Below are 461,373 nucleotides of genomic sequence, written 5' to 3' on the forward strand. Positions count from 1 at the left end.
TTCCGTATGATGTTTGAAAACCATCGATATAAGCTCTTCCCATGTCTCTGGTTAAAGCGGGGCTTTCGCCAAAAGTCATCGAAATTCTGTACCATCTTGGCTCAGAACCCAAATCGATTTGCGGAGACAAAGCCGTTGCAATTCCTAACGCACGATATTCTTTTGCTGCAATTTGTCCAAACTGTTCTACAATTTTTGGGTCAAATGTGGATGCCATTGCCAAACCGTCCGGCCACATTGAAATTGTTCCTCCTGCTCCGGCGTTAAATTCAGAAGTTACATTTGCCGTATGACGCGGATCTGTACTGGTATTACTTGGAATTCCTAATCCTATTCCTTCCACAAAAGCCTGCATTTGGTTGTTCCATAAAGCTGCTATTTCTGGCGTTTCGACACTTGTAATCAATACATGTCGAAGATTATCATCTTTCAGAAATAACTTTTGCTCATCTGTAAGCTGCCAAGGTTTAGCACCGCTTTCAGCGAAAACTTTTCCATTATAATGCCCTGCTCTATATCCGTCTGCAGGAGCAGGAAGTGCTTGATGACGACTGTAAAGCATTAATCCTGCGATTTGTTCCACCGACATTTTTGAAGCTAAATCTTTGGCTCTTTCATCTGCCGAAAGGCGCCAATCTTCATATTTATCAAGCTTTCCGTTTTTATTTAAATCTTTAAATTTTTTTCCGCTAACGGTTAGAATTTTGATGCCAGATTCGGGAGAATATCCCAAATCTGCACCTTTGTTATTTTTTACAATCGTAAAGTTTCCTTGCTGCGCCTGCATAGTAACGCTTAGAAAAAAAGCGAAACCGGCAGTTATGATTATTTTTTTCATCGAAATAAAATTTAGAATCTGAAATTAAGAGAAGCTTCTAAAGTGAATGGTCTGATGTAAGATCCAACCAAAAGCTGATCGTAATAAGCTGAAGCGTCTGTAATTAATTCCGCTCCATTGATTGTTCCTTTTGCTCCTGTTTGATTTAAGAAGTTTACCGCAGTTAAACCAATATCAAAATGATTGTTTATTTTATAATTTACTCCTCCAAATGTTTCCCATCTTGGGGCAAAGTATAATGCATTGGTTTGGTTCGCATATTGTTTACTGAAGTAACGGAAACTTGCCCAGAATTTGAAGTCTTTGTACGTATAACTCGGATCGATTTCCATTAATACTTTAGAGATTTCTAGAACATTTTTGTCGTTGTAAGAATAGCTATTTCCAAAAGCATTGAAATCGTAATTTTTATAAACAGGATCTTGAAACGTAATTAAATAATGCAGATTAAATCCTTTGAATGGTGAAGTCACAATGTCTGTTGTCCAGCCTATAGTCTGAATATCATAGAAAACTGTTGCTACTTCTGACTGGCTTGCATTTGATGGATTTACTAAATTCAATCTTGCCTGATAATTATTTCTTGTCAAATAAGTTGCCTGCGATACAACACTGAATTTTTCATGATTGAAATACAATCCAAAAGCTCCTAAAGGGCTTTTAGTTTTTGCCAAGTTAGGCTCCACAGCTCCAGAATAGCTCTCTAACTGTCCATTTTTTTCAGTATATGTGAAGTCTGCAAGAATTCCTGCTCTTTTGGTTACTTTGTAAACTGCGTTTATAGACCCTCCTAAATGAAACCAATTGTTATCAAAATAGGTTTTCTGACTTGGATCAAATACTAAATCTGGCGTTCTTGGTGTTAAATAATAGTCTCCTTTTAATTTGTGGTATCTTAAATTAACACCATAAGCCAAACTAAAACGATCATTAACGGTCCAGTTATCAGAGAAATAACCAGATAATTTATTTTCAAAACCATTGTGGTATTCACCACCTACGTTGTAATTGTAAAATCCGTCGGCGTCTGTGTTTGAAGTGCCACCTGGCGTATTACGAACCAATTTATCTGGGTTTGCACTAACTGTTTGGTTAAAGAATGATCTGCTCGATGTAAAGTCATCAACTTGATAATAGTATTCTGTAATACCAAATCTCCATTTGTGTTTTTCTACGCTTTTTGTAATTTCAAATCGAGACAAAGCTGTTTTTGTAGGCGTTCCGTCTGTGTATAATCCCAACATTGAGTTTACATTACCAACGTATGCATTCCCGTTTGATTTGTAAGTGAAATTATCTGCTGCAGTGGCTTGAAAAATCCCAAGCGGAATTGCAATCAACTGAGATGCTTCTGCATAACGAAAACGAGTTGAGAAATTTAACTTCCAATCATTTGCGAGATCATAATTTCCTAAAATATCGAAGGTATGCGAAGTTGATGCCGCGTCACTTCCTCCCATATCAGCAAATTTAGTTTCGCCCGTTAGTATATCTTTAAACTTCATGATTCCGTCATTAACGATATACGAATCACGTCCGATTTTAAAGTCATTGTATTCTTCTACTTTTCCTCCTTCTTTATATCTAAAAACGGCATAATTGGTTAAAGAAGCTGAGTTGGCATATTTATATAAAAAGCTGATCTGTCCTTTTCCGTTATTGAATTTCTTGGTCAAACCTGCTCTGTAAATTTGTGTTCTGTCTGAATACTTAGCAAATTTTAAATCAAATGAATTTGGATCAAAATTGGCATAGGCGCCCATTGTGTACGACCATCCTTTTGCTAAAGGTCCAGAAACATTTAGGTCGCCTTTCATCCATCCGAAACTTGAACCTGAAAAATTCCCCACGACTTCCAGTTTATCTGTTCCGAGTTTGGTATAAGAATTAACGGCAAAACCTAAATCTCCGGTTGTAATTGCAGCTTCGCCGATTTTTAATAAACCTGTTCGCCCCAAACTTGTACTTTGTCTCCAAGTACGGTTTGGCAATTCTGGCCAGAAATAATATACTACTGGTAAATCATTTTCTTGAATGGTAATTCCTCCAACTGTCGAAGGTAAACCAATATTTACATCACGCGGCCCCGTATTGTTGGCTGCGTTTAGCATTACGTTTCTATTTTTTTCTTCTTTGGTATCTGATTCTACAATTTTGGTCGTTTTTTTAATCGAATCTGTGGCTTGCTGTTTTTTATCTTCTTGTGAAAAAGCTTCAGAAGCTGGATAAAATGCCAAACAAATTGTGGCAATAATTAATTTTTTCATGAGTAGTTTAAGTTAGGTTTTTTGTTATGAAATTTTCATTGCTTCATAATGAAGCAATATTAAATACAATTTCTCAAATCAGCAAATTAATGATGTTATTATTTTCATTATCGCATTAAAACCCGCCTATAAATTCCATAAAAACAACAAATAAAGAGATATGCTTGAATTGTCAAATAAACACTTAAAACAAACTACCTCGTTTGCGTAAAGAGCCGTAGTTATTGAAAAAAATGATCGAAGAGAAGAAAAGACGTGAAAATGATTTTAAAAGAAATTTTAAAAAAATATCACCAATAGTTAATTTTTTGTGACGATGCCAAAACTGTCAGAAAAAATTTAAACAATTTGACTTGTAACTATTAAAAGGTTTAAATTTGAAGCTAATTGTACCCTTATGGATTTTAAAAAGTTTCTCGAAAATGAGTCTAAAGAGGCTTGGAAAAAATATATTCCGACACTTTCTATTGACAGCGTTATTTTTAGTTTTCACCAAAATTCTCTTCATGTTTTGCTTTTAAAAATGAAAGACATGGAATCTTGGGGACTTCCTGGCGGTTATGTTAAAAAAACAGAAAATGTCGATGAGGCAGCAGTTCGTATATTGAAAGACAGAACAGGAACTGAAAATATTTACCTGCACCAATTTCATACTTTTGGAGATCGCAATCGTTCTGAAGACGCTTTTGCCGAATATGCTGATGATATTTGGTACAAACAGCGTTTTATATCAATTGGGTATTATGCTTTGGCAGAACATTCGCAAGTAAAATTGGTAATTGATGAGTTTTCTAGTACCGTTGAATGGTGTTCTATAGAAGATCTTCCTGAATTCATGATGGATCACAGACTGATTTTTGACAAAGCATTAATGACACTTCGCGAGCAATTGAACAATCATCCTATTGGCTATAACCTTCTCCCTGAGAAATTTACAATGCCTGAACTTCAAAAATTATATGAAGGTATTTTAGGTAAAAAATTAAATAGAGGTAATTTTTATAGAAAAATTTTGCGTTATGATATCCTAACAAAATTAGATGAATCGCGAAAAGGCGGAGCACATAAAGCGCCCGATTTGTATAGTTTTGACTTGGAAAAATATAATAGTGCTCTTAAAGAAGGATTACAAGGAAACTGGTAATCACATTCTTTCCTCTTTTATTTCACAAAAAAAAAGTCCTAATCAAATTAGGACTTTTTTTTATGATTTATTTCGATACTGAAATCGGAATAAATTTATTGTTTTGATTTTTTAGGTGGCAAAAATTTAGGCCTTTCTGGATTATTAGATAGTATCCATCCTGTTCGATATATCCACTCTGTCATTTTATGCAGTTTTGCAAAATCTATATTTTCAGATTCATCCATTGGGGTGTGATATTGACTGTGAAGTACACTGGTAAAAAAAACGGCAGGTATTCCTTTTTGCGCATAAGGAACATGATCAGATCTAAAGTAAAAGAATTCAGGATGTTCCGGTCTATCCCAAAGTTTATCGAGTTCAAATTTGGGTCCTTCATCATTCGCTTTTTTAGCAGCATTTACCAAATCAGGAGAATTTTGATGCGGATCAGTAGAACCTAAAAGTGCTGCTTGATTAATATCATTTCTTCCAATCATATCTCCATTTAATACTGCAATAATATCTTTTTCAGGCACTGTCGTATGTGATGCATACCAGTTTGAACCTAATAATCCGCGTTCTTCAGAACCATGAAATACAAATAAAGCAGATCTTTTTCCGGGCTGTTTTTTAAATGCTCTTGCAATCGCGAGCATTGCCACACAGGTACTTGCATTATCATCTGCTCCATTGTAAATAGAATCCTGACCGTATTTTTGTCGTACACCATCGTGGTCTTGGTGGCCGCTAAAAAGAACATACTCATTTTTTAATGCAGGGTCTTTTCCGTCTATTTTTCCAACAACATTTACAGATGGGTATTTGTAAGTTTCAGAAATTACTTCAGCTGACAAATAATCTTTTGTGTTTTTTAGAAAATCAATTTGATCATTATGAACCCAAAAAGCAGGCATTCTAGCTGGTACAGGCATTTTTTCACGATAACCTTCAATTCCGTACACTCCTCTCTTCATCTGTGGTTCGACTTGAGACCAGCATTCTTCACCAAATTGATCTGCAATTATAATTAAAGCCGCCGCTCCCCTTTGAGCTAAATCTTCATAATATTTTTGTTTGACAAAGCCAGGATAACGTCTGTCAAAAAGCGAAATATCTTCTGAAATTCCATCTTTAGAGGCTATTAAAACAACAGCTTTTCCTTTTACCTCTATTTTCCTAATTTCTTCTGTAGAAATTTTTCCCAAATAGAGCAATGGTGCTTCAACTTTATTGGTTGTGGTTTCGGCTACTAAAACGTCAGTCCATAATTTAAATTCTTTTTGACCTATTTTAAATTTGGTGTAATTGGTAACCTGATGTCTATACAAATCGAAAAATTGAAAAAAAGTGCCATCATCTCCTGCGGGAGACATTCCGGCTTGTTTTGCTTTTTCTGCCAGCCAAACAGATACCTTTAATTCGTCTAAAGTACCGGCTTCCCGTCCATTAAAATGGTCTCCTGCCATTTGGTACATATCTGTTTTAAGATCTTTTACCGTAATTGCATCAACTAATGGCTTCTTTACTGTCTGCGAAAAAACCGCATGGCAGCATAAACTAAGTAATATAAATAACTTCTTTTTCATAATTAAAATCAAATTAAAGAATTAAGATAATTTTCTTGCAAAAAAAGAAGGGCTTGAAAAAAGACAAATCTATACTTTTTATAAATATCCTTTAATATAAAATACTTTTTTTATTGTATTTTATTCAATTCTCAATTAAAACAAGACTTAACCTACAATAATTTAAATACGGTTCTGAAACGGGATTGAATCTTATGCAAAATTGAAACGTTTATTTTTACAATAATTTAATATTTTATTCATAAAATAGTAAAACAGTATTTTTAAAGGCATATTATAGATAAATAATCTCTGTTTGAAAAAAAATAAATAATATTGCTGAATTGATTGTTACTTAAACATGGCTCAAAATTCAAATATGGACGAAAAAAAACTTCTTTTTGAGTTATCTCAAGGAAGTGAGCTTGCTTTTACAACGGTATACAACCAGTACAAAAATATTGTTTACTCTACTGCTTTAAGAATTACCAAATCAAAAATTTTATCAGAAGAAGCCGTTCAGGATATTTTCTTGAAGATATGGCAAAATCGTGAAAGTGTAGCCGAAATAGATCATTTTGAGAATTACATTTATATAATCTCACGCAATCATTTGTTTAATTCTATTAAAAAAATTGCAAGAGAAACTAATTTCGCTTCAGAAATTAATCTAAAAGATGCCGGTTTTATTGATACCGATACTTCAATTAAAGATGAGCAGTACAATACTATTTTAAATCAGATTGTTGAGCAGCTTCCTCCACAGCAGCAAAAAGTATATAAAATGGCTAAACTGGATGGTTTAAGTCATCAAAAAATTGGCGAAAGTTTAGGCATTTCCACCGATACTGTTAAAAAACATATGGCTCAAGCTCTAAAATTTATACGTCTTAAAATTTCTCCGTACATGAATATGTTCATGACGCTTCTTCTATTTTTAAAATTTTAGATTAGAGTTTTTTCTCTCAAAAAGGCCACATTGGCTATTATTTTACCTTTTTTTTACCTTTTTTTCACATTTCACTACTCCCTCCCCTTTTTTAAATGGTCTTTATAATAAAGAGACCTATTAAAACACGTTCTTATCCCTAAAATCAGAAGGGCTGAAAAAAAAAAAAAAAAAAAAAAGATACCCCAATCTATCATTTACAAACAAGTACTAATTTAATTTACTAAACCAATGCAGCAAAAAAAATTCGAAGAGTTATTTGAAGGCTATCTGCAGAATAATCTATCTGATGCAGAGCAACAGCAAATGATGGAAATAATTCAGCAGGGTGCTTATGATGATTTCCTTAAAGGAAAAATTCATGATATGCTGAAAGTAGGTAATGTTACAGATGTAATGGACAAAAAACAAAGTGATGATGTTCTAAACTACATTTTATCTCAACCACAAAATGAACCTAAAGTGGTCGATTTAAATCCGAAGAGACGAAGAAAAGTAGTTTTACAATCTCTTTTTGCGGCCGCAAGTATTGCTTTGCTAATTGCTTTGAGTAATTCATTATTTTTTAAAGAAAAAACAGTTATTCCTGCTGTTCCAGAAACACCAAATGTTGTTGCACAAAATACCTTAATTGATTTTAGCGGCAAGCAATTGGTTCATCTTCCAGACGGAAGTACGGTTCTACTAAACGATAACAGTACTTTGAAATACGACCAGAATTCTTTTGACTCTAAAACTCGTGAAGTAACACTAACTGGAGAAGCTTTTTTTGATATTAAACACAACCCAGAAAAACCATTTATCGTACATACTGGAAAAGTGCAGACTAAAGTTTTGGGAACTGCTTTTAATATCAATGCTCGAAATTCTTCCAATGATATTGAAGTTACCGTTGCCCGTGGTAAAGTTCAGGTTGGAGATACAGAAAAGATTTATGGTGTGATTACTCCTAACCAGCAGATTAAAGTCAATAAAACTACTTTAGACTATCAGCAAAATACGATTAGTGCCGCCATTGTAACCGAATGGAAAAACAATTACCTGATTTTGGACGATATCAATATGGCTGAAGCGGTTTCTTTAATTTCTCAGAAATACAAAGTTTCGATTTTATTGGATAATGAAAAGATTAAAAACTGCCGAATAACTGCAAGTTTCTTAAATGAAGAAGATTTAGATCATGTTCTAAAAGTAATCTGCAGTGTTATTGAAACCGAATATAGATATAACAAAGCTGGATCTATCACTATTGATGGAAAAGGCTGCGAATAAAAATAGATAGAAACAAAGCCGACTAACCTCCTACTTAGAAAGCTTCTTAAAATTAAATATTAACCTTTAAAAACAGAACCATTAACCAAAACTAAATTAAAAAAGCCATCCAGCTCCTACACCAGATGGCCGAGATTTTTAACAATTAATCCAGTAACCATTAAAAAACAAGCAAATTTATGAAATTACGCTGTAAAACAACCATGTTTGACAGTGAAAAGAATTCGTCTTTTTTTCACTTGTCAAAAAAAACCATTATGATTATGCGAATCAGTTTATTCCACATTTTCTTGCTGACGTGCGGTACTCATATGATTTTTGCTACCGAGATGAGCGGCCAGAATCTAGAGTCTATATCTGTTGATATTGAACTTCATAATCAGGATATTAAAACTTTATTTAAAACAATAGAGAGTAAAACGGGATTACTATTTGCTTATCAGCCGCAAATCATAAAAGATTTTCCAAAAGTGACTACACCGAGAGGACGCCGAAGTGTTAGTGATATTTTGAATACCGTATTTCAAGGCAGTAATTTAGTCTACAAACAAGTAGACAAAAATGTCGTGATCTACAAAAAAGAAACTCCTAAAGCCATTGCAAAAGAAGATGACAGCGAAGCAAACTACATGCTTAGCGGTAAGGTTCTAGATGAAAACGGACAACCTTTGCCTGGAGTATCTATTGCTTTAGTTGGAGGTAATAAACAAGGTGTTTCAGACTTTGATGGTCAGTTTTACATTGAATTACCTTCAGGAAAACACGTTTTGAAAGTATCTTATTTAGGCTATAAAACGCAAGAAGTGATGGTACAGAATCAAACTTCCATTACTATCAAAATGCAGCCCGATCTAGCTAAACTAGATGAGATAGTCGTGATTGGTTATGGTACAACAACTAGAAGAACTTCTACAGGATCTGTAGTAAAGATCACTTCTGAAGATATTGAAAAACAACCCGTAACCAATATTCTACAAACCCTACAAGGAAGAACTCCCGGAGTATTTGTAACGCAGACTTCTGGTTATGCAGGAAGTGATATGAATATCAGTATCCGTGGTAGAAATTTCATTGCAGGCAATAATCTCCCACTTTATATTGTTGATGGCGTACCATATATTGGAGATGACATTAAAGAACAAGTGCAAGATCAAAATGTTATTAGAGGTGCTCAAAAATCAACAAGTCCATTAAACATCATTAATCCAAATGATATAGAAAGTATCGAAATCTTAAAAGATGCAGATGCAACAGCAATTTACGGTTCTAGAGGTGCCAATGGCGTTGTTCTTATCACTACTAAAAAAGGAAAAGGCGGTAAAACAGAATTTACTATAACTACCAACTCTGGAGTTTCGGAAGTAGCACATATGGCCAAAACTCTAGATACACCTACTTATCTAAATATGCTTCAAACCGCTTTAAACAATAATGGCGATGTTGCTGATGTTGATAGTAATGGTATCGCTATTACAGATTGGGACCCGAATGCTTATACAAATTGGCAGAAAAAATTAATTGGAGGAACAGCTAATTTTAATAATTATTCGGCTTCCTTAAAAGGCGGAAACGAAACAACGAGTTTTCTTTTAAGTGGTGCTTATCATAAAGAAACTACTGTTGTACCTGGGAATTTCAGCTACGATAAATTCTCTACTAACTTTAATGTCAATCACAGTACCTTAGACAGAAAATTAAAAATAGGCGCTTCTGTAATTTTTGCAGTAGACAATAATAAACTTCCATTTTTTGATATCACAACTTATGCTGTGGGTACTGCTCCTAACCGTCCGTTATACAATGCGGATGGAAGTTATTACTGGTCACCAGACTATTTTAGTGATATAAATCCTCTTGCTGCTTTAGAAAAAAGAGTAGATGACAAAGGACTTAACTTAATTACTAGTTTTAGTCTTCAATATGAAATTGCAAAGGGACTTTCTTTTAAAACAGATTTAGGATACGGAAGAGCTCAAATGCAAACCAAGCAATTTATGCCTGCATCTGCAACCAATCATGCTTATGCTGAAGCAAATGACCAGAGTTTAAACTTTCAAAGATCTTATACTGTTTCAACCAATAATACGAATAATTTCACTGTTGAACCTCAGCTTAATTACACAACAGAATTATGGAAAGGAAACTTAACAGCACTTGTTGGAGGTTCATGGCAAAATAGAAAATCAGAGATGCCTTCCTATGTTAGTTCAAATGGTTACAGCGCAGACAATTTAATTGGAAATCTTGGAACTGCAGAAAATATAACGGCTAATAACGGTAGTGTAGAATATAAATATATATCACTTTTCAGCAGACTTAACTACAATATCCAAAATAGATATATTTTAAATGTTAACTTTAGAAGAGATGGTTCTTCCCGTTTTGGAGCTAATAATCGTTTCGGAAATTTTGGTTCTGTAGGTGCTGCCTGGGTATTTACTCAGGAAAAATTCTTAAATAATCTTTCATGGTTAAGTTTTGGAAAACTACGTTCGAGTTATGGAGAAATTGGAAGTGACGAGATTGGAGATTATCAATATGCCGAAACTTTTGACACCCGTAACTACGGTAACGGAAATGCTTCTATGGCTGCAGCTAGAATTGCAAACCCTAACATAAGATGGGGATTAACAAAGAAATTTGAAGCAGCACTTGATTTAAGTTTCCTAAATGACCGCATTTCTTTTACAGCGGCTTATTACAAAAATACTTCGAGCAATCAATTGGTAAACTATACCCTTAGTGCACAAGCAGGATTTACAACTTATACAGCAAATTTACCAGCTGAAGTTGAAAATAAAGGTTGGGAATTTACCCTTGGTACAACCAATATTCATACTAAGAATTTAAATTGGTCAACATCGTTTAACATCTCAACCAATTCTAACAAATTAGTATCATTTCCAGGTATAGAATTCACCAGTTATTACTCTCAATACGTTGTTGGAAGACCTTTAGGATCTAGATATCTATATAATTTTACAGGTGTCAATGCTGCTGGTATTGCGCAGTTTGAAGACGTAAACGGAGACGGAAGAATCTCAACTGGATACGCTGATACTGGTAGAGGTGATAGAAAATATTATGGTCCTAACTATCCACAATATTATGGCGGTATTTCTAACACCATTAGCTATAAAGCCTTTACTCTTGACTTTTTATTTCAATTTGTAAAACAAGATGGCACTACGCTGCTTTCAAGTACAGGAGCACAACCAGGTTACCCTTACAGTACTGCAAATTTTCAAGTGGATGAATACAATAATTATTTAGCACAAGGAAATGTTTTAAGTTCAGGATTTCAAAATAGTTTTTTCAATTATTTAGGATCAACTGCTTCTGTTGTAGATGCATCATACATTAAACTTAAAAATGTAAGCGCCTCTTACCAAATTCCTTTAGATGAGGCAACAAAGAAATACTTGCAGAGTATCCGCCTTTCTATTCAAGGGCAAAACTTAGTCACTTTTACTAAATACAAAGGTCTTGATCCTGAAACGCAGGGATTGGCATTGCCTCCATTACGTACAATCACATTTGGAACTCAGTTTACATTTTAAATCTTAAAATCATGAAAAATATTTCAACTAAATATACCTATATATTTTCGTTTTTTCTTTTATTAGGAATTACGAGCTGTGATGATGCTCTAGATGTAGATCTTCCAAGTAATCAGCTGTCATCAGAAACCGTGTATGCTTCAGATCCCACAGCTGAAGCAGCTGTGAACGGAATTTACCAAAGTATGGTTACCGATTTTTTTTATAACAGAGTTCATTCTCTTCTCGGACAAACGGCAGACGAATTAGTGCCTAGAACTGGTATTGCCAATTTGTACAGTTCGAATGAAATCCCAGAAACTGATGGAACGATAAACACTAACTGGGGTGAATTATATAAAACGATTTATAATGCTAATAATGTTATTGAAGGAGTTTCTAAAAGTACTTCTCTTAGTGCAGTTAAAAGCAAACAATGGATTGCAGAAGCCAAATTCTTAAGAGCGTATTCTTATTTTTACCTGACTAATCTTTGGGGGAATGTTCCTCTAGTACTCACTACAAATGTAGATGTGTCGGCTCTATTGCCCCAATCTTCTCAAGAAACTGTTTATGCCCAGATTTTGCTGGACTTAACAGATGCATCAAAAGATCTTCCAACAGATTATAAAAATTATGATCAGGAAAGAATCAGAGCTACAAAATGGGCGGCAGAAGCTTTATTGGCAAGGGTAAATCTTTATTTAGGAAGATGGAGCGAGGCCGCAGCCCATGCAACTACAGTAATAAACCAGACAGCAACTTATAAAATAATTACTGATTTGGGAGATGACAACAGTCCGTTTATTGCTGATAATGACGAAGCAATCTTGCAAATACCTTATTTTAATGTTTCGTACACTTATGAAGGATCTTCTGTATTTACAACTGGCGGTACTTTTTTATTAAGAAAAGGAAATTCACTTTTTGAAACTGGGGATGCTAGAAAAACAAATTGGACAGTAGACATTAGAGATAGATTAGGCGTATTCTTAGGCATTGCGCCTTATAAATATCAAAACGGATTTGGAGATTCTCCTGTAGAACGCTCTACCGTCCTGAGATTGGCAGAACTTTATTTAATTAGAGCCGAAGCTAGAGTAAGATCTAATGATATTACGGGAGCACAGCAGGATATTAATGTTATTCGAAATAGAGCTTTATTGGACAATACCTCTCTGACAGATACCAATCAGTTATTAGATTTAATTGCTCTAGAAAGACAACGCGAGTTCTTTGCAGAAAACGGACACCGATGGCTAGACCTTAAGAGAACTGGAAAACTAGATGAAACACTCTCCGTTTTATCTGATAAAATCTGGAAAAGTACAGATAATTTATATCCTATTCCAGAACCTGCTATTCGTTCTAATCCCTTTTTAACCCAAAATTCAGGATACTAAAAATTAAAAATAACGCAAGAATGTGTTTTCAGTAAAAATACATTCTTGCGATTTTAAAAACACTATGGAAACAACAATTGTAAGAGTTGAGGATTTGTCGCATCAATACAGTAAGGATTGGGCAATACAAAATATTAGTTTTGAAATTAAAGAAAATAGAATTTTAGGTCTTTTAGGATCTAATGGTGCAGGAAAATCAACTACAATGAATATTCTTTGTGGTGTCTTAAACCAGACCAGCGGCAGCATTTTTATTGATGGAATTAACCTGAAAGAAAACCCAGTTGAAGCCAAAAAATTAATTGGCTTTTTACCACAAACACCACCTTTACATTTAGATTTAACAGTAGATGAATATTTAATTCACTGTGCAGAACTGCGTCATGTAAAGAAAGAAGATTTAAAAAATGCTTTAGAAAAAGCCAAAGAACAGTGCGGCATTTCACATTTCAGCCATCGATTAATTCGAAATTTATCTGGCGGTTACAGACAACGTGTAGGCATTGCTCAAGCTATTATTCACGAACCTAAATTAGTAGTTTTAGATGAACCTACAAACGGACTTGATCCTAACCAGATTTTAGAAGTTAGAAAATTAATCAAAAAAATATCCAAAGATAAAGCGGTTATTTTCTCTTCACATATTCTTTCTGAAGTTCAGGCAACCTGCCAAGATATCCGAATGATTGAAAACGGACATATGGTTTTTGCTGATACGCTTGATGCTTTCAACAACTATATCGAAGCAGATAAATTAACAGCAAGTTTTGAAAATCCTCCAAAATTGGAATCTTTAAGAGCTATTCCGGAAGTAACAAATGCTGTATTTCTTTCTCCTAAAAAAGTGCAGATAACATTTGAAGGAACGCAGGAAGTGGCAGAAAAAATCGTTTCGTTAAGCGTTCATAACAATTGGAAATTACGTGAAATTCAATTCGAAAAAGTTTCATTAGACGAAATCTTCGCCCAATTATCTAAAAAAGCCCCATCTAAAAACGCTATTCCTTCTTAAAAACTAAACAAATGAAAACAATATATAGAATTGCTAAAACAGAACTTAACACCATGTTTTATTCGCCGGTGGCATGGGTAGTTTTAGTAATATTTTCGATCCAGTCCAGCTGGAAATTCTTCGGTACAGTTGAACGCTTTGAAAAAGCACAAAAAATTGGCGAAGGTCTTGGCAACCTTACTCAAACGATATTTTCAGGCTTCAGCGGTTTATATACCGAAATGCAGAATTATCTATACTTATATGTCCCGCTTTTAACAATGGGATTAGTAAGCCGTGAAATTAACAGCGGGTCGATCAAACTGTTACTTTCTTCCCCAATTAAAATTAAAGATATTGTACTGGGTAAATATTTAGCTATTGCAGCCTATTGCCTTTTATTCATTGTAATACTAGGATTGCAGGTTGGTATTGCCTACTTCTCTATTGAAAATTTAGATTTAAAATTTGCTATTTCAGGACTTATTGGGTTGTATTTGTTAGTTTGCACGTATGCTGCAATCGGACTTTTTATGTCTTGTTTAACTTCTTATCAAGTTGTTGCCGCGATCAGTACTTTGGTCGTTTTGGCAGGTTTAAATTTCATTGGAAAGCTTTGGCAGGATGTTGAAATTGTAAAAGACATTACCTATTTCCTCTCCATAGCCGGGCGAGCAAACGAAATGCTTGAAGGACTTATCATTAGTAAAGATGTATTTTACTTCGTTTTAGTAAGCAGTCTTTTTATTGTATTGAGTATCTACAAATTGCAAACAGGGAGAGATGCACAAACGATCTCAAAAAGAGTTTTAAAATATACTTTATTGATCACAGTTGTTTTGGCACTTGGGTATATTACATCTAGAGCTCCTCTTACTCTATATCACGATATGACTCGCACAAAAGACAGAACGTTAACCAAAACCAGTTTAGATATTGTCAAAAAAATAGACGGCCCAATAAAGTTAACGACTTATGTAAACTTATTAGATATCAACTACTATATGGCGATGCCTTATTCTCAAAATTCGGATATAGCAAGTTTTGAAAAATACACTCGTTTTATACCCCAAATGGAAATGGAATATGTGTATTATTATGATACTTCAAGCAACGAAGCTTTGTATGCCCAAAACCCAGGTTTGAACGACAAACAGCTGGCAGAAAAAATGATCGAAACGCAGGACTTAAAGCTAAAAAAATTATATTCTCCTGAAGAGATTAAAAAGGTTATAGATCTAAAATCTGAACAGAACAGAGTGGTAAGAACTGTGGAATACAACGGAAAGAAAACATTCTTAAGGATGTATGACGATATGTTTAAAGTTCCTATGGAAAAAGAAATTTCTGCCTCTTTAAAACGTTTGGTAGTTCCAAGTCCTAAAATTGTTTTTGCGACCGGAAACATGGAAAGAAGTGTAGATAAAGTTGGAGATAAAAATTATAAAACAGGATTTAATGAAATTACTTTTAGATATTCCCTTATCAATCAAGGATTTGATGTTTCTTCTGTAGATATTAATGCACAAAACATTCCAGAACAAACGACAATTTTAATCATTGCCGATCCTAAAACACAATTGAGCCAGGGCGCTATAGACCGCATCAACAAATACATTAACGAAGGAAAGAATCTAATGCTTTTGGCTGAACCGGAAACTAATTCTGCGTTAGCGGCAGTTACAGACAAATTAGGCTTGAGTTTTACCAAACAAGCGTTGGTGCAGGAAAGCGAAATCAATTCTCCTGATTACTTGGTTACCGAAATTTCAAAAAATCTTGATCCGACTGTAATTAAATTCAGTAAAACCAAAAATAATTATCCAATCCCATTTTTAGGAAGCAGCGGGATTAAAACAGTAAAAGATACTGGTTTTAAAGTGACACCGCTTTTAAAAACAAATGCACAGCCCGCTTGGGAAGCGCAGACTGGCATTACTTCAATTCCTGAAGATTTGAAAAAACAACCTGCAGTAACTTCTGTTCCGCTTGCTGTTGCTTTAACAAGAAATGTGAATGGTAAAACACAAAAAATAATTGTAGCCGGAGATGCCGATTTTATGGGCAATGCCGAATTAAGCCGAGGCGGTTCCGGAACATTCCAGTTTGTAACTGACATCTTCAGCTGGTTTACCAATTACGAATTTCCAATCGATACTACTCGTCCAGAAAATACCGATAAGAAAATAACTTTTACTGCTAATCAAGTTTTTATAAGTAAAATTGTCTTCATAGGACTGTTTCCTTTATTGATTATCCTAAGCGCCGCTTTTATCCTAATTAGAAGAAATAGAAGATAAAAAAACAAAAAATGAATACTAAAAAAAATATCATTATTGGGATTCTCGCCTTGTCATTTCAAGGCGCATTTTCACAGTTCAAAACCAACATTCCGCTGGATAAAAACGTAACAACCGGAAAATTAAAAAACGGATTAACGTATTACATTCTGCATAACGAAGAACCAAAAGATAGAGCAAGTTTCTATTTTGTTCAAAATGTAGGTGCTATTTTAGAAGATGACAATCAAAACGGATTGGCGCATTTTCTGGAACACATGGCATTTAACGGAACAGAACATTTTAAAGGAAAAGGAATCATTAAAATGCTGGAAAAAAATGGCGTTACTTTTGGTAAAGACATCAATGCCTACACCGCTCACGATGAAACGGTCTACAATATTAGTTCGGTTCCTGTTGCCAACGAAAAACTTATTGACTCTACTCTTTGGGTTTTACACGATTGGTCTGGTTCTCTTTCTTTAACTAATGAAGAAATTGATGCCGAAAGAGGCGTTATTAGAGAAGAATGGAGAACGAGAAGAACCAGTGATTTTCGTTTAAAAATGCAGACTGATCCTGTTTTATACAAAGGTTCGAAATACAGTAAAAGAGATGTTATTGGTGATTTAAACATCATCAATAACTTCAAATATCCTGAACTGCGCAATTACTACAAAAAATGGTATCGTCCAGATTTGCAAGCTGTAATCATTGTGGGAGATATTGATGTGAAGGTTATGGAGCAAAAAGTGAAAGCAATATTTTCTGGTATTCCTTTAGCTAAAAAAGTGGCTGCAAGAACGTATTCCGAAATTCCGAAACATGACGAATTGTATTTTGGAACGGCGTCTGACAAAGAAGCGTCCTCAACATCAATTACACTTCAATATGTTTTAGATGAGCCTTTGGTAAAAGACAGTATTGTTACGCGCAAAAATGTACTGAACTCTTTTTACACGAGTATTTTAAATAATCGTTTTCGAGAATTAATCTTAAAAAATCAAGGTTCGGCATTAAATTTCAAAACTTATTTTGAACCGATTTCGAGATTAAATACTTCGTTTAATATTTCGGCTTTAGCCAAAAAAGGAAAAACAATTCAGGCGTTTGAAGAGGCCTATACGGAAGCAGAACGCCTAAAACGTTTTGGCGCCGCACAAGCCGAATTAGACCGAACAAAAAAGATTTTTATAAGCTCGTATGATGATTTTCTAAGTAATAAAGATAAAGTCGACAACGATAGCTGGGCAGATAATTTGACCAATTATTTCTTAAAAGCAAAACCATTCCTTTCCCCTGAAGATGATTACAAATTAATTGTTGGTATTATAAAAAGTATCTCTTTGGAGGAATTGAATGCGTATGCTAAAACTATTCAAAAACCAACAAATCAGGTAGTTTTGGTTACTGGAGCCGATCAGGATAAAAATGATTTCCCAAATAAGGAAGCTGTTGTCAATGTAATGAAAAAGGTTGAAAGCATGACTTTAGAACCTTATACTAAAAAAGAAAACAATGCCCCTTTTATAGACAAAGAATTAAAACCTGCTGCGATCAAAAAGACATTTGAAGTTACAGGAATCGCTGATGCAAAAGGATATACTTTGGAAAATGGAGCCAATGTAATAGTTTTGCCAACAACGCATTCACAGGATCAGATTCTATTTTCTGCATTTGCAAAGGGGGGTAAATCATTAATTAAAACAGAAGATCTAACTTCTGCTGAAATCGCTACGACAATCGCAAGATCGTCAGGTTTGGGAAATTTTGATAATATTGGTTTAAAAGAAAAACTTACTGGAAAAGTGGCACAGTCCGCCCCATTTATTGGCGAAAATACACAAGGATTCCAAGGAAGTTCTAATAAAGCCGATTTCGAGACCCTGCTGCAATTGCTTTACCTTTCTTTTGAAGCGCCTCGTTTTGACCCCAATATCTTTAATATTCTAAAAGAACAATATAAAAATCGTTTAGAAACCATTAAAAAAGATAATGGAAGCGCTTTTAAAGATTCAATCGATCTTGCAAATTCAAATCACAGCCCACGTACTTTTATTTTCAACGAAAAATTCCTCGAAACGATTGATCTTAAAAAAGCAGAAAACATTTACCGCGATCGATTCAAAAATGCATCTGATTTTACTTTTGTTTTCGTCGGAAACATTCCAGAAAAAGCTTTAGAGTTAATTCAGAAATATATTGGAAACTTAAAATCAAATCCAGCTTTAAAAGAAACTTTTGTCGATCATAATATTGAACCAAAAAAGGGCAAAACCATAGTCCATTTTAAACGCCCAATGGAAGTGGCAAAAAGTACTGTTTATTTAAATATCACAGATAAAACAGAGTACAGTAAAGAAAATGCCATGACGATGTATATTATTGGAGAACTACTTTCAAAACGTTTCCTTCAAACAATTAGAGAAGAAGAAGGCGGAAGTTACGGCGTTAATGTGGGCGGAAACCTGGAATTAATTCCAAAGCCAACTTTTAGCCTAGCACTAACTTTTGACTGTAATCCTGATAAGCAAGAGAAATTAATGCAGATTGTCTGGAAAGAAATAAACGATTTAAAAACAAATCCAGTAAATGCAAATGATTTAGAAGACATTAAAAAGGCTTTGTTGAAAAACAGAGAAGAATCACTTAAGACCAATTCTTTCTGGACTACAACAATCTACAACAGCACATTAAATCAGATTCCGTTTTCAACGGATGAAGAATACAAGAGTTTAATTTCTAAAATTAACCCAAAAACTATTCAGCAGTTTAGTAAGCACGTTTTGGATAGTTCTAGTAGCGTCGAAGTTATTATGAACCCTGAAAGCCAATCAGGAAAGTAACAACTTTAGAATACATTTTTATTTTTAATTAGTCATTAAAGGTTGTCTTGCCAAGACAGCCTTTTTTGCTGTTTGCAATTGCCTTCAAAAATGCAACTATAAATCTATACAAATTACACACATTTATAAGATTTGAGACAGAATCGTGGCGCAATACAAATTATCATTTAATAATTATAATTCTACTAAAGTCCCTCGTTAAACCTTGTTATGGGAAGTTTTTTTTAAAGTTTTAATGTGAAATGGAAACCTATATTCTACAGTTGAGATTTCTTTAAATATTTCTCTTAAAAGGCTTTTTTGCTATATTAGCTAAATAGTTAGAATCTAATACATGTTTTAATAATTAGCGATATTTCATAAACAAACTAACAGAGAATGAGATTAATAAAGCAATTTAAAGATAAGTTTTTAAATCTTTACGACAATTTTACTAATGCTGATTCCAGTTGGGAGAATAGAGAATATGATTTTTACTTGATTTTTGGACAGGTTGACGAGGAAAAATCTCCTTGGATAAAAACAAATTGGAAATCGAACTTTGAACCCTATTTTGATTTACTGGTAAAACAAAGCGAATTTTTAAAAGAAACAGGAGTTAGGGCAACTAAATGCAAACTTGAAAAACGTGTCTCTAAAAAGGACAACAAAGAATTTGTCTATCATTCTGATTTAAAGCTTGGACGGCTTAAATGGAATGAAAAATCACACGAAAAGTGGACGATGTCTGATAACACGGAGAATTACTTTCTTGATTTCGAACTTTGGTCACCGATTTGGACAATTTGCGAAAAAAGGCAAAGTCCACCAGAAATTTATATTTCAATTTCTAATCAAAGAGATTTTGAAAACAAAAGGCATATTGAATTTGGATATTTCATTGTAGTTGCAATTGCCAAGAGTTTAAATCTTGATTCCAGACCTATTTTGAAAAAGCTATCGGAAAGGATAAATTCCAAAGCAACAATTTTGAAAACAAGAAGATGGGGTAAGCCTGAAAAAGCAGGGAATTGGACTTTCGGAAATTGGATACAAGATACTTTTAGCAGTGATATTTATAAAAATAAAAATTTACATTCGTTCCAATTTGAAGAGTTAGAATTTGAACCAACATGGGAAGTAGTATATCGAGATAAATAAAAAAGAAGAAATTAAGTATAACAGCTGTGACAAAAAATATAAAACCTCAAAAGAAATATTTAGAAAACAAAAAAAGCTTCAGATCTATCCGAAGCTTTTAATTTGTTGTGGGAAAAGGGCTCGAACCAACATCTTATTAAATACTTTTCCTCTAATTTTTAGCTTATTAAATCATCAGCAATCAAATAACCATAAGACCACAAGTACTTTCAAATGGACAACACACTCCGGCTATTTGCACCGTTAAATTTTAAAAGTGGTTATTTTTAGTTATTGTGGCTTCCTTAGTAAGGAGTTACTTTTACGAATAGTATATTCGAAAGATTAATAAGTTTTTGCCTTTTGCAATCAACAATCTCTTTTTCAAAGGAATGCCAAAACTTAGCATGACTAAATTAAGTTTTCATTTTAAACAACCTGAAACCAAAATTTAGTACAACCATTTAAAGATTCAATAATGAAAAAAATAGTTCTCATTTTATTTGCAACCTTAATTTCCGCAATCACTTTTAGTCAGAACATTACCAAAGAATGGGTATCAGATTCTCTTTTCTTAAAACCTGAATCTGCACTTTACGATTTTTCAAAAAAGATTCTCTACATCTCAAATATAAATGGTGAATATCTTGCGAAAGATGGCAATGGATTTATTTCCAAACTTAAAACAAATGGCGAAATAGAAGTTTTAAAATGGGTTGATGGATTGGATAACCCTCAGGGAATGGGATTATATAAGAAAAAATTATATGTTGCAGATATTGACAGAGTCGTCCAGATAAATACTGAAACGGCTAAAATTGAGAAAGTATATCATGTAGATAATGCTAAATTCCTTAACGATATAACAATAGATGCCAACGGAGATATTTACGTTTCTGACTGCTTTGGCAACAAGATCTATAAAATAGCAAACGGAAAAATAAATGTATGGGCTGAATCTGGTTTTCTTTCTAAACCAAATGGATTGTTATGCACTAAAGAGGAGCTCTTAGTGCTGAATATGGAAAGTAAAACTGCCTTCGCTATAAATAAATTGACCAAAAAATCTCATCAGATTTTTAGCGGAATTGATAATCTGGATGGTATTGTCAGTTATGGCAAAAATGGGTATATAGTTTCGGGAGCTTGGCAGGGACAGCTTTTTACTATTGATTTAAATGGAAATAAAAATTTACTAATTGATTTAGGTAAAGAAAACATCATTACTGCCGATATTGAATATATCGAAAACGATCATTTACTCATTATTCCTACTCTAAATAAAACAGTAATAGCCTACCGATTACTCGACTAAAAGGCTATTTTTGACGCTGCTGTCTTCAATCCTAATCTGGAAAATACATTTTTAAACACTTAGAAATGGAGCAAAATCAAAAGATTTTTAACTTGTTTAAATCCTAGAGTTGCACTTTAAAAAAAACAGCTTAATAGTTTTTCTTAAATTTGCAGATTACTCCTATTGTCGCTATCTATTGTCTAAAGATGATGGGACAAAAAGAGAAAAACTTGACATTACAATACATATATTTTAACAAATGGATTTAAAACGGTTTAAGCTTACACAGAACATCCAGAAGCAGGAGGATACAAATCTGTCTTTTCGGGTTTTTGAAATAAGCGATCTCAATATCAGCGAATATCTAAAACCGCATAAAAATGACCATTTTTACATCTTAATAGTTGAAGCTGGAAAAATTGACATCCAAATTGAAGAAAAAGTTTTTAATTTAAAATCTGAGAAAATATCAATTGTTTTCCCAGGCCAGATTAACTTTATATCCAACCCCACCAGTGACCTTAAAGGCAAAATAATATTATTTGAAGAAGTATTGTTTTGCTCTGATATATTGAAAAATGAATTAAGCCCTTATAATGTAAACCTAACGGCAAATCTAAACTGCAGCGCGCTTTCTAAGGAAGAGTTCATACAGGCATTATCACTTATTGAACACATCCGAGTTATTTATAATAATCCAAGTCTTGTGCGAAAAGAGCAGGCTCGTTTTTACATTAAGATATTCCTGCTGGGACTTATTGAATCAGTTCACGGCCAGCATCCCGTATTGCACCAAAAGACCAATCAGCATCTTTATATCGGTTTTAAAAAACTGCTAAATGAACAGTTTAAAAGCCAGCGCACGGTACAGTATTACGCATCAGAACTTGGCATTACTCCAAAAAAACTTAATGATATAACTAAAAAACACTGCGCAGAAACAGCAATTAATGCCATACATAATCGAATCCTAAAAGAAATAAAAAGACAGCTGCTATTTTCTGATTTTTCGCATAAAGAAATTGCATTTGATCTCGGCTTTAGTTCTCCGTCTGCATTAAATAAATTTGTGAAATCAAAACTCAAAGAAACACCGACAGAACTTCAAAACGAATTGTCGCAAATTTACAATGCATAGTATTATTTTTATATCATAGATCCGAGTGCATACAGCTAAACAGTCCTAACCATAACGCCCTTTTTCTTTTACCCTATTCTATAATAATTTATATCTTGCATCTATTCTTCAATAGAAAAATAGTCTATGCTCAAAACTTATAAAAAATTTTTATGAGATTGATCAATTATTTTATTCTGCTCTGGAAAGTTAAATCAGCTTAATCCATCAACCAATTATTGAATCCCATTCACGCAGTTTTCCGAATCTGATTTTATAGCGCTGTTCTGGATAAAACAGGCGCAAATTTATACCGCGTTGTCTCATATGTATAACATCCTCCCTTTCTGCTGATTTATTTTTGCATCAGCAATCAGAATTTAGTATAGTTCCATATAAACTTAAAAAAAACATTCAGAAATAAAGCACTTCAATTCAATTGGATTGGATTGGCATTACAATATTCCATAATAAATTCAAAAATCATCACTAAAATAATCCTGTCCTGTTAATAATTTTACAAAAACAGGCTGGTTCCAATACTTAAAAGCAAACAGATGAATAAAAAAAATTCGACAAGGGAAAACCTAGAGACTATTTTAAACGAAAATCTAAAATTAGCGGACCAGATTAATCAGCAGGAAATAGATTTTCTGATTCACGAAATTAAAGTTGCAAAACGAATCTTTATCATGGCTGCCGGCAGAAGCGGACTGGCATTAAAAATGGCGGCAATGCGATTTATGCACTTAGGCTACCATGTCTATGTTGTAGGAGAAATTGTAACACCTGCAATTCTTGAAGGAGACCTTCTACTGGTAGCTTCTGGATCTGGAACTACATCATCTGTACTTTCAGCCGTCGAAAAAGCAAAAACACAAAAGGCAAAAATTTTAGCAATTACGGCCGATGCAAAAAGCAGACTGGCACAATCATCAGATAGTATACTGCTAGTCAATGCTGCAACAAAAACGGATTTCGGCATATCAGTTTCCAAACAATACGCAGGAAGTCTTTTTGAACAATTTACACTGTTTATACTGGAAAGCATTTTTATGAGCCTATGGCAGGAATCTGGCCTAACCAAGGAAGACCTCTGGCCTAAACATGCTAACCTGGAATAACTTTTTTATAATTAATTTTTTTTAAACATTTTAAAATGACAAAATTACAAGTCGCAATTGATTTACTTACTACAGAGGCAGCATTAGAACTTGCAGGTAAAGTAGCACCTTATGTAGATATTATAGAATTGGGTACGCCCCTTATTAAAGCTGAAGGCCTCAGAGTTGTAACAGCCATGAAAGCTGCCTTTCCTGACAAACTAGTTTTTGCAGATATGAAAACTGCAGATACTGGTGCTTTGGAAGCAGAAATAGCGTTTAAAGCCGGTGCTGATCTAGTTACCGTTATGGGTACTGTAGATGATGCAACCATAAAAGGTGCTGTAGAAGCAGCAAAGAAATATGGAAAACAGGTTGTAGTAGATACTATCGGTGTTAAAAACAGAGTTCAGAGAGCAAAAGAAGTAACTGAATTTGGAGTAGCTTTTGTTGAATTACACGCTGGTCTTGATGAACAGGCATTACCTGGCTATTCTGTACAAACGCTAATTGCTGAAGGAAGAGAAGCAAAAGTTCCCTTTTCTGTAGCAGGCGGTGTTAACATCGATACGATAAAAGATGTTGTAGCTGCTGGTGCAGATGTAGCTGTGGCAGGCGGTGCCATATATGGCGCTGAAGATCCAGCCGCTGCTGCCAAAGCACTAAAAGAGGCAATCAGCAGTGTAACTGCTCAATAATTGACTTTAATAAGGCTGAGCTTAATTCATATTTGCTGCAGCCTTATTATTTTTTGTGCAAAATAATACTTTAGTTACTATATCCATTATGAAGAACACATTCAACATTGGAATCATCGGTCTGGATGTTATGTGTCACAACCTGATCTTGAATATTGCAGATAATAAATTTGAGGCCTAATGAATTCCCTTACCTATTTTGATACCTACAGATCTGAGATTCTTCTAACACGACTTATATAGGTATATCTATAAACACATTGATGCTGAAGAAATGTGTCTTACTAAAAAACTATCCCAAAGCGCATCTCAGCGTTTTATTGTTTAGTATCCCAACACTAAAATTTAAAATATTCTTATAATTCTTTCCAGATTATAATCCAGCCAGATGTAATTTTTTTTGTGGCTTCCATACCTATGTAGCTCATCAACTTTATAGGTTATACCCTTTATTATAATTGCATCGTAAAATCTATTGTAATTAAAACAATTCTTTTTCAAGAATATTATAGCTGAAATTTTCAGTATGTTTTTTTCAGCTGAAAACAAATCTTGAAATAGTGTTCCTAAAGGCTACCACAATTATTACAAAAAAACAATTAGAAATAAGCTTTTTATCAACCACTCTAAAAAACTTTCTTCAAACTAGAATCAACAAAAATAAAAAGAATCAAAACTAAAAGAGACAAAACACAAGGAGATCCCTAAATAAAAACCTAATTTTCATTTTGTTACGTTTTTTTGATTTGGGAAATATTTAATTTAAATTCTATAAAAAATTATCAGCCATTGTGGTATTTTGTTTTCAAATCATTTTTTCACAACAAAAAATATTTGAAACCAGTATTATTTTCATTTTTTAAACTATCCAAAATAAGGCTTCATTGCATTTTAAATCCTAACCATTTTCCTTTTTACTATTTGCATTTTTTTTACAAAAAATCATTGTCAAAACATACCCTTAAAAGTTAAAAAAGTGACACAATAAGACTATAACAAAAAACTTTATTTTACTTATTTTCAAATCATTAACAATTAACTTTCTTTTATTATATAGTCAAAAATATTTATTTAATTTTGGATCCATTTTACAATAAAAGCAAATAATTTCTTACAATGGATTTACAGTTTACAGAAGAAAATCTTAAAGAAAAAATTAAAGAACTAACTTGTCTTTATGAAATTTCTAAGATTATTTCCAAATCTAATTCTATACATATTCAAACACTTTATGAGATTATTTTTAGTACAAAAAAGGCATGGCGTTATAATCTTGATGCCGTCGTAGAAATTCATATTTTAGATTACCATCTTTTAACATCTGAGAAAAAATATCCTAGTATTTTTCAATGCAGTATTGTACAAATTAAGGATATGGATTCTGGATATATTAAAGTTCATTATCCCTCTGCAAAATATACAGAGGATGATTTTAATGAAGATGAGCAGAAAATTCTAGATACCATTGCAATAGAAATCGGAAATTATATTGAAAAATTTCAGACACTGGAAAAAAAAGCCGTGTTAAGAAGAACCATAGAACGTATGGAACGTCTTTCCTTGCTTGGCGAAATGACTGCAGGAATAGCACATGAACTAAATACGCCATTAGGTAATATTTTAGGTTTTGCAGAACTTATAAAAGAGCAAAATTCCGATCCCGAAATTAGTGCTGATATTGATATCATTATTAATTCGGTAATCTATTCCCGAGAGATTGTCAAAAAACTCATGTTCTTTTCTTGCGAAATGCCTCAAAAATTAGAATTACAAGAATTAAAGCCTATTATCGTTTTTGCCTTGTCTTTTCTAAAATCTAATTTTCAGAAAAAAGCAATTAAACACGAATTGATCTTTGAGGATGACACTATAATGGCAAAGGTCGATTCGGTTCAAATTACTCAAGTATTATTTAATCTGCTTATAAATGCTATTTATGCCTCGCCAGAAAAAAGCACTATTAAGATAATAGTAGATCATGACGAAACTAATCTTTATCTAAAAATAGAAGATCAAGGAACGGGAATTCCAGATGCAATAAAAGAAAAAATATTTGAACCTTTTTTTTCAACCAAACCTGTCAATTATGGTTGCGGTCTTGGTTTAAGTGTAGTTCATGGCATCATTAAAAATCACAATGGAGAGATTACGCTTCAAAACAATTTTCCAAATGGATCGATTTTCACCATTCGCATCCCTTTATCTTAAAACAAAATGACTTTTAAAAAAGAGAATATATTAGTTGTCGATGACAATAATGATATGCTGGATTTAATTCAAAGACAATTAAAATCTTTCAATTATCGAACTTACAAAGCTTCTTCTGTAAATGAAGCCATTGAAGTCTTAAAAAGTTCAGATATAGACTTACTGATTAGTGACCTCAATATGCCCAATATAAATGGACTTGAACTATTAAAATATGCCGAGGAGCACTTTCCAGCAATACCAAAGCTTGTAATATCTGGAATTCCATCTGTTTACAATGTTGTAAACGCAATGAAATCGGGCGCATTAGATTACTTAACAAAACCTTTTACAAGCGAAGAACTCCATAAAACCATTTTAGATTCACTTAAGAAAAGAACACTTGTCCCTAAAGCTTCTACTAATTTTCTAAACTTGGATAATGAAAAATCGTATGGAGGTCTTACTGGAAATTCGCATCAGTTTAGGGATTTAGTTGAAACAATCAAACGCGTAAAAGATACAAAGGCAAATGTTCTTATAGAAGGAGAAAGCGGTACCGGAAAAGAAATGATTGCAAGAGCGATCCATTTTACCAGTAAACTTGCAGACCAGCCCTTTATTGTAGTAAACTGCGGAGGAATACCCGAAAGCCTTATAGAATCTGAATTATTCGGACATCTAAAAGGCTCTTTTACAGGAGCTTCAGAAAACAGAATCGGCTTATTTCAATCTGCTTCTGGAGGCACTATTTTTTTAGATGAAATAGGAGACGCGCCTTTGTCTGTACAGATTAAACTATTACGAGTTATTCAAGAAAAAGAAATTCTACGAGTTGGTGCAACAAAACCAGAGAAAATAGAGGTCAGGATTTTATGTGCCACAAACAGCAATCTGGAAGACATGGTTCTAAAAGGCACTTTCAGAGAAGATTTATATTATAGAATAAACGTTATTACTATTAGAACTATTCCTTTACGAGATCGAAAAGAAGATTTATTGACCTTAATTCATCTTTTTATAGAAAAGTATTCTCTTGAATATAATAAATCGAATGTTCAAATAAATGAAAAAGCAATCGAAGTTCTAATGAGATACAACTGGCCAGGAAATATAAGAGAACTTGAAAATGTAATTCATCGATCGGTTATTATGAGCGATGACACCATTACTTTGGATCATATTCCCGAAAATTTAAAATACCATATCCAGTCTTCAGATACACTTTTTAAGCCTTTAAAAGAATATGAAAAAGAGCAGATCCTAAAAGTCTTGGCAGCTGTTAACAATAACAAAACAAAAGCGGCGCAAATCCTGCAAATTGATAGGAAGACTTTAAACCAAAAAGTTCTTTAAAAAACGGGGATATATTCCTCAACCGTTCAAAATCTACCTAGACGATTTACACGTTTTAAAATAGACCAGAATACAATTTACTGATTTACAAATTAATACAAAAAGAGGCATACCGTTTGCCTCTAAAAGCCTAAAATGTATTAAAATAAATCAAATTAATTAAAAACGGTCTAAGGTGAAATCAATATTAAACTTCATTTCAATCACATATTCCCAGTATGTTAAAGAAATTGAGAATAGATTCTCTAGCAAATTCAAGTTTGCCTATTTAGTACTTCCAAAAATTATAAGTACAGTGTTTTTATTAGAAATAAAGAACCAAACAGCATTGTAATAAAAATTCAACTGTAAATTTTACTGCATACTGCTTGATGTTTTCAAGTTATCAACAATTACAACATCACTAATTACCAATAACTTATAAAACAAAAAAGTTATTTAATTTCTTAAAAAATCTTAACTTTATAACACAAATCCACATTTCCATGAAAATAATTAAACATTATTATGATGCAGATCTTACTTGGGTAGAGCATTATGCTGCACAAATTGGAGGAAAAATCGAAGGAAACTTTATAAGACTCCCTGAGGATTCCCAAACAGGAATACGATATTTTTTAGATTGTGGCGATGGTATTCTAGCCTATTACATCAATGTAGAATACAAAAGAAACTACCAATTAATACAACAAAATTTGAATCAAGATTTTGTTGGATTTTATTACAACTTAACAGAAGGGGAAGCTACCGTAAATACAGACCATTTTATGTACAATGTTGGCAGATGGAAGTACAACCTAGCTGTTATTGATGGATCTTTGGACTCAGAATATAATGTCAAGAAAGGCAGTAAAACTTTTGCCTTATGCTTTTTTATCAAAAAAAGTATGTTAAAGGCTTTTACCCAAAAAAACGGTATTGCAATTCAGAATATCGACTCTCTACTTGATCCAAAAGAAAATACGATAATTCGGTTTGACAGAATGACCAGCGAAAGCTATCATATTTTAAATGATTTGAGAAAGCTGCCAGTTGGAGGAGCTATTTTCGATCTGCACTTAAAAGGCACTGTCCATTTATTAATTTCAAATTACCTAAAAAAATTAGCTACAAAAAAAATCATTGCTCAAACAGTTAACAAAACAGACTTAAATCATATTATTGCGATACAAATGTACTTAATTGAGCATATTAGAGATCACTTTCCAAGTATAACGCAGATGGCCAAGATGGCTAATATGTCTGAATCAAAATTTAAAACCTTATTTAAGAAAATAACAGGAGATACGGCCAATGTTTTTTTTATGGAAAACAAATTATTACTTGGTAAAGAACTTCTTGAAAACAAACAGCTGACGATTTCTCAGATTTCAGATGAACTAAATTTTACTAATAACTCTTATTTCGCATCAAAATTTAAAGAACATTTTGGGTTGTCTCCTAAAGCATTTTACAAACAATTGTAAAGGAGTGCCAATAATTAATCGTAATAAATAGTCTATGAGAAAATTTACGCATTCCTATACTTTAACTCCAGAATGGCAATATGATTTAGTTAAACAATTGGGCACAGAGCTATTAGATGATAAACTGATTATTGTACCCAAAGATATTGGCAAAGGCTTTTTTTATTTTTCTCAAGTCATGGAGGGTATATCTGTTGTGTACGCCGATTTAACTGCAACAGTGCCTATCAAACTAACGCGGCAAAAATCTAACAATGAAATTTTCATTTTTCATTTTGATTTAAGCGAGCACATCAATCTTATTAAGATTAATAATATTGATTATGAAATAGGTTCTTTTAATCAATTGGATCTTGCGATACTTGACAATGAAATCGAAAGTTCTTTCAAGCCTTCTGTTAATGAACAAACAATTGCTTTAAGATTGTTAATAGACAAAAAACTCTTGCATGATTTTATTCGGGGGTTTGAAAAAAAAGAAAATTATTTTGTGAAAAGCAAAACAAACAAAAAAACATTCTATCACTATGGCAATATTGACAGCAATAGTATACTTTTAATTCAATCTATAAAACAGAAATCAGTTCGCGACTTAACTTTTGATTCTTTTATAAAAGGTGTTTCCTTAAAAATATTAGGCAATTTTTTTAATAAATTTTACGAAACAAAAAATAAAAGTGTATCTCTAACTGAAATTGAAAACGAAGCAATTGAGAAAACGAAGAATTATTTATTAAATAATTTATACGGACCATTTCCTTCCTTAACTTTCTTGGCAAGTATGGCAGGAATGTCTGCTTCTAAATACAAAAATCTTTTTAAAACGCGTTACAACAATACGCCAAAAAATTTATTTATAGAAGAAAAAATAAATCTTGCCCAAAAGCTCCTTAGAAGCGGAGAATATCCTACTCTAACTGCAGTTATGTATGAGCTTAATTATACCAAACTCACCTATTTTTGCACTAAATATTTTGAACAGCTTAAAAGAAAACCTACTGATGATTTTATAAAAAAACACCAAGATCCAATAAAAAGTGAATCTTAAAAAATAGTATTAAAAAAGCTGCTGGTAATATTTCTATTAACCAGCAGCTTTTTTTTAAAGAAGAAAATTATTTAAAGTTTATGATAAATTCTGAACGTCTATTTAATTCATGTTCTTTTTCAGAACAGTTTACTCCATTTGAACAATGATTTAATAAATTTGTTTCACCAAATCCTTCACCACTAATTCTTTCTTGTGCAATACCTGAATTAACGATATAATCAACTGTAGCTTTCGCTCTATTCTCAGATAATTTCATATTAAATTCATCTCTTCCTCTACTATCCGTATAAGAATTAACTTTAATAGTTATGTTTGGACGATCTTTCATTAAAGCTACAACTTTATTTAATTCTTTTTTAGATGATTGTCTAATGTTGTAACCATTCAAGTCAAAATAAATAGGATTTAATTTTAATTTTTGTGTTAAATCATCACCATCTTTAATTTTCACTTTCTCACCATCAACAACAACTTCCATTTCTTTAGTGATTTCGAAACTAATTTCTTTTTTCTCTAAAGGTTTTAACTGCTCTGTATTTACCGTTTTATCAGCATAAGAAGTTTTTGTATACAATGCTCTGTAATTTTGATATGGATCTACAGCAATTTTGTAATTCCCTGCATTGTCAGTTGTAGTTGTTCCAATACTTTCATCGTTTGAATTAAACATTTGAACATTGAAACCTGCCACTGGCTTACCATTTTCTGTAATTGTTCCAAAAATCAGTGATCTAATATCAAAATCAAAAATTACAGGTTTATTTTCCGTGAAACTATAAATGTTATCATTTCCATCTCTATTTGAAGAGAAATACCCTTTTTTACTATCAGCATTAATAGTATAAGCAAAGTCATCTGAACCTGTATTTACACCATCACCTACATTTACGACATGATATTTTCCTTCAGCATCTTTCATTGCTGCAAATACATCAAGTCCGCCTAATCCTGGATGCCCATCTGAGGCAAAATATAAAATACCTTTTCCATCCATATAAGGATAAGTCTCACGACCTGGAGTATTAATTTCATCACTTAGTTTCGTAACGTCATTTCCAACTAGAGCTCCTTTTTTCAAACTTACTACGTACAAATCTGAGTTACCAAAACTGTTGTTACGATCTGATGCAAAATACAATTGCGTTTCATCTGGGCTCAGTGCTGGATGTCCAGAAGAAAAACCATCACTGTTTATTGGATAAGGCAGTTCTTTAACATTTTTCCACTCTCCTTTTACATTTTCGGCAACATATATTTTAAGATAATTAGTACCATTTCTATCCGCTCCTAATTTCCCGTCAATAAAGTTATTTCTGGTAAAATACATGTATTTACCGTCTTTTGTTACTACAGCACTACTTTGGTGATATTTTGTATTTATATCTCCTTTAACAGGAGCTGCGTCTTCTAAACCACCGTCTGTAGAAATTTTTGCCGAATAAATTTTCATAAATGATTTTTCATTCCAGCTGTGTTTGCGTTTTATAACTACTCCGGTATCTCTTGCTGAAGCAAATAAGACTTTATCTTTACCATCAAATGCAGTTCCAAAATCAGAAACTGGAGTATTAATGTTTACTGGTTTAAAATTGTAACGACCTGATTCTTTTTGAATATCCGCCATTAATTTTTGTTCTTTCCAGTTTTCACTTAAATCTTTTTTACCAGTCATGGCATAATACTTTTTCATTACAACATTGGCTTCGTTGTATTTTTTAGTATTATTTAACGCCTGAGCGTATCGAAAATAAAATTCTGAATCTACGGCTTGTCCTGAATTAAAAACTTTTGAGTAAGAATCTGCTGCTTCTGGATATTGGCCGTTAAAATAATAGCAGTTACCTAGCTTGGTATACACTTCTAGTGAGTTATTCCCCTTCTCTACCAGATTTTTGTATAATTTACCTGCTTCAATAAACGCAAACTTATTGTAGACTTCATTTGCTTTTTCAATCTTTTTATCCTGTGCCTTAACAACTCCAATTTGCATTAAACAAACACAAAGTATTGTTAGTACAGTTCTTATCTTATTAGATATCATTTTTTATCCTAGTTTATAGTTATTAAAAGAATCTTGGAGTAACCAGTCTATACTTGGTTCCAGAAAACAAATCGAAACGAAGGAAGATTTCATGAGATCCTGAATTGTAGTTTCCAATTTTCTGTGTATCATAATCATAAGCGTAACCAATATTCAGTCCTGAAGTAACTTGAAAACCTGCCATTGCACTTACCGCTGCATCCCATCTGTAGGCTGCTCCTAAAGTCAACTTTTCATTGAATAAGAAGTTTGCAGATAAGTCTACTGCTAAAGGCGCACCGCTAACCATTTTTACCATTGCTGCTGGTTTGAATTTTAGGTTCTCGTTAAGATCAAAAACATAACCTCCCATGGCATAAAAATGCATTCTTTGTGAAGCGATAGACGTTTTTACATCATCATAAAATTTAGTCTCTAAAATCATTGGTACAGATAAACCTGCATACCATTTTGACGAATGAAAATAGATTCCGGCTCCAAAATTTGGAGAGTTTTTAGTCATAATACCAGTAAGATATTGATCGTTCTCATCTCTTACATTAAGTTTATTATTATCTACCTGCATAAAATTACCAGATGCACTAATACCTAGAGATAAACGTAAATCTGCCGAAAGCTGAATTGGATAGGAATAGTTTGCCGTTAAGGTTGTTTCCTGCGATGGGCCAATTTTATCACTTACTACAGACAATCCTAATCCCTGGCCATTTTCAGAAATTGGTGCTTCTATAGATAAATTGGCTGTTTTTGGAGCTCCATCCAGCCCTACCCACTGTGTTCTGTATAATCCAAAAATACTTGGTAAACCTCGGGTTCCAGTATATGCCGGATTGATAGTCATCGTATTGTACATATATTGTGTATATTGGGATTGCTGCTGGGCCGAAACCTCAAAAACTCCCAAAACAAATATTGTCATTACATAAAAAATTTTCTTCATTAGTTCTAATTCTTTAACACTTAGATTATTACTGTATTTGTTTTATTGATTATTAACATATAGGTAACCGGCTTTCTGCTTGCCTTTTCCGTCTCTGTTATATTTTAAAATGTAGAAATAGGTTCCTGTTGGAAGTTTATCTCCTCTTTTTATCGTTACGCGGCCATCAGAATATCCTCTAAACATATTATCGCTTTCGTTGTATGATTTTGCATCATATACTTTTACGCCCCAGCGGTTGTATATTTCTACTGTATTATCTGGATATTTATTAATTCCTTCAATGTAGAAGGTATCATTATAGCCATCATCATTTGGAGAAATTGCATTATAAACCGTCAGATCGTCTATTTCACGGTTATCAATTTTCTTAACTATTGCCATGGTAAAAATTCCATAACCTGAAACTTCACCTGTTAATAATTTGGTATACGCTTCTCCAGATATATCGTCACCCAAAACCCCATGCTCATTTACCCATTTTGTTCCGTTCCAGCGCACTATTGCCAGTTCTGTTTCTTCATTTTGAACAAAGAACTCTGATGGTGTTGTATCGTGATCCAGAGACAGGCTTAAAACAATATTTTCGCTTCCCTTGTCTTGCGTAATTACCCAGTATTCTTTATTATTTATAGTAAGAATGTCTTCGTCTTTACTATCGTGAGAATATTTTGGATGAGAATTTTGATAAAAATATTGTGTCGTGTAAACATTGGCTAGAGCACTGTTTGCCGCATGGTAAGATGGTCTGAAAAACAATTCATTTCCTACTGGAAACTGAAATGCTGCCGCTCCTCTTTTTTCTACTTTTCCGTCCACAAAACTCTGATCGCCGGCAGAAGTATGAGCCGCATTTTCAAGGAAAATCATTTTACCGTTGTCATATAGCGCATTGATAATTCCGTTTTTGTAATCTGAATTTTTACCTACAGAGATTTTAGTTGTCAGGTCAAAAGGTACTAAGTCACTTATGTTGTCATAAATTATGTTTTGAAAGTCTGCTTGTCTGGTACCTTCAATAAGCTGGTGCTGCTTTCCTTCAAAATATGTTTTACCATTTAAAGCTGGTGTATAACTTACTTTACCGTCATTGTTCCAGTTTTGAAAAATGTAAGTTTCACCATCGTTAATAAAATCTCCCGTTACTCCGTTACTGTAATCCATATACACGGCCATTACAGTTTTATCAGCAACCTTAACTTCTCCGTTGTTTACCATTTGTGCATTTACCATATTGCAAGTAAACAACCCTGCAAACAATCCTAGTGCGGTACTATTTTTAACAATGCACACAACAGGCATTACTTTTTTATCTATGTTATTTTTTTTCATAGCGTATATATTTACCATATAAATTATACTTTCAATTAGGCTTTAAATTAATTTCTATTCCCCTCATTCCCTACAGGACTGCTGTAATACCATAAGGGCAATTACTTTTTCTTAAACAGCTGTTTATTAAAACACTCATAAACAGAATATGGACTTTTAACGATGCAAAGTTCCCACTATACGACCTATTAAAGTGGCCCTAAAAGTTTTAAGAATTACAGATTAAGACAAATTTGCAATCACGAGCATTTCAGGCAGTATTAAAAAATACCGCTGAAAAGGGATCAATAAAAAAGGTTGAAAAAAACCGATTGCATAATACAACCGGTTTTTGTAGTAGTAAAAAATTGTAGTTATTTTTTATCTATTAATTTTTGAACCACCGCTTTAAGATCGTTTAGTTCTTTTTGTAATGATTCTATTTGTGTTTGTTGTTCTTGTACCGCTTTTACCAACGGCACCACAAATGATGCATAGCTTAGCGCATAAAAATCAGTATCGCTTTGTGGTTTTACAACACCACTGAATTTATAACCAATGCTATTCGCTGCGGCTTCTACTTCCTGAGCAATAAAACCAGATTGTAATTCTGTAGTTCCTGTTTTCATATTGTAAAGAACAGGACGCAACTTATTGATAAAATCTAAACCATAAGTACTACTTACTATATTCTTTTTTAAACGAGAATCTGAATAATTAGACCAAGGTGTATAACCTCCAATACTTGTTATATCAGAATTACCAATTACTACTGTGTTAGATCCCTTTCCTTTTGCTTTATATCCAATAACAATCTCATTTGTATCATTATTAAGCATTGGAAAAGCCTTATTTCCGATTAAAATTGAACTATTCAAAGAAGTAAGATTAAATGGAATTCCTTCTCCATTGCCAAATGAAAAACCTGCTGAATCACCAAAAACGATGTTATCATTTCCACTAGTCAAATTTTGTAAAGAACTATTTCCCATTACAATATTTCTATTACTAACTGCAGAATGTGTAAGAGCTTGTCCAATTGCAATATTGTCATTCCCACTAACATTTAAATTAAGTGCATATACTCCGACACCCACATTATTTCGTCCAATAGTATTTAACACAAGGACTTGCGTACCCAATCCAACATTAAAATCTCCTGTAGTATTATTAGACAGAGTTTGAGTACCAACACCTAGATTAGCACCTCCTGTAGTGTTTTCCGAAAGTACATCATTACCTATCCCAACATTATTAGTTCCTGAATTTTTTTTAAGTACATTATTACCAATCGCTACAACATAGTCCCCAGTATTACCACTTAGAGCACTCATACCAATTCCTACAGTATGTTGACCCTTATTATTCCAAGCAGCACTATACCCAAATGAAGTAGAATTAATACCAATTCTTCCGCTTTCGGATCCTGACCTTTTAAAAACCAAATCTTGAGAATCAGTAGTACCAATAAAATTTGTTCCAGCAGTAGTTCCTGCATTACCATTAATATCCCAACTATTATTTTTTATTTTACGCAATACTCCATTCGCATCCATGGTTACAATTTCATCTGCTTTTGCACCAGCCTGTAATCCTGGTATAGCCAAAGTATTTGCTGCTGTTGTAGTTAAAACAGAAGGTTTTATTAAAGTACCGCCTAATTGTATATTACCACTTGTTATGGTTAAACCGTTATCTGCAGTACCGGGAGCACTAGGGTAAAAAGTTACTTTTTCTCCATACGGTGTAACGACAGTTTTTGTTTGTGCCATCATAATCCCAGACTGGATCAATACTAGCATGCATATTATTTTTTTCATATTCTTGATATTATATTTTTTGTAATTCTATTTTCTAAATCTAAAAATCAGTCATTTAAAACTACACACTCTTAAAAAGTAAGAGTGCGTAATTTCAAAATTTACTATTATTTAAAATAATCAATTATTACATTATCATCTACCTTAAGTGCATAACCACCATTCTTTGCTGGGTCAAAATAAAGGGTAGAACCACTTACAGAAATTGCTTCTTTATCTATACGCACACCATTTATATACATTTTTACTTTAGATGTATTATAACCTGTTAATGCTGGTGTTCCAGATAATGCAAAACTAGTTTGACCTGCAGTTGCTGTAAATTCATCTGTTTGTTCAACATGTAATGCGTTTACAACATAAGGGTCTGCATCTTTACCAGTTCCTGTAATCTTGATGTGATCTCCTTCGGTAGTTTTACCACCTAAGCCATCAGCTCCAGTATCTCCTTTAAGTCCTGTTGCTCCTGTTTCTCCTTGAAGTCCTGTTGCTCCTGTATCTCCTTTAAGTCCAGTTGCTCCTGTTTCCCCTTGAAGTCCAGTTGCTCCAGTATCTCCTTTTAGTCCTGTTGCTCCTGTTTCTCCTTGAAGTCCAGTTGCTCCAGTATCTCCTTTTAGTCCAGTTGCTCCTGTTTCCCCTTGAAGTCCTGTTGCTCCAGTGTCTCCTTTAAGTCCTGTTGCTCCTGTTTCCCCTTGAAGTCCTGTTGCTCCAGTGTCTCCTTTAAGTCCAGTTGCTCCAGTGTCTCCTTTAAGACCTTCTAAGAATTCTGTGATAGTTTTTCCGTCATTGCCGTCTTTTCCTTTCCAGATTTCATATGCTGAGGCTCCAGTTGCTCCCTGTGCTCCGTCTGTACCGGTAGCTCCTTTTAATCCGTCTAAGAATTCTGTAATTGTTTTTCCGTCGTTTCCAGGAAGTCCTTTCCAGATTTCATATGCAGATGCTCCGGTTGCTCCCTGCGCACCATCAGTACCGGTAGCTCCTTTTAATCCGTCTAAGAATTCTGTGATAGTTTTTCCGTCGTTTCCAGGAAGTCCTTTCCAGATTTCATATGCTGAGGCTCCAGTTGCTCCCTGCGCTCCGTCTGTACCGGTAGCTCCTTTTAATCCGTCTAGGAATTCTGTAATTGTTTTTCCGTCGTTTCCAGGAAGTCCTTTCCAGATTTCATATGCTGAGGCTCCAGTTGCTCCCTGCGCACCATCAGTACCAGTAGCTCCCTGTGCACCATCAGTACCGGTAGCTCCTTTTAATCCGTCTAAGAATTCTGTAATTGTTTTTCCGTCGTTTCCAGGAAGTCCTTTCCAGATTTCATATGCTGAGGCTCCAGTTGCTCCCTGCGCTCCGTCTGTACCAGTTGCTCCCTGCGCACCATCAGTACCGGTAGCTCCTTTTAATCCGTCTAAGAATTCTGTAATAGTTTTTCCGTCGTTTCCAGGAAGTCCTTTCCAGATTTCATATGCAGATGCTCCGGTTGCTCCCTGCGCACCGTCTGTACCGGTAGCTCCTTTAAGACCTTCTAAGAATTCTGTGATAGTTTTTCCGTCATTGCCGTCTTTTCCTTTCCAGATTTCATATGCAGATGCTCCTGTTGCTCCCTGCGCACCGTCTGTACCGGTAGCTCCTTTTAATCCGTCTAAGAATTCTTGATATGTTTTTCCGTCATTCCCATCTTTTCCTTTCCACTCTTCATATGCTGTGGCTCCGGTTGCTCCCTGCGCTCCGTCTGTACCGGTAGCTCCTTTAAGACCTTCTAAGAATTCTGTGATAGTTTTTCCGTCATTGCCGTCTTTTCCTTTCCAGATTTCATATGCAGATGCTCCTGTTGCTCCCTGAGCACCATCTGTACCGGTAGCTCCTTTTAATCCGTCTAAGAATTCTTGATATGTTTTTCCGTCATTGCCGTCTTTTCCTTTCCACTCTTCATATGCTGTGGCTCCGGTTGCTCCTTTTGCTCCAGTTGCTCCAGTGTCTCCTTTAAGACCTTCTAAGAATTCAGTAATCGTTTTTCCGTCTTTACCTGGAAGTTCTTTCCAGATCTCAAATGCAGATTTTCCAGCTGCTCCCGTATCACCTTTATCGCCTTTATCGCCTTTTTCACCAGTTAATCGAATCCATTCTTTTGGTTCAGACCCTGGTTGTAGGATATAAACAATTCCTTTATCATTAACAATTATAGTCGCCTCTTGTGGGATTGCAACTCCAGGATCACCTGGATCACCTTTAATACCGATAATTCCATCCTTACCATTATTTCCGTCTTTACCATTTATTGGAATCCATTTATTTTTATCTTTAGGATCTCTTACATAAACAATTCCTGTATTGTTATCAACGTAAATATTAATACTGCTATCAATGGCAGGTGTACCTGGTGCTCCCGGTTCTCCTTTTCCTCCATCAATTCCGTCTTTACCGTTTAATGGCACCCATTTATTTGGATCTTTAGGATCTCTTACATATACAATTCCTGTTGTATAATCAATATACATCTGGATTTTTCCATCTATACCTGCTGTTCCAGGTGTTCCTGGTACACCGTTTCCACCTGAAATTCCATCCTTACCATTATTTCCGTCTTTACCATTTATTGGAATCCATTTTTCTGGATTTTCAGGATCTCTTACATAAACAATTCCTGTATTGTTATCAACGTAAATATTAATACCGCTATCAATGGCAGGAGTACCTGGTGCTCCTGGCTCTCCTTTTCCTCCTGTAATTCCGTCTTTACCATCTTTACAATTTAGAGGAACCCATTTATTTGGATCTTTAGGATCTCTTACATATACAATTCCTGTTGTATAATCAATATACATCTGGATTGTACCGTCTAATCCTTTTGTTCCTGGTAAACCATTTCCTCCATCGATTCCATTTCTACCATCAATTCCGTTTTTACCATTAATTATAGTCCAAGTTCCATCAGGATTTTGTACATAAACATTCCCTGTTGAATTGTCTGTGTAAAAAGTTACGCCTTCACCTGGATAGCCTGGTTCTCCTTTTTTACCAGGAGCGCCATTACCGCCAGCAATACCATTAGCTTCTCCAGAAACGGCAATTCTGCACCATCTGTTTATATACCAATAGTAATATCCTGGCTGTATATCAGATCCGGTGGCCGTATTAAAAACCAATAAACTGTCTATATTACCATTTGACATTGTTGTAGCGTCTGTCGAACTTGTCAAAGCAACTCTCGGAATCAAAATACCTTTGTTTGTAGCAAAAACTTCCAGCTGAGCTGAATAACTGGTTGGTTCTTTCTTACCTACAACTACCTGTGAGTAAGTCGAATAACTACCTAAAACAAATAGTAAAGGAAGTAATCTATTCTTCATATGATTTAATCATTAATGGGTTATTAAATTATTTCAATATTTGGCTAGACAACAGAAGCTGCAATGAATCAAGAGGAAAGAAAAATATTCTTGTCTTTACAATCAGAATATACTTTGCCATAAACATTTGTATTCACTAAAGTCGTTTTGCCTTTTTAGTTCTATTTTGAATGGCAAAGTTTCTTTGATTATAGCTTTTTTCTTACCACTAAAAGTTTTCATTATTACACTTTAAGACATTTTTTAACTAAAAATTATAAAAAGTATACTTTAAATATTCCGCTGTAGTAAAATTGGCAATGGACTCGCTGTAGTAAAAATTTTTCTCTATCCAAACAAAAATCCCGACTGCATAATGCAATCGGGATTTTTTCTGAATTAATTACTTTAATTATTTTTCTAGTAATTTTTCTATTCTAAGCATTCGCTCTTCTAATTCTTTAATTTTAGCATCTTTTGCTTCAATTTGCTTTTGCTGCTCTTTAACAGCTTCTATTAATAATGGTACCATAGCTTGATAATTTACACCTTTATAACCATCGCTAGCAGTTGTTACTAACTCTGGCACTATTTTTTCGACTTCCTGAGCAATTACACCATATTGTTTAGTAGAAACAAAACCACGGTCAGGGAATTGCTGCGTATCAAAATTATAAGTTGTTCCACGCAAGTTCTTAACGATATCTAATGCATTGCCTATATCTTGAACATTCATTTTGAAACGTGCATCAGAAGTTAATATAGTTCCATTTGCAGATACAAATCCAGTTGCTCTAATATTCCCAACTACATGAAGTTTTTCAGTTGGCGCCGTGGTACCTATTCCCATATATCCTGTACCATTTACAATTGCAAGTCTATTAGTAGTTCCTTCATAAACACAGAATCCAGTATTAGCGTTATTATATCCTACTCGCCAATATGTAGGACTACCGATATGTGAAAAGGCAATACTAGGAAGAGATGCATTAGAAAGTATAATTTGCGCACCATTTACACTATTCGCATTGGTTAAATCATCTCCAAGTCTCAAAGAAGGAACATTACTTCCTACTCCAGTCAGTCTCATCTCTTCTGCACCAGAAATATTAAACCTAAAATCAGATATATTATTAGTACCATCTCCTAAATAATATGCCGTTATCGTTGATGAATTCTTAAAACTACCTAGATAACTTCTCCATGTCAGGGTACCAATTACATCTCCATTAACAAGATTTGTAGCGCTACCAGCGCTTGTCCCATGAGCTCTATTCAACCCCATTAAAGGACTTGTTGCAGTTGTAAAAGCATTAATATTAAAATCATCAAATCCATCAGCTTTTCCTTCATTAATAAGAGTAAGACCTGACGTCGGCACGCCACCGATACCTAAGTATCCACCTTTAGTCAACCTCATTTTTTCAATATTGTTGGTAATAAATGGAATATCATAATTAGTTATTGATCCGAATTTTTTCTCCGTTGTAAGACCATCAGCCGCATCATTTCCTCCTAATACCCATGGCATATCTGGTGACCAAGTAATCGTTCCCCCAGAATCTGTAAATAAATACGCAGGTTTGGTAACAGCTGGCACCATATTAATCTGCACATCAGTAAGCGTTGCACCAGTTCCATTGACTACTTTTAATACTGTAGCAGGAGTTATTGTTGTAAGGTTTTTTTTATTAATATCAATAGTTAAATCACTATCAAGTACTTTTCCGCTACCAGTAACAGTTACAGCACTACTTCCTGCTATTAAGCTGCCTTTTGTAATTGTAGCAGGGTCACCTTTTGCTCCAGTTGCTCCAGTGTCTCCTTTAAGTCCAGTTGCTCCTGTATCTCCTTTAAGTCCAGTTGCTCCGGTGTCTCCTTTAAGTCCTGTTGCTCCTGTGTCCCCTTTAAGTCCTGTTGCTCCTGTATCTCCTTTAAGTCCAGTTGCTCCAGTGTCTCCTTTAAGTCCTGTTGCCCCTGTGTCTCCTTTAAGTCCAGTTGCCCCTGTGTCTCCTTTAAGTCCAGTTGCCCCTGTGTCTCCTTTAAGTCCAGTTGCTCCTGTGTCTCCTTTAAGTCCTGTTGCTCCAGTATCTCCTTTAAGTCCAGTTGCTCCAGTATCTCCTTTAAGTCCAGTTGCTCCGGTATCTCCTTTAAGTCCTGTTGCTCCAGTGTCTCCTTTAAGTCCAGTTGCCCCAGTGTCTCCTTTAAGTCCTGTTGCTCCGGTATCTCCTTTAAGTCCTGTTGCTCCAGTGTCTCCTTTAAGTCCTGTTGCTCCTGTGTCTCCTTTAAGTCCTGTTGCTCCTGTTTCCCCTTTAAGTCCTGTTGCTCCAGTGTCTCCTTTAAGTCCAGTTGCTCCTGTGTCTCCTTGAAGTCCTGTTGCCCCAGTTTCCCCTTTAAGTCCTGTTGCTCCGGTATCTCCTTTTAGTCCTGTTGCTCCAGTGTCTCCTTTAAGCCCCTGAAGTCCTGTTGCTCCTGTTGCACCTTTTAATGCTGCAAGCTGTTCTGGCGTAAAATCTTCATATTTAAAATCTTTTCCATTTAACCCATCACTGCCTTTTATCTTTCCTAAATCTGAAGTTGTACCATCAGTATAGGTAATAATTAGATTTCCTGTGGCAGTAACAGTTGTACTCGCAATACCTTTTCCGTCTGCACCATTTTTTCCGTCAATCCCTTTTATCACTCCTAAATTGGAAGTAGTCCCATCTGTATAGGTGACAATAAGGTTGCCATCTGCATCTACAGCTGTGCCAGCGATACCTTTTCCGTCTGCACCATTTTTACCTGATAGACCCTGTGGCCCCTGATCTCCTTTTACTGTACCAGCATTAACAGAAGTTCCATCTGAATACGTAATAATAAGATCTCCTGCAGGATTAATAGTCGTGTTGATAATACCTTTTGCAGAGCCTATTTCACTAGAGAGTGCAATTCTGCACCATCTGTCAATATACCAGTAATAGTAGCCTGGGGTAACATCTGCAACAGTTGCAGTATTAAAAACAAATAAGCTGTTTACATTACCATTTGTAATTGTTGTACGATCTGTACTTCCCGTTAATGGGATTTGAGGAATTAAAAGCCCTTTGTCGTTTGAATAAACTTCTAACTGAGCAGAAGGGTTTACTTCTTTTTTACCTATTACGACTTGCGAATAAGCAGAATAACTACCTAATACAAATAGTAGAGGAAGTAATTTATTTTTCATAGCATTTAAATTATCGATTACTTTTTTTTTTTTTCAAAATAAAGTCTCAAATCATGCATGCATTTTAATTATCATTATTTTAAAAAAAACTGATAATCAAACAAATACAACAGTCATTAATATTTTATTATGAAACACCAAAGTTCTTTTGTAATTAAAACTATAAATGCCAGTAAAAGTTTTTAAACTTGTAGTATAGGGTATTTTTTTAGTCTTCTTTAAGAATGTCAAAAAACTGTAGGGAAAGCATAAAAAAAAACAGCTGTTAAAGTACAGCTGTCTTTTAATTGTTAGTTAAATAATGTTTTTCAATCAGTAATCATCCATAAAATTACTGGTTGCTTACATATAGATATCCCGCTTTTTCTATTCTTCTTCCATTGCTGTCATATTCTAAGGTATAGAAGTAAGTTCCTGTAGGAAGTTTATTTCCTCTTGCAATTGTAGAACGTCCGTCTGAGAATCCCTGAAAAGGATTTGTTACGTTGTCGTAGCCGTTCTTTTCGTAGACAATAACCCCGTATCTGTTGTAGATTTTTACAGTATTGTCAGGATAACAGTCTATTCCTTTAATAAAGAAACTATCATTTAATCCGTCACCGTTTGCTGATACAGCATTATAAACCTCTTCGACACAGGATACGTTTATGGTCTGTACAAATGAATTCTCATTACCGCACTGGTCAGATGCCGTCCAGGTTCTGATAAGGGAATATCTGCTGGCGCAGTCACCATCAATTCTCTGTTCATTGTAAAGAACTGATGCATTGCTGCAGTTATCAGTAGCTGTGAAAATCTGTGCTGGAGGTATAGTGTCGCAATCCGCAGTTATTATAGCGTCAGGAAGTGTTTCTGCAAATACTGGTGCTGTTGTATCCCTAATTAATATAGATTGTATACAAGTTGCCGTATCTAAAACTGTATTTTCGCCAGCATCGCGAACTCCGTTATTATTTGGATCTGCATATTCTGTTATAGTATAGGTTCTTGTTATATTAGAATTACACCCTTGGTCGGCACTGTTTGATGCTGTAATTTCAACCACACCACATCGGTTGTCAGCAATACGTCCGTCGCCGTTTCCTAAAGCTTCGAACTGCGCTTCTGTTAAACTTACTGCCGAAGGAAGTTCATCGTAACATTGCACTGTCATGGGCTGGAAAGTAGGACAAATAACGTTGAAGCTGCAGCAGTTTGGTGAAATTCCATTTACACTTACTGTATTACAGGCACTTGAATCTTGAATGTTTACATTATAATTGGTTCCTGAATTTATTAGTCCAGATGTCCAGCTGTTTCCTGTCCAGATTCCTGGCGCTCCTGTTCCTGTAACTGTAAACGGACCCTGGCCTGTTACTGATAAAGTAATATTATATCCCAGCTGCGTTGAGGAACATGCTGCAGTTTCAGCTCCTGCCAAAGCTATCTGGCTGATAATTACATTCTGATTTGCTGTCACACTATTTCCATTCCCATCATTAAATGTCCATGTAATAATTGTGGTTCCTGCCGCAGTTATTGGAAAAGCTGTTAATGTACTTCCTGTAATTATTCCTGCACAGGCATCTGTGGTTGTCGGAGCAATCGGAGTTACATTGCACTGCCCTGTTATATCAGCCAATACCGGCACAACAGGCGGTGTTACATCATCAATAATTACATTCTGGTCTGCTGTTGAAATGTTTCCGTTGCCGTCATCAAAAGTCCATGTTACTATTGTTGTTCCCTGAGTAGTTATCGGGAAAGCAGTCATTGTAGTTCCTGTGATTGTTCCTGCACAGGCGTCTAAAGCTGTTGGAACGGCTGGTGTTGCAGAACATTCTGCTGTTACATCTGCCAGAATAGGCACGACTGGAGGCGTTACATCATCAATGATTACATTTTGATTTGCTGTTGAAATATTTCCATTTCCGTCATCAAAACTCCATGTTACTATTGTTGTTCCCTGAGTAGTTATCGGAAAAGCAGTAATTGTCGTTCCTGTGATTGTTCCTGCACAGGCATCTAAAGCTGTTGGAACGGCTGGTGTTGCAGAACATTCTCCCGTTGCATCTGCTAATACTGGCACCACAGGCGGTGTTACATCATCAACGATTACATTTTGATTTGCTGTTGAAATATTTCCGTTGCCGTCATCAAAACTCCATGTTACCACTGTTGTGCCCTGCGCTGTGATTGGAAAAACTGTTGTTGAAGTTCCTGTAATTGTTCCTGCGCACGCATCTGTCGTTGTAGGTGCTGTAGGCATTACAGAACATTCTCCCGTTACATCTGCCAGAACTGGCATAACTGGAGGCGTTATATCATCCAGAATTATATTCTGGTCTGCTGTCGAAATATTTCCGTTTCCGTCATCAAAACTCCATGTTACCACTGTTGTCCCCTGAACTGTAATTGGGAAAACTGTTGTTGTCGTTCCTGTAATTATTCCTGCGCACGCATCTGTTGTTGTCGGTGCTGTCGGTGTTGCAGAACATTCTGCTGTTACATCTGCCAATACCGGCACTGCAGGCGGTGTTACATCATCTATAATTATATTTTGGTCTGCTGTTGCAGTATTTCCTGAACTATCTGTAAAACTCCATGTTACCACTGTTGTTCCCTGAACTGTAATTGGAAAAACTGTTGTTGTGGTTCCTGTAATTACGCCACTGTCACAATTATCTGTCGTAGTTGGCGCTGTTGGTGTCACTGAACATTCTCCTGTTAGATCTGCTAATACTGGTGCAGTTGGTGCAGTAGTATCTGTTATAATAACATTTTGATTTGCAAATGAAATATTGCCGTTACCATCATCAAATGTCCACAAAACAACCGTAGTCCCTTTTGCCGTAATTGGAAATACGTTTGTTGTTACTCCTGTAATCGCACCTGTACAGGCATCATTTGCTATTGGCGCAGTCGGTGTTGCATCACACTGTCCTATTACATCTGCTAATATTGGCATCACTGGCGAAAATGTATCTTTAATAATTACATTCTGGTTTACTGTCTGGGTATATCCGTTTCCATAATCAAATGTCCAGGTTACAACAGTAGTTCCTTGAGTTGTGATTGGAAAAACAGTTGGAGTTGTTGCTGTAATAGTTCCAGCACATGGATCTGTAAGGGTTGGCGCTGCAGCTGTTGCATCACACTGACCTGTTATATCTGCCAGAGGAGATGGAAGTGTTGTAGGGGTAATAGTAATAGTTGTTGAGACAGTATCTGAACATGTTCCGTTATTAAAAGCATAAGTTACCGTATAAGTTCCTGGTGTAGAAGAAGCGAGATCTATTTGACCCGTTGCTTCATCAATACTTAATCCAGGATCTGCACTATAAAGGCCATTTGTTGTCCCTGTCTCTACAGAAGATACCGTTCCTCTATTGCAGTAAGTTCCGCTTGGATAACTTACTGAAGCTGTAGGAAGTGCATTAATGGTAATATCTAAAGTAATACTATTAGAACAACTTCCATCATCGAAACTATAAGTAATGGTATGGATTCCTATTGTAGAAGCTGCCAAATTTATTTCTCCCGTGTTAGCATCAATTATTAATCCAGGATCAGAAGTATAGATTCCACCTGATGTTTCTAGTTCTTCAGGAACTGCGGTTCCGCTCTGACAGAAGGAAGTTGTGAGGTAACCAATTACGGCAGTTGGAAGGTCATTAATGGTTACATCAACGGGCAAAATAGTAAAACACCCATTAACGTCCGTTCCTTTTATATAATAGGTATCCTTTACTGTAATCGCTGTAGGATCTGTAACGGGAATTGAAGCCTGCTCATCTGAAAAATAAGTATAAGTTAATCCAGAAGCGCTTCCGGCTGTAATTGCAGGTGATGTAATATCAATAGTACCTGGACTACAGACTGGTGATGGATTTGTGATTACAACTGTCGGACGTGCATTGACATTAATAGTTAAATTAGAAACTGTACTGCTATTACAAGGAGCACCTAGAGTAACTGTACAAGTATAATTATTAGCTCCAACACTAAGATCTGAATAGTTCACCAAAGGATCTTTAAGGTTTTGATTAGAAGCATTTATCCCTGGACCTGTCCATAAGTAAGAGAGTGCTCCAAATATATCAACATCCAGCTGTACTGTTCCTGAAGTCATATCACAGATCACTGCAGGGGTATTAAGACCATTTGCAGTGGCATCTGGTGCAGCGGCTACTCCAATCTGAGCCGATTGTGTAATTACATTTCCGCAGCCATCTTTAATTCTGAAATAATAAGTTGCATCAGTAAGTCCACTAAAAGTGTTGCCGCTTTGGTAAGTACTATAATTTATACCTCCATCTGTACTCAGAGCATATTCTAATACATTACTTGGTGCTGGGGAATTTGATACTGCTGTAATAGTTAAAACTCCATTTGTCGCGCCTGAAGCGCAGACATATCCTCCTGTGTTAGTTTTGTCTACTGTAATGGCATTATTAGCATCATACGTGATGGTTTCACTAAGTAAAATTGTGCCTCCTCCTTTAACTCGAAGTCCAAAAACATAAGTTCCATAACCCAAACCATTAAAAGGAAGTGAAGAAGTTGAATTAGCCATATCTCTTGTCTGTCCTACATTTGAAGGTCCTGAAACTATAACTACTTGATAAGAAGTAGGACTATCAAATGTTCCTATCATAGCGTAATTAAATCCTCCGCAAACTGGTGATGTAGAATTACCATTATTTGATATAACAGGATTAAATCCTGCTATAGCTATATTAATACTTTTTACACCACAAGGAGTAGTAAATTCTAAAGTGTAATTACCTTTAGGCCAATTACCTGCAGGATCTGTAGCATTTACTTTATGAATATTAGCATATCCTCCACTATCAACAGTAGTAGTTTCGCTATACCCAATTGGAACCAGAGGATTATTTGATGCTGTTACGACAAAACTTACTACATCTCCTGTTTGATAAGGGCTTATATTTACTCCAATTGAACCGTAATTTAAATAATTATAACTTGGCGACGAAGCATATTGTGCTAGTGTTATAGTAGGGACTGCAGGAATTGTTATATTTTGTGAAACAGGCAAATTAAAATCACCTGTTGTATTTCCTCCTGCATCTACGTATGTGATATGATATGTTGCCCCAGCAGTAAAACCTGTATAAATATTAACATTAGCAGTTAATGTTTTTTGAATCACATCAGCAGAGTTGGCAATATTTGTAAAAGTTGCATTAATCGGAAGACATGCTAGTGAAGAAGGGCCTATACGTAGTTGACCATTTCCTCCACAGTTACTAGTAGCAATTGCGTTATAAGAAATACTAAACGGAAACTCTTTTGTATTACCGCAATTATCAATCAAAACTGCTCTCATATTAGCAAGATCGGCAATTATACCATCTCTAGTAGCAATAGCAGGCATAGGAATTTTATCTTGCAAAGGATAATATCCTGCTCCTCCCACATCACTTAAACCATCTCCTGTTATATCTTGTCCATATAATTGCCCCTGATATTTAATTTTCCATGTAAAATTGGCTGCATCTGCTGCAGAAAGAACGGTACTGGTAGAAACGTATCGAAAACTTGCTGAATTAAATGCGTATAATCCCGTATTACAATTATAAGCAGTTGAATAACCTGGATAAACAACATAACCTAATTTAATATCATTTAGAGTTAAGGTAGGATTAGTAATAGAAGTTGCTCCTGTTACAGTTTGACCGCAGGAATCTGTAACACTTACAATATAACTATTCGCTGTAAGACCATTAAAAGTAAAAGTATTAGCTGAAATAGGCCCACTGTTTTGTAATATAGTTCCCGGCGCCGCTTGGGTAGCAATAGTATAAGTAAAAGGTGCTTTTCCGTTTGTTATGGTGGATATTAATTGTGCGGTGCCACCAACACAATTAGCAACTTTTGTTGGTGTACTTACAATCATTGAAGTATACCCATCAGTAACAGTAATGTTACTACTGGAAAAAACAGATCCTCCAGATGTAGCTCTTCCGTTTACGACATACGTTCCAGAGCTTAACCCTGTAAATACAGGGTCATTTGTAAACTGAGTTATATCTCCTGGAACTGGAGAAACAACCACACCCGCTCTTAATAGCTGATATTGAGGTGTTGTTCCTAAACCTGTGCTGCTTGCTGTAACAATTCCGCTGTTCTGACAGCCAGTATTGCTTGGCACGCCAGAAACAGTTTGTGCAAAAACCTTATTAGTAATAAAAGGCAAGATCAACAATGTTAGAATTAAAATAATTTTTGTTCTCATAAAATATCTTTTTTATTAAACAAATATTCCCTAAATGTTCGTAAGCCATCATTAGGCTTTAAAAAGTCTGGTCGCATTTGTTTGTTTAATTTTCTAAATTCCTTTGAAGAAAGGGCGTGCAAAATTCAGTTAATATTGAATACAATTAAGCCTCTAAACATTTTAAAACTAACAGAATAAGACAATTTTTTAATTTAGCAAATGTGACAAACTGCATTTTATTTAATGAAAGTTAAAACACTGTTTAGAATTTTAAGAATGTTTGATGCTGACTACATTATCTGTAAATTTTAATGATAGCAGCTTTTTTTGTTTATCTGTTTTTTTAGGTTATAAAGCCGTAATAATAAATTCGCTTCGTCTGTTGGCCTGATGTTCTGCTTCAGTGCATGGCACGCCGTCTGCGCATTTATTTACCAATTCTGTTTCGCCATATCCTTTTCCGGTTAGTCGGTTAGGCGCTATTCCGTTTTTAATCAGCCACTGGATGGTCGATTTGGCTCGACGGTCAGATAACGCTTCGTTGTACTGGTGCGATGCCCTGCTGTCTGTGTGCGAGCGGATATCCAGCTTCATGCTTGGATTGTCGTTTAAGACCACGAGTATTTTTTCCAGATCCAGCGCCGCTTCTGTTCTAATGTTAGACTTGTCCAAATCAAAGTAGATCATTTTGATTCCGAAGCATTTTCCCAAATCATCGCCCACGGTAACCTTACAGGTTGATTTTTCCAGTGCAATCGGAAGGTTGGTCTTGCCGCTTGTTTTGTCTATGGTTATGTTTACTTCTTTTGTAGCGAATTCTGGCTTTTCAGCTCTTACGAAATAGGTTTTTCCGCATTCCACATCAAAGGCGTACATTCCGGAACCGTCTGCAGCGGCAGAGTTTTTAAGATTCATCTGATCATCATACAGAGTGACTTTTGCTCTCGGAAGCGCAAGCCCCGTTTCTGCATCCGATATTATTCCGTACAGCTGCTGGATGCATTTGAGCCTTCTGGTTTCTAGGAACCTGTAGATATCATCAGAGCCCTGTCCGCCATCTCTGTTGGAAGTGAAAAATCCTCTTCTGGTTTCAGGATCAATAATGTACGCGAAATCATCTTTTGGAGAATTGACATCTGCCCCGACATTCTGAATGTTGCCCACTTTTCCGCTATTGTCAATATTGGCCACAAAAACATCCAATCCTCCCAGACCCGGATGCCCGTCAGAAGCAAAATAAATCTCGTTTTCGCTGGTAACGTAGGGATAGGTTTCTTTTCCTTCCGTATTAACCGCATTTCCGAGATTTTGCGGAGGGCCAAACCCGCCATTTGGATTTATAGTTACTTTATACAGATCTGACTCTCCAAAAGATCCCGGCATATCGGAAGCAAAATACAGCGTTTTCTCGTCTGGGCTCAAAGCCGGATGGGCTGTGCTGTAATTGTTGCTGTTGAATGGAAGCTCGGCAATGCTGGTCCATTTGCCGTCTTTTCCCAGTTCGGCTCTGTAAAGCTTGATTAAAGTGACTTTATTTTCGTCCTTTCCTTTCTTGCCGCCAATATAGTTGTTTCTGGTAAAATAGACTGTTTTTCCGTCTTTGGTGAAGACAGGGGAAGCTTCGTGAAATTTGGTGTTTATGGCCGATTTAAATTTATTCGCTTTTGATGCGGTTCCCGTTGCGGGATCCAGATCGGCATTATAGATATTGGTGAAATATTCTCCTGTCCATTTGTGCTTGCGCTGCACAAAATTTCCCGTATCCCGCGCAGATGCAAAGTAGATTTTATTATTGTACACAAATGACCCGTAATCGGAGTATTGGCTGTTGATGCCCGCATCTTCTATCTGGTACCTCCCAGAATTTGCCTTTATCTGGTCGAGATAGTTTATGTCTTCTCTGTAGAGCTTTCCTCTGCTGTCATTTTTTGAGACGGCATTGAATTCTTCCAAAAGCCTGTTGGCTTTGGCGATATCTCCAGCAGATTTTAAAGATTGCGCGTATCTGAAATAGTATTCCGGCTCGGGATTTGGATTCATGGCAAACAGTTCGCCGTACCATTTTGCCGCGTTCTGGAAATCTGAATTGAAGTAATAGGCATTTCCCAGTTTTTTAAACATGTCTTCAGATCTGTAGCCTTTGGCCGCAACTTTTTCATAAGTCTTTATTGCATCGACATAAGCGTAGCTGTCATATTTTTTGTCTGCAGCATTTATTTTTGCCTGCTGGGCATGGCTGCCGAATGAAAAAGCGCCTATGATTGCAGCGAAAAGTAGTGTATAGTTTTTCATGATGCCTTATTTTTAGAAGAAACGAGGGGTTGTCATTTTGCCTTTGTTGGAGAAGAATTCATAGCGCAGGAAGATCTCGTGCGAACCTGAATTGTAGTTGTTCAATTTGGTGGTTTCCCGATCGTAGCCATAGCCCAAATAAAGTCCGTCTGTGATCTGGAACCCGACCATAGCGCTTAAAGAAGCGCTCCATCTGTAGGCCGCGCCAATCATAAATTTATCATAGAACATAAAATTCGCAGAAACATCCACCTGCAATGGCGCTCCCTGAACCATTTTGGCTAGAATGGCGGGCTTGAATTTTATATACTGGTATTTGTCAAGATCGAATACGTAGCCTCCAATTAGGTAGTAGTTGATTCTGTCTTTATAGATGGCAACATCATTATCGTCGTAACGGTTTGTTTCAATAAAGTTTGGAACTGACAGGCCAATGTATGCTTTGTCGGAATGCCAGTAGATTCCAGCTCCGACGTTTGGAGAGAACTTGCTGTTCAAATCCTGAAACTGGGGATCGCCCTGATCTGCAGGATTTAGTTTGTTTACATCCAAATTGAAGATGTTTGCCGTTCCTTTGATTCCAAACGAAAGCTTAAAATCTGCAGAGGTCTGAATGGTGTAAGACAGATCGACTGAGATGTTGTTTTCATTGGTAGGGCCAATCTTGTCATTGACCAATGAAGCTCCGATGCCTAATCTGCTGTTGTTTATCGGCGTATTGATTGAGAAGCTGCTGGTCTCTGGCGCTCCATCAAGACCAACCCATTGGGTGCGGTAAAGGCCAAATACGCTAAATACTCCACGGGAACCTGCATAGGCAGGATTTATGGCTATTGTATTGTACATATACTGGGTGTACTGCGCATCTTGCTGTGCATAACCTGAACATGTAACTAACAGAATGACGAAGAAAAGTAATTTTGTTCTCATATTTTATATTTTATTTAAGGACGCAGGAACCATATTACGAAAACTAATGCTCCGTAAAATTTTTAACAGAATAATAGATTTGTTAAGTTGATAATATAAATCAGCATTTAATACCAATTTGGACAAACGCCTTTAAAAACTAAATTTCAGAGTGTAAAATGCGGTAGAGAATATTAAAGCGCACTGCTTTAATCGTAAGGCTGTTATAGGTTTTGGCTTATAGCAGATTCAAAATAGAAATACTTAAAAAAAAAGCAAGGAAAAAATATTGCAATTATTTTTGTTAAATTGGCGTAGAATAAAGTTTACAAAGGAATATTCTCCAACCTTAATCTATACAATAAGATAATTAAGATTGTGATTCTCATTTATTCTTTTAAATGAAAATCTGCAGCCAGCTAAATTCTATACTATTTAGAAAATTGCAATGCTACTATAGCGATAAAAAGTATCTCGCATAATAACTAGGCCATCCAAAAAACAATTCCTATACTTTTAAAAACACTAAGAGAATTAAATGCCTAACAAAAATATACAAAATATACTGAAAACCAACATCTTAACATTTTTTTTTATTTAATAAGTCTTTTTTATTTCTGACAAAACATACAAGTTCAAAAAATAAATGTTTGCAAAAAATGATAGTTGTATACCGCCAAAAAGTTCCAGTTTTCTATCAGATGATCCATCCGCATAACTCCAATTTTTAAGCCTATTTTTATATACAGCCTGATTGCTGTGGTCTAAAACGAGAATTATTTCTACGCTCATTTTATCTAAAACACTATTTCTCTACTATTCCCTTGCTTTTCCTCAAATAAAAAATTTTAGAAAGTAAAGATGATTAATTAATGGTTGTAAATTTATTTTAATATTACATCCTCCACTAACTGGCCAAAATCAGACTAAAAAAAATTACGACAATTGAAAACAGTCAAAAAGAAACTAACTAGAATTGCTGTCCTTTATGCCATAAAAATTTAAAATGTTTTTAAAGCTATTTCACAAGTTCTAGCTTTTATGGCAGAGTTGTGGCGCATAGCATTTTGAAAAAATAAAAAATGCAACAAAGTCAAAACCTACAAAAACTAGAATTGAGTATGTTTTAAAAAAACTTGGTTGCATGTTATAATATGCAACCAAAAGGGCTGTCCGTTTAATCTATATGATTCTAGAGATTAATTAATTTTAATAGCTAAATTATCTCCTATGAAAGCAAAATCAATTTATCCTCTATTGTTTATTCTCTGTATTTCAGCAATAACGATAGCGCAAAATCCGCCAGCAGATTTTAAAGGTGATATCAAACTAGATATCAGGGATTCAAAACCAGACTGGGATGCTTTTCTCTATTCTAAAGCTCCGAAAGATTCACCAAACGTATTATTTATACTCTATGATGACACAGGTCAGGCTACGTGGTCGCCGTATGGAGGACGGGTAAATATGCCTGTCTTAGACGGGCTGGCAGCGGATGGGCTAACCTATACGCAGTGGCATACTACTTCCGTTTGCTCACCTACACGCTCAACACTTCTTACAGGGCGCAACCATCATCAGAACGGCTATGGAACAATTGCTGAATCTGCAGCAGGATATCCTGGCTACAGTGGCCATATCCCACAATCAAATGCCACGATTGCCACAATTCTTCGTGATGCTGGTTACTCCACATTCTGGATTGGCAAAAATCATAACGTACCAGTTGACGCTTTTGGAATGGGCGCTTCTAAAAAAGATTGGCCTCTGGGACAGGGATTTGATCGCTATTACGGTTTCATTGGCGGGGAAACCAACCAATGGTATCCTGCGCTGACAGAGGATAACCATGCTATTGATCAGCCTTATTTACCAGACCAAGGATATCACTTATCAAAAGATCTTGCAGATAAAGCTATCCAATACATTAGTGACTCCAAACAGGCAAGTCCAGATAAACCTTGGTATATGTGGTACTGCCCAGGAGCCAATCACGCGCCTCACCATGCCCCTAAAGAGTATATTGATAAATACAAAGGCAAATTTGATGATGGATATGAAGCCTACAGGGACTGGGTGCTTAAACGCATGATTGATAAAGGTGTCCTTCCGAAAGATACAAAACTGACTCCTGAAAACCCAATGCCCGAAGGAACTTTCGCAGAGCAGGATATGGTGCGCCCATGGAATACACTTTCAGCCGAAGAAAAAAAGTTATTCTCTCACATGGCCGAAGTATTTGCAGGATATTCTGAATATACCGATGCTCAGATTGGCCGAGTAATTAAATACTTAAAAGAATCAGGGCAATATGAAAATACTCTAATTTTATATGCTGCAGACAACGGTGCCTCCGGTGAGGGAAGTCCAAATGGATCAGTAAATGAAAATTACTTCTTTAACTCCTATCCCGATGATGTAAAAGATAATATCGCTAAAATTAATAAATTGGGAACAGTTGATTCCTATAATCATTACCCTACGGGATGGGCAATGGCTTTTTCGGCGCCTTATAAAATGTATAAACGCTATTCAGGCTACAGCGGAGGAACTTGTGACCCGCTAGTTATCTGCTGGCCTAAAGGAATTAAAGCCCGCGGAGAAATGCGCAGCCAGTATTATCACTCAACAGATATAGTACCTACGATTTTAGAGGCTTGTGGTGTCAAAATGCCTGAATATGTCAACGGAATAAAACAAACACCTTTGGCTGGAGTTTCTATGATCTCAAGTTTTAAAGATGCCAATGCCCCCACTCAAAAGAAAGTCCAGTACTATGAGATGTTAGGAACAAGAGGGATATGGAAAGAGGGCTGGATAGCAACTGCTGTACATGGTCCACTTCCGTCTAATATAGGTAATTTCGATAAAGACAAATGGGAACTATACCACACCGATATCGATCGGTCACAGTCAAACGATTTAGCTTCCCAATATCCTGAAAAGGTAAAAGAAATGAAAAAATTATGGATGGACGAAGCTAAAAAAAACAATGTACTGCCACTCAACGATCTTTCTATTCTTGAATTTGTGAAAATTGAATATTATGTTGCTGTTCCTCCTGACGGTAAATATACTTACTATCCCAATACCAATTCAGTTCCAGAAGCAAATGCAGCATCAACTACTGGACGTTCATTTAAAATTTTTGCAGAAGTAGATTTAAAATCAGAAGCAAAAGGAGTTATTGTATCGCAAGGATCAAGATTTGGGGGCTATTCATTATACTTAAAAGATAAAAAAATAAATTTTGAATATAATTTCCTTGGGTTAGATCCCTTGCAAAAACTAAGCTATGCGATGCCAGCTGGTAAGCATATCATTGGAGTAGAATTTGTAAAAGAAAAGATGAGTCCAAAAGCAGAATGTCTGGGAACAATGAAACTGTATATAGATTATAAAGTCGTAGCGCAAGCGCCATTTCGTACGCAACCGCATAGATACTCATTAAATAGCGGCGAAGGACTTGCTGTCGGATATGATGTTGGTGATCCAGTAAGCAAAAACTATGGATACAAATTCCCCTTCGCGGGCGGTACAATAAAAAAAGTAACTTTTGATGTTTCTAATGACCAATATATTGATGTAGAAAAGGAATTTCAGAGAAAAATGAAAACAGAATAAAGACTGTAAACTTTCAAAGTAAAATCTATAGAAGAGATAAAATAAAGTATTTCAAAAAGACCTCCAGAATCATTTGATTTTGGAGGTCTATAATTTATTGTAGTTTCAAATACTATAAATAATTCTGAGCCTGCATCATTTAACGAGGATGAATCCTTTTGATTTTCCTGTACCGTTTAGAATTTAAAAAAAATGTTACTTTAATACAATCAGAATACTGCTAATTAAAGCTGTAAAAAATAATAAAATAAGTTTATTCATAAAGGATATGATAAATTAGCGGTAACAATAACCCGTATTAAATTATTGTTTTTATAATTAGGTAGGTATTTTAAAAGAAAGTCGTTAACACTTCCCATTCAAGCTGCTGCCCATAGTTTTTCAAATTTCTAATACCTTTTCCAATAAGGCTTTATTATTTTTCCGTTTTTCTGGCATAAAATCAGCAATAAGACGGTTGCAAGCGCACAGAAAAGTATTGCCTGAATTGATCCTTCTGGGCCAAATGCACCTCCAGTTATAAATTCTGGACCTTGTATCTTTGCTTCCAGTAAACTGCTTGTTTTCTCATTTCCAGATGTTACGGCTCCATAAATACCAGACTGCGTAAAATTCCAAGCAAAATGTAAAGCAATCGGCATCCATAAATTACGGCTGTAAATAAAAGCAGCACCCAGCATAAAACCCGCAGTTGTGATACATATTCCAGAAATTAATGTGCCGTGAGGATTTGCTAGGTGAAAAACGCCAAATAACACTGAAGAAATAGTAAGGGAAATGTAACTCCCTAATTTTTCTTCTACAATTCTAAATATAATACCGCGCACTAATATTTCTTCAATAATGGCAACTGTAAACATTATGGCAAAAGGAATCAGGATAAACGATACAGGGTTGATCTTTAAAACGCTGTAATTTCCGTTAAGATACATTACTAAAATAGTAAACGACTGCAAAACAAAACCAGTCAGAACCCCAATGGTTAGATTTTTTACAAGTCCTTTTACCGCAAATTCCGTTATGCTTCTTTTATCGTATTTCTTAAAGAAAAGAGTATAGCTGCAAATGCATGCTGAAGAAACAAAAAGACCTTTTAAAAGGTTTCTGTAGTCTTTATCAAGCGATGTTAAGGATAGTAATTTTACTGCAATCTGCTGACCGATAATAACAACCGCCATGAAAGTAAGTAAAGCAAGAATAATTTTGACTACAGGAAAATTGAATATTTTTTGTTTTCTGGTAAGGGTTTCCATTTGATTTATTTTATAATTAATGATGAGGCAAAAGTATCCCGCATTAAAAACAAAAAATAGAATGAAATTTGCCTCTATTATAATTTTTGAAATTGTTTAGGCAAAAATCCGGTTTGCGCTTTAAAAGTTCTTATAAAATGGCTTTGATCTGCAAATCCGCATTCAAACGCAATTTCGGTTAGATTAATTTCGTTGGATTGTACCAGCGATAGCGAACGATTAATTTTAATTCGACGCATGTATTCGCCTAAAGTACAGCCAAAATATTTAGGAAAATGTTTTGAGATCGTAATTGGGTTTAATTGTAAAACTTGTGCCAGATCCTGTAAGTTTGGGTTTTCATTCCAGCAGTCGTTCAGCAGTTCATTTAAACTTTTTACCCAAAACGGACTTTTTTCAAATCGCTCCAAATGCTCATTAGCATTGGATAATTGGGCAAACAGCATTTTAATCGTATCACTGGAAAACGGATCAGGAGCCTGGGTTTCTTTAAAAATTTTCAGAATCAAAAATTTGGCTAATGCACTGTTCTGAATCGATTTTTCAATCACAGCTTCATTAATCTCAAGATCTTTGAAAAGATTTTCTTCGATTTCTAAATTAATATTTTTTGAAGGAAAAATCGTTTTTTGGTTCAAATGCAGTTCATCGCTGTGGTAAAATAACAAAGAACCAGAACCAACAGTTTCAGTAAAGTGTTTTCTTTTCTCAGTTGTTCCTCCTTTTAAGAATAGCGTTATGTGTGCATTATTATGAGAGTGCCATCCCTCATAAACTTTATTATTATACTCTGTTTCAACAACGGATATGCCTTGATTCGTATTAAATATATTTTTAGTACTACCTAAATATTTTTCCCTATCCAGCTCAAACATATATATTACCTGTTTTTAATAATTTATTGAACAATCAAATATACTGTAAATCTTTACAGAAATGATTGAGTAAGCTAATTTCGCGCAATATTTCTACGCAATAAAAAGATTAACCCTAACGGACTTGACACTATCAAAAAAAAAATAACTGGCATCCTTATGTTATACTTTCTGTATATTAAAATTAAAGCAGACATTCAAAAAATGACTTTTTTTAAAGTAAGATGGTAAATGCTTTATTAAAATTCAGTTACTAAAAGGTAACTACTTTTGGTCTTTGTTTTAAGATTTTCATTTTAAAAATTGTCGAAATTATTTCTTTGATTATTAAAATAAAAAATAAGGTTTCTCTACATCATAAACCACCTTAAATACTGAAAATAAAACAATTAAACCTTAAAAGAAAGATCAATTTAATTAATACCCTTTGTTTTAAGTAGGATAAAAATAAAAAAATAGAGTTACTAAAAAATCGGATTACAAATAGTGAATTTACTATTTAAAAATTTATGCCAAAGAATGTTATTTGTATTTAGTCTAAATAATATTAGATTTGCAACCTAAATATAAATAACCGCCATGAAATTAAATTTCTCATTATTATTACTGCTTGCCTTTATAAATATTGGTTTGGCACAAAATGCTACAATTACTGGAAAAATTGTTTCCGAAAATAACGAAGCTGTCTCTTATGCTTCTATATCTATAAAAAGCCTTAAAAAAAATACTATTTCTGATGACAAGGGAAATTTTGAAATTACCAATCTTGCTTCTGGAAACTATATTGTATCTATCTCTGCAATGGGATTTATAATTGAAGAAAAAAATGTTGAACTACATGAAAATGAAAATATTGATATTTCCATTACTTTAAAAGAAAACATCAATACGTTGCAGACTGTAGAGATTACAGGACGAAAAGAAAAATCTTATCGAAATACAAAATCTTTTATTGGCGCTAAAACAGAAATCGCTTTAAAGGACTTACCTCAGGCCGTTTCTTACGCTACCAAAGAATTAATAGCAGATCAAGGCGCAATTCGTGTTGGCGAAGTGGTAAAAAATTTCAGCGGGGTAAGCCAGTTTACTTTTTACGACGATATCTCCATTCGAGGCTTTAGAATAAACGGAGGAAGCAATACGCAATTGCTAAATGGTATGAGAACCTCTACAGGGTTTTGGAAACAGCCTCTAGCAAATTATCTGGAGCGTGTTGAAGTTTTAAAAGGACCATCATCTGCTTTGTTTGGAAATGCTTCTCCTGGAGGGGTTTTAAATCGTGTGACTAAAAAGCCATTAGATCAGGCAGCAAATAGCGTGAGTTTTTCTACCGGAAGTTTTAATACTTTAAGAGCTTTAGCTGATTTTACAGGGCCTTTAACCGAAGATAAATCGCTTTTATACCGTTTGAATTTAGGTTACGAAAATGCCAACTCATTCAGGGATTTGCAATATGACAAAAATATTGTTGTAGCTCCTTCCCTTTCTTTTCTTCCGAATGATAAAACGAGCGTAAATTTTGATTTGATCTACAGCAGTTCCAATGGAAATCTAGACCGTGGGCAGTCTACTTACGAAGACAACCTCTATTCTACAAAAACTTCAAATTCATTAAACTCAACAAATGATTATTTAAAAGAGGAAACCTATATCGTTACGACCTCTTTAAATCACAAGTTTTCAGATCGATTATCGTTTTCAGGATCTTACATCAGAACGGGCTATAATGAGGATCTCTTAGAGCACCGAGGTGCCAATAAATATGCTTCTGCTGGAGACGGATCGACAATTCCAACCGCAATTGAAATGCAGGTTTTTCAGCGTAAACGCAAACGCTACATTGATAATCTTTCTACTTTCTTTAAATATGAGGCCAAAACAGGTGCTTTAGACCATAATTTAATTGCTGGTTTTGATTATGCTCAGGAGGAAGTTCCCGCAGGTGGATCGCAATTAACGGCAAGCGGTTACAGAAATGCTGCCAATAATGGCTTTATCGCGACTTATAATCCTGCAAATAAAGCGAATTATTTATTGGATTCTAAAGGAAATCCAGTGCCCAACGTAGCTCATTTTGATTTGACTAATCCATTTGCATCGCAGCAATTAAAAGATATGAGCAAATATTTTTATGTAGCGCGCCAAGTTGATCCAACCTATTATTCATTGTATGGCGTTTATATTCAAGACCATATTAAATTTGGTGCTTTTCAGGCTTTAATTGGTATCCGTTATGACGAATATTCAGATAAAGTAAATTACAAAAAAGCCACAGAAACAAAAGTAAAACAGCATTCGTTTTTACCTCGCTTTGGTCTTACTTATACACTTAATCCAAACATCAACTTATACGGAACTTATGTTCAGGGTTACAATCCTCAAACGGCATCTACGCTGGCAAATCCAAATTCGGGAGGTCCATTTAATCCGTTAGAAAGCAATATGGTTGAATTTGGAGGGAAATCATCTTGGTTCAAAGAAAAACTTTTTGTGACTGTTGCGTTATTCAAAATACAGCAAAAAAACACGTTATATCCTGCTAATGATCCGTCAAATCCCGATTTAATGAGATCGATTGGTGAAGAGGAATCTAAAGGTATCGAAATTGATTTGAATGGAAATATTACGCGCAATTGGAGTATTTCTGCCGCTTATAGTTATAATGAAGCTTTTATTACAGAAAGCCCGATTGAAGTTGAAGTTGGAAGACAAAAAGCAAATACTCCAAGGCAGCAGGGTAATATTTGGACTCGTTATAATTTTACAAATGGCGCTTTAAAAGATTTTGGAATTGCAATGGGATCTAATTTTGCGACAACACGAACCATGAGCCAGACTACTACAGAAACTCTTCCTGGATATACCTTGTTTAATGCTGCTTTTTATTACAATATCAATAAGTTCAAAATTCAGCTGAACGCGAATAATATTCTAAACAAAACCTATTGGGTTGGAGGGTATGATTATATCCGTTTGTTCCCTGGAGCACCTTCTAACTGGCTTTTAACTCTTGGCTACTCCTTTTAAAAAAGCTTTAATTATATTTGAAAATATTTTTCGCAGCCTCTTTACATGAATAAAACATTTAAAAAAAATATTGGCTTTTTACATTTATGGCTCGGACTCACGTCCGGGCTTATTGTATTTATTGTAGCCCTTACTGGAAGCATATTAGTTTTTGAAGAAGAAATTGACGCTTTTATCAATCCTGAATTTTATAAAGTTTCGACCATCGGCACAAAAAAAATGCCTGCTGACCTTTACGTTAATTCTATTACGAAACAATATGGCATTACAGAATTAGACCGAATTCAAACGTATGAAGATCCGGCAAGAACAGTAATTATTTCTGGAACAGATACTGATAAAAAAGATCAGATTTTCTCCGTAGATCCGTATACAGGAAAAGTATTGGCAACCATTCCTGAAAAAAGCAGGTTTTTCTCTGTAGTACTAGATCTGCATCGTCATTTGATCCTAGGAGAAGTTGGAAAATTTATTACAGGCTGCAGCTGTCTTATTTTTGTTTTTATGCTGCTTTCGGGGCTAATTTTATGGTGGCCAAAAAAAATAAAAAACTTAAAGCAGAGATTGACTGTAAAATGGAGTGCTTCTTTTAAAAGAGTTAATTGGGATTTTCATTCGAATTTTGGTTTCTACAGCTTTCTATTTCTTCTGATCATATCCTTGACCGGATTAACCTGGTCTTTCAAATGGTTTGAAAGCGGTATCTATTTACTCGCAGATGGAACAGCAAAAAAACCTTCGGCTAAAGTTGAAAATCCGACAAAAGTGGATCCAAAACTGGATAAAACTTTTTTCTATCAAAATATACTTTCAAAAACAGAAAACATCTATAAATACAAAGGAGATACGCAGATTAGAATTCCTTCTGATACCATAAACAGTATTATGGTTATTAAATTGAATCTTGAAAAATCTATTCCGAATATTTCAAGTATGGCTTATTTTGATAAATACACGGGTAAGCTTTTGAGAATAAAACCTTATGAATCCTTTAGCAATGGCGATAAAGTACGACGCCTAATTTATCCAATTCACACGGGCAGCATTTACGGGTATCCAACCAAAATTCTAGCTTTTTTTGTTTGTTTATTTGCAGCAACATTACCCATTACGGGACTTCTTATTTGGTTGGGAAGAAAGAAAAAAAAGTGATGTTCTGGGTATTATTTTTAAACACATAGAAACATAGAATTGAGATGCTTAAAAAAGGCGTTTCACTTATTTAAAACAAACATAGTTAGCAATTTACAAATCTCTAAGTAAAACAAAAAAGTGGATTTGGAGATTTACTTTTTTTGAAAATAGAGATAATTTGTCGTTGTACCTGTATCTCGCAATCGTATCTGAGAATTATTAAATTCAAACAGCTTCCAGTTGAAATTTAATTTAGAAAGCACTCCCGTATTAAAAATTACTTTAACTTCTGTTACTCCGCTTTGAACAGAACTTTCCCACTGTCCCGTTTCTGAAACTCCACTTTTGGTGGCAACTACAGATTGATCGGTTTTAAATACAAATGTGTAGTCGCTGTAATTTGAAGTTTTTACTGTACCATCGTAAAAATAAGGTATTTCCCAAGAACCTTTTGTAATGGTTGCAGCAAAATCTAGTGTCACAAGGTTATTGTCTGGGCAATAATCTATGGCATATTTTATAGCGTTTTCGAAATCCTGATTATTTGAAATCGTTTTTGTCTGATTATTGTAATCCGCAATTGTGATAGGATATTTTAGAGAAATGTACTGGCTTTCATTTAAATTTTTAATGAAATTAAAAAAGGCCTGATCACTTACTATTAATTGAGAACTCGCTGCTTGATTGAGGCTGTTATAGCTATTGATTGTTATGGGATAATTGATATTCAGACCGTTGATTTTGGATAAAAGATCTGGATAGAGATTCCAGTAATCGATTAAAGAATCAAAATCTGCCTGATTTGGAATCAGTTTTTCGATGTAATTATAATAAACCATCGTTACAGGAAAATCTATTTTTACAATATCATCATCATAATTGCTTGCGTTGATATTATCCAAAACTTTTTGATAATCGGCAGTTGCGTTTACTGCAATCTGCTCATTATTTACCGTAACGGTATAAGGGAGCTTTATAGTACAATAACTAGATCCGTCAATCATATTATCCTGTACAGTTCTAACCATAGCAACCCTTTGCAAATAAGTTGTAAGCGGAGAAACAGTAGTAATGGTTCCCTGCGAATTATTGTTTTGCTCGTCTACTTCACTTTGACAGGAAAACAGTAACAATAGGAAAACTGCAAGTGATAAATATTTTTTCAAAAGGAACATATTTATGTTTTTACAAAGGTAATAAATTTTAAAAGAAACTGTTTTTTAATAACCTAACAGCAAGGCTTGATAATTTTCATCTATACTAAATTATCAAAAACCAATAGCATTTTATTCTTCTATAAAACAATCATCTCTACTTTTACCCTACTTAAATTAAAAACAAATACTTTTACGCTGAAAAAATTGAAACTCTAAATGCCAGATCAAAACCAATCTAATACTTGTGATGAAATCATTTTTTCGTCTTTCTTCAAAAGTCATGTAAAAGCACTTCGGAATTTTCTTTTTTACAAATTTGGAAACGCAGAACAAGCAGAAGATATAACTCAGGAAGCATTTGTAAAGCTTTGGCAGAACTGTGCTTCTGTACCTTTAGAAAAAGCAAAATCATACCTTTACACGATCGCAAATAACAGCAGTCTCAACCAGATTGCGCACCAGAAAGTGGTTTTGAGATATGAAAAAAACTTCACTGGTCTGGACAAGACCAATGAGAGTCCGGAATATCTTCTGGAAGAAAAACAATTTCAGGCAAAACTTTTAAAAGCCATCGAAAACTTAAACGAAAAACAGCGCACTGCCTTTTTAATGCACAGAATTGATGGCAAAAAATACAGTGAAATTGCTATAGAACTTAACATTAGCGTAAAGGCAGTAGAAAAACGCATCCATTTGGCCCTGTTAAGCTTACGTAAAGAAATTGATTTATAAAAAGTAGGGTAAATTTAATTCTAATTGTTTTAATTAAATAATACGATAAAATGAAAAAAGATCGCTTATTGGCAAAATGGCTCAACGACGAATTATCTCCGGATGAATTGGCCGCATTTGAGGCAAGCCCCGATTTTGAAAAATACCAAAAGATAAAAAACTATACCGCTCATCTAGAAACAGGCGATTTGGATGAAAATGCTATGTTATCGAATATTTTAAGCCAGAAAAAAACAGCGCTAAAAGTAATTCCTTTATATAAAAAATGGATGTTTAGAGCTGCCGCCATATTCGTTCTCGCCCTCGGAATTACGTTTGCGATGAAAGTTTTTGTACCTCAAACCGAAACTGCCGATTTTGGAAAAAAGACCGCTTTTTCATTACCCGATAATTCTGAAGTGGTTTTAAATTCAGGTTCTGAAATACACTATAAAAAGTGGAATTGGAACAATAACAGAAATTTGGAACTCAAGGGAGAAGCTTATTTTAAAGTTGCAAAAGGCAGAAAATTTGAAGTGCAGACCAATCTTGGAAAAGTAACGGTTTTAGGAACGCAGTTTAACGTTAAAGCCAGAAAGAACAGGTTTGATGTCGTGTGTTACGAAGGCCGCGTCAAAGTCAATTATGGCAACTCTGAAATTCTATTAACTCACGGACAAAGCGTTCGATTTGAAAATGGAAAACAGGCAAAAAGGACTGTAAACTCGTCACAGCCAGAATGGATGGATAACCAGATCTGTTTCTATAAAGAAAACATACAAACTATTTTAGATGAAGTTGAAAGGCAATACAATATTAAAATCGATTTAAATGCCAAAGACACAATCTCCCTGTTTACAGGAAAATTGCCAGCAAAAGATCTAAATACAGCTTTGCAGATTATTAGTACAACTTATCATTTAGAAGCTAGAAAAGTTTCGAACAACAAAATAATTTTTGACGAAAAATAAATGTTCCGCCCCAAACAATTTCATTTTTTGTTTTTTCTCTTTTTTCTTGTCCTGAATATTTTTGCTCAGGACAAAGGAAAGATTGTGCCTTTTAAAAAAATAATAATTGATATTGAAGAACAACATGGCGTAAGTTTTAATTATACCGAAGAAAATATTGAAGGTCTCGAATTAAATCCTCCCAAAAAATCATTTTCATTAGAACAAAAATTGGAATATCTCGAAAAAAGAACCCATTTATCTTTTGAAAATATAGGCAACAAATTCATTAATATCTATAAAAAGGATACTATTTCAAAAATGATTTGCGGTTATGTTTTATCTTCTATAGATAAAAAGCCACTTGAAAATGCTAACATCAGTTTAAATAATAAAAGTCACTTTACTACTGACTCAGAAGGTTATTTTGAGTTTAATAAAGAAAACAAAAACACTTTTGTTATTAGTCACGTTGGTTTTGCTTCAAAAAGAATTACGGCAGGAAATACAAAGGTTAAAGACTGCATTCAAATCCTGTTAGAACCTGAAATTACAGAATTGCACGAAATTAAAACGAATGCCATTTTAGCTTCGGGCATTTCAAAAAACACTGATGGATCTCTAGAAATTAAGCCTAAAAAATTTGGTATCCTTCCCGGCCTTATTGAACCCGATGCGTTGCAGACCATGCAGCAAATTCCGGGTGTAAACAGTTTGGATGAAAGTGTATCCAGCATCAACGTTCGCGGTGGTACGCACGATCAGAATTTATTTTTATGGAATGGAATACGAATGTTTCAAACAGGACATTTTTTTGGTTTGATATCTGTTTTTAATCCAAATCTGGGGCATACCATTTCCATCTATAAAAATGGAAGTTCTGCCTTTTACGGAGAAAGCGTTTCAAGTGTCGTCGCGATTTCTTCTACTCCAGAAAAAGCAGAAAAAAACTCATTTAGCGCGGGAATCAACATGATTAATGCTGATGTGTATGGAAAGTACAATCTTTCTAAAAAAAGTTATATCGAAATTTCGGCGCGCAAATCGATTACCGATTTTGTAGAAACTCCTACTTATAAAGAATATTTCAATAAAGTATTTCAAAATACTACCATTACCGATTTTTCGCAGAACCAAAATCTTAATTATAAAAGTGATAAAAAATTTGGCTTTTATGACGCTACTGTAAAATACGCGCAAAAAATAGGGCTCAAAGATCAAATCATACTTGATTTAATAACGATAAAAGATAATCTGGAAGTTACTAAAAGTGCTGCTTCATACAATATAAACAAATCGCAAACCAATATTTTACGCCAGCAGAACTACGGTGCAAATTTGTCATGGAAAAGAAACTGGAATAACTTCAACACGACCAAAATTAATGTTTACAATTCTTCGTATGAACTTTTGGCTAATCAAAATACAACTTATGAAAACCAAACTGTAGTTCAGGAAAATACGGTAAATAACAATGGAGTTAATTTAGAAAACAATCATATTCTAAACTCTAAATTTAGTTTCAGCGACGGATATCAATTTAATGAAATTGGCATTACTAATTTAGAGCAGGTAACTAATCCTGATTTTTATCGTAAAGTAAAAGACGTATTACGAACTCATGCTTTAATTGTAGAAGGAAAATATAACGATACCATTTCCCGAGTATATTTTAAAGGCGGAATGCGGCTTAATTATATTGAAAAATTCAAAAAATATATTGCAGAGCCAAGAATTCAATTCGGTTATGGACTTAGCAAAAGTGTAAATTTAGAACTTCTCGGCGAACTCAAAAGTCAAAACTCCCAGCAGATTATTGATCTTCAGAAAGATTATTTTGGCATAGAAAAAAGACGCTGGATTGTCTCGAATAATGGCACAATTCCTATTCAAAGGAGCAGACAGCTGTCTTTAAATTTGTTTTATCAAAAGAACAACTGGCTTTTGGATATTGAAAACTTTTATAAAAAAGTAACCGGAATAACAACCTCTAGCCAAGGTTTTCAGAATCAGCTGGAATTTGTCAGAACTACAGGAGATTATGAAATCTGTGGAACAGAAATGTTGGTTCAGAAAAAAATAAACCACTTTCTTACGTGGTTAAGTTATACTTACAATGAAAACAATTATCATTTTACTAATTATGAATATCCTCGTTTTCCAAACAACTTTGAACTGACACATACTTTATCGTGGGCGGCAATTTATGAGAAAAACAATTTCAAGATTGCTTTAGGAACAAAATGGACTTCAGGAAGACCAAAAACATCTCCAGATTTATCTCAAATTGATCTTTCTGATCCTGTATTGGTTTATAACAAACCAAACAACAGTAATCTGCATATGTTTTCGCAGGTTAATCTTTCTTCAACTTACAAATGGGAAACCGAAAGCGGAATTCAATACAAAATAGGAATCTCAATCTTAAATATCCTAAACAGAAGAAATGAAATCAGCGAATATTACAGAATTAATTCTTTAACCAATTCTATAGAAGAAGTGGACACTTTTTCACTGCAAAGAACTCCAAATCTGAGTTTTAGAGTTTCATTTTAACCCGTTGGGTACAATTAATTCAAACACATAGAAACATAAATTTAGGATACCGACAAAGGCGTTTCACTTTATTAAAACAAGCATAGTTGGCTATGTGTTAGAAACTGGTTTCTTTTTAATCCCTTTTTTTAAAACAAAATCTATGTTTCTATGTGTTGAATAAAAAAAATGAATTACACCCAATGAGTTCATTTTAATATCGTTGCTGCAAGAGTTTTTAAAGCTCTCATTCTACATTTTTATTTTTTTTTTTCAAAAAATCACAATTCTTTGGTAGGGTAATCTTTACTAAGGCTGTTTCACTATAGAATCATCATTTGATTTGAGACAGTTTTAAGTATGAATACACCAGAAAATGCAACATCCAATAAACGGCAGATCAGATTTGCATCAAAATGCAAATCTGAAATAGTGCCCATCATGGATGCTCTTTACATCATTAACGGAAAATGGAGAATTCCAATAGTCCTGACGCTTATGGAAGGCAACAAACGGTTTTCTGAAATTAAAAAAGAAGTGCAGAAAATCACATCCAAAGTTTTAGCCGAAGAGTTGAAAGAACTGGAACTAAACGGATTTGTCGAAAAGAAAACGGATGATCAAAGCCGCGGTAAAACCGAATATCAATTAACCAATTACAGTTCATCACTTGAGCCTATTATCAAATCATTACGGGATTTTGGCATTCAGCATCGAAAAAAAATACGGGATGAAGGCCATCAGGCAAAAAAAAACGCTGACTGATTATTATTTATCACCAATACAAACCAAATATGAAAAGAAAAAAAATAGCAATTGTAACCGCAGTATTATTACTAATCGTTTCTGCTGGCATCTACTTTTATTATGGAGTTGTCTTTAAAGAAGCCCGTAACATAGCATCTGAAGCTGCAGATTTTAGCGTAACGGCCAAAAAACTTCTTGAAGATTATAACGCAGATCCTAAAAAAGCAGATTCACTATACCTCAACAAAACTATTGAAATAACAGGTAAGGCAACCAAAGAAACCGATTCTGTAATTATACTTGAAAATACTGTCTTCTGTCTTTTCAAAGAAAAATTGAAAAACAAAATGACCAACAATAAAATGACAATTAAAGGCAAATGCATTGGATATGACGAACTGTTTATGGAAGTCAAAATAGACCAATGCACTGTTAAATAAACCAAACAAATAACAATTAATTTATGAAGAAAATTTTAGTTCCGTTCTGCCTGTTTTTAGTTACAATGGCTTATTCTCAGGATGATTTATTGAAGAGTCTTGATTCTACACAAACAGAAGAAAACTATTCTACAGCTACTTTTAAAGCTTTACAGCTGGTAACCTTACAGACCACAAAAATGCCTGCTAAAAAAGAGTTTTATTTTGTGGTTTCGCATCGTTTTGGTACTGTAAAAGATGGCTTTGACAGTTTTTTTGGTCTTGACAATGCAACCACAAAACTTGGAGGAATCTATGGTGTTACAGATTGGTTATCAGTCAACCTTTCGAGACATACTTTAAATAAAATGTATGAAACCGGATTGAAGTACCGAGTAGCAAGACAAAACGATAATTTTCCGCTGGACATTGTTGGGTATAGTGTTGCAGATATTAATACTTTTTTAGAAAAAGACCAATATCCGGGTTTAGAATTTAAACATCGTATGACGTATGTGCAGCAGGTTTTAATATCTAGAAAAATCAGTGAAAAATTCTCATTAGAATTAGTACCGTCTTTTATACACAAAAACCTTTACAGTCCCGATATCGAAAGAGACAATCAGTTTTCTTTTGGAGGTGGCGGACGGTATAAAATCACGAAAAGATTATCTGTCAATTTAGAATACATGCACAATTTTGACAAACCTGACTTTTATAAAAATCCATTGTCTGTAGGTCTTGATGTGGAAACAGGCGGACACGTTTTTCAATTAATCTTTACCAATTCACAATCTATGAGTGAGAGCGGATACCTTACCAATGCTTCTGGCGACTGGGGTAAAGGGGATTTCTTCTTTGGCTTTAACCTATACAGAGTTTTCTAACAATTAAAAACAATAAATCATGAAAAAAACAATCGTACTTACAATTTTACTGGCTGTACTGGCAAGCTGCAGCGATTCTGATACAATGCAGGATATCGAACCACAACCTACTACACCAACAAATCCAACGAATCCGACGAATCCGACGAACCCAACAAATCCAACAACTTCGGTTACCTACAGTAAAGATGTGAAATCTATTATTGACGCCAACTGCATAAGCTGCCACTCTAGCGGAAGGTCTGCAGCCTTTAGACCGCTGACCACTTTTGCTCAGGTAAAGGCTGCTGTAGAAAGTGCTGGTTTATTAGGGAGAATCCAACTTCAAAGCGGTCAGCAGGGACTTATGCCTCAAGGCGGAAGAATGGCTCAGGCTAATATTGATCTAATTGTAAAATGGAACACCGATGGTCTAAAAGAAAATTAATTATTATGAAAAAATCATTTATTAATTTCTTTGCGCTACTGCTTATTATAATTGCACATACAGAAGGGGCTGCACAAAAACTGATTACAAAAACAGGAAATATAAAGTTTCAGGCTTCTATGCCTTCTTACGAAGAAGTTGCTGCCGAAAGCAAATCAGTGTCAGCTGTTCTGGATCAAACTACAGGAGATTTTGCCAGTTTGGTGCTTATAAAAGGTTTTCGGTTTAAAGTAGCGCTGATGGAAGAGCACTTTAATGAAAATTATATGGAATCTGAAAAATTTCCAAAAGCAACTTTTAAAGGTAAAATTGAAGATTTTGATAGTTCAAAAATTACAAGTTCTCCTAAAAATTTCACATTAAAAGGAGATCTTACTATTCACGGAAAAACAAAACCAGTCTCTGTGATTGTAAAAATTTCCAAAGCTCCAAATGGAGTTAATGCTATTGGCACATTTGAAGCAAAACCTGAAGATTTTGATATTGAAATACCAAGTCTTGTCAGAAAGAAAATTGCTGACAAAATAAAGATTAATTACAATTTTTTATTAGTTAAATAATTCTTTTTAAGAATCGAATCTATTCAGATTTGCAAGCGTATAAACATGACTAACATTCTGGAGGCCGGTAAACTTATTACGCCGGTCTCTTTTTTTTAACCTTAAATCACATTAAAAATGATCTGTAAAAATTATGTTGTTACGGGAGAAGATGTAAATGATTATATGGTCATGGAAGATACCGCATATATTTCATATACTGTACGATTGTTATACCATTTTTTGTTTCATAACGGGTTTTCAAAAGAAAAGCTTAATTATATGCATTTAGGTTTACAGGAAGGAAATCATGAATTAATTATCCATAAAAACCTGATGTTTACAGAACATTTTTTAGTTGAAATGAAGCATTGTTATATAGCGGATAAAATCAATATTAAAAGCTGCTTTTTTAACACAAAAAACGAATGCTCTGCAGAAGTAATAAAAGAAGTAAAATGGTTTGACGCAATCGGTAAAGAAGTTATTAAAACGCCAAATCAAATTCTTAGACATTTTTATCCGAAAATATAAATTCAATTTAACTGGAGTAATAAGAATAATCTAAGAAGAATCAATTTTCGTATATAATATTAAAGCGATTATATATGGAACCATCTTCTGTTTTTTTTCTAAAAATCCTTAGGATGCTAGCTGGGAAATATAGCATGGGCTATACTTTTGAAGAGTTAACAAAGTTTGTAACAGCAGTGCCTAATATTTCGAAATTTACGGATAATATTGCTGCTGAAAGGGAAAATCAGGCAAAACTTTTGGATGCCTTAGTCTTGATGAACTCTGAAGGTTACATTTTTCTTAATTCAGATACTGATCAAAGTTTAATTACAATAAAAGGTCTTATTGCAGTAAACAATAAGATTTTATGGAATTAACTTTTCAAGAAAACTCATTAAAAATTGAACTGATTATATTGATTAAAAGCTTAAAAAAAGAAAGAGAATTCAATTGAATTCTCTTTCTTTTTTAATTGCACTTATTGTTTTTTACTTTCATTTCGGATTTTTTCCCTATGCTGTATCCCCCATTTAGTCATCGCTCCCACAACTTCTTCCAAAGTTTGGCTGTAAGGAAGCAGTTCATATTCGATACTTACAGGATATCCCACAGCCACTTTTTTAAGTATAAAACCGTTTTGCTCTAATTCTTTAAGCTCACTCGAAAGAACCCTTGCAGAAATACCAGTAACCTGTCTTTGAATTTCTGTAAATCGTTTATTTCCTCTCGCCATTGCAATGATAATCATCAATTTCCATTTCCCTTCAATGGCATACAGCGCATCAGAAACTGCCATAAGTACAGTGTTGCATTCTTCCGTAAATTCCTTGTTTTCGACCTTTTTCTCTTTTGATTCTGACATAACTATCATTTTACAAGTCACTAACCTTTTGGTAACGACTAACAAATTGTAAGCAAATGTACTCTAATTTTGCTAAATAATTTTAAAAATAATAAAATCATGACACTAGAAAATCTAAAAGCAAAAGAAGAATTAAGAAGCCTAATCGATGATTACGCTACTTTAGGTGACGAGAAAAAAATCTCAGAGGTAATGGATTTATTTACCCCAGATGTTACTTATAAAGTTTATATGAATGGTGCTTTAGTTTCCTCTGTTTCGCAAAGAGAAAACATGGAAAAAGAATTCAATCAGCATGCCGGACATGTAAAAACTTACTTTACATTGAATGGACAGCATAAAGTAAAAATCGATGGAGATACTGCTTCGGGCATTTCTTTCTCTCAATTAAAGATGATTAGAGAAGTGGAAGGAAAAGATATTCTTTCAGAATACAGCGTTAAATATGAGGACGAATATGTAAACCATAATGGAAAATGGCTGATAAAGAATCGTATCGGGCATTTTATTATGATAGAAGTTAGAGAACTTGCTAATTAATTTCATTAAACACCGATGAAAACTAAAAAATATCTTGCAACCGTGCTGCTCGTGTTAACTACTGTGATGGTAGTTTTAAGCGGTCTTATGAAAGCCGTTCAGCTTCCGTGGTCCGTTAATGGACTCGTAAAATTCAATCTGCCTCATTCAGCGATAGCCCTCGGTTTGATGGAGATGACTTTTGCGGTCTTATTTATCTTTCCCAAAACCATGCGCATCGGTTTTATCCTGCTTTCCTGTTATTTTGCTGGAGCAATAGCAACAGAATTATCACATGATGGTTCAATGCTTAATCCGGCGATACCCTTGTCCCTAATATGGATCACAGCATTTCTTCGTGACAAATATATGTTTGTAGGAGCTCCGAAATCAGTATAAAAATCAAAAAATGAAAAGAATATTAGAAAACAAAGTTGTTGTCATAATTGGTCCATCTAAAGAAATTAGTACTGGTATTTTTTTGCTTCAGACGAAGCAAAAATAATTACAGGACAAACTGTAGAAGTATCAGGCGGATTCAAGTAAAACAAATAGTATAAGTGGCAATTTTAAAAAGAGAGAACTTTTCGGGGTTCTCTCTTTTTATTTGAATGAGATTTTACAAAATGATGTTCAATTTAGATTATTTTTTTTATACGATTTTAATAATATGTAAATTAGTGTTTAAAGATTTTATGAAATTTAGATTTCTACATCAATCGTTTTGACGTTTTTAAAAGAAATCATTTTCAGAATTAAAAGTAACATCAATTAACTATCATTATCATGAGATTTGGCATTTATATATCAGCATTTTTATTTATAATAATAAGTTCCTGTGAATCCTCAAATGCAGCCGATTTTAAGGAGTTGACTAATCAATGGGAACGTAGAGCTTTTGAAATTACTATTGGAAAAGAAGGTCCAGGAGAAAAGAAGCTTAATTGTCTAGTAAAAGAGGATTACAAAGGAGCTTTAATAGCTGTTGATCAGCAAAGTAAAGAGTTTGACGTACTTATTGATGATGTCAAAAAGCTTTCTACTGACGGCATTCCAAAAGGTGAATCCCTTAAAACTGCCTCACTTGAATACTATCAGTCGCTTAAAGAACTTCACCTATTTGATAGAAAAGAAATAGAGCAGCAAGAAATGCTTCGAACATTAAAGAACAATAAATTGAACGCTGGCCTGAATAACCTTATAACGCTGGCACGACAGAAAAAGATGCTTTATACCGCAGTATATGAGAAGGAAACTCTCCTTCATACTGCGACTGAAAATTTTGATGCTGTTAATGGCTTTTAACAAAGAGTTTTCTTTGAATTTCACCCTATTTGTTATTCCCTTTTTTAGATGAAATTGATATGCTTTCCGCAAAAAAGTATATTCTTATTTGGGTTCAAATATTAATGGGCATTCCAATACTCTAGCAGAACAAAATTTCTCTTTAAAAATTAATCATCATTATATCAAATTTAAAAATCTGCTAAGTATATAAAAAATTGGCAGTTTTTCTTCTTAATTGAAATTATGAAATATTAGCCCGCTTTGATATAACATCTCCAATTTGTTTGATTCTAAATTTGTAATCACCAAAAAATATCCGCCATGTATGATTATGTATCGCTGTTAAAAAACATTGTGGACAACACACCTCTTCCTATCGCTGTTTTAATTGGAACTGATCTTAAAATAGAGCTCGCTAATCCTGCAATGATCTCTGTATGGGGAAAAGGAAACGAGGTTATCGGAAAAAAGTATTTTGATGTACTTCCTGAAACACCCAAACATGAGATAATGACTCAGGCTCTTGAGGTATTAAACACAGGAATACCATTTTATGCAAAAGACAAGCTTATAGATTTAATAGTTGATGGAAAAATAACGCAACATTATTTCAATTACAGTTTTACTCCTCTTTATGGCAAAGATGGAAATATTTACGGTCTGTTAAAAAATGGAACTGATATAACAGATTTGCATAATATCAAGCAGAAGATACAGAGTTCAGACGAAAGACTCCGCATAGCGGTTGAATCTTCTGGAATGGGAACTTACGAAATAAATTTACTCACCAAGGAAACTTTTACTTCTGGAAATTTTAATGAATTATGGTCTGTTGATGAAGCATCAGATACTGAAATGCTTCTCAAAAGGATGCATCCAGAGGATTTACAAATAAGAGAAAAAGCACATCAGGAGGCATTAATTACAGGGAAAATAGTTTATGAGGCAAGGATCATAAATGATGATAAATCGGAAAGATGGGTAAAAGTCAACGGAAAAATCATAAAAGATCAAAATGGAAATGCTTCTAGCATCATTGGAATTATACAGGACATTAGCGATCAGAGAAAGTTTGAAAAAGATCTTCAGCAAAAAATCAAAGAAAGCACTAAAGAGATTAGACAATCAAACGAGAATCTAATTCATTTCGCCAATATGGTTACTCATGACTTAAAAGAGCCTGTACGAAAAATCAAAATTTTTAACGGTTTATTAAAAAAAGAAATTGAAGCTGAAAAAATTGAAAATATAAAAAAATATAGTGATAAAGTGGATCAGTCCGCCGAGAGAATGCAGACCTTAATAGAAGGTACATTAGCTTATTCAACTCTCAACAAATCAATTCAGCAGGTCCAGAAAATAAATCTTAATGAAATAATTGAAAACATAAAAATCGATCTAGAACTTATCATAGAAGAAAAAGATGCTATTCTTGTTACAAGTGAACTTCCTGAAATAGAAGGAGCTCCTATTTTAATACACCAGTTATTTTATAATCTAATACACAACGCTTTAAAATTTTCTAAAGAAGATGAACCTCCCAGAGTTATAATAACATTTAACATTGTAGAGCATGAAGGCAAAAAACATGTCCAGATAGTAATTAAAGATAATGGTATCGGATTAGACACCGCATATGCGGAACGAATATTCAATGCCTTTGAAAGATTACATTCCAAAGACGATTACGAAGGAACCGGACTTGGCCTTGCCCTGTGCAGAAAAATAACCGAAAGACATAACGGAACTATCACTGCTGCAGGAAAGGAGAATGATGGTGCCGAATTTACTGTAACTCTTCCCCTAAACCAAGGAAAAAAAACTATTTAAAATATATTTCGTAATACAACCTTTAAGTTGTGTTACTCCGATCAAGCTAAATTCTTTACTTAAAAATTCGGCCGATAATGTTCCCGATATCAGCAAAATCATCAAGGTTGCTTACCGCTCTTTTTTCTGTAACGGTATTGTCAATTTTTGAGAAAGGATAAATTACTATATAATTGTTATTGCTGAGTTTTTTATTTAAAATTTCAGGCACTTCTTTCATCTGAGGAAAATAAGAATACATGCCTCTGTCGGCCATTAAAATAATAAGCGCCTCGTCTTCTTCCAGACTGCCTGCAGTCTGTTCGGCTTCTTGCCATGAAGCTACAGCAATAAAAACAGCTTCTATATTAGATTTTTTAATGATACTTTTTAATACAGTAATAGTTCTCTCATTTGCGTAAAAACTCATTTTAGCACCCGAATTTTTTGCGATATTCCAAATTCTCAATAAAGAATGGAAAAATCCCGGTTCTTTTTCTGCATCCGCAGGAATTAGCACAACATACTTTTTAATGGTTGACACCGGCTGTACTGCATGATAGATAATTAAATTTATATGCTTGTTCTGCAGATAACCGTTATAAAGATTATAAATAAATGAAGATGAAAATCCTTTTTCTTCTTCAAGACCAATAAGCAGATCAGTAATATTCTGTTCTTTCACCACATTATTAATCCCCGAAATTACATCATTATCATGGCGCGTTATTGGATTTAGTTTAACGTCAGCCGCCGCTGCCATATTTACGGCCGCACCCAGCAGCTTTTCTGCATTTTTTTGAGATGATTCACTTTTATCTTCGTTAATCACATTGAGTGCAAAAAGGTTGTCTTTATTGCTTCTGCTTTTTATAAGAAGCCCTAGATTAACCATTTTTTCAACCGTATGCTCATGATTTACAGCCAGCAGAATTTTCTCTTCTTCATCACCCTCACCTGCCGCGGTTTCTTCTCTATCAGCATCGGCAATCCTCTGGGCACTTGCCATTGACACAAATGATGAAATCGTACACGAAACCAATATAAGCAGGATACTGCCATTAAGCACATGTTCATTTAAAAGCCTCACAGGCTCTCCAGCTTCATTTTCTGATAAGATAATATTATATCCTACCATTACAGAAGCAAGTGTTGCCGCTGCAGAAGCTGCGCTCATCCCAAAAATAAGCCTGCCTTCATCATCTGTAAAATTAAATGTCTTTTTAGTTAAAAAAGCAGCTACATATTTCCCTCCTATTGAAGCTATAAGCATAACTGCAGCTACTCCTAGCGTTTCCCAGCTCTGGATAAAAGCATTAAAATCAATCAGCATACCGACGCTAATCAGGAAAAATGGAATGAAAATAGCATTTCCTACAAATTCTACCCTATTCATAAGTGATGAAGTGTGCGGTATAAGTCTGTTTAGGGCAAGACCTGCAAAAAATGCTCCAATAATCGCCTCTATTCCTGCTAGTTCTGCCAGTAAAGCCGCAAGGTAAATCATTACAATAACAAAAATATACTGGGAAATCTTGTCTTCTACATTCTTAAAAAACCACCGCGCTGCTATGGGGAAAAGAAGCAAAACAACTAAAGCAAATACCAGCATAGAAACAGACAGCGTGACCCAGAAAGAAGTTCCGACTTCTCCCTGCGACATACCCACTACAACAGCCAGCACTACCAGCGAAAGCACATCTGTAATCATAGTTCCGCCAACAGTAACATTTACAGCCAGCTTCTTGGCGATTCCTAGTTTGCTTACCATCGGATATACAATAAGAGTATGTGATGAAAAAAGACTGGCAAATAATACCGAGCTTAAAAGCGAAAAGCGGAGTATATAATAACCGCCTATAAGCCCAAGAGCAAATGGCACAATAAAGGTATACAGCGAAAAAGTAATGCTCTTCCATTTATTTTTTTTAAAGTCCCCCATATCTATTTCCAGACCAGCAAGAAACATTATATAAAGCAGTCCTGTAGTTCCTGTTACCACTACACTGCTGTCTCTGGCAAGAACGTTAAATCCATTTGGACCAATAACTGCACCGGCTATAATAAGCCCCAACAGATGTGGCACTTTTATTTTATTCAATAAAAGAGGAATACATAAAATTATGATGAGTTCGATAAGGAATTTTAGTACCGGATCTTCAATAGGAAGACTGACGTGCTGTATACTTAATAACATAAATTATTTTTTTTGAGGAGTTGTAAGTTCCACCGAGAACCTGGCAGAACAGTTATCCTGTCCGGTAATAGTCTGTGTGCCTTTAACGATATTTTCTTTTATATCATCAAGGACAACAGTCATTTTTACTCTGTTTTTTGAAACACTGTCACTGCTAAATTCAAGCATTATTTTATCTTTCAGGTATTTTGCCTTAAATACACGCACAAGTTTTTTGTTATTTATGACATTCGTATATATTCCAGTGGAATCAGATACAAATTCCCAAGTTTCATTACGCTGATCCCCTATAACATACTGGCTGCAGTCTGATTCTCTACAAAGCATCTTACTATTTTTGAAACCTTTAAGTGATTCGGGCCATTCTGTAATTAATAGATTATCATTACTGACCGTATCTTTTAATGCAAAGATGCTGTCACGCATAGACAGTAGCGCTTTATAATCAGCTTCTTTTTTTTCAAATTCTTCTTCCCTTACAATTAGAGCTTTTTCTCTCTTCAGCAATTCCTGCTCTTTTTTGCTTTCGCATGAGATAAAAATACAGCCAAGAATGAATAATAGAGGTAACTGTTTCATAAATCTTTTTTTTGGATATACAATTTAACCAAAATAAACCGCTATACAAAATAAAAGAACTTTAAAAAACAATAAGCCAGCATTAAAGTTGATAAGGAATTACAATAACTAAAGGCATAAAATGCAAGTAAGAGGCACAGTTAAAAAAGATTAAAGTAAATTAGTGAACTGATTTTCAATAAAAACCAACTGCCATGAAAAAAACTGACTATAATTTACTGCTGAAAAATACAGGAAGTCCGAAAGAATATTCAGATGCAATATATTTAGTTTACATTGAACTTTATAAAACGTCTAAGACCTTCAAAAAAATAATTTCAAAGCATTCTAAAATAGTATCAGAAGCAGAATTCGGCTATATCTGTGAAGTAAGCATGCAAGGAATTCCAGAAATCGTCCGTTCTTTAGCATTAAAAAATCATGCCGTTTACCAGATTGTTAGATTGTGTAAGATTACCAGGTAATATATTATTAAAAATAACTCCAAAATTTAGAGATAAAATTAGATTAACGGAGAGCAAAGCAGACTATCACAAAATTACTTCCAATGAAATTATCACAACTATCACTTAATTAATCTGGCAACAAATTCCTAATGATCTGGAGAGAAGCTGCTTCGCAAAAATCTAAGCCAGAATAATCCGGATTAAGTCCGCCTATATAAGGAACCGCCATAATGTAAAGGTTTTTATTATAAGCGCCATACTGATCAATAACCTGAAAATTGTCATTTATAGCTATCCCTGAAACATTCATAAAATACGCTCCAGCCTCATCTTTTTGCACTATATCTTGATTCTGTATAAAAGCAGCATGGCCGGCTTGGTTAGATTTAAACTTTAAACGTGCAGGACTTATGGCTTTTTGTGACAACAGCGTTTTAAAAGGAAAATCATTATACTCCAAGTGAGGTTGGCCTATACAATCAATAAATGTTTGATAATAAACCGAATGCTTTTTATCATTATCATCGCTGAAGTGATACACTATTCCACCATTAAGCTGGGGTTCGACTGTACTGTCAGAACCTACAGAAATAAGATCAAGTACACCTGCATGATGAAGAGCAAGAAGCTCTTCACAGGATTTCTGAGGGACAAAAGCAATTACAATGGAAATAAGTGGCATGAGAACTTTCTGAAGCCGCTGCATGTCTTCTGCCGAAAGGTATTTTGCAGGATGATTCATCGCAAAACTAAGCACTCCGAGCATTTCTTTCCAATAAACTGATTCCTGTCTTTTAATGGATTTCTCCGCCTCGACATATTCGGCTCTTAAAAGCTGGAAGGGATCCAAACGCTCGCGGAGTTTCATCATTTCTTCCACAAAATCTTCAATGGATAAATCTTTGATACGTTCATAAAAATTATAATCCCTGTCACGGAATATCTCTTTAAAATTCTTTTCAAATACAAAATCAAGCGACAGAAATCCATTATTATTTTTTCTGTGCTCTTCTATTTCATCACTGCTCAATAAAGAATCATTGGAAAGCCGAGAATCTTCCAAATGGAATCGTACAGCAGGAAGCATACCGCTTCTCGAGTGCATCATAATTTTAAATTCGCTGCTTTCAGGATATAAATTGAAAAGCAAGTTACCGTCTTTATCTGATTCAAATGAACCATTATGTCTTGCAATTGTTCTAATAGCATCTATAGCTGTTAAAGAAGAACCTTTCACTGCGATGGCATGATTAAACTTCTGCACTAGTTTTTGAGGAGGATAAGGAGCATCATAATAACCTGGTATTTTTCCTTCATGAGTTCTCGGCCAGTTATGTCCCGTACAAATAACGACAGAATCAAACACCTTTATCTGTCCTTCCTCTGTTTCAAGTTCGATTGTATCGCTTTTCACATCGTACTTAATGTCTGCAACAGCACTTTCGAAATGTACTTCTGAATTAATTCCAGCTTTCGATCCTGCCTCAATCAGCATTTTAAATTGTGCGTCAAGATATTCCCCGAAAAACAATCGGGGAAATACTTTATAATCATTAAATTTTTGGGGATCAATTTTAAATCTTTCAAGCAGTTCCACAGGCGCATTGTGAACCCATTCTGACATTGGAATTACAATATCCGGAATCTCATTGCCTGAAACATTGGTAATATGTTCGTTATTTGCACCTTCACTGCTGTAGGGCATTCCCGAACCAAGTTGTGCTTTACGTTCGAAGATTTCTACTTCAAAATTATTCTTTCCAGATTCAACCAGTCTCTTATACATAAAAAGTCCGCTTGGACCTCCTCCTATAATTGCAATACGTTTTTTATTCTCAGCAGTCATTGAATTTAATTATTATGAGGTTTAGATTTTTTTTGATGGTTTTGATAACAAATACAGGAAGATATTATACCATATTCTGTATGTTATTTTACATTTCAAAATTTTGCAATTTCAACCATTAAATTTAAATCAAATACAGGTCTGCGTCTTACAGAATCCTATCTATAAATTACATGATATCACTTAGTTCAAGTTTAATTAAATTTGATATTTAGCAAATACGTTTGAAAGATGACTAAATTTATGAGAACAATTTGAATCTAATTTTAGATTTTTGCCAGCATAGCGAATACCAAAATCACAAACAAAGAAAAAATGAAAGAAATCATAGCACTTTCAGACCAAGAGATAACCATTAACAGAAATGAATTTCTGAAAATAAATGGCAGTATAGATACCAATTTATACTATATAGAAAGTGGCAGCGTGAGAATTTTTATTTTAGACGGAAGCGATGAACAAAACATTCGATTTGGATATAAAGAAAACTTTGTTGTTTCTCTCGATTCTTTTCTAACGGAACAACCTTCTAATTTGTGTATTCAGGCCATAAAAAAAACAGTTTTAAAAGTGGTAACCAAAAAACAGATTGATGATTTTTTAGCCTTAAAAAATAACGCAATTTTATGGGTCAAAATTTTGGAAAATCTTGCAGTCCAACAGCTGGAACGCGAAATTGACCTTCTGAAAAATTCGCCGAAAGAAAGATATGAAAGAGTCTTAAAACGAAGTCCGCAGCTATTTCAGGAAATTCCAAACAGACATATTGCCAATTATTTAAGAATGAGTCCTGAAACTTTATCACGCCTCAAAAAGTCTTGATTTCAATCAAGGTTTATAAAAATCTATTTTTTGACCTTTACATAAAATTAAAATTATGCAGTCAGAAAAATTTATTGAAGCTCTTTTAGAACAGACAAAACAGATTTTAAAGGAAGCCGAAAAACTAAAAACTTACGATTTAAATGTATTAACATGGAAAGAAGATGAGATTTCCTGGAACATTCTGGAATGCTTGGAACACCTCAACAAATACGGAAATTTTTATCTGTCGGAAATAGAAAACAAAATCAAAAATTCTGACTGTAAATCTGAAATTGATTTTAAGAGCGGATTTTTAGGCAGTTATTTTGCAAAAAGTATGCTACCTAAAGAAAAATTAAATAAAATGAAGACTTTTAAGGATAAAAATCCTTTAAATGAAAACCTTGACAAAACGGTTATTGACCAATTTATAAACCAGCAGTACAAATTACTGGATTTGTTGCAACAATCGCGAAATGTAAGCTTGAATAAAGTAAAAACTAAAATATCGATCTCTAGACTAATCACTCTAAAACTTGGCGATACTTTTGAGTTTTTCATTAATCATATTATCAGACATTTAAAGCAGATTGAAAAAATACAATTGGCAGCTAAAAATACCTTAACCTTATAAAAATCATTAAACAAGACTCCAGAATATAAAATCAGTAACAATCAAATGCTAATCCTTTGGAAGATAAATCCAAAAAGTTGTTCCTTGTCCTGGTTTACTGGTGAAATTAATAGTCCCATTGTGGTTTTCTACAATACGCTTGCACAATGCCAGCCCGATACCGTTTCCGCTGTACTGATCTCTTTGATGAAGCCGCTGGAACATATCAAAAATGCGGCCTGAATATTCGCTGTCCATTCCAATTCCATTATCTTCAATTGAAATGACATAAAAATTACCTGAAGGAGCTGCAGGATCAAAAGTGGTGTCGCTTTTAGATGAAATTATACGGGAAGATATATTTACTGTTGGCTGTGCTGAATTAAATTTTAATGCATTATTTATTAGATTATAAAACAGCTGTCGCAACTGGGTATCAATTCCATTAACAACCGGCAACGGACTCAAATTTATCACCGCTTTTTTTTCTTCCTTAATAAGACTCAGATCTTCTAAAGTCTGTGCGGCGACATCATTAAGATCAACTTCTGCGGTAAATTTATCATGATTATTGACACGGGAGTAATTAAGCACATCTGAAATTAAATTAGATAATCTGCCGGCTGCCAAAGTAATTTTATCAAAATAATAAAGCGTTTTTTGCTGCTCGGTTAAATGTTCTGCTGCTCTTGAAATCATAATCATGATTTTTCGCAGTGGTTCCTGCAGATCATGACTTGTTATAAAAGCAAACTGTTCCAGTTCCTTGTTTTTGAATTTCAGCTTTGAATTTGCATTTTCCAGCTCAAGCTGCATCTTTCGCAGCTCCGAATTGTCTTTTAAAGCTTCAACAATCATTTTCTGGGCATGATTATTTACAAAATAAATAAGCCAGCTGCTAATCGAACCGTCTTCAGATTTATTAGGCATAATAGAGACATTATGCCAGATATAATTATCCTCTTTTTTAATTCGAATATCAGCAGAAAAATCTCCTTTGCTTTTTTTTGTATTACTCCATCCTTCAACAATTAGCGGTACATCATCATGATGTATAAATGTTGCTAGACTTTTTTTATCAAAAACCATTAAAGGAACTTTTAGATAGCTTTCAAATGCATTATTTGCTACAAGCACATTGTTTCGGTCGTTGACAATGCAGATTAAAACAGGAATTGTATCGACCAGAGTTCTGTAGCGGTTTTCACTTTCTCCCAGTTTTTCTGAAAGCGCTACAAGTTCAATATTCTTTTTTCTGATTTCATCATAAGCAGAAATGGGCGGTTCATACTTGAAGTAATCTACAAGAGTATTTATTTTGGCATCTGAAAGAAGTCCGGGTGAAGGAACCTGATGGCTTAAAGTTGTTACCGATTTGTTATCGGCATAATTGTATTCTATATTGCCCGATATTTTGGCGGCATATTTATAGGCTTCGGGGTTGCATTTTTTAAGATCGACCTTATCGGTAAGCACAGCCAATATTTCTTTGTGACTCGCTCTGATAATATTGATTCCCAATACCAGCACCGAATTTTTTCCATTGGCAATGGAACATCTTGCCACTTCTGAAACCGCCGTAGAAAAACGAGTCTGTGACGGCACAGGCATACCACACATTTCAGCAATTTTCATGGAACGCTTGTGAGCCAGTATGAGGTCCATTTCATTGTCAAGATTAATTTTTACAATTTCCTTCATAAAGCCTTAAATTATTTTTCCAACCAAAATTGTAGCATCATCAGTTCCCCTCACATTATCTTTATATAAGGCAGAAGCAATAATAGCCGGACTCTGTTTAATTATAGAATTAAGTTCATTTAAATTCCATCTTGTTCTCAGTCCGTCACTATGCATTATAATAATTTGATGTTTTTGGTAAGGAACAATAGTGCTGTTTATAGTACGTGGAATATTATGACCGATTATGCCATTATATGGCGTATAAGTTTTGTTGTCTAGTCCGTTATAAATACGTGTGTTGATATTACCAATACCGCAGATATTCCAGCTTTCTGCTTCATAATCAACGGCAGCAATAGTAGCAACAAGCCCTCTGCTTTTTTTAACATGCTCATGAACATATCGAAGCACTGCCACAGGATCATTTTCTGTACATTGTTTAAAAGCTCTAATTGCTTGTTCAACTGCTTCGTGGGCATTTGCCCCGTGTCCTAATCCATCTCCAACAAAAATCTGAAAACCTTTTTTGGAATATTTAATATGATGTCCGTCTCCGCATACTCGCTCGCCTGGATAGTTTACGCTTAATGCGGACAGATCCAATTTTGTAGTTGAATTTGGGATCGAACAATCTGGTTTATCACAGATTTTAATATATTGGACAGTTCCCCATCCGCGCATAGAATAAATCTGAAAATCATTGCTTAATCTCTTAATAGCACCAATACCTTGACCAAGTGTGCTCGAGGTAGAATAGCCATCTTTCATTATCTTGGAAATATTGTCAATACCAGTTCCTTTATCCAGACAGTATATTTCTATTTCATTAAAGCTTCCATTATGATGTGCTCTGTAAAGCAGATCTCCACCGCCTGCATATTTAATAAGATTAGAAGTAATTTCGGCAATAATAATATCGATTTCAGCAGCTCTGTGTGGTTTAAAACCTAACTGAAGTGCTAAATTATGTATCTCTCGTTTAATAAAAGCGATAAGACTTCTATCGTCAATTTTGTAAACGGAAAAAGTATTATCCATTTTTCCACTTTATTATAGTAACGGTTGTACCGTTTCCTAATTCTGTTTGTATATCAAATTCGTTTACTAGCCTTTTTGTACCCGGCAGGCCGAGACCTAAACTTTTTCCAGTACTGTAACCATCCTGCATGGCTAGAGAAATATCTTTTATGCCCGGTCCTTTATCAATAAAAGTGACGCGTACTCCAAGATCACGGCCGTTGCTTACAGATTCTATAATAACCTTTCCTCCTCCGCCGTATTTCAGAAGATTACGGACAAGTTCGCTCGTAGCAGTAATCAATTTGGTTTGATTTAAAATACTCATTCCAATTTTTACGCCATACTCCTTTACGCGGTTGCGTAATGGAACTACATCCTGCTCTTTTACTATGAGCAGTTCTTCTTTATTCGTTGCTGTCGTCATACGTCTGCTCCTCGTTATCGCCATTGTACATTTTCGCGCGAAGCAAATCCATGCCTTTCTCAACATTTAAGGCACTAATAACACCGTTTAAAGATAATCCAAGTTCAACCAATGTAATAGCGACTGCAGGCTGCATGCCCACTACTACTGTTTGTGCATCCATGATTTTTGACATAACGGCAATATTTCCTAAAATCCTTCCCATAAAGGAATCGATAATAGAAACCGCTGATATATCAATCAAAACGCCCTTTGAATTATTCTTGTTTATAGTATTTATTAAATCAGATTCAAGATTTTCAGCCAATTGGTCATACAAATCAACCTGTATGGTAACAAGCAGAAAATCTCCCATCTTGAGTATTGGAATTCTTTCCATGTCAGTAATCTTAATTCGTTATTTTCTTTTCACAACCGTAAGCTGTAACATTTCAAAGGCTGTTTGAAGAGCGCTTGCAAGCGAAGCTTTTGTAATAATTCCAGTAAGATCTATTCCTAAATGCACCACAGTCTGTGCAATTTCAGGGCGGATACCGCTGATTATGCACTCTGCTCCCATTAATCTCGTTGCACTCACCGTTTTTATAAGATGCTGTGCTACCAATGAATCTACCGCCGGCACACCTGAAATGTCAAGTATGGCAATAGAACTGCCTGTATCTACAATTTGCTGCAAAAGATTTTCCATTACCACCTGTGTTCTGGAACTGTCAAGGGTACCGATAATAGGAAGTGCTACAACACCATCCCAAACACGGATAACCGGTGTCGAAATCTCACTAATCTCGTCAATCTGTCTTGAAATGACATCTTCACGTCCTTTCATATACGATTCAAAAGTTAAGATTGTCATGTTATCCAGGAGCGTAGATAATTGTAAATTAGCGTTGTATAATTCTGTAGGATCAGATGCTGTTTCTGAAAGAATTTTAGAAGCTGCTTCTTTAAAAGCAATCAGATATTGTGCATTTTCGCGGGGAGAAAAACCACGTCTGCCTCTAGAACTTGAAATTCCGATTAACAGGTCATGAACTTTTTCGAATTCGTGCGATTCAGTATTTCCGTTTGAATGCTGTAAAGCATCTAGAAAAAGAGCGGCGAACTCCTTTGATTCTTCTTCTTCTGTTGCTCCGTCAGTAGATCCGTTTGCTTGTAAAAGCTGAGACCATGTGGTCAATAATTTGTTTTGGTGCTCTTTCAAGCTTCCCAGGAGATTGTTCTGCATTTGTTGTGATATTTGGATATTCATGTAAATGTAGAGAATTAATATTAGCAAAACTCTTTAAATTCAGAAAAAACTTGTAAAAAAACATCACTTTATTCTTTCATCAATAGCCGGATTTTTTTTGTAAAATTATTCTCCTGTCTGTATATGGGGAGCATCTACAGGTTTAGACTGTGAAGAACCGATCTGTCTCAGATAAATGGAAAAAATGACTATAGCAAAAACCGACAAAAATTCGCTCTGCCAGTTCTGGAATGACTCAAACCAAAACCGCGAATCTCCTATATATGCCGAGGCAGTTTCCAGAGGCAGGCCTTTTAATGCCAGTTGCTCATTTTCATCTTTTAAACTTCCATAAAAATGTGCTGCCATTGAAATAAAAAACAATAAAAACAAGGCGATACTTAGAGAATGCTTGTACACAGCTAATATCCAGCCTCCTTTTGTAACAGGCCATGGAACATTTTTTCTTTTAGCTGATGGCTCTCTGTCTACTTCTTCTTCTTTATCTAAATCTTTAGATTCTGAAGAACCTTTCTGCTGCAAAAAAATTGTCAGCACCACTAACAAAGCCATCTGCAGAAATTCACTTTCCCAATTTTCAAATGTAGATTCTATAAAATGCCCTGTTGAGAAATAAGAAAATAAACTGATTGGTGAGGTGCCATTTTCTGTTAAATCTTTATTGTGTTCTACAAATCCAAAAAAAATCTGTCCTATAAATGAGGCTATAAATAGTAGAAAGAAACAAATCGAAAGTCCATTATTACGTAAAAATTTTTTCATGATTTTAATTGTAAAAGATTGCAAACTATTGTTTTTCTAATTCATCATCTTCCGCAGGCAGTAATTGAGATTCCATGAATTTCCCCTTTACAATAGTTCCTTCTTCATCCTCCCACTCTGTTATAACATTCTCTATCAAATCGGGTTCAAAACCAACAACCTTCATCACCTGTGTTCCAAATTCCTGCTGCACCTGTTGTCCTTTTTTATACATGATATTTTATATTTAATAATTCAAAATGTGTTTACTTCCTCCTTCAGAATAAACAATTATGCCATTCAATTTCAAGACTAAAGGTATAGAAGCTCGACCGGACTAGTTTTATATCATTACTATGTATTATTTACATTATTCCCCTCAAAAAACTAAAAAACTATATTTCAATAACTCAACAGTATTGACATATTTAATTAGTACAGATGTTAATTATGAAAACACCAAGGTCAATTTTATAAAAAGAACTCCAATCTCTTTCCTAAATTTACGGGTTATGTCCTAACAATAAATATCTAGAATTCTATAAAGAGATTCAGTATAATTTTTAAGCATAATGAGTATTTTTCATTTAAAACTTAAAATGCATGAACACATCGGAAATAGAAACCACAGCATCATCAAATTTATTCCCTATTGTTGGTATTGGCTCGACATCAGCAGAAATTGAAATATTAAAGACGATTATTTCTGAGATACCTGAAGTGTCAGGAATGAGTTATCTGATTATAGAAAATTTATATTTCCCTCAATCCAAAAAACTAGCCGAGCAGCTCGCAACATATTCTAAAATTCCTGTTGCCGAAATTGTCAGTGAAATAGAATTAATTCCAGACCATATTTACATTATTCCTGAAAACAATTTTTTGTTTTTAGAAAATGGCATACTAAAACTTAAACCTCGAACACGTAGTAGCAGAGTAAACAATTGCATGGATTTATTTTTCGAATCCCTTTCCTCTGTTTACAACAGCTATGCCTTTGGAGTAATCCTTTCTTCAAATCCGATTGATGGTGCGGCGGGACTTAAAAAACTAAAAGAATATGGCGGTGCGACTATTGCTGTTTTATCTAATAAAAATCAAAATGACACAGCAGAATTTATAGATTATTTTGCATTACCTGAAAAAATTGTTTCTAAATTACTTGAAGTACAAAGTAGTTATTTGGCCGCTCACGCTTATTTTGAAGAAGAAACATCAGATCGTGATCAAGAGTTGTTTGAAGAAATTATAGCTCTTGTATCTGTAAGGTCAGGCACCAATTTTTATCATTATAAATACCAAACCCTACGAAGACGTATCGCCAAAAGAATGGTAAATACTAGGCAAGATAGCATCGAAAAATATTTGAATCTACTCAAAAGCAGTACTAGCGAACAAGATTTATTGTTTTATGATTTCCTTATACCTGTTACTTATTTCTTTAGAGATCAACTGTATTTTGATAACTTATGTTCTACCGTTTTTCCTTCTATCATTGAAAATTTAAGCAATAAGAGTTTAAGAATTTGGTCTGCAGGATGTTCAACTGGCGAAGAAGTGTATTCTCTGGCTATCTGCATTGATGAATATCTTAATAAAATAAACAATAAGGATATTCAGGTTCAGATTTTCGCTTCCGATTTGTCTGAAAAATGCATCGCAAAAGCCCGCTCTGGAATATATACTTTACAAGATGTAAAAAATATAAGTGAAGAAAGAATCGAACAATACTTTACTAAAAGAGACAGCGGTTATCATGTTAATAAAAACATTCGAGATAAATGCGTTTTTGCCCTGCATGATCTGACTAAAGATGCGCCTTTTGCAAATATAGATTTAATATCATGCCGAAATGTACTGATATACTTTGATTCACAATTACAAAATCAAATATTTGAATCCTTTCATTATGCGCTTAAAGACAAGGGATATTTGTTCTTGGGCAGATCGGAATCGGCAAACAATGTTCAAAATTTGTTTGCTATAATAGAAAAAAAGGATAAGATCTATATTCGAAAACAGGATGATATTAAACGTAAAATCTTCCATTCCGATTTTAATTCTGTTGTTAGCAGAACAAAAAACACTTCCCTCCTAACAAGCAATGAAATAGATTATAGAAAAATTGCCGCAGATATCCTTTTAGAGCAATATTCTCCTGCCGCTGTAATTATTAATGAAGAATTAGAAATAGTTCATTTTCATGGAGATACCAGCCCCTTTTTACAGCCGCCTGTTGGAAAACCGAGCTTTAATATTTTAAGTATGGTTTATGAAGAAATTGGTTTCGAATTAAGAAATGCGATTTTAAAAGCCCGTAATGAGAAAAAAAACTTTTCTGGAGAAAATATTAGCGTAAAAAAACAATCTTTTTTAACCTCTTTTGAAGTTATATTTCTTCCTTCAAATATCGAATTATTATTGATTATTTTTTGTAAAAAAACGGTTTCAACTGCCGAACAAAATCGAACTGGCGAAAATAGAACCGAAGAATTAGAAAGACAGCTACTGCAGCTGAGGGGTGATTTTAAAAGAGTTACCGAAGAACAGCAGATTTATTTTGAGGAACTGCAGACCACAAATGAAGAATTACTGAGCAGCACTGATGAACTGCAACTTATAAATGAGCAACTCGAAACTTCGACAGAAGAGCTTCAGTCTAATAACAAAGAATTATCTTATATCAATTTTGAACTTCAGGACGGTCGTGATGAACTCGCATCAATGCGCAATTTTTATGAATCGATTGTAAAAACCATAAGAGAACCTTTAATTATTATTGATAAAAATTTTATAGTCAAAAATGCCAATCCATCTTTTTACAAATATTTTAAAACCCACGAAGAAAATACAGAAGGCTTTTCAATTTTTGATATAATAAACGGCCAATGGAATAGGCCGCAATTCAAAGAAACTGTTTTAAAAAAACTGGCTCAAAACAATATCGTCGAAAACTTTAAAATAGAATTTCAATCTTCTGCCGGTGAGAAACAGATCATGATTCTAAATGCATCTCCCATTTTAAACTCTGTTCCTGAAGGCATGATTCTTATTGCCCTAGAAGATATTACAGAATTAGAACACAGTGGCGAATCTTTAAAAAGCAAAAACACAGAACTCCTCGACCATAACAAGCAATTAGAATATTTTACAGATGCTGCCAGCGGCAACTTACTAGAGCCCATTAGAAAAATATATATGTTTGGAAAAAAAATTTTAGACAATGAAACCAATCTTACTGAATCTGGCAGACATAATGTAAAAAGATTGCTAAGCTCGGCAGTAAATATGAATCAGCTGATTGAAGACCTTATAGATTATTCAAAAATAAACTTTTCTAAAAAAGAATTTAAAAAGACAGATCTTAATATACTTCTCAAAAAAACTGTAAGTGATTTAAAAAGAGCAATTAATGTGTATAATGCTGTTATAACAAATGATACTCTTCCAACAATTGCAATTATAGCTCCACAAATACAGCTACTGCTTAGGCATTTAATTTCCAATTCAATAAAATATACCAAAAAGGATACTGCGCCCGAAATAAAAATTGGCATCTCTTATCCTGAATCTGAAGAAATTATAGAATTAGGCGCCGACTCTAAAATTAACTTTATAAAGCTTTATGTAAGTGATAACGGAATAGGCTTTAATGATGATTTTGAGAAATTGATATTTGCTCCCTTTTATAAACTTGAAAGCAATGATTTGCAATATGGAAGCGGACTAGGGCTGGCCTTGGTGCAAAAAATAGTTTCCAATCATGGCGGTTTTATTAAAGTCTCAAGCAAACCTTCTGTAGGAACAACAGTTAGTGTCTATCTTCCGTTACTTGAAACCTAAATTTTAAAAAAAATAATCTCATTTATTTTTATTTATCTGAATTACTGGTAATTGTAGAACTATAAATTGTAAAAGTATAAAAACGTCACATTAGTATAATATACTTTTGATAGAAAGAAAAATCACAACTCTAACTAACTATAAATCTGTAAGTAAGGGTTTTGATTCTTCAAAATTTCAAGGTATTTAACTAATATGATATTTTATGAAAAATTTTCAAGACGAAAAACAACGCGATTTATCAATCAACAAATCAGATGGCACAAATAAATTTCTGACTACAGATCAAGGCCTTAGAATTAATGATGATAATAATTCGCTGAAAGCAGGCGAAAGAGGTCCTTCTCTACTCGAGGATTTTATTCTTAGGGAAAAAATAACGCATTTTGACCACGAAAGAATTCCGGAACGAATTGTGCACGCGCGCGGTTCAGGAGCTCACGGATTTTTTGAAGTTACAAATCCAATTCCAGAATTGACTAAAGCTGGTTTCTTAAAAGAAAAAGGTCTTAAGACTCCTGTATTTACACGATTTTCTACCGTTGCAGGATCAAGAGGTTCTACAGATCTTGCCAGAGATGCCAGAGGATTTGCCGTTAAATTTTATACTCAGGAAGGTATTTATGACTTAGTGGCCAACAATATTCCTGTATTTTTTATACAAGACGCTGCTAAATTTCCAGACCTTATCCATGCTGTAAAACCAGAGCCACACAATGAAATGCCGCAGGCTGCATCTGCGCATGATACTTTTTGGGATTTTATTTCATTGATGCCCGAATCCATGCACATGATTATGTGGGTTATGTCTGATCGTGCCATTCCGAGAAGTTACAGAATGATGGAAGGTTTTGGAGTACACACTTTTAGACTAATCAACGAACAGGAAGAATCTGTTTTTGTAAAATTCCACTGGAAACCCAAATTAGGAACTCACGCTGTTGCTTGGGACGAAGCTCAGAAAATTTCAGGAAAGAATCCAGATTTTCACAGACAAGATTTATGGGAAGCTATTGAAACAGGAAATTTTCCAGAATGGGAATTAGGCGTTCAGGTAATTCCTGCTGAAGACGAAAACAAATACGAATTTGATCTTCTAGACCCAACCAAACTGGTTCCAGAAGAATTAGTTCCCGTTACTATTGTCGGCCGAATGGTTCTAAACAAAAACCCTGATAATTTCTTTGCAGAAACAGAACAGATTGCTTTCCATCCAGGACACATCGTCCCGGGAATCGATTTTAGTAATGATCCTCTTTTACAGGGAAGATTATTTTCTTATACCGATACACAACTTTCTAGATTAGGAAGTCCGAATTTTCATGAAATCCCAATTAATAGAAGTGTTGCTCCCGTTCACAACAACCAACGTGACGGACACATGCGCCAGGAAATCAATAAAGGGCGTGTAAGTTATCATCCAAATTCACTTGGCGGAGGCTGTCCTTATCAGGCTAAAATTGAAGAAGGAGGTTTTGCAAGTTTTAACGAACGAGTTGATGCTCATAAAGTAAGAGAAAGAAGTGAAAGTTTTAACGATCATTTCGGACAGGCAAAATTATTCTTCAACAGCCAGACGCCAGAAGAAAAAAGCCATATTGTAAAAGCATTGCGTTTTGAACTTGGAAAAGTAGAAACTACTGCTATTCGCGTTAGAGTGTTAGGTCTGCTTTCGCAAATTGATGCCACTCTTGCTGAAAAAGTGGCTGCTGGACTTGGAGCAACTGTACCTCCAATTTTGGAAACACCGATTAATAAAGGTGTATCTCCAGAAAACGAAGGCGGACCTCAAGAATCGCAAACAGTTGAATCTTCTGTTGCTTCTTCTGAAGCATTGAGTATGATTAAAAATCCAACGAATTCACCAACGATTGCGTCTAGAAAAGTAGCAATTATTTGTTCTGACGGAGTTTCTGAAGCAGCTGTGTTGAATATCAAAAAAGCACTTAAAAAAGAAGATGCCAAAGGATGCATTATCGCACCTCATCTTGGATCTATCGTAACAGATGCTGACGGTGCAATTGCTGCAGAATTTAGTTTCTTAACTGCTTCTTCTGTATTATTTGATGCAGTTTACATTCCACACGGATTAGGATTGAATGCATTGGCTGAAAATGACGATTTACTCGAATTCCTTAATGATGCCTACAAGCATTGCAAAGTAATTGGCGCAGACGGCGAAGCTTCAGAAATTATAAGCAGTGCACCTTTTGCATCAAAAATTACAAATGAAGATGGTGGAATTATTTTGACCAGCGATGTGGCAACCGAAGGATTTGCTCAAGATTTTATCGCTGCAATGACCCTACACCGTTTTTGGGAGCGTGAACCAAACTTATACAATTAAATCAAAAAAACAAATGAAAAATTCAGAAAAACCCACAGAAAACAAAGCCGTTAAAAACAATTTTGTTGAACCAGCCTCAGACGCTGCAACAGAACTGAAAGAACTTTTTATTGACAGTCTTAAAGACATTTACTGGGCAGAAAATGCATTAGTAGGTGCCTTACCAAAAATGGCAGACAACGCCACTTCTCCCGCACTTGCGAGCGCGATTTTAGAGCATCTTGATGTAACTAAAAACCAAGTAAAAAGATTAGAAGAAGTTTTTGATCTTTTAGGCGAAAAAGCGGAAGGAAAAAAATGCGAAGCAATGGCGGGTCTTCTTAAAGAAGGCGACAGTATTCTTTTAGAAACAACTCCAGGAGCGGTTAGAGATGCTGGAATAATTGCCGCATCACAAAAAATTGAACATTATGAAATTGCAACATACGGAACTTTAGTCGCTTTTGCCAAAACACTTGGAGAAAACAATGCTGCAAAACTATTAACACAAACTCTTGCAGAAGAAAAAGAAGCCGATTGCGTACTAAACGACGTAGCACTAAATAAAGTAAATATTGTAGCTGCCGAATAAAATTTATTCGAACTTTTTTAATTAAACCAAAAACATCTGTACACTGTGCAGATGTTTTTTTTTGACCCTGTATCATAAACAACTGACTGTAAATCATGTAACACACATGATCCTGCATATAAAAAACGTCCCTTATTCCCCAATACATTTGCCTCGATTGCTTTATCTCCATCATTTAATGAAATTTTTTAGATAAAAATCATCTGGAATATAGACACAAAAACGACAAGCTTTAAAATGATATAAGCATCTGACGTATTAAATAGAAAAATCAGATTAAATAATCCGATAAACTAATAGTAAGATTTTATGCAAAAGGTAATTACATCAAAAAGAGATAACCTACTGTTAATTATATAATTACTAATAGTCTTAAGTATAAAATCAAACCATATATCAACTCTACATTTACCTCAATAAACAATTTAAATACAAATAGATATGAAAAGTTCAAACACAAAGAAAAGCACTAACAGTGCTAAGTCATCAGATAAAAAAACTGATACAAAAGAAAGTGCTTCTAAAAGCGATTCTAAAAAAGATTCAAAAGAGGAATCGAAAACTTCGGCTGATACAAAAAAAGGCGCCACTAAAAATTAATTATTATGAGTACAGATGAAAAGGAAAAGAACGGTCAGGAAGACCAGTATTTTCAAAATGACAGAAGACAATATGAAGATCCTGATATTGACTCACCTCCAGCAGATCATTCTCTAACAGAAAATCCAGAACCAGACTACGGTACTAATCTTGCTTTGAATGAAGAAGATGATCGATCCGATGATGATGAAAGTCAAGATGAAGATAATGATCTGGATGAAGATGAAGATGAAGATGAAGATGAAGATGAAGATGAAGATATTGAAGAGGAAAGAGACACTTATGATAAAGAATAGTTGATACCCTCTTTAAAAGGAAGCTGCCTAAATACAGGCGGCTTTTTTTTGTATTGCTTATCTAATACAAAATGTAAAGCCCTTTTACCACGGCATCTGCATCCTACGATGTGTCCGTTTTCAATTTTCCCATAACCTAATTTAAAGAATAGTTCTTCTTCAGTAAAAAAAGCAATCAATAAAATAAAAATTTTGCTGGTAAGTAATCAGTTGTTAAAAAAAATGAAGATCTTTCTTTTTTTTTTATCTTAGCAAAAATTTTACTTCTATAACTGCCTCATATACAAAATTTTATAAAGCCATCTTTTTAAATAATCTAATTTTTGTATATACAATTTCAGTGTTTTTTTTTGAGAAATTATAGTTCAAACAAAATGATATTCTAAAATATCATTTGTTTGAATACCGCAAATCAATTTGCATTTTCATTATAATTTTAGGATTAAATAAATGACACGGATATATGATTTTCAATTTAATTATTAATTAAAAGAAACTAATATGCCAACTCCTATCCCTACAGGTATAACACTTGAAACCATTATCTATAATGGTCCAACAAAGGACAAAAAAAATCTTCTTTTTTTAGGCGATGGCTTTAGCGCAGGCGACAGAGCTCTTTTTGACAGAACCATAAACGAGGTTGTGGCCCGATTTTTTAGAAAGGCTCCTTTTAATCTTAGAGGAGTTCGAGAACATTTTAATATTTTTAAAGCATTTACGCCATCACCGAGCTCGGGTATTTCATGTGCCGTGCCTGTCGACGCTAACGGAATAACAGTTCCAGACAATCCTGGTACGGCTGGACCGGCTGTTGGCACTATGATGCAAAAATCAAATGCATTGGGACTAACTTATGGCTATCTGATAAACGGAGCGCCAATGGCTAGACTTATAGGACCTAAAACCGGCGATGAAACCTTAATAATGGATTTTATTGCTACGCTTACCTTACCTTCAGAAGCTGTGGCAGATAATTTAATACCGCAATGTTGGGCTGCTCCTCCAAGTGGTATGTCTTCCTCTACAGGAAAAGACCATGCATTAGTCATTGTATTGGTAAATGATGATAAATATGGTGGAGGTGGACATCGCGATTTTGCAATGGTCTGTTTAGGCGATCAGCCCGGTTTTCAAGGATTATCAACTTCTGTTGCGGGTATAGACCATACTCCAGGCACTCCAAGAAATAATTATAATAATCTTGCTGCCGTGAGCATGCATGAATTAGGGCATTCGCACTTTAGATTAGAAGATGAATATTCTGAAATAAATACACCAGCCATCGCAACTACAGCAGGCTATTTTGATGGTACTGATGTGCGTCCTAATGCTGTAACACGGAGAGATGTGCTTGATACTGTTACGAATGCATTTGACCCTAGTAAGGCCAAATGGTACAAAGACGCTTATCCAGGCAGCTCAGAAAAATTAATCGGCACCGATGCCTTTACTTATATGCAAACCAACCTCAAACCCTTATGGGAACGACCTGCAGGTACTGTATGCGCTAATATTGGTTTTGATGGATCTACGAAGTACCCACCTGTATCGGTAAGAAATGGTATTCGCTATCCACAACGAATTATAGGTTTATATGAAGGGGGCGCCAGAGAAGGCTGCGGTGTATATATTCCTGCAGGATCGTGCAGAATGAAAAGTACAAGTTATGATAATGATTTTTGTTATGTATGTAAATATGCAATCATAGAAAAGATAGACCCAACATTGCTGGAAGCTTTGTATCGAACTTTTTACCCAAGACCTTAAAATAATTAAAAAATGGCGGCTGATAAAAGTACATTTGAGTTATTAATTGAAGAGCTAGGACAGGCCATCAATGGTGTGCTCAATGATATAGGCAATCCTGTAAAGTCCCCTCAAACCACTTTATATTTCCTTCGCAACTTGGGTTGGAATGTTCCTGAAAGTACAGACCTCTCTTCGTCTCCTCTTAAATTTATCAATAGCTTTTCTTCCATTAATCTTAATAATACTTCCGATTACAGCTCGCTTATCGGATCGCTAAAAAATGTAATAACCGATTTCGACTCCATCAAAGATAATCTTGGTCTTGGTGCAACATTATCTGATTTTGGCACAAAGTTTCCTAGACAGCTTCTTGATTATATGATCATGCGGCATATGCAGTATGAACATCCAAAAATTTCTGCTTTCTTCCTCTTCATTGGCATTTTTGACAATAGTTACCAACCGGCTGCATTGCCTGCCCATATTGCCTACAAACAATATCGCATTGAATGGGAAAGATTAATCATTTTTCTACAAGAACCACATCGCATACCAGAAATTGTGTACGGATGGGGTACACCAACTTATGACGGTAAATTATTAATAGAAAATATTGAACATTTACTGAATGCGCTAGAAATCCAAACTGGCGTTTATATGCCTACTGGAGATATTACTTCCCAATATAGTTTAAGTGGTGATGCCTTGTATGTTCCATTTTTTGATCTTGATACGGTTAAAGCTGGACTGGAAGTGTATCCTATTGCAACAGACAGTACTCCAAATAACGCGGGGCTGGCTGTATCGCCATTTTTTATCGGAAGTGCTGAAACAGAAATTGTAATCAATGAAAATTTTTCCTTACTTATTAAGGGCGGACTTAAAATAGATAAAACAACAGGAGTAGAAATAAGACCCAAAACGGCCATAACTTTATTTGATCTTACCGCTGCCTCTGCTATTGATGGTACTCTTGAAATAACTTTTCGTATATCGGGCCCAGAGCATTTGGTACAATTGGGTGCGCCAGAATCTACCAGACTCGAAATAGGAGCTATAGAATTAACTGGCAAAGCTCAGGTAAACCAGCAAGGCAATGATTTTACTATTGAAATTGCCGTTAAAGATTCACGTGTTGTAATAGATTTAGGTGGCGGAGATGGATTTATTTCTTCTGTACTTCCTTTGGATCCTATAGAAGTTCCTCTCGATCTTACTGTAGGATACTCCACCAAAAATGGCATTTACTTTAAAGGAAGTGCAGGAATACAGATTCAATTGCCCATCCATATTTCATTGGGACCTATTGAAATTAGCGGTATAACCATCGAAATAAAAATAGAAGACCGAAAAATACCTATATCTGTAAGTGCTGATTTTAAAGGCGAATTGGGTCCGCTTACAGTGGTTGTAGAAAATATTGGCGTGAGCACCAATTTAAGTTTCCCCGAAAATAACCGTGGAAATATGGGGCCATTTGATCTAGGCTTTGGCTTTAAGCCACCAAATGGACTGGGGCTTTCTGTAAATGCCGGAGCAGTCATTGGCGGCGGTTACTTATTTTTTGATTTTGAAAAAGAAGAATACGCAGGTGTACTAGAACTAACAATTGCAGGATTTATTTCTGCCAAAGCAATAGGATTGATTACGACAAAGATGCCAGATGGCAGTAAAGGTTTTTCAATGCTTATTATTATCACGGCAGAATTCTTTCCTCCATTTCAACTAGGTTATGGTTTCACATTGAATGCTGTTGGCGGATTATTGGGATTGAATAGAACCATGCTGTTGGATCCATTAAGAAATGCCGTGCGCACTGGAGCAGTAAACAGTATCATGTTTCCACAAAATGTAATTGCCAACGCGCCAAGAATCATTAGCGACCTAAAATCGATATTCCCTCCCTATGAAGAAAGATTTCTAATTGGCCCGATGGGAAAAATTGGCTGGGGAACGCCAACTTTGATTACACTTTCACTAGGTATTATTATTGAAATACCTGGAAATATTGCTATTCTGGGAGTACTTAAAGTAGCATTGCCAACAGAGCAAACACCACTGGTTCAAATACAGGTTCTATTTGTGGGAACTATCGATTTTGACAAGAAAATGTTAACCTTCGACGCGAGTCTCTATGAATCATTTATTCTTACTATGACTCTGGAAGGCGATATGGCAGTGCGTTTGAAATGGGGTGATCAACCTGATTTTTTATTGAGTGTTGGAGGTTTTCATCCGTCATACACACCTCCCCCGCTTTCATTGCCTACTATGAAACGCCTTTCTCTCACTATCCTAAATACAGACATTGCCTTGATACGGGTAGAATGTTATCAGGCAGTAACATCCAACACGGTACAGTTTGGTGCTAAGGCAGAGATAAAATTTGATCTTAGAGCATGTGTCATAGAAGGAAATATTGGTTTTGATGCCTTGTTCCAGTTCAGTCCATTCTATTTTATTATTCAGGTATCGGCCAGCTTCAAACTTAGTGCCGCTGGTATTGATATATTAAGTGTAAGGGTAAGAATGTCTCTTGAAGGACCAACTCCATGGAGAGCGAAAGGTACTGGTAGTGTTTCTATCTTGTTCTTCGAAATATCTGCCGACTTTGATGTTACTTGGGGAGAAGAAAAAAACACAGCCATACCAGAAGTGGCTATCTATCAAAAATTCCTCGACGATTTACAGAAAAGAGAATACTGGAGTACTATACTCTCAAATAACAAAAATCTTTTAGTATCACTTCGAAAAATGGAAGAGTCGGCAACAGCGCCTCTTGTGTTACATCCTGCAGGATCACTGGTAGTACAACAAAAAATACTGCCATTACAAGTAAAAATTGATAAAGTAGGAAGTCAAAAAGTGAATGATGTACAAAAAATCACGATTAAAAAAGCAACTAGTGACGGTAACGAACTAAAAATCACAGAAGTGAACGACAATTTCGCCCGAGCACAATATCAAAACCTTACCGATTCAGAAAAACTGTCTAAGCCTTCTTTCGAAAAAATGCCAAACGGCGTTCAAATATCATTGAGTAATACCATTATCAAAAATGGAAAATTTGTACGAAAAAATGTCGCGTATGAAATTACCATTATCGATAAAGAGCCTGTAAAACCATTTAGAAAAGGAAGATTCTTTATGCAAATCGGCATCTTGTTCAATCATTTCCTAAAAGGAAACAGCGTGTCTAAGTCTACTTTATCTAAATCTCATTTGAATAAAATGCAGCCTTTTGCAGAAAAAATTTCTATAAAAGAAGAAGGTTATACCGTAGCCTTAAAATCAAACAATAAGGCACATACTGCGCACGCAACATTTGAAAGTGAGATCATGGCGCAGACCTATATGGAGGAGCAAATTGCCAGACAGCCAGGACTGAAAAAGGAGCTTCAAATTATTCCTAATTATGAATTACAATCATCATGAGCGAAACATTAGCAAACTACTCTTTTTTACCATGGTTACGCCAAGGATTATCTAACAACATCATTAAATTCGACAATGATAGTTCTGTGCTTTTGCGTGCCTCTATAAAAATAGCACTCGAAATCGAAGCAATAAAAGTAGATGGAAAAACGGAAGACAACAGAATATTACCAGATAAAGAAATTCAACTTTATGGCCCTGGTGACATTGTAGGTATAGATAGCAAGGCAATTGTAAAAACAGAGCCCAGAAACTGGATCACAAATTTTGAACCTAATTATTTACCTTATATCGAATTTTACGAAGAAGATTTTCCATGGCGATACACGCCCGCAAGACCTTCCGAAAACAAGCTTCGTCCTTGGCTCACACTCATCGTACTAAAAGAAGATGAATTTGAAGAGGGCCAGAATATGAAAGATAAACCGCTGCCTTTCTTTAAATTGAAAAGCGGAAAAAACACTGCCGATATTTTCCCAAAATCATCAGAACTTTGGGCATGGGCGCACGTACACATCAATACCGATCTTTCTAATGGAGCAAGCGCAAACACCGCAAATCCAGACAATATTACTAATGCTATTAATAATTTAATTAATAAAAATCCTGATAATGCCTACTCTAGAATCATTTGTCCAAGAAAACTGGAACCCAATATTGGATACTATGCTTTTCTTATTCCCACTTTTGAAAGCGGAAGACTTGCTGGATTAGACTACGAAATTCCTTCCACATTAGCGGCAACTAAATGTGCATGGGATGACAGCAATGTTTCCGAATTTCCGTATTATCATCGCTGGCATTTCAAAACAGGTAATATGGGTGACTTCGAATATTTAGTAAACCTATTACAGCCAAAGCTTGCTGATAAAAGTATTGGAGTAAGAGATATAGATGTGATACATCCTGGTTCTAATCTTCCTCCGATAAATGACCCTGAACTCCACAATATTCTAAAACTCGGCGGTGCCTTAAGAGTCCCTTTTGATTCGATGAAGCCTGCCGATAAAGCAATTGCAAAAAAATATGATGAATGGGATGAACATCCCTATCCGCATCAATTTACCAAGGCTATGGCCGCAAGAATAAATCTTTCTGATGATTATAGTATTGCATCAAAAAATATGGCGCAGGTAAATTTTGATGCTGGAATTACTTCAGAAAATGACCCTACAAAAGGTGATCCAGATCCGGTAATCACTTCTCCATTATATGGCACATGGCACGCACTACAGCAGCGTTTGTTGAAAACCAGCGATGGTACAGACCTTCCCAACAATAAAAACTGGATACATGAGCTAAACCTTGATCCGAGATTTAGAACCGCTGCAGGAATAGGAACTAAAGTTATTCAGAAAAATCAGGAAGAATATATGCAAGCGGCTTGGGAGCAAGTAGGTCGTGTTACAGAGATTAACAACAAGTTCAGATTTGCACAACTCGCATTGCAAGTATCATTAAAATATTATAACAAACATCTGACGCCGCTGATTACCGAAAAAGCGTTTATGTTTACGTCACCCGTTCAAAAAAGGATTATCTACAAAAACCTTACTGTCTATCAAACCATATCAGAAAGTACGATACCAGCTGTAATGACTTCGGGCAAATTTCGTAGCATTACAAGAACAAGAGGTGGCTTCATGAAGAAGTTAAACTTTTCTGATACTGTTACGCCTTATAATTTAATAGAGAGAATAAACAACGGCGAAGTTGTTGTTGCACCGCCAAAAACAGATCCCGAAGGCGCAATAAACCTCACCGACCTGGCCGAGGAGATGGCCCCAACAGATATTCCGCAATTGATTGTAGAGCTCTTAAAGAAATACAAGTGGTTCAAATTTTTGCCTCTGTTATTATTGATATTGCTTTTCTTATTCATGCTACTATTCGCCGCATCGTTAAGCGGATCTGTGGTATTGGGACTTATAGGAGCTGCATTGGTATGGTTCTATCTAAAATTAAAAAAATGGAACAACGATGTTATGGCAGCCGCTGCTGTAACACAAGACAGTCAAACGCCTGCTGCAGTAGACCAATATCCTGTTAGTCCTGGCTTTGTTATAACATTACCCGGAAGCACTTATACACCAACAACTGGCAGTACAGACAGTGAAGAAGCAATTAAATTTAAAACTGCTCTAAAAGATGCTTTTACATTGATAAGTATTAAGTATCCAGATCCTATACGCAAACCTGTGGATTTAAAAGACTTAACTACTTCAATGGTAAACTTACTAAACCCCGTTATCACTATTCCTAAGAGAACCCATCACAGTATTACTATCCCTGCTCGTATAGCCACCAATATGGTCGAACAATTTGCACCAGTAATGGTATATCCGGAGATTGATATCCCGATGTATAAGCCATTGAGCGAAATGTCTTCAGAATTGTTTCTGCCAAATATCAACCTTATTGAACAGAATAGCATTACACTTTTAGAAAACAACCAAAAGTTTATTGAATCTTATATGGTCGGCATTAATCATGAAATGTCAAGAGAATTGTTGTGGAGAGAATATCCAACCGATCAAAGAGGTTCCTATTTTAGACAATTCTGGGATGTACAAAGTTTCTTGCCTCCACAGCCTGAATCGGAAGACTCAGCACAAGAATTAAGAGAAAAATTAAGAGATATTCCTAAAATACACGAATGGTCAAAAATTAATAGTGCAAAAGTTTTTCCTTCACAAGCAGACTCTCCATTGAAGAATGAATTGGGTCAGCATAACCAAAGGGCGCTATTAAGCGGAAAAACACAATTGGTGTTGGTGATAAGAGGAGAATTACTGAAAAAATACCCAACAGCAGTAATATATGCACATAAAGCAGATTGGGGACCTGATCAAACTATTATACCAGACCAGCCCGCTCCAAAACCCAGAAGTGTAAGTGAAGAAAGGATTTTTGCAAAACTTTCTGCAGAGGACGAAAAAAATCCACCACAATCTATTATCAAAACGCCCTTGTTTGAAGCAAAAGTAGAACCAGATATTTATTTTTTCGGATTCGATCTTGATGACGAGGAAGCAAGAGGTAAATTAAATCCAACTTCGATAACGGATGATCCCGGCTGGTTTTTTGTCATAAAAGAAAGACCAGGTGAACTGCGCTTTGGACTAGACATTGAAAAAGCGAAGAATGCGGCAGGAGTGGAAAAAATTGTAAACTGGAACAACCTTTCTTGGAAAGATATTCAAACGACTGACGGAAGTTGTATTGAAATGAATAAAACAGTGACCTTAAAAACACCCAATGCTGATGATCAGGAAAATATAGAACACCCAGATGATGTGCAAGCAAGATGGTCCCCTGACACCAATGCCGCAGAACTTGCCTATATCCTTTATCAGGTTCCAGTACTTGTTGGAGTACATGCTAGCCGAATGTTACCCAAATAACTTTAATTATGAGTGATCTAAAAAACATACAGGACGCACAAAACAGTAACCGAAAACAATCGGCTGCGGTGAACATTGAAATTCAAAAGGCGCAAGCTGCATTGGAGAAACTAAATGCTGACGAAAAGGAAGAATTAAAAAGTCTTAATGAACAAGAACGCGAATCAAAGAAGTTATTCAATGAAAAACAAAGAAACCAAATAATAAAAGATATTGGAGAACTAAGAGATTCAAAAAAATCGATTAAGGCCAACTACGAAAAGATAACTAATGCTTTTTTAGCACAACTTGATCCTATAAAAAAGATTACAGAACTAAACGACAACATTCCTATTCTGATGTTTCCATTACGTTTAGAAACAAGATTCAAATCAACTGGCAATCAAAAACAGCTTTGGTTACGAGTTTATCCCGATGATTGTAATATCAATAGTAAAGAAGAACTGTTATCTGAATCTGAATTGAAAAATGCAAAAGCCTTTTGGATAGAAATGTGGAAAGCAGGCGGCATAAAAGCAGATGAAAAAGCGGCTTGGAGAAGTTTAGTAAATAGCCATGGTACGGGACGTTCTGCTTATATCATAAAAGAGTATAAACCTGCCAATACTTATACTGTAAGGCCTAGCGCGGCATATAAAATATTTGTAGTAAACTCTTCCCTTTCCTTAAGCTCGGCAGAAAAAGATGCCGCAACAAAATATTGGTCAGCTATTTGGTTTGCCAAAGGCGACGCTGTAAAAATTGATAAGGCAAAAGAAATTTTAACCGCGACAACAAACTCTGCTACAGCAACATTAATACAAGAAAACTATATTCCGGAAAATATTACTGATGAAATACCTGAAGAACAAGACAGCAGTAAAATCATAATTTCTGAGATTGATCTTCCTGATTATACCGCTAAAAATGGTTCTTGGACACAGTCGGCTAAAACAATGGGACTGCCCAATAAGTTTGTGGTAACCACCTTTGATGGAAATGTAAAAAAAACAATCCTGTTTAATAACCCTGTCAAAGATCATTTGGCTGTAAGTGTGGATCCTTCTTTAACAGGCGATGACCAGCTTAAGAAAGATGATGATAAAAACCTTATTCTCAATGATGAATTGAGCTGGATGGTAGATTTTGAAAAAGCAGAACAGGCTGGAATGGCAACAAAAATAGACCTTACACCTGAGGAAGCGCAAACCGGTTTTAAAAAATTATTTGTTACAGGCATAAGATTCACTTCTGATGAAGCTGATGGCCAAGAACAACTGCAAACATTATTTACGGATCATTTTTACAGCAAAAATGGTCTTGAACTAATAAAACAGGGAGCATCTACAAATAATACTGAAGATGCACCTGCTGCATACACTTGGACTGACAATGGCGATGATAGTTTTGATTCGTTTTTTAGCAATTCTGAAGATTTTGTTTCGGCAGATACACCAGATAAAAAATCAGATGGCGAAAAACTGGCAGATTGCCTTGGAATAGATCCTGCAATATTAAAAAATGTGAAAAATGCCAATGGTAAAGATCAGTTAGAAGCTTATGCTATGAATACGGCACTTTTTCCAGCAACGTTGGGCTATTTTATGGATGAAATGATGGATCCGTTATTCACCGACAGGGATATCGAAGCGACCAAAGCATTCTTCTCTGGCTTCGTTTCAGGACGAGGGCCTATACCGGCCATACGAATCGGAAAACAACCTTACGGAATTCTGCCAATATCGGTCTATTCCAAATTAAATTTCTTAGGAAGAGACAATAACACAGACTTATCCAACAACATTAGAACACCATTTCTGCCAAGACTTCACAGATGGCTGATGAAAATGGATAGCAATTGGGATGAATTATTAATAGATGTCGCACATATAGGTAAAACAACAGATGATGCCCACAAGCTATTATTAAAAATTCTAGCATTGAATGCCAATTCAGTTGAGTTTCATCAGCGCTATGCACAGTCGAAAAATCAAATGCACAATCAGCTAAATCTGCAGCATCATTTTCTTTTAACCCCAAAATTTGAAAAGAAAATGCAGGAAAAAGCAAAGCAAATTTTAAATGAGCTTGGAATTGACACCGTTCCTATACTTGAAAAATTCTTTCTGAGCCGTCCTAATCTATTGAGCGGACCATTTATTGATGACGTACCCGATTCAGAAACCTCTGCTATCCGTCCCTATAGTGCAAACGGATTGAATTATATCGAATGGCTGGTTGCAACAGCAGGCGATACCGTACGCAGAGATGATTTTGGTGGTCAAGAAGCCCCGACAGCACTACTCTATTTACTTTTAAAACACGCGCTTACCCAATCACAATCCAATGCGGCGGCAAATGTGTTGGCAACAAACAATCTCATTGCCAGCAGAAAAGTATTTAAAGATCCTGATTTTTTACATGTAGAAGCCAAAGGTATCGGAAAAAGTAAATACGAACATTTGTTCAGTACCTATCCTACTATCACTGGAGATGCTACAACGAAATTAATAGATTATATCCAGAAACCCAATATTTTACACAATCTGGCAGAGACGGAACAATTGAAGGAAACAATTGATGCTCTGAAAATACTGGAGAAAACACCAACCGCAAGATTAGAACGTTTATTAACCGAACATCTAGACTGCTGCAGCTATCGAATTGATGCATGGAAAACAGGTTTGGTACAATACAAACTTACGGAACAACGTTTAAAAAACAGCAAAAATACTCAGCCTTCAAAAGGCATCTATCTTGGCGCTTATGGCTGGTTGCTGGATGTCGAGCCACAAAATAAATTACTTACCAACGAAACGCTTACACCAGAACTGAATGAAATATTCAATAAGGAGAACATTGCGCCACTTCAATCAGACAGTAAAAATCTTGGTTTCATACATGCACCTTCCTTAGACCAAGCCGCCACCGCTGCTATTTTGCGCAATGCTTATGATAGCAACAAAGATGCCGGCAGTGGCAATCCTTTTGCTATAAACCTCACATCAGACAGAGTGCGTGTAGCCGCTAATTTTTTAGAAGGCATGCGTAATGGTCAGCCTCTTGCGGCATTACTTGGCTACCAATTTGAGAGAGGTTTGCATGACAAATACAATCTTGGCAAAGGTGAAGTAGATAAATTTATTTTGCCTTTGAGAAAAGTCTTTCCGTTGGTGGCAGATAATCTTGTAGATACTAAATCAAAACCAGAAGAAAATGAAGAAATGATAGCTGCAAACAATGTACTCGATGGATTAAAGTTCATTAATTATGTCAGAGAAGCCTCTGTTAAGGTATATCCTTTCGCTTTGGCGTCAACTTTTAATTTACCCACAGCCACTTCAGATCAAGCTAAGGCAATAAAAGAAGAACTCGACTACATTATCGATATCAACGATGCGATATCCGATCTTGTAATGGCAGAACAAGTCTATCAGGTAGTGCAGGGAAATTTTGAAAGAGCATCCGGAAACGCAAATGCATTTAGCAAAGGAGATTATCCCCCAGATATTGACATTATCAACACGCCTAGAAGCGGTGTAACACTTACACATCGAATGGCTATTCAGTTCGATAGTGATGCAACCGCAATTTCTGGTGCAATAGCCCGAGCAAAAGCTGAACCAGCTGTTAACAAATGGCTTATCGAAAATTTACCGGCGCCAGAAAACGTGATTTGTAATATTGTCTACAGTAACCCTCTTCAGTCCGATATTCCAATCACCGTTTCTCAAAAAGAACTAGGACTGGAAGCAATTGATCTTTTATACGTATTAAACACGGATACTGAACAATCAATGACCGAATTGGATGATAGAATATTGAATTTTGTACGTTATACCAAATCAAATCATCCCAAAACAACCATCAAAATAAATTATACCGAAGCTGTAAATACAACGAATAAAGCGAATGTTTCTTTCTTTGAATTGGCTGCCTTAATAAAAAGCTTACGCAAAATATTAATCGGATCTAAAGCGATAACTCCTACTCAGGTGATGTTATCAAAAGAATCTGCAACACCAACTAATCTCGATGATGTGAAATTGAAGACAACGGTAGAAAATTTAATAGATATTGATTTTGATAGTGTCAAAACAAGTTTAGAAAATATTAGCACCAACACACATTCGTTTACCAGCATTTCGGCACAGCTTTATAATGATATTGGAACACTCATAACTGACCCATCCATAAAAGACAACATCATTATACAATTAAAATCTGATCTCAAAAACTATCTTGCTGACCCAAATCCTGCTAACAAAGCTACAATCCTGACTGCATTTGAAAACAGTATTAATTCTATAGGCGTACCTTCAACCATTAACACTTTAAAAACAGCCTATGATAACTACCTAGAGCTGTATGCAAATGATTTTGTCCATTTTGACACCTTGGTAAAAGATATTTCTACTCAGTATTTAAAAACAGCGCTTTTTGATAATGTACAAACAGGAATTGGCTTTATTCATAGCGGCGTAACGGTCATTTATGAAAATGTATTTACCAAACTAGATATTTTAATAGAAAGATGGGGTAAAAAATTAATTGAAGCAGAACTCATAATGTCGGCTTATACTACAACAGCCGATCCTGACGAAAAAATAGAATTACTTCAAAAAGCAGAACAGCAAATTTCATCTGTTTCTACTTTTCCAGTTTTACCATTGGCTTCTTATAAAACCGCATTTGATACTAAGAAAGCCGATTTTATTAGTTTATTGAACAACATTAAAGCACTAAAAACAAATAACAAAACCACAATTATTGATTTTTTATCCGATGTAAATACAACCATTAAAGAGGTAAGCCTATTCGATACCGTCGCATTTGACACCGTAACCGAAAGTAATAATACCAACACAGAGCTATTGCAATTGGCTTTATTGAAAGAAGATATTGTAGTATCGCTAAACAACCTTCAAAAATATATTGAGAAAAAAATAAACAATAGTAAAGCCTTAATAGCCGAGGCTGATGCAACAGTTGTCAATGCCGATAAAATTACTACCCTTATAAAAGCTGCAAAAATAATACTGGGAGATGAAGCTTTACTATTGCCACGCTTTACGCTGAATAGTAATTCTGCCGCTGAATTTAATAACGCTCTTACCGATAAAGACCAATTATTAACTTTTATAAAAGCGACAGAAAACAGCCTATTTCCAATTGAAGACTGGCTAGGAGGAGTTGCCAGAGTGAGAGATAAAGCGCACCATTGGGAAAACATTGTTTTTCTTACCGATGCATTCAAGTCAACAGTCGAAGTGAACCTTACTGCCCTACAATTTCCTTATCAATCCAATGATCGCTGGCTGGCCGTAAAATTTAGAGAGGATACCGCCACAGAAAAAGATGAAAATGGCAAATATATCTTTAACATCAAAAATGATAAGTTGCTCTATACTGCACATTTTGCAAAAGGTTATGATAATACCAAACCACAATGCGGTATTGTAATAGATGAATGGACCGAAGTAATTCCCGCAAATGAAGAAACAACCGGAATCGCTTTTCATTATGATCAACCGAATAGCGAACCTCCACAAACAATGTTTTTGGTAACACCTCCGCAGATAACCGGAAATTGGAAATGGAACGATATCATTGAATCTATGGAGGAAACTCTAGAGATGGCTAAAAAACGTGCTGTAGAACCTGCCCAAATAGAGGGTTCAAGATATGGACAGTTTCTTCCAGCAACCATAATGGCTGTAAGCATGCATTGGATTACCGCTTCTGTCAATCTGGCTCAAAACAATAATATTTATAAAAAAATAAACAATGGTTAATCCTATTAAAAATATCAAAGAAGCACTTGAGCTAAAGCTATTCCCGACCGTAATGATGTGGAATAGACTTGAAGGAAGACCACGCGCCCATAATTTTGACCGTGCACTAAAAGCCGAAGTAAGAGATGCATTATGGATGCTTACCAAACAATGGCAAATGGGAGAATTTAAAGCCGATGATGCAGGTTCTCCTGTATTTGCAAAAATTCATATTACCAGTTCGCATTTACAAAAGTACAAAGCGGCTGCAAATGCCATTCAAAATTTTGAAAACAATGTCCCTCTCGAAGCAAAAACAGAACAGAAGAAGATTGCTTTTAAAAGAGAAGAAAAAAAAATAAGCATTGATATTAGGCTGCAAATGGGCAGATACTGGTTACAATTATTGAAAAAATATGCTCTTAATTACCGAGATATTTATATAGAAAACTATGGTTTTACCATGCCTCCAAATAATCGTGATAATGCCGCTATTTATGCTCATAAAAATGTGTGGCAACAATATGCAGCTATAAGCGGAAGAGCAATGGATGGTTATGCGCTATATGAAAAGATTATTTTGGGCACATCCGCATCTGACGGTATTGTCTTAAGCGATCCTGGACATCAAACAGTACTTGACAATGATCTCACAAATGACTTTAAAGACTGGTATGCTAAAATATATCTTCAGCCGAATGATGAAAAGAATACTGCTTGGCTGCCTAACAAATTAGAATACCAATTTGAGTGTAGCGCAACAGCTGAAAAAACAGAAAAAAAATTGTCTGCTGCTGAATATTATCAAGGACATCCGGATTGGTATGTATTTGATATTGAAGAACAAAAAACGAATGACACAGGAGAGCCACTCAACAAATTCACCGATACTTTTATACCTTCTCACATTGCATTTGAAGGCATGCCGGATCGAAGATGGTGGCAATTTGAAGATTCTAAAACCGACCTCGGAGATATAAAACCCTCAACAACGGAACTTTCAAAACTATTATTAATGGAATTCGGATTGGTTTTTGCTAACGACTGGTTCCTAGTTCCGTACACACTTCCAATTGGTTCTTTGGCCAATATTGAAGGCCTCACGGTGAAAAACAACTTTGGAGAAACCATCTGGATTAAACCAACTGAGGAAATAGGCAAAGAGAATATGAGTTGGAGTATGTATAAATTACATTCAGAAAAACAAAATAACACACTATTTCTCTCCCCAACTGCAATGAAAGTACATGAAAGTGATCCTATCGAAGAAATTGTATTGATAAGGGATGAAATATCAAATATGGTCTGGGGAATAGAAACCGTTATTCCTTCTCCAGCAGGTATTGGCGAAAAAGGAAGCGAAGCGGCATTGCGTGTGCGTCAATTTCATGAAAACATCGTAAACAAAAATACCCCAATTGCAACATTACCTTATTCAGCCAAAATTAGTTATCAGGCTATGAGTAATGTTCCTGAAAACTGGATCCCATTTGTGCCGGTACATAAAAAAAATGATAATAGGGAAATCCAATTACAGCGTGCCTCTTTATTAAGAATTATAGAAAAAGATCAGGAAACGCCAAAAAAAATCAAGCCGCAATCCAGTATTCTGCGCGAAGGTTTGGATGAAATTCCAAAACCATTACCCTATTATATTCATGAGGAGGAAATACCAAGAGCAGGTGTAAAAGTATCACAATCCTTTCAGCGCACGCGTTGGCTGAACGGAGAAGTATTTGTATGGCTTGGCATGAAAAAGAAAATCGGAAGAGGCGAAGGCAGCAGTAATCTGGCTTTTGATCAAATCAAAGATGTCAAGGATTAATTGAGTGATCACCGTTTTGAAGCTGCCTCAGTTTTTTACCATAAAAACGTTATGGCAGATTAGCATACGATTTAGAAAAAGAAAATTTGCCGTACCGCTAAATCTGCCGTAATCCTATTTTTAGATTTAAAAATTGATTAACCTTTTGGAGCTATAATTTGGTAATTCCCACTCAGATGCATTAAACTGAAGAGATACATTAATCCATCATAATAGGGATCAAAATAACCATCTTCGTAAGGCTCTAGCTTGGCATTCCAAACCGCATGAACAAAATCTATACTGGCTTTGTCTTTATTTACTAATGATGCTGTAGCCGCCGTTCCCACTAAACCAATCGAATGTCTTAGTTTTTTAACCGGACCTGCCTGAAGAATAAACTCTGGTGTAGAACCATCGAGATTGAACTGATCTTCATAAGTATCTAATCCTTTAGACCTTAAGAAATTTTGAAAACGCTTCGCATAGCCTTCCTGCCATTCTTTATCTTTTCCGTACCAAGTATAATCCATGGCAATGTTCATAGGAACGCGCCAAGAATCATAACGGAATCCAGGAGGCATCCAAGGTGTCGGATGCGGTTCTCCATTAAATTCTGTATAATCTGAATTTAGCCCCGTCACAGGATGACAGGCTTTATGCAAAAAGTTACGCGAAACATCGGCACATTCTTTATAAAACTGCTCGTGTCCGTCTTTGGCATACAAGGCCCATATTTCATAAAAGGCAGGAACATGATAAGAAGGATCTGTCCACTTATAGCCTCCTCCTTCTGGCGCAAAAGAAATTTGCTTATGTTCTGTATTAATAATATTATGCACATTACCCGTTCCGTCTTTTTTCCACATAGCATCTAGTATTCTCCTTGCTTCTTTGTAGTAGTTTATTCCTGTATCATTGCCCCATTTATTAGAAGCGAAAAGCAGACTCGTTATATAATACAATTCTCCGTCTGAAGCAGAACCTAGAGAATTTTGTTTTTTAGTCTCTGGGTTTACGCTCCAAGCAAAGTAACCTTCTCTTGGTCCATCTTGATGCTGCATGTATTTTACCGACCATCTCCATAGACGATCAAAAACATCTTTTTTATTGAGCTGAACAGCAACCATCATTCCGTATGACATCCCTTCTGTACGAGCATCTTTATTTTTGATATCAGAAACGTATCCTAAAGCATCTCCTTCTTCAAAATAAACTTTATCTGGTCCTTCAAAAACATCATAATAAGCTTTAGCCAATTTCTTGTCGATATCAATCTGGCTATAACCTGCTTCTTTAAAAAGATTACGGTATTGAGGCCTTTTTAATTCCGATTTATCCGCTTTCTTTTTATTTTGACTAATAACTAAAAACGGAACCATCACTGCAAAAATCAATAGTAGAAGTCGGGTTCTAATCAGGTATTTATTTGTAAAATCTTTAGCTATAACCATGTTCATATTTTTATTATTTTACTAGTTAATTCAAAAAAAATGTATGCTTTGAAATCTTTCGTTTCATTAGAAAAATTAAATCGGCTTTTTACTTGATTCTGCTTACACCTTCTGCAGTTTGCATTATTTTCTGAATAGTGCCATCTTTATTATAATGCATATAATCTACACAAATGGAACGTCTGTAGCTGCCGCCTGTTGGCAGACTTCCGTTATGATAAAAGAAGTATGATTTTCCTTTATAATCTATAATGCCAGGATGTGTGGTAAAACTATTCTGAACATTTTCCTGAATAATTCCTTGATAATTCCATGGACCCGTAATATTTTTAGCGGTGCAGTATTCTATCATTTCAGGTTTTGTACCTTCACTGGCATATACTAAATAATAAAGTCATTTCCTTTTATAAACCCAAGGCCCTTCAATGTAATTTTTAGGTTTAAAAGTGGTAATAGCTCCATCTAGCTCTATCATATTCTTTTTAAGTTTAACCCATTTACAGCTTCCGTTGCCCCAGAACATATAGGCTTGCCCGTCGTCATCCACAAACACAGTCGGGTCAATATCATCCCAACCGTGCGTCATATCGGTTGTCATTTCGTTTATTATAAGTGCTTTTCCAATCGCATCTTTAAAAGGGCCTGTAGGACTATCTGATACCGCCACGCCTATTGCAGCACCGCCTTGGCTTACCTCATCTTTTTTATGAAATGTCGAAACAAACCAATAAAACTTTCCATCTCTCTCGATACATTGAGCAGCATAAGCATCGCCCGTTGCCCATGAAAAGGTGCTACGCGAAAGTAGCGCTCCGTGATCTTTCCAGTCTTTCATATTTGTTGTCGAAAATACATGCCAGTCAGCCATTTTATAATTAGTATCCTCTTGAGTTGCTACATCGTGTTCTGTATATAAATACAAGATTCCCTTATGTGCAAGAGGAGCTGGATCTGCTGTAAAGATGTCCTTAATAATAGGGTTTTGTGCTTCTATATTTACTGTAAAAAAACAAGAAATGATCACCAATAAAATTTTACTTATATTTTTCATTTTTTGATTCAATTAATTCAAAATGCCATTTCATTTTTCTTCGATAGTTTTTCTCTAAACAATAAACAGCGCAGTAAATGCGCTGTTTATAAAAACTAACTTAACTTAAACTAACCAAAATTTAAAGCCTTAATAACCAGGATTATTATCACTAGGCTTTATTTTAGGATTAGACGAGGTTTCTCTGTTTGGTATTGGCCATAACTCGCTTTTACCAGCAGTAAAACCTGTTCCTTGTAATACAGTATTTGCTATACCCCATCTTATAATATCATCAAAACGAGATTGCTCTCCGGCAAATTCTACTTGACGTTCGTGAACAATTGCTGCAAAAACAGCCTCTTTTGTTGGAGCAATATTAGTTGTCAGATTGGCTCTGTCGCGTACCTGTTTGATATATTCTATTGCTGCTGTCTGTGAACCGCCATCTCTTTGGTTTTCACATTCTGCTTTCATAAGCAGTACATCTGCATAACGCATTACTTTAAAGTTAATGCTTGATCTTGTTGCTTCATCTTCTCTATTGTAATAGTTTTGATATTTTTTCCAGCCTGCTCTTCTAATACCTGCAGAAGTCGTAAAATTACCCGCTACCATTACCTTAGTTCCTTTTAAATAAGACGATCCTGGCACATAAAAAGTATCTCCAAAACGGTTATCACCTGCTTCATACGAATCTAAAAGATCGTCTGACGGATAAACATTATACCAGCTAAGATTTCCATATTCCTGACCTCTTAGTGTTGACTCCTCAAAGCCTGTTCCTCCACTATCACCAACAGCACCCCATTGATCGCCAGTTCCATTTTTTTCATCAAACTCAATTTCAAAAATCGATTCTTTACCGTGTTCCGTTTCTTCCATAAAGTTGTTGTAAAAATTCCCTTTATCTTCCAGACTGAAACCTGTCACATTATTAAACGCTGCTAAAGCTTCGGTATATTTCTTTTGATATAGCAATACTTTACCCAATTGTGCATAAGCTGCTTCTTTATTGGCTCTTCCTGCTGATTCTGATCCTCTTGGCAAAAGATTTTGAGATGCAAATACAAGATCCTCTTCAATCAAAGCATAAGCCTCTGCTTTAGGGCTTCTTGCATTTCCAACAATAGTATTTGTTTTATAAATTGGCAAATCGCCAAAACGTTTTACTAGTAGAAAGTAATAGTAAGCTCTTAAAAAATGAGCTTCTCCTAAATATTTATTCTTTTTTTCCTGAGATAAAATAGAAGCTGGAAGATCATTAATTTTCTGCTCGTTATCTAGCACAAAATTCGCTCTGGATATTCCCATATAACAAGATTCCCAGTAATACTGAATAATATCATTTCCTCCATTAAAAGAAAAATCCTGAAAAGGTTTCTTGTTACCCTCTAACTGCGGGTTCCCTAAAGCGTCATGCCCCATAAGATCCATCGCAAAGAAAAGATTTCTTCCATAAAGCCCTCTTGTCTGAAGATTTGCATAAGAAGCATTTACAGCAGACTGCACCTGTGCCTCAGTTTTAAAGAAAGTTTCAGGCGATAAAGCATTAGGATTGCTTAATTCTAATTCGCCCGTGTCACATGAAGTTATGGTTAAAACTCCAGACAGTACTATAAGTATATATTTAATTTTTTTCATCGTCTTTAAATATTAAAATGTAACATCAATTCCAAAAATCACCGATTTTGGCTGTGGATACCTTCCTAAATCAATACCTGCTGAGTTTGCATTAGCATCTGCACGTGCAATTTCTGGATCTAAACCTGAGTAATTTGTAATGGTAATAAGGTTCTGTCCGCTTACGTATAATCTTGCTTTTGAGAAATAGCTTTTAAAAGCATCGCCAGACAGTGTATATCCTAAAGCGATGTTTTTTAATCTCGTAAAAGAACCATCTTCTATATAACGCTGATTTGCAGAAGACCAGTTAATATCTGCACCTTGAGCTCTTGGCAATGTTGCAGAAGGATTGGTAACAACGCCATTGACAACATTTGCTCTATCTAAAACATCTGTGCTGGCATTAAACAAACGGTTCATTCCTTTTAGATCAAAAGTGTTTGCATTGTAGATGTCGTTACCTGCCACACCAGTTATAAAGCAATTGAAATCAAAGTTTTTATACGCTGCGCTAAGGTTTAAACCATAGGTAAAATCAGGATACGGATTTCCGATATTTGTTTTATCATCTGAGTTAATCACTTTATTTCCATCACGATCAACAATTTTGATATCACCCGGTTTTACAGATGTCTGCCCTGGCCCAAAAACAGCATCTACTTCTGCTTGATTTTGATAAATTCCATTGGTCTGATATCCATAAAAGTAAAATAACGGCTGACCTACTTCTAATCTTGAAAAATTCTCTAAACCTGCTCTTGGTGCAGGTCCGCCTAAAACGCTCGATACCCCTGGAGCTAAACTCACCACCTCATTTTTACTAGTACCTAAATTTGCCACAGCAGACCATGTAAAGTCTCCTTTTCTGTCGTTGTACCCAATCGAAACTTCAAAACCGCTTACTTTCACGTCAGCAATATTTTGAATCTGTGTTCCACCGCCTGCAGATCCAACAGAAGCTGCAAGAGGAACTGCAAAAAGAATATCGCTACTCTTATTGTTGAAATATTCAAATGAACCCGTTAGCTTTTCGTCAAAAAATCCAAAATCAAGACCAATATTTCTATCTAATTTTGACTCCCATTTTAAGTCTGGATTCGCTGCCACTCCCAAAGAAACTCCAGGTGCATTCGCTCCTCCAATTGGATAATTGTAATTTGCTATTAAAGTAGCGCTGTATTGGTAATTGTCTATTCTGTCATTTCCTGTTGTTCCTGTACTAGCTCTAAGTTTTAATGTGCTGAAAATAGAATTTTGCATGAAATTTTCTTTTGCTATATTCCAACCTGCAGCAATAGAATAAAAATTACCCCAGCGATTGTTTGATCCAAAACGAGAAGATGCATCTCTACGTCCTGAAACTGCCAGCATATATTTGTCATCGTAGTCATAGTTAATACGAACAATATAGCCTAAGTTTTTTTCTTCATAATTTGCAGATCCTAAACTTCCTTCATTATATCTCAACTGATCAATTTCATTTGAAATATAGTAACGGCTGCCAGCTGCTACACTTTGCGATTTTCCATCAATTTTAGTAATAACTCCTAGAACTTCCAGATTATGTTTGTTTGCGATAGTAGTTTTATAAGTCAAACTATTATCAAAAACGATAGTCTGTCCTTGAGAATTTGTTTCGTTTGTTGAAGAAAACGCCTGCTTGTGATAAGAACCATCCTGAAAACTTGGAATGAAAGTATGATCTTTACCTGTATAATAATCTAAAGAAACTTGTGATCTGAATTTTAAACCCTTGTAAATTTCTAATTCAGCATAAATGTTTCCAATTATAGATAAGTTATTTATTTTCTGATATCCTAAATTAGCTACACGAACAGGGTTTTCTGCGTCATTGCCATCAATAGCGCTAGGTCCTTGATAACCGCCTAAATTATCTTGGTTATATATCGGTAAATAAGGTGCCATTTTTATAGCATGTTCTAATAATGTTCTTCCTCCTGCAGTACGTTCTGGATTAATGGTACTGAAAGAGACACCAATATTGCTTCCTATTTTTAATTTACCAATATCTTGCGTGTTATTAGCTCTAAAAGAATAACGTTCGAAGCCTGTATTAACAATAGCTCCCTCCTGCTTCATATATTCAGCAGAATAGCGGCTTGTAGAATTTTCTGTACCATTTGAAAAACTCAAATTGTAATCCTGCATAAGTCCTGTTTGAAAAATCTGATCTTGCCAGTTGGTATTTATGTTTCCAAACTCAGATGCTCTAGCCGTTAAATCACTTCCTAAATCTTTAGCATACTGAAGATATTGCTGTGTATTTAAAACATTATATCTTTTTGTCACTTCCTGACCTCCAACGTAAGTGCCAAAGCTTAACTGACCTGGTCCTTTTTTACCTTTTTTGGTAGTAACCATAATAACACCGTTAAAAGCTTTAGAACCGTATAAAGCTGTAGTAGAAGCGTCTTTCAAAACAGAGATGCTCTCAATGTCATTAGGGCTTAAACCAGAAAGATTTCCAGTTAAAACTCCGTCAATTACATATAAAGGAGCGCTATTCCCCATTGTAGCCAGACCACGAATACTAACTGTAGGATTAGAGCCTGGTGCACCATTTACAACGGTAACCCCTGCCGCGCGTCCTTGCAATGCAGATTCAGCATTTGTAATAGGTACAGCAGCAATATCTTTTGAGCTTACCGTTGAAACTGCACCAGTAACCTTAGTTCTCTTTTGAGTACCATAGGCTACTACAACTTCATTTAAATTTTGTGTAGATTGAACAAGAGTTACATTGATTGAGCTTCTTTCGCCCACAGTAATAGTCTGTGATACTAGGCCCACATAAGAAAAAGTTACCTTATCGGTTGGATTAACTCCTTTTAAAGAGTATTTACCGTCAAAATCGGTTGATGCGCTATTCTGCGTTCCTTCTACATTAATACCGGCACCAGGTAACGGAAATCCTGAGGGGTCGGTAATCACGCCATGAATGGTCTTTGATTGTGCCATTATACTATGACTGCCCACGATCAGCAGTCCGATTAGTGCAATTTTAAGTTTTAAGTTCATTTTAATAGTTTTTTGTTTGGTTTAAATAGTTAATGGTTTGTTTAAGTTACTTGTAATAAAAGTTCATCGGTGGTATTTTTATTTGGTTATTTATTTTGAAATCTTTTCTTTTTTGAAAAAATTGATTTCCGAAAATTGTAATATTTTGGTAACAAATATAAAAAAACAATCAATAAAACAATCGGTTGCATTGTATTTTATTTAAAATAAACACAAAAAAAGACTAAAATAAAAACATTAAAAATATTTTTAAGCTTAAAAAAATAAGAATAATTTATTTTGAAAATAAATTTCAAATAAATTATAATAATTCAGTAGCTAACTGATCAATTTTATACAGAAAATATAATATAAGAAAAATCTAGTATTTTCATTTTAAAATGATTATAAAGTAAATATTATAGTACTAAAATGAGTTAAAAAGTTTTCTTTTACAATTTATCTTATAAAGAAAAAGTCTCAAAAATGACAAGAAAAATAAAAACAACAATCGGTTGTTAAAAACAAAAAACTCTACTTGAAGCCATTTGTAGAGCTGCCTAAAACAAAAAAAAGCCCGATACGATTAGTTCCATAATCTGCATCGAGCTATAAAATTTGACAAGTCCTTTTACGTGTATCGCAAATAACTCTAGAAATCCTTTTCTGCATAAGTTCTATTAGTCTAAAGTCTTGTTTGGTTTCTTCATAAAAATGCCCCAAATAGCATCTAACTTTTTTGGGGCACTGACCTTTGATCAAAACAAATCAGATTAACTCATTTTAATAGTACTATTCAAATTATTTTAATTGATTATTACAATCCCTCCATAGCGAGGTATTTTTATTTCTACTTCTTTGTTTTTATTTATTTTCAAAGTGTTTACTTTCCCATTTAGCTGATCATCATCTGTGTAATAATTTACCGCTGTCCCAGAAGAAAACATATCTAATTTTAGTTTGGTTCTAAGCGTTTTATTTTCAGCATTAATTCCAGCGATATACCACTTTGCCCCTTTCCTTCTGGCCAGCAACACATATCTGCCTGGGTATCCATCCAAAAAGCGAACCTCATCCCAGACTGTAGGCACTTCTTTCATAAATTTTATAGCCCAATCTGGAGCATCATATAAATTATTTGGCGCTAAAGCAAAATGCTGTACCCCGCTTTGAAAAAGCACTGAAGTCGCTAGAGCAAACACATCAGAAGTCATTCTTTTTGAACCTTTATTTGGAATGTTATCACTGTTATAGAATTTATTTAAAGCGCTTCCTCCAAAATCCATGCTACCAACCGTATTCCTAATAAAAGTATGCGTTGCTGCATTTATAGCTTCGTTATCACAGCTTTGCTGCCCAAAATGCAGATTCTCACTTGCCAAAACCGCTTCGCTAGATGCAAAATTAGGGTACATTCGTTCCCAACCTCGCGGTAAGGTACAGCCATGAAAAATGACCATAATTCCAAAATCATTCGCATCTGTTAAAATATCTTCATATAATTTCATGGTTACCTGCTTATCACCTCCAAAAAAGTCAACTTTAACGCCTTTAATCCCAATGCTATTCATCCATGCCATTTCTTTACGTCGAATAGCGGCATTATCCATTAAGCCTTTTGGACCTTGCGGAGCATCATTCCAATACCCATTTGAATTGTACCATAAATAAAGTCCTATGCCTTTCTGAGCGCCGTATGCCGCTAACTCTGCTATTTTATCACGGCCTATCTGCGTATCCCAAAGCGCATCAACTAAAACAGTTTCATATCCCATCGAGGCACTAAAATCAATATATTGCTTTTGCACAGGAAACGTGGTGTTGCCATCCATTTTTATAATCCAGCTCCAACTTCCTTTTGTATATGCATATTCTTTAGACGCTTCATATTTTGGTTTAACTAAATCAAACGGAATAGTGGTTTCAACTATCGGAGCAAGTGTTTCTCCAATTGTAATGGTACGCCACGGTGTTTCTCCCGTAAGCGGTATTCCTGGTGCTGTTGTTCCGTTTCCGTTATTCTCTCCGGGCATTGGAAATCCGATTGTATAGACCCCATTTTCATGACCAATTAACCTGCTTGCACAATAACCGCTATCTACACCTGTTTCAGAAATTAAGACCCATCCGCTGTTATTGACCTTAAATAGACATGGAAATGTATAACCATTTCCTAATCCATTTTTTCCGACCGCATCATCCAGTGTATAGGAAGTCTCGTAACTAGGTGCTGTACGAGCAAATCCTGTCATTGGATTACTTTGCGGACAAAGAAATGTAGTAGTTCCTTTTGGCAATAAAAATCCTGAGACCTCTTCTTGAACCACACAAGAAAGTGTTTCTTTCTGCGGATGTAATTTATATTTAAATGCCACATTATTATTGCTAACCCTAAAGATTATATCTATAGCTGGTCTACCATCTTTTGTGAATGAAAAAAAAGCTTCATTAGCCGTATAATGAACACTGCTTTTTTTAATGTTTCGCAGCTGATAAGATTCGTCAATTTTATTTTGGATGCTATTTGCTTCCAAAGTTAATCCAGAGCTAAAATCTCCTGCATTTGTCTTTAATCCTAAAGGAGATTTTTCAACAAAACTCTTTTCATTGTATGTAATGCTGTACAATGGAATTCCATTACTTACAGAAACCGAAACTATTAGTTTTCCGTCTGGACTTTTTACTGTGGACTGAGCGTTTAGTTTTAAAAAGCTAACCAAACATAGGAGTATTAAACTTTTAAGATTCATAATTATAGATTTATCTTTTGATAAAAGAATTTTTAAAATGTTTTTTAGGTTTGAAGATCATTCATGGTAAAACAAGTAGAATTGTCTTTGACATGCGAAGTATAAAGATACAGTTTACTTCGTTTCTGAAATTTTATCATTCACCGTGAAATAATCAAAATCTGCAGAACCTCCAATTGTTTTTGAAGCATAATTAAACAGTCCAAATCGATAGCCCATAAAATGTGGAATTGTGTACGGCATCTTAATAGGTTTTCCAATATTAATCCATTTTTTGCCATCTAAACTATAATAAAACTTTCCTTGGTCTGCCTGATCTTTAAAATTACATTCGGCTTTAAAATAGATTTTGTCCTGATTTAATAAAACACTTTCTATTTCTTTGGGATTTCCATTTTCAGCATTTATCATGATGATTTTTTTCTTGCCGTTCTCGATTTTTACTCCAACGAGACCAAAATCTTTTTGCAGCAATGAAAGTCCTGCAAAATCTCCTTCTTTCATATTTGAAAGCTCTAGCATTGTAGATCCCGAACATACAGGACCGAAAGTTCTTTGCGTCAAAATATTTTTTACCTGCGTAAAACTGCTGTCTATTCTGGATGTTTTTAATCTTAAGTACCCTTTTCTCTCTTTAACAGACCAATACGTATTATCTGAATTATGATTCCATTGCCAAACCAGCGGCAAATCATTTTCACTTTTTTTACGATTAAATTCATCTGAGTTTACAATTCCGGGAATCAAGCTTTTATTGGCAGGAAGGTCTAGATTTTCTGGCACTTTACCATTTTCTCCCAATACTGGCCAACCGTTTTCCCATTGTACAGGAACCAGATACGGAATACGGCCAACACCTCCTGCATCTCTAAATAAATAAGAAAACCATCTGCCGTCTGGAGTATCAATAAGTCCGCCTTGTGCTACGCCTAAATCCTGCAGTCCAATCTTTCCTTCCCAAGGCCCTGTAATCGAATCTGCTCTATGTATGATTACCGTGCGTATGCCGTTTTTGGGCCAACAGATATTAAATAAATAATATTTCCCTTTAATTTTAAAAAGTTGTGATCCTTCAGCCGGCAGCATTATATCGCTTTTCGCAGGTTCATTGGCATTTTCTATTAAAACTTTTTTAGTCTCTTCCTTTACTTCTGATAAATCCTCTTTTAATTCCACAATCTGAAGTTTTCCGCCTCCCCAGACAAGGTAAACTTTACCATTATCATCAAAGAAAAGCGAATGATCATGGTAGGAATTGTTTAATACCATTCTTCTCCAAGATCCTTTTTCAATATCTTTTGTAGAAAAAATATACGTTTTACCGGTTGTGCCCGAAAAAGTACTCACATAATACACACCGTTATAATAACGCAGACTACTTGCCCAAGAACCCCTGCCGTAGTCATTTTTTCCATAATCTAAATTCAGCCGATCATCGTTATCCTCTAAAGTTTGGTAAGCGTAATTAACAAGATGCCAATTCACTAAATCTTTAGATTTCATAATAGGAACACCAGGCTTCATATGCATTGTGGTACTGCTCATATAGTACGTGTCGTTTACTCTGATTATAGATAAATCTGGCACATCTGCAAAAATAATGGGATTTTGAGCTTTGTCCTTTTGAGCCTGACTTGCCAAAATATTCATTGTAATGGCTAAAATAGCATATATAAAATCTTGTGTTTTTATCATAATTTCTTTTTTCGGCATTTCTAAAAAAATATCTGAAAGAATATTAAACTAATTAAATAATAGCGAATACATCAATAAATCATGGTATATTTTGCAAAACTAGATTCATCAACGGGTTTAAACAATAACTGCGAAAACATGTATAAACTGTTTTTCCATACTTTAAAATCGTGAACTCCAGATTCCAGATAATAAATGTGCGGGACATTATTTTTAAATAAATAATCGTGGGTGCGTTTACTGTTTTCAATCAGCCAATCATTATCTCCGCAAGAAATCCAAAGTAGTTTCAGTTTCTTTTTAGTTTCTTCAGGATTAGGCACTAGCTCTTCTGTTTTCTTAGTATTTGGAGCCGACGAAAATCCACCTATCCATGCAAACTTGTCCAAATTACCTAATCCGAAATTCAGGGACTGTCCCCCTCCCATAGATAATCCTGCAATAGCACGATGTTCTCTGTCTTTGAAAACATTGTATTTTTTTTCAACAAAAGGAATTAAATCATTTAATAGATCTTTTTCAAAATCTGCAAATGCCTGAACCTTATCTGGAGCCATTATATTTCCAGAAGCACTGTCATCTTTCATCGCTCTTCCGTTTGGCATTACCACAATCATGGGCTGTAATTTTCCTTCTGCATAAAGATTGTCTAAAATAATCTGCGGATTTCCACCGTTCAACCATTCTTTTTCGTCTCCTCCAATTCCGTGCAAAAGGTATAAAACTGGATATTTTTTATTTTTAGCAAATCCCGGCGGCGTGTAAATAGTGGCTTTCCTAACTGTTCCAACTGTCTTTGAATTATAACTTACCGTTTCTACTTTTCCAGCTGGAACTGCTGGATTCAACTGATCAAAACCTATGGGCGCATGAACGACAAAAGGCTCTTTAGAATTATCTGATTTATAACCCAATAATGAAAGCATTTTTTCTGCATAACGCTTTCCTAATTCTCTATATCCTACCGCATTAAAATGGAGCAAATCTGTAGCAACTGCACAACCTTTTGATGAAATTACATAAGACGTTGGAATGGTCTGAGGCAGTGTCGCAATAATTTTATTCATGCTCGCACATTTCCCATTTTGGTCTTCATGAACGGTCTCTCCAGAAAGCAAAGGCACTTTTTTAGGATCTAAATTGAGATCCTTCATTAGGTTATCGTATACTATTTTGACCTTTTTTGTCCATAACGTGTCACCTGTGTTTGATTCTCCCTGGTGTAATAATATTCCCTTTATAACGCCTTTTTTCTGTGCTGTTTTTGCCATTTCCACAAGTCTAGCGTATGGACTTCCATTATATTCTTTGATCATTCCGAGCATCCAGTCTGGTGCTGTTTTCATATAGTTTTCGAAATTGTCTTTATCAAAAAGCTCAATTTTACAACCTCCAACTGCAACATTTACCACTCCTACTTTTATGTTTTTAGGAAGATTGGCAACCATTGTTCTTCCAAAATAATCTGTTGGTGTTAATCCAGTTTTACATCTGCATAACGGCGGTATCGCTGTGTACCATTGCCCCATCTCACGATTTAAATCTGGACAATTTACTGCTTCCAGAACCTGAAAACGAGGATCTACATTTGTCTTGTCTTCAGCTTCTATTGGCGCAGCGCCCTCCATATTAGATTGTCCAAAACTTAAATAGACATGAAAATTTGGATCCTGAGAATATCCATTATATCCTGCAAAAAAAAGAACTGTAACTACGAAAAACTTAAGTATTGATTTCATGATATCTTGTTAAATTTGCTTTAATTAAATAAGTTTAAATCTACTGCTTCCCCGATTCTTTGTCAAAATCAATTACTGCATCAAAGTTGTTTTTTCGGATTCATGCATTTGAGCCCGATTCCGTAATCCTGCTGTTGTTTTTTGTATTTTATTTCGGAATTGCATTATTGAATGCAGTAGCATATAAACCTACTAAAGATCCTGTAAATCCTCCCGCTACATTTGTTGAAAGGATATCTCCTGAGACTGCGCTTCCCAGATTTTGAAAATCGGCACCATTTAAAGCGTAACTAAACTGATAATTATCTCCTGTAGCTTTAACTTGAAAACGCATTGCACCCTTAATCTCAATTTTTGTACTGGCTACAATTTCAGATTGACCATTTTCTGTTCTTTGCAGTAGAACATAAGTATCTTTTCCTTTTTTAGTTATTCCAAAAACATAATTGAAATGTTCATTTTGAAGACATACTATTCCTGCCAAATCTTTTTCAGAGTTAGGTTTATACTCTAATGTGGTTTCAAAAGAAAAATTATTGTGCTGCTGTCTGTAGAATAATGTCGAAGTTGGTTTTAGTTCTTTGATATTTACCGGAAACGGATTAATCTGCAATCCTTTTTTAACAATAGAAATAAAATGCTCTCTCGGGCCTCTCAATCCTATCCATCTGTAATCTAGTTTTTCTGAGGTAAAATTCTCTGTAAATGTAAAATTGCCATTAGGAAAAAAACCGTCTTTACCCGTTTTGTTTTCTACCCCATTTGGCATTTTTAATTTTGGTACCATTGGAACTAAACCATTTTCAAAAACAGGAAAAGTCCCCGACCAATCTACGGGCAACATAAACGTTTCTCGTCCTGCATTTACTCTGTCTTTTTCATTTGGACGAATTCCTAAAAATACTCCATAATATTTATTATCAGGACCTAGCACTAAATCGGCATGTCCTGCCCAATCTACTTTATTGGGTCTGTTTTGAGGGAAATATCTTTGAGTAAGAATCGGATTATTGGATGATGGCTTAAAAGGGCCTTTTGGACTATCGCTAATAAAAATAACTTCACTATGATTTCCTCCTGTACCTCCTTCGGCACACATTAAATAATAACGATTGTCTTTTTTATATAAATGAGGAGCTTCTATCCATATTGGTTCCTTAGAAAGATCAACGCCACCATCTACTATAATTTTATCTGTACCAGGAATAACCTGATCTTTCTCTAAATCGTATTCCCAGACTTTAATCACACGATGACCCTCATACAATTCTTTCCCTTTATCTGGAGCATCATTGTGTACCACATAACCTTTACCATTATCATCAAAGAAAATAGAAGGATCAATTCCGTTAAAAGCCAATTTAATTGGACTTCCCCATCCTTTTTTCGGATCTTTAGTTTTTACAATAATATTTCCCATATTGCCCGTAAATGCCGTTACAATCATGTAGAAAGTGTCATTATGAGAATTATAAGTAATTCCCGGCGCATAAACCCCAGCACTGATACCCGTATCATGAGGATTAAACTCTGAAACATTATTCAATACTCCACCTAAATCAGTCCAGTTTACCAAATCTTTAGAATGAAAAATTGGCACTCCTGGAAACATGGCAAATGAAGAGCATACCATATAGTAATCGTCTCCTTTTCTTGTAATGGCTGGATCTGGATAACATCCTTGAAGAATTGGAGAATAGAATTCATCGGGCTTTAAGGGATTTTTTTTATAGATTTCATCATCTCCTTGATAGGTAACACTAGAAAAGACCGGAGATCGCTTGTCTGCTGTTTTCTTTGATTTTTTCTCTTGGGCTGTCAGGGAGAAAAAACATAAAAATCCCATAACAAATAAAAAAGATATTTTTTTTGTGATCATTGGTTAATTATTAAAATTGGTTTTGTTAGCTCAGTTATTTTAACACTTAAAGATCTGAAATGAAACAGCAATTTATAAGTGTATTTATTAAAAATATAAAAAAATATCAATCAAACGCAATCGGTTGTGTTATTTATTTTTATGAACTACAAAAAAAATTACATTAAAAAACATATTTATCATATAATTAAGCGTAAAAAAGTAAAAATATCGCAAGTCCAATTTCAACAGGTTGCCATTCCTCACAACATAATGAGCAGATATTTCCTTTTCAAAATAGCAGTCTATTTAATGAACAAATTTTATCTTTAAAAAATAATGAACGATCAACGATAGTGCAAACTTTAATTTGCTACTTTAGTTTTTTCAATACTATTCCAAAAGAATAACCTTTACCAATTACCTCAAAGAGAACAAATGAATCTGGATTTTTATCAGCCTAAAAATGAAATTTTAAAAAAATATATTGAAGGATATTACTTTATTTCAAAAGATAAAAATTCGGGCTCTGTACAATATCTCACCTTTCCTAATAATTTCTGCATTCTAACCACCAATGAAGATCTAGATGTTGAAATACAAAATAACGAAGTCATTATAAAATCATCGTCAGATAAAAATATCATGACCTGTGTAGTTTCTCGTTATACTAAGCCTATTAAAATTCATTACAAAGAGCTTATAAACGAGGTCACAATTTACTTTAAGCCATTAGGAATAAGTCAGTTTTTATCCGATTCAAAAAGTATTTTTTCAGAAGGCACTATTTTGGACTTTACTTTTATGCCCGACTTTAATGCTAAAATGATTGAAATTTTCAGTTTGGATAAAGACAGACAAAGTCAGGAGCTTGAAGATTATTTGCTTTCGAAATTACAAGTCAAAGATTTTTCTTTAATTGAAAAAATACTTGCCGATATTGAAACAGATGAAAAGATTGAAGAAATCGCTCTTAAACATCAAATGAGCAGGCAATATTTGAATAAGCTTTTTACAAAACATATTGGCAAATCGCCTTCAGAGTACCGAAAAATTCATCGTTTTAGAAACTCAATTCTTAAACAAAAGCAAAGCAAAAATTTTTCTGAGTTGTCTCAATACGATTTTTACGATCAATCTCATTTTATTCGAAACTTTAAAGAGCTCACAAACAGGAATCCACAAATCTTTTTCAAAAATATAAATACAGAAAAAGAAAATATTTGGCTGTTTGTTTAAACAGTTTCCATTTGTACAATTCTGCGATTTTGGGATACTATACTTTTACCTCATACCAAATAATGTAAAACAAAAAAATCCCAAAAAATATGAACTGGCAAAAAATCCATCTTTTTTTACACACCTTTTGCAGATACTTTCTAGCGACAATCATAATCTTATATGCTTATGGTAAAATATTAAAAACCCAATTCGTATCGCAGCCCAGCGTGTACGATATGCCTATTGGCTCTCTAGATGGTTTTCGCCTTACTTGGTATTATTATGGTTACTGCAATTGGTACACGATTGTTATTGCCGTTACTCAAATTATAAGCTCGTTCCTGCTCTTTTTTAGAAAAACAACACGAATAGGGATTATTCTTTTCCTAACTTTTATGGTCAATATTCTTCTAACAGATTTTGCTTATGATATTAATGCAAAAGAGATTGCGATAACATTAACTTTAATGGCATTGTTTGTACTATTTTCTGATTATAAAGTCTTTCTAAAATATTTTTTGGAAGAACCTCCATTGTATCAAAACAGTGACAGACCCAAATGGATGAATAAGATTAGCGCAATAAAATTCGTTTATATTCCTGCTGTATTCATTGGTTTCTTTATCATGTTCAGTATTATGAAAACCAAATACATGTCACAAGACGATTTTTACGGAACTTGGGAAAATCTTCAAACTAAGGAAAGGTTGCATTTTGAAATCATGAATCATTTTCAAATTAACAAAACAGATCGACTAGATAGCATTGTAAATGGAGAATACTCGTTTACAAAAGATTCTTTAACTTTAAAAACTAATAATAACTCGCAGCATAAAACAAAAAACTATCTAAAAGGGAAATACATTTTGCATAAAGCAGATCTAATTATTACAACTAAAACTGACAATCTAAAATTTGTAAGGATTAGATAAATAACTTGATAGACAAAAACCCTCTTAAAATCTCTTAATTAAGCAATTAGCAAGCGTAATTATATAACAGCGTCCGAATAGTTTTACTCTAATTTTATATTTCAATTAGACGGAAAAGCTATTTCGTTGCTAAATTACTTGCTATGCTTTTTTTAAATCAAAAAAATAGAATATTCAGTACGAGAACATCTGAGAAAAAATATATCTTAAAAAATAGTTCTAGCAGAACAAACGAAAAGCGCATTATTATCTTGTCTAAAAAAGCAATTTGAGTAACTCACCGCAGTAAAAATGCGCTTTTACGCAATTAATATTTAGGATATGAAAAATGCAGAAAAATATACCAATGCTCTAAAAGGAAAAACGGTTGTTATAACGGGTGCTAGCAGTGGTGTCGGCCGTGCAGCTGCAGAAGCTTTTGCTCATGAAGGATGCAATTTAGTCCTCGCTGCGAGAGGTTGGAAAGGTATTAATGAAGTTGTAGAATTTTGCCGAGCATTAAATGTTCATGTTGTGGGCGTTTCGGCAGATACGTCTATAGCTGAAGATGTAGAGAAAGTTGCCGCAGAAGCCCTTGCTATGAGCGGTAAAATCGATATCTGGGTCAATAATGCCGGAGTGATGGCAAGCGGAAAATTTGAAGAAATTCCGTTAGAAATTCATCAGCAGGTTATAAAAACCAATTTATTTGGATACATGCATGGAGCTTACAATGCAATCAAAATTTTTAAAGATCAAAATCACGGTATTTTAATTAATAATGTATCAATTGGCGGCTTTATGCCTGCGCCTTACAGCGCCGTGTATTCTGCATCTAAATTCGGTATTAAAGGCATGATGGAATGTTTGCAGGGAGAAATCTCTAACCACAGATATATTCATGTTTGCAATTTGTATCCTCAGTTACAAAATTCTACAGGAAATCTTCATTCTGCCAAGTATTCGGGCTTTGATATAAAAATTCCTTTTATTGCTTCTGATCCACGCGAAACTGCAGCTAAAATGGTTTATTTGGCAAAACATCCTAAAAAAGATTTGTTTCCCGATTTTAAAGCGGCGGCAATTACTAATACTTATAAATTATTTCCAAAATTAATTAGCAATACATCATCGACAGCGCTTCGTCTAAAAATGAAACTTAACCCAAATAAGGAGAACAATCCTGGAAATGTGCTTACCAATTCTAAAGAACCCTTAAGAGTCTACGGGAATCCACCTTCAAAAACAGATTCTAATTTTACCAAAACCGCAATTATGGGATTAGGTATCGCAGCTGCGTTATTTTTAGTTCTTAAAAAATCTTCTTAAAGGATTACATTAAAAAAAAATTGGCTGCATAATTATTTTTATATAATTTTGTATCGATCATTACAAAATAAATAAAATGAGAGGCAGACCCACAATCTATGAAGATTCCAATATTATAAAAAAGGCTCAGGAAGTTTTTTGGCAAAAAGGATATAGTGCAACCTCTTTAAGTGATTTACAAAAAGCAACTGGAGCTGGAGCCGGAAGCTTCTACAATACTTTTAAAGGCGGTAAAAAAGAAGTTTTTAAAAAAGCTATTGAAGAACGCAGACTAGCTTTTGATGCTTTTAAAAATGAATTGGCTAAAAGTGATTCCCCTTTAGAATTAATTAAAGATTTTTTTAGAAGTATTGCAGAAGCTGACACAAATGAACATTTGAAGGGATGTATTATCGCTAATACCGTTGTCGAAATGACTTATATAGATGAAGATCTTGAAGCCAATGCTGTACAGATTTTAAAAGAAGTCGAACAAATGTTTACAGCAACCATAAAAACGGAACAAACAAAAGGAAACATACAATCTAAAACTTCTCCTGAGATTCTAGGAAAATACCTCATCACGTTTTGGTGCGGAATTAATACGCTCCGCAGAATGTATCCTGACAAGAAAATATTAAAAGATCAGATCGAAATGCAATTAGCTGTTATCAGCTAATTTTTTTGACTATTTATGTATCAATCATTACAAAAATAAATAATAAAAAAATGGATTTAAAATTAGAAGGGAAAAAAGCTTTCATCAGCGGATCAACTCAAGGAATTGGTTTTGCAATTGCACAACAATTATTAAATGAAAAAGCAGAAGTAATTATCAACGGAAGAGGTGAAGAAAAAACAAATCTGGCAGTCCAAAAATTGAAAACTGAATTTCCAAACTGCAAAGTGTCTGGAATTCCAGCAGATTTTAGCAAAAAAGAGGAAGTAGATGTACTATTAGGCCAATTAAATAACATCGATATTCTAATTAATAATGTTGGCCAATTTGATCTAAAAAACTTCGAAGAAATTGAAGATGAAGATTGGTATAAAATATTTGAAATTAATGTGATGAGTTCTGTTCGTCTTTCTAAGAAACTTTTACCACAGATGCTGGAGAAGCAATCAGGAAGAATTATTTTTATAAGCAGTGAATCTGGAGTAAATATTCCAGGCAATATGATTCATTATGGAATGACTAAAGCCGCAATGACTGCTGTGAGCAATGGCTTATCTAAACTAACCATTGGAACAGAGGTAACCGTAAATACCATTCTAGGCGGACCAACTTATTCTGACGGAGTTGCAACTGTTATAGAACACATAGCATCCCTGCAGAATATCGAAGTGGAGCAAATGAAAAATAGTATTGTACAGCAAACCAATCCGCATTCTTTATTGCAGCGTTTTATAAATCCATCTGAAATTGCATCGCTTGCCGCTTATCTTGCAAGCCCGCTTTCTTTGGCAACAAATGGAGCTTCTCTACGAGCAGATGGTGGTGTTTTAAAAACCATTTAATAGAAATTTAAAAAGCCAGAACTTATTGTCTGGCTTTTTAAACTTTCAAAATCAATTAAAAGTTATTCTTTTTGGTCAACAAAAACATACAGTTTCTGAACTTTACCATTTTCGATAACAAACAAGTCCATACCGCTTACCACAGATGGTTTTGTTTTTGAACCAAACTGCCAATACAAACGAACTATATTATGATTGGTTTCGACAGATTTTGCTGTAAATCTAAAATCAGGGTTTTTAGTTTGAAGTTCTACGATAAATTTACTGATATCTTCAATTCCTTCAGCAATAAAATGACGATCGACCATTTCAACATTAACCGCATAAACTTGATTTAATAGCGCTTTGCGTTTCAACTCCTCTTTTTCATTCCAGATTTTAAGATGGTTTTCTACTATTGACGCGTTCTTTTTAGCATCGAAATCATTTGCAGAAACTTTTTTCATTGCTTCATTTTTTGGAGACCATAATAGTGTTTTTGGATTCGTTTTTTCATATCCTTTTCCATTAGGATACGAAACCAATTCCATTTTAGATCCCCAAGGCGTTTCAAAATAAACCCAAGTTTCTCCTGCTGTATCACCAGAAGGCATTGTAAAAGGTTCTCCTATTATTTTTATGCCTTTGCTTTTTAAATATTCTACAGATGCATTAATATCTTTTACATAAAATGCAATATGAGATGCTCCAATATCATCTGTATTGGGGTGTGTTTTGCTTCCTTTATTGTCTGCATACTCAAACACTTCTATATTTGCTCCGTTTCCTGCATTGATCATTTTTATGGTAACGGCTCCAGTATTTGGATTAATGTGATTTAGTTTTTTCCAATCAGCGTCAAGCGGAATTGGGCCTAATTGAGTTACGGGCGTAAAACCAAGTACATCATTAAAAAATGTAACGGCTTTATTAAGATCAGGAACATTGATTCCCACATGATCGATTCCGACAATTCCCGCACTAGTTTGTGCAACTGTTTTTTCTGAAGCAGAAAAGAGTATTAATAAATTAAGCATTGCAGCTGCTGAAGTTTGGACTTTTTTATTTGATTTTATATGCGTTGTTTTCATGATTATTTTGAATCTAAGTAAATTATTAAAATGTGCTTTTAAAGGGAAAATTAATTGGTGTAAGCTGCTACCCATTTTGCTTTAATATTGGCACGGGATTCTATAAATTCTTTATCGGTTCCTTGAGCAATGGCGTCTAACGGGAAACGAAGCGGTCTCTCTCCTTTTTTCATATTTACCAATTCTAAAATACCATCCGCAATGGTTTGCGGATTCATATCGAACTGGGCCATTTTACCAAATAATGCAGTTCCTAAAGCATTGAATTTTTCGGTTGCTGCATCTCCATATTCTTCAATAATTGCTGTTTTATCTGCATGAATACCCGCTTTAGATCCGTTATTCATTTCTGTTGGATAAACTCCTGGCTGAATGCTTACGTTTTCAATTCCGTAATCGGCAAGCTCGTCTTGCAATCCTTCTGTAAAACTTTCAACCACCAGTTTTGATGCTATATACGGAACCATAAATGGAAGTGTGTGTGCGCTGGCTCCAGTTGTAATGTTAATTACGAGTCCGTTTCTTTCTTTTCTCATAGAAGGAAGCACTGCTTGATACATGCGGAGTACGCTGTAAACGTTTACATCAAACATTTTACGAACCTGATCAATAGAATATCCTTCCAGCAAACCAAAACCGCTTACCGCTGCGTTATTGATTAAAACATCAATTTTTCCGTATTTAATCAATACTTTTTCGATAGCTTTAGTAACTGATGCATCATCTGTAACATCGATATCTACTACTTCAATGTTTTCTATTGCTTGCAATTCTTTCGCAGCAGCGGCATTTTTATCATTGGTATTTCGCATTCCTGCAATTACAGAATGACCTGCGTTTGCTAGTGTTACAGCTGTTAATTTTCCAAAGCCTGTACTTGTTCCTGTAATGAAAATTGTTTTTGACATGATTTCTACTATTTAAATGTTTATAATGTTTGTTTCTTTTGAACATTACAAAGTTGCGATGAATGCAAAACCTGTACATTGATTAGAAATAAGTAAAAACTTGATATAGATCAAGAGTGGGAAGAGGCCATAAAAAAAGGAGCTTTAAAAGCTCCTTGTACATTTATTTCTTTGCGGTTTGTTTTCGAATACGACTTAACGTTTCTGGTGTCATACCCAAATATGAAGCGATCATGGTTTGAGGAATTCTCGAAGCAAAACCTGGATACTTGCTTATAAAATTCAAATACTTTTCTTCGGCCGTTAAAGTCAGTGAGGCTTGAATTCTATTTTGAGCGGCAATAAAACTTCTTTGAAGAATAGCATTTACCATATTGTTAAATGCTGGAATTTCTTTGCATAGCAATTCAAAATTCTCATGAGTAAAAAGAACAAGCTCGGTATCTTCAATAGCATCAATATTAAAACGTGAAGGCTGCTGCATCATTAAACTTTCCCTATCTCCTGTCCACCAATTTTCGATACTGAAACTATTTACATGCTCACTACCTTTTTCATCAACGGTATAAGTTCGAACACAGCCTTTTGTAATAAAAGCATCGTATTTCCAGACATCTCCTTCTTGAAGCAGATATTGTCTTTTACGCAATTTTTTAATTATAGCAAATGATTGAATACGTTCCGATTCTGCCTGAGTCAGTTCTGTTTTTTCTTCTAGATACTTTTGGAATATTTCATACATAGTATGTAAAATTATGCAAAAGCCATTTGAAGAACAAATCTTGATTGCAAATAAAACTTATACTTTTAAAGAAGAATAACTTAATCCGAAACAAGTTAGATTGATTCGATAAGTTGTGTGTTTTTTTGAAATCAAAACTTGCTTATGCAAAGTAAAATTACATATACCCTCCTCCATCTGTTTTACTTAATTTTGAAAAAGTAAAGCTTGAAAAGATGGTAAAAACAGCCAATGCAATAAAAGTATATTGAAATGCTTTTGAAGCATCTAAATTGAAAATTCCGTCCTGAAATAAAGAAAGCGCAAGACTCGCCACAGAAACTCCAAAACTTACTGAAAGCTGCTGCATAATAACCAACATCGTATTTCCGCCGCTCGCTGTATCTTGATCTAAATCTGAAAGCGTAATGGTATTCATGGCAGACATTTGTATAGAAGTGAAAATTCCGTAGAATATCATCAGTAAAATATAGTATCCAATTGGTGTTTCTTTCGTTACAAATCCGAGAATAATCAAAACAATTCCCAGCAAAATGGTGTTGCTTATCAATACTGTTCTGTAGCCAAAAAACTTTATAATATTTACCATAAAAGGCTTAACAGCAACATTTGACAAGGCAGAAGGCAACAGCAATAATCCTGATACTGATGCCGAGTAACCAAAACTGGTTTGCAACATAAGCGGTAAAAGCAATGGCAATCCGCCAATTCCGAGTCTAGTAATTAAACTTCCCATCAATCCTATTTTTAAGGTTCTAATATTTAGAAGATGCAGGTCGATTATGGGTTTTTCCGTTTTTTTATAATGAATATAATAAAAGAGAGAAAGCAGTCCGAAGAGAAACAATAAACTTAGAATTACAATCATGTGTGGTCGTCCGTTTCCAATAAGTTCTAAAACCAAAGTAATAGAAATTAGTGCCAAACTGAAATAAACCAATCCTCTAAAATCGAATCTTCCTACTGCGTGCTTAAAGTTAGGCATAATGCGATATGCCATCGAAATTCCGATGAAACCAATTGGAATGTTTATTAGAAAAATCCAATGCCAGCTGAAATTATCCGAGAGAAAACCTCCTAAACTTGGACCCGCAACCATTCCCAACAATCCAAATAAGGTTATAAAATTCATTGTTTTAAGCAGTTCGTTTTTGGGGTATTGGTACAAAATAGCCAATCGGGCAATTGGCACCATCATGGAAGCACCAACGGCTTGTAAAACACGTGCCATATTAAGCGTATTCAAATCAACTGAAAGGGCACAAAACAAAGATCCCATGATAAACAGAAATACGGCAATCATAAACATGGTTCTGGTGCCAAACTTATCTGCCAGCCATCCGGAAAGCGGAATAAACATGGCTAATGTGAGTGTGTAGGTTACAATAACCGAATCCATTTCGGTTGCCGAATATCCCATATTTTTGGCTATTGAAGGCAGCGAAGTATTAAGAATTGTACCATCTAATGATTGCATAAACATTGCAATTGCCGTTACCCAAGGAAGCAGATATACCGCATTTTGTTCTTTCTTTTCTTCTTTATTATTCAGCATCTTTTAGTTTTAGACAAAAGCTTGATTTGTAAGTTTTATGTAAATTAATAAAAAAAAGCGCTCCAAAGTGTTAAATCTAATTGTCTAAAATAAAAACCCGTTTGAGAATTCTCAAACGGGTTTTTAAAGTTATTTAGTGTTCTTTATAGAATTTACCTAAAATCGGCTATATTTTTATACTTATAAACAAACTCATTTGCTTGCTTATTTCCTGGCAGATTATACTTTACTACTATTTCATAATTTCCATGTCTCATGAATTGGAAACTACTATTATGAAATCGTTGAGAAAGTGCCATAATACCAGCATCTCCGTTAACGTACGAGTTAACTATTTGGTTGTTTAGGTCAGCCCAGTCTTCTTTATAGAAAAATGGCATATTATAATTAAATGGAAAATTTCCTTTTGTATACGACTGATTGATATTGTTTTCTAAACTAACCGTATAATAAGAACTAAGCGGAATTGCTTTGGCTGGAACTACACCCAACTCGTTAGTGTCTCTATTGGTTATCGTGAAAGTACCATTTAAAGGATAATCTTTGTATAAATACGGATAAATATCTACTAGATAATATTGATCATTCAACTTAGATTCTGCTGTTATTACGGCTCTATTATCACTATAAGCTACACCCATAAGGTCAACTATATCAAAGGCTTCCTGACTCGAAATAGTATTACTCAAATAAATTACATCTGAATCTAAAATTCCGAAGTTATAGTTTTGAGTACTAATCGCATTCATCTTAGACGCAAAAGTTCTGTACTTACTGGTATTGAATGAATAAGTTAGACGTTCGATAGTTCCTTCAGTTTTAGACACGGCATCGGCTTGATTTTCTTTTATTTGTATGTCGTTGCCTTCATCGCTAATGGTATTTGTTTTTGTATTCGCTGCTGTATTCCTTGTTACATTCTGCTTTAAATTACTAACGATAGAGAAATTATATTTCTTTTCCTGATCGATATTTGGCAAGTTATAATAGACTTCATTTGAAGTAGTATCATAGTTAAACGCAACCGCTTTTGCATTAGGAATTCCGTCTTGCTCTACCTTTATACTAGTTTCCCAATTAGAGTCTTCAAACAAATAATCCTGACCACGCTTCAACTGAATATATCCTTTTGGATACTCTTCTTCAAGGAAATATTTTTGCTCTACAATTGGATAAGAGTATTTAATGTTATTAAGCGGAATATGGTTTGGCGCACCTCCTGTTGTAAATATTCTTTCTTCAAATTCTGTGGCCACTTTTCCGTCTACTTTGATAGGTTGGAAAGAACCATTTACCATTTTTTGGAAACTTACCTCAACTTGAACTTTCAGCTCTTTATTTGGAGGAAGAATGTCGCTTGAGACAAAATTAACTCTGTCTTTAGTTGTACTCCATTCAAAAACCCCAGGAATTTCTTTTGTTCCATCAAATACTTTGAATTTCTCTAAAATTATTTTGTAGGTCACATCACCCGAATCTTCAGGGATTACAAAAGCTTCGTTAACTTTCATTGAAAATGCAGCTTGTGGCACAGCAAAAACATCAATATCTGTCGAACTTTGCTTTGGCGTTACATCAGTTATTAATTTAATTCCTCCGAGTGGCGATGGATTTTCAAATTGACATTCTTCACCAATTTCAAATTTAAATCTGAATTTTCCTTTTATCAGTCCACCTAAAATATTCATGTTTCCAGCCATATAACCTCTCATCCAAACTGGATTTGGCAGTTTTGCTTGTAATAAAACTGCGGCTCCTCCAGAAATAATTGGAACCTTTAATTTTAAGAAAGATAATTTAACTCTAATTCCAAGTTCTCCTTGCAAGTAAGCATAAGATTGTCCGTTAGCGTACCAACCATTTATACCTACACGACTTCCTGTGTTGGAACATCTTGCTTCCTGATAATCTTTAAGCATAATATCGAATCCCATTCCTGCTTGAAAACGTGCGTAGAAAAGTAAGAAGCTTAAATCTCCTGTATCAAAATCTAGACTGGCTCCAAAGGCTATACCTCCTCCATTTGCCAATTCATTTTCGTTACGCATATAATCCAGTTCTTTTAAATCGACACCCAAAATTTGAGCTACTTGTGGAGGTGGCGCCGGACTGCCCGGAAGCACCGTTCCTGCCATAAAATAACTTGTAGTTTTTAAATACATACCAGCAACTCCAATTTTAATTCCGCATCGGTCTTTTGGTGTTCCCATGTACATGTACCAATCTTTTGGATCTTTATGGAAAACTCCCCAAACGGCTCTTCCTCCTTCTCCAATTCCCGAAAGGAAATTTCCTGGTGTATTGATATAGACATCGGTAGTGGCGTGCATCGATTTGTTTTCGAAATCAAATTCGACAGCTGCTGCCATTTTTATTCCTACTGCAGCAGATAAATCTCCAGGAATTGCTTCTTTAGCTTCTGGAATATATTTGCTGGCAAAAGATCCTTTAAGGTCATTTTCTGTAATTCCTAAAAAGCTTTTCTTAGCGGTAACATTTGAAGCTACTTTACCCATTAAATCGGTAACATTTTTAAGCCCTGGAATTTTAGCCATAACATTGGCTTTACCAAAAATAGCTAATCTGTTTATTCCTCCTTTTGAGTTAAATGCCATTTCAAATCCAGCTTCACCATCGCAAATTGTTTCTGCTCCTACGTGAAAATAAATTAAAGCCTTAATTCCTAAACTTATTTTCTCATCTGGCGTGTAGCTTAATCCGGAAGGAGAAAATTCGCCAATGGCAATATCTTGATTTCTATGCATTTTGTAATAGGCTCCTCCACCAAAACCTGTAATCATAAAAGGCACACCTGGTGTTGGAGGAAACTTAACCGCTCCATCAAAATACCAATATCTAAAAGTAGTACGTCCGAAAATTGCTTTTGCTTTTACATTCACAACATCCACAACGTCGACTTCAACATCTGCATTAAATCCATCTCCGTAAACAGGGTCTTTTTCCATTAGAATAAGACCTCCTTTAATGGTTAATCCGCTGAACTTACAATCTATATGGATAGCCGAAAGATCCAAACCAGCGTATCGGCTTCTTTGCCTATACCCATCGTCGTACATCTTACCCTTTATTCCAATTCTTGCGGTTGCTCCTGCTCCAATACTTTCCATTAAATTAATTCCTAAATCAAAATCAATTCGGGAATCATCTCCATTAATGGCTACGTTAATGTTTCCGATAGAAACAGGGAAATTACCAAAACCAACAGTCCCTTTGTATCCCATATTTCTAACAGAAATGATAGGCGAAACCGTCTGTAATTGCAGGTTCTCAAACGTAATTCCTTTAAAGTCTACTGTTTTCTTACCTTCTACATCTTTATCGTCTGTTGCTCCTTTATTGGTTCCAAAAGAAACCGAACCGTTTAGATTAGCTTTAGGCAAAAATCGCCCGTTGACTAATTTTAACTCGACAGAACTATTGGGCAGCAATAATGCTTTTGCTTTCCAGATGTCAAAAGCTATGGAATCTTTAGTTATCACAACCAATTGTTGCTCTTCCATAGAAATAAATCCGTTGTATTCTAAACCAGCCCTATTGGTCTGTTTTGGTTTAGCAGCATCGGTTCCTGTTGCAGCAGCCGTTCCTGTATTGGTTGCAGGAGTTGTAGCCGTTTCTTTTTTCTCTGGCGCAGCTTTACTAATTGGTAAAAGAATCTGTCCTTTTAAATTTGCTTTTACAAAAGTATTTGCCGCAATAGTCACATCAATATGGTCTAACGAATAAGCCCATGATTTTTCCTGACTGGTTATTCCTCGATCTAAAGGAAAAACATTATCTGCATAGAAAGTTCCCGAAACTCCAAATTTATCTATAATAAGATTTTGTGCCCCCACATGAAGCCTTTCTTTACTTGATGCCGTATCGGTTGTTTGAAATTCCTTGGGCAGACCTACGTCAAAAGTCTGGACAAAAACTCCTTTCCACGATTCCTGACTTGGAACCAAAAGCGAATTTTTTGCATAGTATTCTGGAAAAACAACTACAGGATCATTTTTTAAATCACTTAAATCCAATACTGCATTGCTTACCAAAAACTGGAAATTACCATCAAAATCTTTTCCGTTTCGTTTGTCTTTTAATACAAAAGGCTGCAGACTTACATTTAATAAAATATCATTCCAGCTGCCCGCTGTAAAGCTAAACTCTCCTCTAACTCTATTAGGTATTGCAACCGTTTTTCCGTTATAATACGTTTTTGGAACTGTAGTTTTTGCTTCGTCAACCGTTTTGGTCAACGGATCGATTGGCAGAATTAGATCTCTCGAAAACTCAACAGCGCCAGAAATCTTCATTTCTTTAAAACCATCACAATCAATCTTTACATACGTTAGATCGTTTACCTTTCCAGTTGCCATTTCGAAACCTCCGTATAAAGAAACCTGCCATTTATCCTCATTAAAAGGAATATCAACATTGCCTAGCAATACCAATTTGGCTTCACCCATAATACCTCCTTGATGCGATAATTTAACATTATCTGCTCCAAAGAAAAGCTGCATGGGCTGTCCAGTTTTTTTATCTTTCTGAGGAATATCAACTCTACAAAAAACAGTCAGCGTAGTATATTCTGACGTAAAAGTAGCCTTTGTAATTCCGATAGAATATTGAATATTATTTACCGTATTACGAATACCAATAGGCAGTTCTACCAAATCTTGATTTGAGAATTTATCTACCCAACGGTCAGCGGCTTCAATCTTTTGTATCGAACTTGAAGCTACACTTAATTCTTTTGGTGGCTGAATTTCCTGCCCATAAGAAAAAACAACCGAAAGCAAGATCAGCAGTGTCGCAAAATGTATTTTGTAATTTTTTTTCATAAGCAAATCATTCTGTTTTTTTGAAAAATAAAGCATACCGACTTCTTTTATATTTTTACTCTTTCGAACAGCAAAAGAGTTTATTTGACTATTAATTATTCTTTAAAAACTTAAAATCGACTTCTCCATCCTTCACATTTTTAACTGCTAAATCATGATAGAATGGAATTAGTTTGATTTTTATTTCTTCGATTATTGCCGCATCTGTTTTCTTCTCTTTCATCATTTTAAAGAAATCTCCTAGCTCTTCTTTATTAAAAGCAGAAAGGTTTTCATTTTGACGAAGCTGATCTACAGGTGTATTTGAAAGTATTCCAATCTCATCAAGCATCCAGCGATGAACCATTAAAGGCTGTAATTTTTTATTTTTTCTGTCTACCAGTTTTAGATACGAATTATAACTCACTTTATCTGTGACGTCTTTTTCATCTACACCATGCATCTTATGTTTGTTTACTCTTCCTAGAGCCATCACGTAATCATTCTCGTATCCTTCGTCTTTACGAACCATTTCTTCTCTTAAACTTTTTACCGTTTCATGAATGTAATTGTCGTATTTATTTAAGATGTCATTATTTAAATCGTATGCTTTTAAATAATTCAAGGCTTTTTCTTTGAAGCTATCATCATCTGGCGTCAAAGTAGTAAGTGTCAGGAGATGTTGCAATTCTTCTGAATCTTCTTTTGGCATCGGACGAAGCGATGACTGCATATCTTGAAGTTGCTGTATAATTTCGTCTCTCGTTCCTTCGTAAGTCTTGTCTTTATGATTTATTTTTAGAATAGGATTTAAAACCTCTTCTTTTTCTTTTTTAGGCTCTTTTTTGGCAGGAAGCTTTATTTTATCCAACGAACAGGTGTAATTTAAAGTAGCCGTCAAATCATTAAATTTCTCTGTATTCGTGCTGCTTCTAAACATCGAAATAACATTTAAACCAAAATTATGCCTTTGATACATTACGTAACTATTATTGAACTTGATTCCAAATACAGAACTTGAATTCATATTTCCTTGCGAATTATTATAAAGAAATCCAAGGTTTGTATTTAGCTTGTCTTTGAATAGTTTTTTTGAAGCTCCAACTGAAGCTCCCATAGATGAATTATTGTTTCGGCTTACTTCATTTTTGGTATAGTTAAGCGAACTGTTTAAAGCGACTTTCGTTGCCAGAAAACTAACCGTATGCGCTAAGTTATAATTTTGAACCGTGCTCGCCTGACCTTTTCTAATCACGCCTCCTTGCTCGTTGGCCTGACCCGCAATACTATAATTAAAGTTTAAATTTTGATTTCTTTTTTTTCCGAAAGCATAAGACATATTCACATTAGCATTTTGAGATAATTGCCTGTAATCTAAAGTGTCTGCCTGCACTACATTTGGATTATTTATAAGTTCAAACTGATCTAATTTTTTATTGGTATAAGTAGAAAAATTAGAATAACTACCCGTAATGTTAATTTGATCTGTTACTCTATAATTCATGTTGATAGATCCTACAACACGTTTTGTATCTTGTTTTTTAACTTTTTCTAAATCGTCTTTTTGAAATCCTAAACTGGTCGAAACTGTAATTTTATCCTGATAAAAAGGTCTCGCAAAACGCAACGCGATGTTTTCTAAATCATTATTAAAATATAATGCACCAAGGGTATTATAATTAGGATCAATACGCTCGTAAGTTAATCCGACAGTGCTTTTCTGAATATTATAATCGAAATTAACATTGAAAGCGTTCATATAACTCGTACTTTCTTTACCAGAAAATATTTTATCTCGAAAACCTCCACCCGAAATACTTTCACTTCTAGTATCATCTGTTAATACAGATAAGGCATACTCGACATTTAAATTTAAATTTCTCACTACCGAAGTGCTAAAAATCAAACTGTTTACAAAGTTTTCTTTTGGCGTAACTCCGTTATCATTTACCATGTTTAATGAACTGGCATCGTCTTTGGCATAAAAACCAATCCAGCCTAACTTGTACTGCGCTTTCTCAAAACCTACTTTTGCTCCATAACCAAAACGCTGATAAATTGGAATTCCCCCTGAAGCATTTTCTGCTGAAACGGCTTTAAGGAGCTGTCCTCCCATTAACGACACTTTAAACGGGCTGTTTGGCGTCAGTTCTAATCCGACTCCTTTAAATGGATAACCACTTAATGTATAAGGTGAAAATGTCATACTCACATTTCCAATATAAGCCTTTACCCATTTGTATTTGGGCATAATACTTAATCTGTTAAAATCAAATGGGGCAGTATATCCTAAATTATCTCCTTGGTTGGTAAAACTATAAAACAACGGAACGCTAAAATTAAAAGCACTAATATTCAAACTCCCTGAAAACAGATAAGTGAAAGGTTCACGTGAATTTTCCATATTAGAGTTGTAGTACATCATATTGGCATTAATATTACCTGTCACCTTAAAATTAGGTTTATAAAAATTCTGCAAATCTATATCCTGTGCATATCCTTTCCCGTAAAAACAACAGGCCAAAACAATACATAACCAAAACAAGATTTTATTCTTCTTTATCTTCATTTACCGGTTATTGTTTTTGAACTTTGATGTCGCATAAAATATAAGAACTTGCACCGTTCTTTACCATTTCTTTTATTTTAATGGCGCCTTTTCTGCCGTCTTGTGTTTTAAATAAAATAATTCTCGGATAAGCAAAACCAAATTCTTGTGCGCCTCCAGCGCTATAATTTATGTTTAATGCTTTTATAGGCGTGTCATTTACCATACTGTCGAATTGTGCTTCGGTAAAATTTAAACCACAATTGCACAAGCTTTGAGAATTTACAAAAATGGTGCTTTGTGCATTTTTTAATGCTAAAAATCCATAGTTATTGGCCTGATCTGGAGAGACGAATCTGTTGTATGTAAAATTGCTGTTTAGACCTTGGAATACAATATCTACTAGACTGCTATTCTCATCGTTAATTTCGTTTGCCATATAAACTTCGCGTGTAACTGTCGAGAACATGGCACCAATATTATTGCCGTTATGTGCTGTGTTAATTCCTAATTTTACATTAGTAAATGTTCGCAGATTTGTATCGGGCAGAACTGTAATAGTCGATTTGAAAATCTGACTTGTTTTATCATTAAAAGCTTCTAAAGTCACTTCATGAGCGCCTGCACTTGTAAAAACCACAATTGGATTCTCTTCTGTAGAAACAGCTGGATTTCCGCCTTCAAATGTCCATTTGTAATGGGTTGTGCTGACAGATTTATTTGTGAAATTAATTGTTACAGGAGCTTCATAATCATCATCTTCAAACTTTGGCTCATAGGTAAACAAACTCACCAAATACGGAGCAACAGTAATGGTTTTAATCTGTTTTTCAGATTCAAAACCGTTTGATACAGTCAAAGTTATCATGTGTTCTCCAGGAGTTGTAAATACAACATTTGGTGGTGTTTTTCCTGAAAAAGAAGCTGGCGAACCATCTTGAAATTCCCAATTAAAAGTCAAGCCTTCTCCAATAGTCGAATTCTTTAAAATTACCTCAACAGGAGAATAGTTGCTTTTTACAATTTCATGTGTAAATTCAATATTAATACCTTCTTTTATTACAACAGTTTGAGTAAATTCTCGACTCTCACCATCTACATTTTTTGCTATTACTTTGATGGTATAAGTTCCTTGTTTGCTGTATAAAATCTCGCCTGGATTTTTAGAATTTGAAACAGAAGGATTTCCGCCCTCAAATGTCCATTCATAAGTATCTGCACCCGTTATTTTATTATCGATTTTAATAATAACGGGTATAGATTCATCCTGATCAACATACGAAGTCGTGAACTCACCTTCTATAACTATAGCAGTTTCCTGATAACAAGAAGTAATAACGAAAAGTAAGAATAAGAGTAAAGTTTTTTTCATTCAGTGTATTTTAAAACACTGCAGCTATTAAAAAACTGCAGTGTTTTTTATTCTCTATTTTGAATTCTATTGATTAAAAATTACAGATAACGCTTGATAATCTTATCTATAGAAATAGCCCAAACAATATTGTTTTTATAACCAATTGCTTTGATCGCTTGCGTATTTGTGTAATCAAGTGTCCATGTTTTAGCTCCATCTACTGTTTTGTAAATTTTGTTTTCTAAAACTGCCCAACCTGTATTAGCATCTTTAAACGCCAATTTTGTGAATTTTTCTCCACTATAAATTTTAGTCCAAGTATCGCCGCCATCTGTAGTTTTGTATATAGTTGAGTTATTAATTAAAAAATAACCATTTGCCTTATCTGCAAAAGATACTTCTGCCGCTATAGTATTTGGTTCACTTGCAAAATAATGTTCCTTCCAACCATCAGTTTCATTATTTTTAAATAAAATAAAAGGATAATATATATTTTCCACTTTTTTCATACCAATAGCCCAAATATGATCATTGTCAATTTCATCAGATTTGGTTATAGATCCTGGCTCGAAACCTTTATCACTTAAATGAGCATCATAGACTTGTGAAAACTCAACTCCATCAGCTGTGCTGTAAACATCTCCGTATGTAGTAATAATAGTTCCCTTTTTCATATCATCATCAACATAAACAGAGTAATAAATACCCTTTGTTGTTGCGCTAATAAATTCCATTGTTGGAGAACCTCCAACTGGTACCTTTTGAATTCCAAATGCTGTATCTGCCCAGCCTTCGTCATTTTTAGTAGCCGAAAAAGCCCCAGAAAAACCAGTTCTTCCCCATTCTACAAAAGTAATACCTCCGTCAATCGTTCTGTAAACTCCACTTGCTCCATAATCAGCCATAGAATAGTACATTATTTTATCGCTAACGACTTGAACACTATAGACTTTATTTTCATTTTTCAGAACATTGTCCATTGTAAACCAATCAGTAGTAGATGATTTAGGTAAAACGCCTATATTTCCTTTATAATCATTCTTAACTTCATTCGTAATGGTTCTATTTTCAATTGTTAAAGACAATTGTGGCACTAGTTTTTCAGTTGACGGCAGTTTGAATACAATCTCAGTAGCTGTCGACGAAACAACTGTTGCAGAAACACCATCAAAAGCAATTTTAATATCGCTTATCTTATCGGAAAAATTTTCACCAAAGATTGTAATAGTTTCTCCAGCTTCTCCAAAGTTTTTAGAGTAGGATGTTACTTTTGCTGCTTTTATTACAACAACTGGCGGTTCTGGAGTTGAAGTGCTATCTGAATCCGAGCTACAGCTACCTAGTACCATAAAAAGTTGCAATACTGCGGCTAATAAGACTGTTTTTTTCATTTTAATTATTTTATACATTTTTTTTTAAATTCTATTTAGACTGACTTCCTAAAGTATATCCATTTCCAACCAAAACTCTCACAATATTCATTGCTGTTATATCTTTGCTCATTTTGTAACCTGTAGGGTTTCCTCTATTGTCGAAAGTCGCTTTGAACACTTTCCCATTGAATGTAATCACCTCCTGATTTAATAGTTTTTCATATCCTGAAAACATACCGCCTCTGGCAAACCAAGTTCCTACTAAATTATTATCTAGATCCATTACTTCATATTTTAAATCTCCATTTTGAGAAGGTGATGTTACTCTGATAAACCCGATTCTTTTATCGTCTATATCTTTATTTTGTGCCTTAACGCTAAAGATTGTACCATAATCATCAATCGCTAACTGATAAGTATCTGCAATTTTACCAGCATTATCTATTTCGCCTTGAACCCCTAAACGTTTTGCGGCTATACCTGCTGATTCACCGTTGATAAAACTTTCAATTGCTTCTTTGTTTAAACCTTCTGCTCCCACCATACCTCTATCCAATAATTCATAGACTATACTACGGTCGTAATTGAAGGCACTGAATTTTCTGCTTTTGTTCTTAAATTCTAATTCGTTCGATTTCCCCGTCGCTTCATCTTTAATTTCAATCCATGGCAATACCATAGAATCTTCGTTTGGAGCTTTCTTTAGTTCTGCCGTAATTGAATAACTTTTATCTAAACTAAAAATGGTAAAAAGAGGTTTTTTACCTTCTACAAAACCTATTGTTTTTTCGTCTAGTTTTAGTTCTCCTTTATCAATTTTTAATTTTTGCGCAAAACCACCAATGCTAATTAGAATTACTATTAGGGTTAAAAGATTTTTTTTCATGTGAAAATTTTTATTTTTTGTTTTTTGTTTTTTGTTTTTAAAAATATTATCGCTTCTTAACAACAACAATTCTTTATGTTTATGTTTTTATTTCTAATTAATATTGAATATAATCTGCTTTTTCTTGTCATCAACTTGCCAGCAGGAGCTAATAAAATATTTTTCTTTTTATAACTGAATCGCTTTATAACTTAAAGCTTTATCTACCACTTCTTCAACTGTTGGGTTATATTCTGCTATATTAAACTTTCTAGCATTATAATTTTCAGGATAATAAAATAAATTTGCTCCATTTGGATGAGGAACATTTTTACTAAACAACTCATACATAGGGTCTATCTCCTCTTCTGTTCCTTCACAGTTTACTATTTTTCTACCTAATTCAATTAGTTCTTCTCTTGTCATTGTCATTGTGTTTGTTCACTAGTAATATTCTCACAATAGTAGGAAAAAACCTTTAACTTATGATTGATGCATTTTTTTTTAAATTCTACTCGATCTCGAAAATATTCAAAGTAATGTTATGGTCTAAAATTAGCATACTGCCACTCGAAAGGATTCGTACGGTAGCTGAGACAATGCGAAAAAAAAAATCAAAAATCCATGCCCAGATCTTCCCTAAAAAATTCTTGAAATGATTTGTTTGTATCAAAAATTTCACCTGAAACATGATCTATTTCAATAACCGTCGGATCAGTTTTTGATAAATCGAAACCAATAAAATCTCCTCCAAAACTATTTCCAAACAAAACAATACTTTCATCAACCGCATAATCATTTTCCAATCCAATTTCATAAAAATCAAATACAAAATTTTTAATTTCATACTGAGAATTCTTAAACTGTCCTCCTCCAATTTCTTTAAGAAAATCAATGAATTCCTCAGGAATATTATTCCTAAATTTCTTTATTTCTAAAACTTCTTTTTCAGAAATAATATATCTATTTTCTTCTAAGAGATTATTTTTTTTCAAATAATATATTTCTTTTGTATATCTCATAAAACTTTATTTATTCAACCATTCATGTAACTCCGCTATGCGAAGTCTCCAGACTTCGTACTCTCTCCAATCTCTTATAAAAATGTATTTATTTTATTTCAATGAACGTTTTTATATTACAATATCACTTTGCGTTCTCAAGTAGGATGCTTGCGCTAGCAGAAGAACTCTTTAAACATTCTTGTTCTTTTAGAAATTTCAAAGAACTTTTAAAAATCCACTACGATTGATACAATATCTTTAAAATTCTATTCGATCTGAAAAACATGCAAAGTATTATCAGAACAATGCACATATAATCGACCATCTACGATCTTAATTTTTTGAATGTTATTATTAATTTCATCTTGAATTTTAATTTCTCCGTTCCAAACTAATTTCTTCAACTTTAAATCTAAGACCCCTAATTTATTTGTAGTATAAGAATGTCCATCCACAAAATACAAATAATCACCATATACCACTGATGTGTTCCAATGAATACTTAGTTTTAAAGGAGTTAAAATATCTTTAAAATCAAGTTCTATAATTTCATTACTATTTAGATCTAATACCTTAATTAACTCATAACTGGCCACATAAATTCTATCATTTAATAACATTAAATTACCAGCCAAGTCTTGGTACACATTTACAACTGCACCACTATTTATATCCATGGAAATTGTTGCGACTTTTTTTGGATTCTTATCGTCTACTAAATACATAAAAATCTTATTTTCATAAATCAGCGTGTTTCCATATTGCCTAACATCTTCTCCTTGTAATAATTCAGAAAATGAATACTGCCATATTTTCTTTAAAGTATCTAAATCGTAAAAAGAATAAAAATCATTACCTCGAGACAAAAAGCTATCCTTAAACATTAAGAATAAACTAGAATCTTCGAAAAAAGGAATTTTCCTAATTACGGCACTTTCTTCTAATGAATAAATTACTAATTCCTGATTTGTAAAAACTAAATAATTATTATAATGAATACCGTTATAATAGTAATTACTTAATTGATCTATAATTGAAGTTTCTTTCTTTTTAGTATCGTAATAAAAATTTTCATCAGAAAATAATTTATCATTCACTATGAAAAGATCATCTGAGTTAAAATTTATTATTGTATCATTAAACTCTTCAATAACCCTTAAATTATTATTAAAAATAGTATATACATCATTTTTAATAATTTGAAATTTCTTTACTTCATTATATTTATTTAAAAATTGCATTGTATAATTCATCTTTTTTAAAGTTTTCAATTAATACATCAACAAAGTTATTTTTGTTAATCTGAGATGCCAAACTTGGAAATAATTGTTCAACCTTTTCAATTCCTTTATTATGCGAAGTCTCCTGACTTCGTAATCTTTCCAATCTCTTATAAAACTGTATTTATTTTATTTCAATGAACGTTTTTATATTACAATATCACTTTGCGTTCTCAAGTAGGATGCTTGCGCTAGCAGAAGAACTCTTTAAACATTCTTGTTCTTTTAGAAACTTCAAAGAACTTTTAAAAATCTACTACGATTGATACAATATCTTTAAAATTCTACTCGGTCTCGAAAATATGCAAAGTACTGTTATGGTCTAAAACATATATCTTATCACCTCCATACTTCATACTCCTAATAGCAGGAAATTTATTCTTGGCATCTTCTATTTCTCCACTCCATATAATTTCCTTTTTTGCTCTGTCGAAAACGGCAAAGCGATTATTATCACTGCCCTCATAAGCAAAAATCCTGTCAGCATCATGCCCTCCAATATAATTTAGATTGAGTTTGTGCTTAATAGAAGATTCTTTAAAACTATAACTGTCAAAATAGTCATTCTTTGAATTTATATCGAAAACGGTATAAAAATGCCTGCTCAAATTAAAAATCAAACCGTCTTTCTCATCTAAAACAGTATCATAACCGAAATAACCCTTAAAATCCTCAAAATCACTTTCGCCTACTATCATTTTCCCATTCTTGATATAGCGGGATTCCTCTCCTGTTTCTGTATTTAATGCTAATAATGCCCCGCTGTTTAATACCAACCAAAGTTCATTTTTATAAACTCCCAAAAATTTAATTACTTTCGCTTCTTTTTCTACTGGTGGTTCATCTATATAATCAGCCATTTGTTTCCAATTGTATTTGGCTCCTAAACTGTATTGCCAAAGCAATTTTAAATTTGAATCATCTAAGCAAAATTTAATATTTAAATCATCTTTTGTATAAATTAAAAAACCGTTACTTACTGTAAAAAAAATTAATCTTTCTTCTACTGTCCAAACTTTAGTAAATACGTCTCCAATTTGAATCTTCGAAGTAGAAAATTTATCACCATAGTAAACATAATTGTTTTTAATATCTTTAATTATTTGTTTATCAAAGATTTCAAAACTACTATTATTACCAACAAACCCTACTGGTTTTTCTAATGTATGATTAAAACAAATCCACTCACCTGAAGATTTCAATCCTGAGATTTCTTTTTGGGCATCGTATAAAACTTTTTGATCTTTATCATACAATACATTTTCTTTTATATATATTAATTCGCCTGAATCTTTCAATGAAAAAGTTTCCAACTTATTAATTTTATTGTTTAAAACAAATTCCATGTTAATTAGTATTAGTTATTCTTCTAGCTATTGCCTCTAATGCATCGTCATCTAAATCAAGAATATCCTCAATTTTTAGCTCTTTAAGAATATTCGGTTTATTTTTTATTACTTTCCATAAATCTTGCTTATTAGTTTTCAAAAACTCTTTCATCCCTGTCCTAACCTCTTCCAAAGATAATTTTGATTTGTTAAAAATATATTGCAATTGATCCAGATTATCAACCATCGAAATATAATTTAAAAACTGTGGTTTGCTTATTTTAGAAGCATTTTTATAACTCTTATATTCTAAATATTTTAATTCATTACCAGTACCATTTAATTCGACATCAAATTTACATTTTAAACACGGTAAATCATCTGCGTCGAACTCCAAGTCAAAGGCTTTTATTTTTTCTCTTGGAATTCCTCTTTTTTCTAAATCTTTCATCATATGCCACAAACCATCTTGCATAGAAGGGAGTGGATTATTTAAAGCATCGCGTAAACTTTTATTAAATCCTTGTACCCCCTCATATCGGTTTGCAATAACTTTAAGCATTCGCATGTGCTCTTGAAGAGAAAATTTGTTCCAACCCCATCCAGAATCTTTATGTGCAGTAATAAATTTCTCGATAATATCATCCATTTCGCTTCCTAATATTTTCCTCATTGAAGCGTCATTTATAATTTCAGATATAGATTCTATAGTTGCTCTACTTCTTAGCAACTTACTGTCTCTTCCCGCTTTTTTCAGTAAATACCATTCTTTACTAAAATCTTTTCCTTCTCTAATTAAATCTTGTAAATCTGCACTTTGAGTTATATCGTTAAGAAAAACTTTTAATTTAGCAAGATCATCTTTAAAAGGAGCCTTTTCAAGTATGTTTGTTAATTTGTTAGTATTGTCAAGCGAATTACCTATTTTATCTAAAACATTATTTATTTCGTCTTCGGTTAAACCTAACTTTTTTAAACGAGCTAAAAGAGTTTCGCTTGCTTCTTCAATAAGTTCACCTACACTTTTTCTTAGTTTTTCTTCACTTTCATTTAATAGTACTTTCGTTTTTTCTCCATTTACAACTATTTCGGCAATTACGTTCCCATCCATATCTGCTGGAGTCACAATTGTTAACTGACCATCTAATTCTGCCTTTTTAAGAAGTTCTCTAGCCTTGTTGACTGCATTATCAACATTCTCAGTTAAATCGATAATAATAGGAAAAACGACACAATAAGGCACTCCTCCTTTTACTATTTTGAATCCCGGTTTAATAAAAGCCTTAGTAACAGTATAACTAAATTTAATAACAGTACCAGTAGTTTTAACCGTTACATTAATAAATTTCCCAGCACCTTTCATTATTAGATTTATTACATCTAAAGACTCCATTACCTGAGATATTTGAGCAATTTTGCCCGCTTTGGTAAACGAAGCCGCAATAGTTATAATGTTTGCCACGTCATAACCAACAGTTTCAGCAATTTGGCACGCTTGTCCCGTATGTGATTTTTTTATTAACGACCAAATACAAACCTCATCCTTTGTGGTTGATGTACAAAAAATGCCAAGTTTTTTTAATCCTTCCCACATTTCTCCTGCGCGCTCACCTCCGTCTATAATATTAGTAACAATAGCCGCCATTTCTGCAAGACCTTTTACTTGATCCACAAAACCATTCCATATACCACATTTAAATGCAAAGTAAATGTGATTCATATTTACTTCTTTTGAATTTGTGATACTGATATTCCATTCTGCTAGGACTTGATCATTAATTAATAGTGACCAAGCAAAAGGATCAACTAAGCTTACATAAAACAAAACAGGATTATAATCTTTTGTTGTAATTTCAGGATTAAAGAAACGTTCTGGTATTTTAGCTTTTGTAACAATACTTGCTACACCATCTAAAATTGCTGTTAGAGGGTTAAAATAGGTGTAAGTACCATCAAATTTTGGAATTACTTCACTTAGAAGAGCCAAAAATTTATTTACATCTTTATTCCCACTGCCACTAACACTGCTTCCTAGAATAGTTTTTACTGTAGCTTTTCCAGATGAATCAAAATCAACCCAAACTGCTATTTGCGAACCTGATAATTTTGCTAAGTAATCTGTTACTTCTTTTTTCTTCGTTGGAAGAGTTTGTGCATCAGTAATAAATATTTTTGCAACTAAACCTGATTTATCACTAATATTCTGTATTTGAGCAAAAACTTTTAATTTTTCGTTCGCAGAAATAACTCCTGAATAATCATACAAATGAGATTCAGAAGCATTAACTTCTACAAGATCTTCTCTATAACCTTTATTTGCAACTTTTCCTAAACCAGCTAAATAATCTTTATAACTTATGTCTGCAATGTTATCATTATTTTCATCCCCAGGTTTAGTAGAGCAACCTGTTGATGATATTGTTTCAACAAGACCATTATTACCTTCATATGATAACTTAGTAATATTCCCAATAAAGGAGTTTGTTGTACTTATCTGTTGAGCACTAAGTTGCATTTCCTGCTTTAAAATATGGTACTCTTTTTTCTGATTATCAATAGAAAGCATATTGATAATGTACACAGCATATTTTCCTGCAGAATTATATTTAAAGTTGGAATCTGAATATGGAATTAAATTTCCAGTCTTCTTATCCTTATCCCAACCCTCGGCAGTTGCTTTAAAATAACCTTTGAAAGACGTTTCAATGACTCCCTTATTTGGATTTAAAGTACTATGCCAATAAACACCATCTGGCGTTTTAAATGAAAATAGTGCTCCATTATTTATACTTTGTGGCTGATCGCAAGTAAAGATAATCTCAGTGCCTTTTGAAAGCTTTATTAATTTGTTTGCGGGAGTTAAGAAGTAACCATCTTCTTTAAGCACAAATTCCTTATCCACTTTCTCCCCACTACTCTGACTCTGAAACGCATATAACTTAAATGCAGGATCATTAATCTGTTTCCAATCTAAATGGTTTAAAAGAGTACTTGTGGTACTGTAATCCATTAAGAAACTAGTACTGCCTTCGGCTGTTTTATACTGTTCAAAAGGATGTTCTAGCTTAAAGATTCCATGCCCTAACTCATGAGCTGCAGTAGCAAGATTTTCTTTGCCATTATTAGCTTTCGCGAATACATATCCAAATTGTCCATTTAAACGCATATATCCATCTTGTTTCGTGCTAGAAATCTTGTTTGTAATAAACAAAACATAACCGTCACGCGAACCTTGATATGATGCATTTATCTTTAGCTGTTCTGCACTGTAAGTAGAAGTAATAGTATTTTTCTCGGTTTGAATTACATTGCCTGAAACTATCTTATCTATATTAAAAATAGCTTCCTTCTTAAAGTTAATTTTAACGCCTATCTTGCTATAAATCCTTTGTGTTTCAGCAATAATTTCATTTAACTTATTTGCAGAGATATCATCAGTAGGAACCAAGGCCACATTAACATCTTTTGGCGAAATATGCACTAGCATAAATGCACCAATAACCTGCCATTTCTTACCTTGTTTTACGGTGGCTAATATTTGTTCTTCGGCATACGTTAGACTTCCTTTTACAGTAAGAACAAATATTTTATCATTCCTTGTAAAGTCAATTTTTGCTCCATTCTGGGTTTTAAAAACTATGCTATCTAATTTTATATTAGAATCTGTAACATTTACTGTAGCAACAACTGTATCTGAATCGCCATTTAAAACTGCTTTATAAGGCAATACGTTATCGCCTGCTTTGGCATACAATTTCTTTAGCGCTGCAGATGCATTTTCTGGCATTACATCAAAAGCATACTTGCTTCCGTTTCCAGAAAAAGCAATCGAAATACCTTTGGCGGTAAATGCTGTGGCTTGACCACTTTTATCTACGCCATCTGTATTTTCTGGCGATGGTTTGCCTCCTTCGGCAACTGCAACACCTTGATTGCTTCCATTTCCTTCACTGTCTACCGTGTAAACTTTTGGAGGAACAACAACTTTTCCGTCTTTATCGACAACACCGCTGTCTGTAATTACAGTATCTTTTCCGCCAGGAATAGTTATCTGCTCGCCGTCAACACCATTTACAAGTATATCTCCATTAGCATTAATGATAATATCTTTAATTACAAAAGGAACTTTTTCTTCAATTTGTCCACCTTTACCCTCACCAGTGAAATCTTCAATGTCGGTAACATTTTTCCAATCTGGGTTATAGCTTGTTTCTACAACACCACTGATCAATTGATAATCAGTATTGATTACAATATCCTTAAACTCTACTGCAATTTTAGTATCGGCTAAATAAGGAACAATGATATATCCGAGTCCAGAATATGGGCTGTTTTCTCCTCTAAGTTCTAAAATAGTTACAGGAAAATCGCCAGCCTTAAATGTCTCGCTTTGAATTAAATTGGTTAGCGGTTTTTGGTTCTGGATATTGATTTGCGGAACGATACCACAATTGTATGCAGGAACACCACTACTTTCTGTTGGTGTAGTAAAAGTGCTTATGTTAGAATAAGTAAACGACTGAATTCCGTCTTCAGCTGGATCACAGCTCGATCCCACTCTAAATTCATAGGTTACTCCTGGCTCTAAATTGGTAATTAAACTTTGTTTGTTTAAACTATTTGACGAGAACCACTGTGCATTACGAACACCTTGTTTTTTATATTGTACCTGATAGCGCGTATGCTCTGGCACTCCTTCCCAAGTTATTTTTACACTTTTTGAACTTTGGGATTCGCTCAATAAAAATGTCGGCGCGGTACATGAAGCCGTATATTTAAAAGAATATATTTCGCTATATCCGTCATTTTTAAAAACAGCATTTTCTGAAAGTCCCGTTGTCGAAATCGCTCGTACTCTCCATGCGTAACGCAAACCTGGAGTAAGTATTGGCATACTTAAATTGTACAAAACAGCGGTTCCAAATAAAGTTTCTTCGTATAAAGTCGGCGACATTTGAAACCCAATTTGAGGATCTAATGTTGGATCTAGAAGTTGTTTTAGCTCAAATTTATACGAAACATTTGTTGCGTTGATCTGACGCGGCGTCCAAGTAAATAAAATATTAGGAAACTCTGTCGAAGCAATTTGTTCGTTTTTTTGCGGTGTATTTAATAACGGCGGATCATTTAATATCAGGTATAAACTAGCACAGCTTTTTTGAGATATTTTCTGATTCGTTACAAAATCGTACATCTCAAAACAAAAATTGTACATTCCTTCTGGCAGCGGATTCGCATATTGCGCTGCAGATATTCCTTGCAGGTTTTCTAACCTAAAAAGCGATGCAATATCGACATTGGTTAAGGTTTGCAGTTCCCCTCCATTTATATATATTGGTCTTTGTTCCTGTGCATAATCAGAGGTTTGGATATTTAATCCGTTGCCTTGTATGTACAGTTTTAAGCGTACTCTTCTTTGCGAGATAGAGATATCGGTTGGATTAATCAACAATTGCATCTTCGTATCCATGCTTGTTGCATAATCGGATATTTTGACGCTATACGGACTATTAAAAACTGGTGTTAATTGAACTGGATATAATTGTGCATATCCAACTGTATTAAAAAACAGAAATAGAACAAAGAAATATAGGTTGCTGAAAAGGTTCTTCATTTTTTAATTGATGATAATTTTTTTAACCAATGTTTGCTGTCCCGTCTCCAATACGACAATATATACTCCAGATTGTAATGAAGTATTAAAATCTACTTCGTACTTTTTCTTTCCTGACTCTTGTTTTTGAATCATCGTATTTTGTCCAGAAGAGGAGAACAGTCTTAAATTTATCGCACTGTTGTTTTCTAAATTTACAATTGCTTTAAAATTACCATTGTTCGGATTTGGGGTTACAATAAAATCTATAATAAATTGAGATGCCGTTTCGGTATTTGGCAATGTACCGCGTTTTTCTACCATAATATTTTTGGTATAAACTGCATAACATTCTCCTTGTGTCTGCTTTAAACCTATTGAATACACTCCAATTGCATCAAACTTTAAGGTGATGTATTTTTCTTTTTGCTCAACAACTTTTACTCCATTTGGAACAACCCAATCTGTACTTTCTCCAAAAGGGCTGCTGGTGTTAACCAAAATTACTTCCTCGTCTAAATAGGCTTGAGAACTCAATAAAAATTCTGCACTAATGGCCATCTGGCTCGTTTTTATCACAATTTCATCTTCGCCAATACACCCTAAAGAAGAAGTCACTTTTACATGATACGTTCCTGCTTTAGACACATTGATTTTTGCTTCATTTGAAGTGAATCCGTTTGTAGAAGTCCAACTATATTTTGCTGGCGGATCTTTAATTGAAGCATCTAAATCTAGACTTTGGTCAATACATAAAGTTCGATCTGGACCAACGTTGACAATAACTGGCTCAGGATCTTTTAAAACAAATCGCTTTTTGTAAACGCAACACTCTGGACAAGTAATCGTAACTTCATAATTTCCAGCCGTAAGATTATTTAAATCTTTGGTAACTGCTCCTGTATTCCATAAATACGTATAAGGCAAATTACCTCCTGTAACATTAAGTTCTATAGATCCGTCGTTTCCTTTATAGCAAATAGGATTTTTAACCGTTTCCGTTGATAGTATTCCGTTTGGATCTCCCACAAAAATACTTCCCTGAACCACGCATCCTTTTGCATCTGTCGCTATTACAAAATAATTGTTTGTGGTAATGTTTTCTATTTTAGAAGTTGTTTCTCCGTTTGTCCATTCGTATGTATAAGGCGGCGTTCCACCTGTTACATGTGCTTCTGCCCAACCGTCATCTCCAGTCGTACAGCCCACATCAAACTTCGTAAAGGTTAATTTCAACTGATCTGGTTGTGGAATATACTTTTCGGCATCAATTTCTTTCACTAAAACATTATTCACATAAGTTCCCAGTTTTATTCCGTTGGCGTCTTCAATGTTTAGTGCATAAGTTCCTTCAGAAAGATATTCAGCTGTATCTCCTGTATTATTCCAGATAGCCCAAGAACCGTTGGCTTGTTTTTTCTTCCAAGTGTAATAATAAGGCAATCCATTATTTTTCTCTTTATTAAGCTGAATACCTCCTGTTACATTCGCTTTTAAAATTCCGTCTTGCGACTCATCTCTTTGATTATCTAGAGGATTAGCATCAATCTCGTTTCCAAATTCGTTGCTCACATTACAAGAAATAGTGCGAATCACTTCAAAAGTGACTTCAATCGGATCCGGATCGTCTAATTCAATAACGGAATTAGCTACGGTACAACTCGTTTTATTTGTCGCCGCATTGTAATTAGCATCACGTACCGTTAAAGTATAAGTTTCTTCAGGAAGTCCTGTTAATGATATTCTATAAATACTATTTTCAAAACTTGTTGTAAAACTAGTTTGCACTACTCCTTTACTATTTTTCCATTCAAACCAATATGTATTGTCTGCTGCAATAGTTCCGCCATTAACCTCAACTACAATTTTTCCATTTGTTGCTTTGTAGAAACTCGGATTTACAACCTCTGTATATTTAATCGCAAGCGGCGCTTTTGGCTGATCAATAAAAACTTCAGCATAAGCCGTACAGCCTTTTTCGTCTTTTGCAATTACCCAATAATTTCCAGTTTTTAAAACGGTATTTTTGTCCGATTTAACTTCATTAGACCATTCGTAAGTGTATTTTCCGCTTCCTCCTTCTGCAGTTGCAGTTGCCCATCCGTCATTACCTCCATTACAAAAAACATCTCCTTTTTCTATTTTCACAGACAATACTGGAGGCTGATCCATAAATTGTGTAACATCTATCGCCTCTGCAAGCTCATTGTTAACATAAGTTCCTAAAACGATTCCATTTCTGTCTTTTACATTAAGCGCATAAGTTCCATAAGAAAGATTTGAAGCTGTTTCTCCTTTTATATTCGTTAAGTTAATCCAAGAACCATCGTCCTTTTGTTTTTTCCAATAAAAATAATAAGGCAATCCATTATTTTCATCTGATGGAAGCGGAATTCCACCTGTAACATGAGCCTTCAAAATTCCATCTTGAGATTCATCTCTTTGATCATCTTTTGGAGTTGTATCGGTATTGTCTCCAAACTCATTTTTGGCATTACAAGAAATAGTCTGAACAATTTTGAAAACCACTTTTATAGGATCTGGTTCTGTCAATTGAACTTCAGATTCTGCAACCGTACAATTAACTGTCTGGCCTTTCGCTTCATTATAATTTTTATCTGTTACAGTCAAATAATAAAAATCTGCTGGCACGTTATTTAAGGTGATCGTATAAACTCCATTTATTACTTCTGCAGTTGGATTTTGTACCTTTCCTGTCGAATTTTTCCACTCATAATTATATAGTCTGCCTTCATTTGATGCAGGATCAAATTCTGTTCCTCCCTTTATTTCTGCTATAATTTTACCATTCGAACCACCTGAAAAAGTAGGAGGTTTTAATGTTTCATAATTAATACTTACAGCAAAATCAGGCTCATCTATATCTATATCTAATGTGCTAAAACATCCATTTTCATCAGTTACCTCAATAGTATATGTTCCTTTAATTAAATTCGATATTTTATTTTCATCGACAGTTCCTTCTCCTGTATTATACCATTTATATGTATAAACACCAGTTCCTCCTATTGCAGTTACAGTTGCCCATCCGTTATTGCCTTTATGACACGAAACATCTCCCCAAGTATAGGATAGCTGTATTTTATCAGGTTCAGAAATTTTTTGAATAGCTGCTTTTGCTTCTAAGAGTTTTTCTGTATCGTAAGTTCCTTGTACTATTCCATTAGCATCTTCAACATTTAAAGAGTAGGAACCTTCAGAAAGATTTTCGGCAAGTAGTTTTTTATACTCAGACAATTCATCCCATTCTTTGGTATCCTCATTATATTTTGACCAGAAAATTTTATAAGGCTGACCACCATTATTTCCTCCTTCAAATGGCACACCTCCGCTTACTGTAGCTTTTAATATTCCATCTGCAGATTTACTTTCGCCACCAATCGGATTTAGACTTTCTGAATTACAGGAAATCTTTTGCTCCACTGTAATATCAACTTTAATCGGATCGGGATCAATTAATGTAACTTCTAAATTTGGATCTATTTGTTGATCTATCAAACAATTTCTTTCATCTGTTACAGATAATTTATAAGTATCGGCGGGAACGTTCTTTAATGAAATGGTAAAAACATTATTCGCAAATTGAGTAGATGACTTACTTGCATCGATCTTATCATTTTTACTATTTGTCCAAATAAAAGCATACGAATTACCTTTTATAGGCGTTCCACCCGAAATTGAAGCTGTTATTGTACCATTTTCCGCTTTATGAAAAGTAGGATTCGATTTTGAAACTTTACCTTCTACAATAAGTGGCCCGTCAGGCTGGGTAATTTCTTCTGATAATTCTTTTTCCTTGTTTTCTGGCGTTAGCGCTATACAGCCAAGTATGTCAGATGCATCTTTTATTTTTCGAACTTTAACATAATGATAGCCTAATGTAAGACCTTCTATAGAAGTTGTCGCTCCATTTTCAAAATCTTTCCAATTTACCCCATGATCGGTAGAATATTGAAAAATGCCATTTTTTGCTCCTCCAGTAGCCGTTACCGTTATTGCACCGTCTAAACCTCCATGACAATTAATATCATTCTTTTTCTTAATCGAAAAATCTACAGGATCTGGTGTGCCTATATTAAATATATAAGGGCTACTGTCTATATATATAGAGCTCGTAGTGGCATCATTAATAAATCCAGCAAATGTTAGGCTATACTTCCCTTTTTCAAAATTACATGGTGCTATAAAATTACTTCCATTAAATGAGTTCTTATCTGCTTGTCCGGAACAAATTACGTCGGTCCAAACATTTAGAATTTCATCAAAACGTTTAATACTAAAAATCAATTTTTCGGTATTAAATAAAGGTCTGTTGAATTTTACATTCACTTTAGCATCATTAGAACCAAAACATCTCATTTCTTGTTCTTGATAAGATTCAATTAAAGGAGCTGATTGGCGCACGATATAAGTAACCGTATTAGAGACAGAAGTACATGCTAATTGTCTAATATAAATCTTTTTACCATGATATTCTCCTGCTGCATCACCTAGAATATCTTTTGCACTAGCTGTAAAACTAGACTTTGTTGCAAATTGTGGCATGTTAACCCAACCATATGGATTTGTATAATCAAATGAATACTGCCAATTATATTCTGAACTGTCAAACCCTGTATTAGAGCTTACCGTAACTTTAGTGTCTGTTGGCAAATCATTTTTACTCGCAGGATCAACAATTACAAGAACGGGACGAATCTTTATGTTAAATGAAGATGTACCAAGTCCATCCCCGTCACTGCCTACATTTCTATATTCTTTAAATTCAAAATCATCATTATAGCAAAGAAATCTATCTCTTCTCGTAACTCTCCCCATATTATAAGGCCTATTTCCGTTACAAGAATGCTTATCATATCTTGAAGCAGAAAAGTACAAAGATTGCAGAACTTTATTCGCTTTGAATGTAGTTCTCACATTAGTATAGTAATCAGTCTTTCTATTATCAGAATAAGTAATATCTAAGGCTTTATAATTATCTGCAGGAGTGCTAAATTCTAAGGTAACAAATGCAGTCCCGCAATTATGGTGTTCATCATTATAAACTGAGCCATTAAAAATAACTTCGTACGAACCCAATTCCGCAGTCTGACCTTGAGCATAACCCAATCCGCAAACCAATAAGATGACAAATAAGTAAAATTTCTTCATAGGCTTAATAAATAACTGTTAAGGTCTCTGGTTTTGCTGGACTGTCATTTTCTAAACTTGGGACCAGATGATATTCGTATTGTTTATTAATTTTCAAATTTTTATCTTCTAAAGTAAAAACAGTTCCGTTTAATTCTTTCCATAAAGTTGGCGGAAGCCCTTTTTCATTTTTATAAATACTTAGGCCTAAAACCTTGCCTTTATTCTTTGCATAGTCCCAAGAAAGAACTATTTTTCTATTTTCTCTGTCTGCTGTTCCTTGCGAAAATGTAATCACTTTTACTGGTGTAAAATTCAACACACTAACCGTGATTACTGAATGATCTAACGAAGACCATAGATTACTTTTATCCTTAGCCAGAATAGCATATTGATAGGTCTTTTTATTTTCTATTCGATCATCTGTAAATTCCTGAATCGTATCATTTATTTGTTTGATTTCCACCCATTTTTCCTGTCCTTTTTCTCTTCTTCTTAAACTATGACTGACAACATCTTCACTATAGCTTCGTATCCACTTTAAGTGTACTTTGCCATCTTTGTTATCATAATCTTTAAAAATAGGTGCAGCCGGCGGAATTTTATCGGGTTTATCCAATACCAGAATATCTGAAGGATCAGAGATATTATAACGCATATCCTCAGCAGCAATTCTATAATAAACTTTACTGTTGGTCATTTTTAAACTCACGCTGTCTTTATATTCTGTACCGCTGTAAGATTGATGATAAATATCTACAAACTCCTCTCCTGCCGTATTGGCTTTTAGTATTCGGTATCCGCGAAGATCTTTTTCTGTATTAGGTTTCCATTTTAGCCTAACCGTTCCAAGACTATCAATTACCCCTTCCAGTCCAATTGGTTTGGCTGGCGGTATAGAATCGACTGGCTGTACCAGCATACTTTGAGAGGTTAATCTCTGATTGTTTTTTCCAACAACCGAAATGGTAAAATAATTGGATGGATACAGTTCTTCTTTAAACTTGAGTTTCCTTTCAGAGGGCGGAATAATCTTAGAAACAACCTTATACGGTCCTTTATCGTTATTTGCTAAATTAATTTCATAACCTTGAATAAATCCTTCTGATTCTTTCGGATAATCCCATTCAAGATTCACTTCATTAGAATTTATAATCGCATAATCTACCAATCTTGCCGGAGTTACTACAGCGGCAACACCCGTAGCTGTTATAGGTTTTGTAAACTCTCCTTTTTCTCCAAAGGAAGTTATACCGTATAATCTATAATGATAAACTTTGTCGTTTACACTAAGTGTATCAACAAAGTACATGTTTTTGGACGGATTTTCGTCTTTATCATTTAAGTTAACAAGTCCGGTATTTGATATTGGTTTATAATTGATTCCGTCTGAAGATTTTTCTACCATAAACGAGGTATAAATTCTTTTGAAGGTTTCATAATCCCAAGAAAGCAGTACTTTTCTATCGTCTGGAACAGCAATAAAATCTGTTGGTGCAGGCAGAACCGAATAATCTTTTAGGCCGATCATATAGGAAGCTTCTTTTACCTGTGGACTTTCAAAAACCTTTACTTGGTAAGCATATACTTCATTCTTCTTTACATCTGTATCTACATAACCCCAGCCAGCTTTTACAGCTCCTTCAAAGCTCATGTCTGCAGCATACAAAGCAAAAGTATATCGCTGATCTAGTTCGTCGGCCATATTAACTATTTTTGCCAAATCACCTTCTTTTGCGCCTGTTACTTCAAAACTTTCGCCATAAATAGATTGGGCAATAATAGCCGCATTATTGTCTTTCTGTACAAAATCAATCCAAGAATCTAGTGGTTCGGGAGTTAATGGTTTAGAAGTAAGAAGTACTTTTTCGGGTTTAGGCAAGACATTACCGTCGCGTAGAATTGTAGTTCTGGTAATTGTAAATCCTTTTTTATTAGCTTTCTGCCATTCTGCTGGAGAATTGATAGCCCAGCGAACTAAAATTTTATCCTTTTGTGCTCTGGCTTTAACCACAACAGCAGGACGTTTAGTCTGTGAATAGGATACCGATATAAACAATAAAAAGAAAAAAATAAACTTATTTGGGGACATAAGATGTAATTATTTCCATATTAAAAAAACAAAAGTAATCTTTTTAATTATGATTTAAATACGGTTTCCCGTACTGCAATGTAACAACACATAAACAGAAAAACATAACAACCTTACAAATAGTAGATTACACTAAAATCTACCGCTTTTTTCCTACGAATTAAAATCAAAAAAAATCATTTATAATATCTTCTTTCTCCTTTTTTACGGACTAAATATATATTCATAGTATAATAAATCTGGATATATTGATATAGCCAGTTTCAAATGACCGCTTTCCTTTGCTTGCGGATACAAAAATATGATCGCTAACACCTTAAATCCAACAAAACATAAACACCTGATATAAAATAAATTAAACTTAAAACTTACCCTATAAATCTTCATTAAAAAAGAATACCTTTACTTGTAATAATTGTTTGCATAATTTCCTTAGACTGATTCAAAAGAAATTTACACTTTAACTAATTTCTATCGTTTTTAATATGAAAAACAATTTTATCAGATTCCTAATTCTATTGCTTCATTTAAATGTATTAGGACAAACTCAAAAAAAAGAAATTAACCAGCAGCTTCAGACTTGGGTTTCTATCAATACGGTTACCAAATTTGCAGAACATTGGGGTGTGATTGGCGATTTTCATATCAGGCGGAATGATTTTGTCGCCGATCCAAGTTTCTATTTTATGAGAGGAGGTATCAGTTATATTCCGAATTCAAATATTTCCTTAAATCTAGGATATGCGCATATGTGGCTCGCTCCATCAAATCCCGACTGGAGTACTTTTGCAGATGAAAACAGAATTTACCAACAGGCACAGTTAAACACAAAATTTGGAAATGTAAGCATTTTGCAGCGCTTGCGAAATGAACAGCGCTGGCAGGAAAAAATGGTCAATGATAGACCTAGTGGCGATTGGCGTTTTACCAATAGAATTCGTTATCTGATGAGTTTCACTTTTAGAATCTCCGATAAGAAATCGTGGCCTCAAATGGTTCTTTCAGATGAGATTTTGCTGCATTTTGGAGAAGAAGTCGTTTACAATACTTTTGATCAAAACCGCTTTTTTATCGGAATTAGAAAAAATATTAATCCAAAATGGAGTTACGATTTTGGTTATATGAATGTATATCAGCAAAAATATTCTGGCTATCAATATGACATGAATCACACCATAAGATTATTTTTTTATTTGAGCACCAGCATCAAGAAAAAAGCGCCTTCTGAGATTGAGAATTCAGGCGATGAGTGAAATTGTTTTTAAAGTAAAGTATTGTTTGATCTGAAAGATTCAAAAAACTCAAAAGCTCTTTTCTCTGCATAAGAATACTCAGAATCGCGAAGCGGAAAAGCACAATGTCCACCGTATTTTGGTGTTTCCAGATAAACAAACGCACTGTCTTTGGCAATAGTTCTTGGGTAACATCTTTCGCCCAGAAAAGGATCATCTAGCGAATTAATAATCAAAACCGGAGTTGTAATATTTTTAAGAGAAAACTCTGGAGAAACACGTTCGTAGTAATCATCACGACTTGCAAATCCATGAAGTGGAGCCGTAAAATATTGGTCTACTTCATCAAAAGTAGAAATATTATCTATTTGATCACGGTTGATAAAATCAGGAAATTGAGCCGCTTTGTATTTCAATTTCTTTTTAATATCAATGGTAAAATTCTTCAAATAAACTCTGTTAAAACCTTGCTTAAGCACCTCTGCACTTGTGGCAATGTGGGTTGGCACCGAAATTGAAACAGCAGCTTTTATACGCTCATCTATTTTTGTCCATCCCAAATAATTTAGAAGCTGAACACCACCCATTGAATATCCGATCAAATAAATATCTTCAAATCCTTTTTTCAACGCAAACTGAACCACTTCATCCAAATCATCAACTGCACCGTGATGATATAGCCTTGGAAGACGATTCATTTCTCCGCCACAAGTACGATTGTTCCACGCAAAAACCGAAAAACCTTTCTGCTTAAAATAGGCCGCACAGCTGTTATTATAAGTTCTGCGGGAATCGCCTTCTAAACCGTGACATAAAATTACGGCCTTTTTTGAGCCATTTAAAATATAATCGATGTTGATAAAATCTCCGTCATTCAATTCATGCTTTTCTCTTGTATATTCAGGCACTTCAAACTTCTTAATCAGTGCAGCATAAATGGTAGAAACATGCCTGTTGCGATGAATAATAGAAGGAGAATTATATTCTGATTGTTCAATTAGTGGCATAACAAAGAATTTTGTGGTAATTAATACAAAGCTAAGAAATCATTCAATATGTAAATTAATTCGTTCTTTCTATTTTATCTTTTTAATAATTCCCTAAAAAAACACATACAAAAAAATCGAAAAAAAGTTATTTTTAAATCTATAACACAAAACTGCAAAAACTATTGTTTATTTTTAAAGTATAAGATTTTACATCGTATGTTTGTTATTTCAAAATACCACAATTAATTTAAAAATAAACTGCTGTTAATTTTTAAAAACAGTTTAATGTTGTAGCACATTAGAAGGAAAACAAATTGTTAAATGTGCTAGAACACTGCGCTTGTCGTGTCATCTCTAGCTTGAATATTTACTTTATTTGTATATTTGTTAAATCGATTTCTAAAACAAAATCCCTCTAATGTTTGAACTCTTACCGGTAGATCCAAAAACAATATTTCTACTTTACTTTTGGGGCAATCTGTTTACCTGCATTCTTATTTTTAGTTTTTCATTTTCATATGCCACTAGCGATAACCGAAAAACTTTAAAATGGTTTGGCTTAGGCAAATTAATACTAACTCTTGCTTGGGTATTGGCACTTTTGCGTAATATTATTCCTGATTTTGCATCTATTAACATTGCTAATTCTATGATTCTTGGCGCTTGCTGCTTTGAGACGATGGCTATGCTGTCACTTATTAAAACACATGTAAAAAAGCATTATCGCTTTCAAATAGCAATTACTGCAGCATCAATAGTATTCTTTAATATTTCGACACTTTTTGACGCATCAATGAATACTCGCGTCATAATTGGCGGTATTGGCATATTTTTTATCTATTTATTGCCAACTATAACTTATTTTACAGAAAAGGAAAAAAGCTTTTTTAAGACTTTCTATGTTTTGTGCTACATGGCATTTGAAATTCTAATTGCAACACGAATTGTTCACAGATATTTGTATCCTCAAGATCTTATTATTTCCAATGACACCTTCGATAGCTTATACAGCATTTGCCTATTTTTATTGACTTTAATTGGCATTGTAGGCTTTCTGCTTTTGGTAAAAGAAAAGCAGGATCATAAAATTAAAAAGCTTTTAAACGATAAGAATCAGTTCTTTTCTATTATTTCTCACGATTTAAGAGGCCCTTTAGGCTCTTCTGTTTCTCTTTCTGAAATTTTATTGGAGAATATCGAACAATACAGCCGAGAAGAAATTAAAGAAATATCAGAGCTTCTGCACGATTCCAACAAGAACATTTACAAACTACTGGAGAACCTTTTAGATTGGTCTAGAGTACAAACTGGAATGATTGCCTTTAATCCTAAAAATGTGCTTTTAAATGCCTTGATTGAAGAGAATATAGAACTAAGCCGAAATGTCGCTCTAAATAAAAACATCAACATTACGTTTGAATCGGCTTATCTTGTCGAAGCAGAAGTTGATAAAAATATGATTAGCACCATCTTGCGAAATTTACTAAGCAATGCAATTAAATTTACAGACAAGAACGGTGAGATTAAAGTCAAACTAATCAGAACAAATCAAAAAGTAGAAATTTCTATTACAGATAATGGAATCGGAGTTCCAGAAAATATAAAAGAAAAGTTATTTAAAATTAACGGAAAGGTTCTCCAAAAAGGAACAGAAAACGAACTCGGCAGCGGACTCGGATTATTGCTTTGCAAAGAGTTTGTAAGCATTCATCAAGGAACAATTTGGGTAGAAAGCGAACAAGGAAAAGGAAGTACATTTCAGTTTACACTTCCTATAAAGGTTGTTTAAATTTCAATACTGAAATTCCAATCCCAACCGAATAAAACAAAAAAATCCAAATCCAAGTTTAAATTGGAATTTGGATTTTTTAATATTGGTATTTTATAAACGTTTAGTCTAATACAAAACTTACGCTAACATTTGCTGTAATTTCAATCTCGCCAACTGCAAGAGTTTCGTTTGAAGCACCCATTGAGTCTGCTTCTTTCATTCTCATAGCTGCAGCATACATTGGCTGTGGACGATAGATTTGAGAATTGTCTGAAATGGTAAAAGCTTTACCCACTTTTTGTCCTAAAACAGACACATATTCTTCCGCTTTTGTTTTAGCATCTTTCATTGCTAATTTTCTAGCTTCAGACTCGTATTGTGCTAATTTAGAGGTTTCAAAAGAAACTTTATCTATTCTATTAATTCCTTGCTGAACCAAACCTTCCATTAACTCATCGTATTTAGTTAAATCTTTCACTACGATTTCTACTGTTTGTGTAGCGTTATAAGAAGTTTTCTTTTTCTCATAATCGTACTGCGGATTAAGAGCTACTTGTTTTGTTTTGAAATCTGCTGTTGGGATATTCATTTTTTTGATGAATTTTAAAACAGCGTCCATCTTTTCGTCATTTTGTTTTTTAACGTCTTTAGCATTATTCCCTTTTGTTTCAACCGAAGCTGAAATACAAACCTGATCAGGTGCTACTTTTACTTTTCCTTCTCCATTAACATTAATTAGTGGTACTTGTTTGATTTCTTGGCCGTAAGACATAGTCATAAACATGATTGTTAAAAATAATACTAGTTTTTTCATTTTTGTTAAATTTTAATATTTAAAAAAGACATTTCAAAAGTTATGCCAGCATTACAATTTTCCCAATTTTGCCATTCCAAAAAGTATCAAAATCGGAATCGCAAGAAGAATAACCATTAGGGTATGATCTGTAAGAAGTGATGGCATTTTGATCAAAGTAATCAAATATCCTCCTATAGCACCTCCAAAGTGTGCTGTGTGCCCAATATTGTCATTTTTTGCTTTCATTCCATAAATCGAGTATAATAAATACACAATTCCAAAAATATAAGCCGGCATCGGAATCACAAAAAATATTCCGAGCATCATGTCGGGCTGCAATAGTATTGCGGAATATAAAACTCCCGTTACAGCGCCAGAAGCACCAACTGCACGATAACTATAATCATTCTTGTGAAATAGCATGGTAAGAAGACTTCCAAAAATTAAACTCCCGAAATAAACTAAGATAAAAGAAAAGTTACCGAGCCAGTTTAAAACTACAGGAGCAAAAAAATACAAAGTCAGCATATTAAAAATCAAATGCATCATGTCTACATGCAAAAAGCCAGAAGACAACATTCTAATTTGTTCTCCTGAACGAATGCTTCCGACATGAAATTCGTATTTTCTAAAAAAATAAAGATCGTTAAAACCTTTGTAACTAATAACAACGTTCGCAATGATAATCGCTATTAAAATAATATTCATAAGTAATAAGTATTGTGAATTTTGATTTGTAAATATAATCATTCTTAAAGATAAGTTAGCAAGAATGCAAAATAGCAGTCGATAATCATTTTTAATTTATCTTTGCCAAAAAAAAATTACATGCAGTTTCTTGTCTATATTTTAGCCTACCCATTACTTTGGCTTATCTCTATACTTCCTTTTCCTATATTTTACCTATTTTCAGATTTTGTCTGTTTTTTGGTTTATAGAGTTATTGGATATCGCAAAAAAGTAGTTCGCGAAAATCTTGCCCTTACTTTACCTCATTTAAGCGATGCAGAGAGAAAAGTTATAGAAAAGAAATTCTACAAACATATGTGCGATATGTTTTTGGAAATGATTAAAACCATGAGCATGTCTCCTGAAGAAATGGAAAGAAGATTTCATGTCACTAATATTGATCTGGTTCGTGATTATGCTAAAAGAGGAAAAAGTGTTATTCTGGTAGCCTCTCACTATGCAAGTTATGAATGGCTTTTGACTATTAATCCGAAACTTGGATTTCAGGGCGTTGCTGTTTACAAAAGACTAGCCAATCCTTATTTTGATAAATTGGTTCGAAAAATCCGTTCGAAATACAACACCGAAATGATCGAAACTAGAAAAGCGATTCCAACAATGGCCAAAAACCAGCGTGAAGGCATTTTAAGTCTTTATGGCTTAGCAAGCGATCAATCGCCAAAAATGGAAAGGATTTTTCATTCGATGAAATTTATGGGAGTTGAAGTTCCTGTTCATACGGGCGCTGAAACATTGGCAAAAAAATATGATTTAGCAGTTCTATTTGTGGAAGTTAAAAAAGCTAGAAGAGGCTATTATGAAGCTACATTTATTCCTCTTGCTGATAATCCTAAAGATTTTGAAAACTTTAAAATCACAGAAATGTATTTAAAAGAAGTAGAAAAACAAATTCTAGAAGCGCCAGAATTTTATTTGTGGACGCACAAAAGATGGAAACACCGTATTGAATAATATTTCAAAAATAATTTACTGAAAAGTCCGAAAATCAAATGTTGTTTTTCGGACTTTTTATTAAAATTCATTACGTTAGGAACATCTCATCGGTAGAACCAGATTGCAAATGTTATTGTAATTCCATACAAATTCATTCCGTTAGGAATGTCTCGTCGGTAGAACCTAGATTGCAAATGTTATTATAATTCCATACAAATTCATTCCGTTAGGAATGTCTCGTTGGTAGAACCAAATTATACACAGAGGGCATCGTTCCGTAGGAACGCCTGATTAATTGGGAAATTGAATTCAATCCCATAAAATCAGGTGTCCCTACAGGACACAAATTCAAACATCACCATTTTTTTTCTACCAACGAGACATTCCTAACGGAATGTTTTTTATAGAAAAAGCCTCTTTCGAAAGTTTCAAAAGAGGCTTTTTTATGTAATAAACCTAAAATCTTAGATTCCAGCAATTACTTTAATTTCATCAATAATTCGAAGTGCTAATTGATCTGCAGCATCTTGAGAAGGCGCTTCAGTATAAATACGAATAATTGGCTCTGTGTTTGATTTTCTTAAATGAACCCATTCTGTCGCAAAATCAATTTTTACACCGTCAATTGTCGAGATATCTTCGTTTTTATATTTTTCTGTCATTTGAGATAGAATCGCATCAACATCAATTTGTGGTGTCAATTCGATTTTATTTTTACTCATGTAGTATTCTGGATAAGAAGCTCTCAAAGCAGAAACTGGCATTTTTTTGTTTGCTAAATGCGTTAAAAACAATGCAACTCCTACCAGACTATCACGTCCGTAGTGCAATTCAGGATAAATAATTCCACCGTTACCTTCACCACCAATTATGGCGTTATTTTTCTTCATTAATTCAACTACATTCACCTCTCCTACTGCACTTGCTTCGTAGCTTCCGCCGTGGGCTTTCGTAACATCTCTTAAAGCACGAGAAGATGACATATTAGAAACGGTATTTCCTGGAGTTTTGCTCAAAACGTAATCTGCACAAGCCACCAACGTATATTCTTCTCCAAACATTTCTCCGTCTTCGCTAATAAAAGCCAAACGATCAACATCTGGATCTACTACGATACCAAAATCAGCTTTTTCTTTTACAACAAGCTCAGAAATATCAGTTAAATGTTCTTTTAAAGGTTCTGGGTTATGAGGGAAATGTCCATTTGGTTCGCAGTATAATTCTACAACTTCAACGCCCATTAATTTTAGCAATTTCGGAATGATAATTCCTCCAGATGAATTTACACCATCAACAACCACTTTAAATTTAGCTTCTTTAACCGCTTCGATATCAACCAATGGCAAGTTTAAAACTTCATCGATATGAATATCCATATATGCATCATTAGAAATAACTTCACCTAAACTATCTACATCAGAAAAGTCGAAAGCTTCAGCTTCAGCAATTTCAAGAATTTTTGCACCATCAGCGCCACTTAAAAATTCTCCTTTTGCATTTAATAATTTTAAAGCATTCCACTGTTTTGGATTGTGAGATGCAGTTAGGATAATTCCGCCATCCGCTTTTTCCAAAGGAACAGCCACTTCAACAGTTGGCGTTGTAGAAAGTCCAAGATCGATAACATCGATTCCTAAACCAATTAAAGTATTCACTACTAAATTATGAATCATTGGTCCAGAAATTCTCGCATCACGGCCAATTACAACAGTCAATTTATCTTTAGCAATATTATTTTTCAAGAAAGTTCCGTACGCCGAGGCAAATTTCACTGCATCAACAGGAGTTAGATTGTCTCCCACTTTTCCTCCGATCGTTCCACGGATTCCAGAAATAGATTTTATTAAAGTCATTTTTGTGAGTTAGGGTTATTTTTTACAAATATAAAAAAGTTACCGAGTTACTAAGGCGCTAAGTCTCTAAGAATTTAAATTTAATCTATAAGAAACTACTTATTTCTCGTTATTTTATAACAAAATGATTTAAAAAAGTTTTTATACATTTACTAAAATAACTCAGAATCTTAGCCTCTAAGGTTCTTGGCAACTTTCAAAAAAATGAATTTCTTAGCCCACATATACCTTTCTGGAGAAAATGATCTGATTAAAATAGGGAATTTTATGGCTGACGGAATTCGCGGAAAACAATTTGAACATTTTCCTGAAGATGTGCAAAAAGGAATTTTACTGCATCGATTCATAGATACCTATACCGATTCTCACGATATTTTTAGAACCAGCACTAAACGTCTTCATGACAGATACCATCATTATGCCGGCGTAATTGTGGATATTGTTTATGATCATTTTTTGGCCAAAAACTGGACAAAATATTCGGATGAAAAATTAGAGCTTTTTGTAAAGCGATTTTATCATTCGCTACATGATAATTATGACATTTTAACCGAAAAAACGCAAAGTTTAATGCCTTACATGATCGAAAGAAACTGGTTGGTAAGTTATCGTACAACCGAAGGAATTCACCATATTTTAACGCAAATGGACAGAAGGTCGAAAAATATTTCTCAAATGCAGTTTGCTGTTGAAGAACTTATTGAATTTTATGATGAATTTGAAGAAGAATTTACTCTTTTCTTTGAAGAAATGAGAGTCAAAGCCAAAGAAAAACTACTTTCTCTTTAGCTCAATTTAATTTTATTGCACATGAAAAAAATTACACTTTTAATCGCCCTTTTATATTTAAATAGCAGCAACGCACAAGAAGCTTTTTCAAAACCAACAGGATTGGTTGTTACAAAAGCAATGGTTGTTTCTGCTCGCGAAGAAGCTTCTAAAATTGGTGCCGACATCATGAAAAAAGGAGGAAATGCTTTTGATGCCATGATCGGAACCGAATTGGCTCTTGCTGTTGCTTTTCCGTTTGCAGGAAATATAGGCGGTGGCGGGTTTATGGTTTACAGAAAAGCAAATGGCGAAGTGGGTTCTTTGGATTATCGCGAAAAAGCGCCACTTGCAGCCACAAAAGATATGTTTTTGGATAGCGAAGGGAATGTTATAAAAGGAAAAAGCACGCAAACGGCACTTGCCATTGGTGTTCCTGGAACTATTGCAGGTGTTTTTGCTGTACATAAAAAATACGGAACAATACCAATCTCTAAAATTCTGGAGCCTGTTATTGCTTTAGCAGAAAGAGGTGTTGTAGTAACCAAAAAGCAAGAGAAAAGTATAAAAGATTATCATGAAAGCATTGTAAAAATTAACGGCGAAAATTCACTTGTATCGGGCAATTTCAAAGAAAATGACACGATCAAGTACTTAGCTTTAGCCAAAACTTTAAAAAGAATTCAGAAAAAAGGAAGAAATGAATTTTACAAAGGCGAAACTGCAAAAATCTTAGTCGATTATCTTCAGAAAAAAGGCGGTATTATCACGATGCAAGATTTAGCTAAATATGAAGCGAAATGGAGAAAGCCGCTTGAGTTTACTTATAAAGATTTAAAAATCATTTCAATGTCTCCTCCAAGCAGTGGCGGAATTTGTCTGGCGCAAATCTTAAAAATGCTTGAGCCTTACGATTTAGCAAAAATGGGACATAATTCTCCAGATGCCATTCAGGTGATTGTTGAAGCCGAAAGAAGAGCTTATGCTGATAGAAGTTACTTTTTAGGCGATCCCGATTTTGTAAAAATTCCGATGAAAGAGTTATTAGACGCGAATTATTTGCGCGAAAGAATGGCAAGTTTTAATCCTGAAAAAGCAACTTTATCTACTGAAATTAAAGAAGGAAAAGTAAATTATGCCGAAAGCACAGAAACTACACATTACTCTATTGTAGACCAATTCGGAAATGCAATTGCTGCTACAACAACTTTAAATGATGGTTATGGTTCTAAATATTACTGTGACGAATTAGGTTTCTTTTTGAATAATGAAATGGATGATTTTAGTGCTAAACCTGGATCTCCAAATATGTTTGGTTTGGTTGGAAATGAAGCCAACAGCATTGCGCCGCAAAAACGTATGTTAAGCTCTATGACACCAACAATTGTAGAAAAAAACGGAAAACTTTTTATGGTCGTTGGAACTCCAGGCGGTTCAACCATTATCACTTCTGTTTTGCAAACGATTTTAAATGTTTACGAATACAAATTAAGCATGCAGGAAGCGGTAAATGCGCCTCGTTTTCATCATCAATGGCTACCCGATTTAATCACTTTCGAACCTAGTACTTTTGAAACAAAAACTATAGATCAGTTAAAAGCTAAGAGTTACATTATCAACGAAAAGCCAACTCCAATTATCGGAAAAGTAGACGCCATTTTAGTTTTACCTGACAATAGATTAGAAGGAGGAGCAGATTTTAGAGGAGACGACACAGCTGTTGGTTTTTAAAGTGATTCTTCATTTTATTTTTTTTAAACAAGATTAAAATCTAATTTTGTAAAATCGATAATTTTTAAAACATAATGATAAAAAAATATTTCAGACGACTTGAAAGCATAATTGCTTTGGCTCAATCTTTAATGACACCAAAACAATTTCTGTTTTTATCTAGTGTTTTAACTGGAATATCGTGTGCGTTTGCGGTAATCGTTCTTAAAACATTCGCACACAGCGTTTTTTCTTTTGCAACTTACATCAACGGAATTTTAAAATTGAGCTTCATCAATAGTATTTTGCCTATTATTGGTATCACATTAACGGTTTTTGTTGTAAATAAAGTTCTTAACGGAAGCATACAAAAAGGAACTTCACAGATACTTTATGCGGTTGCCAAAAAAGCAAGCATTATTCCGAAAAAGCAGATGTATGCGCAGATTGTTACCAGTTCGTTAACGGTTGGTCTAGGAGGTTCTGCTGGTTTAGAGAGTCCAATTGTGATAACAGGAGCTGCTTTTGGTTCTAATTTTGCCCAAAACTATAAGTTACAATATAAAGACAGAACGTTGTTAATTGGCTGTGGCGTTGCGGCCGGAATTGCTGCCGCATTTAATGCACCAATTGCTGGAGTCCTTTTTGCTATTGAAGTCTTATTGGTAGATGTTAGTATTTCTGCCTTTACCCCTATTATGATTTCTGCCGCAACAGGTGCTTTGGTTTCTGCAATTGTTTTGGACGAAAGCATTTTATTAAGCTTCAAAAAACAAGAAACATTCGATTATCATAATATTCCATTTTACGTTCTTTTGGGAGTTCTTACTGGATTGGTTGCTATTTATTACTCTAGAAATTTCCAAAAAGTAGAGCATTATTTTGCCAAACAGCAAATTAATCCATATAAAAAAGCTTTAATTGGTTCATCGTTATTGGCATTATTAATTTTTATTTTTCCAACATTATTTGGTGAAGGTTACGAAAGCATTAAAACATTATCTGATGCAGATCCTGGACTTTTATTGGATAATACTTTGTTTGCCGATTTTAGAAATAATCCATGGGTTCTTCTTTTATTTGTCGGAGCAACAGCAATGGTTAAAGTTTTTGCTTCTGGATTAACCATTGGGAGCGGTGGTAACGGAGGAAACTTTGCCCCATCTCTATTTTTAGGATCTTATTTGGGCTATTTCTTTTCTAAACTGGTTACGATGATTGGCTTATCTAAACTTCCTATCAGTAATTTTACAATGGTTGGAATGGCAGGAATTTTGAGCGGTTTATTTCATGCTCCACTTACGGCTATTTTCTTAATCGCAGAAATTACAGGAGGTTACGGATTAATGATTCCGCTTATGATTGTTTCTTCAATCAGTTTTGCTATTTCTAAGCGTTACGAAAAATATTCGCTTGACGTAAAAGGATTAGCTAAAAAAGGACATGCTTTTACGAGTAATAAAGATTCTAATATTCTATCCACTTTAGAAATTGACACAATCATTCAGTGCGATTACCTAACCGTTCATCCAGATGAAAACCTAAGTAAATTAGTAGACCTAATTTCACACTCTAATCAAGTTGTTTTTGCGGTTGTAAACAATGATAAAGATTTGGTTGGAGTGGTGCATTTTAATGATATTCGCGAAATTATATTTAACTCTTACCGTGTAAAATATACTTTCATTAGAGATGTAATGAAAGCGCCTTCTGCTACAATTTCTACACTTGATAGCATGGAGATTGTAATGCGCAAATTTGAAACCTCAAAATCTGCTTTTCTTCCTGTTTTAAGAGACGGAAAATACCACGGATTCATTTCAAAATCAATAGCGCTTGAAGCATATCGAACAAAACTTCGTTCTATGACCATTGAATAACCTTAATATCGGATACGTTAAAAATTTTTATTATCCGATATTAAGAAGTACCTTTGTAGGATTATGTTTAATATTGACCTAACATACAGAGAAGAATTTCAATCAACTTTCGATCGATTGTACCAAAAAAGGCAGGAACTGCAAAACAGCAGACCATTGCCTACTATTGCTTTGAATAAAATACGAGAAAGTCTTTCTTTAGAATGGACTTACAATTCAAACAGTATCGAAGGGAATACACTTAGTTTGAGAGAAACCCAAATGGTAATTCAAGAAGGAATTACCATAAAAGGCAAATCGCTACGAGAACATTTTGAAACCCATAATCATGACAAAGCTATTGATTACCTCTACTCTATTGTAGATGAAAATTATAAGCTAAGGAGTATAGATATTCTCTCTATCCATGGTTTGGTTATGCGTTCTATCGAAGAAGATTTTGCTGGTAGAATTCGCAACGGAGGAGTTCGTATTTCTGGAGCCAATTTTATGCCTCCAAATGCCAATAAAGTCTCCGATTATTTAGATGAATTAATCGAGTTTATCAATACAAATCCTTTAGGTTTAAACGATATAGAACTCGCCACGATCTATCATCATAAACTTGTCTGGATTCATCCTTTTTTTGATGGAAATGGGCGCACGGTTCGTTTAAGCATGAATTTATTATTGATGCGATGTGGTTTTCCGCCGGCTATTATTCTTAAAAATGATAGAAAAAAATATTACGAAGCACTCAATCAGGCCAATAATGGCAATTATCAGAAACTAACCCTTTTAATGTGCCAAGCCCTAGAAAGAACAATCAATATTTATCTGGGTGCAATGCCTGGAAGTCCTTATGATTATCAATCGATTCAAAACATAGTTAGTGAACCTGATACACCTTATGGCCAAGAATATGTCAGTTTACTCGCCAGAACAGGAAAAATTGACGCTTACAAAGAAGGCCGAAATTGGTACACCACAAAAGAAGCCATAGAAAACTACATGGCAACCCGAAAAAGAAAGCGCTAGTTTATACTAGCGCTTTTTGTTACTAATTGTAACATAAAGTTTTGCTATCGAGCACTAAAAGAACAAATCAAAGTGGTAACTTTGCGTTTTGCTCAAAATTATGTTAGATAAAGACAATACTATTGAAGTTCTTGGTGCAAGAGTTCACAATCTAAAAAATATCGATATATCTATTCCGCGTGAAAAACTGGTTGTAATTACCGGTTTATCAGGTTCGGGAAAATCTTCTTTGGCTTTTGATACGATTTATGCCGAAGGACAGCGTCGTTACGTAGAAACGTTTTCTGCCTACGCTAGGCAATTTCTTGGCGGATTAGAACGTCCAGACGTTGATAAAATTGACGGACTTTCACCTGTAATCGCGATTGAACAAAAAACAACTAGTAAAAGTCCGCGTTCTACAGTTGGGACTATTACTGAAATTTACGATTTCTTAAGGCTTTTATACGCGCGTGGCGCAGATGCCTACAGTTATAACACTGGCGAAAAAATGGTTTCGTATTCTGATGAGCAGATTAAAGATCTGATTATTCAGGATTATAATGGAAAACGCATCAATATTCTTGCTCCAGTTATTAAAGCCAGAAAAGGTCATTATGCGGAACTTTTCCAACAAATTACCAAACAAGGATTCTTGAAAGTTCGTGTAAACGGAGAAGTTCAAGATCTGGTTGCGGGAATGAAATTGGATCGTTACAAAACACACGATATTGAGATTGTTGTAGATAGAATGGTGATTGAAGATAATCCAGATACACAAAAAAGATTATCTGAAAGTATCAATACTGCGATGCATCACGGTGAAGATGTATTGATGATTTTAGATCAAGATTCTAATGAAGTACGTTATTTCAGTAGAAATTTAATGTGTCCTTCAACAGGAATATCGTATCAGAATCCAGAACCAAATTTATTTTCGTTCAACTCCCCAAAAGGAGCTTGTCCGCATTGCAACGGATTGGGAACGGTACACGAAATCAATGTTAAGAAAATTATTCCAAATCCAAAATTATCTATAAAAGCGGGTGGTTTTGCTCCGCTCGGCGAATACAAATCTTCATGGATTTTCAAACAATTGGAAACCATTGGAGAAAAATTCGGATTTAAAATTACCGATGCAATAGAGAAAATTCCTGAAGAAGCGATGCAAATGATTTTGTATGGCGGAAAAGATAAATTTTCTATCAATTCTAAGGATCTTGGCGTAACAAGAGAATATAAAATTGACTTTGAAGGAATTTCTAATTTCATCAAAAATCAATATGACGAAAGCGCCACAACCAGCATAAAACGTTGGGCAAAAGATTTTATGGACGAAATTAACTGTCCTGTTTGCGATGGCTCACGTCTTAAAAAAGAAGCTCTGTTTTTTAGAGTAAATGAAAAAAATATCACCGAATTGTGTGATATGGATATTTCAGATTTAACAGCTTGGTTTCAAGATTTAAATAGCCATTTGACAGATAAACAGCTTTTGATTGCATCTGAAGTTGTAAAAGAAATCAAAGACCGTTTGAACTTTTTAATGAATGTTGGTTTGAATTATTTGGCTTTAAGCCGAAGTTCAAAATCGCTTTCTGGTGGTGAAGCACAACGTATTCGTCTGGCAACACAAATTGGTTCTCAGCTGGTTGGAGTTCTTTATATTTTAGATGAACCGAGTATTGGTTTACACCAAAGAGATAACGAAAAATTGATTCATTCTTTGGAACAATTGCGTGATATCGGAAACTCGGTTATTGTTGTTGAACATGACAAGGACATGATTGAAACGGCGGATTATGTAATTGATATTGGACCAAAAGCGGGTAAATATGGAGGAGAAATCATCAGTATTGGAACTCCAAAAGAAACTTTAGCTTCGGATACTATTACCGCTCAATATTTGAATGGTAAAATGAAATTTGAAATTCCGAAGAAAAGAAGAAAAGGGAATGGCAAATTCTTGAAACTAACTGGAGCAACAGGAAACAATCTTAAAAACGTTTCGATAGAAATTCCGTTAGGGCAATTAACTTGCGTTACAGGAGTTTCAGGAAGCGGTAAATCGACTTTAATTAATGAAACGTTGTATCCAATTTTAAACGCGTATTATTTTAATGGCGTAAAAAAACCACAACCTTACAAAAAGATTGAAGGTCTGGAACATATTGATAAAGTAATTGATATTGACCAAAGTCCGATTGGAAGAACACCACGTTCGAATCCGGCTACCTATACAGAGGTTTTCACTGAAATCAGAAACCTGTTTACGATGACTTCTGAGAGTATGATTCGTGGTTACAAAGCAGGACGTTTTAGTTTTAACGTAAAAGGTGGACGTTGCGAAACCTGCGAAGGTTCTGGTGTAAGAACAATCGAAATGAACTTTTTACCAGACGTTTACGTAGAATGCGAAACGTGTCAGGGAAAACGTTTCAATAGAGAAACTTTAGAAATCAGATATAAAGGAAAATCTATTTCGGATGTTTTGGATATGACGGTTGATGAAGCTGTTCCATTCTTTGAAAATATTCCCAAGATTTACAGAAAAATCAAAACCATTCAGGATGTTGGTTTAGGTTATATTACACTTGGTCAACAAAGTACAACGCTTTCGGGTGGTGAAGCGCAACGTATTAAATTGGCGGGAGAATTGTCTAAAAAAGATACTGGAAATACATTTTATATTCTAGATGAACCAACAACAGGTTTACACTTTGAAGATATTCGTGTTTTGATGGAAGTAATCAATAAATTGGTTGATAAAGGAAATACCATTCTTGTGATCGAACATAATATGGACGTTATCAAACTTGCCGATTATATTATTGATATTGGCCCTGAAGGCGGAAAAGGCGGTGGACAATTGGTTGCCAAAGGAACCCCAGAAGAAGTGGCTCAGAATAAAAAGAGTTATACGGCTAAGTTTTTGAAGAAAGAATTGGAGTAAGATTGATCTTTGTAAATATTTAAAACCAAGTGCATGTGGAATTTTGTTTTTTTTTTAAACAAAACAACCACAATCTTTGTCTTTTCGACGAAGGAGAAATCTCCACAAGTAACTCCGCAACGAAAACCCAATCTTTGTCGAGCTTCTCGCGGAGATTTCTCCTTCGTCGAAATGACAAAAATGCGCAAACCAACTTTCTAATTTACCTTTTATCAAAACTTTATACGCATTTACCTTTAAAAATTGATAAAGATTTAGATCTAAAAAATTTACTGATTTTACATTCACCAAATACCTGATAATGAATCAAAAAACTGAATTTGATTATTATCGCAACATTACTTTTGGATTATAATTCCCGCTTTTTGTAACAATTCTAGAAAAAAGCGTTAATTTAGTGTCCGCTTTTTCTGAAAAACTCAAGCTTTTTAAGGAAAAATATGTTTCGATTAAACCAAATGTTTATTTGAAACCAACTGCCCTAGCCCTGATGGGAGCGGCATCCTTTTGTGCTGGGGTTCAGCACAAAAGATATAGCGGACAGCAGGAAATAGCTCCTAACTCCGAATATGCTTAGGATGACAATTACAGGGAAAAAAACATAGATAAAATAATAAATTAAAATACCTAAAATGAGATTAGAAGATTTTGATAATGATGAAGATAAAGTAATTCAGGATCGTTTGAAACAAAGAACGTGGAATGAAATTAAAACCAATGACAGCTGGGCAATTTTTAAGATTATGTCTGAGTTTGTAAATGGTTACGAGGCAATGGGGCGTATTGGTCCTTGTGTTTCTATTTTTGGATCGGCAAGAACAAAACCAGAGGATAAGTACTATGAATTGGCTGAAAAAATCGCTTATAAAATCAGTAAAGCAGGTTACGGTGTGATTACAGGAGGTGGTCCCGGAATTATGGAAGCTGGAAATAAAGGCGCGCATTTGGGCGGAGGAATTTCGGTTGGTTTAAATATCGAGCTTCCGTTTGAGCAGCATTTTAATCCGTATATTGATCATGACAAAAACCTGAATTTCGACTATTTCTTTGTGAGAAAAGTAATGTTCGTAAAATATTCGCAAGGTTTTGTGGTGATGCCAGGTGGTTTTGGAACTTTAGACGAAATGTTTGAAGCTATCACTTTGATTCAGACTAAGAAAATTGGAAAATTCCCGATTATTTTGGTTGGAGTTGAGTTCTGGTCTGGCTTAATAGAATGGGTTAAAACTGTTTTGGTTGAAAAAATGCATACTGTAAGCCCAGAAGATTTGAATTTATTTAAAATTGTAGACACTGAAGATGAAGTTGTGGAAGCATTGGATAAATTCTACAAAAAGTACGATTTAAGTCCGAATTTCTAAATTTAATTTTCATGTGTGAGATCACATTTCGCTGTGAACATCATACTATTTATCGTTAAATTACGTAAATATCATAAAAATTGAAAGCTGTTTTTTTAAACAGCTTTTTTTATACTATTTTTACAAAAATCCGAAACCGCAATATGTCTGTAATTTAAGTATGTCTGATAATTTTTAAGCCACTATTTGAAAGCACTTTATAAAATTATTTGCCTCGTTTTAGCTTTATCATTTTCGATAAAACTAACTGCACAACATCAATCTAAGATGGAAGTGGCGGTAAATCTCGAACTTAAAACACTAAACATAAAACAGGATCTTACGTATCATAATACTACAAATGATACTTTGGCTTCAATTGTTTTGAATGATTGGAATAACGCTTTTGCTGATAAAAACACGCCTCTAGCAAAACGTTTTTCTGATGAATTTTACAGAGGTTTTCATTTGGCAAAGGCTGCCGACAGAGGAAAAACTACAATTATTAACCTGACAGAAACTAATTTTTCGGCTCTGGAATGGGAAAGAAGCACTCAGGAACCTGACTATATTATGGTCAAACTGAATCGCAAACTGCTTCCTAACGAAAAAATCGTTTTACATCTCAATTATATTGTAAAAATACCAAACGATAAATTCACGCATTTTGGTTTTGATCAAAATGGCGGCATGGCTCTTAAAAACTGGTTTATAAGTCCTGCCCGTTTTGAAAATGGTCTTTTTGTAAAGTATAACAATTTCAATCTAGATGATATTGCAAATGCAGTGAGTGATTATGAAGTTGAAATTAAAATCCCGAACTCACACTCCATTACTACCGATTTAAATTCGATTTCTAAAGACACGAGCAATCAGAGCTACACTATTTATTCTTTTTCTGGCAGAAACAGAACCGATTTCAGCCTTTATATCGAAAAACAAAATAGTTTTAGAACTTATGATAATGGTTCTCTACTGGTTGAAACCAATTTAAAAAATAAAAAAATAGACGAAATTCAGAAAGCGATTATCATTAATCGAGTGGTTTCTTATGCTGAAAAGTTTATTGGAAAATATCCGCATGAAAAAATAACCGTTTCTCAGATTGATTATGACCGAAATCCTTTTTATGGTTTAAATCAGCTGCCTTCTTTTATCAGTCCATTTCAGGATGACTTTATATTTGAAATTCAGTTTTTAAAGACTTTTCTAAACAATTATCTTAAAAATAGTCTTCGCTTAGATCCTCGAAAAGACAATTGGATTTATGACGGAATCCAGATTTATGCCATGATGAAGTACATGGAAGAACATCATAAGGATGAGAAAATGTTGGGAAGACTATCCAACATGAAACTCTTTAAAAGCTACAATATCACGAATCTAACTTTTAACGAACAATATAGCTATTACTATATGCTAATGGCTCGTAAAAACTTGGATCAGCCACTTGGCGACCCAAAAAATACCTTAATAAAATTTAACGAGCAAATTGCCAGTAAATATCGAGCTGGTTTGAGCTTGAGTTATTTAGATGACTATCTGAATGATGATATTGTTCCTAAAAGTGTCAAAGAATTTTACAATCTCAACCAATTCGGACAATCGAATCGTTATGACTTTGAGAAAATCTTAACCCAAAAAAGCGCAAAAAATATCGATTGGTTCTTTAAAACCATTATCGATTCGCGAGATATTATCGATTATAAATTTTCGAACGTTTCGAGAACTGCAGATAGCATTACATTTTCGGTTAAAAATAAAACTGGCATCTACGCTCCTATTCCAATTTACGGAATTAAAAAAAAGGAAGTCGTTTTTAAAGAATGGATTGAGCCTACTAAAAAAGACTCTGTTTATGAGTTCAGTCGTAAAAATGCAGATAAAATTGTAATTAATTACGATAATGAAGTTCCAGAATACAACCAAAGAAACAACTGGAAATCGCTAAAACATGTTGCCCTCAACCGACCGGTTAAATTTAATTTTACTAAAGATTTAGAAGATCCAGACTACAATCAGATTTTATACATTCCGACATTAAATTATAATTACTATGATGGTATAACGCCAGGAATTCGTTTTCATAATAAAACCATTTTAGACAAGCCTTTTAATTTTGACATTAATCCGGCGTATTCTATAAAAGCAGGTACAGTTTCGGGTTCGTCTGCTTTTTCATGGAATCAAAATTATAGAAACAGTACTTTATATAATGTTCGATATTCTATTAGTCAGAATTATTATCATTACGCCCCAGATGCAACTTATTTAAGATTAAATCCGATGGTGCAGTTTCGTATTCGAGAAAAAGATTTTAGAGATAATAGGAAACAGCTGTTTTTAGCACGTCAGGTTATTGTAAATCGTGAAGCAAGCACCTACATTACAGATAATTCAAAACCAAACTATTCGATCTTTAATGCCCGTTATTCTAATACGAAAACAGAATTAATTGACCATTTTAGTTTTATGACTGATCTGCAATTTTCTAGCGGTTTCGGAAAAGCTTCTGGAGAAATTGAATACAGAAGGCTATTTGAAAATAACAAAAAGTTAAATTTAAGACTATATGTTGGAAGTTTCTTGTACAACACAACAAACTCAGATTATTTTAGTTTTGGCTTAGACCGTCCGACAGATTATTTATTTGATTATAATTTATTCGGAAGATCAGAAAGCACAGGCTTTTTTAGCCAGCAGTATGTTATTGCTGAAGGAGGTTTTAAATCGCAATTAGAACCAGCATACGCCAATCAATGGATGACCACTTTGAATGCCAGTTATGCCATATGGAACTGGGTTGAGATTTACGGCGACATTGGTTTCTTAAAAAACAAGCATAAAAGTGAGTTCTTTGCTTACGATTCTGGAGTCCGTTTAAACTTGGTTCCTGACTACTTTGAACTCTATTTTCCTGTTTATTCTAATAACGGATGGGAAATATCACAGCCTAAATACAATGAAAAAATACGATTTATAATCACTTTTTCGCCAAAAACTTTAGTTACTCTTTTTACCCGAAAATGGTTTTAATCAAATAAATTTTAAACAAAAACTTGCGAAATTATCAATAAAAATAAATTTCATATAAAAATAACATAAATAAAATACGTAGTTTTTAGATTTGAATACAAATAATTAAATTATATTTAGTTTAAAGAATTATGATTATTGATTGTTTTTAAGTAATTTCGCGACATAAACAACATGACGCTACAAGATTATGATAAAAGAAAAAAGCAATACTACACTGACATTTGAAGACTTCAAAACTGAGGTATTGAATGACTATAGAATTGCGGTAACAAGCCGTGAATGTAGTCTTTTAGGTCGAAAAGAAGTATTAACAGGAAAAGCTAAATTTGGAATTTTCGGTGACGGAAAAGAAGTTCCGCAGCTGGCAATGGCAAAAGCTTTTAAAAACGGAGATTTCCGTTCTGGATACTATCGCGATCAAACTTTTATGATGGCTATTGGTGAATTGAATGCCAAACAGTTTTTTGCCGGTTTATACGGTCATACTGATTTAGCTTTTGATCCTATGTCTGCCGGAAGACAAATGGGCGGACACTTTGTAACGCACAGTTTAAACGAAGATGGTTCTTGGAAAGACTTAACCAAACAAAAAAATTCAAGTTCAGATATATCTCCAACAGCAGGACAAATGCCAAGATTACTTGGTTTGGCACAAGCTTCAAAAATTTACAGAGAGGTTGATGGAATAACCATTAAAGATAAGTTTTCTGTTAACGGAAACGAAGTAGCTTGGGGAACTATTGGTAACGCAAGTACCTCTGAAGGTTTGTTTTTTGAAACTATAAACGCTGCTGGAGTGCTACAAGTTCCAATGGTAATGAGTGTTTGGGATGATGAATACGGGATTTCTGTTCATGCTAAACATCAGACTACTAAAGAGAATATTTCTGAAATTTTAAAAGGATATCAGCGTGATGAAGATTCTAAAGGTTATGAAATCTTTAGAGTGAAAGGCTGGGATTATGCCGAATTGGTTTCTACTTATGAAAGAGCCGGAGCAATTGCGCGTGAAGAACATATACCAGTTTTAATTCACGTAAACGAATTAACACAGCCGCAAGGTCACTCTACTTCTGGTTCTCACGAACGTTACAAAAATGCAGAAAGACTAGCTTGGGAAAGAGATTTTGACTGTATTCGTCAAATGCGTCTATGGATGATTGCCATTAATATTGCCTCTCCAGAAGAATTGGCAGAAATTGATTTCGAATTGAAGAAAGAAGTCTTAGAAGCTAAAAAAGAAGCTTGGAACAACTTTATTAATCCAATTATCGAGGATCAAAAAAACCTTCTTACTTTATTAGAACAAATTGCTGATGCAAGCATTAACCATAAAGATAGAATCAAGAAATTAATTTCTGAATTAAGTGCGATCAAAGCGCCTTTAAAGAAAGAATTATTGGTTTATGCTAGAAAGATTCTTCGTTTTATCGAAGTTCCAAACAGCAAAGTTCTTTTATCAAATTGGATTACAGATTTCATAGCAGAAACTCAGGAAAAATTTAGCAGTAATTTACATTCTGAATCTTCTAAAAATGTATTTTCAGTACAGGAAGTTCTTCCTAAATATGCAGAAAATGCAAAACCAGATTTAGACGGAAGAATGATTCTTCGTGATAACTTTGATGCTTTATTTGCTAAATATCCTGAAACTTTAATTTTCGGTGAAGATGTTGGAAACATCGGAGACGTAAATCAAGGTCTGGAAGGGATGCAGGAAAAATACGGAGAACTTCGTGTTGCCGATGTCGGAATTCGTGAAGCGACTATTATTGGTCAGGGAATCGGAATGGCATTGAGAGGCTTGCGCCCGATTGCTGAAATTCAGTATTTAGATTATTTGTTGTACGCTATTCAGATCATGAGTGATGATTTAGCTACATTACAATATAGAACTGTTGGAAAACAGAAAGCACCATTAATCATTAGAACTCGCGGACACCGTTTGGAAGGAATCTGGCATTCTGGTTCTCCAATGGGAATGATTATCAACGCTATTCGCGGAATCCATGTTTTGGTTCCGAGAGACATGACACAAGCAGCTGGTTTTTATAACACTTTGTTAGAATGTGATGAACCTGCTTTGGTTATTGAATGTTTGAACGGATATCGTTTAAAAGAAAAAACACCGCTGAATTTTGGTGAATTCAAAACGCCAATCGGGGTTGTAGAAACGCTAAGAGAAGGTTCTGATATTACTTTAGTTTCTTACGGATCAACTTTAAGATTGGTTATGCAAGCGGCTAATGAATTGGCAGAAAAAGGAATTGAGTGTGAAGTTATTGATATTCAATCTTTACTTCCGTTCGATATTAGCAAAGACATTGTAAAAAGTGTTGCCAAAACAAACCGTCTATTAGTAATTGATGAAGACGTTCCTGGAGGAGCTTCAGCATTCATTTTACAGCAGATTTTAGAAGAACAAGATGCTTACAAACATTTGGATAGCAAACCACAAACTTTAGCAGCAAAAGCGCACAGACCAGCATACGGAACTGACGGCGATTATTTCTCTAAACCTTCTGCAGAAGATATTTACGAGAAAATTTACGATATGATGCACGAAGTTAACCCTTCTAAATTCCCTGCTTTATATCAGTAAAATAAGAATTTTAGATAATAAAAACGCTCCAAGAATTTGGAGCGTTTTTTTGTTTTTACCCAAAGTGTCCAAACAGTTTTGTCATTTCGACGAAGGAGACTCGAGCGATAGCGAACAGGCGAAGCAAATCTCCGTAAGTAGCTTGACAAAAATTGATCAGCATTGTGGAGTTTCTCGCGGAGATTTCTCCTCCGTCGAAATGACAAGATTGTGAATAATGCGTAATACCAATTATATTTTAAATATCTCGCAACATCGCTCGAGCTCTTTCCAAATCCTCAGCCGTATCAATCCCAATTCCAACGTGGGTCGTTTCAACCATTTTGATACGTTTTCCGAATTCTAAATATCTTAACTGCTCTAACTTCTCAGAAGCTTCTAAAGATTTCATTGGAAGGCTGTAAAAGTCTAATAAAGCCTGTTTTCTGAATGCATAAATTCCGATGTGCTGAAAGTATCTTACACCAACATTTTTCTCTCTTGGATACGGAATTACAGATCTTGAAAAGTACAATGCAAACTGCGACTGGTCTACCACCACTTTTACATTATTAGGATTATTGATTTCTTCTTCCTGTTTGATTTCGCGCATTAATGAAGCTAAATCAATCTTTTTATCTGAATCATTTTTAAAAACAGATAAAACCTGCTCTAATGGTCCTGCTTCTGTAAAAGGCTCATCACCTTGTACATTCACTACAATATCAACATCTAGATTTGCAACGGCTTCTGCAATTCGATCACTTCCAGACTCATGTTCTTTAATGCTCATAATCGCTTTTCCTCCATTAGAAACAATTTCATCAAAAATCAGATCAGAATCGGTTACTACAAAAACATCATCGAACAATTTTGTCGAAACTGCCGCTTCATAGGTTCTCAGAATTACTGTTTTGCCTCCCAAATCCTGCATTAATTTGGCAGGAAATCGAGTTGAAGCATATCGGGCTGGAATTACCGCTATTATTTTCATTCTTATATTTTACTGAGTTTAAAAAACTCAAAATTTAGTAATTTAATTTTCACCGGTTTTAAGTGTTTGCAAATATGCAAAAATTACTTTTAATTTTCTGTTTACTAGCAAACCATACATCGATTATTATTAACAAACTTCTTGTCTTATGTATTTAGAAAAAAATTAAGCCAAAACCGTAACACGAAGATAAGTTGCAGGAATTAAGGTAGAATTTTTGTCATTACTTTGGTTTTGGCTATTCACTAATCCTTCAAGTTTAGCATACAAATCTGAAGTTTTTCCATTTTGTTCTGCAGCTTCAAAAGCATTCATAGTTGGGCCATAGTAATTTTTTAATCGATTTAGCCACTCCGAAGGTGGAAATGCTGCTTTAAATGTAAAGGTATCTCTCTCAAAAGAAATATTTTCTTTAGGAATACCCGCATTTGTGAATCTTTCGATAACATTATCCTCAATACCCCACAGCATTGGACTTACAAAACCCTCAGGAGGCGGTGGTGTAAATTCAGAACTAATTTTCAAGATTTGTGCAATCAACGTTGGATCACCCGGTATCCAATTACCCATAATAATTTTACCCCCAGGTCGTGTGACACGAACCATTTCTTTAGCAACATCAAAAGGTTTTGGAGCAAACATTGCTCCAAAAATACTCATCGTCACATCGTAAGATTGGTTTTTCAATTCATTTAAATCGGTTGCATCCCCTTCTTTGAATACAATATTATCTAATCCTTCTTTTTTTGCTCGAAGATTGCCAGCTTCAACTAAATTTCTTGCTATATCAACACCTAAAACATTGGCCCCTAATTTTGCCGAAGGTATTGCGGTTGTACCATCGCCACAGCCGAGATCTAAAACGTCACTATTTTCTTTTATTCCAATTTTGGCAACCAATTCCGCACCGCTTTCTCTCATAGATTCTGCAACGCGTGTAAAATCGCCTTTTTCCCATAATGCTTTGTTTGGATTCATCTTAGTTTTATCAGTGATTATAGTGCTGATGCCGCACTTTAACTTAATTTGTAAACATCTTCTATCGTTTTTTAAATTTATCACCAGTTAATCACAAAAGGCATTTAAAAAACTACTCAAAAAGAAAACAAAAATCAAACAATCAACTGACAAACAATTACTTACACAAAAATAAACAAATTTAGATCAAACACTTTATTGTCTCACCAATTTATTTTTTAAACAAATTATGTAGATTATAAACTTGTAGACCAATATCACATAAATGAAAACGATTGGAAAACGATTTAAAAAAATACTATTACAATATTTTCACCGAAGTCATACTCAACGAACCTGCTAAAAGTTTATCATTAAACAATTCCAATTCATCGTTTTTATCTTTTAAACCTAAAGTATATAATAACGGAAGATAATGTTCCGGCGTTGGAACTGCTAATTGGACAGCTTTATTCATTTTTTCGAAATCAATTAAAGGCTGGAAATTTCCATCAAGCAAAAAATTATTCACAGTTTCACGTGCTTCAATTGCCCAATCATAACCGTAATTATCTTTATCAAAATTTCTAAAATCGACCATTCTAAGATTGTGTACGATATTGCCGCTTCCTATAATTAAAACACCTTTATAACGTAATGCTTGCAGTTTTTGAGCCAATTCAAAATGATATTGTCCCGATTTAGTGTAATCGATACTCAACTGAATTACGGGAACATCTGGGTTTGGATATAAATGCTTAATTACACTCCAAGCGCCATGATCTAATCCCCAATGTTCGTCTAATTCGACCATTACGGGATCTAAAATCTTTTGTGTTTCTAAGGCTAATTCTGGACTTCCTTTTGCTGGATATTGCACATCAAAAAGCGCTTGCGGAAAACCTCCAAAATCATGAATAGTTCTCGGCATTTCCATCGCGGTAACTTTTGTTCCTTTGGTAAACCAATGCGCCGAAACACATAAAATAGCATTGGGTTGCGGCAATGTTTTAGCCAGATTACGAAAACCAGCCACAAATTGATTTTCTTCAATAGCATTCATCGGACTGCCATGTCCTAAAAACAGAACCGGCATTTTATCAGTATTCGAAAACGTAGATGAAATCGAATGTAAGTCGTTAAGCGTTGTCATTTTATTTTTTTTCTGCCACAGATTAAAGGATTAAAAAGATTTTTACTCATTTTTAAGTTAAAATGGTGTGATGCTTAATTTTTGTTTCACGCAGATTTTGCAGATTGATCAGATTGTTTAATTGAGTTTTTTAAATTAATAATCCGCTCAATCTGCAAAATCTGCGAGAGAAATTTAAACGCATTCAAAAAATCTTTTTAATCCTTTTAATCTGTGGCTAAAAAATTATTCCTCAAAGCTCTCGTCTTTAAATCCTATCAAATATAGCTTATTTTTAGCACGTGTCATCGCCGTATAAAGCCATCTAATGTAATCAGTATCAATTCCGTTTGGAAGAAATGGCTGTTCGATAAAAACCGTGTTCCACTGTCCACCTTGCGATTTATGACAGGTTATCGCGTAAGAGAATTTAACCTGTAATCCGTTGAAATATTCGTTTTCTTTTACCTTTTGAAATCTTTTATATTTGGTTGGCTCATCTTCATAATCTTTCATCACTTCTTCGTACAAACGATTCGATTCTTCATAGGTTAAAGAAGGCGATTCGCTAGTTAAGGTATCTAGAATTAAAACCGTCTCAAAAGGTTTTTGTTCTGGATAATCAACCATTCTTATTTTTACTTTCGCAAACTTAAATCCGTACAATTCTTTGATTCCGAAAAGTTCTAAAACTTCAATAATATCTCCGTTGGCAATAAATCCAGCTTCGTCTGTTTCTTTCAGCCAGAAATAATTGTTTTTTACCACCATCAAAAAATCTCCAACCGAAAGTTCGCTTTCTTTAAATAAAATTCGGCTTCTGATTTGCTCATTATATTGATTGGCACGTTTATTAGAACGAACAATAAAAGCAGTATCCTCAATGCTATAATTGCTGTAGGCAGTATTAATCGCATCTTGAATATCGTAACCGTCTGTTAGTCGAACAATATCTTTAAACTTCTTTACATTGAATTTAAATTCGGTTATAAAACTTTCTTTAAGCAATTCACGTAATTCTGTTGCATTGAATAAAATCCCTGAACTTTCTTCCTGACGCATTACTTCGTCCAATTCGATATGTTCAATTTCCTTGTCATAATGAATGCCCAAAGTCTGAATGTCCAGCGCCGGACTAATATCTAAATTTACTGGAGGCAACTGGGCAGTATCTCCCAAAAGAATCATTTTGCAATTGCTTCCAGAATAAACGTAATTGATCAAATCGTCTAGAAGCGAGCCACTGTCTAATGTGCTGTCTGAGATCATCGAGGCCTCATCGACGATAAAAATGGTATTTTTATGTTTGTTGACTTGCTTGGTAAAGGCTACTCCACCTCCAGAAGATTTCTTCGGGAAATATATTTTTTTATGAATCGTAAAGGCCGGATTATTCGAATAATTGGCGATTACTTTTGCCGCGCGTCCTGTTGGTGCTAACAAAACATATTTTTTATTGATCTCGCTAAGATTATTAACGATAGTAGAAATAACGGTAGTTTTTCCCGTTCCCGCATATCCTTTCAAAACGAAAATCGTGTCGTTTTGGGGTTCGGTTAGAAAGATTGCAATTTTCTGAAAAAAAATATCCTGCTTGTATGTTGGAGCAAAAGGAAATCGTTTTTGTAAAGTACCGTAAAACTGTGCAGAATTCATAGAGTAATATTGAAATACAAAGGTCGACTTTTTTAATGGCAATGGCAAAAATCAATTTCAATGGCAAAATTCAATTTCAATTTCAATTTCAATAGCAATAGCAATAGCAATGGCAAAATTCAATATCATTAGCAATTTCAATGGCAAAGTCAAATTAAATATGAAAATTAAAATACTATCTAAAACCTAAATTTAATTACAACCTTAAATAATTGACAATAAACAGAATGATAATATTTTGCTAACTTTCTTGTAATATTAAATTTTGAAATTGCATATTAATTAAGTCTTTTTCATTGATATTGAAATTGACATTGTTATTTTTTTTATTTGTAAGTTTGTGGTCGCTTAAATTCTTTCTTGATTTAAAACAGGTAACGAATTGTAAATCAACTATGTCATTACAAAATACTAACATTACTTCAAAAAATTACAGAAAACTTTCTATTCAGGTTTCACTGACTGGATTTTCATATTGCTGTTTCGATACTTTAAATAATATCATCACTTCTTTTAAGGAAATAAAGTTTGATACTACCAGTAAGACATCTCGAATTGAAGATCTGTTCAATGATGCTTTTAAAAGCAATCCTGAATTAAAAAATACTTACGATGAAGTAATGGTTATTCATAACAATAACCTTTCGACTTTTGTTCCGACTGCTTTGTTTGATGAGAATTATTTAGGAAGTTATCTGCAATACACTACAAAAGTGTTTGATACCGACTTTTTTACTTTTGATCAAATTCCTAATTATCAGATGAACTCGGTTTATATTCCCTTTGTGAATATCAACAATTTCTTAATCGATAATGTTGGTTCTTTTGATTATAAACACGCTAACAGCATTTTGGTCGAAAAACTTTTGGATAACTCAAGAAATAACGACGATAAGAAAATGATCGTCAATTTTAATCCTGAGAGTTTTGAAATTATTGTAGTGCAGAATCAAAAGCTTTTGCTGTTTAATTCATTCGAATATAATACTCCAGAAGATTTTATCTACTATATTTTATTTACAGCAGAACAAATGAGCATGAATCCGGAAAGTTTCAAATTAGAATTATTGGGAACTATTTCAGAAAATGATCCATTTTATGCTATAGCTTACAAATATGTACGCCATATTTCTTTTATGGATGTTTCAAAACTGAAGGAAAGAAATAGCTTTACAACCGCTCAAAATCAAAAACATTATATCTTATTTCAATCATGAGAATCATTTCAGGAAAATACAAAGGACGCAGAATTTTTCCGCCAAAAAATCTACCTGTAAGACCAACGACTGATATGAGTAAAGAAGCATTGTTTAATGTTTTGAATAATCATTTTAGTTTTGACAGCTTAAAGGTTTTAGATCTTTTTTCGGGAACTGGCAATATAAGTTATGAATTCGCTTCTCGCGGAAGTGCTCCCATTACTTCTGTTGATGGCGATTTTGGATGCGTAAAATTTATCAAACAAGTTTCATCAGAATATGATTTTGATATTGCTGCAACCAAAAGCGATGTCTTTAAATTCTTAGAAAATTCTAAAACTACTTACGATATCATTTTCGCAGATCCACCCTACGGATTGGATCAGGCAACTTTTGAGAAAATCGTTCTAACCGTTTTTGAACGAGATTTATTGGAAGACGACGGAATGATGATTATCGAACATTCAAAATACACCAAACTGGATCATATGAGTAATTTTTCTTTCCAGAAAAGTTATGGCGGTTCTTTCTTTAGTTTTTTTGAATTGAATTCGACCGATGATGATGAAGAATTACCACATGATGCTTCTAAAAAAGAATCTGAAGAAGATGAAGGTTAATATTTTTTTTATTTTTTAATATATAAAAAAAACCTTGTGAAAATTTTACAAGGTTTTTTTTTACGCTTGATTCAAAAATGTCTTAAAGTATTATTATTAAGTCTTCGTTGTCCTATTTTAAGAATAGAACATCTCTTTTTTTGCAAAAAAAAGAGATGAAAAAAATATGTTTATTAATTGTAATAATTTGTTGCACTTCTTGTAATCAAGATTATTATGATGATTATAATTATTACAATGAAAATTATTATCATAGACAACAATACATTGATCCTCCTATTTGGATAAGGGGAATTTGGAAAGATAACAAAGACAGAATGATTCAATTTACTGGAGACGATTTGTTATACAAATATCCTATGCAAAAATATAGTTCTGCTGCTGATGAAATATTTGATTATGAAAAGTATTACTTGAATGAATATAGCAGTTACCAAACTCCAAATGTTCAGGAAGTAGAATTAATCGATTATTATAGCATAAAATATAATTGCATAAATACGCCCAGCAAAAAATTTAGTTTTATCAAAATATCAGAATCAAAAATTGAATCGACAGGCTTGATGCCAGGAATATATTATAAACAATAAAATATTGAAAAAGAAAAAACTCTTGAAATGCAAGAGTTTTTTCTTTCTATTTGAATGAAAATGGTTTTTTAATTCCAAAGTAGAAAGAAATTCCAAGTCCAAAATTATCAGGCCTGCTATAATCTACATTGTTATATGGCATTTTATTTAACGCTTTTCCCAAATTTAACCGATTGTAAATAGCACTTACAACAATAGAATTGGAATTATTTTCAGACAAGAAAAATTCGTAGCCAATTTCTACACTTCCATAAACCTGCCAAGCTGGGAGACTACGCTTCTGAATAAACGAATTTGAAAGATTAAAATAATCGGAACTGCTAAAATTTTCTGTAGCTTGTATTCGTGCCAGATTTAATTTAGGCATTATAAAATAATTAAATTCCCTTCCTAAATAATCATCCAAAAATAAATTATAAATCTTTAAACCTAAACCCGTGTTTACCGCATAACCTTTTGCTAACTGCTTTTGCAAAACATAATTATCATAATCATAATTTTCTTGTTCAATATTTTTCAAAGTAAAATAACTTAGCGAAAGCTGAACAGCTATTGAAGGAAAATCTCCAATATCAATCCCTGCTTCCATTTCTTTAACAGATTCTGAACTTCCTGTTCCTAAATACATCGAATAATTTCCAAAACCTCTCAATTCCTGAGATCTAACATTATAAAATTGGGTTGTTAGTAAAATGCAAAAAACAATTCTTTTTAAATTCCAAAACTTCATTACTTAAATATTTAATTTTTGAATTAAATATTCAAAAACCATTCCTGAAAAGAAAGAATTAACCTACTTTTTATTTAATTCTGTTTTCATTCTCATTAACACTTTTTACTTTAAATTCGGAATCTTTTATCTTTCCGAAAGAATAACGAATCGCAATAGAAATCTCATTTGCATCTACCCAATATTTAGCCTTTGAGTTTATATTATTAATGCTAAAAGCATCTGTATAACTCGTGGATCTAAAAATATCGTTGTAATTTAAAGTACAGCTCCAGTTTTTACCAAATGTTTTTGCTAGTGACAAATCGACTATAAAATTGGCTTTTCGCTCAAAAATTCCATCGTTTTGTTTGGTTGTTCCCCAGAAAGATAAAACGAAACTAAAATCTTTTGGCAATTTGAACGTATTGTTTGAGTAATAATACAAATAAGGCTTTGAAGGATGCAAAAGTGCCGTATCGTCTTCCACCTTACTTTTTACAAAAATTAGAGAGTTGGTGGTTGTCCAGAATTTATAGGTAAACGGAAGGGTGAAATCTATGGTAAAACCCGTTTCTCTTTTATAATTAATATCCGTGATCATTAATACATTGGTTTCCTCATTGAACACAAAACTCGGATTGGTTACGTCTTTTGTCTGATAATAACTCAATTTTAAAGTTTTATCGTGATACTGAAATGAGCCTGAAAGTTCGTCTACAAATGCTGGCCCTAAATTTATACTGCTCCCATATAAAAAATACGGATTTATATACGTCGCAATTTGACTTAAAGACGAATAATTAGGCCTTACAATACTTTTTGAATAATTTACATTGATGCTTTTTGTGCTGTCAATAGGTATTGTAAGATCGGCTTTAGGAAACAAATTGGTGTAGTTTTTATCTATAGAGGGCGAAACTTGCGTTTTAAACTTGGAGTACACGTTAGTGTTTTCTGTTCTTAATCCGAATGAAAAATCTATTTTTTTCAGCTTTCCCGAAAACTGAACATAAGCGGCGAGGTTCTCTTCTTTAAAATCATAATCTGAAACTTCACTTTTACCCTCTTCAAAATCAAAAATGTCAGCATTTGATTTTGATTTCGCTTTTAAATACAATCCGCCGTATTCCAGAGTCATTTCATTTTTGAACTTTTTCTCCAAATCGATCCTTCCTGAAAAAACATCCACATTAAATTTCTGATCCCGGTTTTGCGACAATTTAAAATCGGTTTCATTAAAATTATTTTGCACCAAACTCAACAAATGCTGATTGTAGTTGGAACCCTGAAAACCAATAAACAACTTAGTATCGATAGCTTTTATTTTCTTCGAATAGTTGATGAATGAATTCAAGAAATTCTTAGCACTTGAATTATCGCTAAAAGTGAAGACATTATTTATCTCATTCTGATTTTGATTAAAAGTGAAAGTGTTGATATTAAAAGTATCATTTCGCATTTTGCCATTTATATTAACCGACAAATAATCATCTTCATTTATTTTATAAAACACACCTCCTCCAAAAACATATTCCTTTACATGCGAATTTGCTGTTACATCATAATTGGAGACTATAGAAGCTTTCGGAATTTCATATTCCAAACTATGATTTTCCCACGGATTTCGAAGATTGTAATTAAAATTGGCTTTCCATTCTAATTTATCTTTTTTAAAGCTCGAATTAAACCCCAAATAATTATTGTAATTTCTTTTAAAAGAAGCCACTTCAGAAATTTCGGTTTTAAAACTATCTTTTTTACTTACTTTTCTTGTAATCAAAATTACAGCACGGCCTTCGGCTTCATATTTAGAAGAGGGATTTTTAATAATTTCTACTGTTTTAATATCGGCAACAGATAAAGCATTTAAATCGCTTATCGTTCCTTTTTGACCGTCTATATAAATTAATGGATTTCCTTTTCCGACAATCGAAATACTTTCGCGATCACTGCCTATTTGAACCGATGGCAGTTTTGAAAGCAAATCAATCGGATTTGGAACTGTACTGTAAACCGAATTGGCAACGTCGATCTTTACATTTCCGTTTGCGTTGGTAAACATTTTTTTCTCCTTACTGATTACTACTTCCTTTAATTCATTTGAAATCGAATCCTTTGGTGTTTTATTCTGAGCGTTTGCCATAAATGAAAGACAAAAAAGCAAAAGAGTAATAAGCAGTTTTAAGGGCAGGCAAAAATTCATTTAAAGTATATTTTTAGTTAATGGAAGTGCAAAAATGCTTTGAAAACCCTGTTCTGAAAGTTAATCGTAGGTTAATGCAAGGTTAATCTCCTATTTGTTGGCTAAAAACTGTATTTTTGAAACGTCATTTCAACCAATATGAAGCAAAGAATCAATTTATTAATCGGATTTTCTGTCGTAGCGCTATTTGTGCTTATGACCGTGCAATGCTATTTAGTAAAGACGGCTTATGAATATAAAGTAGCGCAGTTTCATACGCAGATAAAAAACGAAATTGCTCAAATTACCAATAATTACAGCGATATCGATTCGGCTTTGGTTTCTAGAAAAGAAGTGCTTTACAAAAGCCTTTCAGAAAAATACATGAAAGGAAAAAAAAGTAAACTGGACATTAAAAATGGCGTTTTGAATGCGCAATCTCAAAACATCATAACTCAAAAAATCAAACGAAAATTGGAGAAAGATTTACCCGATTTTAAAATTGATTTTGCCATTGTTCTAAACAAATTTATTCTTTACAAAAACGAACAGGAAGCGGATACTATTTTCTCTGAAAAACCTTTTATCCAGAATAAATTGTACGGAAATCTGGCTTCTTTAAATCATGCCTTTTTAGTAAGAAGTTATGTTGAAACAACAAACGGCACTTTTGAAAATGAGGAATATAAATTATTGACAGAAGATTCGATGTACGTTTCTGTTATTGACTGGGAAATGATTATTTTAAGAAGAATGACGTTTATTCTGATTCTATCTCTTTTATCAATTCTGACTTTAATTACGCTTTTTGTTATAGCTTTAAAAGCTTTAATCAAACAGAAAAAAGTCAGTGATGTAAAAACCGATTTCATCAATAATATTACGCACGAACTGAAAACTCCATTGGCTACTTTAGGGATTTCGACAAAGATTTTAGCGCAGAAAAATATTCGCGACAACGATGAAAATTTCAATTCGATTGTAAACACCATTTCGCGCCAGAATAACCGTCTTCAGAATCTGATTGATCAGGTTATGGCAAATTCTTTGGCGGAAAACGAAATTGAACTGCAAAAAGAAAAAATAGAAGCCGAAGATTTTCTACTTTCTATTGCAAATGATTTTAAAATTACGTTTCCTAAAATCAATCTTAAAACCGATTTTCAGACTGAGAAAACTATTTTGATTTTAGATAAATTTCATTTGACAACTGCTTTCTTAAATGTTCTCGAAAATGCTGTAAAATACGGATCAAACACCATTACAGTAAAAACAAAAATTGTCGAAAAACAATTTTCAATCAGTTTTGAAGATGACGGAATTGGAATTGCCAAAAACAAACAAGCGTTTCTTTTTGATAAGTTTTACCGAGTAGAACAAGGAAATCTTCACAACACAAAAGGTTTAGGTTTAGGATTGTATTATGTTGACCAAATCGTAAAAGCGCATCAAGGTTCTGTAAACGTTATTAGCGATTTAGGAAAAGGAACTCAGTTTACTATTTTATTAAAAGTTTAATCCCTTTATTTTGAAAAGATTACTATTAGCCGAAGACGATTTTGACTTTGCGGCGATTTTAAAACAATATCTAGAATTGCATCAATTTGAAGTAATTTGGGCCGAAAACGGCGAAATAGCTTTGGACTATTTTAAAAACCAGACTTTTGATATTTGTGTTTTTGATGTAATGATGCCCAAAATGGACGGATTTTCATTGGCTGAAAAAATAATTACCATTAATCCGGAAATTCCATTTATTTTTCTAACCGCAAGAAAGCTAAAAGAAGACAAAATCATTGGTCTAAAACTTGGCGCCGATGACTATATCGTAAAGCCGTTTGAAGTTGACGAACTGGTGCTACGTTTGCAGAATATTCTAAAAAGAATCGAACAAAAGAGAAGTCTGGACGGAAATAACATAATCGAAATTGGTTCGTATATTTTTGATAATGAACGTCTGACACTTAATAATAAAAATCATGTGCAGCAGCTTACAGAAATGGAAGCTTCTCTTATCGAATACTTGTATTTAAACCACAATCAGTTATTAAAAAGAGATCAGATTTTAATGTCTGTCTGGAAAAAAGACGATTATTTCTCCGGAAGAAGCATGGATGTCTTTATCAGCAGACTTAGAAAATATTTTAATTCCGATCCTAAAATCAAGATTGAAAGCGTCCGAAATATTGGATTAGAATTTAAAATAGAAAAATAGCATCCTGTAAATCATATAATTTTATATAAGCAATTGTATAACAGCGATTAACTTATTGAAAATTAACTTTGTTAGAGAACTTTTAAATCTAACAATCATGAACCTAAAAAGATTTTTCGGTGGGTTGCTTACAATCCTCGGAATTGTAGGACTTATTTATACGGCAGTTATTTTTGCCGGCACATCTGGAGAAACCAGAGATATAAAATCACTTATTATTTACGGAATATTAGGAATTGTCTTTTTCATGTCAGGCATTAGTCTGGTGCGAACAACGAAGGACGAAGCCTAATTATTTTTTTATTTTGCCACTAAGGCGCTAAGGCACGAAGTTTTTTTATCTCGCAAAGTCGCAGAGTCGCAAAGTTTTAAAATTAATAAAATGCTTTGTGAGCCTGTGACTTTGCGAGCAATTTTTAAGCCCAAAGAAAAATAAAAACTTTGTGAGCAAATACTAATTGTAAAATTTAATTTGGATAGCGTCCAGCTTTAGCTGGATGGTCAAAAATTAACGAAGAAAAAGGCTTTAGCCAAACTAGAAAATGTTTGGCTAAAGCCTTTAAAATTTAATTCATCATATCCTCCAGCTAAAGCTGAAGTCAATTCATAAAAATATTTTCTTTCGAAACTTCGGGATTGCAACTTAATGGACAATTTTAAACTCAAAGAAAATAAAATCTTTGCGACTCTGCGTCTTTGCGAGAGATAAAAAAACTTCGTGCCTTAGCGCCTTCGTGGCAAAATCACTCCGAAACAGTATCAAGATTCAGTTCTGTAAAATCTCTTTCTGTTTTCGAGATTATTATCGTTGCGACTGTGTTTCCTATTAAATTGGTAATCGCTCTGGCTTCGCTCATAAATTTATCTACTCCCAATAAAAAGGCTAAACCTTCAACTGGAATTTTATGCAAAGCGGTTAATGTCGATGCTAAAACAATAAACCCGCTTCCGGTTACGCCTGCTGCACCTTTAGAAGTAATCATTAAAATTCCGATAACGGTCATGATTTCAAAAAAGGTTAAATGCACATCATACAACTGTGCAATAAAAAGTACCGACATCGAAAGGTAAATTGAAGTTCCATCCAAATTAAAAGAATAACCTGTTGGAATGACCAATCCCACAACCGATTTACTGCAACCCATTCGTTCCAGTTTCACCATAATACTTGGCAAAGCGGCTTCAGAAGACGATGTTCCTAAAACCAGTAAAAGTTCTTCTTTGATATATTTTAAAATCGACAAAATATTTATTTTATAATATCTCAAGATACTTCCAAGAACCAAAAAAACAAAAAGTGCCATAGTCAAATACACGCAAAGCATCAGTTTTCCTAACGGAATCAAAGTGGCAAGACCAAACTTACCAATTGTATAGGCCATTCCGCCAAAAGCACCAATTGGAGCGAGATACATTACATATTTTAATCCGAAGAAAACCACTTTTGAGAATCGTTCCAAAACCAAAATAGTCTGCTCTCTTTTCTGATAAAAATTCAATGCAATTCCGCAGATAATAGCAGCCAACAAAACCTGTAAAGTAAAATTGGATAAGAAAAACTGTAACCACGAAAAATGTTCGGAAGCTCCTTTTGTATACTGACTTGCATCTCCAAATGTCAATCCCGATTTATCAATTTTTCCTGGTTTAAATATATAAGCAACCGCGACACCAATTGCTAATGCAACGGTCGAAACCACTTCAAAATAAGTTAAAGCTTTTACGCCAATTCTTCCCACTTTTTTTAGATTTCCCATTCCCGAAATCCCTAAAACTATGGTCAAGAAAATAATCGGACCAATAAAAAGAGAAATTAGCTGAATAAACTTTTTGCCCAAAAATTCCATCTTCACACCATTTGCTGGAGAAAAATGTCCGAGTAAAATACCCGAAATAATAGCAATTAAAACCCAAAAAGTAAGATTGGTTACAATGGTTCTAAAAAGGCCCTTTTTAGATTTTGAAGAAGAATTTGGATTGGCAGTATTCATGAAAACAAGTTAGATAGTTTCACAAATATATAAAAAATGCAGACCTGTAAGCCGGATTCTGTTCTTGTCTCATTTTGCAACGATACAATACCTTATCATTTATCTAGATCCAGCATTACTGCTGGACTCAATCTACCTACCCTTCGGCAACGAACGAGAAGCCCTTAAATGCCGATATACTTGGTATTTCACCGCATAGAGTTTACCTGGTTTCACTACAGCATTACCTGTACATACTTTCTGCTGCACTTGTCCTAATCCCTTTCGGAACCGACGGGCGTTACCCGCTATGCTTCTCTATGGTGTCCGGACTTTCCTCCCTCCGCCGAGGCGGACGACGATAAGGCGGTCTGCGGTGCAAAAGTAGGGATTTAAGCACTAACAATAACGATTTTAAATTTCAGATTTTATGAATTTTATCATAACATTTTAATTTTAAAATAGTTATCTTTAAAAATCTATAATTTAAATTCAGTTTATCATGAAAAGAATGTATCATTACGCAACTGTTTCAAAGGCTTTAGATCAATTGAATGAAAAAGGATTTACGTGCGATTTTAATCGAAATGCAGATGCGATTAAAAAGAATCCTGAGAAATTTGAAATTGTTCATGTGTATCGATACGAGGGTGAGTCAGACCCAGCGGATGAGGCAGTTGTATACGGAATTAAATCGACTTCGGGTAAAAAAGGAGTTTATGTTGCTGGCTTTTCGGCAGATTCAGATCAGGAAACAGCAAAATTTTTATTTGATTTAAGTATTAGGGGAAGGTAGTTTTTAGAAGAAAATGTCTTTCAAATCAAGTAAAAATAAACTGAAAACAAAAAACATTCAATAATCTATGTCATTCTTAGAAGCTAAATTCCTTTTAATTTCTAAGAATGACATAAAAATAAAAATCTTTGTTGCTTTGCAACTTTGAACCTTTGCAGCTAAAAAAATTATGCTATTGGTATTTTCAATTTCCAACCTGGTTTAATCAAATCAGGATTTGAAATAATATCTTTATTCGCTTCAAAAATATCGTTCCATGATATACCGTAAGCTGCAGCAATTTTAGATAACGAATCTCCTCCTTTTACAATATATTCTTTTGTTGCACCTTCTGTAACAGCAATATTCATTACAACATCTGCCGATCTGTATTCAGGATCAATTTTTTCGTACGCATTCCAAAGTTTTTCTTTATCAGTAGCCGATTTCGCTGTACCATCAATATAAAGCACATTATCCTGTTCTCTTACCTGCAAATTAGCAATTCCAATTTCGGATGCTAAATTTATCACTTCTCTGTATTTATCTTTCAAACTCATAACATCCTTATTTAATAGTTAATTTATTGTCTACTTTTTTAGGATGCAATTCCTGAATACTTTGCATTAAAGGCTGCAATCTATCTTTTGCAATTTCTCCCGAAAGCGTAACAACGCCACCAACAACAGTTGCGCTCACACCATCGTACGCATCGACTACTTTACTTACAGCTTTATCCAAATCGGTATCTGAATTAATTATAACAGTCGCCGCTGCAGGTTCTTGATTGGCTCTAGCAAGTTCGCAGGTATTGACAACAGATTTTACACCTTTGGTTGCTCTTACGCTTTTTTCAATATTTTTCTTGAACATTTCATCGTCACAAATACCTGTAATTGTCGCCACACCTTCGTGTACGGCAACTTGGATATCAGGATCATTTATTTTTTCATTAACTGCTTTTTCAATATCAGCATCGTTAGGTTTACAGGATACCAAAGCAACGGTAAGGCACATTCCTAATAAAATGGATCTCATTTTCATAATACTCTCTTTTAGTAATTTACATTTTTTAAAATTAAAGAGATTAATCATCAAATGATTATAAAATGTTGTGATGAGATTTATATGTTTTCAATTAGGATATTAATCTGGGGATATTTAGTAAGATAAAATGAGAACAAATTTTGCGATTAAATCCAACAAAAAAAGCCCATCATTGAGATGGACTTTTGCAACACACCATAAGTAAAATTATGCTGTTGGTATTTTTAACTTCCAGCCCGGCTGTATGATGTCTGGGTTTTTAATAATGTCTTTATTGGCTTCATAAATAGTCTGCCATGAAACACCATGTGCTTTTCCTATTTTTGATAAAGAATCGCCACTTACAACAGTATATTCTATAGAAGCTCCTTCTGAAACTTCAATATTCATTACTACATCTGCCGATCTAAAATCAGGATCTATTTTTCCGTAAGCAGCCCAAAGTTTTTCTTTATCATCTGCAGATTTTGCCGTTCCATCAACATACAGCACATTATCTTGTTCTCTTACTTGCAAATCAGCTACTCCTAAATTAGAAGCTAAATCTGTTAACTCTTTGTATTTATCTTTTAAACTCATAACATCAATTATTTAATAGTTAATTTGTTTTCTACTTTTTTAGGCTTCAATTCCTGAACACTTTTTATCAAATTTTGCAATTGACTTCTTTTGATATCACCAGTAAGTGTAATTACGCCATCTTTAACTGTTGCCGTTACACCGCTGTACGTTTTTACTACCTCATTTACCGAAGTGGTTAAAACTGCATCTGGATTAATTTCTACTGGAGCCGCAACTACAGGTTCTGGAGTTGCAATCTCACAATTGTTCACGACCGATTTAACACCTTTTATTCCTTTTACAATGCTTTCTGCATTTTGTTTGAAAGCGTCATCCTTACAAGTACCCGAAATAGTCGCAACACCTTTCTCTACAGTCACTGAAACTCCAGGTAATTCGCTTAATTTTGCAGTAATTTCCTTTTGAATATCTGCATCTTTAGGTCCACAAGCCACTAATAAAAAAGCAAAACTCATTCCTAATAACATCGATTTAATTTTCATAATGATATCTTTTTTAAATTAATTAATCTTCTAAGTTAACGAATAAATCAATCAAATATTACAAAATAATCTTACAATTTTAAATATTATTGATTTCTTAAAAATAGCTCATAAAAAAAGTTTTGAATCTTACAATTCAAAACTTCTATGAATTCATAAAACACAACTAGTTTTTTATCAAATAATTACAAGCAATTAATATAAATCTCTTAATACATACTTTGCCCACTTTATAACCAAAACTTTAATTAGGCGAATAATTAAGTTTAGTCAAAACCCGATCTTCAATATTCCCCACAACATCACCATATTTTTCAGTGTACATCTTTTTGATATCAATCCATTCCTGATCTTTTCTAAAATCTTCCCAAGCTTTTTTCATTGTGGCTTCATTTGGCCATTCTAGAAAATATACAAACTCCGTTTTTTTCTCTGATTTTGATTCGTAGATCGAAATAATCTTAAAGTTGTATTTCTTCATAATACGCATGGCATGGTCACGAAAACGCTCATGAAATTCTTTTTTATTGCTTTCAAAAATCTCATAGATGCGCAATTGAAAAACGGGACTTGTTTGAGTTGCTTTTTGTGCTTTTACGGCAAATGCTGTAAATAAAAATAATAGTAGAAAGTACTTTCTCATGATCTATACACATTACATTTATTTTCAAAGCCAACCATCTTTTACTTGGTTAATTCTATAAATTCTTGATTTAACCACAAATTCTGAAGTTCTGGATATTGCTTTGCGTCATTTTTTAATCCTGGTTCTAATTCAAAAGTAGTTTTCAGATATTTAAAACATTCTTGGATTTTATCTTGCCTATTCTTCATGATAGCTATTTGATAATAATTCCATGAAAACTCATGAATTTTATTTATTTCTTCAAACTGAGTAATTGCTTCGTCAAAATCACCTAATCCTTTTAAATACAAACCTCTACAATAACCAAGTTGATATCTTGCCTGCTCGTCAAAGTCTTTTCTGAAATTCATAAACTCAGATAAAGCTCTTTCTTTAGAAAGTTTATGAAAAGTATTAAGCAAAAGATCAATTACGACATGCTCTTTGTGATATATTGAAAACAATTTCTTTAAATCAATCAATGCCTTTTCTATTTCATTATTTTTCGAATAAAATTGGATTATAAAAATTAAAGCATTCGGATTAGTTTCATCATTTTTAAGAATAGTTTTTACTGTCTCAATAAATTCAGATTCATTAGATTCGGTCATCATTTCGAATAATAAATCCATTTTATTTTCTAAAATCTGAAGATTATCTGGCTCTATTTCTAATGCTCTGTTATAAAAATATATTGCTTTTTCGTTATCATTTTTTCTTGCATACAAAGTTCCTTTATTAGCATAAACTAACGTAGCCTTTTCATCAAGCTCAAGGGCTTTATCAAAAAGTTCCAAAGCATTATCGAAGTCACCTCTATCCATTTGATAAGCACCAAAACCTATATATTTATCTACTTGATCAGAATCTGTACTTTCTCTCACATGATCAGGATTAGGAATGATTTTAATTTCAGAAATAGCTCCCGAATCAAGAGCTTTCTGAAAATCAGTTTCTTGTGGCTTTAATTCATTTATACTGCCATAAACCCCATTATTGCTCTCTTTTTCTTTTTCTAGAAATATATTAACCTTATCTAAAACATATTTGATTTGTTCATTACTCAAACCTAATTTTTCTAATTCATATATTGCTGCATCAGGATTTAATCCATTCCCTTCAAGTTCAGCTAGTGCCAAAGCACAAACTTCATGTTGAAATTGTGATGAATTAAATTTAGACTCTTCAATTCCAGAATTCTTTTTCCATAAAAAATCAAATATTCCCATATGCTATGCTGTAATATATTATATTAATTAACACGAAAATAGCACTTTTTTAAATACAAAATAATCTAGTTAAAAATCATTACTATTGTATTAAAATTTTTCTTTTATGAAATTGAAATATCGATTACTTTTTACAATTTTATTGATTGCCAATTATGCTTTTTCTTGTGATTGCAAGCCAATTGACCGAGAGAGCATGGTAGAAATTGAATTAAAATATGAAATTGTGTTTTACGGAGAAGTTATAAAAGTAGATTCAATAAAGGAAATTTATACTTTTAGAATCATAGAACTCTTTAAAGGGAAATACAATTCTCAGTTCATTACGCAAAAATACTCTGGCAACTGTTCTAATGTTCCATCTCTAAAACAGCTTTGGATTGTTTATGCCAATTTTAATGACGATAACACTATCGAAGTGAGCAGTTGTTCTCCAAGTACTGGATTTAGACCTTATGGAAGTGACTCCATGCCTCCTCCTCCAGAAATCAAAATCTCTCAAAAGATAGATGATCAAATAAAATCACTGTCTTTTTATGTTTGGGATCTGAAATTTGAAAATCGAAATTTACAAGATTGGATCTATCAATTAGAAAAGTTGCGGGCCTATAAAAATGCTCAAAAAGAAATTTCTGATAAAGAAAAAACAGAAACAAAATTGGAAACTTACGGCCAATATATTATCATTTCTTTGATTGTCAACATCGTATTATTTCTGAGTTTACTCTTTGTTATTTTGAAGAAAAAGAATTTCGCCAAATAACTAAAATCGGTTTTAAACAACGAAACAAAAGTCATATATTTGCTATCGAATAAAAAAGAATATGGAACAATTTGTAGTATCGGCACGTAAATATCGCCCGCAGACCTTTAAGGATGTTGTGGGGCAAAAAGCCATTACCAACACTTTGTTGAATGCTATAGAAACCAATCACTTAGCTTCTGCTCTTTTATTTACAGGACCACGTGGAGTTGGCAAAACTACCTGCGCCCGTATCTTGGCTCGAAAAATAAATCAGCCTGGATATGATGATCCTACCGAAGATTTCGCATTTAATGTTTTTGAGCTAGATGCCGCTTCAAACAACTCGGTTGATGATATTCGTAACCTTATCGATCAGGTTCGAATCCCGCCTCAGACTGGACAATACAAAGTATATATCATTGACGAGGTCCATATGTTGTCTTCGGCCGCTTTTAATGCTTTCCTTAAAACATTAGAAGAACCGCCAAAACATGCTATTTTTATTTTAGCAACAACAGAAAAACACAAAATTCTTCCAACGATTTTATCTCGCTGTCAGATTTTTGATTTTAAAAGAATTACAGTAAAAGATGCTAAAGAACATTTGGCAGATGTTGCTGAAAGTCAAGGAATCGTTTTTGAAGATGATGCACTGCATATTATTGCTCAAAAAGCAGATGGTGCTATGCGTGATGCTTTGTCTATTTTTGACCGCGTAGTTTCTTATTGCGGTACCAATTTAACACGTCAGGCTGTAACCGAAAATCTAAACGTTTTAGATTACGAAACTTACATTTCGATTACCGATTTACTTTTAGAAAATGAAATTCCGAAGATTTTATTAGCTTACAACGACATTCTTGCTAAAGGTTTTGACGGGCATCATTTTATAGCTGGTTTGGCTTCGCATTTTAGAGATTTATTAGTAAGCAAAACGCCTTCGACTATTACTTTATTAGAAGTTGGAGAACAAGCGCAGCAAATGTATGCAACGCAATCGCAGAAGTGTTCTCAAGAATTTTTATTAAAAGGAATTGACATTGCAAATGATTGCGATTTAAAATACAAATTAAGTCAGAATCAACGACTTTTAGTTGAATTATGCTTGATGCAATTGGCCTCTATCAACTTTGATGGAGAAAAAAAAAAGCTGAGCAATTCATAATTCCGCCCATATACTTTAAAAACGGAGGCTATTCTATAGTTGAAGTTCCAAGTGTAAAACCCCAAATTCCAAGTTCGGAAGAAAAAAATAATGTCAATGCTAATTCAAATAGCAATGATACTCCTATTGCTGTAAATATTTCAAATACAGCCCAAGCTCCTATTGAAACTCCAAAAGTTAAAACTCCAGAAGTTCCAAAAGCAGATACAAGTGGCGCTCCTAAAGTTTCTGCTTTTTCTCTTGCCAGTATTCGCAAGAAAAAAGAATTGGAGGCTAGCACAAAATCGTACGTTAAACCTTCTTCTGTTTTACCAACTGAAGAGTTTAACGAAACAGACATGCGTCTTCATTGGAACAAATATGCGGAACGTTTAGGTCAAAAAGGGCTTAAAATCATGGAATCGATTCTATTGATTAGTGATCCTGTTTTGAACGGTACAACAATTTCTTATGAATTGCCAAACGAAGGTTCAAAACTAGAATTTGAAAGTCAAATGAACGGTTTATTAGGGCATTTAAAAGGTCATTTACACAATCACGATATTACTATTGAAGTAATTGTAAATGAAAAGGCTGAAACGAAACGAACGTACAATAATCAAGATCGTTATAATCGTTTCTTAGAGATCAATCCAAACATCGAGCTTTTGCGTTCAACATTTGGATTAGATTTAAAGGATTAATTTTTTTTGTTGGCCACGAATTTCTCGAATTTTCACGAATTTTTTTCTTTATTAATATGTTAATAATTTATTGAATTTGTTTTGCCCATTCGCTATCGCTCGAGTCGTAGAAAATAAAAAACTATTTATTTTTTAGTCCGAAATTGTAGACTTTATCTAGCCATTTTTTTCTTTGTTCTTCCTTAGAACCTTTTATAATTCCGATGTAGCTTACTTTAACTGGTTTTACACCGCAGAATTCTAAAGTTGATTTTTTTAATTGATTAACACTTGGTCTTCCAAAAAAGAAACGATAATACCAGCTTGGCTGATCTAGGGTCGTAATGATGTGAGCTGTTTTGCCCTTTAATAATTTATCCCACCAAACTGAATTTTCGCGGTATTGAAAAGCCATTCCAGGCAAAAACAAACGATCGATAAATCCTTTCGTTATCGCTGGAAGTCCGCCCCACCAAACGGGATGAATCCAAACTAAATGATCTGCTCTTTTTATTTTCTCCCAAGATTCTAATAAATCGGGTTCTAAATCCGTTCGTTTTTGATAACCGAATTTGAGATTTGGGTTGAAGTTTAAATTGGCAATTGTGATGGTTTCTATTTGGGCGCCAGAAGCAATTACACCTTTTTGATACGATTCTGCAATTCCAAAATTGAAGCTTTCGGCATTTGGGTGTCCGTTTATTATTAGTATTTTTTTCATCTGAAAATGTTTTATCAAAAATACTACTAGTATACTTTCTTTTACTAGACAAATGTCCTGAAAAGTCCTTTCCCCACAGATTACACAGATTAAAAGGATTTTTTAAACCATTGCTTTTCTAATTCTGCTTAAGTGCCTTGGCGTTATTCCTAGATAAGAAGCTAAATATTGCAAAGGAATTAACTGAATATACTTTTGATGATTCTGGCGAAGTTCTTCGTAACGCTGTGCTCCAGATAATTTCTGAAAAGAAATCATTCTTTTATGCAGATTTACAAATTCTAATTCGGTTAATTTTCTGCCCGTTTCTTGCCAATTGAATCCTGACTGGTAGAGTCTTTCTAAAGCTTTTCGGTCTAAAATTTGCAATTCTGTATCGGTTAAAGCCTGAATATTTTCCTCTGCTTTTTCTTCGGTAATAAAACTGGCGAAAGAAGCCATAAACTCATTTTCGAAAGCAAAACAATTGGTAATTTCGTCTCCTTTATGATTGACAAAAAAGGAACGGAGAATTCCTTTTTCAATAAAAACTATTTCATTGCAAACCTGATTTTCAGTCAACAAAAGTTCCCCTTTTTTCAATGTGCGAAATGCAATTAAATCGTCTAAAAGACTTAATTCGTCAGCAGAGAAATCCTGAATGGACTGAAAAACAGATTTCATAGATTATTCGTTTGAAGCAAAAATGTTCTCGATTCTTTTGTCTGGAATAAGCCATAACATTGCCACTGTAAAGTAAGCCGCTCCAGAAATCCATTGATTATAAAATGCAGTAACAATTCCGATTACATATAAAACTAAAGAGATTTTTCCTTTATAATCTTTTTTAAGCACTCTTCTTAAAGCAGAATCTTTTCCTTCGATGCACACAATGTTATATTGCAAAATAATATAGGAGATTGCCGAGAGAAGCAGAACAACGCCATACATCGTCATTGCAGCCTTTTCAAAATTATGTTCTCCCATCCAAGCAGTAGAAACTGGGATTAAAGAAAGCCAAAACAAAAAGTGCAAATTACTCCATAAGATTTTTCCGTTTACCCGTAATAATCCATGAAGCAAATAGTGGTGATTATTCCAATATATCCCAACATAAATAAAGCTCAAAATATAACTTAAAAACTTCGGGATAAGCGGTTTTAAATCTGCAAATTGATGTCCTTCTGGCGCTTTAATTTCCAAAATCATAATCGTAATAATGATTGCCAAAACGCCATCACTAAAAGCTTCTAGTCTGCCTTTATTCATTAAAAAATAGTATTAAATTTTACCGTAGTACATTGCTTTTACGATACCATCAGAAAGTCCTATTTTAGGAACATAAATCTGGCGTGCACCACTCCATTTCATCGCATTCAGATAGATACGAGTGGCATGGATAATTACGTCGGCACGGTCGGAGTTTAAACCTAATTCGGCAATTCTCTGTTCGTAAGTCAACGAATTTAAAAATGCATACTGTGAGTTAACATAAATATACGAAAGTGGTTTTTCTTGCTGTTTTCCAGACATTTTAAACAACTTATTAATATTTCCTCCAGAACCTATCAGTGTTACCTCATCGTAATCGGCTGTATTGGTTTTAATCCATTTTTCGATCTCATCCCAAACTGAATCATGAACCATATTATTCAGTAAACGAACAGTTCCCGCTTTGAAAGATCTTGAAGTAATCATTTTTCCGTCAGAGAATAAGGTAAACTCGGTACTTCCACCTCCAACATCCACAAAAAGATAGGTTTCGTCCGATTTAATTAAATGATGCAAATCTGTAGAAGCAATAATTGCGGCTTCTTTTTTACCGTCGATTATCTCGATTTTAATGTCGGCTTTTTTCTTAATTAAAGCCACCACTTCTTTTGCATTATAGGCTTCGCGCATTGCAGAAGTTGCAAATGCCATATAACGCTCTACTTTATGTACTTTCATCAAAAGGTTGAATGCTTTCATGGCATCAACCATTCGATCTATATTTTCTGGTGAAATTTCTCCAACTGTAAAGGCATCTTGTCCTAAACGAATTGGTACACGAACAAGGGAACTTTTGTTAAACTGCGGTTCTTTGCCTTCTTGTTCCACAACGTTAGCGATCAAAAGCCTCATGGCATTCGAACCGATATCTATCGCTGCAAACTTCCTAATATTAATCATGCTCACTTTATGATTTGAAAATTGGTATTTATTATTAATTTACTTTTTGAGGAACCTCTTCTAAAATGGCTACTTTATTCTGATAATATTTATAGGTTTCAAATTGTGCTCTAAATGGGGCATGATGATTTTTCGGCTTATATTTATTATCTAATTTGTATGAATGATATCTTACTTTTACGTTTCCTTTCCACGCAATATTAAAGTTATCAATCAATTCTTTCTTAATTTCTAGGTCATAAATTGGACAAGTTACCTCCACTCTTCCGTCAAGGTTTCTAGTCATAAAATCGGCAGACGAAATGTATACTTCGGTTAAACCTGCGTTTCCAAAAATATAAACTCTCGAATGCTCTAAGTAATTGTCTACAATGCTTATTGCTTCTATGTTTTCGCTCATTCCTGGAATTCCTGGAATTAAAGAGCAAATTCCTCTTACTTGGAGCTGGATTTTTACTCCTGCATTACTTGCTTCGTACAATTTATCGATCATTTTAAAATCAGACAAACTATTCATTTTTAATTTAATATGCGTTTTTCTACCCGCAAGAGCATGTAGAATTTCACGATCGATCAGTTTTATAAATTTAGTTCTTGTATAATGAGGAGAAACAATTAAATGCTTGTATCTATGAACCCTATAATTGATATCGAAAAACTCAAATATTTTTGATGTATCTTTTAATATTCCTTGATGGCAAGTTAAAAGCGTTACGTCGGTATAGATTTTGGCTGTAGATTCGTTAAAGTTTCCAGTTGAAATGAATCCGTAACGGCGGTTTTTACCTTCTTCTAGTCTTTCGATTACACAAATTTTACTGTGAACTTTTAATCCTTTAATACCAAAAATAAGTTCAATGCCTTCTGTCTGCATTTGTTCTGCATAAGAGATATTCGAAGCTTCATCAAAACGTGCCTGAAGTTCGATTTGCACTACAACTCTTTTACCATTTTTAGCCGCATTTATTAAAGAACTAATTACTTGCGAATTTTTAGCTAAACGATATAAGGTTATCTTGATGCTTGTAACTTTTGGGTCTAAAGCAGCTTCACGCAAAAATTTGGTCAAGTAAGAAAACGACTGATAAGGTGCATGAACCAAATAGTCTTTTTTACTGATTTTTTCTAAAATACTACCTTCTAAACTTAAACCTGGAACTGGCATAGGTTCATTTGGTTTGTATAATAAATCGTATCTGCCCAAGTTTGGAAAACTCATGTAATCGCGACGATTATGGTATCTTCCTCCTGGAATTATACTATCTGTTTCTACAATTTTCATTTTATCTAAGAAAAACTGGAGTGTATCTTCTTCAATTAAATTATCGTAAATGAAACGAACAGGCTCTCCAATACGACGGTCTTTTACAGAAGAAGCGATTTTTTCGAGCATACTTTTACTCAAATCACTATCTATATCTAATTGAGCATCGCGGGTAATTTTGATCATGTGGGCAGAAACACTCTTATAATCAAATATATTAAAGATGTTTTTCAGTTTGAAACGAATAACATCATCAATTAAAATAACATATTGTTTTTCGTCATCAGAAGGAAGTACAACAAACCTGTTGATCGTTTTTGGAATTTCTATTAAAGCATAGCGAACCTCATCGTTTGCCAATTCTAAACGAACAGCCAGATAGCCTAAAGTATCTTTAAGAATTGGAAAAACGGCTAGATCATTTAAAATGATAGTTACTAACTCTGGGCTTAATTTTTGGTTATAAAAATCTTTTAAGAAACACTCTTGTTTTGGTGTAATCTGTGTTTCATTTATGATAAAAATATTCTCAGACTCAAGCTCCGCTTCAATATTGCCAAGAATACGCAAACTTTCAGATTGTTGCTGAATTACAATTTCGGTAATATCTTTAATCAATTGATGAGCAGAAATACCACCTAAATATTTTTCGCCAGAAATACCCGAGAGGCTTAATCGCCGAATGGCCGCGTATCGAACTCTAAAAAATTCGTCTAAATTGTTTGAAAAAATTCCAACAAAACGCAGTCTGTCTAAAAGTGGCACTGTATTATCTGCAGCTTCTTGAAGCACTCTTGCATTAAACGCTAACCAGCTTTTTTCTCTATCGATATATTTCTGTTCGTACACTGTTATTATTTTAAATCTTTGGGGAAAATAGTTTTATGTGTTTTGCCCTTATGGATTGTATCCCAACTGTCGGCATCAAATTGCAATGATACAAAGCCCGAAGTTGGAACATTTTCTATAAAAACATCCCCAAATTTATTAACAAAATTTGTAATAGCCTCGTTATGTCCGAAAAGAATAACGCTTTCAAAACTATTATCACACGATTTAATAACTTTTTCGAGTTGTTTTTCATCGAAAGTGTATAAATCATCTCTAAAAACAATACTTTCTAAAGGATAAGATATGTTTTGCGCAAAAATTAAAGCAGTTTCTGAGGCTCTCGCAGCTGTACTGCTCCACATTATATATGTTTTAGGTAGATACTCTGAAATATTTAATGAAACATCATGCGCGTCCAAAATTCCCCTTTTCATTAACGGACGATCAAAATCTTTTAATGGTGCTTCCCAGCTAGATTTCGCATGACGAATTAAAATAAGATTTTTCATAAACAGCAGAATTTAAAAACCTGAATTGCAGGCTATTTTTAATTAAGTTCTAATTTACAAAAGAAATTTTAAACCTTCTCCTTTTTTTATTTCTGTTAACATTATAACGAAATTTTAACAGGAATAAACAATTCGTAAAATGTTAACATTTATAAAATAATAGAAAAATAAAAATTGCATTTTATGTACTTCATCTATAAAATTAGTATTTAGTCGATAATGCGATAGTTCGTAATATTTTAACTAAATATTTGATTATTAGTTATTTATAATATTTCAAATAAACCAATTCTAGCTAATAAAGCAAAAAAATGTACGAAAAAATTTCACTTTTCAGAGTTAAAAAAAAGTGTTTTTGAGGCAATTTTTGACAAAAAAACAACACTTCAACGAGTTTTTAGGTTAGTTATAGATAAAAAAATAATATTAGAAAAACTCTAATATAACTTTGATTCTGTTAAAATTTCATAAATACTTTAAAACTAAATCTTAAGTTATGAAAACAAAATCTACTCTTGAAAAAGCAGTAAAATTTGTAAGCAATTGTAAGTTTATTTTTTTCTCGAAGAAAAATATCTTTAGCAAAAACATTTTTAATCTGCTTTGCTTATTAATTACTTCAGTTGCGTTTTCGCAATCTGGTTCGTGTAATTCTGAGATAACTATTGACGGAGAGAATTATCAAAAGTACAATGGCTTTGAAGTTTCGTTTTTACTGCAGGTTAAAAATACTGGAAGTAATACGGATACGTATCAACTATCTGCTGAGAACTTTTCGAATTTTCCAGAAAATCCTGATGGCAGTACTACAAAAAGCAATGTTTTGATGAACAATAGAATGGAGAGCAAAAATTATACTCCTCTGAATAAAACACTTACACTGTCTCCAGGAGAAACTGCTGAGTTTTATGTAAAACTAAGCTTGGCTGATATTTCTACACTGGATCAATGGAACGGCACTTCGGTCACAGTAACTTCTACCACTTGTCCGGACAGTAAAAGTCAAACTATAGTTCACACATATATTCCCCCAAAAAAGACAAAAGGTGTTGGATTTACTATGCCAGCATTAGACCTAAAAAATAACAAAACTCCCAAAACATTAAGTGCTTTTTACTACTCTATGTAGGTGCAAATCGTTTTCAGTTAGTTAAAATATTATATCAATATTAAACATTTTAATATGAAAAACTTTACTTTCGAAAAAAGAATAAAAATCCTTCTAAGTTTTCTATTAAGCATTTTGTTTCTTAATGTTTATGCTGGAGAAGGAAGCAAACAAACAACTCCTGACATTAATCATAGGGCTTCACTTGCGATAAACAATAGCACTTATGGAAGTTTTGGCAGATATGGTTCGACAGATGCACAGCGATTGTATATTCGAATTCAAAACCCAAATAGCGAAAAAGTATATTTAGGTTTTAGCAGAGCTAGAAGATCAAGTCCAACTGGCACTGAAATTACTTCTAGATTTAGAATCATTAGACCCGATGGAAGTGTAGCATTTGCAAACTATACTTTGGATGGCACCTCATCGAACATAACAGGTACTGAAGCCCAAAGACTTACAAGAGCTCAAAATGGTCCAAATGGTATCGATGGCGTTACTTCTGCTGGATATACTCCTATAGTTTTTAATCCAAATGGCATGCCTGCTGGTGATTACTATATCGAATTTGAGAGCACAACTGATGGTAGCAGTACTGAAATTTACTATAACTATTACGACATTACAGTTGCCAATACTTCAAACAAATCAATTCCTGGACGTATTTACTCAAAACGTTGGGCTTTTGCTATGGATGATGTTGATACTGATTTTAATGGTGCTTTTTATGTTTTTGCTCCAGATAACGGTTCTACGACTGGGGCCGTTACTCAAAACGGTTTTGTAAATAAAATCAATTTTAATGGTGCTGGTTTCAGACCTTGGTATTTTAATGTGGCTTTTAATAATACAGGCCCTGGAAATTCAGGAAATGCGGCTAATGATCAAAAAAGTATTTATAACGCACCGAATGCTACGCAAATGAGTCCAAAATATGAGGTTTTCTTAAATGATCCTGATATTAATATATGGAAAAATGGAACCTATAACGGTAACATACAAATTAACGGAATTACCAATTGTGGTATTGGCGAAAGCAATATAAACATTAGTGTTTTTAAAAGCGGAACTATCGAAATACTTCTTGACTTTAACGGTGGAGATGGAATTTATACTCCAGGCACAAAAGATGTATTAACTACCCAAACTGTTACAGCATCGGGAGCTCCTCCTTATGCTGTCAGTGTTCCTTGGAATGGAAAAGATGGTTTAGGAAACACTATCGCACAAGGCACCTCAATACCAATAGTCGTTACTTTTGGACAAGCTGCTTTCCATTTCCCGATATATGATGTAGAAGAAAATCAATATGGTTTTTCCTGTACAACCGTTAGACCTGCGGCTCCATCTGGATATGTTTTAAAATTCTACTGGGACGACAGCAATATTACTTATACTGGAGGTACTTTTGACGCCAAAGTAAATCTTACTGGCTGTACACCAAATGGTACTCCTCCAAGCAATTGCCATAGATGGAATGGGTTTAATGACAATAATAATAGCTCGCCTCAATATGGAAATTTAAATACCATCAATACTTGGTGGTATGCCAATCGAGACTTTGTAACTTCTAATATCGTTTTGCCTCCATTCTACACTGTTGCACTTGGAACAACAAGCAATGTTACTTGTTTTGGCGGTAATGATGGTAAAATTCAGATTAATGTAACAAACGGAACGGGTCCGTTTAAGTATTACATTAACGGAGAAACAACCGTAAATACTTTACAGAGTTTACCTGCTGGAACTTACAATATCAAAGTTGTTGATGCAAATGGATGTTCTGCAAATATAAATGGCGTTGTAATTACACAACCTGCCGCGGCAGTAACCGTTGCCAAAACGTCTCAAACTGATGTATTGTGTTTTGGAGCTTCAACTGGAGCTATTAATATAACAGCCTCTGGAGGTGTAGCGCCTTATACTTATGACTGGGCAGATCTTACAGGAACAACTGATCCTGAAGACAGAACTGGACTTATTGCCGGAACATATACTGTAACTGTAAAAGATTCTAAAGGATGTACTTCTGCGCCTCTTACCGTTACAATCACACAATCAGGTTCTGCAGTAGCGGTCGCTAAAACTTCCCAAACTGACGTATTGTGCTTTGGCGCTTCAACAGGAGCAATAAATATAACAGCTTCTGGAGGTGTAGCGCCTTATACTTACGATTGGGCTGATCTTGCGGGAACCACTGATCCTGAAGACAGAACAGGACTGCCTGCAGGAACTTATAGTGTAACGGTGAAAGATGCAAACGGATGTTCTGCAGCGCCTCTTGCCATTACAATTACACAGCCTGCTTCTGCAGTAGCCGTGGCTAAAACTTCGCAAACCGATGTATTGTGTTTTGGCGCTTCAACAGGGGCAATCAACATAACAGCATCTGGAGGTGTAGCACCTTATACTTACGACTGGGCCGATCTTGCAGGAACTAATGATCCTGAAGACAGAACAGCATTGCCTGCAGGAACTTATACCGTAACCGTGAAAGATGCAAACGGATGTTCTGCCGCGCCTCTTTCTGTAACCATTACGCAGCCTGCTTCAGCAGTGGCTGTAGCCAAAACGTCTCAAACTGATGTATTATGTTTTGGAGCTTCAACTGGAGCTATTAATATAACAGCCTCTGGAGGTGTCGCACCTTATACTTATGACTGGGCAGATCTTACAGGAACAACTGATCCTGAAGACAGAACTGGACTTATTGCAGGAACTTACACCGTAACCGTAAAAGACGCAAACGGATGTTCTGCAGCTCCTCTTGCCGTTACAATTACACAGCCTGCTTCAGCAGTAGCCTTAGCTAAAACGTCTCAAACTGATGTATTATGTTTTGGTGCTTCAACAGGAACCATCAACATAACAGCTTCTGGAGGTGTAGCGCCTTACACTTACGACTGGGCTGATCTTGCAGGAACCACTGATCCTGAAGACAGAACTGGACTTATTGCAGGAACTTACACTGTAACTGTGAAAGATGCAAACGGATGTTCTGCATCACCTCTTGCCGTTACTATAACACAGCCTGCTTCAGCAGTAGCCGTGGCTAAAACTTCCCAAACTGATGTATTATGTTTTGGTGCTTCAACAGGAGCCATCAACATAACAGCTTCTGGAGGTGTAGGGCCTTATACTTACGACTGGGCTGATCTTGCAGGAACTAATGATACTGAAGATAGAACTGGACTTATTGCAGGAACTTACACCGTAACCGTAAAAGACGCAAACGGATGTTCTGCCGCGCCTCTTGCCGTTACAATTACACAGCCTGCTTCAGCAGTAGCCGTGGCTAAAACTTCCCAAATCGATGTATTGTGCTTTGGCGCTTCAACAGGAGCGATCAACATAACAGCTTCTGGAGGTGTTGCCCCTTATACGTACGACTGGTCCGATCTTGCGGGAACCACTGATCCTGAAGACAGAACCGGACTTATTGCAGGAACTTACACCGTAACCGTAAAAGACGCAAACGGATGTTCTGCCGCGCCTCTTGCCGTTACAATTACACAGCCTGCTTCAGCAGTAGCCGTGGCTAAAACTTCTCAAAATGATGTATTGTGCTTTGGATCATCAACAGGAGCCATCAACATAACAGCTTCTGGAGGTGTAGCGCCTTATACTTACGATTGGGCTGATCTTGCTGGAACTAATGATACTGAAGATAGAACTGGACTTATTGCAGGAACTTATACTGTAACCGTAAAAGACGCAAACGGATGTTCTGCTGCACCGCTTTCTGTAACCATAACACAGCCTGCTTCAGCAGTAGCCGTGGCTAAAACGTCTCAAACTGATGTATTGTGCTTTGGCACTTCAACAGGAGCAATCAACATAACAGCTTCTGGAGGTGTAGCACCATATACTTACGACTGGGCTGATCTTGCGGGAACCACTGATCCTGAAGACAGAACAGCATTGCCTGCAGGAACTTACACCGTAAATGTGAAAGATGCAAACGGATGTTCTGCAGCACCGCTTTCTGTAACCATAACACAGCCAGGTGCTGCTTTATCATGCTCTGTTGTACAAAATAAACCAGTAACTTCTAATGGCTTAAGCAATGGTGAGGCAACTGTAACTCCAATTGGGGGTACTCCTACTTACACTTACTTATGGGATAATGGAGAAAATACACCTAAAGCAGTAGCTTTAAATGCAGGAACTCATAGCGTAAAAGTTACCGATGCAAACGGATGTACTACAGAGTGTAGCGTTGTAATTACTGAACCTAATGTCCTTTCTTGCAGCATAGCACAAGATGCAACTGTAAAATGTTATGGAGGGAATACTGGTAAAGCGACGGTAACAGCTGTCGGTGGTAACGGAGAGTATACTTACCTTTGGGATAATGATGAAACTACTGCACAAGCAGTTGCTTTAACAGCAGGTTTACATTCTGTAAAAGTTACTGACAAATTAGGATATACCACAACATGCGAAATAACAATTAATCAGCCTCAAGCTTCTTTAAGCGCAACAACAACTCAAGTTAATGTAGCTTGTGGTGGCGGAGTAACAGGTTCTGCAACTGTTATACCATCTAGCGGAACAAGTCCTTACACTTACTCTTGGGATACTAATCCTGTTCAGACAGATGCTACAGCTACAGGACTAAAAGCTGGAACTTATAATGTTACGGTTAAAGATGCTAACTTATGTACCATCGTAAAAACTGTAATTATTATCGATGGAGATTCTGTTATACCGGTTATAGATCCACTACCTGCAGTTTCTACTATCAATTGTCCAGCAGAACCTGTTTTTGCACAAGCAACAGCAAGTGACGACAGTGGAACGATCTCTTCATTGACTTATGAAGATAGTAATACAGAAGGAAATTGTGCTGGAACTTATACCAAAACAAGAACATGGACTGCGAAAGATGCTTGCGGAAATGTTTCACTTCCTGTAAGTCAAACCATAATAGTGCAAGACAATTCTGCTCCAACTTGGACAACTCAAGCTGGAACTTTAGACAAAACTATAGAATGCAACGATGAACAGGCTTTAGCAAATGCTCAATCTTTATTCCCAATAGCTAATGACACTTGTGACAATGATGTAACAAATGTTCTAAAAGTAAGCGGACAATTCATAGCTTCTGAAGGATGTGGAAACGCGGGAACTTACACCAACACTTGGACGGTAAAAGACGATTGCGGAAATACTTCTGAAACTTTTACTCAAATAATTACAATTCAGGATACTACAAAACCTACTTTTGTTGGCGAATTGCCTTCAGATATTACCGTTTCTTGTGATGCAGTTCCAGAGCCATTTAATATTGAAGCTTCTGATAATTGCAACGGAGACTTGCCAATTGTTTTCAGCGAAACAAAAACCGATATTAAAAACGAATGCGGTACAGAATATACCTTAACTCGCAACTGGTCTACAAGTGATTGCGGAGGAAATTCAATTTCTTATACTCAAATTATTACAGTAAGAGATACAACACCTCCAACAGGTACTGCACCAGCAGATGTAGCTAATCTGCAAAATGCGGCAGACATTCCAGCAGGAAGCCCAGAAGACATAAAAGATGCGGCTGATAACTGTAGTGGAACTGTAAATATTACTGTAAACGACACTAACAATGGAGGAACAGGATGTAATGGAGAATCTTACATTTTAACTAGAACTTATACGCTAACAGATTGTGCAGGAAATAAAACTGAATTGGTACAAACCTTTACAGTTGAAAATAAAGTTTCTGTGAGCGGTATAGCTACCAATGTAAGCTGTAAAGGAGAAAGCAACGGCTCGATAGCTGTTACTAGCAGTCCTGGAGCTACTGTAGTGATTACAAATCAAAATAACGAGGTAGTTGGAAATACTAATTTACCAGCTGGAACATATACACTTACTGCAACGTCTGTAGTAAATGGTGAGAACCAAACTTGTACAGCAACTGCAACAGTTGTGATTACAGAGCCTGATTATAGAGTTAAAATATCTGGACAAATCATAAATGTAGATACAAATGCTCCAATTGCAAATGTGCCTGTGACATTGATTCCTCAAGGAACAACTACTGGTCCAATACAAATGCGTATTACTGGTGCTGATGGAATGTACAGCTTTACAGGAATGCCTGCCGGAAGCTATTTGGTACAAGTTCAAGATGCTAATTTAAATAGCGCACATCAGCTATATCCAGTTGATTCAAGTTTGTTCTTTACTACTCTTGAAGAATGTGCTTTCCAAGTTCATAACTTTGAATACGGAAAATCGAACCTTCCAGTTCTTGGAGATTATGTTTGGTATGATCTTAACAATAACGGAATTCAAGATGAATGGTACGACGCTAATAATGATGGAGTGGTGACCAAAAACATTCCAGATTCAAATGGATCTATTGATTATAGCCAATGGGAATGGATTGACCTTAACGGAGACGGAAGCTATACTGGCCCACAAAACAATGGCGAATTAAATGCCGCAGGTTTTGGAAATGCGTTAAGTGCCAATGTAATAATCGATGGTCCAAACGGATATCATGAAGAAGTTATAGTGGGTATCGAAGGATTCTGGAGAGATCGTCCAGAGACAGCAAATCCTTATGGAGACTATACGATCAAATTGGTTAGAGATGCCAACTTTGATGCCGTGGTTGCAGCTTTAGGAGCAACTGGTTTAGTAAAAGTTCTTCCATCAATATCTGGAAAAAACATAACTGCTAAAACAAGCAAATTGCAATTGCATACCGTTTGTACAACCACAACAGACACTGGTTATGTAGTAACGGTAACTCCAGAAGATTTGGTTCATTTAGATGCCGACTTTGGTGTAAGCTGTAAAGATTACAAAGATATTGTTGCCAATGATGATAGTGCTGGTCCAATAGCAGGTGTAAACCATACTACAACTAATGTATTAAATGTATTGCCAAATGATACTTTAGAAGGAAATGCCATAACTGCATCTGATGTTATTATTACAACTGTAACACCAAACGAGTTTTTACAATTAAATCCTGATGGTTCTGTTGATGTACTACCAAATGCTCCTGTAGGAACACTAACAATGGTATATCAAATTTGCGAAGCCGATCAGACAGATAACTGCGACACTGCAACGGTTACAGTTACAATTGAAGCTCCAGTAATGACCGTTACCGCAACTTCAATATGTGTTAATGATGTTCCATATATTGATTATGTAGTAACAGCAGTAAACTTCACTCCTGTAAATGGTGTAACCATTGCCTGGGCAGACAGCAACAACAATGTCGTAACAACAATGAACAATTTACCATTAAGCGGTCGTGTATTGTGGCCAGGAGCGGTTGTAGACAAGCAAGGAAAAGGAATGGATTGGCCAGGCTGGATTTTTGAAAACAACAGATGGATTGAAGGAGCAGATGGATTTGAGAAATTACGTCCAACTACCAATGCAACTTTCACTGTTAACCCAAGTGAGACTATTACAGTTAGTTATCCGCCTGCAGATCCTTATTGTACTGCAAGACCAACATTTGCAATAGTGGCTAATGATGATACTCCTGCACCAATAACAGCAAGTGCAACGCAAACTACTGTAGGCAACGTTTTAACTAACGATACATTAAATGGTAGCCCAGTAAATATAAATGATGTGACACTAACCACAACTATTCCGGATCCAAAAGGTTCAATATCTATTAACCCTGATGGAGCTATAAGTGTTGCACCAAACACACCAGGCGGTACTTACACTTTGACTTATCAAATCTGCGAAAAAGCCGATTTTGGAAATTGTGATACCGCAATTGTAACAGTAGTAGTTCTTGATCCGCCAGCACCACCTACTCCAGTAGTAGCGAATGATGACAACTTCAATAATATTGGATGTAATTCTTTTGGATTAGTAGGCAATGTACTGAGCAACGATGTAAAAGGAGTAACTCGCGCATCACTTGAATTAGTAAACTTTACACTTCTTACAGAAGGAAACAATACTAAAACAGATCCAAACATTACTATTGACAATTCTGGAAATGTAAATGTATCTAGTCTAACACCTGCCGGCACTTATACTTATAGCTATAGAATCTGCGATAAATTAAGTTCTGAAAATTGCGACACTGCAACGATTACTATTATAGTAGTTCCAAATGGTGTTACTGAAACCAGATCGACAGCATGTAACGATGATTCAACATTGGTTAACTTAAGCAGCCTGCTTCCTGAAGGAAGCCCTACAACAGGAGTTTGGCAAGATAGAAACAATACCAATGCGTTACAAGGAGGCATTCTTAATCCGTTTGGTTTAGCGTTAGGCAATTACGTTTTTGAATATGTAATAGCAGATCAAAACTGCCCAAGAAGCATAGTTTTAAACATGGAAATCAATGATGATTGTAAAGTCTTAGCTTGTGGTGATGTGTTAGTGCATAACGCTTTCTCTCCTAATGGTGACAACATGAACGATTTCTTCAAAATTGATAATATTGATGAACTAACTTGTTATCCAGGCAATACTGTTGAAATATATAATCGTTGGGGAATTTTAGTTTTTGAAACTACAAATTACAACAATACAACAAATGCTTTTGATGGAACTTCACGAGGAAGAACAACTGTTAAGCAATCTGACGGACTACCAACTGGAACCTATTTTTACATTATTACATATAAATCTCTAGATGGAAACAACAATGTTCAAGATCATAAACTAGACGGGTATTTATATTTATCTAGATAGCAATTAGAATACGCTGCAAATATTTATTTGCAGCGTATTAAAAAACAATGATTTAAATAGTCAATAGTAATTATTAAATTAATAAAATCTACTATGAGAACAAAATTATTTTTCTTCGTCATTCTGTTAGTTACATGTTCAGGTTATGCACAGCAAGATGCGCAGTACACCCAGTATATGTACAATACAATAGCCATAAATCCTGCCTATGCAGGTTCCCGTGGAGTATTTAGCGTATTTGGCCTTTACCGCACCCAATGGGTTGGACTTGATGGAGCGCCAGAGACCAGCAGCTTCTCAATCAATACGCCAATAAATAATAGCAGATTAGGCATTGGAGCTTCATTGGTCAATGACAAGATTGGCCCTACAAATGAAAACAACATCTCCGTGGATCTGTCTTACACCATTCAGACCTCTGCCGATTTTAAGCTTTCGTTTGGCATCAAAGGAACGGCAAATATCTTCAATTTGGATGTAAACAAATTGAATCCTGCAGATCAGGGCGATCCCCAGTTTCAGGATTTAAACAGCAAGTTCTCTCCAAACGTCGGAGCTGGAGTCTACTGGCATTCTGACAAAGCATACATTGGCCTGTCAGTTCCAAACTTTATTGAAACAAACCGTTACGACGACAATGATGTTGCCATCTATAAAGACAGAATCAACTACTACCTAATTGGAGGCTACGTATTCGATCTTGACAGATACCAGTATATAAAATTCAAACCCGCTATTCTAGCCAAAATGGTTCAGGGCGCGCCATTGCAGGTGGATGTCTCTGCGAATTTTATGTTCTACGATAAATTTATGATTGGCGCGGCCTACAGATGGAGCGCTTCATTAAGCGCTATGGTCGGGTTCCAGATCACAGACGGACTTTATTTGGGGTATGGCTACGATCGGGAAACCACCAAATTGAACAATTACAATTCAGGTTCGCACGAGATCTTCCTGCGCTATGAATTCTTCTCCAACAAAGGCAAAATGACAACCCCTCGTTTCTTCTAAAAATAAGGCATCATGAAAAACTATACACTACTTTTCGCTGCAATCATAGGCGCTTTTTCATTCGGCAGCCATGCCCAGCAGGCAAAAATAAATGCTGCAGACAAAAAATATGACAGCTACGCCTATGTCGATGCAATAAAGACTTATGAAAAAGTTGCGGCCAAAGGCTACAGATCTGAAGACATGTTTAAAAAACTGGGAAATGCCTATTATTTCAATTCGGATTTCCAGAACGCGGCAAAATGGTACGGCGAATTATTTGCCATGAATCCAAATCCCGAGCCGGAATACTATTTTAGATACGCGCAATCTTTAAAATCGGCTGGAGATATCGCCAAAGCCAATAGGCTTCTGGAAGAATTCAATGCCGTCTCAAAAAATGACAGCAGAGGAAAGCTCTACAGAGAAGATGTAAACTATCTGGACCAGATAAAAGCAAATTCTGGGAGGTACCAGATAGAAGACGCGGGCATTAACAGCCAATACTCCGATTACGGATCATTTGTGTACAGCAATAAAATTTATTTTGCATCTGCACGGGATACGGGAAATTTTGTGCAGCGCAAACACAAATGGACAGGAGAATATTTCACCAATATCTATAATGCCGATCTCGATCCTTCGACTGGCAGCGCATCAAAAGTAAATAAGTTTAAATCGGCCATAAACACCAAATTTCACGAAGCTTCCCCTGTCTTCACCAGAGACGGAAAAACAGTCTATTTTACCAGAAACAACTATATTGGCGGCAAGAAAGGCAAGGACGAAAATAAAGTCACTTTAATCAAGCTTTACAGAGCCGAGCTGGGAAAAGACGGCAGATGGACCAGCATTGCCGAGCTTCCATTCAACAGCAATAATTACAGCACAGGCCATCCGGCTTTGAGCCCAGACGAGAAAATGCTGTATTTTGCTTCCGATATGCCGGGTTCTTTTGGAGAGTCAGATTTATATAAAGTAACTATAAATTCAAATGGCGGCTTTGGCCCTCCGCAAAATCTTGGAAACGCGATTAATACGGAAGGAAAAGAAACGTATCCTTACCTAACTTCTGAAAACGAGATTTATTTCGCGTCTGACGGACATCCGGGTCTCGGAGGATTGGATGTTTTTGTCGCCAATATTGACAATAGCGGAAAAGTGGGCAATATTCAGAATATCGGGGCAGATGTCAATTCTCCAAAAGATGATTTTGCGTACATCATTGATCCTGAAACCAGAAGAGGATTTTTCACTTCCAACAGAGATGGCGGACGGGGTTCTGATGATATTTATAAATTTCTAGAAACCAGAAGGCTTAAATGCATCCAGCAGCTGTACGGAATAATATCGGATGCCGAAACGGGGCTTGCGCTTCCGGGGGCAAAAGTCACTCTGTATGATGACCAGATGAATCTTAAAAACTCTGCCGCTGCAGACGGTTCCGGAATGTACGCCTTTGATGTGGAATGCGGAAAAACCTATTTTGTAAGAGCGGAAAAGCCAGAATTCGCTACAAAAGAAGTAAATATAACCATAGACAGAACAAGCGGCAAGACCAATCTGCCGATTGCACTTGAAAAATCAACCTGCAAGGTTACCGTGGGCGACGATTTGGGAAAATGCTTCGGAATCAAAATGATTTATTTTGATTTGGACAAATCTAACATTAGAACAGAAGCGGCGTTGGATCTGGAAAAAATACTCGTGGTCTTAAACGACAATCCAACTATGAAATTGGATATCCGCTCGCATACAGACAGCAGGGCATCGCACCAGTACAACGAAGCCTTATCGGATAGAAGAGCCAAATCGACCATCCAGTGGCTCATTAAAAACGGAATAGCGCCCAACCGATTAACCGGAAAAGGCTATGGCGAAACTGAACTTGTAAATAAATGCGCAGACGGTGTTCCATGCACAGAAGCAGAACATCAAGCCAACAGGCGAAGTGAATTTATTATTACTGCTTTATAAACTAAAAAACAGAGAAAAAAAAAGCTGCCATAAAGGCAGCTTTTTTAAATTTAAAAAGTCGTTGCAATTCTAAGAATCACAACGACTTCTAAAAAACCAACCTGTTCAATATATTTTAAAGCTTCACAAATATGTTAGTGTAGTATTTTTTTCCTGTAGCTGGATCTGTGGTTACAGATAACCCAAAATGAGTATAATCACCAACTATATTTTCTTTGTGCCCTGGACTATCAAGCCAAGCTCTTACAGCGGCCTCTGGAGTTTTATAATTGTAGGCAACATTCTCACCTACTCTTTTAGCTCCCAATACATTAGTCATATTAGTAGACCTAGCAACAAAATCGTTATGATCTACAACATTATTCTGAATCATGTATTTATTATGCTCTTCACATTTATAAGAGATATGATTAATTCTTTCCAGAGAATTTAAACCAATACTCAAACGGTATTCGTTTATTAAGCTCATCGTCTCTATTTCGGTATCGTTGTATGTGTAATTTGCAACAAGTGTTTCTGTTGGAGTAGTAGTTTCCAAGCTAGCTTCAGCGGAATCAGCAGAACATGCGTTCATTGCGACAAGAATCGCAATGAACAACATGGTGCGCATAATCTTTTTCATAATCATCAGCATTTTAGCGGTTTAAAGTAAATGTTGGGGCAAATCCTTTAAATTTATCGTTGAATAAATTCGTTCGTATTATTATATACCAAACGTATTCATTTTACCGTTAAAGTGCAAAATTAATCGATGAAATGCATTTATTTTTTAATTTACTATATAAAATTCTTACGTAAAAATACTTTTAAGAAGACAGTCTTTCAATCTTCCAAGAAAAATCTGATTGGCTCGTGTAGCGAATTCTATCATGAAGCCTGTTGGGTCTTCCCTGCCAAAATTCAACTTGCAATGGAGTTACAATATAGCCTCCCCAATTTTCGGGTCTGGGAATTGCTTTTCCTTCAAATTCAGTTTCTAGTTTTTTTAAGTTTTCTTCTAAAAAAGTTCTGGAAGGAATCACTTCACTTTGCTTCGAAACAATCGCTCCAAGCTTACTGCCATCAGGACGAGAATCAAAATAATTATCCGAAATAATCTCAGATGTTTTCTGAGCTATTCCTTTAATAATTACCTGACGTTCTGCTTCCTGCCAAAAAAAAGACAGACAAACATTTGGGTTTGCTTCTATTGCTTTTCCTTTTTCGGAATTGTAATTGGTATAAAAGATAAATCCTTCTTCCGAAAATTTCTTCAATAAAACCACACGAGCTTTTGGAAAACCATCCAATCCAATTGTCGAAACCGTCATGGCATTCACCTCCCCGCTTCCGCCAAAATCTTCAACCTCATGAAACCATCGGTTAAAAAGATTGATTGGATCTTCGGGAATAGTACTTTCTAATAATTCGCTTTTCTCGTAAGATTTTCTATAATTACTTAAATCGTTCATGACTTATGATTTATGATTTTAGATTGTTGATTTTAGATTGTTGATTTTAGATTTTAGATTATTGTTTCAAGTTTCAAGTTTCAGGTTTCAGGTTCATGGAATCTGAATATTTTACTGTCACACTGAGTGAAGTCGAAGTGCTTTTATAAACTAGACGCTTTGCAAACGTGAGCTTCGACTTCGCTCAGCCTGACAAACGTGAAATGTTAAACCTGAAACAACCACATACAAACTTAGTGCCTCAGAACCTCAGCATATCAGAACCTTAGAACCTTAAATTAAAACTCAAAACTACGTCCATCATCTCCCAAAAGTACATTTGGAAAAATTGTTTCGGCTTCTTCTTTAAAAAGCTCAATTCCGTCGTAACGTGTTGAATAATGGCCTAAAATTAATTGTTTTACATTGGCTTTCAATGCAATATTGGCCGCTTCTTTTGCTGTCGAATGCAGTGTTTTTTCTGCCAGTCTTGCTTCAGATTCTAGAAACGTAGACTCGTGATATAAAATATCCGTATTTTGTATAATTGGAATGATCTCTTCGTTGTAAACGGTATCAGAACAGAAAGCATAACTTTTTGTTGGCGGCGGATCAAAAGTCAATTTTTGATTTTCAACTACAGTTCCATCATCAAGTGTGATATCACTTCCATTTTTGATTTTCTGATAATAAGCCACATGAATATCATAACGCTGAACTGCTTCAATATCTAGTTTTCTTTCATCTGGTTTTTCTTGAAACAAAAAACCATTGGTATAAACACGATGCTTTAACGGAATCGTTTTTACAATAACCTTTTTATCTTCAAAAATAACTTCACTTTCTTTTGATTCTAATTCGTGAAAAAACAAAGAATAAGTTGTCCAAGATTCAGTCAATTTTAATTGAAGAAGAATTAATTCTTTAATTCCTTTTGGACCATAAATATGCAAATCTGTTGTTCTTCCCAAAAGAGAAAAAGTAGAAATCGTCCCAATTAATCCATACAAATGATCACCGTGAAGATGGGAAATAAAAATATGATTGATTTTTGAGAATTTAATCTTATTCTTTCGAAGCTGAACTTGAGTTCCCTCTCCACAATCAATTAAAAACAATCGGTTTTTAATTTCTAGAACCTGCGAAGTCGGATTAGTAAGTGTTCTCGGAGTTGCGGCATAACAGCCAAGTATAGTAAGTTTCATTTTTGATTTTAGATTTTAGAATGTAGATTTTAAATTGACAAAACATTTTAGATTTAGCATTCAAAAAATCTAAAATCTAAAATCAGAAATCTAAAATTAAAACCCCAGGTCTCTTTCGATTTCTTCCATTTCGATAATATCATGCGCTTCCAAAAGTGAAGGAACCACCGCTAATTTATCTGAAATAGCATTAAAATCAAGATCGGTTGCAACTATAACAAAAGATTTTTTTGCTTTTTTATGCTGCTTAGAAAGCGGTAAAAAAGCTTTCAAATCTTTTTCTGTAATTGCTACATCAGCTGATAAATCGATTATAATATTTTGTTTTTCAAAGGTTTTAAACTGTTGCGTCACTTTTTCCAAGAAAGCGTTTACATCTCCTTGAGTATCTTTAATCGTAACGGTATGTCCTTTTTGATCTACTTTCATTTTTATAATTTGTGAGGCTTGTATTTTATGATGCTAATTTAGTAAGTTTTTTTATTGTTTCAAGTTTAAGGTTTCAAGTTTAAAGTTTGAGGTTTCACGTTTGTCAGGCTGAGCGAAGTCGAAGCCTACGTTTGCAAAGTACATTTCGTTTTTAAAAAACACTTCATTAAATGCGATACTCATTACAAAACTGAAAACTGCGACCGCGACTGAATACTAAAACTGAACACTTATCACTGAGAACTGACCACTAAAAAAAAACTACTGTATCTTAGAAGCCAGCAAATAAATAACCGCCATTCTAATTGCAACACCATTCTCCACCTGATTCAAGATCACCGAATGATCAGAATCTGCCACTTCAGAAGTGATTTCTACTCCTCTGTTGATTGGTCCTGGATGCATGATTACGATTTCTTTTCCTAGCGAATCCAAAAGCGGTTTATCCACTCCATATTGTTGTGCATATTCACGAGTTGATGGGAAGAAATTCACATCCATACGTTCGTTTTGCACACGAAGCATATTCGCAACGTCACACCATTCTAAGGCTTTTCTTAAATTCGGTTCCACTGTAACACCAAGTGATTCAATATATCTCGGAATCAGCGTTTTTGGTCCGCAAACTTTTACTTCTGCGCCTTGCATCTGCAAAGCATATATGTTGGATAAGGCTACTCTAGAATGCAGAATATCGCCTACAATAACTACTTTTTTTCCAGCAACATCACCCAATTTTTCTCTGATTGAATAACTATCTAACAAAGCTTGAGTTGGATGTTCGTGCGCTCCGTCTCCGGCGTTTACGATACTGGCTTTGACATTTTTAGATAAAAAATAAGCCGCTCCGGGATTGGAGTGGCGCATTACAACCATATCCACTTTCATCGAAAGGATATTATTAACAGTATCAATCAAGGTCTCTCCTTTTTTAACCGATGACTGAGCTGCAGAAAAACTGATTACATCAGCAGATAAACGTTTCTGCGCTAATTCGAAAGAGAGTTTGGTTCTGGTACTGTTTTCGAAGAAAATATTGGCAATGGTAATATCTCGTAATGAAGGAACTTTTTTAATCGGTCTATTAATGACTTCTTTAAAATGATCTGCCGTTTCAAAAATCAGGTTAATATCATTCTCGTTGATATATTTAATTCCTAATAAATGATTTACGCTTAATTCTTTCATCTTTCTGTTTAATTGTTTATTTGTTTAATCGTTTAATCGCTTTCTTTCCGATTAAACAGTTAACCGATTTAACGGTTCAACTTTTTTTAATTCTTTAATTGTTTAATCATTGGCTTTTCCGATTAAACAATTAACCGGTTAACCGATTAAACTAATTTGTCACTAGGTGAACAACATCTTCACCATCATTTTCTTTCCAGCTTACAATTACTTTTTCACCATTAATAGCATCTACCTGACGACCTCTATAATCGGGCTGAATTGGTAAATGACGGCTGAAACGTCTGTCGATTAAAACCAATAATTCAATTTCTGAAGGTCTTCCAAAAGATTGAATGGCAGTTAAGGCAGAACGAATGCTTCTTCCTGTAAACAAAACATCATCTATAAAAATGACTTTCTTGTCTTCAACTATAAAATTGATTTGGGTTTTATTGGCTTCAAGCGGTTTATCAGTACGACGGAAATCATCTCTAAAAAAAGTGATGTCCAGATATCCTAAAGAAATTTCAGGAACCTTATATTCGTTTTCTAATATTTGTTTTAAACGTTCAGCTAAAAAAACGCCTCTTGGCTGAATTCCAACTAAAATAGTTTCAGAAAAATCAAGATGTTTTTCGATTAACTGACAAGCCAAACGATGGAGTATGATAGTAACTTCTTTCGAATTAAGTAATACTTTTTGACTCATAAGTGATTGTAATGTTTGGTTGCGCAAATATACGGAATCTGATTTTATTTGTTGGGGTGTTGGGGTTGGAAATATTTTTTTTACAATTATCAAAAATTAACAACTTTAATTTTCATAATTATTTTCTTTAAAATAAAATCTTATTTTTTGTGTGTTCTTTTACTGATAAAAATATATTTTAGCAAACCAATCTAAAGAAACTAAAACATTTAAAATATTATAAATCTTTATATGAAAGTTATTTTTTGGAATACTAAAAACATTGAAAATTTTGATATTATATTAAGTATTTTAGAAGATGAGAATCCTCATTTTCTTTTTTTGTCTGAATTTGAAAAATTAGATATTAGCTCACATTATAAAGATCTAATAGCATTAAATTATAACCACTTATCAAATCCCGGTTGCGATAAAATCAAAATAATAAAAAAAGTTTCCATAAAAAATATTGAATTAACAATTCAACATAGTGATTATACTGGAATATTTTTTCCAAAAATGGATTTAAATATTATTTCTGTGCATATGCCCTCACAGATGTATTATGAATTTGATGCCTTAAAATACAATATTTCAAAGTTTAAACAAGATTTTGAAAAACATATTGGAAATACAGAAGAAGAAAACATATTAATTATTGGTGATTTTAATGTTAATCCCTATGAATCTCCGATGATTAATCTAGATGGTTTAGGCGCAACAAATACAATTAAATTTAATAGTAAAAAACCTTTTAGAGGTTATGAAAATTTTCTATATTACAATCCTACTTGGAAATTATATTCAAAAACGCATTTTCCTGGTACATTTAGAAAGCCAAGACCTTCCAATACATCCTTCGATGTATTGGAACATCATTTTCTCGATCAAGTTGTTATCAGTAAAAAACTAATGAAATCAATTAAAAATGAAGATATTGATATCATACATTCAACCTCAAAATTTAATATTTTTGACTTCGTTAAAAATAAAATAAATTACTCAGATCATTTACCCATTAAATATAATTTTGAAATATAACTCATGGATTGGAAAAAATTTACAATTGAAAAAATAAAAACTCCGAACGAAATAATCGGTGAGACATTAGAAGGCTTCAATGAAGCAACAAATAATCTTTTAAATTTATCATTATTTGAAAAATCTGAAATTGAATTGCTAAGACAAAAAAATGGATCTAGCTTTCAATATGATCTTGTTCTTCATACTAAGTATATGAGATCATATAAATTTGTAGTATTTGAATTGTTTTTTGATGTAACATTATATCCGTGTGCTTTAAAAATTGAAAAAGGCATCGCAAAAAATCTAGATTTAACTCAAAATTATATCATTTCAGAAAACGAATCTCAATTAAGAACTTCTTTAGAATTAATATTTAACACAGAAAAGTTCAATGAAATTGTTAGTGGATTAATGAAATTATCAAGTTTATCAAAAGAAGAAGATGACAAAATACCTTTTTAAATTATAAATTGAAGAATGTATTTAAAAAGTAATCTCCAAATCCTAAAACATTTCCAAAAAATTCTATAACACATTTTGCCTATTCCTGAAGTAATTTTAAGTATCAATTTAAAATATCAGAATCATGCAAAATAAAATACTAAGATTGTTAATGGTATTCGTTATACTGTTTTCATTTACAAGCTGTGAAGTTATTGGAGACATTTTTAAAGCCGGAATGGGATTCGGGATATTTATCGTAATTTTTATTATTGCGATTATTATCTGGATTTTCGCTAAAATGTTCGGCAGTAAATAAGTGATAAATAACAAAGTAAAAAATCCCAAATTCCAAATTTAAATTGGAGTTTGGGATTTTTTTATGGGTGTAGAACTTTGTCAAAGTTTAAAACTTTGACAAAGTTGTAAAGTCAAAGATTGGAATTTGGAATTTGGAATTTCAATTATTGGAATTTACAATTTATTGGAATTTCAAAAATTAAAGATTGTACATCTTCTTTCTTTGTTCTTGAATTTTTTCATCATCAAGATATTCATCAAATGTCATGTAACGATCGATAACTCCGTTTGGTGTCAATTCTACGATTCTGTTACCAACAGTTTGCGCGAACTCGTGGTCATGTGTTGTGAAAATTACAGAACCTTTAAAGTTTTTCAATGAGTTGTTGAAAGCCGTAATAGACTCCAAATCTAAGTGATTTGTTGGCTCATCTAGCATTAAAACGTTTGCACGTTCCATCATCATTCTAGAAAGCATACAACGCACTTTTTCTCCTCCAGATAAAACTCTAGACGTTTTTAAAGCTTCTTCTCCAGAGAAAATCATTTTTCCTAAGAAACCTCTAATAAATACCTCATCACGTTCTTCTTCTGTTTTAGCGTACTGACGTAACCAGTCAACTAAAGTCAAATCGTTTTCGAAATATTTGTGATTTTCAGCTGGTAAATACGCTTGGTTGGTTGTAATTCCCCAATCGAAAGTTCCAGCATCAGCTTTTTGTTCGTTGTTTAAGATTTCGTAGAAAGCAGTTGTAGCACGTGAATCTTTAGAGAAAAGAACGATTTTATCGCCTTTTGCCATATTCAGGTTTATGTCTTTGAATAAAACTTCTCCATCTACAGAAGCTGCTAAACCTTCTACATTCAAGATCTGATCTCCAGCTTCACGATCCTGATCGAAGATAATCGCAGGATAACGACGGCTAGATGGTTTAATTTCAGAAATATTTAGTTTCGAAATCATTTTTTTACGAGAAGTTGCTTGTTTAGATTTCGCCACGTTTGCACTAAAACGACGAATAAATTCTTCCAACTCTTGTTTCTTCTCTTCTGCTTTTTTGTTTTGCTGTGCACGCTGTTTTGCCGCTAATTGGCTAGACTCGTACCAGAACGTATAGTTCCCTGAGTAGTGATTAATTTTCCCGAAATCAATATCAGAAATATGTGTACAAACCGCATCCAAAAAGTGACGGTCGTGAGATACAACAATTACAGTGTTTTCGTAGTTTGCTAAGAAGTTTTCTAACCAAGCGATTGTCTCGAAATCCAAATCGTTGGTAGGCTCATCCATAATCAATACATCAGGATTTCCAAAAAGCGCCTGCGCCAAAAGCACACGTACTTTCATCTTTCCTTCCATATCTGCCATTAAAGTATAATGATCTGCTTCAGAGATTCCTAAGTTAGACAACATAGACGCAGCATCAGAATCGGCATTCCATCCGTTCATTTCTTCAAACTGAACTTGTAACTCCCCTATTCTATCTGCATTGGCATCATTATAATCTAAATAAAGTTCATCCATTTCTTTTTTAACAGCATACAAAACTTTATTTCCCATTAAAACGGTTTCCAAAACAGTATGCTCATCGAACATGTTGTGGTTCTGGTTTAAAACCGACATACGTTTTCCCGGTTCTAAATGAATATGCCCAGAAGTTGGGTCCATATCACCTGAAATAATTTTTAGAAATGTAGATTTTCCAGCACCATTGGCTCCAATAACGCCGTAAATATTTCCGTGAGTGAATGTGGTATTTACTTCGTCAAACAAAATTCGTTTGCCAAATTGAACTGATAAATTATTGACTGTTAACATGAATGTCTTTTTAATTAATTTGGTGCAAAAGTAGTGAAAAAGGTTCTAAGTTGCAAAGATCCTAAGGTGCTAAGGTTTTTATGCTAGTGATGAGAGGTTCTCGCAGAGGCGCTAAGGCGCAGAGTTTTGTTTAATGCTGTTTAATCGTCACGCAATCTTGTCAGAAATGACAAAAATGAGGTTACTTTGCCATAAAACTTTGCAACTTCGCGACTTTGCGAGATTAATTAAAACTTATAATTTACTTTCTTTAGCCAAAGCCACTTCTAAACTTTCAAAATTTGGAAGCACTTTAGCAATCATTCCTTCTTTGTTGATTATAAAATGTGTTGGAAAAGAGTTCAACTGTAAAGCATTATTCATATATTCCTTCATATCTGGAATTACAGAATAAGACAATGGTTTTCTTGCCAAGAAATTTTTTAATTGCTCTACTGAATCTTCGGCTAAACTCATAAAAACAATATCGTTTCGATCTTTATATTCTGAAACTAATTTATTGACTTGAGGAAATTCTCTAATGCATGGCGTGCAGTGAATGTACCAGCATTTGATCACAATGATTTTTCCTTTCATGGATTCGTTGGTCACCAGATTTCCGTTTAAATCTTTAAATGAAAATTTTGGAAAAGCGGTTCCTTCCATTTTGTAGTTTTTATAAGCATCAAAACCAATTTGATTGATGGTGGCTTTTATGCTTGAATCTGTTTTTGGCTGAATTTTGAATAGTTTATAAACATAAACATCTGCTTCTGATTTCAATCGAACTGGAATAAAATTTCCATTTGCCAGCTGATCTAAAAAAGCTTCTTTTGAGATTTCTTTTGAAGATGAATCAAGTGCAGTGAAATCTCTAGAAAGCATAATTCCTTTATTATAAACCGACCATTGCTCGTACGTTTTCTGAATTTGTAAGGGATCAACTTCTGGATTTCCGAATTTATTTTGAGCTGTACTTATTGAAAAAATAAAGAGTAGTGCAATTAAGCTAATGAATTTCTGCATGGATTCTGAAACAATTGTATTTGATTTCAAAAATAGTGAAAGTTTTTTAACCGCAAAGACGCGAAGGTGTGCGCAAAGTTCGCAAAGGGTTTCTTGCAGATTTAATAGATTTAGCAGATTTTTTATTAATCTATCTAAAAAAACAAGTGAAAAAATCCGTTTTAATCTGCGTCTTTACGAAGTAAATCCGCCTCATCCGTGTACTATATTGAGTTATTAGTCCATTTATCGAAAGTCATAAAAAAACCTGGCAGTAAAACTACCAGGTTCATAATGCGCATCTTTAGGCAAAAACCAAATAACAAATTACCTAAAGTGGCATTTTTTAGAAATAAAATAGATTAAAACATAAATAACCAAACTCAATTTTAACCGTCCCGTTTTTTATTTCTAAATTTTCAATTCTTTTTTAGTTTAAAAAGTTCATTACTTTCAATGACTTTTTGTGTCCAGATTTATCTGTTACGATCACGACAAAAATTTGTCTACTAGCAAAACTTGGACTATGAAGCAATACTTCTTTGTTGTTTTGAATATTTCTAGAACTTGTAACAGTTTGTCCTATGGTATTGAATACATCCACCTGAGCAATGTCTTCTGTTTCATTAGATACCGATAAGGTATTGTTTCTAAAATAGGCAACAGTAGTATTGCTTTCTGCTGAAATATCTTCAAGAACTAATGTTTTTGCTGTGGCTTGAGATGCAAAATAAGCTGCATACGCTTTAGACAATTCAGATGAATTACCACAAGAAGAAGCATCCCAGTTTACAGACCAAGTCATTAAACCTCTTAAAGAAGGATATGGTCCGCCTGGTTGCATAGTGTATGTTCTTCCTGAGAAATTGGTTCCATTTCTTAAATAATCCATAGCATTAATTCCTTCTGTCGGAGTTAAATAACCGCTACCTGCTGCACTCGGACAAGCTGGTAATGCAATAAGAACTTTTGAAGCTGGCAATCCATCAAAACGCATTCCTGTTGAAGCAATGTTATACCCTTTTATGATCATATCAGTCAAGGCTGTAACCATGTTGGCTTTCTTAGCCGTGCCATAATATTGGCCATCTAATCCGTTTTCTCCTCCTGTGTTATACAATTGTACCGCTAACAAATCTAACTCGTTGCGTAAGTTTTGAATAATTGGCAAGAACGAACCAAAAGTATCTGTATAAGTAGTATATCCTCCTTGTACATATTGTGTTTCTGGAGCTGCAGTCAATAAAAATCCAGGGCCATAGTACGCTTTTAATTCTTTAAAAGCATCTACTACGTTTTTCAATCTTGGATAAGCCGAAATACCGGCATAAGAAATATCTCTCAAACCACCAGCGCTAAAATTCATCGATCCGCCTTCAAAATCAATATCAACTCCATCAAATTGATACTCGTCAATAATGGCTTTTAGACCATTAACAAAAATATTTTTCTGAGTTACATTATCTAAAACAACATGACCATTTTGACCTCCAATAGAAACAATAACAGGAACACCGCTATCTCTTAAGGCTTTGATATCATTTTTCAACAATTGCTTATTGAAAACACCATTGGTCAAATATCTCGCATCGTTTGTGGTTAATATTGGTGTATAACCATCTCTATTCACGGTTTCTACGAAAGAATAATCAACTACGTTAAATTTACTTCCGACCATTTGAGAAAAATATAAAAATGGAGCTGCAGTATTTTCCCAAGAATGTGCGTACCCTAAAATAATTTTAGATGGAAGCGGAATAAATCTATTACCACTTATTGTAGCAATTTTAATGGTATTGTTTAATGTCGTTACAGCAGCTTTATTATCGGTTGCTTTAATTACAATTGGATAATCTTGATATGCAGTTGGCGTAAAATTATACGTATAAGTATTATTTGTACCAGCTGTCATGTTAAACGTGCCTCCATTTATGGTAATCGCAACACCAGAAACCGATCCGTCACTATCGACAGCTGTAACTGAAATTGGCACAACTTGGAAAGAGCTTTGGTATACCGTAGTATTTGATGGCGAATTCCAAGTGATTACAGGCAATGAATTTGGACAGTTTGCACCTGAACAATTTAATGTAAAAGTATATGTTTTTGAATCTGTTGTTCCGTTTGAAGCCGTAGCTGTGACAGTTAATGTATGACTTTGCGAAAACTGATTTGCTACTGGTGTCCAAACCGCGGTATAAGTTCCTGAAGAATTTGTAGCGCTTATGCTTTGTCCGTCTAAACTAAATACAACAGATGAAATTGTAGTGGCATCTGTAGCACTTAATCCTACACTTGCAACAAAGTTAATTGCCGAACCTAAATTTATAGCAATCGCCGAAGCTGTTGGTGCTGTAATAGCAACCACTGGCTTAGTCACAACCGTTGTTTGTGTATTGAAATTATAAACTGTTGGCGCTGTTGGAACGGCGAAGTTTGCTAGATTATTTGGATAATAAGCTACTTCACCGTTTTGCCATGAATTTAATTTCAAGCTTAAAATTTGTGTATAACCCGCTACAACTGAATCATCAAAAGCGTAATTTCCTGATGCATCTGTTGTCGCTAGAACGCTTTTCCAGTTGTGCGTGTTATCTGTCCATGGTAAAACAATTTCCACTTTTGCATTTGCTACAGGCGTTGAACCGTTTTTCACCGTTCCACTGATTAAGTTTGTAGCTGCCGCTAATGCTACTCTAGCCGTTGAACTTGTATTAAAGTTGTATGTTGTTGGGCTTGCAGGAACTGCAAAGTTGGCTAGATTATTAGGATAATAATTTACCTCTCCGTTTGACCAAGTATTTAGTTTTAAACTTGTAATGGTTGTATAACCGTCTATAACAGAATTATCAAAACTGTATTTTCCTTGTGCATCTGTTGTTGCCAGAACACTTTTCCACGGATGTGCATTATCTGTCCAAGGTAAAACCAATTCTACTTTGGCTCCTGAAACTGGAGTTGTTCCGTTTTTAACTGTTCCGCTAATTTTGCTTGAAGTCGTTACAACATCTTGAGCAAAATTTAATGTTTTATTGGCATTCAAATTAGAATAAACTGTCGACGCCGGTGTAAATGTCTGTCCTGTTAAAGCTGCAGTTACAGTGTAATTTCCGCCAGAAGCTAAAGTCAATGAATATGACCCAGTTGAATTAGTTGTTGCCGTAACATTTCCTGCTGTAGAAGCTGCCGTAACGGTTACGCCAGAAACTGCAGTACTTCCGTTAAGAACTGTTCCGCTTACGGTGTACGTTACAACTGCCGCACCTTGAGTGAAATTCAACGTCTTGTTGGCATCAATTGCATTGTAAACTGTTGAAGCTGGAGTATAAGAAAATCCAGATTTTGAAGCTGTAACTGTGAAGTTTAAACCTGCTGTTAAACCTGCAACGCTGTAAGCCCCACTTGCATTTGAAACTGCTGTCAAAGTTGTGCTTCCTGAAACTGCTGAAATTGTAACGCCCGAAACTGGAGTTGTTCCGTCTAAAACTGTTCCGCTTACGGTATAAGTTGGCTGAGTTCCGTTAATCACAACTGCCGTTTGATTTACTGTTACATTGTTTAGTGATACTGGAACAAAGGTATAACTCGCTTTTAAAGCTGTAAGCGAATAGTTTTGTCCTGAAGTTAGATTATTGAATGCAAAATTTCCTGTTTGAGAAACTACTGTCTGGATAACAGCATTAGATGCATTACGCAATTCAACAGTAACATTAGTAACCAAAGTCGATCCGTTTTTTACAGAACCAGAAATACTTACTGTTCCTGGAACAACACTGCCGAAAGAAGCGTCAACTTGGTTTAATAATGAATTTGGAATAGCACCTCTGGTATCTTGAGATAATTCCCAAATCATACCTCCTGCTAAGTTTTTCGATTTTATATACTGCACTTTTAAGTCCATTGACTGTTTATCTTCATAAGAAATAAACTCTTTTCTAGTAGCATTATATAAATAAGGAACTTTTGTAGTATTATCAAAATAACGTACCCATCCTGCTGAAGCCGCAGATGGCGTTACCATCATCGTGTTTGGATCTAAATAAGCATGCGAATTGGTAACTGGATTTCCAACTAAATCACAGATTTCGATACTTCCAGATTTTTCACAAGCTCCTGAACCATCCCATGTTCCGGTTGGGTTTTGCGGATTTGTACATCCAGGAACTGCATATCTTGGTGCTGAAACAAATAATCCGTTTGTTGAATTTGCAGCAACGTTATCGAATTTTTTTCCGTAGAAAGGCAATCCCATGATTAATTTATTCGCAGGAAAACCAATTACGTTTAGATATTGATTGGTCAATTCGTCTAATGATTCAGATTGCGTTGCGCCATACAACGGATCATTAGTGTTCCCGCTTGCATATAAAGGAGCATTATAGCAGGTTTTATCATACCAGTTTCCTCCAAAATCATATCCAAAATAGGTAATATAATCGCAGTAAGTCGAAATATCTTCGCTCATACCATACTGCGCTCTGTTGTTTGGCCCTAAATACTGTTTAGCAACGTTTCTAACATTGTTTCCTGCAGCAATGGTAACCAATTTATTTGGCATTGCCTGACGCATTGCTTTCAATAAAAGCACTAAATTTTTATTATCGTCTGGACTGTATTTTTGCGGAGGAACAGGCGCACCATTTACTATTTCTGTACCGTCAGTTCCACCCGAAAGAGGATATTCCCAATCGATGTCAAAACCGTCAATAAAAGGATACGTAGTAATAAAGTTTGCCATATCTGCTGCTAAAGCTGCTCTTGCTACAGGACTTGCAGCAATTGGAGAAAGATCTTGTCCTTTTGTCCAGCCTCCAACAGAAATTAGAATTTTTAAATGCGGATACTTTTCTTTTAATTTCATTAAATCATAAAAGTTTCCTTTTACTGGCGCATCCCACGGAATGCCGCCCTCCATATGCTCATAATCAGCATAAGTGTCTAAACATTTTAATTTGGTATTCTCTGGATGGGCAGGATCATAAGTTGTGCCATAAAAAGAATAATTTAAATGCGTTATTTTACTTCCATCAATTTTAGGAACATTAAAATCCCTAGCATAGATAGACCATTGCGCATAATACCCCACTACTTTTTTTCCGTGAGCTGGTTGAGCCAACGCTAGTAAGGGAAACAACAACAAAAAGAGCAATCTGTAATAATGTTTCATAGTTAATAAATATTAGTTAATAGAAAATAAATAATTGGGCCGCAGAAGCTTTTAAAATCTTCTGGGTTTCGCTCAACTGCAGATTGGAACCCCGCGGTCGATTGGAAATAAACTCAAATTACATTCTATAGATAAATATTACTATTACCGATTCATTCATAATCATTAGTAAATAGCAGTGATCGATATTTATTTATAATTCTAAAAATTAATCTTAAATACAAATGATAAATTTGGGACTAATCATCAATCTATACTCTCGTTTTTTGTCATGTTTTGTGGTATTCTAATTCTTCTATTTGGTTTTAAAGGTTAATACTAATTTTATGGCTTATATTTTTATTATTGAATTAAGTTAAGTGCTGCTTACTTCTGAAATCTTGGCTATAACTATCTCTACCGTGGAACTCCGGCAGAGATAATTAAAAGCCTGATTAATGTAACTCTAAAACACTAACTCAACCAAAATTTATATTAGTTTCTTTAAACTCTCATAAACTGACAATTCTACGTCAGCATGATCTTTTGTATTGCATTGCTCTATTAGACTTTTTAAATCTGCTGGTTTTAAAGTCGATTTATTATCTAATACAAGTAATAATTCTTGCGATGCATCACTTAACTTTTTAGACAAAGGCAAAATTGGCTGCACTAATGGTGCATTGGCACTTAGCGCTGTTAAGTCTTTATTTACAGTAATCCATTTATTAAAAAATGCTGTCACTTTTGCTTTATTATCAGCCGATTTATTTGCTAAATATTGATTTACTGCAGCATCAAACGCAAGTGCATCTTTTGCGTCTGGTCCGCATGCATCTGCAAACAAGGTAAACGGAGAATACATCTGATACTCTGTTCCTCCTTTGTTACGAGTATATCCTTTTAAAGGCTCACTAACTTTAGAAAATTCTTCAAGCGACTGAATGTTTTGATTGTTGGCAATATTTCTTAAAATAACATCTTTGTTACGAATGTGCGTAATGCCTAATTCTTCTAATCTGAAAGAAATCTGTTCTAAACGTTTGCGCATATTTTCTACATCCACTACATCTTCTGCAGACCACAATCTTTCAGCAATAGCAGCTGTTCTTGGCCAAACTCGAGAATCTATCGTGGTTGGTGTAGCCAATTCTGTCCACATTGTTGCTTCTCCACCCAAGATCCTTGCTTTTTCATCGCTGGTTAAATTAGCTCCTTTTGGCATCGGATCATTTAAATAATGGCTTGCTATTGGGTACATTAAATCGATATAATAGCCATTTGAAAGAACGGTTTTGTATCCTTTTTTAACTGCATCTACTAAAGATTGCCCAGCTGCCATTCCTTCATTTGGACCTCTCCAAGAATGTACAATAGCTTCTTTAGATAAATCTTTTGTCAAGATTTCTTCCCACCCCATCAATTGTTTTCCGTGTTTCTTTAACATCGGTGCCAATTGCATGGTAAAATAAGTTTGCAATTCGTGGTTGGTTTTTAAATTATGCTTCTTTTTGAATTCTTGAATCTTCGGATTTGCATCCCAATCTTTTCCTTCGTTTTCATCTCCTCCAATATGGAAATAAGCGCCAGGAAATAATGGACAAACCTCATCAAAAACTTCACTTAATAATTGATATGTTTTAGGATTTGAAGGATCTAATGTTGGCGAAAAAATACCCGCATTTCTTTCAATTCCATAGGTAGCAATTGCTGTACCTTGAATATTTTTTTCAGATGTTCCTCCTGTCAGCGTGATTACTTTACTGCCAATTTCTGGATAAGCCGTTAAAATTGCAGATCCGTGACCCGGAACATCTATTTCTGGAACAATTAAAATACCGCGCTCATCGGCATATTTTACGATATTTTTAATTTCCTCTTGTGTATAATACATTCCATCTGAAGCTAATTGAGTAAACTTTGGATGTTTTTTCATTTCGATTCTCCAACCTTGATCATCAACCAAATGCCAGTGAAAAACATTCATTTTCACAGCTGCCAATGCATCAATATTTCTCTTAATTACGTCAATTGGCTGAAAATGTCTTGAAACATCAATCATTAAACCTCTCCATGTAAATCTTGGGAAATCTGAAATTTTTGAAACTGGAAAATAAAAAGATTTTGAGTTGTTTTGAAGCATCTGCAACAATGTCTCCAAACCATGTAAAGCTCCTAAATCACTTGAAGCGTTTATTGTTATTTTATTTGAAGTAATATCTAAATGATAACTTTCGTCTTCGTACAAACCAATTTTACCGCTTTTAGTGCAATTGATCTGCAATTCTGCATTTGGAACTTCATTTAGTTTTTCAATAAAACCTTGTTCGAAAAATATACCTGTTCTACCATCTAAGCGGCGCAAAAAACGAGTTACTCCTCCAAATATTCTAGCATTTGGATTTCCTGTAATGTTTACTTTAAAATTTTTAGTTAAATTAAAATTACCTTCATTAATAACAACATTCTGAGGCCAAGGCATAAGATTTAGCTGCTCCTTCTGGACTTGAGCACCTGCTGTTAAACCTGCAAATAATAGTACAAATAGATATTTCATTTTTCTTTTTTTTGGTTGGATAGCTTTTTTATAAGTATCCTAAATTTATAAAAAAACAAAACTCAGAATGATTTCAGCTTTTACCTCACTTTGCTATGAGATCAATCTGAATTTTGCTATTTGATTCATTCTACAATGAATCGGAAAAAATTTTTAGTAATCAAAACGTTTAAAAGCTTCGATCGCTTCATATTCAGCCAAACCTAATTCATCATATAAGATGGCTGTGTTTTTATTTCGATCTTCTGCCCTAACCCAAAATTCACGAGAATCGTTACCTTGAAACATCACCCTGTCTTTTTGAGACTGATGGTGTAAAATAGCATGGCGTTTCAACAAAACCTCTGATGGGCTTAATGGAACTGCCATATCAATTTCGTGAATATCCCATTCATGCCAAGCTCCTCTATACAACCATAACCAACAGTCATCCATGTACGGTTCTGGTTTAAGTTCTTTTAAAGCGGCAAAAATGGCATTTAAACAAACCTCATGTGTTCCGTGCGGATCTGCAAGATCTCCAGCAGCAAAAACTTGATGTGGTTTTATTTTTGCAATAATATTTTTTACAATAGCAATATCTTCTGGCCCTAACGGATTCTTTTTAACTTGCCCAGTTTCATAAAAAGGAAGATCTAAAAAGTGTGTATTTTCATCTTTCAGTCCAATATATCTTGTTGCTCCGTAAGATTCTCTTCTTCTAATCAATCCTTTTAATTTTCGGACTTCTAAAGAATCAATCTGATTTTCAGATTTATTATTTAGAAATTCGATTACTGATTTGAAATTGATATCTGATTTTTCATTTCCGATAAAATCGCTCGCAACTTCTGCAAATTTTAATGCTTCATCATCTGAAACCGCAATGTTTCCTGAAGTCTGATATACTACGTGAACATCGTGTCCTTGTTTGATTAATTTCGAAAACGTTCCTCCCATAGAAATCACATCATCATCTGGGTGTGGACTAAAAAGAATAATTCTCTTTTTTGCCGGATTTGCCCTTTCTGGACGAAATGAATCATCTGTGTTTGGTTTTCCTCCTGGCCATCCGGTAATCGTGTGCTGCAAAATATTGAACATATTAATATTCATATCATAAGCAGAACCTTCTTGAGCCAAAAGATCAGACATTCCGTTATTGTTATAATCACGATCTGTCAATTTCAGAATAGATTGTTTTGTTTTTTGACACAACCAAACAATCGCTTTACTTTTTAATTCGGGAGTCCAAAGACATTCTCCAACTAACCAAGGCGTTTTGAAACGGGTTAACTCTGAAGCTGCCGACTGATCTAAAACAAAAGTTGCGTTTGGATGATTCTGTAAAAATGTCGCTGGAATTTCTGAACTGATATCGCCTTGAACTGTTCTCTTTATAATATCTGCTTTATTTTGCCCCCATGCCATCAAAACAATACGTTTTGACCTCATGATGGTTGAAACCCCCATTGTTATGGCACGTTTCGGCACATTATCTATACCATTAAAAGCAGATGAAGCATCGACTCTAGTGATGTGATCTAAGGTAATAATTCTTGTTCCTGAATTGATATGCGAACCCGGCTCGTTAAATCCAACGTGTCCTGTTCTACCAATTCCAAGCAATTGAAAATCAAGCCCACCTGCATTTTTAATATTCATTTCATAATCGATACAATATTGATTGATTTCCTCAATTGCTACTGTACCATCAGGAATATTAATATTTTCAGGTTTGATATCAATGTGATTAAAAAGATGCTCATGCATGAAATAATGATAGCTCTGATTGTTCTCCTTAGTCATTGGATAATATTCATCCAAATTAAAGGTGATAACATTGCTAAAACTAAGTCCTTCTTCTCTGTGCATTCTCACTAGTTCCTCATAAACTTTAATAGGAGAAGAACCTGTTGCAAGACCTAAAACACAAGATTTATTTTTTTCCTGCTTAGACCTAATTAGCTGCGCAATTTCCTGGGCTACAATTACAGAAGCATCAATCGAGCCTTTAAAGATTTCAATATGAATTTTCTCAAATCGAGTTTCTTCAAATTTTCCCGCGCTTTTGTAACTAATATCAGGTTTTATTTCTAAAGCACTTTTCATTTCTTTTCTTTTTTGTAGTAATTACCATTTTGGTTTTAAGAATGGTATAGATCGCTTTCGCCATCTATACCATACTACTAACCAAACTTAATATTCTCTTTTTTTTAGAAATTTGGAGCGTTAACATCCCACCAAGTTCTTGTTCCACCATTGTCAGGACCGTTAAGTTTTGCAATACCTGTTTTAAGACCTTCTGGGTTTCCATCTTTTTCAGTAGAAACAAAGTTGATTCTTCTTACACCATATTCAGTAGTAATTGCACCAGCACTTTGGTTGTTAAGAATTGGTAATAATTTAGGGTAACCTGTTCTACGGTGTTCAGCCCAAGCTTCCATACCGTCAGGGAAATTAGCAATCCATTTTTGAGTAATGATTTTTTGTAATTTTACTTCGTTGCTTGCAGTATCATCCCAAGCAACAGTTACTTTATTCACCGCTAAACCACTATTGAATGGAGCAACTGGATCTACATAATCTTTAGCTGTTTTTACATTATTTGCAATATAATCAGCAGCACCACCTACAGAAAGCTGTTCAAAAGAAGCCGTAATACCTGCTTTGTAGAATGTTGCAGCGTCACCGCCCATATTCCAACCTCTTAAAGCTCCTTCTGCTCTTAAGAAGTAAATCTCAGCTGCATTTAACCAAACAACTTGTTTGTCTTCATCTATTATCTTACCAAAATTCGAAAAATTAATGTGTTTTGACTTATCACCAAGAATACCACCTGTACGGATTCCTTTGTATTCTCCAGGAAACTCTTCTGAAGTTTTAAAATAAACACTTATTCTAGGATCATTGTAACCTCCCATGATAGACTCCATATCTGCAGACATACGGCTATCATTATATTCGTAAGCAGCAACTCTAAGTGGGTGTTGCGAAACATCTTTATTCACAATAAAGCTGTCTGCGTTTACTGTCATTACACCAAATTTTTGGCTAACAGCTTTTTCAGCTTCCGCTTTAGCTAATGTTGGATTTGCTTTTACAATACGCATTGCTAATCTTAAACGTAAAGAGTTTGCATATCTAACCCATTTTGTATAGTCTCCTTTATAAGTCGAACGATCGATTTTTGTAAAAGAACTTGTTTCTCCTGCATCAATTCTTTTTGTTAATTCCGCAACAGCAAAATCTAAATCTTTAAACATTAAGCCATAAGCTTCTTCTTGAGAATCATAACCAATTGCTGCATCTGTAGTACCTAATTTAGAATAAACTATTGGTCCCCATGAATCTGCCGCTTTATGTAAAGTCTGTACTTTTACTATAGTTGCTAAAGCATAAAACTCATCATATTTTCCTTTAGATGCCGCTTCAACTTTTAAGTAATTTGCCATAACCTGTGTATAGATAGCTTCCCATCCCCAAAGGTTCCAGTTGTCAGAAAGTGCATACGAAAGGTTATTGTTACCGTCAAAACCTGGCGCTGTAGTATAACCTCCCCAAGTATTACCAGACAAGTCAATAGCCACCTGATACTTCCACCCTGGCACATTTACCATCACGTTGTCAAACATTGTAGTAAAGGGCCCTTTAATATGATTAAAGTCTTGCGTTAGTTCTTCTTGTGTAAAACCATCAGGATTACTATTAATCTCGTCAAAATTCGATGTACAACCAACTAAGGCCAAAAGACTAAGACCAACTAGTGATTTTTTTATATTATTTGTTTTCATGATGTTTTAATTAGAAAGTTACATTTAAATTAAGACCAATACTTCTTGTTGATGGTAAACCATAAATATCAACACCTTGCAAGCCCTGACCTGTACTTAAAGCAATGTTTGGATCGAATGGTGCATCTTTATAAAAGAAGAATAAGTTTCTTGCGATTAATGATAAAGTTGCTGTATTAACAAATGGAATTGCTTTTTTATTGAAAGTATAGCCAAGCGAAACCTCTCTTAAACTTACATTTGTTGCATCATATACATACTCAGCAGTAGCACCGTTAAGACCACCTACAGCTTCATAGTATTTTTGAGCATCTATTTTAGTCACTTTGGTACCATCAGGCATAACTGCATTTACAGCAACACCACCAGCATTTCTAGCATCTGCAGATCTTTTTGATACCCCATAAAAATCATTCATACCTTCAGTAATACTCATTACATCTCCTCCAAAACGACCATCGATCAAGAAGTTAGCTGTAAAAGAACCAAATTTGAATGTGTTTGACCAACCTAACATAAAATCAGGGTTTGCATTACCAACTTCATGGAAATCAGCTTCAACTGCTAAATTTCCTTTATCATCTAAAACAATTTCTCCATTATCATTTCTAACAATACCTTTTCCTTCAATCACACCAAATGGTCTTCCTTCTGTTAAAGAGTATCTGTAGTTAATATTATTTACAGGAGTTAATGGAATTTTACCTCCTAATTCTTCTGGAATTTCTTTTACTTTATTTTTATTGTGAGAATAATTTACCATAGTTTCCCATGAAAATTTTTGCCCCTCAATAATTTTACCGCTAACAACAATTTCAAGTCCTTTATTTTCTATACTACCAGCATTTATTCCGTAGAAAGTATAACCGTAAGGGTTTGTTGCCGGAGCTGGAACTTGAATGTATTGATTTTTAGTTTCTGAGTTGTAGTAAGAAATTTCAAAACCTAATCTATTGTTGAACATTCTCCATTCAGTACCAAATTCAAATTCTGATTTCAATTCAGGTTTCAATCCTTCACCTGGTCTTGGGCCTACTACAGGAGGAATAATATTACCACCTTGAATAGTCGATTTTGGAGAAGTCACGAAAGCAGAAACGTCATTACCCACTTGAGCATAAGTTCCTCTCACTTTTCCGAAGTTAATCCATTCTGGCATTGTTGCCATTTCACTAATAAGAGCAGTAACCCCTACAGATGGATAAAAATAAGATGAAGTATCAGTATTTACTAAAGTAGAAGACCAATCATTACGTCCTGTAACATCTAAGTATAACATGTTTTTATAACCAAAAGTTGCAGAAGCAAAAATTGATTGAACCTCTCTTGAAGAACCTGTAGCCTGAAGGCTTAAGTTATCTAAACCACTTGCACTTGCAAAATTCCCCAAAGTAAACAAGTTAGCATTTACAAGCCCGCCAACAATACCAGAATCTAACGTAGTCTGTTGATTTGCTAATGTATTATTGATACTTGCTCCTACGATAGCATTAAAGCTAAAATCTTCGTTGAAATTAGTATTAATTTTAGCAATCAAATCTCCATAACGCTGTGTGCTTAGATTAGCAACGTTTATGTATCTACCGTTTATATTAGATAAAGAAGTATTGGTCGTAGCATAAATCTTTTTATCATAATCATTTTCAACTCTATTATAGCTATATCTTGCAGCAATGCTTAACCAATTGTTTGCTTTGTATTCTAAAGCTAAATTTCCGTTGAAGAAATTATCTTTATCAACAGATTTATTTCTGTTAATTAACCAATAAGGATTCTGAACATAAATATCAGCATTTGGTGCGCTGTAAAAGTTTTGACCGTATAGGTTTCTAGAAGGAATAAATGTTTCGAAATTATCTTTATAATAATTAAAGTCATTTCCTCTTTGGAACAAATAAACTCCCGTTAATGGGTTTGAGTAAAGTCCGTTTACAGGTCTGTTATTAATTGTTTGTGATGTATATTTTGCATCAGCAGAAACAGTTAATTTATTGTTGAAAAATTTACCTGTCTGACGGATTCCAAAATTGTTTTTCTTTAAGCCGTTACCTTCAATAACTCCTGAAGCCGTAGTATTAGCGTAAGATATACTTGTTGAAGAAATATCAGATCCCGTTGTAAAAGCAGCAGAAGTAATTTGAGTAACTCCTGTGTTAAAGAAGTCTTTTACAAAATCATTCGACTGTACTTTTCCTCCCCAAGATTTTTGTGCATCCGCTGTTCCATATTCATACTGAAATTCTGGTAATGAATGAACAGATTCAAAAGTAGTAACAGAAGAAACAGCTAAATTCCCTGTATTTTCTTTAACTTTTTTAGAAGACAATAAAATAACCCCATTTGCTCCTTGAGATCCGTATAATACAGAAGCTGCTGCACCTTTAAGTACAGTCATTCCTTCGTAATCGTCTGGATTAATCAAAGAAATAACATCTCCTCCGTCACGGTTACCTCCAGCAGTGCTACCAAATGAATCATTTGACGCATTTGTATTACCTTGCTGATTTGAAGTACCATTATACATAGGAATACCATCAATAACGTAAAGTGGCTGGCTATTCATGATAGAAGAGTTACCACGAATTACAACTTTTGTAGATCCTCCAGTACCTCCAGAACTTTTTGTTACAGCAACACCCGCAATTTTACCTGCAATAGTATTAATAACGTTGGCATCTTTTACACGAGTCAACTCTTCTCCTTTAAGCTCTTGAGCGGCGTATGTTAAAGATTTTCTTGTTTTCTTAACACCTAAAGAAGTTACAACAACCTCATTTAAAGCATTTGAAGCCCCTTGAACCATCTTCACATTAATTGTAGCAACATCTCCTACAACTATCGTCTGAGTCTCTAGTCCTACGTAAGTAAAAACTAAACTTTGACCTTTTTGAACTTCAATAGTGTACAATCCGTCAAAATCGGTAGTAGTTCCTTTTTGACCTCCTTGTACAGCAACAGAAGCTCCAGGTAATGGCATACCATCAGAATCTGTAATCACACCCTTGACATTTTTTACTTGTGCAAGCGAAACTTGCGCCGTAAAAACAATCATAAAGATTAAGAAAATTTTTTTCATGTTTATTTTATTTTGTTAGTTATGATGTAAAATTATTCTTAAGGCATTGTTAAAAAAAATAAATTAAACCAACAGCAATAAAATTTAAACGAACGACATAAAACATTCAATAATACGCTTTACGAAAACGTTCTAATAGAAAAAATAAGCACTAATATCCTTTTTTTGCAAAATTTTATTCAAAAAAATTGGCTCTTTGCAGTTAATTGTTTAAAGTTGCACAATATTTTAATATTGTTAAGAAAAACCAAAAAACGCAAATAACTTAAAACCAATTGAAAGAAATACGAAAAGTTAAATTTGATATTAAACTGCAAAATCATATCTGGTTTTGGGGAGTATATTTTACTTTAAACTTTTTAAGATGGGGAGCTTACTTTAATGATTACCCTTATGCATTCAAATCTAATGTAATTGAATTCTCACTAGTTATTCCGTTAGTATATTTGAATTTATTTGTTTTAGTTCCCAAATATGTTCTAAAACAAAAGTATATACTGTATACTTTTTTGCTTCTAGTAAGTTTGTTTGTCATGTATCTGCTCAAAACAGCCCTAACCTATTATATTATATCAGAAAATATCTGGCCAGAAGCAAATCGTGAATACCATCCTTTTGAGATCAATCACATTGTTGCTGTTTGTATAGGAGAATTGTATGTTCTAGCAATGGCCTCTTCTGTGTATCTTACTTTAACTTGGTTAAGAGAGCGTGAAAGAAATAGATCATTGAGAGAAAATCAATTTAAAATAAAATTAAAATATCTAGAAAATCAGATTCAGCCTCATTTTTTCTTTAATACATTAAATAATCTATATGCTTTATCTTTAGAATCATCAAAGAAAGTTCCAGATGTAATCATCAAACTTTCTAATTTGATGGAGTATGTTTTGTACGATGTAAAAGGAACAAAATTTGTTCCGCTTATAAAAGAAATAGATTATATTCAGAACTATATCGAAATCGAAAAACTTCGTTTTGAAAATGTTGAAGTAACCATAAATCTAGAATCTAACATAGAAGATGTTGTTGTACCGCCTTTAATCTTTATTTCTTTGGTCGAAAATGCTTTTAAACATGGTGGATTGAACAACAAAAATTTAAAAATAAAAATCAATTGCAAAGTTATAGACCACAAAATACTCGATTTTGAAATCTTAAATAATTTCGTAATTTCACAAAATCATAATCAAAAAAAAGGAATTGGTCTGGTTAATACAAAAAAGAGGCTCAAGCTGATTTACAGAAACAATTTTAGCCTAAAACAGCAAACCAAACTAAATTTCTACATAATCCGATTGCAAATACCAACTCAGAATGAAGATTAAATGCGTGTTAATTGATGATGAGCCTTTAGCTATCAAAGTCTTGCAAAATTATTTTACCAATTTTACAGATTTTGAAGTTGTTGCGACATTCAATAACTCTTTAGAGGCGCTCGATTTTATCAACAGTACTCCTGTTGATGCTGTCTTTTTAGATATTAACATGCCTATGATGACGGGTTTTGAACTTATTAGTCTTATCGAAAACAAAACCAAAGTTATTATTACCACTGCATTTAGAGAATTTGCCGCCGAAAGTTATGATTTGGATGTATTAGATTATTTGGTAAAACCAATTCCGTTGCCAAGATTTATAAAATGCATCAACAAAATCACTACCGAATACAATCTTAAAAACAATATCAAGATTGAAACGGCAAAAGGAGATTCTCATATTTTTATCAAAGTAGATAAAAAAATGATGAAAATTAATATTGAAGAAATTCTATTTGTCGAAGGAATGAAGGAATATATAAAAGTTGTCACTCCCGATAAAACCTATATTACACATAAATCTCTTACATCCTTATCTGAAGAATTACCTGCAGATCGCTTCCTAAGAATACATAAATCTTATGTAATTGCGCTAAATAAGGTAAAATCTATAGAAGGAAACCGCGTTCAAATACAATCTTACAACATTCCGATAGGCAGAAACTACAGTAAAGAAGTTAAAAACAAGATATTGGAATAAAATATAATTACGAATTACATTTTCTAAGTAGGTTAAAATTAACACTTTGTTGAAAAAACATAGCCGTTGGTTTAAATTTAACATTATTTATACCTTTTTATTTTTTTTTGATAATCCTAACAAATATATTTACGGTCTTCAAAAAACAATAAAATAAAAAATTAACCTTATTATTATGAGTTCAGAAAATGTGCAAACCAAATGGGGGCAATTTATCTCTTTGATAATCGTCTTCTTCTTTTGGGGTTTTGTTGGTTCAGCCAATGATATCCTGATTCCAGTATTCAAAAAAGTATTTACGTTATCGCAAGTACAATCTCAATTAGTAGCATGGGCTTTCTACGCTGCATATTTTGTTGGATCAATTATATTCTTTATCGTTTCTTTAAAAGTAGACGTTTTACAAAAATACGGCTACAAAAAAACATTATCTGCGGGATTAATTTTATCAGCGGTAGGTTCATTCCTATTCATTCCAGCGGCTACAATTCAAAGTTTCCCTTTCTTCTTAACGGCTTTATTCACAGTAGGTTTAGGATTCTCTATCCAACAGATTGTTGCAAATCCGTTAGCTATTAAAATGGGAAGTCCAGAAACTGGAGCGCACCGTTTAACTCTTGCTGGAGGAATCAACTCTTTCGGAACAACAATCGGAGCTATTTTATTAGGTATCGCTTTATTCGGAATGGGAGATAACAAAAAAACAGCTCTTTCATTAGAAGATATTAAATTGCCTTTCATCATTTTAGGTCTTGCTTTTATTGCTGTTGCGGTATTTATGAATTTCTCAAAAATCGAAGATCCTGTAAAAGAGGAAGAAGCAATAATCAAAGAAAAACACAGTAAATTCAACATTCTTGACTATCCACAATTATACTTGGGTATGTTAGGAATTTTTATTTATGTAGGAACTGAGGTAACTATCATTAGTAATTTACCTGCTTTATTACACACTAACGAATTCGGAAACATCTTAGAAGACGCTGTAGCACCATTTATTGCGCTTTACTGGGGAAGTTTAATGATTGGCCGTTGGAATGGTGGAGCAAACGTATTTAACACTTCAAACTTAGTAAATACAGCACTTAAATTTATCGTTCCTGCTGCGGCATTTGGAGTGATCATTGGAGCAAACATCTTTGCTGCTCACGATGTTTCTTCATTCTATATCTACCCATTCTGGATTTTACTATTTATTGCAGTGAGTTTTATTGGTGGTAAAAATGCTGGAAAAACATTAATGCTTTTCGGAATTTCAGGATTAACTATGATGGCATTAGGATTAGCATGGCCAGATCCAGAAATTGCTAAATTCTTCTTTATTTCTGGCGGATTATTCTTATCGATCATGTGGCCTTCAATCTTCGATTTAGCGATTGCAGGATTAGGAAAAAATACAGGAAAAGCATCTTCTTTCTTAATCATGATGATTCTTGGTGGTGGAGTAATTCCATTGGTACAAGGAAGTATCTGTGATTTAGATGCAACAAATCCAAACGGAATTTTCGGTATCACTTACACGCACTTCTCTTACATTATACCACTTCTTGGTTTTGCATATTTAGGATTTTACGGTTTCTACTGTCCTAAAATCTTAAAAAGACAAGGTATTAGCCATATAGAAAGTGCTGGTGGCGGACACTAAGATTTAAAAAAATCCAATATAAAAAAATCCAAATTCCAATTTTAATAACGGAATTTGGATTTTTTTATTTAAAGAAGAAAAAAAACTTAGAAGCTTAGCATCTCAGAATCTTAGCAACTTTTATTTGGCATTAATAATATTACTCAAGTTCTTCTTAAAAAGAGCCTTATTTTGAACCGTTAAAGGATAAACTACATCTTTGTCCGCATGAACAATTACTTTGTCTATATCAGCTTTTAAAAGCGCTTGCGGATCTTTAATCTTCAAGGTGCAGGCTCCATCAAAAAAGCCGTCATCTTCTATAGTTTTTCTAGCTTCTATTTTTGTTCCGTCACTTAAGATTGCCGAAATCGTCATTTCGCTATTTAATGTTTTCGAATAAAATCCATCCATTACCAACAAAAGACGGTAAGAATTTTTTAATTCCGAACCTTTAAACTCATGCCTCGTAATATTATATCGAAGACCTTTGGCGAGAGTTTGAAATTTAACTGAGCAATCTAGCTCATAAGTAGCAACATCGCCCGCTTCATTTACCGAAGTAATAACTTTAGCGGCTTGAGCGTTTATAGAAAAACTCGCTACAAAAAAAGACAACATAAATAAGATAACTTTCATATTTAACTATTTAAGATTCAATATAAAAGTAAAAAAAATCGTCTCTTCTCGTTAGAAAAAAGACGATTTTAATTTTGTAAGTATCTAAGGATTATTTATTTCCTTTTTCAAAGTCAGCTACAAACTGAGCTAAACCGATATCTGTCAATGGGTGTTTCAACAAACCGTAAATTGCAGAAAGAGGTCCAGTCATAACGTCTGCACCAATTTTAGCACAGTTTACAATATGCATAGTGTGACGTACAGAAGCTGCTAAAATTTGAGTTTCGTAACCGTAGTTATCATAAACCTCTCTAATTTCTTGAATCAAATTCAATCCATCAGTAGAAATATCATCTAAACGCCCAACGAAAGGAGAAACAAAAGTTGCTCCAGCTTTTGCAGCCAAAAGTGCTTGTCCTACAGAAAAAACAAGAGTTACGTTAGTTTTAATTCCTTTATCAGAAAAGTATTTTGCTGCCATAACACCTTCCTTAGTCATAGGAAGTTTTACAACAATCTGCTCATGTAATTCAGCTAACTCCTCACCTTCTTTAACCATACCTTCAAAGTCAAGAGCGTTAACTTCTGCACTTACATCACCATCAACAAGATTGCAAATGTCAACATAATGCTTAAGGATATTGTTTTTTCCAGTGATTCCTTCTTTTGCCATTAATGACGGATTAGTTGTTACACCATCCAAAACACCTAAAGCTTGTGCTTCTTTAATTTGAGCTAAATTAGCTGTGTCTATAAAAAATTTCATAATTTGTTTAATTAAAAATGGTTTGTTTGTATTTATAAATTTCTTTTCAAATAAATTCTTTTTAAAGAAATCTAGCTGCAAAATTACAAAATCAATACCAATAAAGATTTTAAAATTAAAACCATTTTAAAATTATATGTTAAAAATAAGTGTATTTTTTACATTTTTCTACAGCTTATAATGATTCATAAGCATTTTCTCATACATTTTATCAGGAAGCGCACGTTTTAAAACAATCGAAAACTTCTGCATAAAAGCGCCTACTTTGTAATGTACGTTTGGTTTTTTGGTTTGAATGATTTTATAAACTGCTTCTGCCATTTCATTTGGATTGCTTCCTGCATCAACGTGATCATTCATTGTGGCTAGAACATCGCCATAAACCTTTTCGTAAGCAGAATCTTTAATAACTGGCGCGTGATAACGTCCGGCAGCAATATTGGTAGCAAAATCTCCAGGTGCAACGTTCGTGATTTCGACACCAAAAGCTTTCACTTCCATCCTTAAGGCTTCAGTAATCAATTCCAAAGCTCCTTTCGATGCAGAATAAACACTTCTATACGGAAGTCCCATATAACCAGCAATCGAAGTAATATTAATAATAAGTCCAAAATTTTGCTTACGCATTTGTGGCAATGCTGCTTTCATAACTTCAATTGGACCAAAAAAGTTAGTCTCAAAATTATTTCGAATTTCTTCTGTCGGAATTTCTTCCAAAGGTCCCGTAATTCCAACTCCAGCGTTATTAATTACAATATCTAATCTTCCAGAAGTTTCGATAATTTTGCTTACCGCTTCTTTAATAGAATCAGAATTTCGAACATCTAAAGCAACTAACGGAAAAACTGAATTTAAAACTTTCTCAGGATTTCTGCTTGTTCCGTATACAACAAAACCTTTTTGATGTAAAAATTCACCAATAGATTTTCCAATTCCTGATGATCCTCCGGTAATTAAAACGACTTTGCTCATTTTTTAGTTATAAGTTATGGATTATGAGTTATAAGTTTTTGGAATTGGGTTTATTTTGAACCACATAAAGCAGTCAATTTTTAGCTTCTAACCAATAACATCTAACTTCAGATAGGGTCAAAAATAAAAAAATCCTCCTAAAAGGAAGATTACAAAACTATTAAATTCTAAAAAAAAATGGCAAGCGACCTACATCGCACCGCTCAACCACGTACCCTTGCTATGTTCCCATCCTGGGGGAGTCTGCAGGAGCTGGTCGTGTAGGACTTGCCGGTGCAAATATACAACCTTTTTATATTTTTGCAAGACCTTTGTAACAATAAAAATATCGTCGTATATTGGCTTATTGAAATTTTAAACTATGAAAAAATATAACTTCCTAGCTGTCATTTTATTAGGAATCACATTGGTTGGATGTGGAGAAAAAAATAAAGGTGAAAATTCTTTATTTACTATCGATGATTCTGCTTTTCCGGCTCATCTTACGCAAAAAGAAGCGCTTAATATTGGAATTTTAAACCCTAAATCTAAAGAAATTGACAGCGTTGCCTACTTTGTAAACGACCAAAGAGTTGGAGGTACAAAAGGTGCTGCAAATTTTAGATTTGAATTAATAGATCAAAAATTAGGATACCAATACCTAAAAGCTAAAGTTTATTTTGGCGGAGATTCTTCAGACGCAACTGCTAGAATTGAAGTCGTTTCAGACATTGAGCCTAAATTATTAAAATATAAAGTCGTAAATACTTTTCCGCACGACAAAAAAGCTTTTACAGAAGGTTTAGAGTTTTATAAAGATACTTTATATGAAAGCACTGGACAAGAAGGAGCTTCTTTTGTAAAAAAATACGATTACAAAACTGGAAAAGTTTACAAGCAAATAGATCTGGATCAGCAATATTTTGGAGAAGGAATTACATTTATAAATGATAAATTATTCCAACTAACGTACAAAAACAAAAAAGGTTTCATTTACGACGCAAAGACTTTAAAACTTGAAAAAACCTTTGATTATGAAAAAGATATTGAAGGTTGGGGAATGACAAATGACGGAAAGCACATTTATCAAACTGATGGAACTGAAAAAATCTGGAAAGTTGACCCTGCTACTCAAAAAATGATTGACTACATCAACGTTTATTCGGGAGAATCTAAAATTAAAGCCGTTAATGAAATTGAATGGATCAATGGGAAAATCTATGCAAACGTATGGTTCAAAGATGCTATTGCTGTAGTAAATCCAAATTCAGGAGCTGTTGAAGCCATTTTAAATTTATCTGATTTAAGAAAAACAATGACAGATATTACAAAAGATGATGTTTTAAACGGTATTGCATACAATCCTAGAACTAAAACCATTTTTGTAACGGGTAAAAACTGGAGCAAAATGTTCGAAATTACCGTTTCTGAATAAAAAACAATAATATTGAATTTTTAAAATTCCTAATTCCTATCTGACACAAATTTCACGAGTTTTCACAATTCATTAGTGAAAATTCGTGAAATTTGTGTTTTATAACAATATCCACAATGACAACATTAATCATAAACATACAAGAGTTATTACAAGTTCGCGAAACTTCTATCACTAAAGTTTCGGGTGCGGAAATGGCAAAACTTCCAACAATTAAAAATGCTTTTTTGGTATTAAAAGACAATTTAATTGAAGATTTCGGTTCAATGGATAATCTTCCAGAAATCAAAGCCGACAAAACTATTGATGCAACTGGAAAAGTTGTTCTTCCGTCTTGGTGCGACAGCCACACGCATATTGTTTATGCAGGAAATCGCGAGCAGGAATTTGTTGATCGTATAAATGGTCTTTCTTATGAAGAAATAGCCAATCGCGGCGGCGGAATTTTAAATTCGGCTAAAAAACTAAACGAAACTTCTGAAGAAGAAATTTATGAGCAATCTAAAATTCGTTTAGAAGAAATAATGCATTTAGGAACCGGTGCTGTAGAAATTAAATCGGGTTATGGATTAACGGTTGATGGAGAATTAAAAATGCTTCGTGTAATTAAAAAACTGGCAGAAAACTATCCTATCGCCATCAAAGCGACATTTCTAGGCGCACATGCTTTTCCTTTACATTACAAAGAGGATAAAGCTGGCTATCTTGACGAAATGATTAATGAGATGTTGCCAGAAATTTCCAAAAACAAACTAGCAGATTATGTAGATGTTTTCTGCGAAAGCGGTTATTTTTCTGTAGAAGAAACCGAAAAAATAATGGAAGCAGGTTTAGCATTTGGCTTGAAACCAAAAATCCATGTCAATCAATTTAATTCTATTGGCGGAATTCAGGCTGGCGTTAAATTTAATGCACTTTCTGTAGATCATCTTGAAATTATGAATCCAGAAGATATTGAAGCCTTAAAAGACACCGAAACAATGCCTGTTGCTTTACCTTCTTGCTCTTATTTTTTAAGCATTCCTTACACTCCTGCTCGAGAAATGATAAAAGCAGGTTTACCTTTAGCGTTAGCAACAGATTTCAACCCTGGCTCTACTCCATCCGGAAATATGAATTTTGTTGTAGCAACAGCTTGCATCAAAATGAAAATGACGCCAGAAGAAGCGATTAATGCTGCAACAATAAACGGCGCCTACGCAATGGGGCTTTCAGAAACACACGGAAGTATCACAAAAGGTAAAAAAGCCAATCTGATTCTAACAAAACCTATTTCCTCTTATTACCAAATTCCTTACGCTTTTGGAAGCAATCTTATAGAATCTGTTTTCGTAGAAGGAAAAATTCTAGAATAAACAATTATTCTTTTCAAAAATAAATCATTCAACCATAACCCGTGGTTTCAACCACGGGAAACGTCTCGTTTTCCAAACAACAGCAAAACCATTCAAATTTCATCCATAAAAAAAGGTCTGTGAAAAATCACAGACCTTTAATATCTTAAGTGGTATTGTATCCCTAAGGCTCCTTATCTTAAACTAAAACTAGTTTTAGAAACTAACTCATCATTATCAAAAACATTGATAAAATAAGTTCCTTTAGCAAAATCTTTTCCTGGAAGATCTTCACTAACTTGTACAGTTTTATTTTCGTATTTAACTGTAGTTTTAAAGCTGTAAGTTAATGTGTTTTCTCCAAAACTTTCAGTTTTCTTTTCGCCTAAAACATTGTTTTTAGCATCGATAACTTGAACATAATACGTTTTGTCTCCAGATTTTGCAATTTGATTTTCAGCAATTGTAAAACTAACTTTCAAAACATCAGCACGGCTTGCTTTATCCGTTTCGATTTGTTTTCCAGAGCTTTTCAATTTGTAAGCTGAAGTTTTAGTATTTAAAACAGATAATTTAGATCCTTTTTCGACAGTTTTAGCTAACTCTTCATTTTGACCAACTAATACTTCATTATACTTTTTAGACTCTCCTAAAACTACAATAGTACTATCTCTTTGAGTTGTTAAAACACCATTTTGTTTTTTCAACTCATCGTTTTCAGCAACTAAAGTTTTCATTTTACTCTGCATTGCTTGAACTTGAGATCTGTATTTAGAAACATCTCCTTTAGACTTGTTCAAATCATCCATTAAAGCCACAACTTTGTCTCTTTCTTGGATTAATTCGTCAGACATAGAAGTGTTTTCAGCAATTGCAGCATCATAAGTCGCTTTTAACTCCTGTAAATCTTTCATTACAGACTCTTTCTCAGTCAAGGTTGTTGTAAGTTCAGTCTTAACCACCTCTGTATCAGAAGATAATTTAAAAATATACACTAAGCTACCGATCAGTAGGACTGCTAAAACTGCGATTACCGCCTTTAGACTTGAATTGTTGTTCTTTGGGTTTTCCATATTTAAATAATTTTCTTTAATAACAAATTTAAGAATTAATATAAGGTAATAACGTAAGTTTCTACAATTATATTATTTTTGGAAAATAAATTTTTTTCATGGAAAAATTAATCCCATTCACTATAAATGATTTAGCTAAAATCACAAATCACAGAAGTGGTGAAATAAAGTTCGGAGAAAAAATGATTGTCATTCCGCCAGGAATTGATAAGATTAATTTTATTAAAGAAAGTGAAGCTAAATATGTGCTTCTAGGAATTCCCGAAGATATTGGTGTGCGCGCCAATTACGGAAGGCCTGGAGCCGCTTCTGCATGGCAATCTGCTATAAAAAGCATTGCAAATATTCAGCACAATCGTTTTTCTAAAGGGAGTAACATTATTATTTTAGGACACATTAATGTTAGTGACGAAATGCGTCAGGTTGAAAACTTAGATTTTAACGACATAGACGATCGTTCAAAATTAAGCCAGCTGGTTGAAAAAATAGACAAAGAAGTCTCTCATACTATTTTTACGATAATCAAAGCTGGAAAAACTCCAATTATTATTGGTGGAGGCCACAACAACGCTTACGGAAATATTAAAGGTGCCGCTCTTGCGAAAGGAAAACCAATAAATGCAATCAATTTTGATGCGCATTCTGATTTTAGAATCTTAGAAGGCCGCCATAGCGGAAATGGTTTTTCATACGCATATGAAGAAGGTTTTTTAAAGAAATACTTCATTTTTGGTCTTCACGAAAATTATACGTCAAAAAGCGTTTTAGATATTATAAAAAAATTGGAAGACCGCGTTCGATACAATACTTACGACAGTGTCAACATTAGAAAAGAAAAAGATTTTAATCGCGAAATGATTACCGCTTTGGATTTTATTAAAAGTGATGCTTTCGGAATTGAAATTGATCTTGATGCGATTCCAAACATTGCCAGCAGCGCCATGACTATCAGCGGTTTCTCTGTTGAAGAATTAAGACAGTTTGTTTCTTTCTTTGGCGAACATAAACATGCTGCATATCTGCATATCTGCGAAGGAGCGCCAGATTTAGATAATTCTCCAAACAATAATTTAATCGGTAAATTGATTGGTTATTTAGTTACCGATTTTATCAAAGCAAATATCGAACCTGCTTGATTTTAAATATGCTATTGGGTTATGCTATAAGGCCTATTTGCCAAATAAAAGCAAATTCAAACAAACGATTGGACGAATAAACATATCTTTGCACAGCATTTTAGTTATTAAAACTGAAATACTAAATACCAAAGATATGTTATTCGAAGATCTATCACTTTCAAAAAGTATACAAAAAGCCGTATTTGAAGAAGGCTATTTAAATCCGACTCCAATTCAGGAAAAATCAATTCCGATTGTATTAGAAGGGCGTGATTTAATTGGCTGTGCGCAGACAGGAACAGGAAAAACGGCAGCATTTGCTATTCCAATCATACATCAATTACACCGAATTGTCGGTTCATCAAAAAAAGCAAAAGTGATTCGTGCGCTTGTGGTTACGCCTACTCGCGAACTAGCAGTGCAGATTGGACAAAGTTTTGACACTTATGCAAAATATACCAACTTAACGCAGCTTACTATTTTCGGAGGAGTTTCTCAAAATCCGCAAGTAGACGCTTTAAAAAATGGAGTTGATATTTTAGTTGCCACTCCAGGACGCTTACTTGACCTTCATAAACAAGGTTTTCTTGATTTGAATCATTTGCACACTTTAGTGCTAGATGAAGCCGATCAAATGCTGGATATGGGTTTTATAAACGATGTCAAAAAAATCGTAAAACTGACTCCTAAAAACAGACAAACGTTACTTTTCTCTGCAACAATGCCAATTGCAATTCGCGAACTTGCAGAAATGTTTCTTCAAGATCCAGAAAAAGTTGAAGTTTCTCCGGTTTCTTCTACAGCAGAAAATGTCGAGCAACGCATTTATTTTGTTGATAAAACAGAAAAAAGAAACTTGCTATACAATTTAATTAAAGAAGAAAATTTATCAAATGTACTTGTTTTCTCTAGAACCAAACACGGCGCTGACAATGTGGTAAAAGCGCTTCGCAAAAAAGATATTCCTGCAGAAGCCATTCACGGAGATAAATCTCAAAACGCAAGACAAAGAGTTCTAGATGCCTTCAAAAACAAAGAAGTTGGAGTTTTGGTTGCAACCGATATTGCAGCACGAGGAATTGACATCGAACAATTACCTTATGTAATCAATTTTGATTTACCGAATATTCCAGAAACTTACGTTCACCGAATTGGCCGTACAGGTCGTGCAGGAAATGGCGGAATCGCAATTTCTTTCTGCGGAAAAGATGAACTCCCGTATTGGAAAGACATTCAAAAATTAATAAAAGTTGATGTAAAAACGATTGCTGATCATCCGTATCAATGGCATTCTGGAAGTCCAGAAGCTGGAGAAAAACCTAAAAGCTCAAACAGAAGTGGCGGAGCTCACAAATCGAGAAAATCAACAAACGCTAAGAAAAACAAAAAACGCTGGTACTAAACAGCGTTTTTTTCTTTTATAAGGAAATTGATTATTTTAAATAATTTAACCGGTTCAAAAGGTTTAATAATAATATCATTCATCCCAGATGAAATCGCCTCATCTGTAATTTCATCTTTATCAAAAGCCGTTAAAGCGACAATAGGAGTTTCTATACCTTGAAGACGTATTCGTTTGGTGGTTTCAAATCCGTTCATTAAAGGCATATTAATATCCATTAAAATCAGATCGAACGTATCGTTTTCTAAGGCTTTAAGAGCTGCAAAACCATCATCGACTACTTTGCAGGAATAATTATTTTTTTCGATAATCTTTTTGGTAACAAGCTGATTAATCAAATTGTCTTCAACCACTAGAATTTTATAAACTTCACTCGAAGTCAAATCAACTTCAATCTCGTCAATAATACTTTTCGTTTTGGCTAAATCATGCTCAAAAGCAATGGTAAACGAAAATGAAGTTCCTTTTCCTAAATCACTGTCCAAAGTAATGGTACTTCCAAAAAGCCCTAAAAGCCTTTTTACAATACTAAGCCCCAATCCTGTACCTTGATAATCTTCATCTTTACGGCCAACTTGAACAAATTTTTCAAAAATCTTATTCTGATCTACAGCTGCGATTCCTATTCCGTTGTCTTTTATCAAAAAATCTAAATAATGGAGCTTTCCTTCTACTTTATTAAGTTTTACTATAATTTCAACTTGTCCGTCTTTGGTAAATTTCAAGGCATTGCTGACCAAATTCATTAAGATCTGAGCCAAGCGCAATTTATCTCCAATTAAATATTCGGGAATATGAGAATCAATATCAATAGAAATACTATTATTATTCTTCTGTGAAAGAAAAGAAAGCGAATTCTTAATTACCGTAATTTCATCAGAAATATTAAAAGTCAAATTCTCCAATACAATCTTGTTCTCTTCAATTTTGTTGATCTGCAAAATATCATTTACGAGAGACAATAGATATCTCGCAGAAAATTTTAAGGAACTTAAATGCTGGCTTCTTGAAATTTCTTTATGTTCTTCAAGCAGCATATTGGTGATTCCGACAACTCCATAAAGCGGAGTGCGCAATTCGTGGCTTATGGTCGATATAAATTGCGTTTTGAGTAAAGAGGCCTCTTCTGCAATTTCTTTCGCTTTAAGAAGCTCTAAATTATGTTTTTTCTTGTATCTGATATTCTTTATCAGTGTCACGATTAAAATTAAAAGAATCAGCGAAATCAAAATAAAAAGAATGACAATGATTTTTGATTTTCTTAAACTTTGAGATTGCTCAACTTTTTCTCCCTCAACTTTATCAATCTGTCTTCTATATTCATCCAATTCTAGACTTAAACCCGCTTGAGAAGCTTTTTTTAGTTTTTTAACGTCATATAAATTATCAGAAAGATTGTAATGATTAACAAGTGCTTCGTAAGCCTCTTTGTTCTTATCTATTTTATTTAGGAAATGGGCATATTCTAAATAAGCATGTGCCAAATCTGTTTTTTCTTGACATTTTTTTCCAGATTCAATAGCGCTCAAAAAATAGGCATTTGCAGCCTTGTAATCATTTTTATGGCTAGCATAAATACCGTTCAACATATCTACTATAACTTCTGTCGATCCGTCGTTATATTTTAATTTCGTGCTATTAACATATTTCAAAAAAAGATGCCCTTGATTGAAGTTTCCAATATCAAAATACGCCCAAGCAATATTGACATTGGTAAAATACACCTCTTTCAAATCATTAATTTTCAAAGCATAAGCAACTGCTTTTTTGTAATTACGGATTCCTTCATCAAACTGTTTCTTTTCGAAACAATACATATTCCCTAAATTATTATAGAGAAGACATTTTATAGAATCGTTATCGGTTTTATTGGCATAATACAGCCCTTTTTTGTAGAAGAAAATCGCTTTATCAAACTCTGCCAATTCGTTATAGTTGGCCGCGATAATATTATAGGAACGAGCAGTAAGACAGTAATCTTTTAGTACTGTTGCCGCATTTAAGGCTGCTCTAGAATAGATAAGTGATTTTTCGAAATTAGATTCTCTAAAATTTAAAAGTGCTTTCTTAACAGTCTTATCAATTTTAGGATCTAGATTACAATTAGATTGCGCGATTGCCGAATTGGCAAAGCAATTCAGAATCAAGAGTAAAAGTAACAAAATCCGTTTTTGGGGCATCAATCGGCTAGTTTGATCAAATATACACTTTAAAATAAAAAAAAGCTGTATTTCATAAAAAAATACAGCTTTTCAAAAATTATTTTCAACAACTAAGATAAAAAAATTAAAATCTCAGCTTTTTTATTATTCTTTATTGTTTTCCCATTGTCCAACAACAGAAGTCGCTAATGCATTTCCTAATACATTTGTTGCACTTCTAAACATGTCGCAGAAGTGGTCAATTGGAAGAATTAATGCAATTCCTTCAATCGGAATATCAAACATACCACACGTCGCCGCAACGACAACCAAACTGGCACGTGGCACACCTGCAATACCTTTACTGGTAAGCATTAAAACTAAAAGCATTGCCATTTGCGTTCCTAAATCTAAATGCACATTATAGAATTGGGCAATAAAGATACTCGCAAAAGTCATGTACATCATACTTCCGTCAAGATTAAATGAATATCCAAGCGGCAGCATGAAAGAAACGATTTTATCTTTTACTCCAAAACCTTCTAATTCTTCTGTTAATTTAGGAAATACGGCTTCACTACTTGTAGTTCCAAAAGCGATTGCTAGAGGCCCTGTAATACGTCTTAGCAATTCTGTCATTCTTCCTTTTAGGAAAATATATCCTATCACAATTAAAATTGCCCAAAGCGTACCGATACCAATTAAAAACGAACCGAAAAATTTGAAGTACGTAATAACCAATTCTTCTGCATCACGAATAGCAAACACACCTGCAATGGCTCCAAAAACTCCAATTGGAGCAAACTTCATCACATAGTTTACCATTTTCAAAACAATGTGCGATAGTTTATCAAAAGCACTAATAATTGGCTTTACTGTTGCCCCTAAAGAAGCCGCTGCTAACCCGAAGAAAATAGAGAAAACTACAATCTGAAGAATTTCATTTGTAGCCATCGCCTCAACAATACTTTTTGGCACGATATGCTCAACAAAATTATCAAAAGACAAATTTTGTGTTTTACCTGTAACCTCAGAAGCTGCTGCCATATCAACGTGATCTAGTTTTAGACCAACACCTGGCTGCAAAATATTTACGTAAAACAATCCAATTAAAAGAGAAATAAATGAAGCTGTAAAAAACCACCCAATAGCTTTTCCTCCAATTCTTCCAACGGTTTTAATATCTCCTAATTTTGCAATTCCTACTACCAAAGTTGTAAAAACCAATGGAGAAATAATCATTTGCACCAAACGAATAAAGACGGTTGCCAGCATTTTAATTTTACTGCTAAATGCCTGCGCCGCTTCGGGTGAAATGGTGTTGTGCAATATAATTCCTAAAATGGCTCCAAGAACCATCGCAATTATAATTTGCCCTGTTAATCCCGAAAGAAATGATTGTTTTTTAGTTTCTGTAACTTCTTGCATTAATTTATTTTTTAATTATTAAAATAATAAGACCCTCACTGTCTTACCTTTTATTAATATGTTTTGTTGATCAAATAAAAATCAGCCAAAACAATTGCTGCCATCGCTTCTACGATTGGCACTGCGCGAGGCACTACACACGGATCATGACGTCCTTTTCCTGTCATTGGTGTAATGTTACCTTTATTATCTAAAGAATCTTGAGTCTGCATAATAGTTGCAACAGGTTTAAACGCAACTCTGAAATAAATATCCATTCCGTTGCTTATACCTCCTTGAATTCCTCCTGATAAATTTGTTTTTGTAGTTCCGTCAGGATTGTATAAATCGTTATGTTCGCTTCCTTTCATTTCAGATCCAGAAAAACCACTTCCATATTCGAAACCTTTTACCGCATTAATAGAAAGCATTGCTTTTCCTAATTCTGCATGAAGTTTATCAAATACTGGTTCTCCTAAACCAACTGGAACATTTTGAATTACACAACTCACAACACCTCCAACAGTGTCTCCCTGTTTGCGGATCTCTCGAATATATTCTTCCATAGTCGCTGCAGATTTCTCATCTGGACAACGCACTGGATTGCTTTCAATTTTAGAAAAATCTAATTCTTGGTATGGTGTTTCTAAGTGAATTGGACCAACAGAAGAAACATAAGCATTGATTTTAATTTCTGGCAACATTTGCTTTGCAATTGCACCCGCTACTACTCTACTTGCTGTTTCTCTTGCAGAACTTCTTCCACCACCACGATAATCGCGGAAACCATACTTCTGATCGTAAACATAATCAGCATGGCTTGGTCTGTAATTATCTTTTATATGAGAGTAATCGTCTGATTTTTGATTGGTGTTTGGAATAATGAAACCGATTGGAGTTCCAGTCGTTTTTCCTTCAAATATTCCTGATAGAAACTGAACCGCATCTGGCTCTTTTCTTTGTGTTACAATTGCCGATTGACCTGGTTTTCTACGAGCCATATCTAGTTCAATTGCTTCAAAATCTAATTGTATTCCTGGAGGACATCCGTCAATAATTCCGCCTAAAGCTTCACCGTGAGATTCTCCAAATGTAGTTACTTTATATAGTGTGCCGAAGCTATTTCCTGCCATTGTGTTTTGTTTTGAGCAAATGTAAGTTTTATGAATTAAATTAAAAAATTTAAAACTGGTATTATTAACGAAACATTAAACGGGATAAAAATCACAATTTGGTAAAATTACCCTCTTTTTGATAACCTTTTAATAAAATTAAATTTCACAAATTTTCTTTCATTTGTAAAACTTCAAATCAAGAAAAATTGAAAAAAAGAAATGTCGAATTGGTCATTCTTTCTGATGTCCATTTAGGAACTTACGGAAGTCATGCTAAAGAACTAAACAACTATCTTTCAAGCATTAAACCTAAAACTTTAGTTTTAAACGGCGATATAATTGATGCTTGGCAGTTTCGTAAATCGTATTTCCCAAAAGCACATTTACGAGTTATTCAGCGCATTATCGGAATGGCTTCTAAAGGAACAAAAGTTTACTATATCACTGGAAATCACGATGAGATACTTCGAAAATTCAGTGACATGAACATGGGAAATTTTGCTCTTGTTGATAAATTAGTTTTAGAATTAGACGACAAAAAAGCCTGGATTTTTCACGGAGACGTTTTTGACGCCTCGGTTCAGCACTCAAAATGGATTGCAAAACTAGGCGGATTAGGATACGATTATCTAATTTTAATGAATCGATTTGCCAATTGGTGTTTGGCAAAATTAGGACGCGAACCTTATTCTTTTTCTAAAAAAATAAAAGCGAGCGTTAAAAAAGCAGTAAAATTTATTTCTGATTTTGAAACCACAGCGACCGATCTAGCCATAGAAAAGAATTACGATTATGTAATCTGCGGACATATCCATGAACCAAAAATAGTGACTAAAGAAAACAAATATGGCTCTACCTTATATCTCAATTCTGGTGATTGGGTAGAAAACCTAACTGCTTTAGAATACCATAAGAAACGCTGGAAACTGTTCTCTTACAAGGCTAGCAACTTTGTTGAAGAAGAAAATCTATTAGAAATGGAAGATCTTATCACTTCCCAACTCATTTCTTCGATAATCCTTAAATAAAGACCTCAGGAGCAGTTTTTTAAGAATTTTAACGGTCGGAATTCCTAAAAATGAAAATTATATAACAATTTTCAAAAATATTATACGTTGTCTATTTGACTGATATAATACATTTGAAAAAAATTAATTAACCATTTTTATGAAAAAGATACTTTTATCTGCCCTTATGCTTTTTGGATTAGCATTTACGGCTCAATCACAAGAAATTTCGAAACACGCTTTAGGATTACGTCTGGGAGACAACAACGGATTTGGAGGAGAAATATCGTACCAATTAGGATTAAATCAAAAAAACAGACTTGAGTTCGATTTAGGATGGAGAAACAGCAGTGATGTAGACGCCATAAAAGGAGTTGCCCTTTACCAATGGGTTTGGAACATCGACGGAGGTTTTAACTGGTATGCTGGTGTCGGAGGAGGACTAGCTGCTTGGGATCACGATTACTACAACAACAATTACAGATACAGCGATAGCGGAACTTATGTTTTTGCAGCTGGAGATATCGGTATAGAATATAGATTTAAAGAAGTGCCACTTACTTTATCATTGGACGCAAGACCAGAAATTGGTTCAGGTTACTATGATGATGACAATTTTGGATTTGACGTTGGTTTAGGCGTTAAATTTAGATTCTAAATTAAAATTAAAAAATAATTGTAAGAAGAAACCTGTCGTTTAAAAGCGACAGGTTTTTTTTGGTTTCAAAAGAAATTTAAAAAGGGCTTCGACTTCGTTCAGCCTGACAAACTTTGAAATCGCCTCCTAAGAAACAATCAATGTCAGGCTGAGCGTAGTCGAAGCCCAGTCTTATACAATTTACTTAATAATAATTTCTTTTTTAGAATGAATTTTCACCACCGTGTAAGGATATGAAATTACCTGCATCGTCATAGCATCTTTTGCTGGACTATTTTCTTTTACAGTGATAATGATATTTTTATCTGTTTCTTCTACCTTTTCAACATCAATAGAATAACCGCTTGTGTTTTTTTCGCCCATATTTAGAATCACATAATTGTAATCCTGAATATCGGGATCCTTCATCTTATGTGCCAAAAGCGGATCGTTTTCAAGCATTTTAATTTCATTTGGCTCGGTCAAAATTTCAAAAAATTTAATATTTCCACCACCGTCCGATTGGGTTGTTAAAACTTCATACAATGCCGCATTTGAACTCCCAACCTTTTTCACTCCGCACGAAATCAAAACAAAAATCGCTAAAACAGAAATTACTTTTTTCATCTTATTCTTTTAAATTAGTGCTTCTCCAATTTGTAATCGTCAACCGCTTTCTGATATAAAGCTTCATATTTAGGCAATATGTTTTTAATATCAAATTTTCTTGCCACTTCAAGAGCATTTGCCTTAAACTGACTCAAAACCGCATCGTCTTTTAAAATCTTCAATGCATTTTGCGCCATTTCCTCGACATTTCCGACATTGCTTAAGTATCCCGAAAAACCATCAAAATTTACTTCAGGCAATCCGCCAGAATTACTTGAAATTACAGGAACTCCACATGCCATTGCTTCCAAAGCCGCCAGACCAAAACTTTCAGTTTCTGAAGGCAGTAAAAACAAATCGGTCATGCATAAGATTTTATCAATTTCATGGCTATTCCCAAAGAAAATAACTTTATCTAAAATTCCCAATTCCTGACATAAAATCTCTGCTTTTTCTTTTTCAGGGCCATCTCCAACCATCATCAATTTAGCTGGAATTTCTTTCTGAACGTTATAGAAAATCTTAATAATATCCGGAATACGCTTTACTTTTCTAAAGTTACTGATATGAGTAATAATACGCTCATTCTCATTAGCCATTACATAACGGTGACAAGGCGCGTTTGGATCTTTTTTGACTTTGTCCAATTCAATAAAATTGGGAATCACCTTAATTTTATTTTTGATTTTGAACAATTTCAACGTATCATCTTTCAAACTCTGCGAAACCGAAGTCACATAATCTGATTTATTAATACTAAAAGTCACCGCAGGCTTATAAAAAGGATGATTTCCAACAAGCGTAATATCGGTTCCGTGAAGCGTAGTAATCATTGGTAGATTAATCCCTTCGTTCTTAAGCATTTGTTTTGCCATATAACCTGCATAAGCATGCGGAATGGCGTAATGTACATGCAGAAGCTCAATTTTGTACAATTTCACCATATCGACCAATTTACTCGATAACGCTAATTCGTATGGCTGATAATGAAACAAAGGATATTCCGGAACGTTTACTTCGTGATAATGAACATTCGGATTTAAAAGTGCCAATCTCACTGGCTGGCTGTATGTAATAAAATGTATTTCGTGTCCTCTTCTGGCTAATTCGAGACCTAACTCCGTGGCTACTACACCACTACCTCCAAAAGTAGGATAACAAACAATTGCTATTTTCATGGATTAAATTTAATTCTACGAAAATACTCAAAAATAGCGTTTAATTAACCGTTTAAATTGTTAGATTTTTGACAAAATTAGATTAACTCTGGTTGATAAATATTTTTTAGAAGCAGCACAATATTGGTTAAAAGAACCACGGTCCCGCTGTCCGTTATATCTTTTATGCCGAACACCGGCATAAAAGGATATCACTCCCATCGGGGCTAGATTAGACCTTTTGTTTTCAAAACACCGTTTTAAAACTGCGCAGCAACAAACAAAACGATTTGAATTAATAATAACAGCCAAAAAAACAATAATGAAGGTTCAACAGCTTCAGAAATAAATTGATTTAATTTTACCGAAACTACTTCAGATAGTTTTAAATCTTTGTCGCTAAAATCAACATCATCCAGATTTATCTTTTGAAATAAATAATTAATCACTTTCTTTTTGATTTTAGAACTTTCTTTGTCATTTCTGTTTGCTTCTAAAAGTTGCATTTTCAACAACGCTTTATTAGAAACCGCGCTCGACCAATTGTTTGAAGCTGTTAATTTATCAACCAGAAAGACGACTTTAGAATCTATATAACTGGCAAATACTTTATTTTTCCAAGTCAGATAAATCATCTGCTGAATCGCTGCTTTATTTGCAATCAAAAAATACAAAATAGCAAAAACTGGAGCTCCAGCAAGTAAAATAAATCCGTAAATATTATTTAAAAATAATCCTGACAAAAAAGCGTAAGCATTTCCATGTCCTCCGCCAGCAAAATCAGCATTTTGAAAAAGAATGATTAAAAAAAGGATCAACGTAAACAAATTTCCGATTATCATTATAACTAACCATTTCAAACTTGATTTAGCCGAAATGCCTGCAACAACCTTAATTTCTTCTTTCATAAAATTAAATTATACTTTTAGAATTTACACAAACAATAATAATGAATTAACATTTATAATCCTATAAAAAAGAAAGGCGTAAAATATAAATTTTACGCCTTTTCTATTATCAATATTTTCTCTTAGAAAAATCTGCTGTGCCAGCTATCGGCTGCAGGAACTTCCCAAGACTCATTAAATTCTTCGATATTGTTTACCAAATTATTGAAAACAATTGTATTCTCAGAAACTGATTTATCTTTTACCATTTTCTTGAAATCAATTAATGGTTTATGTGCAATATGTTCTCCAAGTTTAAAAGTAACATTCATTTTATCCAATAAATCAACATTGTACTTTTTCTCTAAACTTTGAATAAATTCAACAGAACTATCAATAGAACAACCTGTAGCGGCTTGGACATCTTGATTTACTGCCAATATAATAAATCGGTTGTATTTTAATAAAAACGAAGCTTCTAGACTTGTTCCGTGTGCAGCCCATTGTTCTACAAAAGCTTTTAAATCTGTTTCGATTTCAGAAAACTCTTCCTCAGAAAATTTTCTGTTGGACTGGTAAATCCAAACTCTAGACTCACCTGGTAAATTTTCAAAAGGTATATACATTTTTAACTTTTTTTTGTTTGTTTTTGTTTCAGGTTTCAGGTTTCAAAACTTAGTAGCTTAGCACCTTAGAACCTTAGCATCTCTTTTACAAATCTTGTGCATTTGCAATTAACTCAGCAACGTCCATAACTTTTACCTCACCCTCTTTATGAGCATGTTTAATTCCATCCGTTAACATTGTATTACAGAACGGACAACCCGCAGCAATAATGTCTGGTTTTACTTCTAATGCATCTTCTGTACGAAGAACATTTACTTCTTTGTTTCCAGGTTCAGCATCTTTAAACATCTGCGCTCCACCTGCTCCACAGCATAAACCATTTGCTTTAGAACGTTTCATTTCAACTAACTCAACGTCCAATTTCTGAATTAAATCTCTCGGTGCTTCGTAAACTTTATTGGCTCTACCTAAATAACAAGGATCATGGAACGTAATTTTTTTACCTTTAAATTGCCCACCCTCAACAGTTAATCTCCCATCATCAATTAATGATTTTAAAAATTCTGTATGATGAATAACTTCGTAATTACCTCCTAATTCTGGATATTCATTTTTTAATGTATTAAAACAATGCGGACAAGCCGTAACGATTTTTTTAGCTTCATAAGCATTCAAAACCTCGATATTCATCATAGCTTGCATTTGAAACAAAAATTCATTTCCAGCTCTTTTTGCAGGATCACCAGTACAACTCTCTTCTGTACCTAAAACTGCAAAAGAAACATTGGTACGATTTAAAATTCGCACAAATGCTTTAGTAATTTTTTTTGCTCTATCATCAAAACTTCCTGCGCAACCTACCCAAAACAAAACTTCTGGCTGTTTTCCTTCGGCAAGCATTTCTGCCATTGTTGGTACTACTAAATTTTCTGACATTTCTCTCACTTTTGTTTAATCGGTTAATCGTGAAATTGTTTAATCGCTAAAAGCAAAATGACAATCCTGTAAAAACCGAAATATTATTTTAAAATCGATTAAACGGTTAAGTAACTAACCGATTAAACAATAAATCTTAATTCTCGTTTTTCCAATTTAAACGGTCTTGCTGGCTGTACTGCCACGGCGCACCATTATTTTCAATATTAGTCATCATCGCATTCAATGACATTGGAGCAGCACTTTGTTCCATCACCAAATAACGGCGCATATCCATAATAATAGACAACGGACTAATATTTACAGGACATTCCTCAACACAAGCATTACAAGAAGTACAAGCCCATAATTCTTCTGGAGTAATATAATCGTTTAATAATGTTTTGTTATCTGGAACAAATACACCTTTATTGGCATCAATATTTTTACCAACTTCAGTCAAACGATCTCTTGTATCCATCATAATTTTACGCGGAGACAATTTTTTACCAGTTTGATTTGCAGGACAAGAAGAAGTACAACGTCCGCATTCTGTACATGTATAAGCATTTAACAACTGAACCCAGTTTAAATCCTGAACATCGCTTGCACCAAATTTAGCCGGATGCGCGTTCTCATCAACTGGAGCTGCGGCAAACGGATCAGCATTAGGATCCATCATTAATTTTACCTCTTTTGTAACAGAAGCTAAATTATCAAATTGTCCTTCTGGTTTTAAGTTTGCAAAATACGTATTCGGGAAAGCCAAAAGAATATGCAAGTGTTTTGAAAAGTATAAATAGTTCATAAAAACTAAAATACCAACAATATGTAGCCACCAGAAAACTTCAAACATCAATCCAACTGCTTCATTAGACGTACCATTGAAAATTGGCGCTATAAATTGGCTTATTGGATAACTTCCTGCTTTATGAAAATGAGAATATCCTCCTGGAACATTCTGCAAATGCAAATCTGAAGCATTCATCAATAAAAACAGAATCATTAAAACTGTTTCAAAATATAGAATGTAATTGGCATCACTTTTTGGAAATCCATTCAAATCAGAATTGATAAAACGTTTCAAACGAATTACATTTCTTCTAATCCAGAATGTAACTACAGCAATAATTACAAGTATTGCCAATATTTCAAATGAAGCAATTAAAACATCATAGACTACACCTAAATAAGGCGCAAAAACTCTATGCGTTCCAAAAAGTCCATCAATGATAATCTCTAATAATTCGATATTAATTATTATGAAACCTACATATACAAAAATATGAAGGATTCCTGCAACAGGGCGTCTCACCATTTTTGATTGCCCAAGAGCAATCAATGCCATGTTTTTCCAACGAGCTTTAGGATTATCTTTTCGATCTACATCAACTCCCAAATTAATATTTCGGATGATTTTTTTTACGCTCGCTGCAAAAAAACCGAAACCTACTATAAGAAGTACTGCGAATAAAATATTATCTAAATAACTCATTTATAATTATTTTTTATCTGTTGAGTTTGTTTCTTCTGTTGGTGCTACGTATGGTTTATTTTTCTTTCCAAAAAGAGAAACGTTTACGTAACGAGTTGGATAAAGACGAAGATCTTGCAATAACAATTCAAGCTCTTTTGAAGTTTTAGTCAGGTTATTATACAAAGCCTCATCGTTAAGTATTTTTCCTGCTGTACCTTTTCCAGAATTCAAATTGTTCATTAAAACATCAACTTTAGCTAAAGTTTGGTTCAAATTGCGAACTGTTTTACCTAAATCTGCTTTATTTAATGAATCTGAAATCTTATTGAAGTTGCCAGACATTTTATTGAAATTTGTAACCATCCCATTAATCTGTCCTTTATTAGTATCCAAGATATTGTTAAGACTTCCAGATGCTTTATGAAATTGTTGCATTGTCTGACTTAATTCAGCAATTGTTTTCTTTAGATTTTCTTGAGTATTTTTATCTAAAGTATTGTTTAATCCTGTAACCAAATTATCAATATTCAAAAGCATTTTATCAAGCTTTTGCTGAATTGGTTCAATTTTTCCTCCTAATGATTCTGTCAAACCTAATTCGACAGTAGAAGTTAATTTCTGTCCGTCTTCAGCTAATTCTTTGTCAGCAAAATTCGGAATGATTTTAATTTGTTTTCCTGCAATTAAACTTGGAGAATAAATTGCCGCTGTACTGGTTTTAGTAATTGGGAAATCTGTTTTAAGCTGAAGTTCAACCAGTAATTTACCTGTTACTTCATCAATTGTAATTTTACTTACTTTACCAATTGCAAGTCCATTTAGTGTTACTGGAGCTGATGGTGATAAATCCTCAACATTATCATATTCAGCATATAAGACAGTATAATTAGTAAAAAGATCTCTACCTTTTAAAAAACTATATCCCCAGATAAATAATAAAATAGATACGATGACTAAAATAGCCGTTTTAATTTCTCTTGTTAGTTTCAAAATTCTAAGTGTTTGTACAAAATTAATATAAATATTCGAACTTGCGCTTATTATTTAATCGCGTCCTGAATACTGATTTTTTCTCCATCTTTAGTTGCTACTAAAAATGCTGCGCCATATCCTTTACCTTTAGCTTCTTGCAGATATTTTTGAGCGGTTTCGTAACTTGGAGTTTCTTCGTAGAAATATTTATAAATATTATTTTCGTACACCATTGTTACATTTTTCAATCCTTTAAAATTTTTAGGCTCTAAAGGTGTTTTTTTAATACTTGCAATAAGCTGTACTTTAAAAAATGTTCCTTTTGGAGCATTCTTCGCTACTGCAACTGGAGTAGTTGTTTTTGGTTTTGCAGGCGTAGTATCTCTTACGGGCCGACCCTCAGTAGCTTCCGCTCCTGTCCCAAAATATTCACGTTTATAACTTAAAATAGCTTCTGCAATTGCTCTTGCAATATCGTCTTGGCCTTCTTCAGAATTCAGAATATTTCCTTCTGTTGGATTCGATACAAATCCTGTTTCAACCAAAACTCTTGGCATATAAGCTTTATGAAGTACCATAAAAGGAGCTTGCTTCACTCCTCCGTGACGAAGTTTTTTTCCTAATTTCTCAAAATTCTCCTCGATTTTAGTCGCAAGTGTAATACTATTATCTAAATATTCTTCCTGCATCAAAGTCATACCAATCATCGACTCTGGCGAGTTAGGATCGAAACCTTCATATTTACGCTTGTAGTCTTTCTCTAATGTAATTACAGAGTTCTCTTTTTTCGCCGCTTCAAGGTTTGAGGCTACTTTACTTAAACCCATTACATAAGTTTCTGTTCCGTCGGCAGCCGTATTTTTATTTGCATTACAGTGAATAGAAACAAAAATGTTTGAATTTGCACGGTTAGCGATATTAGCTCTTTCAACTAAATCTATAAAAACGTCTGTTTTACGAGTATAAATTACATTAACATTAGGATTAAGCTCTAAAATCTTACCCACTTTCAAAACAATAGCTAAAGCAATATTCTTTTCAATTCGTCCGCTATAAACTGCTCCGAAGTCATGATCTCCATGTCCAGCGTCAAGCGTTACCTTAAACACATTTGACTGACTATGAGCACAAAAGGACGATATTATTAGAAATAAAGTAAATATTACCTTAAATTTGTTAATTCTATTCATAAATCTAAAAGTTAATTTTAATAAAATGCAGCTGTTATAATTTTTAGAATTGATTATTTTTGCCAAAAAATTATATGTAAGTTTGACATGTCAAAAAACAAGCCATAATTTTACAAAAATAGCATTTAAACCTTTGCACACAAACTTATTTAATATCGTTTTAATATCATTTTTCCTAACTATAGGTTGTGGTAATTTATACTCGCAAGAAATAAAAAATAAAAAAAAGCCTTTACCTGCTGTAAAACAAACAGATAAAGAAAATCCTGCCATTACAGACACCATAAAACTAGATACTGTTAAACCCAAAAAGACCTTTTTGGATGGAAAAGTAAGATACAAAGCAAAAGACTATGCTAAAATTGATCAGAAAAAAAAGCTGATCACCTTATATAACGAAGCAGAATTATACTACAAAGATGTCGAATTAAAATCTGGTATAATTGTTCTTAATTATGAAAAAGATGAAGTTTATGCCGGAAGAATTAAAGATTCTGCAGGAGTATTAACTCAATATCCTAACTTTAAACAGGGATCAAGTGAAGTGCAACCAGATTCTATTCGCTTTAATTTTAAAACAAAAAAGGCTTTAATTTATAATTCAAGAACAAAACAAGGCGAATTAAACATTAAGGCTTCTGTTACTAAAAAAGAAAACGACTCTGTATACTTTTTAAAGGGCGCACGTATTACGACTGCTCAAGATATCGATCATCCTGAATACTATTTTCAAACGAGTAGAATTAAGTTTGTCCCAGGCAAAAAAATTGTAGCAGGTTTAACGCAAATGGTAATTGCCGATGTTCCTACTCCACTTGCATTACCTTATGGCTTTTTCCCTTTAAGTAAGGAAAAAAGTGTATCCGGTATTATCATTCCGAGTTATAACGATTCTAATACACGTGGATTTTCATTGCAAAATGGAGGTTATTACTTTGCTTTAAGTGATAATTACGATTTAACCGTACTTGGTGATTATTATACCAACGGAAGTTACGCCATGCGTTTTGAATCTGCATATGCGACAAGATATAAGTATCGAGGAAACGTGAACATTCGTTTTGAAAATTTAATTAGCAGCGAACGCGGTTATCCTGATTATTCAAAACAAAGCATCTACAATATTCAGTGGTCGCATTCTAAAGATACAAAATCGAACCCTAATTCTACTTTCTCTGCTTCTGTCAACATGGGGAGTAGTAAGTACTTTAAACAGTCTATCAACCAAGCCAATATTGGATCGAACTTAAATAACACATTAAGCTCTTCTATTTCTTATAATAAAACATTTAATACGATCCCAGGTTCTCGTATTGCGCTATCTGCAACTCATAGCCAAAATACACAAACAGAAGACATTATTATGACGCTTCCGTCTTTACAAGGAAGTATTGACCGTATCTATCCTTTTGTTGGAAAGAATGGCGTTAAAAAGGGATTAATCAAAAACATCAACTTACAGTACAATGTAAGCGGTAAAAACTATTTCAAAACCAAAGATTCGCTATTTTTCAAACCACAAATGTTTGATGATGCGCAATTAGGGTTGCAGCAGACTATTCCGTTAAGCACGAACTTTAAAATCTTTAAATATTTTAGTGCTGGAGCTTCTACAACTTATCAAGAAACATGGGTAAATAAAACGATTCAAAAAGTTTACGACCCTACTGAAGGACAAACAGTCAATAAAACCGTAAATGGTTTTGATTCCTTTAGAACATACAATTTCAGCACCAATTTAGGTACGACGATTTACGGAACTTTTAATTTTGGAGACGATAAAAGAATCCAATCTATTCGACACGTAATGCGTCCGAGTGTAACTTATGCCTATACTCCAAGTTTTGAAAAATATTACGACACATATGCTGTTGATGCTTCTGGCAGAATTACTTCTGAGTATACGCGATTTGAAAGCGGAATATATGGATCGCCAGGAAAAGACAATTCAAACATTGTTGGTTTTGCTTTGAGCAATACTTTTGAAGCTAAAGTAAGAGATCGAGACAGCACAAAAACAGAACCTAAAAAAATAATGCTGTTAAACAACTTAAACTTTAGCACAAGCTACAATTTTAATGCTGACGGAAAATCAACATTTGGATGGCAGCCTGTATTAGTTAGTGGTGGAACACAGTTTTTTGACAATAAAATGAATATGAACTTTGGTGCTACATTAGATCCTTATGCGATTGATAATGGTGGTAACAAAATTGACAAATTCAACATTGACAATGGCGGAAGTTTATTCAGAATGACAAGTGCAAACGTAACTGTAAACTATTCATTCTCGAATAAAGGAAGCGGAAAAGAAAAAGAACAAAATACACAGAGTCAGCGAAACGGAGGTCGAAGCGATGACTTATTTGGTACCAATACCGACTTAAATGACAGCCGTAACAGTCAGTTTGCCAATGAACCCGAAAAAGATGATGTAATCACAGAATTCTTCAATTCGAAAGTTCCGTGGGATATGACACTTGCCTATTCGTTAACCTATTCAAACATCAAACGAGAAAGCACTATTTCTGGAAACTCTATCATGGTTTCTATTAATACAGATCTTACCCCTAAATGGAAAGCTGGGGTTTCTACAGGATACGATTTTGTGCAAAAAGGAGTTACCTTTACACAATTCCGTTTTGAAAGAGATTTGTTAAGCTGGAGAATGGCCTTTAACTGGCAGCCCTTGGGTACAAATTCTAACTGGAACTTCTTCATCGGAATTAAATCTGGTATGCTTAGCGATATCAAATGGAACAAACGAAGCGTTTCAAATAGATAATATACTTTCGAATCAAAATAAAATTTTATTATGAAAAAGATCATTTTCACCGAGAAAGCTCCGGCTCCAATCGGGCCTTATAATCAAGCCGTATTATCTGGAAACACACTTTATGCTTCTGGACAAATTGCAATCAATCCTGAGTCAGGAGAGTTGGTTACAGACAACATTAATGACGAGACTAATCAGGTTATGCAAAACATTGCCGCTATTCTTGAAGCAGCAGGTATGACATTTGAAAATGTTGTTAAGTCAACTATCTTCATCATGGACATGAATAACTTTGGAGCAATAAACACGGTTTACGGTTCTTATTTTAACGAAAAAACCGCTCCAGCTCGTGAAACGGTTCAAGTGGCTTGTTTGCCAAAAAATGTTAATGTAGAAATTTCTATAATCGCTGTGCAATAGCATCTAATAATAATTGTGCCGTTGCTTCATTGGTTGCCAGCGGCACATTATGCACATCGCAAACACGAATTAGCATATTAATATCAGCTTCATGCGGATGGCTTGACAAAGGATCTTTAAAAAAGAAAACCATCTGCGTAATTCCTTCCGCTACTCTTCCTGCAATTTGCGCATCGCCTCCAAGAGGTCCAGATAGCATTCTTTGAGTTTTAAACCCCGCAGCTTCTGCTTTTCCTCCCGTAGTACCAGTACCAATAAGCCTTATCTTTTCATTATGCAAAACAGCTTCATTTTTGATTAGGAAATCAATTAAATCCGCTTTTTTTCCATCATGAGCAATAATGGCAATTTCCATAAAACCAGAACTATTGATTAGCGACATGGTAAGCAATTAATCCGTCAATAGGCCTTCTTAAAACATTACCCAATTGAAGTTCATATTTGTTAAATGTCTCTTGTAATTCGTCTTTCAAGTAAAATGCAATAGAACCAACAAAATGTACCGGAACTTCTTTGCAGTTATCAAATTGTTTGATGTAATTCTTAACGAATGACTTCATTCCTTTGAAGATGATTTTTCTACAGAACTCAGTGTCTTTATGCTTAATTAAGAATTTAGCGTAAGTAGCTAAATAAGCATTAGGATTTGGTTCTTTATATAATTTGTTTTTAATAAAATCCGGATCAACGTCGTACTCTTTTTCAAGTTCAACAGCCAATTCTTTAGGCATTTTATTAAAATAGTATTTTCTAATTAGTTCTTTTCCAAAAACATTACCACTACAATCATCCATAACAATGTATCCTAATGATTGTACTTTTTGATGCAATACTTTTCCATCAAAATAACTGCAGTTAGAACCTGTTCCTAAGATTGAAACTATTGCCTCTTCTCCTTTTGGAGTTGTTGCATAAACAGCTGCATAAGTATCTTCTTGAACGTCTACAATTGCGTTAGAAAAATATTCTTGAAAAATTCTTTTCAACCACTCTTTCATTCTATCTGTACCACATCCGGCACCGTAAAAGAATAAATGTGTAGCATTTTTTTTATTTTGTAAGATATCAAAACGGTCATTTAATCTTTCGATAATTTCTGGCTCGTCTAGAATTTCAGGATTTAATCCTAAAGTTTGTGTTGTGAATAATACTTTTCCATTATCATCTATCGCAATCCAATCGGCTTTAGTAGATCCACTGTCAACTATTAATTTCATTTGTTTCGTTTTTGGAATTAGGTTTCTCTATTCTTAATTTAAAAGTGTACTTTTTACATTAATTATAGAAGTAACAAAATAAGAAAATCCCGTTATTGTAAAGTAACGGGATTTTGCAAAAATATATATTATTATTTTAAACCTGCAATATGTACAGATAAATCGATTAATTTGCTTGAGTATCCGTACTCATTGTCATACCAAGAAACTAATTTGAAGAAAGTCGAATTTAAACCGATTCCTGCACCAGCATCAACGATAGAAGTTCTTTTATCTGAAATAAAGTCTTGAGAAACAACTGCATCCTCAGTGTATCCTAAGATACCTTTCATTTCGTTTTCTGAAGCTTTTTTCAATACAGCCAAGATTTCTTCGTAAGTAGTTTCTTTAGCCACTTTTACAGTTAAATCTACAACAGAAACGTCAGCAGTAGGTACACGGAAAGACATTCCAGTTAATTTTCCATTCAAAGATGGGATAACTTTTCCAACCGCTTTAGCAGCACCTGTTGAAGAAGGAATGATGTTGATTGCAGCAGCACGTCCACCTCTCCAGTCTTTTCTAGAAGGTCCGTCAGCTGTCATTTGAGTTGAAGTAGTTGCGTGAACAGTAGTCATTAAACCTTCAACGATTTCGAAATTATCGTGGATAACTTTAGCTAATGGAGCTAAACAGTTTGTAGTACAAGAAGCGTTAGAAACAACTAAATCAGAAGCTTTTGCAGTTTCGTGGTTTACTCCCATTACAAACATTGGAGCATCAGCAGAAGGAGCAGAAATGATAACTTTCTTAGCTCCACCTTTTAAGTGCTCGCTTGCAGTTTCGATAGTTGTGAAGATACCAGTACATTCCGCTACTACATCTACATCAACTTCGTTCCATTTTAAGTCAGCAGGATTTCTTTCTGCAGTGATACGGATATTTCTTCCGTTTACATATAGTTTTCCTTCTTTAACTTCTACAGTTCCGTTGAAACGACCGTGAACTGAATCATATTTTAATAAATAAGCTAAGTGGTCTACGTCTAACAAGTCATTGATTGCAACAACTTCTACATTATCTCTATTGAAAGACTCTCTAAAAACGATTCTTCCGATACGTCCAAATCCGTTTATTCCTAATTTTACTTTTGACATTTTACTAAATTTTTTGCTTTTGTTTTTATTACACTAATTCAAAGTCTAATTTCCTCACAATAAACTTCTCTCTCTTTTTAAACTTTATATTGGTTATGTCGACATGATGTCAGACACTCTTAATAATTCTCTATCAATTTCTGATTTCCCTTTAATAGCTTGCTCAAGCGGCGTTAAAATCACTTTATCTTCACGAAGTCCAACCATATAGTTCGATTTTCCTTCAATTAAAGATTCAACTGCTTTAACTCCTAAACGGCTTGCCAAAACACGGTCAAAACAAGATGGCGAACCACCACGCTGCATGTGCCCTAATACAGAAACACGTACATCATATTCTGGTAAATTAGCTTCAACATAATCTTTTAATTCGAATACGTTTTTACCAATTTTATCTCCTTCTGCAATTACAACAATACTAGATGATTTTCCTGATGCTTTACTTTTTTGAAGTGAATCTAAAAGACGATCTAAACCTAAATCTTCTTCAGGAATAAGAATTTCTTCTGCTCCTGCACCAATACCAGCGTTAAGAGCAATATGACCCGCATCTCTACCCATAACCTCTACAAAGAAAAGACGGTTATGAGAACTTGCTGTGTCTCTAATTTTATCGATACAGTCTACAACAGTATTTAAAGCCGTGTCGTACCCTAAAGTAAAACTTGTACCATAAATATCATTGTCAATTGTACCAGGAATTCCCATTATTGGGAAATCGAATTCTGAATTAAAAATTAATCCTCCAGTAAAACTACCATCACCGCCAATAACAACTAAAGCATCTACACCAGCCTTAACTAGGTTTTCGTGTGCTTTCTTTCTACCTTCAGGGGTTCTAAACTCAACTGAACGAGCCGATTTTAAGATCGTTCCACCTTTGTTTACAATATTATTTACGCTTCGTGGTCCCATTTCTTTGAAGTCACCTTCAATCATTCCCTGGTACCCTCTATAAATTCCGATGCATTCTATATTATGGTATGCGCAAGTTCGAACAACTGATCGTATTGCAGCATTCATTCCAGGTGAATCTCCTCCTGAGGTAAGAACACCTACTTTTTTTATTGTTTTTGGCATTATTTAAGTATTAAAGTGTAAAATTAGCAAACATTCAGCACTTTTCGGGTTACGATTATCATAAATTAATAAAATCTGTTAAATTCAAACGTTTTCGTTAATAAGTTTTTTCTAGGAAAAAATTTCATTAAAAATAATAAAACCGTATTTTTTTAATTAAATCGTCAAAATTAACAATACCCTGATGAAGTGTTATAAAAATCAGAATTTCCCGCTCACTTGGAAAATTCTATTAGAGCGCCTAAATTTAGCACAAAAAAAACCATTATCGAGAATAATGGTTTTATAAATGTCTATTTTTAACAAAGTGTTAATAATCGTTGTCTGGAATCAGCCCCTGATTGTTATTATTTGGAGTTTGTGTTTGCGACTGCTCCTTTTTCTTCTTTTCTTCTTCTTTCTTTCTTTTCTCCTCGTCTTCTTTTGCTTTCTTTTTATTTTTCTCTGAATCTTTTTTACTTGTAAAATTCATATAATCCGGATTTAGATAAGAATCCTGCATTTGATCGGCAGAAGAACCTTTTACTGCTTTTTCAATTTTATGGCTTTTAAACAGCTTATTGACAAGCTCGCTAAAGGTATCAAAATCTACTTCGTACGAAATACCGACTCCTTGCGTATAACCAATTCCTTGTCCTATATAATTAATATCATTTTCTTTATTGAATAAGCGAAGGTTCATCGTGCCATCTTCATTTACACGATACAAAATCTCAATATCTCCCACAATAGCCGATTCGTTTACACCTCCAACAGGAACTCCCAATTTACCATTGATTGTAATTCGTTCATTTACCTGAGATGATATATTGGCCACAAACTGACCGTCAACCTCCTGTCCTGTTCTTCTATCTGCTGCAATATAATTTAAGTCGATGTTTACTTTATCATTATCCGATTTGATAATTCCACCCAGTAGACTTGAAGCCGTCTCTGTTAATGTTCCAGAGAAATCTCCTTGGCTGAATCCATCGGTACTCATAAAGGAACCAGTTGACAATAAATAAAGCGCTTGTGTCTGACGAATATCTTTATCATCCAATTTATACTGTATTTCCGATTTTAAAACATTACTTACTGATGGGAACTGAATATCAAAATTAGGTTCTGGACTAGCCAAATCTCCTCTCAACCCAATAACAACTTCTACAGGAACTTTTTTATTGAACGAAGAAGTATTATCTAAAAGCACCGCTGGATTGGCCTGTGTTTTATAAACGGCTTCCAAATTCAGTTGGGCACGCATTGGGTTTCCTTCCCAAATAATAGAACCTCCTTTTTTAACCGTAAACTTTTTATCGATAAGTCCGCCATATTTAAAGTTATAAGTTCCTTCGTATGCCTGGAAATCCCCCCACATATTAAACTTACCCAAAGTATTAATTTTAAATAAAAGCGATCCGTATCCTTTTCCTTTCATACCATGACCCGAATTTCGATCTAGAATAACTTCTACTTCAGCATCTGGCGTAATATCAAAATCAAATTCTAGCTCAAGTCCATTATAATCTCTGGTTTTTTCTACAATTCCATTGGCGAGATTATACTTTTCTTTTGGTGTCACAAAATGAATCCAGCTGCTTTCTCCAACACTTTGCGTATTATTAATTGGAATCTTAACCTCGGTTCCTTTTTCAGATTTTGCATCTACCTTAATAAACAGAGCATCAACAGGACCTTTTATACTGGCAGATCCGTTTATAAATGCAGTTCCAAAATAGGCTGCATCATCACTATCTTTTGTATCAAGCGCTACTAATCGTTTAGAAGTAATATTCAAATCTAATTTCCAATCTCCAAAATTATTATGCTCAATACTTCCGTTCAACAAACCTTTTGTGTTGTATTTAGTATCCGTCAGCTGATTATTTCTAAACAAGAACTTCTCGTTTGTTAAATCAATTACCGTTCGATCGCTAAGTTCGTAATCTGTATTTAGGTACGGAATGGTCATTCCTGCCTTTTCTACATACAAACGACCGTTGATTTCTGGTTTTTTCAAATTCCCAATAACAGCAGCATTTCCAGAAACAGAACCACGAACATTAGATAAAACATCTCCACCGATAGTTCCTAACGTAGCCAAATTGAAACCTTCAAGTTTCAAGCTCATATCCATAACTGTTTCTTTATTCTCTACAGCAAAAGTTCCGTTTGCCCTAAACGATTCGGTAAAGCCATTTTGAATCGATGAATTAACTGTAAACTTTTTAAAACTTTCATCTCCAGAAATATCAAAATTAAGCGTGCCTAATTCTGTTTTATTCATAACCAGATGGTCGATTTTTATGGATGCCGTGGGCTGATAAACATTTTTATTCTGCTTATAATTGACATTTCCATTCAAATTACCATCAAATACAAACTTGGAATTTACAGGTGTAATTTTATTAATATCAACATCTTCAAAAGTCAGTTCGAGATCTTTATAATCGGATCCTTTTATCACTCCGTTTAAATCAATTTTTTGGTTTTCGTGAGATAAAACGATATTATCAAATGTGAAGTTTTTAAAAAATTGATCAATTATAATCTGATTATCCTTTTCAGCATCTTCATTTAAGTACCAGATATAATCCTTAAACTTCATTTCAGATTTCTTGATCCCGACAATATTGTTTTTACTCTTATCTATAGTATGGTATAAATCCAGATTAAAGTAATCCTCACCCTGATTTCCTCCTTTAAACTCCGAACGCACATAAAGAGTATCGTTTGATGTGACATTAATCAAATTGAAATCACGTATTTTATAATAAGGCGTCTTAATACTATCTAATTCGACATAAGCATTATAAAGCGGGTTTTTATTATCAATATTAATACGGATATTATCAAAGGTATTTTTGTCTGCTGTAATTTTTTTAGATCTAAATCGAAATTTAAATTCTTGCAAATCCGAATCTATCTTTCCGCGCACAACGGTAGAGGAATCAATATTAATTTGGGGATAAAGCATTTCGACCACTTTATCATAAACACGGAAATTAAATCGTAAAAACTGCCCTTTTCTAACTTTATAAGGCTTGTAATTGGTATATAAACTACCGACAGAATTCATAACCAATTTATCCAATTGATCAAATCTAAATTTACCCACAATTTTTCCGTCAACCACATCATTCGAACTAATCGTGATGGTTCTCAAACGATCGGCATCAAAACTGGAGTTCAAATTCACTTGATCAAAAGCATAAGTCGATTTTGGGTTTTCATATTCTGCATCATTAATAAAAATGTCTCCTTGCAGATTTTCGATAGAATTTCCAGTTAATTGAACGACAACATCTCCTTTAAAACGCGAAATTGAATCTTTGACAAACTTAAGTTTTCGCAAATCAGAATTTTCAACATTGATATGAAAATCATAACGATTTTCTTTTTTGCTCAAATCCAGTAAACCATCAAAACTTAAATTCAAGTTTGGATCGTTTATCGCAATTTGCCCTTTATAATAAGGAAGCTTAAAGTTTCCGTTTACTACTATATTATTGTAGGTATATTTATTGTAATCTAGTTTCGCAATATCTCCTTTAATAACGGTATTCAAATATTTCTCAGTAAAACCAACTCCATCCACATCAAGATTCAATGTAGTTCTGCCAATATCTTTTCTACTTAAAACAGTTCCGACATCAAAATTCGTTAAAATTATATTCCCAGAATAAGAAGCGCGATCAATAAAGTCCATATTATTCATATGAAGATCAACCTGTCCGTTCCCTATATCAGTAGCAATTTTAAAAGCTGTTTCTAGTTCTGTGGTCGTTACTTTTGCTTTTCCGACGATATTAAACTTACCGATTTTCTTCATTTCCTTCGGAAGTCTTTTTCCTAAAACTCCTGGAAGCAAAATCACCAAATCATCATAACTAGAAAGCAGTTTATCAAATTTTCCATCCATAGAAAACTTCTGCTCTTTGCTGCCTAAAAGATTTCTAAAATTGATTGTCCCGTTAATTTTTGATCCGTTTGTATCGCTCAATCTTAACTTTGTAAGCGTCATATTATTTAGCGGACCATCTAGCTTTGTTTTCAGTTTAAAATGCTGATTTTTCCCCAAACCATCACAAAAATGACGAATATCGTTTGTTGCAATAGAAGAAGAATCTATCACAACATTAAATCGAACTTTATCTGTAAAGTCAAGAAAATCTGACGGTTTATAATTTAAGATGGCTAAACCATAAATAGAGGATCTTTTGGTTTTAATAGCCAGATTTTCAACTTTAATCTGTTTTTTAGTATAACTAAATTTTCCCGCAAAATTAGAAACATACAAACCGCGGTGATCCATAAAAGAAAACCGGTGAATATTTGTATTTACATCTGGCCCATACAATTTAAACTCACTGATATAGGCATTTAGCTTTGTAAAATCCAGAAATTGAGGTGTAGTTTTATTTTCATCGACAACAGAAAACCTTCCTTTTTCGATATAAGCATTCTTTGCCGTTAGCAAAAAATGTTTCGTCGACTTTTTCTTAGGAGTATTTTCAACTTCAAAAGCCTGTATAAACTTATTGATGTTGTTCTCGTCTTCTCCCTTGTAGGTTTTCAGATTAAAAATCAAACCTGTTAAACGCAAATCTCCAAAAATTAAATCTCCGTCCAACAATCTGCTAAAACTGGCAATATCGGTAGTAATGATATCCGAATAAATCATCGTTTTTTTATGATGATCTAAAATCGTTACATTCTTCAATTTTACTCCGCCAAAAATATTGATTGCCGTTTTTTCAACATTAATATTAACCTTGTAATCTTCGTTCAATGAGTTGGTAACATAATTGGCAATCTGTGTCTGAACGACAGGAAGAGATAGTATGATAGCGAGCGCTAACAAAAGTAAAAGCAACCCCATTAGGATTCGTGATATTATTTTTTTTACTTTTTTGATAGCTTCTTTAATTTTAGTTTTTCTTTTAATTTATTTTGAACAGACAAAGTACGGCTGTTTTTGATAAAAATTCTTTAATTTTGGGGCACTGCTTAAATCAAAGAAATATAATCGTTTGATTTGTCAAATATAATTCAAAATTTGTGCCTTTATATGCAAAATCCAGAGGTTTTTATTCTAGCCATCGAAAGTTCATGCGATGATACTGCTGCCGCGGTTTTACATAACGGCAAAGTATTGTCAAATGTTGTTGCCAATCAATTAATTCATAATCAATACGGAGGTGTTGTTCCTGAATTGGCTTCCCGAGCACATCAGCAGAATATTGTCCCTGTAATAGATGCTGCACTTCGTAAAGCAAATGTACAAAAAGAACAGTTAAGCGCAATCGCGTTTACGCAAGGACCAGGATTAATGGGCTCTTTATTGGTGGGGACTTCCTTCAGTAAATCATTGTCATTGGCTTTAAATGTGCCGCTAATTGCTGTAAATCATATGCATGCTCATATCTTAGCTCATTTTATTGATGAAGAAGGATATGATAAACCAGAATTTCCTTTTTTAGCTTTAACCATTAGCGGAGGACATACTCAGATTGTAAAAGTGAATAGTTTTTTTGATATGGAAATTATTGGAGAAACCACAGACGATGCTGTAGGTGAAGCATTTGACAAAAGCGCTAAAATTCTTGGACTTCCTTATCCTGGCGGACCGTTGATTGATAAATATGCAAAAGAAGGAAATCCGAAAGCTTTTCCTTTTACCAAACCAAAAGTTCCGGGATTAGATTTTAGCTTCTCCGGATTAAAAACAGCTATTTTGTATTTCATTCAAAAAAACAAACAGCAGAATCCGAATTTTATTGAAGAAAATCTGACTGATATTTGTGCTTCTATTCAGCATACGATTATTGAAATTTTAATGGATAAAATTAAATTAGCCGTAAAAGAAACCGGAATTACACAAATTGCAATTGGCGGTGGAGTTTCTGCAAATTCAGGAATTAGAAATACGCTGAAAGAGACCGAAAGCAAATACGGCTGGAAAACTTTTATTCCGAAATTTGAATATACAACAGACAATGCTGCAATGATTGGAATTGTAGGATACCAAAAATACTTATCTAATCGTTTTGAAACTTCTGCTGTGGTTTCTAAAGCAAGAATCGAATTTTAAATCATGCAGTTATTTTTTAATCCGAATATAGACGAAACAACCGAAAGTTTTTCTTTTGATAAAGAAGAAAGCCGTCATATTATAAAAGTCCTTAGAAAAAAAGATGCAGATATTCTGTATGTTACCAATGGTTCTGGGCTATTGTTTGAAACTCAGATTACATTGGCTTCAGACAATAAATGTATTGTTGAAGTCCTTAACATTACGAATGCCGAAAAACCAAAGTTTAATTTGCACTTGGCTGTTGCGCCAACTAAAATGAACGATCGTTTTGAATGGTTTCTGGAAAAAGCTACCGAAATTGGAATTCAGGAAATCACGCCTATTTTCTGTGATCGTTCTGAAAGAAAAGTGATTAATCGAGATCGTTTTGAAAAAATCATTCTTTCGGCAATGAAACAATGCAACGAAACATTTCTTCCGAAATTAAATGAAGCTATTTCGTTGAAAGAATTCATTAAGCAAAAGCAAAATGGCTTGCAGTTAATTGCACATTGCGAAGAAACCGACAAAAAATCGTTGAAAGAAGTTTTAAAACCAAATGAAGATGTTACGATCTTAATTGGGCCAGAAGGCGATTTTTCTGAAAAAGAAATTGAATTGGCATTAGAAAACAATTACAAACCCGTAGCTTTAGGAAATACACGTTTACGAACAGAAACAGCTGCTGTTGTGGCTTGTCATAGTGTTGTTTTTTTTAATGAATAATTAACCGCAAAGTTTGTCATCCTGAGGAACGAAGGATCTCACTCGATTAGACAAAGATTGGCGACAAACGGTGAGGAATTTCTAGTGTGATCCTTCGTTCCTCAGGATGACAAAAGAAGCCTTTTAAACATATAAGAGCATTAAACTTACATGAAAAAAATATTTTACCTATTATTCCTTTTTTCAATCTCTTCTTTTTCACAAGAAATTGCTTTGCTTAAATACAGCGGTGGTGGCGACTGGTATGCAAATCCTACTTCTTTGCCTAATCTGATTAGTTTTTGCAACGCAAATATTAATACTCGCATCAAAAACAAACCTTCGACTGTAGAACCAAGCAATCCAGATTTATTTTCGTATCCGTTTGTGCACATGACCGGACACGGAAATGTAGTTTTTAGCGATGCCGACGTAACAAATTTGAGAAATTATCTTACTGCTGGCGGTTTTCTGCATATTGATGACAATTACGGAATGGATCAATTTATTAGAAAAGAAATCAAAAAGATATTCCCAAATAATAGTTTAGTTGAAATTCCAGCGAATCATCCTATTTTTCAGAAACCTTTCCCTTTTCCAAACGGATTGCCGAAAATTCACGAACACGACGGAACGCGTCCGCAAGCATTTGGAATTTTTATAGATAATAAACTGGTTTTACTTTATACTTACGAATGTGACTTAGGCGATGGCTGGGAAGATCCCGAAGTTCATAATGACCCTGCAAACGTAAGAGACAAAGCCTTAAAAATGGGCGCAAACATTATCAATTATATTTTTACTAATTAAATTTTAGAAGGTGCAACTGACTCACGAAGAAAATCAATTTGAGAGAAAAACATTTCCCATTACATTAGTTTGCGATCATATTTACTTTCAGCAGAATATTGGTTCTTTGTTCCGAATTTCGGAAGCTTTTGGAGTTGAAAATATTATTTTCTACGGAAAAGATATTCCGCTTACACCTCGTAAAATCAATAAAACTTCCCGAAGCACGCATCTTCATGTAGCACATTCTGTTGTTGAAGATTTTACTGCGCTTCAATCTTTTCTACTGGATAATGATTTTGAAATTATCTCTCTAGAAATAGCTTCTAATAGCAAACCTTTAAAAGAAGTTATTATTCCAAAAAATAAAAAAATAGCGCTTTTAATAGGAAGCGAAATCAACGGAATATCTGAAGAACTTCTAAAACTTTCACACCAAATCGTGCATATCAATATGTTTGGCAAAAACAGCAGTATGAATGTGGTTCAGGCTGCGAGTATTGCGCTTTATGAGATTATTTCTTTGTAAAAAATTCTCTTTCTATTCATTTTATTTCATTTTTAAATCAATTTACTCATTTTAAATTATCGATAAACGACAGATAATCACGACGAAATGCATTTTAAAAACACAAAAGAAAGAAAAAACTTATTAATATTTTTTAGTCAAATTTTGTAGGAATCAGTGTTTGTAAGGGTTTGTAAAATTTCTGACAAAATATTCTTTGTAATATTTTTCCACAATATTTTTTTGTTATAAAATTGCTGCAATGTTTAACTAATCAACAATTTTATAACAAAAAACCCAAATTATTATGAAAAAAGTTATTATTACCACATTTGTAGCCTTAATGCTATTTGCTTGTCAAAATGACCAATCAGCAGATTCTGCTAATCCAGATGCGAGTGTTGCTTCTAGAAGAGGATGCGCAACACAAGACGTTTTAGAAGCGCAATTAAAAGCTGATCCATCATTGGCTATTAGAATGAACGAAATTGAAACTTTTACTGCAACACATGCAGGTTCAAATTTTACAGGCCGTTTGGTAAATGGAAAAATCGAAATTCCAGTTGTAGTGAATGTTCTTTACAGAACTGCTGCACAAAACATTTCGGACGCACAAATTCAATCACAAATTGATGTTTTAAACAAAGATTTTAATGCTTTAAACTCAGATTACAATAATGTACCAGCATTATTCTCAGGAGTTAAAGCTAACATTGGAATTACTTTTGTTTTAGACCAAGTTATTAGAAAATCTACAACTAAAACTTCTTGGGGAACAAATGATGCAATGAAAAAAACTGCTCAAGGAGGAATTGCTCCTACTTCTCCAACTACAAAATTAAACATGTGGTCTTGCAACATTGGAGGCGGAATTTTAGGATATGCTCAATTTCCTGGAGGTTCTTCTGCAACTGACGGAGTGGTAATAGATCCTCGTTATTTCGGTTTATCTGGTGCAGCAAACGCACCGTTCAACTTAGGAAGAACTGCCACACACGAAGTAGGCCATTGGATGAATTTACGTCATATTTGGGGAGATGCAACTTGCGGAAGCGATCTTGTTGCTGACACTCCTACTCACAATGAGGAAAACTATGGAGTTCCTGCATATCCACACTACAGCACTTGCTCTGGAACACCTGTAGAAATGACAATGAACTACATGGATTATGTTGACGATGCTGCAATGTACATGTTTTCAACTGGTCAAAAAAACAGAATATCGGCTATTTTTACGACTGGAGGAGCTAGAGCCTCTTTTGCACAACCATAATAAAAAAACTTAATTAAAGGCGAGATGAAATCATCTCGCCTTTTTTTTGCCAATTATTTTAGAACTCCCGAAAATTAGAAATATAAATGCTTTTCCTTATATTTATAATCTAAATTTTAAGCATGATCACGTCAAAAACTATTTCAAACGGAATTTTAAGAGCTTTAGCTACAATCTTAATAATTGGCATCATTTTATACTTTTTATATGAAATACAAACTGTTATTGTTTATTTGTGCATTTCTTTAATACTATGTTTAATTGCGAATCCGTTAGTTTTATTTTTAAAGAATAAATTAAAATTCAGCAATTCGTTGGCGGCTACCACCACCATCATCCTTTTTATATTTCTAATTGTAGGTTTCATCCTTTTGTTTGTTCCTTTAATTATCTCTCAAGCCAATAATTTAGCATTACTAGATACTGCACATCTTCAAACTAATTTTATAGAGGCAGAAAGACATCTTGAGGAGTACTTTAATATTCAGCATATTGATTTAAATAAAGTGATAAAAGATTCTAAACTTACTTCTGTTTTAGATTTCAGTTATTTTACAGGATTCATCAATTCGATAATCAATTTTATGGCCAATATGGGAATGGGATTGGTTTCTGTGTTTTTTATTACTTTCTTTTTTATTAAAGATCAGGATATCTTTAAAGATCAGGCAAGAAGAATACTACCAGACTCCAATGAGGATAAAATTTTAAGTTCTATTACTAAAATAAATCATCTACTGACTCGCTATTTTATTGGTTTATTATTGCAATTAATCGTTGTTTTTATTCTTTACTTAATTGTCTTACTGATCTTTGGAAATAAAAATGCTTTTGTGATTGCTTTCTTATGTGCCATTCTAAATATAATACCCTATCTGGGACCAATTATCGGAACCACTTTGGCTGGGCTATTAACCATGATAAGTATGATTGGGAAAGATTTTCAATCAGAAATTCTTCCTACAACTATTTATGTAATTATTGGTTTTTTAGTGGTTCAGGCCATTGACAATAATGTTAGCCAGCCTATAATTTCATCAAAAAGTGTAAATTCGCACCCATTAGAAATATTCTTGGTTATCTTAATCAGCGGTATTACGTTTGGAATTGTGGGTATGATTATAGCCATTCCTGTTTTTACAATGATTAAAGTAATTTTAAAAGAATTTTTTCCTAATAATAAAATTGTCTCCGTATTAACCGAAAGAATTTAGCATTGAACACTTCTATTTTGCATCAAGAAATACAGGAATTTATAATCCAAAATACTGGTGCAGATGTAACAAAATTGGCGTTGCAAAAAAATCCGTTTCCAGAGGCGGATTGGATTTTAATTTTAAATCAGATTGAAGCCAGAACAAAGGCCAAAGAAAAACTGCCGACTTGGTTTGCTACGGAAAATATAATTTACCCGAGCAAAATATCAGTAGAACAAACTTCTTCAGAAAAAACAGCGGCTTACAAAGCTTCTTTAATTTCTGGCGAATCTTTAATTGATTTAACTGGAGGTTTTGGTGTTGATGATTATTATTTTTCTAAAAAAATTAAATCGATAACCCATTGCGAAATAAACGAAGAATTGTCTGCCATTGTATCGCACAATTTTAACCAGTTAAAAGTTGAAAATTGCACTTTTCATGCCGGAGATTCTCTTCATTTATTAGAAGAAACCAATCAGAAATTTGACTGGATTTATATTGATCCTTCAAGAAGAAATGACAGTAAAGGCAAAGTTTTTATGCTGAAAGATTGTCTTCCTAATGTTCCAGAACTGCTGGATTTTTATTTCGAAAAATCAGATCATATTTTAATTAAAACAGCGCCGTTATTAGATATTTCAGCGGGATTGTCAGAATTAAAAAATGTAAAGAACATTCATATTATAGCGCTCGAAAATGAAGTTAAGGAACTGCTTTTTGAAATACATAAAGGTTATTCAGGCAACGTAACTTTAAAAACTACTAATATTCTAAAAGAAAAAACAGAAGTTTTTGAGTTTGTTTTGGGTGATAAAATCTCGTATCCGTCCTTTGATTTTCCAAAGAAATATCTTTACGAACCCAATGCCGCGATTATGAAATCTGGTGGTTTTGATGAAGTAAGCGTCACTTTTCAAATGGATAAACTTCATAAACATTCTCATTTGTATACTTCTGAGGATTTAATTGATTTTCCTGGAAGAAAATTTGAGATTAAAAAAGTTATTCCATACAACAAAAATGAAATGAAGAGTGAGCTGGCAAATCAGCAGGCGAATATTACGACTCGCAATTTTCCCGAGACGGTAGAAAACATTAGAAAAAAGTGGAAAATAAAAAATGGCGGTAATTTGTATTGTTTTTTTACAACTGATGTAAAAGCTAACAAAATAGTTTTAATTTGCACCAAAATAAACTAATACAATGAAACAACTAATTACACTAACTCTTTTTTTATTGACTATTACCGCATTTGCACAAAAACCATGTGAATACAGTGTAAATGTAAATGACTCAATTGGAAGCTATAAAATAACTAATGAGTATTTAATGAGCGAAAAATATTTTGGAGGAAACTTTGATTACATTTTCTTTTCATTAGCACAAACCGACGGATTGCCAACTTTAAATCTTCAGGCTATTCAAAAAAGTAAAGATTTTATTAAGGCAAACTGCTTTGATAAAAATTCAAAAATCTTCCTACAATTAGAAAACGGAAAAATTGTAACCTTAATGCATATCAACCAAGAAAATTGCGGAACATTAATTCGTGACGATAAAGATTTTAACAACCGCATAAATACAGGAATTTTTATGTTCATGAAAGACAATTACGAGGAATTAAAAAAATCTCCTATCTCGATTATGCGTATAAAATACTTGACAAACATAGAGGATTATGTTGTAAAAAGAGAGTTAACATCTGAGTTAACCGGAAAGGTAACCAATCCCAATACTTATTTCATGGAGAATATTAGATGCGTTGAGTAAATCAATCGCATTTCCACTTTTGATTAGAAATTTTATCTTTTAAACCAGCTTTTAAATTATAGTGCCACCACTCAGAATCAAATGAATTGAAGCCATTTTTAACCATTGTATTTTTTAAATAAGCTCTTTTGGAAAGAATTTCTTCTGAAAGCTGTTTAAAATTATGACTGGCCATAATTCCAAAAAAATCAAAAGAAGTTCCCATATCCACTTCTTTTCCTGCTATGTCAACCAAAGAAATATCTACGGCTCCTCCTCTATTGTGGATGGAGCCTTTTTTTGGATCTGCCACATAAGTTGGATTCGACACAATCTCCCACATTCTTTTTTGAATATCTAAAGGTCTGTAGCAGTCAAATAATTTGATTCGGTACCCTTTCTTCAAAAAATCATTATTGGCCGCAATTAAAGCTTTTACCGTCTTTAAACGAAGCATGCATTCTGCACAGTCGTATACTTTAGTTTTTAGAAAATTATCTTCTGTAGCATATTTCATATCATAGACAAAATCATTGCTATAATCTCTTAGGTTTACAAAAGTCGTGTCTGAGATTTTAGCTTCAGATGAAGATACATAGGCTTCATTTTGCGCTTGTAAAGAGCTAATTCCGAAAAGAAAAAAAACTAAAATTTTCAAAGTGTGATTCATTGCCTAATAATTTAAAAAATTGAAATTAAACAAAAAATATTAAAAAACGATTTTTACAATTCTTCTTTAAAGCTAGAAAATTAGTTTTTTGAGTCCAAAATCCCTCATAAATTACTTTCAAAACAAAAAATATTTTTAATATCTTTATGAAAATTAGACCATTAAGACTTTGTATATTAATTTATTAATTCAAAAAAATCAGTTATATGAATTACAGAGCCACATACATTTCGACAGTTATATTGAGCAGTTTACTCTTTGTTTCGTGCAAAAAAGAAAGCTTTAAAAGCATTCCCAAAACAGATTCTACTTCAATAAAAACAGAAGCTTTAAAAGAAGACAGCATCGTTTTAAATCCAAATGATTCTTTATATGCTTTAGCTGATAAAAGTGTCATCGGAACTCAGTTTTTGACCAAAAGCAAGTTGGCTCCTAGATTAAAAAAACTATTAGGAACCGACTATGATCAAATGGTAGCAAACTGGAATACCGAAACTCCTTTTGAAAAACAAGATAATATACTGCACGCTTGGGGATGTAAACAGCACGACTGCAGCAATTATTCGTACGATTTGTATATTGATGTTAAAAACAATAAAATTAATGTCTACAAATTTGCCGAATCAAAACTAACGGTATTTAAAGAAGATAATTTTGATATTGAAATTAAAGGCAACCTTTTAAAAGACTTGAACATTAAAAAGGAAAATATCATAAATAAAAAATAAGCATAACGTTAAAAAAGTATCGCTCATCTGGAGCAAATTCAAAAAAAAAGTCTGGTTCAATAATGAACCAGACTTTTTTTATAAAATAGCTTTTAATAACTATATCTCTCCTGTCACTAAAATATTTTCTTTTACTCCTTTGTTTTTCAACATTCTAAAATGAGAACGAACGGCATGATAGAATGGGTACGAAGTATAAGGCAAATTATATTCTGCTGCATATCGTTTTATAATTGGCGTAATATAAGGATAATACGTATGACCAACCGCTGGGAAAAGATGGTGTGCCACGTGATGCGTAAATCCGCCATATAAAAAATTAGCCAATTTGCTTTCTGTACTAAAATCTTTAGTTACAATCATTTGATGTACCACCCAAGTGTCAGAAAGGTTTCCGTCTTCATCTGTACCCGGAAAATGAGCATCTTCATCAACGTGGGTCGAAACCAGTGCCACAACCCCAATGGCACTTCCGCATAAATGCATAGACAGCCAAGCAAAAAGAACAGTATACCAAGGCTGGCTTAAAAGCAGCATTGGAACAAAAAGCAGGTAAGTTAAATTAATAATCTTGGCCGCAAACATTCTGTAAACTTCTTGCCTCGGAATCTTGTCGACTACTCTTTTTACATAATTATCCTTCGTGCCAAAAAAGTCTTTAAAATCTCTAATATAAAGCCAGTTTAAGCTATAAAGAGGATAAATAAACCACATGTAAATGTGCTGATACTTGTGGTAATTAAACAACGGACTATTTGGGAATATTCTAATAATATCGCTTTGTTTGATATCTACATCCCAATCGGGCACGTTTGGATAAGCATGATGCAAACTTATATGACGTCGCATCCAAAGCCAATGATTACTCCCAAAGAGTTCTAAAACATACAAAAACCATTCATTATGCTTTGGCTTTTTGAACAAAGCTCCATGTGCAGCATCATGAAAAGCATTTATAAATAAAACAATCATTGTAATACCAGCCAGAATGTAAAAAAGAAATAGTAAAGGGGTCTGGTTGCCAAAAATTAAAATACAGACGTAGAATAAAAAAAATACTGCCAAAAGTCCGAGGGACTTTACAACATTTAATACATATAAAGACGAGTTTTTTAAGACCGTTTCATTCACTTCTAAACGCATCTTTTTAAAAAAATCATCTGTTCCTGGTTTAACATAAACCGGTCGTTTTAATTTTTCCATATTGGTTACTGCTAGAAATTGTTAACCAAATTTAATAAAAAAAAACTTAACCTCTTAGAATACATTCAACTAAAAATCAAGTATTTCACAACAAAAAACCACTCTAAAAAGAGTGGTTAAATTAATACTGTAAAATTTAGAATTGTTAGATATTTTTTGGAAAACCATTTACTATTCCTCAAACTTTTTGTTTGCTAATCGCAGTCTAATATCGTGAATACGACCTTCTATCTCTTGCAAATCACTTAAAATAGTTTGCTTTTCATAAACTGCTCCAGCTTCATTAACCAAATTTTGCCCATCGGGAGCAAAAAGATCATTCAAATCTACATCGGGAAAGTTTTTACTTAAGCTAAGAATAAATTCAGAACCTATATTAGCCGTTCCATGTAAATACCTTCCAATCATTGCAGGGCTAAATCCTAAAATTGCCCCGACTTCCTTCTGCTTTAATCCTTTATCCCTAAAGAATTTACTTAGTTTCTCGTGATACATCATCATTAAAATTCAAACAAAATATAGTTAAAATATATTTTTTAACATTAAAAAGAATACAAAATATAATAATATTCTTACATTTACACAGACTAACAACCATGCCGTTAATAATTAGCAAATATATGTCAAAATTAATCAATAATAGCAATTTTAAAGAAGATAATTCTCACAATAAAAAAGCTTATGAATTTATAGATAAGCATTTACCAGTAACATATGTTGATCTTACCATTTCTTGTATCATCAAAAAAGGACATCCTGCTCCAAGTAAAGCACTAATTAGAAATGTAAGAAACAAAACAATACTTAGAAATGATATTTTATTAGCATTAGTAGAAGTAGCACATGAAAACAAAGAAGCTATTGAAAAAATAAAACTTTTAACGTCTCAATAAATTTAAGATCTGGAAAATCAAATAAATCCTAACAAGAATATTATGTCTTCTACGAAAAATAAAAGCAAAAAGACACTTCAGTCAAAAAAAGACATTGAAAATGGCCAATATAATAGTGCTATTAAATTATACGGAATGACTTTAGAGCAATACCATCAAGGTAAAACGATTCATTCTCAATGTTTTGATCAGCTCAAAAAATTCAAATAAATAATTTAGAGCAATTTAAAAGATGCCCATTCCTTCCGGCTTAATTGTAAAACCTATACGCACCATATTAGTATGTTCCTGATAATCTATTAAACTTTCCGTGTAACCAATAAACCATTGAAGAGTGACGTAATAATTTTCATTTTTATAAGGTCGCCAATTAAGTTGTGTCTGCAGAGATCCGTAATTAATAAGCCCACTGCCTTTCCTAAAAAGAACATCTGCGCTCCAACGTCCCGGTTTTATCTGATAAGTTGCACTGGCTTCTCCATAACCAACATATTGGGTTAATCCTGGATTATCATCTTTATCAACAATAGGAATCCAGCCTCTTATTCCAACAATCCATCTTGGCGAAACTTGAGATTTTAATGAAAAAGCGATCATATTCCATGTTCGAGAATAGATGGAGTCTCTACCATTTGACTCGTGTTCAACTGAAATCGACCCGTATGTTAATCTCCCTCCTTTTAAATAAAAAGGCCGAACAATTGCAACTCCCGGATTAAAGTTAATTTCTGAAAAAGGCTTAGAGCTCGCATATATATCCCAAAAAGCTTTTTGGGTATACATTAAGTAGGGGAAAAATCCACCCCATAAAGGCTTAGAATTTAATCTTAGTTTGAAACTAACTTGATACTTTACGTCTGCAGAGTTTCTGGTTATAGGCTCATCTAAAGGAATTCCTGTCAAAAAGTAATTATCTTTATGAACCGAAAAACTATTTTCTTTCAATAAAGAATCTGCTGCTCGAAAATTCTTTTTTTCTTCAACAATTTGAGAATTGGATTTAAAAGATATTAAAATCAGGAATATTGATAAATATTTAAAATGCATTAAACGTGTAAATTTGAAGTTATTTGATGTCATTTACACTAAGTTAAGCTATTTTAATAATTAAAAAAAATAATAAACCCCATCACTAACAATAATTTTTCTAAGATTTTATTTTTTCCAATTACTTACAAACAAGTCATAAAGAGCTTTTTCATTCATATCAATTTCTGAAGCCGAGTACATTATCTTCAATTTCGAATTTTGTTCATCAAAAGCCAGTTTCCAAAGAAACTTAGAAGCGCGGCCGTCATACTTGGTTACATTCTCAATTGTAACGGCAACCAAAGTATCACCTCCCACTTTATTCAATTGCAAATCGGTAACATCTTGCCACTCTATTCTTCCAAAAGCTTTGGCCACTGGAGTGGTTCTTCCAGAAAAACCATTTGAATCTATTTGAATTAAGGGAGACTTATCTTTTATGCTCGCAAGAATTTTAAATATTAAAACAAGCATTATTAAAAGAATCGCACCAGAAGCAATGGAAAGTTTTACTTTAAATACTCCGTCAAAAGTTCCTATACCATATAAAAGCATAATTGCTATTAAAACACTGATTGCGCTAGCATAGAAAAGTAAGTTTCTGGTTTTCTTAGCGTTTCGGTATAATTTTATTTCTTCATTCATGGGGCGTAGTAAAAATTTTTCGTTTGTTAGACTTAAAAAAGAACTAGCAATTTACTACAAAATAATCTAAGAACATAAGAAACTCCAGTAAACATTGGGTTTATCAAAGTGACAAAAACAATTTCAAAAAACACATTTAAAGCAACTAAGCTTGCAAAACATTATAAATCAATTTTCTAGCCGACTGGGAATTGTATAACTTCTATCCGAAATTAAATACTTTCAAACGCGATCTCCATTTGTACCTTTATTATAAAATTAAATATTCATAATAAAAATAAAGGTTATGGCAGAAATTAAAATTGAGAAAAAGAAGCCAATTTGGCCGTGGATTGTAGCAGTCCTATTAATCTCAGCACTTGTATATTATGTCTTTTTGAGAGATGATCAAGTGCGAAATGAAAACAAAATGGAAATCGAAAACAATTCTAGTGTAGACAGCACAGCTAATTATTAAGAAACTATGGAAAATAAAGATAGAAATTTATACAGATTAGATGAACTTTCTGATTATAAAGTTGCCTCAAACTATTCGGATGTAAGAGGTTGGAAAATTGTAGACGGAGACAACCGCACAATAGGAAAAATTGATAATCTTTGGGTTAATAAAGATATGCAACGAGTTGTTTATCTTGATGTTAATCTTGATAAAGGATTAATAGAAGACAGTCGTAATGAAGTGCATGATGCAATTGCGAATGAAAACGGAAAGGAATTTATATACAAAGATGGAGACAGCCATATTATTATACCAATTGGTTCTGTAAGCATAAATAAAGACACTAAAATTGTCATGGCAAACAATATTGGATATGATACATTTAGAAAAACAAGCAGATATAACTGGCAAAATGATTTTGATAGGGAGTACGAAAGAAGAGTATTGAATTCTTATTATCCAACTGAAGAATCGCGCCTTGCTTCTGAAAGTAATGACGATACTTTTTACAAACGTAAAGAATTTGACAATTATTGATAAACAGTAATTTGCATTAAAAACAAATCTTATAAACGAAAAAAGACCAAGCATTCTTGAATGTTTGGTCTTTATTTATTTTATCTCTTTAACTCTTCTATTTTATTTTGAATTTGATTTAATCTTTCAGATAAATTTCCTTTCACTTTAATTACTTCTATATCAAAATCATCAATTAATTCGCCAAGAAGATCATTTACCTCATATCTCAGTTCAGGCAAATTGGAGTCTGAACAAGAAATTCTATCAGGTTCTTCAATAGGAACCCATACAAAAACGTCAATTTCTTTAATTGCATTTTGAATTTTAGTAAATACTGATGAAAAATTTAGTGTATTATCAACAGCAAGAGCATAAGCTAAAAGATCAATTGGACAGCGGTCAAAAATAGCATTTCTATTACTTCTTACAATTTGCTTTAAAGAATGCTCTAGCTGTATCTTATAATCATCGCCGGTAGGCATTTCAGAAAAAGCAAAACCCATTTCCTGTAGTTCAAAATAAGGCTCTGGATAAAACTCATATTCAGGAAAAGATTCATGTAGTTTTTCTGCCAATGTTGTTTTACCAACCAAATGAGCTCCTAGTATTGCTATTCTCATATCATTGTTTTTTTTTATCATCAACAACTAAAAATAAATAAAATAGGATTAAAAACAAAAAAACCACTCGATTTGAGTGGCTTCTGTGATCCCAGAAGGATTCGAACCTTCGACCTACGCATTAGAAGTGCGTTGCTCTATCCAGCTGAGCTATGGAACCATTATTTTAAAATTTCTAAGAATAGAAATCAAAACTATCTACATAAAACAAAAAAGCTACTCGATTGAGTAGCTTTTTGTGATCGCAGAAGGATTCGAACCTTCGACCGCCTGCTTAGAAGGCAGGTGCTCTATCCAGCTGAGCTATGCGACCATTATTTCAATTGTAGTCGGGGTGGCAGGATTCGAACCTGCGGCCTCCTGCTCCCAAAGCAGGCGCGATAACCGGGCTACGCTACACCCCGAGGCAAAATTTAAGCGGAGAGACAGGGACTCGAACCCTGGCGACGGTTACCCGTCGACAGATTAGCAATCTGCTCCATTACCGCTCTGGCACCTCTCCTTGCTAGTGGAATTGCTTCCGTTTTGCGAGTGCAAATGTATAACAACATTCCTTTTCTCACAAGCTTTTTTTTGAGTTTTTTTAGTTTTTTTTCATCTTTTTTCAAAACCACTTAACAATCAAACAAATAGAATTAACAAAAATTTGACCTTAAATTTAAAATCAACCCTATTCAATACAAAATTTGAATTTATTCAAATAAACATTAAATTTGCTTACTAACTATTATTAAACAGAAAATGAACAAAAGAGTTGTTATCGTTTCTGCCGTTAGAACACCTATCGGAAGTTTCATGGGCGGGTTATCTAGTGTACCTGCACCAAAATTAGGAGCTGCTGCCATAAAAGGAGCGCTTTCAAAAATTAATCTTGACCCAAAATTAGTCGATGAAGTTTTCATGGGGAATGTAATTCAGGCGGGAGTTGGACAAGCACCAGCGCGCCAGGCTACATTGTTTGCCGGATTATCAGAAGAAGTTGCTGCTACAACAGTAAACAAAGTATGTGCCTCTGGAATGAAAGCTGTAATGTTTGCTGCGCAAGCAATTGCATGCGGTGACGCTGAAATTGTAGTTGCGGGCGGAATGGAAAGCATGAGCTTGATTCCTCACTACGTTCAAATGCGTGCCGGAAACAAATTTGGTCCTGCAACTATGTTGGACGGAATGCAGAAAGATGGTTTAACAGATGCTTACGACAACAACGCAATGGGAGTTTGTGCTGATTTATGTGCATCTGAATACAAAATTAGCCGTGAAGAACAAGATGCATTTGCCATTCAATCATACGAAAGAAGTGCAAAAGCTTGGGACGCTGGAAAATTCGACAATGAAGTTGTTCCTGTTGAAGTACCGCAAAGACGTGGCGAACCTGTTATATTTTCAAAAGATGAAGAATATACTAACGTGAAATTAGATAAAATTCCATCTTTAGCACCAGTTTTCACTAAAGACGGAACTGTAACTGCTGCAAACGCTTCAACAATTAATGACGGAGCTGCTGCTTTGGTTTTAATGTCTGAAGAAAAAGCAAACGCATTAGGATTAAAACCTCTAGCTTACATAAAAGGCTATGCAGATGCTGCACAAGAACCAAAATGGTTTACAACAAGTCCAGCAAAAGCATTACCAAAAGCTTTAGACAAAGCAGGAATTTCAATCTCAGATGTTGATTATTTCGAGTTTAACGAAGCTTTCTCTGTTGTTGGATTAGCCAATGCAAAAATATTAAACCTTGATAACGATAAAGTAAACGTAAACGGTGGAGCTGTTTCATTAGGGCATCCTCTTGGAGCTTCTGGAGCACGTATAATCGTAACTTTACTGAATGTTTTAGAACAAAACAATGCAAAAACCGGAGCAGCTGCAATTTGCAACGGCGGCGGTGGCGCATCGGCAATTGTTATCGAAAGAGCTTAAAACAATATCACAAAAAATCAGGAGTAAATACAACTCCTGATTTTTCAACTTATAAATTTCCTTAAATGTTTGGAATTTGCAATTTAGCCATAGTACCCGTTCGAGCTGAAGCCAGCGACAGAAGTGAAATTGTCACACAACTTTTGTTTGGCGAGCATATCGAAATTTTAGAACGCAAAAATCAATGGGCACGAATTAAGATTCAGTTTGATGATTATGAAGGCTGGGTAGATTCTAAGCAATATCAGGAAATTACCAAAGAGCAATTTGATCTTTTGAGCAAAGAGTCGATTATTTTAAATGCAGATTTAATTGATTATATCACTGCACCAAATAATCTATTGCTTCCAATTCCGCTTGGAGCTTCATTATCTTTTTTAAACAACAGCGAAATCAATATTTCAAACTTCGATTTCGAAGGAACCAAAACCAGCGGCATCAAACCTAAAAGCGCTTTAATAAAAACGGCTTTTATGTATTTGAATGCTCCCTATTTATGGGGAGGAAAAACCCCTTTTGGTATTGATTGTTCTGGTTTTACTCAAATGGTTTATAAATTGAACGGCTATAAAATTCATCGTGACGCTTCTCAACAAGCGCTTGAAGGAGATCCTTTAAGCTTTATTGAAGAATGCGAACCAGGCGATTTGGCTTTCTTTGATAATGACGAAGGAAACATTACCCATGTCGGAATCATTATGGACAACAATTACATCATTCACGCAAGTGGAAAAGTTCGTATTGACCGTTTGGACCATACTGGAATCTACAATCCAGAATTAAACAAACACACCCATAAACTACGCGTAATCAAAAAGATTATCTAACCCTCAAAAAAGCAAAATGACAAAACTTGAATTATCCAAAACAGGCTTTCAGATTAATAACCTAAACATCGAATTCCCAATTGATATCTCAGTTTTAAAACAAGCTTTAGGAGATTACAGATACTTAAAAAAACAATACAATCATATCTATACTTGGGATGAGCTTGGTATTATGGCGTTTTCTAAAGAAGGAAACAAAGTCGAAAGTTTGGCCGTTGAGTTTGAGGTTAGAGAATATGATTATTGCGCAAAAAGCATCTTTGCAGGAGAGTTTATTTTTGACGGACAAGAATTATTTCAATACTACGAAGACAACAAAAATCAGCTTGTAAAGCTTTTTAAAGGAGACCGAAGTGGAGCTTTTATCCTTAACGGAATAAGTGTTTGGTTTGATAAAGAAGATGGCAAAATTACGTCTCTGAGCATTTCCGCTTCCGAAGAAAAAGAAAAGAAAATCACTGCAGCTATTGACCCCGAATTCAAATTATTTGAACCCTTATGGCAGGAATGGATTTCGGAAATCAATAAAATTGTTTCAACAAACAACGATTATTACAATCTTACAGAAGGAATTTCTGAAGAAGATATTCAAGAACATGTGGAGCTTGAAGATAATATTACTATACCGCCAGCTCTTGTAAATTTTTATAAAGTTAAAAATGTAGATTATGACCCAGTAACGGCTGTTTTTCAGTTTGGAGTAAACAATTGGAGCTATGATTTAATTCCGTTTGAAGATATTGCCGAAGAATGGAATTCCATTCAAGATTTGCAATTTGACGAAGAAGATTTACCAGAACAAGAAATAGATTTCGAAAAAATACAAACCAATAACTACGCTAACCCAAAATGGATTCCGTTTGCTACAGGAAGAAATGGCGATTATTTGCTTTACGATACAGATCCGGCTTCAAAAGGAAAATTTGGACAGATTATAGAACTCCAAAATGAATCTTGGGACAGAAACATCGTAGCTGATTCTTTAGAAGAACTAGTTCAAAATGAAATCCGCAATCTAAGAGCAGGTAAAACGGAGCATTTTGATTTTATTATTGGAAAAGAAGATTAAAGCATTAAAGCACGCGGATAAAACAGATTCGCTTTGCGAAAACGCGGATTTTACACGGATTTTTTTTCTCGCAGATTAAGCAGATTTATTTTAAAAATCCATTTAAAATCTGTCCGAAACAAAAAAAATCTTTTTAATCACTTTAATCTGTGGCAAAAAAAATTAGTGCAAATTGGTGAATTCGTGGCGAACAAAAATTAAGCACTCAATCGAATCGTTTTTCTAAACTCAGACGGACTATATCCTTTTTGTTTTCTGAAAAACTTATTAAAATGGCTTTCATCCGTAAAACCAAACTCATAAGCAATTTCGTTAATACGCTTATCGCTAAATTGCAAGCGATGTTCAATCAATTTCGTTTTGTAATTACTAATATATTGCTGCATCGTTTCACTGGCATGTTTTTTAAAGTAACGACCTAAATACGTATTCGAAATCCCAAAATAATCGCTGATAGATTCCGCTTTAATCTTTTCTGGATAGTAAATATTGTTCTGAATATATTGCAGAATATCCATTGCTTTAGCTTCCGTGTTTATTGTCACTTGCTCAGGTAAATATTTCGCAATATTTCTCGCTACAATAATAATCAGTGTATTCACCAATTGCTGAATCAATTCTTGATTGTAAACATCTTTATCCTGATGCTCACGGCAAATGGCTTCAATCATAACCTTTACCAGACATTTGTCAGGATCATTTTTAAGAATACAGCCTGGCTGATGATTAGCGTTTTGAAGAATATATTCTAATCGTTGAATATTTTCATTCTGCAGACTAGAATTTTTCAAATAAATATCATTAAACCTCAAAAAGAAAAATTTCGTTTCGGTTTCAATTGTAAAATTATGACAATCCTCGGGCGTCAATAAAAACAAATGTCCTGGATCATACTCAAAAATATTCTTATTAATACACTGTCTTCCTGTTCCTTCCAAAATGTAAACCAGTTCGAAAAAATTATGACGATCTCCTACATCTGGATATTCATTCAGCGTTTCAAAAGAAACCGTAAAAGGTTCATATAAGTTTTCTTTTTTCATAATTCCATTTATTTGAAGATGCAAATATACCTAAAAAAGACAAATATATACCAAATAAGAATCATAAAAACAGTATAATTTTGCCTAATCAATTTTAAACACAAAAAATCACAATCATGGAATATAGAAAATTAGGCAGCTCAGAACTTGAATTATCAGCTATTACTTATGGTGCATTTGCTATTGGCGGAACCATGTGGGGCGGAACAGAAAAGAAAGATTCAATTGATTCTATTCACGCTTCAATCGATAATGGCGTAACCACAATCGACACCGCTCCTTTTTACGGATTTGGTTTAAGCGAAGAAATGATAGGTGAAGCTATAAAACCTTATGATCGTTCTAAAGTTCAGTTGCTTACAAAATTCGGTTTGGTTTGGGACGGAAGCAACAATGGAAAAGGTGATTTCTTTTTTGACGCAGACGATAATGGAAAAAAAGTTCCAATTTACAAATATTCATCAAAAGCAAACGTAATTAAAGAAGTTGAAGAAAGCTTAAAACGCCTTCAAACCGATTATATTGACTTATTGCAAATTCACTGGCCAGATTCAACAACACCAATTTCTGAAACAATGGAAGCCGCAGAAAGCTTAATCCAGCAAGGAAAAATCAGAGCTTTTGGAGTAAGCAATTACAATGTTGCACAAATTCAGGAAGCACAAAAAACGATTCAAGTCGCTTCAAATCAAGTCGCTTACAGCATGCTGAACCGTAAAATTGAAGAAGAATTAATTCCTTTTACAGTTGCAGAAAACATCGGAATCATTGCTTACAGTCCAATGGAAAGAGGTTTATTGACTGGGAAATATTTCACAGACAGCAAATTAAAAGAAAATGACCATAGAAACGGTTATTTCAATCAGTTTGATCTTCAAAAAGTAAAAACTTTAGTTGAAGAATTAACTTCTTTAGCACATGCAAAAGAAGCAAGCTTATCGCAATTAGTTTTACGCTGGACATCTTTACAAAAAGGAATTGCAATTGTTTTAGCAGGAGCAAGAAACGCAGAACAAGCTATTTCAAATGCCAAAACAATGAATTTCGATCTATCAGCTTCAGAATTGGAATTTATCAATCAGGCAATTGCTAAAATAAAATAATTCTCTTTTTAAACACATAGAAACATAGTTTTGCTTTGTCAATAAAGGCGTTTCACTTACATACACACACATAGTCAACGTAATTTGTCATTTCGAGGAACGAGAAATCACACTAGAAACTCCGCAAACTAAGTCGCCAATCTTTGGCGAGTAACGAGTGTGATTTCTCGTTCCTCGAAATGACAAACTTTACTATGTGTTAGAAAATAGATTCTTTCAATAGTCTTGCTCAGAAAGAAAAACCTATGTTTCTATGTGTTTAAAAAAATCTCAAAATTAAATAATTAGAATTTGTGCGTGCCCCTCCGGGTCGGGCTTTCGGCTATATTTTTTGCTCCATTTCATTACGCAAAAAGATACCGCCTCTATCCCTCACGCATCCATTTTCAAAAGAAACAACAGTAAAAATGAAAAAGATATTTATAATTAACGGCGGGCAAAAATTTGCGCATTCAGGGGGGCAATTCAATAAAACCGTTCAGGATTGGACAGTTGAATTTCTTTCTAAAAACAATAATTACGAAATAAAAACAACTCACATTGAAGACGAAGTAGATCTTCAAAAAGAAGTAGAAAAATTCGTTTGGGCAGATTTAATCATTTATCATACACCAGTTTGGTGGTTTCAAATTCCGAATCTTTTCAAAAAATATATCGATGACGTTTTTACACAAGGACACAACAACGGAATCTATAAAAGCGACGGAAGAAGCCGTGTAAACCCAGACATCAATTATGGAACGGGCGGACTTCTACACGGACGTAAATACATGCTTACCACAAGCTGGAACGCGCCTGCAACAGCATTTACAATTCCAGGCGAATTCTTCGAAGAAACTTCTGTTGATGATGGCGTAATGTTTGGCTTCCACAAAATGAACAAATTTACAGGAATGGAACGCGTAAACGGATTTCATTTCCATGACGTAGAAAAAGGTGCTACACCAGAAAATATCGTTATCTTTAAAGAGAATTACACGAAACATTTAGAGCAAACTTTTAAAAACTTATAATTATGATTTCGATTACAGCAATTTTAAAAAGTAAACCAGAGCATTTAAATGAAGTTCAAAACCTGCTGACAAATTTAGTTTCTAAAACTAGAAAAGAAGCAGCCTGTATTCGTTACGATTTACACACTTCCGAAAATGTTTTTATTCTTTGGGAAGAATGGAAAGATCAGCCAGGATTAGACCTGCACAACAATCAATCTTATTTACAAGAATTCATCAAAAAAACCGAAAGTCTGGTTTCAACTCCGATTCAGGTTTACAAAACTGCTCAGATTCTATAAAGGTTTTCTGCCACGAATTCACGAATTTATTTTTTTAATCTATACGCAAAGATTTTTAAACTAATTCGTGAATTCGTGGCGAATAAAATCTTATTTAATTCCTCCAAAAGCTCCGAAACACATATTTTTATGTAAGATTTCGACTTTTGAAAAACCCACTTTTTTCATCAAATCTAATTGGTAATTCATCGATCTTGGCGAATCTTCTTTTTCAATATAATCCAAAACTTTCTGACGATACTCCGCTCCTCCTATTCCTTCTAAATATTCGCCATAACGTTGCCAAGTATATTCATTTAATAATTGTGTGTCTTGCGTGATCAAATCAGAAATCATCAAACAACCGCCCGGTTTTAATAATTTAAATAATTTAACGAAAGTAGTTTCCCAATCCTGATCGTCTCTCAAATGATGCAAAACGGCACCAGCCAAAATAACATCAAAGCTGTTTTCTTCTAAAGCTGTTTCTCGAATATCGCCTTGTTTGACTTTTACTTTTCCATTTGTTACTGCCGAAACTCTTTCAAAAGCACGATTCAACATGGGCAAACTCAAATCAACCAAAGTACAATTTAAATTGGGTAGTTTAGATAACATCATTAACGTGTAATTTCCCGCTCCACAGCCAACATCTAAAATGGATGTAGCATTTGGAACAATTCGCTTTGAAGCTTCTGTTATTAATTCTAAAGAAATAGTAGCATCTATTGTGGCTACTTGTCCTGTTTCTAAGTTTGAAAATCGTTCGACATCATTGTCAAATCTTTCTTTAATTTCTTGAGTAGTTGATTTATTCATAGCTTTTGTTTTTTTCTCTCGCAGATTAAACAAATGGAGCGAATCTTTTTGCTATTATATGATCGGGATATTATTATGATTAAGATGATTTATCTAAAACTAATAATCTGCTACATCTGCCCTATCTACGAGAGTTTAATTTATCTTAAAAGTTACAAGTTTACTGTTATGAATTATTCGTTACAGCTCTCCCACTTTTAACGTTTCACTTCTAACATTTAACTTAAAACCAAAACTACCTCTTTCATAAATACTTTAAAAATACTATTTTTATCAATTAACCATACTTTAAAGGTATCATGGAATTACGTCACTTAAAATATTTCTTAGCTGTCGCTGAAGAACTGAACTTTACCAAAGCCTCAGAAAAACTCTTTATTTCGCAGCCACCATTAAGCCGACAAATAGCGGAATTGGAAGACGAACTTCAAGCTAAACTTTTTATAAGAAACAATAAAAAAGTAGAACTTACCGAAGCTGGAAAGTATTTTAAGGAAGAAGTGACAGTATTTTTTCAGAATCTGGAACGCATTTCAATAAAAACAAAAAAGATTGCAGAGAACGTCTCAGGTGAATTTAGAATTGCTTACATCAGTTCGATTTATTCTTCTGTCATTTCAGATTTGATCAAACATCTGAAAGCGCAGTTTCCGTATGTCAATTTCAAACTTTTCGAAATTTCCACTACAAAACAAATTGATGCATTAGAGCAAGGAAAAATTGAAATGGGAATAATTAGATCGCCAATTCAGTCGCCAAAAATAAAATCACATTTATGGTTTAAGGATGGATTTTCATTGGTTTATAATAAAAGTTCTTTTCAGATAAAATCAGAAAATGAGATTTTAAAACTGAAAGACGAAACATTTGTTTTCTTCAATAAAGATTACGCGCCACATTATCATGAAGTTTTATTGGAGCTTTGTGCTTTTTATGGCTTTACGCCGAAGATTATTCATGAAGCGAATAATATCAACTCCATCGTACAATTGGTCAAAAACGGATTAGGAATTTCAATTGTTCCTTCAAACATTGCAAAAAACAATCAAGATCCTAAAATCGGTTTTATCGAATTGAAAAAAGTGAATTTATATACGAATGTTTCAATTATCACTGCAAAGGAAGATGAATCCGAAATTACAAAATCTGCTGTTGCTTTTTTATTGCCACAAAGGCTCTAAGACACAAAGTTTTTTTTAATCTCGCAAAGTCGCAAAGTCGCAAAGCTTTTATTTATAAGTTACCTCCAGCTAAAGCTGGAGGCAATTCAATAAATCCTTTTAATCCTTTAATCTGTGGCAAAAAACTTTGCGCCTCTGCGACTTTGCGAGATTAAATCATAAGAAACTTTGTGTCTTAGCGCCCTCGTGGCTATAACAAAAAATCGTTACAATTTAGTACAGAAATCCACACCACAAAAAGAGAACTTTTAAATATCTTAGCAAATTCAAATTCTACAATAAAATTTCTATATAAAATGGCCGAGCAATCTTCAATTCAGTGTCCAAACTGCGGAACTCCTATCGATGTCAATGATGTTTTAAAACATCAGTTGGAAGACAGCATCCGCAAAGAATTCCAGCAAAAAGCAAATGTTCAAAACCGTGAATTAGAGCTTAAAAACGAACAATTGGAAAAAGCCAAGTCCGAATTTGAAGCGAAGAAAAAACAAGAAAACGAACTTTTTGCTGAACGTTTGGAACGCGAGAAAAAAACGGCCGAAAAAGAAATTTCAGAAAAACTAAAAGCGAAACTTGAGGAAGAAAACAAAGATCGTTTGTTACTGATGGAAAAAGAACTCTCTGAAAAATCGGAAAAAATCAGGGAATTAAATAAAATGGAAGGTGAAATCGCCAAATTGCAGCGCGAAAAACTGGAAATGAAAGATGCTATTCAGGCCGAAGCCGAAAAACAATTGAATGTACAATTAGGTTTGGAACGCGAAAAAATCAGAAAACAGGAAGACGATAAAAACGAATTAAAATTCAAAGAACTTCAGAAACAGCTTGAAGAACAAAAAAAGCTAACTGAAGAAATGAAACGCAAGCAAGAACAAGGTTCAATGCAATTGCAAGGCGAAGTAATGGAATTGGCGATTGAAGAATGGCTTGCCAACAACTTCCCTCTTGATAGCATCGATGAAATTAAGAAAGGTGCAAACGGCGCCGATTGTCTTCAAGTAGTAAACACAAGAGAACATCAAAATTGCGGTTCTATTTATTACGAAAGCAAAAGAACAAAAGCATTTCAGCCTTCATGGATCGAGAAATTTAAAAACGATATTAGAACTAAAAGAGCCAATATTGGTGTTTTGGTAACCGAAGTAATGCCTTCGGGAATGGACAGAATGGGAATGCGCGACGGGATCTGGATTTGTACCTATGAAGAATTCAAAGGTTTAAGCGCTGTATTGCGTCAATCTTTAATTCAGATCAATCAAGCGGTTCAGGCGCAGGAAAATAAAGGCGATAAAATGTCTATGCTATATGATTTCCTTACAAGCAACGAATTTCGCTTGCAGATTGAAGGAATTGTAGAAGGTTTTACTCAAATGCAAAGCGATCTGGATTCTGAAAAAAGAGCCATGCAGAGAATTTGGAAACAGCGCGAAAAACAAATCGAAAAAGTAGTTCACAATACTTTAGGAATGTACGGTTCAATTCGTGGTATTGCCGGAAATGCGGTTCAAAGCGTAAGAGCTTTAGAATTGGATTTTATTGAAGAAGAACCAGAAAATGAAGACCCAAAGGAATTAGAATAAATCAGCTCAATTTTGTCATTCCGAGGAACGAGGAATCTCCACAAGTAGCTCCGTACAGAAAGGCATAAAATCTTTGTCGAGTTTCTTACGGAGATTCCTCGTTGCTCGGAATGACAAACAAAAAATAAAAAAGGCTTCGAAATCAATCGAAGCCTTTCATTTTTTACTTAACCCTTTTTGAAACACATTGTTAGTCCAAATTGATTTGAAAGGAAAAGTTTATTATCCTTAATAGAATAACCAGATGTGGTTTTTAACAACTGCGTGAATTCACCTTCTTTTTTTGCATCACATTTTTTAGTTTCTGTTGTGAAGTTTAAAAATTGAATTTTCCCATCACCTTTTGAAACTAGATTGCCCTTTACAGCATTACAACCAGTCGATCCAGAAAATGCAGAGGACGTAATTACAATTTTCGGAGAACTTGAAAATTCTTTATCAGTAATAACTTTCCCGTTTAAGTTTTCCAAAATCCAAGTTTGCTGTAATTTCTTTTCCACTAAATCTTGACTAGCAGAAGTTGTTGTTTTCGTTTCTTTAGTCGATTTACAACTGCAAACTAACACCATTGCAATTAATAACATTAAAATCCTTTTCATGTAAAATAAATATTATAAGTTTTATTTTACAAAAATATTTTAGCGCTAATATAAACAGGAGCCGAATAGGCTTTTTTTTAGATACAATACGACATTTTAAAACTCTAATCTACCTTCTTAAAAACAGCCAGTTTAGCAGAAGGATTCGACAAAGTCAATTGATTATTTCCAATAGAATATGTTGTTGTGCTTTGTAAAGCTTTTAAAAATTCACCTTCTTTATTTCCTTGCGGACAAGCCATTAAAGTTGAAATCACTTTAGTAAAACGCAAAACATCTTTTTCAAAAAAGATTTGTCCCGTTATCGAATTACAGCCTCCAAAGCCGGAGAATCTATTTTCGGCAGAATTAATTTCAAGTCTCGGAAATTCTTTTTGAAAATCGGTTGCAAAAACTTTATAGCCATTCAATTCTTCCAAAACCCAAATATCGTGAAGTCTATAATCGGTGAGATATTTTCCGCATCCGCTGAGTTTCTTCGTTTCTAATTCCGAATTATTTCTGATTTCGACTTTTACGCTGTAAGGAGAAATCGCTCCAGACATAGAATCCTGACAATCCAATTGCTGAATCGTAATGGTTGCCGAAGTATTTTCATTATTTACTTGATACATTTTCACATTGGCATCCATAGCCCTAATTGCATCTACTGCTGGAAAAGTGATTTTTTCCTTTCCAGGAATTAATGACGTAAAAACGATTTCTTCATTCCCCATTTTGATTCCCCAAAATGGCTCATTTCCAGTCCCTTTAAAATAATATTTTAGATCTTCTTCTGTAGAACTTACAGAAGATGTTGTGCCAGATTCTTTGTTTGCAGTCGTTTTACAGCCGATTATTAAAGCTGCTAATAACAATATTGAAAGTAATTTTTTCATAAGATCTTAGTTTAAAAAACATTCTTTTTATAAAACATCTGTAAAATTCTTATGAATTTACGATATTTTTTCGAAACGCTTATTTAGAATCCTTTCAAATTTAAAAAAACTAAGTAAGGAACAAATTGTTCAAAACCGGCACCACGTAAAAGATTAAGACAAAATACGTAGTAAACCGAACCTACTTACTACTTAAAAAATATTTTGTTTACGTATTTTTTAAGTATAAATACTTATATTTGCATAGTAATACTTAATTAAAGAAATCATGATTAGAGTAATAGTAGTTGGAAACGGCATGGTTGGTTATAAATTTTGCGAAAAGTTTGTTGCAAAATCAGGACAAGAAAAGTATCAAATCACAGTATTTGGAGAGGAACCAAGACGCGCTTACGATCGCGTTCACTTAAGCGAGTACTTTGGAGGAAAAACGGCTGATGACTTATCACTTTCAACAAGCCAATGGTACGCAGAAAACAATATTATTCTAAATACATCTGAACTAATTACAGATATAAATCGTGATGCAAAAACAATACATACACACTTAGGCAAAACGCATACGTATGACTACTTAGTTTTAGCAACAGGTTCTTCGGCTTTTGTACCACCAATTGAAGGTGTAGAAAAAGAAGGTGTTTTTGTCTACAGAACCATCGAAGATCTGGATGCTATTATGGCTTACGCGAAAAAAATAAAACAAAAAGGCGCAACCGAAGCAGCTGTTTTAGGTGGCGGTTTATTAGGCCTTGAAGCTGCAAAAGCCGTTCGAGATTTAGGATTGAATCCGCATGTTGTGGAATTTGCTCCGCGTTTGATGCCGAGACAATTGGATCAAGGCGCAAGTGATATGCTTCAATCAAAAATAGAAGAATTAAACATCGGAATTCATCTTAACAAAGCAACGCAATATATTGACGGAAAGGAAAGTATAACAGGAATGATGTTTGCAAACGACGAATTGTTAAAAGTAGACATGTTGGTTATATCGGCCGGAATTAAACCTCGCGACGAACTGGCCAGAGTTTCAGGACTTGAAGTTGGCGTAAGAGGCGGAATCGTGGTAGACAATCAAATGCGAACATCAGATCCTTCTATTTTTGCGATTGGCGAAGCAGCATTGTACAATCAAAACATTTACGGACTTGTTGCTCCAGGTTACGAAATGGCAGATGTAGCTGCAGAGCAAATCTTAAGTGGTAATAAAACCATGAGAGAAACCATCGATATGTCAACACAATTGAAATTAATTGGTGTTGAAGTGGCGAGTTTTGGTGATCCTTTTGTTGAAAATAATGACGTTACAGCTATTATTTATGAAAATAAATTAAGCGGCGTTTATAAAAGAATCAACGTTACAAAGGATTCTAAAAAGCTTTTAGGCGGAATTTTAGTCGGAGATTCTAGCGATTACAATTCGCTATTTCAAATTTATATTAATGAAATGGCGTTACCTAAAAATCCAGAAGATCTAATTCTAGGTTCTCGCGATGGTTCTGAAGGTTCTTCTTTAGGAAGCGTAATGGATTTGCCAGATACAGCTGTAATCTGTTCTTGCGAAAACGTAACGAAAGGTTCTATTTGCTGTAAAATTCTAGACGAATCTTGTGCTACACTTTCAGATGTCGTGAAGGCAACAAAAGCAACTTCTGGTTGTGGAGGCTGTAAACCAATGGTTTCAGATTTGGTAAAAGCCACTCAAAAATCTTTAGGAAAAGAAGTAAAAGAAGTTATCTGCGAGCATTTCACTTATACACGTCAGGAATTGTTCGATTTGGTAAAAATCAATAAATATGAGAATTTCTATGACGTTTTAGATCATCATGGAAAAGGTGACGGTTGTGAAATTTGCAAACCTGTTGTTGCTTCAATTTTCTCTAGTATTTATAATGATACTGCGAACAAACACGTTACTACTCAAGATACAAACGATAGATTTCTAGCCAATATTCAAAGAAACGGAACCTATTCTGTTGTTCCAAGAGTTGCCGGAGGTGAAATTACAGCCGAAAAACTAATTGTAATTGGTGAAGTGGCTAAACAATTTGATTTGTACACTAAAATTACGGGAGCGCAAAGAGTCGACTTATTTGGCGCACATTTAAGTGATTTGCCAAAAATCTGGAAAATCTTAATCGAAAATGGTTTTGAAAGCGGTCACGCTTACGGAAAATCGCTTCGTGCTGTAAAAAGCTGTGTCGGAAATGCTTGGTGCCGTTACGGAATGGACGACAGCGCTGGATTTGCCATCGAACTGGAAAACAGATACAAAGGAATCCGTTCTCCGCACAAGCTAAAAGGTGGCGTTTCAGCCTGCATTCGCGAATGTGCCGAAGCCCGCGGAAAAGATTTCGGATTAATCGCTGTTGAAGGCGGATGGAATTTATACATCGCCGGAAATGGTGGTGCAAACCCAAAACACGCTGTTTTATTGGCTGAAAAAATCGACAAAGAAACCGTAATCAAATACATGGACCGTTTCTTAATGTATTACATCCGCACAGCTGGCCCGCTGATTCGAACTTCAACTTGGTTAGAAAAACTGGACGGAGGTTTAGACTATCTAAAACAAGTAATCATCGAAGACAGTTTAGGAATCTGCGAAACCTTAGAAGCCGAAATGCAGACTTTGGTGAACACTTTCGAATGTGAATGGAAACAAGTGTTGGAAAAACCAAGATTATTAAAACGCTTCAATCATTTTGTTAACTCAGACGAGAAAGATGACAATATTGCTTTTGTTCCGTTAAGAGATCAAAAAATGCCAAAAGCGTGGACTTAAATTTTAATTTAAACACATAGAAACATAGAATCACTAAACTCAAAAAAAGGCGTTTCACTTGTATAAATACACATAGCTATGTGTTAGAAACTAGTTTCTTTTAGTTTTCTTTTTCTCAAACCAAAAACAAAAAAATCTATGTTTCTATGTGTTTAAAATAATAGCTCCAAAAAAAGAAAAAAAATCATTTAACGTTTGCTGTCCTTCTTACCCTCTTTTTTACTGCGCCATCAAATCTCTCTTGATTGTAAAAAGAGGGCTAAGAAACAGGAAACAAAAACTCAATCAAAATGGAAGAAATCTTAAATCAATACGAAACGGTTCATGCAAGCGATGCTACAATTTGGTTCAAAGCGGGTAAAGTAGAAGATTTTCCAACCAACCGAGGAGGCTGTATCAAATACAAAAACAAACAAATTGCGATTTTTAATTTTACGCGTCGCAACGAATGGTACGCTTGTCAAAATGCTTGTCCGCACAAAATGGAAATGGTGCTTTCAAGAGGAATGACTGGTTCTGCCGACGATATTCCGAAAATCGCTTGTCCAATGCATAAAAAAACATTTTCACTTGTTGACGGTTCAAACTTAAACGGCGAAGAATACAGCATTGCAACTTATCCTATTAAGATTGTTGAAAATGAAGTTTTCGTTGGATTTGTAGATTAAATGAATATTTTCTTCCGCCACGAATTCACGAATCATTGTGTTCAATCTGTGTCATTAATTTCACTAATATAATTCGTTTTCATTCGTGAATTCGTGGCGAAAAAAAAACTTAATTCCGTATCTTTGAAATTCTATTATCAAACCAAAAAATGACTACACCTTTTCAAAAAGCAAGCCAATGGATTGACGCTGAAAACGCACAGGATCCAAACATCGAATTAGACCAAAACACCGAATATCCAAAAGAATTATTGTATTCAAACAGGATGTACGAAAAACTGATCCAGTTTGAACCAAACGCATCAGAAGAAATTCAGATTGCATCAAAAGCACAGCACATCTGCCGATGGAAAGTGGCCCGAGAATCGTACCCAATGGATCGCGTGGGTTATTTGAAATGGAGAGAAGAATTGAAAAAATTCCACGCAAAAACTACTGCTGAAATTCTCGAAAAAGCTGGCTACAATCAAACTTTTATCGATCGTGTATCGTTCTTAATTGAAAAAAAACTACTTAAAAAAGATGCCGAAACCCAATTGCTAGAAGATGTAATTTGTTTGGTATTTTTAGAATATTATTTAGAACCTTTCGTCCACAAACATGATGAAGAAAAGCTAAAAAATATCATCAAAAAAACCTGGGATAAAATGTCGGATAAAGGCCATCAGGAAGCTTTAAAAATCAATTATTCTGAAGAAAACTTAAACTTGATAAAAGCTTCTTTAGGATTGTAAAAAAGATATGAAATGAGCTAAAGCGAATTCCATTTTCCTATAGAAAGACAAATATTATCTTCGAATGAAAAAAAGCAATCAGGAAGCTGCAGAAAAAATCACATTCAAAAATTTACGTCGTCTGTATTTTTTTGCGCTTCTTACTATTGCCTTAACTATAATTATAAGTCAGTTTTTAGTACAATACAATCTGAATCAGCAGTTAAGCGATTCTAAGATTATCAATTTTTCTGGTAAACAAAGAATGCTGAGCCAAAAAATTGTAAAAGAAGTTCTGATCTTACATTACGTTTCTGATTCGGTTGCAACCAAAAAAACTTCGCATTTAAAAGAAGTTCTAGAGCTTTGGAAGAAAAATCAAAAAGCACTTGAAAACGGCAGTGACAGTTTAGCTTTTCCAAAAGAAAAATCAGAAACACTTTCTAAATTGTATCTGGAAATCAATCCGATTTTCAATAAAATTGCACAAACTACAGATTCTTTTTTATTAAATCTGCAGCAGAAAAAATCGGCTTCTGAAAATCAAAAATTGGTTCAGATTATTTTAGAAAACGAAGGCGTTTTCCTTTCAAAAATGAATCAAATTGTAACCCAATACGATCTTGAAGCGCACGAAAAAGTAACCGAACAGCGCCGAATCGAATATTGGATTTTTGGTTTTACACTTTTAGTTCTTCTTCTAGAATTCTTCTTCATTTTCAAACCAACCAACAAGAAAATCGAAAGGTTAATTGCCCAACTTTTATCTTCTGAAAAGAAAGCCTTAAAACTGGCATACGACACCGAAATCATTAGTGAAATCAAAGAAAACTCCGTAAAAGAATTAAAATCGCTCAATTATGCGATGGAAAATACTTTGCTGTATTGCCGAATTTCTCCAGACGGCTCCATCATTCATATTGGAGAAAAATTTGCCAAACTTTTAAATTATACTAAGTTTTTATCTAACAAAAAATTCTCCGAAGTACTGACTGAAGACGAAAAAGAACAGGTTAATTTTGACCGTTTAATTTTCGAAAAACAGCGTAGCGGCTGGCAAGGCGAAATCAAAATTATAAATAAAGACGAAAAAGAAATCTGGCTCGATTTGTCGATGGTTCCCGTTATGATCAAAAAAGACGAATTGGAACTTTTGATTGTTTGTTTCAACATTACCGAACGCAAAAAAGCACAACGCGAAGTAGAACGTTTGAACCTTGAAAATACAACCGAAAAAATCAATCAGCAAAAGATTATTTCAAGCAAAATAGTTGAAAATCAGGAAAACGAACAAAACCGAATCGCCAAAGAAATTCACGACGGAATCGGACAAATGCTTACTGGTTTAAAATTTAGTTTAGAGAGTATTAATCTGGACGATAGAGAAAAATCAGAACAAAAAATTGAGTATTTAAAGAAACTTTCACTTGATATTATAAAAGGTGTCCGCACGGCAACTTTCAACCTAATGCCACCAGAATTAAGTGATCACGGAATCGTTTCTTCTTTAGCAAAACTCACTCAAGAACTTTCAAAACTAACCGGAAAAGAAATCCTGTTTTACAACAAAACCGATTTTGACCAGCGTTTAGATTCTTTAATCGAAATCAACATTTATCGTCTCACGCAAGAAGCGATCAATAACGCGATTAAATATGCCGAATCGTCACATATTATTGTGCAGCTTTCGCACAGCGAAACACTTTTAAGCATCATCGTAGACGATAACGGAAAAGGTTTCGACGTGAATTCAGTTGACAAAAAACGCAACAGCGAATCTGGAATGGGACTTTTATTCATGAAAGAAAGAATCCAATACATTAACGGACGTGTTTTCATGAACTCTATTCCAGGCGAAGGAACGAGAATTACGTTCAATATTCCTATTCTTAAATAGAAATTCCAATTTTTTAAAATTCCAAATTCCAAACCCTATACGGTAAATAAACTTTGTAAAAGTTGACCACAATTTTGTCAAGCTGAGCGGAGTCGAAGCCCACGCAATCTAAATCCAATCTTTATAGAGCTACTTGTGGAGATTTCTCCTTCGTCAGAAATGAGAAATATTGCGCAAATAACTTTGTCAAAGTTAACCTCAATTTTGTCAGGCTGAGCGGAGTCGAAGCCCACGCAATCTAAATCCAATCTTTATAGAGCTACTTGTGGAGATTTCTCCTTCGTCGAAATGACAAAAAATGAGAATAAAAAAGTGAAATTTGTTATTGCAATTGTCATTGATATTGCAATTTTTTCTAATGATTTTTTAATGTTGGAGTTTGGAATTTCAAAAAATTGGATTTTTAAATAAAAAAAGTACGTATATTAGCATCTTCTTTTTAGATGAATATACGTAAAAATCGAGAATCAAAATTAAGTAAACTATGAGCAATATCATTCGAGTAGTACTGGCAGATGACCATGTTTTTGTTAGAGACGGAATCAAATCCTTACTGGAAAATGAAGCAAACATTGAGGTTGTAGGCGAAGCAATCGATGGTGCAGATGCTCTGGAAGTAGTTGCTGCAACGCAACCAGATTTACTTATAGTAGATATTCGTATGCCTAACTTAACTGGTATCGAGGTAGTAGAAAAACTTAGAAGCGAAAATAACAACGTAAAAATAATCATGCTTTCTATGCATGAATCAGAAGAATATGTGTTGAAATCGATAAAAGCTGGCGCCGATGGTTATTTACTGAAAGGTTCTAGTAAAGAAGAATTCCTAAAAGCTTTACACAGTGTTGCTGTTGGAGGCAAATATTTCAGCGGTGATATTTCTTCCATTTTAATCAGTCAACTTACTAATTCATCACCATCTTTAGAACCTAAGCAAAGCTTGGGTGAAGAAATGATGATTACAAAAAGAGAAAAAGAAATCTTGACGCTTCTTTTATCGGGAAAAGGAAATAAAGAAATCGCTGAAGCGCTTGACATCAGTAAAAGAACTGCCGAAGTGCACCGTTTCAACTTAATGAAAAAACTGAAAGTAAAAAACCTAATGGAGCTTTCAAACAAAGCGGCTGAGTATTCTTTAATTTAAAAATACGTATAAATACGTAATTATTTTTCAAAAACTGCGTTTTAGCAGGTTTTAACTAAGTTATAGTACTTATTTTTACATAAAAATATAAGTGCTATGAAAAATACAAACTCACTATCGCAATCACACAAAATTTTATTTTTGAACACACTGGCATTTACAGTGTGTTTTGCCTGCTGGACATTAAACGGGGTTCTGGTAACCTTCTTAGTCGATAACGGAATTTTCCATTGGGATGTTATACAAGTTGGATGGCTTTTGGGCATTCCAATTTTAACAGGTTCAATCATGCGTCTTCCAATTGGAATTTTAACCGATAAATTTGGCGGAAAGTATGTTTTTTCGCTTTTACTCCTTCTAAGCTCAATTCCGTTATTCCTCCTTCCCTACGCCGACAGTTTTTTCATGTTTGCCGTACTTAGTTTCTTCTTCGGAATGGTCGGAACCAGTTTTGCAGTCGGAATTGGCTACACGTCTATCTGGTATCCAAAAGAATGGCAAGGACGCGCTTTGGGAATATTCGGAATGGGAAATGCAGGCGCAGCAATTACCACTTTTTTAGCCCCCTCTCTATTAAACCATTTCTCTATTGATGATCCGCAAAATGGCTGGAAAGTTCTTCCGATTATTTACGCTATTTCATTGGTCGTAATTGGTGTTGCTTTTTTAATTTTTGCTCAAAACAAAAAAATAGAAAGCAACGGTAAAACTATTTCACAAATGCTTACCCCCCTAAAATCACAAAGAGTTTGGCGTTTTGGAGCCTACTACTTCTTAGTTTTCGGTTGTTTTGTAGCTTATTCTCAATGGTTATTGCCAAATTTCATGAATGTTTACCAAACGAGTTTGGTTATGGGAGGAATGTTTGCAACAATGTTTAGTTTACCATCTGGAGTAATCAGAGCTTTAGGAGGCTATTTATCTGATAAATTCGGAGCTAGAAAAGTAATGTATTGGGTTTTGGGCTCTTCGGTAATTTTGAGTGCTTTATTGTCGATTCCTAAAATGGAAATTACAACTTCTGGCCCTGGAATCTTAGCGGCAAAAAAAGGCGTTGTAAACGTAATCAGCGACAAAACCGTAAAAATTGGAGATAAAGAATATCCAATTGCGCAAAAAACAGCCAATGGTAATGAAAATGCTATTTTTCCAACTTCTACAAGCTGGCAAGATGTTGTAGTCACAAATAATCAAAGTGTAGCTAAAAAAGAACTGATAGCCAAAGGAGTAACCGTTATTAAATTTGATGCCAATATGTGGGTATTTTTAATTTTAGTAATTCTAATTGGAATTTCTTGGGGAATTGGAAAAGCGGCGGTTTACAAACATATTCCAGAGTACTTCCCAAATGAAGTTGGTGTTGTGGGCGGAATGGTTGGAATGATTGGAGGTTTAGGTGGTTTCTTTGGACCAATTATCTTTGGATATTTATTAACTGCAACCGGAATCTGGTCAAGTTCATGGATTTTTATTTTAATCTTTTCAACGGTCTGCTTAGTGTGGATGCATTACACTATTACACAACTATCTAAGAAGAAAGAAGTTAAAATAAGTAAAGCAAAATTAGAGCCTGCATATTAGACTTAGATTAAAAAAAAATTAGAATTATGATTGAAATCATAATAAATACTGGCTTTTTCTTATAAATTTACTTTCAATAAAAATCAAAAAATTTTATGAAGAAACTTAAACTAATTTTAATACTTATCGTAGGATTAAGTTTTGAAATCCAAGCTCAAGAATTAGATGTAAATCTGCAAATTAGGCCACGTTTTGAATATCGTAACGGTTACAAACAACTTTTACAAGAAGGACAAAAAGGAACTTCTCAAATTTCGCAGCGTTCTCGTCTAAACTTCAATTACAAACAAGACGATTTAATTTTAAAATTAACTTTCCAAAATACAAGAACATGGGGAGATGTTGCTCCTGCTACAGTTGCTGATAAAAATGGAGTTGCTGTTTTTGAAGCTTGGGCGCAATATAATTTCACTGAAAAATGGAGCGCCAGAATGGGACGTCAGGTTCTTTCTTATGATAATCAGCGTATTTTGGGTGAAATGGATTGGGCACAGCAAGGCCAAAGCCACGATGCGTTAACGGTTTCTTTTCATGACGAAACTCAAAAATTAGATTTTGGAGGTGCTTACAATTCAACAGCAGAGAATGTTGTACAAACTCCTTATACCGTTGCAAATTATAAAGCGATGCAATATGCTTGGTATCATAATCAAATTAGCGAAAAATTAGGCGCGAGCTTTTTAGTATTGAATACAGGTTACGAATTTACTCGTAATCCAAATACTCCAGAGAGCAAAATTCTTGTAGATTACATGCAAACTTTTGGTCCTTATTTAACTTATAAAAAAGATAAAATTGATACTAGTTTTTGGTTGTATGGCCAAACTGGAAAAAGTACCGATCAGCAAGTTAGTGCTTGGAATGCTGCCGCAAACATTAATTACAGCATCACTAATTCGTTTAAAGCTGGTTTAGGGTACGAATTTTTATCTGGTAAAGATTCAAATGATGGAAGCACAGTAATTAAATCTTTTAACCCGATTTTTGGAACCAACCACGGATTTAATGGTTACATGGATTACTTTTATGTTGGAAATCATTTAAAAAATGTTGGTTTACAAGATATTTTTATCAAATTGAATTACAATGTAAACAAGTGGCAATTTGCTTTGATTCCGCACGTTTTTTTAGCTGCAGCTGATGTAGTGAATGTTCCTCTTAACGAAAAAATGGATTCTTATTTAGGAACTGAGATTGATGCAACTTTTGGATATAATTTCAAAAAAGACATTACATTGACAGGAGGTTATTCTCAAATGTTCGGATCTAAAACGATGGAATTTATTAAAACGGGAGATGCTGGCCATACCAACAATTGGGCATGGTTAATGGTTTCTGTGAATCCGAGAATTTTTAGCTGGAAAAAATAATTTTTATTTAAAATTAACCCAAGAAAAATCCCTTTTTCCCATTTCGGAAAAAGGGATTTTTTTTCATCCTCAAAAACTTCATTATTTGTTTTAATTATTTATATTTGAAGCGATTATGAACCCCCAATTCTATCCTAATGAAACCATTTCTAAAATTGTCATTGGTGACTTTTATTGTCACGCAAACAGGCATTGCTCAAAAGTACAATGATGCCTTAATTTCTAAAAACTCTGAAATAAATTTTGCCAAAACGCAAAAAAGAGGAATCAAGAAAAACAACATTGTTTATTATGTTGAGAACGATTTACAAACCATTTCTGCCTATAAAAGAAGCAAATTGAAATGGCAAACCAATGTAATTTCTGTTTGCGGAAAACCAAAAAAAGGAGAACCTGAAATTAGATATGTTGGTTATAATTCAGACAAACTGCTTATCGTTATCGGAAAACATAATTTTGCTGAAATTGATGTAAATAGTGGCGAAACAAAATTTGTTGGTTAATCCCATAAAAAAGCATTACTTAAAATATAATATAACTTACCCTTTTTCAGTTTTCGGAAAAGGGTATTTTTTTTTGGCGAAATCACGAAAGCAGCATTATGCTTTAATTTGTAATTTCGTTAGAAACAAAAACTTCTCTTATTAATCAATCTGAAAACAAACAACTGTGAAAAGACTAAAATATTCGTTAGTATTAGGATTAAGTACAAGTATCTTTTTAACCCTTTATATTAGTTATAAAGGAAAATATAATTTTAATGTTACACTCTTCACTGCTGTCTTTATGTTTATTTTTATTACATTAATATCTTATTTTAAGATGTTTGCTCACATAAACAATAAAGAAATTAATTTTCAAGAATTAAAAAATATAATCTATTCTGGAAGAGCAAATCATTACTTAAATGGAATCACAGTTGGTGGTAATCTATACTTAACAGATAATCAACTAATCTTTCAAACCAACATCCTTAATTTTATACAAAAACACGAATGTATAATTAATTTAAAGGATATTGCTTTAATAGAATTTGAAAAAACTTTAGGAATGGTCAACAACGGATTATTAATAAGAACCGAAAATGGTTTAAAAGAAAAATTTGTTGTAACGAACAGAGAACAATGGAAAAATGAAATTGAAAAAAAGCAAAAAATAGGATTATAAAATCAATTTAAATCCATAACAATAATGAAACTCATCGCTTGGAACTGCAATATGGCATTCAGAAAAAAAGCTCAATATATTCAAGCTTTGAATCCTGATATTGCTGTAATTTCTGAGTGTGAAAGTCCTGAAAAACTCAAATTTACAAACGGAACAAAATTACCTTCGGATATTCTTTGGTACGGCGCAAATCCTAATAAAGGACTTGGCGTTTTTTCGTTTGGAGATTATAGGTTTCAATTGTTAGAATGTCATAATCCAACTTTCAAAAACATCCTTCCAATTGCCGTAACAGGCGGAAAAATTGACTTTACTTTATTTGCAATTTGGGCTAATAACCCTGCAGATAAAGAGGGCGCTTATATAACTCAGATTTGGAAAGCAATTCATTTTTATGAAGATTTAATCAAAGAAACTAATACCATACTAATTGGCGATTTCAACAGCAATACGATTTGGGACAAACCACGTCGCGAAGGAAATCATACAACGGTTGTAAATAAATTGGCCGAAAAGAATATTTTCAGCACCTATCACAAATATTTCAATCAACTTCAAGGCAAAGAAGAACATCCAACTTGGTATTTGTATCGTCATGAAAATAAACCCTATCATCTTGATTATTGCTTTGCTTCAAATGATTTTATGGAAGTTTTAGAAAGCGTGGAAGTTGGCACTTACAAAGACTGGACTTTGTACAGCGACCACAAACCTTTAATAATTAAATTCAATATATAAACCATGAACAACTGGACTAACCGTTGGGATGACCGTTATAAAACCGAAGAATTCGCATACGGCGAAGAACCCAACAATTACCTTAAAGAACAAATTGAAAAATTAGAAACAGGCACTATTCTTTTTCCTGCTGAAGGCGAAGGAAGAAATGCCATTTTCGCAGCAAAATTAGGCTGGGAAGTTGCCGCTTTTGATATTAGCGAAGAAGGAAGAAACAAAGCGCTTCGTTTGGCAGAAAACAATAATGTCTCACTTGATTATCAAGTTGGCGAATTGGAAACTTTAGATTTTCAGGATGGACAATTTGATGCGATTGCTTTAATCTATGCACATTTTCCAGCTGCGATAAAATCTGAAATTCATAAACAACTTGACAAACTTTTACGAAAAGACGGGATTCTAATTTTTGAAGCTTTCAGTAAAAAGCATTTAGAATACGTTACCAAAAACGAAAAAGTTGGTGGACCAAAAGACATTGAATCTCTTTTTTCAATCGAAGAAATCAAAGCTGATTTCCCTAATTATGAAATCATTGAATTAGAAGAAAAAGAAATTGAACTAAACGAAGGCTTATTCCATAACGGAACTGGCTCTGTAATTCGATTTGTTGGCAGAAAAAAATAAAAAATAAACTATGATTAAAAAAATAGTACTTCTCTTTCTATTCCTATCTATTCAAAGTTTTGCTCAAGATAATCAACAACTTACCTCAAAAGATATTTATTCTAAAGATGGACTTGTTTATAAAGTTAGTAACGATTCTCTTTTTTCAGGTTCAATAGAAAACCGTCGATGGACGAATAATATCTTACTATCAAAAAATGATTTTAAAAATGGATATCTAATACTTTACACTGAATACTATAATAAAAGCAAAAAAGGAATTCCTTGCAGAAAGACTTATTATTATGATCAACCGTTTTTTAAAAAGAAAAAAGAGGACAAATTAGATTTTGATGGAAGCATTTATTCTTCCTCTTACTTTGACGAAAATGAAAATAAAATTTTAGAAGAAAATTATTCTGAAGGCAAATTAATCTACAGCTGTCAATATAAAGATGGAAAGAAAAATGGGAAACAATTCTGTTTATCAAAAACTGGAAAAGAATTGAATTATATTTATGAAAATGGAAAAAAAGTAAACTAATTTATTTAATTTTTTATGTTCAAAAAATCATTAAAAATCTTTCTTGGAATAATTGTTTTTTTAGGAGTTTTAATATTGTATTTATTAAGCGATTTCAATCCTCTTTACAGAAATAAAGAATTTGTATTATTAACAAATAAATTAAACGAAGCTAAAAAAGAAGATTTTACATCGTTTATTGATATTCATAACAAAATTTACAAAAAGATAAAAGAACCAAGTTGCCCTTGCAGAGGTGCCTCAAATAACATTCACCCATCCAGACATGCCTATTCACTTACTAAATTACTTTATGAGCTAAAAATAAAACAAGAATTTAGTCAAAACGAGTGTCTCAAATTTGTTTTAGTAAACTATGATTTTGGATATAAAAACATTGGTATAAAGGCTGCTTCCAAATTCTATTTTAATAAAAACATAAAAGAGCTTGATGAAAAAGAAAAGGTAACATTAATTGCCATGCTTAAAAATTCTAGTTTGTATAATCCAATTCGAAATAAAAAAGGAGTTCGCAATAGAGTCCTACTCTTGGAACTTGCATTGCATAGCCAGAATAAAGAGTAGACCCTTAAAAATATTTATGCTCCATAATTTCAGATCTCAACTCTGAAATTCCTAAAATCCCAACACGTTTTCCTTCCGTTTTAATCAATGCTTCTTTTTTAAGGCTTGATAAAATACGTATTGCTTGTTCTTCTGTAGTTCCTGCAAAATCTGCAATTTCTTTTCGCGAAAGCTCGATATCAATCAAACCATTAGTTTGTCCGAATTTGCGATGAATGTAAAGTAACAAATCAATTACACGTTCGCGAACATTCATGTGTGCAATCTTACGAATATTGTTTTCGCTTTTGTTCAATTCTTCAGCATAAAACAGCATCAAAGCATAAGTAAATTCAGGAACTTGCTGTAAAATTTCCTGCATAGTTTCGTTGCTGAAGTTACACAAAACTGTATCTTCCAGCGCATAAGCACCAATTAAATAACGTTTACCCGTTCCAAATCCGCGGAAACCAATAATGTCACCATTTGCGGTTAAACGAACGATTTGTTCACGACCATTAATTCCAGTTTTTACTGTTTTAGCTTTTCCTTTGCAAATAAAATAAAGACCTTGCAACGGAGCTCCTTCTGTAATAAACTGATCTGATTTTTTACAGGTAATACTTTGCTTTTTAGAAACATAACCTGCCATCTGTTCTAAATGCAGATGTTTCTTGATAAAACAATTTTCATTGACACAGGAATAACAAACGGTTTGCTCTTCTTTCATGAGTCCTAAATTTTTTAACAGATTAAAAACTAATTTGTTGTTCCTCATTTATTTTCATCAAAATTAAAAAAATAAATCCAAAAAATACGTATTAATACGTAAAAAATACTTATTTTTGTGTAAGTACTTTTTCTAAAGTCAGATCAATTAATAAAAATAGTATCTCTAAATAGAACTCTAATGCAAACTACGAAGATCAAAACTACCTGTTCATACTGTGGCGTTGGCTGTGGTATAATTGTGACCAACGATGCAAAAAATGGAGTAATGGTAGAGGGCGACAAAGATCATCCTGTAAACAAAGGAATGTTATGTTCTAAAGGGATGAACTTGCACTACGTAGTTAATGATACCTCTGACAGAATTTTATATCCAGAAATGCGAGGAAGTAAATCCTATCCGCTAGAACGCGTAAGTTGGGATACCGCTCTTGACCGCGCTGCTGCTGTTTTTTCTTCTATTATAAAAAAACACGGACCAGATAGCGTTGGATTTTATATTTCTGGACAATGTCTAACTGAGGAATATTACTTAGTCAATAAACTTGTAAAAGGGTTTCTGAAAACCAACAATATTGACACCAATTCTAGACTTTGTATGAGTTCTGCCGTTGTGGGTTATAAAAAAACTTTTGGAGAAGATTCTGTTCCAATTGCTTACGATGATATTGAACTGGCGGACACTTTTTTAATTACAGGAGCAAATCCTGCTTGGTGCCACCCTATTCTTTTTAGAAGATTAGAAAAACACAAAGAGAAAAATCCGAAAACCAAAATAATTTGTATCGATCCTAGAAGAACCGATACGGCTGCTTTTGCCGATTTACATTTGCAGATTATTCCAGGTTCAGATATTATTTTATATCATGCCATTGCCAAACGCATTATCGAAAAAGGTCACGTCGATCACGATTTCGTTAACAATCACGTGGAAAATTTCAAACAATATAAAGACTTAGTTTTAGGAACTTCTCTTGAAAAAGCGTCTAAACTTTGCGGAATTTCTGTAAACGACATTAAACTTGCCGCCGATATTATAGGAAAAGCAAAAGGTTTTATTTCGCTTTGGGCAATGGGATTAAACCAAAGTGCTGTTGGCGTTGATAAAAATACAGCATTGCTGAATTTATCTTTATTAACAGGACAAGTTGGAAAACCAGGTTCTGGGCCATTTTCATTAACAGGTCAGCCTAATGCTATGGGAGGACGCGAAGTTGGCGGAATGGCAACACTTTTGGCCGCACATAAAGACATTGCTAATCCAACGCATCGTAAAGAAGTGGCTGATTTTTGGGGCGTTGACGAGATTTCGGACAAACCGGGTTTAACGGCAACAGAAATGTTTGAAGCTTTGGAATCTGGAAAAATGAAAGCCGTTTGGATTATCTGCACCAATCCGCTTGTGAGTTTACCCAATTCTAGAAGAGCCGAAAAAGCGCTTCAAAATGCAAAATTCGTAGTCGTTCAGGATATTTCGCACAATGCCGATACAGCCAAATTTGCCGATTTATTATTGCCTGCTGCGGGTTGGTTAGAAAAAGAAGGAACAATGACCAATTCAGAGCGCCGTATTTCGTATCTACCAAAAGGAATCAATGCCCCTGGAGAAGCACTTCCAGATATTGAAATCTTAATTCGCTTTGCTAAAAAAATGAATTTTAACGGATTCAATTTCAACAGCGCCGAAGAAGTTTACAAGGAACATTGTGCACTTACCAAAAACACGAATATTGACATTTCATTTTTAAATTATAATCGTTTAAAAAACGAAGGAACTTTTCAGTGGCCCGTTCCAGATTATAATCATCCCGGAACTCCGAGATTATTTACCGATAAAAAATTCTATACCCCATCAGGAAAAGCGATTTTTAATCTTCCTGTTTCAATCGAAAATACTTCGGTACAACCTAACGATGAATTCCCTTTTATTTTGACAACTGGAAGAATTCGCGATCAATGGCATACGATGACTAAAACAGGGAAAGTATCGAGATTATTAACGCATATTCCAAGTCCAGTCTTAGAAATAAATCCGATTGATGCTTTTAAAAATGATATTAAGAATGGCGATATTGTCGTAGTTACAAGCAAAAATGGAGAAGTTCGTGTAAAAGCAAAAGTGACTGATTCGATCAAAGAAAAAGTCGTTTTCCTGCCCATGCACTGGGGAAAACAGCTTGAAAATGATTTGAATAGAACTAATAATTTAACGAACAACGTTGTCGATCCAATTTCAAAAGAACCTGATTTTAAGTTCACAACCGTTTCGATTAAAAAATATGTAAAACCATTTCAGAAAATTGCCATTGTTGGTGCTGGAGCAGCTTCTTTCCGATTCATTCAAAACTATCGCGAATTCAATTCTACTGATGAAATTATTGTCTTTTCGAATGAAGTAAATCCGTTTTACAATCGTGTTTTACTTCCCGAATATATGACGGGAGAATTCAGTTGGGAACAGCTTTTAAAAGTCAAAGATGGCGAAGCTTTCAATAAACTGAAAATTACCATGAAAGCCGGCGTTGCAATTGAAAAATTAGATTCAAAACAAAAAATAATTGTTGACAGTCAAGGCGAAATTCACACTTTCGATTCTTTGATTTTAGCAACGGGAAGCCGTCCTTTTGTTCCAGAAAATGCACAGCTTCATCTTCCTGGACGCTTTACCGTTAGAAGAAAAGAAGATGCCGACCGTTTGAAAAAACATTTAGACAGCACCAATCTTCCCCCCGAAGAACAGCATGTAGTAATTATTGGAGGCGGACTATTGGGATTAGAATTAGCTGCAGCTTTAAAACATAAAAAAGTAAAAACAACTATAATCCAAAGGGCTTCTCGTTTAATGGAACGCCAATTGGATCTAATTTCAAGCAAATTATTGGCTGAAGAAGTACAGCTTCGTGATATTCAGATTTATTTTGATAATGAAGTCAGCACCGTTTTCGAAACCGATAATCAGAATGAAATTGAAATTGCTTTAAAGAGCGGAAAAATCATTACAGCAAATGCAATTGTGTATACGATTGGAACAATCCCAAATATCGAAATTGCTCGCGAAAGCGGTTTAGCCTGCGGACGCGGTGTAAAGGTAAATCAGTATTTACAAACTTCAAATCCTGATATTTTTGCGATTGGAGAGATAGCAGAATTTGATAATAAGTTATTCGGAATCACATCTGCCGCCGAAGAACAAGCTGATATTCTAGCAAATTTCCTTGCGGGCGATATTAGCAGTTATTACAAAGGCTCGATTTTAATGAATATTTTAAAATTAGAAGACATTAATCTTTGTAGTATTGGCGATCTTACCATTCCTGAAAATGATGACTCCTACGAGGAAATTGTTTTTGCCGATTTGAAAAAACGTTATTACAAAAAATGCATCGTAAAAGATGATCTTTTGGTTGGAGCGATTTTAATGGGCGATAAAAACGAGTTTGCTGAATTTAAAACGATGATAGAAAGCAAAATCGAATTATCAGACAAACGAAATACGCTTTTAAGAGGAAGCTCAAATGCAAAACCAGTTTTAGGAAAATTAGTTTGTTCCTGCAGTCAAGTTGGAGCTGGAAACATCGAAGAAACGATTAAAAGCGGTGTAAGTGATTTTACGGATTTATGCAAAAATACAGGAGCAGGTTTAGGTTGCGGAAGCTGCAAAACGGAAGTAAAGGAAATATTGGCTAAGTGCAAGGTTTAGTTGCTTTTGTTATGTTGTGTTGATCTAAACGCAAAGTTCGCAAAGGTTTTTCGCAAAGTTTCGCAAAGAATAATATTCTCTGCTTAAAATTGTTTTCTATCGAAAAAAGTTCGGAAAGCTATGCGCTAAAATCTTTACCGAAAGCTTTGTGAACTTTGGCAACTTATTATAAAATAAAAAAACTTTGCGAAACTTTGCGAAAAACCTTTGCGAACTTTGCGGTAAAATTTATGTTCAAAGTAAAGCAACTTGAAACCTGAAACAAAGAAAACCTGAAACAAAAAGAAAAAATGGAACTAACAAGATTAATAGTAAAAGGAGGCGTTATTTCGCCAGGAGAACTTAAGGAAGTTGTAAACATCGCTTTGGAAGAAGGTTTGGATTCAATTTCGTTTGGTTCTAGACAAGATATTATTTTTCCGAAAGGATTTAAATCTTTGGATAAAACTACTTTAGGAAAGCATCATTTTGTTTTTCCCGATCAAAAAAGTGGTAACAATATTGTTTCTTCTTATGTTTCGACAGATATTTTTAGAAATACGAATTGGCTTACTGGAAATAGATTTTTATATATTTTGGAAGAATTTAAAGAACAGCCAAAACTTAAAGTCAACATAACTGATCCGAAGCAGCAATTAGTTCCTTTGTTTACAGGTCATTTGAATTTCATTGCTTCAGAACATGAAGATTATTGGTATTTATACATTCGTCTTCCAAAATGGGAAAAAATAGAAGTGTATCCTGTTTTGATTTACAGCTGGGATTTGGCTAAGATTTATTACGAAATTGAAAAAATTTCAGAAGAGGATGCAATTGATATCGAACTGCTTTTCACTTTGGTCAGCGAAGCTTTAGATACCAATAACAGAACAATCGATAAACCATTAAATATTCCTTTTTACCCATTTCCTTATTACGAAGGAATGAACAGAATGGGAATTGATCAATATTGGCTGGGATTATACTGGAGAAATAATTTATACGATTTAGATTTTCTGAAAGAAATGTGCGATTTGTGTTTTGAATGCAAAATTGGAAAAATCTGTATCACGCCTTGGAAATCTTTCATAATCAAAGGAATCCCGAAAGACCGAAAACTAGAATGGGAAAAATTCTTAGGAAAACGCGGCATCAATGTTCGACATTCGCTATTAGAATTGAACTGGCACTTACCCGTTGCGATGGAATGGGCTTTAAATCTAAAAACTTTTTTGGTTAGAACATTAGATCAATTTGATATCAGTACGTACGGATTGAATTTCGGAATTTCAGAATACAATCGTGACGGACATTATTTTACTTCGATTGTCATCGAAAAGAATGAACTCCCAACAGCTTTAGAATCCATAAAAATCAGAGATACTTATAATGTATTGTTCGCCAAGAATTTCGATCCAAATACTCGCGAATATATTGTGCATTCACAAGATATTGATAAGCTCGAACTGCCAACTATTTTAATTGAGTTAAGCCGAAAATATTTTGAAGAACTAGGAAATATAGCATCTGAAACTACCGAAAAACAACAGAAAAAAGAAAAACCACAACAAGATATTTACCAATGTCAGGAATGCTTAACGCTTTATAATTCAGAATACGGAGACGAAACTCAGGGAATTCCAAAAGGTCTTTTGTTTGAAAATCTTCCAGAAACCTATTGCTGTTCTCTTTGTGAAGCACCAAAAAGCAATTTTAGAATTTTGGAAACAGTTGAAAATTAATAAGTTCTATTATTTCTGTATTCAAAAATTGCGTATATTTAGCTTAACTAAGAATTTACACTAAAGCGTCACACTTCAGAAGCTTTAAAACTACTTGGTTAGCATCTATTTATTCAATAAAAAATACAGTTATGATAAAAAGAACAACACAATCTTCTGCTGATAAAGCTACCGATGTTCCGGCAGAAACAGCTGTAGAAAGCACTACAGAAATACAGCCAGAAACTAAGACAACAATTAAAAGAACTACTAGAACTGCCGTAAAACCAGCAACTGCAAAAACAGCTACAACAAGAACGACTGCTGCAAAAGCACCCGCAGCGACTGTTAAAACTGCTGCAAAAACTCCTATAAGAGCAGCTTCTAAAACAGCACCAAGAGCGACGGTAAAAAAAACTGCAACAACATCTGCAAAAACAGAACCTATCGTTTCTGAGATTGTAGAAATTAAAACCAATGACGTTGCAGAAAGCAAACCTGTTGTAACTGTTGAAAAAATTGGCAAAGAGAAAAACGACATAAAATCAAAGCTAAAAGCTAAACTTAAAGCAAAAAAAGAGAAAGAAAAGAAAAGAGAAAAAGCGATTAAATCTGTTATCAAAAAATTAGAAAAAGAGAAAAAAGCAAAACTAAAAGCAGCCGAAAAGAAAAAAGAAAAGGCTAAAAAAGCGAAAGCTAAGAAAATTGCTGATAAAAAAGCGAAAGCACAGAAAAAAACAAAAGCTAAAAAGAAAAAATAGTTTTGAGAAAGGTTTGACTTTAAAAAAGTTAAACCTTTTTTTATTTTCATTAGCAATGTCACATACAGTTTGTCATTCTGATTTCTATGATAAAACTAGGCGGTTAAGGCTTCGACTTCGCTCAGCCAGACAAACCTTATGTCATCCTGAGCGAAGTCGAAGGACTTATAACGATGAGTCACTCATAACTCATAACTCACAATTCATAACTAAAAACTTCTACCCTCCAATCGCAATCATACTACGATTGTCAAAATGTTTTTTAGGATCGTCCATTTCATCCATCGTAACCATTCCTGCGCGGACTTTCTTTTTATTCTGAATCGATTCTGAAATCAAATTATTTATGGATTCTCCATTTCTAAACGCCGTCAGCAAATCGGTTTCTGAATTAGAGAAAAGGCAGTTTTTTATTTTTCCGTCTGCCGTCAAGCGGATGCGGTTGCAGCTGTCACAAAACGGATTTGTAATCGAACTGATGATTCCGAAATCGCCTTGAAAACCTTTAATTTTATAATTTCTGGAAGTGAAGTTTTTTTCGTCTTCTAATTTCAGAATTTCTTCTGAAGAAAATTGAGTTCCAACTAAAGATAAAATTTCTTGTTGCGAAACCATTTTGCTTCTGTCCCACTCGTTTCCGGCAAAAGGCATAAATTCAATAAAACGAACCGAAATAGGCAGAAACTGAGTCAGTTTTACAAAATCTACAATTTCATTATCATTGAAACCTTTCATCAAAACCACATTCACTTTTACCTGAAAATCATGATTTAAAAGCAAATGCAGATTATCTATTACCTTTTCAAACTTGTTTCTAAGCGTTATAGAAGTAAATTTAGAAGCAACTAAAGTATCTAAACTTAAATTGATTTTTTTTACTTTAAACTGCTTTAAGACATCAATATGGCGATCAACTAAGATTCCGTTTGTCGTCATAGAAAGTGAAATGCCAAGCTCTGATAATTTAGAAACAATTTCAGGAAAATCCTTTCTCAGCAAAGGTTCTCCACCTGTTAATCTTATTTTGTCAACACCATTTTTTACGAAAGTTTCGGCAATTGCAAAAATCTCATCAGCCGTCATTAAACTGGCTTTTGGAGATAAGGCGATTCCATCCGCCGGCATGCAATATGTACATCGCAGGTTGCATTTTTCCAGCAGCGAAATGCGCAGATAATTATGCTTGCGCCCAAAACCATCCGTCAAAATAGTGTTAGAGGCTGTCATGATTTTTTCCTTTTAAAATATGAAAAACGTGCATTACGTGTGGAAAAACAGCATCCATCGATTCTCTTACGCCGTTTGTTGAACCTGGCAAAGCCAAAACTAAACTTTTGCCTAAAGTACCCGCAACACTTCTAGAAAGCATTGCATACGGCATTCTTTGCTGACCGTAATTGCGAATAGCTTCTTCAATTCCTGGAATTCTGCTTTCCAATAATGGCTCTAAAGCTTCTGGCGTAACATCTCTTGGAGATAATCCAGTTCCGCCTGTAAAAATGACCAGCTGATTATCTTTAGCGAAAGCTTTTGTTTTTTCCTGAATAATATCCAATTCATCTGGAATGATTTCGTAATGCGAAGTTTCAACTCCGTATGAATCCAGTTTTTCTACAATTGTTTTTCCAGAGCGATCTTCTTTATCGCCCGCAAAAATCGAATCGGAACAAACGAAAACTGCCGCTTTAATTACATTCGGGAATTTATTTTTGAAAGACGATTTTCCGCCTTCTTTATTAATTAATTTGATAGTCGAAATTTCGATTTCCTTGTCAATTGGTTTTAGCATATCATACATTGTAAGCGCTACAATTGATGCGCCGTGCATGGCTTCAACCTCAACTCCCGTTTTATAAACGGTTTTTACTTTAAAAATAATATGAATATCTAAACCTTCGATATTGTATTCTACAGAAGTAAATTCAATTGGAAGAGGGTGACAATCTGGAATAGACAAATGGGTGTTTTTGACCGCAAACAGTCCAGCCGTTTTTGCCATTTCAAATACGTTTCCTTTTGGCACTAAATTGTTTACAACAGCATCAATTGTTTCCTGCTTGCTTACTTTGACAATTGCAGTTGCTGTTGCGACTCTTAATGTGCTTATTTTATGCGTAATATCTACCATTATAGTTTCTTAGGTATTTTGTTTCCAAGTGAATGTATCGTTTTCAAACATTTCTTTGCCAAAAATCGGAACATCGGTTTTAATCCAGTTAACGATGGCTTCTGTTGCTTCATAAACTTGTTTGCGACGTGTTGCCGAAACAAAAACAAATAAACAGATTTCGCCTGCTTTTACAACGCCTAAACTGTGGTAAATGTGCATGCAGGTTAAATCGAATTTAGCAAAAGCTTTTTCTCTAATTGCATACAAAGCTTCATTCGCCATGTCTGTATACGCCGAATAATCTATTGCTACGACAGTATTGTCGTGAATAACATCGGCACGGACTTGTCCTAGAAAAATATTATGCGCCCCAATCGTATGTTTTGATTGATGTTTAGCGATCGATTCCGCTATAAATTCAGGAGCAATTGGCCCTTCTACAAATACATTTTTACTCATTTTTATGTTTTTTTATAAGGACTTTAAAAGCCATTCATCAAACTTTTCAATTCCTTTGTTCTGCTAATGGTAAGCTGCATTCTACAATCTGCGTACATTTTATTTGCTATGACACCACCGTAACCTTCTGGATAGCTTTTAAATTTACAATTTGAATCTCTAAACTTTATCCAGTCTTTTTGAGAAACAACTAAAGCTGTTTGATCTTTTGTTCCTAATTTCTTTTTCAGCTGATTATAAACTTCATTCAATTCTTTATCAGCTTTATCGTAAGCTTGATAAAGCTCTGTTTCGCCAGTAGCGTCAACATGAGTTTGTGAAAACCCAAATTGAGAAAAACAAAAGAATAAAAACAATCCGAAAATGATTTTTTTCATAGTAGTCGTTATTTATTAATTGGAATTGATTTTTTCATGCAATGATTGTTTCATCGCTAAAGCACCACCAGCAATGCTTTTTATATTTTTAAATTGATGTTTTTGAAGCAATTCAACTGCAATTTTACTTCTGCTTCCAGATTGACAAAAAACGTAAATAGTTTGATTTAAATTCAGTTTTCCAATTTCATTTTCTAGATTTACCAACGGAATCTGAAGGGTATTTTTCAAATTTATTTTTGGTAGTTCGTCTTCATTTCGAACATCTAAAAAAAGAACCTGATCGTTTTCTATTTCATCCAAAATAAGCTCAAATTTTATTTCTTCAACCTGATTTTCAGAAGAATTATATTTCTGTTCAAAATCTTCTTTCGTCATTTCTACTTCAGAACTTTTTTCGAAATCATATTTCTGTTGCTCATTTTTCAAAACATTATAAACCAGAATCTTTCCACTTAAAACTTCTCCAACTCCAAGAATCATTTTTATGACTTCATTGGCTTGCAACATTCCGATAATTCCAACCGAAACTCCCACTACACCAGCATCTTCGCAATTTAAAGCACTATTATTTTCATCTGGATATAAACATCTGTATGTTGGTCCGTTTTGATAATTGAAAACCGAAACTTGTCCTTGAAATCTAAAAATAGATCCGTAAACCATTGGTTTATGGGTTACGAGACAAGCATCATTAATTAGATATTTAATTGCAATATTATCTGTTGCATCAACAATAATATCATAGTTTTCAAACAGCGAAATAGCATTTTTTGCCGATAACTTTTCTGAAAAAACATTCACGTTTATAAGCGGATTCAATTCTAAAATCATCGCTTTTGCTTCAGCAGCTTTTCCTTTTCCAACTGCCGAACTTTTATAAATTACCTGTCTATGAAGGTTCGAAATTTCGATAAAATCATCGTCAACAATTCCGATTTCACCGACTCCTGCACCTGCCAAATAAGGCAGAATTGCAGCTCCCAAACCTCCCGCACCAATAACTAAAACTTTAGATTTCAGTAATTTGTACTGGCCACCCTCTCCTATTTCAGGAAGAATAATTTGTCTGTTATATCGTGAAGTTTCACTCATTAGGTTTCGTTTTATCCTCCGGCAAATGGTGGCAACAATGCTACAATATCACTAGTATGTAAAGTATAATCTGAAGTTTTAGAAACTATTTTCTGATTTACAGCAACGCTGAAAGTCAGCGATTCAAACTCATATTTATTGTTTAAATCCTGTAATAATTGCTGCAATGATAGTTCTTCCGAAAAAGATAATTTTTCGAATTCACATTTTGTTTTTTCAGCAACAGCTCCAAAATATTTAACCTCGATCATTTTTATAAATTTAAATTCTGAAAAATAAATTCGTCTTCAAAGTGTTCTTGAAAATACGAAATCCAACTTGATGTATTTCTCACTACTTCGCCAATCACAATAATGGCAGGCGATGATATATTTTTTTCAGCCACCAATTTAGTAATTGTATTGATAGTTCCAATTACTTTTTGCTCTGAGTTTTTTGTTCCATTCTGGATAATCGCAATGGGCAGATCGTCATTTCTGTTTTCTTGATAGATCGAAATGATTTCGTCTAATTTATGCATTCCCATTAAAATCACAACCGTTGCTGCCGATTTTGAAGCCAAATGAACGTCTTTCGATAATTCATGAGATGAAGTTGTTCCGGTAATCACCCAAAAACTTTCAGCCACTTTGCGCTGTGTCAAACTGATTCCGACTGAAGCTGGAACTCCTAAAGCAGATGAAATTCCAGGGACAATAGCCGTTTCTATTCCGAAATCTTCTGCAAATTCAATTTCTTCACTTCCTCTTCCAAAAACAAACGGATCTCCGCCTTTTAAACGTACAACATGTCCATAACGATTTGCCATAGAAACAATCAATTCATTAATCTGATCTTGTGTGTAAGCATGACAGCCTAAACGTTTTCCAACAAAAACAATTTCTGCATTTGATGCATATTCCAGTAATTCTTCGTTTACTAAAGCATCATACAAAACCACATCGGCACTTTTTAAAGCTTTAATTGCTTTTATAGTAATCAATTCAACGTCGCCAGGACCTGCGCCTACAATCGTCAATTTTGGTGTTTTTAAATTTCGCATAGTCTTTTAAGTTAAATTGATATTCAGGTCGTTTAACTCGTCGGCCGAATTAATATTGGTTAAATGAAAGTTCTCGCTTTCTTCTATGTTGATAATCTGATGCGGCAGTTTGGCTAGCAGATCCATCATTTTTAATTCATTAGAATCAATTGCTTCTTTTATAACTGGAACAATGTTTTTTGAATAAATTCCGATTAACGGATGGGTTTTACTTTCGGATGCAAAAACTGTAATTCCTGCTTCTTGGGTATGTTTTGAAATTAATTCCTGCAATAATTCGGTTGAAATTAAGGGAATATCACAGCTTAAAATCAAATTAAATTCGGTTTCAGAATGTGATAAAGCGGTGTAAATTCCTCCCAGCGGACCTTTGTCAACTATTAAATCCTGTATTTTTTGATACGGCAAATAATCGTATTCTTTTGATCCCGTAATGAGTTTAATTTGATCTGTAATAGGCAAAATCGCCTGAATGATATGCTCAATAAAAGGTTTATCTTGAAACAAAACCAATCCTTTTTCTGACTGCATTCTGGTGCTTTTTCCTCCGCAAAGAATAAATACTGTTAGTGTTTCCATGATTATTTTTTTTGTTTCAGGTTTTCTTTGTTTCAGGTTCCAAGTTTTACCAATCTTTGTCTCCAGCGGTTGAAACCGCTGGCTATATTTATATAGATTCTTTTTCGTTTAATTTTCAAATATAGCCCGAGGTTTTAACCTCGCGGACGCAACGATAAACATATTTTGCCCTTTCATGGAAAAATCAATTTAACACTTGCCATTAAAATCACTGTTCCTAATACCATTTTTAATGTTCTATTCGAAAAAGAACCGCTTCCGTAAAAACCTCCTAACATTCCTCCGACAACTGCAATTGGAACTAAATAAAAACTTTCCATCGGAATTGTTTTTCCTCCTAAAAAGAACCCCAACATTCCAGCAAATGAATTCACAAAAATGAATAAACTCGAGATTGCCGCCGATTCTTTTACTGATGCCCATCCTAAAAATAACAGAATCGGACTTAATATAATTCCACCGCCAATTCCTAGCATTCCAGATAATAACCCGATGGCAAAACCAATTGCCAAAGCAAATGGAAGATTTATTTTTACTTCTTCTTTTTCTTTAAAATTAAAAACTCCAAACAATCTCAAAGCAGCAAAAACCAATACAATTCCTAAAACAATTTTATAAATCGTATTATCTAAGGTTATAAAACCGCCAATAAACGCCGCTGGAATCGATGCTATCGCAAACGGGTAAAAGAGCTTTGGTTTGAAATAATTGTTTTTATAGTAAAACAAAAACGAAATACTCGAAACAAACAAATTCAACAGCAAAGCCGATGGTTTCATTACAGAAACCGGAAAAGCAAAAATGCTCATTAATGCCAAATATCCCGATGCTCCGCCGTGCCCTACGCTTGAATATAAAAATGCAATTATAATTAAGGCAAAACTGAATAATAGTATATTTTCGGAAGTTAGGAGACTCATGTATTTTGTTTTATTTGTTTCAAGTTTAAAGTTTCAAGTTTATTGCTGTGTGTTTTTATTTATATAGCGCTTTTCGCTTTTTATCTAAAATCTATTTCTTTATTCTTTATTCTATCTAAAAAAATCTAACCAATCGGCAGAATCGTTACCGACTCCCCTTTTTTGATATTTTCAACATCCTCTGGTACTATTACTAATCCGTTCGCTACAGCAAAAGAATTTAGCATTGCAGAACTTTGTCCATCTAAAATTTCCACACTTGTTTCATTGTACAATGCTTTTAAGAAAAGTGTTTTCTCTGTGTTATTTACGATGTCGTTGTTTAATTTTCGAACAATCTTTGGTAAATGTGTGTTAGAAAAACCCATTCTGTTTTTGACTGCTGGATATACATAAATATAAAAATTAGTCAGAGACGAAGCAGGGTTTCCAGGTAGCGCAAAAACCAAAGTATCTTTTTTAGAACCAAAAAACATTGGTTTTCCAGGTTTTTGATTGATCTTGTAAAAAAGCTCTTCTACTCCATTTTTCAACAATGCTTCTTTTACAAAATCATAATCCCCAACAGAAATTCCGCCAGATATAAGCACAATATCATTCTTTTTAAGAATGGACTGCAAGGCTTTTTTTGTCGCTTTTAAATTGTCTTTAACCGTATGAACTTTAATTTTATTAACTCCGATAGTCTGCAATGCAGCTTGAAGCATTATAGAATTACTTTCGTAAATTTTACCTTTTGAAAGTTTTTTTCCGGGTTTTACTAATTCATTTCCCGTTACCAAAATAGCTACTTTCGGCTTTTTATAAACTGTTATTTCTGTAATTCCTAAACACGCTAAAAAACCAACTGCAGCGGGAGTAATCAGGGTATTGGCATCAAAAACAACATCTTCTGCATTAATCTGTTCGCCTTTACTTCTTACATTGGCAAACGGCTCTGGCATTTTTGCAATCAGGATAGAATCTCCGTTGACCATTACATGTTCCTGCATAACTACGGTATCTGCATCATTAGGAACATAAGCGCCTGTAAATATACGGACAGCTTGATTTTCTTTTAGTTTTATATTGGCATGATCTCCAGCTTGTGAAATACCTACAACATCAAACTGATGTCTTCGTGAATGAATAAAAGCATAACCATCCATTGCTGACTGGCGAAAAGGAGGCATTGAAATTGGCGAATAAATTGTTTCTGCTAAAATATATCCCAAGGCTTTATGCACTGAAATTTTCTGAGTGGACAAAACAGAACTATTTGCTGCAACAATTTCTAAAGCTTCTTTTACTTCTATCATTTCTTCGGATTATAAACTAAGTAAAAATACTTAACACAAATATAAGTATTTATCCTTAGGTTGATTAAAAAATTTAAATTTTCTTTTTGCTATGTATAAAATTACTCTAATTTATTCAAAATCAAATTCAAATTCAACCTTAGATTTTACAAAATAAATAGCGAAATAGCTTTTCGCGCCTTTTTTTGTCTTTTTTTATCATTTAGAAATCTGTTTGGAGCTATTTTTTGATTAAAAATTAAGTGTAAAATACTACAATTTTACTTAGTTTCTAAAATTTCTTTTAACATTTGTTTGAAACTCAAAGATGTTGTCAACACCTTTAAAATAAGGCGATAACTAAAATTATCTCTTTTACAATGCCTCTGTAAATGTATATTTTTCAAAAAAAAATCAACAAACTTTTGGTTTTTATTATATAAAATTTAACTTTGTCTATAGGATTAGTAGAGTTTAAGATAATATTTCAAACTATAAAAATTATTATTGTGAAAACAACAGAAGGCATATCGCGTTACATTCTTCCTAAAAAATACACTTATAGCACTATTTGTTATATGTGTTTCTGTTGTTAATAATCTACTTTTATTTTGTTTGCCTTTAGAATACATATCAAAGCAAATCAAAAAAAATATCACCAAAAATATTTACTGAATTTTAACCAAAAATCTCTCCGAGGCATTCAATTGTGTTGGATCAGATTCTTGAAACCACATCTATTATTCAAGAAATTAAATAACTAACAACTAAAAAAAACTAAAATGAAAACATTGCAAACTTGTTGCTGTAAATAAAAAAAGCCATTTCTGCGGCAACAGAAATGGCAAGGCTTAAAGAACATTTATCACTAAATCAAGAACACTTTTAGAGTGCTGTATAAACAGTGCTCAGGGCGCCTTGTTAATTACTTAAAACCAACACAAAGAAATGAAAAAAAAGTTAAACATACACATACTGCTGTTTCTACTCTTCATAACAGCAGGAATACAAGCCCAGAATACCACCCCGCTTATACAATCAAAATTGGACGGAACTGTTGTAGATGCTATTACAAATCAGCCCATTATAGGTGCTTCTGTAACCATTAAAGGAACCACTCACGGTGTTGTTACAGATGCAGAAGGAAAATTTTATTTTCAGACGGGACAGAAATTTCCTTACACTTTGATTGTAACCTACATCGGATATAAAAAAATAGAAGTAATTGTTGAGAAAAATCCAGTAATCATTAACCTTAAAGAAGAACGCCAAGAACTAGACGAATTGGTTGTGGTAGGTTACGGAACTCAAAAAAGAAAAGATATTACAGGTTCTGTGGCTTCTGTACCAAAAGCCAATTTATCTCAGGTCACTTCATCGGCAGATAATCTTTTAAGAGGTGCTGTAGCTGGAGTTGTAGTTACACAAAGTTCTGGTCGTCCAGGCGCTTCTTCAAGTGTCCGCATTCGCGGAGGAAACTCTATTACTGCTGGTAACGAACCTTTGTATGTTGTTGATGGAATTTTAATCTACAATGATAACAGCAATAGTGGCGCTGGAGTAACTTATGCCGGAGCAAGTGTAAATGTTCTGTCAACTATTAACCCTGCTGATATTGAATCGATAGAAGTGCTGAAAGATGCATCGGCAACAGCAATTTACGGTTCGCGTGGTGCCAATGGAGTTGTAATTATTACCACTAAAAAAGGAACAAAGGGACAAGATAATATTTCGTACCAAGGCTATTTCGGATTCCAGAATATTTCAAAAAAACTAAAACTAATGAATGCCAGCGAATGGGCAAGTTTAAGAAACGACGTTCAAGCAAGTATTGGCCAAGCTCCTTCTTTCTCTGTAGCACAAATCGAAGCTTTAAAAACTTCTGGAAATTACGATTGGCAGTCTGCAGCATTTATCACTGCGGCACCCGTTCAAAGCCATAATCTATCTTTTTCAGGCGGTGACGAAAAATCTAGATATGCGGTTTCTGCAGGCTACTTTGATCAAGATGGTATTGTATTAGGTTCTGATTTTAAACGTATTTCACTTCGAGTTAACTACGAAAGAAATTATTCTCAGAAATTCAAATTTGGCGTAAATGCAAATTATACCAATTCAATTGCAAATGGCGTTGGTACAAATGGCGGTGCAGCGGCTGGACGAAATCCGAACCCGCTTGTGAGTGTGGTTTTGAATGCCCCCGTAGTTCCAATTAAAAACGCAGATGGGAGTTATAATGTAACCAATAATCCTTATGCAACTTCTGTAAATGGCTATATTCCGAACCCGATTAACGATTTGGACAATACAACCAATGAAACTAAACTAAACCGAATTCTAACCAGTTTATTTGGCGAATATAAATTCAATAAAGAATTGACAGCAAAAGTTGCGGTTAGCGGTGATGTTTTAAATACAAAACAAAATTATTATGCTCCTTCAAACACTACTACAGGAGCTGGAACAAAAGGATTAGCTTCTATCGGAGAAAGATCAGTAGGTTCTGTTTTAAATGAAAACACACTGAATTACAACACTCATTTTGGCGAAAATCATAAGTTTTCTGCTTTGGGAGGTTATACCCTTCAATATACTAAAGGCGAAGTTGTAAATGCTGGAGCCCAAACTTTTGTTAATGATGCCAATACTTATAATGCTATTCAAGATGGCGTACCTGTAAAACCTTATAGTGATGCTTACGAAAGCGTACTAAAATCTTGGCTTGCGAGAGTGAATTATTCTTATAAAGGAAAATACAATTTCACATTATCTGGACGTGCAGATGGATCTTCTCGTTTTGGTTCAGAATCACTTTGGGGATATTTTCCTTCTGCTGGATTTTCTTGGAATATTACCGATGAAGAATTTGCCAACAACATTAAAGGCGTAACAGAAGCTAAACTGAGAATTACAGCAGGAACAACGGGAAATCAAGAAATTGGAAACTATCTACCATTGGCTTCAATGGGATCGGTAAACTATTCTTTTGGAGGAACATTATATACTGGTCTAGCTCCTACCCGATTGGCAAATCCAGATTTGAAATGGGAAAAAACAAATCAGTATAATGTTGGTTTGGATTTATCCTTATTAGACCGAAAAATCAATTTTGTTTTTGATGTTTATTATAAGAAAACAAAAGACCTTTTAATTAACGTTCCAGTGCCATTGAGTTCTGGTTATGCAACAGTACTTCAAAATATTGGCGGAGTTGAAAATAAAGGTTTTGAAGTCGGTTTGACAACTGAAAACATAAAAACCGAAAACTTCGCATGGAACTCCAACATCGTCTTTTCTTTAAATAGAAATAAAGTTACCGAGATTGGAAATGGTGTAAACGAATTTTTCCCAGTGGTTCCAAATGGTTCTTTGCTACAGCAACAGCCTGTTATTGTAAAAGTAGGTTTGCCTTTGGGAAGTTTCTGGGGATATAAAACCAACGGAATTTTCCAAACTCAAGAAGAGGTTAATACACAGCCAAAAATCAACAGTTTGGCGAACACCAAAGTGGGAGACAGAAAATATGTGGATACCAACGGAGACGGTGTTATTACAGCTCTTGACAAAGGAAATCTAGGCACTTCTCAGCCAAAATTTGTTGGAAGTTTCAGTAACACCATTTCATACAATGATTTTGATTTGAACTTTTCATTTCAAGGAGCTTACGGAGGAAAGATCTTCAATGCTTTAAATCAGCAGTTAGAAATTTCGACTCTTGGAACCAATGCCGCGTCTACATTGAATGACCGCTGGACACCAACAAATCCTAGCAACGAAATCCCGAGAGCATCTAGTTCTCCTCTTGGAATTGTTTCTGAGCGCTACGTAGAAGATGCTTCTTTCTTACGATTAAAATTAATCACATTAGGATACACTTTGCCAAAAAGCGTTTCTAAAAAACTGGGAACCAAGAGTGTGAAATTTTACATCTCGGCAGAAAACCTCATCACATGGACCAAATACACTGGATATGATCCAGAAGTAAGTTCATACGAACAAAATAACTTATATCCGGGAATTGATTTTGGTTCTTACCCAAACTCTAAAACATTCATCTCGGGCTTGAACGTAACTTTCTAAGTAAAAAAATATATAATGAAAAAGATAATCATAACATTCCTTTTAAGTGCCGGTCTATTGGTATCGTGCGCTGATCTTGAGGTAACACCTACCTCGTTTGTAACCGAAGACAATTATTTTGTCACGCAAGATGATGCTACTGCAAGTGTAACTGCTGTTTACGCTTCTTTAAGCCTTGACCCAGGTGAGCAGAGTTTATTTGGGAGAAACCTTTATTTCTTGACCGATATGGGTTCAGATTACGCAGCGGCGGGAGTTTCTGCTACAAACCCACAAGTTAGAGCCATGAGCAGTTTGACACACGATGCTACTAATGACCGTGTTCAGGTAGCATGGAGACAGATTTATAATGGAATCAACAGAGCCAATGTGTCTATTGATAATATCCCGAAAGTATCTGGTTCAGACGTAATCAAAACAAGATTAATTAATGAAGCGAAGTTTATTAGAGGTCTTTTGTATTTTCAGGCTGTTCGTCTTTGGGGCGGTGTTCCGATTGTTTTACACGAATCGAAGTCTATTAATTTAGGTGATCTAAAAACCAATCGTTCTACGGCTGATGAAGTGTACAATCAAATCATTAAAGATTTAACAGATGCCGAAGCCTTGCCTAAAACCTATACTGCGGCAGATGCAGGACGTGCTACTTCGGGAGCTGCAAAAGCGATTTTAGCAAAAGTATATCTGACTAGAAAAGACTGGCCAAATGCTATTGCAAAATCTCGAGAGGTAATTGATGGAGGTTACGGATATGCTTTGTTTGAAGAGTTTCAAGATATTTTCACTAAAACAAAAAAGAACGGAAAAGAACATATTTTCTCAGTTCAGTTTGAACCAAATCAGGCAGGAAACGGTTCTAGCGGAAGCACTTTCCAAGCAACTTCTTTTACCGGATTTACAGCTACAGAACCAGCAGATATTATCTCAGACGTTGCTTTGTTTTATGATATTTATGCCCCTGGCGATAAAAGAAGAGATGTAAGTTACGCCAAACAGTTGTTGAATCCTGCAACGGGAACACTTTATACTTTTCCGAAACCAATCTTCAAAAAATACTTGGATTTGTCCAATTTGGCTACTCCTGGAAACGTAGCGATCAACTTTCCGGTTATTCGTTATGCAGATATCCTTTTGTCTTTAGCGGAAGCAATAAATGAACAAGGCGGACCAACGGCAGAAGCATACGAATTAATCAATCAAGTAAGAAGGAGAGCTTTTGGAAAAGCCATTACAACTCCAGATGCAGCTGTGGATTTAGTCGGATTAAATCAGACCTCTTTTAGAGCAGCGATTCAAGAAGAACGCAAAAAAGAATTTGTTCAAGAAGGGCAAAGATGGTTTGACTTAGTACGATGGGGAACATTGGTTACCGAAGTGAAAAAAGTAACAGCCAAAAACTCAGTTTCAGAACGAAACAATCTTTATCCGATTCCACAAAGCGAAAGAAATATCAACCCTGATGGTTTACCGCAAAATCCTGGGTATTAAAAAATTTAAACACATAGAGACATAGATTTTATTTAATAAAAGAATTAAAAGAGAAACATGTTTCTCACACATAGATTACTATGTGCATTTAAACAAGTGAAACGCCTTTTCAACACAAAGCAAATCTATGATTCTATGTGTTTAAAAAACAAGAACCATTATTTAAAACCATATAACTAAAAAACTATAAAAATGAAAAATTTAAAAAATAGCATTGCAATCAAAAGCCCAAAGAAAGGACTTTTGATTACTGCTTTCCTGATTGCACAATTGGGAATAGCACAGGAACAATCAGAATTTAAAGGAGTAATCGGAAAAACATTGGCTGATTCTAAAGAATACTGGCCAGATCCTGTAACGGCTCCAAAAGGCGCTCCGAATGTGGTTTGGATTCTTTTGGATGATGTTGGATTTGGAGCTTCAAGTACTTTTGGAGGTTTAATCAACACTCCTACTTTTGATAATCTGGCAAATAATGGCTTGCGCTATACCAACTTCCATACAACAGCAATTTGTGCGCCAACTCGTGCGGCATTATTGACGGGAAGAAATTCTGGAAGAGTTCACGTAAGCGGATTTTCTCATACCATTCTTTCTGCAGGTTTCCCGGGTTGGGACGGAAGAATTCCTTCTGATAAAGGAACAATTGCAGAGATTCTTCGCGATAATGGGTACAATACTTTTGCTGTTGGAAAATATGGTGTTACACCAGACGAGGATGCTACAGATGCAGGTCCGTTTGACAGATGGCCAACTGGAAAAGGTTTCGATCATTTCTACGGATTCTTAGGCTCTCAAACCGATCAGTACAATCCTGATTTGGTAGAAGATCAAGTTCACATTAAACCTGACGGACGTCATTTGAATGAATTGATTACAGACAAAGCCATCAGTTATATTCAGAAACAGCAAAAAGCGGCACCGGGAAAACCATTCTTCTTGTACTACGCACCAGGAGCGGTTCATGCACCGCATCAGGTTGCCGAAAAATGGGTTGAGCCTTATAAAGGAAAGTTTGACGAAGGTTGGGATGTTTACCGCGAAAAAGTATTGGCAAACCAAAAGAAATTAGGAATATTTCCTCAAAATGCAGGACTGCCAGATCGTAACGCTTTAATTACGGAATGGAAAAAATTAACTCCAGACCAAAAGAAAGTATATGCAAGATTCATGGAAGTTTATGCAGGATTCTTAACGTATACCGATTATGAAATTGGAAGAGTCGTAAATTATCTAAAAGAAAGCGGACAGCTGGATAATACTTTAATCTTTGTAGCAATTGGTGATAATGGAGCCAGTAAAGAAGGAACGCTTCAAGGAACAATCAATCAGAGTTTGTTTGCTCAAGGAAAAACAGATGAGGAGAATTTCCAAAGCAATTTGAATAATATTGGGGAAATCGGAACAGCAAAAGGTTTAAATACCAATTATCCTTTAGGCTGGGCACAAGCAACCAATGCTCCTTTCAAAAACTGGAAACAAGATGCACATTCAGAAGGTGGAACTCGTAACCCATTGATTGTTTTTTATCCAAACGGAATTAAAGATAAAGGCGGCATTAGAAATCAATACAGCCACGTAACCGATTTGCTTCCAACTACATTGGCTGTTGCAGGAATTAAAGCTCCAGAATATATCAAAGGAATCAAACAAGATATTATTCAAGGATCTTCTTTCCAAGCTTCTTTAGATAATCCAAAAGCCGAATCATTGCACAAAGTTCAGTATTACTACATCTTTGGAAATAGAGCGATTTACAAAGATGGATGGAAAGCTTCTGCAGCACATTTACCAGATTCTTTTGCTGTTAAAAAATCTTTAGGAAGCAACGAAAAACCTGCTCCAAGTAACTTCGATACAGATGTTTGGGAATTGTATAATCTAAACGAAGATTTTAACGAACGTAATAATCTGGCGAAAAAATATCCTGAAAAACTGGCTGAACTTCAAAAATTATTTGACGAACAGGCCAAAGAAAACAATGTCTATCCGTTGATTGACTGGCAGGATGTTTACAACAGAAGAATACACAATACAGGTGCCGATAAAGGAAAAACAGTTTCAGACTTAATCAAACAGGCAACTAAACCTGGAGGAACCAATAACTAATTACCGAACCTGCAAGGTTTCCAAAACTTTGTAGGTTTAAATTATATCAACTTTAAAAAAACACCTACAAGGTTTTGGAAACCTTGCAGGACATAAAACGAAGAATTATGAAACGAGTAGATTATGAAATTATAGGAAAAAAGATTGTCGTTGGGATAATCTTATTTTTAGTTCCACTGGCGATTCTGGCTGGCGGATTAGCAGTAGTAAATCAATTTTTAAAATAAGAAATCATGGCTATAGTTCAAAAAGAAAAATTAACGAGAGACTTAACGATAAGTTTCTTCATTTATTCATTGCCTGTAGTGGCAATTTACCTTTATTTTAAATTAACAGGCGGATCTATAAGTGAATCGCATATTACACTGCCTTCGTTTTTAGAATTTGCACAACCCGTTTTTGCAAACATCAGAACTTGGGGATTAACAGTGTTTATGCTTGTTTTGGGAGTTATCGAATTTGCAGCAGGTTTATACGATGACGAATGGACAGGCGAAGAACGCAAAATAGATATCGTTTGTTTCTTAGCACCAAAATTGCTTTTACCTCCTGTAATTGCTTTTTTCAGTTTAACAGCGTTGCCCTATTTATTGCCAAATTTGGCTAATTCATTATCATGGGTTCCGTTTTGGGGAGGCTTTTTCTTAATTGCCATTGCTGACGATTTAACGCAATATTGGTATCATAGATTGCATCATCAAGTTCCGTTTTTATGGCGTTTTCATAGAACACATCATTCGGCTCCTTATATGGGAATGGCGATGGCTTCTAGACAAAACTTTATTTACACGCTTTTCTTTTCTCAAATTTATTTGACAGCGACTCTAACCTATTTAGGTTTAGGACTTCCCGCTTTGTTCGTTTTGGTAATTAAAAGTTTCATCACTTTGGGAGCGCACTCAAGCATTCCATGGGACAAACCTTTTTACAAATACAAAGTCTTGCATCCAATTGCATGGGTTTTAGAAAGACTGATTTCTACTCCTGCAACGCATCACGCGCACCATGCTGATACAAGCGGAGATGGCGTTGGTCATTTTAAAGGCAATTTCGGAAACATGTTTTTTATCTGGGATGTTATTTTCGGAACAGGGTTAATTACACGTCAATACCCTAAATCATTCGGAACAAAATCATATAAACAAGAAGAATGGTACGCTCAGTTCCTTTGGCCGATTTTTAAATCCAAAAAAGAAGGAAGTTCTCTTGCCGAGGGAGTATTATCATTTCCATTAAAACCTAAAACAGTTACTCCCGAAGAAACTCCTGCTCCAGTATTAGAACAAGTATAATAGTTACTGATATGAAAAATCAAATCTTAAAAAACAGTATAACAGCAATTGCCTTTTTATGGGCAGTTGCTGCTTTTTCGCAAAATGAAATTCATAGCTCATTGTCGTTAGATTCATTTTATTCGAAAATAAAAAGTCAAAAAAATCCGCAGATTGTTGATGCCAGAACTTCTGAAGAATTTGCTTTGAATCATATTGAAGGCGCTGTAAACTTTAATCTTCAATCTGAAAACTACGCGCAATCTGTTGCTAAACTAGATAAATCAAAACCTGTTTTTATTTATTCTATCGGAGCTGGCCGAAGTGTGGCATTAGAAAAAGAATTATTAAAAAATGGTTTCTCAGAAGCCTATAGCTTAGAAGGCGGAATTGCCAACTGGATCGGAAACGGAAAACCTTTTTATTCCAATCTAAAAAGCAAATTGTCTTTGACAGAATTCAATAAAATCATTGCTGATAATAAAACGGTTTTGGTTGATATTGGTTCAAAATACTGCGCGCCTTGTAAAAAAGTAAAGCCAGTTTTAGAAACCATCAGATCTGAATACGGAACCAATTTAAAAATCGTAGAAATCGAATTGGAAGACAGTCCGCAAGTTATTGCCGATTTAAAAACAGTAAAAGTTTTCCCTACTTTAATCTTGTATGAAAATGGTAAAATTGTTTTTAAGAAAGAAGGTATAAATGATTTGAAAAGTGAAGTTGATGTTGCGTTGGCTTCGAAGTAAAGCTTTTAAACCATACAAAAAATGTGCGTAAAACTTTGTCAAAGTTTGAAACTTTGACAAAGTTCTATAAACGTACAGTTTGTCAGGCTGAGCGAAGTCGAAGCCCGCAATCAAAATCGATAATCTTTATAGAGTTTCTTGCGGAGATTTGCTTCGCCAGTTCGCTATCGCTCGTGTGCTCGTTCCTCGGAATGACAAAAATGCGTGTAAAACTTTGACAAAGTTCTTGCATTCCATTAAAAAACAAACCAAAAACCATATATGGCAACCTATAAAAAAATAACCAAAATTGTTACCCTTATTTTACTAGTGCTTCTCATTCTGGTAGCATTTTTATTCTGGCCAATTAATACAGACGGAACATTAGTCAAAGAAGATCAAAAACTTGCCGAAGGGAAAAAAGCCTTTTTGGCTTCAAAAGCTCCATCTGATTCAACAGTAAAAAAGACGAATATTATTATTCTCCTTGCCGATGATTTAGGCAAATATGATATTTCGCTCTATGGCGGAAAATCGACTCCTACTCCACAGATTGATTCTTTGGCGGCTTCTGGAGTTACTTTTACCGATGGATATGCATCGGCAGCAATTTGTTCGCCCTCTCGTGCGGGTTTGATTACAGGAAGATATCAGGAACGTTTTGGACATGAATATCAGCCAGGAGATCGCTATCCTAAAAACAATCTCGAATATTATGCCTTCAAATATTTGGTGAATACTAATAATTGGAGATTAAATGATAAAATCGAATATCCAAACGATGCTTCAATTGCAACACAAGGTCTTCCGAAATCTGAAATCACTTTTGCCGATTTAGCCAAAAGACAAGGTTACGCTACTGGAATTATTGGAAAATGGCATTTGGGCCACAATAAAGGTTTCTTTCCTTTAGACCGTGGCTTCGATTACCATTACGGATTTTATCAGGCGTTCTCCTTATTTGCTCCAGAAGATAATAATCCAGACATCATCAATCATCATCATAAAGATTTTACCGATAAAATGATTTGGGGCAAAGGTCGTGTCGGAATTGGACAGATTCGCCGAGACAGCACTATCATTGATGAAAAAGCCTATTTAACTGAAAAATTTGCGGAAGAAGCAGAAGCTTTTATTGACAAAAATAAAAACAAACCTTTTTTATTATACATTCCGTTTAATGCGCCACATACGCCATTTCAGGTTCGCAAAAAATATTACGATCGTTTTCCGAATGTAAAAGATGAAAACAAACGCGTTTATTTTGCCATGATCAGCGCTTTGGATGATGCAATTGGAAGAATCCGAGAAAAAATCAAAAAAGAAGGTCTTGAAGAAAATACTTTAATTGTTTTTGCCAGTGACAATGGCGGTGCCGATTATACTTTTGCCACAACAAATGCACCTTTAAAAGGCGGTAAATTTTCTCATTTTGAAGGCGGAATCAATGTTCCTTTTGCACTTTCGTGGAAAGGAAAAGTCAAACCTCATACTGTTTACAAAAATCCTATAAGCACTCTAGATATTTTCACAACCATTGCATCAGCGATTGGTTCAGATCTTCCAAAAGATCGGGTTTATGATGGTGTCGATTTAGTAAAAACAGTAAATGAGAATAAAGTTGCTCACAAAGATTTATACTGGCGTTCGGGCGATGCCAAAGCCATTAGAAGCGACGATTGGAAATTAGTCATCAGCGGAAGAACACATGAAAAATGGCTCTACAACCTTGCTTCTGATAAATTTGAAAAAACAGACCTCTCACAAAAAAATCCTGAAAAAGTAAAGGAATTGCAAGCTGCTTTACAAAACTGGGAAAAAGGATTAATTAAACCGCTTTGGCCTAATTTAACCTATTACGAATTTGACTTTGGCACACAAAAATACTTTGTCGATTTGTAATATTTAAATACAAATACTCCACTCCTGCAAGGTTTCCAAAACCTTGTAGGTTTGTTTTAACTACTCGAATAATTACTTAATACCTACAAGGTTTTGGAAACCTTGCAGGAAAGCAAACATACAATGTCAACCTCAACAAAATTTACTATCCACGAAGACTGGACCGTCGTTATTCTCGGTTTTCTAATTATCGGAATTTCTCTCTTTATTTTTCTGCCAGAAGTTCCTGTTTTTAAATGGACAAATGAAACAGACTTAATAAACAATGTTTTCGAAATTAAAAACATTCAAACAATTGGTCTTCAATTCCTATATTTTATTTCTATCGGAACAATCGGCACTTTTTTAGTTGGAAAATCAATTAAAAATTTCATCTTCGGATTTCCAATCATTTATCTCTTGACCATAATCGCCTTAATCATTGCAGGAAATTCTGAAGTAAAAGCGCTAAATCTAGAAGCAGTTATTTTCAGTTTAGTCATCGGATTGATTATTGGAAATTTCTTCCAACTTCCAGAATGGTTTCGTTCTGCTTTATCAACCGAACTTTTTGTCAAAATCGGATTGGTTTTATTGGGAACGAGTGTTATTTTTTCAGATATTTTAAAAGCGGGTTCATTAGGTTTAATTCAAGCTTTGATCGTAGTTTTATCCGTTTGGTATTTTGCCTTTTGGTTATGCAAAAAACTAAAAGTCGACGACGAGTTAACCATGATGATCTCAAGCGCCGTTTCTATCTGTGGCGTTTCAGCAGCGATTGCAACTTCTGGCGCCATAAAAGGAGATTCTAAAAAACTGTCTTATGTCATTTCGATGGTTTTGGTTACCGCCATTCCAATGATGATTTTTATGCCGATCATTGCCAGTCATTTTAATTTTCCCGAAGAAGTTACGGGCGCTTGGCTTGGCGGAAGTATTGATACTTCTGGAGCTGTCGTTGCATCTGGGACTTTGGTTGGCGAAACAGCTTTAAAAATAAGTACAATTGTCAAATTCTCTCAAAATGTATTATTGGGTATAGCCGCTTTTGCTATTTCTATTTATTGGACTTACACTCATAATCAGTCTTCTGAAATTCAAAAATCGAAACCAACTCTCAGCGTAATCTGGGAGCGTTTTCCAAAGTTTGTCATTTGTTTTATTGCAGCTTCTGTTGTTTTTTCATTTTTTGTTGCACCAGAAACTCGCGATGAACTAAAAGAAAGTTTAAAAAATCTCCAAGGACTTTGGTTTGCATTGGCTTTTACAAGTATTGGATTGGAAACCAATTTTAAAGATTTGCTTCAAAATAATAGCCGAAAACCTTTAATAGCTTTTCTCTCTGCACAATTTTTTAATATCCTTATTACATTGATTATCGCCTTTTTGCTTTTCAAACCTTAAAGATAGCATTACTATTCTATATCAAACCCGACAGGTTTTTAAAACCTGTCGGGTTTAGTTTTATAATTCAAACATCAAGCTTAAAAAAGCAAGTAAAAACTGTATAAACAAAATAGTTTAAATCTATTTTTATTTTTTAAAACAAAAACAATAAACAACTAATTTACAACCACTTAAAAACATTTAAAATATATTTTACATTCTTTAAATATACTTTTCCTCAAAAAAATTAAATAAACTTTTGGTTTTCATTATAATAAAATTAACTTTGTCTATAGGATTAGTAGAGTTTAAACAATAAAGAACTACATTTTGAAAACAACAGCTTACACATCGCATTACATTCTTCCTGAAAAATTCCCACATAACACTTTTGGTTATATGTGCATGTGCTGTTAAAAATCCAATCTCAATTTTCGTTTCTTACCGAAAATAAAATCACAAACTAAATTACATCTTGACAACAAATGATTGATACCTAAAGTATTGAACGATCAACTATGTCAAAACCATATTAACTAAAAAAAATAATAACTAAACAAGATTACAAAATGAAAATAATGCACTGCCCTATCCTTTCATAGTAAAAACCATTTCTGCGGCAACAGAAATGGCAAGACTCAAAGAACATTTATCACTAAAGAAAGCCTTCGGAAATTGGAAAACCAATTTTCCGTACCGCTTTATTATTTAAATCCAAAAAAGTAATGAACAAGCAATTACATGCCTTTTTGTGGCTTTTTGCATTCTTAATTTCGATCGGAATTAAAGCACAAAATACACAGCCCTTAATTAATTCGACCTTAAATGGTACAGTTGTAGATCAAGTTACCAATCAGCCCATTCCTGGCGTAACTATTCAAATTAAAGGAACAACTCATAGTTCTGTAACCGATTTAGACGGAAAATTCTATTTTCAAACGGGACAAAAATTCCCTTATACTTTAATCGTAAGCTATTTAGGTTACGTTACCGCAAAGCATATCGCAACCAAAGATTTCATTCAGATTTCGCTAAAAGAAGATGTAAAAGAATTGAATGAAATTGTAATTATTGGATACGGAAGCACTTCTAAAAAAGATTATACCGGAGCTGCCGAAACCGTGGCACAAATGTCATTAAAAGCAACTCAAAAAACGCTTGAAAGTTCGCTTCAAGGTTCTGTGGCTGGTGTTAACGTAACACAAACTTCGGGTCAGCCGGGCGCAGGAATGAGCATTCGTATTCGCGGAGGAAGTTCGATTCAGGGCGGAAATGAGCCTTTATACGTAATCGACGGCTTTCCGTTATACAATTCAGAAGTCACTTCTGGTGTTTTGAGCGGTACGCCAACCAATCCACTTTCAACCATAAATCCGTCAGACATCGAATCGATTACGGTTTTAAAAGACGCTTCTTCAACAGCCATTTATGGTTCTAGAGGTGCAAACGGAGTTGTAATTATCACCACCAAAAAAGGTTCAAATACTGCTACCACTGTAAATTATGATTTTACAATCGGCCAACAGTCAGTTCGTAAAAAAGTTGATGTGCTAGACGCGCAAGGTTTTTCGAGATTAAGAAATGCCGCTTTGTATGATTCTAATCCAGCGGGCGGAACAAATCAATATCTGACTGATGCACAAATTGCACAATTGGGAAAAGGAACCGACTGGCAAGATGCGGCTTTCCAAAAAGGATTAACACAAAATCATCAATTAAGTGTTTCTGGCGGAAACAATCAGACCAAATATGCCGTTTCTGGAAACTATTACAATCAGGAAGGAATTATAAAAAATACAGGTTTTGAACGATTCAGCGGACGCGTTAATTTAAATTCAAAAATAAGCAGTAAAGCGAGATTTGGTTTGAACTTAACAATTGCCGAAACCAAATCTAAAGTGGCTCCGAGCGGTTTGGTTACAGCGTTATTGAGTATGCCTCCAACGGCAACGATTTACGAACCAGACGGAAGTTATACTTTAAGAAATCCGTTTGAGAATATTTTTGCCAATCCGATTGCGACATTAAACGAACGTAAAAATCAATCTATTACCGATCGTATTTTAGGAACTATTTATGGTGAATATGATATTTTGAAAAATCTGGTTTTGAAAGTTTCTTTTGGAACCGATATGATTTTCAATAAAGAAAAAAGTTATTTGCCTTCTAGCATTTATGAAGGTTCGATTACAAACGGAGAAGGAAAAATTGGAACTGCCGATTCTAGAAGCTGGTTAAACGAGAACACCTTAACGTATACAACAGTAATTGGAGAAAAACACCATCTGAATGCGTTGGCAGGTTATACACAGCAAAGTTCAACCAGAGAATTTAATACTTCTGGATCGCAGCAATATGTAAACGATATTACAGGTTATTACAGTTTACAAAGCGGAAATGTGGCTTTAATGCCAACTTCTGGCGAAAGCACTTGGGCGCTGAATTCGTTTTTGTCGAGGGTAAATTATAATTATGATTCCAAATATTTCTTAACAGGAAGTATCAGAGCCGATGGTTCTTCGCGTTTTGGAAAAGACAATAAATGGGGTTATTTCCCTTCTGTTGCCGCAGCTTGGCAGATTAGTAACGAATCGTTTTTTAATCCTGTAAAAGACGTTATCAATAGTTTAAAAATCAGAACAAGCTGGGGTGCTACAGGAAATCAGGAAATTGGAGAATACCAATCTTTATCAACTTTGACGAGTGTAAAATATCTTTTTGGAGATCAGATTTATACTGGTTTTACGCCTACGCGAATTGCAAACAACAATTTAGGATGGGAATTAACGAATCAGTTTGATGCTGGAATTGATGTTGGCTTCTTTAATGATAAATTGAATCTGACGGTTGATGTGTATCGCAAAACAACCAAAGATTTATTGTTAGACGTTCAGCTTCCGTACACAACAGGGTTTACTTCTTCGCTTCAAAATTTTGGATCTGTTCGTAATCAGGGAATTGAATTTGGTTTGAATGCCTCTCTTGGAAATACTGCTTTTTCTTGGACATCGAACTTTAATATTGCCTTTAACCAAAACAAAATTATTGCTTTAGGAAATGGTGCTGAATTCTATACTTTTGGAAATTATATTTTAAAAGTGGGCCAGTCTTTAGGAACTTTCTACGGCGCGGTTACTGACGGAATTTTACAGACAGATGAAGTGGCGACAAAAGGAGTTTATACCGGAAATGCAACGCCAAAAGCGGGAGATCGTCTCTATAAAGATATTAACGGAGACGGAGCATTTACAACCGCTGCAGACAGAACAAGTATTGGCGATGCACAGCCCGATTTTGTTTTCGGATTCTCTAATAATTTCACTTACCGAGGTTTTGAATTGGCCATTTTAGTGAATGGTTCGGTTGGAAATAAAATCCTTAACGGAAACTTACAGGCTCTGGAATTATACAACGGGCAGCAAAATGCGTCAACCTCAGCATTGGATGCTTGGACACCAACAAATCCGAGTAATACAACGCCAAGAGCAAAATTGGATCCTGCGCCGGTTTTCTCTAATCGATTTGTTGAAGATGGTTCTTTTGTGAGATTAAAAAATATTGCTTTAAGCTATAATCTTCCGAAAAAAATATCAGAGAAATTAAGTTTGACCTCCGTAAAATTTAGAGTAATTGGAGAGAACTTATTAACGTGGACCAAATACACAGGTTACGATCCTGAAGTAACAAACGGAACGACAATTTCTCCTGGAACAGATACCGGAATTTATCCAGCTTCTAAAACAATCTCAGGCGGATTAATCGTAACATTCTAAAAGACTTATCATGAAAAAAAATATAATATTCAGTTTAGCGGTACTCTTTTTAGTGAGTGCGTGCAATACTTTAGACGAAGATCCAAAAGCTTTTATTTCGTCTACCAATTTTTATAAAACCACCGAAGATGCAGATGCAGCCGTAATTGCAATTCATAATGCCATAAACAGTTCAACGCATACTTTGTACAATCGTTTAATTCAGATTGCAACCGAAATGGCAACAGACGATTACGAAGCAGGACCAAGAGCGAGAAATGCACACGTTAGAGCGTTGTCCAATTTAACGCACGATGCATCAAACGACCGTATGATTGAATTATGGCGACAAAGTTATGATGGAATCAACAGAGCAAACGTGGCAATTGACAATATCGCGAAGAATCCAAATCTTAATTCACAGAAAGACAAAGATTTAATTAACGAAGCAAAGTTCTTACGAGCCCTTTTATACTTTAATTTGGTACGATGGTTTGGAGATGTTCCGCTGGTTTTACACGAAACAACAGTTTTAACACCAGAAGCAATCAATGTTAGCAATACGCCAGAAGCAGATGTTTATACGCAGATTGAAAATGATCTAATTGATGCCGAAGCGCTTCCTGTAGTGCAGCAAAATAAAGGCCGAGTAACGGCTGGCGCTGCAAAAAGTATTTTAGCTAAAGTATATTTAACCGAAAAGAAATGGCAGAAAGCAGCCGAAAAAAGTAAAGAAATCATTGACAGTAAAGTTTATGATTTATTTGAAAATTATGCTGACGTTTTTAATGTGGCAACCAAAAACGGAAAAGAACATATTTTCTCCGCTCAATTTAAAGGATTAACCAACTGGAACGGAAACATGTTGGCTTCTACAGCTGCTCCAACTTCTGTTCCTGGAATTGCAGGAGATCAAGCAGATGCTTTACACAAAGAAGGTAAACTTTTTGAAGCTTTCGCTGAAACAGACAAAAGAAAGTACATCACTTTTGCCGTAGAATTTGTGAGTCCGACCGATGGAAAAACGTATAAAGTTACGCCGCATTTCAATAAATATTTTGATCCAGCGACTCCGACTTCGCCAGGGCAGTCTTCTAAAAATACGCCAATTATACGTTTTGCAGAAGTACTATTAATTTACGCAGAAGCTTTAAACGAACAAAACGGAGGCCCAACTCCAGAAGCGTATGCCGCAGTTGACCGAGTGAGAACAAGAGCAGGTGTTGAATTATTGGCAACAACTTCTCCAGTACTAAGTCAAGACGCGTTTAGAGAAGCCGTTTTTGAAGAAAGAAGAAAAGAATTGGTTTACGAATATCAGCGCTGGTTTGACTTAGCAAGAAGAGGCCCAGATTATTTTGTAGCTAAATTAAAAGCCGCAGGAAAAACAAACGCACAGCCCAAACACGTTCACTTTCCTATTCCGCAGAGAGAATTGGATTTGAATCCAAATTTGAAACAAGTTCCAGCTTGGAGATAGGTATAGTTCTTAAACACATAGAAACATAGATTTTTTTGCTTTCGAAAAGAATATAAAAAGAGAAATATATTTCTCCACACATAGCTATGATCTTTATTACAAGTAAAATGCCTTACTACGTCTATAAAATCTATGTCTCTATGTGTTAGAAATAAAATTAAAAATATACTAACAGTAAATTATAAATAAGATGAATAAAAGAATAAACATTTTATTTTCTGTTTTATTGACAGGAATAATTGGTTCTTATGAAACTGAAGCTCAAACCGCATCATCTAAACCCAACGTAATTTTGATTATGGTGGATGATATGGGATATTCTGATTTAGGAAATTACGGTTCTGAGATAAAAACGCCAAACTTAGATCGTTTAGCGAAAGAAGGAACACGTCTTCGCGAATTTTACAACAACTCGATTTGTGCGCCTACAAGAGCTTCTTTATTAACGGGACAATATCAGCACAAAGCGGGTGTTGGTTATTTTGATGTGAATTTAGGACTGCCAGCTTATCAAGGATATCTCAACAAAGAATCTCTGACTTTAGGAGAAGTTTTCCGTTCTGGTGGTTACAGCACTTTGATGTCAGGAAAATGGCACGTAGGTTCTGAAGATCAAGCGCAATGGCCAAACCAAAGAGGTTTTGATAAATTTTACGGAATCTTAAAAGGTGCAGCCAATTATTTTGATACAAAATCGCTTCCGTTTGGGAAAACGGCTTATCCTGTGAAAATGATCCGAAATAATGAGGAGTTGCATCCAAAAGACGATTCATACTACTTCACAGATGAAATTGGAAACAACGCGGTTACTTTCTTAGACGAACAAAACAAAGAAAACAAACCTTTCTTTTTATACTTAGCCTTTACAGCACCTCACTGGCCGTTACAGGCAAAACCTGTTGATATTGCCAAATACAGAGGAAAATTTGATGAAGGCTGGGATGCTTTAAGAGAAAAAAGAATTCAGAAATTAAGAGAAAACGGCATTTTGCTTCCTAACCAAACTATTGCTCCTCGTGACCCAGAAGTTCCAGAATGGGATAAACTGACGTATGATGAAAAACAATTCTGGAAAGCTAAAATGGAAGTGTACGCCGCAATGGTAGACAACATGGATCAAAATGTTGGGAAGGTTTTAGATAAACTGAAAGCGTTAAAGAAAGATAAAAACACTTTAATTATTTTCATTGCAGATAATGGCGCGCAAGGTGGTTTCAACACATATAATCCGTTAAAAAGAGGTTTAGTTCGCAACGACGGGCCAATCGGAACTTCTGGTTCTTTTGATTATCAGGAACAAAACTGGGCATATTTATCGAATACTCCGTTGCAGGATTATAAAAACAATATGCACGAAGGCGGATTCAGTTCTCCTTTTATCGCTTGGTATCCATCAAAAATTAAAGCAGGAAGAATTGATAAAGGAACGGGACATATTATTGACCTTGCTCCTACTTTCTACGAATTGGCTGGAATTGAATATCCTAAAAATTTAAATGGTGTAACTTCTAATCCGCTTCCTGGAAAAAGTTTATTGCCCGTTTTATTTGACAATGCATCAGAAGTAAACCGTGGCGCTCCTTTATTCTGGGAAAGAGCTGGAAACAGAGCGGTTAGAGAAGGAAAATGGAAATTGGTTTCTATTTATCCGTCTTACCAATGGGAACTTTATGATCTTGAAGCAGACCGTGGCGAAACTACAAACGTTGCCGCACAAAATCCTGGAATTGTAAACGATCTTTCGGCAAAATATTTCGATTGGGCAGATAAAACAGGAGTTGTAGAATACAGCAAATTCAAACAAAAAGGAGAATTGATTCCGGGCGCTGCTGCTAAGAAATAATTCAAAGCTTTAAAAAATCATCTTTTTTGAATTTTTAAAAGCATCAAGGGTCGAAAAATGAGTTTTAAAAACTTATTTTTTGACCTTTTTTACTGTTTCAAATAAAACACAATCAACTAATAAACAACACATTAAAACCAAAATATTTTATTTATCACAGAATAATTTCATAACGTATCAAATAAATTTCAAAAAAGATTTGGATTTTATCATAATAAATATAACTTTGTCTATAGAATTAGTAGAATTTAAAATTAAAGCACTACATTTTGAAAACAGCAGAAAAAATATCATCTCACATTTTTCCTAAAAATTATACATACAATACATTTTGTTGTATGTGTTTCTGTTGTTAATCCCTTCACTATTTTCTTTTTAGCGATTTCCATTTTTAAAATGGGAAGCAAAAAACGATTCTCTTTATTTCCCAAACACTTTCCTACTGTAATCCTATAATCTCTTTGCTGTTTTGCATCAAGAAGATTATTATGTCATCAAATACTATTTAAAAGGTTTTGATTCAGATATCAGTTATGGTAAGAATTTCAATTACAAACCAAAAACCAATTGTTATGAAATCTTTTTATCACGAAATAGCGCGACAGCATCAGGAATTATTAATCCTTCCCGAAAAAAAAGTTATCCATCAGTTTATTGATGATTTCTTCCTTCTGCTGTATTCAAATACAACAAAGACTTATGAAACTGAGGCATCTGTAAGGTATAAATTCAATCTTCTGGAAAAACAGTTTGATGAACTAGTCACCGATTTTTCTCCTAAAAGCGATTCAAGACAACAGACTGAAATCTTTTTTGAAGCCATTCCGCATTTACACAAAAAAGCCATAAATGATGCACTTACCATTTTTACGAAAGATCCGGCCGCAAAATCCTTTGAAGAAGTCTTGTATTCTTACCCCGGCTTTTTTGCTATTGCGGTCTATCGATTTTCACATCAATTATGGGAACAAGATTTGAAACTTCTCGCCCGAACTATATCCGAATATGCGCACATTAAAACCAGTATAGAAATTCATCCTGGCGCTCAAATCGGAGATAATTTTGCCATTGATCACGGAACCGGAATTGTAATTGGTGAAACTACCATTATTGGCAATGATGTACAGATTTATCAAGGCGTTACACTTGGGGCTTTGAGTGTTAAAAAAGAAGATGCTTTTATAAAAAGACATCCAACAATTGAAGATAATGTAGTAATCTATGCCAACAGCTCCATCCTTGGCGGTCAGACAACTGTTGGGAAAAATTCGATTATTGGCGGCAATGTCTGGCTTACTAACAGTATTCTCCCAAATTCTATTGTATATCATAAAAACGAAATAAAAATTAAAATACTTTCAGAAAACAAAAAGGAAACACCCAAAGACACTGCAATCCTAACGTTCAATCACAACACAGAAGAAAGATATTTATCTGTAGATGAGCTGTTTGAATAAAATTTATGAATAACTTTAAGCAATCAAAAAATAAATTATAAACCTATTAAAACTCAAAAAAAATGGCCGAAACAAAACCACAACAGACCGCATTAGGCGATGTTGCAGCAAGACAGCTCGCAATAGCAACTCGTACCGTTCCTCAAATCGGAACCGTAACACCAAGATGGCTAACACATTTATTACATTGGACTCCAGTAGAATCGGGCGTATTTCGTTTAAACAAAGTTAAAAATGCCAATCATATCGAAGTAGATTGTTCGGCGCGTGATGAAAGGGTTTTACCGAATACTTTTGTTGATTATATCGATAATCCAAGAGAATATAATCTTGCGGCAGTACAAACCATTGTTGATGTTCACACCCGTGTTTCTGACTTATACAGTAAACCTTACAACCAGATTTCAGAACAACTTCGCTTGGCAATTGAAACGATTAAAGAACGTCAGGAAAGCGAATTAATCAATAATAAAGATTATGGTTTATTGAGTAATGTTGTACCTTCACAAATCATTAAAACACGTACAGGAGCTCCAACTCCTGATGATTTGGATGAATTGCTTACTAAAGTTTGGAAAGAACCTGGATTCTTTTTACTGCATCCATTGGCCATTGCAGCTTTCGGACGCGAATGTACTCGTCGTGGCGTTCCTCCTCCAACTACCTCTTTATTTGGATCTCAGTTTTTAACTTGGAGAGGAATACCGCTTATTCCTTCGGATAAATTGCCAATTGTAAAAGGAAAATCTAAAATCATATTATTGCGTACAGGCGAAAGCCGTCAAGGCGTTATCGGATTAATTCAGCCGGGATTGCAAGGCGAACAATCTCCAGGATTATCCGTTCGTTTTATGGGAATTAATGAAAAAGCAATTGCTTCTTATCTGGTTTCACTTTACTGCTCTTTGGCTATTTTGGTTGACGATGCCATAGCTGTATTAGAAGATGTAGAAATAGGAAAGTATCATGAGTACAAATATTAACAACAACGGTTTACCCAACATAGACGATTTGCAGCATTTGGCAAACGAGCTGTTCAAGACACTTCCTAACGAATTTCCAAAAGAAATATCGTTAAGTCCAGATAAAGCCGAGCATCCGCGTGCGACAAAGATTGCAGAAACGATCTTGCAAACAGGAAAGATTGGCGCATTAGATCAAATTCCTTTAGCAGCTCCGTCGAATTTACAACCAACTCAGCATTCCTTTAGCGGATTTGGCGCTTCTCCTACCGTATCCAATTACGAAAACACGGAAGCTTTTGCTTTACCACCAAACGCTGGAGCAGGTTTTGACCCAAAGGACGAAAAGAGTTCTTCTGGAGTTCAAGAAAACCATGATTTAAACATGGATGATCCGCATACTGGTTTTCATGATATTAATTTGAATAATGAGAATTCACAACTAAACGAAAAATCTGCTTTTCCGTCGTTGTCACTCAACAATCAGTATCTTCCGTTTCAAACAGAAAACTCTTCGTTTGAAATTGAGTTACAGGCTGCATTAGCTTTTGTTGATACACAGTTCAAGAAGCGAGAAGATTTTCCGTTAAATGGAAATGAAACGACAACATCCTACTATTTTCTAGAACAAAATCCATTTGCGTTTGACAGAAAAAGCACCAATATTGCCGTCGGAAATTCTTTTGATGGTAAAGAAATTAATCTCATCAAAGGACATCATTTTAATGCCGAATTGGTCAAAAAGGATTTTCCAATTCTGAGAGAAACCGTAAACGGAAAACCTCTAGTTTGGTTTGACAACGCTGCAACGACTCAGAAACCACAATCGGTTATTGACAGAATTGCCTATTTCTACGAACATGAAAATTCAAATATTCACCGTGCGGCACATGAACTAGCCGCACGCGCATCTGACGCCTACGAAGCTGCCCGCGAAAAAGTAAAAACCTTTTTGAATGCTAGTTCGGTAAATGAAATTGTTTTTGTACGAGGCGCAACCGAAGGAATAAATCTAGTTGCTTCAACTTGGGGCGATCAGAATTTAAATTCTGGTGACGAAATTATTGTAAGCAATCTGGAACATCATGCGAATATCGTTCCGTGGAAACGTCTTGCTGATAAAAAAGGCTTGAAATTAAGAGTGATTCCTGTTGATGATGACGGTCAGATTTTGTTGGATGAATATGCAAAACTGCTAAATCCGAGAACTCGTTTAGTGGCTTTTACACAAGTTTCGAATGCACTAGGAACTGTAACTCCAGCCAAAAAAATAGTCGAAATGGCACACGCTGCAGGAGCAAAAGTTTTGATTGATGGCGCACAGTCCGTTTCTCACATGAAAGTCGATGTTCAGCATTTAAATCCGGATTGGCTGGTTTTCTCTGGACATAAATTATTTGGACCTACGGGAATCGGCGCTTTGTATGGAAAAGAAGATTTACTAAACGAAATGCAGCCGTATCAATCTGGTGGAAACATGATTCAGGATGTGACTTTTGAGGAAATAAAATACCACAAAGCTCCGAATCGTTTTGAGGCTGGAACAGGAAACATTGCCGATGCTATTGGTCTTGGCGCTGCTATTGATTATGTAACCAAATTAGGAATTGAAGCGATCGGACAATACGAGCATTATTTATTGGAATATGCCACGAATCTGCTAAAACAAATTCCAGGAGTACGATTGATAGGAACTGCCAAAGATAAAGCGAGCGTTTTGTCTTTCAACCTGCAAGGCTACTCAAACGATCAGGTCGGACAGGCCTTGAACAAAGAAGGAGTTGCGGTAAGAACTGGACATCATTGTGCACAGCCTATTTTACGCAGAATGGGAGTTGAAACTACGGTTCGTCCTTCATTGGCATTTTACAACACAACTCAGGATGTGGATACTTTTATTAAAACTCTATGGGAACTTAAGAAAGTGAGATTCTAAAATAAAAAATGAGTCAATGCTATTAAAACATTGACTCATAAGAAATAGTTACTTTTTTTGATATTTTAAGTAATTATAAACAGAAGGCGATTGTTTCATTACAGTCGCCTTTTTTATTGTTACAAAAAGCAGTAATCAATTTTAAAGTTACAAAATCATTTGTTACTTTAGAATTTTGCTTTTAAATAATTATTGCCACTTAAAAATAAAATTCTTTTTTTGTTCTAACAAGTTGGCTAAATACTGGCGATTGAATAGAACCGATTCATGATTTGGGTTAAACTTTGCTGCTTCTTCATTATAAAAAACTGCTTTATCAATATCATCTATTTCACTATAACAAACTGCTAATTCTATGTTAGGAACAAAATTCCAGCATTTTTCAGTCTTTGTGTTAAGTTCATATTGAGAATGATCTAATCCTAAAATAAATTCGTACCAATAAATTGCACTCTTAAAATTATTTTTATCTTTGAAAATACCTGCAATTTCGCAACAAACTTCGGCTGTTGGAATACCATAAGAAAAGCTAAAAAATAATGATTTAAATGCATCATCTAATTTACCTTTTGCTCTTAAAATTTTTCCTATTTGAAGACATGCGTATATATAATCATTACTAGATTCCCCCGACGTTTCTAAAAATTTTGTAAAATATTGTACGGATTCAGAATATTTTTCATTGTCTCTTAATTCTCTTGCATAATAAAAAAGTGATCGTGAAGAAAATTCAGTTCCCTTTTTAACCATTTCATCATAAATCCTCAAATTTCTATCAGAAAAAAGAATTTTCTTTTTGTGTGTAACAGCAATTTCTGAAACCAAATAATTTCCACCATACTCAATATATTCATGAACAGGATCATTCCATTTGTAATTGTTTTCTCTTTTAACCAACCGTTCTCTGTAAACTGAAAAGAGCGGGTTATCATTTTCATCCACTGAAACATTATATTTCATTAAAACCATATCCGTTGTTAACGAAAGCGATTTTTTCAATTCTAAAAATAAATCTTGATCTTTTTTAATAAAAATATCATCAGCATCTAACCATAATTGATAATCCTGCGTTGCCTTAGAAAAAGCAAAATTTCTAGCAGCGGCAAAATCATTAACCCAGTTAAAATCATAAACTTTATCTGTAAACGTATGTGCGATATCTTTTGTTTTGTCTGTCGAACCTGTATCAATAATGATAATTTCATCAACAAGATGTTTTACAGAGTTTAAACATCTTGCCAATAACTGTTCTTCATTTTTCACAATCATGCAAAGGCTTATTGTAATCATAAAAACTCAAATTAGTTAATTAATTGATTATTAAAAATTTGAGTCAAAACTACAGTTATAATTTATCAAAAACTGCCTTTAAAAGTCTGAATAGTATTAGAATAATGCTTTTTTTTCAATAGCATTAAAATAAAAAACATACTCAGATTATGAGTATGCTTTTTAAAAAATTAAATTATGTTTTTTTAGATTACCTCTTAAAATCATTCAAAGATTTCTCAATAATCTCAAGACATTCTTTAATCTGTTCTTCAGTCATTACCAACGGCGGAGCCAATCTGATTTTGTTTCCGTGAGTTGGTTTTGCCAATAATCCGTTGTCTCTAAATTTAAGACAGATTTCCCAAGCCAAATCAGAATCTTCATCTGTATTGATTACGATGGCATTCAAAAGTCCTTTTCCGCGTACCAGCGTAATTAGGTTGTTTTTTTCAGCGATTTTATTCAATCCGTCTCTTAAAACAACTCCTAAACGTTCTGCATTTTCAGCTAGTTTTTCGTCTTTAATCACTTCCAAAGCTGCAATCGCAACAGCTGCTGCAACTGGATTTCCTCCAAAAGTAGATCCGTGTTGTCCTGGTTTAATCACATTCATGATTTCGTCATTACATAAAACAGCCGAAACTGGATAAACACCGCCAGAAATTGCTTTTCCTAAAATTAAAACATCAGGTTGCACATTTTCGTGGTGAACGGCTAATAATTTTCCTGTACGTGCAATTCCGGTCTGAACTTCATCGGCAATAAAAAGAACATTGTGTTTTTCGCAAAGTGCTTTCGCTTTCGCTAAATATCCTTCAGAAGGAACATAAACTCCTGCTTCACCCTGAATAGGCTCAACTAAGAATCCCGCAATATTTTTAGATGAATTTAAAGCGTTTTCAAGAGCTTCCAAATTATCATATTCGATTTTGATGAAACCATCTGTAAAAGGTCCGAAGTTTTTACGCGCTGTTTCATCATTAGAAAATGAAATAATAGTTGTCGTTCTTCCGTGAAAGTTATTCTCACACACTATAATCTGAGCCTGATTCTCTGGAATTCCTTTTACTTCGTATGCCCATTTTCTTGAGATTTTCAAAGCAGTTTCAACTGCTTCTGCTCCCGTATTCATTGGAAGAACTTTATCGAAACCAAAATATTTCGTTACATATTCTTCGTAGTTTCCTAATTTATCATTGTAAAAAGCACGCGAAGTCAAAGTCAGTTTTTGAGCTTGTTCTACCATTGCATTTACAATTTTAGGATGGCAATGACCTTGATTTACTGCAGAATAAGCAGATAAAAAATCATAATATTTCTTTCCGTCAACATCCCATACATATACGCCTTCTCCACGCTCTAAAACTACAGGAAGCGGGTGGTAATTATGAGCACCATATTTGTTTTCTTTTTCAATCAAAACTTCTGATTTTGATGAAAGTGTTTTTTCTGTACTTATCATAATATGCTTTTTATTTCTACAAAAATATTAAAATTAAACAAATAACCACCGATAAAACGATATTTTGACTTAAATATAACAAAATAAAAGTCAAAAACCTAATTTAATCACTTTTAAAAAGACATATTTATTTTTTCGAAATGAGATTATGTGTTCGTTTATTAAAAAAAAGAATTACTTTTATAAATAACAAAAGACTCAATTTTTAAACGATTTTTATTGAATGGAATTATTAGACGAATTTGATATTAGCATTATCAAAGAATTAGAAAAAGATGGAAGAATGGCCTTTTCTTCTATCGCCACTAATCTTAAAATATCAAATACAATGGTGCATCAGCGTATTAACAGAATGATTGAACAAGGTGTAATTTCTGGGATAAAACCTATTATTCAGGAAAAGAAAATTGGTTACGACTGGGCTTCTTTTACTGGACTTACATTAAATAAAGATTCTGATTCTGAAAGAATTATTGAGGCTCTTAAAGAAATTCCTGAAATTACCGAATGCTATTATGTAACAGGCTCTTTTACGCTTTACATAAAAATCATAGCAACAAATCACGAACATATGCGCCGTATTCTTTACGAAAAAATCGACGGAATTCCAGGCATTGACAAAACCGATTCTATTGTAGAATTGGGTTGCGCTTTTAAACGAAACATATCCTTATAAAAAGAAAAACCATTCTTTTAAAGTATTGGTTACAAACCTCACAAGAATTTACTTGTGAGGTTTTTTTGTAACATAATATTTCTGATATTTGTTAAAAATTGAAGAAATTATGAAAAACTCCATAATCATTTTATTCAGTGCAATCTTATTCTCAAATCTTATGAATGCGCAATTAAAACCAGTAAAATATACAGAAGGAAGCCAGCAACTTAATGGCTTATTTATAAAATCTGCTAAAAAAAGCAGTAACAATCCAGGAATTTTACTTTTACCGGCATGGCTTGGGATTGATAATGCTTCTAAAGGAATCGCAGAAGAATTATCTAAATTGGGCTATCATGTTTTTATCGCTGATATTTATGGGGAAGGAAATTATCCTAAAAATACTGGCGAAGCAGGAAAACAGGCTGGTTTTTACAAAACAAATTTTGAAGCGTATCAAAAACGTATTGATGCTGCTTTGAAAGAATTAGTAAAAGCTGGCGGAAATGCCGATAATATTGTGGCTATTGGATATTGCTTTGGTGGAAGCGGCGTTCTTGAAGCGGCCCGCGGACATTTGAATGTCAAAGGTATTGCTTCTTTTCACGGCGGTTTAGGCAAAGATGCCAGCAGAAAAAACGAACCAATTGCTGCCAAAGTTCTTATTTGCCATGGAGCCGATGATCCGTTTGTTTCAAAAGACGAAATCGCTGCTTTCCAACAGGAAATGCGTGATGGCAAAGCAGACTGGGAAATGATTTATTATGCAAATGCTGTTCATTCTTTTACTAATCCTGAAGCAGGAAGTGATAATTCTAAAGGTGCGGCATATAATGCTGTGGCTGCAAAAAGATCTTTTGACCATTTACAGCTTTTCTTAAACGAAGTCCTGAAAAAATAATTTCAAAAAACAGATACCTAAAAACTACCAGAACCAATCAATTAAAACAAACCAATGTCACATAATAAAATTAGAGAAGACAAAACTTGTCTAAATTGCAGGCATGTTGTGGAGCAGAAATACTGCCCCAACTGTGGACAAGAAAATAGTGATAGCCGAAAGACTTTTCATCATTTATTTATTCACTTTTTTGAAGATTTAACCCATTACGAAAATGCTTTTTGGAAAACAATAAAAAATCTGCTGTTCAAGCCTTCAACGCTGACTAAAGAATACCTTTCGGGAAAACGTTTGTCTTATCTTGCGCCAGTTCGACTTTACATTTTTATAAGTTTTATTACTTTTTTATTAATTGCAATGTTTCCAAATAATGTTGGCGAAAAAATTGATAAAAGTGAAGAAGCACTTAACAAAGAACTCTCTAAGGCTACTGATAGCTTAAATATAAGCAGAAAAGACGACAAAAGATACTTTCATTTTAAAACAATGAAAGAACTTGATTCGATTCAAAAATATGGAAAAGAAAGTGAGAAGCTAAATGCTTCTTCTTATTGGTTTTCTGAAAAAGCTATACACGTTACGGAAAAATATACCAAAAAAGAGATTTATGAAAAATTCGTTGAATCGTTCTTTCATAACCTGCCTAAAATTCTCTTCATAATCATGCCGTTTTTTGCTTTTTTCTTGTGGCTTTTTCACAACAAAAAAAGATGGTATTATTTTGATCACGGAATTTTCACACTCCACTATTTCTCTTTTCTATTATTGATTTTCCTCATCATGTTTATTGTTGACAGATTGATTGGTCTTTTTGGAGAAGATAATCCGCTGTCTTTTATATCATCAATCACAACATTTGCAGGAACCATCTGGATGTGCTATTATTTTTATCCTGCACACCACCGTTTTTATGGCGAATCAAGAATAGTCTCTTTTATAAAAAGCTTTTTATTGTTCATAATAAATTCTCTTTTTATCCTATTTTTACTGACTTTATACGTTCTTTACACATTTATTAATTTACACTAACTAACTAGAATGAAAAAAATACTCATTTTATTTTTAGTTGTTACTGCGTATTCTTGTAAAACTGCGCAGTCAACAACAGCCAAAGACAATTCGGATCCGTCAAAATATGTTAAAGCTATCAGTGAAAAAGATCTTAAAAAAATGCTTTACACTATTGCTTCTGACGAAATGGAAGGCCGCGAAACGGGTTCTAAAGGACAGAAAAAAGCAGGTCTTTACATGATCGAGCAATACAAAAAAAGCGGAATTTCTTTTCCAAAAGGAGCGTCGGACTTCTATCAGCCAGTTCCTGCAGCATTTATGAATGCAAAACGCAATCAAAACCTTCCAGATTCAGAAAACATCTGGGCTTACATTGAAGGTACAGAAAAACCAAATGAAGTTTTGGTAATTTCTGCGCATTACGATCACGTGGGTATCAAAGATGGAGAAGTGTACAACGGTGCTGATGATGATGGTTCTGGAACTGTAGCGGTCATCGAAATGGCTAAAGCTTTTGCTAAAGCTAAAAAGCAAGGTCACGGCCCAAAACGTTCTATCTTATTTCTTCATGTAACTGGTGAAGAGCATGGCTTACACGGATCTCGTTATTATTCTGAAAATCCATTATTTCCTATTGCCAATACAATCGCAGACATCAACATCGACATGATCGGACGCCGCGATGTGGAGCATTCAAATACAAACAACTACGTTTATGTAATTGGTGCTGACAGGTTATCTTCTGATTTACACAATGCGGTTGTAGCTCAAAATGAAAAATATATCAAAATGGACTTAGATTTTAAATTTAATGATCCAAAAGATCCAAACCATTTCTATGAGCGTTCTGACCACTATAACTTTGCAAAACACGGTATTCCAGCTGTTTTCTTCTTCAACGGAGTTCACGAAGATTACCACGGAAAAGGCGACGAACCTCAAAAAATTGAATACGACGCTTTAACTAAAAGAACAAAGCTGGCTTTTGTCGTAGCTTGGGATTTAGCTAATAGAGAGAATAGACCGGTAGTTGATAAGAAATAGTGACATAGCAACAAAGGTTCAAAGTGACAAAGGTTTTCTTAACAACAAAAAAAGGGATGATAAATTTATCATCCCTTTTTTTATAGGTTAGCTCAAGAAAAAAAACTTTGTCACTTTGTCTCTCTGAACCTTTGTTCCTTATTTAGTCATTCATCGAAATCAAAAACTCTTCGTTGTTTTTAGTTTTCTTGAAACGATCGTTTACGAAGTCCATAGATTCTACTGGATTCATATCGGATAGATATTTACGCATAATCCACATTCTTTGTAATGTTTTTTCGTCTAATAATAAGTCATCGCGACGTGTACTTGACGATGTAAGATCGATTGCAGGGAAAATACGTTTATTTGCAATTTTACGGTCTAATTGAAGCTCCATGTTACCTGTTCCTTTAAATTCTTCAAAGATAACTTCGTCCATTTTAGAACCCGTTTCAGTTAATGCAGTTGCGATGATACTTAAAGATCCTCCGTTTTCTACATTTCTTGCCGCTCCAAAGAAACGTTTTGGTTTTTGCAATGCATTGGCATCAACACCTCCACTTAATACTTTTCCAGACGCTGGTTGAACCGTGTTGTAAGCTCTTGCTAAACGAGTGATAGAATCTAATAAAATCACAACATCGTGACCGCATTCTACTAAACGTTTTGCTTTTTCCAATACAATGTTAGCAATTTTTACGTGCTCTTGCGGTTCTCTATCAAAAGTTGAAGCAATAACTTCACCACGAACACTTCTCTGCATATCGGTAACCTCCTCAGGACGTTCGTCAATCAGAAGAACAATTAAGTAAACTTCAGGATGGTTTGCTGCAATTGCATTTGCAATATCTTTAAGAAGCATTGTTTTACCTGTTTTAGGCTGGGCAACGATCATACCACGCTGACCTTTACCTATTGGTGAAAACAAATCTATAATTCTGGTTGAAATAGAACTGCCTTTTTCGGCTAGTTTGAATTTTTCTGAAGGAAAAACGGGTGTCAAGTGTTCAAAAGAAACTCTATCGCGAACAACTTGCGGATCGTGTCCATTAATTTTTAATACACGAACCAAAGGAAAAAACTTCTCTCCTTCTTTTGGAGGGCGAACCACACCTTTTACAGTATCTCCGGTTTTTAAACCAAATAATCTGATTTGTGAAGTTGATAAATAAATATCATCTGGAGAAGCTAAATAATTATAATCTGATGAACGTAAAAATCCGTAACCGTCAGGCATCATCTCTAGAACACCTTCACTTTCTATAATTCCGTCAAATTCAAAATCTGAATCTCTGAAATTATTATTGTTCTTTTTATTTTTATGATTAGGATTTTGATTATTGTGATTTCCGTTTCCATTGCCATTCCCGTTCTGATTTTGATTCTGATTCGGGTTTTGATTTTGGTTCTGGTTTTTATTCTGATTCGGATTGATCTTTTTAACAGGAGCTGTTTGAGGAGTTTTTTCAGCTGTTTCGGCTGTTGGTTCAGAAGTAGTTGGCTCAGATGGGGCTGTTTCTATATTTTCCTCTGCAGGAACTTCATTTACAGCCTCTTTCTCTTTTTTAAGAGCTACTTTTTTCTCGTATGCCGACTTGCTGAATTTTACAACTTTAGGCTCTTTTTTTGCTACTGGTTCTTTCTTATCCTGTGCTTCTACTGTCGCCGTTTCTGCAATTGGCTCAATTGTATCTGCAGCATCGTTTTTTTGAACAGTTTCCTCTACTTTATCAAATTCTAAAACGGGTGTATTTTTGGTATTCGCTGCTTTTGTTTTGGCTGGAGCAATTCTGGCACGCTTTGGTTTATCTTCTTTGGCATCAGAAACTACTTCTGTTTGAGAAGCTTGAGCTGGCGCATTAGAGCTCTCTTGGTGTGCTAAAATCTGACTAATTAAAGTCTCTTTTTTGACACCAGTAATCTTTATTGTTTTAGCTAACTTAGCTATTTCTTGAAGCTCAGAAAGCTTCATTTCTTTTAATGCAGAAATATCAAACATGAATGTTCTATGAATTTAATTATTTTAAGGAATACTGTAAAAAGAATAGGTAGATAATTAATTTGAATTGACCGCAGTATGAAGTGCTTACGGTATTATGATGCAATAATACGAATAAAATTTTATCATACAATAGTATTTTAAAAAAAGAAAATATATTTTTGTAAAACATTTTTAGACCATGATACAAAGAATTCAGACTGTATATTTATTTCTAGCTTTTGCTGCAACTGGCATTTTAATGCTTTTTGTTCCGCTTTGGACAACTAGTGCAGGAAAGCCATTCTTTTTTATGCAGGATCAGCTTTATACTGTTTTATTAGGCTTAACGACTATGCTTAGTATTATCAGTATCATTTCATTCAAAAAGAGACAAAATCAGTTTGTGCTAAACAGATTGAACATAATATTAAATTTAATTTTATTAGGATTATTTGTATATCGATCACTAAATTTATCTGGAGAGACTGAGGTCTCTGAGAAAGGTATTGGGATGTTCATGCCGATTGTTGCTATCGTGTTATTAGTTTTAGCTAATAAGGCCATCAAAAAGGACGAAGATCTTGTAAAATCTGTTGATCGTTTGAGGTAAACCTATAAACTTAGTTTATTTGTGCGAAGAAGAACCCGAATTTTTATTCGGGTTTTTTTTATGCCTTATTTTATCATAAATCAGACCTAAAGGGCATTATAGATATGTGATTTACATGATAAATTTGCATTTTCAAATTCAAATACAATCATGACACCAAAAATAAGGATTCATCTTGCAGATGATCATCAGGTATTAATTGATGGTCTTTCAAACCTGCTCCAAACTGTTTCAAATTTTGAAGTAGTCGGAACTTCTTTAGATGGGACTACTGTTTATGATGATGTCATGAATGACAAAGCCGATGTTTTAATTCTTGATATCAGTATGCCAAAGAAAGACGGCATAGAGGTACTGAAAGAGTTTAATGAAAAAGAAATGCCTTGCAAAGCTATTATTTTATCCAGTTATGATGATCTGAAAATCATTAAAGAGGTTATGAAATTAGGTGCAAAAGGCTATCTGTTAAAAAATTGCGCCGGAGAAAATATCATTGAAGCTGTCGAAGCCGTTTATCAAGGCCAGGAATATTTTAGCGACAGTGTTAGAGAGAAAATTTTCAATACTTTTAGAGACAATCCTAAACTAAATCAAAACGCGGTTATAGAAAACCCAATTCTAAGTCCGCGTGAGATCGAAATCATTATTTTAATTGCCTTAGAATACAGCGGTAAAGAAATTAGCAAAAAGCTTTTCATCAGCTCACATACTGTCGAAACGCATCGAAAAAACATCATGAAAAAGCTTAATATAAAAAGCACAATAGGTCTGGTAAAATATGCTCTTAAAAACAATTTGATTAATCCTTAAAGATTGCTTTTATGTTTCGTTTCAAATTCATTTTATTTCTTCTTTTACTTTTTTCTTTTGAAGGAAATAGTATCGCACAATCAAAGGATACAGCAAAAGTTTCACAAACGGCAAACAACCAAACGACCGTTAATCATCTTAGTAAATCAGAACAACTTCGAAATAAAAAAATCGTCAGTTTAACCATTATACTTACTGTCATCATTTTTCTTTTGTTTTACTTTTTATACCAAAACAACAAACTAAAACAGAAAATAAAACGAAAAGACACCAAACAGAAAATCCTTCTTAATATTATCAATTCCGGAATCGATTCTCAAGAAGTAGAGCGTAAAAAAATTGCTTCTTTTCTCCATGACAATATCAATTCGCTATTGTCTTCTGCGGGATTACATCTAAATACATTTACAGCTCAAAACGATGTAAAATCGGAAGAAATACGTAAAGCAAAAGCTATTCTATCAGAAGTTCATGAACTTTTACGCGATATGTCTCACGATCTTGTTCCGTCGCTTTTGGTTCGTTTTGGATTAATTTATGCTTTGGAAGATCTATGCGAGAAAAACTCAAACTCTGCGATTGAATTTGAATTTTCAAGCACTATTCCGACCAGTAGAAGATATGTTGAGAAATTTGAGATGAAAATCTATTTCATAGTCAGTGAACTCTTCAGTAATATTACCAAGCATAGCAATGCTCAAAAAGCAAAACTTTCTTTAGCAGAAAAAGAAAACCAACTTATCCTCCACATTCACGATGACGGAATTGGTTTTAAAACACAAAAATTAAAAGATGCTGAAGGCTTCGGTTTAAGTAGAATTAGAGCTAGAATCAAAAAATATAAAGGAAATTTATCGATAACTTCAAAAGAAAATCAGGGAACAAAAATAAAGATTCAGATTCCGCTGCCGCATTAATTACTTCTCTCCTATTTCTATAATTTCCAAATCTTTGATTTTATCATCATCGATTACAAAACGCAACATGGTTCTCACTTTATGAAAACCGCTTTTTCCTGCCGCGCCTGGATTCATGTGCAATAAATTATTCTTTTTATCAAACATGACCTTCAAAATATGCGAATGCCCACAGATAAATAATTTAGGCGGATTCAAAGCTAATTCTTCTCTAACATTCTGATTATATTTTCCGGGATAACCGCCAATATGAGTAATCCAAACCGAAACATTTTCACATGAAAAACGATTATTTAACGGAAATTCTAATCTTGCTTTTGCATCGTCAATATTTCCGTAAACCGCTCGTAACGGTTTTAGTTTTTTAATCGTATCTGTAACTACCAAATCTCCAATATCTCCCGCATGCCACACTTCATCTGCCTGAGCAACATATTTTAAAATAGTATCATCGATGTGACTGTGAGTATCGGAAAGGAGAAGAATTTTGGTCATTTTTTTTAGAGGCTAAGATTCTGAGGCGCTAAGATACTAAGTTTTTCCTAGCATTTTAAATTGTAGAGACGCACAGCAGTGCGTCTAAACTCGATTAGCAAATAACAAATATCAAAAACATCATAACATGCCTATAGAAAAAACTCAGAATCTTAGCACCTCAGAACCTTAGTATCTTTTTCATACCTTTGCAACTCTGAACTTTTGCGGCTATGCCCTGCAGTGCGCCTCTACAGATATACACAACCAAAATCTTTGTAACTCTGAATCTTTGCAACTTTGCCACTAAAGAAAAAAACTTAGAATCTTAGCATCTCAGAACCTTAGCATCTTTTTCATACCTTTGCACCTCAGAACCTCTGTCCCTTAAAATGAGATATTTTATTCAATTCGCTTATAACGGAACACATTACCATGGCTGGCAAATACAGCCAAACGCTTCTTCAGTTCAAGAAACTTTAAATAAAGCTTTTTCGGTTTTATTAAATGAAACCATCTCCATTATGGGTGCTGGAAGAACAGATACCGGCGTACATGCAAGCGAAATGTACGGTCATTTTGATACAGAAAAAAACTTAGATATTCCAGTTTTAGTTCACAAACTGAATTCTTATTTACCAAAAGATATTGCGATTTTTAATATTATTCTGGTTCACGATGATGCGCATTGTAGATTTGATGCTACAAAACGAACTTACGAATATCATATCAATACAGTAAAAAATCCGTTTTTACAGGAATTGAGCTGGTATGTTACACAAAAATTGGATGTAACTTTGATGAATGAAGCAGCGCAGTTACTACTGAAGCATACCGATTTTCAATGTTTTTCAAAAGTTAACACTGATGTAAACACATTTGATTGCACGATTTTTGAGGCGTACTGGAAACAAGAAAACGAAAAACTGATTTTTACCATTTCAGCAAATCGTTTTTTAAGAAATATGGTTCGCGCTATTGTGGGCACTTTGATCAATATTGGTTTAAAGAAAATAACTTTAGCGGATTTTGAAAATATCATTGCCAGCAAAAGCAGAGAAAAAGCAGGATTTTCGGTTCCGGCTCATGGTTTATATTTAACCAATATTTATTACGATTACATTTAATAGCCCTGATTGAAGTGAAAAGCTTTTTTGAAAAAAATATAGTTTTTGTAATTTTTATGGAGCGACCAACGGAAGCTTTATAAAAATTAAACAAAAACATATTTTTGAGAAAAACTTGTAACGGAAAGCAGGAAACAGCTCCTAAAAATAAATGAAAGCAAAAGCATTCGATACAGGATTATTCAAAAGAATTTTAAAATATACACGACCTTATAAATGGCGTTATTATGGCGTAATCATATTTGCCATTTCGCTATCTATCTTCGCTGCACTTCGCCCCTATTTACTAAAAGAAACGGTCGATGGCTACATCAAAACTCATGATAAAATGGGCTTGCTGATGTATATCGTTTTGATGGGAGTCGTTTTACTGATGGAAGTCTTTTCTCAATTTTACTTTGTTTATTGGGCCAACTGGCTCGGACAAGATATTGTAAAAGATATTCGAACTAAACTTTTTAAACACATTTTGAGTTTCAGAATGAAGTATTTCGATTTGGTTCCCGTTGGACAGCTGGTTACTCGAGCTGTTTCGGATATTGAATCGATTGCCCGTATTTTCAGTCAAGGTTTGTTTATGATTATAAGCGATTTGATGAAAATGGTCGTGGTTCTTATTTTCATGTTTTATATGAACTGGAAACTAACCTGGATCGTTGTAGTTGCAATGCCTATTTTGGTTTACATTACCAGAATTTTCCAACGTAAAATGCAAGTGGCTTTTGAAGAAGTTCGAACGCAAATTGCCAATATGAACTCTTTTGTACAAGAGCGCGTGACGGGAATGAAAATCGTGCAGCTTTTTAACCGCGAAAAAATCGAAGCAGAAAACTTTAAAGAAATCAACAACAAGCATAGAGTCGCTTGGATTAAAACGATTTTGTACAACTCCATCTTCTTCCCGATTGCCGATATTATTTCGTCTATTACTTTAGGTTTGGTTGTGGTTTATGGCGGATTCAGAATTTTGAATGGAGATCATTTTACCACTTTTGGTGATTTGTTTTCGTATACGATGTTTATCGGAATGCTGTTTAATCCATTGAGACAAATTGCGGATAAATTTAACGAGATGCAATTAGGAATGATCGCTGCCAATCGTGTTTTTGACATTATTGATACGCAAGATCACATTCAAGATACAGGAACCATTGAAGCGCCTGTTTTTGATGGAAGAATTGATTTCAAAGACGTTCGTTTCAGCTATATTCCAGAAGAAGAAGTCATAAAAGGTATTGATCTTTCGGTTTCTGCTGGACAGACCGTGGCGATTGTAGGTTCTACAGGAGCAGGAAAATCTACTATTATTAATTTATTAAATCGTTTTTACGAAATCAATAGCGGAACAATCTGCATTGATGGAGAAAATATCGAAAATTACACTTTGGCTTCTTTAAGAAAGCAAATTGCTGTTGTTTTGCAAGATGTGTTTTTGTTTGCCGATACGATTTATAATAATATTACTTTGCACAATCCAGAAATTACAAGAGACAAAGTAATTGATGCCGCAAAGAAAATTGGAGTTCATGATTTTATTATGAATCTGCCAGATAATTATGATTTTGATGTGAAAGAGCGAGGTGTCATGCTTTCGTCTGGACAGCGTCAGCTTATTGCTTTTTTACGTTCTTATGTGAGCAACCCAAGTATTTTGATTTTGGACGAAGCAACTTCTTCTATCGATACGTATTCTGAAGAAATGATTCAGCGTGCAACAGAAACAATTACAAAAGGAAGAACTTCGATCATTATTGCGCACCGACTCGCAACAATTGTAAATGCCGATAAAATTGTGGTTATGGACAAAGGTCTGATTGTCGAACAAGGCACACATCACGAATTACTAAATAAAACAGATGGCTATTACAAAAACTTGTACGATTCACAATTTTCAGTAGCTAATTAGCCTTGAGAAATTACTTACATCACTAATTTCCAAAATCTTACAAAAACTTAAACACCAAAAAACGCGGATATTTCTTGTATTTAGGAAAAAATGATTTTATCACCACTCAATAATTTTAGTTGTATTCTTACAAATAAATAAGTAAGTTTGAGGAATAAATAATCATTTTTAAAAAATACCTATGAAAAAGAAATTACTTTTTATCGTTTTATTTTTAGCGTTTTCGCTTAATGCATTCTCAATGCAAATTTTTGTAAAAACTTTGACTGGAAAAATCATAACAGTTGAGATGGAAAGTTCAGACACTATTGATAATCTTAAGGCTAAAATATTCGATAAAGAAGGAATTAAACCTGAGTGCATAAGATTAATATTTGCAGGAAAACAACTTGAAGACGGAAGGACATTAAATGATTATAACATTCAAAAAGAAAGCACAATACATGCAGTTATAACTTACCCATGTCCGTAATTTTAATTATCTATTAAAAAATGAAATTGTATTGATTAGATTTTAAAAATAGTTTTCAATACACTATTACAATAAAAGGGTTTGACTTTAAAAAAAGTCAAACCCTTTTTCATATATACAGTAAAAAATAATTCTCATTTTACTTCAAGCCTAATTCAACACAATTTTCATCAGTAAAAGGACCTTAATAATTTCAAAAATTGACTAAACCAGTAAATTAATAATTATTTAGCTATAAATTAATCTTTGTTTCTTAAATTAAAAAACTGCAGTATTCATAAATTGTGATTTAAAATCCGACTAAAAACTGTCAAAAACGTTTTAAAACGTTAAATTAGCGTTATAGAAATCATAAAATTGACCTTTCACAATCAGTTAGATAGCAGAAATTTTTTGTTTATTCTTTATCTTTGAGAATATAGAAATCAAATGTAAAAGACAATGCCACAAAATAGATTTTATCCTGATGAAAAATTCAAAGAAATAGAAATAAATGCCTCATTACAATTAAGATACGCCATTTCGAACAGAGGGAGACTAATCAGTTTTACTGACGATATTGAAAACGGACGCATTTTAAAAGGAGGTTTAAGCGACGGATATCCAACTTTCCGTTTTAAGGTTAAAAAAGACGATAAAATCGTAAATAAATATCTCTTCTTATACAAATTAGTAGCTGAGTACTTTATTCCAAAAGATTCTGAAGATCAAACCTATGTTTTGCACTTAGATTACAACAGAGCAAACGATGATGTGAGTAATCTTCGCTGGGCAACCAAACAGGAAATGATGGCGCACAGCCGCAAAAGTCCGCGTGTTATTCAGGCAAAAAAGAACTTAATTGAACACAATCTTAAAGCTGACGGACGAAAATTAACGACCACAAAAGTCATGTTAATTAAAAAAATCCTAGCAAGACCTGAACAAAAAACACGTCTTAAAATGATTGCCAAACAATTTGGTGTAAGCGAAATGCAAATTAGAAGAATTGCCAGCGGAGAAAATTGGGGGCACGTTAAGATTTAATGATGAATTGTTAATTGATAACGATTTGTCAGGCTGAGCGAAGTCGAAGCCCGCGCAAAGCTCTTCGACTTCGCTCAAAGAGACAAAAATTATAATAGCCACAGATTACACAGATTAACACAGATTTTTTAAAATCATTTTAATCCTAATAATCTGTGGCTTATTTTTTATCTTTTTCAAGACACTTGTCACTAATTACTAAGAACTAATCACTAAATCTTAAAAATCACTTCATAATTCACAATTTACAATTCACAATTAGTTCGCTTTCTGTGAAAAGACCAAAATCTATGTCTTTAAAAACAAAATTTCAAGTGTTCATATAAAATAAATCATTAAATTCGCAATCACAAATAACAAAGAAAAAATCGAAAGATGAGTTTCGGAAAACAAACTTCATTTTCGATAGTTAATACTAAAAGCAAAAAAAATGAAATACGACGTTATTGTTTTAGGAAGTGGTCCTGGAGGATATGTAACAGCGATTAGAGCTTCACAATTAGGCTTTAAAACTGCTGTAGTAGAAAAAGAAAATCTAGGTGGAGTTTGCCTTAACTGGGGATGTATCCCAACAAAAGCGCTTTTAAAATCTGCTCAAGTTTTTGATTACCTTAAACACGCTTCTGATTACGGATTGAAAGTTTCTGAATTTGATAAAGATTTCCCTGCAGTTATTCAACGTAGCCGTGGTGTAGCTGAAGGAATGAGCAAAGGTGTTCAATTCTTAATGAAAAAGAACAAAATTGACGTTATCGAAGGTTTTGGAAAATTAAAACCAGGAAAAAAACTTGACGTTACTGATAAAGACAATAAAGTTACAGAATATAGCGCTGATCACATTATCATCGCAACTGGTGCTCGTTCTCGTGAGTTACCAAACTTACCTCAAGATGGTGTAAAAGTAATTGGATACCGTCAGGCAATGACATTGCCAACTCAACCAAAATCTATGATCATTGTGGGTTCTGGAGCAATTGGAGTTGAGTTCGCTCACTTCTACAACTCAATGGGAACAGATGTTACTATCGTAGAATTTATGCCAAACGTAGTTCCTGTAGAAGACGAAGATATCTCAAAACAATTTGAGCGTTCTTTGAAAAAATCAGGAATTAAAGTAATGACTAACTCTTCTGTTGAGCGCATTGACACAACAGGTGCAGGAGTTAAAGCTTTTGTTAAAACGGCAAAAGGAGAAGAAGTTCTAGAAGCCGACATCGTACTTTCTGCAGTTGGAATCAAAACAAACATTGAAAACATCGGATTAGAAGAAGTTGGAATCGCTGTTGATAGAGATAAAATCTTAGTAAACGCGTACAACGAAACTAACATTCCAGGATACTACGCAATTGGAGACGTTACTCCAGGTCAAGCTTTAGCTCACGTAGCTTCTGCTGAAGGAATTAACTGTGTTGAAAAAATTAAAGGTTTACACGTAGACCCAATCGATTACGGAAACGTTCCTGGTTGTACTTACGCAACTCCAGAAATCGCTTCTGTAGGTTTAACAGAAAAACAAGCAAAAGAAAAAGGTTACGAATTAAAAATTGGTAAATTCCCATTCTCAGCTTCTGGAAAAGCAAAAGCTGCTGGAAATGCTGACGGATTCGTAAAAGTAATCTTCGATGCTAAATACGGAGAATGGTTAGGATGCCACATGATTGGTGCTGGTGTTACAGATATGATTGCTGAAGCAGTTGTAGCTCGTAAACTAGAAACTACAGGTCATGAAATCTTAAAATCTATCCACCCTCACCCAACAATGAGCGAGGCTGTTATGGAAGCTGTAGCTGATGCTTACGGCGAAGTAATTCACTTGTAAAAATATACCGTTTTACGGTTATATATAATTCTCAATTTAATAAATCCGATTTGTGAAAGCAAGTCGGATTTTTTTATGGCGTGTCCCTCCGGGTCAGGCTGTCCGCTATATCTTTTATGGCGAACCCCGCCATAAAAGGATGCCGCTCCCATCCTTCACGCACAATCGTTTTCAAAAGATCGAATAATCATTCATTAAATTAATTACGATACATCAACCAACTTCGATAAAGAAATCTCTAACGCTGTTGCAACTTCTAGCAAAGTATAAAGTGTTGGATTAACTTTTCCATTTTCAAGTTTTTCTATAGATTGGCGATCTTTATTACATGCTCGAGCTAAATCAGATTGACTCCATCCCTTCACTTCTCGTAATTCAATAATTCTTTGACCAATTTTCTTCTTAAGTATATCTCGTGTCATAAATCAAATGTCATATAATTTGCTGACAATTTTGTCATACAATTTACTGACAATTCAAATTCTATTGTATCTTTGTCATACAATTATATCACAAATGAAAAATTCAAGAAAACTTAAAATACACAGTAAATTTCAAACGAGAACATCAAATCACATTACAATTCCATCATTAAAACTAGAAGGAAAATGGCTTGAAAAACTAGGGTTTGAGAAAGGAAAAATGGTAATTGTGGAACAAAAGAAAAACAGACTCACCATAACCTTAGAAAAAATCAAAAATCATTAAATAACATTTCTCCCAAAGTACTAAAAAGATTACTTTTATAAATCATTATAAAAATCCTTTTTTATGGAAGAAACAAAAATATTCTACGCCGACGGAGAAAATCCAAAAATGATCGAAGCTTACAAAAGAGCACAAGAAACCTTTAAATATTTCTGGAGAGAATTATCTTGGGAATACAGAAGAATAGTTCCAGGATTGGATGTTGCTTGTGTAAAATTGGCTTTCACTCAAGATATAGACGACGAAACTATCGTAGAACATATGTGGATTAACGACGTAAACTTTGATGGCGAAATGATATACGGGATTTTAGTAAATGATCCCAATGATCTAACCAATGTCAATAATGGAGACGAAATTGCAATTCCGATTAATCAAATCAGCGATTGGTTATTTGCAAGTCAAGGAAAAACATACGGAGCTTTTACAATACACGCCATGCGCTCAGAAATGGACGAAGACGAAAGAAAAGACCACGACGATGCTTGGGGCTTAGAGTTTGGAGATTACAATGATATTCTGGTTGTTACAAATCAGAAAGAGAAGCCAGAAAACTTGGTAGAGCATCCGATGAGTATCAATATGAAAGAAAGTCTCATCGAATTCTTAAAAAACAATCCAGAAGAAATAGAAGCGAAAGACGATTTAGGCTACACTTTTTTGCATCGTGAAGCTATTGCTGGAAATCAAACTTCTGTAGAACTTATTTTAAAAGCAGGAGCCAATGCAAATGCAAAAACCAATAGCGGAAAAACAGCTTTAGATTTTGCCAAAGAACTCAAATGGGATCATTTAATACCTTTATTTCAATAAAAAATTTCAAAATCCGATTTACCAAAAGTAGATCGGATTTTTATTTATTAAACTGCTTTTCTAAAAAGAATATTTTTCATTTTAAAATCAAAACTGATCATTTTTTCATCTGTTTACAATAAAGAATGTGCTACTTTTGCAGCACCAAATCTAACATGCCATAGAATGAAAAAATTATTCTTTACGCTTATACTGTTATCTTCAGTTTTATCTGCCCAAACCAAAACCGACACTGATTTTGCTTCCCGTTTAAAAAGCACTTTTTCTCAATCTACAGACTGTGTAAACGACTTCGAAAAAGTATTAAAACCAGCAGAACTTCAATCGTTAAACACTACCCTTAACGCTTTCGAAAAAAAACACCTTTATAAAATTGTAGTCATAACAACTCCTTCTGTTGAACCTTTTAAATCTTTTGACGAATTTGCAGTAGATCTTGACAAATTTTTATCAAAAGACCCGCGATTAGATCCAACCCTTTTAATTGTTGTCAGTAAAACATTAAGGCAAATTCAGGTTTTAAGCGTCGATTTTATAAAATACAAATTAAATGCTGAAGACACACAAAACATAATCAGCACCTACTCTATTCCCGAACTTAAAAAAGGAAACTATTTTAAGGCTTTAGAACAGGCTTCAAATGAATTCATGAAAAAATTGCAACAACAATAAATAGATCAAAATCCGATTTGCGAAATCAAATCGGATTTTTTTTTAATATGTCGAAACTAATAGTTAGAAAAAGACTTATTTTAGTGTAAAAATAAGTTTTACTAGAAATGGAATTAGAACAATACAAAAAAGAATTTACCGAAGATGATGCTGTTGGCTGGTTAGAAATTGATAAAGAATTTGAACGTCTGTATCCGAATCAGGAACCCAAACATTTTGCTCCAGCAATTAGTTATATGCTTGGCGGAGAACATCCGCTTGACGGCGTAAGCTATTACGAAAGCAAAAATCAAGAAGATCATTATCATTTTATTACTTACGGCTTTTCTGAATTGTATTATAATGAAGAAAAAGCAGGCGGAGAATTTAGCAAATGGGGATTTGAACTTACTTTTAGATTAAAACCTTATGGAGCCGACAATCAAAATCCGAGCTGGGCTGTGGCTTTGCTTCAAAATATAGCCAAATATGTATTTGACAGTGGAAATTGGTTTGAAGAGTTTCATTACATGCCAGCAAACGGACCAATTCGTTTGGACACTGAAACCGATATTACGGCACTAATTTTTGTGAATGATCCCGAAGTCCCTAAAAAACAAACGCCACACGGCGAAGTTTCATTTTTACAAATCGTCGGAATTACTACAGAAGAATACGAAAACATTAAGGAAAACCCAGAAAAGGTTGAAGCATTAGTCCATAAATTAAAAGAAAACAATCCATTACTAATTACCGATTTGAATCGAAAAAGTTAATTTGCAAACAAATGATTAATTACAATAATAAAATTTTTAAACCTGTAAGTAATACAGAAAACGGAGAAACGTCTAACGAAACTTCATTTCATTATAAACAAGAAGGAAACATTTTAACTTCTGAATATTCTGGAGGAAAAATCGTTAAAGGTCATTTAATTGGTTTGGTTGACGGCGCGGGAAATATCGAAATGAGATATCATCAAGTGAATGAAAAAGGCGAATTAATGACTGGTTTCTGCACTTCTAAACCTGAAATTTTAGCAAGCGGAAAAATTAGGCTTCACGAAACGTGGCAATGGACTTCTGGAGATTTATCTAAAGGAAATTCTATACTTGAAGAACAATAAGAAAATATAAACAGTATAATCAATGAAAAAAACTCTCTTACTATTCCTTATTTTAACCAGTATATCATACGCGCAAACTAAAAAAGAAATCCTAGTAGGCAATTGGTTAGGAACAGATGCCAGTGGCGCAAAGAATACAATGATTTTTACTTCAGATAATTTTATTTCGATGACCGTTAATGGTGAATTAATAGACGGGAAAAATTATATCGTTAAAGGAGGAAAAAACAACGGGCAAAAAGGCCTATTAAAATATGAAATTGATGAATCTAAAACGCCTATAGCGCTAGATATCATCGCTTATGCTTTAGAAAAAGGCAAGCAAATTGAAAAAGGCAGGTTTTTAGCAATATTAGATTTTAAAAGTAATGATGAAATTAAAATCAATCTCAGTTTAAACGGAGTTAGAGCCACAGAATTTAATGAATCTAATGCAGCAAGTACAATTTTGCTGAAAAGAAATTAAATACAAAAATGCATGTTAAGCATCGTAGAATCTAGAGATACCGATTTACCTCATTTAAGAGAATTATTCTTAAACGAAAGACGGCGCACATTTACAGAACAAGATATTTCAGAATTTGAATTAGACGATTTTGACAAGCAAACGCAAGGTGAATATATTTTAACGGCGCTTGTAAACAATATTCCAGTCGGATTTATTTCGATCTGGATGCCAAACAATTTTATTCATCATCTTTACGTTGATGTTAAACATCAAGGAAAAAACCTTGGTACAGAATTATTAAAAGCGGCCATCTTAAAAACCTCATTTCCAATTACTCTAAAATGCCTTACAAGCAACATTAAAGCAGTTGAGTTTTACAGAAAAAAGGGCTTTATAGAAAAATCGAGAGGAAATTCTAGCAACGGAACTTATATTCTATTTGAGTTGACAAAAGAGGTAAAATAACCATAAAATGCTGAAGACATGAGCCAGATTCAAGATTACAACAATTCTCAGACAATAGAAAACAAAGAAATCTGCGACCTTCTTTTGGCGATTATAAATGAAAATCTTTCTGACGCCGAAAGCAAAATCTGGCATGCGCATCCTGTTTGGTTTCTAGACGGAAATCCGATTGTGGGTTATAGCAAATTAAAGGATTCTGTCCGATTGCTTTTCTGGAGCGGACAATCTTTTGACGAAGAAAAACTCCAAAACGAAGGTTCGTTCAAAGCTGCCGAAATGCGCTACACAAATAGCAATCAAATAAACGAACAAGACTTAAAACGCTGGCTGGAAAAAAGCAGAGAAATTCAATGGGACTATAAAAACATTGTCAAACGAAAAGGCGTACTGCTTCGAATAGAACCACTTTAAAAAAGGAAAATGGATTACCGAATAATGTAGAAAAACAAAATTCCTAATTACTTGGGCGTATCCCTCCGGGTCGAGCTGTCCGCTATATTCCCGATTAACAAAAACTACGGCTAAAAAGCCTTGTTTTTCTAAATCGGGAGATGTCGCTCCCATCCTTCACGCATCTGGTATTCATAAGAACATTTTTGTTCTTATATTATTTGTACTTTAGTAAGATCAGAACTACAATCAAAAACACTCCTCATCATGCTAAAACAAATTTTCATCCTTCTCGTTTTTTGTTTCGGAATTCAAGTGCATTCACAAGAAATTGGTTTTACAACTCCAGATTATAAAGCCATCGAAAAAGAAATCAACAACAAAAATTCCAAGTTTTACTATCCTAAATTAATGGAAAGACTCACGAAAAATGATACGCTTTTATCGTATGACGAATACCGCCATTTGTATTTAGGCTATGTTTTTCAACCCAAATACAATGCCTTTTGGAAATCACCAGACGAGGAACAGCTTAACAAATATTATAACAAAGAAGAACTCGAAGTTTCAGATTACGATGAAATAATCAAATTGTCCAATCATACCTTAAACGAATTCCCATTTGACTTAAAACAGCTCAATTTCCTCACTTACGTTTATCACTTAAAAGGAGACGAAGCATCTGCAAAAATTGCTTCTTTTAGATTTCACAGTATTATGAATGTTATACTTTCTTCTGGTGACGGAAAAAAATGCGAAACTGGTTTTCATGTCATAATGGTCGAACACGAATACATTTTGCTCAATCTTTTTGAAATAGAATCTAAAGGACAATCGCTCGTTGATAATTGCGATTATCTGAGTTTCGAAAAAGGTGTCTACAATGTAGACGGTATTTATTTTAACATCGAAAAAATGCTAGAAAACGAAAAGAAAATGCTTCGATAATATAATTTCAAAAACAATACACAAAAGCTTCAGCACAATTTAATGCTGAAGCTTTTTTTTGATAAAAACTATTTATTTATTGTTTATCAATAAATTTTTATTATTTTAGCAGCATAACTTCTAATCTTGAATAGCATGGAAATTAAAATTGGAACACCACAGATTCTAAAAATCCTGAATATCTTATCATGGATTATTTTTATTGGCTTATGCGTAGAAGCCGGCATGTATCTTTTTAACGGAATTTATACTATGACGATAAACTCCTATAATGCACGTTTTCTTCATTTACTTGACTTATATAATTACAGTACTAGTTTTTATATTCAAGAAATATGCTTTATAAGCATCGTGGCGATCTTAAAAGCCATTATGTTTTATCTGATTGTAAAAATGTTGCATGAGAAAAAATTAAACATCGAACATCCTTTTACTGCCGAAATGGGGCGTTTTATATCTTATCTTTCTTATCTCGCTTTCGGAATTGGGTTGTTTTCTTTCTGGGCCTTCAAATTCAACAATTGGTTAATTATTAAAGGCGTAAAACTTCCTTCGTTGGAATCACTTAATCTTGAAGGGCACAGCATTTGGATCTTTATGGCCATTGTAATGTTTGTTGTGGGACAGATTTTTAAAAGAGGAATCGAAATTCAATCTGAAATTGACTTAACTATTTAAACAAAAAATTATGCCCATTATAGTAAATTTAGACGTCATGATGGCAAAGCGAAAAATGTCATTAAACGAACTTTCAGAAAAAGTAGATTTAACCTTGTCTAATCTTTCCATTCTAAAAACTGGAAAAGCAAAAGCAATTCGTTTCAGTACGCTCGAAGCAATCTGTAAAGTTCTCGATTGTCAGCCCGGCGATATTTTAGAATTTTCTGAAGAATAATAAAAACTTTTATTTTAATTTGTATTTTCGTACAAAATCAAATTCATAAAAGAATATTTTCTAATCCAAAAATCTAAAAATGAATATTCTAGTTGTTTACGCACATCCTAGCAAAAAATCATATACTTTTCAGGTTTTAGAAAGATTGAAACTAGCCCTGAATACGGAAAAATGGAATGTAGAAATCTCCGATTTATATGCGTCCAATTTTGTAAGCGATATGTCTGAGGAAGAATACGAACGCGAAGGTTTTGCTAAAATACAGCTTCCTATTCCTGCAGATGTTTTAGCAGAACAAGAAAAAATAGAAAAAGCAGACTGCATTATTTTTCTATATCCTGTTTGGTGGAGCGATTGTCCTGCAAAATTAAAAGGCTGGTTTGATCGTGTTTACTCGGTTGGATATGCTTATGGACAAAACGAAACGTCTAGAAAAATGAAAACTATTCCGTACGGTCTTGTAATTTGTACAGCAGGTCATCCGAATGAATTCTTGCATGAAATTGAAATCGCGCAAAGCATGGAAAAAATTATGCTCGAAGACCGACTTGGAAAACGTTTTACGCATAAAGAAATGATCATTCTAGGCGGAACATTAGAACTAGAAAATGTTATGTCAACACATTTTGAACTCCTAAATAAAATTCCTCAAAAAATTAAAGCAATACTATAAACCTAAAATTTTACTTTATCAAAAATGGCACTAGACAACAATGCAGAAAAATCAGTTTTTGAAGAAATTCCAACAGAAAAAATATACTCAGAAAAAGCCATAAGAATAGGAACTTTTTTTGCAGGCCCATTGGTTGCTGGGTATTGCATTGCAGAAAATTTCAAAGTATTTAATGACTTTGAAAAAGCCAAAAACACCTGGATTATTACCATTATATCCATGCTCGCAATTATTCCGCTTATCTTTATCATTCCAGATAACTTTCCTAGTTTTCTTTTTCCGTTACTTTATTTAACGGTATCTTCTTATTTTTTGAAAAAATTTCAAGAACAGAATATTCAAAAACATATTCAAAACGGAGGTGAAACTTTTGGAGGATGGAGAGTCACTTTGATTGGTTTGTTAAGCATTATTGTTTTTTTCGGAATCATAATTAGTGTAGTCTTATTAACAGAAAACGTCTGATAATTTTTCTGTCTGAAACACCCCTTAAAATTGTCTTTTAAACACCTTAACCAATTGATTTTTAGATTGTAAATTTACTTTACTAATTTAAAAGTCAATTGATTATGAATACTCAAGATTTTACCACAACAATACTTGTCAGTCAATCGCCAGAAGAAGTTTTTAAAGCCATCCAAAACGTTCGCAGCTGGTGGTCTGAAGAAATTGAAGGCAAAACAGCAAACGAAGGAGATGAATTTAAATATCATTATGAAGACGTTCATCGTTGTAAAGTCAAATTAATTGAAGTAATACCGAATCAGAAAATCGTCTGGCTGATTGAGGAAAACTATTTCAGCTTCACCCAAGACGATACCGAATGGACCAATACGACTGCTGTTTTTGATATTTCGAAAGAAAACGACAAAACGAAACTCAATTTTACACATGTGGGTTTAGTGCCAGAATACGAATGTTTTGAAGTTTGCAAAGCAGGATGGACCAATTACATTGAGAATAGTTTGAAAAAACTAATTGAAACAGGAAAAGGTCTGCCAAATGCGACTGGAAAACCCCAAATTGAAACCGAAAGAAAATTATCCGAAAAATAAAATCACATTTCATACTATTATTTTAGACTACGTCAATCATAGATTTGGCTAAATCTCTTTTGCTAATGCTTCGCAACTTTGTGTCAACAAAAAAATAATAGTATGAAAATTATAATTACAGGTTCTCTAGGGAACATTAGCAAGCCTTTAGCGAAAGCTTTATTAAAAGAAAACCATCAAATTACAATAATTGCAAGCAGTAGCGAAAGAAAATCGGAAATTGAAAATCTTGGAGCGCAGGCCGCAATTGGATCTGTAAATGATGTCGATTTTTTGACTCAAACTTTTACAGGAGCCCATGCCGTATATTGCATGATTCCACGCGCGAATTATTTTGATCCGAATCTTGATTTAGATGCTTTTACGCGTACAATTGGAAATAATTATACAGCAGCCATTGCAAAATCTGGCGTAAAACGAGTAGTGTTTTTAAGCAGTATTGGTGCACATTTAGAACAAGGTTCCGGAATTATTCAACGCTATAATGAAATCGAAGCAGTTTTGAACAGACTTTCAGATGTTTCGATTACATTTATGCGTCCGACTTCTTTTTACTACAATTTGCTGGCTTATATCCCGATGATTAAAAACCACGCCATTATAGCTGCTAATTATGGAGCGGACCAATTGATTCCGTGGGTTTCTCCAAACGATATCGCCGAAGCAATTGCAGAAGAACTTACAACTCCGCTTGACGGAAAAAAAATACGTTATGTGGCTAGCGAAGAAGTTTCTGGAGATGAAACCGCAAAAATTTTAGGAGACGCCATCGGAAATCCAGATTTAAAGTGGAAATTAATATCCGACGAAGAAACACTAAACGGATTAATTGCTGTTGGAATGCAACCAAAAATCGCAAAAGGTTTGGTAGAAATGTATGCCGCACTTTACAGTGGTTTGCTAAGTGAAGATTATTACCAAAATCGTCCTGCCGTTTTAGGAAAAACAAAACTGGCCGATTATGCAAAAGAATTTGCTGCCGTTTTCAATCAAAATTAATTACCTTGTACTATGGCCAATCAGCAACCACTTCGATTTAAGACAATAAGCGAATTTCATGATTTTAGAGATTTGCCAAAACCCGAACATCCTTTGGTAAGCGTTTACAATTTTGAAGATTTAAAATATCTAAATAGCGAAGAACCCAAAAGCTTAATGCTGGATTTTTATTCGATTGCTTTAAAAAGAAATGCCAACGCAAAAATGCGATACGGCCAACAGGAATACGATTTTAAAGAAGGCGTTTTAATTTTTCTTTCGCCAGGACAAGTTTTTTCTATTGAAGGAAATGCCGAAATGCAACACACAGGATGGTCATTATTGATTCATCCTGATTTTCTTTGGAATACGCCACTTGCTCACAAAATCAAACAATACGACTACTTTGGTTATGCAGTTAATGAAGCGCTTCATCTTTCAGATAAAGAAGAGAATATGCTCATTGATATTATTAAAAATATTCAGCAGGAATACCAATCTAATATCGATAAATTCAGTCAAGACGTTATTATTGCACAAATTGAATTGTTTCTCACGTATGCAGAACGATTTTACAACAGACAATTTATTACCCGAAAAATAAGCAGTCATCAGATTTTGGCACGATTAGAAAAACTTTTGGAAGACTATTTTACCGACGACACTTTAAAACAAAAAGGAATTCCAACAGTTCAATTTATTGCCGAAAACCTAAATGTTTCATCCAATTATCTTAGCGCACTATTAAAAACGCATACGGGTCAAAGCACACAGCAGCATATTCACAATAAATTGATTGAAAAAGCCAAAGAAAAGCTTTCAACTACTACTCTATCGATCAGTGAAATTGCATTTGAACTGGGTTTTGAACACCAGCAATCCTTTAGTAAATTATTTAAAACAAAGACAAACACTTCCCCTTTAGAATTCAGGCAATCGTTTAACTAATTGCTTTATTTTTCATACATTCGTTAAGTAAAAAACGAAAATTATGAATCCATTTTTAAGAAATACTTTGGCTGTCATTGCAGGTCTTGTTATTGGCAGTATTGTCAACATGAGCATCATTTTAGTAAGCGGCTCTATAATTCCAGCGCCAAATGGTGCAGACGTTACTACTACTGAAGGTTTAAAAGCAAACATGCATTTATTTGAGCCAAAGCATTTTCTTTTCCCATTTTTGGCGCACGCAATCGGAACTTTTGCAGGAGCATTGACAACCGCTGTTGCTGCAATTAAACACAAAACAAAACTGGCTTTTGGCATTGGAGGTTTCTTTTTATTTGGTGGTCTTGTTACAATTTTCACTTTACCTTCTCCGCTTTGGTTTGGTATAGTTGATTTAGTTTTTGCTTATATTCCGATGGCTTATTTGGCTTCTAAAGTTGCTGTAAAAAAAGTAAAATCATGAAAAATCAAAAAAAAATAAAACCAGCAAAAAAATGCTATGAACATCTTGGCGGTAAATTGGGAGAATTGCTTCTAGAATCATTTGCAGACAAAAAATGGATTGCCAAAAATAATCCCGAAGAGAAGCATTTTTACATAACCGAATTGGGTGAAAAAGAGTTTTCTAAACTTGGTATTGATCTTAGCCAAATCAAATCGGAGGCCATTTAATTTTATAAATTTCCTTTTCTATTCTACAAAATTTATAGCACTTTATTTCATAACTTAGTTTGCTTTTAAATCTTGAATCATGACTAAGAAAGAAATCGCTAAAAACTTCCTGAAATTGGCAGCTAAGGGACATTCTCATGAAGGTTTTCGATTATATGTCGGAAAGAATTTCAAACATCACAACGCGTACTTCAAAGGCGATGCAGACACCTTAATGCTTGCCATGGAAGAATCTGCTAGGACAAATCCGAATAAGATTTTTAAAATTCATCATATTCTAGAAGATGGAAATCTAGTTGCTGTACATTCACATCTTAAACAAACGCCTTCAGACATTGGTTTTGCCGTGGTGCATATTCTAAAATTCAAAGACGACAAAATCATAGAATTCTGGGATTTAGGGCAGCCTGTTCCAAAAGATTCTATTAATGAAAATGGAATGTTTTAATTTTTGTTTCACGTTTCAGGTTTCAAGTTACCTACAAAACGTGAAAACTGAGAATTGAAAATTGAAACTTTAAAAAATTCACCACTAACAATCAAATGAACTTCATCGCCAAAATTTCCTTATTAACAATTCTAATTTTCACTTCTTGCAATTCATCGGCACAGAAAAAAGAGGATTATAAAAAAAGTATCGACAGTATACTTCAAAATTCTAATCCAAAATTTAATGGTGTGGTTTTGATTTCGCAAAGCGGAAAAACATTGTATTCTAAACCGCAAGGCTTTTCTAATTTTGAAACTAAAAAACTTTTAAAATTAGATACGCAATTTGAAATCATGTCCAACAGCAAACAAATTGCTGCTGTTTTGATTTTATTGGAAGTTGAAAAAGGAAAAGTCGATTTGAATACGCCCATCAAAAAGTATTTACCAGAACTGACTCAAACTTGGGCAGATTCTGTAACGGTTCATCAGCTTTTAAATCATTCTCACGGAATTGTCGCTTTACAAAAACCATTGGCTTTTAAACCTGGAACTAATTTTAAATATGGAGATTTAAGTTTTAGTCTCCTTGGGAAAATTGTGGAGTTTTCAACAAAAAAAAGTTATGAAGATGTTGCCAATGCACTTTTCAAACATTTAAAAATGGCTCATACTTTTGCTTATTCTAAAGATAAAATTCAAAATTTAGCATCAGGTTATATTAATAAAAATAATGTTTTTGAAATTGTAAAAAACAGTAAAATTAAGCCTGAAAATTTAGGTGCAGATGGCATTGTTTCAATTGCTTCAGATTTAGTAATTTGGAACAATAATCTTCATAAAGGAAAAATCCTTAAACCAGAATCTTACAAACTGCTTACGGCAAATACTATTCTGTCACAACATAATTTCTTCGGAAAAGAAAAAGAACCTTACGGTTATGGAATTCGAATTATCGAAAAAGAGCCTGTTAAATACATTGGCCATACTGGTTTAGGAGATGGTTTTTCATCTGTAAATTTGTATTTCCCAGAAAGTGATGTGAGTTTTATTGTATTGGAAAACCAAATGAATGAAGATATTAATTTAGTTTATGCATGTGAATTTAAAATAAAAAACATTTTATTCAAAAGTGCTTTATTAAGTAAAAAGTAAACCAAATGGCAAAAAATAAAACTACAGAAACTCAAAACAGTGTTACTGATTTTATTAACGCTGTCGAAAATGAAGCTAAAAGAAAAGATGCTTTTGAACTTCTTAAAACAATACAGGAAACAACCGGTTTTGAACCCAAGATGTGGGGACCAAGTATTATTGGTTTTGGAAGTTATCACTATAAATATGATAGCGGACATGAAGGCGAAGCACCATTAGCTGGATTTTCGCCAAGAAAAACAGCATTGACTGTTTATTTCTATTTGCCAGAAGAAAAAAGAGACGAACTTTTATCGAAACTAGGAAAACATACCTCTTCAAAAGCTTGCATTTACATCAAAAAATTGGCTGATATTGATATCGAAATCTTAAAAAAGATAATTTTGCTTTCTATTCAATACACTCAAAAATTATATCCCTCAAAATAAAATGATTATATTCTTAATTCTCGTATTTTTAATACTACTTGCCATTTACCAATTTCTTCAACATCCAAAATTTGGAAAAGCTCCTTCTGGCGAAAGATTAACTTTGATTCAAAATTCGCCTCAATATAAAAACGGAAAATTCGAAAATCAATCTTTTACACCCGACCTTGCAGAAGGAGAAAGTATGGCGGGAGTTTTGTTTGAATTCTTCTTCAAAAAAGTAGAAAGAAAAATTCCCACCGATTTGATTCCGTCTATAAAAACCAATTTGCATGAACTTTCTCTCGATCGAGATATTTTGGTTTGGTTTGGACATTCGTCTTATTTTATTCAGTTGGAAGGAAAACGATTTTTAATTGATCCTGTTTTTAGCGGAAACGCCTCTCCTATTCCTGGCACAACAAAATCTTTAAAAGGTTCTGATATTTATTCTGTCGACGATCTTCCAGAAATTGATTATTTACTGATTACACACGATCATTATGATCATTTGGATTACGATACGATTTTAAAATTAAAACCTAAAACAAAAAAAATTATCACGGCTCTTGGAGTTGGTTCTCATTTTGAGTTTTGGGGATTTCCATCAGAAAAAATTATCGAAAAAGATTGGTACACCACTATCAAATTAGATGAAAATCTAACGATTCATACTGCGCCATCAAGACATTTTTCTGGCAGAAGTTTTAAAAGATGCAATACACTTTGGACTTCTTTTGTTTTAGAAACTAAAGATTTTAAGATGTACTTGGGTGGCGACAGCGGTTACGATTCTCATTTTGCTGCAATTGGTGAAAAATATGGGCCATTTGACATCGCTTTATTGGATAACGGTCAATACAATGAAAAATGGAAATACATTCATAATATGCCTGAAGATGTAATAAAAGCAATGAAAGACCTGAAAGCAAAACGCGTATTTCCAGTGCATTCATCTAAGTTTTCGCTATCACTTCATGCTTGGGACGAACCTTTGAAAAAAGTAACCGAACTGAATAGTTTGGCTGAAAATCCGATTCCTTTAATTACACCAATGATTGGCGAAATCGTTGAATTGAAAAATGATAAACAAGAGTTTAAACAATGGTGGAAAGGGGTTAATTAATTATGAATTGTTAATTGTAATGTCACCCTGAGCCAAGTCGAAGGGCGTTCCGATTGGCACTTGGGCTTCGACTTCGCTCAGCCTGACAACAAGCACAGCACTTGAAACGTGAAACCTGAAACTTCAAACTTGAAACCTGAAACCAAAAAATGAAACCAAAAATATACTATTTCGCAATTGCATTTCTATTAACCATAAACCTATTTTCTCAAAATACTTATGTGTTTTTAGGATCGTATAATCGTGATAAAACAGCAGAAGCCATTCAAGTTTATCAATTGGATACATTGAGTGGTAAATTAACCAAAGTTACTTCGGTTAAGAATGTTGTCAATCCGTCTTATTTAACGGTTTCTCCAAACGGAAAATACATTTATGCTTGCACCGATACCAAAACTCCAAATGCAGGAAGCGTAAGCAGTTTTGAATTTAATCCGTCGACAAAAACATTGACTTTTTTAAACAGTCAGAGAAGCGGTGGCGAAAATCCCGTTTATGTAAGTGTTCATAAAAATGGAAAATGGCTTGCCAATGCCAACTATACCGAAGGAAGCGTTTCGGTTTATCCGCTTTTAGAAAATGGAAAAATCGATTCGATTGCTCAGAATTTTCAATATAGGGACGGAAGCGTAAATAAAGACAGGCAAACTCGATCTCACGTTCATTCTGCAGTATTCTCTCCTCAATGCGATTATTTGTTTTTACCCGATTTAGGCGCCGATAAAATTCGCTGTTATGCTTTTGATGAAAATCTGAAAAAGCCTTTAGTGGAAAATAAAAATCCATTTACCAAAACTGATTTAGAAGCTGGACCTAGACATTTTACTTTTCACCCCAATCAAAAATGGGGATATTGCATTGAAGAAATGGCAGGGCAAATAAGCGTTTACAATTATGAAAATGGTGTTTTGAATAAAATTCAGCGTATTGCCACGCATTCCGATAAAATAAAGGATGGATTTGAAAGCTCTGATATTCACATTTCTCCTGATGGGAAATTCTTATATGCTACAAATCGCGGAAAAGAAAACAATATTGCAATTTTCTCTATTGATGAAAACGGACATTTAAAAAGCATTGGTTATCAATCTACTTTAGGAAAACATCCGAGGATTTTTGCTCTTGATGAAAGCGGAAAATTTTTAGTAGCATCAAATGTATTGACCAGCAATGTTGTTGTTTTTAAAAGAGATTCTAAAACTGGATTATTAAAGAAAATAGGAAAAGAGATTAAAATGGAAAACGTTTCTTGTGTTCAGATTAAGCAGATTTAATTTTTTTGTTTCACGCAGATTTTGCTGATTATAGCAGATTTTATTTCTTGCTTTATTTTTTACATTCTGTCTAATTAGGCAAAAACTAATCATAAAAAACCAAAAAAATGGAAATATCAAACTTCAATTTACAGCCCGATTTCTTAGAAAATGAAATCTCAAAGTTAATTCCGTTAGAAGAAAAACATTTTGAGGCATTATTTGAAGCCGCTTCTGATCCGTTAATTTGGGAACAAAATCCGGCTAAAGATCGATATAAAAGAGACGTTTTTAGAGCTTATTTTGATATCATTATTACAAAAAGTCCGTTCTTAATTCTCGATAAACAAACCAACGAAATTATAGGAACAACGAGTTTCTACGATTACAATCCAGAAAAATCGAGCGTTGGAATTGGTTACACTTTTATTACCAGAAAATATTGGGGAGGCCCATACAATAACTCAAACAAAAAATTAATGATCGATTATGCATTTCAGCACGTTGATTCGGTACTTTTTCACGTTGGAGCAGAAAATTTCCGTTCGCAAAAAGCCGTCATAAAACTCGGAGCAGTAAAAATCAATGAACTGACATTTACTGTTAATGGTCTTGAAGTGCCTTACTTTGAATATGAATTGAAGCGATAATAGTTTGCAGTTTTTAGTCACAGTTTATCAGTTTCTAAATAACTTCTAACATTTAACTTCTAACACATAACCTTTTACAAAAAACAAAAATGAAAAGAATAACCGTTTTCTGTGCCTCTAGTTTTGGCACGGAAAAAATTTACGAAGAACAAGCAATTTTAGTTGGAAAAACTTTAGCTGAACAAAATATAGAACTAGTTTATGGTGGTGCAAATGTCGGTTTGATGGGCGCTGTAGCAGACGGCGCTTTAAACGCTGGCGGAAAAGTGATTGGTGTGCTTCCAAACTTTTTAAGATCTAAAGAAATTGCGCATTTAGGTTTAACCGAATTAGTTTTGGTAGAAAGCATGCACGAAAGAAAAACCAAAATGAACGATTTATGCGATGGTGTAATTGCACTTCCTGGAGGATTTGGAACACTCGAAGAACTTTTCGAAATGCTGACTTGGGCACAATTAGGTTTGCATAAAAAACCAATTGCTATTTTGAATATAAATGGTTTTTACGATTCGCTTATCGCATTACTGCAAACCATGACCGAAAAAGGATTGCTAAAAGAGGTTAATCGAGAAATGCTTTTGGTTAGCGATTCGATTGATGATTTATTAGAAAAAATGAGAAATTATGTTCCGCCAACAGTTGGAAAATGGATTGACAAAGCACAATCTTAGTTTTCAGCGTTATGCTCTATCAACATTTTTAAACTGCTTTTTATAGTCACTTGGATTTACTCCGTTATGTTTTTTAAACAATCGATTCAAGTGACTTGCATCGCTAAAACCAAATTCATACACAATCTCATTGATTTGCATACTGGTATATTTCAGTCGTGTTTCAATTAGTTTTATTTTGTACGCGATTGTATATTCCTGTATGCTTTGCCCTGTTTTGGTTTTAAAATACTCACTTATATATTTGGGCGAAATATTAAATGCTGACGCCATATTCGATGCCCTTAATTGATCTGGACGATAAATATTTTGATGAACATAATTCAATAAATCCAAACTTGGCACTGCATTAACTTCATTTATACTAAGAGGAGCCATAAGCGAAATATTTCTCGCTGCTATTGTTATAATCGTATTTAGAATTTGCTTTATAACTTCTTGCTGCTGCGGAAATTGGCTTTTTTCTTCTATAATAAGTGCTTCTATCATGGCTCTTATTAAAGGTTTGTCGATTATAGTTTTTAAAATACAGCCTGGCATATGATTGTGGTTATGGAAAATAAACTCCAATTTCTGAATCCAATCGCTGTTTTGTGTTTTAAGATAACTATCATTAAAGCGTATAAAGAAAAATTTCGTTTTCTCAGTGACTTCAAAACTATGTGTATCTTGAGGAAAAATCAAGAAAAACTTATCACTGCTATACGGCAATCGATGGTCGTTGATAATTTGAGTTCCTTTTCCTTCTAGAACAAACACCATTTCAAAGAAAGTATTTTTACGTTCTTTCGGTTCGTATTCTAGAACTTCTAAAAACTGAAGTTCAAAAGGACGGTGCAAGTTTCTAATTTCCATCTTCCAAAAATACAAATTATTCCAAAGATTGTACAAATTTTAAAAGGACGTTATCTGCAACTTTGTGCTATAAAATCACATCAATATGGAAACAACCTCATTTTTATTATTACGTCTTGCAATCGCAATCAGTATGTTTGGCCACGGATTAGTCCGTCTGCCAAAACTAGCCTCTTTCAGTAATTGGATGGTTGGCAGCTTTGAAAATTCGATGCTGCCTAAAATCATCGTAACACCATTTAGTTACATTCTTCCTATAGCCGAATTTGCAATTGGCCTTTTCTTATTATTAGGCATCTTTACTAAATCCTCTTTAATTGCAGGAGCAGTCGTTATGCTCATCTTATTATTTGGCACTTCGATGATTGAGAACTGGGAAGCTATTCCGTCACAATTAATTCACATCGCTTTTTTTGCTTTGCTTTTGCATTTTGCAGATTACAACAGCTGGGCAATTGATACTTTAATTAAAAAATAAACATCATGAGTTCAAGAAGAAATTTTATTAAGCAAACTGGAATCATTGGAATGGTTGGAATGATAAATCCCATTGAAACCTTTTCGGAAGTTTCAAAAAATGCACCTCTTTTCGTCCCACAAAAAACAAAATGGGCAGATGGTTCTAGATTAGTGGTTTCGATCTCCATGCAATTTGAAGCTGGCGGACAACCTCAAAATGCCGAAAGTCCCTTTCCTCAAAATATACAAAAAGGTTTTATAGATCTTCCTTCTGCAACCTGGTACGAATATGGATATAAAGAAGGTATTCCGCGTATGTTGGACAATTGGGATAAATTGGGTGTAAAAGTTACTTCGCACATGGTTGGAACCGCCGTTTTAAAAAATCCTGAACTGGCCAAAGAAATTGTACAAAGAGGCCACGAAGCCGCCGCGCACGGAATGAGCTGGAGCACGCAATACACTATGCCGTATGACGAAGAAAAAAAGTTTATAAAAGACGGTGTCGATGCCATAAAAAAAGTCACAGGCTTTACTCCTGTTGGTTACAATGCCAACTGGTTACGCCGAGGACAAAATACTCTGGATATTTTACAGGAACTTGGTTTTAAATATCATATCGATGATCTTAGCCGTGATGAACCTTTTATTATTCAGGTAAAGAATAAAGATTTTGCAGTCGTTCCGTATACACTTCGATGTAATGATATTGTTTTGATTGAAGGGAAAAACTTTTCGTCAGATCAATTCTTTCAGCAGGTCAAAATGGAATTTGACCAATTATATGCCGAAAGTGAAACACAACGCCGACAAATGTCAATTAGTTTTCATGACCGTATTGGAGGAACTCCGCAAATGGTAAAAGCAGCAAACGATCTCATAAAATATATGCAGCAACATCAAGGCGTAAGCTTTAAACGAAAAGATGAAATTGCAGAAATAGCACTACATGATAAAACCACAATTAGAGAATAAATTTAGATTGCAGATTGTAGATCGCAGATTGTAGATTATAAAGTCCACGCAGGTAAAAACTTGTGTGGATTTTTTTTATTAAATTTAGAGGTTCGAAAAAACGTATCAGTTATAAACCCAATCTTGTCATTCCGAGGAACGAGGAATCTCCGCAAGTAGCTCGTTACAGAATGTCGCCAATCGTTGTAGATCATCGCGTGTGATTTCTCCTTCGTCGAAATGACAAACGAAGCTTTTTTTACATTTTACATTTCACAAACAACATCTCACCAACAAAAAATGAAAACAGAAAACAACAAATATGCAAAGTCCGAAATGCTGATAAGAAAACCTGTTTCAGAAGTTTTTCAGGCTTTTATTGATCCTCATATTACAAGTAAATTTTGGTTTACAAAGGGATCTGGAAAATTAGAAGAAAATCAAAAAACAGAATGGACTTGGGAAATGTATGGTTTTTCGCTTTCGGTTACGACACTTGTTCTTCAGGAAAACAAAAAGATTGTAATTGAATGGGGAAATCCAGATGAAATCACTTTGGTCGAATGGGTTTTTAGTCCGTTGAATGAAAATGAAACTTTTGTGAGTATCACCAATTCTGGTTTTCATGGAGATACCGATAAAATAATCGATCAGGTTCGTAATTCGACTGAGGGTTTTACTTTGGTTTTGGCTGGAGCCAAAGCATATTTAGAGCATAATTTACAATTGAATTTGGTATTGGATCGCTTTCCTAAAGGACTTGCTTAGTCGAGATTTAACCGTAAAATTTTTTAACGCAAAGTTGGCAAAGATTTTACGCAAAGTAAGCGGAGTTTTTTTGAGAATCATTAAAATGAAAAGTTCACAAAGCTTTGTGTAGATAAAGCTTTCCGAACTTAAAATATAAATTCTGATTGATCTAGCAATTAAAAAACCTTAGCGTACTTTGCGTTAAAAATTTAACCGCAAAGAGCGCAAAGGTTACGCAAAGTACGCTAAGTTTTTTTTAAGAATTATTAAAATGAAAAGTTCGCAAAGCGTTATCTACACAAAGCTTTGCGAACTTAAAATATAGATTCTGTTAAGGTTCTTAATTAAAATACCTTAGCGAACTTTGCGGTAAAAATGAAAGACACTTTTTTAAATTTTGTACTCCAATAGGAACTTGAAAAAATAAAAAAAATGGAAACAAAGAAACCTGAAAATATAGACCAATACATTGGAGCATTCCCAAATGATGTTCAGGAAATTTTGGAGAAAGTTAGAATGACGATTCAGAAGGCGGCGCCAGATGCCAAAGAAAAAATCAGTTACTCGATGCCAGCTTTTGAACAGAACGGAATTGTTGTTTATTTTGCGGCTTTTAAAAACCATATTGGACTTTATGCATTACCAAGCGGACACGCTGCTTTTGCAGAAAAACTTTGTAAATATAAATCTGGAAAAGGATCTGTTCAATTTCCTTTAAAAGAAGCAATGCCTTATGACTTGATTACTGAAATTGTCAAATTTAGAGTCAAAGAAAATCTGGAAAAAGCAAAAAAGAAATAAACCACAATGAATTTAATCCAACATTACGATCAACTTTACAAAACATCTTCTGAAATCATTTCAGCAGGCAAATATGCTATTGATTCTGAACTTAAAAATGAATCTGATTCTCGTTTTGGAATCACGTTACTTATTCGCCCAAATGATGAAACTAAAGCTAATATTCAGACTTTCATTAATGAATTAAAAAAAGCCGAACCTGAGCAATATTTTTACCCAGATTCAGACATTCATATTACCATTATGTCGATTATTTCTTGTTCTTCAGCTTTTACCTTAGATCAGATTTCAACAAATGAATATATCGAGGTAATCTGCCGAAGTCTTGTTGATGTAGAGAAAATAAAAATTCATTACAAAGGCATAACTGCTTCTCCTTCGGCAATTATGATACAAGGATTTCCAAGCGACGAAACACTGAATAATTTAAGAAATAGACTTCGCGAAAATTTCAAAAATTCAGGATTACAGCAAAGCATCGATAGCCGTTATTCTATATCAACAGCCCATTCAACTATAATGCGTTTTCAAGAAAAACTTCATGACCCGAAAAAACTAATAGAAATAGCAGCAAAATTTCGTGATTATGATTTCGGAGAATTCGAAGTTAAAAATTTAGAATTGGTTTACAATGACTGGTATCAGCGTAAAAATACAACGCGAGTTTTGGGTGATTTTTGTTTGAGATGATTTACTTGAAACCAGAATAAATTTTGTTAATAAAACTTCTATTTTCGAGTTTTAAGCTTTACAAATACTTCTACCTTTGAGTTCAAAATAACCAAATTATACAAACTTACAACGGTGGATAAAAAACTTTACGGACTAGATCATTTACGTGCTTTTGCAATCTGTTTTGTTTTTTTATTTCACTATCAAGTTCCCTTTTTTGATTATCCAGAATGGCTTCCTGCAATTGCTAAATTTGGCTGGACAGGAGTCGATTTGTTTTTTGTTTTAAGCGGTTTTCTAATTTCTTCTCAGCTGTTTTTTCAAATTAAAAATGGCATCGAAATTTCGTTTAAAGACTTTTTTGTAAAACGCTTTTTTAGAATTCTGCCTGCTTTTTGGTTCGTCACAGCAATCTATTATCTTTTTCCTTTTTTAAGAGAAAGAGAAGCGCTTCCTTCTTTATGGAAACTTCTCACTTTTACTCAAAATTTTGATTTAAACCTTCAAGATTTTGGTACATTTTCACATGCTTGGTCACTTTGTGTAGAAGAACATTTTTATCTTCTTTTACCTCTATTTCTGTACTTTTTACTCAACACGAAATTCTTCAGCAAATCATATTGGCTGCTGATTATCTTTGTCTTGTTAGGATTTGTTTTTCGATTCTATAGCTGGGAAAAATTATATATTCCAATTATTGAAAATGATAATTCTTGGCTTTATTGGTACAAATATATTTACTACCCAACATACAATCGCTTGGACGGGCTTTTGATTGGAGTTTCAATTGCTGCCCTCTATCAATTTCTTCCTGAATTATGGAATAAAATCTCGAAATATGGAAATCTTTTACTGATTATTGGACTTCTAATATTATTTGCTGCTTATATTCTTTGCATCGAAGAAAGATCTTTTTACGCATCGCTTTTCGGATTTCCAGTAATTGGACTCGGCTATGGTTTTGTGGTTATGGGCGCAATATCTCCGGAAAGCGTTTTATACAAATGGAATTCTAAAACCACTAGTTTTATTGCAGGGCTTTCGTATGGAATTTATTTAACGCACAAAGGAATTATTCATATTACGCAGGAATTTCTCGCTTCTTTAAGCATTGATACAAGTAGTACAATCTCAATGTTAATTTGCATTATTACCTCTGTTGCAGCCGCATATTTGTTACATCAAATAATTGAGAAGCCATTTATGAAATGGAGAACAAGGTTTTTGAGTGAGAAAAAACTATTACTTGAACTTCCCAAAATGCCATAAAACTCCAGACGGATCGTGCAAAAAACATTCGCTTCCCCAATCTAAATATTTTATTGGAGTCAGTTTTACTCCTTCATATTTTGAAGGAAGATTTAGAGCTAAAAGTTCGCTGTAATAACGTTCGACATTATCCACTTCCAGAAAAATCATAGTATTTTCAATCCAATTTTTATCGTAGTAATCTTGAAGATAAAAAGCGATTTCTCCTGTTTTAAAAACTGAAAAATTTGATTCTAAAACCGTTTCTTCAAATCCTAAATCGCGATAAAAACTTCTAGCGATTTCAAAGTTCTTAGCACCTATAAAAGGTCGGATAGATTTAGCTCCGTGATTCATGTACTATAGATTTATGTCGTTATAATAAATTAAAAACCATTTATTACCGATCAGTTTAAATTGTCTTTCTACTTCAAAACCACTATCTGGAATCCAAAATCTTTCTGTGATTAAAGTGTCTGTTTTTACTAGTGAATGCAGGTATTCTTCAATTTCTGTTTTTTCAGCAACAGGAATTACTTGAAATTCCCAATTCTTTCTTGTCCAATTGTATTGCTCAAAACCAGAAACATGTTTTCCCTCTATCGGAAAATCAACTCTTGAAACTTGAAAAAGAGAATCAGAATGGAATTTTTTATTGAACTCATCAAAATTCTCAGGCAATTCTTTTTTTATGGGTTTTGCAATGCTATTACTTTTAATAGAAATTTCAGAATTTGATTTCGTCTCTTCTTTTACTTTATTACAATTTACAGCAATAAAAGCGAAAGCCAAAACAGGCAAAATAGTTGCGATTTTCATGAAGATTGGATTTTAGCTTTTCTTCAAAATACTTCCCAAACCACGTCCAATTTGTTCTATGGCTTCGATACCTTTTGCCAAAGGCGATGCAGTAAAATCTTCGTAAGCATCCATTGCACTTTCTTTTCTATCGTCTTGAGGATAAACAAGCATTACATTATTGCTGTCGAAATATTTTTCAAACTTCGTTGGCAATTTATCAAAGATAGACTGATAGGAAATAGACCCTTTTCGAGATAAATTGACAACTACCAAATCGGTTGGTTTTATTTCACCAGAAATGCTTTCAAAATCTTCCCAATCCGAAACATTTTTAAAGCCAAATTTGCTGTTCAGTTTTAAATGAGAAGCAATCTGCTGAATAGCCTGATAGGTTTTTTCTTCGCCGTAAATCACAATCGGAATACTTAATTCCTGTGCCAAACGGCTCACTTTTTGCATTAGCAAATGAAAACCAATTCCTCTTTCTGAAAATGGCGGACAAATGAAAACCAGTCTTTTTTCTTCAATAAAATTCTTTTGAAACCTACAGATAAACAAAGTCTTATCTACATTATTGATAATCGAATCTACATTTTCTCCAAAGATTTTATCAATAAATCCGGTCTTTCTTGGCCAGCCGACAATCACGATATCCGACATGATTTCTTTAGAAGTTCTTGCAATTCCGCTAGCAGGATTGTGATCGATTCTGGCAATAGTATTAATTTTTACTTCTGAAGCCGATCCTTGAATTACAAATTTGTCGGCGGCTTTTCTGTATTTTAAAATGTTCTTTTCCGCCTGATTATTGTTTGGAACAATCGTCAATAAAGTAACCGGATTTGATGATTTTTTATCTTTAATCAAAAGCGCAAAATCCAATAAACTTGCCGCAGCAGACGATTTTGCCAACGGAATCAAAATATGTTCGTCTAAGATTTGATCTCTGTCTGCGTCTTCATGTGAAATTTCTTCTTCGCAGATGGCAATTTTCTTTGCTGCTTTTTCAGTCGCAAAAGAAGCAACAATACAGGTAATCAGAATTAGGATAATCGTTCCGTTTAAGATATTTTCATCTAATATTTTAGCTTTAAATCCGACCAAAATTACAGCCAAAGTTGCCGCAGCGTGCGCACTGCTCAATCCAAAAATAAGCTGTCTTTCTGTTCGGGTATATTTAAAAACAATTTGAGTAAAAAACGCTGCAATCCATTTTCCAAATATGGCTACAACGCTCAATGTTCCTGCCACTATTAAAGCTGTTGGTCCGCTCAAAATAACGCTTACATCCACTAGCATTCCCACAGAAATCAAGAAAAACGGAATAAATAAAGAATTCCCCATAAATTCAATTCTGTTCATCAAAGCTGAAGAATGCGGAATCAGCGGATTCAAAGCCAAACCTGCAACGAAAGCTCCAATAATGGGCTCTACTCCTGCTACTTCAGCCAAAAAGGCGGCAAAGAAAACGACAGAAAGCACAAAAATATAATGCGCGTGTTTTTCACTTTCTAATTTCTTAAAAAACCATTTTGCTACACGAGGTATAATCAAAAACATAATAGCAGAGAAAATTGCTAATGAAATGATCAATTTAACCCAAAATGCCTGATTTAGATTTCCCTGACTGCTTCCCATAATTACTGCCAGAATAATCAAAACGGCAGTATCTGTTAAAATAGTTCCTCCAACCGTAATGGCAACAGCTTGATTTTTAGCAATTCCTAATTTACTCACAATCGGATACGCGACCAAAGTGTGTGTAGCAAACATACTTGCTGTCAAGAAACTCGCATTAAAATCATATTTCAACAAATAAAAACAAACAGGAAATCCTATTGAAAGCGGAAGAATGAAGGTAAAAAAGCCAAAGAGCAAACTCTTGTTTCTATTGGCTTTAAACTCGTTCATATCCAATTCTAAACCTGCAATAAACATAATATACAAAAGCCCGATTGTAGAAAATAAATCTACTGCAGAGTTTTTTGCCAGAATATTTAAGCCATGCGGACCAATGATAACACCAGAAATAATAAGTCCGATGATTCCAGGAATATTTATTTTTTTTAGTAAAATGGGACAAAGCAGGATTATAAATAGTATTAATGAAAAAATCAATACTGGATTGCTTAGTGGTAATTCGAATTCTTGTAATAGATGTCTGAAAAATTCTATCATAGGGTAACTTTATCTTCTTGTGGCATTATTATTTGTAAAAAGACGTTTTCAGAATTAAAACAAAATCCATGAAGTATTAATAATAAAGACTCGAGTAATACAAGTCGTTCTTTTACAAAAATACCTAAAAAACACGAACTTTTTACGGAAAGTGCATATTAAGGTTTTAAATTTATTTCGTTGCCGAATTATTAAATTTTAATATTTATTTTAACAAATACGCAAGATTAACATTAAAAAAGAAATCATCATTGCATTATTCGATTATCTTTGTCTTAACAAAAAATGAACAATGGAAGAATGTATCTCTGTTTTTGATATGCTTAAAATTGGCGTTGGCCCTTCAAGCTCACACACTTTGGGTCCTTGGCGCGCTGCTGAACGCTTTCTAGAAGAACTGAAAGAAGAAGCAATTTTAGACGATATTACAAGGGTAAAAGTCGATTTATATGGCTCGCTTTCTTTAACTGGAAAAGGCCACGCAACAGACCTTGCTGTAATGCTAGGATTAAGCGGACAAGATCCTGAATATATTCCTGTAGAGGATATTGCAGGAATTATTAAAAAAATCGAAACCACAAACGAAATCCATTTGGGCAACCAAAAAGTGATTCCGTTCTTTTTTCTTCAAGACATTGTTTTTAATAAAGACTTTCTTCCGTTTCACGCAAACGGACTGAAATTTACGGCTTACCAATCTGACGATTCAGAATACGAATCGACTTTTTATTCTATAGGTGGTGGCTTTGTGGTAAAAGAAGAACGTACAAATGCCAAACTGAAAGAGGTTATAAAATGTGCCTTTCCTTATCCCATTCAAAACGCAGCAGAATTATTAAATTATACCGTTACTGAAAACAAATCGATTTCTGAAATTGTATACGAAAATGAAATTTCGATGCGTCCAGAAGCCGAAGTGCATTCGGAATTAATGCGTATTTGGAATACGATGTTGGAATGTATGTATATTGGTTGTCATTCTGAAGGAATTCTTCCAGGCGGACTTCACGTAAGAAGAAGAGCTTTTGATATGCACCAAAACTTAATTGGATTATCTAATTATACTGATCCGCAAAGCTGGTTGGAAGAAATTAGAAAAACGGAAGTTAAATTCCGTCAAATCTTAAAATGGGTAAGCTGTTTTGCACTTGCCGTTAATGAAGTAAATGCTTCTTTAGGCCGTGTGGTTACTGCTCCTACCAACGGAAGTTCGGGTGTTATTCCTGCTGTTTTAATGTACTACATGGTTATTGAAAACCATAATGCAGGCGAAAAAGAAATCAAACAATTTTTGATGGTGGCTGGTGAAATTGGAAGTATCTTTAAAAAAGGTTCTACTATTTCTGCAGCAATGGGCGGATGTCAAGCTGAGATTGGCGTTTCGTCTTCAATGGCTGCGGCTGCTCTTTGCGAATTAATGGGCGGAACACCTGCGCAGGTTCTTATGGCTGCTGAAATTGCCATGGAACATCATTTAGGTTTAACCTGCGATCCTATTGGCGGTTTAGTTCAAATTCCATGTATTGAAAGAAATACAATGGGTGCCATTAAAGCCATAAACGCTGCTGAATTAGCTTTAGAAACCGATTCTAAAAATGCTAAAGTTCCATTAGACAAAGTGATTAACACCATGTGGGAAACAGCAAAAGATATGAATTCAAAATACAAAGAAACTTCTGAAGGAGGTCTTGCAATTGCTGTAAACATGGCTGATTGCTAAAACTTAAAATAATTATTGCCAAAGATCAAAGGTTTTTTGGACTGATGAAAAATCCTTCTTAAAACCTTTAATCTCTGTCAAAAAATCTCAAAAATTACTACACAATTACTTTATTGTAATGGAAAACAGTCAATTTCTATTAGAATTTAAAGACCGAAAACCATTTTCTCTCGAAATATTCTATAATTGCTAATTCCCTTTTTACAATTATTCAATACTTTTACAACATCAAAAAAACATTAAAATGTCAGTAGCAAAAAAAGATTATAAAAGAATCACAACAAAGTCATTAATTGAAATGAAAAGCAACGGAGAGAAAATCTCTATGCTTACTGCGTATGATTATACAATGGCAAAAATTGTTGATACCGCTGGTATCGATGTAATTTTAGTTGGTGATTCGGCATCAAATGTAATGGCTGGTCACGAAACGACTTTGCCAATTACTTTAGATCAGATGATATATCATGCTTCTTCTGTAGTTCGCGCTGTAGAAAGAGGTTTAGTTGTAGTTGACTTGCCTTTTGGAAGTTACCAATCTGACCCAAAAGAAGCTTTGCGTTCTTCTATCAGAATTATGAAAGAAAGTGGGGCTCATGCTGTAAAATTAGAAGGCGGAAAAGAAATTAAAGAATCCATTAAAAAAATATTACATGCTGGTATTCCTGTAATGGGGCACTTAGGCTTAACACCTCAATCTATCTACAAATTTGGAACTTACAGTGTTCGCGCTAAAGAAGAAGAAGAAGCTGAAAAATTGATTGAAGATGCTCAAATGCTTGAAAAAGTGGGATGTTTTGCTGTTGTTTTAGAAAAAATCCCAGCAGATCTGGCTAAAAAAGTAGCTGAAAGCATTTCGATTCCAGTAATCGGAATTGGAGCTGGAGGCGGTGTTGACGGTCAGGTTTTAGTAATTCACGATATGTTGGGAATGAACAATGAATTCAGCCCTCGTTTCTTACGTCGCTACTTAAATCTTTATGACGAAATGACTAAAGCAATTGGTCAATACGCTGCAGATGTTAAGGCTAGTGATTTCCCGAACGAAAAGGAACAATACTAAGTCCAGACTGGCTTAGATTTTTAGACATACTTAGACTTCTTAGATCTGTGCTTAAATTTATTTAATCGCTAAAACTCTAAGAAGTCTAATTTTTGAAATTTAGGCTCTTAAAAAAATTACTAACTAAATTAAGCTATGCATCAATTTAAAGAGCTTTTGATTTGGAAGAAGAGCAGATCGTTTTGTTCTAAAATTTATTCTATAACAGCCACATTTCCTAGTGAAGAAAAATTTGGAATAATCAATCAACTAAGAAGAGCTGCAGTATCAATTCCTTCTAATATTGCAGAGGGTTCTTCAAGAAATTCAAATAAAGATTTTGCTCGATTTTTAGAAATTGCTATTGGATCAGCATATGAAGTCGAAACGCAACTTTTAATTTCATCTGATTTAGGATTTATAAATGAAGAAAATACATCTGAATTAATTGATTTATTGGAAGAAATCACCAAAATGACATCCCGATTTAGAGCTACATTATTATAAAATCAAAAAATATAAGACAACATCTAAGAAGTCTAAGCATGTCTAAAAATCTAAGTAAGTCTAATATGAAAATTATTTCAGACAAAAACAATCTCCAAATTCTGCACGAAGACAACCATATTATTGTGGTCAACAAACGTGTGGGTGATATTGTGCAAGGTGATAAAACGGGCGATAAACCTTTGTCTGATGTTGTGAAAGAATATATTAAAGCCAAATACAACAAACCTGGAGATGTTTTCTTGGGTGTTATTCATCGTCTAGATAGACCTACAACCGGAATTGTTGTTTTTGCTAGAACCAGCAAAGCTTTATCGCGTATGAATGAATTGTTCAGTAATCGCGAAACCCAAAAAACATATTGGGCTGTTGTGAAAAATAAACCAAAAGACGAAAAAGCAAAATTGGTTCATTATTTAAAAAGAAACGAAAAAAATAACACTTCAAAAGCGCATTTAAAAGAAGTTCCAGACAGCAAATTAGCCAGTTTAGATTACACTATAATTAAAGAACTTCAGAATTATACTGCTCTGGAAATCAATTTGCATACGGGTCGTCATCATCAAATTCGTGCACAATTAAGTGCAATCGGATCGCAAATTAAAGGAGATTTAAAATATGGCGCAGACCGAAGCAATCCCGATGGAGGAATCCATCTTCATGCCCGAAAACTAACTTTTGTCCATCCTGTTTCAAAAGAGAATATCACAATTATTGCCCCTACTCCAGATGATCCTATTTGGAATGCTGTCTGATTTTTATGATTTAATTGTTAATTTATTAATTTTTATCGATTAACTTGCATAGAGAAAAAATCAAGAAAATCGAAAAATGGACTTTAAAAGCGACATCAGATATCGAAAGGAGACTCTAAAAAAGTTATTATATAATATTCAGAAAAGCGAAGATTTAATTATAAAAGCTTTATATGATGACTTTAAAAAACCAGAGTTTGAGGCTGTTTTAACCGAAACTAATTACGTTATTTCAGAACTTAAGGATACGATTAAAAACCTGAGTAAATGGGCAAAACCAAAACGCGTTTTTCCATCTCTGCTTAATTTTCCCTCTTCCGATTATCTTTACAAAGAACCTTATGGAGATGTATTAATCATTGCTCCTTGGAATTATCCTTTTCAGCTTGCTTTGTGTCCTCTCGTCGCTGCAGTTGCTGCAGGAAATAGAGTCGTTTTAAAACCATCTGAACTTACACCTCATACCTCTGCCATAATTGCAAAAATTATAGAAAAAACATTTCACATTAATCACGTAGAAGTTTTTGAAGGCGGTGTTGATGTTTCTAATAAATTATTGGCGCAGCGCTGGGATTATATCTTTTTTACAGGAAGCGTTGCTGTTGGTAAAATTGTTGCAAAAGCGGCAGCTGAAAATTTAACTCCCGTTACTCTTGAATTAGGCGGAAAAAACCCTTGCATTATTGATGAAACAGCCGATTTAAAACTGGCCGCCAAACGAATTGTATGGGGAAAATTTATCAATGCAGGACAAACTTGCATTGCACCCGACTATATTCTAATTCAGAAAAACATGAAAGTCAATTTCATTTCTTATATGATTGAAGAAATCCTAAAAGCGTATGGAAAGAAAATTGACAAATCTCCTGATTTTGCAAGAATTATAAATACAAAAAATTGGTATCGTTTGACCAATATGATTCAAGGTGAGCACATTTTGTTTGGCGGAGAAAGCAATGCTAGCGAACTTTATATTGCGCCTACTCTTCTTGAGGAACCAGATTTGGACAGTGCGGTTATGAAAGAAGAGATCTTTGGTCCTATTTTGCCGATTCTTGTTTACGAAAATGAAAATGACATCGAAAATATTGTGAGTCGTTATGAGAAACCTCTTTCATTTTACATTTTTAGCGAAAATAATTCATTTGCAAAGAAATTAATTTCAAAATACTCTTTTGGAGGGGGATGTATCAACGATACCGTTATTCATTTTTCTAACAATAGACTGCCTTTTGGCGGTGTTGGATATAGCGGAATTGGTGCTTATCATGGCAAACGAAGCTTCGACACATTTTCTCACCATAAAGCAATTGTAAAAAAAGGAAATTGGCTTGATTTACCTATGCGCTACGCTCCTTACAAAGACAAATTGGGTCCCATAAAACGAATTTTAGACTGGCTATAACAGCAGTTAAAAACATTTAGGAATGTTTTGTAGATTTTTATACGGAATTGATTAAAAATATTATATTTACGTCAAGATACCTTTCAAATATTACAAGTCTATAAAACAATCTTACATAAAAATGAAATCTACACTTAACCAAATTGAGGACATTAAAAAAAATGGCTTTTCCCTTGATTTTGCTACAGTTTTTAATCACGCTTTCGAAAATTATAAAAAAATAGCGCTTTACTCTGGACTTATCATCCTAGTTTTTTCAATTATTGCAGCCGTCGCTTTTATGGGTATAATGATTGCCTATTTTGGAGCCGAGGCGATGACAAAAGATTTTATCCAAAATTTCGAGAACCAACAATTCACTTCAATTCAACTCGTAATTCAAACTGTTGCTGTTTCAGTCGTGGCAGGAATTACTGCTCCATTTGGTGCTGGTTTCCTAAAAATGGCCGATTCTGCAGACAAAGATATTGAGTTCAATGTTTCCACTATTTTCACTTATTACAAAGCACCCTATTTTGCACAAATTTTTGTTGCAGCTTTTATTCCAGCAATTTTAGGAACTGCGATTGCTAATTTAATCGAAAGCTCAGGAATCGTATTTGTTGGAAATATTATTTCGTTTATGGTTTCTTACTTTATGTACCTTTCCATTCCACTGATTGTTTTTGGAAACCTTAAAGCAATAGATGCTATAAAATCTAGCCTAATTATCGTTACAAAAAATCCGCTTAACATATTTGCTTTTTTTATCATAGGTTTCCTTGGTTCAATGGTTGGTTTTATTGGCTGTTGCGTCGGAGTCATATTTACGGTTGTTTTTAACAGCTCTATGATTTATGCGACTTATTTCGCCATTTTTGGGACACAATCTGAGGAAGAAGATTCAATTGATTCAATCGGGAAATACAATGTAGATTAAAACCGAAAATTCTTATTTACCGAGAACTTAACCACTTCTTTTAAGAATTTTCAAAAGGCTATTTACTAAACCAACATACCCCAAATTCTATGGTCGCAAACTATAGTTTTTTCAATTCGGTTATTTCAGGAATTTCCACTGTTGGGAGTACCTTAGAATCAATTATGACTGGATGGTATGTTTTTAATTCCGATATCATTTACTACAACAACCATAAACTTTTTGTTTTAGGCTTATCACTTTTTGCTTTCCTTTCGCTCTTGGTTTATCAGTTTTTTAGAATTAAAGCTAAAATTGGATATTTCATCGAAAAGAAAAAAGAACAAGATGCTGTTGGAAGAGAATACCAGCTTTATATCTTGTTTTTTGGTATTGCGGTAATTGTAATCGAAATAATAAACGAAATTTTCAAAATAAGACCCAAAAGCCTCTTAATTGTAAATGTTTCAATTGGGGTTTTGGTACTTATCATTTATACGATAACCGAAAAAATTAAATGGATAAGAGATAAAATCCAGCAGCTTTTTATTTCCAGCTTTTTTATTTACATCAGTTACGTCGCCTACAACATTATTACACTAAAAAATGATGTCGTACCTATTATTGTTTTCCTTATTTCTTTTTTCTTTTCGTACAACATCCTTAAACCCATAAAGATTTATTGGGCCTTCGTTGCTTTAACGTTTACCTTTCTAATTACGACGCTAGCATTTCAATTTATTCCAATAAAATCTTCCATCTTATTACTTAATTTCTGCATTCTAATTTTTATCATAAATCAAGTAAAATATGCCGTTTTATTAAACAATCGCGACAATTTTAGATTTGCAAACGAAATTGTCCATAAAGGAAATTCACTTACAATAGCTTCCAATCAAAAAGGCGAAATACTTTTCTGCAGCGAAACCGTAACTCCTATTTTAGGATACCAGCCCGATCAGGTTATGGGATTGAAATTCTGGGAATTAACCCAAGATCTAGAATCAGAAGAAAAATTCAATCCTGTTAGAGACCAAGAAAACAAACTTTATATTAGAAAATTAAAAACTGAAAACGGCGAATACAAATACATTCAGTGGAAAGACAAAAAGTTTTCAGAAGATTTAATTATTAGCATTGGACAAGATGTTACCGAACAAGTTATTGTTCAGGATCAATACAAAAACCTAATCGAAACGGCCACCGATATTATTTTTGAAATAGACGCAGAAGGTCATTTTACTTTTATAAATGAATTTGGTATTTCTGCTCTTGGATATTCTCAAAACGAAATAATCAAAAAGCATTATTCCAATTTTATTCATGATAATTACATCAATAGTGCTGTAGATTTTTACGAAAATTTGGTTCTTAATGAAAATAATTATCCCATTATTGAAATTCCTATTTTGAAGAAAAATGGTGACGAAATATGGATGTCTCAAAAAATTATTGTTCGTAAAAATGAATTAGGATTAACAATTGGTTTCTCTGGAATTGCAAGAGATATTACCGAGAAAAAAAACATCGAAAACGAGAAAAAAAGACGCCTTAAAAAAATTGAAGCTTATAATAATTCAACCAAAAAATTATCAACAACAGATTTTAGCAAGTACGACGAATTAAACACTGTTATCGATTTAATATTAAAAGAAGCGGCTTCTATAAGCAACACTAACCGAGTAAGCTTTTGGAAATATGACAATGATTTAATTACCTGTAAAAATCTTTTTAGTCTTGACAATCAAAGTTTAAGCGACAAAAACATTCTAAATAAAGAGTCCTATCCTATTTATTTTGAAACCTTAAACAATAAGGCAATTATTAACGCACCAGATGTATTCAACAAATTGGAAACATCTGAGTTTCAAAAGCTTTATTTTACAAAAAACAACATCAAATCAATGCTAGATGTACCTATTTTTTTAACAGGGCAATTAGCAGGTGTTGCTTGTTTTGAAAGTACAGAACAAAAGCGAGAATGGGACAATGAGGACATTAATTATGCGAGAACCATATCAGATGTAATTTCTCTTGCCATTTCTTCACAAATGCGTTTAGAGGCAGAAAGAAAATTGGAACTTAAAAGCCAGCTTTTATCTGCACTTTCTTTATGCACAGAGAAGTTTCTGCTCAGCAAAACGACTCATCAAATGTTTCAGGAAACGTTCAATATTATTGGAAAAGCAGCCAAAGTAGATCATATGTATTATTACGAAAAAGATGTAATCTATAATACTGTAAGCCAAAAATATAAATGGTCACGAGAGGGGGTTGTCCATCAAATTACCCCTTTGCATCATATGACAGAACAAAATCTTCAAGAAATATATGATGTGGCATCACAAAGAAAAATCCTAAATATATTTACAAGAAATCTTAATGAAGGTTTTTTCAAAAAACTTCTCATTGACAATGAAATACAATCTATCTTAATTTTACCTATTTATATTAATGATCTTTTTACAGGCTTTATTGGTTTTGATGATTGTACAACCGAAAGAAAATGGACTGAAGATGAAATAAATATCTTTCAGGTATTGGCAAATAATATTTCATCGGCGTTAGAAAGAAACCGAAATGAAACTAAAATTATTGAAAGCGAAGAGAAATTTAAACTGATTGCAAACAATATTCCTGGAACTGTTTATTTATCAAAATTTGATGCTTTCTCGACCAAAATATTCTTAAACGATGAAGTTTTAAATCTTACCGGATATTCAAAATCTGAATTCATTGAAAATAATTTGTCTTTTCTATCGTTAATTCATCCTGATGATAAAGAAGAAGTAATTAACAATCAAATCGATAATCTACAGCACGGAATGCCTTTACATAACGTGTATCGCATTCAGCGCAAAAGTGGCGAATTTATTTGGATAGAAGAATTTGGAGATGTAATTAAGCGAGACGATGAAATTGAATTTGTGGGCGGAATCTATTTTGATATTACAAGTAAAAAAGAAATAGAAGATGCGATAAAAGCCAAACAGCTTGCTGAAGCTGCAAACAAATCAAAATCGGACTTCTTGGCTAATATGTCGCACGAAATTAGAACTCCTCTAAACGGAATTATTGGTTTTACACACTTATTAATGAAAACGGATTTGGAGGAAATTCAAGAAAAATATATGACCACGATTAACCAATCGGCTCATTCCCTTCTTGAAATTATAAATGATATTTTGGATTTCTCAAAAATTGAAGCAGGAAAACTAGAGCTTTTTATTGATTTATATGACATAAAAAAAATCTTAGGGCAAGTTTTCGATCTAATTGTTTATGAGTCTAACAAAAAGAATCTGGAACTCGAATTGAATATTGATCCCGATGTTCCTAAATATATCTGGACAGATATTGTTCGTCTCAAACAGATTTTGATTAACCTGCTTTCAAATGCGGTTAAATTTACAACAGAAGGTTCCATCAAACTAAACGTTTCGGTTTTAGAAAAGAACCATGGCAACCATTACGTTATCCGTTTTGCTGTAATTGATACCGGAATTGGAATTCTTGAAAAAAATCAGAAAAAAATATTCAAAGCTTTTCTGCAAGAAGACAGCTCAACAACAAGAAAATTTGGAGGAACAGGATTAGGCTTAACGATATCTAACCAATTGCTTGCTTTAATGGAAAGCCGTTTACAGCTAGAAAGTAAAATTGACGAAGGAAGTACTTTTTTCTTTGATTTAAATTTAAAAACAAGCAATCACAGCATTAATGATAAATACAATGCCGAGCTTAAAAGTTTGAATATTAACTTAGATGCCGACGAAATTGAGACAAACGACAACAATATTACCTTTTTAATTGTAGAAGATAATAAAGTAAACATGCTTCTTCTTAAAACAATTATAAAAAACCTGTATAATAATGCTTTCATTTTTGAATGTGAAAACGGATACGAAGCCATTCAACAATTTGAAAAAATTAATCCGACCATTATTTTTATGGATATCCAAATGCCAATTATGAATGGTTATGAAACTGCAAAAGCAATTAGAAACACTAAGAAGGGCCGTGATGTTCCTATAATCGCTGTTACAGCAGGCGCGGAAAAAGAGGAACGAAACAAATGTATTTCGGCCGGAATGGATGATTACATTTCTAAACCAATTATGAAAGGAAGTGTTGAAGAAGCACTAGTTAAATGGCTGGGGTGATTTTTAGTTTTCAGTCTCGGTCGCAGTTTTCAGTTTCAGCAAACAATCTTAAACTGAAAACTGCGACCGACAACAAAACATAAACGTTTCAATTGTAAAATTTATCATAAAAAATCTATAAATTCGTACAACGTTTTAAATAACAAGTTAAAAAACAATTCAATATGAAATGGCAAGGAAGAAGGCAAAGTGATAATGTCGAAGACAGAAGATCAATTTCTGGTGGAGGAAAAGCAATAATTGGCGGAGGAGTTATTGGGATCATCGTTTTGCTTCTGAATGTTTTTGGCGGCGAAACAGGTCAGCAAATAGCGCCAATACTAGAACAAATGCAAGGCGGACAAGGCCAACAGACCGAAGCTGCAGCTCCATTAAGCAAGGAAGACGAAGAAATGGGAAATTATGTAAGAACTTTGTTAGCGTACAATGAAGATACGTGGACTAAGATTTTTGCAGAGCATGGAATGACATACGAAAAACCAAAATTAGTTCTCTTTAAAGGTGCTGTACAAACTGCCTGCGGTGGAGCATCATCTGCTTCGGGGCCTTTTTATTGTCCAGGTGACCGCAAAGTGTATATGGACTTGGATTTCTTTGAAGAATTAAAAACTAAATTTGGTGCGAAAGGAGGCGATTTTGCCATTGCTTATGTAATTGCGCATGAAATTGGGCATCACATTCAAACTTTAATGGGAACATCTTCTAAGATGCGTCAGATGCAGCAAGGAAAAAGTGACGCCGAAGCTAATAAATTATCTGTAGCATTAGAATTACAGGCTGATTTTTATGCTGGAGTTTGGGCGCATGATAACCAAAAAGATCTAGATGTTGGAGATATTGATGAAGCTTTAAGTGCAGCAAATGCTGTTGGAGACGATGCAATACAAAGCAAAATGCAAGGACACGTTGTTCCAGATTCTTTTACTCACGGAACTTCAGAGCAAAGAATGTACTGGTTTAAAAAAGGTTTTAAAACTGGAGATATAAATCAAGGAAACACATTTGAAGAAATTCGATAATACATAAAACCAAATATAATAACCACCAAAAAAAGTCCAACTTAGCAGTTGGGCTTTTTTAATGAAATTCCAATAAAAAAAATTCCAAATTCCAATCTTTAATTCCATTGAAAAACTAAAGAATTACAAAAAAAATCCTTGTTCTCCTTAAATTATTCATCAGCATATAAAAACATAACTAGCGGTTTCAACCGCTGGAACGCAACGTTACCACAACGTATATCCTTATCGTTCCCGCGGTTGAAACCGTGGGCTATATTTGAAATACTAAGTTTTTAATTCAAGCTTTCTTTAATGAAATTCCAATAAAAAAACTCCAAATTCCAAGTTGTTCTACTTTTGGAATTTGGAATTTTTTTATTGGAATTTTACTTTTTTTGTTTCGTCAGAAAACAAAAAAAGCCTTGAATTTCTTCAAGGCTTTAAATCTGGGTGGCTGACCGGGTTCGAACCGGCGACCCGCGGCACCACAAACCGCTACTCTAACCAGCTGAGCTACAACCACCATTTTTCTGCTTAGCGAGTGCAAATATAGAACAAAGGTTGAGTTCTACAAAGAAAAAAATGAAAAATTTTCATAAAAATTAAATCAAATTATCTAAGCTATTGACTGCCAAACACCTTTCAACTGTAAAACCTTCTGCAAAATCTTTCCCAACTAACCTTCCTAAGTCCTGCGCACGATAATTTAAGCTTTCAAAAAAGTTTTTACTCGTAATTGGCGTCGAAGGTTCTTTTGAATTCGGATCGTAAAATTGAGTTTTGTACGCCATAATCGCTTCAACCTTCTTTTCTTCAAATCCTGTAATGTCTACAACAAAATCAGGTTCTAGATTTTTCCATTGAATATAATGATACACCACTTTAGGTCTCCACGATTCTTGTGGTACTCCATCAACTGATGTTTCAATTTTCATTAACCCTGAAAGAAAACAAGAATCAGAAACCAATTTGCTTCCTTTTCCGTGATCGATATGACGATCGTCGACTGCATTGCATAATACAATCTCAGGTTTGTACTTACGGATCATTTTTATAACTTCTAATTGATGCTTTTCGTCATTAACAAAAAATCCGTCACGCATTGCTAAATTTTCACGCACAACAACCCCTAAAATCTTTGCAGCATCTTTTGCTTCCTGATCTCTAGTTTCTGCTGTGCCTCGGGTTCCTAATTCACCACGCGTCAAATCTACAATACCTACTTTTTTCCCAAGGGAAACTTCTTTCAAAATGGTTCCAGCGCAACCTAATTCTACATCGTCTGGATGCGCCCCAAAGGCTAATATGTCTAATTTCATTGTTTTTTTGTTTCAAGTTTCAAGTTTCAGGTTTCAAGTTGTCAACAGAACGTGAAACTTGAAACCTGAAACTTGAAACAATTTTATAAACTATTTTCTCAAAACCCGTTTCATCGTCATTGATTTATTGACGCTTTCCTCCCATTCTTTTTCTGGAATACTTTCTTTGGTAATACCACAGCCCATGTATAAAATCGCTTTATCTTCCTGAATCTGCATACATCGTAAATTTACAAATAAATCAGAACTAGTATTATTTCCTTCAAAAGTACTGTTCAATTCACCTAGAAAACCAGTATAGAAAGTTCTATCGTAATTTTCATTTTCTAAAATAAATGCTTTCGATTTCTTTTTTGGAAGTCCGCAAACAGCAGGTGTTGGATGCAACGTATCTATTACCTCTTCTAAAGTCGAATTATCTTTTAAAACCCCAGAAATATCTGTTTTAATATGCCAGATCGATCCTGCTTTTAAACTGTAAGGCTCAGAAACCACAACCGAAGCCGTAAATTCTCGAAGTCTTTTTACGATAAAATCAGTCACAAATTGCTGTTCGTCTTTTTCTTTCTGCTGCCAAACGATTTCTGCTTCTTGATTATCTTTTTGCGTTCCTGCCAAAGCCATCGTTTCAAAAACATTTCCGTTTGCTTTTAGCAGTTTTTCTGGTGTCGCCCCCATCCAAAGTCCAATTTTAGGATGAAAAAAACAATAGCAGAAAGTGGCTGGATATAGCTGAACCAAGTGCTGAAAGGTTTCAATAAAATCAAATTCAGACAACGGAACTTCTTCACTTCGTGATAAAACTACTTTCTTGAATTCTTCATTTTTAATAGCTTGAATTCCCTGCGCTACTAGATATTCATATTGAAATTTAACTTCGGCATCAAAACTCAAATCGTCAATTTCAATGGGTTCAAATGAAGTCTTTTCTTTTTGAACCGTAATAATTTCCGATTCCTTTTCAGGAATTAGGATGAGCTGTTTTTCATCAAAAGAAGCAAAAACAAATCCTTTTTCACTATAATCCGAAACGGTATTTAAAATATTATTTTGCTGTAAAATCCCAACATAATTTTCTGTATTGGGTTTTGAATAAAGTACAAAGGGTAAATTTTGTTCTTTATGATTTTTAATTTTTAAGAAAAATGAATTCATATTTATTCGCTTTTCTTTCTATCCAAAACCATATTCGTCAATTTGCAAAGCGAAACCAAATTTCCTGCTTCATCGGTGATTTTGATCTCCCAAAGATGAAGACTTCTTCCTTTGTGAATAATTCGGGCTGTTCCGAAAACATAACCCTCGCGAATACTTTTTAGATGATTTGCCGAAATTTCGATACCTCTTACTTCCTGTTCTTTAGGATTGATAAAAAAGAAAGAAGCCGCACTCCCAACACTTTCTGCCAAAGCTACAGAAGCGCCTCCGTGCAATAATCCCATTGGTTGGTGAACACTTGGATTTACAGGCATTTTTGCAGTTAAAAAATCTTCTCCGGCATCGATATATTCTATTTTTAGCGTTTCCATCAATGTGTTTTTAGAAAACTCATTACAGCGCGCTAAAATCTGCTCTTTTGTATAATTCATTAAAATAAACTTTAAAATCGTAAAATTAAAGAAAGATAAGACATAAATCTAAAAATTGGATTCTAAAATTAAAAATCAATTATGAACTTGTCAGTTTTTTGCTATTTTTACAAAAACAATCAAAATCAATCTTTGGCTTTTTTTTGCCACAGATTACACAAATTAAAAAGATTTTTTATCTACAATTTATTCGCCACGAATTCACGAATTAATTCAAATAAAAATTCGTGAATTCGTGGCTAAAAAAATATTAAAATGCGTCAATACTTTGCACTTTTCATTATTGGTTTAATTCTAGCTTTCAGTTCTTGCCGAACCGATTTTGATACTGTTGCCAGTTCTGGAAATTTAAAGTTCTCGAAAGACACTGTTTATTTAGATACTGTTTTTAAGAATATTGGTTCAAGCACTTACCAATTGAAAATATACAATCAGAGTAAAAATGATATTTCGATTCCGATTGTACAATTCAAAAAAGGTTTAGATTCTAAATATAGAATGACTGTTGATGGAATGACAGGCAACAATGGAAAAATTTTTAAAGATGTTACGCTTTTAGCAAAAGACAGTTTGTACATTTTTATAGAAACCACGGCAGATATTAAAGATGCGAATCCCGATGATTTTTTATATACCGACGAAATTCAGTTTGACAGTGGTGCAAATTTGCAAGAAGTAGCTTTGGTTACTTTAATTCAAGATGCGGTGTTTTTATATCCAAATCAAAATCCCGACGGAACCAAAGAAAAAATTAAAATTGATGGTAAAGATGTTGACGGATTTTATTTAAACGAAAATGATCCTGCAAACGGAAATGAACTTCTTTTTACAAATGAAAAACCATACGTAATTTATGGCTATGCGGGAGTTCCAGAATTTAAAACCGTAACTTTTGAAGCTGGCGCAAGAGTGCATTTTCATGCCAATTCTGGATTGTATGTTGGTGATAATGCTTCTCTACAAATTAATGGAACAACTTCTACCACTGATAAACTTGAAAACGAAGTGATTTTTGAAGGCGATCGTTTAGAATCACTTTATTCTGATATTCCTGGGCAATGGAAATCGGTTATTTTTTCTAATGGAAGTGCCAATCATACCATCAATCATTTAACTTTGAAAAATGCGGTTATTGGTTTGGATTTGCAAAGTCCCTATAATACATTCGAAATTAAAAACACTCAAATTTATAATTGCGCCGAATACGGAATTTTAGCTCGAGATACTCATGTTATTGCTAGCAATATTGTCATAAACTATGCTGGTTTAGCTTCCCTATCCTGCGTTTATGGTGGAAACTACAACTTTACGCATTGCACCTTTAACAACAATTGGTCAAGCAGTTCTCAAGTTGCAGTAAATTTAAGCAACTCTTTAGCTGGAGCAACTCCAGAAACCAATCCTTTAACCAATGCTATTTTTAATAATTGTATTATTTATGGTTCGGCTACAAACGAATTCAATTTGGACAAAAATCCAAATGCGCCATTTGTCTATCAATTAAATAATTGTCTACTGAAATTCAGCAGTTCGACTAAAGATCCTAATTATCAATTCAAGACCGACACAGAACATTACACGAATATAATTCTGAATGAAAATCCGAAGTTTTATAATGTGTCTCAAAACAAATTAAATATTGATAAAACTTCTGCCGCTTTCGCGAAAGGAGATCCCGTCTTTATGATTCCAACCGACATTTTAGGAATTACAAGAACTTCTCCGCCAGATTTGGGCGCTTATCAGAGTCAAGATTTTCCGAAGTAAGTCAAAAGTTGAGATTAAAGATTTTATAATTTTATGAATCTTAAAAATAATCATGGCTTAACATCCTTATTTCTTTAAAACTGTAATCTTGCCAAGAATTAAATTTCTAGCAAAAAATATTATTACACTTTTAAGATTCTCCAGATCTCAACCTACTCGCTTATGAAAAAAAACTATTTTGTTTTACTTTTTTTCGTCCTTACTTCTGCTTTTGCACAAATTCCGACAGGATATTATGATACTGCAACAGGAACGGGTTACGCTTTAAAAACGCAATTATACAACATTATTAAAGGACATACTGATAACGGATATGGTGGTCTTTACACCACTTATGCGACATCAGACATTGATAATTTTTACGAAAACGACGGAACCGTTTTAGATATGTATTCTGAAAATCCGTCTGGAACAGATCCTTATACTTATAGCATCGCAACTACTCAAAGATGTGGTAATTATTCTGCAGAAGGCGATTGCTACAATAGAGAACATATTATTCCTCAATCTGTTTTTAGTGAAAAATCTCCAATGGTAGCCGATGCACATTTCATCACTCCAACAGACGGAAAAGTAAACGGAATGCGTTCTAATTATCCGCACGGAAATGTTGGCACAGCAACTTACACTTCTCTAAACGGAAGCAGATTAGGTTCTAGTTCTGTTTCTGGTTATTCAGGAACTGTTTTTGAACCAATTGATGAGTTTAAAGGCGATATTGCCAGAATGTATTTTTACTTTGCAACGCGTTATGAAAATACGATTGCAGGATATTCTTATCCAATGTTTAATGGAACTGCAAACAAAGTTTTTACACCTGCATTTTTAAGTATGCTAATTGCTTGGCACAAACAAGATCCTGTAAATGCAAGAGAAATTGCAAGAAACAATGCAATTTATGATCGTCAAAACAACAGAAATCCGTTTATTGATCATCCAGAATATGTAGAGGCGATTTGGGCAACTGAAGCGGATGATGTAACTCCTCCAAGTGCTCCATTAAATTTAGCTGTTACAGGAAGTATTTCAAATACAATTAGTTTAAGCTGGTCTGCTGCAATAGATAATGTTGGAATTTCTGGTTATGCTGTTTATGTAAACGGAATTTTCAAACAAAACGAAACTGGAACAACTGCAACTGTTGCTGGTTTAACGCCATCTACAACTTATTCTTTTTATGTAATTGCAAAAGACACTTCAAACAACTTATCTACTCCAAGCGCATCTGCTAGCGGAAGTACTACTGAGTCTACAGGCGGCGGAACAATTGGTAACGAAATTTTCTTTTCAGAATATATTGAAGGTTCTGGAAACAACAAATATTTAGAGGTTTCAAATTTCACAGGAAGTACTGTAGATTTAACACAATACACTATTAAAAAACAAAGTAACGGCGCTGGTGCTTGGACAACACCTGCTGGATTGGCACTTACTGAAACTTTAGCTCATGGAGCTTCTTATGTTATTGCTTACAATCTTGGAGCATTAACTTGTTATAATCCAGCAAATGCTAATTTATCAAGTGGCGCTACTGAACTTCAATTTAACGGAAATGACCCAATTGGTTTATTCAAAAATGATGTTTTAATAGATATCATCGGAACTTTTAATGGTGGCGCTCCTAATTTTTCTATCGATGAAACTTTAAGAAGAAAACCAACCGTTTCTGCTCCGAATACTACTTTTAATAAAGCTACAGAGTGGGATGTTTATGCAAAAGACAAATGTGACGGATTAGGAAGCCATACAATAGCTAATTTAGGAACAGGAGATTTTGATTCTAGTGCATTTTCAATTTATCCAAATCCATCAAATGGTCATTTTACAATTCAATTAAAAGATTCTAACGAGACTTCAAATATTGAAATAATATCTGTTTTAGGACAAAAAATATTCACAAAAGAAAATAACAGTTCTTCTTCGATAACAGTAAATAATCTTCCAAGAGGAATTTATATTGTTCGAATTATACAAGGTTCAAAAACAAGCAACAAAAAGATTATAATCAATTAAAATAGTTTAATTATAATTAATTTCCTGCAAAGACACCTATATCTGTGTTTTTGCAGGATTTTTTTTCATCTAAAAAACAGATAGTAGGAAAATATATCCAAAATTAAACATCAGTTAACGTATCGTAGTAATAAAAATAGTAGATTTGATATAAGAAAACTTTTAACCATCTTAAATTCAAGTATTTAAAAAGATAAAAATTCATTTCCAAACCAAATCTTAAAAACTGTTAATTATGAAAAAAAACTACTTTTTACTGTTATTGATGTTTGCCACAATTGGTTTTGCCCAAATTCCTTCTGGATATTACAGCACAGCAACTGGAACGGGTTATACTTTAAAAACACAATTGTATAATATTATTAAAGGTCATACCAACAACGGTTATGCTGGCCTTTACACGACTTATTTAACTTCTGACGTTGATAATTTTTACGAAAACGACGGAACAATCTTAGACATGTATTCTGAAAATCCATCAGGAACAGATCCGTATACTTACACAACGGGAACTACTCAAAGATGCGGAAATTATTCTGTTGAAGGAGATTGCTACAATAGAGAACATATTATTCCGCAATCTGTTTTTAGCGAACAATCACCAATGGTTGCTGATGCGCATTTTATTACGCCAACTGACGGAAAAGTAAACGGAATGCGTTCTAATTATCCGCACGGAAAAGTTAGTTCAGCAACTTATACTTCTCAAAACGGAAGCAAATTAGGATCAAGCGCAGTTTCTGGATATACGGGAACGGTTTTCGAACCTATTAATGAATTTAAAGGTGATATTGCCAGAATGTATTTCTATTTTGCAACACGTTATGAAAACACAGTTGCAGGATATTCTTATCCAATGTTTAATGGCACAAGCAATCAAGTTTTTACAACCGCATTCTTAAACATGCTTTTGGCTTGGCATGCGCAAGATCCTGTGAGCGCAAGAGAAATTGCTAGAAACAATGCCGTTTATTCTAGACAAAACAATCGAAATCCGTTTATTGATCATCCAGAATATGTGAATCAAATTTGGGGCGGAACTTCATCAGGAGATATTCAGGCACCAACAACTCCAACAAGTTTGGCTTCGACTTCAAAAACTTCAACTTCAATTTCGCTTAGCTGGACAGCTTCTACAGATAATGTTGCAGTAACAGGATATGAGGTTTACGCAAATAGCGTTTTAAAAACAACTGTTTCAACATTAACAACAACCATTACAGGTTTAACAGCCTCGACTAGTTATTCTATTTATATAAAAGCAAAAGATGCAGCTGGAAATACTTCTGCATCAAGCAATACAATAAGCATTACAACAAACAGCAGCGGAACTGGAACTGCGACAGATCTTCTTTTCTCTGAATACATTGAAGGTTCAGGAAATAACAAAGCTTTAGAGATTGCAAACAATACTGGAAGTTCAGTTAATTTATCGGCTTACACCATTAAAAAACAAACCAACGGAGCTGGATCTTGGAGCACAGGATTGGCTTTAAGCGGAACATTAACAACAGGAAGCAAATTTGTAATTGTAAACAGTTCAATGTCATCAAGCTGTTTTTCTACAAGCGCAGCCAACATTTCGACAACAGCAACTGAATTGACTTTTAACGGAAATGATGCTGTAGGTTTATTTAAAAACGGTGTTTTAATTGACATCATCGGAACTTTTAACGGCGGAACCGCCAATTTTGCTGTCGATGTTACTTTAAGACGAAAATCGACTGTAACTTCTCCGAGCACTACTTTCAATTTAAGCGCACAATGGGATTCTTATTCACAAGATACATGTGACAACTTAGCTAGCAGAAAGGTTCCAGTTGCTGAAATCGAAGAAGAAGCTGCTACAAACGAAATTGTAATTTATCCAAACCCTTCTAATGGAAATTTCGACATTCAGCCAGGCATTGTAGACAATCCTTATTCAGTTGAAATCTTCTCGTTCTCTGGACAAAAAGTATTCGAAAAGCAAAACACAACTGCTCCAGAAGTTTCTGTGCATAATCTTTCAACAGGAATCTATATTATCAAAATTATAAAAGGAGAAAAAACAGCATTCAAAAAGGTGATTATTAATTAAAATTGAGATTTTTCATCCACTAAAAAGCGGCAAATTGCCGCTTTTTTTTTATAATTCTGAAAGAATTTTCTTTAGAACCTAATTTTCAGTCTATTCTTAAGCTTCATAAATTTTGCAACTCTCGTCTATTCCAAATACCAAAATTATATTCCTTCAATTTTGATTTTTTTTCTTCTAAAAGTTTAATATTACAGAACATATCAAAAAAGAGATTTTAATAAATCTTTAAATTTCACGAAAGACCGAAACTTCTTGATATTGCGTCTTTTTGGTAGAAAAAATGCAAGAAAAAAGCAATTTCATTTTTTTTGAAAAGAGATGGTTTTCAAATTTGCGCTTACTATTTATTTACATTAAATTTGCAGCTCAATACAACAAACTACACAAATGATCCATTTCTTTGAAAACCAAAGCAAAACTGTTTTTGCCGTACAAACGCAAAACGAAATTTCAGCTCAAGACATTTCAAAATTAAACTGGCTTTTTGCCGACGCAAGTAAGATCGAAAAATCTGCATTGACAGGTTTCTTTGTTGGCCCTCGCGCTACCATGATTACACCTTGGAGTACAAATGCTGTAGAAATTACTCAAAACATGGGGATTTCGGGCATCATCAGAATCGAAGAATTTCATCCTGCAACGGAAGATTTTACAGATTTTGATCCAATGCTTTCTCAAAAATTCAATGAATTAGATCAAGAAATCTTCACTATCAACATTCAGCCAGAACCAATTTTGGAAATCGATGATATTGCTGCTTACAACAAAGTAGAAGGTTTAGCTTTAAGCGAAGAAGAAGTTGATTACTTAAACAATCTTGCAAGTAAATTAGGAAGAAAATTAACTGATTCTGAAATTTTTGCTTTTTCTCAAGCCAATTCAGAACACTGCCGTCACAAAATTTTCAACGGAACTTTTGTTATTGATGGTGAAGAAAAAGAAACTTCTCTTTTCAAATTAATCAAAAAAACATCTCAGGAAAATCCTAACGATATTGTGTCTGCTTACAAAGACAACGTTGCTTTTGTAAAAGGACCAAAAGTGCAGCAATTTGCACCAAAATCGGCAGACAAACCTGATTTTTACGAAATAAAAGAATTTGATTCTGTTATCTCATTAAAAGCCGAAACACATAATTTCCCAACAACAGTTGAGCCTTTCAACGGAGCTGCAACAGGTTCTGGAGGAGAAATCCGTGACCGTTTAGCTGGAGGTCAAGGTTCATTGCCATTAGCTGGAACTGCGGTTTATATGACATCTTACTCTCGTTTGAAAGAAGATAGAAAATGGGAAAATGCTGTTGAAGAAAGAAAATGGTTGTACCAAACACCAATGGATATTTTGATCAAAGCTTCAAACGGAGCTTCTGATTTTGGAAATAAATTTGGTCAGCCTCTTATTACAGGTTCTGTTTTAACTTTCGAACATTCAGAAAACGACCGTAAAATTGGTTACGATAAAGTAATCATGCAAGCGGGAGGAATTGGATACGGAAAACTGGATCAATCAATCAAAAAGAAACCACAAGAAGGCGATAAAATCGTAATTCTTGGAGGAGAAAATTATAGAATCGGAATGGGTGGTGCTGCGGTTTCTTCTGCAGATACAGGAGCTTTCGGTTCAGGAATTGAGTTAAATGCAATTCAGCGTTCAAACCCTGAAATGCAAAAACGTGCAGCAAACGCGATTCGTGGTTTAGTAGAAAGCGACAATAACCCAATTGTTTCGATTCACGATCACGGAGCTGGAGGACACTTAAACTGTCTTTCTGAATTAGTGGAAGAAACTGGAGGTCTAATCGATTTAGATAAATTGCCGGTTGGAGATCCAACGCTTTCTGCAAAAGAAATTATTGGTAACGAATCTCAGGAAAGAATGGGATTGGTTATTGGTCAAAAAGATATTGATACGTTGCAAAGAATTGCCGACAGAGAGCGTTCGCCAATGTATCAGGTTGGAGATGTAACGGGAGATCACCGTTTTACTTTCGAATCAAAATCAAATGGTTCAAAACCTATGGATTATGCTTTAGAAGATTTCTTCGGAAGTTCTCCTAAAACGGTTATGACAGATAAAACTATCGATAGAAAATATGCTGATGTTGCTTACAACGCAGGAGATTTCGAAAGTTATTTAAAAGACGTTTTACGTTTAGAAGCTGTTGCTTCAAAAGACTGGTTGACTAATAAAGTGGACCGTTGTGTTGGTGGAAAAGTAGCAAAACAACAAAATGCAGGTCCGTTACAATTGCCTTTGAATAATGTTGGGGTTATGGCTCTGGATTATTTAGGAAAAGAAGGTATTGCAACTTCTATTGGACACGCTCCTATCGCTGCTTTGATTGATCCTGTTGCAGGGTCTCGAAATGCTATTGCAGAATCGTTATCAAACATTATCTGGGCTCCAATTAAAGATCAGTTAAAAGGTATTTCATTATCTGCAAACTGGATGTGGGCTTGTAAAAACGAAGGTGAAGACGCTCGTTTATATGCTGCTGTTGAAGGATGTTCAGAATTTGCAATCGAATTAGGGATCAATATTCCGACAGGAAAAGATTCGCTTTCAATGAAACAAAAATATCCAAATGATGAAGTAATTGCACCGGGAACGGTTATTATTTCTGCTGCTGGAAACTGTACAGATATTAGAAAAGTAGTGGAACCTGTTTTACAGAAAAACGGAGATTCTATCTATTATATCAATTTATCTCAAGATGATTTCAAACTTGGAGGTTCATCTTTTGCACAAATCAGAAATACAATTGGAAACGAAACTTCTACAATTAAAGACGCTTCTTTCTTCAAAAATGCATTTAATACCATTCAAGATTTAATCGGTGAAAACCAAATTTTAGCTGGACATGATATCGGAAGCGGTGGTTTAATCACTACTTTATTAGAATTGTGTTTTGCTGATGTAAACCTTGGAGCTAAAATTGATTTCAGCGCTTTCGCGGAAAAAGACTTATTGAAAATCCTTTTCGCAGAAAACATCGGAATCGTATTCCAAGCTAAATCTGATGCTGCTGTTGAAGCTAAATTGAATGATAACAATATTGAATTCTTCAAATTAGGTTCAGTTCAAAGCAAACCAAGTTTAGAATTTGGAATTTATAATTTGGATATTGCGGAGTACAGAGACGTTTGGTTTGAAACTTCATATTTACTAGATCAAAAACAATCTAAAAACGGAAGAGCTCAAGCGCGTTTCGAAAACTATAAAAATCAGGTTTTAAATTATACTTTCCCTGCACATTTTACAGGAAAAAAACCAGAAATCGACAATTCTAAACCAAGACCAAAAGCGGCTATTATTCGTGAAAAAGGAAGTAATTCTGAGCGTGAAATGGCAAATGCTATGTACTTAGCAGGATTTGACGTAAAAGACGTTCACATGACCGATTTAATTTCGGGTCGTGAAACTCTTGAAGATATTCAGTTTATTGGAGCTGTTGGAGGATTCTCTAACTCAGATGTTTTAGGTTCTGCTAAAGGTTGGGCGGGAGCTTTCTTATATAACGAAAAAGCAAAAACAGCTTTAGACAATTTCTTCAAAAGAGAAGATACTTTATCTGTTGGAATCTGTAACGGTTGCCAATTGTTTATGGAACTGGAAGTAATTAATCCTGAGCACGAAGTTCACGGAAAAATGCACCATAACGAAAGCCAGAAACACGAAAGTATCTTTACTTCTGTAAAAGTTCAGGAAAACAACTCTGTTATGTTATCTACTTTGGCAGGAAGCACTTTAGGAGTTTGGGTTTCTCACGGAGAAGGTAAATTCAAATTGCCTTATGCAGAAGACCAATACAACATTGTTTCTAAATATGCTTACGAAGGTTATCCTGCAAATCCGAATGGCTCTGACTACAACACGGCTATGATGTGTGATAAAACAGGAAGACATTTGGTTATGATGCCTCACATTGAGCGTTCGACTTTCCAATGGAACTGGGCTCATTATCCAAAAGACAGAAATGACGAGGTTACGCCTTGGCACGAAGCTTTTGTTAATGCCAGAAAATGGATTGAGAAAAACTAAAAATATATTTTTACTAAAAGCGCCCGAAATTATCGGGCGCTTTTTTTTAGCCACGAATTCACGAATTTTTTATTTTCAAAAAATAGAATCAAGAAAATTCGTGAATTCGTGGCTATAAAAACTATTTAAAACTATTCTAAGATTAATTTAATGGTATCTTAAGACAGCTTAAGCAAGCGTAAACATTCTGGTAAATATCTTTGCTACATGAAAAATATTATACGCAAAATATACCTCGCAATTCTCTTATTTACTTTAAGCCAATTTTCTTTTGCTCAAAAAACAGCAATAAAAGGAACCATCACAGACGGAAAAAATCCTATAGAATTTGTTGATGTAATTTTAAAAAACACAGCCGATTCAACCAAAACCGCTAATTACGCCGTTACAGATATTTCTGGAAATTTTTCATTAGAAAATGTAACTTCTGGAGAATATCTGCTTCAGTTTAAATTAATTGGTTTTAAAACCAATACTAAAAAAATAAAATATACCGGTACAGCTATTTCACTTGGAACGATCACTTTGCAAGAAGATGCCAACCAGCTTAATACTGTAGTGGTAAACTCACAGAAAAAACAGATTCAGAAAACAAGCGAAGGCTTTATTTTTAATCCTGTCTCGAATATTTCGCAAACGGGCGGAACCGCTACAGATATGCTTAAAAGTATTCCAACGGTTGCCGTCGATGCAGAAGGTGGTATTACGTTAAGAGGAAAATCGCCGATGATTTTGATCAATGGAAAAAATTCGGCTATTACCAATATGGATCAGATTGCTGCGAGCAGTATTGAAAGTATCGAAGTAATTAGCAATCCTACGGCTAAATATGATGCAAATGCCGAAAGCGGCATCATTAATATAAGACTCAAAAAGAACAACCTAAGCGGTACAAATGGTGCTGTAGCATTGGGCGCAGGTTTTGGTGCAAAAGGAAGAGTAAATAGTTCTGTTCTTTTCAATCATAAAACAGAAAAATGGAATTTTGGCTTAGGCTATGACAATCGTTTTGCTGGAAGAACAAAGAAAATAAATGCCGACCGAACCAATTATTTTATTGATGACGAACATTATATTCATCAAAATCGAAATGATGAACGAACTGAGGGCCTTCAGAATCTCAAATTAAATATTGATTTTTCTCCAAATGACAAAAATAGCTTTTCATTTGAAGCGCTTGGAAATCTAGAAACTCAAGACAATGACGAGACTTTATACACGCAGGTAAACACAAGTGCCAATGCCTTTTTCTCCAATAACAGAAGACATTCATTAGAACTGGAACGCTCAAAAGTTGGCGAACTTGCTTTTACCTATGATCGTAAATTTGATGACGAACGAAAAAGTCTGAATACCTCTATTACTTCTTCTTTCGGAAAACACAGAGAAAACACTGATATTGACACTTATAATTACGATGAATATCAGCAGCAGATTGGTGATGCTTTACTGCAGAGAACACACAATTATGAAAATCAGAATATTTCGAATGCCATTGTAAATTACGCTTTTCCAATTTCAGAAAAATCGATTATAGAAACAGGCTACAAAGGAACTTTCCGATTTTTTAAGTCCGATTTTGAAAGTGCTGATCTAACTAATGGTGAATATATCGTGAATCCGTTAGCTAGTAATAGTTTCAAATTTAACGAACAGATAAATGCCGTTTATGGTTTGATGAATTCTTATATTGGCGATAGCGAAAATCCAAAATGGAAATACAATTTAGGTTTGCGTGCAGAAAATGTTTCCAACACTGGAGCAACACAAAATAACAGCGACCATTTTAGCAATAATTACTTAAAAGTTTTTCCATCGGCTTCCATACAATTGAATTTAACCCCAGATGAGTTTATTAAACTGGGATACAGCAAACGAATTAACCGCCCTGATCTGGATGATTTAAATCCTTTTATTGACATTACCGATGCGTTAAATCCGCATGGAGGAAATCCATATTTAAAACCTGAAATCATTCATATTGCCGAAATGAGTTATAATAAAAACTGGAAAAACTACTCTTTTTCTGCCAATGCCTTTTACAGAAATGCAACCGATGCCATTAGACAATACGGGCAGCTTATGGACAATGGCGTAATTTTACTTCAGCCACAAAACATTGGAAGCACGGTTACTTATGGCTTAGAAACTATTTTCAGTCTTAAGCCAATTGGTTTTTATGATGCGAATATTAGTTTAACCGCTTTTCAGCAAAACATTAATGCAGACAATTTACCGCAGGCCGAAGATGTTGTAAGCAGTGCTTTTAGCTGGTATGGAAAAGTGATTAATAACTTTGTACCGTGGAAAGGCGGAAAACTTCAGATTATCGGAAACTATAATTCGGACGTTGCCACTCCGCAAGGAAAAAGAATTCCGATTTACAATGTTGACATGGGATTTCAACAAAAATTAGGAAAAGGAAATGCCCGTTTAGGTTTGGTTGTAACCGATATGTTTAACACCTTAGAAAGCGGTTATAAAAACAACACTCTTTTGTTTAGCAATCACCGAACAAACAAATCAGACACACGCGCTTTGATGATTACTTTTGCTTATACGTTTAGATCTGATTTTAAAGAAAAATTATTAGAAAATCAGTTTTCAACAGAATAAAAACGGACCTAAAATGATAAAAATGTAAAAATTTCATTCTTGTATTTTCAAGCAATAATTCTATTAAAAAATTGAATTATATTCGCCAAAAGAAATCAGCTCGGCAGATTTCTTAAGCCAAAAAACACTTAATCCTACATAGAATGAAATTTTTACATTTATTAGTGGTAACACTATTTTTTACAGCCTTTCAATCGCATTCGCAAGTTCAAGTTGATCAGATTATCCATAATTCTAAAGAGCGTTATATTACTACTACAATTGGCTATCCAGTTCCTGGAACTTATGCTCCATTAAACCAAAAAGAGCCTATTACAGTTTTAAATCCAGATGGAACAGGTTTTATTCAAGCTGAAGATTTAAGCAAACAAAAAATAAATTGGGGAATTGAATGTACCGAAGAAGGTGTACCTGTTTTTAAAGAAGGATTCAATAGTGCTTCTTACACATTCTGGTATAGACCAAATGACAGTAATGAATGGTATTATTCTCAATTCTCTATTCATTTTGCCAAGAAAAAAATGTTTTTAATGGGCGAAAGAGTAAAAGTATACGAGGATTATAACGTACAATAGCCTTTAAAAAATGTCCTCCAATTAAATTTTTCTTGATTTTTTAGAAATTTAACGGCGAAAAAGAAAACGTTTTCGTTGATTTTTAATAGTCTTTATAAATTTTCCCATTAAATTTTATAAAACTGAAAATCATACCCAAATTTTATTTAATTTGCAATAAAATTCAATATATTAAACATGGTTTCAATCACACGCCTTTTTGATTTTCCCTATTATCAACAAGAAACTTACAACCTTCCAGTTGCTCTCGCAACCAAAAAAAATGGAGTCTGGGAAAAAACATCCAGTGAAGAATATATTGCAAAAGCAAATGCTATTTCGAGAGCATTATTGCGTATGGGCGTTCAGAAAGATGATAAAATTGCTTTAATTAGTTCAAATAACCGTACCGAGTGGAATATAATGGATATTGGAATTTTGCAGACTGGTGCGCAAAATGTTCCAATTTATCCAACTATTGCAGAAGAAGATTACGAATATATTTTAAACCACAGTGGCAGTATTTACTGTTTTGTTTCTGATGATGAAGTGTTACAAAAAGTAAATGCAATTAAAGCCAATGTACCAACATTGAAAGAAGTTTATTCTTTTAATGAAATTAATGGCTGTAAACATTGGTCAGACTTATTGGTTTTAGGCGAAGATGACAGCAATCAAAGCGAAGTTGAAGCTAAAAAAGACAGTATTCAAACAGATGATTTAGCTACTATTATTTATACTTCTGGAACAACAGGAAGACCAAAAGGTGTTATGCTTTCACACAAAAATATTGTGTCAAATGTTTTAGACAGCTCACCAAGAATCCCATTTGATCCAGGAAAAAGCACCGCATTAAGCTTCTTGCCTATCTGTCATATTTTTGAAAGAATGATTTTGTATATCTATCAATATTATGGTGTATCGGTTTATTTTGGAGAATCTATTGATAAAATCAGTGATAACTTAAAAGAGGTCCGTCCAACTGTAATTACAGCTGTACCAAGACTTTTAGAAAAAGTTTACGATAAAATTTATGCTAAAGGAGCTGAATTAACCGGTATCAAGAAAAAACTGTTTTTCTGGGCTATCGATTTAGGTTTAAGATATGAACCATACGGAGCAAATGGCGCTTGGTATGAATTTCAGTTAAAAATTGCACGCAAATTAATTTTTAGTAAATGGAAAGAAGGTTTGGGAGGAAACTTAGATTTAATGGTTTCTGGAAGTGCTGCCTTACAGCCGCGTTTGACAAGAGTTTTTGCTGCAGCAGAAATTCCAGTAATGGAAGGTTACGGTTTAACGGAAACTTCTCCAGTAATTGCTGTAAACGACCAAAGAAACAAAGGATTTAAAATTGGAACTGTTGGAAAACCGATTCGTAACCTAGAAGTAAAAATTGCCGAAGACGGAGAAATTTTATTAAAAGGGCCAAACGTAATGTTAGGCTATTATAAAGATCCTGAGAAAACGGCAGAAGCTGTAATTGACGGTTATTTTCATACGGGAGATATCGGAGAAATTGACAGCGAAGGTTTCTTAAAAATTACCGATCGTAAAAAAGAAATGTTTAAGACTTCTGGCGGTAAATATATTGCTCCGCAAATGATCGAAAATGCCATGAAACAATCTCGTTTTATTGAACAGATAATGGTTGTTGGTGAAGGCGAAAAAATGCCAGGCGCTTTTATTCAGCCAAACTTTGAATTTGTAAAAGAGTGGGCAAAAATCCATAAAATTACTTTAGGAAGTTCTGATGCAGAAATCAGCGCTAATGCAGATGTCATCAAACGCATCGATGAAGAAGTAGAAGGAATCAACAAAAAATTCGGACATTGGGAACAAGTAAAACGTTTTGAACTTACACCAGATGTATGGTCAATTGACGGCGGACAGCTTACTCCTACTCTAAAATTGAAACGTAAAATCATTAAAGAAATTTACAAAGATCTTTACGCTAAAATCTACGGAAACAATTAATAAATCAAGATAATATAACCAAAGTGAAAAGGCTGTCTCATTGAGATAGCCTTTTTTAGTATCAAAAAAACGGGTATTTTTACTTTAAATATCCAACTATAAATCACGTACTTTTAGGTACTTTTTCACCTAAAACAGAATAATATGCCTTGGACAGTTCTCGAACAATTGTGGAAACGAACTTTAGATTCTAAAAATGCGAATTCAGACCACACTAATTGGGATAACCAGATTAAAACACTGTATCAATTAGGCATTGGCATGGAAGATACTTTGTATTTTCTATATTCTGAAAAACCAGATTTTGAAACTTTCAAAACATGGATTAATAATAGAAAAAGAAATACTGATCAAGAAATTGAGGATTTAACTGTAAATGTCTTGTCTGAGCAGGATCTTGAATTTTGGAATCGGAACGGTTATGTTGTGGTTAAAAATGCTATTTCAAAAGAAGATTGCGAAGCCACTCAAAAAGCCATTTGGGAATATTTAAAAATGAATCCGAATGAAAAAGAAAGCTGGTACAAACGTCACGAAGAACAAAAAGGGCTTATGCTTAATTTTTCGGATCATGAAACTTTAAATCGTAATCGCTTTTCGCCAAGAGTAAAAAAGGCTTACGAACAGCTTTATGGAACTACCAATATCTACAAAACAATAGATAAAGTAAGCTTTAATCCGCCCGAAACAGATCATTTCACCTTTCTTGGAAGTCCGCTTCATTGGGACATGAGCTTAAAAAAACCGCTTACTTATGGTCTTCAAGGCTTGTTTTATTTAACCGAATGCAGAGAAAATGATGGCGCTTTTCATTGCGTTCCGGGTTTTCATAATCAAATCGATGAATGGCTCGACGAACTTGAGCCACATGAAAATCCAAGAGAAAAAGCTTTAAAAACGTTGCAACCAAAACCAATTACAGGAGATGCAGGCGATTTTATAATCTGGCACAATGCATTGCCACACTGCGCAACACCCAACAGAGGAGAAAGCCCAAGAATGGTTCAATATCTTACTTATCTTCCAGATGATTACAATGCTGCTGGAGAATGGATTTGAATGATTTACAGCAATTGCAGAAACGCAAAAAACTGTAAATACTTCTATCTACAGTTTTCTACAATAATCAGCTATCCTTTCGACAACTGTTATTACAAATTAAATTCTAATTTTTAAGGCACCAATTCAAAATCTTAGCGATGTTTTTGGCATCGTCAATTCCGCGGTGATGTGTTCCTTCTAACGGAATATTCAGCAATGCAAGCGCGCCGTTCATTCCTGTTGGTTTAACCAAGCCAAACTTTTCGGCAAAATGCTCTTTTACATTGATATGCTCCTCTCCCATTGGATAGGGAACACCAAACGATTTACATTGTTTTTTCAGCATATTCAAATCATACTGACCGTAACTTGCCCAAGTGTACAAATCGGGATTATACTCGTCGATAAGCTCATTAATAGCATCTTCGAAACTAACTCCGCTCTTATTAAGTAAATCTTGAGTAATGGTGGTCAATTCTGTACAAAATAAACTAACAGTTGAGCGTTGCGGCTTTACCAATATCCCTTTATTCTTAGAAATTGCTCCCGTTTCTGTGTCCAACACAGCCAAACCAATTTCTATAATTTCATTTTGCTGTCCGCTCGGGACCGCGCCTTGCCAACATGTGGCTTCTAAATCGATAATAATAATTTTATCTGTAGTTTTCATTTTTTTAATTTTTTTTAAATAATTGTGTTTTTTTTAACCGCTAAGAGCGCTAAGGTTTACGCAAAGAAGCGCTAAGATTAGTTTCTCGCAAATTCAACAGATTTTTTTTAAAAATCCTTTTAATCTTATTAATCTGTGGCAAAAAAACTTTGCGCCTTTGCGCCTTTGCGAGATTTTTCTAACCGCTAAGAGCACTAAGGTTTGCGCAAAGAAACGCTAAGATTAGTTTCTCGCAGATTCAGCAGATTTTTTTTAAATCCTTTTAATCTTATTAATCTGTTGCTAAAAAACTTTGCGTCTTAGCGCCTTTGTAACAGAAACCTTTAGAAAAACATGCTTTTAAAATCTAGAAAGAAACTTCTTTTCTTAGACTTTTTTTCAGGCTTTTCTTTTTTTACAGCATTCTTCTTTTCAAAAACAGCTTTAGCTTTCTCAAGCTTTTTAACTGGTTTTATCTCTTCTTTTTTAGAAGTTTCATAAAACTTTTTGAAAGGACGTGGCTCAAAATCAACCAAAATAGCTGCCATATTTATAGCATCAATATTGGATGGATCTGTTTCTCCCTTAAAGAACGTCTCGATAGGTCTGAACTTGTCTTTCTTTTCCTTAAACTTGTTCTTTTTCGTATGATCGAAATCTAAACCCAAAAGATTCTTAAAAACATTCAAATCATCTTGAGTTGGGTTATTTTCGAAAATAAGCCAGCACAAATCACGAAGTTTTCCACGAGAAGGCTTGTACAAATAATCAAAGTATTTGCCTCCTTTTTCTATCTCGTATTTATTTCTAATTGCTTTTTTATATTTTTCTAGTGTATTGTTTTGCATGATATTTTTCTTTTGCAATTCTTGGAAATCTCAGGAAATCGAAGGTTTTTCTGGGAAATCCAATATCACAAAAGTTTAAAAGCACGCTTGCTTTACTAGAGAAATATCTCTAAATGATATATATAGTTTCCCGAAAATTCGCCTTTTCATTCCATAGGCTAATGCATTCTAAATCTGCTCCTTTAATTGAGGCAAACGAAGATTCACTTAACTCCACTGTATCCGTTTGACCTTTATGGTCCGACGCAAATCCTATTTCTTGATTCATCCTTAAATTTTTATTATTAAACTTAAACGATCAACATTTACTGCTAATGGTTCTTTTACTTTACGAAGATTTCTTTTAATTGACCAATTACGTTTCCGCCGCCAGAAATGGTGATTTCACCAATTTTATCAGCGATTTTTTCAACGTACTCCATCTCTTTCAACTTCCACAACATTTCGTTTTCTTCCATCAGCTTTGCTGTGTTTAGCAAACTTCTTGTTGCAGCAGTTTCTTCTCTTCTCATAATGCTATTGGCCTGCGCTTTTTTCTCAGCAACCAAAACCTGATTCATGATTTCTTTCATATCTCCTGGAAGAATTACATCTCTTATTCCAGCATCAGAAATTGCTAAACCTAAATCTTTGATCTTAGTTTTTGCTTCTTCTAAAATAGCATCGGCAATTGCATCCTTCTTTGACAATAATTCATCTAAAGTTAATCCGCCAACAAAAGCTCTTAAAGCCAGTTGCATTGCGACATACAATTGTTTTTCAAAATCTTTATTTTCAGTCAAAGCTTTCATAATATCAACCACTTGATATCTCACAAAAAAGTTAATTCTTAATCCTGCCTTATCTTTAGTCAACAACTCCTGACCAGAAATTTCCAATTGTTGCTGTCTAGTATCAACCGTTTTCACTTCGATTGTAATGGCGTTATTCCAGAAATAATGTGTCCCCGACTTCAATTCCTTCACAAAAGTTCCGTTCACAAATAACAAAGCTTTGTCATTACTTGCTACAATAAATTTTCTTGTGAAGTATCTCATCTTAACATTTTCCAATAAGTTAACTGGAATATTTTCTGTGATTTCAATCTTAGACAAATCTGCTTTAATGAATTCATTTTTTACAACTCCTTTCCAAAAAGCATACTTTCCTGGCACCAAAACTTCTTTGAAATTTCCTTTTACAAATTGCAACACAATTTCGTTATCGGCAACTTCAATAACCTCCAAAAGAGATGCTAACACTTCATTTTGCAATAAAATATCCAACTCAAAAGGAGACTGAAAAGATCCGTTTAGATCATAAATCATAATGTTTTTGTTTCCTAAAATCCAGTGTAATCCTTCTTCTAATACTTTTATTAATTTTCTGTTTTCGAACACCAAGCCTACTTGGTAAGTCTCGATTTTAATTCTTTTTATCATAATGTTTTTTTGTTTCATGTTTCAAGTTTCATGTTCTGAAATCATTAAAACCTCTATTCTCTTTATTCTTTTCTCTATTTTCTTTTCTCTTCTTAATAAAAAAACCTCTTTGTCTTTCTCCTCTAAGAAAAACGGACGAATAGTTTGTTCTTTGTCTGTCTGAATTGTTTCTGATTTTATTTTATGGAGAGAATCCCCAAATTCTCTTAACAATCAAATCAAAAAGAAAACAGACTTTTCAAGACACATTTCGATTCGCACTGGCTTTATCAGAGTGTGAAACATCAGATTCTAAAATCTTAATTTCACTGACAAAGACAAATTAGTTTTTTCTAATGGTACATCTTTTTAAGAGTGATGCGCTCAACTGTTACAGGTTTTTGAGACCCGTCGACTAACCAATTCGTCCAACCGAAACGTGTTCGGTGCAGGATTCGAACCTGCATAAACATTCTATTACTCTACCAACTGAGTTACCACATTACTGTGGATGGGAATCGAACCCACGACAAATAGATCGTGTGATAATTTTTTGGAAAACCATCAAAACCTCCAAACCAAGCTGAATAGAAAAACATAATACGCTTTCGCGAAAAGTCTGCTACAATGGTGCTATACAGAAACACCCAACAAGGCTTGTTTGATATTTTTAATCAAAGTTTACTTTGATACCATTTCATTTTCTAAAGAACGTTTTTGTTTCTTAAACAAAGATTCAAATGATCCTGCGCAATTATTCTGCGCAGGATATTTTTTTTAATTAATCCATTCTATAACCGTCGATAAATAAGCTTCTCTTACTTCATCAAATCGAGTTATGTTCGGAATATGATTTACTTCTAACAAATATTTAGAACCATCTTTTCCAACGATATAATCATTTCCAATCATATCCATCTTCAAAGTTTCTTTTATATAAATTGTATCTGCAAGTAAATCTTCATCAACAGGCATAAAACCTGCGTTATCAGGATGAATAGATTTTAACCAATCGTCTCCTTCTAATTTAATCTGCCAATAAACATCTCCAATCATCATGATACGAACGGCTTCTCCTTCATAATAAGGTTCAATTGTAGCCGTAAATTGGCTCTCCCATTCTCCTGTAAAACGATGTTTATTCTCACCGCAATGCCAATTACCCCATTTGGCAACCGTATCATTTGTAGTATTTACAGAAGCTCCAGCACTTATAAACCCACGAGGTGCACTAAATTTTGAAAGGGATAATGCTTTTACCAGACACGGAATCTTAAATCGGCAATCCAACATTGCTACCGCATTCGGATAACAGTCTCCTCGCCAAATTGCTAAACCAGTAATAAAATCGAAATCATTATCGTAAATTCCATAATAAACCACTTTATCAACTGGAAGCATTCCAACTCCATTGGCTTTTTCCATATAGAGCACTTCATCTTTTACTACGATTTTAGGAATAGACTGATGCCAAATAATATGTCCTGAATAATTGGCTTTTATAACATCATATTCTTCTTGTTCAATTCCAACAAGGGCTATTCGGTTGTATAATTCTTTCATTTTTTTAATTTTTTATTTCTTTAAAACTTTATACAGCAATTTGGCTGCATTGTAAGCATCATCCGCTCCATTATGATTCTCTCCTTCAAAAGATTCTCCTATTAACTCTAGCTCTTTCAATAATCCTTTAGGTTTCTCCTGAAGGTAAACTAAATTAAAAAGTGTCTTTATATTCAAATAGTCATTTCTAAATGGGTTTTCAATTGCTTTTGATTTACATTCTTGTTCTAATATTTCTTTATCAAAATCGCCATAACCGGCAAATGTTCTATACTTTGCCGAATATTTGGAATTAATTTTCTTTAATGCTTTCTCAAGAGAAGTTCCTTCTATCTGTAGTTTTTCATTTGTAATTCCAGTTAATTGGCGACAAAAAGAAGAAACTTGAGAAACTTCTGGTTTGATATAAAAACTTTGTTTATCTTCAATTTTTCCAGACGATAATATTAACTTGCATACTCCTATCTCGATAATTTCTCTCTGATTTAAGAGTGTTTCCTCCTTAGATTCCCAGCAAGTTGCTTCAATATCAATCACTATAATTTTATCATATAACACCATGATTTCTAAATTCTTAATTATTATTTTTAAATATATAATTTCCTGATATTTTCTTTTTTTTGAAATTGCTGTTCGCATCTCATAAAAATACCCGAACTGACGGACTGCTAATCTCTAATAACTCTTTACTATTACTATCCATTAAGCATCACTTCCATTCGTTTAATACCAAAATCTGATTTTCTTAATTTACACATTCGCTCATCTGAAATGTGATGGAAAACAATACCTTCAATGTCATTCTCTAATAAGAATATTTCTAAATCCTTAAAATCAAGACTTACAAAATCAAGTATTTCACTTCCGTGTTTTACCAATGTATGTTTCTCAAAATTTTCCGGGTTTCCTTGTACTTTAGGTCCGCATAATTCGTAAGTTCCGTCAACTTTATTTTCTAATCCATCAAAACCTTCAAAGAAATGTTTATCCTCCGATTTTGAACGATCACATTTTAACCAGTGTGGGTGATGTCCCGAAATTGGATCTGCTTCCTGACAAGGAATTGCTCCCAACGGAATTGTTCTTCCTTTTTTAGCATCAAACCTTTTAAATATTTCACCCTCTATAATTGCGACAGATGTACCGTCAAATTTTCTGGTTGCAATAGCTTCTCCTTCAAAAACCCATTTGTTTTCAATATTAATTTTATCTATAACCCTTCCTAAATCATTAGGATCTTTGGCGAATAATGTACTTATCTTTTTCATTGTATATTTTTTTAAATCTTCATTTTGTACAGGAAGAGAGACTCGAACTCTCAGGAAACTGATTCTAAATCAGCCGTGTTTACCATTTCACCATTCCTGCATTTTTTTTAAGTTTCTAAGTTGCTGAGATGCTAAGGGACTAAGTTTTTTAAACTTTTAAATCTGAATCTTAGGAACTCTAAAAACCATTTCATTTGTCTGGGAAGCAGTCCCGATAGCTATCGGGAGAACCTGCGACCTCCCGCATCCAAAGCGGGTAAACAACCTCCGTTATCTTCCCAGGTCTATTTAAGTAACTTAGAATCTTAGTATCTCAGAAACTTAGAAACTTTAAAAAAGCGGCTCATACGGGAGTCGAACCCGTTTCTCCCGAGAGACAGTCGGGAAGGTTAGCCAGTAACCCCAATGAGCCAGTTCCTTCTAGAGAACAAGTGATTTTGGAAGGATTCGAACCTTCGACCATCTGCTCCGTAGGCAGACGCTCTATCCAACTGAGCTACAAAATCATTTTTTTGGGCATAAAAAAAGCACCTGATCAAAGGTGCTTTACAAAATTCAACGTGATATAACTATCCTATTGCCTATATTGATGCACCTGCATTGTCAAACGTCCAAGATCGAATCTTGCGTTTAGTGGTAATCCGTATGATATTTTATTTTGTAAAGCCATTTTGTATGCTGTATTATATTTTAAATTCTTGTTATTATTTGAAACGCTGTGTTTCAATTTTGTTTGGCAAAGATAATGTCGAAAAAATCATATTTCCAAATATTTTTTAAGATTATTTTTCTGATTATCAATTAGTTATACTAAAAATTAAACCAAAGAAATCCCTGTCCGCAAACTGGTGCAGATTTCTCTTTTTATCAAATGACTGTTACTCATCAGATTACTTTTCAAGATTATATTTCGCTATTTGTTTTAATCATTAAACATTTTGTCAATTATTTTTTTAGTTTTTTTAGTTATGGTTTACTATTCTATCATTTTTATTGTCTTTCTATTCAATTTTATTGTCACAATGAACGAAGTCGAAGTGGCTAAAAACAAAAAAAGCGCCCTACTTTGAGGACGCTTTTCTGTTTTATGATGAGTTTGACTCTAAATTTTATATTTTAATTTCATAAAAATACATATTGCATCCTGATACTTTAGCCGGAAGTTCTCCTGCTAAGTGGTCAAAATATTTTGCGATTGAAAGTGTCATATGTATTTTAGTATATTTAATTATGGCCACAAATGTAGTATATTTTGTCATAATTTAAAATGATTAATGAAATTAATTTTAACATATTTTTTTAAAAACAACTTAAACGTACTGATATTCAATAGCATACATTTTAAATAAATGGGAACATATATTTTAGGAATTTATTACCGCGAAAATGCATAATAAAAAATAGGTGTGCAAGGACTCGAACCTGCATCCTTCTGTTTAGCAAACAGTTGCTTTTCCAATTGAGCTAACACCTTTGTATTTTTTATTTGCCACGAAGACACGAAGTTTTCTTTTTAAATTTTGAAGCAAAAAAACCTTTGTCACTTTGAAACTTAAAAAAGAAAGGTGTGCCTGGACTCGAACCTGCAACCTCTTACCTGCTGGGTAAACGCTCTTCCAATTGAGCTAACACCTTTATATTTTGTTTGCCACGAAGGCACTAAGACACAAAGTTTTTTTTTAAAGTTTTGAAGCAAAAATTAAGAAACAAAAACCTTTGTCACTCTGTCTCTTTGAACCTTTGCAACTTTAAAAAAAAGGGTGCACCTGGACTCGAACCTGTACCTTTCCCAGTGGTGGGGAACGCTCTTCCAATTGAGCTAACACCCTAGTGGATAGTTGGGACTCGAACCCAAAACTTTTCCTGTGGGGGGAATATTTTTCCAATTAAACTACTATCCTAAACTTTTACCAATTGGAAACTTTGTAGTTTTTCAACAAGACCCCAAATATACTTTTTCCTTTAATACCCTGCACGATTGGATCAAAAATTCTGCTGGCTCCATCTACAGAATCCAGCGGCGGAATATATCCTTCCTCAAACTGCTTTTTTCGCAGGCTTTCTTTTGCTCCGGTCGAAATCCAGCCAACATCTACACTGGTCATAAAGATAGCATCTTCTGCAAATTCTTTGGCAGAAGTAAGTGTCATCATATTCAGTGCTGCTTTTGTCATATTAGTATGAGGGTGAAAAATCGTTTTATTAGTATAACTAAATATTCCTTCAGAAGATGTCACATTCACAATAAAACGTTCATTGAATGCTGAGTTTAAAAATAATGGTTTAAGTTCTTTTATCAGGAAATAAGGCGCAATTTGATTGATCAGATTAACCTCAACAAGCTCATACATGCTAATTTCTTCCAAAGTAGAATTCCAACTGGTTTTATCCCGATTATCAACAGGTTGTCCAAAACGCGAAAGTGCGATTTCGGTTTGTTCTTCAAAGCCATACTCTAAAGCTTTTACTTCTGATGTTACTTGAGTTTTATTGGCAATCAGATGGACATTTACCGAAAATTCTCCAAGCAGGTTTTCTTCTTTTCTAATTAATGGAACATAATATTCATCTGGATATTTTATAGTTTGAGCCGCATTATTTATTAAAATGTCCAGACTGTCAAATTTGGATTTATAAAATGATACAAATTCATTAATAGCATTTAGATTTCGTAAATCCAGACCATAGATAATCAGATTTTCTCCCCATTGATCAAAATCTTCTTCAAGTTTGAACTGTTCTAACGCGAGCGCAGGAAAACGGGTTGTAAGTACAACATTGGCATTACTTCGCAATAATTTTAAAGCTGTTGCAAAACCTACCTTTACTCGTCCGCCAGTTAAAATTACGTTTCTTCCTTTTAAATCTATATTCTGAAAACGTTTTTCATAGTTTTCTTCTGCACATTCTGGACAAAGTCTTGTGTAGAAACTATGGGCCAACTTATAAGACCGATTACAGGCATAACAATTTTTAGGCAGATTTAATTCGGTAAATTGTTGTTCTTCTGGATTTTCTTTTTCTGAAAATAATGTTTCTCCTTTTAAAGCTTTTGATACTATAGTCGCGTTTATACTAACCTGAAAATCCTGCTGCTTTTTTGAAGTATAACTGACGCTTCGGATATTCTTTTTGGCATTTTTATGAATTTTGGTAATCAAACCCGCAAATAAATCGTTGTCAGGATTCTCCAACGGATTGTCTTTTAAAGCCTGTAAAACCTTTATACAGCTTTTCCATTCTTCATCATCAAAAATATAGGTATTGTTGTTATTGTTTTCTTTCATTATTTTTAAGAATTACAGCTTTGGCCTCATTTAAAAAAGAACATTCTTTTTTTATTTATTCACTGCAAATTATAGTTTCAGTTATATTGAGATGAGTCAAAACATATTTCATCAAATTAAAATTTGACAAAGCATGATCTAAAATCCACGCATCAGATGTTATCGCAATTTGATTACTTTCTGCCATAACTTTATCAGGATTATTGACTAGTTCGACTTTCCAATCTAAACAATTTTTTAAAGCGATTTCTTCAATTATCTGTTTTAATTTTCCGCTATTAGAAACGGGTTTATCAAACAACCAATGCGCCGTTTTTACTTTTTCGTTTCTAAAAAAATCCACTATTATGTCAATAGCCTGTGAGGTTTGATTTACTTTTCTGTAAGTTCCATAAACACTTGACAAATCTCTTATATAACCATCTAATCCTGTAAAAACATAGGCTTTTGACAAGATGCTTTCCAGCAAAATTAACACATTAAAACCATCAATAACAATTTCTTTCCCTTCTAGATCCTTATTTTGAATTTCCTTTGATTTTCGGTCTACAATCTGACTTTGAGAAGCACTCATTCCACGAACAGCTTGTTGCTGACGCGCATTTAAACGGTAGCGATTTCCAACCAAAACCAATGTTGCTTTTTCGCCATAACCTCTGCTAAGAAAGTAGTGCATATCTGCAACAGCTTCTTTTAGTTTCTGTTGCATTTTTAAAGTTCCGAAGAGCGCATCATCGCTGGCTTCTTTTCCCCGGTTTTTTAGATTTGTCATTTTTTATTGAAGTTAAAGCTTTGATAAAGTAACGTTCTTTTTTTGTTACCAACTACAACTACTTAGCCTTTTTATATAAAAAAAAGAATTTAAAAAAGGCTGTTCTACTATTGAACAGCCTTTTCTATTTTTAATTTAAGCATACGTCTTATCAATCTGGCTCAAAATAGTTGGATCCTGAATTTCATTGTCTTTCGCAAACAATAAAACTTTAGACATAACCTCAGCCGATTTCGGATCGTCGTCTGCAAATGGAAGGAACAAACGTCCTCTGTGTTGCGAATGAATTGGCAATATCGATAAATATTTACCTGGAACCTGATGTACAATTGCACTACCTAAGTGTACGCTGTATTCTGCCAATTGTCCTTTTATGATGGCATGGTTTCCGGTAATTTCTACATTTTTAATTTTGAATAAACGCAATGTTTCTCTTAACAATACTGCTCTCATTTCGATAGAAGAATGACTCGCTTCTGGATCAACTCCGCCAACATGGGCAACGCTTACCACTAAATCAATGTCGCGCATTACTTCTGAGAAAATCCTTGGATTAATATCTTCAAAAGCAATATTTTTATAATCTTTTAAAGAATGGAATTCAATCGTTTCTAAAGTCGGACTTTCGACATCTGCTGGCGAAAACCAATCTGCCATTGCATACATTTTTACCTGATAGCCTTCTTTATGGAAAACTTTCTGTAATCCTTCCTCATAATCTACTTTCCAGCCTCTTGTTTTCAATAAAGCCAAAGTTTGATTCGGCTGTACTTGATGCCCTGCATAACGTCTCGAAATTGATTTTTCTTTTAATTCATCTGGCGTTGGAACATATAATTCTCTGAAAATCTGTTTAAATGGCTGTTGCAGTTTATTGTCAAAACAATATTTCTGGTAATCTACCCAAACATTATTTTTATGTAAATCAAAACAATGCGCAATTCTGAAAGTCTGATTTTCGTTTAACGAAATCATTTCTCCTAAACCGGTCACTAAACTTCCATCAACATAAAAACCAATTTGATTATCATTAGAAATAAAAACCAATTTCTCCAGATGTTTTGAAATAATTGGATGCTCAAAAAGGTTTTGCATTTCTGCGAATAAAAACTCGTCTCCGCGAATCATACTTTCTTCTAAACCTTTTCTTGAGCGCGTCCATTGCTCGCGCATCGTTTTTCTGTAATTCGTCAGTTCTAGAATACCTTTATCTTTTTTGTATTTCGGCGGAATCGATTTTAATTCTTTTCCTGCTTTATAGGTAACTAAATCAGCTTTCCCTTCATTATTGATCACCAAACTTATCGTTACATCATCTAAAACCACTTCGGTTTCTTTTGATAAAATATTTTGAACTTGCTTCGTTTCCATTGCCCAAGTCAAACGAACTGGATCTGGATAACCCGCATTTCTGGCTAAGTTTTCCAATGCCACACGAATCGCCAAAGCTTCGCTCGCCTGTTTCATCGAACCAAATTCTTTACTTTCTTTTTTAAACTGCTGCAAATATTCGTAACGTGCCAAAATATCTTTTTCTGGACTTGCTTTACTTAAAGGCACCAAACCGTAAACGCGTAAATAATCCTGATCACGTTTGTCTTTTACTTTGGCCGTAACTTCCCTGATTTTCAAATCGCCTGTAATCGTGTCTGCATACAAACGCGCGCGACGGTGGCCGTTTCCGTCTGTTACGTATTTAGCCGATTCGTACAGCATTTCCCATTTTGCTTTTCCCAATTTTTTGTAAGCCGATGTAAACCAATCTTTATCTACGGCACCATCTTTAAAATCTTGCAAATCTAAAGTCGAAAATCTAGCCGCCTCACTTTCTAATTCTGAATTTGCAGCACTGTAAGATGCTGTTTTGGTATGCGCATGAAACCACCAAATTCCTTCGTCTAGACCATTCCAATCTAAATAACTGCTGATAAACTTTTGCCATTGAGGCGCATAAATAGCAGTCTGGATTAATCTTTCTTCAGAGATTTTAGCTTTTTTAATTAAAGCATTAAAGCTTTCTTGTGTATCTGTCTCTAGCGGATAACATCTTTTCAGCAAGAAGCTAAATAATTTCTGTTTCGTTAAATCGGTATAACTCCAAGAATAAATATAGCCTTTGTACAAACTTGCTTTGCCAAGCGCTGTAATCAATTCCACCAAACGGTTGGCACCAAAAATCTTCTGGAAACTTTGTACCAAATGCGTTACCGAAGTATTAGAATCGCCTCTTTTAACCTCAACATCCAAAAATGTTTCTCGAATTTTATCTACCATCGAAACTAGGAACGGAAATCTAACCAATAAATCTTCGCTTCCTTGATTTCTGTAATTTCTGTTTCCGCCTGTTAAAAATGAAATTCTTTCTGGTTCCAAAATACCTTCGTACAATTCACCTTCGGTAATTAACTTTTGTTCAAACGCAGCACTATATAACTGTACAAAAGGTTTGCAGTGCGAAATATTTTTTTCCAGTCCGTTTAACTGTCTCCATCTGTACAGATTCCATATCTTAATTTCTTGTTCTGTAGTTACATTTCTTAAGTCGATTCTGTTTAGATAAACATCAAAAAAGTTCTGACTTTGCCAGCCGTTTCCGTTGTTGTTATTGTAATAATATTCATTTTTACCTGGCACGTATTCAAACTCTTTTACAGACTCTGGAAGATCTGCATACAAAGCGCTACTAGCGTCAATTAAGAAATCTACTTTTTCTTCAAAAGCATATTTTACTTGCAAGGCATTCAAAATATTCAGAATCGCATTGTCCCAATCGTAACCTCTTTTGTTTGGGTGAGGCAGTAATTCTTTATAATAAAAAACATGCTTTTCTAGAAAATCTCTCCAGATTTTTCGATCGCAATTGCTTACAAACGTTAGCAAAAACAAATCTCGTTCTACTAAACCTGAATTTTTAAACCATTCTTCCCAAACTTCATACAACGGATAATTGGTTGCTGCCAACTCTGAATTCTTATCGTCTTTTAGATTTTTTAATGGTCTAAAAGAATTCCCCAATAAAACAGTTGATTTGCTGTTATCGTAGTTTTCAATTTCGTATTCGTAATTTCTGTTTTCTTCAAACAATTTATAAAGCTTCGCAATTTCGTCTTTAATATGCGACATCGATTTGGAGAAACCGTACTGATGTTCTTTTACCGCTTTTGCATACACAGAATCTGCCTTTGGTTTTGGCAATTCGTAAACTGAAATTTCGTTTGGCGTAAAAAACCCGTAACCGTTTTCTGCGCTTAAAAGATCTTGTTTTTTTGAAGGTTCTAACTGCTCAATAAATTTGGTTTCTTTCTCGGTAATTTTTGGTCTTTGCAGATAATCTTTTACCCAATCGTTAACCTTATCCGTTAGTTTATTATTTTTCTGAAGCTGAAGCATTACGTCTAACATAGACATACGCTGTTCTAAATCGCCTTTTTCTACGATCTGATCAACAAAATTGACTACTTTTTGATCTTCTTGTTTAATCAGAATTGCTGTTAGATTCTTTTTTAAATTAGAATTTTTACGTTTAAATAATTCCTGAAAAACAGCCAATTCGTCTTCAGTTAAACTCAAATCTTTTAAAACATTAACCGCAGAAGCCACAAGAGATTCTCCCCTATCTTTTAAAATTCGTAAGGCAAAATTTCTTTGAAATTCAGTAGGTTCAGTTTTAGTTTGATTATTTTGATTGCTGTAATACGAATAGCTATAAAAACTTCCCAATAAATTTCTAGTCAGTTTCTCTCTTAAATTGATCGAGAAGCCTTCAAAATGTTGTAAAACCGCTTCTAATCTTTCGGTATTATCGCCCACCAAATTAATCGCTGCGGCATAAAGTGTATCTCTTTCGAACTTTATATTTAACCACGAAAACACTTTTCCTTCAAAAGTTTTTTCTTTTTCGGTTATGCTTTGTGCAAGATTGTAAACTTTATCAAAGAAGTTCGGATAATCTGTGTTTTCGATATAAAACTTCGATTTTGTATTGGCTTCCAACAAAGCATTCATTCTCGAAACTGCAAAGGCTAAAACCTGCAGATTCTCATCTTCTAACGCTTTAAAATAAAGAGGCATTTCGATATAAGGATCGTTCGTTTCTCCTGCAAATTTCAATGCTAGCGATTTCTTTTCGACCGAACCTTTTTCTAATAATTCGTGCAGGTACGGAACTGTTTTCTCGACATCCAAAACACCTTGAACCCAAAGCGCCATATAGACTTCGTTATTGTTTTTGCTTTTTACGCCAGTTGCAATCGTTTCTGGTTTTGTAAAATACCCCGAAGCCAACTCGATAATATTTCGAACTGTAGTTTCTTTTTCAGAATCCCAACCCAAACCTGTCCACGTATCAATCGCTCTTACAACCGATGAAAAACGAGTCAGTTTATTATCAATAAGCACTTTAATCATGTATTGCAAAGCACCGATACTTGTTTCGTCTAAAGCTTCCAGAATCGTCTGGCGCAAACCTTCCTGACGCTGAGCGGCCAGAAGCAGTTTTTCTACCAACTCCCAGTTTTCCTGCTTTTCGCTGTTTAAAAGGGCTTTAATGATATTTCTAGACACTTTTCCGTGCGCATCTTTATTGAAAATAATATCTTCAAATAATTGAAAAAGTCCTTCTTTACCAGAATCCAATGCAGCAGACCAAACCATGAATTTGGTAATGGTATTTGAAATCTCGGTATCGTAGCGAATTTCATCTTCAATACTCAAATCATAATAAAAAGTGGTGCTGTCCTGATAATTGTATTTGTAAGGTCCGTTTAGCAAAGAACGCAGAAAGTTAATCTGATTGACCAGCAAATAACTTTTATGATTTGGTGCCCTAAATGCTCTTCGCGTATAACCCGTCTGATACATTTTTTGAGGCAATCTGCTCCAAGCTTCTTTGACGTATGCAGCATTTTCTTCGCCAAAAAAGTAAAGCAAAAGATCGTAGTAATTTTGATCTTCCCAAATATCCTCTTTTACCAAAGTCGCAAACTTTTCGGCCTCTGTAGAACCCAGCGAAATATAATTGCTGTAATAATTGTCCTGAAGTTTTACGAGTTCTAGACCAAACTCCGCCACTTCTTTTTTTAGTTTTGTTTTAGAAAATAATTTAGTAACCAGATTACTGTTTACAATTTCTTCCAATTCTTTTTTAAATCTCTTAATTGGATTTTCGATTACTTTACTTTTTAATAAATCTTCAATTGTCATATTGTTTATTTTAGATTTCTGATTTTAGATTTTAGATTAATTCACTTTGTCTTCCTGAGCGCAGTCGAAGGATTTCCCCAAACAGATTTTGGAATTTGGGATTTATATTTTTTGGAATTTGGAATTCGCTTTTGGAATTTGGGATTTACATTTTGGAATTTAACTACCAGTAGCTTCCCGCCAAGAACGTAAGCCTGATAAAAGTGATGGATTTGTTTTGAGATAAATCGATTTCCTCGCTTAAAGTTTCTAACTGATCGTCTCCGTAGAAAATAGCATACAAACCGTCTTCAAAAGCTACAATGGCATTTTCCTGCGCTTTGGCCAAATCTACTTGATTGTGATTGTACAGCGCGCCAAAACCTACTTTTCCGGTATCGGTAAGAATGGGTAAATAATTTTCTTTGGGAAGATGGATTTTGTCTTCGTCTTCAAACTCAAATGAAGCAGAACGGAACAGTTGTAGCTGATGATCAACAATCGATTCTATGAGTTTTTGTGTAGTAATGATAGGATTTTCTACTGCTAGATCTATATTCTTTTCCTGAAGTAGCGGATGTTTTTTTCCTAATTGTTTAACTGAGATGTTTATATTCATCTTTATCGGCTTTTATTTTGAAAGGGTAATGTAAGAATTTTAGAGTGATTTGGCCTTAAAATAATGTCTTTTAAATGTTAAAAAATCTAGGAACTAAAAGTACTATTTGATCTCAAAAAAATACCCTGCCAATTGGTATTGGCAGGGTTTGGGTTTTTATTCGGATAATTAACGATTGCTTACACAAGCTTTCTGAATCTGCTTCTCTGAAAATGGCGATAACGTTTCTGCCAGATTTCGGCTGGTTCTTAAACAGCTTAGTATTTTTTGCCTTAAATTGATATCGTCGCCAAATTCGGTATGCATTAAAAGCTCGAAGATTTCCTGCAAATACATGGGCTGTTCTTTGTAGTCTCCCTCAAACAATTCGTCTGAAAGGAAATTAATTACGGATGGCACTACATCACGATGTGTTGGTTTTTGATTTTCTTTTGTCATTTTTCTGAAAATATTAAACGCACGAAACCCTCATCTTCGGTTGTGACAAAACATTCTTATCGAATGAGATTAGGGCTATCACTAGCTCCAGCAACGTGAATGAGGGCTTCGCTTATGTTAACTTATAAAGTTTCAAAGTTCTCTGTTACCGATAAATGTTTTGTCGATAACAAAGATAAAACTTTATTTTAAAAAGAAAGAAAAAACTTACTTTTAAACTTTTTAGATTTTAATTTTGAATTTATGTTGAAAACAAAGATAAAAATTAATCTTACTGATATAATTGTTCTCTTATTTCAATTAAGGTTTGAATTACTTTTTGCTCATCTGGCTTTTCAGGAAGATTGGAAGTTAAGTAATGACTTTCGATTGAAGTAATTAAATTATCTGCCATTTCCAGTAAAGCATCATATTCTTTGTTTCCTGCTTTTATCTCTAATAATTCTTCACGGTTGGAAACTCTGATATTCAATTTTCCTGTAGAAAGAATCTGTTCAGCCGTTTGCAAAAGACGAATCGTATGCATCATATTTTTGCTATCGTAATTTTTTCCGTGCTGTTGATTAGTATTGTAACGATCTTCGTTTCGTTTTTCAATCCAACTCCAATATTCTGAATATTCTTTACAATACTTAGAATATCCGTCTTGATTACAAAACAAATAACCAATCAGTTTTTCATTTTTTGGAATTGATGAAAGTGAAACTTCATTAGAATTTTCTTTCTGAATAATTCCTTTGTACCCTAACGTTTTGTTTTCGTCATAAAACATTGCAAACATTCCTTTTGAATTAGGAAGATTTACTAAACCAATCTGTTCTTGGTTCCAGTTGTTTTCTTTTAGAAATCCTAATAAAGAAACGGTTTCGTAGCCTTTTAAAACATAACAAAAATCCAAAAGACTTTTCTTTTCTTTCGGCATTGGGTTTACAATTTTCTTATTTAAACCTCTCGCCTTTTTGATTTGTGTTACAGCATAACCCGCAAAAGAATCTTTACAGAGTTTAGATAGAAAATCTTCTAGTTGCAAATACTCCATTACCGGATGTTTGTACAAAATACAATCTTCAGGCGAAGCCAAAATCTCCAGAATATTTGGATTATTTTTAAGCAGTAACTCTATAAAACGACCAATTTCATAATAAACCTCATCATTTGTCTCATTACTGATTTGCGGAATATAATCTAACCCAAAGAACTTTTCTTTTGGTAAATAATAAACACCTTTAATATCTGTATCTGATGTTGGTGTATTTAACCCAAAAGATTTACTTCCCGAAATAACTTCGAAAAGAATTAGGTTTTGGGATTTTAGGTTTTGGATAGTCATTGGTAATTTATTTCAAGATATAATCTAATTGAAATTATTATTTATAATTTTTAGTCTTTTCAAATATCTATTGTATATAGGTTTTAGTTCTTTTATTTCGTTTTGTTTTGATAACCATATTAGAACATCATTTTTTTCTCTATAATCCTTAGATGTTTTCTTTTTGTATACTTCAAATATTTGAATTGCCACACTTCTAGTAATTCCAGAAGATATTAACTGAATAACTATCGGTTCTTGTGTTCCTAACTCTAACATTGTTGGTAAACTTAAAGTTAGCCTATATTCTTCTTTTTGATTTTCTGATAGAATCTCTTCCAGCACGTCAGTCAAAACTTTTATATATTTTGGCAATAAATGTGTTGTTATAGATGAATTATATCTTATAGTATTATTTATAACTGAATTAACATCTTCTAAACTCTCGGAATCAATCTTATAAGAGCCTTCTAATTGAGATAAGTATTTTATATTCTGCTTAATAATTTGACCAATTGGCACTCCACTAAGCCATCTCTTGGCCTGCAAACTAACTGATTTAGGTGTTAACCAACTTTGATTATACTTTGTAAATCCTTCATCAAATAAATTAAATATTTTATCCAATTTATCAATGATATTTACCAATTGCCAGTAAAATGGTCTATCATATATTGGCATTGATTCTACATGCTCTGCACTTAAAAATTTATTAAAATTACTATTTTTGTTTATTACCCATTCTTTAATATCAACTTTCTTGACTAAATCAAATAATTGAATTTGTAATAATGGATCAATTGATGGATTATTATTCAAAACCTTAGTTGGTATAAATAAACCATCAAAACTATTCTTTAAAATTTGCATCCCAAGGTCAATTTCTTCTTCAGTAAAATCCTTGCTTTTTAAATACTTTAAAACATAAATATCACCTTTTAAATACTTGTGTCTAAGAAAAATAGAAATCTGTTGCGCTTTAGTTGTTCTAAATTTATCTTCTTTTACTATTGAAGTTAATGGCAGGCTTAAGTCATTAATATTTAATTCATTTAAAGCATTTGAAGAAAAGATTTCAATTTCTTTATCATATTCAACATCATAGTAATCATTAGCTTTTAATTTATCTTTATGATTTTCTATATAATAAACTGTTCCATATAATGATGAATTTAATCTACCTGCTCTTCCTATTAGATTACCGAATTCAAATCTTGTTAAAGGCGTATCCTTTTTTTTTGGCTCAAATGTAAAAAGATTATTTGCAGGTAAATTAACCCCTTCTAATAAAGTAGAAGTACAAAACACAGTTAATAATTTTTCATTGATATATAAATCTTCAATTTCTTTTCTAACAATGTCAGGCAAAGTTCCATGATGATATGCTGTTTTCTTTTTTAAACATTCAATTAAATAATATTTACTATGTATATCTTCTTTTAAAAAATCAATTAATTCTTTTACTTCTTCATCTAATTCAAAATCCTGGCTTTTTATCATTGCATATTTAACAGCCCATAACTGTGCATGAAATCCATTGTGCACAAAAACGATATTAAAATCATTTGGCGCAATAAAATCAACTAGATGCGCTATTGTGTCACCTTTATTATTTAATTTAGAAAAATCATAGTTAAAATCTTGCTGGAATTTTTGATACTTACCTCTCTCTGTTTGTATTTCTACATCAAACTTTGTTTTTATATTATTTTTTAAAGTAACTTTTAATTGAAATACTGGTGACAATTTCGTTCTTACGGTTAAACATTCTCGATCAAAAATATCTAAAAATGTTTTTTCTGGATTTTCAATATTTGGACCAGCTGTTATAAATTTTGCTTTTGGGAATTTTAATGAAATTTCATTAAAAACATATTCAAAAGTAAGTCCTCTACCCGACACGTCTTCGACACCCTGGATTTCATCAATAAACACTAAATCAATTTCAACTTTACTATTTAATAATTTTAAACATCTTTCAGGAGTTAAAATATATAGTTCTTTTTCGAAAATTTCGTTTTCTTCTACAAATGAAGTTTTTACATAAACATTTTCGTTAATTTCAGATTTGAAATCTTGACTTACTTGGTTTATTAATGCCCTTGAAGGAACAATATAAACAGCTTTATATGAAATAAAAGTTGAAAATTCATTTATCAAAAATTGCTTTATAATAAATGATTTACCAGAGGATGTCGGCGCAGAAATGGCAATTTCCGAATTACTACTTAATGAACCCCATAATTCTTTTTGAAAATCTGTTATTAAGTATGATTTATTTGAAGCTGAAATAATTTTTTTTTCTCGTTCGAAAAATAATTCATGACTAATGAAATCTCCAAAATCATATTTAGCTCTTAAATCTACTGGATTATTCTCTTTTTGAAAATATAAATTATCTAAAAATTTTGTAGCTGTTAAATTTCCTAATCTTGAAAATAAAATATAACAGACTTTAAGAATTTCAATATTCTCTTTATTATTTAAATAAAGAAGAGATGTAAACAACTGAGCTTTTCTTTTATGAATCTGATCTTCGCTACCTGATAAAATTGAAGCTAACCAAATTGCTTTTTTTAATTCATCTTCTTTTACTTCTACGACCTTAATCGAATTAAAAACATTCGACAATAAAACTAAAGTATATTCATAAATAACTTTATTTAGTGTTATATGTTCACATGCCTGAATTGTTAAGGAATTATCAATCATTTTTTTTATATTAGATTATCCATTGTGTCATTAAAATTACTTATACTATTAGTTGGAATTAAAATAAAATCTAAAAAAACTTTTTCTAACTCTGGAAAGGTTTTGACTTTTTTACCTATACTCTTTAAAGTGTTATTTGCTTTTAATTGAATAGTAGAATCAATTAGCTTAGACAATTCATCACTATTCTGTGCTTTCTTCATTAATTCGTCATAACCTGACGTTTCATACATAATTAAAATCGGATGTACCGCTATTTGCTTTTTAAACAAATCAGATTTTGGATCAAGTCTATCGTATAGTTCATCTATGTCAACTTTATTACCAACAACCTTTTCTATATCTTTCTGGGCTATAAAAAACTCAAGAGTATTAAAATCTGCTTGTACTTTTGAGTCATAAAATCTATTTATAGATTTCAAAGCATCATCTTTTGCACCCGAATAATCCTTCCAAATTTTTGACTCCCCAATAAGGTATGCTCTTTCTACTTCTC

Annotated in this window: 354 protein-coding genes, 11 tRNA genes, 2 other RNA genes and 1 pseudogene (2 of these 368 only partly in view); 200 read left to right on the forward strand and 168 right to left on the reverse strand. The window is 34.1% G+C overall.

Annotation, left to right across the window (positions count from 1 at the left end; translation table 11 throughout):
• Together NCC77_RS16440 and NCC77_RS16445 are read right to left on the reverse strand one after the other, a co-directional pair.
• Nucleotides 1-838 carry the 5' portion of a glycoside hydrolase family 3 protein gene (locus tag NCC77_RS16440; protein WP_250836569.1) on the reverse strand. The gene continues 1,475 nt to the left of window position 1, outside the view, so 838 of the gene's 2,313 nt are visible here — the first part of the coding sequence; it begins with the start codon at nt 836-838; its stop codon lies beyond the left edge, outside the window.
• Nucleotides 839-849: 11 nt separating this feature from the next.
• Nucleotides 850-3,105: a TonB-dependent receptor gene (locus NCC77_RS16445; protein ID WP_250836570.1), complete on the reverse strand. Its 2,256-nt coding sequence runs from the start codon at nt 3,103-3,105 to the stop codon at nt 850-852.
• 397 nt (nt 3,106-3,502) lie between these two features.
• Here NCC77_RS16445 and NCC77_RS16450 point away from each other — a divergent pair, with 397 nt between their 5' ends.
• Entirely contained in the window at nt 3,503-4,249 is a 747-nt protein-coding gene (locus tag NCC77_RS16450) for an NUDIX hydrolase (protein ID WP_250836571.1), read from the forward strand.
• Nucleotides 4,250-4,344: 95 nt separating this feature from the next.
• Here NCC77_RS16450 and NCC77_RS16455 read toward each other — a convergent pair whose 3' ends face one another.
• Entirely contained in the window at nt 4,345-5,817 is a 1,473-nt protein-coding gene (locus NCC77_RS16455; RefSeq protein ID WP_250836572.1) for a M28 family metallopeptidase, read from the reverse strand.
• Between the two features lie 340 nt (nt 5,818-6,157).
• On the opposite strand from NCC77_RS16455, the gene NCC77_RS16460 reads away from it, so the two are divergent.
• The 16 genes from NCC77_RS16460 to NCC77_RS16535 all read left to right on the forward strand — a co-directional run bounded on the left by NCC77_RS16460 (nt 6,158) and on the right by NCC77_RS16535 (nt 30,466).
• On the forward strand, nt 6,158-6,745 hold the full coding sequence (locus tag NCC77_RS16460) for an RNA polymerase sigma factor (protein ID WP_250836573.1): 588 nt from the start codon (nt 6,158-6,160) through the stop codon (nt 6,743-6,745).
• A 231-nt stretch (nt 6,746-6,976) separates the two neighbouring features.
• Nucleotides 6,977-8,017, forward strand: coding sequence for a FecR family protein (locus NCC77_RS16465; protein WP_250836574.1), 1,041 nt, complete (start codon nt 6,977-6,979; stop codon nt 8,015-8,017).
• 179 nt (nt 8,018-8,196) lie between these two features.
• Nucleotides 8,197-11,577 carry a SusC/RagA family TonB-linked outer membrane protein gene (locus NCC77_RS16470; RefSeq protein WP_250836575.1) on the forward strand — a complete coding sequence of 1,127 codons (3,381 nt, stop codon included), beginning with the start codon at nt 8,197-8,199 and terminating at the stop codon, nt 11,575-11,577.
• Between the two features lie 11 nt (nt 11,578-11,588).
• Nucleotides 11,589-12,959, forward strand: a complete 1,371-nt coding sequence (locus NCC77_RS16475; RefSeq protein WP_250836576.1) for a RagB/SusD family nutrient uptake outer membrane protein — start codon at nt 11,589-11,591, stop codon at nt 12,957-12,959.
• Between the two features lie 64 nt (nt 12,960-13,023).
• Nucleotides 13,024-13,971, forward strand: a complete 948-nt coding sequence (locus NCC77_RS16480) for an ABC transporter ATP-binding protein (protein ID WP_250836577.1) — start codon at nt 13,024-13,026, stop codon at nt 13,969-13,971.
• Between the two features lie 11 nt (nt 13,972-13,982).
• The gene (locus NCC77_RS16485) at nt 13,983-16,250 is read left to right on the forward strand and encodes a Gldg family protein (protein ID WP_250836578.1); all 2,268 of its coding nucleotides are present in this window, start codon (nt 13,983-13,985) and stop codon (nt 16,248-16,250) included.
• An 11-nt stretch (nt 16,251-16,261) separates the two neighbouring features.
• Complete coding sequence (locus NCC77_RS16490; protein ID WP_250836579.1) at nt 16,262-19,075, forward strand: M16 family metallopeptidase; 2,814 nt, start codon at nt 16,262-16,264, stop codon at nt 19,073-19,075.
• Between the two features lie 378 nt (nt 19,076-19,453).
• Nucleotides 19,454-20,215, forward strand: a complete 762-nt coding sequence (locus NCC77_RS16495; RefSeq protein ID WP_250836580.1) for a hypothetical protein — start codon at nt 19,454-19,456, stop codon at nt 20,213-20,215.
• Nucleotides 20,216-20,672: 457 nt separating this feature from the next.
• Nucleotides 20,673-21,509, forward strand: a complete 837-nt coding sequence (locus NCC77_RS16500; protein ID WP_250836581.1) for an SMP-30/gluconolactonase/LRE family protein — start codon at nt 20,673-20,675, stop codon at nt 21,507-21,509.
• A gap of 241 nt (nt 21,510-21,750) precedes the next feature.
• Nucleotides 21,751-22,629, forward strand: coding sequence for a helix-turn-helix domain-containing protein (locus NCC77_RS16505; protein WP_250836582.1), 879 nt, complete (start codon nt 21,751-21,753; stop codon nt 22,627-22,629).
• 536 nt (nt 22,630-23,165) lie between these two features.
• The gene (hxlB, locus tag NCC77_RS16510) at nt 23,166-23,732 is read left to right on the forward strand and encodes a 6-phospho-3-hexuloisomerase (protein ID WP_250836583.1); all 567 of its coding nucleotides are present in this window, start codon (nt 23,166-23,168) and stop codon (nt 23,730-23,732) included.
• A gap of 35 nt (nt 23,733-23,767) precedes the next feature.
• Nucleotides 23,768-24,409, forward strand: coding sequence for a 3-hexulose-6-phosphate synthase (gene hxlA / locus NCC77_RS16515; RefSeq protein ID WP_250836584.1), 642 nt, complete (start codon nt 23,768-23,770; stop codon nt 24,407-24,409).
• A 1,116-nt stretch (nt 24,410-25,525) separates the two neighbouring features.
• On the forward strand, nt 25,526-26,617 hold the full coding sequence (locus NCC77_RS16520; RefSeq protein WP_250836585.1) for a sensor histidine kinase: 1,092 nt from the start codon (nt 25,526-25,528) through the stop codon (nt 26,615-26,617).
• Nucleotides 26,618-26,623: 6 nt separating this feature from the next.
• Entirely contained in the window at nt 26,624-27,952 is a 1,329-nt protein-coding gene (locus NCC77_RS16525) for a sigma-54-dependent transcriptional regulator (RefSeq protein ID WP_250836586.1), read from the forward strand.
• Between the two features lie 485 nt (nt 27,953-28,437).
• A complete protein-coding gene (locus NCC77_RS16530; RefSeq protein ID WP_250836587.1) occupies nt 28,438-29,418 on the forward strand; it encodes a helix-turn-helix domain-containing protein in 981 nt (326 codons plus the stop codon).
• A gap of 34 nt (nt 29,419-29,452) precedes the next feature.
• The gene (locus NCC77_RS16535; RefSeq protein WP_250836588.1) at nt 29,453-30,466 is read left to right on the forward strand and encodes a helix-turn-helix domain-containing protein; all 1,014 of its coding nucleotides are present in this window, start codon (nt 29,453-29,455) and stop codon (nt 30,464-30,466) included.
• Nucleotides 30,467-30,533: 67 nt separating this feature from the next.
• Here NCC77_RS16535 and NCC77_RS16540 read toward each other — a convergent pair whose 3' ends face one another.
• The 9 genes from NCC77_RS16540 to NCC77_RS16585 all read right to left on the reverse strand — a co-directional run bounded on the left by NCC77_RS16540 (nt 30,534) and on the right by NCC77_RS16585 (nt 52,551).
• Entirely contained in the window at nt 30,534-32,510 is a 1,977-nt protein-coding gene (locus NCC77_RS16540; RefSeq protein ID WP_250836589.1) for an OmpA family protein, read from the reverse strand.
• Nucleotides 32,511-32,532: 22 nt separating this feature from the next.
• A complete protein-coding gene (locus tag NCC77_RS16545; RefSeq protein ID WP_250836590.1) occupies nt 32,533-33,450 on the reverse strand; it encodes a PorP/SprF family type IX secretion system membrane protein in 918 nt (305 codons plus the stop codon).
• A gap of 42 nt (nt 33,451-33,492) precedes the next feature.
• Nucleotides 33,493-34,782, reverse strand: a complete 1,290-nt coding sequence (locus tag NCC77_RS16550; RefSeq protein WP_250836591.1) for a T9SS type B sorting domain-containing protein — start codon at nt 34,780-34,782, stop codon at nt 33,493-33,495.
• A 353-nt stretch (nt 34,783-35,135) separates the two neighbouring features.
• Nucleotides 35,136-36,581: a tail fiber domain-containing protein gene (locus tag NCC77_RS16555; protein WP_250836592.1), complete on the reverse strand. Its 1,446-nt coding sequence runs from the start codon at nt 36,579-36,581 to the stop codon at nt 35,136-35,138.
• Nucleotides 36,582-36,688: 107 nt separating this feature from the next.
• Nucleotides 36,689-39,919: a phage tail-like protein gene (locus tag NCC77_RS22980; RefSeq protein WP_284705092.1), complete on the reverse strand. Its 3,231-nt coding sequence runs from the start codon at nt 39,917-39,919 to the stop codon at nt 36,689-36,691.
• Between the two features lie 391 nt (nt 39,920-40,310).
• Nucleotides 40,311-43,106: a tail fiber domain-containing protein gene (locus NCC77_RS22985; protein ID WP_284705093.1), complete on the reverse strand. Its 2,796-nt coding sequence runs from the start codon at nt 43,104-43,106 to the stop codon at nt 40,311-40,313.
• Between the two features lie 331 nt (nt 43,107-43,437).
• On the reverse strand, nt 43,438-49,347 hold the full coding sequence (locus NCC77_RS16575) for a T9SS type B sorting domain-containing protein (RefSeq protein WP_250836593.1): 5,910 nt from the start codon (nt 49,345-49,347) through the stop codon (nt 43,438-43,440).
• A 330-nt stretch (nt 49,348-49,677) separates the two neighbouring features.
• Nucleotides 49,678-51,621: an OmpA family protein gene (locus NCC77_RS16580; protein ID WP_250836594.1), complete on the reverse strand. Its 1,944-nt coding sequence runs from the start codon at nt 51,619-51,621 to the stop codon at nt 49,678-49,680.
• A gap of 12 nt (nt 51,622-51,633) precedes the next feature.
• Nucleotides 51,634-52,551 (reverse strand): PorP/SprF family type IX secretion system membrane protein, encoded by a 918-nt coding sequence (locus NCC77_RS16585; RefSeq protein WP_250836595.1) that lies wholly within the window; start codon nt 52,549-52,551, stop codon nt 51,634-51,636.
• Between the two features lie 1,209 nt (nt 52,552-53,760).
• Between NCC77_RS16585 and NCC77_RS16590 the strand changes: the two genes are divergently transcribed.
• On the forward strand, nt 53,761-56,154 hold the full coding sequence (locus NCC77_RS16590; RefSeq protein ID WP_250836596.1) for an arylsulfatase: 2,394 nt from the start codon (nt 53,761-53,763) through the stop codon (nt 56,152-56,154).
• A gap of 389 nt (nt 56,155-56,543) precedes the next feature.
• Here the strand turns inward: NCC77_RS16590 and NCC77_RS16595 are convergent, their stop codons facing one another.
• Nucleotides 56,544-57,407, reverse strand: a complete 864-nt coding sequence (locus NCC77_RS16595) for a CPBP family intramembrane glutamic endopeptidase (protein ID WP_250836597.1) — start codon at nt 57,405-57,407, stop codon at nt 56,544-56,546.
• 77 nt (nt 57,408-57,484) lie between these two features.
• Nucleotides 57,485-58,282 (reverse strand): helix-turn-helix domain-containing protein, encoded by a 798-nt coding sequence (locus NCC77_RS16600; RefSeq protein ID WP_250836598.1) that lies wholly within the window; start codon nt 58,280-58,282, stop codon nt 57,485-57,487.
• Between the two features lie 579 nt (nt 58,283-58,861).
• On the opposite strand from NCC77_RS16600, the gene NCC77_RS16605 reads away from it, so the two are divergent.
• On the forward strand, nt 58,862-61,309 hold the full coding sequence (locus NCC77_RS16605; RefSeq protein ID WP_250836599.1) for a TonB-dependent receptor: 2,448 nt from the start codon (nt 58,862-58,864) through the stop codon (nt 61,307-61,309).
• Nucleotides 61,310-61,354: 45 nt separating this feature from the next.
• Nucleotides 61,355-62,461 carry a PepSY-associated TM helix domain-containing protein gene (locus NCC77_RS16610; protein ID WP_250836600.1) on the forward strand — a complete coding sequence of 369 codons (1,107 nt, stop codon included), beginning with the start codon at nt 61,355-61,357 and terminating at the stop codon, nt 62,459-62,461.
• A gap of 134 nt (nt 62,462-62,595) precedes the next feature.
• Here NCC77_RS16610 and NCC77_RS16615 read toward each other — a convergent pair whose 3' ends face one another.
• Entirely contained in the window at nt 62,596-63,618 is a 1,023-nt protein-coding gene (locus NCC77_RS16615; RefSeq protein ID WP_250836601.1) for a hypothetical protein, read from the reverse strand.
• 198 nt (nt 63,619-63,816) lie between these two features.
• Here NCC77_RS16615 and NCC77_RS16620 point away from each other — a divergent pair, with 198 nt between their 5' ends.
• From NCC77_RS16620 to NCC77_RS16665, 10 genes are all read left to right on the forward strand, one after another.
• Entirely contained in the window at nt 63,817-64,332 is a 516-nt protein-coding gene (locus NCC77_RS16620) for an RNA polymerase sigma factor (protein WP_250836602.1), read from the forward strand.
• 50 nt (nt 64,333-64,382) lie between these two features.
• Nucleotides 64,383-65,282, forward strand: coding sequence for a FecR family protein (locus NCC77_RS16625; RefSeq protein WP_250836603.1), 900 nt, complete (start codon nt 64,383-64,385; stop codon nt 65,280-65,282).
• 84 nt (nt 65,283-65,366) lie between these two features.
• Nucleotides 65,367-67,817 carry a carboxypeptidase-like regulatory domain-containing protein gene (locus NCC77_RS16630; protein ID WP_250836604.1) on the forward strand — a complete coding sequence of 817 codons (2,451 nt, stop codon included), beginning with the start codon at nt 65,367-65,369 and terminating at the stop codon, nt 67,815-67,817.
• A gap of 339 nt (nt 67,818-68,156) precedes the next feature.
• Nucleotides 68,157-68,561 (forward strand): winged helix-turn-helix transcriptional regulator, encoded by a 405-nt coding sequence (locus NCC77_RS16635; protein WP_250836605.1) that lies wholly within the window; start codon nt 68,157-68,159, stop codon nt 68,559-68,561.
• 29 nt (nt 68,562-68,590) lie between these two features.
• Nucleotides 68,591-68,983, forward strand: coding sequence for an OB-fold putative lipoprotein (locus NCC77_RS16640; RefSeq protein WP_250836606.1), 393 nt, complete (start codon nt 68,591-68,593; stop codon nt 68,981-68,983).
• A gap of 23 nt (nt 68,984-69,006) precedes the next feature.
• On the forward strand, nt 69,007-69,849 hold the full coding sequence (locus NCC77_RS16645; protein WP_250836607.1) for a DUF5777 family beta-barrel protein: 843 nt from the start codon (nt 69,007-69,009) through the stop codon (nt 69,847-69,849).
• Between the two features lie 19 nt (nt 69,850-69,868).
• A complete protein-coding gene (locus tag NCC77_RS16650; protein WP_250836608.1) occupies nt 69,869-70,276 on the forward strand; it encodes a cytochrome c in 408 nt (135 codons plus the stop codon).
• A 5-nt stretch (nt 70,277-70,281) separates the two neighbouring features.
• Nucleotides 70,282-70,836 (forward strand): YceI family protein, encoded by a 555-nt coding sequence (locus NCC77_RS16655; protein WP_250836609.1) that lies wholly within the window; start codon nt 70,282-70,284, stop codon nt 70,834-70,836.
• Nucleotides 70,837-70,953: 117 nt separating this feature from the next.
• Nucleotides 70,954-71,349, forward strand: coding sequence for a hypothetical protein (locus NCC77_RS16660; RefSeq protein ID WP_250836610.1), 396 nt, complete (start codon nt 70,954-70,956; stop codon nt 71,347-71,349).
• Between the two features lie 113 nt (nt 71,350-71,462).
• Nucleotides 71,463-71,708 carry a hypothetical protein gene (locus NCC77_RS16665; protein WP_250836611.1) on the forward strand — a complete coding sequence of 82 codons (246 nt, stop codon included), beginning with the start codon at nt 71,463-71,465 and terminating at the stop codon, nt 71,706-71,708.
• A gap of 101 nt (nt 71,709-71,809) precedes the next feature.
• On the opposite strand, the gene NCC77_RS16670 is transcribed toward NCC77_RS16665, so the two are convergent.
• Complete coding sequence (locus tag NCC77_RS16670) at nt 71,810-72,193, reverse strand: winged helix-turn-helix transcriptional regulator (protein ID WP_250836612.1); 384 nt, start codon at nt 72,191-72,193, stop codon at nt 71,810-71,812.
• Between the two features lie 99 nt (nt 72,194-72,292).
• On the opposite strand from NCC77_RS16670, the gene NCC77_RS16675 reads away from it, so the two are divergent.
• The 4 genes from NCC77_RS16675 (at nt 72,293) to NCC77_RS16690 (ending at nt 75,829) form a co-directional block, all read left to right on the forward strand.
• Nucleotides 72,293-72,733, forward strand: coding sequence for a nuclear transport factor 2 family protein (locus NCC77_RS16675; RefSeq protein ID WP_250836613.1), 441 nt, complete (start codon nt 72,293-72,295; stop codon nt 72,731-72,733).
• A 15-nt stretch (nt 72,734-72,748) separates the two neighbouring features.
• Nucleotides 72,749-73,111, forward strand: coding sequence for a DoxX family protein (locus tag NCC77_RS16680; protein ID WP_250836614.1), 363 nt, complete (start codon nt 72,749-72,751; stop codon nt 73,109-73,111).
• Nucleotides 73,112-73,498: 387 nt separating this feature from the next.
• On the forward strand, nt 73,499-74,017 hold the full coding sequence (locus tag NCC77_RS16685; RefSeq protein WP_250836615.1) for a hypothetical protein: 519 nt from the start codon (nt 73,499-73,501) through the stop codon (nt 74,015-74,017).
• Nucleotides 74,018-74,320: 303 nt separating this feature from the next.
• Entirely contained in the window at nt 74,321-75,829 is a 1,509-nt protein-coding gene (locus NCC77_RS16690) for a PAS domain-containing sensor histidine kinase (protein ID WP_250836616.1), read from the forward strand.
• A gap of 55 nt (nt 75,830-75,884) precedes the next feature.
• Here NCC77_RS16690 and NCC77_RS16695 read toward each other — a convergent pair whose 3' ends face one another.
• Complete coding sequence (locus NCC77_RS16695; RefSeq protein ID WP_250836617.1) at nt 75,885-78,005, reverse strand: cation:proton antiporter; 2,121 nt, start codon at nt 78,003-78,005, stop codon at nt 75,885-75,887.
• 3 nt (nt 78,006-78,008) lie between these two features.
• A complete protein-coding gene (locus NCC77_RS16700; RefSeq protein WP_250836618.1) occupies nt 78,009-78,584 on the reverse strand; it encodes a hypothetical protein in 576 nt (191 codons plus the stop codon).
• 194 nt (nt 78,585-78,778) lie between these two features.
• Here NCC77_RS16700 and NCC77_RS16705 point away from each other — a divergent pair, with 194 nt between their 5' ends.
• A complete protein-coding gene (locus NCC77_RS16705; protein WP_250836619.1) occupies nt 78,779-79,048 on the forward strand; it encodes a hypothetical protein in 270 nt (89 codons plus the stop codon).
• A gap of 109 nt (nt 79,049-79,157) precedes the next feature.
• Here NCC77_RS16705 and NCC77_RS16710 read toward each other — a convergent pair whose 3' ends face one another.
• On the reverse strand, nt 79,158-80,876 hold the full coding sequence (locus NCC77_RS16710) for an FAD/NAD(P)-binding protein (protein ID WP_250836620.1): 1,719 nt from the start codon (nt 80,874-80,876) through the stop codon (nt 79,158-79,160).
• A 315-nt stretch (nt 80,877-81,191) separates the two neighbouring features.
• Here NCC77_RS16710 and NCC77_RS16715 point away from each other — a divergent pair, with 315 nt between their 5' ends.
• Together NCC77_RS16715 and NCC77_RS16720 are read left to right on the forward strand one after the other, a co-directional pair.
• Nucleotides 81,192-81,698: a Crp/Fnr family transcriptional regulator gene (locus NCC77_RS16715; protein WP_250836621.1), complete on the forward strand. Its 507-nt coding sequence runs from the start codon at nt 81,192-81,194 to the stop codon at nt 81,696-81,698.
• A 55-nt stretch (nt 81,699-81,753) separates the two neighbouring features.
• Nucleotides 81,754-82,314: a DinB family protein gene (locus NCC77_RS16720; protein ID WP_250836622.1), complete on the forward strand. Its 561-nt coding sequence runs from the start codon at nt 81,754-81,756 to the stop codon at nt 82,312-82,314.
• Between the two features lie 48 nt (nt 82,315-82,362).
• Here the strand turns inward: NCC77_RS16720 and NCC77_RS16725 are convergent, their stop codons facing one another.
• The 7 genes from NCC77_RS16725 to NCC77_RS16755 form a co-directional block, all read right to left on the reverse strand.
• Nucleotides 82,363-83,994 (reverse strand): sensor histidine kinase, encoded by a 1,632-nt coding sequence (locus tag NCC77_RS16725; RefSeq protein ID WP_250836623.1) that lies wholly within the window; start codon nt 83,992-83,994, stop codon nt 82,363-82,365.
• 6 nt (nt 83,995-84,000) lie between these two features.
• Nucleotides 84,001-85,014, reverse strand: a complete 1,014-nt coding sequence (locus tag NCC77_RS16730) for a SpoIIE family protein phosphatase (RefSeq protein ID WP_250836624.1) — start codon at nt 85,012-85,014, stop codon at nt 84,001-84,003.
• Nucleotides 85,007-85,420, reverse strand: coding sequence for an anti-sigma regulatory factor (locus tag NCC77_RS16735; RefSeq protein ID WP_012025122.1), 414 nt, complete (start codon nt 85,418-85,420; stop codon nt 85,007-85,009). The genes NCC77_RS16730 and NCC77_RS16735 overlap by 8 nt, the downstream gene beginning before the upstream one ends.
• The gene (locus NCC77_RS16740; RefSeq protein WP_012025123.1) at nt 85,401-85,799 is read right to left on the reverse strand and encodes an STAS domain-containing protein; all 399 of its coding nucleotides are present in this window, start codon (nt 85,797-85,799) and stop codon (nt 85,401-85,403) included. The genes NCC77_RS16735 and NCC77_RS16740 overlap by 20 nt, the downstream gene beginning before the upstream one ends.
• 18 nt (nt 85,800-85,817) lie before the next feature.
• Complete coding sequence (locus tag NCC77_RS16745) at nt 85,818-86,645, reverse strand: STAS domain-containing protein (protein WP_250836625.1); 828 nt, start codon at nt 86,643-86,645, stop codon at nt 85,818-85,820.
• A 129-nt stretch (nt 86,646-86,774) separates the two neighbouring features.
• Nucleotides 86,775-87,431, reverse strand: a complete 657-nt coding sequence (locus NCC77_RS16750; protein ID WP_250836626.1) for a DUF6766 family protein — start codon at nt 87,429-87,431, stop codon at nt 86,775-86,777.
• Between the two features lie 25 nt (nt 87,432-87,456).
• A complete protein-coding gene (locus tag NCC77_RS16755) occupies nt 87,457-87,645 on the reverse strand; it encodes a hypothetical protein (RefSeq protein WP_250836627.1) in 189 nt (62 codons plus the stop codon).
• 368 nt (nt 87,646-88,013) lie between these two features.
• Here NCC77_RS16755 and NCC77_RS16760 point away from each other — a divergent pair, with 368 nt between their 5' ends.
• From NCC77_RS16760 to NCC77_RS16805, 10 genes are all read left to right on the forward strand, one after another.
• The gene (locus NCC77_RS16760; RefSeq protein ID WP_250836628.1) at nt 88,014-91,253 is read left to right on the forward strand and encodes a CheR family methyltransferase; all 3,240 of its coding nucleotides are present in this window, start codon (nt 88,014-88,016) and stop codon (nt 91,251-91,253) included.
• A 205-nt stretch (nt 91,254-91,458) separates the two neighbouring features.
• Nucleotides 91,459-93,600: a catalase gene (locus tag NCC77_RS16765; RefSeq protein ID WP_250836629.1), complete on the forward strand. Its 2,142-nt coding sequence runs from the start codon at nt 91,459-91,461 to the stop codon at nt 93,598-93,600.
• A gap of 13 nt (nt 93,601-93,613) precedes the next feature.
• Entirely contained in the window at nt 93,614-94,171 is a 558-nt protein-coding gene (locus NCC77_RS16770) for a YciE/YciF ferroxidase family protein (RefSeq protein WP_250836630.1), read from the forward strand.
• Between the two features lie 441 nt (nt 94,172-94,612).
• Nucleotides 94,613-94,771, forward strand: a complete 159-nt coding sequence (locus tag NCC77_RS16775; protein WP_250836631.1) for a hypothetical protein — start codon at nt 94,613-94,615, stop codon at nt 94,769-94,771.
• 5 nt (nt 94,772-94,776) lie between these two features.
• Nucleotides 94,777-95,067 carry a hypothetical protein gene (locus tag NCC77_RS16780; RefSeq protein WP_250836632.1) on the forward strand — a complete coding sequence of 97 codons (291 nt, stop codon included), beginning with the start codon at nt 94,777-94,779 and terminating at the stop codon, nt 95,065-95,067.
• 753 nt (nt 95,068-95,820) lie between these two features.
• Nucleotides 95,821-96,837 (forward strand): M64 family metallopeptidase, encoded by a 1,017-nt coding sequence (locus NCC77_RS16785; protein WP_250836633.1) that lies wholly within the window; start codon nt 95,821-95,823, stop codon nt 96,835-96,837.
• A gap of 366 nt (nt 96,838-97,203) precedes the next feature.
• Complete coding sequence (locus tag NCC77_RS16790; protein WP_250836634.1) at nt 97,204-100,254, forward strand: DUF6603 domain-containing protein; 3,051 nt, start codon at nt 97,204-97,206, stop codon at nt 100,252-100,254.
• Nucleotides 100,251-103,658, forward strand: a complete 3,408-nt coding sequence (locus tag NCC77_RS16795) for a hypothetical protein (RefSeq protein ID WP_250836635.1) — start codon at nt 100,251-100,253, stop codon at nt 103,656-103,658. The genes NCC77_RS16790 and NCC77_RS16795 overlap by 4 nt, the downstream gene beginning before the upstream one ends.
• Nucleotides 103,659-103,666: 8 nt before the next feature.
• Nucleotides 103,667-109,432, forward strand: a complete 5,766-nt coding sequence (locus NCC77_RS16800; RefSeq protein ID WP_250836636.1) for a hypothetical protein — start codon at nt 103,667-103,669, stop codon at nt 109,430-109,432.
• Entirely contained in the window at nt 109,425-111,236 is a 1,812-nt protein-coding gene (locus NCC77_RS16805) for a hypothetical protein (protein WP_250836637.1), read from the forward strand. The genes NCC77_RS16800 and NCC77_RS16805 overlap by 8 nt, the downstream gene beginning before the upstream one ends.
• Nucleotides 111,237-111,373: 137 nt before the next feature.
• Here the strand turns inward: NCC77_RS16805 and NCC77_RS16810 are convergent, their stop codons facing one another.
• From NCC77_RS16810 to NCC77_RS16845, 8 genes and pseudogenes are all read right to left on the reverse strand, one after another.
• Entirely contained in the window at nt 111,374-112,675 is a 1,302-nt protein-coding gene (locus NCC77_RS16810) for a family 8 glycosyl hydrolase (protein ID WP_250836638.1), read from the reverse strand.
• 82 nt (nt 112,676-112,757) lie between these two features.
• A pseudogene (locus tag NCC77_RS16815) lies at nt 112,758-113,720 on the reverse strand (glycoside hydrolase family 43 protein).
• 129 nt (nt 113,721-113,849) lie between these two features.
• A complete protein-coding gene (locus tag NCC77_RS16820; protein WP_250836639.1) occupies nt 113,850-115,343 on the reverse strand; it encodes a RagB/SusD family nutrient uptake outer membrane protein in 1,494 nt (497 codons plus the stop codon).
• Between the two features lie 12 nt (nt 115,344-115,355).
• Entirely contained in the window at nt 115,356-118,364 is a 3,009-nt protein-coding gene (locus tag NCC77_RS16825) for a SusC/RagA family TonB-linked outer membrane protein (RefSeq protein WP_250836640.1), read from the reverse strand.
• Nucleotides 118,365-119,149: 785 nt separating this feature from the next.
• Nucleotides 119,150-121,093, reverse strand: coding sequence for a glycoside hydrolase family 97 protein (locus NCC77_RS16830; protein WP_250836641.1), 1,944 nt, complete (start codon nt 121,091-121,093; stop codon nt 119,150-119,152).
• A gap of 114 nt (nt 121,094-121,207) precedes the next feature.
• Nucleotides 121,208-122,788, reverse strand: a complete 1,581-nt coding sequence (locus NCC77_RS16835) for a glycoside hydrolase family 43 protein (RefSeq protein WP_250836642.1) — start codon at nt 122,786-122,788, stop codon at nt 121,208-121,210.
• A gap of 71 nt (nt 122,789-122,859) precedes the next feature.
• Nucleotides 122,860-124,527: a sialate O-acetylesterase gene (locus tag NCC77_RS16840; RefSeq protein WP_250836643.1), complete on the reverse strand. Its 1,668-nt coding sequence runs from the start codon at nt 124,525-124,527 to the stop codon at nt 122,860-122,862.
• 148 nt (nt 124,528-124,675) lie between these two features.
• Nucleotides 124,676-126,406, reverse strand: a complete 1,731-nt coding sequence (locus NCC77_RS16845; protein WP_250836644.1) for a glycoside hydrolase family 43 protein — start codon at nt 126,404-126,406, stop codon at nt 124,676-124,678.
• A gap of 417 nt (nt 126,407-126,823) precedes the next feature.
• Between NCC77_RS16845 and NCC77_RS16850 the strand changes: the two genes are divergently transcribed.
• From NCC77_RS16850 to NCC77_RS16870, 5 genes are all read left to right on the forward strand, one after another.
• Complete coding sequence (locus NCC77_RS16850) at nt 126,824-127,624, forward strand: helix-turn-helix domain-containing protein (protein WP_250836645.1); 801 nt, start codon at nt 126,824-126,826, stop codon at nt 127,622-127,624.
• Between the two features lie 89 nt (nt 127,625-127,713).
• Nucleotides 127,714-128,538 carry a hypothetical protein gene (locus NCC77_RS16855; protein WP_250836646.1) on the forward strand — a complete coding sequence of 275 codons (825 nt, stop codon included), beginning with the start codon at nt 127,714-127,716 and terminating at the stop codon, nt 128,536-128,538.
• Between the two features lie 321 nt (nt 128,539-128,859).
• The gene (locus NCC77_RS16860) at nt 128,860-129,846 is read left to right on the forward strand and encodes an SDR family NAD(P)-dependent oxidoreductase (RefSeq protein WP_250836647.1); all 987 of its coding nucleotides are present in this window, start codon (nt 128,860-128,862) and stop codon (nt 129,844-129,846) included.
• A 76-nt stretch (nt 129,847-129,922) separates the two neighbouring features.
• Complete coding sequence (locus NCC77_RS16865; RefSeq protein ID WP_250836648.1) at nt 129,923-130,504, forward strand: TetR/AcrR family transcriptional regulator; 582 nt, start codon at nt 129,923-129,925, stop codon at nt 130,502-130,504.
• Between the two features lie 50 nt (nt 130,505-130,554).
• Nucleotides 130,555-131,346: an SDR family NAD(P)-dependent oxidoreductase gene (locus NCC77_RS16870; RefSeq protein WP_250836649.1), complete on the forward strand. Its 792-nt coding sequence runs from the start codon at nt 130,555-130,557 to the stop codon at nt 131,344-131,346.
• 62 nt (nt 131,347-131,408) lie between these two features.
• Here the strand turns inward: NCC77_RS16870 and NCC77_RS16875 are convergent, their stop codons facing one another.
• From NCC77_RS16875 to NCC77_RS16950, 16 genes are all read right to left on the reverse strand, one after another.
• Nucleotides 131,409-132,416, reverse strand: a complete 1,008-nt coding sequence (locus tag NCC77_RS16875) for a VOC family protein (RefSeq protein ID WP_250836650.1) — start codon at nt 132,414-132,416, stop codon at nt 131,409-131,411.
• Nucleotides 132,417-132,466: 50 nt separating this feature from the next.
• Nucleotides 132,467-133,324: an SDR family oxidoreductase gene (locus NCC77_RS16880; RefSeq protein ID WP_250836651.1), complete on the reverse strand. Its 858-nt coding sequence runs from the start codon at nt 133,322-133,324 to the stop codon at nt 132,467-132,469.
• A 163-nt stretch (nt 133,325-133,487) separates the two neighbouring features.
• Nucleotides 133,488-134,066, reverse strand: coding sequence for a Crp/Fnr family transcriptional regulator (locus NCC77_RS16885; protein WP_250836652.1), 579 nt, complete (start codon nt 134,064-134,066; stop codon nt 133,488-133,490).
• A gap of 157 nt (nt 134,067-134,223) precedes the next feature.
• Nucleotides 134,224-135,621, reverse strand: coding sequence for a DHA2 family efflux MFS transporter permease subunit (locus NCC77_RS16890; RefSeq protein ID WP_250836653.1), 1,398 nt, complete (start codon nt 135,619-135,621; stop codon nt 134,224-134,226).
• A 152-nt stretch (nt 135,622-135,773) separates the two neighbouring features.
• Nucleotides 135,774-140,462 carry a hypothetical protein gene (locus tag NCC77_RS16895; protein WP_250836654.1) on the reverse strand — a complete coding sequence of 1,563 codons (4,689 nt, stop codon included), beginning with the start codon at nt 140,460-140,462 and terminating at the stop codon, nt 135,774-135,776.
• A 91-nt stretch (nt 140,463-140,553) separates the two neighbouring features.
• Nucleotides 140,554-143,010: a TonB-dependent receptor gene (locus NCC77_RS16900; protein WP_250836655.1), complete on the reverse strand. Its 2,457-nt coding sequence runs from the start codon at nt 143,008-143,010 to the stop codon at nt 140,554-140,556.
• A gap of 7 nt (nt 143,011-143,017) precedes the next feature.
• A complete protein-coding gene (locus tag NCC77_RS16905; protein ID WP_250836656.1) occupies nt 143,018-144,361 on the reverse strand; it encodes a PKD domain-containing protein in 1,344 nt (447 codons plus the stop codon).
• An 80-nt stretch (nt 144,362-144,441) separates the two neighbouring features.
• Nucleotides 144,442-145,734 (reverse strand): IPT/TIG domain-containing protein, encoded by a 1,293-nt coding sequence (locus tag NCC77_RS16910; RefSeq protein ID WP_250836657.1) that lies wholly within the window; start codon nt 145,732-145,734, stop codon nt 144,442-144,444.
• 31 nt (nt 145,735-145,765) lie between these two features.
• Nucleotides 145,766-146,602 (reverse strand): hypothetical protein, encoded by an 837-nt coding sequence (locus NCC77_RS16915; RefSeq protein WP_250836658.1) that lies wholly within the window; start codon nt 146,600-146,602, stop codon nt 145,766-145,768.
• A 168-nt stretch (nt 146,603-146,770) separates the two neighbouring features.
• The gene (locus NCC77_RS16920) at nt 146,771-147,007 is read right to left on the reverse strand and encodes a bacteriocin immunity protein (protein WP_250836659.1); all 237 of its coding nucleotides are present in this window, start codon (nt 147,005-147,007) and stop codon (nt 146,771-146,773) included.
• A 188-nt stretch (nt 147,008-147,195) separates the two neighbouring features.
• Complete coding sequence (locus NCC77_RS16925; protein ID WP_250836660.1) at nt 147,196-147,603, reverse strand: SMI1/KNR4 family protein; 408 nt, start codon at nt 147,601-147,603, stop codon at nt 147,196-147,198.
• 248 nt (nt 147,604-147,851) lie between these two features.
• Nucleotides 147,852-148,838 (reverse strand): hypothetical protein, encoded by a 987-nt coding sequence (locus tag NCC77_RS16930; protein WP_250836661.1) that lies wholly within the window; start codon nt 148,836-148,838, stop codon nt 147,852-147,854.
• Nucleotides 148,839-149,149: 311 nt separating this feature from the next.
• Nucleotides 149,150-150,211, reverse strand: a complete 1,062-nt coding sequence (locus tag NCC77_RS16935; protein ID WP_250836662.1) for a PQQ-binding-like beta-propeller repeat protein — start codon at nt 150,209-150,211, stop codon at nt 149,150-149,152.
• A 1-nt stretch (nt 150,212) separates the two neighbouring features.
• Nucleotides 150,213-155,807, reverse strand: a complete 5,595-nt coding sequence (locus tag NCC77_RS16940) for a fibronectin type III domain-containing protein (protein WP_250836663.1) — start codon at nt 155,805-155,807, stop codon at nt 150,213-150,215.
• Between the two features lie 3 nt (nt 155,808-155,810).
• On the reverse strand, nt 155,811-160,958 hold the full coding sequence (locus NCC77_RS16945) for a T9SS type A sorting domain-containing protein (RefSeq protein WP_250836664.1): 5,148 nt from the start codon (nt 160,956-160,958) through the stop codon (nt 155,811-155,813).
• Between the two features lie 4 nt (nt 160,959-160,962).
• Nucleotides 160,963-163,029 (reverse strand): fibronectin type III domain-containing protein, encoded by a 2,067-nt coding sequence (locus NCC77_RS16950; RefSeq protein WP_250836665.1) that lies wholly within the window; start codon nt 163,027-163,029, stop codon nt 160,963-160,965.
• Nucleotides 163,030-163,514: 485 nt separating this feature from the next.
• Between NCC77_RS16950 and NCC77_RS16955 the strand changes: the two genes are divergently transcribed.
• Entirely contained in the window at nt 163,515-164,282 is a 768-nt protein-coding gene (locus NCC77_RS16955) for a DUF2490 domain-containing protein (RefSeq protein ID WP_250836666.1), read from the forward strand.
• 8 nt (nt 164,283-164,290) lie between these two features.
• On the opposite strand, the gene NCC77_RS16960 is transcribed toward NCC77_RS16955, so the two are convergent.
• A complete protein-coding gene (locus NCC77_RS16960) occupies nt 164,291-165,268 on the reverse strand; it encodes a YheT family hydrolase (protein WP_250836667.1) in 978 nt (325 codons plus the stop codon).
• A gap of 400 nt (nt 165,269-165,668) precedes the next feature.
• Between NCC77_RS16960 and NCC77_RS16965 the strand changes: the two genes are divergently transcribed.
• On the forward strand, nt 165,669-167,039 hold the full coding sequence (locus tag NCC77_RS16965) for a sensor histidine kinase (protein WP_250836668.1): 1,371 nt from the start codon (nt 165,669-165,671) through the stop codon (nt 167,037-167,039).
• A 103-nt stretch (nt 167,040-167,142) separates the two neighbouring features.
• Here NCC77_RS16965 and NCC77_RS16970 read toward each other — a convergent pair whose 3' ends face one another.
• Together NCC77_RS16970 and NCC77_RS16975 are read right to left on the reverse strand one after the other, a co-directional pair.
• Nucleotides 167,143-167,835 (reverse strand): SIMPL domain-containing protein, encoded by a 693-nt coding sequence (locus NCC77_RS16970; RefSeq protein ID WP_250836669.1) that lies wholly within the window; start codon nt 167,833-167,835, stop codon nt 167,143-167,145.
• A gap of 51 nt (nt 167,836-167,886) precedes the next feature.
• On the reverse strand, nt 167,887-168,525 hold the full coding sequence (locus NCC77_RS16975; RefSeq protein WP_095931565.1) for a rhomboid family intramembrane serine protease: 639 nt from the start codon (nt 168,523-168,525) through the stop codon (nt 167,887-167,889).
• A 120-nt stretch (nt 168,526-168,645) separates the two neighbouring features.
• Between NCC77_RS16975 and NCC77_RS16980 the strand changes: the two genes are divergently transcribed.
• On the forward strand, nt 168,646-169,518 hold the full coding sequence (locus NCC77_RS16980) for a lysophospholipid acyltransferase family protein (RefSeq protein ID WP_250836670.1): 873 nt from the start codon (nt 168,646-168,648) through the stop codon (nt 169,516-169,518).
• Between the two features lie 446 nt (nt 169,519-169,964).
• Here NCC77_RS16980 and glmM read toward each other — a convergent pair whose 3' ends face one another.
• Nucleotides 169,965-171,353 (reverse strand): phosphoglucosamine mutase, encoded by a 1,389-nt coding sequence (glmM, locus tag NCC77_RS16985; protein ID WP_250836671.1) that lies wholly within the window; start codon nt 171,351-171,353, stop codon nt 169,965-169,967.
• Nucleotides 171,354-171,557: 204 nt separating this feature from the next.
• Between glmM and NCC77_RS16990 the strand changes: the two genes are divergently transcribed.
• The 8 genes from NCC77_RS16990 to NCC77_RS17025 all read left to right on the forward strand — a co-directional run bounded on the left by NCC77_RS16990 (nt 171,558) and on the right by NCC77_RS17025 (nt 186,641).
• Complete coding sequence (locus NCC77_RS16990; protein WP_250836672.1) at nt 171,558-172,142, forward strand: acyl carrier protein phosphodiesterase; 585 nt, start codon at nt 171,558-171,560, stop codon at nt 172,140-172,142.
• Nucleotides 172,143-172,163: 21 nt separating this feature from the next.
• Entirely contained in the window at nt 172,164-173,852 is a 1,689-nt protein-coding gene (gene ggt, locus NCC77_RS16995) for a gamma-glutamyltransferase (RefSeq protein WP_250836673.1), read from the forward strand.
• A gap of 74 nt (nt 173,853-173,926) precedes the next feature.
• Nucleotides 173,927-175,711, forward strand: a complete 1,785-nt coding sequence (locus NCC77_RS17000) for a chloride channel protein (RefSeq protein WP_250836674.1) — start codon at nt 173,927-173,929, stop codon at nt 175,709-175,711.
• A gap of 63 nt (nt 175,712-175,774) precedes the next feature.
• Nucleotides 175,775-176,728 (forward strand): Fic family protein, encoded by a 954-nt coding sequence (locus NCC77_RS17005; RefSeq protein ID WP_250836675.1) that lies wholly within the window; start codon nt 175,775-175,777, stop codon nt 176,726-176,728.
• 100 nt (nt 176,729-176,828) lie between these two features.
• Nucleotides 176,829-179,660, forward strand: coding sequence for an excinuclease ABC subunit UvrA (gene uvrA / locus NCC77_RS17010; protein ID WP_250836676.1), 2,832 nt, complete (start codon nt 176,829-176,831; stop codon nt 179,658-179,660).
• Between the two features lie 632 nt (nt 179,661-180,292).
• Nucleotides 180,293-181,021, forward strand: coding sequence for an LOG family protein (locus NCC77_RS17015; RefSeq protein ID WP_250836677.1), 729 nt, complete (start codon nt 180,293-180,295; stop codon nt 181,019-181,021).
• 267 nt (nt 181,022-181,288) lie between these two features.
• Complete coding sequence (locus tag NCC77_RS17020) at nt 181,289-184,036, forward strand: gluzincin family metallopeptidase (protein ID WP_250837177.1); 2,748 nt, start codon at nt 181,289-181,291, stop codon at nt 184,034-184,036.
• Between the two features lie 190 nt (nt 184,037-184,226).
• Entirely contained in the window at nt 184,227-186,641 is a 2,415-nt protein-coding gene (locus tag NCC77_RS17025) for an alpha-ketoacid dehydrogenase subunit alpha/beta (RefSeq protein ID WP_250836678.1), read from the forward strand.
• Nucleotides 186,642-186,879: 238 nt separating this feature from the next.
• Here the strand turns inward: NCC77_RS17025 and kdsB are convergent, their stop codons facing one another.
• The 4 genes from kdsB to NCC77_RS17045 all read right to left on the reverse strand — a co-directional run bounded on the left by kdsB (nt 186,880) and on the right by NCC77_RS17045 (nt 191,359).
• A complete protein-coding gene (kdsB, locus tag NCC77_RS17030) occupies nt 186,880-187,614 on the reverse strand; it encodes a 3-deoxy-manno-octulosonate cytidylyltransferase (protein WP_250836679.1) in 735 nt (244 codons plus the stop codon).
• 165 nt (nt 187,615-187,779) lie between these two features.
• The gene (locus NCC77_RS17035) at nt 187,780-188,592 is read right to left on the reverse strand and encodes a class I SAM-dependent methyltransferase (protein WP_250836680.1); all 813 of its coding nucleotides are present in this window, start codon (nt 188,590-188,592) and stop codon (nt 187,780-187,782) included.
• 301 nt (nt 188,593-188,893) lie between these two features.
• Nucleotides 188,894-189,724 carry a 4,5-DOPA-extradiol-dioxygenase gene (gene ygiD / locus NCC77_RS17040; RefSeq protein WP_250836681.1) on the reverse strand — a complete coding sequence of 277 codons (831 nt, stop codon included), beginning with the start codon at nt 189,722-189,724 and terminating at the stop codon, nt 188,894-188,896.
• A gap of 225 nt (nt 189,725-189,949) precedes the next feature.
• A complete protein-coding gene (locus tag NCC77_RS17045; RefSeq protein WP_250836682.1) occupies nt 189,950-191,359 on the reverse strand; it encodes an ATP-dependent DNA helicase in 1,410 nt (469 codons plus the stop codon).
• A 395-nt stretch (nt 191,360-191,754) separates the two neighbouring features.
• On the opposite strand from NCC77_RS17045, the gene NCC77_RS17050 reads away from it, so the two are divergent.
• From NCC77_RS17050 to NCC77_RS17060, 3 genes are all read left to right on the forward strand, one after another.
• Complete coding sequence (locus NCC77_RS17050; RefSeq protein WP_250836683.1) at nt 191,755-192,576, forward strand: DUF3822 family protein; 822 nt, start codon at nt 191,755-191,757, stop codon at nt 192,574-192,576.
• Complete coding sequence (locus tag NCC77_RS17055; protein WP_095931549.1) at nt 192,573-193,178, forward strand: RsmD family RNA methyltransferase; 606 nt, start codon at nt 192,573-192,575, stop codon at nt 193,176-193,178. The genes NCC77_RS17050 and NCC77_RS17055 overlap by 4 nt, the downstream gene beginning before the upstream one ends.
• A 140-nt stretch (nt 193,179-193,318) precedes the next feature.
• On the forward strand, nt 193,319-193,768 hold the full coding sequence (locus NCC77_RS17060) for a hypothetical protein (protein ID WP_250836684.1): 450 nt from the start codon (nt 193,319-193,321) through the stop codon (nt 193,766-193,768).
• Between the two features lie 46 nt (nt 193,769-193,814).
• On the opposite strand, the gene NCC77_RS17065 is transcribed toward NCC77_RS17060, so the two are convergent.
• Both NCC77_RS17065 and NCC77_RS17070 read right to left on the reverse strand, forming a co-directional pair.
• Nucleotides 193,815-194,498: a hypothetical protein gene (locus tag NCC77_RS17065; protein ID WP_250836685.1), complete on the reverse strand. Its 684-nt coding sequence runs from the start codon at nt 194,496-194,498 to the stop codon at nt 193,815-193,817.
• A gap of 70 nt (nt 194,499-194,568) precedes the next feature.
• Nucleotides 194,569-196,683, reverse strand: coding sequence for a TonB-dependent receptor domain-containing protein (locus NCC77_RS17070; protein WP_250836686.1), 2,115 nt, complete (start codon nt 196,681-196,683; stop codon nt 194,569-194,571).
• 138 nt (nt 196,684-196,821) lie between these two features.
• Between NCC77_RS17070 and NCC77_RS17075 the strand changes: the two genes are divergently transcribed.
• From NCC77_RS17075 to NCC77_RS17085, 3 genes are all read left to right on the forward strand, one after another.
• A complete protein-coding gene (locus NCC77_RS17075; protein WP_250836687.1) occupies nt 196,822-198,180 on the forward strand; it encodes a sensor histidine kinase in 1,359 nt (452 codons plus the stop codon).
• Between the two features lie 10 nt (nt 198,181-198,190).
• Entirely contained in the window at nt 198,191-198,877 is a 687-nt protein-coding gene (locus NCC77_RS17080) for a response regulator transcription factor (RefSeq protein ID WP_095931545.1), read from the forward strand.
• Nucleotides 198,878-199,001: 124 nt separating this feature from the next.
• On the forward strand, nt 199,002-199,169 hold the full coding sequence (locus tag NCC77_RS17085) for a hypothetical protein (RefSeq protein ID WP_250836688.1): 168 nt from the start codon (nt 199,002-199,004) through the stop codon (nt 199,167-199,169).
• Nucleotides 199,170-199,620: 451 nt separating this feature from the next.
• Here the strand turns inward: NCC77_RS17085 and NCC77_RS17090 are convergent, their stop codons facing one another.
• Both NCC77_RS17090 and rnpB read right to left on the reverse strand, forming a co-directional pair.
• A complete protein-coding gene (locus NCC77_RS17090; protein ID WP_250836689.1) occupies nt 199,621-200,868 on the reverse strand; it encodes a cation:dicarboxylate symporter family transporter in 1,248 nt (415 codons plus the stop codon).
• A 31-nt stretch (nt 200,869-200,899) separates the two neighbouring features.
• An RNA gene (gene rnpB / locus NCC77_RS17095) (RNase P RNA component class A) lies at nt 200,900-201,225 on the reverse strand.
• Between the two features lie 124 nt (nt 201,226-201,349).
• Between rnpB and NCC77_RS17100 the strand changes: the two genes are divergently transcribed.
• On the forward strand, nt 201,350-201,643 hold the full coding sequence (locus NCC77_RS17100) for an SH3 domain-containing protein (RefSeq protein ID WP_008467915.1): 294 nt from the start codon (nt 201,350-201,352) through the stop codon (nt 201,641-201,643).
• Nucleotides 201,644-201,810: 167 nt separating this feature from the next.
• On the opposite strand, the gene NCC77_RS17105 is transcribed toward NCC77_RS17100, so the two are convergent.
• The 6 genes from NCC77_RS17105 to NCC77_RS17130 form a co-directional block, all read right to left on the reverse strand.
• Nucleotides 201,811-202,182, reverse strand: coding sequence for a LysM peptidoglycan-binding domain-containing protein (locus tag NCC77_RS17105; RefSeq protein WP_250836690.1), 372 nt, complete (start codon nt 202,180-202,182; stop codon nt 201,811-201,813).
• A 7-nt stretch (nt 202,183-202,189) separates the two neighbouring features.
• Nucleotides 202,190-202,666: a BON domain-containing protein gene (locus tag NCC77_RS17110; RefSeq protein ID WP_250836691.1), complete on the reverse strand. Its 477-nt coding sequence runs from the start codon at nt 202,664-202,666 to the stop codon at nt 202,190-202,192.
• Between the two features lie 210 nt (nt 202,667-202,876).
• Nucleotides 202,877-203,248 carry a LysM peptidoglycan-binding domain-containing protein gene (locus tag NCC77_RS17115; protein WP_250836692.1) on the reverse strand — a complete coding sequence of 124 codons (372 nt, stop codon included), beginning with the start codon at nt 203,246-203,248 and terminating at the stop codon, nt 202,877-202,879.
• Between the two features lie 8 nt (nt 203,249-203,256).
• Complete coding sequence (locus tag NCC77_RS17120) at nt 203,257-203,733, reverse strand: BON domain-containing protein (protein ID WP_250836693.1); 477 nt, start codon at nt 203,731-203,733, stop codon at nt 203,257-203,259.
• A 244-nt stretch (nt 203,734-203,977) separates the two neighbouring features.
• Entirely contained in the window at nt 203,978-204,376 is a 399-nt protein-coding gene (locus NCC77_RS17125) for an NIPSNAP family protein (protein WP_250836694.1), read from the reverse strand.
• Nucleotides 204,377-204,417: 41 nt separating this feature from the next.
• A complete protein-coding gene (locus tag NCC77_RS17130) occupies nt 204,418-205,587 on the reverse strand; it encodes a tetratricopeptide repeat protein (protein WP_250836695.1) in 1,170 nt (389 codons plus the stop codon).
• A 106-nt stretch (nt 205,588-205,693) separates the two neighbouring features.
• Here NCC77_RS17130 and NCC77_RS17135 point away from each other — a divergent pair, with 106 nt between their 5' ends.
• Together NCC77_RS17135 and dnaX are read left to right on the forward strand one after the other, a co-directional pair.
• Complete coding sequence (locus NCC77_RS17135) at nt 205,694-206,350, forward strand: hypothetical protein (protein WP_250836696.1); 657 nt, start codon at nt 205,694-205,696, stop codon at nt 206,348-206,350.
• A 61-nt stretch (nt 206,351-206,411) separates the two neighbouring features.
• A complete protein-coding gene (dnaX, locus tag NCC77_RS17140; protein ID WP_250836697.1) occupies nt 206,412-207,497 on the forward strand; it encodes a DNA polymerase III subunit gamma/tau in 1,086 nt (361 codons plus the stop codon).
• A gap of 28 nt (nt 207,498-207,525) precedes the next feature.
• Here dnaX and NCC77_RS17145 read toward each other — a convergent pair whose 3' ends face one another.
• Nucleotides 207,526-207,837 (reverse strand): hypothetical protein, encoded by a 312-nt coding sequence (locus tag NCC77_RS17145; protein ID WP_250836698.1) that lies wholly within the window; start codon nt 207,835-207,837, stop codon nt 207,526-207,528.
• Between NCC77_RS17145 and NCC77_RS17150 the strand changes: the two genes are divergently transcribed.
• Complete coding sequence (locus tag NCC77_RS17150; protein WP_250836699.1) at nt 207,836-208,180, forward strand: DNA polymerase III; 345 nt, start codon at nt 207,836-207,838, stop codon at nt 208,178-208,180. The two genes, NCC77_RS17145 and NCC77_RS17150, sit on opposite strands and share 2 nt — an antisense overlap.
• Nucleotides 208,181-208,301: 121 nt before the next feature.
• Here NCC77_RS17150 and NCC77_RS17155 read toward each other — a convergent pair whose 3' ends face one another.
• The 6 genes from NCC77_RS17155 to NCC77_RS17180 form a co-directional block, all read right to left on the reverse strand.
• Nucleotides 208,302-208,880: an NAD(P)H-dependent oxidoreductase gene (locus NCC77_RS17155; protein WP_250836700.1), complete on the reverse strand. Its 579-nt coding sequence runs from the start codon at nt 208,878-208,880 to the stop codon at nt 208,302-208,304.
• 102 nt (nt 208,881-208,982) lie between these two features.
• A complete protein-coding gene (locus NCC77_RS17160; RefSeq protein WP_250836701.1) occupies nt 208,983-209,543 on the reverse strand; it encodes a Crp/Fnr family transcriptional regulator in 561 nt (186 codons plus the stop codon).
• A gap of 3 nt (nt 209,544-209,546) precedes the next feature.
• Nucleotides 209,547-210,128 carry a TMEM175 family protein gene (locus tag NCC77_RS17165; protein ID WP_250836702.1) on the reverse strand — a complete coding sequence of 194 codons (582 nt, stop codon included), beginning with the start codon at nt 210,126-210,128 and terminating at the stop codon, nt 209,547-209,549.
• A 12-nt stretch (nt 210,129-210,140) separates the two neighbouring features.
• Nucleotides 210,141-211,031: a Ppx/GppA phosphatase family protein gene (locus NCC77_RS17170; protein WP_111363603.1), complete on the reverse strand. Its 891-nt coding sequence runs from the start codon at nt 211,029-211,031 to the stop codon at nt 210,141-210,143.
• Nucleotides 211,032-211,065: 34 nt separating this feature from the next.
• Entirely contained in the window at nt 211,066-213,144 is a 2,079-nt protein-coding gene (ppk1, locus tag NCC77_RS17175; RefSeq protein WP_250836703.1) for a polyphosphate kinase 1, read from the reverse strand.
• A 5-nt stretch (nt 213,145-213,149) separates the two neighbouring features.
• Complete coding sequence (locus NCC77_RS17180) at nt 213,150-213,635, reverse strand: SixA phosphatase family protein (RefSeq protein ID WP_250836704.1); 486 nt, start codon at nt 213,633-213,635, stop codon at nt 213,150-213,152.
• Nucleotides 213,636-214,131: 496 nt separating this feature from the next.
• Between NCC77_RS17180 and NCC77_RS17185 the strand changes: the two genes are divergently transcribed.
• From NCC77_RS17185 to NCC77_RS17200, 4 genes are all read left to right on the forward strand, one after another.
• Nucleotides 214,132-214,764 (forward strand): COG1470 family protein, encoded by a 633-nt coding sequence (locus tag NCC77_RS17185; protein WP_250836705.1) that lies wholly within the window; start codon nt 214,132-214,134, stop codon nt 214,762-214,764.
• A 54-nt stretch (nt 214,765-214,818) separates the two neighbouring features.
• Nucleotides 214,819-223,437 carry a T9SS type B sorting domain-containing protein gene (locus NCC77_RS17190; protein WP_250836706.1) on the forward strand — a complete coding sequence of 2,873 codons (8,619 nt, stop codon included), beginning with the start codon at nt 214,819-214,821 and terminating at the stop codon, nt 223,435-223,437.
• A 93-nt stretch (nt 223,438-223,530) separates the two neighbouring features.
• Entirely contained in the window at nt 223,531-224,448 is a 918-nt protein-coding gene (locus NCC77_RS17195) for a PorP/SprF family type IX secretion system membrane protein (RefSeq protein WP_250836707.1), read from the forward strand.
• Nucleotides 224,449-224,460: 12 nt separating this feature from the next.
• On the forward strand, nt 224,461-226,404 hold the full coding sequence (locus NCC77_RS17200) for an OmpA family protein (protein ID WP_250836708.1): 1,944 nt from the start codon (nt 224,461-224,463) through the stop codon (nt 226,402-226,404).
• A 115-nt stretch (nt 226,405-226,519) separates the two neighbouring features.
• On the opposite strand, the gene NCC77_RS17205 is transcribed toward NCC77_RS17200, so the two are convergent.
• The 6 genes from NCC77_RS17205 to pyrR all read right to left on the reverse strand — a co-directional run bounded on the left by NCC77_RS17205 (nt 226,520) and on the right by pyrR (nt 231,347).
• Entirely contained in the window at nt 226,520-227,026 is a 507-nt protein-coding gene (locus tag NCC77_RS17205) for a CAP domain-containing protein (RefSeq protein ID WP_250836709.1), read from the reverse strand.
• A 184-nt stretch (nt 227,027-227,210) separates the two neighbouring features.
• Nucleotides 227,211-227,855 carry a pyridoxamine 5'-phosphate oxidase gene (gene pdxH, locus NCC77_RS17210; RefSeq protein WP_095930537.1) on the reverse strand — a complete coding sequence of 215 codons (645 nt, stop codon included), beginning with the start codon at nt 227,853-227,855 and terminating at the stop codon, nt 227,211-227,213.
• 278 nt (nt 227,856-228,133) lie between these two features.
• A complete protein-coding gene (locus tag NCC77_RS17215) occupies nt 228,134-229,039 on the reverse strand; it encodes a ribonuclease Z (protein ID WP_250836710.1) in 906 nt (301 codons plus the stop codon).
• Between the two features lie 96 nt (nt 229,040-229,135).
• A complete protein-coding gene (locus NCC77_RS17220; RefSeq protein ID WP_250836711.1) occupies nt 229,136-229,468 on the reverse strand; it encodes a ribonuclease Z in 333 nt (110 codons plus the stop codon).
• Nucleotides 229,469-229,729: 261 nt separating this feature from the next.
• Nucleotides 229,730-230,656 carry an aspartate carbamoyltransferase catalytic subunit gene (locus NCC77_RS17225; RefSeq protein ID WP_029273654.1) on the reverse strand — a complete coding sequence of 309 codons (927 nt, stop codon included), beginning with the start codon at nt 230,654-230,656 and terminating at the stop codon, nt 229,730-229,732.
• 151 nt (nt 230,657-230,807) lie between these two features.
• The gene (gene pyrR / locus NCC77_RS17230) at nt 230,808-231,347 is read right to left on the reverse strand and encodes a bifunctional pyr operon transcriptional regulator/uracil phosphoribosyltransferase PyrR (RefSeq protein WP_008468864.1); all 540 of its coding nucleotides are present in this window, start codon (nt 231,345-231,347) and stop codon (nt 230,808-230,810) included.
• Nucleotides 231,348-231,578: 231 nt separating this feature from the next.
• Between pyrR and NCC77_RS17235 the strand changes: the two genes are divergently transcribed.
• The 3 genes from NCC77_RS17235 to NCC77_RS17245 all read left to right on the forward strand — a co-directional run bounded on the left by NCC77_RS17235 (nt 231,579) and on the right by NCC77_RS17245 (nt 233,112).
• Entirely contained in the window at nt 231,579-232,367 is a 789-nt protein-coding gene (locus NCC77_RS17235; RefSeq protein WP_250836712.1) for a hypothetical protein, read from the forward strand.
• A gap of 3 nt (nt 232,368-232,370) precedes the next feature.
• On the forward strand, nt 232,371-232,814 hold the full coding sequence (locus NCC77_RS17240) for a hypothetical protein (protein ID WP_250836713.1): 444 nt from the start codon (nt 232,371-232,373) through the stop codon (nt 232,812-232,814).
• A 124-nt stretch (nt 232,815-232,938) separates the two neighbouring features.
• The gene (locus NCC77_RS17245) at nt 232,939-233,112 is read left to right on the forward strand and encodes a hypothetical protein (RefSeq protein ID WP_008468862.1); all 174 of its coding nucleotides are present in this window, start codon (nt 232,939-232,941) and stop codon (nt 233,110-233,112) included.
• Between the two features lie 180 nt (nt 233,113-233,292).
• Here NCC77_RS17245 and NCC77_RS17250 read toward each other — a convergent pair whose 3' ends face one another.
• The 7 genes from NCC77_RS17250 to NCC77_RS17280 form a co-directional block, all read right to left on the reverse strand.
• Nucleotides 233,293-234,912 (reverse strand): ABC-F family ATP-binding cassette domain-containing protein, encoded by a 1,620-nt coding sequence (locus NCC77_RS17250; RefSeq protein WP_250836714.1) that lies wholly within the window; start codon nt 234,910-234,912, stop codon nt 233,293-233,295.
• A 234-nt stretch (nt 234,913-235,146) separates the two neighbouring features.
• On the reverse strand, nt 235,147-235,947 hold the full coding sequence (locus NCC77_RS17255) for a TlpA family protein disulfide reductase (protein ID WP_250836715.1): 801 nt from the start codon (nt 235,945-235,947) through the stop codon (nt 235,147-235,149).
• Between the two features lie 379 nt (nt 235,948-236,326).
• Nucleotides 236,327-241,063, reverse strand: coding sequence for a T9SS-translocated chitinase ChiA (chiA, locus tag NCC77_RS17260; protein ID WP_250836716.1), 4,737 nt, complete (start codon nt 241,061-241,063; stop codon nt 236,327-236,329).
• 469 nt (nt 241,064-241,532) lie between these two features.
• Nucleotides 241,533-243,599 (reverse strand): beta-N-acetylhexosaminidase, encoded by a 2,067-nt coding sequence (locus NCC77_RS17265; protein ID WP_250836717.1) that lies wholly within the window; start codon nt 243,597-243,599, stop codon nt 241,533-241,535.
• A 153-nt stretch (nt 243,600-243,752) separates the two neighbouring features.
• The gene (nagB, locus tag NCC77_RS17270) at nt 243,753-245,690 is read right to left on the reverse strand and encodes a glucosamine-6-phosphate deaminase (protein WP_250836718.1); all 1,938 of its coding nucleotides are present in this window, start codon (nt 245,688-245,690) and stop codon (nt 243,753-243,755) included.
• A 104-nt stretch (nt 245,691-245,794) separates the two neighbouring features.
• Nucleotides 245,795-247,372, reverse strand: coding sequence for a RagB/SusD family nutrient uptake outer membrane protein (locus tag NCC77_RS17275; RefSeq protein ID WP_250836719.1), 1,578 nt, complete (start codon nt 247,370-247,372; stop codon nt 245,795-245,797).
• Between the two features lie 10 nt (nt 247,373-247,382).
• Complete coding sequence (locus NCC77_RS17280) at nt 247,383-250,448, reverse strand: SusC/RagA family TonB-linked outer membrane protein (protein ID WP_250836720.1); 3,066 nt, start codon at nt 250,446-250,448, stop codon at nt 247,383-247,385.
• 275 nt (nt 250,449-250,723) lie between these two features.
• Here NCC77_RS17280 and NCC77_RS17285 point away from each other — a divergent pair, with 275 nt between their 5' ends.
• The 3 genes from NCC77_RS17285 to NCC77_RS17295 all read left to right on the forward strand — a co-directional run bounded on the left by NCC77_RS17285 (nt 250,724) and on the right by NCC77_RS17295 (nt 254,112).
• Entirely contained in the window at nt 250,724-251,776 is a 1,053-nt protein-coding gene (locus NCC77_RS17285; protein WP_250836721.1) for a sensor histidine kinase, read from the forward strand.
• On the forward strand, nt 251,766-252,467 hold the full coding sequence (locus NCC77_RS17290; protein ID WP_095930523.1) for a LytR/AlgR family response regulator transcription factor: 702 nt from the start codon (nt 251,766-251,768) through the stop codon (nt 252,465-252,467). Before NCC77_RS17285 ends, NCC77_RS17290 begins: the two co-directional genes overlap by 11 nt.
• A gap of 175 nt (nt 252,468-252,642) precedes the next feature.
• Complete coding sequence (locus tag NCC77_RS17295) at nt 252,643-254,112, forward strand: MFS transporter (RefSeq protein ID WP_250836722.1); 1,470 nt, start codon at nt 252,643-252,645, stop codon at nt 254,110-254,112.
• 120 nt (nt 254,113-254,232) lie between these two features.
• Here the strand turns inward: NCC77_RS17295 and NCC77_RS17300 are convergent, their stop codons facing one another.
• The 4 genes from NCC77_RS17300 to ffs all read right to left on the reverse strand — a co-directional run bounded on the left by NCC77_RS17300 (nt 254,233) and on the right by ffs (nt 256,723).
• Nucleotides 254,233-254,730: a hypothetical protein gene (locus tag NCC77_RS17300; protein WP_250836723.1), complete on the reverse strand. Its 498-nt coding sequence runs from the start codon at nt 254,728-254,730 to the stop codon at nt 254,233-254,235.
• 91 nt (nt 254,731-254,821) lie between these two features.
• Nucleotides 254,822-255,478 (reverse strand): fructose-6-phosphate aldolase, encoded by a 657-nt coding sequence (fsa, locus tag NCC77_RS17305; protein WP_198856298.1) that lies wholly within the window; start codon nt 255,476-255,478, stop codon nt 254,822-254,824.
• A gap of 168 nt (nt 255,479-255,646) precedes the next feature.
• Nucleotides 255,647-256,450 (reverse strand): SDR family oxidoreductase, encoded by an 804-nt coding sequence (locus NCC77_RS17310; RefSeq protein WP_250836724.1) that lies wholly within the window; start codon nt 256,448-256,450, stop codon nt 255,647-255,649.
• Nucleotides 256,451-256,625: 175 nt separating this feature from the next.
• Nucleotides 256,626-256,723: signal recognition particle sRNA small type (ffs, locus tag NCC77_RS17315), an RNA gene on the reverse strand.
• Nucleotides 256,724-256,811: 88 nt separating this feature from the next.
• Between ffs and NCC77_RS17320 the strand changes: the two genes are divergently transcribed.
• Both NCC77_RS17320 and hutI read left to right on the forward strand, forming a co-directional pair.
• Complete coding sequence (locus NCC77_RS17320) at nt 256,812-257,864, forward strand: glutaminyl-peptide cyclotransferase (protein ID WP_250836725.1); 1,053 nt, start codon at nt 256,812-256,814, stop codon at nt 257,862-257,864.
• Between the two features lie 116 nt (nt 257,865-257,980).
• The gene (hutI, locus tag NCC77_RS17325) at nt 257,981-259,219 is read left to right on the forward strand and encodes an imidazolonepropionase (RefSeq protein WP_250836726.1); all 1,239 of its coding nucleotides are present in this window, start codon (nt 257,981-257,983) and stop codon (nt 259,217-259,219) included.
• A 173-nt stretch (nt 259,220-259,392) separates the two neighbouring features.
• Here the strand turns inward: hutI and NCC77_RS17330 are convergent, their stop codons facing one another.
• Nucleotides 259,393-260,271, reverse strand: coding sequence for a DUF8428 domain-containing protein (locus NCC77_RS17330; protein ID WP_095930515.1), 879 nt, complete (start codon nt 260,269-260,271; stop codon nt 259,393-259,395).
• Nucleotides 260,272-260,369: 98 nt separating this feature from the next.
• On the opposite strand from NCC77_RS17330, the gene NCC77_RS17335 reads away from it, so the two are divergent.
• Complete coding sequence (locus NCC77_RS17335) at nt 260,370-261,407, forward strand: formimidoylglutamase (RefSeq protein WP_250836727.1); 1,038 nt, start codon at nt 260,370-260,372, stop codon at nt 261,405-261,407.
• Nucleotides 261,408-261,543: 136 nt separating this feature from the next.
• Nucleotides 261,544-262,791, forward strand: a complete 1,248-nt coding sequence (locus NCC77_RS17340; protein WP_250836728.1) for a DEAD/DEAH box helicase — start codon at nt 261,544-261,546, stop codon at nt 262,789-262,791.
• Here NCC77_RS17340 and NCC77_RS17345 read toward each other — a convergent pair.
• The 3 genes from NCC77_RS17345 to aroC all read right to left on the reverse strand — a co-directional run bounded on the left by NCC77_RS17345 (nt 262,788) and on the right by aroC (nt 267,472).
• Complete coding sequence (locus tag NCC77_RS17345; protein WP_250836729.1) at nt 262,788-264,953, reverse strand: response regulator; 2,166 nt, start codon at nt 264,951-264,953, stop codon at nt 262,788-262,790. The genes NCC77_RS17340 and NCC77_RS17345 overlap by 4 nt on opposite strands.
• Nucleotides 264,954-265,097: 144 nt before the next feature.
• Nucleotides 265,098-266,360, reverse strand: a complete 1,263-nt coding sequence (locus NCC77_RS17350; protein ID WP_250836730.1) for a dicarboxylate/amino acid:cation symporter — start codon at nt 266,358-266,360, stop codon at nt 265,098-265,100.
• A 53-nt stretch (nt 266,361-266,413) separates the two neighbouring features.
• The gene (aroC, locus tag NCC77_RS17355) at nt 266,414-267,472 is read right to left on the reverse strand and encodes a chorismate synthase (RefSeq protein WP_250836731.1); all 1,059 of its coding nucleotides are present in this window, start codon (nt 267,470-267,472) and stop codon (nt 266,414-266,416) included.
• A 188-nt stretch (nt 267,473-267,660) separates the two neighbouring features.
• Here aroC and NCC77_RS17360 point away from each other — a divergent pair, with 188 nt between their 5' ends.
• Together NCC77_RS17360 and NCC77_RS17365 are read left to right on the forward strand one after the other, a co-directional pair.
• Nucleotides 267,661-268,482: a UDP-2,3-diacylglucosamine diphosphatase gene (locus NCC77_RS17360; protein ID WP_250836732.1), complete on the forward strand. Its 822-nt coding sequence runs from the start codon at nt 267,661-267,663 to the stop codon at nt 268,480-268,482.
• Between the two features lie 139 nt (nt 268,483-268,621).
• Entirely contained in the window at nt 268,622-269,119 is a 498-nt protein-coding gene (locus NCC77_RS17365; RefSeq protein WP_250836733.1) for a hypothetical protein, read from the forward strand.
• A gap of 180 nt (nt 269,120-269,299) precedes the next feature.
• On the opposite strand, the gene NCC77_RS17370 is transcribed toward NCC77_RS17365, so the two are convergent.
• From NCC77_RS17370 to NCC77_RS17405, 8 genes are all read right to left on the reverse strand, one after another.
• The gene (locus tag NCC77_RS17370) at nt 269,300-269,725 is read right to left on the reverse strand and encodes a protease complex subunit PrcB family protein (protein ID WP_250836734.1); all 426 of its coding nucleotides are present in this window, start codon (nt 269,723-269,725) and stop codon (nt 269,300-269,302) included.
• 14 nt (nt 269,726-269,739) lie between these two features.
• A complete protein-coding gene (bshA, locus tag NCC77_RS17375; protein WP_095930507.1) occupies nt 269,740-270,885 on the reverse strand; it encodes an N-acetyl-alpha-D-glucosaminyl L-malate synthase BshA in 1,146 nt (381 codons plus the stop codon).
• Between the two features lie 239 nt (nt 270,886-271,124).
• Nucleotides 271,125-271,772 carry a hypothetical protein gene (locus NCC77_RS17380; protein WP_250836735.1) on the reverse strand — a complete coding sequence of 216 codons (648 nt, stop codon included), beginning with the start codon at nt 271,770-271,772 and terminating at the stop codon, nt 271,125-271,127.
• A 122-nt stretch (nt 271,773-271,894) separates the two neighbouring features.
• Nucleotides 271,895-272,377 (reverse strand): hypothetical protein, encoded by a 483-nt coding sequence (locus NCC77_RS17385; protein WP_057116491.1) that lies wholly within the window; start codon nt 272,375-272,377, stop codon nt 271,895-271,897.
• Nucleotides 272,378-272,462: 85 nt separating this feature from the next.
• The gene (locus NCC77_RS17390; protein WP_250836736.1) at nt 272,463-273,254 is read right to left on the reverse strand and encodes a (Fe-S)-binding protein; all 792 of its coding nucleotides are present in this window, start codon (nt 273,252-273,254) and stop codon (nt 272,463-272,465) included.
• 136 nt (nt 273,255-273,390) lie between these two features.
• Nucleotides 273,391-274,728 carry a 4Fe-4S dicluster domain-containing protein gene (locus tag NCC77_RS17395; protein ID WP_250836737.1) on the reverse strand — a complete coding sequence of 446 codons (1,338 nt, stop codon included), beginning with the start codon at nt 274,726-274,728 and terminating at the stop codon, nt 273,391-273,393.
• A gap of 6 nt (nt 274,729-274,734) precedes the next feature.
• A complete protein-coding gene (locus NCC77_RS17400; protein ID WP_250836738.1) occupies nt 274,735-275,700 on the reverse strand; it encodes an MlaD family protein in 966 nt (321 codons plus the stop codon).
• Between the two features lie 50 nt (nt 275,701-275,750).
• Nucleotides 275,751-276,872, reverse strand: coding sequence for an N-acetylmuramoyl-L-alanine amidase family protein (locus NCC77_RS17405; protein WP_250836739.1), 1,122 nt, complete (start codon nt 276,870-276,872; stop codon nt 275,751-275,753).
• Nucleotides 276,873-276,954: 82 nt separating this feature from the next.
• On the opposite strand from NCC77_RS17405, the gene NCC77_RS17410 reads away from it, so the two are divergent.
• Together NCC77_RS17410 and NCC77_RS17415 are read left to right on the forward strand one after the other, a co-directional pair.
• Entirely contained in the window at nt 276,955-279,657 is a 2,703-nt protein-coding gene (locus tag NCC77_RS17410) for a putative LPS assembly protein LptD (protein WP_250836740.1), read from the forward strand.
• A 30-nt stretch (nt 279,658-279,687) separates the two neighbouring features.
• Nucleotides 279,688-280,068, forward strand: a complete 381-nt coding sequence (locus tag NCC77_RS17415) for a RidA family protein (protein ID WP_250836741.1) — start codon at nt 279,688-279,690, stop codon at nt 280,066-280,068.
• Here NCC77_RS17415 and NCC77_RS17420 read toward each other — a convergent pair.
• The 5 genes from NCC77_RS17420 to NCC77_RS17440 form a co-directional block, all read right to left on the reverse strand.
• A complete protein-coding gene (locus NCC77_RS17420; protein ID WP_095930559.1) occupies nt 280,049-280,423 on the reverse strand; it encodes a methylglyoxal synthase in 375 nt (124 codons plus the stop codon). The genes NCC77_RS17415 and NCC77_RS17420 overlap by 20 nt on opposite strands.
• 10 nt (nt 280,424-280,433) lie before the next feature.
• Nucleotides 280,434-281,285, reverse strand: coding sequence for an N-acetylglucosamine kinase (locus NCC77_RS17425; RefSeq protein WP_095930500.1), 852 nt, complete (start codon nt 281,283-281,285; stop codon nt 280,434-280,436).
• A 131-nt stretch (nt 281,286-281,416) separates the two neighbouring features.
• Nucleotides 281,417-282,421 carry a type I glyceraldehyde-3-phosphate dehydrogenase gene (gap, locus tag NCC77_RS17430; RefSeq protein ID WP_012026555.1) on the reverse strand — a complete coding sequence of 335 codons (1,005 nt, stop codon included), beginning with the start codon at nt 282,419-282,421 and terminating at the stop codon, nt 281,417-281,419.
• 93 nt (nt 282,422-282,514) lie between these two features.
• Entirely contained in the window at nt 282,515-283,501 is a 987-nt protein-coding gene (gene pfkA, locus NCC77_RS17435; RefSeq protein WP_095930499.1) for a 6-phosphofructokinase, read from the reverse strand.
• A gap of 310 nt (nt 283,502-283,811) precedes the next feature.
• The gene (locus tag NCC77_RS17440; protein WP_250836742.1) at nt 283,812-288,365 is read right to left on the reverse strand and encodes a translocation/assembly module TamB domain-containing protein; all 4,554 of its coding nucleotides are present in this window, start codon (nt 288,363-288,365) and stop codon (nt 283,812-283,814) included.
• A gap of 189 nt (nt 288,366-288,554) precedes the next feature.
• Here NCC77_RS17440 and tsaD point away from each other — a divergent pair, with 189 nt between their 5' ends.
• From tsaD to NCC77_RS17480, 8 genes are all read left to right on the forward strand, one after another.
• Complete coding sequence (tsaD, locus tag NCC77_RS17445; protein ID WP_250836743.1) at nt 288,555-289,577, forward strand: tRNA (adenosine(37)-N6)-threonylcarbamoyltransferase complex transferase subunit TsaD; 1,023 nt, start codon at nt 288,555-288,557, stop codon at nt 289,575-289,577.
• Between the two features lie 3 nt (nt 289,578-289,580).
• Complete coding sequence (locus tag NCC77_RS17450; RefSeq protein WP_250836744.1) at nt 289,581-290,285, forward strand: 16S rRNA (uracil(1498)-N(3))-methyltransferase; 705 nt, start codon at nt 289,581-289,583, stop codon at nt 290,283-290,285.
• Between the two features lie 150 nt (nt 290,286-290,435).
• Nucleotides 290,436-291,074 (forward strand): DUF4159 domain-containing protein, encoded by a 639-nt coding sequence (locus NCC77_RS17455; RefSeq protein ID WP_248727527.1) that lies wholly within the window; start codon nt 290,436-290,438, stop codon nt 291,072-291,074.
• Between the two features lie 10 nt (nt 291,075-291,084).
• On the forward strand, nt 291,085-291,582 hold the full coding sequence (locus NCC77_RS17460) for a TrmH family RNA methyltransferase (protein WP_250836745.1): 498 nt from the start codon (nt 291,085-291,087) through the stop codon (nt 291,580-291,582).
• Between the two features lie 286 nt (nt 291,583-291,868).
• Entirely contained in the window at nt 291,869-292,834 is a 966-nt protein-coding gene (locus tag NCC77_RS17465; protein ID WP_250836746.1) for a zinc metalloprotease, read from the forward strand.
• Nucleotides 292,835-292,956: 122 nt separating this feature from the next.
• Nucleotides 292,957-294,048, forward strand: coding sequence for an AI-2E family transporter (locus tag NCC77_RS17470; RefSeq protein ID WP_250836747.1), 1,092 nt, complete (start codon nt 292,957-292,959; stop codon nt 294,046-294,048).
• Between the two features lie 2 nt (nt 294,049-294,050).
• Nucleotides 294,051-295,232, forward strand: coding sequence for a THUMP-like domain-containing protein (locus tag NCC77_RS17475; RefSeq protein ID WP_250836748.1), 1,182 nt, complete (start codon nt 294,051-294,053; stop codon nt 295,230-295,232).
• A 4-nt stretch (nt 295,233-295,236) separates the two neighbouring features.
• Nucleotides 295,237-295,803 (forward strand): hypothetical protein, encoded by a 567-nt coding sequence (locus tag NCC77_RS17480; protein ID WP_250836749.1) that lies wholly within the window; start codon nt 295,237-295,239, stop codon nt 295,801-295,803.
• A gap of 1 nt (nt 295,804) precedes the next feature.
• Here NCC77_RS17480 and NCC77_RS17485 read toward each other — a convergent pair whose 3' ends face one another.
• Entirely contained in the window at nt 295,805-296,452 is a 648-nt protein-coding gene (locus NCC77_RS17485; protein ID WP_250836750.1) for a M15 family metallopeptidase, read from the reverse strand.
• Between the two features lie 206 nt (nt 296,453-296,658).
• Between NCC77_RS17485 and NCC77_RS17490 the strand changes: the two genes are divergently transcribed.
• Nucleotides 296,659-297,180: an Ivy family c-type lysozyme inhibitor gene (locus tag NCC77_RS17490; RefSeq protein WP_250836751.1), complete on the forward strand. Its 522-nt coding sequence runs from the start codon at nt 296,659-296,661 to the stop codon at nt 297,178-297,180.
• 99 nt (nt 297,181-297,279) lie between these two features.
• On the opposite strand, the gene NCC77_RS17495 is transcribed toward NCC77_RS17490, so the two are convergent.
• Nucleotides 297,280-298,383 carry a fatty acid desaturase family protein gene (locus tag NCC77_RS17495; RefSeq protein WP_250836752.1) on the reverse strand — a complete coding sequence of 368 codons (1,104 nt, stop codon included), beginning with the start codon at nt 298,381-298,383 and terminating at the stop codon, nt 297,280-297,282.
• A gap of 171 nt (nt 298,384-298,554) precedes the next feature.
• On the reverse strand, nt 298,555-298,884 hold the full coding sequence (locus NCC77_RS17500; protein ID WP_250836753.1) for a helix-turn-helix domain-containing protein: 330 nt from the start codon (nt 298,882-298,884) through the stop codon (nt 298,555-298,557).
• Between the two features lie 95 nt (nt 298,885-298,979).
• Between NCC77_RS17500 and NCC77_RS17505 the strand changes: the two genes are divergently transcribed.
• Both NCC77_RS17505 and NCC77_RS17510 read left to right on the forward strand, forming a co-directional pair.
• Entirely contained in the window at nt 298,980-299,276 is a 297-nt protein-coding gene (locus tag NCC77_RS17505) for a hypothetical protein (RefSeq protein ID WP_250836754.1), read from the forward strand.
• A gap of 42 nt (nt 299,277-299,318) precedes the next feature.
• Nucleotides 299,319-299,486, forward strand: coding sequence for a hypothetical protein (locus tag NCC77_RS17510; protein ID WP_250836755.1), 168 nt, complete (start codon nt 299,319-299,321; stop codon nt 299,484-299,486).
• 15 nt (nt 299,487-299,501) lie between these two features.
• On the opposite strand, the gene NCC77_RS17515 is transcribed toward NCC77_RS17510, so the two are convergent.
• Together NCC77_RS17515 and NCC77_RS17520 are read right to left on the reverse strand one after the other, a co-directional pair.
• A complete protein-coding gene (locus NCC77_RS17515; protein WP_250836756.1) occupies nt 299,502-300,356 on the reverse strand; it encodes a phospholipase A in 855 nt (284 codons plus the stop codon).
• Between the two features lie 75 nt (nt 300,357-300,431).
• Nucleotides 300,432-300,950 (reverse strand): STM3941 family protein, encoded by a 519-nt coding sequence (locus tag NCC77_RS17520; RefSeq protein ID WP_250836757.1) that lies wholly within the window; start codon nt 300,948-300,950, stop codon nt 300,432-300,434.
• Between the two features lie 286 nt (nt 300,951-301,236).
• On the opposite strand from NCC77_RS17520, the gene NCC77_RS17525 reads away from it, so the two are divergent.
• Together NCC77_RS17525 and NCC77_RS17530 are read left to right on the forward strand one after the other, a co-directional pair.
• Nucleotides 301,237-301,407 (forward strand): hypothetical protein, encoded by a 171-nt coding sequence (locus NCC77_RS17525; protein WP_172426921.1) that lies wholly within the window; start codon nt 301,237-301,239, stop codon nt 301,405-301,407.
• 6 nt (nt 301,408-301,413) lie between these two features.
• The gene (locus NCC77_RS17530) at nt 301,414-301,926 is read left to right on the forward strand and encodes a PRC-barrel domain-containing protein (RefSeq protein WP_095930483.1); all 513 of its coding nucleotides are present in this window, start codon (nt 301,414-301,416) and stop codon (nt 301,924-301,926) included.
• A gap of 80 nt (nt 301,927-302,006) precedes the next feature.
• On the opposite strand, the gene NCC77_RS17535 is transcribed toward NCC77_RS17530, so the two are convergent.
• From NCC77_RS17535 to NCC77_RS17555, 5 genes are all read right to left on the reverse strand, one after another.
• Entirely contained in the window at nt 302,007-302,528 is a 522-nt protein-coding gene (locus NCC77_RS17535) for an ATP/GTP-binding protein (protein ID WP_250836758.1), read from the reverse strand.
• Between the two features lie 86 nt (nt 302,529-302,614).
• A tRNA-Arg gene (locus tag NCC77_RS17540) sits at nt 302,615-302,688 on the reverse strand.
• Between the two features lie 79 nt (nt 302,689-302,767).
• Nucleotides 302,768-302,841 (reverse strand) — tRNA-Arg (locus tag NCC77_RS17545).
• Nucleotides 302,842-302,857: 16 nt separating this feature from the next.
• Nucleotides 302,858-302,932 (reverse strand) — tRNA-Pro (locus NCC77_RS17550).
• 14 nt (nt 302,933-302,946) lie between these two features.
• Nucleotides 302,947-303,030 (reverse strand) — tRNA-Ser (locus NCC77_RS17555).
• 239 nt (nt 303,031-303,269) lie between these two features.
• On the opposite strand from NCC77_RS17555, the gene NCC77_RS17560 reads away from it, so the two are divergent.
• From NCC77_RS17560 to NCC77_RS17570, 3 genes are all read left to right on the forward strand, one after another.
• Nucleotides 303,270-304,448 (forward strand): acetyl-CoA C-acyltransferase, encoded by a 1,179-nt coding sequence (locus tag NCC77_RS17560; RefSeq protein ID WP_250836759.1) that lies wholly within the window; start codon nt 303,270-303,272, stop codon nt 304,446-304,448.
• A 65-nt stretch (nt 304,449-304,513) separates the two neighbouring features.
• Nucleotides 304,514-305,275, forward strand: a complete 762-nt coding sequence (locus NCC77_RS17565; RefSeq protein ID WP_250836760.1) for a C40 family peptidase — start codon at nt 304,514-304,516, stop codon at nt 305,273-305,275.
• A 16-nt stretch (nt 305,276-305,291) separates the two neighbouring features.
• Nucleotides 305,292-306,344, forward strand: a complete 1,053-nt coding sequence (locus tag NCC77_RS17570) for an SMI1/KNR4 family protein (protein WP_250836761.1) — start codon at nt 305,292-305,294, stop codon at nt 306,342-306,344.
• 197 nt (nt 306,345-306,541) lie between these two features.
• Here the strand turns inward: NCC77_RS17570 and NCC77_RS17575 are convergent, their stop codons facing one another.
• Nucleotides 306,542-307,387: an AraC family transcriptional regulator gene (locus tag NCC77_RS17575; protein WP_250836762.1), complete on the reverse strand. Its 846-nt coding sequence runs from the start codon at nt 307,385-307,387 to the stop codon at nt 306,542-306,544.
• A gap of 116 nt (nt 307,388-307,503) precedes the next feature.
• Between NCC77_RS17575 and NCC77_RS17580 the strand changes: the two genes are divergently transcribed.
• The 3 genes from NCC77_RS17580 to NCC77_RS17590 all read left to right on the forward strand — a co-directional run bounded on the left by NCC77_RS17580 (nt 307,504) and on the right by NCC77_RS17590 (nt 309,784).
• Nucleotides 307,504-308,490 (forward strand): aldo/keto reductase, encoded by a 987-nt coding sequence (locus NCC77_RS17580; RefSeq protein WP_250836763.1) that lies wholly within the window; start codon nt 307,504-307,506, stop codon nt 308,488-308,490.
• A 407-nt stretch (nt 308,491-308,897) separates the two neighbouring features.
• A complete protein-coding gene (locus NCC77_RS17585) occupies nt 308,898-309,503 on the forward strand; it encodes an NAD(P)H-dependent oxidoreductase (protein WP_250836764.1) in 606 nt (201 codons plus the stop codon).
• Between the two features lie 2 nt (nt 309,504-309,505).
• Nucleotides 309,506-309,784: a putative quinol monooxygenase gene (locus tag NCC77_RS17590; protein WP_250836765.1), complete on the forward strand. Its 279-nt coding sequence runs from the start codon at nt 309,506-309,508 to the stop codon at nt 309,782-309,784.
• Nucleotides 309,785-309,874: 90 nt separating this feature from the next.
• Here NCC77_RS17590 and NCC77_RS17595 read toward each other — a convergent pair whose 3' ends face one another.
• Entirely contained in the window at nt 309,875-310,615 is a 741-nt protein-coding gene (locus NCC77_RS17595) for a class I SAM-dependent methyltransferase (RefSeq protein WP_284705095.1), read from the reverse strand.
• A gap of 266 nt (nt 310,616-310,881) precedes the next feature.
• Here NCC77_RS17595 and NCC77_RS17600 point away from each other — a divergent pair, with 266 nt between their 5' ends.
• Nucleotides 310,882-311,763: a LysR family transcriptional regulator gene (locus NCC77_RS17600; RefSeq protein WP_250836767.1), complete on the forward strand. Its 882-nt coding sequence runs from the start codon at nt 310,882-310,884 to the stop codon at nt 311,761-311,763.
• Nucleotides 311,764-312,059: 296 nt separating this feature from the next.
• Nucleotides 312,060-313,343, forward strand: coding sequence for a DUF2130 domain-containing protein (locus tag NCC77_RS17605; RefSeq protein WP_250836768.1), 1,284 nt, complete (start codon nt 312,060-312,062; stop codon nt 313,341-313,343).
• 167 nt (nt 313,344-313,510) lie between these two features.
• Here the strand turns inward: NCC77_RS17605 and NCC77_RS17610 are convergent, their stop codons facing one another.
• Nucleotides 313,511-313,942 (reverse strand): META domain-containing protein, encoded by a 432-nt coding sequence (locus NCC77_RS17610; protein WP_250836769.1) that lies wholly within the window; start codon nt 313,940-313,942, stop codon nt 313,511-313,513.
• 104 nt (nt 313,943-314,046) lie between these two features.
• Nucleotides 314,047-314,820 carry an META domain-containing protein gene (locus NCC77_RS17615; RefSeq protein ID WP_250836770.1) on the reverse strand — a complete coding sequence of 258 codons (774 nt, stop codon included), beginning with the start codon at nt 314,818-314,820 and terminating at the stop codon, nt 314,047-314,049.
• 268 nt (nt 314,821-315,088) lie between these two features.
• On the opposite strand from NCC77_RS17615, the gene nirB reads away from it, so the two are divergent.
• From nirB to NCC77_RS17680, 13 genes are all read left to right on the forward strand, one after another.
• Nucleotides 315,089-317,602: a nitrite reductase large subunit NirB gene (nirB, locus tag NCC77_RS17620; protein WP_250836771.1), complete on the forward strand. Its 2,514-nt coding sequence runs from the start codon at nt 315,089-315,091 to the stop codon at nt 317,600-317,602.
• 290 nt (nt 317,603-317,892) lie between these two features.
• On the forward strand, nt 317,893-318,270 hold the full coding sequence (gene nirD, locus NCC77_RS17625) for a nitrite reductase small subunit NirD (protein WP_109194268.1): 378 nt from the start codon (nt 317,893-317,895) through the stop codon (nt 318,268-318,270).
• A gap of 149 nt (nt 318,271-318,419) precedes the next feature.
• Nucleotides 318,420-319,004: a DUF4202 domain-containing protein gene (locus tag NCC77_RS17630; protein ID WP_250836772.1), complete on the forward strand. Its 585-nt coding sequence runs from the start codon at nt 318,420-318,422 to the stop codon at nt 319,002-319,004.
• 64 nt (nt 319,005-319,068) lie between these two features.
• Nucleotides 319,069-320,880 (forward strand): PAS domain-containing sensor histidine kinase, encoded by a 1,812-nt coding sequence (locus NCC77_RS17635; protein WP_250836773.1) that lies wholly within the window; start codon nt 319,069-319,071, stop codon nt 320,878-320,880.
• A gap of 484 nt (nt 320,881-321,364) precedes the next feature.
• Nucleotides 321,365-322,024, forward strand: coding sequence for a response regulator transcription factor (locus NCC77_RS17640; RefSeq protein WP_250836774.1), 660 nt, complete (start codon nt 321,365-321,367; stop codon nt 322,022-322,024).
• Between the two features lie 96 nt (nt 322,025-322,120).
• Nucleotides 322,121-323,605, forward strand: a complete 1,485-nt coding sequence (locus NCC77_RS17645) for an MFS transporter (protein ID WP_250836775.1) — start codon at nt 322,121-322,123, stop codon at nt 323,603-323,605.
• 95 nt (nt 323,606-323,700) lie between these two features.
• Nucleotides 323,701-324,975 carry an alginate export family protein gene (locus NCC77_RS17650; protein WP_250836776.1) on the forward strand — a complete coding sequence of 425 codons (1,275 nt, stop codon included), beginning with the start codon at nt 323,701-323,703 and terminating at the stop codon, nt 324,973-324,975.
• Between the two features lie 137 nt (nt 324,976-325,112).
• Complete coding sequence (locus NCC77_RS17655) at nt 325,113-325,478, forward strand: hypothetical protein (protein WP_095930462.1); 366 nt, start codon at nt 325,113-325,115, stop codon at nt 325,476-325,478.
• A 166-nt stretch (nt 325,479-325,644) separates the two neighbouring features.
• Nucleotides 325,645-326,142 (forward strand): GRAM domain-containing protein, encoded by a 498-nt coding sequence (locus NCC77_RS17660; RefSeq protein WP_250836777.1) that lies wholly within the window; start codon nt 325,645-325,647, stop codon nt 326,140-326,142.
• Between the two features lie 24 nt (nt 326,143-326,166).
• Entirely contained in the window at nt 326,167-326,880 is a 714-nt protein-coding gene (locus tag NCC77_RS17665; protein WP_250836778.1) for an endonuclease/exonuclease/phosphatase family protein, read from the forward strand.
• Nucleotides 326,881-326,883: 3 nt separating this feature from the next.
• Nucleotides 326,884-327,504, forward strand: a complete 621-nt coding sequence (locus tag NCC77_RS17670; protein WP_250836779.1) for a class I SAM-dependent methyltransferase — start codon at nt 326,884-326,886, stop codon at nt 327,502-327,504.
• Between the two features lie 10 nt (nt 327,505-327,514).
• A complete protein-coding gene (locus NCC77_RS17675) occupies nt 327,515-328,027 on the forward strand; it encodes a hypothetical protein (RefSeq protein WP_250836780.1) in 513 nt (170 codons plus the stop codon).
• Between the two features lie 15 nt (nt 328,028-328,042).
• The gene (locus NCC77_RS17680; RefSeq protein ID WP_250836781.1) at nt 328,043-328,591 is read left to right on the forward strand and encodes a transglycosylase domain-containing protein; all 549 of its coding nucleotides are present in this window, start codon (nt 328,043-328,045) and stop codon (nt 328,589-328,591) included.
• Between the two features lie 4 nt (nt 328,592-328,595).
• Here NCC77_RS17680 and NCC77_RS17685 read toward each other — a convergent pair whose 3' ends face one another.
• Nucleotides 328,596-329,300, reverse strand: a complete 705-nt coding sequence (locus NCC77_RS17685) for a Crp/Fnr family transcriptional regulator (protein ID WP_250836782.1) — start codon at nt 329,298-329,300, stop codon at nt 328,596-328,598.
• Between the two features lie 180 nt (nt 329,301-329,480).
• Here NCC77_RS17685 and NCC77_RS17690 point away from each other — a divergent pair, with 180 nt between their 5' ends.
• From NCC77_RS17690 to NCC77_RS17700, 3 genes are all read left to right on the forward strand, one after another.
• Complete coding sequence (locus NCC77_RS17690) at nt 329,481-332,999, forward strand: nitrate reductase (protein WP_250836783.1); 3,519 nt, start codon at nt 329,481-329,483, stop codon at nt 332,997-332,999.
• 290 nt (nt 333,000-333,289) lie between these two features.
• The gene (locus NCC77_RS17695; protein ID WP_250836784.1) at nt 333,290-334,720 is read left to right on the forward strand and encodes a rubredoxin; all 1,431 of its coding nucleotides are present in this window, start codon (nt 333,290-333,292) and stop codon (nt 334,718-334,720) included.
• A 131-nt stretch (nt 334,721-334,851) separates the two neighbouring features.
• A complete protein-coding gene (locus NCC77_RS17700; protein ID WP_250836785.1) occupies nt 334,852-335,460 on the forward strand; it encodes a hypothetical protein in 609 nt (202 codons plus the stop codon).
• A 219-nt stretch (nt 335,461-335,679) separates the two neighbouring features.
• On the opposite strand, the gene moaA is transcribed toward NCC77_RS17700, so the two are convergent.
• The 10 genes from moaA to NCC77_RS17750 all read right to left on the reverse strand — a co-directional run bounded on the left by moaA (nt 335,680) and on the right by NCC77_RS17750 (nt 343,340).
• On the reverse strand, nt 335,680-336,687 hold the full coding sequence (gene moaA / locus NCC77_RS17705; protein WP_250836786.1) for a GTP 3',8-cyclase MoaA: 1,008 nt from the start codon (nt 336,685-336,687) through the stop codon (nt 335,680-335,682).
• On the reverse strand, nt 336,674-337,588 hold the full coding sequence (gene moaCB / locus NCC77_RS17710; RefSeq protein ID WP_250836787.1) for a bifunctional molybdenum cofactor biosynthesis protein MoaC/MoaB: 915 nt from the start codon (nt 337,586-337,588) through the stop codon (nt 336,674-336,676). The genes moaA and moaCB overlap by 14 nt, the downstream gene beginning before the upstream one ends.
• 9 nt (nt 337,589-337,597) lie before the next feature.
• Nucleotides 337,598-338,029, reverse strand: coding sequence for a molybdenum cofactor biosynthesis protein MoaE (locus tag NCC77_RS17715; protein ID WP_035648088.1), 432 nt, complete (start codon nt 338,027-338,029; stop codon nt 337,598-337,600).
• Nucleotides 338,030-338,052: 23 nt separating this feature from the next.
• Nucleotides 338,053-338,406, reverse strand: coding sequence for a lysozyme inhibitor LprI family protein (locus tag NCC77_RS17720; RefSeq protein WP_250836788.1), 354 nt, complete (start codon nt 338,404-338,406; stop codon nt 338,053-338,055).
• A gap of 15 nt (nt 338,407-338,421) precedes the next feature.
• Nucleotides 338,422-339,501 (reverse strand): HesA/MoeB/ThiF family protein, encoded by a 1,080-nt coding sequence (gene moeB, locus NCC77_RS17725; protein ID WP_250836789.1) that lies wholly within the window; start codon nt 339,499-339,501, stop codon nt 338,422-338,424.
• A gap of 11 nt (nt 339,502-339,512) precedes the next feature.
• Nucleotides 339,513-339,752, reverse strand: a complete 240-nt coding sequence (locus NCC77_RS17730) for a MoaD/ThiS family protein (protein ID WP_250836790.1) — start codon at nt 339,750-339,752, stop codon at nt 339,513-339,515.
• A gap of 2 nt (nt 339,753-339,754) precedes the next feature.
• Nucleotides 339,755-340,543, reverse strand: coding sequence for a uroporphyrinogen-III C-methyltransferase (gene cobA, locus NCC77_RS17735; RefSeq protein ID WP_250836791.1), 789 nt, complete (start codon nt 340,541-340,543; stop codon nt 339,755-339,757).
• Between the two features lie 6 nt (nt 340,544-340,549).
• Nucleotides 340,550-341,122 carry a molybdenum cofactor guanylyltransferase gene (locus tag NCC77_RS17740; protein WP_250836792.1) on the reverse strand — a complete coding sequence of 191 codons (573 nt, stop codon included), beginning with the start codon at nt 341,120-341,122 and terminating at the stop codon, nt 340,550-340,552.
• A gap of 173 nt (nt 341,123-341,295) precedes the next feature.
• Nucleotides 341,296-342,042, reverse strand: a complete 747-nt coding sequence (locus tag NCC77_RS17745) for a sulfite exporter TauE/SafE family protein (protein ID WP_250836793.1) — start codon at nt 342,040-342,042, stop codon at nt 341,296-341,298.
• 125 nt (nt 342,043-342,167) lie between these two features.
• Nucleotides 342,168-343,340: a molybdopterin molybdotransferase MoeA gene (locus NCC77_RS17750; protein WP_250836794.1), complete on the reverse strand. Its 1,173-nt coding sequence runs from the start codon at nt 343,338-343,340 to the stop codon at nt 342,168-342,170.
• 927 nt (nt 343,341-344,267) lie between these two features.
• Here NCC77_RS17750 and NCC77_RS17755 point away from each other — a divergent pair.
• The 13 genes from NCC77_RS17755 (at nt 344,268) to NCC77_RS17815 (ending at nt 367,692) form a co-directional block, all read left to right on the forward strand.
• Nucleotides 344,268-347,399, forward strand: a complete 3,132-nt coding sequence (locus tag NCC77_RS17755; RefSeq protein ID WP_250836795.1) for a SusC/RagA family TonB-linked outer membrane protein — start codon at nt 344,268-344,270, stop codon at nt 347,397-347,399.
• Nucleotides 347,400-347,414: 15 nt separating this feature from the next.
• On the forward strand, nt 347,415-348,887 hold the full coding sequence (locus tag NCC77_RS17760) for a RagB/SusD family nutrient uptake outer membrane protein (RefSeq protein WP_250836796.1): 1,473 nt from the start codon (nt 347,415-347,417) through the stop codon (nt 348,885-348,887).
• A gap of 192 nt (nt 348,888-349,079) precedes the next feature.
• Complete coding sequence (locus NCC77_RS17765) at nt 349,080-350,996, forward strand: arylsulfatase (protein WP_250836797.1); 1,917 nt, start codon at nt 349,080-349,082, stop codon at nt 350,994-350,996.
• A 233-nt stretch (nt 350,997-351,229) separates the two neighbouring features.
• The gene (locus NCC77_RS17770; protein ID WP_250836798.1) at nt 351,230-352,288 is read left to right on the forward strand and encodes a sterol desaturase family protein; all 1,059 of its coding nucleotides are present in this window, start codon (nt 351,230-351,232) and stop codon (nt 352,286-352,288) included.
• An 11-nt stretch (nt 352,289-352,299) separates the two neighbouring features.
• Complete coding sequence (locus NCC77_RS17775; RefSeq protein WP_250836799.1) at nt 352,300-353,016, forward strand: thioredoxin domain-containing protein; 717 nt, start codon at nt 352,300-352,302, stop codon at nt 353,014-353,016.
• 261 nt (nt 353,017-353,277) lie between these two features.
• Nucleotides 353,278-354,897, forward strand: coding sequence for a sulfatase-like hydrolase/transferase (locus NCC77_RS17780; RefSeq protein WP_250836800.1), 1,620 nt, complete (start codon nt 353,278-353,280; stop codon nt 354,895-354,897).
• Between the two features lie 123 nt (nt 354,898-355,020).
• The gene (locus tag NCC77_RS17785; RefSeq protein WP_250836801.1) at nt 355,021-356,280 is read left to right on the forward strand and encodes a YeiH family protein; all 1,260 of its coding nucleotides are present in this window, start codon (nt 355,021-355,023) and stop codon (nt 356,278-356,280) included.
• Nucleotides 356,281-356,987: 707 nt separating this feature from the next.
• Nucleotides 356,988-360,035, forward strand: coding sequence for a SusC/RagA family TonB-linked outer membrane protein (locus NCC77_RS17790; RefSeq protein WP_250836802.1), 3,048 nt, complete (start codon nt 356,988-356,990; stop codon nt 360,033-360,035).
• A 10-nt stretch (nt 360,036-360,045) separates the two neighbouring features.
• Nucleotides 360,046-361,494, forward strand: a complete 1,449-nt coding sequence (locus NCC77_RS17795; protein ID WP_250836803.1) for a RagB/SusD family nutrient uptake outer membrane protein — start codon at nt 360,046-360,048, stop codon at nt 361,492-361,494.
• A 190-nt stretch (nt 361,495-361,684) separates the two neighbouring features.
• Nucleotides 361,685-363,337, forward strand: a complete 1,653-nt coding sequence (locus tag NCC77_RS17800; RefSeq protein ID WP_250836804.1) for an arylsulfatase — start codon at nt 361,685-361,687, stop codon at nt 363,335-363,337.
• Between the two features lie 572 nt (nt 363,338-363,909).
• The gene (gene epsC, locus NCC77_RS17805) at nt 363,910-364,794 is read left to right on the forward strand and encodes a serine O-acetyltransferase EpsC (protein WP_250836805.1); all 885 of its coding nucleotides are present in this window, start codon (nt 363,910-363,912) and stop codon (nt 364,792-364,794) included.
• Between the two features lie 62 nt (nt 364,795-364,856).
• Nucleotides 364,857-365,777: a family 2A encapsulin nanocompartment shell protein gene (locus tag NCC77_RS17810; RefSeq protein ID WP_095928820.1), complete on the forward strand. Its 921-nt coding sequence runs from the start codon at nt 364,857-364,859 to the stop codon at nt 365,775-365,777.
• Nucleotides 365,761-367,692, forward strand: coding sequence for a family 2A encapsulin nanocompartment cargo protein cysteine desulfurase (locus NCC77_RS17815; RefSeq protein WP_250836806.1), 1,932 nt, complete (start codon nt 365,761-365,763; stop codon nt 367,690-367,692). Before NCC77_RS17810 ends, NCC77_RS17815 begins: the two co-directional genes overlap by 17 nt.
• Before the next feature lie 189 nt (nt 367,693-367,881).
• Here the strand turns inward: NCC77_RS17815 and NCC77_RS17820 are convergent, their stop codons facing one another.
• Both NCC77_RS17820 and rocD read right to left on the reverse strand, forming a co-directional pair.
• Complete coding sequence (locus NCC77_RS17820) at nt 367,882-368,982, reverse strand: tetratricopeptide repeat-containing glycosyltransferase family 2 protein (RefSeq protein WP_250836807.1); 1,101 nt, start codon at nt 368,980-368,982, stop codon at nt 367,882-367,884.
• Between the two features lie 190 nt (nt 368,983-369,172).
• Nucleotides 369,173-370,426, reverse strand: coding sequence for an ornithine--oxo-acid transaminase (rocD, locus tag NCC77_RS17825; RefSeq protein WP_250836808.1), 1,254 nt, complete (start codon nt 370,424-370,426; stop codon nt 369,173-369,175).
• 223 nt (nt 370,427-370,649) lie between these two features.
• Between rocD and NCC77_RS17830 the strand changes: the two genes are divergently transcribed.
• The 4 genes from NCC77_RS17830 to NCC77_RS17845 all read left to right on the forward strand — a co-directional run bounded on the left by NCC77_RS17830 (nt 370,650) and on the right by NCC77_RS17845 (nt 374,040).
• Nucleotides 370,650-371,102, forward strand: a complete 453-nt coding sequence (locus NCC77_RS17830; RefSeq protein ID WP_095928823.1) for an Lrp/AsnC family transcriptional regulator — start codon at nt 370,650-370,652, stop codon at nt 371,100-371,102.
• Nucleotides 371,103-371,211: 109 nt separating this feature from the next.
• Nucleotides 371,212-371,985 (forward strand): dienelactone hydrolase family protein, encoded by a 774-nt coding sequence (locus tag NCC77_RS17835; RefSeq protein ID WP_250836809.1) that lies wholly within the window; start codon nt 371,212-371,214, stop codon nt 371,983-371,985.
• 54 nt (nt 371,986-372,039) lie between these two features.
• Nucleotides 372,040-373,014 (forward strand): DUF3667 domain-containing protein, encoded by a 975-nt coding sequence (locus NCC77_RS17840; RefSeq protein WP_250836810.1) that lies wholly within the window; start codon nt 372,040-372,042, stop codon nt 373,012-373,014.
• A 9-nt stretch (nt 373,015-373,023) separates the two neighbouring features.
• Entirely contained in the window at nt 373,024-374,040 is a 1,017-nt protein-coding gene (locus NCC77_RS17845) for a M28 family peptidase (RefSeq protein ID WP_095928825.1), read from the forward strand.
• A 142-nt stretch (nt 374,041-374,182) separates the two neighbouring features.
• On the opposite strand, the gene rho is transcribed toward NCC77_RS17845, so the two are convergent.
• Nucleotides 374,183-376,021, reverse strand: coding sequence for a transcription termination factor Rho (rho, locus tag NCC77_RS17850; protein WP_250836811.1), 1,839 nt, complete (start codon nt 376,019-376,021; stop codon nt 374,183-374,185).
• Nucleotides 376,022-376,202: 181 nt separating this feature from the next.
• Here rho and NCC77_RS17855 point away from each other — a divergent pair, with 181 nt between their 5' ends.
• The 3 genes from NCC77_RS17855 (at nt 376,203) to NCC77_RS17865 (ending at nt 378,340) form a co-directional block, all read left to right on the forward strand.
• On the forward strand, nt 376,203-376,613 hold the full coding sequence (locus NCC77_RS17855) for a DUF4293 domain-containing protein (protein ID WP_250836812.1): 411 nt from the start codon (nt 376,203-376,205) through the stop codon (nt 376,611-376,613).
• 150 nt (nt 376,614-376,763) lie between these two features.
• Complete coding sequence (locus tag NCC77_RS17860) at nt 376,764-377,423, forward strand: response regulator transcription factor (RefSeq protein ID WP_250836813.1); 660 nt, start codon at nt 376,764-376,766, stop codon at nt 377,421-377,423.
• Between the two features lie 11 nt (nt 377,424-377,434).
• Nucleotides 377,435-378,340 carry a sensor histidine kinase gene (locus NCC77_RS17865; RefSeq protein WP_250836814.1) on the forward strand — a complete coding sequence of 302 codons (906 nt, stop codon included), beginning with the start codon at nt 377,435-377,437 and terminating at the stop codon, nt 378,338-378,340.
• Here NCC77_RS17865 and NCC77_RS17870 read toward each other — a convergent pair whose 3' ends face one another.
• Nucleotides 378,341-378,835, reverse strand: coding sequence for a metallophosphoesterase family protein (locus NCC77_RS17870; protein WP_248727597.1), 495 nt, complete (start codon nt 378,833-378,835; stop codon nt 378,341-378,343). It lies immediately after the preceding gene.
• Between the two features lie 371 nt (nt 378,836-379,206).
• Between NCC77_RS17870 and truA the strand changes: the two genes are divergently transcribed.
• From truA to lpdA, 5 genes are all read left to right on the forward strand, one after another.
• Complete coding sequence (gene truA, locus NCC77_RS17875) at nt 379,207-379,941, forward strand: tRNA pseudouridine(38-40) synthase TruA (protein WP_250836815.1); 735 nt, start codon at nt 379,207-379,209, stop codon at nt 379,939-379,941.
• A gap of 151 nt (nt 379,942-380,092) precedes the next feature.
• Nucleotides 380,093-381,847: an ABC transporter ATP-binding protein gene (locus NCC77_RS17880; RefSeq protein WP_250836816.1), complete on the forward strand. Its 1,755-nt coding sequence runs from the start codon at nt 380,093-380,095 to the stop codon at nt 381,845-381,847.
• Nucleotides 381,848-382,028: 181 nt separating this feature from the next.
• A complete protein-coding gene (locus NCC77_RS17885; RefSeq protein WP_250836817.1) occupies nt 382,029-382,319 on the forward strand; it encodes a ubiquitin-like protein in 291 nt (96 codons plus the stop codon).
• Between the two features lie 441 nt (nt 382,320-382,760).
• A complete protein-coding gene (locus tag NCC77_RS17890; RefSeq protein WP_250836818.1) occupies nt 382,761-383,345 on the forward strand; it encodes an NUMOD4 domain-containing protein in 585 nt (194 codons plus the stop codon).
• Between the two features lie 430 nt (nt 383,346-383,775).
• Nucleotides 383,776-385,164 carry a dihydrolipoyl dehydrogenase gene (gene lpdA, locus NCC77_RS17895; protein ID WP_073416603.1) on the forward strand — a complete coding sequence of 463 codons (1,389 nt, stop codon included), beginning with the start codon at nt 383,776-383,778 and terminating at the stop codon, nt 385,162-385,164.
• Between the two features lie 203 nt (nt 385,165-385,367).
• Here the strand turns inward: lpdA and NCC77_RS17900 are convergent, their stop codons facing one another.
• Nucleotides 385,368-385,586: a helix-turn-helix domain-containing protein gene (locus tag NCC77_RS17900; protein ID WP_053471712.1), complete on the reverse strand. Its 219-nt coding sequence runs from the start codon at nt 385,584-385,586 to the stop codon at nt 385,368-385,370.
• Between the two features lie 94 nt (nt 385,587-385,680).
• On the opposite strand from NCC77_RS17900, the gene NCC77_RS17905 reads away from it, so the two are divergent.
• The 25 genes from NCC77_RS17905 to NCC77_RS18025 all read left to right on the forward strand — a co-directional run bounded on the left by NCC77_RS17905 (nt 385,681) and on the right by NCC77_RS18025 (nt 401,625).
• On the forward strand, nt 385,681-385,872 hold the full coding sequence (locus NCC77_RS17905; protein ID WP_250836819.1) for a SymE family type I addiction module toxin: 192 nt from the start codon (nt 385,681-385,683) through the stop codon (nt 385,870-385,872).
• A 63-nt stretch (nt 385,873-385,935) separates the two neighbouring features.
• Nucleotides 385,936-386,685 carry a DUF2314 domain-containing protein gene (locus NCC77_RS17910; RefSeq protein WP_250836820.1) on the forward strand — a complete coding sequence of 250 codons (750 nt, stop codon included), beginning with the start codon at nt 385,936-385,938 and terminating at the stop codon, nt 386,683-386,685.
• Between the two features lie 165 nt (nt 386,686-386,850).
• Nucleotides 386,851-387,357 (forward strand): TPM domain-containing protein, encoded by a 507-nt coding sequence (locus NCC77_RS17915; protein ID WP_250836821.1) that lies wholly within the window; start codon nt 386,851-386,853, stop codon nt 387,355-387,357.
• A 107-nt stretch (nt 387,358-387,464) separates the two neighbouring features.
• Entirely contained in the window at nt 387,465-388,112 is a 648-nt protein-coding gene (locus tag NCC77_RS17920; protein ID WP_250836822.1) for a suppressor of fused domain protein, read from the forward strand.
• Nucleotides 388,113-388,123: 11 nt separating this feature from the next.
• Nucleotides 388,124-388,462: an avidin-fold protein gene (locus NCC77_RS17925; RefSeq protein ID WP_250836823.1), complete on the forward strand. Its 339-nt coding sequence runs from the start codon at nt 388,124-388,126 to the stop codon at nt 388,460-388,462.
• Between the two features lie 22 nt (nt 388,463-388,484).
• Nucleotides 388,485-388,928 (forward strand): hypothetical protein, encoded by a 444-nt coding sequence (locus NCC77_RS17930; RefSeq protein ID WP_250836824.1) that lies wholly within the window; start codon nt 388,485-388,487, stop codon nt 388,926-388,928.
• A 12-nt stretch (nt 388,929-388,940) separates the two neighbouring features.
• The gene (locus tag NCC77_RS17935) at nt 388,941-389,375 is read left to right on the forward strand and encodes a GNAT family N-acetyltransferase (RefSeq protein WP_250836825.1); all 435 of its coding nucleotides are present in this window, start codon (nt 388,941-388,943) and stop codon (nt 389,373-389,375) included.
• Nucleotides 389,376-389,393: 18 nt separating this feature from the next.
• Nucleotides 389,394-389,786, forward strand: a complete 393-nt coding sequence (locus NCC77_RS17940; RefSeq protein ID WP_250836826.1) for a DUF1801 domain-containing protein — start codon at nt 389,394-389,396, stop codon at nt 389,784-389,786.
• Between the two features lie 246 nt (nt 389,787-390,032).
• Nucleotides 390,033-390,713, forward strand: a complete 681-nt coding sequence (locus NCC77_RS17945; RefSeq protein ID WP_250836827.1) for a DUF4919 domain-containing protein — start codon at nt 390,033-390,035, stop codon at nt 390,711-390,713.
• 135 nt (nt 390,714-390,848) lie between these two features.
• Nucleotides 390,849-391,391 (forward strand): DUF2975 domain-containing protein, encoded by a 543-nt coding sequence (locus NCC77_RS17950; RefSeq protein WP_250836828.1) that lies wholly within the window; start codon nt 390,849-390,851, stop codon nt 391,389-391,391.
• A 10-nt stretch (nt 391,392-391,401) separates the two neighbouring features.
• On the forward strand, nt 391,402-391,608 hold the full coding sequence (locus NCC77_RS17955; RefSeq protein ID WP_057116634.1) for a helix-turn-helix domain-containing protein: 207 nt from the start codon (nt 391,402-391,404) through the stop codon (nt 391,606-391,608).
• A 79-nt stretch (nt 391,609-391,687) separates the two neighbouring features.
• A complete protein-coding gene (locus tag NCC77_RS17960; RefSeq protein ID WP_250836829.1) occupies nt 391,688-392,281 on the forward strand; it encodes an NAD(P)H-dependent oxidoreductase in 594 nt (197 codons plus the stop codon).
• A gap of 24 nt (nt 392,282-392,305) precedes the next feature.
• The gene (locus tag NCC77_RS17965; RefSeq protein ID WP_250836830.1) at nt 392,306-392,746 is read left to right on the forward strand and encodes a hypothetical protein; all 441 of its coding nucleotides are present in this window, start codon (nt 392,306-392,308) and stop codon (nt 392,744-392,746) included.
• 104 nt (nt 392,747-392,850) lie between these two features.
• A complete protein-coding gene (locus NCC77_RS17970; protein WP_250836831.1) occupies nt 392,851-393,336 on the forward strand; it encodes an SRPBCC family protein in 486 nt (161 codons plus the stop codon).
• 102 nt (nt 393,337-393,438) lie between these two features.
• The gene (locus NCC77_RS17975; RefSeq protein ID WP_250836832.1) at nt 393,439-394,335 is read left to right on the forward strand and encodes an NmrA family NAD(P)-binding protein; all 897 of its coding nucleotides are present in this window, start codon (nt 393,439-393,441) and stop codon (nt 394,333-394,335) included.
• Between the two features lie 12 nt (nt 394,336-394,347).
• Complete coding sequence (locus tag NCC77_RS17980) at nt 394,348-395,262, forward strand: helix-turn-helix domain-containing protein (protein WP_250836833.1); 915 nt, start codon at nt 394,348-394,350, stop codon at nt 395,260-395,262.
• Between the two features lie 43 nt (nt 395,263-395,305).
• Nucleotides 395,306-395,725 carry a hypothetical protein gene (locus tag NCC77_RS17985; protein WP_250836834.1) on the forward strand — a complete coding sequence of 140 codons (420 nt, stop codon included), beginning with the start codon at nt 395,306-395,308 and terminating at the stop codon, nt 395,723-395,725.
• Entirely contained in the window at nt 395,722-395,934 is a 213-nt protein-coding gene (locus tag NCC77_RS17990; protein ID WP_250836835.1) for an ArsR family transcriptional regulator, read from the forward strand. Before NCC77_RS17985 ends, NCC77_RS17990 begins: the two co-directional genes overlap by 4 nt.
• Nucleotides 395,935-396,013: 79 nt before the next feature.
• Nucleotides 396,014-396,382, forward strand: a complete 369-nt coding sequence (locus tag NCC77_RS17995) for a nuclear transport factor 2 family protein (protein ID WP_250836836.1) — start codon at nt 396,014-396,016, stop codon at nt 396,380-396,382.
• Nucleotides 396,383-396,477: 95 nt separating this feature from the next.
• The gene (locus NCC77_RS18000) at nt 396,478-397,518 is read left to right on the forward strand and encodes a serine hydrolase domain-containing protein (protein WP_250836837.1); all 1,041 of its coding nucleotides are present in this window, start codon (nt 396,478-396,480) and stop codon (nt 397,516-397,518) included.
• A gap of 5 nt (nt 397,519-397,523) precedes the next feature.
• Entirely contained in the window at nt 397,524-397,946 is a 423-nt protein-coding gene (locus tag NCC77_RS18005) for a DUF1801 domain-containing protein (RefSeq protein WP_250836838.1), read from the forward strand.
• Nucleotide 397,947: 1 nt separating this feature from the next.
• Entirely contained in the window at nt 397,948-399,051 is a 1,104-nt protein-coding gene (locus NCC77_RS18010) for an MBL fold metallo-hydrolase (RefSeq protein ID WP_250836839.1), read from the forward strand.
• A 149-nt stretch (nt 399,052-399,200) separates the two neighbouring features.
• The gene (locus tag NCC77_RS18015; protein WP_250836840.1) at nt 399,201-400,325 is read left to right on the forward strand and encodes a lactonase family protein; all 1,125 of its coding nucleotides are present in this window, start codon (nt 399,201-399,203) and stop codon (nt 400,323-400,325) included.
• A 107-nt stretch (nt 400,326-400,432) separates the two neighbouring features.
• Nucleotides 400,433-400,954, forward strand: a complete 522-nt coding sequence (locus tag NCC77_RS18020; protein ID WP_250836841.1) for a GNAT family N-acetyltransferase — start codon at nt 400,433-400,435, stop codon at nt 400,952-400,954.
• An 89-nt stretch (nt 400,955-401,043) separates the two neighbouring features.
• The gene (locus tag NCC77_RS18025) at nt 401,044-401,625 is read left to right on the forward strand and encodes an LOG family protein (RefSeq protein ID WP_250836842.1); all 582 of its coding nucleotides are present in this window, start codon (nt 401,044-401,046) and stop codon (nt 401,623-401,625) included.
• Between the two features lie 9 nt (nt 401,626-401,634).
• Here the strand turns inward: NCC77_RS18025 and NCC77_RS18030 are convergent, their stop codons facing one another.
• A complete protein-coding gene (locus NCC77_RS18030; RefSeq protein ID WP_250836843.1) occupies nt 401,635-402,480 on the reverse strand; it encodes a helix-turn-helix domain-containing protein in 846 nt (281 codons plus the stop codon).
• Nucleotides 402,481-402,565: 85 nt separating this feature from the next.
• On the opposite strand from NCC77_RS18030, the gene NCC77_RS18035 reads away from it, so the two are divergent.
• From NCC77_RS18035 to NCC77_RS18060, 6 genes are all read left to right on the forward strand, one after another.
• Nucleotides 402,566-402,958 (forward strand): DoxX family protein, encoded by a 393-nt coding sequence (locus tag NCC77_RS18035; protein ID WP_250836844.1) that lies wholly within the window; start codon nt 402,566-402,568, stop codon nt 402,956-402,958.
• 5 nt (nt 402,959-402,963) lie between these two features.
• On the forward strand, nt 402,964-403,914 hold the full coding sequence (locus NCC77_RS18040) for a polysaccharide deacetylase family protein (protein ID WP_250836845.1): 951 nt from the start codon (nt 402,964-402,966) through the stop codon (nt 403,912-403,914).
• A 279-nt stretch (nt 403,915-404,193) separates the two neighbouring features.
• On the forward strand, nt 404,194-404,661 hold the full coding sequence (locus tag NCC77_RS18045) for an SRPBCC family protein (RefSeq protein ID WP_250836846.1): 468 nt from the start codon (nt 404,194-404,196) through the stop codon (nt 404,659-404,661).
• Between the two features lie 414 nt (nt 404,662-405,075).
• Complete coding sequence (locus tag NCC77_RS18050) at nt 405,076-405,444, forward strand: iron chaperone (RefSeq protein WP_250836847.1); 369 nt, start codon at nt 405,076-405,078, stop codon at nt 405,442-405,444.
• A gap of 6 nt (nt 405,445-405,450) precedes the next feature.
• Nucleotides 405,451-406,134, forward strand: coding sequence for a 2'-5' RNA ligase family protein (locus tag NCC77_RS18055; RefSeq protein ID WP_250836848.1), 684 nt, complete (start codon nt 405,451-405,453; stop codon nt 406,132-406,134).
• Between the two features lie 114 nt (nt 406,135-406,248).
• On the forward strand, nt 406,249-407,385 hold the full coding sequence (locus NCC77_RS18060; RefSeq protein WP_250836849.1) for an acyltransferase family protein: 1,137 nt from the start codon (nt 406,249-406,251) through the stop codon (nt 407,383-407,385).
• Here NCC77_RS18060 and NCC77_RS18065 read toward each other — a convergent pair.
• Genes NCC77_RS18065 through NCC77_RS18075 form a run of 3 tightly spaced genes read right to left on the reverse strand, consistent with a single transcriptional unit; the run spans nt 407,359 to nt 410,343 of the window.
• Complete coding sequence (locus tag NCC77_RS18065) at nt 407,359-407,721, reverse strand: VOC family protein (RefSeq protein WP_250836850.1); 363 nt, start codon at nt 407,719-407,721, stop codon at nt 407,359-407,361. The two genes, NCC77_RS18060 and NCC77_RS18065, sit on opposite strands and share 27 nt — an antisense overlap.
• A gap of 3 nt (nt 407,722-407,724) precedes the next feature.
• The gene (locus NCC77_RS18070; protein WP_250836851.1) at nt 407,725-408,183 is read right to left on the reverse strand and encodes a DUF4348 domain-containing protein; all 459 of its coding nucleotides are present in this window, start codon (nt 408,181-408,183) and stop codon (nt 407,725-407,727) included.
• A gap of 12 nt (nt 408,184-408,195) precedes the next feature.
• Nucleotides 408,196-410,343, reverse strand: coding sequence for a cation:proton antiporter (locus NCC77_RS18075; protein ID WP_250836852.1), 2,148 nt, complete (start codon nt 410,341-410,343; stop codon nt 408,196-408,198).
• 292 nt (nt 410,344-410,635) lie between these two features.
• On the opposite strand from NCC77_RS18075, the gene NCC77_RS18080 reads away from it, so the two are divergent.
• The 8 genes from NCC77_RS18080 to ypfJ all read left to right on the forward strand — a co-directional run bounded on the left by NCC77_RS18080 (nt 410,636) and on the right by ypfJ (nt 421,852).
• Nucleotides 410,636-412,063, forward strand: a complete 1,428-nt coding sequence (locus tag NCC77_RS18080; RefSeq protein ID WP_250836853.1) for an L-serine ammonia-lyase — start codon at nt 410,636-410,638, stop codon at nt 412,061-412,063.
• A gap of 244 nt (nt 412,064-412,307) precedes the next feature.
• A complete protein-coding gene (gene panB / locus NCC77_RS18085; protein ID WP_095928867.1) occupies nt 412,308-413,126 on the forward strand; it encodes a 3-methyl-2-oxobutanoate hydroxymethyltransferase in 819 nt (272 codons plus the stop codon).
• A gap of 135 nt (nt 413,127-413,261) precedes the next feature.
• Nucleotides 413,262-413,612 (forward strand): four helix bundle protein, encoded by a 351-nt coding sequence (locus tag NCC77_RS18090; RefSeq protein WP_248727635.1) that lies wholly within the window; start codon nt 413,262-413,264, stop codon nt 413,610-413,612.
• Nucleotides 413,613-413,677: 65 nt separating this feature from the next.
• The gene (locus NCC77_RS18095) at nt 413,678-414,367 is read left to right on the forward strand and encodes an RluA family pseudouridine synthase (protein ID WP_250836854.1); all 690 of its coding nucleotides are present in this window, start codon (nt 413,678-413,680) and stop codon (nt 414,365-414,367) included.
• A gap of 76 nt (nt 414,368-414,443) precedes the next feature.
• Nucleotides 414,444-415,772: an aldehyde dehydrogenase gene (locus NCC77_RS18100; RefSeq protein ID WP_250836855.1), complete on the forward strand. Its 1,329-nt coding sequence runs from the start codon at nt 414,444-414,446 to the stop codon at nt 415,770-415,772.
• Nucleotides 415,773-415,893: 121 nt separating this feature from the next.
• Nucleotides 415,894-416,691 carry a DUF2189 domain-containing protein gene (locus NCC77_RS18105; protein ID WP_250836856.1) on the forward strand — a complete coding sequence of 266 codons (798 nt, stop codon included), beginning with the start codon at nt 415,894-415,896 and terminating at the stop codon, nt 416,689-416,691.
• 89 nt (nt 416,692-416,780) lie between these two features.
• A complete protein-coding gene (locus NCC77_RS18110; RefSeq protein ID WP_250836857.1) occupies nt 416,781-420,833 on the forward strand; it encodes a PAS domain S-box protein in 4,053 nt (1,350 codons plus the stop codon).
• 164 nt (nt 420,834-420,997) lie between these two features.
• On the forward strand, nt 420,998-421,852 hold the full coding sequence (ypfJ, locus tag NCC77_RS18115; RefSeq protein ID WP_095928872.1) for a KPN_02809 family neutral zinc metallopeptidase: 855 nt from the start codon (nt 420,998-421,000) through the stop codon (nt 421,850-421,852).
• A gap of 431 nt (nt 421,853-422,283) precedes the next feature.
• Here the strand turns inward: ypfJ and NCC77_RS18120 are convergent.
• From NCC77_RS18120 to NCC77_RS18135, 4 genes are all read right to left on the reverse strand, one after another.
• Nucleotides 422,284-422,357, reverse strand: a tRNA-His gene (locus NCC77_RS18120).
• A gap of 79 nt (nt 422,358-422,436) precedes the next feature.
• Nucleotides 422,437-423,153, reverse strand: coding sequence for a bacillithiol biosynthesis deacetylase BshB1 (bshB1, locus tag NCC77_RS18125; RefSeq protein ID WP_250836858.1), 717 nt, complete (start codon nt 423,151-423,153; stop codon nt 422,437-422,439).
• 90 nt (nt 423,154-423,243) lie between these two features.
• Complete coding sequence (locus NCC77_RS18130) at nt 423,244-424,308, reverse strand: chorismate-binding protein (RefSeq protein WP_250836859.1); 1,065 nt, start codon at nt 424,306-424,308, stop codon at nt 423,244-423,246.
• A 2-nt stretch (nt 424,309-424,310) separates the two neighbouring features.
• Nucleotides 424,311-424,742 carry a PaaI family thioesterase gene (locus NCC77_RS18135; RefSeq protein WP_095928875.1) on the reverse strand — a complete coding sequence of 144 codons (432 nt, stop codon included), beginning with the start codon at nt 424,740-424,742 and terminating at the stop codon, nt 424,311-424,313.
• 255 nt (nt 424,743-424,997) lie between these two features.
• Here NCC77_RS18135 and NCC77_RS18140 point away from each other — a divergent pair, with 255 nt between their 5' ends.
• The 8 genes from NCC77_RS18140 (at nt 424,998) to NCC77_RS18175 (ending at nt 440,849) form a co-directional block, all read left to right on the forward strand.
• Nucleotides 424,998-426,509, forward strand: coding sequence for a hypothetical protein (locus NCC77_RS18140; protein WP_250836860.1), 1,512 nt, complete (start codon nt 424,998-425,000; stop codon nt 426,507-426,509).
• Nucleotides 426,510-426,671: 162 nt separating this feature from the next.
• Complete coding sequence (locus NCC77_RS18145; protein ID WP_250836861.1) at nt 426,672-428,522, forward strand: endonuclease; 1,851 nt, start codon at nt 426,672-426,674, stop codon at nt 428,520-428,522.
• 235 nt (nt 428,523-428,757) lie between these two features.
• Nucleotides 428,758-430,602: an endonuclease gene (locus NCC77_RS18150; protein ID WP_250836862.1), complete on the forward strand. Its 1,845-nt coding sequence runs from the start codon at nt 428,758-428,760 to the stop codon at nt 430,600-430,602.
• Nucleotides 430,603-430,989: 387 nt separating this feature from the next.
• Nucleotides 430,990-434,643, forward strand: coding sequence for a phosphoribosylformylglycinamidine synthase (gene purL / locus NCC77_RS18155; protein WP_250836863.1), 3,654 nt, complete (start codon nt 430,990-430,992; stop codon nt 434,641-434,643).
• A 207-nt stretch (nt 434,644-434,850) separates the two neighbouring features.
• The gene (locus NCC77_RS18160) at nt 434,851-437,259 is read left to right on the forward strand and encodes a TonB-dependent receptor (RefSeq protein WP_250836864.1); all 2,409 of its coding nucleotides are present in this window, start codon (nt 434,851-434,853) and stop codon (nt 437,257-437,259) included.
• A gap of 143 nt (nt 437,260-437,402) precedes the next feature.
• The gene (locus NCC77_RS18165; protein WP_250836865.1) at nt 437,403-437,834 is read left to right on the forward strand and encodes a hypothetical protein; all 432 of its coding nucleotides are present in this window, start codon (nt 437,403-437,405) and stop codon (nt 437,832-437,834) included.
• 177 nt (nt 437,835-438,011) lie between these two features.
• The gene (locus tag NCC77_RS18170; RefSeq protein WP_250836866.1) at nt 438,012-439,790 is read left to right on the forward strand and encodes an AMP-dependent synthetase/ligase; all 1,779 of its coding nucleotides are present in this window, start codon (nt 438,012-438,014) and stop codon (nt 439,788-439,790) included.
• A gap of 144 nt (nt 439,791-439,934) precedes the next feature.
• The gene (locus NCC77_RS18175; protein WP_250836867.1) at nt 439,935-440,849 is read left to right on the forward strand and encodes a phytanoyl-CoA dioxygenase family protein; all 915 of its coding nucleotides are present in this window, start codon (nt 439,935-439,937) and stop codon (nt 440,847-440,849) included.
• Between the two features lie 106 nt (nt 440,850-440,955).
• Here NCC77_RS18175 and NCC77_RS18180 read toward each other — a convergent pair whose 3' ends face one another.
• The 21 genes from NCC77_RS18180 to NCC77_RS18280 form a co-directional block, all read right to left on the reverse strand.
• The gene (locus NCC77_RS18180; RefSeq protein WP_250836868.1) at nt 440,956-441,501 is read right to left on the reverse strand and encodes a 3'-5' exonuclease; all 546 of its coding nucleotides are present in this window, start codon (nt 441,499-441,501) and stop codon (nt 440,956-440,958) included.
• 323 nt (nt 441,502-441,824) lie between these two features.
• Nucleotides 441,825-442,328, reverse strand: coding sequence for a hypothetical protein (locus NCC77_RS18185; RefSeq protein ID WP_250836869.1), 504 nt, complete (start codon nt 442,326-442,328; stop codon nt 441,825-441,827).
• A 323-nt stretch (nt 442,329-442,651) separates the two neighbouring features.
• Nucleotides 442,652-443,767, reverse strand: coding sequence for a slipin family protein (locus tag NCC77_RS18190; RefSeq protein ID WP_250836870.1), 1,116 nt, complete (start codon nt 443,765-443,767; stop codon nt 442,652-442,654).
• 738 nt (nt 443,768-444,505) lie between these two features.
• Entirely contained in the window at nt 444,506-445,291 is a 786-nt protein-coding gene (locus NCC77_RS18195; RefSeq protein ID WP_250836871.1) for an ATP-grasp domain-containing protein, read from the reverse strand.
• A gap of 12 nt (nt 445,292-445,303) precedes the next feature.
• A complete protein-coding gene (locus NCC77_RS18200) occupies nt 445,304-445,930 on the reverse strand; it encodes a 3'-5' exonuclease (RefSeq protein ID WP_250836872.1) in 627 nt (208 codons plus the stop codon).
• Between the two features lie 56 nt (nt 445,931-445,986).
• On the reverse strand, nt 445,987-446,559 hold the full coding sequence (locus tag NCC77_RS18205; RefSeq protein WP_250836873.1) for a hypothetical protein: 573 nt from the start codon (nt 446,557-446,559) through the stop codon (nt 445,987-445,989).
• 27 nt (nt 446,560-446,586) lie between these two features.
• Nucleotides 446,587-446,659, reverse strand: a tRNA-Leu gene (locus NCC77_RS18210).
• A gap of 239 nt (nt 446,660-446,898) precedes the next feature.
• Nucleotides 446,899-446,971, reverse strand: a tRNA-Asp gene (locus tag NCC77_RS18215).
• 20 nt (nt 446,972-446,991) lie between these two features.
• Nucleotides 446,992-447,065: transfer RNA gene (locus NCC77_RS18220), tRNA-Arg, on the reverse strand.
• A 603-nt stretch (nt 447,066-447,668) separates the two neighbouring features.
• Nucleotides 447,669-447,818: a hypothetical protein gene (locus tag NCC77_RS18225; protein ID WP_250836874.1), complete on the reverse strand. Its 150-nt coding sequence runs from the start codon at nt 447,816-447,818 to the stop codon at nt 447,669-447,671.
• Between the two features lie 144 nt (nt 447,819-447,962).
• A tRNA-Ser gene (locus NCC77_RS18230) sits at nt 447,963-448,033 on the reverse strand.
• Nucleotides 448,034-448,120: 87 nt separating this feature from the next.
• Nucleotides 448,121-448,194: transfer RNA gene (locus NCC77_RS18235), tRNA-Ala, on the reverse strand.
• A 121-nt stretch (nt 448,195-448,315) separates the two neighbouring features.
• Nucleotides 448,316-448,388 (reverse strand) — tRNA-Trp (locus NCC77_RS18240).
• A gap of 78 nt (nt 448,389-448,466) precedes the next feature.
• Nucleotides 448,467-449,846, reverse strand: coding sequence for an SDR family NAD(P)-dependent oxidoreductase (locus NCC77_RS18245; protein WP_250836875.1), 1,380 nt, complete (start codon nt 449,844-449,846; stop codon nt 448,467-448,469).
• Between the two features lie 55 nt (nt 449,847-449,901).
• Nucleotides 449,902-450,618, reverse strand: coding sequence for a DUF434 domain-containing protein (locus tag NCC77_RS18250; protein WP_250836876.1), 717 nt, complete (start codon nt 450,616-450,618; stop codon nt 449,902-449,904).
• 135 nt (nt 450,619-450,753) lie between these two features.
• A complete protein-coding gene (locus NCC77_RS18255) occupies nt 450,754-455,820 on the reverse strand; it encodes a DUF4132 domain-containing protein (protein ID WP_250836877.1) in 5,067 nt (1,688 codons plus the stop codon).
• Nucleotides 455,821-455,983: 163 nt separating this feature from the next.
• Entirely contained in the window at nt 455,984-456,418 is a 435-nt protein-coding gene (locus tag NCC77_RS18260) for a hypothetical protein (RefSeq protein WP_250836878.1), read from the reverse strand.
• A 168-nt stretch (nt 456,419-456,586) separates the two neighbouring features.
• On the reverse strand, nt 456,587-456,856 hold the full coding sequence (locus NCC77_RS18265; protein WP_111288563.1) for a hypothetical protein: 270 nt from the start codon (nt 456,854-456,856) through the stop codon (nt 456,587-456,589).
• Nucleotides 456,857-457,127: 271 nt separating this feature from the next.
• Nucleotides 457,128-458,186, reverse strand: coding sequence for a nucleotidyltransferase domain-containing protein (locus tag NCC77_RS18270; RefSeq protein WP_250836879.1), 1,059 nt, complete (start codon nt 458,184-458,186; stop codon nt 457,128-457,130).
• A 24-nt stretch (nt 458,187-458,210) separates the two neighbouring features.
• A complete protein-coding gene (locus NCC77_RS18275) occupies nt 458,211-460,877 on the reverse strand; it encodes a DEAD/DEAH box helicase (protein WP_250836880.1) in 2,667 nt (888 codons plus the stop codon).
• Between the two features lie 5 nt (nt 460,878-460,882).
• Nucleotides 460,883-461,373: the end of a Hachiman antiphage defense system protein HamA gene (locus tag NCC77_RS18280; protein WP_250836881.1), read on the reverse strand. 514 nt of this gene lie beyond the right edge of the window; 491 of the gene's 1,005 nt are visible here — the last part of the coding sequence; the start codon falls outside the window, past its right edge; its stop codon occupies nt 460,883-460,885.

This window comes from Flavobacterium tyrosinilyticum (genome assembly GCF_023656565.1).
Lineage (GTDB): Bacteria > Bacteroidota > Bacteroidia > Flavobacteriales > Flavobacteriaceae > Flavobacterium > Flavobacterium tyrosinilyticum.

Bases quoted from the DNA above. Each gene is read 5' to 3' on its own strand.
- NCC77_RS16445 (WP_250836570.1), bottom strand. From the start codon at position 3,105: ATGAAAAAATTAATTATTGCCACAATTTGTTTGGCATTTTATCCAGCT.
- NCC77_RS16450 (WP_250836571.1), top strand. From the start codon at position 3,503: ATGGATTTTAAAAAGTTTCTCGAAAATGAGTCTAAAGAGGCTTGGAAA.
- NCC77_RS16455 (WP_250836572.1), bottom strand. From the start codon at position 5,817: ATGAAAAAGAAGTTATTTATATTACTTAGTTTATGCTGCCATGCGGTT.
- NCC77_RS16460 (WP_250836573.1), top strand. From the start codon at position 6,158: ATGGCTCAAAATTCAAATATGGACGAAAAAAAACTTCTTTTTGAGTTA.
- NCC77_RS16465 (WP_250836574.1), top strand. From the start codon at position 6,977: ATGCAGCAAAAAAAATTCGAAGAGTTATTTGAAGGCTATCTGCAGAAT.
- NCC77_RS16470 (WP_250836575.1), top strand. From the start codon at position 8,197: ATGAAATTACGCTGTAAAACAACCATGTTTGACAGTGAAAAGAATTCG.
- NCC77_RS16475 (WP_250836576.1), top strand. From the start codon at position 11,589: ATGAAAAATATTTCAACTAAATATACCTATATATTTTCGTTTTTTCTT.
- NCC77_RS16480 (WP_250836577.1), top strand. From the start codon at position 13,024: ATGGAAACAACAATTGTAAGAGTTGAGGATTTGTCGCATCAATACAGT.
- NCC77_RS16485 (WP_250836578.1), top strand. From the start codon at position 13,983: ATGAAAACAATATATAGAATTGCTAAAACAGAACTTAACACCATGTTT.
- NCC77_RS16490 (WP_250836579.1), top strand. From the start codon at position 16,262: ATGAATACTAAAAAAAATATCATTATTGGGATTCTCGCCTTGTCATTT.
- NCC77_RS16495 (WP_250836580.1), top strand. From the start codon at position 19,454: ATGAGATTAATAAAGCAATTTAAAGATAAGTTTTTAAATCTTTACGAC.
- NCC77_RS16500 (WP_250836581.1), top strand. From the start codon at position 20,673: ATGAAAAAAATAGTTCTCATTTTATTTGCAACCTTAATTTCCGCAATC.
- NCC77_RS16505 (WP_250836582.1), top strand. From the start codon at position 21,751: ATGGATTTAAAACGGTTTAAGCTTACACAGAACATCCAGAAGCAGGAG.
- hxlB (WP_250836583.1), top strand. From the start codon at position 23,166: ATGAATAAAAAAAATTCGACAAGGGAAAACCTAGAGACTATTTTAAAC.
- hxlA (WP_250836584.1), top strand. From the start codon at position 23,768: ATGACAAAATTACAAGTCGCAATTGATTTACTTACTACAGAGGCAGCA.
- NCC77_RS16520 (WP_250836585.1), top strand. From the start codon at position 25,526: ATGGATTTACAGTTTACAGAAGAAAATCTTAAAGAAAAAATTAAAGAA.
- NCC77_RS16525 (WP_250836586.1), top strand. From the start codon at position 26,624: ATGACTTTTAAAAAAGAGAATATATTAGTTGTCGATGACAATAATGAT.
- NCC77_RS16530 (WP_250836587.1), top strand. From the start codon at position 28,438: ATGAAAATAATTAAACATTATTATGATGCAGATCTTACTTGGGTAGAG.
- NCC77_RS16535 (WP_250836588.1), top strand. From the start codon at position 29,453: ATGAGAAAATTTACGCATTCCTATACTTTAACTCCAGAATGGCAATAT.
- NCC77_RS16540 (WP_250836589.1), bottom strand. From the start codon at position 32,510: ATGATATCTAATAAGATAAGAACTGTACTAACAATACTTTGTGTTTGT.
- NCC77_RS16545 (WP_250836590.1), bottom strand. From the start codon at position 33,450: ATGAAGAAAATTTTTTATGTAATGACAATATTTGTTTTGGGAGTTTTT.
- NCC77_RS16550 (WP_250836591.1), bottom strand. From the start codon at position 34,782: ATGAAAAAAAATAACATAGATAAAAAAGTAATGCCTGTTGTGTGCATT.
- NCC77_RS16555 (WP_250836592.1), bottom strand. From the start codon at position 36,581: ATGAAAAAAATAATATGCATGCTAGTATTGATCCAGTCTGGGATTATG.
- NCC77_RS22980 (WP_284705092.1), bottom strand. From the start codon at position 39,919: ATGAAGAATAGATTACTTCCTTTACTATTTGTTTTAGGTAGTTATTCG.
- NCC77_RS22985 (WP_284705093.1), bottom strand. From the start codon at position 43,106: ATGAAAAATAAATTACTTCCTCTACTATTTGTATTAGGTAGTTATTCT.
- NCC77_RS16575 (WP_250836593.1), bottom strand. From the start codon at position 49,347: ATGAGAACAAAAATTATTTTAATTCTAACATTGTTGATCTTGCCTTTT.
- NCC77_RS16580 (WP_250836594.1), bottom strand. From the start codon at position 51,621: ATGAAAAACTATACACTACTTTTCGCTGCAATCATAGGCGCTTTTTCA.
- NCC77_RS16585 (WP_250836595.1), bottom strand. From the start codon at position 52,551: ATGAGAACAAAATTACTTTTCTTCGTCATTCTGTTAGTTACATGTTCA.
- NCC77_RS16590 (WP_250836596.1), top strand. From the start codon at position 53,761: ATGAAAGCAAAATCAATTTATCCTCTATTGTTTATTCTCTGTATTTCA.
- NCC77_RS16595 (WP_250836597.1), bottom strand. From the start codon at position 57,407: ATGGAAACCCTTACCAGAAAACAAAAAATATTCAATTTTCCTGTAGTC.
- NCC77_RS16600 (WP_250836598.1), bottom strand. From the start codon at position 58,282: ATGTTTGAGCTGGATAGGGAAAAATATTTAGGTAGTACTAAAAATATA.
- NCC77_RS16605 (WP_250836599.1), top strand. From the start codon at position 58,862: ATGAAATTAAATTTCTCATTATTATTACTGCTTGCCTTTATAAATATT.
- NCC77_RS16610 (WP_250836600.1), top strand. From the start codon at position 61,355: ATGAATAAAACATTTAAAAAAAATATTGGCTTTTTACATTTATGGCTC.
- NCC77_RS16615 (WP_250836601.1), bottom strand. From the start codon at position 63,618: ATGTTCCTTTTGAAAAAATATTTATCACTTGCAGTTTTCCTATTGTTA.
- NCC77_RS16620 (WP_250836602.1), top strand. From the start codon at position 63,817: ATGCCAGATCAAAACCAATCTAATACTTGTGATGAAATCATTTTTTCG.
- NCC77_RS16625 (WP_250836603.1), top strand. From the start codon at position 64,383: ATGAAAAAAGATCGCTTATTGGCAAAATGGCTCAACGACGAATTATCT.
- NCC77_RS16635 (WP_250836605.1), top strand. From the start codon at position 68,157: ATGAATACACCAGAAAATGCAACATCCAATAAACGGCAGATCAGATTT.
- NCC77_RS16640 (WP_250836606.1), top strand. From the start codon at position 68,591: ATGAAAAGAAAAAAAATAGCAATTGTAACCGCAGTATTATTACTAATC.
- NCC77_RS16645 (WP_250836607.1), top strand. From the start codon at position 69,007: ATGAAGAAAATTTTAGTTCCGTTCTGCCTGTTTTTAGTTACAATGGCT.
- NCC77_RS16650 (WP_250836608.1), top strand. From the start codon at position 69,869: ATGAAAAAAACAATCGTACTTACAATTTTACTGGCTGTACTGGCAAGC.
- NCC77_RS16655 (WP_250836609.1), top strand. From the start codon at position 70,282: ATGAAAAAATCATTTATTAATTTCTTTGCGCTACTGCTTATTATAATT.
- NCC77_RS16660 (WP_250836610.1), top strand. From the start codon at position 70,954: ATGATCTGTAAAAATTATGTTGTTACGGGAGAAGATGTAAATGATTAT.
- NCC77_RS16665 (WP_250836611.1), top strand. From the start codon at position 71,463: ATGCTAGCTGGGAAATATAGCATGGGCTATACTTTTGAAGAGTTAACA.
- NCC77_RS16670 (WP_250836612.1), bottom strand. From the start codon at position 72,193: ATGTCAGAATCAAAAGAGAAAAAGGTCGAAAACAAGGAATTTACGGAA.
- NCC77_RS16675 (WP_250836613.1), top strand. From the start codon at position 72,293: ATGACACTAGAAAATCTAAAAGCAAAAGAAGAATTAAGAAGCCTAATC.
- NCC77_RS16680 (WP_250836614.1), top strand. From the start codon at position 72,749: ATGAAAACTAAAAAATATCTTGCAACCGTGCTGCTCGTGTTAACTACT.
- NCC77_RS16685 (WP_250836615.1), top strand. From the start codon at position 73,499: ATGAGATTTGGCATTTATATATCAGCATTTTTATTTATAATAATAAGT.
- NCC77_RS16690 (WP_250836616.1), top strand. From the start codon at position 74,321: ATGTATGATTATGTATCGCTGTTAAAAAACATTGTGGACAACACACCT.
- NCC77_RS16695 (WP_250836617.1), bottom strand. From the start codon at position 78,005: ATGTTATTAAGTATACAGCACGTCAGTCTTCCTATTGAAGATCCGGTA.
- NCC77_RS16700 (WP_250836618.1), bottom strand. From the start codon at position 78,584: ATGAAACAGTTACCTCTATTATTCATTCTTGGCTGTATTTTTATCTCA.
- NCC77_RS16705 (WP_250836619.1), top strand. From the start codon at position 78,779: ATGAAAAAAACTGACTATAATTTACTGCTGAAAAATACAGGAAGTCCG.
- NCC77_RS16710 (WP_250836620.1), bottom strand. From the start codon at position 80,876: ATGACTGCTGAGAATAAAAAACGTATTGCAATTATAGGAGGAGGTCCA.
- NCC77_RS16715 (WP_250836621.1), top strand. From the start codon at position 81,192: ATGAAAGAAATCATAGCACTTTCAGACCAAGAGATAACCATTAACAGA.
- NCC77_RS16720 (WP_250836622.1), top strand. From the start codon at position 81,754: ATGCAGTCAGAAAAATTTATTGAAGCTCTTTTAGAACAGACAAAACAG.
- NCC77_RS16725 (WP_250836623.1), bottom strand. From the start codon at position 83,994: ATGAAGGAAATTGTAAAAATTAATCTTGACAATGAAATGGACCTCATA.
- NCC77_RS16730 (WP_250836624.1), bottom strand. From the start codon at position 85,014: ATGGATAATACTTTTTCCGTTTACAAAATTGACGATAGAAGTCTTATC.
- NCC77_RS16735 (WP_012025122.1), bottom strand. From the start codon at position 85,420: ATGACGACAGCAACGAATAAAGAAGAACTGCTCATAGTAAAAGAGCAG.
- NCC77_RS16740 (WP_012025123.1), bottom strand. From the start codon at position 85,799: ATGGAAAGAATTCCAATACTCAAGATGGGAGATTTTCTGCTTGTTACC.
- NCC77_RS16745 (WP_250836625.1), bottom strand. From the start codon at position 86,645: ATGCAGAACAATCTCCTGGGAAGCTTGAAAGAGCACCAAAACAAATTA.
- NCC77_RS16750 (WP_250836626.1), bottom strand. From the start codon at position 87,431: ATGAAAAAATTTTTACGTAATAATGGACTTTCGATTTGTTTCTTTCTA.
- NCC77_RS16755 (WP_250836627.1), bottom strand. From the start codon at position 87,645: ATGTATAAAAAAGGACAACAGGTGCAGCAGGAATTTGGAACACAGGTG.
- NCC77_RS16760 (WP_250836628.1), top strand. From the start codon at position 88,014: ATGAACACATCGGAAATAGAAACCACAGCATCATCAAATTTATTCCCT.
- NCC77_RS16765 (WP_250836629.1), top strand. From the start codon at position 91,459: ATGAAAAATTTTCAAGACGAAAAACAACGCGATTTATCAATCAACAAA.
- NCC77_RS16770 (WP_250836630.1), top strand. From the start codon at position 93,614: ATGAAAAATTCAGAAAAACCCACAGAAAACAAAGCCGTTAAAAACAAT.
- NCC77_RS16775 (WP_250836631.1), top strand. From the start codon at position 94,613: ATGAAAAGTTCAAACACAAAGAAAAGCACTAACAGTGCTAAGTCATCA.
- NCC77_RS16780 (WP_250836632.1), top strand. From the start codon at position 94,777: ATGAGTACAGATGAAAAGGAAAAGAACGGTCAGGAAGACCAGTATTTT.
- NCC77_RS16790 (WP_250836634.1), top strand. From the start codon at position 97,204: ATGCGGCATATGCAGTATGAACATCCAAAAATTTCTGCTTTCTTCCTC.
- NCC77_RS16795 (WP_250836635.1), top strand. From the start codon at position 100,251: ATGAGCGAAACATTAGCAAACTACTCTTTTTTACCATGGTTACGCCAA.
- NCC77_RS16800 (WP_250836636.1), top strand. From the start codon at position 103,667: ATGAGTGATCTAAAAAACATACAGGACGCACAAAACAGTAACCGAAAA.
- NCC77_RS16805 (WP_250836637.1), top strand. From the start codon at position 109,425: ATGGTTAATCCTATTAAAAATATCAAAGAAGCACTTGAGCTAAAGCTA.
- NCC77_RS16810 (WP_250836638.1), bottom strand. From the start codon at position 112,675: ATGAACATGGTTATAGCTAAAGATTTTACAAATAAATACCTGATTAGA.
- NCC77_RS16820 (WP_250836639.1), bottom strand. From the start codon at position 115,343: ATGAAAAAAATTAAATATATACTTATAGTACTGTCTGGAGTTTTAACC.
- NCC77_RS16825 (WP_250836640.1), bottom strand. From the start codon at position 118,364: ATGAACTTAAAACTTAAAATTGCACTAATCGGACTGCTGATCGTGGGC.
- NCC77_RS16830 (WP_250836641.1), bottom strand. From the start codon at position 121,093: ATGAATCTTAAAAGTTTAATACTCCTATGTTTGGTTAGCTTTTTAAAA.
- NCC77_RS16835 (WP_250836642.1), bottom strand. From the start codon at position 122,788: ATGATAAAAACACAAGATTTTATATATGCTATTTTAGCCATTACAATG.
- NCC77_RS16840 (WP_250836643.1), bottom strand. From the start codon at position 124,527: ATGAAATCAATACTTAAGTTTTTCGTAGTTACAGTTCTTTTTTTTGCA.
- NCC77_RS16845 (WP_250836644.1), bottom strand. From the start codon at position 126,406: ATGATCACAAAAAAAATATCTTTTTTATTTGTTATGGGATTTTTATGT.
- NCC77_RS16850 (WP_250836645.1), top strand. From the start codon at position 126,824: ATGAATCTGGATTTTTATCAGCCTAAAAATGAAATTTTAAAAAAATAT.
- NCC77_RS16855 (WP_250836646.1), top strand. From the start codon at position 127,714: ATGAACTGGCAAAAAATCCATCTTTTTTTACACACCTTTTGCAGATAC.
- NCC77_RS16860 (WP_250836647.1), top strand. From the start codon at position 128,860: ATGAAAAATGCAGAAAAATATACCAATGCTCTAAAAGGAAAAACGGTT.
- NCC77_RS16865 (WP_250836648.1), top strand. From the start codon at position 129,923: ATGAGAGGCAGACCCACAATCTATGAAGATTCCAATATTATAAAAAAG.
- NCC77_RS16870 (WP_250836649.1), top strand. From the start codon at position 130,555: ATGGATTTAAAATTAGAAGGGAAAAAAGCTTTCATCAGCGGATCAACT.
- NCC77_RS16875 (WP_250836650.1), bottom strand. From the start codon at position 132,416: ATGAAAACAACGCATATAAAATCAAATAAAAAAGTCCAAACTTCAGCA.
- NCC77_RS16880 (WP_250836651.1), bottom strand. From the start codon at position 133,324: ATGTCAAAAACAATTTTCATTACAGGAACAAGTACAGGCTTTGGAAAA.
- NCC77_RS16885 (WP_250836652.1), bottom strand. From the start codon at position 134,066: ATGTATGAAATATTCCAAAAGTATCTAGAAGAAAAAACAGAACTGACT.
- NCC77_RS16890 (WP_250836653.1), bottom strand. From the start codon at position 135,621: ATGCTGAATAATAAAGAAGAAAAGAAAGAACAAAATGCGGTATATCTG.
- NCC77_RS16895 (WP_250836654.1), bottom strand. From the start codon at position 140,462: ATGAAAAAAAATTACAAAATACATTTTGCGACACTGCTGATCTTGCTT.
- NCC77_RS16900 (WP_250836655.1), bottom strand. From the start codon at position 143,010: ATGAAGATAAAGAAGAATAAAATCTTGTTTTGGTTATGTATTGTTTTG.
- NCC77_RS16905 (WP_250836656.1), bottom strand. From the start codon at position 144,361: ATGAAAAAAACTTTACTCTTATTCTTACTTTTCGTTATTACTTCTTGT.
- NCC77_RS16910 (WP_250836657.1), bottom strand. From the start codon at position 145,734: ATGAAAAAAACAGTCTTATTAGCCGCAGTATTGCAACTTTTTATGGTA.
- NCC77_RS16915 (WP_250836658.1), bottom strand. From the start codon at position 146,602: ATGAAAAAAAATCTTTTAACCCTAATAGTAATTCTAATTAGCATTGGT.
- NCC77_RS16920 (WP_250836659.1), bottom strand. From the start codon at position 147,007: ATGACAAGAGAAGAACTAATTGAATTAGGTAGAAAAATAGTAAACTGT.
- NCC77_RS16925 (WP_250836660.1), bottom strand. From the start codon at position 147,603: ATGAGATATACAAAAGAAATATATTATTTGAAAAAAAATAATCTCTTA.
- NCC77_RS16930 (WP_250836661.1), bottom strand. From the start codon at position 148,838: ATGAATTATACAATGCAATTTTTAAATAAATATAATGAAGTAAAGAAA.
- NCC77_RS16935 (WP_250836662.1), bottom strand. From the start codon at position 150,211: ATGGAATTTGTTTTAAACAATAAAATTAATAAGTTGGAAACTTTTTCA.
- NCC77_RS16940 (WP_250836663.1), bottom strand. From the start codon at position 155,807: ATGAAGAACCTTTTCAGCAACCTATATTTCTTTGTTCTATTTCTGTTT.
- NCC77_RS16945 (WP_250836664.1), bottom strand. From the start codon at position 160,958: ATGAAGAAATTTTACTTATTTGTCATCTTATTGGTTTGCGGATTGGGT.
- NCC77_RS16950 (WP_250836665.1), bottom strand. From the start codon at position 163,029: ATGTCCCCAAATAAGTTTATTTTTTTCTTTTTATTGTTTATATCGGTA.
- NCC77_RS16955 (WP_250836666.1), top strand. From the start codon at position 163,515: ATGAAAAACAATTTTATCAGATTCCTAATTCTATTGCTTCATTTAAAT.
- NCC77_RS16960 (WP_250836667.1), bottom strand. From the start codon at position 165,268: ATGCCACTAATTGAACAATCAGAATATAATTCTCCTTCTATTATTCAT.
- NCC77_RS16965 (WP_250836668.1), top strand. From the start codon at position 165,669: ATGTTTGAACTCTTACCGGTAGATCCAAAAACAATATTTCTACTTTAC.
- NCC77_RS16970 (WP_250836669.1), bottom strand. From the start codon at position 167,835: ATGAAAAAACTAGTATTATTTTTAACAATCATGTTTATGACTATGTCT.
- NCC77_RS16975 (WP_095931565.1), bottom strand. From the start codon at position 168,525: ATGAATATTATTTTAATAGCGATTATCATTGCGAACGTTGTTATTAGT.
- NCC77_RS16980 (WP_250836670.1), top strand. From the start codon at position 168,646: ATGCAGTTTCTTGTCTATATTTTAGCCTACCCATTACTTTGGCTTATC.
- glmM (WP_250836671.1), bottom strand. From the start codon at position 171,353: ATGACTTTAATAAAATCTATTTCTGGAATCCGTGGAACGATCGGAGGA.
- NCC77_RS16990 (WP_250836672.1), top strand. From the start codon at position 171,558: ATGAATTTCTTAGCCCACATATACCTTTCTGGAGAAAATGATCTGATT.
- ggt (WP_250836673.1), top strand. From the start codon at position 172,164: ATGAAAAAAATTACACTTTTAATCGCCCTTTTATATTTAAATAGCAGC.
- NCC77_RS17000 (WP_250836674.1), top strand. From the start codon at position 173,927: ATGATAAAAAAATATTTCAGACGACTTGAAAGCATAATTGCTTTGGCT.
- NCC77_RS17005 (WP_250836675.1), top strand. From the start codon at position 175,775: ATGTTTAATATTGACCTAACATACAGAGAAGAATTTCAATCAACTTTC.
- uvrA (WP_250836676.1), top strand. From the start codon at position 176,829: ATGTTAGATAAAGACAATACTATTGAAGTTCTTGGTGCAAGAGTTCAC.
- NCC77_RS17015 (WP_250836677.1), top strand. From the start codon at position 180,293: ATGAGATTAGAAGATTTTGATAATGATGAAGATAAAGTAATTCAGGAT.
- NCC77_RS17020 (WP_250837177.1), top strand. From the start codon at position 181,289: ATGGAAGTGGCGGTAAATCTCGAACTTAAAACACTAAACATAAAACAG.
- NCC77_RS17025 (WP_250836678.1), top strand. From the start codon at position 184,227: ATGATAAAAGAAAAAAGCAATACTACACTGACATTTGAAGACTTCAAA.
- kdsB (WP_250836679.1), bottom strand. From the start codon at position 187,614: ATGAAAATAATAGCGGTAATTCCAGCCCGATATGCTTCAACTCGATTT.
- NCC77_RS17035 (WP_250836680.1), bottom strand. From the start codon at position 188,592: ATGAATCCAAACAAAGCATTATGGGAAAAAGGCGATTTTACACGCGTT.
- ygiD (WP_250836681.1), bottom strand. From the start codon at position 189,724: ATGACAACGCTTAACGACTTACATTCGATTTCATCTACGTTTTCGAAT.
- NCC77_RS17045 (WP_250836682.1), bottom strand. From the start codon at position 191,359: ATGAATTCTGCACAGTTTTACGGTACTTTACAAAAACGATTTCCTTTT.
- NCC77_RS17050 (WP_250836683.1), top strand. From the start codon at position 191,755: ATGTCATTACAAAATACTAACATTACTTCAAAAAATTACAGAAAACTT.
- NCC77_RS17055 (WP_095931549.1), top strand. From the start codon at position 192,573: ATGAGAATCATTTCAGGAAAATACAAAGGACGCAGAATTTTTCCGCCA.
- NCC77_RS17065 (WP_250836685.1), bottom strand. From the start codon at position 194,498: ATGAAGTTTTGGAATTTAAAAAGAATTGTTTTTTGCATTTTACTAACA.
- NCC77_RS17070 (WP_250836686.1), bottom strand. From the start codon at position 196,683: ATGAATTTTTGCCTGCCCTTAAAACTGCTTATTACTCTTTTGCTTTTT.
- NCC77_RS17075 (WP_250836687.1), top strand. From the start codon at position 196,822: ATGAAGCAAAGAATCAATTTATTAATCGGATTTTCTGTCGTAGCGCTA.
- NCC77_RS17090 (WP_250836689.1), bottom strand. From the start codon at position 200,868: ATGAATACTGCCAATCCAAATTCTTCTTCAAAATCTAAAAAGGGCCTT.
- NCC77_RS17100 (WP_008467915.1), top strand. From the start codon at position 201,350: ATGAAAAGAATGTATCATTACGCAACTGTTTCAAAGGCTTTAGATCAA.
- NCC77_RS17105 (WP_250836690.1), bottom strand. From the start codon at position 202,182: ATGAGTTTGAAAGATAAATACAGAGAAGTGATAAATTTAGCATCCGAA.
- NCC77_RS17110 (WP_250836691.1), bottom strand. From the start codon at position 202,666: ATGAAAATGAGATCCATTTTATTAGGAATGTGCCTTACCGTTGCTTTG.
- NCC77_RS17115 (WP_250836692.1), bottom strand. From the start codon at position 203,248: ATGAGTTTAAAAGATAAATACAAAGAGTTAACAGATTTAGCTTCTAAT.
- NCC77_RS17120 (WP_250836693.1), bottom strand. From the start codon at position 203,733: ATGAAAATTAAATCGATGTTATTAGGAATGAGTTTTGCTTTTTTATTA.
- NCC77_RS17125 (WP_250836694.1), bottom strand. From the start codon at position 204,376: ATGAGAAAGTACTTTCTACTATTATTTTTATTTACAGCATTTGCCGTA.
- NCC77_RS17130 (WP_250836695.1), bottom strand. From the start codon at position 205,587: ATGGGAATATTTGATTTTTTATGGAAAAAGAATTCTGGAATTGAAGAG.
- NCC77_RS17135 (WP_250836696.1), top strand. From the start codon at position 205,694: ATGAAATTGAAATATCGATTACTTTTTACAATTTTATTGATTGCCAAT.
- dnaX (WP_250836697.1), top strand. From the start codon at position 206,412: ATGGAACAATTTGTAGTATCGGCACGTAAATATCGCCCGCAGACCTTT.
- NCC77_RS17150 (WP_250836699.1), top strand. From the start codon at position 207,836: ATGCGTCTTCATTGGAACAAATATGCGGAACGTTTAGGTCAAAAAGGG.
- NCC77_RS17145 (WP_250836698.1), bottom strand. From the start codon at position 207,837: ATGTCTGTTTCGTTAAACTCTTCAGTTGGTAAAACAGAAGAAGGTTTA.
- NCC77_RS17155 (WP_250836700.1), bottom strand. From the start codon at position 208,880: ATGAAAAAAATACTAATAATAAACGGACACCCAAATGCCGAAAGCTTC.
- NCC77_RS17160 (WP_250836701.1), bottom strand. From the start codon at position 209,543: ATGAAATCTGTTTTTCAGTCCATTCAGGATTTCTCTGCTGACGAATTA.
- NCC77_RS17165 (WP_250836702.1), bottom strand. From the start codon at position 210,128: ATGAATAAAGGCAGACTAGAAGCTTTTAGTGATGGCGTTTTGGCAATC.
- NCC77_RS17170 (WP_111363603.1), bottom strand. From the start codon at position 211,031: ATGATTAATATTAGGAAGTTTGCAGCGATAGATATCGGTTCGAATGCC.
- NCC77_RS17180 (WP_250836704.1), bottom strand. From the start codon at position 213,635: ATGAAAAATCTTATTTTAATTCGTCATGCGAAATCTAGCTGGGAAGCA.
- NCC77_RS17185 (WP_250836705.1), top strand. From the start codon at position 214,132: ATGAAAACAAAATCTACTCTTGAAAAAGCAGTAAAATTTGTAAGCAAT.
- NCC77_RS17190 (WP_250836706.1), top strand. From the start codon at position 214,819: ATGAAAAACTTTACTTTCGAAAAAAGAATAAAAATCCTTCTAAGTTTT.
- NCC77_RS17195 (WP_250836707.1), top strand. From the start codon at position 223,531: ATGAGAACAAAATTATTTTTCTTCGTCATTCTGTTAGTTACATGTTCA.
- NCC77_RS17200 (WP_250836708.1), top strand. From the start codon at position 224,461: ATGAAAAACTATACACTACTTTTCGCTGCAATCATAGGCGCTTTTTCA.
- NCC77_RS17205 (WP_250836709.1), bottom strand. From the start codon at position 227,026: ATGAAAAAGATTATGCGCACCATGTTGTTCATTGCGATTCTTGTCGCA.
- pdxH (WP_095930537.1), bottom strand. From the start codon at position 227,855: ATGAACGATTTAAGTAATTATAGAAAATCTTACGAGAAAAGCGAATTA.
- NCC77_RS17215 (WP_250836710.1), bottom strand. From the start codon at position 229,039: ATGAAACTTACTATACTTGGCTGTTATGCCGCAACTCCGAGAACACTT.
- NCC77_RS17220 (WP_250836711.1), bottom strand. From the start codon at position 229,468: ATGAAAGTAGATCAAAAAGGACATACCGTTACGATTAAAGATACTCAA.
- NCC77_RS17225 (WP_029273654.1), bottom strand. From the start codon at position 230,656: ATGAAAGAATTAAGCGTAAATCATTTATTAGGAATTAAATATATCAAC.
- pyrR (WP_008468864.1), bottom strand. From the start codon at position 231,347: ATGAGTCAAAAAGTATTACTTAATTCGAAAGAAGTTACTATCATACTC.
- NCC77_RS17235 (WP_250836712.1), top strand. From the start codon at position 231,579: ATGAAAGTTATTTTTTGGAATACTAAAAACATTGAAAATTTTGATATT.
- NCC77_RS17240 (WP_250836713.1), top strand. From the start codon at position 232,371: ATGGATTGGAAAAAATTTACAATTGAAAAAATAAAAACTCCGAACGAA.
- NCC77_RS17245 (WP_008468862.1), top strand. From the start codon at position 232,939: ATGCAAAATAAAATACTAAGATTGTTAATGGTATTCGTTATACTGTTT.
- NCC77_RS17250 (WP_250836714.1), bottom strand. From the start codon at position 234,912: ATGTTAACAGTCAATAATTTATCAGTTCAATTTGGCAAACGAATTTTG.
- chiA (WP_250836716.1), bottom strand. From the start codon at position 241,063: ATGAAACATTATTACAGATTGCTCTTTTTGTTGTTGTTTCCCTTACTA.
- NCC77_RS17265 (WP_250836717.1), bottom strand. From the start codon at position 243,599: ATGAAATATCTATTTGTACTATTATTTGCAGGTTTAACAGCAGGTGCT.
- nagB (WP_250836718.1), bottom strand. From the start codon at position 245,690: ATGAAAAGTGCTTTAGAAATAAAACCTGATATTAGTTACAAAAGCGCG.
- NCC77_RS17275 (WP_250836719.1), bottom strand. From the start codon at position 247,372: ATGAAAACAAATAATATAAAAAAATCACTAGTTGGTCTTAGTCTTTTG.
- NCC77_RS17280 (WP_250836720.1), bottom strand. From the start codon at position 250,448: ATGAAAAAAATTTTCTTAATCTTTATGATTGTTTTTACGGCGCAAGTT.
- NCC77_RS17290 (WP_095930523.1), top strand. From the start codon at position 251,766: ATGAAGATTAAATGCGTGTTAATTGATGATGAGCCTTTAGCTATCAAA.
- NCC77_RS17295 (WP_250836722.1), top strand. From the start codon at position 252,643: ATGAGTTCAGAAAATGTGCAAACCAAATGGGGGCAATTTATCTCTTTG.
- NCC77_RS17300 (WP_250836723.1), bottom strand. From the start codon at position 254,730: ATGAAAGTTATCTTATTTATGTTGTCTTTTTTTGTAGCGAGTTTTTCT.
- fsa (WP_198856298.1), bottom strand. From the start codon at position 255,478: ATGAAATTTTTTATAGACACAGCTAATTTAGCTCAAATTAAAGAAGCA.
- NCC77_RS17310 (WP_250836724.1), bottom strand. From the start codon at position 256,450: ATGAGCAAAGTCGTTTTAATTACCGGAGGATCATCAGGAATTGGAAAA.
- NCC77_RS17320 (WP_250836725.1), top strand. From the start codon at position 256,812: ATGAAAAAATATAACTTCCTAGCTGTCATTTTATTAGGAATCACATTG.
- hutI (WP_250836726.1), top strand. From the start codon at position 257,981: ATGACAACATTAATCATAAACATACAAGAGTTATTACAAGTTCGCGAA.
- NCC77_RS17330 (WP_095930515.1), bottom strand. From the start codon at position 260,271: ATGGAAAACCCAAAGAACAACAATTCAAGTCTAAAGGCGGTAATCGCA.
- NCC77_RS17335 (WP_250836727.1), top strand. From the start codon at position 260,370: ATGGAAAAATTAATCCCATTCACTATAAATGATTTAGCTAAAATCACA.
- NCC77_RS17340 (WP_250836728.1), top strand. From the start codon at position 261,544: ATGTTATTCGAAGATCTATCACTTTCAAAAAGTATACAAAAAGCCGTA.
- NCC77_RS17350 (WP_250836730.1), bottom strand. From the start codon at position 266,360: ATGCAAGAAGTTACAGAAACTAAAAAACAATCATTTCTTTCGGGATTA.
- aroC (WP_250836731.1), bottom strand. From the start codon at position 267,472: ATGGCAGGAAATAGCTTCGGCACACTATATAAAGTAACTACATTTGGA.
- NCC77_RS17365 (WP_250836733.1), top strand. From the start codon at position 268,622: ATGAAAAAGATACTTTTATCTGCCCTTATGCTTTTTGGATTAGCATTT.
- NCC77_RS17370 (WP_250836734.1), bottom strand. From the start codon at position 269,725: ATGAAAAAAGTAATTTCTGTTTTAGCGATTTTTGTTTTGATTTCGTGC.
- bshA (WP_095930507.1), bottom strand. From the start codon at position 270,885: ATGAAAATAGCAATTGTTTGTTATCCTACTTTTGGAGGTAGTGGTGTA.
- NCC77_RS17380 (WP_250836735.1), bottom strand. From the start codon at position 271,772: ATGAAAGAAGAAATTAAGGTTGTTGCAGGCATTTCGGCTAAATCAAGT.
- NCC77_RS17385 (WP_057116491.1), bottom strand. From the start codon at position 272,377: ATGTATATACCTTTTGAAAATTTACCAGGTGAGTCTAGAGTTTGGATT.
- NCC77_RS17390 (WP_250836736.1), bottom strand. From the start codon at position 273,254: ATGTCAGAAAATTTAGTAGTACCAACAATGGCAGAAATGCTTGCCGAA.
- NCC77_RS17395 (WP_250836737.1), bottom strand. From the start codon at position 274,728: ATGAGTTATTTAGATAATATTTTATTCGCAGTACTTCTTATAGTAGGT.
- NCC77_RS17405 (WP_250836739.1), bottom strand. From the start codon at position 276,872: ATGAATAGAATTAACAAATTTAAGGTAATATTTACTTTATTTCTAATA.
- NCC77_RS17415 (WP_250836741.1), top strand. From the start codon at position 279,688: ATGAAAAAGATCATTTTCACCGAGAAAGCTCCGGCTCCAATCGGGCCT.
- NCC77_RS17420 (WP_095930559.1), bottom strand. From the start codon at position 280,423: ATGGAAATTGCCATTATTGCTCATGATGGAAAAAAAGCGGATTTAATT.
- NCC77_RS17425 (WP_095930500.1), bottom strand. From the start codon at position 281,285: ATGAAATTAATAGTTGACAGTGGATCTACTAAAGCCGATTGGATTGCG.
- gap (WP_012026555.1), bottom strand. From the start codon at position 282,421: ATGTCAAAAGTAAAATTAGGAATAAACGGATTTGGACGTATCGGAAGA.
- pfkA (WP_095930499.1), bottom strand. From the start codon at position 283,501: ATGCCAAAAACAATAAAAAAAGTAGGTGTTCTTACCTCAGGAGGAGAT.
- NCC77_RS17440 (WP_250836742.1), bottom strand. From the start codon at position 288,365: ATGGGGTTGCTTTTACTTTTGTTAGCGCTCGCTATCATACTATCTCTT.
- tsaD (WP_250836743.1), top strand. From the start codon at position 288,555: ATGCAAAATCCAGAGGTTTTTATTCTAGCCATCGAAAGTTCATGCGAT.
- NCC77_RS17450 (WP_250836744.1), top strand. From the start codon at position 289,581: ATGCAGTTATTTTTTAATCCGAATATAGACGAAACAACCGAAAGTTTT.
- NCC77_RS17455 (WP_248727527.1), top strand. From the start codon at position 290,436: ATGAAAAAAATATTTTACCTATTATTCCTTTTTTCAATCTCTTCTTTT.
- NCC77_RS17465 (WP_250836746.1), top strand. From the start codon at position 291,869: ATGAAAAAAGTTATTATTACCACATTTGTAGCCTTAATGCTATTTGCT.
- NCC77_RS17470 (WP_250836747.1), top strand. From the start codon at position 292,957: ATGATCACGTCAAAAACTATTTCAAACGGAATTTTAAGAGCTTTAGCT.
- NCC77_RS17480 (WP_250836749.1), top strand. From the start codon at position 295,237: ATGAAACAACTAATTACACTAACTCTTTTTTTATTGACTATTACCGCA.
- NCC77_RS17485 (WP_250836750.1), bottom strand. From the start codon at position 296,452: ATGAATCACACTTTGAAAATTTTAGTTTTTTTTCTTTTCGGAATTAGC.
- NCC77_RS17490 (WP_250836751.1), top strand. From the start codon at position 296,659: ATGAATTACAGAGCCACATACATTTCGACAGTTATATTGAGCAGTTTA.
- NCC77_RS17495 (WP_250836752.1), bottom strand. From the start codon at position 298,383: ATGGAAAAATTAAAACGACCGGTTTATGTTAAACCAGGAACAGATGAT.
- NCC77_RS17500 (WP_250836753.1), bottom strand. From the start codon at position 298,884: ATGATGATGTATCACGAGAAACTAAGTAAATTCTTTAGGGATAAAGGA.
- NCC77_RS17505 (WP_250836754.1), top strand. From the start codon at position 298,980: ATGCCGTTAATAATTAGCAAATATATGTCAAAATTAATCAATAATAGC.
- NCC77_RS17510 (WP_250836755.1), top strand. From the start codon at position 299,319: ATGTCTTCTACGAAAAATAAAAGCAAAAAGACACTTCAGTCAAAAAAA.
- NCC77_RS17515 (WP_250836756.1), bottom strand. From the start codon at position 300,356: ATGACATCAAATAACTTCAAATTTACACGTTTAATGCATTTTAAATAT.
- NCC77_RS17520 (WP_250836757.1), bottom strand. From the start codon at position 300,950: ATGAATGAAGAAATAAAATTATACCGAAACGCTAAGAAAACCAGAAAC.
- NCC77_RS17525 (WP_172426921.1), top strand. From the start codon at position 301,237: ATGGCAGAAATTAAAATTGAGAAAAAGAAGCCAATTTGGCCGTGGATT.
- NCC77_RS17530 (WP_095930483.1), top strand. From the start codon at position 301,414: ATGGAAAATAAAGATAGAAATTTATACAGATTAGATGAACTTTCTGAT.
- NCC77_RS17535 (WP_250836758.1), bottom strand. From the start codon at position 302,528: ATGAGAATAGCAATACTAGGAGCTCATTTGGTTGGTAAAACAACATTG.
- NCC77_RS17560 (WP_250836759.1), top strand. From the start codon at position 303,270: ATGAACAAAAGAGTTGTTATCGTTTCTGCCGTTAGAACACCTATCGGA.
- NCC77_RS17565 (WP_250836760.1), top strand. From the start codon at position 304,514: ATGTTTGGAATTTGCAATTTAGCCATAGTACCCGTTCGAGCTGAAGCC.
- NCC77_RS17570 (WP_250836761.1), top strand. From the start codon at position 305,292: ATGACAAAACTTGAATTATCCAAAACAGGCTTTCAGATTAATAACCTA.
- NCC77_RS17575 (WP_250836762.1), bottom strand. From the start codon at position 307,387: ATGAAAAAAGAAAACTTATATGAACCTTTTACGGTTTCTTTTGAAACG.
- NCC77_RS17580 (WP_250836763.1), top strand. From the start codon at position 307,504: ATGGAATATAGAAAATTAGGCAGCTCAGAACTTGAATTATCAGCTATT.
- NCC77_RS17585 (WP_250836764.1), top strand. From the start codon at position 308,898: ATGAAAAAGATATTTATAATTAACGGCGGGCAAAAATTTGCGCATTCA.
- NCC77_RS17590 (WP_250836765.1), top strand. From the start codon at position 309,506: ATGATTTCGATTACAGCAATTTTAAAAAGTAAACCAGAGCATTTAAAT.
- NCC77_RS17600 (WP_250836767.1), top strand. From the start codon at position 310,882: ATGGAATTACGTCACTTAAAATATTTCTTAGCTGTCGCTGAAGAACTG.
- NCC77_RS17605 (WP_250836768.1), top strand. From the start codon at position 312,060: ATGGCCGAGCAATCTTCAATTCAGTGTCCAAACTGCGGAACTCCTATC.
- NCC77_RS17610 (WP_250836769.1), bottom strand. From the start codon at position 313,942: ATGAAAAGGATTTTAATGTTATTAATTGCAATGGTGTTAGTTTGCAGT.
- NCC77_RS17615 (WP_250836770.1), bottom strand. From the start codon at position 314,820: ATGAAAAAATTACTTTCAATATTGTTATTAGCAGCTTTAATAATCGGC.
- nirB (WP_250836771.1), top strand. From the start codon at position 315,089: ATGATTAGAGTAATAGTAGTTGGAAACGGCATGGTTGGTTATAAATTT.
- nirD (WP_109194268.1), top strand. From the start codon at position 317,893: ATGGAAGAAATCTTAAATCAATACGAAACGGTTCATGCAAGCGATGCT.
- NCC77_RS17630 (WP_250836772.1), top strand. From the start codon at position 318,420: ATGACTACACCTTTTCAAAAAGCAAGCCAATGGATTGACGCTGAAAAC.
- NCC77_RS17635 (WP_250836773.1), top strand. From the start codon at position 319,069: ATGAAAAAAAGCAATCAGGAAGCTGCAGAAAAAATCACATTCAAAAAT.
- NCC77_RS17640 (WP_250836774.1), top strand. From the start codon at position 321,365: ATGAGCAATATCATTCGAGTAGTACTGGCAGATGACCATGTTTTTGTT.
- NCC77_RS17645 (WP_250836775.1), top strand. From the start codon at position 322,121: ATGAAAAATACAAACTCACTATCGCAATCACACAAAATTTTATTTTTG.
- NCC77_RS17650 (WP_250836776.1), top strand. From the start codon at position 323,701: ATGAAGAAACTTAAACTAATTTTAATACTTATCGTAGGATTAAGTTTT.
- NCC77_RS17655 (WP_095930462.1), top strand. From the start codon at position 325,113: ATGAAACCATTTCTAAAATTGTCATTGGTGACTTTTATTGTCACGCAA.
- NCC77_RS17665 (WP_250836778.1), top strand. From the start codon at position 326,167: ATGAAACTCATCGCTTGGAACTGCAATATGGCATTCAGAAAAAAAGCT.
- NCC77_RS17670 (WP_250836779.1), top strand. From the start codon at position 326,884: ATGAACAACTGGACTAACCGTTGGGATGACCGTTATAAAACCGAAGAA.
- NCC77_RS17675 (WP_250836780.1), top strand. From the start codon at position 327,515: ATGATTAAAAAAATAGTACTTCTCTTTCTATTCCTATCTATTCAAAGT.
- NCC77_RS17680 (WP_250836781.1), top strand. From the start codon at position 328,043: ATGTTCAAAAAATCATTAAAAATCTTTCTTGGAATAATTGTTTTTTTA.
- NCC77_RS17685 (WP_250836782.1), bottom strand. From the start codon at position 329,300: ATGAAAGAAGAGCAAACCGTTTGTTATTCCTGTGTCAATGAAAATTGT.
- NCC77_RS17690 (WP_250836783.1), top strand. From the start codon at position 329,481: ATGCAAACTACGAAGATCAAAACTACCTGTTCATACTGTGGCGTTGGC.
- NCC77_RS17695 (WP_250836784.1), top strand. From the start codon at position 333,290: ATGGAACTAACAAGATTAATAGTAAAAGGAGGCGTTATTTCGCCAGGA.
- NCC77_RS17700 (WP_250836785.1), top strand. From the start codon at position 334,852: ATGATAAAAAGAACAACACAATCTTCTGCTGATAAAGCTACCGATGTT.
- moaA (WP_250836786.1), bottom strand. From the start codon at position 336,687: ATGACAGCCTCTAACACTATTTTGACGGATGGTTTTGGGCGCAAGCAT.
- moaCB (WP_250836787.1), bottom strand. From the start codon at position 337,588: ATGGTAGATATTACGCATAAAATAAGCACATTAAGAGTCGCAACAGCA.
- NCC77_RS17715 (WP_035648088.1), bottom strand. From the start codon at position 338,029: ATGAGTAAAAATGTATTTGTAGAAGGGCCAATTGCTCCTGAATTTATA.
- NCC77_RS17720 (WP_250836788.1), bottom strand. From the start codon at position 338,406: ATGAAAAAAATCATTTTCGGATTGTTTTTATTCTTTTGTTTTTCTCAA.
- moeB (WP_250836789.1), bottom strand. From the start codon at position 339,501: ATGAGTGAAACTTCACGATATAACAGACAAATTATTCTTCCTGAAATA.
- NCC77_RS17730 (WP_250836790.1), bottom strand. From the start codon at position 339,752: ATGATCGAGGTTAAATATTTTGGAGCTGTTGCTGAAAAAACAAAATGT.
- cobA (WP_250836791.1), bottom strand. From the start codon at position 340,543: ATGCGAAATTTAAAAACACCAAAATTGACGATTGTAGGCGCAGGTCCT.
- NCC77_RS17740 (WP_250836792.1), bottom strand. From the start codon at position 341,122: ATGGAAACACTAACAGTATTTATTCTTTGCGGAGGAAAAAGCACCAGA.
- NCC77_RS17745 (WP_250836793.1), bottom strand. From the start codon at position 342,042: ATGAGTCTCCTAACTTCCGAAAATATACTATTATTCAGTTTTGCCTTA.
- NCC77_RS17750 (WP_250836794.1), bottom strand. From the start codon at position 343,340: ATGATAGAAGTAAAAGAAGCTTTAGAAATTGTTGCAGCAAATAGTTCT.
- NCC77_RS17755 (WP_250836795.1), top strand. From the start codon at position 344,268: ATGAAAAAAAAGTTAAACATACACATACTGCTGTTTCTACTCTTCATA.
- NCC77_RS17760 (WP_250836796.1), top strand. From the start codon at position 347,415: ATGAAAAAGATAATCATAACATTCCTTTTAAGTGCCGGTCTATTGGTA.
- NCC77_RS17765 (WP_250836797.1), top strand. From the start codon at position 349,080: ATGAAAAATTTAAAAAATAGCATTGCAATCAAAAGCCCAAAGAAAGGA.
- NCC77_RS17770 (WP_250836798.1), top strand. From the start codon at position 351,230: ATGGCTATAGTTCAAAAAGAAAAATTAACGAGAGACTTAACGATAAGT.
- NCC77_RS17775 (WP_250836799.1), top strand. From the start codon at position 352,300: ATGAAAAATCAAATCTTAAAAAACAGTATAACAGCAATTGCCTTTTTA.
- NCC77_RS17780 (WP_250836800.1), top strand. From the start codon at position 353,278: ATGGCAACCTATAAAAAAATAACCAAAATTGTTACCCTTATTTTACTA.
- NCC77_RS17785 (WP_250836801.1), top strand. From the start codon at position 355,021: ATGTCAACCTCAACAAAATTTACTATCCACGAAGACTGGACCGTCGTT.
- NCC77_RS17790 (WP_250836802.1), top strand. From the start codon at position 356,988: ATGAACAAGCAATTACATGCCTTTTTGTGGCTTTTTGCATTCTTAATT.
- NCC77_RS17795 (WP_250836803.1), top strand. From the start codon at position 360,046: ATGAAAAAAAATATAATATTCAGTTTAGCGGTACTCTTTTTAGTGAGT.
- NCC77_RS17800 (WP_250836804.1), top strand. From the start codon at position 361,685: ATGAATAAAAGAATAAACATTTTATTTTCTGTTTTATTGACAGGAATA.
- epsC (WP_250836805.1), top strand. From the start codon at position 363,910: ATGAAATCTTTTTATCACGAAATAGCGCGACAGCATCAGGAATTATTA.
- NCC77_RS17810 (WP_095928820.1), top strand. From the start codon at position 364,857: ATGGCCGAAACAAAACCACAACAGACCGCATTAGGCGATGTTGCAGCA.
- NCC77_RS17815 (WP_250836806.1), top strand. From the start codon at position 365,761: ATGAGTACAAATATTAACAACAACGGTTTACCCAACATAGACGATTTG.
- NCC77_RS17820 (WP_250836807.1), bottom strand. From the start codon at position 368,982: ATGATTACAATAAGCCTTTGCATGATTGTGAAAAATGAAGAACAGTTA.
- rocD (WP_250836808.1), bottom strand. From the start codon at position 370,426: ATGATAAGTACAGAAAAAACACTTTCATCAAAATCAGAAGTTTTGATT.
- NCC77_RS17830 (WP_095928823.1), top strand. From the start codon at position 370,650: ATGGAATTATTAGACGAATTTGATATTAGCATTATCAAAGAATTAGAA.
- NCC77_RS17835 (WP_250836809.1), top strand. From the start codon at position 371,212: ATGAAAAACTCCATAATCATTTTATTCAGTGCAATCTTATTCTCAAAT.
- NCC77_RS17840 (WP_250836810.1), top strand. From the start codon at position 372,040: ATGTCACATAATAAAATTAGAGAAGACAAAACTTGTCTAAATTGCAGG.
- NCC77_RS17845 (WP_095928825.1), top strand. From the start codon at position 373,024: ATGAAAAAAATACTCATTTTATTTTTAGTTGTTACTGCGTATTCTTGT.
- rho (WP_250836811.1), bottom strand. From the start codon at position 376,021: ATGTTTGATATTTCTGCATTAAAAGAAATGAAGCTTTCTGAGCTTCAA.
- NCC77_RS17855 (WP_250836812.1), top strand. From the start codon at position 376,203: ATGATACAAAGAATTCAGACTGTATATTTATTTCTAGCTTTTGCTGCA.
- NCC77_RS17860 (WP_250836813.1), top strand. From the start codon at position 376,764: ATGACACCAAAAATAAGGATTCATCTTGCAGATGATCATCAGGTATTA.
- NCC77_RS17865 (WP_250836814.1), top strand. From the start codon at position 377,435: ATGTTTCGTTTCAAATTCATTTTATTTCTTCTTTTACTTTTTTCTTTT.
- NCC77_RS17870 (WP_248727597.1), bottom strand. From the start codon at position 378,835: ATGACCAAAATTCTTCTCCTTTCCGATACTCACAGTCACATCGATGAT.
- truA (WP_250836815.1), top strand. From the start codon at position 379,207: ATGAGATATTTTATTCAATTCGCTTATAACGGAACACATTACCATGGC.
- NCC77_RS17880 (WP_250836816.1), top strand. From the start codon at position 380,093: ATGAAAGCAAAAGCATTCGATACAGGATTATTCAAAAGAATTTTAAAA.
- NCC77_RS17885 (WP_250836817.1), top strand. From the start codon at position 382,029: ATGAAAAAGAAATTACTTTTTATCGTTTTATTTTTAGCGTTTTCGCTT.
- NCC77_RS17890 (WP_250836818.1), top strand. From the start codon at position 382,761: ATGCCACAAAATAGATTTTATCCTGATGAAAAATTCAAAGAAATAGAA.
- lpdA (WP_073416603.1), top strand. From the start codon at position 383,776: ATGAAATACGACGTTATTGTTTTAGGAAGTGGTCCTGGAGGATATGTA.
- NCC77_RS17900 (WP_053471712.1), bottom strand. From the start codon at position 385,586: ATGACACGAGATATACTTAAGAAGAAAATTGGTCAAAGAATTATTGAA.
- NCC77_RS17905 (WP_250836819.1), top strand. From the start codon at position 385,681: ATGAAAAATTCAAGAAAACTTAAAATACACAGTAAATTTCAAACGAGA.
- NCC77_RS17910 (WP_250836820.1), top strand. From the start codon at position 385,936: ATGGAAGAAACAAAAATATTCTACGCCGACGGAGAAAATCCAAAAATG.
- NCC77_RS17915 (WP_250836821.1), top strand. From the start codon at position 386,851: ATGAAAAAATTATTCTTTACGCTTATACTGTTATCTTCAGTTTTATCT.
- NCC77_RS17920 (WP_250836822.1), top strand. From the start codon at position 387,465: ATGGAATTAGAACAATACAAAAAAGAATTTACCGAAGATGATGCTGTT.
- NCC77_RS17925 (WP_250836823.1), top strand. From the start codon at position 388,124: ATGATTAATTACAATAATAAAATTTTTAAACCTGTAAGTAATACAGAA.
- NCC77_RS17930 (WP_250836824.1), top strand. From the start codon at position 388,485: ATGAAAAAAACTCTCTTACTATTCCTTATTTTAACCAGTATATCATAC.
- NCC77_RS17935 (WP_250836825.1), top strand. From the start codon at position 388,941: ATGTTAAGCATCGTAGAATCTAGAGATACCGATTTACCTCATTTAAGA.
- NCC77_RS17940 (WP_250836826.1), top strand. From the start codon at position 389,394: ATGAGCCAGATTCAAGATTACAACAATTCTCAGACAATAGAAAACAAA.
- NCC77_RS17945 (WP_250836827.1), top strand. From the start codon at position 390,033: ATGCTAAAACAAATTTTCATCCTTCTCGTTTTTTGTTTCGGAATTCAA.
- NCC77_RS17950 (WP_250836828.1), top strand. From the start codon at position 390,849: ATGGAAATTAAAATTGGAACACCACAGATTCTAAAAATCCTGAATATC.
- NCC77_RS17955 (WP_057116634.1), top strand. From the start codon at position 391,402: ATGCCCATTATAGTAAATTTAGACGTCATGATGGCAAAGCGAAAAATG.
- NCC77_RS17960 (WP_250836829.1), top strand. From the start codon at position 391,688: ATGAATATTCTAGTTGTTTACGCACATCCTAGCAAAAAATCATATACT.
- NCC77_RS17965 (WP_250836830.1), top strand. From the start codon at position 392,306: ATGGCACTAGACAACAATGCAGAAAAATCAGTTTTTGAAGAAATTCCA.
- NCC77_RS17970 (WP_250836831.1), top strand. From the start codon at position 392,851: ATGAATACTCAAGATTTTACCACAACAATACTTGTCAGTCAATCGCCA.
- NCC77_RS17975 (WP_250836832.1), top strand. From the start codon at position 393,439: ATGAAAATTATAATTACAGGTTCTCTAGGGAACATTAGCAAGCCTTTA.
- NCC77_RS17980 (WP_250836833.1), top strand. From the start codon at position 394,348: ATGGCCAATCAGCAACCACTTCGATTTAAGACAATAAGCGAATTTCAT.
- NCC77_RS17985 (WP_250836834.1), top strand. From the start codon at position 395,306: ATGAATCCATTTTTAAGAAATACTTTGGCTGTCATTGCAGGTCTTGTT.
- NCC77_RS17990 (WP_250836835.1), top strand. From the start codon at position 395,722: ATGAAAAATCAAAAAAAAATAAAACCAGCAAAAAAATGCTATGAACAT.
- NCC77_RS17995 (WP_250836836.1), top strand. From the start codon at position 396,014: ATGACTAAGAAAGAAATCGCTAAAAACTTCCTGAAATTGGCAGCTAAG.
- NCC77_RS18000 (WP_250836837.1), top strand. From the start codon at position 396,478: ATGAACTTCATCGCCAAAATTTCCTTATTAACAATTCTAATTTTCACT.
- NCC77_RS18005 (WP_250836838.1), top strand. From the start codon at position 397,524: ATGGCAAAAAATAAAACTACAGAAACTCAAAACAGTGTTACTGATTTT.
- NCC77_RS18010 (WP_250836839.1), top strand. From the start codon at position 397,948: ATGATTATATTCTTAATTCTCGTATTTTTAATACTACTTGCCATTTAC.
- NCC77_RS18015 (WP_250836840.1), top strand. From the start codon at position 399,201: ATGAAACCAAAAATATACTATTTCGCAATTGCATTTCTATTAACCATA.
- NCC77_RS18020 (WP_250836841.1), top strand. From the start codon at position 400,433: ATGGAAATATCAAACTTCAATTTACAGCCCGATTTCTTAGAAAATGAA.
- NCC77_RS18025 (WP_250836842.1), top strand. From the start codon at position 401,044: ATGAAAAGAATAACCGTTTTCTGTGCCTCTAGTTTTGGCACGGAAAAA.
- NCC77_RS18030 (WP_250836843.1), bottom strand. From the start codon at position 402,480: ATGGAAATTAGAAACTTGCACCGTCCTTTTGAACTTCAGTTTTTAGAA.
- NCC77_RS18035 (WP_250836844.1), top strand. From the start codon at position 402,566: ATGGAAACAACCTCATTTTTATTATTACGTCTTGCAATCGCAATCAGT.
- NCC77_RS18040 (WP_250836845.1), top strand. From the start codon at position 402,964: ATGAGTTCAAGAAGAAATTTTATTAAGCAAACTGGAATCATTGGAATG.
- NCC77_RS18045 (WP_250836846.1), top strand. From the start codon at position 404,194: ATGAAAACAGAAAACAACAAATATGCAAAGTCCGAAATGCTGATAAGA.
- NCC77_RS18050 (WP_250836847.1), top strand. From the start codon at position 405,076: ATGGAAACAAAGAAACCTGAAAATATAGACCAATACATTGGAGCATTC.
- NCC77_RS18055 (WP_250836848.1), top strand. From the start codon at position 405,451: ATGAATTTAATCCAACATTACGATCAACTTTACAAAACATCTTCTGAA.
- NCC77_RS18065 (WP_250836850.1), bottom strand. From the start codon at position 407,721: ATGAATCACGGAGCTAAATCTATCCGACCTTTTATAGGTGCTAAGAAC.
- NCC77_RS18070 (WP_250836851.1), bottom strand. From the start codon at position 408,183: ATGAAAATCGCAACTATTTTGCCTGTTTTGGCTTTCGCTTTTATTGCT.
- NCC77_RS18075 (WP_250836852.1), bottom strand. From the start codon at position 410,343: ATGATAGAATTTTTCAGACATCTATTACAAGAATTCGAATTACCACTA.
- NCC77_RS18080 (WP_250836853.1), top strand. From the start codon at position 410,636: ATGGAAGAATGTATCTCTGTTTTTGATATGCTTAAAATTGGCGTTGGC.
- panB (WP_095928867.1), top strand. From the start codon at position 412,308: ATGTCAGTAGCAAAAAAAGATTATAAAAGAATCACAACAAAGTCATTA.
- NCC77_RS18090 (WP_248727635.1), top strand. From the start codon at position 413,262: ATGCATCAATTTAAAGAGCTTTTGATTTGGAAGAAGAGCAGATCGTTT.
- NCC77_RS18095 (WP_250836854.1), top strand. From the start codon at position 413,678: ATGAAAATTATTTCAGACAAAAACAATCTCCAAATTCTGCACGAAGAC.
- NCC77_RS18100 (WP_250836855.1), top strand. From the start codon at position 414,444: ATGGACTTTAAAAGCGACATCAGATATCGAAAGGAGACTCTAAAAAAG.
- NCC77_RS18105 (WP_250836856.1), top strand. From the start codon at position 415,894: ATGAAATCTACACTTAACCAAATTGAGGACATTAAAAAAAATGGCTTT.
- NCC77_RS18110 (WP_250836857.1), top strand. From the start codon at position 416,781: ATGGTCGCAAACTATAGTTTTTTCAATTCGGTTATTTCAGGAATTTCC.
- ypfJ (WP_095928872.1), top strand. From the start codon at position 420,998: ATGAAATGGCAAGGAAGAAGGCAAAGTGATAATGTCGAAGACAGAAGA.
- bshB1 (WP_250836858.1), bottom strand. From the start codon at position 423,153: ATGAAATTAGACATATTAGCCTTTGGGGCGCATCCAGACGATGTAGAA.
- NCC77_RS18130 (WP_250836859.1), bottom strand. From the start codon at position 424,308: ATGAATTCATTTTTCTTAAAAATTAAAAATCATAAAGAACAAAATTTA.
- NCC77_RS18135 (WP_095928875.1), bottom strand. From the start codon at position 424,742: ATGAATTATACAAAAGAGCAGATTTTAGCGCGCTGTAATGAGTTTTCT.
- NCC77_RS18140 (WP_250836860.1), top strand. From the start codon at position 424,998: ATGCGTCAATACTTTGCACTTTTCATTATTGGTTTAATTCTAGCTTTC.
- NCC77_RS18145 (WP_250836861.1), top strand. From the start codon at position 426,672: ATGAAAAAAAACTATTTTGTTTTACTTTTTTTCGTCCTTACTTCTGCT.
- NCC77_RS18150 (WP_250836862.1), top strand. From the start codon at position 428,758: ATGAAAAAAAACTACTTTTTACTGTTATTGATGTTTGCCACAATTGGT.
- purL (WP_250836863.1), top strand. From the start codon at position 430,990: ATGATCCATTTCTTTGAAAACCAAAGCAAAACTGTTTTTGCCGTACAA.
- NCC77_RS18160 (WP_250836864.1), top strand. From the start codon at position 434,851: ATGAAAAATATTATACGCAAAATATACCTCGCAATTCTCTTATTTACT.
- NCC77_RS18165 (WP_250836865.1), top strand. From the start codon at position 437,403: ATGAAATTTTTACATTTATTAGTGGTAACACTATTTTTTACAGCCTTT.
- NCC77_RS18170 (WP_250836866.1), top strand. From the start codon at position 438,012: ATGGTTTCAATCACACGCCTTTTTGATTTTCCCTATTATCAACAAGAA.
- NCC77_RS18175 (WP_250836867.1), top strand. From the start codon at position 439,935: ATGCCTTGGACAGTTCTCGAACAATTGTGGAAACGAACTTTAGATTCT.
- NCC77_RS18180 (WP_250836868.1), bottom strand. From the start codon at position 441,501: ATGAAAACTACAGATAAAATTATTATTATCGATTTAGAAGCCACATGT.
- NCC77_RS18185 (WP_250836869.1), bottom strand. From the start codon at position 442,328: ATGCAAAACAATACACTAGAAAAATATAAAAAAGCAATTAGAAATAAA.
- NCC77_RS18190 (WP_250836870.1), bottom strand. From the start codon at position 443,767: ATGAAACAAAAAAACATTATGATAAAAAGAATTAAAATCGAGACTTAC.
- NCC77_RS18195 (WP_250836871.1), bottom strand. From the start codon at position 445,291: ATGAAAGAATTATACAACCGAATAGCCCTTGTTGGAATTGAACAAGAA.
- NCC77_RS18200 (WP_250836872.1), bottom strand. From the start codon at position 445,930: ATGCGAACAGCAATTTCAAAAAAAAGAAAATATCAGGAAATTATATAT.
- NCC77_RS18205 (WP_250836873.1), bottom strand. From the start codon at position 446,559: ATGAAAAAGATAAGTACATTATTCGCCAAAGATCCTAATGATTTAGGA.
- NCC77_RS18225 (WP_250836874.1), bottom strand. From the start codon at position 447,818: ATGACAAAATATACTACATTTGTGGCCATAATTAAATATACTAAAATA.
- NCC77_RS18245 (WP_250836875.1), bottom strand. From the start codon at position 449,846: ATGAAAGAAAACAATAACAACAATACCTATATTTTTGATGATGAAGAA.
- NCC77_RS18250 (WP_250836876.1), bottom strand. From the start codon at position 450,618: ATGACAAATCTAAAAAACCGGGGAAAAGAAGCCAGCGATGATGCGCTC.
- NCC77_RS18255 (WP_250836877.1), bottom strand. From the start codon at position 455,820: ATGACAATTGAAGATTTATTAAAAAGTAAAGTAATCGAAAATCCAATT.
- NCC77_RS18260 (WP_250836878.1), bottom strand. From the start codon at position 456,418: ATGAATATAAACATCTCAGTTAAACAATTAGGAAAAAAACATCCGCTA.
- NCC77_RS18265 (WP_111288563.1), bottom strand. From the start codon at position 456,856: ATGACAAAAGAAAATCAAAAACCAACACATCGTGATGTAGTGCCATCC.
- NCC77_RS18270 (WP_250836879.1), bottom strand. From the start codon at position 458,186: ATGACTATCCAAAACCTAAAATCCCAAAACCTAATTCTTTTCGAAGTT.
- NCC77_RS18275 (WP_250836880.1), bottom strand. From the start codon at position 460,877: ATGATTGATAATTCCTTAACAATTCAGGCATGTGAACATATAACACTA.